General features: G+C 38.5%; 439 protein-coding genes, 4 pseudogenes, 3 riboswitches and 1 other annotated feature (1 of these 447 only partly in view). Of the genes and pseudogenes, 361 read left to right on the top strand and 82 right to left on the bottom strand.

All coding sequences use genetic code 11. The features are described 5' to 3' along the window. The 4 genes in view from C9J35_RS02210 to C9J35_RS02195 are tightly spaced (at most 11 nt apart) and all read left to right on the top strand, a layout consistent with a single transcriptional unit that may run on beyond the window. On the top strand, window positions 1-575 hold the 3' portion of the coding sequence (locus C9J35_RS02210) for an AAA family ATPase (RefSeq protein WP_107923242.1). It extends 421 nt beyond the left edge of the window; 575 of the gene's 996 nt are visible here — the last part of the coding sequence; its start codon lies off the left edge, out of view; the stop codon is at window positions 573-575. Further along, complete coding sequence (locus C9J35_RS02205; RefSeq protein ID WP_107923241.1) at window positions 572-1447, top strand: DUF58 domain-containing protein; 876 nt, start codon at window positions 572-574, stop codon at window positions 1445-1447. The genes C9J35_RS02210 and C9J35_RS02205 overlap by 4 nt, the downstream gene beginning before the upstream one ends. A gap of 11 nt (window positions 1448-1458) precedes the next feature. Then, window positions 1459-3204 (top strand): vWA domain-containing protein, encoded by a 1746-nt coding sequence (locus C9J35_RS02200; protein WP_107923240.1) that lies wholly within the window; start codon window positions 1459-1461, stop codon window positions 3202-3204. Then, a complete protein-coding gene (locus C9J35_RS02195) occupies window positions 3188-5785 on the top strand; it encodes a VWA domain-containing protein (protein ID WP_107923239.1) in 2598 nt (865 codons plus the stop codon). The genes C9J35_RS02200 and C9J35_RS02195 overlap by 17 nt, the downstream gene beginning before the upstream one ends. Window positions 5786-5881: 96 nt before the next feature. On the opposite strand, the gene thiW is transcribed toward C9J35_RS02195, so the two are convergent. Then, window positions 5882-6370 (bottom strand): energy coupling factor transporter S component ThiW, encoded by a 489-nt coding sequence (thiW, locus tag C9J35_RS02190; RefSeq protein ID WP_107923238.1) that lies wholly within the window; start codon window positions 6368-6370, stop codon window positions 5882-5884. Window positions 6371-6636: 266 nt separating this feature from the next. Then, window positions 6637-6740, bottom strand: a riboswitch (TPP riboswitch). A 145-nt stretch (window positions 6741-6885) separates the two neighbouring features. Then, window positions 6886-8082, bottom strand: coding sequence for an MFS transporter (locus C9J35_RS02185; protein ID WP_107923237.1), 1197 nt, complete (start codon window positions 8080-8082; stop codon window positions 6886-6888). A 373-nt stretch (window positions 8083-8455) separates the two neighbouring features. Here C9J35_RS02185 and C9J35_RS02180 point away from each other — a divergent pair, with 373 nt between their 5' ends. The 8 genes from C9J35_RS02180 to C9J35_RS02145 all read left to right on the top strand — a co-directional run bounded on the left by C9J35_RS02180 (window position 8456) and on the right by C9J35_RS02145 (window position 16892). Next, window positions 8456-9634, top strand: a complete 1179-nt coding sequence (locus C9J35_RS02180; RefSeq protein ID WP_235616171.1) for a LuxE/PaaK family acyltransferase — start codon at window positions 8456-8458, stop codon at window positions 9632-9634. Between the two features lie 13 nt (window positions 9635-9647). Beyond that, complete coding sequence (locus tag C9J35_RS02175; protein ID WP_107923236.1) at window positions 9648-10001, top strand: iron-sulfur cluster assembly scaffold protein; 354 nt, start codon at window positions 9648-9650, stop codon at window positions 9999-10001. 10 nt (window positions 10002-10011) lie between these two features. After that, on the top strand, window positions 10012-11181 hold the full coding sequence (locus C9J35_RS02170) for a cysteine desulfurase family protein (RefSeq protein ID WP_107923235.1): 1170 nt from the start codon (window positions 10012-10014) through the stop codon (window positions 11179-11181). Window positions 11182-11195: 14 nt separating this feature from the next. Beyond that, the gene (locus C9J35_RS02165; RefSeq protein ID WP_107923234.1) at window positions 11196-12152 is read left to right on the top strand and encodes a peptidase U32 family protein; all 957 of its coding nucleotides are present in this window, start codon (window positions 11196-11198) and stop codon (window positions 12150-12152) included. A gap of 11 nt (window positions 12153-12163) precedes the next feature. Then, window positions 12164-13039, top strand: a complete 876-nt coding sequence (locus C9J35_RS02160; RefSeq protein WP_107923233.1) for a hypothetical protein — start codon at window positions 12164-12166, stop codon at window positions 13037-13039. Beyond that, window positions 13036-14196: an acyl-CoA dehydrogenase family protein gene (locus tag C9J35_RS02155; RefSeq protein ID WP_107923232.1), complete on the top strand. Its 1161-nt coding sequence runs from the start codon at window positions 13036-13038 to the stop codon at window positions 14194-14196. Before C9J35_RS02160 ends, C9J35_RS02155 begins: the two co-directional genes overlap by 4 nt. Window positions 14197-14237: 41 nt before the next feature. After that, the gene (locus C9J35_RS02150) at window positions 14238-15959 is read left to right on the top strand and encodes an MFS transporter (RefSeq protein WP_167395906.1); all 1722 of its coding nucleotides are present in this window, start codon (window positions 14238-14240) and stop codon (window positions 15957-15959) included. A gap of 237 nt (window positions 15960-16196) precedes the next feature. After that, window positions 16197-16892: a transglutaminase-like domain-containing protein gene (locus C9J35_RS02145; protein WP_107923230.1), complete on the top strand. Its 696-nt coding sequence runs from the start codon at window positions 16197-16199 to the stop codon at window positions 16890-16892. A gap of 78 nt (window positions 16893-16970) precedes the next feature. Here the strand turns inward: C9J35_RS02145 and C9J35_RS02140 are convergent, their stop codons facing one another. The 3 genes from C9J35_RS02140 to C9J35_RS02130 are packed head-to-tail and all read right to left on the bottom strand — an operon-like array spanning window position 16971 to window position 20905. Further along, the gene (locus C9J35_RS02140; RefSeq protein ID WP_054767074.1) at window positions 16971-17912 is read right to left on the bottom strand and encodes a polyprenyl synthetase family protein; all 942 of its coding nucleotides are present in this window, start codon (window positions 17910-17912) and stop codon (window positions 16971-16973) included. A gap of 48 nt (window positions 17913-17960) precedes the next feature. After that, window positions 17961-18593, bottom strand: coding sequence for a response regulator transcription factor (locus C9J35_RS02135; protein ID WP_107923229.1), 633 nt, complete (start codon window positions 18591-18593; stop codon window positions 17961-17963). Window positions 18594-18598: 5 nt separating this feature from the next. After that, on the bottom strand, window positions 18599-20905 hold the full coding sequence (locus C9J35_RS02130) for an ATP-binding protein (RefSeq protein ID WP_107923228.1): 2307 nt from the start codon (window positions 20903-20905) through the stop codon (window positions 18599-18601). A 113-nt stretch (window positions 20906-21018) separates the two neighbouring features. Between C9J35_RS02130 and C9J35_RS23445 the strand changes: the two genes are divergently transcribed. Continuing rightward, on the top strand, window positions 21019-21195 hold the full coding sequence (locus tag C9J35_RS23445) for a hypothetical protein (RefSeq protein ID WP_167395905.1): 177 nt from the start codon (window positions 21019-21021) through the stop codon (window positions 21193-21195). 670 nt (window positions 21196-21865) lie between these two features. Here C9J35_RS23445 and C9J35_RS02125 read toward each other — a convergent pair. From C9J35_RS02125 to C9J35_RS02105, 5 genes are read right to left on the bottom strand one after another with little or no spacing between them, the layout of a single operon-like run. Then, window positions 21866-22939: an ABC transporter substrate-binding protein gene (locus C9J35_RS02125; RefSeq protein ID WP_107923227.1), complete on the bottom strand. Its 1074-nt coding sequence runs from the start codon at window positions 22937-22939 to the stop codon at window positions 21866-21868. Continuing rightward, on the bottom strand, window positions 22936-23733 hold the full coding sequence (locus tag C9J35_RS02120) for an ABC transporter permease (RefSeq protein WP_107923226.1): 798 nt from the start codon (window positions 23731-23733) through the stop codon (window positions 22936-22938). Before C9J35_RS02120 ends, C9J35_RS02125 begins: the two co-directional genes overlap by 4 nt. Beyond that, window positions 23730-24539: an ABC transporter permease gene (locus tag C9J35_RS02115; protein WP_107923225.1), complete on the bottom strand. Its 810-nt coding sequence runs from the start codon at window positions 24537-24539 to the stop codon at window positions 23730-23732. Before C9J35_RS02115 ends, C9J35_RS02120 begins: the two co-directional genes overlap by 4 nt. Continuing rightward, window positions 24529-25635: an ABC transporter ATP-binding protein gene (locus tag C9J35_RS02110; protein ID WP_107923224.1), complete on the bottom strand. Its 1107-nt coding sequence runs from the start codon at window positions 25633-25635 to the stop codon at window positions 24529-24531. The genes C9J35_RS02115 and C9J35_RS02110 overlap by 11 nt, the downstream gene beginning before the upstream one ends. Window positions 25636-25657: 22 nt before the next feature. After that, the gene (locus C9J35_RS02105; protein ID WP_107923223.1) at window positions 25658-26200 is read right to left on the bottom strand and encodes a helix-turn-helix domain-containing protein; all 543 of its coding nucleotides are present in this window, start codon (window positions 26198-26200) and stop codon (window positions 25658-25660) included. A 403-nt stretch (window positions 26201-26603) separates the two neighbouring features. Here C9J35_RS02105 and C9J35_RS02100 point away from each other — a divergent pair, with 403 nt between their 5' ends. The 6 genes from C9J35_RS02100 (at window position 26604) to C9J35_RS02075 (ending at window position 33330) form a co-directional block, all read left to right on the top strand. Then, complete coding sequence (locus C9J35_RS02100) at window positions 26604-27146, top strand: peroxiredoxin (RefSeq protein WP_054767079.1); 543 nt, start codon at window positions 26604-26606, stop codon at window positions 27144-27146. A 217-nt stretch (window positions 27147-27363) separates the two neighbouring features. Further along, window positions 27364-27816 (top strand): TlpA family protein disulfide reductase, encoded by a 453-nt coding sequence (locus C9J35_RS02095; protein ID WP_054767080.1) that lies wholly within the window; start codon window positions 27364-27366, stop codon window positions 27814-27816. A gap of 273 nt (window positions 27817-28089) precedes the next feature. Then, window positions 28090-28752: a potassium channel family protein gene (locus C9J35_RS02090; protein ID WP_054767209.1), complete on the top strand. Its 663-nt coding sequence runs from the start codon at window positions 28090-28092 to the stop codon at window positions 28750-28752. 137 nt (window positions 28753-28889) lie between these two features. Further along, the gene (gene mprF / locus C9J35_RS02085; protein ID WP_107923222.1) at window positions 28890-31418 is read left to right on the top strand and encodes a bifunctional lysylphosphatidylglycerol flippase/synthetase MprF; all 2529 of its coding nucleotides are present in this window, start codon (window positions 28890-28892) and stop codon (window positions 31416-31418) included. 400 nt (window positions 31419-31818) lie between these two features. Continuing rightward, entirely contained in the window at window positions 31819-32319 is a 501-nt protein-coding gene (locus tag C9J35_RS02080; RefSeq protein ID WP_054767081.1) for a GNAT family N-acetyltransferase, read from the top strand. A 21-nt stretch (window positions 32320-32340) separates the two neighbouring features. Further along, complete coding sequence (locus tag C9J35_RS02075; RefSeq protein WP_107923221.1) at window positions 32341-33330, top strand: S66 family peptidase; 990 nt, start codon at window positions 32341-32343, stop codon at window positions 33328-33330. Window positions 33331-33521: 191 nt separating this feature from the next. On the opposite strand, the gene C9J35_RS02070 is transcribed toward C9J35_RS02075, so the two are convergent. The 3 genes from C9J35_RS02070 to C9J35_RS02060 form a co-directional block, all read right to left on the bottom strand. Further along, window positions 33522-33722, bottom strand: coding sequence for a YczO family protein (locus C9J35_RS02070; protein ID WP_107923220.1), 201 nt, complete (start codon window positions 33720-33722; stop codon window positions 33522-33524). 88 nt (window positions 33723-33810) lie between these two features. Next, complete coding sequence (locus C9J35_RS02065; RefSeq protein WP_107923219.1) at window positions 33811-35061, bottom strand: MFS transporter; 1251 nt, start codon at window positions 35059-35061, stop codon at window positions 33811-33813. A gap of 725 nt (window positions 35062-35786) precedes the next feature. Continuing rightward, window positions 35787-38876 (bottom strand): efflux RND transporter permease subunit, encoded by a 3090-nt coding sequence (locus C9J35_RS02060; protein WP_107923218.1) that lies wholly within the window; start codon window positions 38874-38876, stop codon window positions 35787-35789. Between the two features lie 99 nt (window positions 38877-38975). On the opposite strand from C9J35_RS02060, the gene C9J35_RS02055 reads away from it, so the two are divergent. Continuing rightward, window positions 38976-39812, top strand: coding sequence for a TetR/AcrR family transcriptional regulator (locus tag C9J35_RS02055; RefSeq protein WP_107923217.1), 837 nt, complete (start codon window positions 38976-38978; stop codon window positions 39810-39812). Window positions 39813-40105: 293 nt separating this feature from the next. Here C9J35_RS02055 and rnjA read toward each other — a convergent pair whose 3' ends face one another. Both rnjA and C9J35_RS02045 read right to left on the bottom strand, forming a co-directional pair. Next, on the bottom strand, window positions 40106-41773 hold the full coding sequence (gene rnjA, locus C9J35_RS02050) for a ribonuclease J1 (RefSeq protein ID WP_107923216.1): 1668 nt from the start codon (window positions 41771-41773) through the stop codon (window positions 40106-40108). A 5-nt stretch (window positions 41774-41778) separates the two neighbouring features. Then, window positions 41779-41988 (bottom strand): DNA-dependent RNA polymerase subunit epsilon, encoded by a 210-nt coding sequence (locus tag C9J35_RS02045; protein ID WP_054767210.1) that lies wholly within the window; start codon window positions 41986-41988, stop codon window positions 41779-41781. A gap of 438 nt (window positions 41989-42426) precedes the next feature. Here C9J35_RS02045 and C9J35_RS02040 point away from each other — a divergent pair, with 438 nt between their 5' ends. The 3 genes and pseudogenes from C9J35_RS02040 (at window position 42427) to phnX (ending at window position 44691) form a co-directional block, all read left to right on the top strand. Beyond that, window positions 42427-43197, top strand: coding sequence for a Cof-type HAD-IIB family hydrolase (locus C9J35_RS02040; RefSeq protein ID WP_107923215.1), 771 nt, complete (start codon window positions 42427-42429; stop codon window positions 43195-43197). Window positions 43198-43488: 291 nt separating this feature from the next. Further along, window positions 43489-43701: pseudogene (locus C9J35_RS02035) on the top strand (ATP-binding cassette domain-containing protein); the annotation flags it as partial. Between the two features lie 189 nt (window positions 43702-43890). Next, the gene (phnX, locus tag C9J35_RS02030; RefSeq protein ID WP_054767085.1) at window positions 43891-44691 is read left to right on the top strand and encodes a phosphonoacetaldehyde hydrolase; all 801 of its coding nucleotides are present in this window, start codon (window positions 43891-43893) and stop codon (window positions 44689-44691) included. Between the two features lie 240 nt (window positions 44692-44931). Here the strand turns inward: phnX and def (C9J35_RS02025) are convergent, their stop codons facing one another. Further along, window positions 44932-45489 carry a peptide deformylase gene (gene def, locus C9J35_RS02025; RefSeq protein ID WP_107923214.1) on the bottom strand — a complete coding sequence of 186 codons (558 nt, stop codon included), beginning with the start codon at window positions 45487-45489 and terminating at the stop codon, window positions 44932-44934. 397 nt (window positions 45490-45886) lie between these two features. Here def (C9J35_RS02025) and pdhA point away from each other — a divergent pair, with 397 nt between their 5' ends. From pdhA to C9J35_RS02000, 5 genes are all read left to right on the top strand, one after another. After that, window positions 45887-47002, top strand: a complete 1116-nt coding sequence (gene pdhA / locus C9J35_RS02020) for a pyruvate dehydrogenase (acetyl-transferring) E1 component subunit alpha (protein WP_107923213.1) — start codon at window positions 45887-45889, stop codon at window positions 47000-47002. Window positions 47003-47005: 3 nt separating this feature from the next. Continuing rightward, entirely contained in the window at window positions 47006-47983 is a 978-nt protein-coding gene (locus tag C9J35_RS02015; RefSeq protein WP_010858261.1) for an alpha-ketoacid dehydrogenase subunit beta, read from the top strand. A 47-nt stretch (window positions 47984-48030) separates the two neighbouring features. Continuing rightward, a complete protein-coding gene (locus C9J35_RS02010) occupies window positions 48031-49377 on the top strand; it encodes a dihydrolipoamide acetyltransferase family protein (RefSeq protein WP_107923212.1) in 1347 nt (448 codons plus the stop codon). Window positions 49378-49382: 5 nt separating this feature from the next. Then, window positions 49383-50798, top strand: a complete 1416-nt coding sequence (gene lpdA / locus C9J35_RS02005) for a dihydrolipoyl dehydrogenase (RefSeq protein WP_107923211.1) — start codon at window positions 49383-49385, stop codon at window positions 50796-50798. 125 nt (window positions 50799-50923) lie between these two features. After that, entirely contained in the window at window positions 50924-51706 is a 783-nt protein-coding gene (locus C9J35_RS02000; protein WP_054767087.1) for an SDR family NAD(P)-dependent oxidoreductase, read from the top strand. Window positions 51707-51748: 42 nt separating this feature from the next. Here the strand turns inward: C9J35_RS02000 and C9J35_RS01995 are convergent, their stop codons facing one another. From C9J35_RS01995 to C9J35_RS01975, 5 genes are all read right to left on the bottom strand, one after another. Continuing rightward, the gene (locus C9J35_RS01995; RefSeq protein ID WP_107923210.1) at window positions 51749-53275 is read right to left on the bottom strand and encodes a tripartite tricarboxylate transporter permease; all 1527 of its coding nucleotides are present in this window, start codon (window positions 53273-53275) and stop codon (window positions 51749-51751) included. Window positions 53276-53292: 17 nt separating this feature from the next. After that, entirely contained in the window at window positions 53293-53769 is a 477-nt protein-coding gene (locus tag C9J35_RS01990; protein ID WP_107923209.1) for a tripartite tricarboxylate transporter TctB family protein, read from the bottom strand. Window positions 53770-53825: 56 nt separating this feature from the next. Next, on the bottom strand, window positions 53826-54854 hold the full coding sequence (locus C9J35_RS01985) for a tripartite tricarboxylate transporter substrate binding protein (RefSeq protein ID WP_107923208.1): 1029 nt from the start codon (window positions 54852-54854) through the stop codon (window positions 53826-53828). Window positions 54855-54954: 100 nt separating this feature from the next. Further along, entirely contained in the window at window positions 54955-55668 is a 714-nt protein-coding gene (locus tag C9J35_RS01980; RefSeq protein ID WP_107923207.1) for a response regulator, read from the bottom strand. Window positions 55669-55671: 3 nt separating this feature from the next. Further along, complete coding sequence (locus tag C9J35_RS01975) at window positions 55672-57207, bottom strand: ATP-binding protein (protein ID WP_107923206.1); 1536 nt, start codon at window positions 57205-57207, stop codon at window positions 55672-55674. Between the two features lie 380 nt (window positions 57208-57587). Here C9J35_RS01975 and C9J35_RS01970 point away from each other — a divergent pair, with 380 nt between their 5' ends. Continuing rightward, entirely contained in the window at window positions 57588-58025 is a 438-nt protein-coding gene (locus C9J35_RS01970; RefSeq protein ID WP_235616169.1) for a CidA/LrgA family protein, read from the top strand. Continuing rightward, a complete protein-coding gene (locus C9J35_RS01965) occupies window positions 58018-58695 on the top strand; it encodes an LrgB family protein (RefSeq protein ID WP_054767088.1) in 678 nt (225 codons plus the stop codon). Before C9J35_RS01970 ends, C9J35_RS01965 begins: the two co-directional genes overlap by 8 nt. A 40-nt stretch (window positions 58696-58735) precedes the next feature. Here C9J35_RS01965 and C9J35_RS01960 read toward each other — a convergent pair whose 3' ends face one another. Both C9J35_RS01960 and C9J35_RS01955 read right to left on the bottom strand, forming a co-directional pair. Further along, the gene (locus C9J35_RS01960) at window positions 58736-59332 is read right to left on the bottom strand and encodes a class I SAM-dependent methyltransferase (RefSeq protein ID WP_107923205.1); all 597 of its coding nucleotides are present in this window, start codon (window positions 59330-59332) and stop codon (window positions 58736-58738) included. 600 nt (window positions 59333-59932) lie between these two features. Beyond that, on the bottom strand, window positions 59933-61402 hold the full coding sequence (locus C9J35_RS01955) for an aminotransferase class I/II-fold pyridoxal phosphate-dependent enzyme (RefSeq protein WP_054767089.1): 1470 nt from the start codon (window positions 61400-61402) through the stop codon (window positions 59933-59935). A 145-nt stretch (window positions 61403-61547) separates the two neighbouring features. Between C9J35_RS01955 and C9J35_RS01950 the strand changes: the two genes are divergently transcribed. Beyond that, window positions 61548-62507: an NAD(P)H-dependent flavin oxidoreductase gene (locus C9J35_RS01950; protein ID WP_054767090.1), complete on the top strand. Its 960-nt coding sequence runs from the start codon at window positions 61548-61550 to the stop codon at window positions 62505-62507. Between the two features lie 21 nt (window positions 62508-62528). After that, on the top strand, window positions 62529-62816 hold the full coding sequence (locus C9J35_RS01945; RefSeq protein ID WP_107923204.1) for a UPF0223 family protein: 288 nt from the start codon (window positions 62529-62531) through the stop codon (window positions 62814-62816). Window positions 62817-63271: 455 nt separating this feature from the next. Here C9J35_RS01945 and C9J35_RS01940 read toward each other — a convergent pair whose 3' ends face one another. Beyond that, window positions 63272-63898, bottom strand: a complete 627-nt coding sequence (locus C9J35_RS01940) for a YktB family protein (RefSeq protein ID WP_107923203.1) — start codon at window positions 63896-63898, stop codon at window positions 63272-63274. 122 nt (window positions 63899-64020) lie between these two features. On the opposite strand from C9J35_RS01940, the gene C9J35_RS01935 reads away from it, so the two are divergent. Together C9J35_RS01935 and C9J35_RS01930 are read left to right on the top strand one after the other, a co-directional pair. Beyond that, window positions 64021-64218: a YkzI domain-containing protein gene (locus C9J35_RS01935; RefSeq protein ID WP_107923202.1), complete on the top strand. Its 198-nt coding sequence runs from the start codon at window positions 64021-64023 to the stop codon at window positions 64216-64218. Between the two features lie 389 nt (window positions 64219-64607). Further along, on the top strand, window positions 64608-65402 hold the full coding sequence (locus C9J35_RS01930) for an inositol monophosphatase family protein (protein WP_107923201.1): 795 nt from the start codon (window positions 64608-64610) through the stop codon (window positions 65400-65402). Window positions 65403-65514: 112 nt separating this feature from the next. Here the strand turns inward: C9J35_RS01930 and C9J35_RS01925 are convergent, their stop codons facing one another. Next, a complete protein-coding gene (locus tag C9J35_RS01925; RefSeq protein WP_054767091.1) occupies window positions 65515-65700 on the bottom strand; it encodes a DUF5325 family protein in 186 nt (61 codons plus the stop codon). Window positions 65701-65843: 143 nt separating this feature from the next. On the opposite strand from C9J35_RS01925, the gene typA reads away from it, so the two are divergent. The 5 genes from typA to C9J35_RS01900 all read left to right on the top strand — a co-directional run bounded on the left by typA (window position 65844) and on the right by C9J35_RS01900 (window position 70924). Beyond that, window positions 65844-67688, top strand: coding sequence for a translational GTPase TypA (typA, locus tag C9J35_RS01920; RefSeq protein WP_107923200.1), 1845 nt, complete (start codon window positions 65844-65846; stop codon window positions 67686-67688). Between the two features lie 30 nt (window positions 67689-67718). After that, window positions 67719-68117 (top strand): YlaH-like family protein, encoded by a 399-nt coding sequence (locus tag C9J35_RS01915; protein WP_107923199.1) that lies wholly within the window; start codon window positions 67719-67721, stop codon window positions 68115-68117. Between the two features lie 260 nt (window positions 68118-68377). Further along, window positions 68378-69370: an ABC transporter substrate-binding protein gene (locus C9J35_RS01910; RefSeq protein WP_107923198.1), complete on the top strand. Its 993-nt coding sequence runs from the start codon at window positions 68378-68380 to the stop codon at window positions 69368-69370. Beyond that, on the top strand, window positions 69370-70137 hold the full coding sequence (locus C9J35_RS01905) for an ABC transporter ATP-binding protein (protein WP_107923197.1): 768 nt from the start codon (window positions 69370-69372) through the stop codon (window positions 70135-70137). The genes C9J35_RS01910 and C9J35_RS01905 overlap by 1 nt, the downstream gene beginning before the upstream one ends. Next, complete coding sequence (locus C9J35_RS01900; protein ID WP_107923196.1) at window positions 70130-70924, top strand: ABC transporter permease; 795 nt, start codon at window positions 70130-70132, stop codon at window positions 70922-70924. Before C9J35_RS01905 ends, C9J35_RS01900 begins: the two co-directional genes overlap by 8 nt. A 759-nt stretch (window positions 70925-71683) precedes the next feature. On the opposite strand, the gene C9J35_RS01890 is transcribed toward C9J35_RS01900, so the two are convergent. Next, a complete protein-coding gene (locus C9J35_RS01890; RefSeq protein WP_010858286.1) occupies window positions 71684-71887 on the bottom strand; it encodes a YlaI family protein in 204 nt (67 codons plus the stop codon). 12 nt (window positions 71888-71899) lie between these two features. Continuing rightward, window positions 71900-72400, bottom strand: coding sequence for a molybdopterin-binding protein (locus tag C9J35_RS01885; RefSeq protein WP_107923194.1), 501 nt, complete (start codon window positions 72398-72400; stop codon window positions 71900-71902). A gap of 181 nt (window positions 72401-72581) precedes the next feature. Here C9J35_RS01885 and C9J35_RS01880 point away from each other — a divergent pair, with 181 nt between their 5' ends. The 5 genes from C9J35_RS01880 (at window position 72582) to C9J35_RS01860 (ending at window position 78455) form a co-directional block, all read left to right on the top strand. After that, on the top strand, window positions 72582-72863 hold the full coding sequence (locus C9J35_RS01880; protein WP_004224778.1) for an Fpa/YlaN family protein: 282 nt from the start codon (window positions 72582-72584) through the stop codon (window positions 72861-72863). Window positions 72864-72924: 61 nt separating this feature from the next. Next, window positions 72925-74106, top strand: coding sequence for an FtsW/RodA/SpoVE family cell cycle protein (locus C9J35_RS01875; protein WP_107923193.1), 1182 nt, complete (start codon window positions 72925-72927; stop codon window positions 74104-74106). A gap of 11 nt (window positions 74107-74117) precedes the next feature. Then, complete coding sequence (pyc, locus tag C9J35_RS01870; protein ID WP_107923192.1) at window positions 74118-77552, top strand: pyruvate carboxylase; 3435 nt, start codon at window positions 74118-74120, stop codon at window positions 77550-77552. A gap of 116 nt (window positions 77553-77668) precedes the next feature. Then, window positions 77669-77887, top strand: coding sequence for a TetR family transcriptional regulator C-terminal domain-containing protein (locus tag C9J35_RS23995; protein ID WP_235616168.1), 219 nt, complete (start codon window positions 77669-77671; stop codon window positions 77885-77887). Between the two features lie 373 nt (window positions 77888-78260). Then, window positions 78261-78455, top strand: a complete 195-nt coding sequence (locus C9J35_RS01860; protein ID WP_107923191.1) for a hypothetical protein — start codon at window positions 78261-78263, stop codon at window positions 78453-78455. Window positions 78456-78502: 47 nt separating this feature from the next. Here C9J35_RS01860 and C9J35_RS01855 read toward each other — a convergent pair whose 3' ends face one another. Beyond that, window positions 78503-79426: a COX15/CtaA family protein gene (locus C9J35_RS01855; protein WP_054767093.1), complete on the bottom strand. Its 924-nt coding sequence runs from the start codon at window positions 79424-79426 to the stop codon at window positions 78503-78505. Between the two features lie 336 nt (window positions 79427-79762). Between C9J35_RS01855 and cyoE the strand changes: the two genes are divergently transcribed. From cyoE to C9J35_RS01820, 7 genes are all read left to right on the top strand, one after another. Then, window positions 79763-80680, top strand: a complete 918-nt coding sequence (gene cyoE, locus C9J35_RS01850; RefSeq protein ID WP_054767094.1) for a heme o synthase — start codon at window positions 79763-79765, stop codon at window positions 80678-80680. 102 nt (window positions 80681-80782) lie between these two features. Beyond that, window positions 80783-81871 carry a cytochrome c oxidase subunit II gene (gene coxB / locus C9J35_RS01845; RefSeq protein WP_107923190.1) on the top strand — a complete coding sequence of 363 codons (1089 nt, stop codon included), beginning with the start codon at window positions 80783-80785 and terminating at the stop codon, window positions 81869-81871. 41 nt (window positions 81872-81912) lie between these two features. Beyond that, window positions 81913-83799 (top strand): cytochrome c oxidase subunit I, encoded by a 1887-nt coding sequence (gene ctaD, locus C9J35_RS01840; protein ID WP_054767095.1) that lies wholly within the window; start codon window positions 81913-81915, stop codon window positions 83797-83799. Further along, complete coding sequence (locus tag C9J35_RS01835; RefSeq protein ID WP_107923189.1) at window positions 83799-84425, top strand: cytochrome c oxidase subunit 3; 627 nt, start codon at window positions 83799-83801, stop codon at window positions 84423-84425. Before ctaD ends, C9J35_RS01835 begins: the two co-directional genes overlap by 1 nt. Before the next feature lies 1 nt (window position 84426). Then, window positions 84427-84771 (top strand): cytochrome C oxidase subunit IV family protein, encoded by a 345-nt coding sequence (locus tag C9J35_RS01830; protein ID WP_107923188.1) that lies wholly within the window; start codon window positions 84427-84429, stop codon window positions 84769-84771. A 160-nt stretch (window positions 84772-84931) separates the two neighbouring features. After that, entirely contained in the window at window positions 84932-85861 is a 930-nt protein-coding gene (ctaG, locus tag C9J35_RS01825; RefSeq protein WP_107923187.1) for a cytochrome c oxidase assembly factor CtaG, read from the top strand. A 35-nt stretch (window positions 85862-85896) separates the two neighbouring features. Then, window positions 85897-86358: a DUF420 domain-containing protein gene (locus C9J35_RS01820; RefSeq protein ID WP_107923186.1), complete on the top strand. Its 462-nt coding sequence runs from the start codon at window positions 85897-85899 to the stop codon at window positions 86356-86358. A gap of 17 nt (window positions 86359-86375) precedes the next feature. Here the strand turns inward: C9J35_RS01820 and ytvI are convergent, their stop codons facing one another. Then, window positions 86376-87440: a sporulation integral membrane protein YtvI gene (gene ytvI / locus C9J35_RS01815; protein WP_107923185.1), complete on the bottom strand. Its 1065-nt coding sequence runs from the start codon at window positions 87438-87440 to the stop codon at window positions 86376-86378. Window positions 87441-87668: 228 nt separating this feature from the next. Next, window positions 87669-88034 (bottom strand): YugN family protein, encoded by a 366-nt coding sequence (locus C9J35_RS01810; protein ID WP_107923184.1) that lies wholly within the window; start codon window positions 88032-88034, stop codon window positions 87669-87671. A gap of 148 nt (window positions 88035-88182) precedes the next feature. On the opposite strand from C9J35_RS01810, the gene C9J35_RS01805 reads away from it, so the two are divergent. Both C9J35_RS01805 and C9J35_RS01795 read left to right on the top strand, forming a co-directional pair. After that, window positions 88183-89328 carry a CAP domain-containing protein gene (locus tag C9J35_RS01805; protein WP_107923183.1) on the top strand — a complete coding sequence of 382 codons (1146 nt, stop codon included), beginning with the start codon at window positions 88183-88185 and terminating at the stop codon, window positions 89326-89328. Window positions 89329-89865: 537 nt separating this feature from the next. Next, entirely contained in the window at window positions 89866-91338 is a 1473-nt protein-coding gene (locus C9J35_RS01795) for a UDP-N-acetylmuramoyl-L-alanyl-D-glutamate--2,6-diaminopimelate ligase (protein ID WP_107923181.1), read from the top strand. On the opposite strand, the gene C9J35_RS01790 is transcribed toward C9J35_RS01795, so the two are convergent. Next, a complete protein-coding gene (locus C9J35_RS01790) occupies window positions 91316-91819 on the bottom strand; it encodes a PaaI family thioesterase (protein WP_054767097.1) in 504 nt (167 codons plus the stop codon). The two genes, C9J35_RS01795 and C9J35_RS01790, sit on opposite strands and share 23 nt — an antisense overlap. Window positions 91820-91908: 89 nt before the next feature. Between C9J35_RS01790 and C9J35_RS01785 the strand changes: the two genes are divergently transcribed. The 4 genes from C9J35_RS01785 (at window position 91909) to C9J35_RS01770 (ending at window position 95140) form a co-directional block, all read left to right on the top strand. Then, entirely contained in the window at window positions 91909-92355 is a 447-nt protein-coding gene (locus C9J35_RS01785) for a YlbF/YmcA family competence regulator (protein ID WP_107923180.1), read from the top strand. Between the two features lie 98 nt (window positions 92356-92453). Next, window positions 92454-93506 carry a tartrate dehydrogenase gene (locus C9J35_RS01780; protein WP_054767098.1) on the top strand — a complete coding sequence of 351 codons (1053 nt, stop codon included), beginning with the start codon at window positions 92454-92456 and terminating at the stop codon, window positions 93504-93506. 325 nt (window positions 93507-93831) lie between these two features. Continuing rightward, entirely contained in the window at window positions 93832-93990 is a 159-nt protein-coding gene (locus C9J35_RS23440) for a hypothetical protein (protein WP_167395904.1), read from the top strand. A 676-nt stretch (window positions 93991-94666) separates the two neighbouring features. Next, window positions 94667-95140 carry a DinB family protein gene (locus tag C9J35_RS01770; protein WP_107923179.1) on the top strand — a complete coding sequence of 158 codons (474 nt, stop codon included), beginning with the start codon at window positions 94667-94669 and terminating at the stop codon, window positions 95138-95140. Between the two features lie 76 nt (window positions 95141-95216). Here the strand turns inward: C9J35_RS01770 and C9J35_RS01765 are convergent, their stop codons facing one another. Then, window positions 95217-96122 (bottom strand): glycerophosphodiester phosphodiesterase family protein, encoded by a 906-nt coding sequence (locus C9J35_RS01765; RefSeq protein ID WP_107923178.1) that lies wholly within the window; start codon window positions 96120-96122, stop codon window positions 95217-95219. Between the two features lie 487 nt (window positions 96123-96609). On the opposite strand from C9J35_RS01765, the gene C9J35_RS01760 reads away from it, so the two are divergent. Next, window positions 96610-96882 (top strand): YlbG family protein, encoded by a 273-nt coding sequence (locus C9J35_RS01760; RefSeq protein WP_054767099.1) that lies wholly within the window; start codon window positions 96610-96612, stop codon window positions 96880-96882. 2 nt (window positions 96883-96884) lie between these two features. Here the strand turns inward: C9J35_RS01760 and C9J35_RS01755 are convergent, their stop codons facing one another. Next, entirely contained in the window at window positions 96885-97274 is a 390-nt protein-coding gene (locus C9J35_RS01755; RefSeq protein WP_107923177.1) for a DUF7147 family protein, read from the bottom strand. A gap of 57 nt (window positions 97275-97331) precedes the next feature. Here C9J35_RS01755 and C9J35_RS01750 point away from each other — a divergent pair, with 57 nt between their 5' ends. The 3 genes from C9J35_RS01750 (at window position 97332) to coaD (ending at window position 99889) form a co-directional block, all read left to right on the top strand. Then, window positions 97332-98753, top strand: a complete 1422-nt coding sequence (locus C9J35_RS01750) for an RNA polymerase II (protein ID WP_107923176.1) — start codon at window positions 97332-97334, stop codon at window positions 98751-98753. 76 nt (window positions 98754-98829) lie between these two features. Further along, window positions 98830-99396 (top strand): 16S rRNA (guanine(966)-N(2))-methyltransferase RsmD, encoded by a 567-nt coding sequence (gene rsmD, locus C9J35_RS01745; protein ID WP_107923175.1) that lies wholly within the window; start codon window positions 98830-98832, stop codon window positions 99394-99396. A gap of 1 nt (window position 99397) precedes the next feature. Next, entirely contained in the window at window positions 99398-99889 is a 492-nt protein-coding gene (coaD, locus tag C9J35_RS01740) for a pantetheine-phosphate adenylyltransferase (RefSeq protein WP_107923174.1), read from the top strand. Between the two features lie 111 nt (window positions 99890-100000). On the opposite strand, the gene C9J35_RS01735 is transcribed toward coaD, so the two are convergent. Continuing rightward, a complete protein-coding gene (locus tag C9J35_RS01735; protein ID WP_235616167.1) occupies window positions 100001-100900 on the bottom strand; it encodes a hypothetical protein in 900 nt (299 codons plus the stop codon). Between the two features lie 119 nt (window positions 100901-101019). Between C9J35_RS01735 and C9J35_RS01730 the strand changes: the two genes are divergently transcribed. Further along, on the top strand, window positions 101020-102066 hold the full coding sequence (locus C9J35_RS01730; protein WP_107923172.1) for a SepM family pheromone-processing serine protease: 1047 nt from the start codon (window positions 101020-101022) through the stop codon (window positions 102064-102066). Between the two features lie 321 nt (window positions 102067-102387). Here the strand turns inward: C9J35_RS01730 and C9J35_RS01725 are convergent, their stop codons facing one another. Continuing rightward, on the bottom strand, window positions 102388-103599 hold the full coding sequence (locus C9J35_RS01725; protein ID WP_107923171.1) for a nucleotidyltransferase: 1212 nt from the start codon (window positions 103597-103599) through the stop codon (window positions 102388-102390). Window positions 103600-103787: 188 nt separating this feature from the next. Between C9J35_RS01725 and C9J35_RS01720 the strand changes: the two genes are divergently transcribed. The 31 genes from C9J35_RS01720 to ileS all read left to right on the top strand — a co-directional run bounded on the left by C9J35_RS01720 (window position 103788) and on the right by ileS (window position 133933). Next, on the top strand, window positions 103788-104321 hold the full coding sequence (locus C9J35_RS01720) for a YceD family protein (protein WP_107923170.1): 534 nt from the start codon (window positions 103788-103790) through the stop codon (window positions 104319-104321). A 24-nt stretch (window positions 104322-104345) separates the two neighbouring features. Next, window positions 104346-104519, top strand: a complete 174-nt coding sequence (gene rpmF / locus C9J35_RS01715; RefSeq protein ID WP_010858320.1) for a 50S ribosomal protein L32 — start codon at window positions 104346-104348, stop codon at window positions 104517-104519. A 154-nt stretch (window positions 104520-104673) separates the two neighbouring features. Next, window positions 104674-105441 carry an enoyl-CoA hydratase/isomerase family protein gene (locus tag C9J35_RS01710; RefSeq protein WP_107923169.1) on the top strand — a complete coding sequence of 256 codons (768 nt, stop codon included), beginning with the start codon at window positions 104674-104676 and terminating at the stop codon, window positions 105439-105441. 109 nt (window positions 105442-105550) lie between these two features. Continuing rightward, window positions 105551-105928 (top strand): transcriptional regulator, encoded by a 378-nt coding sequence (locus C9J35_RS01705; protein WP_107923168.1) that lies wholly within the window; start codon window positions 105551-105553, stop codon window positions 105926-105928. 394 nt (window positions 105929-106322) lie between these two features. After that, window positions 106323-107222 (top strand): ketopantoate reductase family protein, encoded by a 900-nt coding sequence (locus C9J35_RS01700; RefSeq protein ID WP_107923167.1) that lies wholly within the window; start codon window positions 106323-106325, stop codon window positions 107220-107222. Next, complete coding sequence (locus C9J35_RS01695; protein ID WP_107923166.1) at window positions 107222-107617, top strand: DUF3397 domain-containing protein; 396 nt, start codon at window positions 107222-107224, stop codon at window positions 107615-107617. Before C9J35_RS01700 ends, C9J35_RS01695 begins: the two co-directional genes overlap by 1 nt. A gap of 100 nt (window positions 107618-107717) precedes the next feature. Beyond that, window positions 107718-109334, top strand: a complete 1617-nt coding sequence (gene bshC, locus C9J35_RS01690; protein ID WP_107923165.1) for a bacillithiol biosynthesis cysteine-adding enzyme BshC — start codon at window positions 107718-107720, stop codon at window positions 109332-109334. A 253-nt stretch (window positions 109335-109587) separates the two neighbouring features. Then, window positions 109588-110019: a division/cell wall cluster transcriptional repressor MraZ gene (mraZ, locus tag C9J35_RS01685; RefSeq protein ID WP_010858326.1), complete on the top strand. Its 432-nt coding sequence runs from the start codon at window positions 109588-109590 to the stop codon at window positions 110017-110019. A 62-nt stretch (window positions 110020-110081) separates the two neighbouring features. Continuing rightward, window positions 110082-111032, top strand: coding sequence for a 16S rRNA (cytosine(1402)-N(4))-methyltransferase RsmH (gene rsmH, locus C9J35_RS01680; RefSeq protein WP_054767102.1), 951 nt, complete (start codon window positions 110082-110084; stop codon window positions 111030-111032). Then, entirely contained in the window at window positions 111033-111401 is a 369-nt protein-coding gene (gene ftsL2 / locus C9J35_RS01675; RefSeq protein ID WP_107923164.1) for a cell division protein FtsL, read from the top strand. It abuts the gene before it with no gap. Then, window positions 111398-113614 (top strand): penicillin-binding protein, encoded by a 2217-nt coding sequence (locus tag C9J35_RS01670; RefSeq protein ID WP_107923163.1) that lies wholly within the window; start codon window positions 111398-111400, stop codon window positions 113612-113614. Before ftsL2 ends, C9J35_RS01670 begins: the two co-directional genes overlap by 4 nt. Window positions 113615-113672: 58 nt before the next feature. Continuing rightward, on the top strand, window positions 113673-115589 hold the full coding sequence (locus C9J35_RS01665; protein WP_107923162.1) for a stage V sporulation protein D: 1917 nt from the start codon (window positions 113673-113675) through the stop codon (window positions 115587-115589). A gap of 125 nt (window positions 115590-115714) precedes the next feature. Next, on the top strand, window positions 115715-116686 hold the full coding sequence (gene mraY / locus C9J35_RS01660; RefSeq protein ID WP_107923161.1) for a phospho-N-acetylmuramoyl-pentapeptide-transferase: 972 nt from the start codon (window positions 115715-115717) through the stop codon (window positions 116684-116686). Beyond that, the gene (gene murD / locus C9J35_RS01655) at window positions 116686-118035 is read left to right on the top strand and encodes a UDP-N-acetylmuramoyl-L-alanine--D-glutamate ligase (protein ID WP_107923160.1); all 1350 of its coding nucleotides are present in this window, start codon (window positions 116686-116688) and stop codon (window positions 118033-118035) included. The genes mraY and murD overlap by 1 nt, the downstream gene beginning before the upstream one ends. Window positions 118036-118075: 40 nt before the next feature. Then, window positions 118076-119155: a putative lipid II flippase FtsW gene (gene ftsW / locus C9J35_RS01650; RefSeq protein ID WP_107923159.1), complete on the top strand. Its 1080-nt coding sequence runs from the start codon at window positions 118076-118078 to the stop codon at window positions 119153-119155. A 21-nt stretch (window positions 119156-119176) separates the two neighbouring features. Further along, on the top strand, window positions 119177-120010 hold the full coding sequence (locus C9J35_RS01645) for a cell division protein FtsQ/DivIB (RefSeq protein WP_107923158.1): 834 nt from the start codon (window positions 119177-119179) through the stop codon (window positions 120008-120010). Continuing rightward, window positions 119988-120716, top strand: coding sequence for a DUF881 domain-containing protein (locus C9J35_RS01640; protein ID WP_054767104.1), 729 nt, complete (start codon window positions 119988-119990; stop codon window positions 120714-120716). The genes C9J35_RS01645 and C9J35_RS01640 overlap by 23 nt, the downstream gene beginning before the upstream one ends. 118 nt (window positions 120717-120834) lie before the next feature. Next, on the top strand, window positions 120835-121554 hold the full coding sequence (locus C9J35_RS01635) for a DUF881 domain-containing protein (RefSeq protein WP_107923157.1): 720 nt from the start codon (window positions 120835-120837) through the stop codon (window positions 121552-121554). A gap of 3 nt (window positions 121555-121557) precedes the next feature. Then, the gene (locus tag C9J35_RS01630) at window positions 121558-121929 is read left to right on the top strand and encodes a small basic family protein (RefSeq protein ID WP_107923156.1); all 372 of its coding nucleotides are present in this window, start codon (window positions 121558-121560) and stop codon (window positions 121927-121929) included. 96 nt (window positions 121930-122025) lie between these two features. Then, on the top strand, window positions 122026-123309 hold the full coding sequence (gene ftsA / locus C9J35_RS01625) for a cell division protein FtsA (protein WP_107923155.1): 1284 nt from the start codon (window positions 122026-122028) through the stop codon (window positions 123307-123309). A gap of 54 nt (window positions 123310-123363) precedes the next feature. Continuing rightward, on the top strand, window positions 123364-124521 hold the full coding sequence (ftsZ, locus tag C9J35_RS01620) for a cell division protein FtsZ (protein WP_107923154.1): 1158 nt from the start codon (window positions 123364-123366) through the stop codon (window positions 124519-124521). 282 nt (window positions 124522-124803) lie between these two features. Beyond that, entirely contained in the window at window positions 124804-125637 is an 834-nt protein-coding gene (locus C9J35_RS01615) for a sigma-E processing peptidase SpoIIGA (RefSeq protein ID WP_107923153.1), read from the top strand. A 13-nt stretch (window positions 125638-125650) separates the two neighbouring features. Continuing rightward, window positions 125651-126358, top strand: a complete 708-nt coding sequence (gene sigE / locus C9J35_RS01610; RefSeq protein WP_024362133.1) for an RNA polymerase sporulation sigma factor SigE — start codon at window positions 125651-125653, stop codon at window positions 126356-126358. 114 nt (window positions 126359-126472) lie between these two features. Next, on the top strand, window positions 126473-127246 hold the full coding sequence (sigG, locus tag C9J35_RS01605; protein WP_107923152.1) for an RNA polymerase sporulation sigma factor SigG: 774 nt from the start codon (window positions 126473-126475) through the stop codon (window positions 127244-127246). A 123-nt stretch (window positions 127247-127369) separates the two neighbouring features. Beyond that, window positions 127370-127606 (top strand): PRC-barrel domain-containing protein, encoded by a 237-nt coding sequence (locus tag C9J35_RS01600; RefSeq protein ID WP_010858343.1) that lies wholly within the window; start codon window positions 127370-127372, stop codon window positions 127604-127606. Window positions 127607-127770: 164 nt separating this feature from the next. Next, a complete protein-coding gene (locus C9J35_RS01595; protein WP_107923151.1) occupies window positions 127771-128475 on the top strand; it encodes a YggS family pyridoxal phosphate-dependent enzyme in 705 nt (234 codons plus the stop codon). Then, window positions 128459-128953 carry a cell division protein SepF gene (locus C9J35_RS01590; RefSeq protein ID WP_107923150.1) on the top strand — a complete coding sequence of 165 codons (495 nt, stop codon included), beginning with the start codon at window positions 128459-128461 and terminating at the stop codon, window positions 128951-128953. Before C9J35_RS01595 ends, C9J35_RS01590 begins: the two co-directional genes overlap by 17 nt. Window positions 128954-128974: 21 nt before the next feature. After that, a complete protein-coding gene (locus C9J35_RS01585) occupies window positions 128975-129253 on the top strand; it encodes a YggT family protein (RefSeq protein ID WP_107923149.1) in 279 nt (92 codons plus the stop codon). A gap of 92 nt (window positions 129254-129345) precedes the next feature. Beyond that, window positions 129346-130134, top strand: a complete 789-nt coding sequence (locus tag C9J35_RS01580) for a YlmH family RNA-binding protein (protein ID WP_107923148.1) — start codon at window positions 129346-129348, stop codon at window positions 130132-130134. A gap of 95 nt (window positions 130135-130229) precedes the next feature. Further along, window positions 130230-130754: a DivIVA domain-containing protein gene (locus tag C9J35_RS01575; RefSeq protein ID WP_107923147.1), complete on the top strand. Its 525-nt coding sequence runs from the start codon at window positions 130230-130232 to the stop codon at window positions 130752-130754. 132 nt (window positions 130755-130886) lie between these two features. After that, window positions 130887-131109, top strand: a binding site (T-box leader). A gap of 55 nt (window positions 131110-131164) precedes the next feature. Next, complete coding sequence (gene ileS / locus C9J35_RS01570; protein ID WP_107923146.1) at window positions 131165-133933, top strand: isoleucine--tRNA ligase; 2769 nt, start codon at window positions 131165-131167, stop codon at window positions 133931-133933. Between the two features lie 232 nt (window positions 133934-134165). Here ileS and C9J35_RS01565 read toward each other — a convergent pair whose 3' ends face one another. Next, a complete protein-coding gene (locus C9J35_RS01565) occupies window positions 134166-135398 on the bottom strand; it encodes a helix-turn-helix transcriptional regulator (RefSeq protein ID WP_235616166.1) in 1233 nt (410 codons plus the stop codon). Between the two features lie 189 nt (window positions 135399-135587). On the opposite strand from C9J35_RS01565, the gene C9J35_RS01560 reads away from it, so the two are divergent. The 16 genes from C9J35_RS01560 (at window position 135588) to pyrE (ending at window position 153309) form a co-directional block, all read left to right on the top strand. After that, complete coding sequence (locus C9J35_RS01560; protein WP_054767106.1) at window positions 135588-135917, top strand: hypothetical protein; 330 nt, start codon at window positions 135588-135590, stop codon at window positions 135915-135917. A 23-nt stretch (window positions 135918-135940) separates the two neighbouring features. Then, entirely contained in the window at window positions 135941-137509 is a 1569-nt protein-coding gene (locus C9J35_RS01555) for a sodium/solute symporter (RefSeq protein ID WP_107923145.1), read from the top strand. 114 nt (window positions 137510-137623) lie between these two features. Continuing rightward, the gene (locus C9J35_RS01550; RefSeq protein WP_107923144.1) at window positions 137624-138754 is read left to right on the top strand and encodes an FIST signal transduction protein; all 1131 of its coding nucleotides are present in this window, start codon (window positions 137624-137626) and stop codon (window positions 138752-138754) included. Between the two features lie 16 nt (window positions 138755-138770). After that, window positions 138771-139763 carry a methyl-accepting chemotaxis protein gene (locus tag C9J35_RS01545; protein WP_107923143.1) on the top strand — a complete coding sequence of 331 codons (993 nt, stop codon included), beginning with the start codon at window positions 138771-138773 and terminating at the stop codon, window positions 139761-139763. 168 nt (window positions 139764-139931) lie between these two features. Continuing rightward, window positions 139932-140411: a signal peptidase II gene (gene lspA, locus C9J35_RS01540; RefSeq protein WP_010858355.1), complete on the top strand. Its 480-nt coding sequence runs from the start codon at window positions 139932-139934 to the stop codon at window positions 140409-140411. Then, on the top strand, window positions 140408-141319 hold the full coding sequence (locus C9J35_RS01535; RefSeq protein WP_107923142.1) for an RluA family pseudouridine synthase: 912 nt from the start codon (window positions 140408-140410) through the stop codon (window positions 141317-141319). Before lspA ends, C9J35_RS01535 begins: the two co-directional genes overlap by 4 nt. Window positions 141320-141647: 328 nt before the next feature. After that, window positions 141648-142190 carry a bifunctional pyr operon transcriptional regulator/uracil phosphoribosyltransferase PyrR gene (gene pyrR, locus C9J35_RS01530; protein ID WP_420798406.1) on the top strand — a complete coding sequence of 181 codons (543 nt, stop codon included), beginning with the start codon at window positions 141648-141650 and terminating at the stop codon, window positions 142188-142190. A 20-nt stretch (window positions 142191-142210) separates the two neighbouring features. Further along, a complete protein-coding gene (locus C9J35_RS01525; protein ID WP_054767111.1) occupies window positions 142211-143500 on the top strand; it encodes a solute carrier family 23 protein in 1290 nt (429 codons plus the stop codon). Between the two features lie 339 nt (window positions 143501-143839). Then, window positions 143840-144718 (top strand): aspartate carbamoyltransferase catalytic subunit, encoded by an 879-nt coding sequence (locus tag C9J35_RS01520; RefSeq protein WP_107923140.1) that lies wholly within the window; start codon window positions 143840-143842, stop codon window positions 144716-144718. A 1-nt stretch (window position 144719) separates the two neighbouring features. Beyond that, on the top strand, window positions 144720-145997 hold the full coding sequence (gene pyrC, locus C9J35_RS01515; protein ID WP_107923139.1) for a dihydroorotase: 1278 nt from the start codon (window positions 144720-144722) through the stop codon (window positions 145995-145997). Beyond that, the gene (locus tag C9J35_RS01510) at window positions 145997-147097 is read left to right on the top strand and encodes a carbamoyl phosphate synthase small subunit (RefSeq protein ID WP_107923138.1); all 1101 of its coding nucleotides are present in this window, start codon (window positions 145997-145999) and stop codon (window positions 147095-147097) included. The genes pyrC and C9J35_RS01510 overlap by 1 nt, the downstream gene beginning before the upstream one ends. Beyond that, entirely contained in the window at window positions 147090-150287 is a 3198-nt protein-coding gene (carB, locus tag C9J35_RS01505) for a carbamoyl-phosphate synthase large subunit (protein WP_107923137.1), read from the top strand. Before C9J35_RS01510 ends, carB begins: the two co-directional genes overlap by 8 nt. A gap of 1 nt (window position 150288) precedes the next feature. After that, window positions 150289-151062 (top strand): dihydroorotate dehydrogenase electron transfer subunit, encoded by a 774-nt coding sequence (locus C9J35_RS01500; protein WP_054767112.1) that lies wholly within the window; start codon window positions 150289-150291, stop codon window positions 151060-151062. Then, window positions 151059-151970 carry a dihydroorotate dehydrogenase gene (locus C9J35_RS01495; protein ID WP_107923136.1) on the top strand — a complete coding sequence of 304 codons (912 nt, stop codon included), beginning with the start codon at window positions 151059-151061 and terminating at the stop codon, window positions 151968-151970. The genes C9J35_RS01500 and C9J35_RS01495 overlap by 4 nt, the downstream gene beginning before the upstream one ends. Further along, window positions 151970-152674 carry an orotidine-5'-phosphate decarboxylase gene (pyrF, locus tag C9J35_RS01490; RefSeq protein ID WP_107923135.1) on the top strand — a complete coding sequence of 235 codons (705 nt, stop codon included), beginning with the start codon at window positions 151970-151972 and terminating at the stop codon, window positions 152672-152674. The genes C9J35_RS01495 and pyrF overlap by 1 nt, the downstream gene beginning before the upstream one ends. 2 nt (window positions 152675-152676) lie before the next feature. After that, the gene (gene pyrE, locus C9J35_RS01485) at window positions 152677-153309 is read left to right on the top strand and encodes an orotate phosphoribosyltransferase (RefSeq protein ID WP_054767113.1); all 633 of its coding nucleotides are present in this window, start codon (window positions 152677-152679) and stop codon (window positions 153307-153309) included. Window positions 153310-153495: 186 nt separating this feature from the next. Here pyrE and C9J35_RS01480 read toward each other — a convergent pair whose 3' ends face one another. Further along, window positions 153496-154284: an MBL fold metallo-hydrolase gene (locus tag C9J35_RS01480; RefSeq protein WP_107923134.1), complete on the bottom strand. Its 789-nt coding sequence runs from the start codon at window positions 154282-154284 to the stop codon at window positions 153496-153498. A gap of 909 nt (window positions 154285-155193) precedes the next feature. Here C9J35_RS01480 and C9J35_RS01475 point away from each other — a divergent pair. The 8 genes from C9J35_RS01475 to C9J35_RS01440 all read left to right on the top strand — a co-directional run bounded on the left by C9J35_RS01475 (window position 155194) and on the right by C9J35_RS01440 (window position 165526). Next, on the top strand, window positions 155194-156207 hold the full coding sequence (locus tag C9J35_RS01475) for an ABC transporter ATP-binding protein (RefSeq protein WP_054767114.1): 1014 nt from the start codon (window positions 155194-155196) through the stop codon (window positions 156205-156207). Then, on the top strand, window positions 156204-157151 hold the full coding sequence (locus tag C9J35_RS01470) for an ATP-binding cassette domain-containing protein (protein WP_107923133.1): 948 nt from the start codon (window positions 156204-156206) through the stop codon (window positions 157149-157151). Before C9J35_RS01475 ends, C9J35_RS01470 begins: the two co-directional genes overlap by 4 nt. A gap of 1 nt (window position 157152) precedes the next feature. Then, on the top strand, window positions 157153-158115 hold the full coding sequence (gene opp4B, locus C9J35_RS01465; RefSeq protein WP_054767211.1) for an oligopeptide ABC transporter permease: 963 nt from the start codon (window positions 157153-157155) through the stop codon (window positions 158113-158115). A 35-nt stretch (window positions 158116-158150) separates the two neighbouring features. Further along, window positions 158151-159053: an ABC transporter permease gene (locus C9J35_RS01460; RefSeq protein ID WP_107923132.1), complete on the top strand. Its 903-nt coding sequence runs from the start codon at window positions 158151-158153 to the stop codon at window positions 159051-159053. Window positions 159054-159068: 15 nt separating this feature from the next. Beyond that, a complete protein-coding gene (locus C9J35_RS01455) occupies window positions 159069-160877 on the top strand; it encodes an oligopeptide ABC transporter substrate-binding protein (protein ID WP_107923131.1) in 1809 nt (602 codons plus the stop codon). 1185 nt (window positions 160878-162062) lie between these two features. Next, the gene (locus C9J35_RS01450; RefSeq protein WP_107923130.1) at window positions 162063-163289 is read left to right on the top strand and encodes a hypothetical protein; all 1227 of its coding nucleotides are present in this window, start codon (window positions 162063-162065) and stop codon (window positions 163287-163289) included. Between the two features lie 176 nt (window positions 163290-163465). After that, window positions 163466-164284 carry a DUF2785 domain-containing protein gene (locus C9J35_RS01445; protein WP_107923129.1) on the top strand — a complete coding sequence of 273 codons (819 nt, stop codon included), beginning with the start codon at window positions 163466-163468 and terminating at the stop codon, window positions 164282-164284. 144 nt (window positions 164285-164428) lie between these two features. Further along, the gene (locus C9J35_RS01440; RefSeq protein ID WP_107923128.1) at window positions 164429-165526 is read left to right on the top strand and encodes a ThiF family adenylyltransferase; all 1098 of its coding nucleotides are present in this window, start codon (window positions 164429-164431) and stop codon (window positions 165524-165526) included. 205 nt (window positions 165527-165731) lie between these two features. Here the strand turns inward: C9J35_RS01440 and C9J35_RS01435 are convergent, their stop codons facing one another. The 7 genes from C9J35_RS01435 to C9J35_RS01405 all read right to left on the bottom strand — a co-directional run bounded on the left by C9J35_RS01435 (window position 165732) and on the right by C9J35_RS01405 (window position 175667). After that, window positions 165732-166658, bottom strand: coding sequence for an ABC transporter ATP-binding protein (locus tag C9J35_RS01435; protein ID WP_107923127.1), 927 nt, complete (start codon window positions 166656-166658; stop codon window positions 165732-165734). Further along, a complete protein-coding gene (locus C9J35_RS01430) occupies window positions 166651-167706 on the bottom strand; it encodes an ABC transporter ATP-binding protein (RefSeq protein ID WP_107923126.1) in 1056 nt (351 codons plus the stop codon). Before C9J35_RS01430 ends, C9J35_RS01435 begins: the two co-directional genes overlap by 8 nt. Window positions 167707-167720: 14 nt before the next feature. Further along, window positions 167721-168644 (bottom strand): ABC transporter permease, encoded by a 924-nt coding sequence (locus C9J35_RS01425; protein WP_107923125.1) that lies wholly within the window; start codon window positions 168642-168644, stop codon window positions 167721-167723. Further along, window positions 168644-169573: an ABC transporter permease gene (locus tag C9J35_RS01420; protein WP_054767120.1), complete on the bottom strand. Its 930-nt coding sequence runs from the start codon at window positions 169571-169573 to the stop codon at window positions 168644-168646. Before C9J35_RS01420 ends, C9J35_RS01425 begins: the two co-directional genes overlap by 1 nt. A 148-nt stretch (window positions 169574-169721) precedes the next feature. Beyond that, a complete protein-coding gene (locus C9J35_RS01415; protein ID WP_107923124.1) occupies window positions 169722-171377 on the bottom strand; it encodes a peptide ABC transporter substrate-binding protein in 1656 nt (551 codons plus the stop codon). A gap of 663 nt (window positions 171378-172040) precedes the next feature. Further along, on the bottom strand, window positions 172041-173726 hold the full coding sequence (locus C9J35_RS01410; protein ID WP_107923123.1) for a methyl-accepting chemotaxis protein: 1686 nt from the start codon (window positions 173724-173726) through the stop codon (window positions 172041-172043). A gap of 246 nt (window positions 173727-173972) precedes the next feature. Then, on the bottom strand, window positions 173973-175667 hold the full coding sequence (locus C9J35_RS01405) for an Rqc2 family fibronectin-binding protein (protein ID WP_107923122.1): 1695 nt from the start codon (window positions 175665-175667) through the stop codon (window positions 173973-173975). 564 nt (window positions 175668-176231) lie between these two features. Between C9J35_RS01405 and C9J35_RS01400 the strand changes: the two genes are divergently transcribed. The 15 genes from C9J35_RS01400 (at window position 176232) to spoVM (ending at window position 190800) form a co-directional block, all read left to right on the top strand. Continuing rightward, window positions 176232-177107: a YicC/YloC family endoribonuclease gene (locus tag C9J35_RS01400; protein WP_107923121.1), complete on the top strand. Its 876-nt coding sequence runs from the start codon at window positions 176232-176234 to the stop codon at window positions 177105-177107. A 43-nt stretch (window positions 177108-177150) separates the two neighbouring features. Then, complete coding sequence (gene gmk, locus C9J35_RS01395) at window positions 177151-177768, top strand: guanylate kinase (protein ID WP_107923120.1); 618 nt, start codon at window positions 177151-177153, stop codon at window positions 177766-177768. A 4-nt stretch (window positions 177769-177772) separates the two neighbouring features. After that, complete coding sequence (rpoZ, locus tag C9J35_RS01390) at window positions 177773-178000, top strand: DNA-directed RNA polymerase subunit omega (RefSeq protein ID WP_107923119.1); 228 nt, start codon at window positions 177773-177775, stop codon at window positions 177998-178000. Window positions 178001-178326: 326 nt separating this feature from the next. Next, window positions 178327-179337 carry a bifunctional phosphopantothenoylcysteine decarboxylase/phosphopantothenate--cysteine ligase CoaBC gene (coaBC, locus tag C9J35_RS01385; RefSeq protein WP_107923118.1) on the top strand — a complete coding sequence of 337 codons (1011 nt, stop codon included), beginning with the start codon at window positions 178327-178329 and terminating at the stop codon, window positions 179335-179337. Further along, a complete protein-coding gene (priA, locus tag C9J35_RS01380) occupies window positions 179334-181748 on the top strand; it encodes a primosomal protein N' (protein ID WP_107923117.1) in 2415 nt (804 codons plus the stop codon). Before coaBC ends, priA begins: the two co-directional genes overlap by 4 nt. A 42-nt stretch (window positions 181749-181790) precedes the next feature. Then, the gene (gene def / locus C9J35_RS01375; RefSeq protein ID WP_107923116.1) at window positions 181791-182285 is read left to right on the top strand and encodes a peptide deformylase; all 495 of its coding nucleotides are present in this window, start codon (window positions 181791-181793) and stop codon (window positions 182283-182285) included. Window position 182286: 1 nt separating this feature from the next. Further along, on the top strand, window positions 182287-183228 hold the full coding sequence (gene fmt / locus C9J35_RS01370) for a methionyl-tRNA formyltransferase (protein WP_107923115.1): 942 nt from the start codon (window positions 182287-182289) through the stop codon (window positions 183226-183228). After that, window positions 183225-184586 carry a 16S rRNA (cytosine(967)-C(5))-methyltransferase RsmB gene (gene rsmB, locus C9J35_RS01365; RefSeq protein ID WP_107923114.1) on the top strand — a complete coding sequence of 454 codons (1362 nt, stop codon included), beginning with the start codon at window positions 183225-183227 and terminating at the stop codon, window positions 184584-184586. The genes fmt and rsmB overlap by 4 nt, the downstream gene beginning before the upstream one ends. Continuing rightward, the gene (gene rlmN, locus C9J35_RS01360; RefSeq protein WP_153062511.1) at window positions 184586-185728 is read left to right on the top strand and encodes a dual-specificity RNA methyltransferase RlmN; all 1143 of its coding nucleotides are present in this window, start codon (window positions 184586-184588) and stop codon (window positions 185726-185728) included. Before rsmB ends, rlmN begins: the two co-directional genes overlap by 1 nt. A gap of 6 nt (window positions 185729-185734) precedes the next feature. Beyond that, complete coding sequence (locus C9J35_RS01355; RefSeq protein WP_107923113.1) at window positions 185735-186484, top strand: Stp1/IreP family PP2C-type Ser/Thr phosphatase; 750 nt, start codon at window positions 185735-185737, stop codon at window positions 186482-186484. 2 nt (window positions 186485-186486) lie between these two features. Continuing rightward, a complete protein-coding gene (gene pknB, locus C9J35_RS01350) occupies window positions 186487-188463 on the top strand; it encodes a Stk1 family PASTA domain-containing Ser/Thr kinase (RefSeq protein ID WP_107923112.1) in 1977 nt (658 codons plus the stop codon). An 11-nt stretch (window positions 188464-188474) separates the two neighbouring features. After that, window positions 188475-189359 carry a ribosome small subunit-dependent GTPase A gene (gene rsgA / locus C9J35_RS01345; protein ID WP_107923111.1) on the top strand — a complete coding sequence of 295 codons (885 nt, stop codon included), beginning with the start codon at window positions 188475-188477 and terminating at the stop codon, window positions 189357-189359. A 2-nt stretch (window positions 189360-189361) separates the two neighbouring features. Further along, the gene (gene rpe / locus C9J35_RS01340) at window positions 189362-190030 is read left to right on the top strand and encodes a ribulose-phosphate 3-epimerase (RefSeq protein ID WP_054767121.1); all 669 of its coding nucleotides are present in this window, start codon (window positions 189362-189364) and stop codon (window positions 190028-190030) included. Continuing rightward, a complete protein-coding gene (locus tag C9J35_RS01335; RefSeq protein WP_107923110.1) occupies window positions 190027-190680 on the top strand; it encodes a thiamine diphosphokinase in 654 nt (217 codons plus the stop codon). The genes rpe and C9J35_RS01335 overlap by 4 nt, the downstream gene beginning before the upstream one ends. A 12-nt stretch (window positions 190681-190692) precedes the next feature. Further along, window positions 190693-190800: a stage V sporulation protein SpoVM gene (spoVM, locus tag C9J35_RS24810; RefSeq protein ID WP_230491827.1), complete on the top strand. Its 108-nt coding sequence runs from the start codon at window positions 190693-190695 to the stop codon at window positions 190798-190800. Window positions 190801-190920: 120 nt separating this feature from the next. Here the strand turns inward: spoVM and rpmB are convergent, their stop codons facing one another. Continuing rightward, window positions 190921-191109, bottom strand: coding sequence for a 50S ribosomal protein L28 (gene rpmB, locus C9J35_RS01325; RefSeq protein WP_004227417.1), 189 nt, complete (start codon window positions 191107-191109; stop codon window positions 190921-190923). A 445-nt stretch (window positions 191110-191554) separates the two neighbouring features. Here rpmB and C9J35_RS01320 point away from each other — a divergent pair. Further along, window positions 191555-192405, top strand: a pseudogene (locus C9J35_RS01320) (AraC family transcriptional regulator). Window positions 192406-192421: 16 nt separating this feature from the next. After that, complete coding sequence (locus tag C9J35_RS01315) at window positions 192422-192988, top strand: GNAT family N-acetyltransferase (protein ID WP_107923109.1); 567 nt, start codon at window positions 192422-192424, stop codon at window positions 192986-192988. A gap of 318 nt (window positions 192989-193306) precedes the next feature. Here C9J35_RS01315 and C9J35_RS01310 read toward each other — a convergent pair whose 3' ends face one another. Further along, on the bottom strand, window positions 193307-194050 hold the full coding sequence (locus tag C9J35_RS01310) for an IclR family transcriptional regulator (protein WP_054767122.1): 744 nt from the start codon (window positions 194048-194050) through the stop codon (window positions 193307-193309). A 216-nt stretch (window positions 194051-194266) separates the two neighbouring features. Between C9J35_RS01310 and C9J35_RS01305 the strand changes: the two genes are divergently transcribed. The 100 genes from C9J35_RS01305 (at window position 194267) to C9J35_RS00810 (ending at window position 295451) form a co-directional block, all read left to right on the top strand. Beyond that, window positions 194267-195139, top strand: coding sequence for a dimethylarginine dimethylaminohydrolase family protein (locus C9J35_RS01305; protein ID WP_054767123.1), 873 nt, complete (start codon window positions 194267-194269; stop codon window positions 195137-195139). Window positions 195140-195155: 16 nt separating this feature from the next. Continuing rightward, a complete protein-coding gene (locus C9J35_RS01300) occupies window positions 195156-195917 on the top strand; it encodes a dimethylarginine dimethylaminohydrolase family protein (protein WP_107923108.1) in 762 nt (253 codons plus the stop codon). A 180-nt stretch (window positions 195918-196097) separates the two neighbouring features. Continuing rightward, a complete protein-coding gene (locus C9J35_RS01295) occupies window positions 196098-197447 on the top strand; it encodes an amino acid permease (RefSeq protein ID WP_107923297.1) in 1350 nt (449 codons plus the stop codon). Between the two features lie 73 nt (window positions 197448-197520). Continuing rightward, window positions 197521-199125 (top strand): M20/M25/M40 family metallo-hydrolase, encoded by a 1605-nt coding sequence (locus C9J35_RS01290; protein WP_107923107.1) that lies wholly within the window; start codon window positions 197521-197523, stop codon window positions 199123-199125. Between the two features lie 461 nt (window positions 199126-199586). Next, the gene (locus C9J35_RS01285) at window positions 199587-199949 is read left to right on the top strand and encodes an Asp23/Gls24 family envelope stress response protein (protein WP_054767124.1); all 363 of its coding nucleotides are present in this window, start codon (window positions 199587-199589) and stop codon (window positions 199947-199949) included. Between the two features lie 18 nt (window positions 199950-199967). Then, entirely contained in the window at window positions 199968-201617 is a 1650-nt protein-coding gene (locus tag C9J35_RS01280; protein WP_107923106.1) for a DAK2 domain-containing protein, read from the top strand. Window positions 201618-201966: 349 nt separating this feature from the next. Then, complete coding sequence (gene sdaAB / locus C9J35_RS01275) at window positions 201967-202629, top strand: L-serine ammonia-lyase, iron-sulfur-dependent subunit beta (RefSeq protein WP_107923105.1); 663 nt, start codon at window positions 201967-201969, stop codon at window positions 202627-202629. 14 nt (window positions 202630-202643) lie between these two features. Beyond that, window positions 202644-203540, top strand: a complete 897-nt coding sequence (sdaAA, locus tag C9J35_RS01270; RefSeq protein ID WP_107923104.1) for an L-serine ammonia-lyase, iron-sulfur-dependent, subunit alpha — start codon at window positions 202644-202646, stop codon at window positions 203538-203540. Further along, window positions 203533-205578, top strand: coding sequence for an ATP-dependent DNA helicase RecG (gene recG / locus C9J35_RS01265; protein WP_107923103.1), 2046 nt, complete (start codon window positions 203533-203535; stop codon window positions 205576-205578). The genes sdaAA and recG overlap by 8 nt, the downstream gene beginning before the upstream one ends. A gap of 111 nt (window positions 205579-205689) precedes the next feature. Further along, window positions 205690-206268 carry a transcription factor FapR gene (gene fapR / locus C9J35_RS01260; RefSeq protein WP_054767125.1) on the top strand — a complete coding sequence of 193 codons (579 nt, stop codon included), beginning with the start codon at window positions 205690-205692 and terminating at the stop codon, window positions 206266-206268. After that, window positions 206265-207257 (top strand): phosphate acyltransferase PlsX, encoded by a 993-nt coding sequence (plsX, locus tag C9J35_RS01255; protein WP_107923102.1) that lies wholly within the window; start codon window positions 206265-206267, stop codon window positions 207255-207257. The genes fapR and plsX overlap by 4 nt, the downstream gene beginning before the upstream one ends. 19 nt (window positions 207258-207276) lie before the next feature. Continuing rightward, the gene (gene fabD / locus C9J35_RS01250) at window positions 207277-208230 is read left to right on the top strand and encodes an ACP S-malonyltransferase (protein WP_107923101.1); all 954 of its coding nucleotides are present in this window, start codon (window positions 207277-207279) and stop codon (window positions 208228-208230) included. Next, window positions 208223-208969, top strand: a complete 747-nt coding sequence (gene fabG / locus C9J35_RS01245; RefSeq protein WP_054767126.1) for a 3-oxoacyl-[acyl-carrier-protein] reductase — start codon at window positions 208223-208225, stop codon at window positions 208967-208969. The genes fabD and fabG overlap by 8 nt, the downstream gene beginning before the upstream one ends. Window positions 208970-209030: 61 nt before the next feature. Then, window positions 209031-209267: an acyl carrier protein gene (gene acpP, locus C9J35_RS01240; protein ID WP_107923100.1), complete on the top strand. Its 237-nt coding sequence runs from the start codon at window positions 209031-209033 to the stop codon at window positions 209265-209267. A 395-nt stretch (window positions 209268-209662) separates the two neighbouring features. Next, window positions 209663-210427, top strand: coding sequence for a ribonuclease III (gene rnc / locus C9J35_RS01235; RefSeq protein ID WP_107923099.1), 765 nt, complete (start codon window positions 209663-209665; stop codon window positions 210425-210427). A 3-nt stretch (window positions 210428-210430) separates the two neighbouring features. After that, window positions 210431-214012: a chromosome segregation protein SMC gene (smc, locus tag C9J35_RS01230; RefSeq protein WP_107923098.1), complete on the top strand. Its 3582-nt coding sequence runs from the start codon at window positions 210431-210433 to the stop codon at window positions 214010-214012. Continuing rightward, a complete protein-coding gene (gene ftsY / locus C9J35_RS01225) occupies window positions 214009-215271 on the top strand; it encodes a signal recognition particle-docking protein FtsY (protein WP_107923097.1) in 1263 nt (420 codons plus the stop codon). Before smc ends, ftsY begins: the two co-directional genes overlap by 4 nt. Before the next feature lie 282 nt (window positions 215272-215553). Continuing rightward, window positions 215554-215889: a putative DNA-binding protein gene (locus C9J35_RS01220; protein WP_107923096.1), complete on the top strand. Its 336-nt coding sequence runs from the start codon at window positions 215554-215556 to the stop codon at window positions 215887-215889. 12 nt (window positions 215890-215901) lie between these two features. Further along, window positions 215902-217260, top strand: coding sequence for a signal recognition particle protein (gene ffh / locus C9J35_RS01215; RefSeq protein ID WP_107923095.1), 1359 nt, complete (start codon window positions 215902-215904; stop codon window positions 217258-217260). A 94-nt stretch (window positions 217261-217354) separates the two neighbouring features. Then, window positions 217355-217627: a 30S ribosomal protein S16 gene (rpsP, locus tag C9J35_RS01210; RefSeq protein ID WP_010858419.1), complete on the top strand. Its 273-nt coding sequence runs from the start codon at window positions 217355-217357 to the stop codon at window positions 217625-217627. Between the two features lie 15 nt (window positions 217628-217642). Further along, entirely contained in the window at window positions 217643-217876 is a 234-nt protein-coding gene (locus tag C9J35_RS01205) for a KH domain-containing protein (RefSeq protein ID WP_004269410.1), read from the top strand. Window positions 217877-218130: 254 nt separating this feature from the next. Further along, window positions 218131-218646 (top strand): ribosome maturation factor RimM, encoded by a 516-nt coding sequence (gene rimM, locus C9J35_RS01200; protein ID WP_107923094.1) that lies wholly within the window; start codon window positions 218131-218133, stop codon window positions 218644-218646. Beyond that, window positions 218646-219374 carry a tRNA (guanosine(37)-N1)-methyltransferase TrmD gene (trmD, locus tag C9J35_RS01195; protein WP_107923296.1) on the top strand — a complete coding sequence of 243 codons (729 nt, stop codon included), beginning with the start codon at window positions 218646-218648 and terminating at the stop codon, window positions 219372-219374. The genes rimM and trmD overlap by 1 nt, the downstream gene beginning before the upstream one ends. A gap of 126 nt (window positions 219375-219500) precedes the next feature. Beyond that, window positions 219501-219845: a 50S ribosomal protein L19 gene (gene rplS / locus C9J35_RS01190; RefSeq protein ID WP_010858422.1), complete on the top strand. Its 345-nt coding sequence runs from the start codon at window positions 219501-219503 to the stop codon at window positions 219843-219845. A gap of 106 nt (window positions 219846-219951) precedes the next feature. Continuing rightward, entirely contained in the window at window positions 219952-220515 is a 564-nt protein-coding gene (lepB, locus tag C9J35_RS01185) for a signal peptidase I (protein ID WP_107923093.1), read from the top strand. Window positions 220516-220719: 204 nt separating this feature from the next. After that, window positions 220720-221595, top strand: a complete 876-nt coding sequence (gene ylqF / locus C9J35_RS01180) for a ribosome biogenesis GTPase YlqF (RefSeq protein WP_107923092.1) — start codon at window positions 220720-220722, stop codon at window positions 221593-221595. 113 nt (window positions 221596-221708) lie between these two features. Beyond that, entirely contained in the window at window positions 221709-222464 is a 756-nt protein-coding gene (gene rnhB, locus C9J35_RS01175; RefSeq protein ID WP_107923091.1) for a ribonuclease HII, read from the top strand. A 15-nt stretch (window positions 222465-222479) separates the two neighbouring features. After that, entirely contained in the window at window positions 222480-224381 is a 1902-nt protein-coding gene (locus C9J35_RS01170; protein ID WP_107923090.1) for a TP0910 N-terminal domain-containing protein, read from the top strand. After that, window positions 224378-224680 carry an EscU/YscU/HrcU family type III secretion system export apparatus switch protein gene (locus C9J35_RS01165; RefSeq protein ID WP_054767128.1) on the top strand — a complete coding sequence of 101 codons (303 nt, stop codon included), beginning with the start codon at window positions 224378-224380 and terminating at the stop codon, window positions 224678-224680. The genes C9J35_RS01170 and C9J35_RS01165 overlap by 4 nt, the downstream gene beginning before the upstream one ends. Before the next feature lie 159 nt (window positions 224681-224839). Beyond that, entirely contained in the window at window positions 224840-226000 is a 1161-nt protein-coding gene (sucC, locus tag C9J35_RS01160; protein WP_107923089.1) for an ADP-forming succinate--CoA ligase subunit beta, read from the top strand. A 17-nt stretch (window positions 226001-226017) separates the two neighbouring features. Further along, window positions 226018-226920, top strand: coding sequence for a succinate--CoA ligase subunit alpha (gene sucD / locus C9J35_RS01155; RefSeq protein WP_107923088.1), 903 nt, complete (start codon window positions 226018-226020; stop codon window positions 226918-226920). 278 nt (window positions 226921-227198) lie between these two features. After that, window positions 227199-228095, top strand: a complete 897-nt coding sequence (dprA, locus tag C9J35_RS01150; protein ID WP_054767129.1) for a DNA-processing protein DprA — start codon at window positions 227199-227201, stop codon at window positions 228093-228095. A 92-nt stretch (window positions 228096-228187) separates the two neighbouring features. Then, window positions 228188-230266 (top strand): type I DNA topoisomerase, encoded by a 2079-nt coding sequence (topA, locus tag C9J35_RS01145; RefSeq protein ID WP_107923087.1) that lies wholly within the window; start codon window positions 228188-228190, stop codon window positions 230264-230266. A 19-nt stretch (window positions 230267-230285) separates the two neighbouring features. Next, window positions 230286-231599: an FADH(2)-oxidizing methylenetetrahydrofolate--tRNA-(uracil(54)-C(5))-methyltransferase TrmFO gene (gene trmFO / locus C9J35_RS01140; RefSeq protein WP_107923086.1), complete on the top strand. Its 1314-nt coding sequence runs from the start codon at window positions 230286-230288 to the stop codon at window positions 231597-231599. A 283-nt stretch (window positions 231600-231882) separates the two neighbouring features. Continuing rightward, complete coding sequence (gene xerC, locus C9J35_RS01135; protein WP_107923295.1) at window positions 231883-232782, top strand: tyrosine recombinase XerC; 900 nt, start codon at window positions 231883-231885, stop codon at window positions 232780-232782. Window positions 232783-232804: 22 nt separating this feature from the next. After that, window positions 232805-233350 (top strand): ATP-dependent protease subunit HslV, encoded by a 546-nt coding sequence (gene hslV, locus C9J35_RS01130; RefSeq protein WP_010858434.1) that lies wholly within the window; start codon window positions 232805-232807, stop codon window positions 233348-233350. After that, complete coding sequence (gene hslU, locus C9J35_RS01125; protein WP_107923085.1) at window positions 233350-234750, top strand: ATP-dependent protease ATPase subunit HslU; 1401 nt, start codon at window positions 233350-233352, stop codon at window positions 234748-234750. The genes hslV and hslU overlap by 1 nt, the downstream gene beginning before the upstream one ends. Window positions 234751-234837: 87 nt before the next feature. Then, window positions 234838-235617 carry a GTP-sensing pleiotropic transcriptional regulator CodY gene (codY, locus tag C9J35_RS01120; RefSeq protein ID WP_107923084.1) on the top strand — a complete coding sequence of 260 codons (780 nt, stop codon included), beginning with the start codon at window positions 234838-234840 and terminating at the stop codon, window positions 235615-235617. A gap of 391 nt (window positions 235618-236008) precedes the next feature. Further along, window positions 236009-236401 (top strand): flagellar basal body rod protein FlgB, encoded by a 393-nt coding sequence (gene flgB, locus C9J35_RS01115; protein ID WP_054767131.1) that lies wholly within the window; start codon window positions 236009-236011, stop codon window positions 236399-236401. Window positions 236402-236404: 3 nt separating this feature from the next. Further along, the gene (gene flgC, locus C9J35_RS01110; RefSeq protein ID WP_054767132.1) at window positions 236405-236866 is read left to right on the top strand and encodes a flagellar basal body rod protein FlgC; all 462 of its coding nucleotides are present in this window, start codon (window positions 236405-236407) and stop codon (window positions 236864-236866) included. Window positions 236867-236888: 22 nt separating this feature from the next. After that, window positions 236889-237194 (top strand): flagellar hook-basal body complex protein FliE, encoded by a 306-nt coding sequence (gene fliE, locus C9J35_RS01105; protein ID WP_054767133.1) that lies wholly within the window; start codon window positions 236889-236891, stop codon window positions 237192-237194. A 164-nt stretch (window positions 237195-237358) separates the two neighbouring features. After that, a complete protein-coding gene (gene fliF, locus C9J35_RS01100; protein WP_107923083.1) occupies window positions 237359-238951 on the top strand; it encodes a flagellar basal-body MS-ring/collar protein FliF in 1593 nt (530 codons plus the stop codon). A 15-nt stretch (window positions 238952-238966) separates the two neighbouring features. Further along, window positions 238967-239980: a flagellar motor switch protein FliG gene (gene fliG / locus C9J35_RS01095; protein WP_107923082.1), complete on the top strand. Its 1014-nt coding sequence runs from the start codon at window positions 238967-238969 to the stop codon at window positions 239978-239980. Continuing rightward, window positions 239973-240758 (top strand): flagellar assembly protein FliH, encoded by a 786-nt coding sequence (gene fliH, locus C9J35_RS01090; RefSeq protein ID WP_054767134.1) that lies wholly within the window; start codon window positions 239973-239975, stop codon window positions 240756-240758. The genes fliG and fliH overlap by 8 nt, the downstream gene beginning before the upstream one ends. 5 nt (window positions 240759-240763) lie before the next feature. Next, the gene (fliI, locus tag C9J35_RS01085; RefSeq protein ID WP_054767135.1) at window positions 240764-242089 is read left to right on the top strand and encodes a flagellar protein export ATPase FliI; all 1326 of its coding nucleotides are present in this window, start codon (window positions 240764-240766) and stop codon (window positions 242087-242089) included. Further along, a complete protein-coding gene (gene fliJ, locus C9J35_RS01080) occupies window positions 242090-242539 on the top strand; it encodes a flagellar export protein FliJ (protein ID WP_107923081.1) in 450 nt (149 codons plus the stop codon). Beyond that, window positions 242496-243149 (top strand): MotE family protein, encoded by a 654-nt coding sequence (locus tag C9J35_RS01075; RefSeq protein ID WP_107923080.1) that lies wholly within the window; start codon window positions 242496-242498, stop codon window positions 243147-243149. Before fliJ ends, C9J35_RS01075 begins: the two co-directional genes overlap by 44 nt. A gap of 21 nt (window positions 243150-243170) precedes the next feature. After that, entirely contained in the window at window positions 243171-244448 is a 1278-nt protein-coding gene (locus tag C9J35_RS01070) for a flagellar hook-length control protein FliK (protein WP_107923079.1), read from the top strand. A 2-nt stretch (window positions 244449-244450) separates the two neighbouring features. Further along, window positions 244451-245113: a flagellar hook assembly protein FlgD gene (gene flgD, locus C9J35_RS01065; protein ID WP_107923078.1), complete on the top strand. Its 663-nt coding sequence runs from the start codon at window positions 244451-244453 to the stop codon at window positions 245111-245113. Window positions 245114-245127: 14 nt separating this feature from the next. After that, a complete protein-coding gene (locus C9J35_RS01060; protein WP_107923077.1) occupies window positions 245128-245499 on the top strand; it encodes a TIGR02530 family flagellar biosynthesis protein in 372 nt (123 codons plus the stop codon). Window positions 245500-245584: 85 nt separating this feature from the next. Continuing rightward, window positions 245585-246553, top strand: a complete 969-nt coding sequence (locus C9J35_RS01055; RefSeq protein ID WP_107923076.1) for a flagellar hook-basal body complex protein — start codon at window positions 245585-245587, stop codon at window positions 246551-246553. Between the two features lie 241 nt (window positions 246554-246794). After that, window positions 246795-247016: a flagellar FlbD family protein gene (locus C9J35_RS01050; protein ID WP_054767214.1), complete on the top strand. Its 222-nt coding sequence runs from the start codon at window positions 246795-246797 to the stop codon at window positions 247014-247016. Beyond that, window positions 247006-247434: a flagellar basal body-associated protein FliL gene (gene fliL, locus C9J35_RS01045; RefSeq protein WP_054767136.1), complete on the top strand. Its 429-nt coding sequence runs from the start codon at window positions 247006-247008 to the stop codon at window positions 247432-247434. The genes C9J35_RS01050 and fliL overlap by 11 nt, the downstream gene beginning before the upstream one ends. Window positions 247435-247468: 34 nt before the next feature. After that, window positions 247469-248464 (top strand): flagellar motor switch protein FliM, encoded by a 996-nt coding sequence (gene fliM / locus C9J35_RS01040; RefSeq protein WP_107923075.1) that lies wholly within the window; start codon window positions 247469-247471, stop codon window positions 248462-248464. Continuing rightward, complete coding sequence (gene fliY / locus C9J35_RS01035; RefSeq protein ID WP_054767137.1) at window positions 248457-249677, top strand: flagellar motor switch phosphatase FliY; 1221 nt, start codon at window positions 248457-248459, stop codon at window positions 249675-249677. The genes fliM and fliY overlap by 8 nt, the downstream gene beginning before the upstream one ends. 21 nt (window positions 249678-249698) lie before the next feature. Next, window positions 249699-250061 carry a response regulator gene (locus C9J35_RS01030; protein WP_004269288.1) on the top strand — a complete coding sequence of 121 codons (363 nt, stop codon included), beginning with the start codon at window positions 249699-249701 and terminating at the stop codon, window positions 250059-250061. Window positions 250062-250071: 10 nt separating this feature from the next. After that, entirely contained in the window at window positions 250072-250743 is a 672-nt protein-coding gene (locus C9J35_RS01025; protein WP_235616165.1) for a flagellar biosynthetic protein FliO, read from the top strand. Continuing rightward, on the top strand, window positions 250740-251405 hold the full coding sequence (gene fliP, locus C9J35_RS01020; RefSeq protein WP_054767138.1) for a flagellar type III secretion system pore protein FliP: 666 nt from the start codon (window positions 250740-250742) through the stop codon (window positions 251403-251405). The genes C9J35_RS01025 and fliP overlap by 4 nt, the downstream gene beginning before the upstream one ends. A 13-nt stretch (window positions 251406-251418) precedes the next feature. Then, window positions 251419-251688, top strand: coding sequence for a flagellar biosynthesis protein FliQ (gene fliQ, locus C9J35_RS01015; protein WP_024362021.1), 270 nt, complete (start codon window positions 251419-251421; stop codon window positions 251686-251688). A gap of 4 nt (window positions 251689-251692) precedes the next feature. Then, window positions 251693-252469: a flagellar biosynthetic protein FliR gene (gene fliR / locus C9J35_RS01010; RefSeq protein ID WP_107923073.1), complete on the top strand. Its 777-nt coding sequence runs from the start codon at window positions 251693-251695 to the stop codon at window positions 252467-252469. A 1-nt stretch (window position 252470) separates the two neighbouring features. Further along, a complete protein-coding gene (gene flhB, locus C9J35_RS01005; RefSeq protein WP_107923072.1) occupies window positions 252471-253559 on the top strand; it encodes a flagellar biosynthesis protein FlhB in 1089 nt (362 codons plus the stop codon). Between the two features lie 24 nt (window positions 253560-253583). Further along, window positions 253584-255617, top strand: a complete 2034-nt coding sequence (flhA, locus tag C9J35_RS01000) for a flagellar biosynthesis protein FlhA (RefSeq protein WP_107923071.1) — start codon at window positions 253584-253586, stop codon at window positions 255615-255617. Next, window positions 255614-256813 carry a flagellar biosynthesis GTPase FlhF gene (gene flhF, locus C9J35_RS00995; protein WP_107923070.1) on the top strand — a complete coding sequence of 400 codons (1200 nt, stop codon included), beginning with the start codon at window positions 255614-255616 and terminating at the stop codon, window positions 256811-256813. Before flhA ends, flhF begins: the two co-directional genes overlap by 4 nt. Beyond that, on the top strand, window positions 256810-257685 hold the full coding sequence (locus C9J35_RS00990) for a MinD/ParA family protein (RefSeq protein ID WP_107923069.1): 876 nt from the start codon (window positions 256810-256812) through the stop codon (window positions 257683-257685). The genes flhF and C9J35_RS00990 overlap by 4 nt, the downstream gene beginning before the upstream one ends. Beyond that, window positions 257686-258840: a protein-glutamate methylesterase/protein-glutamine glutaminase gene (locus C9J35_RS00985; RefSeq protein ID WP_107923068.1), complete on the top strand. Its 1155-nt coding sequence runs from the start codon at window positions 257686-257688 to the stop codon at window positions 258838-258840. A 15-nt stretch (window positions 258841-258855) separates the two neighbouring features. Further along, window positions 258856-260901: a chemotaxis protein CheA gene (locus C9J35_RS00980; protein WP_107923067.1), complete on the top strand. Its 2046-nt coding sequence runs from the start codon at window positions 258856-258858 to the stop codon at window positions 260899-260901. Window positions 260902-260928: 27 nt separating this feature from the next. Beyond that, window positions 260929-261375, top strand: a complete 447-nt coding sequence (locus C9J35_RS00975) for a chemotaxis protein CheW (protein ID WP_107923066.1) — start codon at window positions 260929-260931, stop codon at window positions 261373-261375. Window positions 261376-261384: 9 nt separating this feature from the next. Next, the gene (locus C9J35_RS00970; protein WP_010858465.1) at window positions 261385-262017 is read left to right on the top strand and encodes a chemotaxis protein CheC; all 633 of its coding nucleotides are present in this window, start codon (window positions 261385-261387) and stop codon (window positions 262015-262017) included. Continuing rightward, window positions 262018-262521: a chemotaxis protein CheD gene (locus tag C9J35_RS00965; protein WP_054767140.1), complete on the top strand. Its 504-nt coding sequence runs from the start codon at window positions 262018-262020 to the stop codon at window positions 262519-262521. Further along, window positions 262521-262892 carry a hypothetical protein gene (locus tag C9J35_RS00960; protein WP_107923065.1) on the top strand — a complete coding sequence of 124 codons (372 nt, stop codon included), beginning with the start codon at window positions 262521-262523 and terminating at the stop codon, window positions 262890-262892. Before C9J35_RS00965 ends, C9J35_RS00960 begins: the two co-directional genes overlap by 1 nt. 316 nt (window positions 262893-263208) lie before the next feature. Continuing rightward, entirely contained in the window at window positions 263209-263979 is a 771-nt protein-coding gene (locus tag C9J35_RS00955; protein WP_107923064.1) for a FliA/WhiG family RNA polymerase sigma factor, read from the top strand. A 38-nt stretch (window positions 263980-264017) separates the two neighbouring features. After that, window positions 264018-264326 (top strand): RNA polymerase subunit sigma, encoded by a 309-nt coding sequence (locus C9J35_RS00950; protein WP_107923063.1) that lies wholly within the window; start codon window positions 264018-264020, stop codon window positions 264324-264326. Between the two features lie 9 nt (window positions 264327-264335). After that, window positions 264336-264923, top strand: coding sequence for a hypothetical protein (locus tag C9J35_RS00945; RefSeq protein WP_107923062.1), 588 nt, complete (start codon window positions 264336-264338; stop codon window positions 264921-264923). Between the two features lie 157 nt (window positions 264924-265080). Then, on the top strand, window positions 265081-265800 hold the full coding sequence (gene rpsB, locus C9J35_RS00940; protein ID WP_107923061.1) for a 30S ribosomal protein S2: 720 nt from the start codon (window positions 265081-265083) through the stop codon (window positions 265798-265800). A 100-nt stretch (window positions 265801-265900) separates the two neighbouring features. Further along, complete coding sequence (gene tsf / locus C9J35_RS00935) at window positions 265901-266788, top strand: translation elongation factor Ts (RefSeq protein WP_107923060.1); 888 nt, start codon at window positions 265901-265903, stop codon at window positions 266786-266788. Window positions 266789-267030: 242 nt separating this feature from the next. Further along, window positions 267031-267756, top strand: coding sequence for a UMP kinase (gene pyrH / locus C9J35_RS00930; protein ID WP_107923059.1), 726 nt, complete (start codon window positions 267031-267033; stop codon window positions 267754-267756). Beyond that, window positions 267756-268313, top strand: coding sequence for a ribosome recycling factor (frr, locus tag C9J35_RS00925; protein WP_107923058.1), 558 nt, complete (start codon window positions 267756-267758; stop codon window positions 268311-268313). The genes pyrH and frr overlap by 1 nt, the downstream gene beginning before the upstream one ends. A gap of 481 nt (window positions 268314-268794) precedes the next feature. Then, on the top strand, window positions 268795-269589 hold the full coding sequence (gene uppS, locus C9J35_RS00920) for an undecaprenyl pyrophosphate synthase (RefSeq protein ID WP_107923057.1): 795 nt from the start codon (window positions 268795-268797) through the stop codon (window positions 269587-269589). Continuing rightward, a complete protein-coding gene (locus tag C9J35_RS00915) occupies window positions 269586-270386 on the top strand; it encodes a phosphatidate cytidylyltransferase (protein WP_107923056.1) in 801 nt (266 codons plus the stop codon). The genes uppS and C9J35_RS00915 overlap by 4 nt, the downstream gene beginning before the upstream one ends. Before the next feature lie 109 nt (window positions 270387-270495). Beyond that, entirely contained in the window at window positions 270496-271641 is a 1146-nt protein-coding gene (gene dxr / locus C9J35_RS00910; RefSeq protein ID WP_107923055.1) for a 1-deoxy-D-xylulose-5-phosphate reductoisomerase, read from the top strand. Window positions 271642-271688: 47 nt separating this feature from the next. Then, on the top strand, window positions 271689-272951 hold the full coding sequence (rseP, locus tag C9J35_RS00905; protein ID WP_107923054.1) for an RIP metalloprotease RseP: 1263 nt from the start codon (window positions 271689-271691) through the stop codon (window positions 272949-272951). A 378-nt stretch (window positions 272952-273329) separates the two neighbouring features. Further along, window positions 273330-275036, top strand: coding sequence for a proline--tRNA ligase (locus C9J35_RS00900; protein WP_107923053.1), 1707 nt, complete (start codon window positions 273330-273332; stop codon window positions 275034-275036). A 473-nt stretch (window positions 275037-275509) separates the two neighbouring features. Further along, a complete protein-coding gene (locus C9J35_RS00895; protein WP_107923052.1) occupies window positions 275510-279841 on the top strand; it encodes a PolC-type DNA polymerase III in 4332 nt (1443 codons plus the stop codon). Between the two features lie 434 nt (window positions 279842-280275). After that, on the top strand, window positions 280276-280752 hold the full coding sequence (gene rimP / locus C9J35_RS00890) for a ribosome maturation factor RimP (RefSeq protein ID WP_107923051.1): 477 nt from the start codon (window positions 280276-280278) through the stop codon (window positions 280750-280752). Between the two features lie 24 nt (window positions 280753-280776). Continuing rightward, window positions 280777-281916 (top strand): transcription termination factor NusA, encoded by a 1140-nt coding sequence (nusA, locus tag C9J35_RS00885; RefSeq protein ID WP_054767143.1) that lies wholly within the window; start codon window positions 280777-280779, stop codon window positions 281914-281916. Between the two features lie 200 nt (window positions 281917-282116). Further along, entirely contained in the window at window positions 282117-282395 is a 279-nt protein-coding gene (rnpM, locus tag C9J35_RS00880; protein WP_107923050.1) for an RNase P modulator RnpM, read from the top strand. Next, window positions 282392-282700: a YlxQ family RNA-binding protein gene (locus C9J35_RS00875; RefSeq protein ID WP_010858484.1), complete on the top strand. Its 309-nt coding sequence runs from the start codon at window positions 282392-282394 to the stop codon at window positions 282698-282700. The genes rnpM and C9J35_RS00875 overlap by 4 nt, the downstream gene beginning before the upstream one ends. 14 nt (window positions 282701-282714) lie before the next feature. Next, on the top strand, window positions 282715-285003 hold the full coding sequence (gene infB / locus C9J35_RS00870; RefSeq protein ID WP_107923049.1) for a translation initiation factor IF-2: 2289 nt from the start codon (window positions 282715-282717) through the stop codon (window positions 285001-285003). Beyond that, complete coding sequence (locus C9J35_RS00865; protein WP_010858486.1) at window positions 285003-285281, top strand: DUF503 domain-containing protein; 279 nt, start codon at window positions 285003-285005, stop codon at window positions 285279-285281. The genes infB and C9J35_RS00865 overlap by 1 nt, the downstream gene beginning before the upstream one ends. A gap of 201 nt (window positions 285282-285482) precedes the next feature. Then, window positions 285483-285824: a 30S ribosome-binding factor RbfA gene (gene rbfA, locus C9J35_RS00860; RefSeq protein ID WP_107923048.1), complete on the top strand. Its 342-nt coding sequence runs from the start codon at window positions 285483-285485 to the stop codon at window positions 285822-285824. Between the two features lie 218 nt (window positions 285825-286042). Beyond that, window positions 286043-286954 (top strand): tRNA pseudouridine(55) synthase TruB, encoded by a 912-nt coding sequence (truB, locus tag C9J35_RS00855; RefSeq protein ID WP_107923047.1) that lies wholly within the window; start codon window positions 286043-286045, stop codon window positions 286952-286954. 13 nt (window positions 286955-286967) lie between these two features. Next, complete coding sequence (gene ribF / locus C9J35_RS00850; protein ID WP_107923046.1) at window positions 286968-287918, top strand: riboflavin biosynthesis protein RibF; 951 nt, start codon at window positions 286968-286970, stop codon at window positions 287916-287918. Between the two features lie 132 nt (window positions 287919-288050). Then, window positions 288051-288320, top strand: a complete 270-nt coding sequence (gene rpsO / locus C9J35_RS00845) for a 30S ribosomal protein S15 (protein WP_010858490.1) — start codon at window positions 288051-288053, stop codon at window positions 288318-288320. Between the two features lie 238 nt (window positions 288321-288558). Next, the gene (pnp, locus tag C9J35_RS00840; RefSeq protein ID WP_107923045.1) at window positions 288559-290673 is read left to right on the top strand and encodes a polyribonucleotide nucleotidyltransferase; all 2115 of its coding nucleotides are present in this window, start codon (window positions 288559-288561) and stop codon (window positions 290671-290673) included. Window positions 290674-290760: 87 nt separating this feature from the next. Further along, window positions 290761-291984, top strand: a complete 1224-nt coding sequence (locus tag C9J35_RS00835; RefSeq protein ID WP_054767144.1) for a M16 family metallopeptidase — start codon at window positions 290761-290763, stop codon at window positions 291982-291984. A gap of 174 nt (window positions 291985-292158) precedes the next feature. Continuing rightward, window positions 292159-292449, top strand: coding sequence for a hypothetical protein (locus C9J35_RS00830; protein WP_054767145.1), 291 nt, complete (start codon window positions 292159-292161; stop codon window positions 292447-292449). Between the two features lie 2 nt (window positions 292450-292451). Beyond that, window positions 292452-293159, top strand: coding sequence for an ABC transporter substrate-binding protein (locus tag C9J35_RS00825; protein WP_167395903.1), 708 nt, complete (start codon window positions 292452-292454; stop codon window positions 293157-293159). A gap of 15 nt (window positions 293160-293174) precedes the next feature. Beyond that, a complete protein-coding gene (locus C9J35_RS00820) occupies window positions 293175-294164 on the top strand; it encodes a FecCD family ABC transporter permease (RefSeq protein ID WP_107923043.1) in 990 nt (329 codons plus the stop codon). Further along, window positions 294164-294946, top strand: coding sequence for an ABC transporter ATP-binding protein (locus tag C9J35_RS00815; RefSeq protein ID WP_107923042.1), 783 nt, complete (start codon window positions 294164-294166; stop codon window positions 294944-294946). Before C9J35_RS00820 ends, C9J35_RS00815 begins: the two co-directional genes overlap by 1 nt. Before the next feature lie 13 nt (window positions 294947-294959). Next, the gene (locus tag C9J35_RS00810; protein WP_107923041.1) at window positions 294960-295451 is read left to right on the top strand and encodes a pyridoxamine 5'-phosphate oxidase family protein; all 492 of its coding nucleotides are present in this window, start codon (window positions 294960-294962) and stop codon (window positions 295449-295451) included. 161 nt (window positions 295452-295612) lie between these two features. Here C9J35_RS00810 and C9J35_RS00805 read toward each other — a convergent pair whose 3' ends face one another. The 4 genes from C9J35_RS00805 to C9J35_RS00790 are packed head-to-tail and all read right to left on the bottom strand — an operon-like array spanning window position 295613 to window position 298091. Continuing rightward, window positions 295613-296227 (bottom strand): ABC-2 transporter permease, encoded by a 615-nt coding sequence (locus tag C9J35_RS00805; protein WP_107923040.1) that lies wholly within the window; start codon window positions 296225-296227, stop codon window positions 295613-295615. Between the two features lie 14 nt (window positions 296228-296241). Beyond that, complete coding sequence (locus tag C9J35_RS00800; RefSeq protein ID WP_235616164.1) at window positions 296242-296871, bottom strand: ABC-2 transporter permease; 630 nt, start codon at window positions 296869-296871, stop codon at window positions 296242-296244. Continuing rightward, window positions 296868-297713, bottom strand: coding sequence for an ABC transporter ATP-binding protein (locus C9J35_RS00795; RefSeq protein ID WP_107923039.1), 846 nt, complete (start codon window positions 297711-297713; stop codon window positions 296868-296870). The genes C9J35_RS00800 and C9J35_RS00795 overlap by 4 nt, the downstream gene beginning before the upstream one ends. Then, the gene (locus C9J35_RS00790; RefSeq protein ID WP_054767149.1) at window positions 297714-298091 is read right to left on the bottom strand and encodes a GntR family transcriptional regulator; all 378 of its coding nucleotides are present in this window, start codon (window positions 298089-298091) and stop codon (window positions 297714-297716) included. A 198-nt stretch (window positions 298092-298289) separates the two neighbouring features. Here C9J35_RS00790 and C9J35_RS00785 point away from each other — a divergent pair, with 198 nt between their 5' ends. From C9J35_RS00785 to cobT, 60 genes are all read left to right on the top strand, one after another. After that, the gene (locus C9J35_RS00785) at window positions 298290-298553 is read left to right on the top strand and encodes a YlmC/YmxH family sporulation protein (RefSeq protein ID WP_010858502.1); all 264 of its coding nucleotides are present in this window, start codon (window positions 298290-298292) and stop codon (window positions 298551-298553) included. 9 nt (window positions 298554-298562) lie between these two features. Next, window positions 298563-299342 (top strand): dipicolinate synthase, encoded by a 780-nt coding sequence (locus C9J35_RS00780; RefSeq protein WP_107923038.1) that lies wholly within the window; start codon window positions 298563-298565, stop codon window positions 299340-299342. Further along, window positions 299336-299926, top strand: a complete 591-nt coding sequence (locus C9J35_RS00775; RefSeq protein WP_107923037.1) for a dipicolinate synthase subunit B — start codon at window positions 299336-299338, stop codon at window positions 299924-299926. Before C9J35_RS00780 ends, C9J35_RS00775 begins: the two co-directional genes overlap by 7 nt. A gap of 82 nt (window positions 299927-300008) precedes the next feature. Then, window positions 300009-301046: an aspartate-semialdehyde dehydrogenase gene (locus C9J35_RS00770; RefSeq protein WP_107923036.1), complete on the top strand. Its 1038-nt coding sequence runs from the start codon at window positions 300009-300011 to the stop codon at window positions 301044-301046. A gap of 13 nt (window positions 301047-301059) precedes the next feature. After that, window positions 301060-301959 (top strand): 4-hydroxy-tetrahydrodipicolinate synthase, encoded by a 900-nt coding sequence (gene dapA, locus C9J35_RS00765; RefSeq protein WP_107923035.1) that lies wholly within the window; start codon window positions 301060-301062, stop codon window positions 301957-301959. 500 nt (window positions 301960-302459) lie between these two features. Further along, window positions 302460-304127 carry a ribonuclease J gene (locus tag C9J35_RS00760; RefSeq protein WP_107923034.1) on the top strand — a complete coding sequence of 556 codons (1668 nt, stop codon included), beginning with the start codon at window positions 302460-302462 and terminating at the stop codon, window positions 304125-304127. A gap of 274 nt (window positions 304128-304401) precedes the next feature. Next, the gene (locus tag C9J35_RS00755) at window positions 304402-306696 is read left to right on the top strand and encodes an FtsK/SpoIIIE family DNA translocase (RefSeq protein WP_107923033.1); all 2295 of its coding nucleotides are present in this window, start codon (window positions 304402-304404) and stop codon (window positions 306694-306696) included. Between the two features lie 199 nt (window positions 306697-306895). Continuing rightward, complete coding sequence (locus tag C9J35_RS00750) at window positions 306896-307624, top strand: GntR family transcriptional regulator (protein ID WP_107923032.1); 729 nt, start codon at window positions 306896-306898, stop codon at window positions 307622-307624. 53 nt (window positions 307625-307677) lie between these two features. Beyond that, window positions 307678-308760 (top strand): BMP family lipoprotein, encoded by a 1083-nt coding sequence (locus tag C9J35_RS00745; protein ID WP_107923031.1) that lies wholly within the window; start codon window positions 307678-307680, stop codon window positions 308758-308760. Window positions 308761-309308: 548 nt separating this feature from the next. Beyond that, window positions 309309-310850 carry an ABC transporter ATP-binding protein gene (locus tag C9J35_RS00740; protein ID WP_054767150.1) on the top strand — a complete coding sequence of 514 codons (1542 nt, stop codon included), beginning with the start codon at window positions 309309-309311 and terminating at the stop codon, window positions 310848-310850. Further along, on the top strand, window positions 310850-311896 hold the full coding sequence (locus tag C9J35_RS00735; protein ID WP_107923030.1) for an ABC transporter permease: 1047 nt from the start codon (window positions 310850-310852) through the stop codon (window positions 311894-311896). Before C9J35_RS00740 ends, C9J35_RS00735 begins: the two co-directional genes overlap by 1 nt. A gap of 1 nt (window position 311897) precedes the next feature. Next, window positions 311898-312857 (top strand): ABC transporter permease, encoded by a 960-nt coding sequence (locus tag C9J35_RS00730; protein WP_054767151.1) that lies wholly within the window; start codon window positions 311898-311900, stop codon window positions 312855-312857. Window positions 312858-313031: 174 nt separating this feature from the next. Further along, the gene (gene yfmF, locus C9J35_RS00725; protein ID WP_054767152.1) at window positions 313032-314303 is read left to right on the top strand and encodes an EF-P 5-aminopentanol modification-associated protein YfmF; all 1272 of its coding nucleotides are present in this window, start codon (window positions 313032-313034) and stop codon (window positions 314301-314303) included. Beyond that, window positions 314300-315601, top strand: a complete 1302-nt coding sequence (gene yfmH / locus C9J35_RS00720) for an EF-P 5-aminopentanol modification-associated protein YfmH (RefSeq protein ID WP_107923029.1) — start codon at window positions 314300-314302, stop codon at window positions 315599-315601. The genes yfmF and yfmH overlap by 4 nt, the downstream gene beginning before the upstream one ends. Further along, on the top strand, window positions 315598-316326 hold the full coding sequence (gene ymfI, locus C9J35_RS00715) for an elongation factor P 5-aminopentanone reductase (RefSeq protein ID WP_107923028.1): 729 nt from the start codon (window positions 315598-315600) through the stop codon (window positions 316324-316326). Before yfmH ends, ymfI begins: the two co-directional genes overlap by 4 nt. 45 nt (window positions 316327-316371) lie before the next feature. Next, complete coding sequence (locus tag C9J35_RS00710) at window positions 316372-316629, top strand: DUF3243 domain-containing protein (RefSeq protein ID WP_107923027.1); 258 nt, start codon at window positions 316372-316374, stop codon at window positions 316627-316629. Between the two features lie 226 nt (window positions 316630-316855). Then, window positions 316856-317644 carry a DUF3388 domain-containing protein gene (locus C9J35_RS00705; RefSeq protein ID WP_107923293.1) on the top strand — a complete coding sequence of 263 codons (789 nt, stop codon included), beginning with the start codon at window positions 316856-316858 and terminating at the stop codon, window positions 317642-317644. Between the two features lie 25 nt (window positions 317645-317669). Then, window positions 317670-318563 (top strand): helix-turn-helix domain-containing protein, encoded by an 894-nt coding sequence (locus C9J35_RS00700; RefSeq protein WP_107923026.1) that lies wholly within the window; start codon window positions 317670-317672, stop codon window positions 318561-318563. 47 nt (window positions 318564-318610) lie between these two features. Beyond that, window positions 318611-319189, top strand: coding sequence for a CDP-diacylglycerol--glycerol-3-phosphate 3-phosphatidyltransferase (gene pgsA, locus C9J35_RS00695; RefSeq protein WP_054767153.1), 579 nt, complete (start codon window positions 318611-318613; stop codon window positions 319187-319189). Window positions 319190-319206: 17 nt separating this feature from the next. Beyond that, entirely contained in the window at window positions 319207-320466 is a 1260-nt protein-coding gene (locus C9J35_RS00690) for a competence/damage-inducible protein A (RefSeq protein WP_107923025.1), read from the top strand. 161 nt (window positions 320467-320627) lie between these two features. Then, window positions 320628-321695, top strand: coding sequence for a recombinase RecA (gene recA / locus C9J35_RS00685; protein WP_107923024.1), 1068 nt, complete (start codon window positions 320628-320630; stop codon window positions 321693-321695). Window positions 321696-322474: 779 nt separating this feature from the next. Then, window positions 322475-324034: a ribonuclease Y gene (rny, locus tag C9J35_RS00680; protein WP_107923023.1), complete on the top strand. Its 1560-nt coding sequence runs from the start codon at window positions 322475-322477 to the stop codon at window positions 324032-324034. Between the two features lie 257 nt (window positions 324035-324291). Further along, a complete protein-coding gene (locus C9J35_RS00675; protein ID WP_107923022.1) occupies window positions 324292-324996 on the top strand; it encodes a YveK family protein in 705 nt (234 codons plus the stop codon). Between the two features lie 49 nt (window positions 324997-325045). Continuing rightward, window positions 325046-325708, top strand: coding sequence for a CpsD/CapB family tyrosine-protein kinase (locus C9J35_RS00670; RefSeq protein WP_107923292.1), 663 nt, complete (start codon window positions 325046-325048; stop codon window positions 325706-325708). Between the two features lie 39 nt (window positions 325709-325747). After that, the gene (locus C9J35_RS00665; protein WP_327322548.1) at window positions 325748-326506 is read left to right on the top strand and encodes a tyrosine-protein phosphatase; all 759 of its coding nucleotides are present in this window, start codon (window positions 325748-325750) and stop codon (window positions 326504-326506) included. Between the two features lie 94 nt (window positions 326507-326600). Further along, window positions 326601-327719, top strand: a complete 1119-nt coding sequence (locus C9J35_RS00660; RefSeq protein ID WP_107923020.1) for a glycosyltransferase family 4 protein — start codon at window positions 326601-326603, stop codon at window positions 327717-327719. 58 nt (window positions 327720-327777) lie between these two features. After that, window positions 327778-328959, top strand: coding sequence for a glycosyltransferase (locus tag C9J35_RS00655; RefSeq protein ID WP_107923019.1), 1182 nt, complete (start codon window positions 327778-327780; stop codon window positions 328957-328959). Then, window positions 328956-330302: a hypothetical protein gene (locus C9J35_RS00650; protein ID WP_107923018.1), complete on the top strand. Its 1347-nt coding sequence runs from the start codon at window positions 328956-328958 to the stop codon at window positions 330300-330302. Before C9J35_RS00655 ends, C9J35_RS00650 begins: the two co-directional genes overlap by 4 nt. Continuing rightward, the gene (locus C9J35_RS00645; protein WP_235616163.1) at window positions 330292-331374 is read left to right on the top strand and encodes a glycosyltransferase family 2 protein; all 1083 of its coding nucleotides are present in this window, start codon (window positions 330292-330294) and stop codon (window positions 331372-331374) included. The genes C9J35_RS00650 and C9J35_RS00645 overlap by 11 nt, the downstream gene beginning before the upstream one ends. A gap of 13 nt (window positions 331375-331387) precedes the next feature. Then, entirely contained in the window at window positions 331388-332896 is a 1509-nt protein-coding gene (locus C9J35_RS00640; RefSeq protein WP_107923017.1) for a lipopolysaccharide biosynthesis protein, read from the top strand. 72 nt (window positions 332897-332968) lie between these two features. Continuing rightward, entirely contained in the window at window positions 332969-334090 is a 1122-nt protein-coding gene (locus C9J35_RS00635) for an acyltransferase family protein (protein WP_107923016.1), read from the top strand. A 144-nt stretch (window positions 334091-334234) separates the two neighbouring features. After that, window positions 334235-335032 carry a TIGR00282 family metallophosphoesterase gene (locus tag C9J35_RS00630; RefSeq protein ID WP_107923015.1) on the top strand — a complete coding sequence of 266 codons (798 nt, stop codon included), beginning with the start codon at window positions 334235-334237 and terminating at the stop codon, window positions 335030-335032. 585 nt (window positions 335033-335617) lie between these two features. Beyond that, window positions 335618-335884 carry a stage V sporulation protein S gene (locus C9J35_RS00625; protein WP_010858535.1) on the top strand — a complete coding sequence of 89 codons (267 nt, stop codon included), beginning with the start codon at window positions 335618-335620 and terminating at the stop codon, window positions 335882-335884. Between the two features lie 660 nt (window positions 335885-336544). Then, the gene (locus C9J35_RS00620) at window positions 336545-338284 is read left to right on the top strand and encodes a 2-oxoacid:acceptor oxidoreductase subunit alpha (protein ID WP_107923014.1); all 1740 of its coding nucleotides are present in this window, start codon (window positions 336545-336547) and stop codon (window positions 338282-338284) included. Next, window positions 338284-339150 (top strand): 2-oxoacid:ferredoxin oxidoreductase subunit beta, encoded by an 867-nt coding sequence (locus C9J35_RS00615; RefSeq protein WP_054767154.1) that lies wholly within the window; start codon window positions 338284-338286, stop codon window positions 339148-339150. The genes C9J35_RS00620 and C9J35_RS00615 overlap by 1 nt, the downstream gene beginning before the upstream one ends. A gap of 295 nt (window positions 339151-339445) precedes the next feature. Then, window positions 339446-340153, top strand: a complete 708-nt coding sequence (locus tag C9J35_RS00610; RefSeq protein ID WP_107923013.1) for a lantibiotic protection ABC transporter ATP-binding protein — start codon at window positions 339446-339448, stop codon at window positions 340151-340153. A gap of 1 nt (window position 340154) precedes the next feature. Continuing rightward, window positions 340155-340889: a lantibiotic immunity ABC transporter MutE/EpiE family permease subunit gene (locus C9J35_RS00605; protein ID WP_107923012.1), complete on the top strand. Its 735-nt coding sequence runs from the start codon at window positions 340155-340157 to the stop codon at window positions 340887-340889. A 4-nt stretch (window positions 340890-340893) separates the two neighbouring features. Further along, complete coding sequence (locus C9J35_RS00600) at window positions 340894-341649, top strand: lantibiotic immunity ABC transporter MutG family permease subunit (RefSeq protein ID WP_107923011.1); 756 nt, start codon at window positions 340894-340896, stop codon at window positions 341647-341649. A gap of 29 nt (window positions 341650-341678) precedes the next feature. Further along, entirely contained in the window at window positions 341679-342341 is a 663-nt protein-coding gene (locus C9J35_RS00595) for a response regulator transcription factor (protein ID WP_107923010.1), read from the top strand. Continuing rightward, window positions 342329-343723 (top strand): HAMP domain-containing sensor histidine kinase, encoded by a 1395-nt coding sequence (locus C9J35_RS00590; protein WP_107923009.1) that lies wholly within the window; start codon window positions 342329-342331, stop codon window positions 343721-343723. Before C9J35_RS00595 ends, C9J35_RS00590 begins: the two co-directional genes overlap by 13 nt. A 129-nt stretch (window positions 343724-343852) precedes the next feature. Then, on the top strand, window positions 343853-344230 hold the full coding sequence (locus C9J35_RS00585) for a 2-oxoglutarate ferredoxin oxidoreductase subunit beta (protein ID WP_235616162.1): 378 nt from the start codon (window positions 343853-343855) through the stop codon (window positions 344228-344230). A gap of 720 nt (window positions 344231-344950) precedes the next feature. Next, window positions 344951-346039 (top strand): ABC transporter substrate-binding protein, encoded by a 1089-nt coding sequence (locus C9J35_RS00580; protein WP_107923008.1) that lies wholly within the window; start codon window positions 344951-344953, stop codon window positions 346037-346039. Then, complete coding sequence (locus tag C9J35_RS00575) at window positions 346029-346865, top strand: alkaline phosphatase family protein (RefSeq protein WP_107923007.1); 837 nt, start codon at window positions 346029-346031, stop codon at window positions 346863-346865. Before C9J35_RS00580 ends, C9J35_RS00575 begins: the two co-directional genes overlap by 11 nt. A 48-nt stretch (window positions 346866-346913) precedes the next feature. Then, on the top strand, window positions 346914-347744 hold the full coding sequence (locus C9J35_RS00570; protein ID WP_438941193.1) for an ABC transporter permease: 831 nt from the start codon (window positions 346914-346916) through the stop codon (window positions 347742-347744). Further along, the gene (locus C9J35_RS00565; RefSeq protein WP_054767159.1) at window positions 347744-348529 is read left to right on the top strand and encodes an ABC transporter permease; all 786 of its coding nucleotides are present in this window, start codon (window positions 347744-347746) and stop codon (window positions 348527-348529) included. Before C9J35_RS00570 ends, C9J35_RS00565 begins: the two co-directional genes overlap by 1 nt. Continuing rightward, a complete protein-coding gene (locus tag C9J35_RS00560) occupies window positions 348526-349527 on the top strand; it encodes an ABC transporter ATP-binding protein (RefSeq protein WP_107923006.1) in 1002 nt (333 codons plus the stop codon). Before C9J35_RS00565 ends, C9J35_RS00560 begins: the two co-directional genes overlap by 4 nt. After that, window positions 349524-350306, top strand: a complete 783-nt coding sequence (locus tag C9J35_RS00555) for a DeoR/GlpR family DNA-binding transcription regulator (protein WP_107923005.1) — start codon at window positions 349524-349526, stop codon at window positions 350304-350306. Before C9J35_RS00560 ends, C9J35_RS00555 begins: the two co-directional genes overlap by 4 nt. After that, the gene (locus tag C9J35_RS00550; protein ID WP_107923004.1) at window positions 350306-351319 is read left to right on the top strand and encodes a histidinol phosphate phosphatase domain-containing protein; all 1014 of its coding nucleotides are present in this window, start codon (window positions 350306-350308) and stop codon (window positions 351317-351319) included. The genes C9J35_RS00555 and C9J35_RS00550 overlap by 1 nt, the downstream gene beginning before the upstream one ends. A gap of 257 nt (window positions 351320-351576) precedes the next feature. Beyond that, window positions 351577-353121 carry a tRNA (N6-isopentenyl adenosine(37)-C2)-methylthiotransferase MiaB gene (gene miaB, locus C9J35_RS00545; protein ID WP_107923003.1) on the top strand — a complete coding sequence of 515 codons (1545 nt, stop codon included), beginning with the start codon at window positions 351577-351579 and terminating at the stop codon, window positions 353119-353121. Continuing rightward, complete coding sequence (locus C9J35_RS00540) at window positions 353122-353559, top strand: YlbF/YmcA family competence regulator (protein ID WP_054767160.1); 438 nt, start codon at window positions 353122-353124, stop codon at window positions 353557-353559. It begins immediately after the preceding gene. A gap of 210 nt (window positions 353560-353769) precedes the next feature. Next, window positions 353770-354429 (top strand): outer spore coat protein CotE, encoded by a 660-nt coding sequence (gene cotE, locus C9J35_RS00535; protein ID WP_201262028.1) that lies wholly within the window; start codon window positions 353770-353772, stop codon window positions 354427-354429. 127 nt (window positions 354430-354556) lie between these two features. Then, window positions 354557-357124 (top strand): DNA mismatch repair protein MutS, encoded by a 2568-nt coding sequence (gene mutS / locus C9J35_RS00530; protein WP_107923289.1) that lies wholly within the window; start codon window positions 354557-354559, stop codon window positions 357122-357124. Between the two features lie 13 nt (window positions 357125-357137). Further along, window positions 357138-358991: a DNA mismatch repair endonuclease MutL gene (gene mutL / locus C9J35_RS00525; RefSeq protein WP_107923002.1), complete on the top strand. Its 1854-nt coding sequence runs from the start codon at window positions 357138-357140 to the stop codon at window positions 358989-358991. Between the two features lie 143 nt (window positions 358992-359134). After that, window positions 359135-360628, top strand: a complete 1494-nt coding sequence (glpK, locus tag C9J35_RS00520; protein ID WP_107923001.1) for a glycerol kinase GlpK — start codon at window positions 359135-359137, stop codon at window positions 360626-360628. Window positions 360629-360646: 18 nt separating this feature from the next. Continuing rightward, complete coding sequence (locus C9J35_RS00515) at window positions 360647-362293, top strand: glycerol-3-phosphate dehydrogenase/oxidase (RefSeq protein WP_107923000.1); 1647 nt, start codon at window positions 360647-360649, stop codon at window positions 362291-362293. Window positions 362294-362295: 2 nt separating this feature from the next. Then, window positions 362296-363213 (top strand): alpha/beta fold hydrolase, encoded by a 918-nt coding sequence (locus tag C9J35_RS00510; protein ID WP_107922999.1) that lies wholly within the window; start codon window positions 362296-362298, stop codon window positions 363211-363213. Continuing rightward, a complete protein-coding gene (gene miaA / locus C9J35_RS00505) occupies window positions 363200-364105 on the top strand; it encodes a tRNA (adenosine(37)-N6)-dimethylallyltransferase MiaA (RefSeq protein WP_054767161.1) in 906 nt (301 codons plus the stop codon). Before C9J35_RS00510 ends, miaA begins: the two co-directional genes overlap by 14 nt. 86 nt (window positions 364106-364191) lie before the next feature. Then, entirely contained in the window at window positions 364192-364419 is a 228-nt protein-coding gene (hfq, locus tag C9J35_RS00500) for an RNA chaperone Hfq (RefSeq protein ID WP_054767162.1), read from the top strand. Between the two features lie 97 nt (window positions 364420-364516). After that, window positions 364517-364819: a rhodanese-like domain-containing protein gene (locus C9J35_RS00495; RefSeq protein ID WP_054767163.1), complete on the top strand. Its 303-nt coding sequence runs from the start codon at window positions 364517-364519 to the stop codon at window positions 364817-364819. A 274-nt stretch (window positions 364820-365093) separates the two neighbouring features. Further along, a riboswitch (cobalamin riboswitch) is annotated at window positions 365094-365269 on the top strand. 135 nt (window positions 365270-365404) lie between these two features. Next, window positions 365405-366460: a nicotinate-nucleotide--dimethylbenzimidazole phosphoribosyltransferase gene (cobT, locus tag C9J35_RS00490; RefSeq protein ID WP_107922998.1), complete on the top strand. Its 1056-nt coding sequence runs from the start codon at window positions 365405-365407 to the stop codon at window positions 366458-366460. Window positions 366461-366662: 202 nt separating this feature from the next. On the opposite strand, the gene C9J35_RS00485 is transcribed toward cobT, so the two are convergent. Then, window positions 366663-367268 carry a trimeric intracellular cation channel family protein gene (locus tag C9J35_RS00485; protein WP_107922997.1) on the bottom strand — a complete coding sequence of 202 codons (606 nt, stop codon included), beginning with the start codon at window positions 367266-367268 and terminating at the stop codon, window positions 366663-366665. Between the two features lie 386 nt (window positions 367269-367654). Here C9J35_RS00485 and C9J35_RS00480 point away from each other — a divergent pair, with 386 nt between their 5' ends. From C9J35_RS00480 to glnA (C9J35_RS00470), 3 genes are all read left to right on the top strand, one after another. Beyond that, window positions 367655-368920, top strand: a complete 1266-nt coding sequence (locus C9J35_RS00480; protein WP_054767164.1) for a methionine gamma-lyase family protein — start codon at window positions 367655-367657, stop codon at window positions 368918-368920. A gap of 141 nt (window positions 368921-369061) precedes the next feature. Continuing rightward, window positions 369062-369436, top strand: a complete 375-nt coding sequence (locus C9J35_RS00475) for a MerR family transcriptional regulator (protein WP_107922996.1) — start codon at window positions 369062-369064, stop codon at window positions 369434-369436. Window positions 369437-369536: 100 nt separating this feature from the next. Then, window positions 369537-370871 (top strand): type I glutamate--ammonia ligase, encoded by a 1335-nt coding sequence (gene glnA / locus C9J35_RS00470; RefSeq protein ID WP_107922995.1) that lies wholly within the window; start codon window positions 369537-369539, stop codon window positions 370869-370871. 314 nt (window positions 370872-371185) lie between these two features. Here glnA (C9J35_RS00470) and C9J35_RS00465 read toward each other — a convergent pair whose 3' ends face one another. Together C9J35_RS00465 and C9J35_RS00460 are read right to left on the bottom strand one after the other, a co-directional pair. Continuing rightward, window positions 371186-371368, bottom strand: coding sequence for a YjcZ family sporulation protein (locus C9J35_RS00465; protein ID WP_054767165.1), 183 nt, complete (start codon window positions 371366-371368; stop codon window positions 371186-371188). 371 nt (window positions 371369-371739) lie between these two features. Next, entirely contained in the window at window positions 371740-372066 is a 327-nt protein-coding gene (locus C9J35_RS00460) for a CotD family spore coat protein (RefSeq protein ID WP_054767166.1), read from the bottom strand. A gap of 1016 nt (window positions 372067-373082) precedes the next feature. Here C9J35_RS00460 and C9J35_RS00455 point away from each other — a divergent pair. After that, on the top strand, window positions 373083-374438 hold the full coding sequence (locus C9J35_RS00455; RefSeq protein WP_107922994.1) for a YjiH family protein: 1356 nt from the start codon (window positions 373083-373085) through the stop codon (window positions 374436-374438). 112 nt (window positions 374439-374550) lie between these two features. Here C9J35_RS00455 and C9J35_RS00450 read toward each other — a convergent pair whose 3' ends face one another. From C9J35_RS00450 to cydD, 7 genes and pseudogenes are all read right to left on the bottom strand, one after another. Continuing rightward, window positions 374551-375258: a CPBP family intramembrane glutamic endopeptidase gene (locus tag C9J35_RS00450; protein WP_107922993.1), complete on the bottom strand. Its 708-nt coding sequence runs from the start codon at window positions 375256-375258 to the stop codon at window positions 374551-374553. Between the two features lie 64 nt (window positions 375259-375322). Then, entirely contained in the window at window positions 375323-376018 is a 696-nt protein-coding gene (locus C9J35_RS00445) for a hypothetical protein (RefSeq protein WP_107922992.1), read from the bottom strand. Then, on the bottom strand, window positions 376015-376881 hold the full coding sequence (locus C9J35_RS00440; protein WP_107922991.1) for an ABC transporter ATP-binding protein: 867 nt from the start codon (window positions 376879-376881) through the stop codon (window positions 376015-376017). The genes C9J35_RS00445 and C9J35_RS00440 overlap by 4 nt, the downstream gene beginning before the upstream one ends. Before the next feature lie 3 nt (window positions 376882-376884). After that, entirely contained in the window at window positions 376885-377244 is a 360-nt protein-coding gene (locus C9J35_RS00435) for a GntR family transcriptional regulator (RefSeq protein WP_107922990.1), read from the bottom strand. Between the two features lie 248 nt (window positions 377245-377492). Next, window positions 377493-377690, bottom strand: a pseudogene (locus C9J35_RS23990) (SulP family inorganic anion transporter); the annotation flags it as partial. A 583-nt stretch (window positions 377691-378273) separates the two neighbouring features. Next, window positions 378274-379959 carry a thiol reductant ABC exporter subunit CydC gene (gene cydC, locus C9J35_RS00430; protein WP_107922989.1) on the bottom strand — a complete coding sequence of 562 codons (1686 nt, stop codon included), beginning with the start codon at window positions 379957-379959 and terminating at the stop codon, window positions 378274-378276. Then, window positions 379928-381658 carry a thiol reductant ABC exporter subunit CydD gene (gene cydD / locus C9J35_RS00425; protein WP_107922988.1) on the bottom strand — a complete coding sequence of 577 codons (1731 nt, stop codon included), beginning with the start codon at window positions 381656-381658 and terminating at the stop codon, window positions 379928-379930. The genes cydC and cydD overlap by 32 nt, the downstream gene beginning before the upstream one ends. A gap of 175 nt (window positions 381659-381833) precedes the next feature. Between cydD and C9J35_RS00420 the strand changes: the two genes are divergently transcribed. The 13 genes from C9J35_RS00420 (at window position 381834) to C9J35_RS00365 (ending at window position 394802) form a co-directional block, all read left to right on the top strand. Further along, window positions 381834-383027, top strand: coding sequence for an FAD/NAD(P)-binding oxidoreductase (locus C9J35_RS00420; RefSeq protein ID WP_107922987.1), 1194 nt, complete (start codon window positions 381834-381836; stop codon window positions 383025-383027). Window positions 383028-383043: 16 nt separating this feature from the next. Then, window positions 383044-383583, top strand: a complete 540-nt coding sequence (locus C9J35_RS00415) for a helical membrane plugin domain-containing protein (protein ID WP_107922986.1) — start codon at window positions 383044-383046, stop codon at window positions 383581-383583. 14 nt (window positions 383584-383597) lie between these two features. Next, on the top strand, window positions 383598-384992 hold the full coding sequence (locus tag C9J35_RS00410) for an MBL fold metallo-hydrolase (RefSeq protein ID WP_107922985.1): 1395 nt from the start codon (window positions 383598-383600) through the stop codon (window positions 384990-384992). Between the two features lie 53 nt (window positions 384993-385045). Then, window positions 385046-385381, top strand: a complete 336-nt coding sequence (locus C9J35_RS00405; RefSeq protein ID WP_107922984.1) for a sulfurtransferase — start codon at window positions 385046-385048, stop codon at window positions 385379-385381. A 34-nt stretch (window positions 385382-385415) separates the two neighbouring features. Beyond that, complete coding sequence (locus tag C9J35_RS00400) at window positions 385416-386444, top strand: ATP-binding protein (protein WP_107922983.1); 1029 nt, start codon at window positions 385416-385418, stop codon at window positions 386442-386444. After that, window positions 386437-387072 (top strand): response regulator, encoded by a 636-nt coding sequence (locus C9J35_RS00395; protein ID WP_107922982.1) that lies wholly within the window; start codon window positions 386437-386439, stop codon window positions 387070-387072. Before C9J35_RS00400 ends, C9J35_RS00395 begins: the two co-directional genes overlap by 8 nt. Before the next feature lie 600 nt (window positions 387073-387672). Further along, window positions 387673-388449, top strand: a complete 777-nt coding sequence (locus C9J35_RS00390; protein ID WP_107922981.1) for a sulfite exporter TauE/SafE family protein — start codon at window positions 387673-387675, stop codon at window positions 388447-388449. 115 nt (window positions 388450-388564) lie between these two features. After that, window positions 388565-389899: a cytochrome ubiquinol oxidase subunit I gene (locus C9J35_RS00385; protein ID WP_107922980.1), complete on the top strand. Its 1335-nt coding sequence runs from the start codon at window positions 388565-388567 to the stop codon at window positions 389897-389899. After that, a complete protein-coding gene (locus C9J35_RS00380; protein ID WP_107922979.1) occupies window positions 389896-390924 on the top strand; it encodes a cytochrome d ubiquinol oxidase subunit II in 1029 nt (342 codons plus the stop codon). The genes C9J35_RS00385 and C9J35_RS00380 overlap by 4 nt, the downstream gene beginning before the upstream one ends. A 13-nt stretch (window positions 390925-390937) precedes the next feature. After that, window positions 390938-391033, top strand: a complete 96-nt coding sequence (gene cydS / locus C9J35_RS25020; RefSeq protein ID WP_420798407.1) for a cytochrome bd oxidase small subunit CydS family protein — start codon at window positions 390938-390940, stop codon at window positions 391031-391033. A 497-nt stretch (window positions 391034-391530) separates the two neighbouring features. Next, complete coding sequence (locus tag C9J35_RS00375; protein WP_107922978.1) at window positions 391531-391971, top strand: cell wall hydrolase; 441 nt, start codon at window positions 391531-391533, stop codon at window positions 391969-391971. 411 nt (window positions 391972-392382) lie between these two features. Continuing rightward, the gene (locus C9J35_RS00370; protein ID WP_054767178.1) at window positions 392383-392634 is read left to right on the top strand and encodes a phage holin; all 252 of its coding nucleotides are present in this window, start codon (window positions 392383-392385) and stop codon (window positions 392632-392634) included. Window positions 392635-392726: 92 nt separating this feature from the next. Further along, complete coding sequence (locus tag C9J35_RS00365; RefSeq protein ID WP_107922977.1) at window positions 392727-394802, top strand: DUF2339 domain-containing protein; 2076 nt, start codon at window positions 392727-392729, stop codon at window positions 394800-394802. A gap of 166 nt (window positions 394803-394968) precedes the next feature. Here the strand turns inward: C9J35_RS00365 and C9J35_RS00360 are convergent, their stop codons facing one another. Genes C9J35_RS00360 through C9J35_RS00350 form a run of 3 tightly spaced genes read right to left on the bottom strand, consistent with a single transcriptional unit; the run spans window position 394969 to window position 397426 of the window. Next, window positions 394969-396510: a DUF7305 domain-containing protein gene (locus tag C9J35_RS00360; protein WP_107922976.1), complete on the bottom strand. Its 1542-nt coding sequence runs from the start codon at window positions 396508-396510 to the stop codon at window positions 394969-394971. Continuing rightward, window positions 396507-396950: a type II secretion system protein gene (locus C9J35_RS00355; protein WP_054767181.1), complete on the bottom strand. Its 444-nt coding sequence runs from the start codon at window positions 396948-396950 to the stop codon at window positions 396507-396509. Before C9J35_RS00355 ends, C9J35_RS00360 begins: the two co-directional genes overlap by 4 nt. Next, window positions 396950-397426 carry a type IV pilus modification PilV family protein gene (locus C9J35_RS00350; RefSeq protein WP_107922975.1) on the bottom strand — a complete coding sequence of 159 codons (477 nt, stop codon included), beginning with the start codon at window positions 397424-397426 and terminating at the stop codon, window positions 396950-396952. The genes C9J35_RS00355 and C9J35_RS00350 overlap by 1 nt, the downstream gene beginning before the upstream one ends. Window positions 397427-397814: 388 nt before the next feature. Here C9J35_RS00350 and C9J35_RS00345 point away from each other — a divergent pair, with 388 nt between their 5' ends. The 10 genes from C9J35_RS00345 to C9J35_RS00300 all read left to right on the top strand — a co-directional run bounded on the left by C9J35_RS00345 (window position 397815) and on the right by C9J35_RS00300 (window position 407649). Next, window positions 397815-399149: a VanW family protein gene (locus C9J35_RS00345; RefSeq protein ID WP_107922974.1), complete on the top strand. Its 1335-nt coding sequence runs from the start codon at window positions 397815-397817 to the stop codon at window positions 399147-399149. An 18-nt stretch (window positions 399150-399167) separates the two neighbouring features. Beyond that, complete coding sequence (locus C9J35_RS00340) at window positions 399168-400832, top strand: GspE/PulE family protein (RefSeq protein ID WP_054767183.1); 1665 nt, start codon at window positions 399168-399170, stop codon at window positions 400830-400832. A 12-nt stretch (window positions 400833-400844) separates the two neighbouring features. Continuing rightward, entirely contained in the window at window positions 400845-401891 is a 1047-nt protein-coding gene (locus C9J35_RS00335; RefSeq protein ID WP_054767184.1) for a type IV pilus twitching motility protein PilT, read from the top strand. Then, window positions 401888-403093 carry a type II secretion system F family protein gene (locus C9J35_RS00330; protein WP_107922973.1) on the top strand — a complete coding sequence of 402 codons (1206 nt, stop codon included), beginning with the start codon at window positions 401888-401890 and terminating at the stop codon, window positions 403091-403093. Before C9J35_RS00335 ends, C9J35_RS00330 begins: the two co-directional genes overlap by 4 nt. A gap of 143 nt (window positions 403094-403236) precedes the next feature. Continuing rightward, the gene (locus C9J35_RS00325) at window positions 403237-403701 is read left to right on the top strand and encodes a prepilin-type N-terminal cleavage/methylation domain-containing protein (RefSeq protein WP_107922972.1); all 465 of its coding nucleotides are present in this window, start codon (window positions 403237-403239) and stop codon (window positions 403699-403701) included. A gap of 129 nt (window positions 403702-403830) precedes the next feature. Further along, window positions 403831-404805: a type IV pilus biogenesis protein PilM gene (pilM, locus tag C9J35_RS00320; RefSeq protein WP_107922971.1), complete on the top strand. Its 975-nt coding sequence runs from the start codon at window positions 403831-403833 to the stop codon at window positions 404803-404805. Next, window positions 404805-405398 carry a PilN domain-containing protein gene (locus C9J35_RS00315; RefSeq protein WP_107922970.1) on the top strand — a complete coding sequence of 198 codons (594 nt, stop codon included), beginning with the start codon at window positions 404805-404807 and terminating at the stop codon, window positions 405396-405398. Before pilM ends, C9J35_RS00315 begins: the two co-directional genes overlap by 1 nt. After that, window positions 405395-406081 (top strand): hypothetical protein, encoded by a 687-nt coding sequence (locus C9J35_RS00310; RefSeq protein WP_107922969.1) that lies wholly within the window; start codon window positions 405395-405397, stop codon window positions 406079-406081. The genes C9J35_RS00315 and C9J35_RS00310 overlap by 4 nt, the downstream gene beginning before the upstream one ends. Window positions 406082-406140: 59 nt before the next feature. Beyond that, window positions 406141-406893 (top strand): prepilin peptidase, encoded by a 753-nt coding sequence (locus C9J35_RS00305; RefSeq protein WP_107922968.1) that lies wholly within the window; start codon window positions 406141-406143, stop codon window positions 406891-406893. A 33-nt stretch (window positions 406894-406926) separates the two neighbouring features. Further along, window positions 406927-407649 (top strand): gamma-glutamyl-gamma-aminobutyrate hydrolase family protein, encoded by a 723-nt coding sequence (locus tag C9J35_RS00300; RefSeq protein WP_107922967.1) that lies wholly within the window; start codon window positions 406927-406929, stop codon window positions 407647-407649. Window positions 407650-407691: 42 nt separating this feature from the next. Here C9J35_RS00300 and lexA read toward each other — a convergent pair whose 3' ends face one another. Further along, window positions 407692-408309 carry a transcriptional repressor LexA gene (gene lexA, locus C9J35_RS00295; RefSeq protein WP_010858610.1) on the bottom strand — a complete coding sequence of 206 codons (618 nt, stop codon included), beginning with the start codon at window positions 408307-408309 and terminating at the stop codon, window positions 407692-407694. A 164-nt stretch (window positions 408310-408473) separates the two neighbouring features. Here lexA and yneA point away from each other — a divergent pair, with 164 nt between their 5' ends. Together yneA and C9J35_RS00285 are read left to right on the top strand one after the other, a co-directional pair. Beyond that, a complete protein-coding gene (yneA, locus tag C9J35_RS00290) occupies window positions 408474-408788 on the top strand; it encodes a cell division suppressor protein YneA (protein ID WP_054767186.1) in 315 nt (104 codons plus the stop codon). Beyond that, on the top strand, window positions 408785-409450 hold the full coding sequence (locus C9J35_RS00285) for a YneB family resolvase-like protein (RefSeq protein ID WP_107922966.1): 666 nt from the start codon (window positions 408785-408787) through the stop codon (window positions 409448-409450). Before yneA ends, C9J35_RS00285 begins: the two co-directional genes overlap by 4 nt. Window positions 409451-409490: 40 nt before the next feature. Here C9J35_RS00285 and C9J35_RS00280 read toward each other — a convergent pair whose 3' ends face one another. Further along, window positions 409491-410000: a GNAT family N-acetyltransferase gene (locus C9J35_RS00280; protein WP_107922965.1), complete on the bottom strand. Its 510-nt coding sequence runs from the start codon at window positions 409998-410000 to the stop codon at window positions 409491-409493. 248 nt (window positions 410001-410248) lie between these two features. Between C9J35_RS00280 and C9J35_RS00275 the strand changes: the two genes are divergently transcribed. From C9J35_RS00275 to tkt, 3 genes are all read left to right on the top strand, one after another. Then, entirely contained in the window at window positions 410249-411118 is an 870-nt protein-coding gene (locus C9J35_RS00275; RefSeq protein ID WP_054767187.1) for a GNAT family N-acetyltransferase, read from the top strand. A gap of 217 nt (window positions 411119-411335) precedes the next feature. Then, on the top strand, window positions 411336-411569 hold the full coding sequence (locus C9J35_RS00270) for a DUF896 domain-containing protein (protein ID WP_107922964.1): 234 nt from the start codon (window positions 411336-411338) through the stop codon (window positions 411567-411569). A gap of 126 nt (window positions 411570-411695) precedes the next feature. Beyond that, on the top strand, window positions 411696-413690 hold the full coding sequence (gene tkt / locus C9J35_RS00265) for a transketolase (protein WP_107922963.1): 1995 nt from the start codon (window positions 411696-411698) through the stop codon (window positions 413688-413690). A 41-nt stretch (window positions 413691-413731) separates the two neighbouring features. On the opposite strand, the gene C9J35_RS00260 is transcribed toward tkt, so the two are convergent. Further along, window positions 413732-414079, bottom strand: coding sequence for a hypothetical protein (locus tag C9J35_RS00260; RefSeq protein ID WP_107922962.1), 348 nt, complete (start codon window positions 414077-414079; stop codon window positions 413732-413734). Between the two features lie 232 nt (window positions 414080-414311). Here C9J35_RS00260 and C9J35_RS00255 point away from each other — a divergent pair, with 232 nt between their 5' ends. Beyond that, window positions 414312-415298: a serine hydrolase domain-containing protein gene (locus C9J35_RS00255; RefSeq protein WP_107922961.1), complete on the top strand. Its 987-nt coding sequence runs from the start codon at window positions 414312-414314 to the stop codon at window positions 415296-415298. Window positions 415299-415538: 240 nt separating this feature from the next. Here the strand turns inward: C9J35_RS00255 and C9J35_RS00250 are convergent, their stop codons facing one another. From C9J35_RS00250 to C9J35_RS00230, 5 genes are all read right to left on the bottom strand, one after another. Further along, window positions 415539-416171 carry a response regulator transcription factor gene (locus C9J35_RS00250; protein ID WP_054767192.1) on the bottom strand — a complete coding sequence of 211 codons (633 nt, stop codon included), beginning with the start codon at window positions 416169-416171 and terminating at the stop codon, window positions 415539-415541. Next, window positions 416146-417183, bottom strand: a complete 1038-nt coding sequence (locus C9J35_RS00245) for a sensor histidine kinase (RefSeq protein WP_107922960.1) — start codon at window positions 417181-417183, stop codon at window positions 416146-416148. Before C9J35_RS00245 ends, C9J35_RS00250 begins: the two co-directional genes overlap by 26 nt. Next, the gene (gene liaF / locus C9J35_RS00240) at window positions 417180-417869 is read right to left on the bottom strand and encodes a cell wall-active antibiotics response protein LiaF (RefSeq protein ID WP_235616161.1); all 690 of its coding nucleotides are present in this window, start codon (window positions 417867-417869) and stop codon (window positions 417180-417182) included. Before liaF ends, C9J35_RS00245 begins: the two co-directional genes overlap by 4 nt. A 106-nt stretch (window positions 417870-417975) precedes the next feature. Continuing rightward, window positions 417976-418614: a PspA/IM30 family protein gene (locus tag C9J35_RS00235; RefSeq protein WP_107922958.1), complete on the bottom strand. Its 639-nt coding sequence runs from the start codon at window positions 418612-418614 to the stop codon at window positions 417976-417978. Between the two features lie 15 nt (window positions 418615-418629). After that, complete coding sequence (locus C9J35_RS00230; protein ID WP_107922957.1) at window positions 418630-418983, bottom strand: lmo0954 family membrane protein; 354 nt, start codon at window positions 418981-418983, stop codon at window positions 418630-418632. A 229-nt stretch (window positions 418984-419212) separates the two neighbouring features. On the opposite strand from C9J35_RS00230, the gene sirA reads away from it, so the two are divergent. The 3 genes from sirA (at window position 419213) to C9J35_RS00215 (ending at window position 420591) form a co-directional block, all read left to right on the top strand. Continuing rightward, the gene (gene sirA / locus C9J35_RS00225; RefSeq protein WP_054767194.1) at window positions 419213-419638 is read left to right on the top strand and encodes a sporulation inhibitor of replication protein SirA; all 426 of its coding nucleotides are present in this window, start codon (window positions 419213-419215) and stop codon (window positions 419636-419638) included. Window positions 419639-419738: 100 nt separating this feature from the next. Beyond that, window positions 419739-419957, top strand: a complete 219-nt coding sequence (locus C9J35_RS00220) for a YneF family protein (RefSeq protein ID WP_054767195.1) — start codon at window positions 419739-419741, stop codon at window positions 419955-419957. 163 nt (window positions 419958-420120) lie between these two features. Next, complete coding sequence (locus tag C9J35_RS00215; RefSeq protein ID WP_107922956.1) at window positions 420121-420591, top strand: S-ribosylhomocysteine lyase; 471 nt, start codon at window positions 420121-420123, stop codon at window positions 420589-420591. Between the two features lie 337 nt (window positions 420592-420928). On the opposite strand, the gene C9J35_RS00210 is transcribed toward C9J35_RS00215, so the two are convergent. Next, on the bottom strand, window positions 420929-421900 hold the full coding sequence (locus C9J35_RS00210) for an alpha/beta hydrolase (RefSeq protein WP_107922955.1): 972 nt from the start codon (window positions 421898-421900) through the stop codon (window positions 420929-420931). A 267-nt stretch (window positions 421901-422167) separates the two neighbouring features. Here C9J35_RS00210 and C9J35_RS00205 point away from each other — a divergent pair, with 267 nt between their 5' ends. Then, window positions 422168-423352 carry an acetyl-CoA C-acetyltransferase gene (locus tag C9J35_RS00205; RefSeq protein WP_201262027.1) on the top strand — a complete coding sequence of 395 codons (1185 nt, stop codon included), beginning with the start codon at window positions 422168-422170 and terminating at the stop codon, window positions 423350-423352. Window positions 423353-423480: 128 nt separating this feature from the next. Next, complete coding sequence (locus C9J35_RS00200; protein ID WP_054767196.1) at window positions 423481-423747, top strand: YqkE family protein; 267 nt, start codon at window positions 423481-423483, stop codon at window positions 423745-423747. On the opposite strand, the gene C9J35_RS24805 is transcribed toward C9J35_RS00200, so the two are convergent. Further along, on the bottom strand, window positions 423744-423971 hold the full coding sequence (locus C9J35_RS24805; protein ID WP_107922954.1) for a DUF3888 domain-containing protein: 228 nt from the start codon (window positions 423969-423971) through the stop codon (window positions 423744-423746). The genes C9J35_RS00200 and C9J35_RS24805 overlap by 4 nt on opposite strands. Before the next feature lie 235 nt (window positions 423972-424206). Next, entirely contained in the window at window positions 424207-424407 is a 201-nt protein-coding gene (locus C9J35_RS00190; RefSeq protein ID WP_107922953.1) for a hypothetical protein, read from the bottom strand. A 215-nt stretch (window positions 424408-424622) separates the two neighbouring features. Between C9J35_RS00190 and C9J35_RS00185 the strand changes: the two genes are divergently transcribed. Beyond that, window positions 424623-425150, top strand: coding sequence for a GNAT family N-acetyltransferase (locus C9J35_RS00185; RefSeq protein ID WP_054767198.1), 528 nt, complete (start codon window positions 424623-424625; stop codon window positions 425148-425150). A 222-nt stretch (window positions 425151-425372) separates the two neighbouring features. Then, complete coding sequence (locus tag C9J35_RS00180) at window positions 425373-425876, top strand: GNAT family N-acetyltransferase (RefSeq protein ID WP_107922952.1); 504 nt, start codon at window positions 425373-425375, stop codon at window positions 425874-425876. A 160-nt stretch (window positions 425877-426036) separates the two neighbouring features. Here C9J35_RS00180 and C9J35_RS00175 read toward each other — a convergent pair whose 3' ends face one another. After that, window positions 426037-426495 carry a VanZ family protein gene (locus C9J35_RS00175; RefSeq protein ID WP_054767199.1) on the bottom strand — a complete coding sequence of 153 codons (459 nt, stop codon included), beginning with the start codon at window positions 426493-426495 and terminating at the stop codon, window positions 426037-426039. Beyond that, entirely contained in the window at window positions 426492-427391 is a 900-nt protein-coding gene (locus C9J35_RS00170) for an aldo/keto reductase (protein ID WP_107922951.1), read from the bottom strand. The genes C9J35_RS00175 and C9J35_RS00170 overlap by 4 nt, the downstream gene beginning before the upstream one ends. Before the next feature lie 74 nt (window positions 427392-427465). On the opposite strand from C9J35_RS00170, the gene C9J35_RS00165 reads away from it, so the two are divergent. From C9J35_RS00165 to C9J35_RS00110, 12 genes are all read left to right on the top strand, one after another. Further along, a complete protein-coding gene (locus C9J35_RS00165; protein WP_107922950.1) occupies window positions 427466-428011 on the top strand; it encodes an NUDIX domain-containing protein in 546 nt (181 codons plus the stop codon). A 65-nt stretch (window positions 428012-428076) separates the two neighbouring features. Next, complete coding sequence (locus C9J35_RS00160) at window positions 428077-428589, top strand: hypothetical protein (protein ID WP_107922949.1); 513 nt, start codon at window positions 428077-428079, stop codon at window positions 428587-428589. Between the two features lie 124 nt (window positions 428590-428713). Continuing rightward, window positions 428714-429178, top strand: a complete 465-nt coding sequence (gene fur / locus C9J35_RS00155; protein ID WP_107922948.1) for a ferric iron uptake transcriptional regulator — start codon at window positions 428714-428716, stop codon at window positions 429176-429178. Between the two features lie 239 nt (window positions 429179-429417). After that, window positions 429418-430320, top strand: coding sequence for a site-specific tyrosine recombinase XerD (gene xerD / locus C9J35_RS00150; RefSeq protein ID WP_107922947.1), 903 nt, complete (start codon window positions 429418-429420; stop codon window positions 430318-430320). Between the two features lie 84 nt (window positions 430321-430404). Continuing rightward, window positions 430405-431586, top strand: a complete 1182-nt coding sequence (gene deoB, locus C9J35_RS00145) for a phosphopentomutase (RefSeq protein ID WP_107922946.1) — start codon at window positions 430405-430407, stop codon at window positions 431584-431586. Window positions 431587-431599: 13 nt separating this feature from the next. Beyond that, on the top strand, window positions 431600-432850 hold the full coding sequence (locus C9J35_RS00140) for a thymidine phosphorylase (RefSeq protein WP_107922945.1): 1251 nt from the start codon (window positions 431600-431602) through the stop codon (window positions 432848-432850). 381 nt (window positions 432851-433231) lie between these two features. Then, window positions 433232-433585 carry an anti-sigma F factor antagonist gene (gene spoIIAA / locus C9J35_RS00135; protein WP_054767201.1) on the top strand — a complete coding sequence of 118 codons (354 nt, stop codon included), beginning with the start codon at window positions 433232-433234 and terminating at the stop codon, window positions 433583-433585. Beyond that, the gene (gene spoIIAB / locus C9J35_RS00130) at window positions 433578-434018 is read left to right on the top strand and encodes an anti-sigma F factor (RefSeq protein ID WP_010858646.1); all 441 of its coding nucleotides are present in this window, start codon (window positions 433578-433580) and stop codon (window positions 434016-434018) included. Before spoIIAA ends, spoIIAB begins: the two co-directional genes overlap by 8 nt. A 10-nt stretch (window positions 434019-434028) precedes the next feature. Further along, a complete protein-coding gene (sigF, locus tag C9J35_RS00125; RefSeq protein ID WP_107922944.1) occupies window positions 434029-434820 on the top strand; it encodes an RNA polymerase sporulation sigma factor SigF in 792 nt (263 codons plus the stop codon). Window positions 434821-434835: 15 nt separating this feature from the next. Beyond that, entirely contained in the window at window positions 434836-436278 is a 1443-nt protein-coding gene (locus tag C9J35_RS00120; protein ID WP_107922943.1) for a spore germination protein, read from the top strand. 215 nt (window positions 436279-436493) lie between these two features. Beyond that, window positions 436494-437813 (top strand): diaminopimelate decarboxylase, encoded by a 1320-nt coding sequence (gene lysA / locus C9J35_RS00115; protein WP_107922942.1) that lies wholly within the window; start codon window positions 436494-436496, stop codon window positions 437811-437813. A gap of 200 nt (window positions 437814-438013) precedes the next feature. Further along, the gene (locus C9J35_RS00110) at window positions 438014-438385 is read left to right on the top strand and encodes a GNAT family N-acetyltransferase (protein WP_107922941.1); all 372 of its coding nucleotides are present in this window, start codon (window positions 438014-438016) and stop codon (window positions 438383-438385) included. A gap of 553 nt (window positions 438386-438938) precedes the next feature. Here C9J35_RS00110 and C9J35_RS00105 read toward each other — a convergent pair. Beyond that, window positions 438939-439442, bottom strand: a complete 504-nt coding sequence (locus tag C9J35_RS00105) for a DUF309 domain-containing protein (RefSeq protein ID WP_107922940.1) — start codon at window positions 439440-439442, stop codon at window positions 438939-438941. A 170-nt stretch (window positions 439443-439612) separates the two neighbouring features. Here C9J35_RS00105 and C9J35_RS00100 point away from each other — a divergent pair, with 170 nt between their 5' ends. The 13 genes from C9J35_RS00100 (at window position 439613) to C9J35_RS00040 (ending at window position 454745) form a co-directional block, all read left to right on the top strand. Continuing rightward, window positions 439613-440392, top strand: a complete 780-nt coding sequence (locus C9J35_RS00100) for a segregation/condensation protein A (protein WP_107922939.1) — start codon at window positions 439613-439615, stop codon at window positions 440390-440392. After that, window positions 440364-440957 carry an SMC-Scp complex subunit ScpB gene (scpB, locus tag C9J35_RS00095; protein WP_054767203.1) on the top strand — a complete coding sequence of 198 codons (594 nt, stop codon included), beginning with the start codon at window positions 440364-440366 and terminating at the stop codon, window positions 440955-440957. Before C9J35_RS00100 ends, scpB begins: the two co-directional genes overlap by 29 nt. A gap of 210 nt (window positions 440958-441167) precedes the next feature. Then, a complete protein-coding gene (locus tag C9J35_RS00090) occupies window positions 441168-442238 on the top strand; it encodes a D-alanyl-D-alanine carboxypeptidase family protein (protein ID WP_107922938.1) in 1071 nt (356 codons plus the stop codon). Between the two features lie 601 nt (window positions 442239-442839). Further along, entirely contained in the window at window positions 442840-443571 is a 732-nt protein-coding gene (locus tag C9J35_RS00085; RefSeq protein WP_107922937.1) for a pseudouridine synthase, read from the top strand. Window positions 443572-443938: 367 nt separating this feature from the next. Beyond that, window positions 443939-444472: a thiol-disulfide oxidoreductase ResA gene (gene resA, locus C9J35_RS00080; RefSeq protein WP_054767204.1), complete on the top strand. Its 534-nt coding sequence runs from the start codon at window positions 443939-443941 to the stop codon at window positions 444470-444472. A gap of 13 nt (window positions 444473-444485) precedes the next feature. After that, on the top strand, window positions 444486-446159 hold the full coding sequence (gene resB, locus C9J35_RS00075; RefSeq protein ID WP_107922936.1) for a cytochrome c biogenesis protein ResB: 1674 nt from the start codon (window positions 444486-444488) through the stop codon (window positions 446157-446159). After that, a complete protein-coding gene (gene ccsB / locus C9J35_RS00070; RefSeq protein ID WP_107922935.1) occupies window positions 446156-447337 on the top strand; it encodes a c-type cytochrome biogenesis protein CcsB in 1182 nt (393 codons plus the stop codon). The genes resB and ccsB overlap by 4 nt, the downstream gene beginning before the upstream one ends. A 114-nt stretch (window positions 447338-447451) precedes the next feature. Continuing rightward, on the top strand, window positions 447452-448168 hold the full coding sequence (locus C9J35_RS00065) for a response regulator transcription factor (RefSeq protein WP_107923287.1): 717 nt from the start codon (window positions 447452-447454) through the stop codon (window positions 448166-448168). Then, window positions 448161-449933, top strand: coding sequence for an ATP-binding protein (locus tag C9J35_RS00060; RefSeq protein ID WP_107922934.1), 1773 nt, complete (start codon window positions 448161-448163; stop codon window positions 449931-449933). The genes C9J35_RS00065 and C9J35_RS00060 overlap by 8 nt, the downstream gene beginning before the upstream one ends. Window positions 449934-450104: 171 nt before the next feature. Continuing rightward, the gene (gene sigX / locus C9J35_RS00055; protein WP_107922933.1) at window positions 450105-450638 is read left to right on the top strand and encodes an RNA polymerase sigma factor SigX; all 534 of its coding nucleotides are present in this window, start codon (window positions 450105-450107) and stop codon (window positions 450636-450638) included. Continuing rightward, window positions 450635-451945 (top strand): RNA polymerase subunit sigma, encoded by a 1311-nt coding sequence (locus C9J35_RS00050; RefSeq protein WP_107922932.1) that lies wholly within the window; start codon window positions 450635-450637, stop codon window positions 451943-451945. The genes sigX and C9J35_RS00050 overlap by 4 nt, the downstream gene beginning before the upstream one ends. 188 nt (window positions 451946-452133) lie before the next feature. Then, window positions 452134-452329, top strand: a riboswitch (FMN riboswitch). 225 nt (window positions 452330-452554) lie between these two features. After that, complete coding sequence (locus C9J35_RS00045; protein ID WP_054767205.1) at window positions 452555-453142, top strand: ECF transporter S component; 588 nt, start codon at window positions 452555-452557, stop codon at window positions 453140-453142. A 256-nt stretch (window positions 453143-453398) separates the two neighbouring features. Continuing rightward, window positions 453399-454745, top strand: coding sequence for a sodium-dependent transporter (locus C9J35_RS00040; RefSeq protein WP_107922931.1), 1347 nt, complete (start codon window positions 453399-453401; stop codon window positions 454743-454745). Window positions 454746-454791: 46 nt separating this feature from the next. Here the strand turns inward: C9J35_RS00040 and C9J35_RS00035 are convergent, their stop codons facing one another. Genes C9J35_RS00035 through C9J35_RS00020 form a run of 4 tightly spaced genes read right to left on the bottom strand, consistent with a single transcriptional unit; the run spans window position 454792 to window position 458503 of the window. Beyond that, the gene (locus C9J35_RS00035) at window positions 454792-455178 is read right to left on the bottom strand and encodes an STAS domain-containing protein (RefSeq protein WP_107922930.1); all 387 of its coding nucleotides are present in this window, start codon (window positions 455176-455178) and stop codon (window positions 454792-454794) included. Window positions 455179-455229: 51 nt separating this feature from the next. Beyond that, entirely contained in the window at window positions 455230-456924 is a 1695-nt protein-coding gene (locus C9J35_RS00030) for a methyl-accepting chemotaxis protein (protein WP_107922929.1), read from the bottom strand. A gap of 22 nt (window positions 456925-456946) precedes the next feature. Further along, window positions 456947-457366, bottom strand: coding sequence for an ATP-binding protein (locus C9J35_RS00025; RefSeq protein ID WP_107922928.1), 420 nt, complete (start codon window positions 457364-457366; stop codon window positions 456947-456949). 6 nt (window positions 457367-457372) lie between these two features. Continuing rightward, window positions 457373-458503, bottom strand: coding sequence for a SpoIIE family protein phosphatase (locus C9J35_RS00020; protein WP_107923286.1), 1131 nt, complete (start codon window positions 458501-458503; stop codon window positions 457373-457375). 504 nt (window positions 458504-459007) lie between these two features. Between C9J35_RS00020 and glnA (C9J35_RS00015) the strand changes: the two genes are divergently transcribed. After that, window positions 459008-460342, top strand: a complete 1335-nt coding sequence (glnA, locus tag C9J35_RS00015; RefSeq protein WP_107922927.1) for a type I glutamate--ammonia ligase — start codon at window positions 459008-459010, stop codon at window positions 460340-460342. A gap of 245 nt (window positions 460343-460587) precedes the next feature. Here the strand turns inward: glnA (C9J35_RS00015) and C9J35_RS00010 are convergent, their stop codons facing one another. Further along, window positions 460588-460857 carry a translation initiation factor 2 gene (locus tag C9J35_RS00010; protein ID WP_107922926.1) on the bottom strand — a complete coding sequence of 90 codons (270 nt, stop codon included), beginning with the start codon at window positions 460855-460857 and terminating at the stop codon, window positions 460588-460590. A 224-nt stretch (window positions 460858-461081) separates the two neighbouring features. On the opposite strand from C9J35_RS00010, the pseudogene C9J35_RS25160 reads away from it, so the two are divergent. Continuing rightward, a pseudogene (locus C9J35_RS25160) lies at window positions 461082-461373 on the top strand (hypothetical protein); the annotation flags it as partial.

Here is a 461373-nt window from a genome sequence, read left to right as displayed (position 1 = left end):
TAGGGGATACGAAGAAAATGGCAAAACCATTCTTTGTGCTAGCTACCCAAAATCCAATTGAAATGGAGGGGACATATCCATTACCAGAGGCACAAATGGACCGTTTTCTTTGCAAAATTCTCGTTCCGTATCCAGAGAAAAGTGAACTGATGGACATCATGAAACGAACAACTGGAGCACAGGAAATCACCCTACAAAAAATAATGGATACAGAAGGACTCCTGCTCGCACAACAAATGGTGAAAGAAGTACTTGTCGCAGATGAAATGCTTGAATTTGCAGCTGATCTTGTTGTGGCAACACATCCTGAAAGAGTGGATGCCATAGATGAAGTGAAGCAATATGCCATGTATGGTAGCGGTCCTCGTGGCTTACAAAGTTTAATAAAACTAGCAAAAGCAAGAGCACTGATGAATGGACGCTTCCATGTATCAGTTGCGGATATTAAATCCGTAGCGAAGCCTGTACTACGTCATCGTATGCTGCTGAACTATGAAGGGGAGGCTTCAGGGAAAACGGCAGATGATGTGATAGACATTATTTTAGAAAAAGTACAGCAAGGTGTTAGCGGGTGACTCAGAGAATATTATTGCCCGAAGATTGGCTAGCGAAAATTAGTCGCTTCCAAGTGGCGACGGCCTCCAAATTGCGTGGGCAACATAAGGGCTCGCACCGTTCGCAACGTTTCGGGGCATCGCTCGATTTTTCGGATTTTCGTGAATATCACCTAGGTGATGATGTAAGACAGGTGGATTGGAACGTCTTTGCGAGAACTGATAAATATTTCATTAAACGTTTTTTAGATGAACAAGAGATGCGTGTTCACATTTTATTAGACACCACCAAATCTATGGGTGAGCAAGCAAAATGGACTTTTGCTCGGCAAATTGTTGCGTCACTTGGCTTAATGGTGCTTGGTCGTGATGATCGATTATCATTTTCAGTTGTTCAAGAAGACATGAAGCCACCGTTTCGTCGAAAAGGTGCAATGTATCGGCGTGCCTTCTTACAAATAGTGACTGACATTGAAGATGCGACATATACTAGTAGCTTTGCACAGGGAGCATTAAAAGCAATGCCTAAAGACAGCACGGTGCTATTTATAGTGACAGATGGTCTAGAAGCAATCGAAGAATGGGAACAGCTATTGAAAAGGTTGCCACGTTTTGCAGGGGATGTGCGCATTCTACAAATCGTTACACAGGAAGAATTATCTCCAAATTATAGTGGGGATGTTCGTTTACTTGATCGTGAAACGGGTCGTGATGTGAATGTTACGATGTCATCCAAGGTACTTGATACGTATGAGGCAAGAAGACGTTTACATGAAGAAGAGTTTGAGGCAATTTGTCGACGCTTCGGTGTTCGAAAATTACAACTGAAGGTGGAAGATGGACTTCAGCATGCCGTCTTTCAACAATTATTAAAAGCACATTGGATTAGGTGAGGTGAGCCGTATTGGGCTTTAGTCAAATACTTTTTAGCTGGACGGCCATCATCCCGGTCATTGTCCTACTATATTATTTCTTTCGAAAAAAATATACCGATCAAAGTGTGTCTTCAACACTCTTCTGGTCGGAAATTATGCAGGAGACACGTGTATCCCCATACTTAAAGCATTTACAAAAAAATGCATTGCTCTATTTGCAACTGTTAGCACTTCTTCTACTAGTACTCGCGCTGATGAATCCATATGTAAAAAAGTCAACGATTGCAGGAGCACAAACCATTTTCATTGTTGATACATCTGCGACAATGCTAGCAGGGAAAGAGCAGTCAACATTTGATGCACATAAAAAGGAAATGTTGTCGTTAGTCAATCAGCTTGATGGAAGACCTGTGACACTTATTACGACAGGTAATACTCCGCATGCCGTTTTACAGCAAGAAACAAACGCTAAAGATATTGAGAAAGCTGTCCAGGATTTGCAAGTGACATATGAAACTGCGCAAATGAATAAAGCACTTGATGTGGCGCAAGCTTTTGTCGGTGAGACACCGACATCGATTTATGTCTTTACAGATACACTCGACAAGAAGCAATTACCGATGGAAAAGGATTCGGTGAAATGGATTGTCCAAGGATCAGCGAAGGATTTAACCAATATAGCCATTACAAAGTTTGCTGCTACAACAGACGGAAAAGCAACGATGGCACTTGTACAGTTGCAAAATGATACAGGCAAAGAGCATAATCTGACTCTTACGCTAGAAAATGCTAAGGGTGAAGAAGTTATAACAGAGAAGGTCACAATACCAGCAAACGAAGCAGTGACTAAAACGTTTAAAGACTTACCGTTGGTGGATTCGATGACTGCGATCATTGATGTGCAAGACGATTATGCCATCGATAATAGTCAATCGGTATTGTTACAAACAGCCACTTCCAAAGTAGTTGTTGATCAAGATATGCATCAACTTATTCAAAAGGGGTTCCAAACAATAAACAGTGGCGTAAAGATTGTTCCACCCTTACAAATGGTAGACAGTCAAGATGCTACCGTGGTGACAAATCAAACAGCCTTGCTGAAAGAAATGGTCAAGCCGATTGTATTATTTGGACGTGATGATAGCGAAAAGATTGAAATGAATGGTGTCGTGAAAACCACGAATGACGCTTTATTTGCATTCAGTGATTTAAAAGATATTTATGTAAGTGCACTTTATCCTGCATTTGATGGCTATAAAACAATTGCCACTGTTGGAGATAAACCATTTATTCAGCGTTCAACAGAAGGAGATATTATCATACTAGCGGATATAGCCGATACCGATTGGCCATTGCATCCCTCATTCCCACTATTCTTATGGAGTGCCCAACAACAATTAGCTGAATCAATTGGTTCACTGGGGATTTTTACGCCAAATGAACAGCGCTCAGTTGCTTTAGCGCAAGGAGAGTGGAGTGTTTATGCACAGGATGATGAATTTTTATCGACGGTTACAAATGGTTTATTAACAGCGCCGATGAAGCCGGGAGTTTCCACAGCACGCTCTAATGGTGAGGAAAAACGCCTCATCGTGCAACTTCAGGCACAGGAGCGTGTGATCGAAAAAGGCACGAGTTATACACTTGGAGAATTACAAGAAAGTGGCAAGGAAGAGGTATCCAAGACTTCATTTGTGCCTTGGCTCATACTCATTATTTTAGTATTACTGGTGTCAGAGTGGGAGGTGCAACGACGTCGTGGATTTACGAATTGATACGCCACTAGCTTTATTGTTATTATTACCGTTATTTGCGTATTTTGCATGGACTTATTGGCGTGAACGTCAACGTCTGAAAAAAAGCCATCTCGTTGTACTTGGTATTCGGGTTATGGCAATAAGCACTTTAGTCTTTGCTCTCGCAGCACCATATATTTTGTTACCAATTAAAGAAGAACAGGTACTGTATTTAGTCGATCGCTCCGCTTCCATGAAGGGTACAGAAGAGGAGATGGCTAGTTTTATAGAGGAAAGTTTGCAGTCAAAAAAGGATGAGCAACTTGCAGGGATTTATTCTTTTTCTTCGACATTACAAACAGAAACGATTTTATCGAATTCATTAAAGGAAGTACCGAAATTTACAACTATAAAAGAAACGGATCAAACAAATATTGAGCAAAGTCTTCAATTAGCTACTGGTATTGTCAATCCGAAAAAAGCTACAAGGTTGATCTTATTAACGGACGCGAATGAAACACAAGGTGATGCATTGGAGTTTGCTACCAAATTAAAAAGCTCCAATATTAGCGTAGACGTTGTGCCATTCAGTCAGTCCGTTGCCAATGATGTATCGCTTAAAAGCTTTGTGACACCACAGATTGCTTATGTCGGCGAACAACAGCAACTTGTCACTGAAGTGAATGCAACAGCAGCAGGTCAGGGCGAATTATTGCTATACGAAAATGATGTGCTTATTCATCGAGAAGTAGTGGCACTTGCCGAAGGATTGAATGTATTTACCTACAAGCATACGGCAACTGCCGAAGGACTGGTCAAATACGAGGCACTTGTTCAAGTAGACCAAGATGCAATATTTGAAAATAATAAATTAACGAGTGTCACGATGGTACAAAGTGAGCCTCACTTACTGATAGTGAACGGTTATGATACAGCATCACCAATTGCTGCGGCATTGGGCACGAAGTCAATTTCCTATGATGTCGTAGATGCAAGCAGTTTGCCAAATGAGCTATCAAGTTATTTACAATACAATGCAATAATTTTTGATAATGTTCCAGGGCATTTGGTTGGTGAGGCCAAAATGGGCGTTATTGAGCAGGCAGTGAAAAATTTTGGTGTCGGTTTTACAATGGTCGGTGGCGAAAATAGCTTTGGCTTGGGTGGCTATTTTAAAACACCAATCGAAACATTGTTACCTGTTGAAATGGAGATTAAAGGTAAGGAACAATTACCATCTTTAGGTCTGGTCATCGTGCTCGATCGTTCAGGAAGTATGCATGGTACAAAGTTAGAACTTGCTAAGGAAGCGGCAGCACGTTCAGTTGAGATGTTGCATGACGAGGATACACTTGGCTTTATTGCCTTTGATGATCGCCCTTGGGAAATTATCGAAACCGGACCGCTTGGCAATAAAGAAGAAGCAGTCGATACGATATTATCTGTGACTCCTGGTGGGGGTACGGAAATATATAGCTCCCTTGCAAAGGCATATGAAAATTTGGCCGATCAAAAATTACAACGTAAGCATATTATTTTATTAACTGACGGACAATCACAATCAGGGAATTATGAGGATTTAATTGCAACTGGTAAAGAGAATGGGGTTACACTATCGACAGTTGCGATTGGACAAGATGCGGATGGCCATTTACTTCAGTCTTTAAGTGAAATGGGGAGTGGACGTTTCTATGATGTTATTGATGAACAGACCATTCCTTCCATATTATCACGCGAGACAGCGATGATTTCACGCACATATATTGAAGATAATCCTTTCTATCCAACGATTTATAATGCCTCGGGTTGGCATTCATTATTTGCAAATGGCGTGCCACAAATGAATGCGTATATAGGTACAACTCCGAAGCAGGGCGCTTCTGTAATCGCAGAAAGCGAGAAGCAAGATCCAGTGATAGCACAGTGGCAATATGGACTAGGCAAAACATTCGCTTTCACATCAGATTCCACAGGGAAATGGACAGGAGACTGGGCAAGATGGCAGGAATGGGGCACATTTTGGCAAACGATGATTTCGCAAATGCTACCAAGTTATAATGATGTAGCCTATGACGTACGTTTAGATACGGATGGCACTTTTGTTATTACTGACCCGACAAATGAAGCGGCATTTTTAGATATCGTCGCTGTCAATGAGGCAGGAGAAGAGCTAGAAATGCAGCTCGAAACATTATCTGCCTCGCAAGTTCGGGCGACTGTACAAGCACAACCAGGTCTTATCTTTTTCCGTATTGCCGATGAAGAACAGGCAATTTATCAGGCTGGTCTAAGTGTTCCGTATAGTGCCGAGTATGAATTACGTCCAGTAAATGAAAAATTAGTGGAAGACCTTACAAAGCAAACAGGTGGTAGTGTGTTAGAAGAACCACAGGAAGTGTTCCGTGATTTCACGCAAAAAGGGGCAGAGCGCCAAAATATTGCAACCTGGCTGCTATTAGCAGGGATGTTACTATTCTTCATAGATATTACAATCCGACGTTTTGGCTGGAGTTTCTTAACAAAGGCGAAGCAAACACAGCAAATTGCAAATGATACACCAGTACAGGCTGAGGATACAAATGTAGCACAGCTATTAAAGGGCATGAAGAAACGTCAATAATAATTGAATACTTTAAATTTAAAACGCAGTGCAAAATTTTGCACTGCGTTTTTGTGTTATTCGAAATCAATAAAGTTCTATTCGCTAATAACGTGGTCATATAAAGCTTTTGATAAGTACGGTTTTCCGCAGATTGCTGGCAACGATAATTCCCAGAATTGCTCCAATAATGCTTGATGTTAAAAAAGCAGGCATAAAAAATAATGCAGCAACAGAGGTACCCATTAAAAGATGTGCATAAGGCACTGCTATAAGGGATGCGATGATACCTGTCCCAAACATTTCACCAACACCTGCGAGCCAAGCCTTAGAACTATATTTATAGGCGAGAGCTGCACACAAAGCCCCGATGACACTGCCTGGAATCGCTAATAGAGAGCCTGTTCCTGTAACAACTCGAATAATAGCTGTGACAAAGGCTACTATAACAGTAGGTACTGGGCCAAGAAAAATGGCTCCAATAACATTAACGGCATGTTGTATAGGATAGGCACGTGCAATCCCTGTTGGAATTGAGACAAAAGTAGAGCCAGCTACAGCAATGGCGACAAATAAAGCCATAATAGTTAATTTTCGAATTGACACCTTTTTCACCCCTTTTTGGTAGATAGCTCTCTAACCACAAATAGAACCTGGTATAGCTGATAGCATGTAGAAAATCGCTGATAACTCACACGAAAACGCTGATAGCATGAGAAAATCTCTGATAACTCACACGAAATCACGGATAGCATGCAAAATATCGCTGAAAGCTTACTTAACATCACTTCAAGCACAATCTGTCGAAAATGAACACAAAAAAACCGCTTCCTCACAACGAAAAGAAGCGGCCTTGCATTTACATATTAAAAAAGCAAGTGTCGCCACTTCCCTACGCTAGTGTGAACTAGATCAGGTTCGAAGGGTCCGTGGTTACATACACGTCTCAGTCAGAAAGACTCCCCTAGTGGTTTTGAAACGATTTAATTTTTATAGGTAAGAAAGTATATACTTTGCTATCCATGACTTCTCTCAGTGATATGCTTGATGTTGTTCTTGCGCGTATGCGCTTTTCACCTAATAATGTAACATACTACTAAAAATAGTCAATATTTTTCAGACTATTTCGAATCAGGGTGCATAAGATGTGGCGCTTTTTTCAATGTCCAGATGAGGGCAAGGAAGAAGCAGGCCATTAATATAATTGCCCCAAAAATATATGGGCTGTTCATATTCCAATCGAATAAGATACCTGCTAAAGCAGGGCCAATCATATTACCTAAACTCATATATGCATTATTAAGACCAGCGGCAAAACCTTGCTCATTTTCAGCGAGTTTAGAAATTAGCGTATTGACTGCTGGTCGAATCAATGTCGTCGCAGTGGAGAAAATTGTAGCTACTATTAAAATAAGTGCAAAGCCAGAGACAAATAATATTAAGTAAATAGAAACGGCTGCAATAAATAAATTGACTAACACAACTTTCATTTCACCATAACGATTAAAAAGAGGTGTAATTATAAACATTTGTACAACAACACCAAACGCACCACCAACAACCAATAAAATGGCAATATCAGTAGGTGTGTAGTTAAATTTGTTTGTAACAAATAATGATAAAGTCGTTTGGAAATTAGCAATTCCGAACGAGAACACAAGCATAATGATGAGCATTACAAAGTAAGGCATTTGGACAGAGCGTACCATCTGCTTCGCAAGATTGTCTTGTTTTTGCGCCTTTTGGGATGTGCTTGGTTTTGAAGAAGGTAAAAGAAAGAATGATAGAATAGCTGCTAAAATCGCTGCAGATCCAGCTGTATAGAACGGGAAGTGCAGACTAACCTTCGATAAAAAGCCACCTATACCCGGACCAATCATAAAGCCAAGAGACATTGCTGCCCCTAACATACCCATTCCCTTGCCTCGTTCCTCATATGTTGTCACATCAGCTACAAATGCCATAATAGGAGGTGCGATGAAGGCAGAACCTAAACCTCCAAAAAAACGTGCGAGGAAGAGCATCCAAACATCCGTTGAAAGCCCAAATGAAATTTGTGCAAGACCAGTTACGATGAGGCCAAAAATAATGAGATTTTTTCGACCATACTGGTCGGAGAGATTCCCAGCAATTGGAGAAAATACAAATTGTGCCAAGGCGAACGTTGCGATAAGCATGCCAAGAACTTGTCCTGCAGCCCCAAATATTTTCAAATACTCAGGCATAACAGGAATAATAATACCAATACTCCCCATTGCGATAAACATATTAAACATTAAAATATACAAAGCCGCCTTATTCGACTTCTGCTGGGTCATCCATAGCCCCCCTTTTTCTAATCAAATATACTACAGTCTATCATAAAGAAATGAGGCTTGGCTATTGGATTAAAGTATGAGAAGCACATCAATTAAAAGTTGACGTTTTATTTTGCAAATAATAGTTTCGACTGTGTTTTTTCTACTGTTGTTCGATGAGGAAATCCCGCATATTTTTGCGGGATTTACTTTTTTATTGGTATTGGATTAGGGGTTACAACGTTGATAGTTATGTTAATCTTCTTATATCGATAATTATTTCAATTTTTTGTAATAATAGTAAATTATCGTAGTTGACTTTTTGCTAATAGTCAACCATTAGCAGTCTTTATAGCTTCTATTAAAAGATAATAAAAAGGGGAGAAAATGTACGATGGTATCTATGCAAACGGCTATGGAAAATTTAAAAGAATTAGGATTTAACCCCGTAACTACAGCGATTGGGGCAACACAACAATTATTTCATTGGGATGAAGCAAAGGTCAATGAACTAAAAGGATATTTAATTGCTCAAAATTTTCAACATCATTACGAAAACAATAAGTTTTATCGAATGCTTTGTGAAGATAGTGGGGTTACACCAGCTGATATTCAAAGTTTGGATGATTTACACAAAATACCATTAATTCCGGTAACGAGCTTTAAAAGACCTGACTCACATTTACTTTTATCAACCTCTTTAGAAAATATTGAATTTGAAATGCGCAGTACTGGTACAAGTGGCATACCAAGTATATCTAGAAGAGATGCTGAAACATTAAACAATTGTGTCTTTAGTATATATGCGATGTATAGAGAAATGTTTGCCTTTTCTAGAGGAGCTGGACTGTTCTTATTCCCATCCCCTGAAGAAATGCCAGAGATGGGCATGGTTAAAGTGCTAAATATGCTTTCAGGTTTATTTGATGCAACAAGATGTCTTGTGAAAAGAGCTTCTTTTAAACCTAAAGAGGCAATTGAAACATTGGAAAAATGGCAAAATATTCATACGCGTCACATTATTGGGCCGCCATTTTTAATTTATAAATTAGTAAATTACCTAAAAACAAATAATATACATTTAAAACTAGATAATAAGACAATGATTATTAATTTAGGAGGTTGGAAAAGATTCTCCGGTATGGAAATACCACGCGAACAATACAATAAAGAATGTGCTGAATACTTAGGTATCCCAGAAGAAAATGTTAGAGATATGTATGGCTTAGTTGAATCAAATATTTTAGCCATAGAGTGCGAGAAACAATCGAAGCATGTGCCACCTTGGGTTCATTTTTCTTTAAGAAATCCCAAAAATTTAGCTGAAGAAGTACCGCAAGGAAAAAGAGGTGTCTTAGCAATATTTGACCCTACTTCACTTTCATATCCAGGATTTATTCAAACAGAGGATTTAGTGTATTTAAAGAAAGAAAATACATGTGAATGTGGAAGAAACGGTCAAAAAGTCGTTTATTTATCAAGGGTAGCAGGGGCAGAGATTGGCTGTTGTGCTATTAATTTAGAGAAGCATATGGATGCGGCTGAAGAAAAAAGTCAAATGACAGAAGTATAAGAGAGGTATCAACATGTACAATTCTATCATCGTTGATTATTTCAGCAAACCTAGGCATTCAGGAGATGTGATTGATGCCAATAGAGAATTGAAAATTGGTAATTCTGTTTGTGGAGATACCATTTTCATGAAAATTAAAGTCACGGATGGAAGGGTAGTAAATGCAAAATATAAGGCATACGGTTGTGCGACGTCGTTGGCAACGGCTGATATTTTTGCAGATTATATTATCGGTAAATCCTTAGCTGAAATAGCTCAACTGTTAGCGCATGAAATTGATAGTATGCTGGGAGAACTAGAACCTCCACAAATGCACTGTTTAAATATTTTACATGATTTATTTGAGCAAATACTTAGTGAAGCATAGGAGGTTTTTTATGTTAGGGAAGTATTTTGACTATAATGCCACTACCCCTCTTCGTGAGGAAGTGGCTTCTATTTTAATAGATAATTTATTGTTATTTGGTAATCCCTCAAGCAGTCATTCTTTTGGTCAATTTGCGAAAGAAAAAATAGAGGAGGGACGATCACAAGTAGCAGCATTAATTAACGCAGATAGCTCAGAAATCTTATTTACATCTGGCGGTACAGAGTCAATCAATACGGCTTTAAAAGGCTTTTTCTTTGCCTGTGATAAGCGACCGTTTCATATCATCACCTCTAAAATTGAACATTCGGCGACCTTAGAGCTGTGTCATTATTTAGCCTCACTAGGTGCAGAAATTACCTATTTACCTGTAGATGCTAATGGATTTATAGCTATAGAAGATTTAGTGAATGCTATCCATGAACATACCGCATTAATTTCAATCATGTACGCGAATAATGAAATTGGTACCATTCAACCAATTAAAGAGATGGCAAAAGCCATTAAGCAAATAAATAGAGATATTTTCTTTCATGTAGATGCTGTGCAGGCACTTGGGAAAATTCCTATAAATGTTCAAGATTTAGAAGTAGATGCGCTATCGTTAGCGGCGCACAAAATATATGGTCCTAAGGGAACGGGCGCATTGTACTTAAAAAAAGGAAACCAACAGTTAGTTCAGCTACTTCATGGTGGTGGGCAAGAAAACGGCCTACGAGGGGGTACTGAAAACCTATTGGGTATCATTGGATTTGGTCAAGCTTGTGCTTTAGCGACGGAAGAGTTATTGCAACATAAAAACAATACAGTTGCCTTAAGAAACTATTTCTTAGAAAAAATAAAACATGCCATTGAACAAATTGAGATGAATAGTCCTGAAATAGAAGGGGATGTCTTACAAAATACATTTAATATATCCTTTACGAATATTAGAGCAGAAGCGCTGTCGGTTCTTTTAAGTCAAGTATATGGCATTGCGGTGTCTATCGGTTCTGCCTGTAGTGCAGAAAAAGCTGAGCTTTCCCATGTATTGCTTGCTCTCGGACTGTCTGAAGAAAGAATTAAATCTTCTATACGTATTAGTTTTGGCCTTTATACAGACTACAAAGATGTTGATTACCTTGTCGACAGTCTGAAAGAAGCTGTCACCCGTCTAAGAAGTATTCTCCCTGTAGGATAGAAAGGAAGAATAAAATGGATAAATTAAACATTTTGGCACCAGTGCGCTCAAAATTTATGATGGAAGAAATGATAGAGGCGGGTGCAAATGAAATCTATTTTGGCGTCTCTAATCCACTTTTTCAGCAGATGTCATTTGATAATAAGTTTCAAACAGTAGCTGATTACCCTGCCCACTTCTCTGATTGGGAAGATTTAGACGACATAATGTCCATGGCTAAAACGCATCAGATGAAAGTAATATTCATGGCAAATACACCTTTCATTCCAACCAACTTAGAGACAAGTTTTCAACATCATGTTTATAGAGCCCTTGAGAAAGGTGTAGATGCTATCACAATTTCCTCTATGCAAGCTCTTAATCTTCTAACCAATGTAGAGAGGGATACTCAAATTATTTCGGGTTCGCAATTAGCGCCAGTCAATAAATATGGGGCAGAAATGTTAACAGAATTAGGCGTAAGCCGAATAACCGTTTCACAGTCCATGACATTAGAAGAAATTCAGTCACTTCGTGATTTAGATGTTGAACTGATGATTACAGGCAATTTTGGAACAGGAAGCATAGCTAATTGTTGTCGTTTATGGGAAAGCCCAAATAATGGTGAAATAGGAGAAGGTGTAAGAACACTCTATCGAATACTGTCTCCATTAAACAATCAACTAAAACAGCATCATATTTTAGATAGTGCAACGGATTGTAGTTTGTGTAATTTAGAAGATTTAGTCTCTGCTGGGGTGACAGCTATCAAATTTATCGGAAGGGAAGCACCTAATCCTGTTACATTAGCCATGGTGGTCAGTATGTTTAATGAATGGAAAGAGATGGGGGTTTCTGGATTCTCTATAGAACAAAAAATGAAAGTCATGGAGCAGGAGCAGTTAATGTGGATTATGAAATGGGTGCCACGCTTTTGTGAAAAATGCCGATGTACTTACAAATCAACTGCTATTACAAAAACATACATTTAGGTGGTGCTTATTTGAAAACGCCATTAAAAGAACTACGGATTCACCACGAACATTTATATGAATTAACCGAAGAAATTTTAGGGAATTATCAAACTGTTTCTTTAGGACATTCAGGATGCCACTATAAAATGAATGGCATTGAAGAGCAACATATCCATTATTTATTGGAACGAGACAAAAAGGTGAAAGTCGAAATGCCTATTTTATTTGAAGCAGCTATGAACGGATTTTTTACTAAAATGCAGCGTTTTTTTCATTATGAAATAAATTTCATCGTGAATGATTGGGGAACTATGCGTTTTTTAGCACAACAGCAACTACCCTCAACAGTGTCCTTATCGGTAGGCAGACAATTGGCTTTTAGTTATGGAAACTGCCCGTGGTATGAAGATATTTTACAGTACGAAGATCAGACAATTAAAGAGAATTACTTGCAATTGAATTTTGGTAATCCTGCAATGATAAAACTTTTAAAAGAATATGGTGTGACAGAAATAGATGCAGATATTCATGCTTACATGGAGCATTCAGTAAACATGCTCAGAGATGAAGGGATAAAAGTAAATGGCTTTTTACATTACCCAATGGTATCTACTTCGAGGTCCTGCCATACATTAAGACTTTATAATGAACCAGTAGGAAATTGCCAGCATTTATGTAATAACGGCATTATGATCGAGCCGAGAGAACGATGGAATCGATTTGAGGATGTAACAGTAAAGATTTCCAAAGAAAGTAGAGAGAAGATGGGGAACTTACTGATATATGGAAATATTGTTGTCCAGGATAGTAACCGGCACAACGAAAGTATAGCATTTGAAGTGGATTCATTGTGCGATGATGCAAGATTTTCACCAATACTTCTTAAAGAGGAGGCAATAAAATGAGTAATATTCAGGAGAAGAGCTTGACGCAAGATATTTTAACAAAATTGGATGATATTATAGTGGATTTCGTTGCACCTAACGCGGCTCATATTGATAGAGAAAGAGCATTCCCGAGAGAAAATATAAACGAAATCGGACGAAATGGCTTATTGGGCTTACTAATTCCACAGCAATTGGGCGGCTTAGAGGCTCCTCTATTTTTATATAAAGAAACAGTTATTAGGTTAGCTCAAGCTTGTGCTTCAACTGCACTTGTCTATGTGCAACATATGTCGGCCGTTTCTATCTTATTATATGGAAAAGATAGTGACTATATAAAAAATATTTTAAGTAAAATTGCACAAGGGAATTGTCTTACAACCATTGCACTTAGTGAAGCGGGTTCGGGCTGCTATTTCTTTTTACCTGTAAGCCAAGTACGTAACACTGACAATGGACTTCGCTTAAAAACTAATAAAATTATGGTGACAAGCGCAGGCGAGGCAGATTTATATGTCATAAACTCAAAAGCAACATTTGCTAAAAATTCTATGCAAAGTAACTTTTTCGCAGTTTCGAGTAATTATGATGGAATTGAAGTAGGTGGTACATGGGAAGGCATGGGCCTGAGAGGTAATCAAAGTGCCCCGTTAAATATAGATGCCTATTTAAATCCAGAGATGCTTATTGGAGAAGAAGGAGAAGGCTTTAAAATTACGCGTGAAGCATTGCTTCCGATGGGGCAAATTGGTATTTCAGCAGTAAATATTGGGATTGCAAAGGCAATTTATAAAGAGTCCGTAAACTACGTCAAGAAACGATTTTATACACATATTAATACGAATCTTTCGGACTTTCAAAGTATTCAACAAATGGTTGGAGAAATGAAGGTACTATGTGACCAAGCGGAAACAGCTTTAAATGCCTTTGTGCAACGGATGGAAAATAAAGAAATAGATATGGTTAGCACACTAGAGGTCAAAGTAATGGCTTGTCAAACAGTACTAAGAGTTGCAGAAATAGGCTTAAAAGTTTGCGGAGGTCATGCTTATTCAGCAAATACACCAATAGAGAGGTATATCCGAGACAGTATGGCGGGAACAGTCATGGGACCAACGCCAGATGTGTTAAAAGAATTAATCGGAAAGATTGTATTGGATGTGCCTACCCAGTTGTAGTTGAGTCAATATTTCATGTAATGGATGAAAGAGGGTTGAAAATGACAAATCAAACAGCGCCTAAATATGGAGGTATGAAGCAAGTACTAGCGGTTAGTTTAGGTTTGTTTTTAGTATTTTTAGATAGTACAGTGGTCAATATTTCACTCCCTAACATAATGAATGATTATCACATTAATTTGAATTTAGCTTCTTGGATAATCAATTCCTTTGTACTGACGCTTGCGATTTTGTTAATTACTTTAGGAAAAATAGCAGATTTCTTTGGGAGAATTAGAATTTTTTTAATTGGGGTTATTGTATTTGCGATTAGCTCCCTATTGTGTGGTATGGCGCCAACGGTAGAAGTGTTAATAGCTGCTCGTGTTTTACAGGGAATTGGTGGAGCTATGATTATACCTACTAGTATGATGCTCGTAAGAACTGCTGAGCCACCTGAAAAATTAGGGCTGGCAATGGGCATCTGGGGAGCCGTTGGTGCGCTTGCAGTAGCCATTGGCCCAAGTCTTGGGGGAGTTGTAACTGAATTTATTAATTGGCGTTGGATTTTTTATATAAATGTGCCAGTTATCATGATCGCTTTCCCATTCATTATAGTAGCATTTAAAGGAAGTAAAGACGTTAAATCACCCTTTAAATTGGATGTACTAGGCGTGATCGTCGTAAGTATGGCGCTTTATTTTTTAACATTTGCCATATTACAGGGTGAAAAACTAGGCTGGACTTCTACAACAATCTATATGTATTTCACTATTAGTTTAATTGCCACTCTATTATTTATTTTTATAGAAAAACGGACAAATATACCTTTAGTTGATTTTACAATATTTAAAAATCAACATTATTTAGGTGGTATTCTTTCAAACTTTTTAGGCGGCATTTTGTTAATGGGAACGTTAATTTTATTGCCAATTTATCTTACACAGGTGAAGGAGATTTCTACATTACACGCTTCGTTTTTAATAACACCTTTATCGGCTGTCATGTTAGTAGTTGCACCAATTGTTGGACGATTAATTGATAAAATTGGCTATCAAATTCCAATGTTCTTTGGTTATGTATTTACAGTGATAGGTTTTGTGTTCTTATTAAAATTAACACCAGATACAGAATTTTCAATGCTTATTACCATGATGTCCCTTCTCGGAACAGGGTTAGGCATCATCATGGTGACAAGTGTAACTGTTTGTACGGTTTCCGTTTCAGAAAAGCATGTATCCTTAGGGTCTGGTATTTTTGCCACTGCACGAAATCTTGGAGGCGCTCTTGGTGTATCTTTATTTGTATCAATTACATTAAGTTTTTTAAATCAATATGCGGATGATGTTGTTGCAGATGGGGTGGCACGTTTTGAAAATGGTAATATGCCTGAAGCTGTAAAAGCCATTGCAATTGAGAATCTACAAGGAAAAAAGGATACGCTATTCGAAGGTGAAGGAGAACAAGAGAGTTTTGAAATTCCACAGGAAATGCAAGATCAATTTGTTGCGAAGAAATTGGAGGAAACGTTAAAGGAAATGCCTCAAGTAGTAGAAGTTAATGCTACTCCAAACATCGAAAAGAAAGTAACTGCGATGGTAAATGTAGAAATAGAAAATATAGAGAAGGAAGTTAATAATATTCAAAATACTATCCGCAGTGATGCACAAAGTTTTATTGTTGAGGCGATGACGAAAGCATTTTGGTGTGGATTACTTTTAACCTGTCTTTTTAGTTTATCATTAATTTTTTTAAGGAAGAAACAAGTCGAAGAAATTCTTTAAGATATCGGTAGGGATAAGTAAATCCCTACCGATTAAAATTGCATTTTCGCAGTGTAGATAGTCATTATTCCATGCACAATGTTTCAATTAACTTCCATACATAATTCAAAGTGAGTAAGAGGAAATATGAGTAGTAAGATACCATATTTTATACAGATGATATTAGTTATAATAGTAAATATATAGAAAAAGTTAAAAGGAATCGTTGTGAAGGATAACTGAAAAGGGTGAGAAAAGATGGAAAAATATTTGGAGCCGACAGCAATGTTAAACTTTAACGATGAAATGTTTCAGCACCTAATAAGACAAAAAGGCTGGGATAACTTAAATTATGAAGATAGAATCAAGCAGATTTATGATTTTGTCAGAAATGAAATTAAGTTCGGGTATAACCGAGGGGATGATATACCTGCTTCGGAAGTATTGCAAGACGGCTATGGGCAATGTAATACAAAAAGTACACTTTTAATGGCTTTACTAAGAGCTGTTGGCGTTCCTTGCAGGATTCATGGTTTTTTTATTGATAAAAAAATGCAAAAGGGTGCTTTAACGGGTATCACATACCTATTAGCGCCCAATAAAATTGTACACGCTTGGACGGAAGTGAATGTAAATGATGAATGGATTGCCCTTGAAGGTGTAATTATTGATGACTCTTATTTAAAGCAAGTAAAAAATAGACTTTGCAGTTTTAATGATGGTTTTATCGGATATGGAATTTCTGTGAAAGATAAGGATAACATAAATCTATGTTGGACTGGTGAAAGTGTATATGTACAGAGCTTTTCAATAACAGATGATTTAGGGATTTTTAATAACCCGGATGAATTATTTGTAAAGTATAACAATACGGGGAGTAAACTAAAGCGGATAATGTTTAATAGAAAAAGGAAAAAAATTAACCGAAAATTGGATATATTGAGAAATCAGTAGTCTTAAATAAGGATAAAAAATGAGTCTACTTGCTTAGGATTAAATGCATGTAGACTCCAGTTTCTACACTATATGATATTAAAATTTTAGAGTTAATAGTTGCTCGCGTGCTATGTTCGAGATAGGTAAACCTTCAATGCAATTTATAAATTTACGGTAGTAAATTTTTTCTACTGCATGACAATATTGAATAGCCCCGCCCTGTCGTATGACTTTCATAAAATGATCCTTTTCTGAATCTGTTAAATGCATAAAGATTTGCTCACTATTATAGTAATGTTTTATAGGGAGAAAATCGTCATCATCTATGCAAAGATAGTAAAGGACTGGTAAAGTAATCTTTTTTATATGTAAATCACTTATTTGGTGCTCTGTTAACAAATCATGCACATCATTGCGGATTTGAGCAATGATGCCTATATAGTTTGAATAGGTTTTAATAATATTTAAAGTTTTTTCTGAGACATTGCCAGCCCCTAGTACACAGGCCAATTGCGTGAGGGAACCTGATTTCAAGCTAGCCATTTCTAAATATTCGGTTTCAGTCGTGATTCGATTGTTAATATCTCTTTGCTGTCCATTAATGGATTGCAGCAATAAGCAATGAATTTGCTGGCTCATGAAATTTCTGACCTCGAAACAACAGTCTAATAAAGTAATTTTATTGAATGCTGTGAGTAATAAACCAATAATGATATTTGAATTTTCTTCAAAGTTGACCTCTGACCAAGGATAAATAGATGCATCTTTGTCTTGAATATCATCTAAAATATCGGCCGCTAAAATAATTAACTCCATCACGACTTGCAGCTCTCTTTGTTCCTTGAGGGTCTGCTGCTCTCTAAAGATGGAATAATGAAGCTCAGTTAGTAAGGCAAAGTTTATACTTTGATGAAATTTAAACCGTACATAACTTTGGGCAAGGTTGTGCAAGTGTTGCTCTGTAAAAGCAGTCTCAATTAGTTGATTTGCTATGGATATTAATTCTTCATGTAATTGACTGTTGTTGCGTGTCTCCATTTATAAATTCCTCCATATACCAAAAACTCGTAATCTCAGTAGTGAAAATTATATTTGACTATTGTTTAATACTTTTGCGACTGCCTCGGAACGAGAAGTGACACACAACTTTTTATAGATTTTTGTTAGGTTATATTCAACTGCACGAATACTCATAAAAAGCTCATCTGCAATTTCTTTATTGCTGGAACCTTTTGCTAAACTCTCCAATATATCTAGCTCTTTTTGGGAAAACACTTGACGATGATCAGCACTGAATAAACCTTGTGAAAAGTTTGAAGGGGTTGACCTGATTAGCATTTCTCTTGGGACTAACACATAACCGTTCAGCACAGCTTGTATATTCAAAACTAAAACTTGATAGGAAGCTGATTTACTTATGATGCCATAAATACCTAATTCAATTAACGTATTAAATTGAAAAGAGTAATCAAAACCTGTATAGAAAATGATTTTAGCATCCGCATGAGTATTTAAGATTTTTTTGGATAATTCAATTCCCGAACAGTTGGGCATATTAATATCTAGTAAGTAAATATCAAAAGATTTTTTTTTAATGGCTTGTATAACCTGTTGACTATCTAATAGATAGGTAATATCAAAATTTGTTACTTCCTCCAGTATATTTTTGGTACCGAGACCAACCATTGGATGGTCATCCACAATTAATATTTGTATCATTACTTTCACCTCGGTATTGTTATTAGAATTTGTAATCCCTTATCGACTTCAGAAATAAATTCAATGTCACCGTTTAGAATATGAATTCTTTCTTTTATTCCAATGAGTCCAATATGGTGTTCACTATATTTTTCGATAGAATTGTTCATTCCTACACCATTGTCCTTATAATCTAAAAAAATATAATCATTTTCTTCCCACATCTCCACTGAAACGACAGAGGCTTTAGCATGCTTCTCCGCATTGTTTAAGAGTTCTTGTAGTACCCGATAAATGGAAATAGTTAAATTATAATTATTAGAGTAATCGGAAAAATTATGAAATTCATATTTCAAATTATAACTAACTTTCATTTGTTTTTTTTTACAGAATTCTTCTAACGAAGCAGTAAAATCTGTATTCAGCATAAAATTGGGACGAAGCTCACTGCAAGTTTCTCTAAGCTGTTTAATAACATCCAATAGCCCATTTTTTATTTTATTTAATGTGGCTAATTCTTCTTCTTGCAAGGTACTACTTGAATTTTGTATTACTTTATCTAATTTTTGATACCAAATTGTTTGATCTTGTAAGGCAGAATCATGCAAATCAGAAGCCAGTCTTATTCGTTCTTGTTCGCCTAATTGCAATAAAAATCTAGAAAGAGTATTCGATGATTGATGATTAGTAGTATCTCTTTTTTCTATTGACTTTATAATATTTTGTACGATATTTAAATTTTCATGAACTAATCTCACATACTTTACAATATTAATTAGCCACATTTTTTCGTGCATATTAAAAGTGGTATTATTTCTTTTTTGGCTTACCCATAGATAGGTGACATAGCTATCAGTTTGATAAAGTTCAATTCCAAGATAATTCGGGTTGCCAATTAAAGTATCAGTAGTAGTATTTTTTAACTTTTTCTTGATGAAATCAGTAAGCATACTTTGTGAATTGCTTTTATAATCTATGCTTTGAAATTCTAGTGTTTCTTTATTTAGCCGTATTAATAAAAGAATCTGAGGGTCTAATATTTCTGTAATTTGATTAAGCAGTAAATTTTCCAAATCATTTTCTTTCATAACTGAAGGTAATTTTTGTGAAAATTCATTTAGATTTTTGGACAAATAGGATTGTTTATAAAGAAAACTATCTTTTAATTGAAAATCTAATTTTTCTTTTAAAAATAATGTAACAATATTAATAATTAGTATCGCTAAAAATAAGATAATAAAATACACAACGCCATTTTCTGTATAAAATCTATCGCTTATTACTAGAATAGTTAACACTAACGTGGGGATAAATGTTAAGAATGTATAATATGGAATTTGTTTTAAAATAAAATTTATGTCTATTAAACGGTTAGTCAATACTATGTAAGAATAACCTATAGGAATAATAAATAACGTAAAAGCTGCTACATCATCTTGTAGATAGGGAAGATTAAAAATAAATGGTACAGCATGTAAAAAAATAAATGGGATAAAGGCACAGACATGAATTAATATTAACCATTTAAAAAAGACTTCATGATGAGAGCCTTTAGTGGCTACATAAAAATAAAGTAAGAGCATAATTGAAAAACAAATATTGAGGCAAAAGTAGCTTAACATTAGTCCAGTGCTGATAACATCAAGTAAATTGTTTTGCAAAAGTGTCGCTAATTTTAGAAAAATAACGAACAGGCAAATGACACTATTGATTTTAAAAAAAGTTAGCCATTTATTTTTAATAATTCCTTTTTCCAGTAACAACCTATGAATGAAAAGTGTAAGGAAAAGGGAACCAAGAGGGAAAAAAACACATATTAAAATACTAGATACAATATCCCCTCGTCCAGATTCTGTAGAGGCAAAAAAACTAAGAGATACTGATAAAAGAAATCCTATTAAATAGAAAGCAACTTTACTATTTTGTTGGTAAATAAATAAAGTAAGGACAAATACAGTTAAGGAAAAAATACTTGGAATTATAATTTCCTGAAAAGTATCTTTACGTGAATTAGTTGGAGCTTGAATGTATTTCATTTCATTATTTCGTTTAATTTTTATTGAGGAACCATGAACAAAACAATTATTATAGTTATAAGTTTTTATTGAGCTAATTTCCTTATCATCTACTTCTAAGATGACGTCTCCAGGTGAAAGATTCGTATAACGTGCCCAACCATCATTATCATATACATTAGTAACGACAACTTCCTCATTACTGTTAAAGTGTATTGCTATTCCTATATAGGGTGAGAGCATGGTGAAAATTAAAAAAAGATGAGCCGTTAAAAATATAAACTGTAAAACAAGGATTTTTCTTTTTTCATTCATCATTTTTAATCCTTCCCAGAATAAAAAATTTGCGGTTATCTCTAATATATTTGCGGTTATTACTTACTTCTTTTATAGTATTATAATTGTAAAGAAATTGAAAGGAAGGGAATACTATGATAATGAAAATAGTTCATTCAATGCTTTTATGCTCCAATAAAGAAGTAGATTTCGGTAAAATGGAAATGGTTGGGGATATTTCAGTTTCAGAGTTAAGTATTATTCAGGAAGTTATTAACGGTTCTGATAAATCGGATGTTTTACAAAAATCATCATCCTGGTTACCTAGATAAACTCTTTTAAGAATTCTTGAAAGTACAGCAATTTCTTCAGGATTGCAAGTTACAATTTTTGCGCAAAAAAGGTGATGAAAAATATTTTTTCATCACCTTTCTTACTGTAGACAAACTCAAAAAATTGAGTTTGTTTTTTTCTTTTAAATAGAAGTATCTATATGAACCTGTTGATTCCCGTTCCAGGCGCTTCCTTTCCGCACGTGCTGTTGTTGCAGGAATGTACCACCTTCCATGCCAATCAACTTGTATGCTTACTGATATTTTATTCTGCTTTTAGCCTGCTAAGAAAAGAATTCTTGAAGTGATAATAAATGAGATGAAGAAATATAAATCAATGAGCGTAAAAAGCTCGAAATACCAACAAATGAACGTGTATATGGGGATATGAAAGATGGTATGCGTTGGACAATTCTACTGAGGAGTTAATTACTATAGCTGTGATGAATTAAAAATAGCTTGCCACTTGGACATGGCAAGCTACCTAATAGGACATAAAAACTAGAGACAATTCATCCATAAAATTCAGGGGGATTTATATTCAACTGCCTTCAAAAAAGACAAAATACCCTGAGAAATGAAATTCTCGGGGTATTGGTCTATAGGCTGTGGCGATGAAAACTTTTTTAACTTTTTGTTTTTTATCACCTTTTCATTTATAAACGAAAACTTAACGTATACTCATTTTAAATTCTAAAAACAGTTCATTGTATTTCCCTAAGTAATCTGGGCCTAGGTTTTTATAAACTTCTAATGTGTCACGTTGTTGTTCAGAAGGGTAGTAGCGTTCATCAGTTACCACTTCTTCATCCATTAAATCCATCGCCGCAATATTAGGCGTCGAATAACCTACATAATCGGCATTTGTAGCAGCAGAGTCCGCATCCAACATAAAGTTGATAAATGCATGTGCTCCCTCCATGTTTTTTGAAGTTTTTGGGATAACCATATTATCAAACCATAAGTTAGATCCTTCTTCAGGTACAGCAAAGTCTAACTCTTCATTTTCGTACATCATATCTGCCGCTTGACCAGACCACGTAAGGGCAACAGCCGCCTCATTATTAATCATGAGTGGCGTAATTTCGTCGCCAATAATTGCTTTGACATTTGGAGCAAGGGTTATAAGCTTATCAGTAGCCTCCCGCAATTCGTCATCATTTAAAGAGTTTAGAGAGTAGCCGAGGCTATTTAAGCCCATACCGATTACTTCCCGTGCACCGTCTACTAAAAATACTTTACGTTTTAACGAAGAATCCCATAAATCTTCCCAAGAGGAGAAGTCTAAATCGCCAACAAGACTTGGATTATAGACAATGCCGACTGTTCCCCAAAAATATGGCACAGAATATTTATTGTTATCATCAAATGGCAAATCTAAAAAATACGGGTCTATATTTTTAATATTAGGGATTTTCGTTTTGTCTAAAGGAATGAGTAAATCTTCTTCTTTCATTTTTTCTATCATGTACTCAGAAGGTACTGCAATATCGTAAGCTGTACCACCTTGCTGAATTTTTGTCATCATGGCTTCATTTGAGTCAAACGTTTCGTAAACGACATGGATGCCAGTTTCTTTTTCAAATTGCTTCAATAAATCAGGGTCAATATATTCTCCCCAGTTAAAAATGGTCAATGTATTTTTACCACTTTTACCACCACCAGCACTCATCGCATTTGCAGCATACATTAACAGGGCGGAAACGACAAGGATCGCGATTGTAGCTTGAATTAATTGCTTCATTGTTGTCCCTCCGTTCTTTTACTAGCACGGCTTGTAATGAAATAATAGCCGATAACGACGAAAACAGTGACGAAAAAGACTAACCCTGAAATAGCATTTACCGTTAAGGAGATACCAGCACGTGCCATCGAATAAATTTCAACAGATAATGTACTGAAGCCATTACCTGTCACGAAAAATGTTACTGCAAAGTCGTCCAGTGAATACGTTAAAGCGAGGAAGAATCCTGCAAAAATACCAGGCTGAATATATGGTAAGATAACGCGCATCATGATATCTTTTTTCGTTGCGCCAAGATCTAATGCAGCATCGATTAACGATTTATTCATTTCTAGCAATTTTGGTAAGACCATCAGTACAACAATCGGTACGCTAAACGCGACATGTGCTAATAATACAGAAGCAAAGCCTAATTTAATGCCAACCATTGTGAACAGTATTAAAAAGCTTGCACCGATAATAACATCAGGGCTTACTATTAGTACATTATTTAACGAAAGTAATGTATTGCGCATTTTTGCATCTTTTACGGTAACAATGCCAATTGCACCTAATGTGCCGATAATTGTAGAGATTAACGCCGAAAGTAAGGCCACAATAACTGTATTAATTAATATTACAAGGAGTCTTGAATCCTCGAAAACCGCTTTATAGTGCTCTAATGTAAATGATTCGAAATTATTCATTGAGCCACCACTATTAAATGAGTAGAAGACCAAGTAAAGAATAGGCGCATATAAGACAATAAAAACCATTGCTAAATAGACCTTCGCTGATGTAGATAGTTTTGTCATCGTACACGACCTCCTTTATCCTTTTGACCTGTAATTAACATAATGATGACCATAAATAAAATTAAGAATACAGCAATTGTTGAGCCCATTCCCCAGTTTTGTGTCACCAGGAATTGCTGTTCAATCGCTGTACCAAGTGTAATTACTCGGTTCCCCGCGATTAAGCGTGTAATCATGAAAAGTGATAATGCTGGGATAAAGACAACTTGAATACCCGATTTAACGCCATCCAACGTAAGGGGTAACACGACACGACGGAAAGTTGTAATGGCAGAAGCCCCTAAATCACGTGCTGCATAAATCAATGTTGGATTTAAACGATCCAATGAATTGAAAATCGGTAATATCATAAATGGAATAAAAATATAAACGGATACGAACACAAAGCTAAGATCTGTGAAAAGCATCTGTTGTGGATCAAAACCAAATACTTCTATAAATGCATTAATGGGACCATATAAACCGAAAATCCCGATAAATGCATAAGTTTTTAATAAAAGATTGATCCAAGATGGAATGATAATGAGTAATAACCAAAGTTGCTTATGCTTTGTTTTCGTTAAAAAATAAGCAGTCGGATAGGAAATTAATAATGTGAAGAATGTAATTAAAAACGCATACCAAAACGAGCTAAGTGTCATTTTTAAATAAACAGACGTAAAGAATGCTTTATAGTTATCAAGCGTGAAGTTGCCATGTAAATCGAGTAGGGAATAGTAAACGACGAGGGCAATCGGTGCGATGACAAATAATGCAATCCATAAGACGTATGGAAATAACGCAGATTTTGATGTCTTAGTTTGCATCTTCGTCATCTCCATAGGCTTCTAGTCGTTTATCGAATTCTTCCTCTGTCTCATTTAAGCGCATGACATGGATTGCTTCCGGATCAAAGTCTAAACCGATTTCTGTCCCTACTTCAGCTTTTTTCAGTGAATGCACTAGCCACTCATTGCCGTCTTTATCGTATGTAGACAACTCATAATGTACCCCACGGAATAATTGAGTATCTACTTTAACGATTAATTTGCCTTTCTCGACTGTCGTCATTTCCAAATCCTCTGGACGGATGACGATATCGATTTTTTCATTTGGTTTCATACCTTGGTCAACACATTCAAAAACCTTCCCAGTAAACTCAACTTTAAAATCTTCAATCATTACACCCGGCACGATGTTTGATTCTCCAATAAAGTCAGCTACAAAACGGTTAATTGGCTCATCATAAATGTCTACAGGTGTACCAGATTGTTGAATTTGACCTTCACTTAGCACAAAAATTTCATCACTCATTGCTAAAGCTTCTTCTTGGTCATGCGTAACGAAGACAAAAGTTTTACCAAGACGTTGCTGTAACTCACGTAACTCATATTGCATTTCTGTACGTAGCTTTAAATCTAATGCAGACAGGGGCTCGTCGAGTAGAATGACCTCTGGATCATTGACAATGGCACGCGCAATTGCTACACGTTGGCGTTGACCACCTGACATCTCTGAAATTTCACGGTTACCATAGCCCGCTAAGTTGACGAACTTTAGGGCTTCTGCAACACGTTCTTTAATGTCATTTTCAGGTAGCTTTTTTATACGTAAACCAAAAGCTACATTTTCAAAAACATTCAAATGTGGGAATAGTGCATAATCTTGAAATACCGTATTTACTTGGCGTTCATTTGCTGGTACAGCATTAATTTTTTTATCGTGGAAGAACACATCGCCTGTTGTTGGTTCGGTAAAACCAGCAATAATTCGTAAAATAGTCGTTTTGCCACAACCAGATGGGCCGAGTAACGTATAGAACTTACCTTTTTCAAGCTCTAGGTTAATATTTTTTAAGACGACAGTGCCGTCGTTATATGATTTAGATACATTTTCAAAGCGGATAATTGAATTCGTAGTCATTGATGCGCCTCCTTAAGTTAAGCTATAAGTATGAATCCGTTGCGACGAGTAAAATTTTCGTTTCATCGTCATGTGCGTTAAAAATTTGATGATGATCTGCAGCGTCAAAATAGAGCGCATTGCCTTCACTAGCTATATATTGTTCTTTCCCCAAAACGAGACGAATACGCCCTTTGACAATATATATAAATGTTTCCGCTAACGACGGCTCGAATTGTTTGAATTCACCGCCAGCAGCAAGTGTCAGGAAAATAGGTTCCATTTCTTTTTCGTTTGATGTGGGAATAAGCCATTGAATTTCATATTTTTTTTCTTCGTCCGTGTAAATGGATTGATCTTCTTCGGTATATACAACCTTTTGTTCAGGTGCTTCATCATCGAAAAATTCTTTAGGCGTTGATCCTAAAACTTCTAATAATGAAAATAAGGTTTCAATAGAAGGTGAGTTCAAATCACGCTCTAATTGTGAGATATAGCCCTTACTCAAATCTGTACGTTCTCCAAGTTCTTCTTGGGTGAGACCTTTTTTCAAACGAAGTGCTTTAATTTTTCCTCCAATTTGCATCTTTTCCCTCCTAGAAGAAGTTTAGCAATCATAAACTTTCAGAAAATGAAGTTTACTTTAACGAAACTTTTAGTTTACTAAAAACATTACTATTATACATATTAATAAAAAATTTGCAATCATTTTTGCTGAAAAAAACATGCTATTTCTTAAAAAAATTAGCATATAAATTAAGCCTGAAATTTTTGTTTATTCCAGAATAAAATCGCTAAAAGTAGCGAATAAATAAGATGTAGGAATGATTATGTTTGGGTATTTGACAAATATTTGTCAACGTACTTGAAATGAATCGCATGGCGAAGTGCACTTCGTTGAAAAACTGCGACTTCTTTGCTATCGTAGAAGACGAGTTCGCATGTGCGAATGGAATATTTAACTACATATTTATTCGGAGGGATTAACAATGGCAGAACGTATGGTAGGCAAACAAGCACCTAACTTCACAATGGAAGCAGTACTTCCAGACAAATCTTTTGGTAAAGTATCTTTAGAAGAGATTAAAGCACAAGACAAATGGACTGTATTATTCTTCTATCCAATGGACTTCACATTTGTATGTCCAACAGAAATTACTGCAATGAGCGATCGTTATGATGAGTTCGAAGACTTAGATGCTGAAGTAATCGGTGTTTCAACTGATACAATTCACACACACTTAGCTTGGATTAACACTGACCGCACTCAAAATGGTCTTGGTGATTTAAAATATCCATTAGCTGCAGATACAAACCACACAATTTCAAAAGAATACGGTGTGTTAATTGAAGAAGAAGGTATCGCACTGCGTGGTTTATTTATCATTGATCCACAAGGCGAATTAAAATACCAAACAGTATTCGATAATAACATCGGCCGTGACGTAGATGAAACTTTACGTGTACTTCAAGCTTTACAAACTGGTGGTCTTTGCCCGGCAAACTGGCGTCCAGGTCAAGCTACTCTTTAATTTTAAAATGAATAGTAGGTCCCCACGACATGTTTGTGGGGATATTTATTCTTTATCAGTAGAAATTGTCGTTTCTTAGGAAGATTTGAGGATTTCTACTATCTAGAGGGAATCGTATGTATCCCTAGTGAAATTTTTTCGAATGCAAGTTGGGTCGAGAAAAATCCGGTCGCAATTACGCTGTGACCGTATTTGATACAAAAGGGGAGGATTTTTGATGAAACTTCGTGAACAAATGCCTGAACTTGCAGGTGCCACAACTTGGTTAAATGGTGAAGTGACAAAAGCAGATTTAGTGGGCGAAAAACCAACATTAATTCACTTCTGGTCAGTTAGTTGTCATTTATGTAAAGAAGCTATGCCAGACGTGAACAATTTCCGTGATCAGTACAAAGATGAGCTAAATGTTGTCGCTGTGCATATGCCGCGTTCTGAGGCTGATACTGATTTAGAAACAATTAAAGCAGTAGCTGCTGAACATGACATCATGCAACCAATCTTTGTAGATAGCGAATTGAAGCTAACAGATGCATTCGAAAACCAATACGTACCAGCGTATTTCGTATTTGATAAAGATGGTCAACTGCGACATATGCAAGCTGGTGGAAGCGGTATGAAAATGTTAGAAAAGCGCGTAAATCGTGTTCTAGATGAAATGCGTAACGCTTAAGCATATTATTTTTGAAGGCGGGGATATTAAAATCCTCGTCTTTTTTAAATCAAAGAAGTTAAATATAAAATTATTTATGGAACTTAGGTAAAGGGTACTGCGTCCTCGATAAACATCTAGCATATTTATTTTGAAGTGAAGTCTTCTCATTAAAATGTCGAAAATGACAGCTAGAATACATAGATTGACGAATCGTCTCCAGTTTTGACGATACATATGACAAAGAATACGTTACACTAAAAATAATTGTAGTTTTCGGAGGGATTTTTAATGATGAAAAAAGAGTTTGCTGTCATTGGACTGGGACGTTTCGGTGGTAGTATTGTTCGTGAATTAATGAGTCAAGGAGCACAAGTAATGGCGATTGATAACTCCTCAGAGCGCGTGGATGAGTTTGCTGCGATTGCCACTCAAGCTGTCATTGCAGATTCAACAGATGAATCTGTATTAAATTCATTAGGCATTCGTAATTTTGAGCATGTTATAGTGGCCATTGGTGAGGATATTCAAGCAAGTATTTTGACGACCATTATTTTAAAAGAGCTAGGTGTAGAACAAATAACTGTAAAAGCTCAAAACGACTATCATGAAAAAGTACTACGTAAAATTGGGGCAGATTTTGTCGTTCACCCTGAGCGAGATATGGGCATTCGTATTGCTAATAACATGTTATCAAATACTGTACTGGATTATTTAGAACTATCTGATGAGCATTCTATTATGGAGTTAAAAGCGAATGACGCGATTGCAGGCTATTCCATCATGGATCTTGATATTCGTGCGAAGTATGGCATCAACATTGTTGGTATTAAACGTGGAACAGACATTATAGTATCACCACAAGCGAGCGATAAAATTTTGTTAGGCGATATTATGCTTCTTATTGGGGCAGACGTTGATATTAACCGTTTTGTGAAAAAAGCGATGAGAGAGTAAAAAAAGGTGGAATCTTGTAGTTTTCTTACAATTCTCCACCTTTTCAACGCTACCAATTAGTTAAAATTGTCATCATAAAAGTCATTGGTGACACTATGATTTATTTTCAGAAAGCATATGGGGAGTAGGTTTAGCACATGTTCAGTTTTCGGAAAGAGCCATTGTTAAAGTTTGTGAAAATTCTATTTCCAATAGTACTGTTAACGATAGCTATGTATGAAATAAAAAAAACAATAAGTGGTGTAGATGTTAATTTACTTCGCTATGAAGTAAGTCAACTGCAAATATGGGAACTCTTGCTGATCTTTATCATGATGATTTGTGCAATCACCCCAATGATTTTCTATGATGTTATTTTAGTAAAGATTGTGGGTATCAAAATAAGAAAAAGAGTATTGGTAAAGAATTCTTTTATTGTAAATACCTTTTCAAATCTAATTGGCTTCGGTGGACTTGTTGGAATTTTTCTTCGTAATTACTTCTACTCTAAGTCTAATGAAGATAAAGAAGGTTTACTAAAAAGCATAGCTTCCGTTACGCTTTTTTATCTTACAGGCATCTCTTTATTAACATGGATGATGTATATGTTCTATTGGGACTTTCCGATTTTGCAAGAAATACGGTGGTTATCGATTGCCGTAATCATTGTCAGTTTATATTTTCCTGTTTTTGTTGCTGTGCATCTTGTTCGATTTAAAAACAGGAATTTACTATCGTTAAATGCCAAGCATTCTATGTTATTGATTGCTACCTCAGTAGCAGAATGGCTAGCGGTCTTTTTAGTTATTTGGTTATTAACATTTATATTGGGGATACCGATTGAACTTTCAGCATTGTTACCCATTTTTTTAGTAGCTTCCTGTGCGGGAATAGTTAGTATGATACCTGGAGGAGTGGGCTCATTTGACCTTGTTTTTCTGTGGGGCACTCAAAGTTTAGATATTGCTGATGGAAAAGTACTTTTTTTATTAATTTTGTATCGGCTTGGTTATTTTGTTGTTCCATTTTTGATTTCCTCCCTTTTATTTACAAAAGAGTATTGGGAGCGTTGGAATCGATCTTGGGACGATTTGCCAAATGTTATTGTTCAAAAGCTTAGTCATACACTATTAACAATTTTAGTATTTGTCTCTGGTATTGTGTTATTGCTTTCGGCATCGGTCCCAGGAGTTTTAAGTCGATTAAAAATAGCGCAGGAATTTTTATCATTACCCATAATGAATGTATCTCATCAGTTGACTGTTGCTGCAGGTTTTATTCTTTTGGGATTATGCAGGGGCATTAAATATAAAGTAAAAAGAGCCTATCAGCTTGCAATTATTGTCTTAATAAGTTCTGCTATGTTTTCTATTAGTAAAAGCTTTGATTATGAAGAAGCTATCTTTTTACTTATTGTTACAGGGTTACTTATTGCATCAAAAAAACAATTTTACCGTGAGAGTTATGTTTTAACGTGGGGCATTGTGTTGTTTGATATTGCTGCTGTGTCATTCATAACAGCTATGTATTTATTCATTGGTTATGTGAACTTACCTACAGCAAAAATTCATATTCCAACTGTTGTGCATGATTATTTGATTACGGATTACCGTGATTTATTTTTTAGTGCCATTATCGGTCTATTAATTGCCGTTGTGATCTTTTATCTTGGCTATTTTATCCGTACACCAAAGAAGATGATAAAACTATTATCAATAGAGCAAGAAGAAAAGATCCAAAAGCACCTAATGACCTATAAAGGGACAGAGTTTTCGCATTTAATCTTCCTACATGATAAATTCGTTCACTGGAATAAAAATGACACAGTTCTGTTTTCTTATCAAATTTTTGCAGATAAAATAGTTGTACTTGGCGATCCAGTGGGTAAAGAAACTGATTTTTCTGCAGCGATACAGGAATTTTTTGAATTAGCAGATAGTCATGGTTATACGCCTGTTTTTTATAAAATAAACAATAAAATTTTCCCCTCGTTACATGAGCATGGATATAGTTTTTTTAAGCTCGGTGAAGAAGCCTTTGTTGATTTAAGAGAATTTACATTTTCAGGAAAGGTGATGAAAGGATTTCGAGCCATCAAAAATAAATTTGAACGTGAGAACTATACAGTGGATGTCTTGCATCCCCCTCACTCATTAAAAGTAATGAACGAACTAAAAGAAGTGTCAACGAAATGGCTGCAAGGACGTGCAGAGAAAGGGTACTCCCTTGGTTTTTTTGATACAAACTATTTGAACATGTCAAAGATAGCTGTGTTAAAGGGAACACAAGGCGTTATTGGCTTTGCTAGTCTAATGCCAATGTATGATAATGGTGAAAGAATTTCGGTGGATCTTATGCGTTATAGACCGGGAGCGCCATCTGGAACAATGGATTTTCTTTTCTTATCGCTCTTCGAATGGGCAAAACAAGAAGGATATCGTGTCTTCAATCTCGGGATGTCACCATTATCAAATGTTGGTCAGTCTAGGTATTCTTTTTTAAGCGAAAAAATTGCTGCACAAATATTTTTACATGGTCAGCACTTCTATCATTTCAAAGGTTTAAAAAACTTCAAATTAAAATACGCAGATATTTGGCAACCCAAGTATGTAGCATATCGAAAAAAATCTTCGTTAACATTTACCATGGCACAAATCACGCTATTAATTGGCAGTAAACGAAAATAATAAGTCATAAAAAATGTTGGTAAATATCAATGTGGGCAAGTTATTTGGCTATTATGCTATGCTTGTCCACCAATAATTTCTTTAGAAGAAGCGTCATCATGACTATGACGACTTCTTCTTTTTTATAAGCTTGGAGGATAGTTTGTATACAAAAAATACCATTGATTTATTGATTTCCCATTAGTGTTTTGTGATAATAAATAAAAGTATTAGGAAGATGCGGTTATAAACAAGCGGTTTATGTATTAAGAAGAGCTAAGGTTCAGGTCTAAATAACAAACAATTTATTGCGCTATCAGGTTGTGAATTCTCAACCGATACATCTGCATATATGGGTGAATAATATTGAGCCCACGTTCAATCAGATGAATAAAGTATAAGATTGAGAGGAGACTTACACATGTTAATCAGAGAAGCGAGACTAGAAGACGCTGAAGGACTAATTACGGTGATGAAAAATGCGGAAGAGTCTAATTTCATGTTGTTCGGCCCTGGTGAACGACAGCTAGAATCGAAACAATTTGCTGTATTCATAGAAAAAATGAGGTATCAGTTCAATTCGACAATATTCATTGCTGAAGTGAAAGATAATATTGTAGGCTATTTAATTGTTCAAGGAGATACACCCTCTAGAATTGCCCATCGTGCCTATATTGTAATTGGTATCCACAGTGACTTTAGAGGTAGAGGGATAGGTACAGCATTATTTAGCAAGTTAAATGATTGGGCAAAAAACAAGAGCATACATCGTCTGGAACTTACGGTTATGGTAGATAATACAGTCGGCATTGCATTATATAAAAAAATGGGCTTCGAGATTGAAGGAACAAAGCGGCATTCCTTACGTGTCAATGGTAGCTATGTTGATGAATATTATATGGCAAAATTTTTGCCAATCTAAATCTAGAAAGGTTTTGCTAAGATGCCTAATAATAAAAAGGATCGTTGCATTGGAATTTTCTCACCTTCATCACCAGCTTCAGTCACAGCATTACCACGCTATGAGCGAGCAAAGGCATTTCTTGAACAAAAGAACTTGAAAATTATCGAAGGTAGCTTAACAGGTAAATCTGACACGTATCGTTCGGGAACTCCTAAGGAACGTGCTGAAGAATTAAATGAATTATTACGTAACCCAAACATTCATATAATTATCTCCACAATAGGGGGAACCAATTCAAATAGTTTGTTGCCCTATATCGATTATGAAGCGTTTAGGCGTAATCCTAAAATAATTGTTGGTTACTCAGATGTAACGGCTATTTTACTTGCTCTTTACGCAAAAACAGGTATCTCAACTTATTATGGCCCTGCTTTAGTCCCTTCCTTTGGGGAATTTGAACCATTAATAAATGACACATATACATTTTTTGAAGAATACTTCATAAAACCACAGAAACTACCTTATGAAATTCCTATGCCGGAATATTGGTCAGACGAACCAGTAAATTGGTTAGAAAAAATTGCTGAGAAAAAGCTATATAAAAATGAATGGCTGACAGTAAAAGAAGGAGTTGCTGAAGGAAGATTAATAGCTGGAAATATAAATGCAATGTATGGCTTTATTGGTACATGTTATTTTCCTCAAATAACAACAGGGGATATCTTACTTATTGAAGATTGTTCAAAAAGTATAGCAATTGTGGAAAAAAACTTTGCCATGTTAAAACTTCATGGCGTTTTTGAAAAGGTAAGTGGCATCCTATTAGGAAAACATGAATGTTATGATGATTTGGGAACAGCGCGTAAACCTTATGAAGTATTAGTAGAGCAATTAGACGGTATTGATATACCGATTCTAGCAGATTTTGATATATGCCATACACATCCTATGCATCCCATAGCAATAGGAAAAAAAGTAAAATTAGATGCCACAGCAAAAAAGGTATATTGCACGGAAAAATGGCTGTAGATGGGAGCAACCGAAATACGCATAACATACTGTTTCGCAAAGTATTTTTATAGATCGTGCATCTTTTTGGCAAACCACCTTTTTCTATTTTGTATTGATTGGAAGGTTACATTTAATATTTCCCTTGCATGAAAAATTGCCCCATAGAGTGCTGTAGGAACAGACTTTTTAGGGCAATTTTTTTATTATGATTAATAACGCTTATCTGTGGCAGATGTATCTTTTGTTTTTGTTTTGTTTTTCTCATCCTTGACCTTTTCATTTAATTCTTCACCAGGTATCGGATCCACAGTATTCATATCTTCATGTTTGTCAAAAATACTTTCTTTGTCCGTATCTAATACATCTGGATTATTCGTACGGCGTGTTTTGGCTTGTTTTTTCTCATCCATCTTCGATCACCTCTTACCCATATCTTTCACTCATTTAATAGAGTTTAAACATGCTAGATGAAGTAAATAGCAATAAAAGAACAAGCTTTTAGTCGTTTGTATTATTCGAAGTCGGTTTGCCAGCTGCGAGTAATGCCTTACTGCCAAGTAAGAAAAATCCTAGGATAAATAAGAAGATACCTGTGCCAATCAGTAACCATTCAATAGCAATTATATCTGCAATTGGGCCGAAAATTAGCATGCCTAAAGGCATCATAGATGTTGAAATCATCCCAAGCACACCAAAAACTCTGCCTAAATAATCACCCTCAACCTTCTCTTGCAGCAAAACAGTGGCAGGTGTATTGAAGATGGGCATGGATATACCTGTAATCGCCATGAAGACAAGGTACAATGAAAAAACAGGAATGATACCGAGTACAACCGTGCAGGCACCAAATATTAATGTCGCAAATGTCATGGTATGCACTTTGTTTTTAAAGCCACCCCATGATGCCATCAATATCCCACCAATCAGCATACCTAAGGCAAAAGTAATTTCGATAGCGGTTAAACGCCAAACATCATTTCCAAAACTTCGTGTCACTTGTAATGGAGTCAAAAATGCGGCAGGTGCTGCAAGTATCATGAAAAATGCAAAAAACAAGAAGAATCTTTTCAAAAAATTATGTTCTTTAATATACGTAAAGCCTTGTTTCATATCATTAAAATAGCCTGTAGTTTGCTTTTGTGCTGCTTTGGCATGAACAGGAATATGCAAAAAGAACAGCAACGTACTAATTGCTATTGCAGCTGTAATCACATCGATAAAGAAAATCGATTCGAGCGAAGCTTGTGTCAATAATGCGCCGCTAGCCATTGGAGAGATAATCATCACAAACGCTTGAATACTACCATTTGTGCCGTTTACTTTCATTAGTTTATCTTCAGGTACAATTTGTGGAAGAATTGCTCCAACAGCTGGTGTTTGAATACCAGCTCCTATTGCACGAATGGCTGAAATGCCAAATAGTAACCAAAGTGAATCATAGCCCAGTAAAAATAAAATAGCTAACAGTAGTGTGGACAGGGCAATCATGCCATCAGCCAAAATGATTAACCATTTGCGATTATATCGATCCGCCCAGACACCGGCAATAGGTGAAAGGAAGAAAGTGGGTAAGAAACCGCATATGATAGAGATTGTCATCATGACACCCGATTGTGTGCTTAACGTGATGTACCACGTAATCGCATATTGTACGAGTGAAGAACCAAAAAGTGAGATAGTTTGGCTCCCCAAAAAAAGTATAATATTCCTTTTCCAATGTTCAGTTGTTGATGCATTTGTTTGTGTCATGCAAAAATCATTCCTTTCAATTAAATAAAAAAACACAGGGGATTGGCCTGTGCTAAGAGTAAGTGGGGGAGATTGCGTGAAAGGTACCTTGAAAGGATTTAATCATGTCAACCATGAAAAAATGCTTTGTCACTCAAAAAAAATGGTCTCATCAGTAACAAATTATACCTAAAATAAAATTCGTTGAACTTTTCTACATCGAAGTCGTTCAATCAAAAATTATCTCGCATAAACGGTTAGTAAGGCGCTCACCTCAATTTTAAAGGTGAGAACGAGGCCCCTAGGAGGGCGAACAACTGACCGTAAAGCCCGTTTGGTTCAACTAACAATCTGTGGGAGTTGGAAAACTTCCACTAAATTGCAGGTTCACTTTTTATAAACATTCATTTTAAATTTAAAGACAACAAAAAGAGGGCGATTAGCCCTCTTTTTACATAAACGTAAAACGAAGATTCTCCTAAAAATAGGAAGACCAATCCCATTTACTCTGCACAGCAGGCAAAGCTTTTGAACGTATTCAATTAACGGTTCAAATTATGGAATCGAAATCTACCTGGCATCGTTAGGAAAACCTCCATTTCTTAAAAGTTATGTTAATAGTAGCATGGTCTGTAAGTATTGGCAAATAAAAATAAACGCTTCGTTGCCTATTTGATGATAAGTAAAAATGAGGTCATCCCATTTACGGAATGACCTCATTTTTATGTTGTAGAAGAGTCTACTGCTTAATTTTCTTCGATATCTTTACGATTTTTCTTTAACATTTTTGATAGCATTTCATATACGATTGGTACAACTACCAATGTTAATAATGTTGAAGATAATAAACCACCGATTACAGTGATAGCAAGGTCTTTAGAAATCAGTCCACTACCGCCACTACCGAATGCCATTGGTAGCATAGCACCAATTGTAGCAATAGCAGTCATTAAGATTGGACGTAAACGAGTTGCCCCCGCTTCTAAAATCGCTTCACGCATTTGTAGTCCGTCACGTTCCATGTGGATAATACGATCTACAAGTACAATAGCGTTGGTTACGACGATACCAATCAACATTAACAGACCCATCATTACGGATACGGAAATTGTTTGACCTGTCACATATAGACCAACAAATGCACCAATAACAGCGAATGGTAATGAGAATAGGATGGCGAACGGTGCTAAGCCTTCACCAAATGTTACAACAAGAATGAAGTAAACAATAGCGATTGCTGCTAGCATAGCGATTCCAAGTTGTGTAAATGTTTCTGCCATATCAGCAGCAACACCAGCAACGCCAGTTGTTACGCCTTTAGGTAAGTCTAACTCATCGATCTTTTTATCTGCTGCAGATGAAGCTTTTGAAATATCGTCGCCGATAATTGTACCGGAAACCGTCGCAAAGTATTCACCTTTAGAGCGAGATAATGAATTTAATGTAGTTCCTTCTTCGACTTCCACCAATTCACCGATTGTCATTGTTGTGCCTAAGGCTGTTTTAATTTCAGTTGCTAATACATCATCCAGTGACAATGCTGCTGCTTTTGCTTCACGTTGCACGATTACATTAATGTCCGCGCCATCGTGCTCAACCGTTGTTAACACTTCTTGTGATGATGTAGTATTTAAAGCCATCACTATTTGTGCGGTTGTTAAACCATATTGTAAGACATTTTTTTGATCTACTTTTAAAACGTTCTCTACATATGGATCTTCATTATCCGATTTAATATCTTCTAAACCGTCCACATCTTTTAGTGCACCTTCTACTTCTTTTACTGCTTTACGAAGGTTCTCTAGATTTTCACTATATAATGTGTAGCTGACTTCGTTAGAAGACATAGACATAGAGGCGAAGTCTTGAGTTTTCCATTCTCCTGATTGACCGATGTTAAATATATAGTCTTCAACGTCTTCTCGTGCTTCAGGGAAATCCTTCATATCTGGATCGAAGATAAGGTACATTAATGCACCACCAGCACCGCCACCCATCATCATTGCGGCAGGATCTGCGTTTTCAGCATCTGTAATGGATACTTGTAAAATATCAATGTCTTTGCGTTTCATTAATTCTTTTTCGACTGCTGCCACATTTGCTTCTGTTTCATCTTTTAGCTCACCAGTAGCAGGCGTGTATGTTAAATACATAACCTTCTCTTCCTGTGAACCCATGAAACTAAAACCGATTAATGGCGTTAATGCAAGAGATCCAACGAGCATTAAAATCGCGATAGCAGAAGTAATGAATTTATGATTTAAGGCTTTTTCTAGGATACCTCTATACCAAATAGCTAGTTTACCAACCTCTTTATGCTGGTTTTCTGTTTTTTCACCGTATAATTTCTTACGGAATAGGTAATGAGATAGCGCTGGTACAATTGTAATCGCTACTAATAATGATGCGCCTAGAGCGAATGACATTGTGAGTGCGAATGGCATGAATAATTCACCAACCATACCCCCTACAAAAATAAGCGGAGCAAATACTGCAATTGTTACTAATGTAGAAGAAAGAATTGGTTTGAACATTTCGATTGTCGCTTCACGAATAAGAGCGCGACCAGTCATTTTTTCTTGTTTTAAATGGATGCGTCGATAAATATTTTCTACAACAACGATGGAGTCATCGATTACACGGCCAATGGCAACTGTGATTGCTCCGAGTGTCATAATATTTAACGTAATATCCATCCAGTTCAGTAAAAGTAATGCCATGAAAATAGAAACAGGTATGGATATAATAGATATAATGGTAGATTTAAAATCACGTAAGAATAGTAAAATGATTAATACAGCAATGGCGCCACCGAACACGGCTTTTTCAATCATTGTGAACACTGAATCTTCGATTGGAGCACCTTGGTCCAGTGAGATGTCAATTTTTAAGCCATCAATTGCTTTTTCTTCATCTTTAATAAGGTCTTTTACGGCATTGACAACTGTTACTGTATTGGCATCTTGACCTTTTACGATTTGAATTGCTATTGCATCTTTACCGTTTGTACGTGAAACAGATTGTACTTTACCTTCGACTTCAATCGTTGCGATATCACCTAAACGAACGAATGGGGAAGGTTGTGTAGCTGAAGGTGTTACAGGGATTAATAACTCTTTCAATTGTTCTATTGATTGGACTTTGCCATCAACAGAAACTGCCTGTTCACCAACAGTAAATTCATATAAACCAAGTGATAATGCCATGTCACTTGCTTGTATCATTTGCTTTACAGCATCTTCTGTAAGGCCAAGTGCAGCCATTTTTTCTTCATCGTATTTAAACGAAACTTGCTCAATGTGCTGTCCTGTAATGGTTGCTGAAGCAACACCATCAATTTTTTCAATTTTAGGAAGTAATATATCTTCCACTGTTGATGTAAGCTCAACAATATCTTCATCAGAGCTACTTACTGATAAAGCGACAACTGGCATCATGTTCATGCTGATGGCCATGATTGTAGGTTCTTGTGCACCTTCAGGTAGTTTCACATTATCTAATGCTGACTCTAACTGACGTTTTTTCTCATCCATATCGATGCCATAGTCATACTCAACTTGTACTTGTGCAATGTTTGAAGAGGAAGTGGAGTAAACTGCCTTTACATCTTCTAAACTTTCAATGGATTTTTCATATGGTATGGACAGTTCGTTCATAACTTGTTCAGGAGTTGCGCCAGGATAAACGCCCATAACAATGAGATATGGTATCGAAATATCTGGAATAGATTCCATTTTCATGCGTGTGCCTGAATAAATACCTGAGACAGTGATGATTATTGTTAGTAACCATACTGCGAGTTTGTTTTTTAATACGAAATTAACTAAACCTTTCACCTTCACACCTACCCTTTATTGACTTACTAGACTCAATTATTTATAATAATGACTACTCGGTCATTTGTCAACGAAATACGCTAGGAGAGAATAAAAAATATGTTAAAAAAGCAACTTATTATGGAGAAGGCATTAGAGCTGTTTTCTGAACAAGGCTTTGAAGCTACATCTGTTCAACAAATTACGGAACGTTGCGGGATTTCAAAAGGGGCGTTTTATTTGTCCTTCAAAACTAAAGATGAACTTGTTTTGTCAATGGTGGACTACTTTTTGCAGCAGTTTATTGCTGATATTGACCATGTAGTCAGAAGCTCGTTTGCCAAAGAAGTTTTACTCGTTGAATTTTACAAAAGCATTTTTCAAGCGTTCAAAAAACATTCAGCCACTGCTCGCGTGTTTTTTAATGAAAAAGTATTTGCGAAAAAAAAAGAATTATTTAATAAAGTGAATGCCTATGAAATCGATATGTCGAAATCGATCATTTATATGCTTGAACAGCTATATGGTGAGGCACTACAAAAGAATAAATATGATGTGATGTATTGTATAAAAGGGTTTATGAAAAGCTATGCACAACTTTTTATTTTTTCAAATATTCCGCTAGACTTGGATCAATTAGCTAAATCCTTAGCGGAAAAGACGGATATTATTGCGCGTCATACAACCATTCCTTTTATTACAGAAGAGCTCATTCAATTGGTCAATAAACCTTGTGAGCAGGAAATAATCACTAAGGAATCATTAATACATTTAATTGAACAGACTATAGAAATGTTAGAAGAGTCTATTGAACGTGAGTCACTGGAGCTATTAAAAGCCCAAGTAGGGCATACAACATACAGCAGACCAATAATTAAAGGCTTGATTGAAAATATACGTTTAAGGCAAGATTGTCAATGGGTTGCTTATGTAATAAATAAATACTTTAAATTTTAAGTATTGCAATAGAATTGCTCACTGACGATAGTGAACAATTCTATTTTTTTGGATCAATGCCGATAGATTTTCACATTCGCAGCGTTTTGAGCCTAAAAATGACCATCTTTGAAGTAGTACTACTATATACGAAAAATTTTAAAAGAGGTTTCGGAATTTTAAAAGAAAATGAAATTTTATCTTTAACTGTGACAGAAGCGTCCACAAGTAAAAAGCCTGTAGACAAACTCGAATGCTCGAGTTTTCTACAGGCTGAAACTATATGATTTTGCATAGCTACTTAATACGTTAGATTATACTTCCATAATGATAGGTAAAATCATAGGACGACGTTTTGTCTTTTCGAATAGATAAGGTCCTAAAACGTCTGTAATATCATTTTTAAGCTCTGTCCATTGCGGTGTTTTCCCTTGGATTGTTTCATTGAGATGGCGATTTAGCATTTTTTGTGCTTCGTTAATCATCGTACCTGATTCACGCATGTAAACAAAGCCACGTGAAATAATATCAGGACCAGAAACAATTTTTTGATGCTCCATATCCACACTCACAACAACAATAACTAAGCCTTCTTCTGACAGAATTCTTCGATCGCGTAGCACAATATTACCAATGTCTCCAATACCATTGCCGTCAATATAGACATCGCCAGAAGGGATACGCCCTGCTACATGTGCTTCGTTAGCACTTAGCGCTAAGACATCACCGTTTTCCATCACGAATGTATTTTCAAGCGGTACATCACAGTTTTCAGCCAAATGTGTATGCATTTTTAACATACGGAATTCACCGTGAATTGGCATGAAGAACTTAGGTTTCATTAAACGTAACATTAGTTTTTGTTCTTCTTGGGAACCATGACCAGATGTATGGATATTATTTAGTGCGCCATGAATAACTTCAGCACCTGCACGGAAAAGTAAATTGATGATTTTATTTACACTCACTGTATTACCTGGTACTGGTGAAGAAGAGAATACAACTGTATCGCCTGGTTGAATCTGAATTTGACGATGCGTACCATTGGCAATACGAGAAAGGGCTGCCATTGGTTCACCTTGAGAGCCTGTACATAGAATCATGACTTCATTTGCCGGAAGGCGGTTAATGCTTTGGGCATCGATAAATGTGTCCTTTGGTGCATTAATATAACCTAATTCACGACCAATTGTAATGGCATTGTCCATAGAACGTCCAAAGACAGCGATTTTTCTGCCGTATTTTATCGCAGCATCAGTTGCTTGCTGTAAACGATGAATGTTAGACGCAAATGTTGCAAAAATTATGCGACTATCGACCTTACGGAAAATTTCATCGATACTTTTGCCCACTGTACGTTCAGACATTGTAAAATTAGGTTTTTCAGCATTTGTACTATCAGATAGTAAGCAAAGTACGCCATCACGCCCAATTTCTGCCATTTTAGTTAAGTTTGCAGGTTCACCAACAGGTGTAAAATCGAATTTAAAGTCACCTGTATGCACGATGTTGCCAGGTGGTGTTTTTACGACGATACCATATGCATCAGGAATACTATGCGTTGTTCTAAAGAAGCTAACAGATGTTTTTCGGAATTTAATAACATCTTCTTCTTTAATTTCAATCAGTTTTGTAGTACGTAGTAAGCCGTGTTCTTCTAGTTTGTTGCGCAATAAGCCAAGTGCAAGCTTACCACCGTAAACAGGAACATTTACCTGACGCAGTAAGTACGGAATACCACCAATGTGGTCTTCGTGTCCGTGCGTAATAAATAACCCTTTGATCTTATCGACGTTACGTACTAAATACGTATAATCTGGAATAACATAGTCAATGCCGAGTAGGTCATCTTCCGGGAATTTAATACCAGCATCAATTAAGATTATTTCATCCTGAAATTGAACGCCATAAGTGTTTTTGCCGATTTCGCCCAGTCCGCCGAGCGCGAAAACAGCTGCTTGGTCATTTTTAACAAACTTCATGTTTGTTAAATTTCCTCCAAGATGAAGTTCGGACTAGCTTGTTCGTAGGCTAAATAATTACCTTCAAGCAATTGAACGAACTCAATGTTGTAATGTCGGTCTTGTAACTTTTGACGTACTTCACGTTCTGAAGCAGCTTCAAGGTATAGACTTTTAGTGTTTTCGCGAACTGGAATCTCATTTGCTTTTTCTTGATAATAAACTTTGTAAATCATAGTTTGCTCTCCTTTGATTGCGTACATTATTATTGCACCTTTGTCTATTACCACACACGTACTACAAGAAAAAATCGCAAATTTCTAGTATACTAATGGAGAAATGGGCGTTTGACTTTCTTGTATCTCAGAACTTCAATCTTGCACTATTCATGAAAAGCAATGAGACAGTGGTTGCGCATAGCCAAATAAATGCATTTCCTATATATTATCACGCAGCTACTTTAAAATAAAGAAAAGCCCTTCAAATAATGAAGGGCAAATGTTAGGCAATTGATTTTTTTCCTTTTCCGAGTAGGCCGCGAAGTTGCTTCAACAATTTTTGCTTTAGTTTCTTCAGCATGGCACATCACTCCTTAGGATCATTATAATTAAAAACGATGCTTGTGTAAAGTACTTAACCTTTGCATGACCATACATAATGAAAGGAATTATATAATGAAAAAAATTTTATTTTTTGATGTAGATGGTACGCTTTACAACAGTGATAAGTTGTTGCCTGCTTCTGCGAAAGAAGCTTTATTAGAAGCTCGACGGAAAGGTTATGAAATCGCCATTGCGACTGGACGCGCTCCATTTATGATTCAACCATTGTTAGACGAGCTTGATATCAACACGTACGTGACGTTTAACGGACAATATGTTGTCTATCGTGGTGAGGTTGTCTATGCAAATGGTATTGAGAAAGAAGAGCTTGCACATATTATTGCCTTTGGGGAAGCCCGCAATGAACCAGTTGTTTTTTTAGATGATAAACAAATGATTGCTTCGGTCGGAAATAATGAGATGGTAGCGGCGAGCTTGAATACATTAAAATATCCATACCCAGCATTAGACTCATCTTATTATATGCAGCACAATGTTTATCAAACACTCATCTTTATGGAAGAAAAAGATGAACCTTTGTATTGTGAGACATTCCCTAATGTACAATTTGTACGCTGGCATCAATATTCTTGTGATATTTTGCCAAAAGGTGGATCGAAGGCGGCTGGAATTGAAAAGTTGCTGGTGAAAATGGGGCTAACACTAGAGGATGCCATTGCTTTTGGAGATGGCCTAAATGATATAGAAATGTTACAAGCTGTTGGTACGAGTGTAGCAATGGGGAATGGACATGAAAAAGCAAAGGCAGCTGCAACGCATATTGCCGATCATGTAGATGAAGATGGACTTGCGAAAATAATGCGACTGTTAAAAATAATTTAATGGTAGCGTAGATGAGGAATAAGTTTTCTGAAATGTAATAGTTTGGGAAAAATAGAAAAAGTGTTAGATTGACTGATGTCGATCTAACACTTTTTTTTGCTGTGAACGTTGATGTCCACTACGGCGGACGCTTTCCGGGGGCGTGGCCTGAGCCTGTAGTCTCAGTCGTAACGCTAATCCCCCAGGAGTCGCCGCCTTCGATACCAACAACTAGTGCCAGTGCTCTCTTCTAAATTTTTCTTCATTTTAGATAGCGAAAATTTAATAATACCTTTGCTCCTCTTTCTTAAAGAGCGAGGATTTAATATTGTCTTTCAAGATTTTGCATTGTTTCCACATTTGAATGCTTATGACAACATCGTATATGGATTGAAAAATAAAAAAGAAAAAATGTCAAAATCAGAAGTTCAGGAATATATAGAGTTTTTAGAACTAACGCCACACTTACATAAAAAGATTCATGAGTTGTCGGGTGGTCAAAAACAACGTGTCTCTATCAGCTAATACTTGTTGCCCTTCTTTTTCTCCATATTCGCTAATGATTACTTGAACTAATAACCATCCTGCAGATGAATTTTGTTATTGCCAAATTTGATGCATTAGAACAGTGTGCAGGGAAAGCTAGAAGTATTGCACTTTTCATTCGACCGTTTTTACTGGGAAATGAAAAAAGCCGGCTTTGTCATCTAGAAAATTGAAACTGTAATATTAGATTGGGCTGGTACAACTGTTGATTTTGGTTGCTTTGCCCCTGTAAATGTTTTTCTTACTATTTTTGAAGACGCTGGTGTATCCGTGTCACTTGAAGAGGCACGCAAGCCAATGGGCATGTTGAAAATTGATCATATTCGTACAATGCTTGAGATGCCAAGAGTAAGTGAGGAATGGAAAAAAGTATATGGTCGTGTGTTTTCGGACGGGGATGTGCAGGCGCTTTATGGGCAGTTTGAGTCGAAGTTAATGGCATCATTAGCGACCTACACAGATCCCATTCCACATGTGTTAGATATGGTTCAGCAACTAAAATTAGCAGGTATCCAAATAGGGTCTACTACTGGATATACGGATTCGATGATGGATGTAGTGACTAGCCAAGCAGCCATTAAAGGATATAAACCGGATTTTTTGGTAACGGCCAATCTAGTTGGGAATATAGGGCGTCCGTATCCGTATATGATTTTTAGAAATATGGAAAAGCTGGGTACAAAGTCAACAAAGCAAGTTATTAAAGTTGGTGATACAACATCAGATATACATGAAGCGTTAAATGCAGGCGTGTGGGCTGTTGGTGTTATCATCGGTAGCTCGGAAATGGGATTATCTGTGCAAGAATTTATGGCTTTATCTGATGAGGAACAACAGAGCGTGATGGCAAAAACAAAGCGAATTTTTGAAGAAACGGGTGCACATTATACTATTCAAACAATGAAGGCACTGCCAACACTAATAGAACAGATTAATGAACGATTAACAAAAGAAACCGTGTTAGCGTAAATTAAAAGCTATTAAAAAAGTCTTCCTAGGATGCTTGCCGCATACCAATGAAGGCTTTTTCATTTTCGGCAAATACTTCTTATGAATTAGGGTATATAAATATTAGCCGGATAGAACAGACAAAGTGACGGCTAGAACTGAAAATGCGACGGATAGAATTGACAAAGTGAAGGATAGGATGCAGAAAGTGATGGCTTGAAATTAAAAAAGCAGCCTACAACGGTAGACTGCATTGCGTTTTTAGTCACGCTCGTAAGGTACGGAATTGGGAATATCAGCAAATGGATCTTTTTCGTTAATGCGGTCGTAGAACATGACGCCATTTAGATGATCTAATTCATGTTGGAATGCTATAGCTGCCAGTCCTTTAAGGCGCAATTTTTTTTCTTCGCCGTCAATTGTTTTGAACTTCACCGTAATGCGGGCATGTCGTGGCACATAACCAGGTACATTGCGATCAACAGATAGGCAACCTTCACCAGCGGTCATATATGTGCTTTCCACTGAATGACTGACTATTTTAGGGTTAATCGCTGTGAAGCTCAATTGTTCGCCATTATCATCTTTCACGTGTAGGGCAAACATGCGATGTAAACTATTTACTTGATTGGCTGCAAGACCGATGCCACCACGTAAATTATATTTTTCCGCAATTTCAGGATCTTGGCTGTTTTTTAGGTATTGAAGCATGTCTTCCGCAAGCTTGCGTGTTTCTTCAGATAAAGGAAATTTAACTTCCTCAGCTTTTGTGCGTAAAGTGGGATGGCCTTCGCGAATAATATCATCCATTAAAATCATGTGTGAATCTTCCTTTCAATCACTTTGTATAACTTTATTTACAAGTATACATCACGTCTCAGTACATGCACATGAAAAAAGCCATCATTTGCATAAACTTAAAATTATTTTTTGTTGCTATTAGATTGTCACGAACTAGGGTATTCTACTATTGATAATTATGAAGGAAAACGTTATGTCAGTGCGCTTGAAATAAGTTGTTGTAATACAGTGATTGATTGTGAATGATACAGTATAGCACAGTTCGCTTAAGACATTATGTTAGGAAAATTCTTTGTTTATAGCCGTAATATATGATTGACCGACGATATTTTATTAAGTATACTGAGTCCTAAGGATAAGTTGTACTAGTTAAAAAGTGATTTATTTTAATACAGTTGAAAGGGAGATGTGACAAATGGGTAAGAAAAACAATAATATTTTTGATCCAAAACAAACGCTAACTGAAATCGAAGATAAGTTTGAAATGTTCCAAATTCTGAATGAAGAAGGCGAAATTGTTAATGAAGAGGCGGATCCAAAATTATCAGACGAGGAGTTAGTAGAGTTGATGACGCGTATGGTATATACACGTATTTTAGATCAACGCTCTATTTCACTTAACCGTCAAGGTCGATTAGGCTTCTACGCACCGACTGCTGGTCAAGAAGCGTCGCAACTTGCTTCTCACTTTGCGTTAGAACAAGAAGATTGGATTTTACCAGGCTACCGTGATGTACCTCAAATTGTATGGCATGGTTTACCTTTAGAGAAAGCATTTTTATTCTCTCGTGGACACTTTGCAGGGAATCAGGTTCCTGAAGGTGTAAACGTATTAGCACCACAAATCATTATTGGTGCACAATACATTCAAGCTGCTGGGGTGGCACTTGGTCTTAAAAAACGTGGTAAAAAAGCTGTGGCTGTAACATATACAGGTGATGGAGGTTCATCACAAGGTGATTTCTATGAAGGCATTAACTTCGCTGGCGCATTTAAATCTCCAGCAATTTTCATTGTGCAAAACAACCAATATGCAATTTCTACACCTCGTGAATTACAAACGGCAGCAAAAACAATTGCACAAAAAGGTGTAGCAGCTGGCGTGCCAAGTATTTTAGTAGACGGTATGGATGCACTTGCAGTATACGTAGCAACACGTGATGCACGTGAGCGCGCAGTAAATGGCGAAGGTCCAACATTTATTGAAACAATGTGTTATCGCTATGGTCCACATACAATGGCTGGGGATGATCCAACACGTTACCGTACATCTGATACAGATAGCGAATGGGCACAAAAGGACCCGCTTGTACGTTTCCGTAAATATCTAGAAGCTAAAGGGCTTTGGGATGAGAAAAAAGAGGAAGCGGTCATTGAACGTGCAAAAGAGGAAATAAAAGAGGCTATCAAAAAGGCTGATGCTGCTCCAAAACAAAAAGTAACAGAGTTAATGGAAAACATGTATAAAGGCGAAATGCCATCGAATTTAAAAGAACAGTATGAAATCTACAAAGAGAAGGAGTCGAAATAACCTATGGCACAAATGACGATGATTCAAGCAATTACAGATGCACTTCGCACAGAATTAAAGAACGATGAAAACGTTCTTGTATTCGGAGAAGATGTAGGTGTCAACGGTGGGGTATTCCGCGCAACTGAAGGCCTACAAAAAGAATTTGGTGTTGATCGAGTATTCGATACACCATTAGCAGAGTCTGGTATTGGTGGCTTAGCGATTGGTCTTTCTCTAGAAGGTTTCCGACCAGTTCCTGAAATTCAATTTTTCGGCTTCGTCTATGAAGTTATGGATTCAATCAGCGGTCAATTAGCGCGTATGAGCTACCGTAGTGGTGGTGTATACAATGCTCCTGTAACTATTCGTTCACCATTCGGTGGTGGCGTACATACGCCAGAAATGCACTCAGATAGTTTAGAGAGCTTAATGACAGCACAACCAGGATTAACTGTTGTTGTACCATCCACACCATACGATGCTAAAGGATTACTGATTTCTTCTATTCGCAATGATAATCCAGTTATTTTCTTAGAGCATTTAAAATTATATCGTTCGTTCCGTGAAGAGGTACCCGAGGAAGCATACACAATTCCACTAGGAAAAGCTGATGTAAAACGTGAAGGTAAAGATTTAACAATCGTTGCATATGGTCTAATGGTACATGAAAGCTTAAAGGCAGCAGAAGAACTTGAAAAAGAAGGTCACTCTGTAGAAGTTATTGATTTACGTACTATTCAACCAATCGACATTGAAACAATCATTGCTTCAGTCGAAAAAACAGGTCGTGCAATTGTTGTGCAAGAAGCACAAAAACAAGCAGGTATTGCTGCGAATGTTGTAGCTGAAATTACAGAGCGTGCAATTTTAAGTTTAGAAGCACCTGTACTTCGTGTAGCAGCACCAGATACAGTGTACCCATTCCCACAAGCTGAAGGTGTTTGGTTACCGAACTATAAAGATGTAATGGAAACAGCGAAAAAAGTTTTAACATTCTAATGTAGCTTGCAAATTTGATGAAGAGCAAAGAGAAAGGATGGGTACACATGGCATTTGAATTCAGATTACCAGATATTGGCGAGGGTATTCACGAAGGAGAAATCGTAAAATGGTTCGTTAAAGCTGGGGATACAGTGAAAGAAGACGATATTCTTTGTGAAGTTCAAAATGATAAAGCGGTCGTAGAGATCCCGTCACCAGTTGAAGGTAAAGTAGAGGAAGTATTAGTAAAAGAAGGTACAGTAGCTGTTGTTGGCGATGTATTAATTCGTTTCGATGCTCCTGGCTACGAAGATTTAAAATTAAAAGGTGACGACCATGCAGAAGCGAAGTCCGATGCTAAAACAGAAGCACAAGTACAGGCAACTGCTGAGGCTGGTCAAGATGTTGCAAAAGCACCTGCTAAGGAAGAAGCGCCAGTAAAAGAAGAAACGACTGTAAAAGAAGAAGCTGCTGATAGTACTAAGCGTATTATTGCAATGCCTTCAGTTCGTAAATTTGCACGAGACAATGATGTAAATATTCGTGAAGTTGCAGGTACAGGCAAAAATGGTCGTATTTTAAAAGAAGATATCGAGAATTTCTTAAATGGTGGTGGAGCAGTACAGGCTGAGGAAGCGCCAGTGGCACAAGATGAAGCAAATGCTCAACAACAATCAGTGCCAACAGCTCCAGTGGTTCTTGAAGGTGAATTCCCTGAGACACGTGAAAAAATGTCTGGTATTCGAAAAGCGATTGCAAAAGCGATGGTACACTCGAAACAAACGGCTCCTCATGTTACACTAATGGATGAAGTCGATGTGACAGCACTTGTAGCTCATCGCAAAAAATTCAAAGATATCGCTGCTGAAAAAGGTGTGAAATTAACGTACTTACCATATGTAGTAAAAGCGCTTATTTCAACTTTGCGCGAGTTCCCTGAATTTAACCGCTCATTAGATGATGCAACACAAGAAATTATTCAAAAGCATTACTACAATATTGGTATTGCAGCAGATACAGAAAAAGGCTTACTTGTACCAGTCATTAAACATGCGGATCGTAAATCAGTATTTGCGGTATCAAATGAAATTAATGAACTAGCGACAAAAGCTCGTGATGGCAAGCTTGCTCAACATGAAATGAAAGGTGCATCAATGTCTATCACGAACATTGGCTCAGCTGGAGGACAATGGTTCACACCTGTTATTAATCATCCTGAAGTCGCAATACTAGGTATTGGTCGAATTTCAGAGAAACCTGTAATAAAAAATGGTGAAATTGTAGCTGCACCTGTGTTAGCATTATCATTGAGCTTTGATCATCGTATGATCGATGGAGCCACTGCGCAAAATGCTTTAAATCACTTAAAGCGTTTGTTAAGTGAGCCAGAATTATTATTAATGGAGGCGTAACAAAAATGGTAGTAGGAGATTTCCCAATCGAAACAGATACTCTTGTCATTGGTTCAGGTCCTGGAGGATATGTAGCAGCAATTCGTGCAGCACAAACTGGCCAAAAAGTAACAATCGTTGAGAAAGATGTAATTGGTGGTGTGTGCTTAAACGTTGGTTGTATCCCATCAAAAGCATTAATTTCAGTAGGGCACCGTTTTGAACAAGCTAAGCATTCAGATGACATGGGTATCGTCGCTTCTGACGTGAAATTAGACTTCTCAAAAGCACAAGCATTTAAAGACAGCGTTGTTAAAAAATTAACTGGCGGTGTTGAAGGCTTACTTAAAGGCAATAAAGTTGAAATTGTAAAAGGTGAAGCTTATTTCGTAGACGCTCATTCAGTGCGTATCATCAATGGTGAATCTGCTCAAACTTACACATTTAACAATGTGATTTTAGCAACAGGTTCTCGTCCAGTTGAAATTCCAACATTTAAATTCACTGATCGTGTACTAAACTCCACTGGCGCTCTTTCTTTACAAGAAGTACCTGGTAAATTAGTCGTTATTGGTGGCGGTTATATTGGTACAGAGCTAGGCTCTGCTTTTGCTAACCTTGGCTCACAAGTTACAATTATTGAAGGCGGCAAAGATATTTTAGCTGGCTTCGAGAAACAAATGACACAAATCGTGAAAAAAGGCCTTAAAAAGAAAGGCGTTGAAATTGAAGTAAACGCATCTGCAAAAGGCGTTGAAGAAACAGAAAACGGCGTAGTAGTAACATACGAAGTAGGCGGAGAAGAGAAAAAAGTTGAAGCTGATTACGTTTTAGTTACTGTTGGTCGTCGTCCAAATACAGATGAGATGGGTCTTGCTGAAATCGGTATTGAATTCGGTGAACGTGGTCTTATTAATGTCGACAAACAATGTCGTACAAATATTCCGAACATCTATGCAATCGGTGATATCGTAGCAGGTCCTCAGCTTGCACATAAAGCTTCTTATGAAGGTAAAATTGCGGCTGAAGCAATCGCTGGTGAAAAATCAATCGTTGATTATTTAGCTGTTCCTGCTGTATGCTTCACAGATCCAGAAATGGCAACTGTTGGTTACAATGAAGAACAAGCTAAAGAGGAAGGTATCGAGTATACTGCAGCGAAATTCCCATTCGCAGCAAATGGTCGTGCTCTTGCATTAAATCAATCAGAAGGTTTCGTGAAGCTAGTTGCTCGTAAAGAAGACGGCTTATTAATTGGTGCTCAAATTGTTGGTGCTGGTGCATCTGATATGATCGCTGAAATGGGCTTAGCAATTGAAGGCGGCATGACTGCTGAAGATATCTCATTAACTATTCATGCTCACCCAACATTAGGTGAAATCACAATGGAAACTGCTGAAGTTTTACTAGGCAACCCAATCCATATTTTAGCTAAAAAATAATTAGAAACAGTTGAAACGACTATAAAGCATATTCGCTTTATAGTCGTTTTTTTGTATATTACATGTAATTTTGATACAGTAAATATGTAGAATGAATATTCTAATAATATAGAGGTGATGAAGAAATGGAATTAAACTTAGAGGGCAAAGTAGCAGTTATAACAGGTTCAAGTAAAGGCATCGGTTATTATACTGCGATGCAGCTAGTCAAAGAAGGTGCAAAAGTTGTACTATGTGCACGAGGGGAAAAACAGCTACAAGTAGCAGCGAGTTGTATTAAAAACGAAACGGGCGAAGATGTTTTATTCATACCTACTGATATTACGAAAGAAAAGGATTGTAAGAGGTTAATAGAGCGAACAGTGGAGCATTATGGACGCATTGATATTGTCATTAACAATGCTGGTACAGCATCAGCCAATCCTTTTGAAGCGGTTAGCGGTGAAGTATGGCAGTCTGATTTAGACTTAAAAGTGTTTGGTGCCATTAACTGTTCGAAATATGCTGTGCCACATATGCGTAAGGTCGGTGGTGGAGCAATCGTCAATGTAACAGCGGTTATGGCAAAAACGCCACCAGCAAGTTCGCTCCCGACTACTGTAAGTCGTGCCGCAGGGCTTGCTTTAACGAAGGCTATGAGCAAAGACTTAGGAAAAGATAATATTCGTGTAAACTCAGTTTGTATTGGATTAATTCGCAGTGATCAAATTGAGAATCGTTGGAAAAGTGAAGCGTCTGAACTATCATGGGAAGATTATTCTCGGAAAGTTGGTCAATCCATTCCATTAGGCCGTGTTGGAGACACCCAGGAAGCAGCGAATGTTATTACTTTTTTAGTATCAGATGCAGCAAGCTATGTGACAGGAACGTCCGTTAATATCGATGGTGGTTCAGGACACGCATTATAGATACATAAAGAGTGAAGAGAAATAAGTTCTCTCCACTCTTTTTTATTCTTCTTCATTTATTATGACATTTTTGCCACGCATCTTCATAAATAGTGGTATTAGTAACCAAGACACGGCAACTATTAAAAATAGTAATGATAATGGTTTTGTCATGAAAATTGAAAAATCCCCATTAGAGATAGTTAAAGCACGACGCATATTATTTTCAATCATAGGTCCCAAGACAAGAGCAAGTACTAGAGGTGCTACTGGGTAATCATTTTTAGCAAAGAGATAGCCAAGTAGACCGCAAGCGAGTAATAAATATAAATCGAATGTTGTATATTGAACTGCGTAAACACCGAAGAAAGATATAGCGATAATGATAGGCAAAAGATATTTTTTAGGCGTTTCAATTACTTTTGCAAAAATACGAACAAGTGGCATATTTAAAACTAATAACATTAAGTTACCAATAAACATACTGGCAATTAAACCCCATGCAACCTCAGGGTGCTCATCAAATAATAACGGACCTGGCTGAATATTGTACATAATGAGCGCTCCCATTAAAATGGCGGTAGTACCAGAACCCGGGATACCTAAAGTTAGAAGTGGAATCATGGCACCACCTGAAGCTGCATTGTTTGCTGATTCAGGTCCTGCTACGCCAGCAATATGACCTTTGCCGAATTTTTCTGGCGTTTTACTAAATTTTTTCTCGGTAATATAAGAAAAGAACGAGGCAAGAGTAGCACCAGCACCTGGTAAGACACCGATGAAGAACCCTAGAAATGAGCCACGTGCAATTGGCACTGCACTATCTTTTAAATCTTGTTTAGTTGGTAAAATGCGATTAATTTTGGCAATTTGCCCGTCATCATCACTTTTTTCAAGGATTGTTTTGAATACTTCTCCTAGGGCAAATAAACCAACCGCTATTGTCAAAAATTCAATGCCTGAGAATAACATTGGTTGACCAAATGTAAAACGTTCAATACCTGATACTGCATCAATGCCGACAGTACCTAGCATTAGACCAAGCACAGTCATGATTAACGCTTTTGTAATTGAACGCCCTGCAAGTCCACTAACTGCCGCTAGTCCTAGCAACATTAATGAAAAATATTCAGCAGGGCCAAATTTTAATGCAACACTTGATAATGGCTTTGCTAATAGGACAAGGCCAAGTAATGCAATGATGCCTGCACAAAACGAGCCAATCGCTGCGATAGAAAGAGCACTACCGGCACGACCTTGTTTAGCCATTTGATAACCATCGAGTGTTGTCACAACAGAAGAAGATTCACCAGGCGTATTTAACAGAATCGAAGTTGTGGAGCCACCGTACATAGCGCCGTAATATACCCCTGCAAGTAAAATGATAGAACTTGCGGCAGCGGCTTCCGTAGGGAGTCCAGAGGTAAGTGTAGCAGTAACTGGGATGAGCAGAGCAACCCCACTCATTGGTCCTATTCCGGGAAGCACCCCGACTGCAGTGCCAATTATAACGCCGACGAAAGCGAATAACAAATTTTGCCATTGAAAAGCTACTGCAAAGCCGTCAGCTAAAAATTGCAATGTTGACATATGTTCACTCCTTTACATTAAAAAGTAGGAAAGCTAGGTAACGAGCCTCCTAGAATAACTGAGAATAAATAATAAATGCCGATGGAGAAAGCAGCAGAAATAATGACAGAAAATAGTACTTTTCCTCGTTCCATCGTTTGGAAGCCAATTAATAAAAAGATAAAAGTTGTTATCACGTATCCTACTATTTCAAGGAAAAATACATAGGCTATCGCGCTAATAAATAATATTAAAAATTTTTTTATTTCAATGGAAAATGTTTTTGAAGGGGATTGTGGACCTTTTGCTAATCTTGCCTTCACAGCTTGTCTCCATGTTTCGTATAAGAGCCGTAAACTCAATAACACTAGAATTATTCCCAAGCCTAATGGAAATGTTTTCGGTCCTACTGTAGAACCGTATGCGCTATCTGAAATTTGTGTTGCTTGTACGACAAATAAAATTCCAATGATAAAAAATACAATACTCGAGATTTTATCGAAAGTTTGACTCAACTGTTGCGCACCTCCTATGAAGAAAAGCGACTGATAAAGTCGCTTTTCTTTATATTTTATTTTTGCATCTCTAAAGCTGTTAATAGTTCGACAACTGTGTTGTTTTGTTCATCTAAATATTTAGTGAATTCCTCTGCATTGCGGTACTCACTTTGCCAGCCATTGCGTTCTACTTCAGATTTCCATTCATCTGTTTCTACCATTGCTTGTAATTTTTCAGACCAGTATGCTACAGCATCGTCAGACATATTTTTGGGCCCAAAAATACCGCGCCAAATTGTAAATTCTTCATCAATACCCGCTTCTTTAAAAGTTGGCACATCAGCTAATTCACCTTCTAAGCGCTCTGAAGAACTGACCGCTAATACACGAACATCCCCTGATTTAACATAAGTTGCTATAGTTGAGGCATCTGTCGCAATGACATCGGCATTCCCGCCTAATAATGCGGCAACTGCTTCACCACCTCCATCATAAGACACGTATTTTACTGTTTTTAAATCAATTCCTGATTTAAATGCTGGAATAATACCTACCAGATGATCCATAGATCCTGGGGCAGAACCTCCAGCTAGTGTTACGTCCTGTGGATTCGTTTTCAAGTCATTTAACACATCATCTAGCGTTTTGTAAGTGGAATCATTTTTAACCACAATTGCACCATAATCACGCGTTAATTGTGCTAATGGAGTTGTATCCTTATAACCAAATTTACTGTTTCCTTCAGCTTTTTCATTATTAATCAAAATAGGTGGTGATTTGACCATTAGCATATAGTCATTATCAGCTTCTTTAGTTGCAAAAGTGGCCATAAATACTGCGCCACCGCCACCAGGTTTATTTTCAACTTGTATCGGCTTTTCAATAAGTTTTGTATCATTCATCGTTTTAGAAATTGCACGGGCTGTTAAATCCCAGCCTCCTCCAGCACCAGAAGGAGCAACAATTGTGATATTATTTTTTGGATAATTGCTTGCTGTCGTTTTTTCTGTGTCCCCAGCACTAGAAGAATCTGTTGATGTACAGCCTGCTAAACCAGCTAATAAAAATGTTGCTGCTGCAAATTTTGTCAATGTTTTCCACATAAGAAATCCCCCTTGTAAAGAAAAATGGTAGCACTGCAATTGCAAGCGCTACCATAAATTTACCGTAAATTCAGACAATCACAATGTTATGATAATAATGTTAATTTGTTTCATTTTGTTCATAAAGTTTATGGGTAATGAAGTATCTACGCTCAGGACGTCCCACAGAACCATAAATCAGCTCAGTATGTGCTTGCTTTTGTGTAACGAGATACTCTAAATAACGCCGAGCTGTAGAACGGCTGACGCCAATATTTTTTCCTAGTACCTCAGCAGTAGTACCGTCTTCGATTGTATTTAAATGATTGATTACATGATTCATTGTAGTTGGATCGATACCCTTTGGTAATAATGATAATTCTACTTTTTCATGTGCTGGCGTTTTTGGCCAGAGCTGTTGAATTTTTTCTTGTGTGAATTTTTCATCATTTTGTAGAATAAAGTGTTTCATGCGGTATTTTTCAATACTTTCTTTTAATTGCTCGAAAGTAAAGGGTTTTAAAATATAGTCCGTGACATTTTTTCGATAGGCGTCTTGCACAATATGTGCTTCAGTTGCCGCTGTAATTAAAATAATGTTGGTGTTTGGTCGAATTGCTTGGATTTTATCAATTAAATCAATGCCAAGAACATCAGGTAAGTACACGTCTAGTAAAATCAGCTGTGGTGAAAAAGACAGAAGCCAATCTAGCGCCTCTTCACCGGTATGGGCACAGGCAATTACCTGAAACCCTTCAATTTTTTGTAAAAAACGACGATGCACGTCTGCAACTCGTACATCATCCTCTATAATCAATACTTCAATTTTTTGCATCTCCTACATTCCCCCTTTGCTAATAGACGCAATGAATAATGCACCACTTAAATCTCCCTTTTCAAGCGCCAGTTTGCCGTTCAATTCTTGCATATTTGAAATAACTTTTCGTAAACCATAACCTCTGAATTTTGCATCTTTTGTCGAAATATTTTCTGAAAAAAGTAATTCTAGCTTTTCCTGTGCTAGACCATTACCAGAATCTTCAACCTCTATTATTATTTCTTCACCATTATCAAAAACAAAAAGTCTAACAATCGGCGGACGATCCTTGTTTTTCTCAACTTCTTCAAAAGCATTTGTTAACAAATTCCCCATTATAGAGATAATGAGACTTTTTTCGATGTTATCTGGCAAAGTTTCTAAATAACTGTCTTCATCGAAAATAAGTTTGACCTTCAATTCACGTGCCCGATTGAAGAAGCCAATAATAAGCCCATTTAAAAATGGATCTTTGACACGATTAGTGATGAACTGAGTTAATGAGGATTGACCTTGTACTTCCTTATGAATAATAGATAATGCTTCATCAGAGGCATTCAATTGAATTAGTCCAGAGATAGTATAGAGAATATTATTAAACTCATGCGTTTGTGCACGTAATGCTTCGGTATATTGTTTAACCTGAGATAATTCAATCGCCAGTTGGTCAATTTCTGATTGCAGTCGAAAACTAGCAACAGCCCCAACGATTTTCCCGTTCATTTTTATGGGTACACGATTCACAATTACTTCATTTCCATTAATAATCATTGGTTTATCGTGTTGTTTTTTCCCATAAGTAAGAACTTCCAGTAAGTGAGTATTTGGAACATGATGTTCAATATTTTCTCCAATTACGGAATCTTTGTCAGATAAATGTAAGATTTTAGCTGCAGCATTATTCAAAGTTGTAATTTCACCTTTGTGATTAACAGTTATAATTGCTTCTCGTACAGATTCAATTAATGCATTTTTTTCTGTGAAAAGATTGGCTATTTCATTTGGTTCAAGGTTGAAAATTTGTTTTTTGATGCTACGAGATAAGAAAATGGAGCCAAGGATACCAATGAATAAGGCAATCATCATAATATAAAAAATATTGTCGAGATATTGTAAATATAAATTGTCTAGCTCACTAGTTAAATAACCAATTGAAACAACTCCGAGAATCGTCGTCCCATCGGTGTCGAATACAGGTGCTTTCCCCCGAATAGACTGACCCATAGAGCCATTTGCAATGGATATATAGGATTCTCCATCTAATAATGCGCGCGCATTGTCGTCACCAACCATGGGTTTGCCAATTCGTTCAGTAATCGGATGCGTGTAACGAATGCCATTTTCGTTGCCAATAACTACGTAGGCAGCGTCTGTTGTCATCATAATATTGGTGCTGATTCTTTGCAGTGCTTCAGTTGGATTGTCTGTTTTAAAAGCAGCTAAAACATCACCACGATTGGCAGTTGTTTCTGCCAAATAGAGGGCCCGTTTGCCTAGTTGTGTTTGTAGTGCATCAGAAATTGTTAAATAAAATAGTAAGCCGGCAAAGACTACAATGATTAAAATGAAAAAGCTACTATAGTAGGCAAATCGTGTTTGTAATTTTAATGGCTTTATAATAAGAAATCATCCCACTTCCATCAATAATAAGAAAATTGAAAATAGTAAATCTATATTAACAGCTATTATGTTAGATAATCTATGGTTGTTTAAAAAAATTACAAAAAAGGAAGTGACAATGCATATTTTCACTGAATTGCACGATATTTAATTTTTTCGTATAGAAAAATAGTGAAAAAGTGAAATTTAGCTTGAAGATTATAGTTTGTTTAAATATTGTACTTGATGTAGGTTTTTTTCTATTGTTTTTCTAAAATTATAATAGACAGAAAATTCCCGCGCATGTAGAATGAACGTGAGGGGGTGAAAAGTGGTAAATGTTGAATGAAAAAATTGCTACTGTGTTAATGAGAGTTGTGCGAATTATTGTCCAGATTGGGATACTAAATATTTTTTATTATATGGGCGTTGGAATTGTGACTTTCTTGCATCTGCCTCTTCCAGGGAGTGTAATTGGGTTATTGCTATTAGCACTTTCGCTCAATTTAAAAATTATTAAAGTAGAATACATTCAAGATGGCGCTAGTTTTTTAATAGGTATATTAACATTGTTTTTCATCCCGGCAACAGTAGGGGTGATTGACTATCCGGAGCTGTTATCAAAGACTGGTTTGCTTATTATTTTAGCTATTATCGCTAGTACATTGGTTTCTATTTATATTACTGGGTTGCTTAGCCAACTTATTGAGAAAAAAGAGGCAGCTAAAAAAGAAGCGATTGTAGAAGAAGGAGAGGGGGAATTAACCGTTGACTGAAATAATTGTCGTAGTGGGCACAATTACTTTATTCTTTTTATTGACAAAACTTTATCAGCGTTTCCCATATCCTTTAATGATTCCATTAGTAACGACAACATTACTCAGTATAGTCATTTTACTGCTTTTCGATATTCCATATCCTACTTATATGGCAGGTGGGGAGTGGCTTCAGAAAATGTTAGGACCTGCTGTAGTAGCACTAGCTTACCCGCTTTACAACCAGCGTGACATTATCATGAAGTACAAGATTTCGATTTTGTCGGGGATTGTCATTGCAATGGTCACAGGTTTAGTAACAGTTTTTATGTTGTTAAAATGGATTGGGGTTAGTGAAAGTTGGATGTTAACGGCAATACCTAAGTCATTGACAACACCTGTTGGCATGCAAGTTAGTGAGACGATAGGCGGTATTCCACCACTAACTGCTGTGTTTGTAATGATAGCAGGGTTTGTAGGCGCCATTATCGGACCATTCGTTATTAAGTATGGCAAAATTGAATCTGCTGTTAGTCGAGGTGTTTCAGTAGGAAGTGCCTCACACGGGGTAGGACTAGTAAAATTAAAAGATTATGGGGAGCAGGAATTATCAGTCGGTTCCTTGTCGATGGGTTTAACGGCGATTATCGGCGCATTTCTGTGCCCGCTTTTTGTCTATTTACTTCTATGAAAAAGGCTATATACAGAAGAAAATCTGTATATAGTCTTTTTTAACTTTTTTCAATAATAAATTGGATGGTATGAGCAAGCCCTGTATGCAAAATACCTTCATTTCTTACTTGTTCTCCTGTAAAAAAGTGCAAAATTTTATGCGATTGACACCAAGCGAGTACATCAATTGGGTCGTATAAAAATTCAAGTTGTTTTGGACCGCCTGATGCGTAGGGAAGTTGGTAGATAGAGTATAATTCCATCATAATTAGTCCGCCTGGTTTCACAGAATCGATGATGCGTTTAAGTACTTCATACTGCTGTTCTACCCGAAAATGGCCAAAGACCATGATGGCTGCATCAAAGAATTCTACCGGTAATTCATCTTGTAGCAAGTCAGTGAGTTTAGTTTCCACAATAACGTCATATTTTTTCGCAAGTTGTTGTGTTTTCTGTAGCCCACTTTGTGCGTAATCAAAGGCAGTTACCGTATGCCCTTCGCTCGCTAAAAAGACGGCATTACGACCTTCGCCCTCTGCATAAGCAGCTATATTTGTGTAGTTCTTCAGGTAATCTGCATAATTTTTTATGAAGGTATTTGGTTGTTCACCATAAACATATTCTACTGTTTGAAATCGTTTGTCCCATGAATTCATTTAATCACTCCTTCATTCTTATTGTAAATAAAGTGTCCAGTGGAATCGAGTTTTTTGTTCAATGCTCATTCAATAAGGTGGAAAAATTTCTTTAAAGTTTAGAGGTAACAGATTTTTAAGGTATGCAACTATTAGTTACGAAATGACAAATAATAACTTCGAGTGAAATACGGTTGAAAATTTTATGATTTATACATAATCATAAAGTATGGAGGGTAAGTGGAATGTACATAGAAAATCGTTTAAAAGAATGAGAGAACAACATTAATATTCACAAATGATATTGCATAATTACTAAATATATCCAGAAAATCGGTTGCTAAGTGGGGATTAGGAAAAGGTTATCCGGACATGGAGAACCTTATTAGACTAAGAGATTTGTAGGAGATTTCAGTAGATAAACTTATTCAAGGAGAAGAAGAATACCAAAAAAAATGAGGTTATCGATCGACCGAAAAATGCTAATCAGAAATAAATCGGATATTTATAGAATAATTGTTGGATTATTTCCCCTATGTTGGGCATGCTTTTTTTACAATATTAGTAATAGTTGTTGTAGTATAAAAATAAGCTGTCTCAAATGAGACAGCTTATTTGCGTTTATATAATAGCTCTACGTTCTTTAATAACGCGAATTGTTTTTAAGGTTGAATCTTCTGGACCTTGAACAGGTAAGCCAGCTTCAACATTCATCTGAATGTAACGAATATTTTCCTCAGTAATTATTTCCCCGGGAATAAAAATTGGAATACCAGGTGGATATACCATTATGAATTCTGCACATATACAATTATCTGCTTCAGCAAGTGGTACAACTTCTGTATCTGCATAAAATGCATCACGAGGTGACATTGCAAGCGCAGGAATTTCTGGCACATTTACAACTGCTTCGGTAATAGCCGCTTCTGAATCAAAAGCTTTTGACATACGACTTAATGCATTTATTAGGAGGTTAATTTCCTTTTTCGTATCAGCCAGTGTCACAAGACATAAAATATTGTATAAGTCCGATAACTCTACTTCAATATTCGCATTGTAACGAAGCCATTCTTCGGCTTGGTGACCGGATATACCTAAATCTTTTACACTAATTAACAGTTTTAATGGATCCATATCAAATGTTGCAGATGAGTGTAACTTTTCTTTTCCTGCACATTTTAAATGCGGAATTTGATTAATACGTTTACGCGCATCTTTTGCTAAACGAAGTGCATCACCTATTAAATCATAGCCATGAATTGCAAGCTGACGACGTGCTGTGTCGAGAGATGCAAGTAATGGATAGGAAGTTGAAGTAGTTGTTAGCATCGAGAATACAGCTTGTACACGCTTTGCAGAGACAAGCCCTTCACGCACATTTAAAATCGATGTTTGAGTCATGGAGCCACCTAGCTTATGCACACTTGTTGCAGCCATATCGGCGCCAGCTTCCATAGCAGAATAAGGTAGCTCATCGTGAAATTTAATATGGACACCATGTGCCTCATCAACAACAACTGGAATATTACGACTATGGACAATTTCCACAATACGTTTTAAATCTGCTGAAAATCCGTAGTATGTTGGGTTAATAACAAGAACAGCCTTTGCATCCGGGTAAGCATTTAATGCTTTTTCTACAGCTTCTGCTGAAATACCATGAGAAATACCATATTCGCTATCCACCTCAGGATGAATAAAAATTGGAATAGCACCAGCGAAAACGATCGCTGACATAATGGATTTATGAACATTCCGTGGTACTAGAATTTTATCACCTGGACCGACGACGGTCAGAATCATCGTCATAATGGCGCCACTAGTACCTTGAACGGAAAAGAATGTATGATCAGCACCAAAGGCTTCTGCAGCAAGTGCCTGCGCTTCTTTGATCGCACCCTTTGGTGAATGTAAATCGTCTAGTGGAGCAATATTAATTAAATCAATTGATAAAACGTTGTCGCCGACGAATTCTCGGAACGCAGGATCCATACCGTGCCCTTTCTTATGGCCTGGAATATGGAACTGAATTGGATGTCTGTTCCGATGTTTCAGTAATACGTCGAACAATGGAGTCTCTAATTGTGACAACGCAGGTACCACCTCACTTTTATAATATCTAAGAAAACAAATGAATTATAGCACCTAACGACATGAAAAAATAGACTTTAATTAAAAATTAAAGGGATTTTTTGAGGATGACGAGAAGATAGTATCGTATGAAAGGGGAGATTTGATGAATTGGAATACACGTGTCACAGAACTTTTGCAAGTTCAATATCCGATTATTCAGGGGGGATTAGCTTATTTAGCATATGCTGACTTAGCTGCGGCAGTGTCGAATGCTGGAGGGCTTGGACAAATAACTGCCATGAGCTTGCGTGATGCTGATTTATTACGCGCAGAAATTCATAAGGTCCGAACTTTAACTGATAAGCCATTTGGTGTCAATTTTGCAATTGGAATGTATGGTACGGGCTATGAGGATATGGTGCGCGTCGCAGTCGAAGAAAAAGTACCTGTTGTGACAATGACAGGAGGTAATCCGGCACCAATATTTGATTTACTTGCAGGGACAGATATCAAGAAATTAGTGCTCGTTGCCGCACGTAGACAAGCTCAAAAAGCTGAAGAGCTTGGCGCAGATGCAGTCATGGTAGTAGGACAAGAGGGTGGTGGTCATCTTGGACGTGATGATATCGGTACAATGGTACTCGTACCCCAAGTGGTAGATAGCGTAAAAATTCCTGTCATTGCTTCTGGTGGTATTGGTGATGGACGTGGCTGGATGGCCGCACATGCACTTGGTGCCGAGGGAATAGAAATGGGTACACGTTTTATTGCTACACAAGAATGTATTGATGCTTCAGAAGCTTATAAAGAGGCACTGGTCGCAAGCTCTGAAGCCGATACAACTGTTATTAAACGCTCCATTGGTGCACCGGCCCGAGCGCTTCGTAGCGAATTTACAGAGAAAATTTTAGAAATTGAACGAACAACTCCTACGTATGAAGCATTAAAAGATTATATAAGTGGTAAAGCGAATAAACGTTTTATATACGATGGTGACAAGAACGATGGTATTGGTTGGGCAGGCCAAGTTACGGGAATGATTCACGATATTCCAACAGTGGAAGGGCTTATAACAAGAATGGTTGCAGAAGCGGGAAGTATACGGGTAAAATGGGGACAGTAATGTAAAGGTGGTAATGTCCAAATGGAATATTCTTATCCGTTTTCAATTGATTGGTCGACTGAAGAAATAGTTGATGTTATTAAGTTTTTTGAAGGCATCGAGCAGGCCTATGAAAAGGGCATTAAACGCGAAGTGATGATGGCGAAATATCGTCGCTTTAAAGAGATTGTACCGTCACAGGCCGAGGAAAAAACAATTTTTCGTGAGTTTGAAGATGCTAGTGGCTATGTGAGTTATCCAGTAGTGAAGCAAACAAAAGAAACTGCAGATGGCACAATCATAAAGGTTTTACCGAAGCAACGACGTTAAAAAAAGAAGTGTGGATGTGAGAAATACTCACGTCCACACTTTTTTGTCTTGCAGTTCATTTAGCTATTATTGTGGCATTTGGCTTTCAAGGACTTATTTGCTATGCCTTCACAAAAATCCCGTGTTAAATATCAAGTTTTTGCATAAAATACATCAATATCGACATTAGAAAGCTTGTCTCATGGACATCATCGCAAAATAATAATGTCACGTAAGTTCTCATGCTACACCCTCTGTAGATGTTATGTTCCATCCTCTTGCAAGTCATGTAACTTTCAACAAGTACCTTTAAAACTTTGAGCTTCGCCCTTTTAGCAATACCGAATGGAGTAAGTAATAATACAACCTTGCTAAGTTTGTGGCCGTGGCATAGCTGTTACCATCATTTAAGATGATGGTGTTTTTTTTGTTAGACTAATCGGATTATTATTTCTGTTTTCTAAAGCTTAAACTTTTTATTTTCCTAAAATGATGTTATAGACCGGCAGTAAACTGTTGAAAGTTTCTTCAGCTAATTTGTGGAATTCACTGGAAGATACTTTTATAGCTTCATCGCGTGAAATATGGCGCCCGACTAAAAACTCGCCTTTTTTTACATCGCGCAGTCGAATAAGTAACTCCTCTAGCTTCTCTTCTTTAGCTTCTTGCATCGGAAAAGCCAATGGCGACATATGATCACCAGAAACAATGAAATCATCTGGAAGCTGTTGTAACAATGATTTTTTTGCAAGTAGTCGTTCCGCCATCACGTTTTTTTGTGGTGCTTCATAAATAATGGCTAATACGATGAATAAATGTGAGCTCCAAAGACCAATCTGAAAGTGAGGCAATGCTTTATAACCTCTTTTGTATGGAGCAAAGGCAACCCAACTATCTTTTGGTGGATTGACTGTTCGTCGAGCATGTTTCGCAACATGAGAGAAAAACTCCTCTCCCAATTGGCTAGAAAAGAAAGCGGAAAAATCTTCTCCTAATTTATTAAATTTAGGCCGTACATTGGAATTTAAAGCATCCATTCTTTGTTCTAAACCATTTATTTGAAAAACATTGAAATCTTTGTTAGTCCATTTTAGTTTCGGCATTTTTGAAAACTCCTCTCGATTATAAGGTTTATTTTAATAAGAAAATGGGAAAATCTTATAACAAGTACTTTAACGAAATCTGATAAGGTTTTGTAACAAAATAAAAAAAGGACGTGATTTTTATGAAACAGATCGTAAAAATTATACGAAAAGTTGACATTGAAAAGCAATATGAACACATTTTGCAATTAGAATTAGATTATGAATTAGCTTCCTTATTCTCTGCTATGAATGAAAAAAATGAGCTTGAGATTGAAAAAAGTAAAAAACGTCTGGCAGAAATCCAGATGGAGCTTGAAAGTTTGCACGCCTATGCGTAAAAAAAAATTCATACCCATATAAAATCACTTGCTGAATATTCCGACAGCAGGTGATTTTTGTTGTTATAAAGGGTAAAATAGATAATATATCATAATAGAAAGTGTAGTGGCTAGGGCTCTGTTTAGAGAGGTGTGTTTAACACTGTCTAAAGGTGCTGTCGCATGTTTGAAGCGTATTTCTATTGTCTATTGTGTTTATTTACGTTGTGGGCTCTACTACACGGTAGGATGCGATGGTAGCGTAATCGTAGGAGGTAGTGCCTTTGTTTAGCCAGCAGCGATGGAGAAGGGGCTATATTGACAAGACAGTAGCATACTGAAGTAAAGGATATAGTGGTTTTACTGATGGGCGTTTATGCGCTTTTCTTATATACGAAGGGTGGGTAATTATGAGTTTACAACGAATCGATGAATTTGCGAAAAGTATTATTTTTGAAGCGGGTAAACGCATTAGAAATGCATTTTCCTACAATTTAGTTATTGAAACAAAATCTAATGCAAATGATCTTGTTACAAATATTGACCGTGAAACAGAATTATTTTTCATAGAAAAAATTAAAACGTTTGACCCGACCCATAAAATCTTAGGCGAAGAGGGAATGGGTGAGAAGGTTGAATCGTTAGATGGTATTGTTTGGATTATTGATCCAATTGACGGCACCATGAATTTTGTCAAACAACATCGACACTTTATGATTTCAATTGGAATATTTATTAACGGTATTGGTAAGCTCGGTTACATATTCGATGTTATGCGTGAAGACTTATTCTATGCAGTCGCTGGCGAAGGGGCTTGGTACAATGATTCACCGCTACGTAAATTGCAGCCAGTTTCAATTGAAGAGTCAGTGATTGGTATTAATGCAAGTTGGGTGGCGCCAAATCGACATATCCATCATGAAAAAGTTATTGAATTGATTCGGAAAGTTCGTGGTACACGTTCATATGGCTCGGCAGCTATGGAAATAGCTTTTGTTGTAAGTGGTAAGTTAGATGCGTATGTCTCCATGCGACTGTCTCCATGGGATATCGCCGGGGGGACAATTATCGCTAAGGAAGTTGGTGCAATTGCAACGAATTTACATGGAGAAGATTTTGATTTTCTAAATCAAGATACTTTTATCATCGCAAATCCTTCCATTCATAAAGAGTTATTAGACAAATATATTGTGCCTTATCGCTAAGAAAGGAGCTGTCCATTATTTGGACAGCTCCTTCGCCTTGTAGACTAAAGTATTTTACAACACAGGCGTCAATAGATGCTGTTAAGCTTTAATCGCCACCTTAGTTATTAAATTATAGTAAACCTTGTTCACGTAGTTTACGTTTCATTTTAAAGGCTGTCATGAAAATGACACAAGTAGCCACAATGCCTGCTAATATGCCAAATCCACTACGAGCTGCTACGGAATAACCGATAGCACACATTGCTAATATAGCCGCCAATGCATAAATGGCCATTACGAATTTTGCACGATTCATAGCCGAGCCTCCTATTTTATTATAAATTTTTGATTCAAAAATATTTTTTTTAGAATGATAGAAATTCTAATAAGGACATTTACATCCTTCTTGTGCTATAATATCACAGTTAAACATACGAAAAAAGAATATGGAGTGGAATAATGACAAACTTACGTCAAGATCTTCGCAATATCGCAATTATCGCCCACGTTGACCATGGTAAAACTACTTTAGTCGACCAATTATTAAAACAATCAGGTACATTCCGTTCAAACGAACGTGTTGAAGAACGTGCAATGGACTCTAATGATATTGAACGCGAACGTGGTATTACGATTTTAGCTAAAAATACAGCAGTAAACTATGAAGGAACTCGTATCAACATCCTTGATACGCCTGGACACGCTGACTTCGGTGGTGAGGTAGAACGTATTTTAAAAATGGTAGACGGCGTTTTACTAGTTGTCGATGCGTATGAAGGTTGTATGCCTCAAACACGTTTCGTACTGAAAAAAGCATTAGAACAACGCTTAACACCAATCGTTGTTGTGAACAAAGTGGACAAAGATTCAGCTCGCCCACTAGAAGTAGTAGATGAAGTGCTTGAATTATTCATCGAGCTAGGTGCAGATGACGATCAATTAGACTTCCCAGTTGTTTATGCTTCAGGAGTAAATGGTACGGCTTCGTTGGACGCTGATCCATCTAAACAAGAAGAAAATATGAAATGTCTATTTGAAAAAGTTATTGAGGCTATCCCAGCACCAGTTGATAACTCAGAAGAACCATTACAATTCCAAGTAGCTTTACTTGATTATAATGACTTCGTTGGACGTATCGGGATTGGTCGTGTATTCCGCGGAACAATTTCTGTAGGTCAACAAGTTGCACTGATGAAATTAGACGGTACAGTGAAAAACTTCCGTGTAACCAAAATCTTTGGTTTCTTCGGCTTAAAACGTGAAGAAGTAGAGACAGCAAAAGCTGGTGACTTAATCGCCGTTTCAGGTATGGAAGATATCAATGTTGGTGAAACAGTTTGTCCTGTTGAGCACCAAGAGGCGCTTACGCCTTTACGTATCGATGAGCCAACTTTACAAATGACTTTCTTAGTAAACAATTCTCCATTTGCAGGTCGTGAAGGGAAATGGGTTACTTCTCGTAAAGTAGAAGAGCGTTTACGTGCTCAATTACAAACTGACGTATCTTTACGTGTTGAAGATACGGATTCTCCAGATGCTTGGACAGTTTCAGGTCGTGGTGAGCTTCACTTATCAATCCTGATCGAAAATATGCGTCGTGAAGGTTTCGAATTACAAGTATCTAAACCGCAAGTAATCGTGCGTGAAATCGATGGCGTAAAATGTGAACCATTTGAACGCGTTCAAATCGATGTTCCTGAAGAAAATGTTGGTTCAATTATTGAATCCATTGGTACTCGTAAAGGCGAAATGCTTGATATGGTGAACAACGGCAGTGGTCAAGTTCGTTTAACGTTCTTAGTACCAGCTCGTGGATTAATCGGTTATACAACTGAATTTATGTCAATGACAAAAGGTTTCGGTATTATCAACCATACGTTTGATTGCTACCAACCATTATTACCAGGTAAAATTGGTGGACGTCACCAAGGCGTACTCGTTTCAATGGAAACTGGTAAATCAACAACTTATGGTATGATGCAAATTGAAGACCGTGGTACACTATTCTTGGAGCCAGGTACAGATATTTACGAAGGTATGATCGTTGGAGAAAATACTCGTGACGCTGATATCACTGTAAATATCACAAAAATGAAACAAAAAACAAACATCCGTTCAGCAAATAAAGACCAAACGAATGTTATTAAAAAACCACGTATTTTATCTTTAGAAGAAGCACTTGAATACCTAGGTGATGATGAGTACTTAGAAATCACACCAGAATCTATTCGTCTTCGTAAAAAAATTCTAGATAAAAACGAACGTGAGAAAGCAGCGAAAAAATTACGTAACGCAGAACAATAATTTTCCGCTGCAATGAAAGGAAGAGGAGTCTTGGATATAAAGTCCGCTTTATTGGGTGAACTAAATGTTATTCAAGTTGCTGCATCAACAAATGCAGAGCAGACAACAAGGGTTTATGAGAGAATGGCTGGTATAACAAGATTTTTATATGAAAATTTACCGAGCTATGAAATTGCAGGCTATGTTGTATTTCTTCTTGTATTTGTACTTTCTGCAATTGTCTATAAATTAGGCTTTGCAAAAAAGTTAAAGCTATCTCAAAATATTGTCATTTATGTGTTCCTATTTGTGGGATGTATTATGTTGACATTTTTCGCGTTATTCCTACCTATGATTGAAGGCCTCATCGTAGCGGCGTTAATTTTGATTATATACAAAACACGAATGTGGCGAGAAAAAAGAGAAGAGCAACAAGCTGCCAATCAATGAGAGTAGCTTGGCTCCTATCCTGTGAAACTTACATTAAGTTTTTATGGCATAAAACAGTCTTAGCATGTATTTGCTAAGACTGTTTTTCTGTGGTTAGAGAGATAAGTATTAACGTCTTTAGCAATCTACATAGGAAAGAACTCCTTCACACTTAATTTCAATCAATGGTGTTTCGCGAAGTAAAATGGTTGGCACCGAAATCTTCTAACGTGAATAAGTTAATGTCGATAGGCTATTTCATCAATCAGGGAGGAAATGGAATGCGTTGGCTTAAAAAAGGTTTTTTATTTAGTGGTATTGCTTTGTTGCTCCTTTCATTGGCGGCGTGTAATAAAGCTGAGCTCGAAAAAGTCAAAGTTGGAGAAGTGACGCGCTCGATTTTCTATGCACCGCAATACGTAGCCCTTGAAAAAGGTTTTTTCGAAGATGAAGGGCTGTCGGTTGAACTTCAAACAATAGCAGGTGGCGATAAGACAATGACAGCGTTACTGTCGGATGGCATTGATATCGCCTTAGTTGGCTCAGAAACATCTATATATGTAACGGCGCAAGGCTCAAATGATCCGATTCAAAACTTTGCACAATTAACGCAAACAGATGGTACATTTTTAGTTGCGCGTGAAAAGATTGAAAACTTTTCGTGGGAAGAGTTAAAAGGGTCTACATTCCTAGGGCAACGTAAAGGTGGAATGCCTCAAATGGCAGGCGAATTTGTGTTGAAAAAGCATGGTATTGATCCTACAAAAGATCTAACACTCATTCAAAATATTGATTTTGCTAATATTGCTACTGCCTTCGCCTCTGGAACTGGAGATTTTGTTCAGTTATTTGAACCAACCGCTAGTGTATTTGAAAAAGAAGGCAAGGGCTATATTGTTGCCTCATTTGGCACTGAATCGGGTCACTTACCTTATACTTCATTTATGGCAAAAAGCAGTTATTTAGAGGATGATGCCAAAACAGTTCAGAGCTTTACAAATGCATTGAAGCGAGCGCAAGATTTTGTGCAGGAAAAAAGTTCTGCTGAAATTGCGAAAATTATTCAGCCCTATTTTGAAAATGTCGATATAGTTGTAATTGAAACAGTTGTTGAGCGCTATAAATCTCAGGGCTCATTTGCAACTGATGCAATTTTAGATGAAGCAGAATGGGATAACCTACAAACGATAATGGAGGAAGCAGGTGAACTTCCTCAACGTGTAGATTATGAAAAGCTTGTAAATACAACGTTTGCTAAAAAGGCTGCAGAGTAATGGGGTTTTTAGAGCTCGAACATATTCACCACAGCTATTTTTCAAGTACGCAGGCAAAGGAAGTTTTACGTGATATTAGTTTAACTATTCAAGAAGGTGAGTTTGTATCTTTTATAGGGCCAAGTGGCTGTGGTAAAACAACTCTGTTGTCGATAATTGCTGGATTATTTCGTTCGACAGAAGGTAAGGTGTTTATTGACAATGAAGAAATTTCCCCACATAATCAGTCACTCATTGGCTATATGCTGCAACAAGATTATTTATTTCCGTGGAAAACAATAGAAGAAAATGTCACAATTGGCTTAAAATTAATTGAACGCAACAAAAAATCACATAAGGTAACAGCGAATGCACTTTTACAAGAAATTGGTTTGCCGCATGTTGGGAGCAGTTATCCAAGAGAATTATCTGGGGGAATGCGTCAGCGTGTAGCTTTGGCAAGAACCCTGGCAGTTAACCCCAAAATCTTATTGCTTGATGAACCATTTTCTGCACTTGATTATCAATCAAAATTAAAGCTGGAGGACTTAGTCGTTGAAACATTAAAGGCCTATCATAAAACGGCGATTCTCGTGACTCATGATATTGGTGAAGCCATTGCAATGAGTGAACGAGTATTTCTCTTTTCGGCAAACCCGGGTACTTTGCATAAAGTGTTTGAAATACCAACAGAATTACAAGAGTTATCACCTTTTGATGTAAGACAACATCCGGCATATTCAGAAGTATTCCAAACGATTTGGAAGGAGCTGGAGAGCCTTGGATAACAAACAATTTAAACAATACTTGCAATTGCTTAAAAAAGAAAAACGTTTCGTGCGGTTATATCAACTGATTATCTTAGTCGTATTTTTTGGTGGGTGGGAATTATTTTCAAGACTTGAATGGATTGATCGCTTAATTTTTAGTTCACCAACTCGTGTGTGGCACACGTTTATAGAAAAAGTGAGTGATGGTTCGTTAACTTTACATGTTAGTGTGACCCTTATGGAGACGATTATTGGCTTTATTGCGGGTACTCTACTAGGGACGTTAATCGCAACAGTGCTTTGGTGGTCACCTATGTTATCAAAGATACTAGACCCGTATTTAGTAATTTTAAATGCAATGCCAAAAGTTGCGCTCGGACCGATTCTAATCGTTGCACTCGGCCCAGGATACTTTTCAATTATCGCCATGGGTGCACTGATTTCGATTATCATTACAACTATTGTTGTTTATACCGCCTTTAAGGGAGTTGACCCGAATTATAGTAAAGTTTTGCAAACATTCGGAGCAACAAGGTGGCAAACATTTAAAGAGGTCATTTTACCAGCATCATTCCCAACAATTATTTCAACATTGAAGGTTAATGTTGGGTTGTCATGGGTCGGAGTTATCGTAGGCGAGTTTTTAGTGGCGTCGAAAGGACTTGGCTATTTAATCATTTATGGCTTCCAAGTATTTAACTTTAATCTTGTGCTAATGTCGCTGCTCATTATCGCTTTTTTTGCCACTATTATGTATCAAATTGTCGAATTGATTGAGAAGGCGATTATAAAAAATAATGGTTAATTAACAAGAGGCTGGGACAAAAGAGAAAAAGTGTTAGATCGACTGATGTCGATCTAACACTTTTTTGCTGTGAACGTTATGTCCACTACGGCGGACGCTTTCCGGGGGCGTGGCCTGAGCCTGTAGTCTCAGGCGCCACGCTAATCACCAGGAGTCGCCGCCTTCGCTACCATCAACTAGTGCACTCTTCTAAATTTTTCTTTATGCCAAAAGGAAGAACATCTAAATTTTTCTTTATTTTAGATAGCGAAAATTTAATAATACCTTTGCTTTCTTTCTTAAAATTTAAAGTTTTGTTCCAGCCTCTTTTAGGCGGTAGACAAACTCAAAAGATTGAGTTTGTTTACCATCTTTTTTTAAAAGATAGAAGTATCTATATGGACCCATTGATTTCCGCTAAGCTTTGTAGCGGGCATGGCTTCAGTCTCCTTGTCGCTAAGTTTCTGCGGGGTCTTCAGCTCATGCTATTCCCGCAGGAAGCTTTGTTCTGTAGTGAAAGGGCAATGCCGCCAGCTACACTAGCCTGCGCTCCAATCAATTCGAGACGTCTAAAAATGATGCGACGATGGATAGGATGACTTAAAAATATAAATAATGAACAAGATCATAGTGAACTTTGAAAAAGAACAAATAAAAGAAATCAAGATGACTACGGCTGACCCAGAGAGTGGGGCGCCACTTGAATGAAAATCACAAAAAAAATCAAAAGGTTTCGAGAATGACCAGCATACCCGAAACCTTTTGTATTGTTAATGAATCTTAAAACTCTTTATCCATATGTGGAGACGTACGATAGAAACGGAAGTTACCCGTTTCTATTCGTGTTACTGTATTTTGTTTAATACGATCATGACAGGTGTCGCACATATACGTATGAATCGGACGATTGCGTAATTTTTTTGCTAACGGTAAATCATCATCTAACTGGTTAATCGTATCGCAAATGACACATTTTACGCGCATAGCATACCCTCCCTATTCTGCACGAATGGCTAACACATTTTTAATAGGATTGTCTACATTTGAGCCGTCTCCGAACAATACATGAACGGGTCCATCTTCATTTAACGGCTTACCATCTTGGCTGTATTTAAAAATAAGCGTATATGCTTCTTCAATGGTAAATGTATGTTCTTGACCTTCTTGACATTCAATGACGATTTTTGTCGCTTCCGGTTTAATGTCAGCGTTTTTCAAAAAATGACTTAATTCGATACCAAAAGTTCCTGTTTCCATTCCTTTACGGTCGAATTTTCGTTCTGATTTTAATGTTGGTGGGAAAGTAGCACCTTCCATAATTTCACGTGACCAGTGAGCACCAACTTCACGCATATATTTTGTATCCGCATCTTCCTCGTCTACTTTTGTGTGGAAGTATGTGTTTAAGTCTAGTTTACGGTCATCGAAAATCCAAACAGTTGGATCTAATGTAAGTTGATATGAAACTGCACCCTTGATAGGAATAATTGTTTCCATAATAGAAATCCTCCTCAAATCTTGTATATCCATGAAATAGTATACCGCTAATGACAGGAGATAATAAAGAAATATAATTCGAATTGTCTTTTTACAACGAAGACACTTGCATTTTTAACGACTAGAAGATAAACTTTATTAAGATAGAATCGAAGAAATATCAGATAATGGGGGCGTCCTCATGGATACGAAATCACAAACTTCTTTTCAAGAGAAGGCTTTGGAGCTATTAGTAGCTGATGCAGATAAAATTGCTCGCCTCATTCGAGTACAAATGGATCATTTAACAATGCCACAATGCCCTTTATATGAGGAAGTATTAGATACACAAATGTTCGGCCTTTCACGTGAAATAGACTTTGCTGTGAAGCTTGGACTCATTGAACGCGAAAAAGGCAAAGAAATTCTCGACTCGCTCGAGAAAGAACTTTCTGTACTACATGACGCGTATACAGACAAATAAAAAGAAAAAACTCAAACGCTCCTTGCGATTTGAGTTTTTTTTCTAGAACGAGGTTTTCACAATGAAACAATATCTAAAACGCTATGCACAAAATTTTGATTATCCATTATTTTTTACGGTCCTATTGTTAAGTCTCTTTGGATTAGTGATGATTTATAGTTCAAGTATGATGGTGGCGATTGTAAGAGAGGGACAAGCGCCAGATTACTTTTATCTCAAACAGGTGAAAAATCTAACAGTGGCATTTTTAGCTTTTTTAGTAGCAGCAATTTTCCCGTATAAGCATTATGCTAATAAAAATATAATGTTGCTATTAACGGTTATATTAGTGGTGCTCTTTACCTGGTTAAAAGTAGCGGGTTTTGGTGCTGAAGAGGTAGGCTCGCAAAGTTGGATTATTGTTCCAGGATTAGGGAATTTCCAACCTTCCGAGTATGCGAAACTATTTATAATTTTATATTTTGCTGCTGCATTTTATCGCAAAGCACAAAAATATACGTTTGAAAAGCTGCAACCAACGGAGATTTTTTATCCGATATTTCTTTGGATACTTGTTGTAGCCAGTGTTGCCTTTGAAACCGATTTAGGAGCTGTAATTATTCTTTGTGGGATTGCTATTTCTGTCGTAGCAGCGAGTGGTATACCATTTAAAATATTTTGGAAATTTTTTGGCGTGTTAGGGGCGTTTGGTGGTATTATTTTAACTTTACTCTTTGCCTTTAAAGGGCAAGTGTTAACCGAAAAACGAATGGGTCGTATCCAATCTTACTTTAATCCATTTGATTATGAGGATACAATTGGTCATCAGGTTGTAAATGGTTATTACGCAATTGGTGGTGGTGGTTTAGAAGGTAGAGGTCTGGGGCAATCGATTCAAAAGTTAGGTTATCTACCAGAACCTCACACAGATTTTATTATGGCGATTATTATGGAGGAACTCGGTATTTGGGGAGTTCTGATTGTCATAAGTGGTTTAGGATTTATCGTATATAAAGGTATTTCAATCGCACTGCGTACGAAAGATCCGTTAGCACGCATGATTGCGGCTGGTATAGCATGCTGGATTGCATGGCAGACGTTTATTAATCTTGGGGGTGTAACTGGGATAATCCCGTTAACCGGTGTAACGCTACCTTTTATTAGTTATGGCGGGACATCTATAATTTTGCTATCTTTAGCTATGGGAATATTAGTGAATATTTCCATGTTTGAAAAGGTAGCAAGAAAAAGTTCACAATCATAAGGGGGATACTAATGGAATCAATCAACAAAATTCTTGTAGCAAATAGGGGAGAAATTGCAATTCGTATTTTCCGTGCGTGTACGGAGCTAAACATTCGCACTGTGGCTATTTATTCGCGTGAAGATAGTGGGGCATTCCATCGCTATAAAGCGGACGAGGCGTATTTAGTCGGTGCTGGCAAGAAACCAATCGATGCTTATTTAGATATCGAGGGCATCATTTCCATTGCCAAAGATGCAGGTGTTGATGCGATTCATCCAGGTTATGGTTTTTTATCTGAAAATGTGGACTTTGCCCGCCGTTGTGAAGAAGAAGGCATTCTTTTTATCGGGCCAACCTCGCAGCACCTCGATATGTTCGGTGATAAGGTGAAGGCACGCGAACAGGCTGTGCGTGCAGATATTCCGGTGATCCCTGGGACAGATGGCCCAGTGGCTTCGGTCGAAGAAGTGCTCACATTTGGTGCGCAATATGGCTATCCATTGATGATTAAAGCGTCCTTAGGTGGTGGAGGGCGTGGTATGCGCGTTGTTCACACGCAGGAAGAGGCAACATCAGCCTACGAGCGCGCCAAATCAGAAGCCAAAGCTGCCTTTGGTTCAGACGAAGTATACGTAGAAAAATGTATTTTACAGCCTAAACATATTGAAGTACAAATTATCGGAGACAAAGACGGCAATATCGTCCATTTATATGAACGAGATTGTTCGATCCAGCGTCGCCATCAAAAAGTCGTTGAAATCGCCCCATCTAATTCTTTGTCAGAAAATTTACGCAATCGAATTTGCGATGCAGCCGTGAAACTGATGAAAAATGTCTCGTACATAAATGCAGGGACAGTGGAGTTTTTAGTCGCGGGAGAAGATTTTTATTTCATTGAGGTTAATCCTCGTATTCAAGTGGAGCATACCATTACTGAAATGATTACAGGTATTGATATTGTGCATGCCCAAATCAAGGTAGCGGCGGGCTACGGTTTGCATAGCGAAGCGATTCATATACCTGAGCAGGCAGCTATTCCGTTGTTTGGTTATGCCATTCAAGCACGTGTTACGACTGAAGACCCCGCCAATGACTTTATGCCGGATACAGGCAAGCTGATGGTCTACCGTTCAAGTGGCGGCTTTGGCGTACGCTTAGATGCCGGCAATGGCTTCCAAGGAGCCGTGGTTACACCTTATTACGATTCCTTACTCGTGAAAATTTCAACATCAGGCATGACATTTAAAGAAGCCGCAGCGAAGATGGATCGCAATTTAAAAGAATTCCGTATCCGTGGCGTGAAAACGAATATTCCGTTTTTAAATAATGTCGTGACACATGAAAAATTTATCTCAGGTGCGTTTGATACAAGCTTTATTGATACAACGCCTGAATTATTTAACTTCCCGGTGCGTCAAGACCGAGGCACGAAATTACTGAGCTATATCGGCAATGTCACATTAAATGGCTTCCCAGGGGTGGAAAAGAAGGCCAAGCCTATTTTCACGCAGCCACTTAAACCATTAGTAGACTTGAATGGTCAGCCTTTAACGGGCACAAAGCAGATTTTAGAGACGCAAGGTGCAGAGGGGCTCGTCAAGTGGATTCTTGCACAGGACGATGTGTTGTTAACCGATACAACGTTTCGTGATGCCCATCAATCCTTATTAGCGACACGTGTGCGTTCCCAGGATATGTTCCAAATTGCCGATGAAACAGCGCGCATGATGCACAATTTCTTTTCCCTTGAAATGTGGGGTGGAGCTACATTTGACGTGGCGTATCGCTTCTTAAAAGAAGACCCGTGGGAGCGATTAGCCAAACTACGCGCACAAGTACCGAATGTGTTATTCCAAATGTTATTGCGAGGAGCCAATGCGGTGGGCTACACGAACTATCCAGACAATTTAATCCGTGCGTTTATTGCCGAATCGGCCGCATCAGGCATTGATGTGTTCCGTATTTTTGATAGTTTGAACTGGATAAAAGGCATGGAAGTGGCGATAGATGCAGCGCGTACGTCGGGTAAAGTCGCCGAAGCTGCCATCTGCTACACGGGGGATATTTTCGACGATACCCGTGCGAAATACTCGGTGCAATATTACAAAGATATGGCGCAGGAGCTAGAGGCGGCCGGTGCCCATATTTTAGCGATTAAAGATATGGCCGGTTTATTGAAGCCAGAAGCAGCCTACCGTTTAATTTCGGAGCTAAAAGAGGCGACAAGCCTACCGATTCATCTGCATACACATGATACAAGTGGTAATGGGATTTATGTATACGCAAAAGCAATCGAGGCTGGGGTGGATATCATTGATACAGCCCTCGGGTCAATGGCCGGCTTAACATCACAGCCAAGTGCCAACTCATTGTACTATGCCATGAAGGGCGGCAAACGAGCAATTCGTGCCGATATCGAGTCACTCGAAAAACTATCATACTACTGGGAAGATGTGCGGAAATACTATAAAGATTTCGAAAGTGGCATGATGAGTCCGCATTCGGAAATTTATGTGCATGAGATGCCAGGTGGTCAATACAGTAACCTCCAGCAGCAGGCAAAAGCAGTAGGGCTGGGCGACCGTTGGGATGAAGTAAAGCGCATGTATGCTCGAGTCAACCTGTTATTTGGCGATATTGTGAAAGTTACACCGTCGTCCAAAGTTGTCGGCGATATGGCGTTATTCATGGTGCAAAATGAGCTGGATGAAGACAATATCCTGACAAAGGGAAAACAAATTGACTTTCCAGATTCCGTCATCGAGTTCTTCCAAGGCTATTTAGGACAGCCCCATGGCGGTTTCCCACCAGCGCTCCAACAAGTAGTCTTAAAAGATCGTGAAGCCATTACTGTGCGTGCTGGTGAGCTATTAGCGCCTGTAGACTTTGCACAATTAGAAGCCGTGCTTGAAGATAAATTACAGCGACCGGTCACAAAACAAGATATTCTCGCTTATGCCCTGTATCCAAAAGTATTTGACGAGTATGCGAAAACAGTCGAGTCGTTCGGCAATATTTCGGTATTAGATACGCCGACGTTCTTATACGGCTTAAAATTAGGCGAAGAAATTGAAGTGGAAATTGAAAAAGGCAAGACCCTCATTGTGAAGCTCGTCTCGATTGGTGAGCCTCAGCATGATGGTACACGTGTCATGTATTTTGAATTAAATGGCCAATCACGTGAACTGGTCATTCAAGATATGACCGTCGAAGTAGACGGCAGTATCGTCTTAAAGGCGGACCCAAGCAACCCGAACCAAATAGGTGCAACGATGCCTGGGACAGTGCTGAAGGTAGTCGTTTCCAAAGGTAGCCCTGTTAAACGGGGGGACCATCTACTGATTACCGAGGCCATGAAAATGGAAACAACGGTACAGGCACCAAAGGACGGGGTGGTTAAAGAGGTATACGCCACTGCGGGCGATGCTATTTCAACAGGTGATCTATTAATAGAAATTGAATAATTTAAAAAAGAAGGTTATTAGACGGCTATTTTAGCGTACTAATAATCTTTTTTCTATTTTTATAATATTTGCACATAAATTTGATTAACTAATCAAAAAGGTGGAGTCTATGATAGTTGATAAGAGAGGCGAGGAAACAGCAAATTATTGAAGCAACAATTGTGACATTCGATGATATCGGATATGTCAAATCGAGCCTAGCTCAAATTGCAAAACAGGCTTCCATTAGTACGACACTTGTTTCCGATCACTTCACAGACCGACAAGATTGGATTAATCAAATTATACAAGCACTACTCGAGCAATGTGCAAAGCTTATGTTACGAAACATTTGAAACTGATGAGCCTAGTGTTCAACTAGCTAGCTTTGTCGAAGCGAGCACTACTTATTAAGCAACACACCCTAAGTATAATATGACATGCTAAAAATTGTTTTTTATGCACGTACTGAAAAGGCTATGCCATATTATTATAAGCTACGCGATGATGGGAATGATCCGCTACTGCTACTAATAGCGTAATGCGGGGTGTTGGAAAACGGAAAAGCTCAAGGATGTTTTAAGATTGTTTCGTTGATGTGCTGGCAAAAGTGAGACAAGGGTCGATATGTGAGTATATGGTGGGGGATCACTAGCAATTGGGGCACAGTCGTATAGTGAAGAAATAAATGAAATTATAAGAACGCAATGAAGGTAGAGGAAACAAAACATGCTTAAAAGTATATTTAACTGGATGCTTATGATTGGTTTAATATTATTAGCAGGGCGTATTATTACAGCAATTTGTTGGTTTTTCGCCATACCATTTACTACATTTTTTACAGATGTTGCACTTGTGTCATTTGGAATTTTAATTGTAGGAGCGATTGGTTCAGAAGTAACGAAAAGACAAATCAAAGCTTAAATAGAGAAAAGATTCGGCACGTTATTGTGTCGAATCTTTTTCTTTAATCATTTACTTTTCTCATTAAAATTACTACGTGCTACTAGCATAATCATATAGCACAGCAGACCGAATAAAAGTGAAATAAACAATGAATGCAATAAAGCGACTGTCAGATTTAATCTAGTAAGGACTACTAACATACCAGCTAAAACTTGTAGAATTACAATTATGAAGGCAATTACCCAACCATAATAAATAACGCGTTGATTTTTGTATTCTTTTATAGCGTGCCACGTTATGTATGTAATCCAAATGAAAATAATGAGAACTGCAAGCCGGTGTCCCATTTGCACCCATTCGTACATATTATTTGGTAGTGCAAAAGGTGTTTCATTGTAACAAAACGGCCAATCAGGACATATTAGGCTTGAATCAGTATGGCGTACTAGCGCCCCCGTATAGACGACTAAATAAGAATAAATTGTGACAGCAATCGTATGCCAACGTAACTTTTTGCCAATAAATACGTTATCAGCATCAAATTTCCGGTCTACTTCAAATACAATCATAGAAAGAAGGAGAACCGCTGCAAAGGAAATAAGGGAAATCCCAAAATGCAGAGCAAGAATGAAATCACCTTGTCCCCAAAGCACTTGAGCTGCCCCGATAAGGGCCTGTGCGATTAAGAAGAACATTGCTAAGATACCTAAAAATTTAACTTCTCGAATATGACCGAGTTTACGCCACGTCCATATTGTTAAGGCAAGAATTGAAATTGACACGACTCCTGTAACAAGACGATGCGAGAATTCAATTAATACTTCTGGTGTTATTTCTTTTGGAATTAGAGAACCATTGCAATCGGGCCAGTTTCGGCCACAGCCTAAGCCACTATCTGTTTTGGTAACGAGTGCCCCGCCCAGTAAAATAAGGAGCATCCCCACAGTAGCAGCAACAGCAAACCACTTCATATACCTGTTGTGTTGCATATAATGAGTCACCTACTTTATCTATCAACATTACATGAACGTAATGTTTCTGCTACTAGATAATATCTAAAATACGTTTAAAAAACAACTTGTAAAGAGAAGGGAGTAATAGATGTCGATTCCATTTCACAAATTGTTCATAATTTCGTGCTTTAACCTTCACAATTCATTTTAGAAAATGTTTTACTATAGATATGTTGTTTTTAATTATATTTCTAGACTAAGCTAATTTTTACAACTTCATCTAAATTTCACTAAACGTCTAGAAATCAATCGCAAATTTCGCTATAGTTAGTGTTAGCGGAATATGCTTACAAAAATGAAAGGAGAGGTATCATGTCAAACGGTCGTACACTGACGGCTACTAGAAATACTGAACCAGAAACAACATCTGTTGTAAAAGATTTCTTAGCACTAATAAAAATTGGAATCGTCAACTCGAATCTTGTCACAACGTTTACAGGGATGTGGCTGGCATTTCAGTTTACTGGTAGACATTTCTTGCAAGAGCTTGATGTCATATTTTGCACCATGCTGGGTGCGGCATTAATTATCGGCGGTTCGGGTGCGATGAATAATTTCATTGATCAAGATATTGACCCGATTATGAAAAGAACGAAGGCAAGACCGACAGTAACAGGTAGATTCAAGCCGAATTTTGTATTGACCATTGCCCTCTCATTTTTAATTGTAGGTGAAATTTTGTTATTTGCGGCATCATTTGCTGCCGGCATGTGGGGACTAGTAGGAATATTTGCTTATGTCGTTCTGTACTCAATGTGGTCAAAAAGGAAGCATGTTAGTAACACGGTTGTAGGAAGTATTTCTGGCGCGATTCCGCCAATCATCGGTTTCGCAGCAGTTGAACCTGCACTTGGTCCAGGAGCGCTTGCTTTATTTCTTATCATGTTTGCATGGCAACCACCGCATTTTTATGCACTTGCTATGAAACGAACAGAAGAATATCGTGCGGCTAATATTCCCATGCTACCTGTTGTAAAAGGATTTAAACGAACAAAGTACTCAATGGTTTTCTGGATTCTTTTATTATTTCCGTTACCGTTCCTTTTAACAGAGCTAGGAAATGGCTTCTTAATACTTGCGACTGCATTGAACTTGGGTTGGGTAATACTAGCTCTTAAGGGCTTTACCACAAAAGATGATATAAAATGGGCAAATAAAATGTTTATTTATTCGTTGAATCATATGACCATTCTATTTGTATCCATCATAATATTTGCGGTATTTAGCTAATTTTAGGAATTCTTTCTTTTCTCTTAAAGAATTCATATAGACAGAACGAATGTCCTAGGTACACATGAAAATACAACAAAGAAAGAGGGGTTTAATTAAGCTATGATGAAAGGGCTTAAAAAATGGCGTCTTTTTTCACTTCTAGCAGTGATGATGGTCTTCCTTTCTGGATGTGGTGAAGAATACATTTCTGCACTGAAACCATCTGGTGAAGTAGGTAAAGAACAATTGAATTTATTACTGTTAACTACGGGAATTATGACGCTAGTAGTAGTAATAGTATCAGTTATCTATTTACTTGCATTTGTTAAGTTCCGTCGTTCTAAAGTCGGCGAGAACGTTATTCCTAAGCAAGTAGAAGGAAGTCACACTCTTGAAGTGATTTGGACAGTTATTCCAATTATCTTATTATTAATTATTGCTGTACCAGTTGTTACGACTACTTATAAATTTGCGGATGTTGCTGCAATGGACGAAGTAGACGAAAACGGTAATAAAACTGCTCTTACAGTAAATGTAACTGCAAAATTATATTGGTGGGAGTTTGAATACCCTAACCAAGGTATCGTAACTGCACAAGAATTAGTTGTACCAACAGGCGAAAAAGTTTACTTTAACTTAAAAGCTGCTGATGTTAAGCACTCATTCTGGATTCCTGCTGTAGGCGGTAAAATGGATACAAACGTAGAAAACTTAAACAAATTCTACCTCGTATTCGATAAAGAATCGAAAGACCTTAAAGACGGCGTATTTTATGGAAAATGTGCTGAATTATGTGGTCCTTCGCATGCATTAATGGACTTTAAAGTTAAATCATTAAGCCCTGAAGCATTCGATGCTTGGGTAGATACAATGAAAGCTACAGAAGGACAAACTGCTGACAAAGCATCTACAGATCTTGGTGAAGCAACATTTGCTAACAGCTGTTTAGCTTGTCATGCTGTATCAGGTGTAGGCGGAACAGGTGGATTAGGTCCTAACTTAACGACATTTGGTGACCGTAACCGTGTTGCAGGTTTCTTAGAGCACAATGAAGAAAACTTACAAGCATGGATTAAGAATCCTGGAGAATACAAACCAGGTAACTTAATGATGAATCCAGATGGTACTGCACCAATCTATGGCGACTTATCTGACGAAGAAATTCAAGCTCTTGCAACTTACATCATGGGCTTATCAGTAGAGAAATAATTTTAAGTTTTATGTAACAAACTTTGAGGGAGGTAAAAGTTGTGAGCTCATACACACAGAAAAAGGGCTTTGGAGCAACTATCTGGGACTATATTACAACTGTTGACCATAAAAAGTTAGCAGTAATGTATTTATTAGCCGGTACATTGTTCTTCGCTATCGCTGGTTTTGAAGCGTTATTAATGCGTATTCAGTTAATGAAACCGAATAACGATTTCGTTTCAGCTGGTTTTTTCAATGAATTATTAACAATGCACGGAACAACGATGTTATTCCTAGCTGCGACTCCATTATTATTCGCATTTATGAATATGCTTGTACCATTACAAATTGGTGCGCGTGACGTTGCATTCCCATTCCTTAACTCTTTAGGGTTCTGGTTATTCTTTCTAGGTGCAGTATTCCTTCACCTGTCATTCTTCATGGGTGGCGCTCCTGATGCGGGCTGGACATCTTATGCATCATTATCTTTATACTCTCCAGGACATGGTATTGACTTCTATGTACTTGGTTTACAAATTTCAGGGGCAGGTACATTAATTTCTGGTCTTAACTTCATTGTTACGATCATTACAATGCGTGCTCCAGGTATGACGTTCATGCGTATGCCATTATTCACATGGACAGCACTTGTATCAAGTGCATTAATCTTATTCGCATTCCCTCCACTTACAATCGGTTTATTAATGATGTTATTTGACCGTATGTTCGGTGGTAACTTCTTTGACCACACAATGGGTGGTAACACAATTATTTGGGAACACTTATTCTGGATCTTCGGACACCCAGAGGTTTATATCTTAGTATTACCAGCATTTGGTTTATTCTCTGAGATTATTCCAGCGTTCTCTCGTAAACGTTTATTCGGATACTCTTCAATGGTATTCGCAACAATCTTAATTGGTTTCTTAGGCTTCATGGTATGGGCCCACCACATGTTCACAGTTGGTCTTGGGCCAACAGCTAACGCAATCTTCGCTGTTGCAACAATGGCGATTGCCGTTCCAACAGGTATGAAAGTATTCAACTGGATCTTAACGATTTGGGGCGGATCTATTAAAGTTACTACACCAATGCTTTATGCACTCGGTTTCATCCCGTCATTCGTTGCGGGTGGTGTTACAGGGGTAATGCAAGCATCTGCTCCTCTTGACTACCAATTACACGATTCTTACTTTATCGTTGCTCACTTCCACTACGTAATCGTAGGTGGTATCGTAACAGCTTTATTCGGTTCAGCGCACTTCTACTGGCCAATTTTCTTCAACCGTATGTTAAACGAAACATTAGGGAAATGGACTTTCTGGGTATTCTTCATCGGATTCCATTTAACATTCTTCGTACAACATTTCTTAGGTTTAATGGGTATGCCACGTCGCGTATTCACTTACATGGAAGGTCAAGGTTGGGATCAGTTCAACTATATTTCAACAATTGGTGCATTAATGATGGGTGTTGGGGTTATCATGATGGTAATCAACTGCTTAATGTCTATCAAAGGTAAACCAGCAGGTCGCGATCCATGGGGCGATGGCCGTACATTAGAATGGGCTATTCCACAGCCAATTCCGTTCTATAACTTCCGTCAAACGCCACTTGTTCGTGGATTAGATCCTTATTGGATTGAAAAACAAGAAGGTAACAAAGAAGGTATGACATATGCTGAGCCACTTGGCGATATTCATATGCCAAACAACTCTGCAATTCCATTCGTTATTTCTTTAGGTATGTTTATCGCAGCATTCGGTGCACTTTATAATCCAGATGCAGATAAGCCATGGTCAATCTATGTACTCATCATTGGTCTTGCAATTACATTTGGTGCTATGATCGTTCGTTCTGTTAAAGATGATCACGGTTTCCACTTACACAAAGAAGAAATTCTTGAAATTGAAGAACAACTTTATGGCAAAGGAGGAAATAAATAATGGATTTCAATACTAAATTTACTCCTCATACTTGGCCAGATCATCCTGAACAAGCAACGTTAGAAGGTAAAAACAAGGTCGTTGGTTTCTGGATTTTCCTTGCCTGTGAAGTTGTGCTTTTCGCAAGTTTATTTGCTACTTACCTAGCACTTAAGAACAAAGGGCCGGCTGGCATGGAGTTCACAACACAAGATTTATTTGAATTACCGTTAGCTTTTGCAATGACGATGTTACTTTTAACATCATCACTTACATCTGTTTATGCAATTTACCATATGCGTAACTTTAACTATAAAGGAATGCAAACTTGGTTAGCTATCACTTTACTTCTAGGCCTTGGCTTCTTGGCCCTTGAAATTTACGAGTTCTATCACTATGTGCACCTTGGTTTTACTTTTAACCAATCTGCATTTGCCACTGCGTTCTATTCGCTAGTTGGTACACATGGTTTCCACGTAACATTAGGGTTAGTATGGATTACTACATTACTTATCCGTAACTCTAAACGTGGTCTTAACCTGTACAATGCGCCTAAATTCTTCGTTGCTGCCCTATACTGGCACTTTATCGACGTAGTTTGGGTATTTATCTTTACAGTAGTATACTTGATGGGAGTGATCGGATAATATGTCATCACACGATACACCTGTAGTTGCTAAGTCTCAAGCGCAATACGAGTATGATCGTCATCATAATGCCGTTCATATGCGTAAACAAGTAATCAACTTTGCGATTATGATTTTCTTAACATTCATCGCATTCGCAGTAGTTGCAGCTGATTTTTCTAAATACTTAATATTCCCGTTCGTTTTATTGCTTGCTGGTGTTCAAGTTGTTCTTCAACTTTACGCTTTCATGCACTTAGAAGACAAAAAAACTCACTTCGGTGGAGTAATTGGTTTCTTTATGTGGATGGGTATATTAATCGCATTTACATTCTTCTTAGCATTCTTAACAATCATTTGGTGGTAAACCAAAAATGCACGTTCTCTACTTTTAGTAGAGACGTGCTTTTTTTCGTTGGGTACTAGAATAGACTAAGTCATAGTAAATTGTTCACCTTTCGTTCATTGCAGTTCAGCTGTAAGCGTTTTATAATAGGAGTACTGAAGTTTAAAGGAGTGCGTACTGTATGCCACTTAGTATATTTGGTTTCCAAGCTTTATGGAGCCCGTATTTAATAGGGGTTCTCGTTTTTATAACAACTATCTATTTTTTAGTAACAACGAAATGGCGCAAAGATTTTAAAGTCAGTGAGCCATTGAAAAGAGGAGAGGCCATATACTTCGTTTTGGCAATGGTAACGATTTATATTATTAAAGGGTCTCCAATAGATTTAATGGCCCATATTATGTTTACCATGCATATGGTGCAAATGGCTATATTACTATTGCTTGTACCGATTTTCATTATTAAAGGTATTCCATGGTGGGTATGGAAGGTTGCCATTGAAGCACCAGTTGTAAAACCTTTGTTTAGAGTTTTAACATTACCAGTCGTTGCGATATTTGTATTTATTGGTCTATTTTCTTTTTATCACTTGCCTTCTGTCTTAGACTACATTAAATTAAATGAGACTTTACATAGTACATATACCTTTGTATTATTTGTTTCTGCTGTTTTAATGTACTGGCCTTTAATTCAAAAGATGCCAGAGAGTTCTCAAATGAAGCCTCTGTATAAGTTAGCCTATATTATTGCAAACGCGGTATTAATTACCCCTGCATGTGCTTTAATTATTTTTGCTCCAAACGCGATGTATGAAACGTATACAAATGGTGACGCTTGGCTAAAAGCGATGGAGCTTTGTGTACCAGCTTCTACATTGTCTGGCTTGTCTTTGTCGGGACCAGAGTTATTTACAGATATGAAACCTGTTGCGGATCAACAACTTGGCGGCGTCCTTATGAAAATATTGCAAGAGCTAATCTTTGGTGTTTTAATTGCTTCTATTTTTACAAAATGGTATCGCTCAGAACAAAAAGATCCTGATAAAATTACGGCAGATGCACTAAAGGCACACCAAGAGAAATGGGAAAGCGAGCATCAACATCAGCTGTAAAAAGATAAATTTACATTGTATAAGGAGTTTTGTGCATGGAATTACAAATTTTGCCTACTATTAGTACGTCATTTATCGTTATTAGTGCAGTACTAGTAGCAATCGGTTGGGGCTTAATCATGAAGGGGAAAGTAGAAGCGCATAAAAAAGTAATGTTAGGTGCTGGTGCTGCTGCTCTTATATTCTTTATTATTTATGCTTCACGTACAATCTTTATTGGAAATACTGCTTTTGGTGGCGGCGAGGATTTAAAACCGTATTACACATTCTTTTTAATATTCCATATTACGCTAGCGACAGTGGGCGCAGTATTCGGTATTGTTAGTATTATTTCTGGTTTGAAAACAAAGATTAAACTTCATCGTCGTATCGGACCAATTACGAGTATTATTTGGTTCTTCGTAGCCATTACAGGTGTTATGGTGTACATGTTATTGTATATCCTGTTTGAACCAGGTGAAACAACGTCAGTTATCAAAGCAATTTTAGGATTTTAATAAAAAAATCTCCCTCCTTACTCTTGAGCAGGAGGGAGATTTTTTATGTCGGATTGATTAAATAGTGAAAGCACAACGACAACGAGTAAAGGGCCAATTAAAATGCCAAGAAATCCAAATATTTTGAAACCGATAAACATAGCAATGAATGTCGACAAGGAAGAAAGTCCAATTTTATCTCCGATAATTTTCGGTTCAACCATCCGGCGCACTAAAAAAAGTACAATAGTTAGTACTAGCAGGGAAATAGCATAAACATATTCTCCAGTAAATGCTTTATAAATGGCCCAAGGTATAAGTAATATAAATGAATCTAAAAAAGGAATTACATCCAAGATAACGAGTAATAGTGCTAATATAAAAGGAAATGGCGTTTTTAATAAAAAAAAGGCTGCTAGTGCTATTGCAAAAATACAAATACCGACAAAGAACTGTGCCTTCATAAAGCCAAATAAAGCAATCTTGACTCGCTGGCCGATAAATATTACTTTTTGTTGATGATGAAAAGGAATTGGAGCCAATAGTTTTTGATTAATAGTAGGTAATTCTAACAGTAGCATATAGAGAACAATCCAATACACGAATATATCAAACAAACGTGAAGATAGGTGTGTAATTAATGAAGACCAAACATTCAAATTTGTTAAAGAAAACGCAAATTTTTCAATGGATGCTAATGTACGTGTAATGATAAGCTGAATTTGTGTAACGAGTTCCAAAGGCAGATGATAGGTGTAATTGGCAAGTTTTGATTGAATTTGTATCCAAAGAGCTGATAATTGGTTGAGGTAGTCTGGTAAATGGAGTAAAAAAGATGAAAATTGTTTCCAGCCGATAAATGCTGCGAGAATACAAAGGAAAAGCGTTAGGGAAAAAAACAACAAAAAGAAAATAGAAACTATAATTTTTCGTTTTTTTCGAAATCGTTTGCTGATGCGAATGATGACAGGCTCTAATAGTAATGCCGTAACGTAGGCTAGTAGGACTGGTAAAGATAAGGACATGAACCACAGTATAATGATGCCAATCGCGATGACGATTATTGGATGTCGAAAAAAGGGCTTTTTGAAAAATTCTATCATGAAATTCACCTACATCATTTGAAAGATATAGTTAGTATGAGGAGAAAAAATTATTTTACTCAAAATAAAAAAGACTGGACCACCAGTCTTTTCAAGCTTCTAGGTCATACACGCACGGGCCAATCTAATGTTGGTATAGCATCTATTATACTTTTATTTAGAAAATAGTTTAATGATAGCTACTTTTTACCGACATAAGTGTAAATAATCTGTCTATCCTAATATAGATTAGACGCGAACTTCAAAAGCTTCTAAATCTAATTTTACTTTTTTTAAGATTTCTTCACATTTTTTAACAAGGTGTGCTGGGTAAACTTCATCTTCCCCATATTCAACACCATGTGGATAGTAGTATTTACCAAGTGCAGGTTTCATAATAGTTAACACTGCATCGTGTGCACCAACATCACCAGATTTAGCATATGCGAATACGCGTAGGTAGTAACGGCCTTCACGAGTATCGAAACGACGATCGAATGTCATACGTTCGTAATCCCAGCCACCATCACATTCAAGACCGTTCTTATTCATAACGCTTTCGATTAGTTCTTGGTCAGCTGTTAAATTTTCAAGGTTAGTATTTTCAAAATACATCTAATAATCCTCCTTTAGCTTTTCGTACAAAGTATACGCTCATTTTTATAATAGAGCATATTCGACATTGTTGCAATGACAACATTGTGTCAACACGATTACAATTGATATAATAAATTACAATAATGGTGATGAGAAGGAGTCATGTATGAAAGCTTTATTTCGCATTTTAATTGTATGTGCAGCAATTGCGTTTATCGGCTTTATGTTCTTTAATACTGCACGTGAAAATGAACCACTTGAGGGTCCAAATGCTAATTCTAATGTTATTCCAAAGACAGAACTGAAGCAGCCTGAGGAGGGAGCGATGACACGTCCACAAAGTGGTATGTCGACACTTATCGGACAAGGTGCACAAGTAGTGCTGGAACAATATGGTGAACCAGCAAGGAAAGAGCCATCGTCATTTGGCTATCAATGGTGGGTTTATAAGACCAGTGTTTCCTCATTTTTTATGGTTGGTGTGCAAAATAATGTTGTGACACAAGTATACATAGCAGGTGATCATTTGGATGCATCACCATTTAAAATTGGTCAGAAGCGTGATGAAATTTATCGAAAGACAATAATTGATTATGAAGTGGCTGCCAATGTGGGTGAGAATATTTTTGTTTTTTCAATGAGTGAGGAAGATATGCAAACGCGATTACTTGTGAAGTTTGATGGACTTTATGCTCAGCTCTATATAGATGGAGAAACAGGTAAATTACAAGGTGTACGCTTCACAGATAGCGAGACGCTGGTACTACATCGACCGTATGAAATGATTTATCAAGGAGAGCTAGTTATACCAGCACCACCATCCTCCTTTTTACAGCAAGACATTAATTTGGCCAGTGCAGCTCAGCTAGATGATTTAATAAATGTAACCAGAGTTCAGCATGATTTAGCACCATTAGAAATGGATGATGCATTAGATGAGGTAGCAAGATTGCATAGTGAAGATATGAAGGTGCAAAATTTTCTTTCGCATGAATCTCCCACAAATGGAGATTTGAAAAAGCGATTAGAGGCATATGAAACGGACTATTATGAGGCGAACGAAAATTTAGCAACGGCTTATTTCGACGCTGTTGAAGCGATGCATGGTTGGCTTAATTCTCCTGAGCATCGTAAAATAATTTTAAACGATAAATATTCGCTAGTTGGTTCGGGAGTCTTTTTAAATTACTATACGCAAATATTTATAGAACCGACTGAGAAAAACAATGTGGGTAGTGAGATAGAGGAAATAGAGGAGATTGAAGAGCCGCAAGACATTTCGGACGCAGATTCAGATCAAAACATTCAATAATAGAAAAAAACAGGTTGTGGCAAAAGACAATCTTTCGGATGGAAGACAAAAGGTATTCGCAATAATCACATTGCGAATACCTTTTGAAATTTTATCAGAAATATTCGTTACAAATACACTCCCATTTTATGTCTGATTGAGAGCTTCTTCAATGTCATGAAAATAAAAGTAAGCACCGCTGCATGGGCCATTGTAATCCCTCATCTGTATGCAAGACAAGTTGATGGGTGTGGCAGGCGCGACACTCCTGCAGAAACAGCATATGCGCAAAAATTAGTTGAGCGTGCCTACCCGAAAGGGAACGCCAGAAAAGGAAATCAATGGTTTATTACTATTTATTAAAAAAGAGGTTGTCTTACATATAAGACAACCTCTTTTTTAATGCCTTCTATTTCTTTTGTGGAAAATTTAAACATTTAGTGTTGCGACGTTGGATGTAAAAAGTGTGTAGAAAGAGAAGCTTAAGCCCTCTGCTTTTTTCGTCACAACGTTACAAACACCGTCATATGATAGAGAACTGAAAGGAGGAGTGAGACAATGCAATTAGCTGAGTTATTAAAAGATTGGCCGTGCAGTGTGACAGGTGGATCGATTCGAACAAGTATTACTGGTGTAGAGGATTACGCACAAGCGGTGAAACCTGGGGATATTTTTGTTGTGCGTAAAGGTAAGAAAACTTCAGGGAGCCGATTTGTAAAAGAAGCAATAGCCAGAGGTGCTGCTGCCATTGTATCTGAGGAAAGTATTTCACTACCCGCCAATGAACAAAATATTCCTTTCGTTTGGGTACCAAATACTGCATTGTTTTTATCATTTGCGAGTGCTAAACTCGCTGCCTTTCCAGCAGAGGCTTTAACAGTTGTTGCGATCACAGGAACAAATGGTAAAACAACAGTGAGTCATTTTGTTAGTCAATTACTAAGAGCTTTACATAATAATGTAGCAGTTATTGGTACAGTTGGTTTCTTTATTAATGGGCAAAGGCAACAAACATCGTATGAGCAGTTAACAACTTTACAAGCAAAGGAACTTCAGCCAATACTAAAACAATGTGTACGTCAGGGAGTGACGCATGTTGTGTTAGAGGCCTCTTCGATGGGTTTACAACAACATAGACTTGATCATTGTGATATTGATTGTGGCGTATTTTTGAACTTATCAGAGGATCACTTAGAAGATCATGGTGGATTAGAGGCATATAAACGAGCAAAAAAAAGGTTGGCAGATTTGTCGAAAAAACTTGTGTTAAATGGAGACGACAATTTTTGCCGTTCAGTCGGTATTTATGATAAGAAAAAAGCGTGTTCATTCGGTTTTGACAATCACAATGATTTACATATTCAAATTGTGAGTGAATCAAGAGGGAAAACCATACTTTGCGTGCAAACAACTAAAAGTGAGCATATAGTAGCTATTCCTTTTGTTGGTAAGTACCATGTGCAAAATTCAGTAGCTGCATTAATGGCTGTATGGCGTCTTGGTTATTCAATTGAAGAGATAACTGAGCATATGTGGGCATTAAAATTGCCTGAAGGGAGACTCGAAAAAATTGAGAATCCACTTGGGATAGATGTATATGTAGATTATGCCCATACAGCAGAGGCACTACAGGCAGTTTTACAAACTTTTGATAGCAAGAAGACGCTATTCCTTGTTTTTAGCTGCGGTGGCAATCGAGACAAGGCCAAACGCTTTGCGATGGGAGCAGTGGCTAGTAAGTATGCAGATATAATTTTTTTAACGACCGATAATCCGCGCGATGAGGATCCCATTTTAATTAATGAAAGTATTATTGCTGGTTTTTCTGAACAGCAATATTATGAAATTTTTTTGGATCGAAAGGTTGCGATTCATCAGGCATTGGCTAAGGCAAAAAAGGGAGATATAGTCCTTGTTGCCGGAAAAGGGCATGAACAGACGCAACAAATAAAAAATCATAAGTTCCCTTTTTCCGATCAACAATGTATTCAAGATTACTTTTCAAGTCTTAAGACTGGCGACGTTGAATGACGAAGAAAGAAGCGGTGGCAATAGCAAGTTTCCGACCTGTTTCATCCTCGATATCACATTCCATCACAAGCGTTTGTCGTCCTTTATGTACGAAACGTCCTCGTGCAATTAGTTCTTTATTTGTGGTTGTTGCTATATAAGAAATATTGATATTAGTCGTCACAACATTAAAGCCCTCTGGAACAGAGCGTGAAGCTAAACCTCCCATCGCTGCATCAGCAATAGTTGCAATAATCCCTCCATGTGGCACTTTAATGGTATTATGAATAACCGGTGTAATGGGCATACGCACTTCACTAACCTCTGGCTGAAATGTGCCCACCATATGTAAGGCAGCGTTAATGTAACGGCGATGAATACCTTGTTGCTTGTCGCGAAGTCCACTTAACAAATGTAGTAAAACTTCTTCATCTTCCATTGTGCTATTTTGTAAAACATCTGCTAGTAAATCTTCTATTAGTTCTTTAGATGATGGTACCAAGTAAAAAAACTCCTTTATTATAGAAATATCAATAATGTAAAATTACCATAAAATCTGTTATGATGGGTAAGAGATTGGGGGAATTAAAAATGATGATGACCTCTGAATGGGCAATCATTTTGGATGAGGCCGATGCGCTTTGTGAGATGATTCTGTCCTCTGAACCTGCAAATACGCTACAAGAGGCGTATAAAGCGGTATATAGCGATGCGCATTTAGTGGAAGCTATTCACGCATTTGGCCGTATGAAGGAGCAATACGAAGATGTACAACGTTTCGGAAAATATCATCCGGACTATCATACAATAATGAAATCGATTCGTCAGCAAAAGCGCGAACTCGATTTAAATGAAAAAGTTTCAGCATTAAAGTTAGCTGAAAATGATTTTCAAGATTTACTTGATGAAATAAGCTTACTTATCGGAAAAACAGTATCAGAAGCGGTAAAAGTTCCAGTAAGTAACCCCTTCTTTGCATCTGGTTCATCATGCGGAAGTGGCTGTGGCTCGGGGGGCTCTTGCTCCTGCTCAGCCTAAAATAGAAAAAGTGTCCAAACGACACTTCTTCTATTTTTTTTGTGTGAAAAATTGTATAGTAACTGTGTAAGTAAAGTAAGAAGTAGGGGGTACTACAGATGAAGATATATCGAATTGCGGTTATACCTGGAGATGGTATTGGAAAAGAGGTTGTCCCAGCGGCAATGGCAGTACTTGATAAAGCAGCACAGGTAGATGGGAGTTTTCAATTTGAATGGGCTACTTTCCCATGGGGTTGCAATTATTATTTAGAGACAGGGAAAATGATGCCTGATGATGGAATCGAAATATTAAAAGGCTATGACCAAATCTTTTTAGGTGCAGTTGGTATGCCTGCTTTGGTACCTGATCATATTTCATTATGGGGCCTACTTATTAAAATTCGTCGTGAAATGCAGCAATCGATTAATGTACGTCCAGCGAAATTACTACAAGGATTACCTTCACCGCTGCGCAATCCTAATGGTTTTGATTTTGTGGTCGTTCGTGAAAACTCAGAAGGAGAATACGCTGAGAGTGGCGGTCGTATTCATAGTGGACAGGAAGAGGTAGCAATTCAAAATGCAATTTTTACAAGAAAAGGTACAGAACGTGCAATGCGTTATGCTTTTGAAATGGCAAAATCTCGACGTCAGCACGTGACGAGTGCTACAAAATCAAATGGATTAACATATAGTATGCCTTTTTGGGATGAAGTTTTTGCTGAGGTTGGCAGAGACTATGTGGAGATTGGACAAGTATCCAATCATATCGATGCATTAGCCGCATTCCTAGTGATGAAGCCAGAAAACTTTGATGTTATTGTGGCTTCGAATTTATTCGGGGATATATTAACCGATTTAGGTGGCGCTATTATGGGGAGTATTGGTATTGCGCCGGCGGCAAACCTAAATATTGAACGCAAATATCCATCAATGTTTGAACCCGTACATGGTTCTGCACCTGATATCGCAGGAAAAGGTATTGCTAATCCACTTGGACAAATATGGACAGGGAAAATGATGCTAGATTTTTTAGGCTATCCAGAGCTTGGCCTAAAAGTATTGGATGCAATAGAAGCAACATTAGCGCAAGGAATTAAAACAGGAGATTTGGGAGGAACAGCGACATTACAAGATGTGACAGATGCAGTATTACATCATTTACAATAAAGTCGTTGCTTAAAAAATTGGGATATCTCTATAAATTTATATGTACATAATAATAATTTTTATCCCTTTCGTTGATACGAAGGGGTTTTTGTATATTTGTGCAATGGCACGTAATTATATATTGAACATATATCTAATTATAGGTTGGCTTAGCCCACCAGTAAAAAAGCCATCTTAAAAATAAGATAGCTTTTTGTTATAGATTATAAGTGACTTAACAGTATTGACACCTTATGGAGCATATTATTCGGATGTGTTATGATCAAAGTTGTGAAGAAATATACACTAACGATGCAGTATGGTTAAGTAAAATAGGGGGCAGAAGATGGATAACCAATATTTCGTAGGTTGGGGTACATTGGCGTTGATAAATGCTGCACTTGCACAAGGGAAGAATAGAACCGGGTTAAATTGGTTTTTACTTTCTCTTGTATTAGGGCCATTGGCAACACTAATTTTGTTATTTGTTGAAAAGAGACAGTAACACTACATATACACAATAATTGATATAAGTTAATTAAGCGAGAAGCTTGATAATGTAGACTCTCGCTTATTCAACTATTCTGGTGTCTCTGTAAGCTACAATTTAGACAAGTCATTGATAAAATGGCCCTATCAAGACTTTTTATTAATTTATTCAAAATAAATCAGGCTTATTTCTTTAAATACATATATACAAAGATACAACTATGAAATAAAAAACAATGTTGTGATATTTGTTTTTTTTACTAATAATGCAACATTGTTAATGTTTTATAATTTTAATATAGGGTAGCTTCATAATTATTATCTTTTCAGCCTGTTTAAAATCCAACTCACCAATTTCCTTTGCAACTTTTTTAAGTTCATTTAACGGTCTTGTTAGTTTTCGAGAAAGAAAGGCAGTAATTATAATAATCACTAAGATACTGACTATCAAAAAAATATGTTAAAACGATTAATATTAAAATCGCAACATTGTGTTATTAGCAATTTTATCATGTTTAAATGCATTAACGATAGTTTGTAATAAAGTGATAAATGATAATTACATAGTTAAATCACAGCAGCTTGATTCCGTCAAAATTGCACAAATTTAATGAACGCTATTTTGGCAGAGAAACCATCGGAATTATTATGTGCAATGTTCTAGAGATAGAAGTATAGGAAGGAGAGACTTTATGATAAATTTCTTTTTGTATAATTGGCAAGTTAGAGATGAATGGTTTCAGTGGTGTCAACAGCTGAATATCGAAGAATTATTGAAGCGTCGTACTGGTGGAGCTGGAAGTATTTTATACACGTTGTTTCATATTATAGATGTTGAGTATAGCTGGATTCGTGGTATTCAACGCAAAGAAGACAGAATATTTAGTTTTGAAGATTACAAAACGCTTGAAAAGATTGAAATGCTGTCAACAAAACTGCGGAATGAATTGCTTGAATTTTTAACGTCCCATAAAGAATTTAATGATGAGGCTGTGACAGTGGCTTGGGATGAAAATGAATATACAAAAAAAGACATATTACATCATGTCATAGTCCATGAAATTCATCATATTGGGCAACTTTCTGTCTGGGCAAGAGAAATAGCTTTACATCCTGTTCCTGCAAATTATATTGGGAGAGATTTTAAGTCTTATTTTAAAGGTTAAAACAAGAGGTAAGGGCATTTATAAGGAGCCTTTACCTCTTGTACAAAATTAAATGAATATGAAAATCTACATTCAATTATTCTTGCGTTTTTAAAAGTTCCACAGCAATATCAGGGCGATCAGTAATAATCCCTTTTGCACCGTTGTGAATTAATTTATTCATAGTCACTACATCATTAATCGTCCAATAATGAACGGGGATGTTCAGGTTGGTTAAAAACTGAATAAATTTTGGTGAATCTAGCGTGACAACACCTGATTTTGGAGGGATTTGAAAAACATCTACTTTTGGATGATATAAATGACCAAATTGGCTAGAAAACGCGGTGAATGCTTTGCGTACATCCGATTCACCTGCACCTAATGCCACTTGGTTTTGTGCATATAAATTAAAGCGGTCTATCTGCTCGGCGTAAAAGCTCGTAACAACCACACGATTTTCTGCGCCTAACTCTTCAATCAAACGCCAAAGTTTAGATGGCATTAAGCTACCTTCATACGTATCAGGAGCATCTTTAATATCAATATTTACTAACATATTTGGATAGCGTTCTAGTAATTCTCGTAGTGTAACAACATTTGTTTTTTCTTCACGGTATGGGGTCTTCCCCTCTAAATCTTGGAATTGATAGCCATGATTCAGAGCATTAATTTCAGCTAATGTCATGTCTGCGACTATTCCATAGCCATCAGTCGTCCGTTCCACCGTAGCATCATGAAAGACGATTATTTCCTCGTCTTTTGTTAAGCGAATGTCTATTTCAAAGCCGTCTACACCTAGCTGTGCTGATTTTTCAAAGGCAAGTATCGTATGCTCGGGTGCTAAATGAGCTCCACCACGGTGTGCGATAATAATCGGTCGATCAAATTGTAATGCTTGTTTTCCTTCACGTTGTTGAGGTTTAGAAATAGCTTTGCTACCTGCCCAAGCTGCTGCACTAGCTGCAGCAATTGCAAGTGCTATATTCGTTTTTTTACCCATATTCGTCCTCCTTAACAATTAAATTAATATAAAAGGTACTGGCGAATTCACTGTTTTTATCTTGATTCAATTGATGTTCAAGCACCGGATGAATCTGAGGAACTCTGACAAGGACCGCTTTACTCTAAGGTAAATTATTTGTGCGATGACGGACCCTGTGAACCAAAATTCAGTTAGTTATAAGCTCCTACTGATGTCTTAAATGTTGAAGGGATAGCCTAAACACATCCCATTCCTAAAGAATAAGGATAACTGATATGTGACACGCTTGTCTAAACCCATTTCAAATCGAGATTCACTGACGATGAGAAGCAAGTAAATTGCTAGACAAAAGCAATTTTATCCAGCCTTAGTAAATGGATTCTGTCGATAAACGTGCTATGCTTTTCCATTATAACGGAAAAACGAGCGTTCTGTCAGCTAAACTCTGTTGCTATCATTTTCCGGTCTATGGTATTCTTTTATGTAAGAAATGAGGGAAAACTATATGAACGAACGACAAGGGCTAATCGTTTACGTCCATCAATTAAAACATGCAAAGTCACTTCGAAAATATGGTCATGTTCATTATATTTCTCGTAAGCAAAAATACGTAGTGCTTTATTGCGATCGAGAGGACATTGAAATGATGACAACAAAGCTACAACGCCTTCCTTTTGTGAAAGACGTTGTGGAATCTTACCGTCCATTCGTTAAAACTGAGTTCGAAAATGCTAAGCCAGATAAAGCGAAGGAATATGACTATAAAACGGGGCTATAATATCAGTTTAATGCTGGAATATAGTGATGGAGTCTCATTATTCCCATTAAGTATTGATAAAATAGTTTTGGCTCCGAAAATATAGATGAGTGCTTTATTTCTACAACAACGGCTTTTCGACCTAGTTGTTCTATATTTTCTTCGAACATGATTTGACGCTTGGATGGCTTTTCCTCATTAAAAGGAATGCCTTCACGACAAATATAAATCGGCAAGAATTTACTTTCACCTACTGGTTTTAAAGCGACTGCTAAAGAGGCAACCTTTTTTTCTTCTTTTGTGGACGTTAGGATAAAGGCTTGATGAAAGCGCTCTTGATTGGTTTTAATAATTTCAAGTAGCTCATATACATCGCCGTAGCCTTCACCTAATTCAATAAATTGTTGTGGCATTTAAACTTGCACATCCTTTCCAATACACATAGTATCATGCTGCGGGAGGTCAAGCACATGAAATTTGCAATGAGTTTTTTTACTATTCTAGCACTAATTATTACTGGAACAATATTTTTCCAGTACCAAGGGTATTCATCTGATTTAGAAACGGGAAATGGAAAATTTCATTACTCGCAGGAAATTGAAATTGTCTATCGTGAAAACAGCTTAGATATCCGACAGCATTTTAAAAACTTGCCCAATCAAAAAGTGAAAATTAAGTGGCCAGAAAATGCGATAAATCCAAGCTGCTTTATCGAAAATGAGAAAAGTTGTAATCGTTTATCAGAAGAATTGTCTTATTATGAAAAAGGGGATACTAAATCCCAGTCTGTTTCGTACATAATCCCAATCGAGGGCGGCTTAAAAGATAAAATGCTTATTCAGAACGTTTTCGCAACATTAACAAACGGCGGAGCATCTTATACTGTTATGCATATTTCGACAGATAGTAAAACAGTCGGCCAATGGATAACTGGTTTACCATTAGTAGGACAGCAACAATTATCACTCGTCAACTATACAATGTTTAGTGGTAATGGCACAGTTCGTGATATTTATTGGCAGGCAGGAAATCTTAAGGTTCAGGAACAGACGCCAGTTTTATCCATTTATGCACAACAGGCTATTTCGAAAGATTTCCTAAAATCACTGGAAACACTGAAGTTTTTAAATAACGAACATATTTCCATTATTCAGGAAACAAGTCCAGTAGCTGAGCACGATGATCGACTTTTATTTTTACCGACCCTAACTGCCCAAGCAGTAGAGCAAGAAGTTGTACTTTCACAAATTAAATCGCAATTTACGTTTGAAGATTCACCAGCATGGTTGCAAGAAGTTGTGGCATCCTACCTAGTGAAAGAAACTATTGGCTCAGATAAAACTAAAGAAATAGTTAAAACCTTAAAAGAGTTTATGACAGCTAATCAAGAGTTAGCATGGCAAGAAGCTATCGAAACTCTGGGAGAGGAACCGATTTCCCCTACGGTAATGGATGATCTTTTAACAAACGTATTAGATGCAAAAACTTCTTATTTTAAGTTAAATGCTGCACAAGAAAGCGGTACGTATCCATTATTATTTGAGGATGACCGTAGTGTTTATGTAGATGGCTTAATCAAAAAAGATGTTAAGGTTATTTTCTATGAAGGGCAAACATTATATACGGCTGATACATTGCTACCGCACCTAGACTATACTGCGGGCGAAGGACAAAATGGCTATTACGTAAATAGTGATAAACGTACGTTCCGTTTCCCGAAAGAGCCAGGATTCTATGTGTTTAATCAACGTAGATATTCCACAATTTCAGAACCAATCATTAAAATTGCGGACCATTATTATGTAGAAGAAGCTTGGTTACAGCGTTTATTTTTAGTAGAATTACAAAAAAGTGATGGTCGTATCCAAGTGTTAACACAAGAACAACAATAATTTTTTGCAGCGGAGGAAACCCTTTCGCTGCAAAAATCTTTTTATATGTTAAAGAAAGTACGGTGACAAGCATCTTATGAGAGTAGTAGCAGGAGAACGCAAAGGAATGCCGTTAAAGGCAATTGCAGGAAATACGACGAGACCTACAACCGACAAAGTAAAGGAATCAATCTTTAATATCATTGGTCCATTTTTTGATGGAGGTATAGCACTTGATTTATTTGCTGGGAGTGGAGGGCTAGGTATTGAGGCCTTAAGCCGAGGAGCAGAGCAAGCTGTTTTTATTGAAAAGGATGTGAAGGCATTTCAAGTGTTGCAAGAAAACATAAAAAAATGTCGCTATGAGGATTATGCTGAGCTTTTTCGTATCGATGCTAAACGTGCTGTGAAAGCGCTCTTAAAACGTGATCTCTCGTTTAAACTTGTATTCCTAGACCCACCCTATCACCACAAGGAGTACTATGATTTAGTACAAGTGCTTGTCGACAATGAGAAAGTACAACGTGATGGCATTATTTTATGTGAACATGCGAAAGAGGTAGCATTACCACATAGTTTTGGAGCCTTTATATTACAGAGACAAGAAATATATGGCGGAACGATTATTTCAGTTTATCGTTGTGCAGGGGAAGAGGGAGAGTAAGGTGTCAGAAAAAATTGCTGTAGTGCCTGGAAGTTTTGATCCTGTGACGTTTGGTCATTTAGATATTATTAAACGTGCAGCAGATGTATTTGATGTTGTTTATGTTGCTGTGTTAAATAATTCATCGAAAAATCCATTATTTTCAGTAGAAGAGCGTATGGCATTAATGGCTGAGGTTACGAAAACATTGCCGAATGTTCGTATTGAAAGTTCTTCTGGTCTTCTTATTGATTATGCAAAAGAAAAAAATGCAAAAGCTATAGTCCGTGGCTTACGGGCAGTTTCGGATTTTGAATACGAAATGCAAATAACTTCAATGAACCGTTTTCTTGATGAAACGATTGAAACATTTTTCATCATGACAAAAAACCAATATTCATTCTTAAGTTCTAGCATTGTAAAAGAGGTAGCAAAGTATGGAAGCGATGTCCATGAACTTGTGCCTGTTTGCGTAGAACAGGCTTTAAAAGAAAAATACGGCTTTGCCAATTAATGTGAAGGGGATGTCTTATTTTGGAGACATCCTCTTCTTTGTGCAGCAGAGCTTGAACTTGGACCTTACAAAAAAGCGTAAGCTCCGAACGAAGTGAAGTCGCTGGTTTATTTATTTCAAGAAGAATATAGCATAAAAAGTTGGAACAATGATTATGCTAAGAAGGCGGAATTTTATATATGGACGTACGGAAAGCTTGGCAGATTTGGCAATAACGAAAACTTGTAAATGGATACTTATACTTTGCATCGTTAACAATATAACCACTAGTAATGGTAAATACGTAAAATCAGGTAAGGCTGTGACAGTCATTTTCAATCCATTTGTTACTTCGAGAATTGCTGCTATCGAAAGTTCTGCTGTTTGGGGGAGGCTAGGTAGCATTTTGTCTAAACCTTGTTGCACAATTGTTTGGATAGTAGTGAAAAAAATAATAGTTGTTCCGACTAGCAAAATAGTTGGCGCTGTTTCTTTAATGCTCTCTGAAAACGGGGCTGCATACAAGGTTGAATTGTGTAAAGAAATGGTAGGTGGGTCGGTTTTTCGAAATAAAAAATAACCAACTACTAAGCAGCAAATATTAAAACTATGTAGTAAACATAAAAACAGCCAGCCGAACGTATTACTGTGTAATAAATCAAGACTCACAAAACCAAGTACGAAAAGTGGGCTTGGTGCATGACAAACAGCCAATAAAAAATTTGCTTCTTTAGGGTGTAGTTGTCCGCTATTTTTTAAATAAACGACCGTTGTTGCACCGGTTGGATAACCACCCAGTGCACTAATAAGATAAGCTTGTACGTACAAGGAAGCCCTTTTCGTTTTCGTACGCATGGGAGCAGTTAAACGAAGTAGCCATTGCGTTAAAATTAGATAAGGTAGTAAATACGGGAATAGCGCCTCCATAAAAAGATTTAGGCCTAAATCAGTACCAGTATGAGCAGTTTGTGGGAATAACAAGAGTAATAGAATAAGAAGTATACAGAGCGCTATTTGAATTGTCGCAAACATGTTATCATCTCGTTTCAACTTTTTGTCATTCACATAGGCAAATGCTAAAATCAATATATGTAAGAAAGGCAAAAACATGAACCAGTGGTTTACGTGCGTCTAAGGAGGTGTCCATCCGAATGAAGAAAAAAATAAGTATTTATGCAGTGTTTTTAGTCGTGATTTGTTTTTTAATGTTATACCGACTAGACGCGTATATTATGAAGCCTGGTAGTGCGTACGATGTTAGTAAGTTTGTAACTGTCTCAGATAGTGATACAGATGAAGCAGGAACAATGAGTTTAATGACAGTTGCCATGCAGCAAGCAACACCGTTCACGTATCTGTGGGCAAAAACTCAAAAATATCAAAAGTTAATGGATATTAATCAGGTAAGAAACCCATTAGAAGATGATGAGGAATACAATATTCGGCAACTTAAATTAATGTCTGACTCACAATTTAATGCAAAATATGTAGCCTTTCAAAGGGCTGGGCTTGAGGTGACGATTCATTTCAAAGGTGTTTTTGTATTAAATGTGTTAGATGGTGGTGCTTCGGATGGTCTATTAAAAGCTGGTGATGAAATTATCCAGGTAGATGGTCAAAAAATTAGTAATCAACAAATGCTTGTTGAACTGTTGAAAGAGAAGCAACTAGGTGATGAAGTGACGATTCAGTTTGTTCGTGATAAAAAAGAACAACAAGAAACGGTTACCTTGAAGGAAATTCCTCAATCGGAAGAAAAGCGGGCTGGTTTAGGTATAACGTATGCGGAGAGTAAATCAATTGAAACAAATCCCAATGTAACGATGAAAACTGAGGATATCGGTGGTCCTTCAGCAGGCCTTATGTTCACTCTTGAAATTTTGAATCAGCTATTAGATGAAAATCTAACAAAAGGTTATGCGATTGCAGGAACTGGTGAAATGCTGATAGATGGATCAGTGGGAAGAATAGGTGGAATTGACTACAAAGTCATCGCAGCGGATCGAGATGGAATAGAGATATTCTTTGCGCCAGATGATGAAATCACAGCACAGATGAAAGCAAAGTATCCTGAATTAGAATCTAATTACACTACGGCAGTGAAGACTGCTAAAGATATAGGTACGAAAATGAAAATTGTACCTGTCAAAACCGTCGACGATGCTATTGCTTATTTAAAGCAATTACAACCAAAATAAATGCCACTTTGCGGGGCATTTGGGGCCGTAGACAAACTCGAAATTTTTGCGAGTTTGTCTACGGTCTTTTTTACAATAAATATAGCTGTCTCGAGCGAGCTCGGCCGTTGAAAGCAAGTAGCTTTTTGTGGACTTGAATGAAGGTCATTGGTCATATTAAAAAACTCACAAAATGAGCGTGACTTTATAAACGAATATGCCTTTAAAAGAAATACCTCAGAAAAAATCAAAGGTTTGGAAATGTAGTAGTGCCAATTAAGATTGCGTTATTCTTCTTTTCTTTGCTCGTTTGATGGATGGCGCGTGTACAAAATATCCAAATTAAAAACGAATAGGAGGGGTTTGAAAATCTTTTGGTAGCTTTTCTTGTTGTGTGCCCTGTTCTATACTTAAATTATAAATATCTGCAGCATGAATATCGACAGCTAACATGTTGTCTTTCGTAGCAGCAACACGACTTATGAGTGGTAATGTAAAATCCTTTTTACGCTGTCCTAAGTATGCCTGACCTTGTGAACTCATACCAAGCAATCGAATGGTAGAGGGACTTTCAAAGCTTTTTAGTTGCTCCTTTGTAAAGCCGGTATAAATATGTGTCAGCATACGTTGAAGTCGTGTCCAAGTATACCGTTTTGATTTGATTTTTTCCATGAAGCTTTGAAAAGAATCACTTGTTTTAGCAGCCTTAACCAGTGCGTGCTCGATGCCTTCTGTTACTTCAGCATAGCGTGTTAATTCGCTAGGAGTATGCCGAACGATAGTAAATTGCAATAAAGGCCAAAAAGTCTCCCAGCTAGCAAACTTTCTAAAATGATTGTGCCAGTCATGTAAATATTCATAGGTAGCGTTAGGGAGAGCATCTCGCACACTTTGCAGCGTGCCTGTCGTTGCAAGTGCTTTGCGAATACCTGTAGCACTAGCAATTGATGCCCCTTCTTGGAATGCATCGTGATAACCTGCTGCAATGCGCGGTATCGTCAGTGGTTTAATGCCACTACCGAGCATGTTTGCTGATTCTATATAATGAAAACCGAGAATATTGTTTGGTTGTCCCAAATTAATGTATGTTGAAGGGAATTTTTGAGTAAGCTGTTCATAGGCGTAATGTAGGCTTTTCGGGTAGCTAACACCTGTTTGTAGGCTTTCTCTGATGAGTGCGTTATATTCGCTACGATGGTCTTCTATCAAGCGATAGGTGTTCAAAAAGGGTTGGATAGAGCCATCCTCACTTCCAAAGGCAAAAGAATCGCAGCAAATTGCGGATAATAATGAAATCGCTCCCTTTGCGAAATCTGTTGCTGGTGCGGTACTATAGACATAAGGTAGCTCAATAACAATATCGACACCGCTAGCGAGGGCCATTTTTGTGCGCGTCCATTTATCGACCATGGCTGGTTCACCGCGCTGTAAAAATGATCCACTCATTACAGCGATGGCGATATCTGCTTGTGCTATTTTTTTCGCCTGTTCCAAATGGTAAGCATGCCCATTGTGAAATGGATTATATTCAACAACAATGCCGACTGCTTGCATTACGTAAAACCCCCTTCATTCATGTCACGCATTAGTGCAATTTTGATGATGCAAATGCGGACGGGTACGAATGTGCTTTTATTTAAGTATAATTATAGGTGGGTTTTACAGTGGTGACAAGAAATTATCTTGACATCTATTTTTACACATTATATAATCAACAGTGTTGTCTCGAGGTGATTAAACGAATGAAATGGTCAATTCATCAATTATCTAAATACCGCCAAGACGGAATGCCAATTGATGCCTATGTACAGTTGGACGAGGTGATGGAGCGAAACCAGGATATTCGAGCAATTTCGCCCGTTCATGTAAAAGGGCTATGTACTTTCGGTGCATCGCAAATGACATGTCAGTTGACTGTGGCGGCAACGTTGACACTTCCATGTGCACGCACGTGGGAAGATGTTGAGTTTCCTATCGAAATTGAGACAGTTGAAATTTTCAGCTGGGTTGATGATGAAAAACGAGGGGAAGATGGCGGAGACATTCACTATATTGATGGTGAAGTAATCGACATGAAGCCAGTTCTTGAGGAGCTAGTGCTTCTTGAGGTGCCAATGCAAGTATTCAAAGAGAATACCGAAGGACAAGTGCATGGTGGTAAAGACTGGTCTTACGCAACGGATGAAGACGTTGAACTACACAAAAAAGCTGACGTACCAAAAGTGGATCCAAGACTAGCTGCTTTAGCTAAGTATTTTGATCAAACAGACGAATAGACGATCTGTAAGGAGGTGCCATCAATGGCTGTACCATTTAGAAGAACTTCTAAAACTGCAAAAAGAAAGCGTCGTACGCATTTCAAACTATCTGTACCTGGTATGGTAGCTTGCCCAAACTGTGGTGAAGCAAAATTATCACACCGTGTTTGCAAAGCTTGCGGACAATACAAAGGTAAAGAAGTAGTAAGCAAATAATTCAGTGTTTGCTCACTTAAAAGGCTAGTAGAGAGACCATGGCTCTTTACTAGCCTTTTTATTTGTTAAAAGAGACGGAATTTTCCGTTAACATATATAGTGCTATAATAATATTGTGATACAATCTATCCATTGGGACAAAGGGGGAAATGGAATGGCCTATACAATTGACAATCAAGAGGGCATCATGACATTTACGATTAATCGGGAAGAGAAACGTAATGCCGTTAATGATGAGGTCATGGATGGTCTTCGGGAAGTAATTACATATATTCATAATCATGATGATGTTCGTTTTTTAGTTGTAACGGGTGCGGGTGAGAAATCTTTCTGCTCTGGCGGTGATTTGTCGGAGTTTCATTCACTTGAAACAGAGGATGAAGCATTTGGGATGTTAAGCAAGATGGGAAAAATATTATATGATCTTGCAACTTTACCAGTGCCGACAATTGCGTTAATTAATGGGACTGCCGTTGGGGGTGGTTGTGAGATTGCAACTGCATGTGATTTTCGCCTAGTAGCAAGTCATGCGAAGTGTGGTTTCATTCAAGGGACATTAGCTATTACGAGTGGCTGGGGCGGTGGTACATACTTATTTGAACGAGGTTTGCGCCACGACCGTGCAATGAAGATGCTAGTGGATGCGAAGCCCTATCCTGCGGAATTACTATATGAGATTGGTTGGGCGATGCGTGTCTTTGAAGGGGCAAAAGAGGATGCGCTGAATGATTTTATTGAGCATATGCGAAAAATTCACCCTTCGGTGCACAAGGCATATAAAGAAATTGAGCTTCGTAAGTGGCGAGAACGTAATATGTATGAGCGTGTTATGGAAGAAGTACGCACATGTGCGAAACTTTGGGAAAGCGAGGCTCATCACGAGGCTGTTAATAATTTTTTGACAAAAAAGAATAATAAATAGTGTATAACGGCGGTGATTATTGAAAAACATAATCACTGTCTTTTTTTATCCGTGATTCTATTTTGCTCGCTAAAGCATATAGTAGTAAAAAATGTGAGGGTGATAGATTATGGAACTGAAAAAAAGAAAAGACCAATGGACAAAGGAAGATGATGAAAGATTAGCGGAAATTGTGTTGCATAATGTGCAAAATGGCAAAACGCAGCTAGAGGCTTTTGAAATGGCGGCTCAGGAACTAGGTCGTACAAAACAAGCGTGTGGTTTCCGATGGAATAAAACGTTACGTGGTCAATATAGTCAGTCCCTATTAGCTGTAAGAAATCAACCGCAGCAATCTATGCGAAGCCATTTGAAATTGGCATTGACAAGTTTTGATGAATTAACAGAGGCCTATCAAACTTTGGAAATAAAGCACCGTGAATTGCAAAATGAGCATGAAAAGCTAGTGAAATGGTTACAGCAAGGCTACTCTCTGATGAAAGATTAAAGGTTTCGAAACGCAAAGTTGGTAAGTAGAATTTATTTATTTTTTATCTTAGATAACACTTTTAACCTTGAGTAGAGTAAGGGGTTTTTGGAAAATGGACAAAATAGTTATAGCTCATATTATTATAGACAACATCGGTTGAAGCAATTAGCTATTTCGTATCGTAAACAACCTGCCAATCCTGTATAATAGAAGCACCTGCAAAGGGGGTGTCTCAGAGATGTTTCTGAGGCACCTCCTTCTGAGCGTAAGGAAAGTCAGAATATAGAGCGTTTAATAAGGCGGAAGCATGAGGAACACGAAGTGCTTGTTACTTTGAAAGGGCTGTTTAAAAGGTTTGTTGTTTCCTTTTTAGATAGTCCCTTTTATATTATGTAGGAAGGTGGGGAACGTTATGAATATAGTGGTTATTGGTGCGGGGGCAGTCGGTCAGCTAACGGCAAGCTATTTAGCCGAGGCTGCTATGCACGTAACGTTAGTTGTAAGGCGAAGTGAGCAAGCTGACCAACTAAATGTCCGACATTTAACGAGAATAAATGTTGATGGTACAACAACTACTCATCGAGTCGTGTCAATAACAGAGTTAGGTGAATTGCCTCAGCAGGATTTGGTTATAGTTGCTGTTAAATATGGCCAACTTCAGGAGCTTTATGATCGAATATCTACGTTACCAAGTGAGGTACCGTTATTGTTTATGCAAAATGGCTTAGCACATTTCGATGAGGCGTTGCGCTTACCGCAGGGCAATATTGCTTTTAGCTCTGTTGCTTTTGGTGCTCAAGTAATTAATGATACAACCGTTCAACATAGAGGTGTTGGTACCTGTAAAATCGCGGTTGCGCGTGGTAATAATTTCGTTTTTAAAAAGCTCTCGCGAATGGAAAATCCTTTGTTTCCGGTTGAACTTGTACAAAATCCGGAGCGGATGTTATTTGAGAAAGCTGTATTTAACTGCCTCATTAATCCATTAACAGCTATTTTACTAGTGAAGAATGGAGAGCTATTGACGAATAAGCATGCTTTTATATTAATGCAAACAATCTATCAAGAGCTAGCGGAGGCTTTTGTGAATTTAGAATATACTATACCTTTTTCAGCGGTGACTGCCTTATGTGAAAAAACCGCAGCGAATACGTCGTCTATGTTAGCAGACCGTATGCTTGGAAAAAAAAGTGAAATTGACACGATTGTTGGCCCGATTTTGCAAAAAGCGTTAACAAACGGTCATATTTTACCTACTCTGCGTACGTTATATAACCAAATGCTAGCGATTGAAGAGAGCGGTGAACGGTAGTGAAAGATCTTTTACATATCATTATTAGTATCATTATTTTTTGTCCCTTAGTGTTATTTATCATTGTCTATTTAATTAGTCGAAAGGTTAATATTCGAGGGACACATGCTTTTGGTGCAGCCTCGGATGTTACAACATTTTGGTTATTTTTCTCAGTACCACTGGCAATAGGTGTGCTATGGGGAGTTAATATTGGTGCTCTGCTTGTGATGCTAGCAATAATGCTAGCGATGGTTTTTACATATATTGAATGGCGTACAAAAAAGGAACTGGAAGTGAAACCGCTATTACGCAAAATTTGGCGCTTTTTATTTTTAGTGCTAAGTTCAGCATATTTTCTTGTTTGTCTAGTAGGTTTGATTCAATCTGTTGTAGAATATTTACAATCTGTATAAGCATTTTCTTTTCATGTTGAAGCCATAAGCGTTAAAATAAAAAGCATTAAAAAGTTTATTAGGAAATTGATGATTTAGTGAGTAGAGGAGTTTATGTTAAATGAAACTGGAGTCAATCCAAGTACCTGTTAAAAATCGTGTGCTAGCAGATTATTGGTCACCAAATACTGCCATTCATACTTTTTTTGAATACGAATATAGTGATGAATCGTTTAAACAGCGAGTGAAATATTTAGAACAACAAGCGCGTGATCAAAAAGAATTAACAGCAATAATACGTCGATATATGGAGCCGCTGGGTTTGTCAGAAAAAGCGAAGGAACATTTACAGCAATTAGAGCAAGGAGCTGTCGCAGTTGTCGGTGGGCAACAAGCGGGTGTCTTAACAGGTCCTCTTTACTCAGTTCATAAGGCAATTTCAGTTATAACATTAGCGAAAGAGCAAAGTGAAAAACTTCAAAGAGCAGTCGTACCTGTGTTTTGGATAGCTGGTGAAGACCATGACTTAGAAGAAATTAACCACACCTATACAATGCACGGGGTAGAGCTCAAAAAGCGCGCTTATAGTGAGCGTTCAAGACGTAAAACAATGGCATCTACTACAAGTTTAAACAAAGAATCTATGACACAATTAATTAATACGATTGTGAAAGATTTTGGAGAAACAGTATACACTGAGGGTCTCATCAAACAGCTAGTAGATGCACTTAACAAAAGTGAAACATTTACCGACTTCTTTGCTCGATTAATGAATCAATTGTTTAAAGAAGAAGGTTTACTGATGATTGATGCAGCTGACGTTGGTTTCCGACAATACGAAAGCGAGTACTTTGCGCAAATCATAAATCATAGTGAGGAAATTGCGAGATTAGTAACAGAGAAAGAAAATGAGTTTGAGCGTGTTGGATATGATAAGCCGATATTCGCAACGAATGAAGCGGCTAATCTATTTTATGTGAAAGATGGCGAACGCCACTTATTAGAAAGACGACATCATCAATTTGTTAATTTAGCAGCCAATATTAAGTTGTCTCGTGAGGAGTTATTGGCAATTGCAGAAAAACATCCTGAGCAATTAAGTAATAATGTTGTCACGCGTCCGTTAATGCAAGAAATGGCGCTGCCGGTCTTAGCGTTTGTAGGAGGACCTGGGGAGCTTGCTTACTGGGCAACGTTGAAGGATGCCTTTGCGGCATTGAACTTGCAAATGCCAATTTTTGCACCACGTCTCAATATTACGATTATCACACGCCAAGTAGAACAATTATTGTGCGAATATAGTCTGACTGTTGAGGATGTCTGGGAAGGTAAGGCATTGCAACTGAAAAATCAATTTATCGCTGATGTACAAGATGAGGAAGCCAAAAAACAAATTCAAACAATGCAGCGTCTACTGTTAGAACAATATGAGGCTTTTGAGGCATACTTAACTGAGCAACAAATATCGCTTGAAAAAATTCTTGCGAAAAATAAGGAAAATCATTTAAAACAATTTGAGTACATGCAACAAAAAGTTGAGCAAACGGTGCTTAGTAAACATGAGACTACAATCCGAAAATTTACGAAACTTCAAAATGAGCTATATCCAAATGACGGATACCAAGAACGATCTTATAATCCTTATCAATATATCAATGAGTTTGGACCTAAACTCATTGATGAAATGCTAAAGAAAATATACAGTATTGGAAATCACCACTATATGCTGTATCTTTAAAAATAACAATTAAGTCTTTCTACCTACACAATCTTGTGCTACTTATAGATTATGAGGGAATTTGTCGACTTAAAGGTAAAATAAAGAGCTACCCTCCTACGGGTAGCTCTTTATTTATGTCATTTAGCACAAATCGAATTATCCACTAAAGGTCTAATTTCACATTAAAGGTTAAAATGTCAAGTTTTTTTTAAAAAAAGTGGAGGAAAGTGGGGGGATGTGGTACATTATTTAATAAAGTGGGGTGAATAGCATGTTCATGGGAGAATATCAACACTCTGTTGATGCGAAAGGACGATTAATCGTGCCCGCAAAATTTCGTGAAGCCTTAGGCGAAACGTTTGTTGTGACACGCGGTCTCGATAATTGTCTGTTTGGCTATCCTATGGATGAATGGCGAAAACTCGAAGAAAAATTAAAAGGTTTACCGATGACAAAGAAGGATACTCGTGCATTTGCCAGATTCTTCTTTTCCGGTGCGACAGAAGTTGAGATAGACAAGCAGGGACGTATTAACATCCCTTCAACCCTTGTCCAGCACGCACACCTAGTGAAAGAATGTGTTGTGTTGGGTGTTTCAAATCGAATTGAAATATGGGCTAAAGATGCTTGGGAAACTTACTTTAATGAGTCAGAACAATCTTTTAATGAAATTGCAGAAAATATGATTGGCTTTGATTTTTAACTTTTGTATTGGACGTTTATACGTCAATTAAATGGAGTTAAGGCCTGAAGGGAGCGAGTGGTATGTTTGATCATACAACCGTGTTATTAAAAGAAACTGTTGATGGGTTGAACATCGATCCTGATGGTGTATATGTGGACTGTACGCTTGGCGGAGCAGGGCATAGTGAATATTTAGTACAACAATTATCTGATAAAGGTCGTCTTATTTGCTTTGATCAAGATACGATCGCTATTGACAACGCGAAAGTTCGATTAGCGCCTTATATAGAGCGCGTGACATTTGTGCATTCGAATTTCCGTTACTTAAAAGAGGAATTATTAGCACTTGGTATTGAAGAGGTAGATGGCATTTTATATGATCTTGGCGTGTCGTCTCCACAATTAGATACACCAGAGCGAGGTTTTAGTTATCATCATGACGCACCGCTCGATATGCGTATGGATCAAACGGCAACGCTTTCAGCATTTCATGTTGTCAATGAATGGGCATATGAGGATCTAGTCCGTATTTTCTTCCGCTATGGGGAAGAAAAGTTTTCGAAGCAAGTTGCTCGTAAAATCGAAGAGGCGCGTAAAACGGCACCGATTGAAACAACTGGACAACTTGTAGAACTGATTAAAGAGGGTATTCCAGCAGCGGCTCGCCGTAAAGGTGGACATCCTGCAAAGCGTATTTTTCAAGCAATTCGAATTGCTGTCAATGATGAGCTAGGCGCAGCAGAGGACTCACTAGTCGATGCAATTGATATGATTAACGTAGGTGGGCGCATTAGTGTCATTACGTTCCATTCATTGGAGGACCGCCTATGCAAGACCATTTTTAAGGAAGCGTCATCATTACCGGATTTACCACCAAATTTACCGGTAATTCCAGATGACATGAAGCCAACTTTAAAGCTTGTAACGAGAAAGCCGATTGTTCCTTCCGATGAAGAATTAGAAGTAAACAACCGTGCGCGTTCAGCGAAACTTAGAGTGGTGGAGAAAATTAACGACAAAGGGCGTGAGTAAATGGCAGCAGTTCGTGTAAGGCAGCACCAACAGCAACATGTGCAACAACCGATAACACCACCTAGTCCACAACCCACTATCATACGTCGTAAAAAAACGAAACAAAAGTTTGAAAAGACAATGCTAATTGTTCTAGTTAGCATTGTAGCTGTACTAGCCGTACTAGTATTAAATAAACAAGCAGCTATACAAACGACAAGCATGGATATTCAAAAAATCGAAGTAGAGGCAGATGAGATTGCAAGGCAGAATGTTGACTTGACAGTCCGTGTAAGTGAACTGTCTACATACGAAAACATATGGAAAAAAGCAGAAGAACTCGGTTTAACTCAAAATGAGAAAAATGTAAAGGTAGTGCCGGGAAAATGAAAAAAAAGAAATTTCGATTCCAATGGGGAGCCTTTCTATTATTGATTTTTTATGGAGGGCTCTTTTTCCTATTATTTACTAGAATGGTTACATTACAGGCGACAGGTGAAGCAGAGGGACAAGCACTTGCGGCAAAGGCTGCAGCTAAGTATGGAAAAGAAAGTGCGATTACTGCGAACCGTGGGAAAATTTATGATAGAAACGGACACACTATTGCCGAAGATACGCTAAGCTATCGCTTAATAGCGGTTGTTAATGAAAGTGCGACGGTGAATGCAGAGAAACCTCGTCATGTCGTTGATGCGAAAAAGACGGCCAAGGTTTTAGCAGAGTACATTGCAATGGATGAAGAGGCAATATACAAACAACTTACAAAATTGAAGGCTGACGGCAAAAAGCCTTATCAAGTTGAGTTTGGCAGTGCTGGTCGCGGCATTAACCATGAAATCATGAGCAAAATTAAAGACGAAAATTTACCAGGAGTTTTATTTGTCAGTGATTTAAAACGCTACTATCCAAATGGTATTTTTGCCTCACACTTAATTGGTTTTGCTATCAAAGAAGATAATAAAGACGGCTCAGTAACAACAACAGGCAAGATGGGGCTTGAATACACGTATGATAAAGAGTTAACAGGTGAAAACGGCAAAGTGAAGTACCAAACAGATGCTTTTAGTTATTTATTGCCGAAAAGCGAGAAGATGGTAACGCCGGCAAAAAATGGTGACGACATCTTTTTAACAATTGATAAAACAATTCAAAGTTTCTTAGAGGAAGCGATGACGAAAGTTGAACAGGAATATAATCCTGAATCAATGACGACAGTTATTGCAGATCCAAAAACAGGTAAAATCTTGGCGATGTCTCAGCGACCTACCTTTAATCCTGATACACGTGAAGGTAAAAATATGAAATGGTTGAATGAGGTTATTGAGGAGACGATTGAACCAGGCTCGACGATGAAAACATTCACGCTAGCCTCAGCTATTGATACTGGCACATGGGATCCAAATGCGTACTATCAATCAGGAACATACTGGGTTCATGGTGAACCTATTAGAGACCACAATAAATATGGTTGGGGTACAATTACTTATTTACAAGGCTTTCAACATTCTTCAAATACAGCGATGGCCCATCTTTTAAAGAGGATTGGTAACGATGTGTTTTTCGATTATTTAGATCGATTTGGGTTTGGTAAGAAAACTGGCATCGATTTGCCGAATGAAGCAACAGGAACTATATTATCTCAGTATCCAATGGAAAGAGTTACAACAACTTATGGTCAAGGCTCTACGGTAACGCCAATTCAGTTAATTCAAGCAATGACAGCGATTGCAAATGACGGAAAAATGATGCAACCGTATGTTATTGATCGTATCGTTGATTCCTCAACAGGAAAAACGATCCAAAATCATGAACCACTTGAAAAAGGGCAACCGATTACCGCTGACACAGCGAAGCAGGTCCGTGAAATTCTCGCTTCAACGTTAACGTCTAAGTATGGGACGGCGAAAGATTTTGTACTTGAAGAATATGAAGTTGCAGGGAAAACAGGTACTGCTCAAATCCCAAAGGCTGATGGCACCTATGCATGGGGAGCGAACCAGTTCTTGTATTCATTTTTAGGTATGGCACCGGTAGATGATCCACAGCTTATTATGTATGTTTCGATAACAAAACCAAAGCTTAAAAATGAACTTGGCTCTGTACCAGTCTCAAAAATATTTAAGCCAGTTATGCAAAACAGTTTAAAACATTTAAACATTAATCCAGAGGATGTACAGCATGTTGATCATGGAACTGTCCAAAATTATACTGGCAAAAATGCCCAAGCGGTTCAAGTGGAGCTAGCGAATGATGGCTTGCAACCAGTAATAATAGGTGCTGGTGGTGAAATTATCGATCAATACCCTAAGGATAAGCAAAAACTTGTAAAAGGTAGTACGGTATTCTTAAAAACAGCAGGTGCTATTACATTGCCAGAATTTACAAATTGGTCGTTACGAAATGTACTTGTCTTCAAATCGATGTCAGGTCTACAAATCGAGGTTGTCGGAGAGGGCTTTGCTGCTAGTCAAAGTGTATCCGCAGGTACCGTTATATCAGATAATGCACCGATTGTTGTTAAGCTGAAAACACCTGCTGAAAGCTTTGTGAAAGATGTAGAGGCTTCATCCGAAGGCGAAATTGAACAAACAGAGGATGAATAGATACTGAATAGAAGTCCACTTTATTTCATACGTTGTAAAAAACAAGGTGTGATGTCGAATGAAGTGGATTTCTATCCATTCAAAAAAGCGTTTACGTATTTTATATGTATTGTTTATGTGTGTAGCTGTGGCAATTGTGATTCGTCTGTTCTTTTTACAGGTGTTTGATCAAAAGGAATTGACAAAAAAAGCAGAAGAAAACTGGGATCGTGAAATTCCGTTTGCGAATGAACGGGGACATATTACGGACCGCAAAGGTAATAGTATTGTGACAAATAAGCTAGCACCTACATTATACTTTATGCCTTCTCAAAGTAACGATATTGAAAGTGCGGCCGCAAAAATTGCCCAAGTACTTGATGTAGATGAACAAAAACTTTTAGAAAAAATGAAGAAAAAAGAATACCTAGTAAAGCTTGCACCTGAAGGCAAAAATATTTCCTATGAGAAAGCTGTTACATTACAAGGTATGCAAATTGAAGGACTATATAGTGGCGTAGATTATTCAAGGGATTATCCCTATGGCACGTTACTATCACGTTTCATTGGTTTTACAGGTTACGATGCGCAAGGGCTAGCAGGTATCGAATATGAATATAATAAGCTATTACAGGCAAATTCTTCTGCTATACGACTCTTTACAGATGCTAGAGGCAATAATTTGCCCAATGTCGCGAGTGCATGGAAGTCTGGGGAAGATGGTGCAACGGTAGAGCTAACGATTGATGTGGATGTACAACAGGTGGTTGAACGTGAATTGTCACAGGCAATGGAACGCTATGAGGCAGACCAAGCGATGGCTATTGCGATGAACCCCAACACAGGGGAAATATTAGCATTGTCTTCCTACCCAACCTTTCATCCAGCAGAATATCAATTAGTGGAGCCAACCATCTATAATCGAAATTTACCAGTGTGGATGACTTATGAACCGGGCTCAACATTTAAAATTATTACACTAAGTGCGGCACTTGAAGAAAATGTAGTGGATTTAGAAAATGATACTTTTTATGACCCAGGTTATACAATGGTGGCGGGAGCTAGACTACGCTGTTGGAAGCGTGAAGGTCATGGACATGAAACTTTTCTAGAAGTGGTAGAAAACTCTTGTAACCCAGGTTTTATTGAATTAGGACAGCGTATCGGTAATGAAAAATTACTTCAGTATGTTAAAGACTTTGGCTTTGGAGAAAAAACAGGTTCGAATATCGCTGGTGAAGCATCAGGTATATTATTTTCAAAAGAAGCATTTGGCCCCGTTGAACAGGCAACGACTTCATTCGGGCAAGGTGTAGCCGTAACGCCAATCCAGCAGGTACAGGCAGTTGCCGCTGCCGTGAATGGGGGCAAGCTTTATACGCCTTACGTTGTGAAAAAGGTTTTTAATCCAAATACCGGGGAAGTTATAAAAGAAACACAACCAGTCGTTAAAAGACAGGTTATTCGTGAAGAAACTTCTGCAAAAGTACGCGGTGCGTTAGAATCTGTTGTTGCCAAGGGCTCAGGACGTCAAGCTTATCGAGATGGCCTACGTATTGGCGGCAAAACTGGTACAGCGCAAAAAGTAGAAAATGGCCGTTATAAATCTGGCGAATATATAGTATCTTTCATAGGCTTTGCACCAGCGGATAATCCGCAAATCGTGGTGTATGTAGCGGTAGATAACCCGAAAAAAACGACACAATTTGGTGGCGTTGTGGCAGCGCCAATTGTTGGTCAAATTATAGAGGATGTTGCACCTTTTATTGGCATTGAAAAATCAAAAGAACAGCTTGAAAAAGATTATCGATGGGGTGACCCAATTACTGTGAAGGTACCAAATTTTATTGGTCAAACAAAGGATGATATTGCCAAGCTACATTATCCATTCCGTATTGAATGGCATGGGGAAGGTACCAAAATTGGTAGTCAGTTACCTGAAGTGGATAGTGTTATCGAACAAGATGGCACAATACATTTATATTTAGAAAACTAAAGTAACTTTACCTTTAAAAAAACGGAAAGAACCACTATTATTATGAAGGGTAGTAATAAATATATGAAAGTTTGTACTTTTTTCTTAATGAAGAAAGGGAAACAAGATTTAAAGGAGATTTTTCAATGAAACTCGCAACAACGCTTACCATTTTAGCTATTGCTTTTTTAGTAACAGTTATCCTGGCACCAATTAGTATTCCGCTTCTGCGTCGACTGAAGTTTGGGCAAAGTATTCGTGAAGAAGGGCCAAAATCCCATATGAAAAAAGCGGGTACGCCGACAATGGGTGGCCTAATCTTCCTAATAGCCATTATCCTTACGACTGTAGGAATTGGTAGCTATTTAGATTTATTCACGACACAAACAGTGGTCTTATTACTTGTTTTGGCAGGGTTTGGATTGATAGGCTTTCTAGACGATGGTTTAAAAGTGATTTTCAAACGTAATTTAGGATTAACATCGATTCAAAAACTGATTGGTCAAATTGTGATTGCCATACTTGCTTATTTCTTATTGCATGTTGGTTCATTTGACACAACTCTTGCCATTCCGTTTACAGAGTGGACGATTGATCTAGGTATCTTCTATGTAGCCTTTTTAATTTTCTGGTTAGTAGGCTTCTCAAATGCAGTGAACTTAACAGATGGTTTAGATGGCCTTGTAGCAGGAACAGCATCTATTGCATTTGCTGCATTTGGTGTTATCGCGTTATTCCAGGATCAAGCAGATATCGCCTTATTTTCATTTGCGGTAACGGGTGCCCTTCTTGGATTTTTACTGTTTAACGCAAATCCAGCGAAGGTGTTTATGGGGGATACGGGTTCACTTGCACTTGGCGGGGCACTTGCAATGGTATCTGTTTTAGTAAAAGAAGAGTTTTTACTCGTATTAGTTGGATTAGTGTTTGTAATCGAAACATTATCCGTTATTTTGCAGGTGGGGAGTTTTAAAATTCGTAAAAAACGTATTTTTAAAATGAGTCCTATTCACCATCATTTTGAATTATCTGGTTGGTCAGAATGGAAGGTAGTACTTGTCTTTTGGTCAACTGCTTTAGCAGTAGCATTGATAGCAGTCTTATCGGAGGCGTTCTAATGAGAAACTATACAGATTTACAACATAAAAAAATTCTTGTTCTAGGTCTAGCAAAAAGTGGTGTGGCAGCAGCTGAGATTTTACATGAGCTTGGAGCATTCGTGACGGTCAATGATTCAAAGCCCTTCGATGAAAGCCCAGACGCACAAGGCTTACTTCAGAAGGGTATTACGGTTATTTGTGGACGCCATCCAGAAGATTTATTAGATGAAGGTTTTGAACTGGTCGTAAAAAACCCAGGAATTCCTTATAGCAATAAAATTGTCGCAGATGCATTAAATCGTGAAATCCCTGTATGGACAGAAATTGAGTTGGCATATTTAATAAGTGATGCGCCATTTATTGGTATTACAGGATCGAACGGCAAAACTACAACTACTACACTAATCTTTGAAATGCTAGAAAACGGAGCAAAAAAACCGTTAATTGCAGGGAATATTGGTACAGTTGCATGTGGTGTAGCTCGAGAAGCGGAGAAAGATAATGTGATTGTCACTGAGCTTTCTTCTTTCCAACTAATGGGGACAAAAACATTTAAGCCGAAAATTGCTATTTTAACAAATCTTTACGATGCCCATCTTGATTATCACGGTACTTTTGATAATTATGCAGAGGCAAAATTTGGGGTAACACGTAATCAGGATGAAAGCGATTATTTCATTTATAATGCCGATCAACCAATTGTAGTTGGTTATGCAACAAAATCTAAGGCAAAAAAAGTGCCGTTTACCTCAAAAGGACGTACAGATGAAGGTATTAGCGCAGATGAAACAACCATCTACTGGCAAGGTGAGCCGTATATGGAACGAGCAAATATTGCTCTTCCAGGTAAGCATAACTTAGAAAATATTTTAGCAGCAGTAGCAGCTTGTATATTAGTCGGTTGTGACAAAGTAAAAATGGAAGAAGTCTTAGCGAAATTTGGGGGCGTTCGTCACCGAACTCAATTTGTCCGTGAATGGCAAGGTCGAAAGATTTACAATGACTCCAAAGCGACAAACTGCTTAGCAACGAAAAGTGCCTTGGATGCATTCCAGGCACCTATCATTTTACTAGCTGGTGGTTTAGATCGTGGACATTCATTTGAAGAGTTACGTCTATGCATGAACCATGTAAAAGGTGTTGTTGCATTTGGTGAAACAGGCTTACGTTTTGTAGAATTTGCGAAATCCTGTGGTGTACAACACACAGTAATTGCTCAAAACGTAGAAGATGCAGTCCATTATGCTGCACCTTTGTCTGCTGAGGGTGATGTTATTCTACTATCGCCAGCATGTGCAAGTTGGGATCAATATGACAGCTTTGAAATTCGAGGCGACGTTTTTATTGATGCTGTAATGAAGCTGTAATGAGCCTGTAACTATTTTAGAATATACTTGACTTGGAAGGATGGCATTACTGAGAGGGAAAGAAAGCTATTTATTGCTCGTCACAACTTTGATGCTATCAATAATCGGCATTATTTTCGTCTATTCTGCAGGTACCTATTGGAGTGCCGTTCATTATAGTGGAAAAATGCCGTTTTATATGAAGCAAAGTTTGTACTTTGTCGTAGCCATTGTAGTGTTTCTAATTACCATTCGATTGAATATTTTGAGGGAGCAGTCCTTTTGGAAAATGGCCTATATCTTTTCGTTAGTTTTACTAGTCCTTGTACTGATACCTGGTATTGGACTCGTCAGGAATGGTTCACAAAGTTGGATTGGAGTAGGACCATTAACAATACAACCTGCAGAGCTAACGAAAATTACAGTCATTGTGTACATGAGTCATATTTTAGCGCAACATAAAACCGGTAAGCCAATTGTCAATTGGCGGCATGGCTTAATCTTGTTATTACCTGTTGTCCTAATTATGTTGCAACCGGATTTTGGTTCCGTATTTATACTTGTTGTATCAGTGTTTTTATTGTTTTTTGTAGCAGGGTATCCGCTAAAGTTATATGCGATGTTTATGGTAGCGGGTATCGCAGGATTAGGGATACTAATTGTCACTGCGCCATATCGGCTAAAGCGCATTGAAGCATTTATTGACCCATGGGTAGATCCATTAGGGAGTGGCTTTCAGGCGGTGCAATCATTAATGGCGATTGGACCGGCAGGTATTTTTGGACATGGTTTTGGTCAGAGTAGACAAAAGTTTTTATATTTACCTGAGCCGCAAAATGACTTTATTTATGCAATTATTCTAGAAGAAGTGGGATTACTTGGTGGGCTCATTATCTTAGCCTTATTTGTCTTGACGATATATGCTGGCTATAAATTCGCTGTACAGGCTAAGAACAGAACATCTTATTACGCCATTATTGGACTTGTGACGATGTTAACTGTGCAAGCGTTTTTAAATATAGCGGTAGTTATTGGTTTGGTGCCTGTAACAGGTGTCACATTACCCTTTATTAGCTACGGCGGGACATCTTTAGTAACAATGTGGTTAATAATAGGTATTATTTATCAATTAGCGAAATAAATATAAAGGAGGAGTACTTTTTTGGAGAAAGTAATTGATATAGAAGATCGCATACCTACGCTTAAGAAGCGACGAAAAAAGCGTACGAATCGCAAATTTATAGTGCTAATATTACTTTTCTTTTTAGTACTAGCAGTACTCCTTTATTTTCAATCTCCTTACAGTGATATCAAAAAGATCACCGTAAATGGTGCACAATTAGCAGACGAGCAATATTACTTACAAGCTAGTAAATTAGCACTTGGAAAGTCGATGTGGAGCTTTAAAGAAGAAGATGTAGAAAAGGCCTTACTAAAGGACAAGTGGGTACAAAAGGCACAAGTTAAGCGTAATTGGCCACGAAGCGTAACGATTGATATAAAGGAATGGAAAAAAGTTGCGTACTTAGCTGGTGATGGTACCTATTATCCTTTACTTGAGAATGGTAAACGGTTTGAGCAGGCTGAAGACAACATTCCGATTGATGCACCTGTCTTTATAGGCATAACAGGGGAAAAAACAATTCAAAAGCTTGTAGAGCAGTTAGCACGCTTAAAACCAGAAGTTTTAGCCTTAATCTCACAAGTAAATACGAATGGTAATGAGACCAATCCAAATGCGGTCAAGCTTTATATGAATGATGGATATGAGGTGCGAGCTGTTATTCAGACTTTAGCAGAAAAGCTAAATTATTACCCTTCAATTGTGGCTCAAATTGCAAATTTAGAAAAAGGTGTTATCGATTTAGAGGTCGGCTCGTATTATCGTCCTTTTAATGATGAGTACAACCAAGTAAGTATTGACATGGTAGAAAATCCAGATGGAGAAACGGCCAACCAGGAAGTGACTGAAGATGAACAACAAGAAAACGAATAGCAAAGGAAATTTCTTTTCAAGAAAACAATTTGAGCTGCTCATCGTTTGTGTGACAACAGGCTTTATCATCGGCTACTCCTACAATCAGGCGAAGGATAATCGAGAATCCAGTGCTATTAATTCACAGCTTTTTGAGCAAGAAGATTCCTACCGTGAAGAGTTAATTGAACAGCAAGAGCGCAATAAAGAGCTTACAGAAGAGGCTAGTGCTTTACAAGAGAAAATTCGCAAATATGAAAAACAATTTGCATCTAGTGAAAAGGATTACAAACAGCTTGTTGAACAAGCAGAAGATTTACGTTTAATATTGGGTGATTTAAATTCAGAAGGAAAAGGAATACGTATTACCCTTCAAGATGGAGATTATGACCCTAAATCAGTCAATCCTAATGATTATATTGTGCATGAAAGTCATGTTTTTAAGCTGTTAAATGAGCTGAAAATTTCTGGTGCACAGGCAATTGCTATTAATGGACAACGGATTATGGCCAATTCCTATATTCGTTGTAATGGGCCTGTTATCACGATTGATGGCAAGCAACACCCAGCACCTTTTGTTATTGAGGCAGTAGGCGATTCGTCAACACTCAGTGCCTCATTAAACTTAAGTGGAGGTGTAGTAGACCAGCTATTAAATGACAATATTGTCGTGTCACTAGAAGAAAATCAAAAATTAATAATGCCAAATGTAAAAATAGAAAGTTAACTATATCTAGTTTTTGTAGATGGATATAGGACAAGCCTACGGTTACTGTAACAGCTCCTTGCACGAGTCTGAACGCAATGACGCAGAGGCGTTAACGATACGTCTAGGAGGGGCTATTTTGAAAAAAAATATGTACACCCGAATAACGATCGTGCTATTTATTATCGGTTTGATGATAGCGGTACAATACAATACCATTCAGAAACCAGCTGAGCGAGATACACGAGATATTTGGGCCATACGAGAAGAATTAGCAGAAGAGAAAAAAAGGCATTCCACATTATTAGCAGATATTCGCTCACTTAATGATGTAGTGGGTCGCTATGAGCAATCTGAAAAAACAAATTTACAATCTATTTTAAATGAAACATTGGATCGTTTAAAACAGCAGGCAGGACTAACAGCTGTCACAGGACCAGGCGTTATACTTCGCGTGGAACCAGCGCCTGAATTAGTTGCAATGGGCTATGACATTGAAGAAATTTCTCCTGATTTATTGACTCAATTATTGAATGCCTTGTTTAAATACGATGCTGCAAATGTTGCCATTGATGGGAACCGCATTGTACATACGACAGCCATTCGAGACATAAATGGAAAAACAACGGTGAATAGTGTACCACTGTCTTCGCCACCATTCGAAATTTATGTTGGGACAACTTCATTTAAGGAAGCGCAAAAAATGTATAGCTCGATTCAAGCTTCCACATTTATCGACTCGTTTTATTTAGATAATTTTAATTTAGTAATAGAAGAACCGACTGAGTATTTAACAATCCCAGCATTTGATCATCCATTGACAAACGATTATTTAACAGAGGGCAAAAAAGGAGATTAATATATGTGGCTACCATTTTTAGGCTTAGTATTTGGACTTGCCTTGGGCTTATTAACAAATATCCAGATACCCTCTATTTATGAAAATTATCTTTCAATAGCTGTTTTGGCAGCGTTAGATACATTATTTGGCGGCATACGAGCTCAATTACAGCAAGTTTATGATGATAAAGTTTTTGTATCAGGTTTCTTTTTTAATATAGTTCTGGCAGCAGGACTCGCCTTCTTAGGTGTGAATTTAGGGGTGGACTTGTATTTAGCAGCCATTTTTGCTTTCGGAGTACGTTTGTTCCAAAATATAGCAATCATTAGGCGTATATTACTAACTCGGTTGGATGAAAAACGTCACAAGAAGAACAAAAATTCCATAGAGTAAGAGAAAAATTGCCTAAAATACTCGATTTGCTTAGACATTACGCTAGATTTACAATAGAATGAAATTAAGAGCATTTTTTCAAGGAGGTGCAGCGAATTGAATCAGCAAGAGTTATATATATCACTTGATATTGGGTCATCCTCTATCAAAGTATTAATAGGTGAAATGAGCGACGGACAATTACATGTAATTGGGGTCGGAAATGTAAAATCGAATGGAGTTCGCAAAGGTGCGATTGTTGACATTGATGCAACAGTTCAATCTATTCGAAAGGCAGTGGAACAAGCAGAACGAATGACCGGCTATCAAATCGATGAAGTCGTGCTAGGAGTTCCAGCAAACCAGACGATGTTACAGCTAGTTAAGGGTGTTGTCGCTGTAAATAGTGAAAATAGAGAAATTACAGATGATGACTTAGACAGAGTGGTAGAATCTGCACAGGTCATGTCAATACCTCCTGAACGTGAATTAGTTAACATTATTCCAAAACAATTTATTGTGGATAATTTAGACGAAATCAAAGATCCTCGCGGTATGATTGGTATTCGTCTCGAAATGGATGCAACGATGATTACAACCTCTAAAACACTTTTACACAATGTACTTCGTTGTGTAGAGCGAGCAGGCTTAAGCATTAGAGAAATTTATTTGCAACCATTGGCAGCTGGTTATTTCGCTTTAACGGAAGATGAGAAAAATCAAGGTACTGCCTTCATCGAATTAGGAGGCGGTTCAACAACTATAGCAGTATTTGAAGAAGGTCTGTTAACTCATACGGGTGTGATACCAGTTGGTGGAGATCATATTACAAAAGACATTTCAATTGTCTTAAAAACACCAACAGAGCAAGCAGAACAAATCAAACACCAATTTGGACATGCCTTTTACGACGATGCATCAGACGAAGAACTCTTTGAAGTGCCGATTGTAGGTACAGATTCAAGAGATCAGTACAGCCAGCGTTTTATTTCAGAAATTATTGGTGCTCGCTTGGAAGAATTATTCGAGCTTGTAATTGATGAGTTAGCGCGACTAGGTGTGCGGGATTTACCAGGTGGAGTTGTTTTAACAGGTGGAGTTGCAAAGCTTGATGGTATTGCGCAACTGGCGCGCCAAATATTGCAAACGCGTGTTAGAATATATATACCTGATTATATTGGCGTTAGAGAGCCTTCATTTACGACGGCAGTCGGACTAATTCGTTACGCCTATTTAGAAGATGATTTTTACGGAAAAAGTACGAATACGCAACCTAGTGAATATGCGGTTGTAGGAGCTCAATCAGCGACACCTAAGAAGCAAGAATATGTTGCACCATCAGAGTCTAAGGGAAGCGTAATCGGGAGAGCAAAAAAATTATTTGATAAATTTTTTGATTAACTTGAATGCGTAATGAATGATACAGAGTCGAGTTACCGTGGGAGGAAAAAAAGTATGTTAGAATTTGATACAAGTGTTGATCAACTTGCAGTTATAAAAGTCATTGGTGTCGGTGGCGGCGGTAACAACGCTGTTAACCGAATGATAGAACATGGTGTACAAGGTGTTGACTTTATCGCAGTAAATACAGATGCACAAGCTTTAAATTTATCGAAGGCTGAAATAAAGTTACAAATTGGTACAAAGCTTACACGAGGCTTAGGTGCTGGTGCTAATCCCGAAGTAGGGAAAAAGGCTGCGGAAGAAAGTCGTGAACAATTAGAAGAAGTTCTTCGCGGTGCGGATATGGTATTCGTAACGGCTGGAATGGGTGGCGGTACAGGCACTGGTGCTGCCCCAGTTATTGCGCAAATCGCACGTGATTTAGGTGCACTTACAGTAGGTGTAGTAACTCGGCCATTCACATTTGAAGGTCGTAAGCGTCAAACACAAGCAATCGGTGGTATTGGCGGCATGAAGGAAGCGGTTGATACATTAATCGTCATTCCGAACGACAAGCTATTACAAATTGTCGATAAATCTACGCCAATGCTAGAAGCCTTCCGTGAAGCAGATAATGTTTTACGACAAGGTGTACAAGGTATTTCAGATTTAATCGCAACACCTGGACTTATTAACTTAGACTTTGCAGACGTTAAAACAATTATGTCTAATAAAGGTTCTGCATTAATGGGTATTGGTATTGCAACAGGAGAAAACCGTGCTGCAGAAGCAGCGAAAAAAGCTATTTCGAGTCCTTTACTTGAATCATCTATTGATGGTGCAAAAGGTGTTCTTATGAATATTACAGGCGGTTCAAACCTTAGCTTATTTGAAGTTCAAGAAGCAGCAGATATCGTAGCTTCAGCGTCTGATGAAGAAGTGAATATGATTTTCGGTTCTGTTATTAACGAGAATTTAAAAGATGAAATTATTGTAACAGTTATTGCGACTGGTTTTACTGAAGAAGCTTTACAACAACAACGTGGATCTGTACGACCAGCGTTAAATACTAATCGACAAGCTGCTCCTCAACAACAAGCACCAATTCGTGAGCAACGTCAAGAAGTTCATGTGCAGCAAGAACAGCCACGTCAAAATCATCAGAATTATGCACAGGATGATATGCTTGAGGTACCTGCATTTTTACGTAATCGTAAAAATCGGGGATAACCAAAAAACTTTGACTTCTTAAAAGCTCGTATTTTACTTATGTAAAATACGAGCTTTTTATATTGGTTGGGGAGCAACTATTCTTTTGCTTTGATGTTTTTAATCTTTTGAAGTGATTAGTGATTGCCTATAAATTGCCTATATTGAAATTAATTTTCTTTATTATGTTCAATTGTGTAAGGAAAGCATGTATTTTGTCAAAACATTTTAAGGAATTGATGCGATTGTTTGACAATATTTGTGACTGCGGCGTGATAACTTTGTAAGTAGGAGGCGGCTGTTATGTATGGAGAATGGCTGGTGCTCATTAATACGCTTTATAATCTAGCGATACTCACGTTTACGGCAAAGGTAACACGGGTTCATGTAAAGAATACGAGATTATTAATGAGTTCTATTTGTAGTAGTTTGATAGCTGTAATCGGTGGTCAAAAGCTAATCATCATATTGCTAAGTTTTATTGTGCTAATTGGTATTGCATTTCACTTCAAGATTCGAAGTTTTCAAAAACAAGGACCAATAGTACTGGTAGCAACAATTGTTATTGGCGGGCTATTAACAGCGTTACAACCGTATTTAAAGAATCTTTCTGTCATTCATTTTATGTTAATTTGCATAGTACTTACCATTGGTTATCTCGCTGTTTTTTATAAACAATGGGGGTTTGTGAAGTTGGAGCGTGTAAGTGGTCAGTTTGTTTTTGATACGACGTTAAAGATTTTTGATGTAGCGATACCTCTTTCGGCATTTGTTGATACGGGAAATCAATGCATCGAGCCTTTATCTGGAAAGCCTGTTCATTTTGTCTCTTATACAGCGTTACGACCACATTTACCAATAGCGATGCGAAAAGCATTATCTGAATGGCAAGAATCCGATCCGTACGATGTATCAATGTTTTCAGCAGATTATCAACGACTTATTCGATTTATTCATGTAAATACAGTGCAGGAACAAACAGTTGTATTAGGCTTTCGCTTTGATGAGTGGCTTATAAAAGGGGAGACGTCACAAGTGAAGGCAGATGAATATATCGTTTTAACGAAAAAAGCTAAAAATTTTCCACATAGCACAGCAGCAATTTTACATTTTTCAGCGCTTTCAAATAACTCATAGAGGGGGAGAACTATTGCTTCTTAGGCTACTTGCTAGCTTGAAAAAATTATGGGGTAAGTTTCGGAGTCGTGAAACGTACTATATAGGGGGAAATGATTCATTGCCAGTGCCACTAAGTCGAGAAGAAGAAGTCACAGTCATTGCATCCTTTATGAACGGAGATTTACGAGCAAGAGACACACTTATTGAACGGAATTTACGTCTTGTTGTTTATATTGCTAGACGTTTTGATAATACGGGTACGCCGATTGAGGATTTAATTAGTATTGGATCAATTGGCTTGATTAAGGCGATTGAAACGTTCAATACAGATAAAAATATTAAGCTTGCAACGTACGCATCACGTTGTATTGAAAATGAAATCTTGATGCATTTGCGTAAGACAAGTCGCATGAAGGGTGAGGTTTCGCTTGATGAACCATTAAATTCGGATGCAGACGGAAATGAATTACTATTATCTGATATTTTAGGTACAGAGGAACATATTATTTTAGATAATGTAGAAAAGAAAATTGAACGTCAGCATATGTTCCATGCCATTAATTTACTAGGTGCACGTGAAAGATATATTATGGAATGTCGTTTTGGCTTAAACGGAAAAATAGAAATGACACAAAAAGAAGTAGCTGATCATTTAGGTATCTCGCAATCATATATTTCCCGCCTAGAGAAGAAAATTATTCAGGATTTACGGGAAAATTTAAATCAGCCAATATCATAGTTAGGGAAATTTATCCTACCTAAAATTGGTCGTAATTTTTCTGCATATTCTCGATTCTCTCGGACAAACTGATGTAACGGTTTAGTCAGAGAATAACATCCGGAGGAATCGAATATGCGAACAAAAGTAGATCTTTGCGGCTTAGATACATCGACTTTGCCAATTTTAAAGCACGAGGAAATGAAGGAACTCTTCATCCGTTTACAAGCAGGAGAAACCGAGATTAGAGAAGAGCTTGTAATGTGCAATTTAAGGTTAGTGCTCAGTATTGTCGGGCGATTTGCCTATAGGGGTGAACAGGCAGATGATTTATTTCAGGTAGGCTGTATTGGCCTCATGAAAGCCATCGATCATTTTGATTTAAAGCATAATGTACGATTTTCAACATATGCTGTACCAATGATCATTGGTGAAATTCGTCGCCATCTGCGTGATCATCATGCACTACGTGTTTCTCGTTCACTTAGAGATATTGCGTATAAGGCGATGCAGGCTAAGGAGCAATGGATAACCGATAATTTGCGAGAACCAACGATTGAAGAAATTGCTGAAATGATTGACATGAAAAAGGAAGATGTTTTATTCGCTTTAGATGCCATTCAAGACCCAGTTTCATTACAAGAGCCCATTTATTCAGACGGCGGGGACGCTGTTTATATGATGGACCAATTACGTGATGATGATGTATCGGAAGATCAATGGGTTGCCTACGTGTCGGTAAAAGAAAGTTTGCAAAAGTTAGATGTACGTCAGCAAATGATTGTAGCAAAGCGTTTTTATTTTGGTGAGACACAAACTGAAATTGCAAAGGAACTGGGGATTTCTCAAGCGCAAATTTCACGACTAGAAAAAAATGCAATAGAAACGATGCAGAAAGATTATAAGTAAGTAGACAATGCGCACCCGAGATTTCGGTGCGCATTTTATCTTCATTCAGTTAGAAAAACGCTAACCGAAGGACCGTAAAATGTACAATTATGTATAATGTCATTGATTTAGGAGGGGTATAGAATGCGTTTCTCAAATTTACAGCAAAAAGAAGTAATCGAAGCTGGAAATGGGCGTTTTTTAGGGTTTGTTGTAGATGCAGAGGTTTCGAAGGAAACAGGCTATGTAACTGCATTTATGATAGCAGAACCTCGTAAGTATCTTGGTTTTTTTAGAGGAGAAGATTCAGTTAGAAAAGTTTATATGAAGGATGTCTTGGTTGTTGGTAAGGATGTTATACTTGTGAAGGCTCTATCGTAGCCCTAGCTTCTCGTGCGTTAAAATAGCCAATATGAGAATATCTTTGCTTCACTTGCGGAAGAACAACGCGAATGTACTTTCACTAATAGGTCAGGCTATTCATTGATAAATAAAGCGTTGCTTGTTACAATAAAAGAAACTAATGTTGCAAAGTTGGGAAAAAAGTGACGAAAATCTTAACAAATTTATCCAAAATTAAAGAACAAATACAAGCAGCACAAAAACGTGCAAATCGTGAACAAGATAATGTTGAATTGATCGCTGTGACAAAAGAGGTTTCTGTTGAAAGAACGCAAGAAGCAATTGAAGCAGGGCTCGTGCATGTAGGAGAAAATCGCCCTGAAGGTTTAAAACTTAAAATTGAAGCGATTCAAGCTGATGTACATTGGCATTATATTGGCTCACTTCAAACACGCAAAGTTAAACAGGTCATTAATGATATTGATTATTTACATTCGTTGGATCGATTGAGCTTAGCTGAAGAAATTGAAAAAAGAGCAAACAAGCCTGTAAAATGTTTTGTACAAGTTAATGTATCAGGTGAAGAATCAAAACATGGTTTAACAGCCGAAGAGGCTATATCTTTTATCGAAACTTTACAAAACTTTACGAAAATTCAAGTTGTTGGTTTGATGACAATGGCACCAAATACAGAGAATGAAACAATGATTCGCTCTGTTTTTAAGCAATTAAAACAATGTCAACAGCAAATAGCCGAACGGGGATTCGCACACGCACCTTGTACCGAGTTATCAATGGGCATGTCTAATGACTTTGAAATAGCGGTGGAGGAAGGAGCTACATTCGTTCGAGTCGGAACGGCTCTTGTTGGAAATGAAAGAGGGGAACAGGATGAGCATGAAAAATAAAATTAAAAACTTCTTTTATCTTGAAGAAGAAATAGAAGAAGAAATCACGCAAGCTCCTATTCAACAGCAACAACCCGTGCAACAACAACCGATTCATGCAGCTAAATCTAAAAAGATCATAAAAGAACGTAAGGCACCGATTCATGAAATTGTTCCACAAAGTGCCTCTGCCAATAATAATATTGTCAGTTTACAAGCAGCGATGAATTCGAAAGGTGCAAAAGTTGTATTAGTAGAACCAAGAGTTTATGCCGAGGCCCAGGATATTGCGGAAAACTTAAAAAACAAACGTGCTACAATAGTCAATTTACAACGTATAGATCGTGAGCAAGGTGTACGAATTATCGATTTTCTAAGCGGCACCGTTTATGCACTTGGCGGTGATATACAACGCATCGGAAAAGATATATTCCTTTGTACACCGGATAATGTAGAAGTATCTGGCGAAATTTCAAATTTTATTTTAGACGATAATTAAAGAGCGAGGATTGTAGTTTATATGACTTTATATGTAATAATGTATTATGTGTCAATAGCATTTAAGGTGTATTCTTTTATGCTAGTTGCATATATTTTAATGTCTTGGATACCAGCGGCACAAAACTCATCAATTGGTCGTATGCTTGAAAAAGTGTGTGAACCGTATTTAGGGATTTTCAGGAAGTTTATTCCGCCAATCGGTATGATTGATATTTCTCCAATTGTGGCAATTTTCCTGTTGAATTTTATTCAAAATGGTCTTTTCATTGTGATTCAAAAAATATATTTAATGTTTTAGACGAAAATCCTCACAGTTGGTGGGGATTTTTTGTTTAACTGGGAAATACTAAGTTTAGCATCAGTAGTAAAAGGATAAATGAGGTGAATACCATGGAGCATTTAATACAACATTTTAGAAAGGACGAGCAGCCTTTCATCGAACAGGTAGTAAGTTGGCAACGTGAGGTAGAGGATCGTTATGCTCCAAAACTGACTGATTTTCTAGACCCACGACAACGTTTTATAGTGATGTCGATTATTGGTCAAGGCGATGCGCTAAAAACCATGAGTGCCGGTCTTTTTCATGAGGCAGAACGTCAACGTATGCTTATCTTTCCAGCTTATTTTGAACCGCAATTAGAGGACTATCAACTAACGGTTTTTACCATTCATTATCCTGCTAAGTTCATACAATTACGTCATCCAGATGTACTCGGTGCACTATTGTCATTAGGGCTAGATCGCGCTAAATTTGGTGATATTCGCGTGAATGAACATCAAGTACAATTTGTAGTCGCCGATGAGGTTGCAGATTATGTCCGTCTTCATTTAACGGGCATTGGTAAGGTTAAAGTACATGTCGAGTCGATGAAAGAGATAGAACCCCTCATTCAAAATGAGGATGAATGGGTGGAAGAGTCATATACGGTTTCTTCCATGCGTATAGATGTCATTATTGCTAGTGTATTAAAGGTGTCTCGCCAAAAGGCACAGGCACTTATAACAGGAAAGAAAGTACGAGTAAATTGGACGGAACGAGAGTCAGTTGCTTTCGAATTACAAGAAGGCGATATATTGTCAGTACGAGGAAGTGGTCGTGTGAAAATACTTATGACAGAAGGCCGTACAAAAAAAGATAAAATTCGCTTGCAAATCGGTCGATTGGCCCAAAAAAGCTAAAAATCAAGTAAAATTCATTAATTTATACTGCTAAGTTGTTGGAACAATTGTATAATAGGAAGAACGAATGTACATGTAAAGGAGAGAAGGATTGTATGCCATTATCACCTATTGATATACATAATAAGGAGTTTACAAAATCTTTTAGAGGTTATGCAGAAGATGAAGTAAATGAATTTTTAGATCAGATCATCAAAGATTATGAAATTTTATTGCGAGAAAAAAAGGAAGTCGACAAGCAGCTAGAAATGTCTTTAGAACAAGCAAGATATTTCAGTTCGTTAGAAGAAACATTACAAAAATCAATTGTGGTGGCTCAAGAGGCCGCTGATGAAGTCCGAAGAAATTCACAAAAAGAAGCAAAACTAATTGTCAAAGAAGCAGAGAAAAATGCCGATCGCATTATCAATGAGGCTTTAACAAAAGCTCGTAAAGTGACAATTGAAATTGATGAGCTGAAAAAACAATCAAAGGTTTTCCGTAATCGATTTAAAATGCTTGTGGAAGCACAACTTGATCTATTAAATGCAGATGATTGGGATCATTTGTTACAATATGATATTGATTTAACAGAAATTCAATCGTCTGTTGAAGAAGCGCAGGAATCTGACGAAGTTTAGACAAATCCACACTGGCGATATTTATCCGCAATTTAGAGTTGGTAATCATTTACTAAATAAATCAGTTAGACTTGACGTCAATGATGGATTTTCATATACTATTGTAATAGTAATTATTTTGAACAGATATGCATACAGGCAAAGATGGAGACAGTATTTGTTAGGCGTAGTGAAGCGATTTGGGGATAGTGGGAGCCCAAACAATCAATTAACAAAGAACATCACTCCTGAGCTAAATAACTGAACGATTAGTAAGTTATTTCGGGGCGCATGACGTTAACGTGCATTCAAGAGGCAGTACTTTTATGTACTGCAACTAGGGTGGTACCGCGAGTCAAAGCTTCTCGTCCCTTTTTAGGGATTGAGGGGCTTTTTTGTTTGTTTGCAAAAAAATAGAGGAGGAATTACACATGGTTGAATATAAAGAAACCTTATTAATGCCGAAAACGGATTTCCCAATGCGCGGAAATTTACCGGCAAATGAACCGAAGATGCAAGATAAATGGAATGGATTGGACATCAATAAACTACAGATGGAGCGTACAGTAGGTCGTCCAGAGTATGTGTTGCATGACGGTCCTCCTTATGCAAATGGAGATATTCATATCGGTCATGCTTTAAATAAAGTGTTAAAAGATATGATTACACGCCATCGTTCTATGACAGGCTACCATGTTAACTATATTCCTGGCTGGGATACACATGGTTTACCAATTGAGCAAGCGTTAACAAACAAAGGTGTTAAACGTAAAGAAATGTCAGTTGCAGATTTCCGTGAATTATGTGAGCAATATGCTTATGAACAAATTGACAACCAACGTGCACAATTCCGTCGTTTAGGTGTTCGTGGTGATTGGGAAAACCCATATATTACATTAAAGCCAGCATTTGAAGCTCGCCAAATTGAAGTATTCGGTCAGATGGCGGAAAAAGGATACATTTATAAAGGGTTAAAACCAGTATATTGGTCACCTTCTTCTGAATCCGCACTTGCAGAAGCAGAAATCGAATATAAGGATGTAAAATCGGCCTCTATTTATGTAAGCTTTGCGATTAAAGATGCAAAAGGTATTGTACCAGCTGATGCAAAATTCATCATCTGGACAACAACTCCTTGGACAATTCCGGCAAATTTAGGGATTTCGTTAAACCCAGAATTTATCTATGTAGTTGTAGCAGTTGCAGATAAAAAATTCATTATTGCGAAAGAATTATTGGAAACAATTGCAAAAGAGCTTGAGTGGGAAACATATGAAGTTGTCCAGGAAGTAAAAGGGGAAGCGTTGGATCGCCTGGTAGCACAACATCCATTCTATGACCGAGAATCACTTGTCATGGTGGGCGAGCATGTAACTGCTGAAGCTGGGACTGGATGTGTTCATACAGCTACTGGACACGGGGAAGATGACTATAATATTGGTAAATTATATGATTTACCAATTCTTAGCCCAGTTGATAATCGTGGTTGTTATACAGATGAAGCGCCAGGTTTTGAAGGTGTCTTCTATAATGATGCAAACAAGATGGTGACTGAGCGATTAGCTGAAGTCGGAGCACTAGAAAAATTAGATTTCTTTACGCACTCTTATCCACATGATTGGCGTACGAAAAAACCAGTTATTTATCGTGCTACACCACAATGGTTTGCGTCAATCGATGCATTCCGCGATGAGTTACTAGCAGCTGTAAAATCAACAACATTTACACCAGCTTGGGGCGAAACACGTCTTTATAACATGATTCGCGACCGTGGGGACTGGGTTATTTCTCGTCAACGTGCATGGGGTGTGCCAATTCCAATTTTCTATGCTGAAAATGGTGAGCCAATTATAACGCCAGAAACAATCGCACGCATTTCTGCACTGTTCCGTGAGCATGGCTCAAATATTTGGTTCCAAAAGTCGGCAAAAGAGTTACTACCAGAAGGGTTCACACACCCAGGAAGCCCGAATGGTGAGTTCACAAAAGAAAACGATATTATGGACGTATGGTTTGACTCAGGTTCGTCTCACCAAGGTGTTCTAGTAGAACGTGGAATGAAATATCCTGCTGATCTTTATTTAGAAGGTTCTGACCAACATCGTGGCTGGTTTAACTCTTCATTAATTACTTCAGTAGCAATTAATGGCTATGCACCATATAAAGGGCTACTAACACATGGTTTTGTGCTTGATGGTGAAGGACGTAAAATGAGTAAATCACTCGGCAATGTTATTATTCCACAAAAAGTGATGGATCAATATGGTGCAGATATTTTACGTTTGTGGGTAGCATCTGTTGACTACACAGCCGATGTACGTATTTCAATGGATATGTTAAAGCAAGTTTCAGAAGTATACCGTAAAATCCGTAATACATTCCGTTTCTTACATGGGAATATTGCCGATTTCAATCCACAGACTGACCGCGTAGCATATGCAGATTTACGTGAAATGGACCAATATGTATACATGCGCTTGCAAGACATCTTAAAAACTGTGCGCGCGGCTTATGACCGTTATGATTTTGCAGCTGTATACCATGCAATCAATAACTTTGTCGCTGTTGAGTTATCTTCTTTCTACTTAGACATCGCGAAAGACGTAGTATACATTGAAGGTCATGACAATAAAGATCGTCGTGCAATGCAATCCGTTATTTATGATACATTAATGACATTAGTAAGAGTTATGACACCAATTATTCCGCATACAACAGATGAGATTTGGTCTTATTTATTCGAGCAAGGCTTGGTAGAAGAAGTATCTGTTCAATTAACTGATTTCCCAGAGGTTGAGGAGCAAGAAAACTTCGAAAGTCTGCGCACAAAATGGGAAGCAATAATCGACATACGCGATGACATTTTAAAAGCATTAGAGGAAGCACGTAATGCCAAAACAATTGGTAAATCTCTAGAAGCAAAAGTAACAGTATATGCAAAAGAAGATATTTCAGCATTATTGAACGATGCAAATATTGACTTTGCACAACTATCAATCGTGTCTGACTTTGAGGTAGCACCATTTGAAGCGGCTACTGCTGAAGCATTGGCTTTTGAGCATGCATCCATCGTTGTAGAGAAAGCTACAGGTGAGAAATGTGAGCGTTGTTGGTCAATTTCACCAACAGTCGGTTCGAACGAAGCACATCCAACAGTTTGTGCACGTTGTGCAGAAGTAGTGGAAAAGTATTACGTATAATAAGCTAAAGTAAATACAACAATCATCCTTAAGATAACAGTCCCTTAACGGGATGAAATTGTCCATTTAAAAGATGGAATGAGCAGCTCGATGTTAATCGGCTGCTCATTTTTTTATGTATGTTGTTTCATTACTTCGCGTCTTAAGCTCAAGGTCTAAACCCTCGAGCGAAAGAAGTAATTTATTTTTGTGGGGGGCAATGACGCGAATATTATCGGCTACAGAGAACTTTTTATTTAAATAAAATTTCCTTGGTATTACGGTATTCAGTTGGTGAAAGTCCAACGTATTTTTTAAAAGTAAGGCTGTAATAATTAGGTGTATTAAAGCCAGAACTTGCGGAAATCTTTTCAATAGTATAATCGTATTTTCGCAAAAAGGGGAGTGTTTTAATGATACGTGTAAAGGCCACATAATCTACAAAATTGCGTCCCGTTTCTTTTTTAAACAACCGGCTAAAATGGGTGGAACTAAAGTTAATGTAATTAGCAACATCGCTGATCGTTATTTGTTTATCATAATGCTCCTCTATATAGTGGAGGGCTTTTTGAAGCTGTTCATGCTTTGTTAAATCCTCGTAAAATCGGATATGAATATTATCAACTGGTGGTTTTCTTCGTGCTTTTCTTGCTTGACTATAGGATTCCTTCACTTGTAGGGATTGGTTAAATACCCCACCAATCCCTATAAATAGATGAATACTATGGTCTTTTTTCAAAACTTCTATAACCTCATGCAAACAAAGTACGCCCTCAGCCCAATGTTTAAATGAAGTATAGTCATTGGGAATACGCATCAATAGCAATAAGTAACGTTCAAAATTTAAAAAAGACAGCGGTGCTTTATCGGCAAAATACTGACGAAAGACATTTGTAATTACACTACTTGCATCTTCAGGTACTGGGCGATTATGATTCACATCAATATAACCTTGAATCAAAAAGACGAGATTTGGTATACAGTCCGTTGATACAAACGAGGAAGCTTGTATAATCTCTTGTTCGTTTTCGATTTCACCACGAATCAATCGCCTCAAAAAAGCTTCACGAAATGGAGACGTATGATCTTGCGCAATTTGCTGTGACAGTTCAAGCATGGTAAGTGTATGCGCCTGCTTTTCCTTAAAGGATGTAAAGAGCTTTTTTACAATTCGTAAAAATTTTTGCTTCTGCAAAGGCTTTATGAGAAGCGCCTGTAAATTTAATTCAATGGCAATGCCGGTTGAATAGGTTAAGTGTACTGCAACAATTGGGACAATGATACTGTTAGGATAATTTCTCTTTAAACGATTTACCTTCACCCAATCAAATAAGCGGTTAATTTCGCAGACGAAAATTGCCACTTCGTTAGCAGCTCGTTCTTCACAAACAACAAACGTATTAGGGAGAAATTCCTCTAGCCAACCCATCATGTGCTGTTTTTCAACTGAATTCTCAACGTACCATACAACGTTTAAAATGATCAACTGCCCCTTTCTAACTGCAAAAATGAAAAAGGAATATTAGAAATATTTTAACTTAATATAGTACTATTTTGTACTAATACAGCAATATTTTGTAACTATATTATTTTCTAAATAGAATAGAATAGTTGTAGTGAATAATAATTTGAAATTTCAGATAATTATTCACATATACAAAAGGGGGTTAGAAATATGGCTGGGAGTCATGATTACGATTATGTTGAAGCTGGAACGGTTGATGTAAAAGATTTACCACCATTGGATTCGACGACAAATAAAATTATGAAAGATGAGTTTACAACTGGTTTGGGTTTAACTGTACTTTATTTCATTTTTATTTTTAGCATTCCGGTTATGAACTGGTTTGCACCTGACTTCGCTTTTAAGAAAATTTGGGGCGGGATGACAGTCACTTGGTTTGTAACAACAGTTGTGATGATGGCAATGGCTTTCGTTATTGCCTACGTGCATACGACATTGTATGAAAAGCGTTTAAAGAAGTACGAAATGACAAATAAATAGTTTGACCAAAGGGGGTATGTTGAATGATTGAAGCTTTACTAGAACCGAAAATGCTGTTAACAATTGCGCTAATGGGGACAATTGTCTACATTACGTATTTAACAAAGAGAAATACAACTGCATCTGATTTCTTTGTTGGGGGACGAAGCTTCGGATGGTTTACAAATGGTTCAGCAATTGGAGGAGATTATTTAAGCGCCGCTACTTTCCTTGGAATTGCGGGTTTAACTTTTCAACTAGGATATGATGGTGCCTATTATGCATTCTGCTTCTCTATTGGTTTAACACTTTTAGCTATTTTTGTTGCAGGTCCATTAAGACGTTTTGGTGCATTTACAGTAGCAGATTTTTTAGCTTATCGTTTTCATAGCAAAAGAGCACGCCTAGCGGCTGTTCTAGTAGTATTAGCAATTTCGGGATTCTATGCAGCACCTCAGCTATTAGGTGCGGCACAAATATTAAGTATGTTCTTTGGGACTTCCTATGAATTCGGTATTATATTTACATGTATTGTTATGATTTTCTATGTAGGGATAGGTGGTATGAAAGGAACGACTATCAACCAAGCATTAGAGCTTTGGATTCGTCTTGGTGCGTTTATAGTAATGTTGATTGCCGCGATGTACGGAGGTTTACATTACGATAAAATTTTAACCGCCATTCATTCTTTCAGTGGCCCTATTACAGGGACGTCACCATATGCTTTAGATGGAAGTGATGTTAATTTTGACGGTGCCGCATGGACAGGGACAGGCTTTTATTTCCCTACTTTCTGGCAAACAATTAGTATGACTATAGGATTAGCGTTAGGAACTATTGGTCTTCCACATATTTTATTGCGCTTTTATACAAACCCTAGTGCCAAGGCAGCTCGTAAATCGGCATTAATGGCAATTGGTATTGCAAGTGCATTCTTCTTACTAGCGGTATACTTAGGTGTTGTAGGTCGTGCAATTTTCATTTCTGGTTCGGCAAGTGAAGAGATAATGCGAGATTTAGTACTCGGTGGGAATAATATGGTTATACCAACGACTGCGCTTGCACTTGGAGGAGATTGGTTACTTGGTCTTGTTATTGCAGGGGCGTTTGCAGCTATCTTCTCGAATTTATCGGGACTATTTATCACAAGCTCTGGTGCATTGGCTCATGATTTATATGCAACTTTCATGAAAAAAAATATTACTCAAAAGCAACGAGTGATTGCAGGGAAGGTTGCGATTGTGATTTTAGGTGTACTTTATGGTGCGCTTGGTTTACTCGTGAAAGATGCCTCGATTGGTCATTTAGTAGCTTTAGCGTTTACAGTTGCTGCGAGTACATTTACACCAATCTTTATTTTAGGTATTTGGTGGAGAGGTATGACAGAAAAAGGAGCAATAGCAGGCTTAATAATCGGTCTGGGTGTATCCATGTGGATGATCTTCCTTCCGGGAACGCTACCAAGCTTTTTACAATTTAAAATCCCTGGTATTGTGACTGTCCCAGTTGGTTTCCTATCTGTTATTTTAGTGTCTTTATTAGATAGAAAAGTACCAGCTGATGTAAATGATTTCATGAAGCGCGTACACTCAAAAGAATCTGAAACTATTTAAGAGATATGTAAGCTATTTCTATCACTTGTCAAAGGATAGAGATAGCTTTTTATTTATTATAGTAGTATTATTTTATGTAATATTTACAAATTATGCTAGAAGGAGACATGTCCTATGTCAGATATACTTTCAGCTTTATCTACAACACGAGATACTGCACAGGCATTTAGAGAAGTCAGTGCACAATTACATAAAGAGCCTTCACTCGTTTTGTTTTTTACGAGTACAATCCATTCCTTTGAACAATTAACTTCCTATTTCAACGAAAAGTATTCGAATTGTGATGTGGTGGGTGTCACTACGACTGGTGAAATTGGTCCACAAGGATTTTCACAACATAGTTTAAGTGCACAAAGTTACAGCAAGGATTTTGGACAAGTACAAGCTGTGCTGATGAACAATATTGAAAAGTACCCAATTTTTGATCGTACTAAGGTGTTACAAAGTGCAAAAAAATTAGGCATTCGTCTAGAGAGTCCACAAATTGACAAGGAGGGGCTGGCTTTTATTTTTCCAACGGGCTTAGTTGCAGGGGAAGAAAAAATGCTGTCAATTGTGAATTCCATTTTTCATCATGATGGTTTTCCGATTTTTGGTGGGACAGCAGGCGATGATGAAAAATTTGAAAAAACCATCGTAAGCTTAAACGGTCAACAAACTGGTAAAGGAGGAGTCGTTGTTTTTATCAAACCATACCTCGAATTCTATATCCAAAAAGAGAATATTTTTAAAAGTACAGGTATCGAATTGAAAATTACAAAGGCTGATCCAGAAAAACGTATCGTCTATGAAATTAATAATGAGTCTGCGGCAAGAGTTTATGCAAGAGCATTAGGCGTGAGTGAACAACAATTGCCTCGTTATTTTATGAAAAATCCACTTGGACGTTGCTTTAATGAAGAATTATTAATTGCTTCTCCATTCCGAGTTGAATCCAATGGAGCTATTGCGTTTTATTGTCAAGTGTACCAAGATGCTGTTGTGGAATTGTTAGAACCTAGGGATCCAGTTGAAACCTTACAAACGACATTAGCTACATTTACTAGCAAATTTAATCGACTTGAAGGTGTACTTGCATGTAATTGTATTTTGCGAAAATTACAGTTTCAAGAGGAGCGGTTATTTCCAGCGCTTAATAGTGAATTAAGCCAACTACCGAACCTCGCAGGATTTAGTAGCTACGGTGAACAGTTAAATAAATCATTAATCAACCAAACCTTATTATTGATTGGTTTTGGAAAATGATGACGGGAGAAAGAAGATGCTAAAACAATTTTTCATACGTCCTAAAGACGAACATCATGAAGAAGCGCTTAGACTAGAAATTAATGGCTTAAAAAAAGAAGAGCGCGATATGATTTTAAACGGTATGTTTGATTTAATTGGATTATTGAGTACAGCCAACGAAAAAAATGCAAAAGCTGATAGTTTATTTATCGAACAGATAACAGGTATTAAGAAATCACTTGCAATACAACAGCAAGCATTAAATGATTCCCGCAAAGGTGCTGAGAGAATAGTCAGCGAGACAGAGCATGTCCATGAAATCACAAAAGATGTAGAAGGTCAGGGCAAGGAGAACATCCGTCTAGTGGCAGAAGGCAATAACAATATGACGAAGCTTTTTGGACAAATGGAAAAAGTAATGGCTGTGTTCAATCGGTTAGAACAGTCATTGAAAGATGTTCAAATAGAAACAAATAATATTATGGCATTTACGAAAATGATTAGTGATATCGCTGATCAAACGAACCTTCTTGCATTAAATGCATCGATTGAAGCTGCACGTGCGGGTGAACATGGTAAAGGTTTTGCGGTTGTGGCACAAGAAGTGCGGAAATTGGCTGAGCAAAGTAAAGATGCTTTGGTACATATTCGGACAAAAGTGACTGATATCGTGGGACGAATGGAGCTACTATCTACGACAATGCAGCATGAGGCGCAAGTTGTTAGCGAAACACAAAATATGGCGAACTATACAATGACCTTTTTTGAGAAAATCGAGCAATCAGAAAAATTGTTATTTACCAATATGTCTGCCATTCAGCAGGCAACGAATCAAACGATGTCAGAAGTGACTGCTTTTCAAATACAGCTTCTGGCAATTATGGAAGCAACGCAGATTTCCATTGAAGAAATTAATGAATTATATGCCTTCTCGCAGGATAAATTTTACAATGCGAATGACATTACCTCCTATATAGCGCAGCTCTATTATTTAGCAGAGGCAGTGCGTCAACAAAGGCTATCGTGAAACAGAAGGGCGTAGCTGACCTAGACCCGAGCGATGCTTGAGACTCCCCGAGCGTTGCTGACCTTGCTCCTATTGTTTTTTCAACAATATTTTCATGATATATTAGTTATTCCTATATAGGCTCTTATGGTAGAATAGGTAAGATGTTGAGCGAACGGAGGAATGGCTGTGTATAAATATTATGGATTGGCCGCTTTTGTGATTCTTTTAGATCAATGGACAAAATGGCTAATTGTGAAAAATATGGAGTATGGTGAGCGTATTTCTGTGTGGGACCCTTGGTTTGGTATTCTATCTCATCGAAATAGAGGGGCAGCATGGGGCATGTTAGAAGGACAAATGTGGTTGTTTACGATTGTGACAGTGGGCGTTATTATTGCCATCATTTACTTTTATCACAAAGAAGCTAAGGGAAAACCGATTTTCCAAGTGGGCTTAATGCTATTGCTGGGGGGAGCTATAGGTAACTTTATCGACCGTTTATTTAGAGGTGAAGTAGTCGATTTTGTTGATGTATTAATCCCAGTGATGAATTATGATTTCCCTATCTTTAATATTGCAGATGCGGCATTAACAGTTGCTGTAGTTGTCCTAATGATTGGTTTAATCATCGAAGATAAAAAAGAAAAGAAACAGGTGAAACAATGACGCAAGTAACATATACAATTGAAGAACAGCAACAGGGAGAGCGCATTGATAAGGCGCTTTCAACTGTGCAAACAGAATGGTCACGTACACAAATTGGCAATTGGGTTTCAGAAGGTATTGTCAAAGTAAATGGTGAGATAGTAAAAGCGAAGTACAAAGTAAAAGCAGGCGATATTGTCGAAATTACTGTGCCAGAGGCAGAGCCTTTAGATGTAATAGCTGAAAACTTAGACCTTGATATCGTCTATGAGGATGCGGATGTACTTGTTGTCAACAAGCCGAAGGGGATGGTCGTTCATCCGGCACCAGGTCATTTGACAGGCACACTCGTAAATGGATTGATGTATCATTGCAAAGATTTATCGGGCATTAATGGTGTAATGCGTCCAGGCATTGTGCATCGAATCGATAAGGACACATCGGGTTTATTAATGGTTGCAAAAAATGATACGGCACACGAATCATTAGTTGATCAGCTGGTGAAAAAAACCGTAACTCGTAAATATACGGCCCTTGTACATGGGCATATCGCACACGATAAAGGGACGATCGATGCTCCAATCGGACGTGACCAAAAAGACAGACAGAAACAAGCGGTTGTGGATAATGGCAAACATGCAGTGACACATTTCCAAGTAACTGAACGATTTGGTGATTACACGCTTGTAGAATGTCGCCTAGAGACAGGGCGAACACATCAAATTCGTGTGCATATGAAATATATAGGGTACCCCCTTGTTGGAGATCCAAAATATGGACCGAAAAAGACCATTGATTTTGGTGGACAAGTATTGCATGCGGGTATACTAGGATTTGATCATCCTACGTCTGGTGAGTATATGGAGTATGAAGCACCACTTCCTGCTGATTATGTGCAATTATTAGCTGAATTAAGAAATAACCATTGACGGATATTTAAAGAAGGTCTATACTAACGAAAGTGAATGAAAACTTAACTAAATATTCACCTTTAAGAACAGTCCAGAGAGGCTGAGAAGGTACATGTGATAGTGTTGCAAAAATTTGTGCTGCAAATTTTTCAACATGCTATTTGAACACGTATATAACCCTCTCAGGCTATTCGCCTCGAGAGGTTTTTTAATTCCATGCAACAAACGCGAAACCCTGATTTGTTAACTAATGATAATCGGCAGGATGAAAAAGAATTCCTGACAATGTAAGTTTCGTTAATGGACACATGGCCAACAATACATAAGAAGAGGGGAGGAAACAATAGTGACAAAAAATGAGTTATTAGACGGCCCATCTATGACAAGAGCATTAACACGCATTGCACATGAAATAATTGAACGTAATAAAGGTATTGATGAATGTATTTTGGTGGGCATTAAAACGCGTGGAGCTTTTCTAGCAAGACGCTTAGCAGAACGTATTGAAAAAATTGAAGGTAAAGCTATCCGTACAGGGGAGCTAGATATAACTTTATACCGTGATGATTTATCGACAAAGCATGAGAACGAACAGGCACATGTTGAACAGGTAGATATTGAATACGTTGTAGCAAATCAAAAAATTATTTTAGTCGATGATGTCTTATATACAGGACGTACAGTACGCGCTGCACTCGATGCAGTAATGGATTTAGGACGACCTGCACAAATTCAACTAGCAGTACTGATCGATAGAGGACACCGAGAACTACCGATTCGAGCAGACTATGTTGGAAAAAATGTACCAACTTCAGGTACTGAACGTATCGTAGTGCATTTACAAGAGGTAGATGGAGAAGATTGCGTCACAATTTATAAAGAAGATTAACTATAAAGTGAGGAAACCATATGTCAAAGGCAGTATTAGATATTAATGATAAACCAACCCCCATACAATTGGTGACATTAAGTTTCCAGCATATGTTTGCCATGTTTGGGTCAACGATCTTAGTACCTCAACTTGTAGGACTTAGCCCAGCAATTGCGCTTTTAACAAGTGGGATTGCAACACTTATATTCTTATTAGTCACGCAGTTTAAAGTACCAGCTTACTTAGGTTCATCATTCGCCTTTATTTCACCGATTTTAATTGCTGCTAATGGTTTAACTGAAGATGGTGCAAGTGTAAGTCCAGGAAACGCGATGATAGGCGCAATGGCGGTCGGCTTAGTGTACGGTATAGTATCTTTATTAATATGGAGAACAGGGTATAAGTGGTTAATGCGCTTACTGCCTCCGATTGTAGTAGCACCAGTTATAATCGTAATTGGTTTAGGATTGTCGGGTACAGCAGTAAATATGGCGATGAACGTGGACGGGGAATATAATTTCCTTCACTTCACAGCAGCGCTTGTAACATTATTTGCAGCCATTATTTTCACAGTATATTTCAAGAATATTTTAAGTGCGATGCCAATCCTGATGGGACTTATTGTGGGATATATTTATTCAGTCATCATCGGAATTATTGATTTCACACCAGTAAAAGAAGCAACATTTTTCGCTTTACCGGACTTCTTAATTCCTGGCGTGGATTATGAATTCAATATTACAGCTAAAATTTTACTTGCAATGGTACCGATTGTTATCGTGACAATTTCTGAACATATTGGGCACCAGTTAGTTTTAGGGAAAGTCGTTAACCGCAATTATATAAAAGATCCTGGTCTTCATCGCTCAATTTTAGGGGATGGTTTAGGAACGTTAGTAAGTTCCTTTATCGGTGGGCCACCAAAAACAACATACGGCGAAAATATTGGTGTGTTAGCAATCACTCGTGTTTACTCCGTGTATGTTATCATGGGAGCAGCAGTCATTGCGATTGTCGTATCATTCTTCGGGAAAGCAATGGCATTAATTTCGACAATACCGACAGCAGTTCTTGGTGGGATTTCAATCTTATTGTTTGGTATTATCGCTTCAAGTGGTCTACGCATGCTTGTTGAAAACAACGTAGACTTTGGTAATAATCGTAACATGGTTATTGCATCTGTGATCTTAGTAGTCGGAATAGGCGGCGCGGCGCTTAAATTTACTGATTCCTTCGCCATTGAAGGTATGGCATTAGCCGCAATTATAGGTGTCATTTTAAACCTAGCATTACCGGGACGAGATAAAGAAGTTGCGAACTATGATTAATTAAATAAGCAGTACCTTTTAATGAATTGTCCAGAGAGGCAAAAAAGGGGAAGATGTGGACAAGGTAAAAGTTTGAATGCGTTCTAACTTTAACTTGTCACGCCTCCTTATGCCTCGTTGATGACATCAGCGGGGCTTTTATATTATTCATCTTGCTGAATAATTTTTACGCAAAAACGTAGGGACCCAAGTAAATTAAAAAAGTCATTAATTATGCAAAGAAGATTTATGATGTGGGTTCAAATACGCCGAGGCAAATTGGAAGGTTATTCAGCGAGTAGGATAATGAAGAACGTCCTACATAGGCGTTCATGACACACAACCTTACGGAGGTACATGATGAAGGACTTATTATCGATGGAATATTTAACAACTGAAGAAATTAACAACATCCTAAATCGTGCGCATGCTTTTGAAAATGGAGAAGCATCATCGTTATCTCGCACCTACAACGTAGCAAACTTATTTTTTGAACCAAGTACGCGTACGAAAACGAGCTTTGAAATGGCAGAGCGCAAAGTTGGCTGTACAGTTATTCCGTTTGATGCTAGCTTTTCCAGCGTAACAAAGGGAGAAACAATGTATGATACAGTAAAGACATTGGAAATGATTGGTATGGATGCAGTGGTCATTCGAGCAAAAGAGGATGAGTATTACAATGAACTGCTTGAAGGCATTAACGTTGCGATTATTAACGCAGGCGATGGCGCAGGCCAACATCCCTCGCAATCACTACTTGACCTTTACACAATAAAAAAAGAGTTTGGATCTTTTGAAGGGTTGAATATTACGATTGCTGGTGATATCTCACATAGCCGCGTTGCAAAATCAAATGCTACTGCATTACGGCGTTTAGGAGCAAATGTTCACTTCCTATGTCCAGAAGAATGGACAGGTAGCTTTGAAGCCCACCACTCTTGGGATGATTTAATCGAAATAAGTGATGTCATTATGTTACTTCGTGTACAACATGAGCGTCATAAGGTTAACAAAAGCTTTTCAAAAGAAGAATATCATGAAAAGTATGGTTTAACGATTGAACGTGAAAAACAAATGAAAGATAGAGCGATTATTATGCATCCAGCACCAGTTAACCGCGATGTAGAAATAGTGTCAGAGCTAGTAGAGTGCAAGCGTTCTCGAATTTTTGATCAAGTGCGCAACGGTGTATTCACTCGAATGGCAATTGTTGAAACCATTTTAAAGGAGAGAGAATAATATGGCAAAAGTACTTCGAAATGTACAAATGTTAAACGAACAGGGCGAACTTGAAACAGTAAATATCGCCATGGCTGATGGGCAAATTACTGCAATAGGACAAAATGTAAATGTAGACGGCGCAACAATCATCGAGGGACATGGATTGGTTGTAGCACCAGGATTTGTCGATGTTCACACACATTTGCGAGAGCCAGGTTTTGAACATAAGGAAACAATTGCAACAGGCTCGGCTTCAGCAGCAAAGGGCGGTTTCACAACAATCTGTGCCATGCCAAATACGAAGCCTGTACCTGATTCAGTTGAAAATATGCAACTAATTAACGGCTTAATTAAGGAAAGCGCAATAATTCGCGTATTACCATATGGTTCCTTAACAAAGGATATTTCAGGTGAAGTTCGTACTAGCATTGAGGAGTTAAAAGCTCAAGGCGCTGTAGCATTTTCCGATGATGGTGTAGGCATCCAACTAGCTTCGACAATGTATGAACAAATGAAAGAGGCTGCAAAGCACGATATGGTCGTAGTGGCACACTGTGAAGATAACTCACTGATTTACGACGGCGTTATGCATGAAGGCAAACGCAATGTTGAACTAGGTTTACCAGGAATTCCGTCGATTTGTGAATCTGTACAAATTGCACGTGACGTTCTCCTTGCAGAAGCAGCAGATGCACGTTATCACGTCTGTCATGTATCAACGAAGGAATCTGTGCGCGCAGTACGTGATGCAAAAGCAGCGGGTATACGCGTAACAGCAGAAGTTTGTCCGCATCACTTATTACTTGAAGAAATGGACATCCCATCAGATGATGCAAACTGGAAAATGAACCCACCATTACGTGGACTAGATGACAAAGACTCCCTACATGCAGCGTTACTAGATGGCACGATTGACTGCATCGCAACAGATCATGCACCACATACAGTAGAAGAAAAATGCTGCGGCATGGTGGGTGCACCATTTGGTATTGTAGGTTTTGAAACAGCTTTCCCACTGCTCTACACACAATTTGTAGAAACGGGTAAGTGGACATTAAAGCAATTGATCGATTGGATGACTGTCAAGGCAGCACAAATTTTTGACTTACCATATGGCACATTAGAAGTGGGTGCTTCTGCAGACATGATTTTAATTGATTTAACGAAAGAACAAACAATTGATGCAGAAGGTTTTGTATCAAAAGGCCGTAATACACCATTCAATGGCTGGGCGGCTAAGGGTTGGCCGGTTGTAACAATTTTTGAAGGTAATATCGTATACCAGGAGGCAGAGTAATGAAAAAACGTTTACTTATTTTAGAAGATGGCACAGTATTCACAGGTACAGCGTTCGGTAGTGAGCGCGCTTCACAAGGAGAGGTTGTGTTCACGACAGGCATGACAGGTTATCAGGAAACAATTTCAGATCCTTCGTTCTACGGACAAATTGTAACGTTAACATACCCATTAATCGGTAACTACGGTATTAACCGTGATGATTTCGAATCGATTACACCAGCAATTCGCGGCTTCGTTGTACGTGAGTTAGCAAAAATACCCTCAAACTTCCGATGTGATTTAACTGTAGACGAGTACTTAACATCAAAGGATATTCCTGGGATTGAAGGCATCGACACACGTAAATTAACACGTATTATTCGTAACAAAGGTTCAGTAAAAGCTATTTTGACTGCGGCGGACGAAGAAGTAAATGTTGAGGAAATTGTAGCAAAGCTTCAAACTACACCAGCGATTACACATCATGTTCGTGAAGTAACACCAAAAGCTGCTTATCCATCACCAGGTCGTGGCAAGCGAGTTGTGTTAATCGACTATGGAATGAAGCACGGTATTCTGCGTGAGTTAAATAAACGCGACTGTGACGTACTTGTTGTACCTTACAATACACCAGCAGAAGAAATTTTAGCATGGCATCCAGATGGCATTATGCTGTCAAACGGCCCTGGTAACCCAGAGGATGTTGAAGAAGGCATCGAAACAGTGCGCAATTTAATCGGAAAAGTGCCAATGTTCGGTATTTGCCTAGGTCACCAAATCTTCTCATTAGCAAGTGGTGCGAAGTCATTCAAATTACCATTCGGTCACCGCGGAGGTAACCATCCAGTAAAAGATTTACGTACAGGACGTACAGATTTAACATCGCAAAATCACGGCTATGCAGTCGACATCGATTCTTTAAAAGACACAGATTTAGAATTAACACATATCGCATTAAATGATGGTACTTGTGAAGGGGTTCGCCATAAGAAATACCCAATCTTCACAGTGCAATATCACCCAGAAGCATCACCAGGTCCAGAAGATTCAAATCACTTATTTGATGAATTTATCGAAATGATGGAAGTAGAAGCAGGGAAGGGGAAACAACATGCCTAAACGTACAGATATAGAAACTATTTTAGTAATCGGGTCAGGCCCAATCGTAATCGGACAAGCAGCAGAATTTGACTACGCAGGAACACAAGCTTGTCTGTCATTAAAAGAAGAAGGCTACCGTGTTATTTTAATTAACTCAAATCCTGCGACAATCATGACAGATACTGAAATTGCAGACAAAGTATACATCGAGCCAATTACACTTGAATTCGTATCACGTATTTTACGTAAAGAACGTCCAGATGCAATCCTGCCAACGCTAGGTGGTCAAACAGGTCTAAACATGGCCATCGAGTTAGACGAATCGGGTATTTTAAACGAATTGAACATCGAAATTTTAGGAACAAAATTAGATGCCATTCATAAAGCAGAAGACCGTGATTTATTCCGTAACTTAATGTATGAACTTGGTGCTCCAGTACCTGAGTCAGACATTATCCATAACATGACAGAAGCAAAAGCATTAGTAGCGCGCATTGGCTACCCAGTAATCGTACGTCCGGCATTTACACTTGGCGGTACAGGCGGCGGTATTTGCTACAATGACCAAGACCTAGAAGAAATCGTAACATCAGGATTGAAATATTCTCCAGTAACACAATGTTTACTGGAAAAATCAATCGCTGGCTATAAAGAGATTGAATATGAAGTAATGCGTGATGCTGCGGATAATGCCATCGTCGTATGTAACATGGAAAACGTTGACCCAGTGGGTATTCATACAGGTGACTCTATCGTAGTGGCACCGACACAAACATTATCAGACCGTGAAAACCAAATGCTACGTAATATTTCACTAGATATTATTCGTGCATTGAAAATCGAAGGTGGTTGTAACGTACAGTTAGCTCTTGATCCATATAGCTTTAATTACTATGTAATTGAAGTAAACCCACGTGTATCACGATCTTCGGCATTAGCGTCAAAAGCAACAGGTTACCCAATCGCCAAACTTGCGGCAAAAATTGCTGTTGGCCTAACATTAGATGAAATTAAAAACCCTGTAACAGGTTCGACTTATGCTTGTTTTGAACCAGCACTTGATTACATCGTAGCGAAAATTCCACGCTGGCCATTCGATAAATTTGAATCAGCAAAACGTAATCTAGGTACGCAAATGAAAGCAACTGGCGAAGTAATGGCACTAGGCCGTACATTTGAGGAAGCGATGCTGAAAGCAGTTCGTTCTCTTGAAACAGGTCAAGTACATTTAGAGCTGAAACACGCAGAAGACAATTCGGATTCTTGGATTGAAAAACGTATCCGTAAAGCAGGTGATGAGCGTTTATTCTTCATTGGAGAAGCACTTCGTCGTGGTGTGACAATCGAGCAAATTCATGAATGGTCTGCCATTGACTTATTCTTCTTAAATAAATTCAAGAACATCGTAGATATGGAGCAAATACTTGCTGACCATAAAAACGATAAAGAGGTATTACGCACAGCAAAACGTCTTGGCTTTGCGGACAAAAAAGTCGCGGAACTTTGGGATACAAATGAAGCAACTATTTACGCTTATCGTAAAGAAAATGGCATAATTCCTGTCTACAAAATGGTTGATACATGTGCAGCAGAATTCGAATCGGAAACACCATACTTCTACGGCACATACGAAGAAGAAAATGAATCTATCAAATCTGATAAGCCATCAGTAATCGTTCTTGGTTCAGGTCCAATCCGTATTGGGCAAGGGGTAGAGTTCGACTATGCAACAGTACACTCTGTATGGGCAATTCAGGAAGCTGGTTACGAAGCTATTATTATCAATTCAAACCCAGAAACCGTATCAACGGACTTCTCGATTTCAGATAAGTTATACTTCGAGCCATTAACAATCGAAGACGTAATGCACATCATTGATCTTGAGCAACCAATTGGGGTTGTAGTGCAGTTCGGTGGTCAAACAGCAATTAATCTTGCTGACAAGTTAGAAGAAAACGGTGTGAAAATTTTAGGTACAACTTTACAAGACATCGATCGTGCTGAAAACCGTGATAAGTTCGAGCAAGCATTACATGAAATTGGCATTCCACAGCCGCTTGGTAAAACAGCTACTTCAGCTGAGGAAGCGCTTGTGATTGGCAAGGAAATTGGCTTCCCAGTACTTGTTCGTCCTTCTTATGTACTTGGTGGACGTGCAATGGAAATTGTTTATAACGAAGAAGAACTTCAACACTATATGGAAAATGCAGTAGAAGCATCTCCAGATCATCCTGTACTTGTAGACCGTTATTTAACAGGGAATGAAATCGAAGTTGATGCAATTTGCGACGGTGAAAATGTGTTAATTCCGGGGATTATGGAGCATATCGAACGTGCAGGGGTTCACTCGGGTGACTCGATTTCTGTCTATCCACCACAAAAATTAACACAGGCACAAAAAGATACATTAGTGGATTATACAACACGTCTAGCTAAAGGTCTGGGCATTGTAGGTTTAATGAATATACAATATGTCATTTCACAAGGGGAAGTGTTCGTAATCGAGGTTAACCCACGTTCATCTCGTACAGTCCCATTCTTAAGTAAAATTACAAATATTCCAATGGCCAATATTGCCACTAAAGCGATTCTTGGTAAATCCATCGTGGAACAAGGCTACCCAACAGGCTTAGCGGCTGAGCAAAAAGGTGTATTTGTGAAAGTACCAGTATTCTCATTCGCAAAATTACGCCGCGTTGACATTACATTAGGCCCTGAAATGAAATCAACAGGGGAAGTAATGGGCAAAGATGCAACATTAGAAAAAGCTCTTTATAAAGGCTTAGTTGCTGCTGGTATGGAGATTCGTACAGAAGGCACCGTATTATTCACAGTGTCCGACAAAGATAAAGATGAAGCAATTGCACTGGCAAAACGTTTCTCAACAGTAGGTTACCGCATCGTGGCAACAGAAGGTACAGCACTAAGCTTTGAAGCAGCTGGTGTGCGTACGGATGTAGTTGGTAAAATCGGTGCAAAAGGACAAACTTTACTAGATTTAATTCAAAATGGTGAAGCACAGTTAGTCGTAAACACATTAACAAAAGGTAAGCAACCTGCCCGTGATGGCTTTCGTATCCGTCGTGAGTCTGTAGAAAACGGCGTACCTTGCTTAACTTCACTCGATACAGCAGAAGCAATGCTGCGTGTTATCGAATCGATGACATTCACAGCAGAACAAATGCCAAAAGCGGAGGTAGTACACTAATATGATTCGTCAAGAGAAAATGACGGTCGTCTCTCAAAAGCAAATTGCGACAAACATTTTCGAATTGACCCTTCATGGAGAACTGGTGCAGGATATGACTCCTGGCCAGTTTGTCCATGTAAAGGTGTCTGATTCATTGGAGCCGCTTTTACGTCGACCAATCAGTATTGCTAACATAGACAAAGACAGCAGTGAATTTACAATGATTTATCGTGCGGAAGGTCGCGGCACTAAAGTTTTAGCGACAAACCGTGAAGGACAGCTAGTAAATGTACTTGGACCGATTGGAAATGGCTTCCCTGTAGATGCAGTGAAAGAAGGTGGCACGGCACTGTTAGTTGGTGGTGGTATCGGTGTACCTCCATTACATGAGCTGTCAAAACAACTAAATGCGCGCGGTGTCAAAACAATTCATGTGTTAGGTTTCCAAACGGAGGATGTTTGTTTCTATGAGGAGGAATTCACAGCACTAGGTGAAACACACTATGTGACAGTGGATGGCTCGAAAGGTACAAAAGGCTTTGTCACAACTGTGTTAGAGTCACGCGCACCTGAATTTGATGTATTTTATTCTTGTGGTCCGCTACCTATGTTAAAAGCACTAGAAGGTTTCTACCCTGAAAAAGAAGGCTATTTATCATTTGAAGAGCGTATGGGCTGCGGTATTGGTGCTTGCTTCGCATGTGTATGTAAAACAACAAATCAAATTGAAAAAGACTATGTCAAAGTATGTTCTGACGGTCCAGTTTTCCCGAAAGGTACGGTGGCATTATGAGTCGTTTAAATATCCAGTTACCAGGCTTAGATTTAAAAAATCCAATTATGCCAGCGTCAGGGTGCTTCGGCTTCGGGCGTGAATATGCTCAACTTTATGATTTATCAAAGCTCGGCGCTATTATGATTAAAGCAACAACAGTAGAAACGCGCCCAGGTAATCCCACACCGCGTGTAGCGGAAACAGCAGCAGGTATGCTTAATGCAATTGGCTTACAAAACCCAGGTATTGATAAAGTAATGAATGAAGAATTAAAATTTTTAGAGGGCTATGATGTACCTATTATTGCGAATGTAGCTGGTACTGAAACCGCAGATTATGTGGAAGTGGCACGCCGTATTTCAGCTGCGCCAAATGTCAAAGCGCTTGAGCTTAATATTTCCTGCCCAAATGTGAAATGTGGAGGTATTCAATTCGGGACCGATCCGCAAACAGCACGTGAGCTTGTGGCTGCGGTGAAGGCCGTATCTGAAGTACCTGTCTACGTAAAATTATCGCCCAACGTTACGAATATTGTAGATATTGCGAAGGCAGTTGAAGCAGGCGGTGCAGATGGTATTACAATGATTAACACACTAATTGGTATGAGACTACATGAACGAACAGGAAAGCCTGTAATTGCAAATGGTACTGGCGGTTTATCAGGTCCAGCAGTGAAGCCAGTTGCTATTCGTATGGTTTATGAAGTATATAAAGCAGTCAATATTCCAATCATTGGCATGGGTGGCGTAAGCGAAGCACAGGATGTCATTGATTTTATGTCAGCAGGAGCAGCGGCAGTTGCAGTTGGGACAGCTAACTTTGTAGATCATTTCGTATGCCCGAACATTATTGAGGAATTACCAGCAAAACTTGACGCATTGGGTGTAGAGCATATTTCAGATATTATCGGAAGGAGCCACCGTTAATGAATAACAAACCAATACTTGCACTTGATTTTCCAGGGGAAGCAGAAGTTTTCAAGTTTTTAAAACATTTTAATGAGCCACTTTTCGTGAAAATTGGCATGGAATTATATATGCAGGAAGGTCCAGATATTGTGCGAAAAGTGAAGGCATTAGGACATGATATTTTCTTGGATTTAAAGCTCCATGATATTCCAAACACAGTTGGCTCTGCGATGAAGGGTTTAGCGAAACTAGGTGTAGATTTAGTAAATGTCCATGCTGCAGGTGGGCGTCCCATGATGGAAGCTGCCATTGAAGGTCTTGAAGCGGGTACACCAGTAGGACGTGAACGCGCGGCATTAATTGCAGTGACACAACTTACATCGACAACTGAAGAGCAAATGCAGACAGAGCAAAAAATTGCTTTATCACTACAGGAATCCGTATTACACTATGCAAGATTGACGCAACAAGCTGGTTTAAATGGCGTTGTCTGCTCGGTGCATGAAGCAAAAGCGATTGCAGAAACTTGTGGTGAAAATTTCTTACGTGTTACACCTGGTATTCGTTTAGCAGGTGGTGATGCCCATGATCAAAAACGCATCGCTACACCATATGGTGCAAAACATGATGGATCATCATTAATCGTAGTCGGTCGTGCCGTAACAGGGGCACAAGATCCAGTGGCAGCATATAAAATCGTAAGCGAATTATGGGAGGCATAAATATGACAACATTACAAAACGAAATCGCACACGCCATGTTGAAGGTAGGCGCGGTCGAATTAAATCCAACAGAGTTATTCACATGGGCATCAGGCATTAAATCACCGATTTACTGTGATACACGTCTTACAATCTCTGATCCTGTCATCCGTAAGCAGTTAGCAAATGGTCTTGCATCGCTAATTAAAGAAAATTTTGCAGGAACAGAAGTTGTAGCGGGCACAGCAACAGCTGGTATCCCACATGCAGCATGGGTAAGTGATATTTTAGACTTGCCAATGGTCTACGTGCGCTCTAAAGCAAAGGAGCATGGTCGTGGCAACCAAATCGAAGGTAAATACGCTACAGGTCAAAAAGTTATAGTTGTCGAAGATATTGTTTCGACAGGTGGTTCCTCGATTACAGCAGTTGAAGCTTTACGTGCAGCAGGTTGTGAAGTATTAGGCGTTGTTTGTGTCTACACTTACAATCTACCACGTGCTGAGCAAGCCTTTGATGAAGCAGGGATTCAATATGTATCATTAACAAACTTCGATTATTTAATTGAAGCAGCAAACGAATCAGGCGCTATTAAAGAAGAAGATATTCCATTCTTAAAAGACTGGCACGCGAAATTAAAAGCAGGGGAACTATAAACCTGAAACCTGATTCTCTATTTAAGAATAAAAATATCAGATAGTTTTGGATGGAGAAATAAATTACAGCAAATAAGTGAATAAAAATTGCTTAATAAAGCGTGGTACGAAAACAGTTGTTTTTGTACCACGCTTTTGTAGTTATGAACGAATCGTCCTCGCTTCAACACAGTTTAAAAATTTTCATTAAAACTGTACACTGAATCCTTTAAATTTATGAATTCCTGTCCCAAATTTAACAAGGTCGTTCTTTCTTAATGTTTCAACTGCATTTTTTACTTCTATTAAAATGGCAGAATCAAGTCCCAATGTATTATGTGAGCCAAATACGCGATTTATATTCGGAATATTCGATATTTTTTCTAAGGAATTAACTAAATCAACTGGATTAGTTGTTGGAAAAAAAGCATAAATAGGTGTTTTATCGTAAAGTAAATCACCAGTAAATAAATAGCCATTTTTTCTATCCCAAATAGAAATATGCCCTGGCGAGTGTCCGGGCGTATGAAAGATCGTTAATTTTCTGTCTCCAATATCAATCATATCCCCATCCTGTAAGATACCTGTGGGGTGTCCTTGAAATGGTAGATATGTTTCCGGGTTAAATGTTTCAGGAGTTGGTAGTGTAATATCGCGACTTATATCTTTTCTTATTTGCGCAATAGATAATTTTTTTATACCATTTCTCAGCCAATCTACTTCTTCTTGGTGCACATAAATATTTTCAAACTCCCCATGACTACCAATATGATCCCAATGAACATGTGTCGTTAGGACGATTATAGGCAATGATGTTAATTGATTGCTAATCCTTTTTATATTATCAATGCCTAATCCAGTATCAATTAAAACTGACTTCTCTTCTCCAATTAACAAAAATGAATGGACTTTTTCCCAATGCCCATATTCACTTATTGCAAATGTATTTTTGTCAATTTCTTTTACAGTAAACCAAGTATCTATAATATTGACCACATTTTTCACTCCCTTTTATTGGGTATATTTTGATTCTACCTCAGTGAGAACCTTTTAATCAAAATGATAGCCCCCTTATTTTGAATTATTATAGATTAATACAAATATAAGTAGGGAAGAGATTTTAATTTTCCATGCTCTAATTTCTTATTTCATAAATAAATTAAAGAAATTCAATTTCAATTATTAAAACCTTCATAAGTTATTGAAGAAATTATATATATGTAGCCATTACATATTTTTATAGAAATTTTTGGAATAAATATTGTGCAAACGCATAAAATAAATGAGAGGAGAAGTATGTATGATTAATTAATAAGTAAAAATTTTCATAGAGTAGAAAAATATGATTTGAATTAGTAACACATTAATTGAGTAAATTATATATTAATAACAATTGCTTGCAAATCGAACTATTAGTAAATATAGAAATATTAGTTTTTACACTTTTAAATACACAAAATAATGATGGGTATAGTAAGAAGGTAACTAATTGTACTGAAAATTTTAGTTATTTACTTTGTATTTTATTATTTTGAAATAACAAAATATTATCATTTTAGAAAAGTGATAAAAATGAAGATAAAAAATTAACAGCATTTTAATATAAAATTAGAAATTCTTTTTAAATAGATGTATGGTAGGATTTTATTTTTTATTGTAATAATTTGAAAAATATACTTGATTTAATGCATTATTTCTAGATAAAATAAAACTACAATTAATTGTCAGATAATTCTTTCAGTAATTAAATGGCTGTTTTTACATTAAGAGCAATGAAGAGATTATTAATTTGTTAACAAATACAATAAAGGAGGTTAATAATTTTTTTTGTTAATATAATTCTAAAATAAGATTAGGACTACACGTAATTATTTTTCAGAATATTGAAATAGGGGGAGAGGTTGTTTGAATACAGCGAAGGACTTATTAACAATTAGAAATTTAACTACGAGTTTTCGTATTAAAGACGAATATCACGCTGCTGTAGAAGAAGTCTCGCTGTCGCTTCGAAAAAATGAAGTTTTAGCAATTGTTGGTGAATCTGGATGTGGTAAAAGTACATTAGCAACGACGATTGTAGGTTTGCACAATGAAATCAATACAAAAGTTACGGGAGAAATTCTTTATAATAATCAAAATTTAACACAATTAAGTGAAGAACAGTTTAATCGTTTACGTGGTAATGATATCGGATTCATTTTCCAAGATCCTCTCTCGGCTTTAAACCCATTAATGCGTATTGGTGAACAAATTGCTGAAGGTCTTCTTTATCACACAAAGCTAACAAAACAACAACGTGAAGAGCGTGTATTAGAGCTTCTAAATCAAGTGGGCATTTCTAATCCGAATCGAGTAGCAAGACAATTTCCACATCAATTGTCCGGCGGGATGCGACAGCGAGTCATGATTGCTATTGCATTATCTGGTAAGCCGTCGATCATTATTGCAGATGAACCGACGACAGCTCTAGACGTGACGATACAAGCTCAAATATTAGACTTATTAAAATCGTTACAGTCCGAAACTGAAGCAGGTATTATCTTAATTACCCACGATTTGGGTGTGGTAGCAGAAGTGGCAGACCGAGTAGCTGTGATGTATGCAGGACAAGTAATTGAAGAAGCGCCTGTCCAAGAGTTGTTTAGAAATGCTAAACATCCTTATACACGTTCGCTTTTAAATTCTATTCCGCAAACGCATGATGAAAATGACAAGCTAGAGGTTATTCATGGTATGGTACCATCACTCATGAATTTGCCGCGTGAAGGGTGTCGATTTTCAGCTCGTATTCCATGGATTAATGAATCTTTACATGAAAAAAAACCACAATTACATGAAATTGCACCAGGACATTTTGTAAGATGTACCTGCTGGAAACACTTTCATTTCGAAGGTGAAGAAGGAGGCGGGACTGTATGAGTTTTATGCAAATTAAAGATTTGAACGTACATTATCCAATACGTGGGGGTTTTTTTAATACAATTACCGATAAAGTATATGCAGTTGATGGTGTTACGATGGAATTTGAAAAAGGAAAAACATATGGATTAGTGGGTGAATCGGGCTCTGGTAAGTCTACAACTGGTAAGGCAATTATCGGTTTAGAAAAAGTAACATCGGGTCAAATCATCTATGAAGGAGACAACGTAACGAATCAGCGCCGAAAACGTAATTCAGCGTATAACCGAGATATCCAAATGATTTTCCAAGATTCTCATTCAAGCATGAATCCTAGAAAGCGGGTACTTGATATATTAGCCGAGCCAATTCGAAACTTTATGAAGCTTAGCGACCAGGAGGAGCGCAAGCGGATTAAAGAACTATTAGCGATTGTTGGTATGTCAGAGGACGTACTTTTAAAATATCCTCATGAATTTTCTGGAGGTCAAAAGCAGCGACTTGGTATTGCGCGTGCTGTTGCATGTAATCCCAAAATGATTATTGCTGATGAGCCTGTATCAGCACTCGATTTGTCAGTACAAGCACAGGTACTTAATTTTATGAAAGATATTCAAAGTGAATTTGGACTTAGCTATTTATTCATTTCGCATGATTTAGGCGTTGTTAAACATATGTGTGATCACATATCTATTATGTATAAGGGACGCTTTGTCGAAACGGGTACTAGAAATGATATTTACGTGAACCCACAGCATATTTATACAAATCGCTTATTGTCAGCTATTCCGAATATTGAACCTGAGACTCGCATGGAGCGAAAAATACAACGCCAAGATGTCGAAGTGAAGTATCATGAAGAACAACATAAATATTATGATGAGCACGGGAAAGTATACCCCTTAAAATCTATCTCAGAAACACATAGAGTAGCAATGTCTGAGATTGAACAGGAGGGTTTATAGTATGTGGAAAACAATTTTAAGACGTGTGTTGATGATGATTCCACAAATGTTTGTGTTAAGTCTCTTTATTTTTATTTTGGCGAAGCAAATGCCAGGAGATCCGTTTACAGGTCTGATTACACCTGAGACAGATCCTTCAAGAATTGAGGAATTACGTATACAAGCTGGTTTCTATGACCCTTGGTATGTTCAATACTACCATTGGATCACGAATGCGCTACAAGGTGATTTTGGACAGAGCTATACATATAAAATTGCGGTGTCCACATTGATTGGTGAACGTGGCTTAAATACTTTTTGGCTATCTCTACTCAGTGCAATCCTTGTATATTTGATTGCAATTCCACTAGGGATGCTGGCTGGACGCTACCAAGAATCATTTTTAGATAAATCCATTATACTATACAGTTTTATCAGCTATGCCATTCCTACATTCGTTTTATCACTAATTTTCTTATTCATTTTTGGTTATCGACTCATGTGGTTCCCAACCAGTGGGACCGTCGATGTAGGACTTGAACCAGGCACAACAGCATATTATTGGAATAAGATATATCACTTGCTATTACCGGCTATAACGTATGCTATCTTAGGTACAACAAGCATTATTCAATATTTGCGTTCCGAAATTATTGATTCAAAAACTCAGGATTATGTGAAAACAGCGCGTAGCAAAGGAATTCCTATGCGTAAAGTATACACTCGACATATTTTCCGTAACTCGTTGCTACCCATTGCAGCATTTTTAGGGTTTACAATAACCGGATTGTTGGGCGGGGCTATCTTCATTGAAACCATTTTCGGTTTCCCGGGCATGGGTAATTTGTTTGTCAGCTCAGTAATGAGTCGAGATTATAGCGTTATTACTGCGCTAGTTATGCTTTTTGGCTTCTTAACATTATTAGGTAGTCTACTGTCTGATATTATTATGAGCATTGTTGATCCACGTATCCGCATAGACTAACTACTAAAATAATGTGTAAGGAGAGGTGAATTCAAATGGAACAACAAAACAAAGAAGCAGTCAAATTTGAAAGCTCTCCTCCAACGGGAATTCAAGTCGTTTTACGAGAGTTTAAAAAAGATAAACTAGCAATGTTTTCATTTATAGGAATAACACTTCTGATAATAGCCCTTCTAATTGCAGCAATGATTCTCAATCAAGAAGAGGTTTTGAAAATTAAGCTGTTAGAGCGTTACACTGAACCTGGTGTAAATGGATATATACTAGGGGCAGACGAAGCAGGCCGTGATATGTTTGGACAGTTAATTATTGGAGCAAAGAATTCCATTTTAATCGCTATTTCGATTACTGTAATTGCTGGTATTGCGGGCATAGCGCTAGGTATTATCATGGGATATTATGGAGGTTTTATTGATAATCTATTTATGCGTATTATTGATTTCTTCATGACATTGCCAACATTGATGATCATCATTGTAGTGGTCACAATTATTCCTAAATATGGCGTTATTGAGTTGATTTTGATTATTACGATATTTCAATGGATGGGTACTGCACGCTTAGTACGGAGTAAAGCACTTTCAGAAGGGCGGCGTGATTATGTCAGTGCATCAAAAACGATGGGAACAAGTGATTTTTCCATAATGTTTAAAGGGATTTTGCCTAATTTAAGCTCTATTTTAATTGTAGATCTGACCCTTAGCTTTGCAGGGAACGTTGGTATTGAAACAGGGCTTTCTTTTTTAGGGTTCGGATTACCCCCTTCAACGCCAAGTTTAGGAACATTGGTAAACTATGCAAGAAATCCGTTAGTACTATCAGAAAAATGGTGGGTATGGTTACCTGCATCTCTATTGATTTTAATATTGATGCTTGGTATAAATTACGTCGGTCAAGCACTTCGTCGTGCAGCTGACGCAAAACAAAGATTAGGATAAAAGGGAGGAATTACTATGAAAAAGAATTGGTTAATGCTGTCCGTTATTTTTGCAGTGATGCTTGTATTAACAGCTTGCAATAGTGCTGAAAAAAATACTGCACAAACGGATGATGGCAACAAAGATAAACCAGCTCAAACAGATGATAACAATGTGGATACGAACTCAATACCGATGGAGATAACAAATGAAGGGGATGTTATTAAGGGGGGAACGTTACAGGTAGCTCTTGTTACGGATTCACCTTTCCAAGGGATCTTTAACTGGGAATTATATGAGGATGCCTATGATTCCGAAATAATGAAATATGCTTCAAATGTTCTTTATGAGCTTGATGGCGACTTTTTAGTGAAAGATACAGGCATTGCAAAACTAGAAGTCGATGCAGAAAATAATAAAGCAAAAATAACAATTCAAGGAGATGTTAAGTGGTCCGATGGTACGCCATTAACTACTGATGACTTAATTTATCCATATGAAATTATTGGTCATCCAGATTATGAGGGTGTACGATATGATGATGATTTCAAAAATATTGTTGGTGCAGAAGAATATCATGATGGCAAAGCAGACACTATTTCAGGTATTAAAAAATTAGATGAAAAATCGATTGAAATTACGTTCAAGAAAGTATCACCAGCAATCTACTCACTTGGTGATGGTTTGTGGGGCTATGCAGAACCAAAGCATCAGCTAGAGTCTATTCCTATGAAAGAATTAATTTCTTCAGATGCAGTACGTAAAAACCCTGTTACACTAGGTGCATTCAAAATTGATAAAATTGTTAATGGTGAGTCGATACAACTTGTGGCAAATGAACATTATTTCAAAGGGAAGCCTAAGATTGATAAAGTAGTTATTGAAGTTGTGCCTTCAACATCAATCGGTGAAGCTTTAAAAACTGGAAAATATGATATCGCGACATCGTTCCCAACAAATCAATATGATGGTTTGAAAAATCTTTCTAATGTAGCGATTTTAGGTCGACCTGAATTAGCATACTCTTATGTTGGATTTAAATTGGGGAAATATGATAAAGCAAATCGTATAAATATTTTTGATGAGAAATCAAAAATGAATGATATTAATTTACGCCAAGCAATGGCTTATGCGATGGATATTGAATCGGTTACAGAGAAATTCTATCAAGGTCTACGAGTACGAGCAAATTCATTGATTCCACCAGTATTTGCATCATACTATGATGAAACTTTAAAAGGCTATAACTATGATGCTGAAAAAGCGAAACAATTACTAGATAAAGCAGGATACAAAGATGCAGATGGTGATGGTATTCGTGAAGATAAAAATGGCGAAAAATTTACAATTCGTCTTGCGAGTATGGCGGGTTCAGATACGGATGAAGCAATTGTAGAGTACTATCGTCAAAACTGGAAAGATGTTGGTTTAGATGTTCAATTAACGACAGGAAGATTAATTGAATTTAATAGTTTCTACGATAAAGTACAGGCTGATGATCCTGAAATCGATATGTATATGGCGGCTTGGGGAACTGGAACAAACCCATCTCCAGCAGGGTTATATAGTGAAGGTGCAGAATTTAACTTTAGCCGTTTTGTTTCGCCTGAATTATCAGAAATGTTAAAAGATATTGATTCTGACAAAGCAATGAAGCCAGAATATCGTGCAGAAGCATTTAGTAAATGGCAAAATTATATGGCTGAACAGGCAATGGTATTCCCAACATTCTTCCGTACGGAAATCATTCCAGTAAACAAACGTGTGAAAAACTACAATGTTGATTATGCAAATGAAACAGAGCTGCAAAATATCGAACTAACAGCAGATGCTCCATTAAAATAAGCTGACGCTAGTAAAGCAGTCTTTCTTCAGTGGAGAAAGACTGTTTTTTCTTAAAGCACTAGAGCCTCCAATGTTAAAACTTAGGAGGCTCTAATTATCGATTTTTATGTAAAAAATGTATATATATATAAAATTATACTAACAATATTGCAAGTTCGAATAATTAGATGACCAGTCATCGATTTACTTAACCAGAGTCACCTACAAGCCCTAAGTGTTTCTTCTTCTATACATAGAAACAGATTCCATTAACAGCTTTAATAGAATTCCTTCGTGATCTAAAATATTGCTTAAAATTTTTGATTTCAAGAGTTTTTTGTACCCGGTTTAATCATTGAATTGTTCACTTCGCTAAAAGCCTCCAACGTTTAGCAACCGCATTTAAAAGCGTCAACTAATATTTGAAACGTTTTTTCATTCACTTGGAACATAGTGAATTTTTCCTCACTCAGCAAATTCATTTCGAGGAACGAACAGCTTGTTTTGCGGTTGAATAAAATCTGGTAATTCTCTTGTTTTTTTTCTTTAAAACGTATCTTTATTGTCTAAGTCCGATAAATTTTATTATTCAGAATAATGTTTACATTTCACTATTTATCGATTATTATAGTAGTTAGTTAATGTTTGGTATTTATGGAAATAAATTCAATAAATATTTTAAAACATTTCCTTTTTTATAGAATCTAGTGAATAAATGAATTATTTGAAAAATAGCTAAAGTCGAAGTTGAAGTCTTGCTGAAAGTAAGTCTTCTATCTAACAAGCTATTACAGGATTCTAAGTTTACTAGAATTATAGGAGGTGAAAGAAATGGCTAAAATCAAAGTAAAAGTATTACCGAAAGTGGGTCTTCCAGCTAACCGAGCTACAACATGAGACAAAGATTATTAGAACTATATAGGAGGTGAGAGAAATGGCTAAAATCAAAGTAAAAGCATTACCGAAAGTTGGCCTTCCAGCTAACCGAGCTACAACATGATCTTAAGTAGACTAGTACATATAGGAGGTGAAAAAATGGCTAAAATTAAAGTGAAAGTATTGCCGAAAGTAGGTCTTCCAGCTAACCGAGCTACAACATGATATATAAATAGAAAAGGTCCGCTTCTAAAAGCGGGCCTTCGCTCTTAAAAGCGGGCATTTTAGTGAGGTAAGTAGGAATAATGAAGAAAAGGGTGAGTCAATTCAATGAGTGAAATGAAATTTAGTGGAGATACCATAGTTGAAGTACATAATATTGAGACTTATCATAGTAACGATAACGATTCAATTACTATTCGACGTATTGGAACCTCAGATTATTTATTATTTGATGTAAACACTTTAAATCTTTATAATAGCTTCTCCTCAAATAAATCAATAGCTGAACTAGCCTTAATAAATAGTGATCATGATTACCAAATAGAAGACATTATAGAATTTGTTGATGTGTTACTTGATGCAGGTTTTATAAAAACTATTGATGGCCAAAAGATATCTGAGAGCTTGACTGATAATCCAAATCTGAATGTTGAACCTTCTAAATTTTACAGTTTAATATTTGGAAAGGTGGCCTGGACAATTTATATTTTTTCAATGTTTGCAAATTTATATTTGTTTTTTACCTTTGAAACCTTACGACCTAAAGGGTCGGATTTTTTTGTTAGTAATTCGGGAATTATTTCAATCTTAATCATAATAATAAGTACATGGATAGTTATCTTTTTTCATGAGTATGGGCATATCTGTGCCGCTAAAAGTGTCGGCATTGGAGCAAAAGTTAAATGGGGTTATAGATTAGTTTTTCTTGTACTTGAAACTGAAGTGGCTGATATTTGGTCAGTATCAAGAAGAAAAAGGTACGGTATTTACTTAGCAGGTATAGCATGGACGAGTATATTAATATTATTTTGTGCATTAATGCAATTTTATTTTTTAAATGAGTTTGTAATCAAAATACTCAAGTTTGCGATTTTGATGCAACTACAGACTATTGTTTTTCAAACTTTACTATTTTTACGCACAGATTTATATTATGTACTTATCAATTTTTTAAAAATAGATGATCTGAATGAATCAATGAAATATATCTTTAAAAATGTTTTAACCTTACAATTCCATAATGTAAGTACAAAGCTTAACAATCTATCTGCTAAAGAAAGAAAAGTTGTGAAAATATATAGTGTTTGTAGTTTAATAGGAATCTTAGTTTCATTATATTTATTTTTTGTTATTGATATACCTATTGCTTTATATTCGGTCAAACAAACACTCGAAAAAACATTAAGAGATCCTTTATTTTCTATTTCTTATTGGGACGGCATTGCGATGGGAACTCTAACACTGTGTCCTATAGTTATTTTAACTGTCTATGTATTAATAGATTTAAGAAAAAGGACAGTTAAAGCAATATATAGGTGCACTAATACTGAATAGGATATTTTTTTAAGAAGAGAGATTACTACAACGTAATAGTTAGGGGATTTTAATTATGGAGTTAAAAAAAGGGTTTATTTTTGTGTTTTATATTTTGCTTTCTATTTCTTGTACTTTAGTACTTGTTAGCTTGTATTTAAGAACTATCCTATATTGAATAGAGGTGTTTTATTAATATGTTACTAAAAAAAGAACTTATGAATATAAAAGATAGTGAGTATAAAATAGTTGATGATTCAGTACTTCGAAATTATATAGAAGCAATGTTAGATAATATTGGATCTACAGATAGTGAACTAAGAGATGATCTAATTTACTCAACTTTTTCTCACTGGATACTAAAAGATTTTGTATCACCAAATTTACTTAAAATTATATTAGAAACAATTTTAGATAAACACCTTTTTTATAATATTGGGGAATCAAATTCAGATTCAGTATTTACTCGATCTTTTTCTATGTTGCTTATTCCTCTAATACTCATGGCAGATCAAAAAAACAAATTTCTAAACTCTGAAGATATTTTAATTATTAAAAAAAGAATTATATGTTATATCCATTCTGAAAAGGACCTAAGAGGCTATGTAGATGAGAAAGGGTGGGCACATGCATTGGCCCATGCAGCAGATGCATTAAATGAGTTAGCTAAATATAATCTACCTATGGAAGATCAATTAGAGCTTTTAAATGTTATAAAAAAAGCGATATGTACAAAAGAAACGATTTATACCAATTTAGAAGATGAAAGGCTAATAACAGCTGTGATGACTATCTTGAAAAATAATACATTTACTTCAGATGTGTTCAAGCAATGGATATGTAGTTTTATCCTTTGGGAAAAAACAGAGGTATGGCATGAAGAATATATAATTATATCAAATGTTAGGAATTTTCTGGGCCGTCTATACTTTCAGCTAGATCAAGAAGGTAATAAGATGAATGAGGCTCTAATTGTAAAAGAACAACTGAATACTATGATGAAAAATTATACATGATTATTTTATGCTTTTATCTTGAGAGAACTAAGGCTTAATCATCTAACTTAGGATTTTAACTGAGGAATCGCCTTCTAAGTGTTTATTTGTATATTTGTAGTTCAACTTATTTTTACAAAATGCTCACATAAAAGGAGAACTAATATGAAACCGAAATTTAAAGAATTTTATCCAATTATATTAATAGATGAACAAACGATTCAAATTGGTGATGAACCTAATAATGCCTTTGAAATTAACGATCCAGATGGTATAGTCACCAAACTCATACCTTTATTAAATGGTGAGCTGAATACAGAACAAATTTTTGACTTGATTAATGAACCTTCCTTAAATTTTTCAGATTTCAAAAATATTATTGAAACGTTGGACGAAATTGGTCTAATTACAGATTGTTCTTTCGAAAGTAGTGAAGAATTAAATGAATGGCAACATATCAGATATAATAACAACCTAAAATTCTTTAATATATTTAGTAATACAAGGCAAAATAGTGTATTTTACCAAAAAAAACTTATAGATACAAAGGTTCTAGTACTGGGAATGGGGGGATTAGGTAGTAATCTTTTAATGCAGTTATCGGGGCTAGGAGTAGGAAATATTAAATTTCTCGATTGCGATGAAGTTGAATTAAAGAATTTAAATCGCCAAGTACTCTATTCGGAAAAATATATCGGGCATCGAAAAACTAAAGTAGGCTTTGATAGATTGAGTGATTTTAATACATCAATTAATTATGAAGTGGTTGATAAAAGAATAAATTCGCCTGAGGATTTAGAAAATGTTATTACCGAAGATATTGATTTTGTATTCTGTGCAGCTGATAATCCTCCCATGGTTATAAATTCTTGGGTAAATGAAATTTGTATTAAAAATAATGTTCCTTTTCTTTCAGGGGGGGTAGGTTTAACTTGTGGGAGCTTCTACTCAATTATCCCATCAGTAACACCTTGCTTAGAATGTTATTATTCATTTATTAAAAATCAGTATAGCCAAGTCCTAGAAGCTTATGAAAATTCTAATATAGATTATAATGCAGCCATACTTCCTAATATTAGTATGCTTGCATCTATGATAACAACAGAATTCTTACGAATACATCTCCAGATAGCAGAGCCAATTTCTTTAGGAAAAAAGGCAATTATTAACTTTTTGACTTCGGAGATAACATTTGAAAATCCATGGGTAAAAAACGATTTATGCAGGATTTGTTCAAAGGAACAATCAATAGTCTCAAAATAATTAAATAAAGTATATAAAGGGAACCATATATCCGAAGGAATTGAAGCCACATAGAAAAATGGATATCTAAGAAGTGGTGGTCTTCTGGATACCCAAAATGTCGAGTAATCGTTATTGATTTATACTACCCATTTTTTACAAGACTTGCTGTGCCAAAAACAAAATAAAAAATCCATCCAACAAAAAATGAAGGATGGATAATGTATTATCTTTTAGCAATCCAAGTTTTTACAAGATCAGCGGTACCATAAATATAATGTTGTTCACCAACTTCATGATATGTTGCACTCTCGTCCACTTCTGTATGCTGATATGGAATACGTTGGCGACGTTTTTCAGACAGTGGGTCTGGAAGTGGAATCGCTGATAGTAACGATTTTGTATACGGATGCACAGGATGATTATAAATATCATCTGCTTTACCGATTTCCATGATTTGACCACGGTACATTACAGCGATACGATCACTAATGTATTTTACCATGGATAAGTCATGGGCAATGAAAAGATACGTTAAGCCGCGTTCTTTTTGTAGTTGTTTTAATAAGTTAACAACTTGTGCTTGAATGGATACGTCAAGCGCTGAGATTGGTTCATCAGCGATGATAAACTTAGGGTCTAAGCTTAGTGCACGCGCGATTCCAATACGTTGACGCTGACCACCTGAGAATTCGTGCGCATAACGGTTAGCGTGCTCTTTGTTTAATCCAACAGCTTCAAGCAACTGGGTGATTTTTTCACGACGTTCTACTTTGTTTTTGTAAAGACCGTGAATATCAAAAGCTTCACTAATGATTTCACCAGCTGTCATACGAGGATTTAATGACGCGTATGGATCTTGGAAAATCATTTGCATTTGACGATTGAAATTCTTTAAGTCATTTTTAGACTTTTTCCCATGAACGTTTTGACCGTCGAAGATAATTTCGCCATCTGTAATATCATATAGACGAATAATAGAGCGACCAGTCGTTGATTTACCGCAACCAGATTCACCAACAAGTCCAAGTGTTTCGCCTTCATATACATCAAAGCTAATGCCATCGACTGCTTTAATAGGGTTATTTGGCGTTCCAAAGTGTTGCTTTAAGTTTTTAATTTCTAGTATTTTCTTTGCTCCGGTTTTAGCCATTGAATTGTTCCTCCTTTGCTAAAAAGCCCTCGATACGTTTAGCAACAGCATCTGGAAGTGGAATTTTTGGCGCATCAGGATGCAATAACCAAGTCTTTGCAAAATGTGTTTCACTCACTTGGAACATAGGCGGTTCTTGTTCATAATCAATGGCCATTGCAAATTCATTACGAGCCGCAAACGCATCTCCCTTTGGCGGGTGAATTAAGTCTGGTGGTGAGCCAGGAATCGTACGTAATAGCTCATCTGCATTATTATCTAAGTCAGGCATTGAGCCAAGTAATCCCCATGTATAAGGATGTTTCGGGTTATAGAAAATATCGTTCACAGTACCATATTCTACGATTTGACCAGCGTACATAACCGCAACACGGTCAGCGACATTGGCCACTACACCTAAGTCATGTGTAATGAAGATGATAGATGTTTTAGAATTCTTTTGAATTTCTTTCATCAATTCTAAAATTTGCGCTTGAATTGTTACATCAAGTGCTGTTGTTGGTTCATCGGCAATAAGTAGCTTTGGATCTGCTGCCAATGCAATGGCAATTACAACACGTTGTCGCATACCGCCTGAAAATTCATGTGGGTATTGGTTAAAACGTTTTTCAGGGAAGGGGATACCAACCTGAGTTAAAAGTTCAATTGCGCGTTTTTTAGCTTCGTCTTTAGAAACTTTTTTGTGTTGTAAAATAACTTCAGTTATTTGACGTCCGACCTTCATTGTCGGATTCAAACTTGTCATTGGGTCTTGGAAAATCATAGCTATTTCATTTCCGCGTACTTTTGACATTTCTTTATCGCTTAACGGTATTAAATCACGGCCATTAAATAAAATTTGTCCTGAATCATAAATACCAGGTGGCTGTGGGATTAGTTTCATTAGCGCATTACTCGTAACACTTTTACCAGAACCTGACTCTCCAACGATCGCTAATGTTTCACCTTCACTTAAATCAAAGTTTACACCGCGTACGGCATGTACAATACCTGCATAGGTTTTAAAATTTACTTTTAAATCTTTTACTTCTAATATTTTTTTACTCATTTTTAGCCACCTCCTTATTTACGTAGTTTAGGATCTAGTGCATCACGTAAGCCATCACCGACTGCGTTAAATGCAAAAATTGTCAGTGAGATGAACACTGCTGGGAAAATCAAACGCCATGGAGCATTAGCAATCGCTTTATTCCCTTCCGATGCCATTGTTCCCCAAGATGCATTCGGAGCAGGAACCCCAAGACCAAGGTAACTTAGGAATGATTCTGTGAAAATAGCAGATGGAATTGTTAATGTCATCGTTACTAAAATAGCACCAAGTGCATTTGGAATTAAATGTTTTAAGATTAAGTGACCTGTGCCTGCACCTAAAGTACGGGCAGCCAGTACGTATTCTTGATTTTTAATGGATAATACTTCACCACGAACGATACGAGCCATGTTAATCCAACCTGTAATCGAAAGGGCAATAATCATAGGAACTAAACCTGGTTGTAAAACAACAAGTAAAACAATTACAACTAGTAGGTAAGGAACAGCGGTTAATACGTCAGCAATACGCATCATAATATTATCAACACGACCGCCAGCTAAACCTGAAATACTTCCCCAAAGCACGCCAATGATTAAGTCAATAACGGCAGCAGTAATCCCAATGAAAAGGGAAATGCGAGCACCTGCCCAAATACGAACGAAAATATCACGGCCTAAATCATCTGTTCCGAACCAAAATTGAGCAGATGGTGGGGCATTATAAACACCAAGTTGATCACTGTATTTATATTGAGATAACATTGGGGCAAAAATGGCCATCAAAATAATAATAATTAACGCGATTAAACCAAAAATCGCCATTTTATTATGTGAAAAACGGATAAAAACTTCTTTCCAGAAGGAAACGGATTTATCTGCTAATCTTTCAGTTGCCTCATGATTTCCACCGACAATTTTAAACATATCTTTGTCAATTGGTTGTTGTTGCGTCATTATTTTTTCGCTCCCTTCAACTTAATTCGCGGATCGATTACACTGTATAAAATATCTACGATGAGAACCGCAAATAAAAGGATGATTGAGTAGAATACTGTCGTTCCCATGATAACTGTATAATCACGGTTTGTAATACTTTGAACGAAGTGCTTACCAAGTCCAGGGATTGCGAAGATTTGTTCCACAATGAAACTACCTGTAACAACACCAGCTGTTAATGGACCTAAATAAGTAACGACAGGTAAAAGGGCGTTACGTAATGTATGACGGAAGACAACCGTCCATTTACCAAGACCTTTGGCACGTGCCATTTTTACATAATCACTATTGTTTTGTTCAAGCATACTTGAGCGAGTTAATTTAGCAATAAAGCCCATATGAGTAAATGCAATGGCTAAAGCAGGTAATATACTATATATAAAGCCATTCCATCCACTGGTCGGGAATAAATTAAGTTTGTATGCTAGGAAATACTGCATTAATCCAGCCAAAATAAATGATGGTACAGAAATGCCGAGCACCGCAAAGGACGTTGCCAAATAATCCGGGAACTTATTATGATAAAGCGCGGAAACTACGCCTATTAATACACCGAATCCAACTGCCAATAGCATAGCTTCAATCCCTAAAGTTAAAGAAACAGGGAAGCTCTCAGAAATCATATCATTTGTAGAACGCGCTTTATACTTCATAGACTCACCGAAATTGAAAGTGGCCGTATCGATTAAATAATCTTTATATTGAATATACCAAGGGTTATTTAATCCATACGTTTCGTTTAACTTTTCCTCAATTTGAGGTGGGAAATTACGTTCACTCGCAAATGGACTACCAGGTGCAAGGCGCATTAAGAAAAACGTTACCGTTACGATGACGAAAAGCGCGAGAAGTATATACATCAGCCTTTTCAAAATATATTTAATCACATGAAACTCCTCCTTCTATTTGTCAATTTTCAGACAAATATATGCCTTCGTATTTTAAAAAGAGCTGACCCGCTAGTCGAAGTCGACTACGAGGCAGCTCTTCGCTGTAGAGCTTTACAAAATAATACTTAATTTTAAAAAATCTGAATTATTTAATGTCAACTGATTTAAGTTGGATATTACCAATGCGGTCAGGAGCCATATTTTGTACCTTATCATTCTTCACATAAAGGTTAGTGTAGTAATAAATTGGTGCAATTGGTAATTCAGTCATAGCAATTGCTTCTGCTTGTTTTAAATGTTCAAGACGTTTAGCAGGATCAATTTCAGCGACAGATTGTTTCAATAAATCTTTGAATTGAGCATTTTCCCAACCAGTATCATTGTTACCGTTCTCAGCTGTGTCATACATTTCTAAGAATGTGTATGCATCGTTGTAGTCAGCGATCCAGCCCATACGGCCAACTTGGTAATCTAGAACATTAAGTTTCTCTAAGTAAACTTGCCATTCTGAGTTATCAAGACCAACAGTAATACCTAAGTTTTTGCTCCATCCTTCTTGGATGTATTGAGCGATAGCAGCGTGTGCTTCAGATGTATTAAATGAAACATTGATTTTAATTTGACTTGGATCAGTAATGCCAAGCTCTTTCATACCAGCTTCAAGTGCAGCTTTTGCACCTTCCATATCGTTATCTTTGTAATAACCACGGTCTTCTTCAAAGCCAGAGATCGCAGCTGGAACCATACCTAATGCAGGTTTTTGTTCACCTTTAGTAATGTTGTCAATTAAACCTTGACGATCGATTGCTAAAGTTAACGCCTTACGAATGTTAGCGTTTCCAGTAATTTTATCTTTTGTATTGAATTTGTACCAGTAAATCGCTGCATAGTCAGCAATTTGTAAAGATTTATCAGCTTTGAAACCGTCAATAGCATCAAGAGCTACAGTTTGGTAAGGAGAACCTAAATAATCGATTTCACCCTTTTTAAACATAGTAACAGCAGTTGATTCGTTTTCAACCATACCGATATTTACTGTTTCTAATGCTACATTCGCAGCATCCCAGTAATCAGCGTTTTTCTTAAGTACTAATGAATCATTGTGTTTCCAATCATCTAACGTGAAAGGACCGTTTGTTACATAGTTTTCACCAGCATCTGTGTACCACTCGTCATTACCTTCTACAACTTTTTGGTTAACAGGTAGGTAAGTTTTGAATGCTGTTAATTCTAAGAAGTAAGCAGTTGGGTTTGCTAGAGTAATAACTAAAGTTTTATCATCTTCAGCTTTAATTGCTACATCATCAGCAGAACCTTCGCCTAAATTATAAGCTTCAGCGCCTTTGATTGGGTAAAATACAGAAGCGTACTCAGATAAGTTTTCTGGATTTAAAGCCCATTTCCAAGCATATACGAAATCGCCAGCTACTACTGGATCTCCGTTTGTCCATTTTGCATCACGTAAATTGAAAGTGTAAGTTAAACCATCTTCACTTACGTCCCATTTTTCAGCAATCGCTGGAGTTGGTTTGCCATCAGCATCTAAACGAGTTAGACCTTCAAATACATTAATTAAGACTGCACTAGATGTAGAATCTGTTGCAAGTTGTGGATGTAAAGATGGTGGTTCAGAAGCTACAACTAAATTTAACTCTTTAGAAGAAGCAGTTTCTGATGAACCAGAATCTTTTTTACCGTCTTTTGAATTATCTGACGAATCTCCCCCGAAGCCGCATGCAGCAAGTACTAAAGAAAATACTGCAAGGACTGTTAGTAATAAAAACTTTTTGTTCTTATTCATGTGAATCCCCCTTATACAATTTTTAAGCCTTTTGTGAAGCTCCTATTTAATATACCAAAAAAGTCATTGTGTACAAAATAAAAAAGATTCAAATTTATATAGTATTATCTGACATTGCCAAGAATAATAATTTTCTTCGATTTACCACTTTAATGAACGAAAGTGATTAAATGATGAAAATTTGATAAATTCTAACTTCAAATATCAAAAATAAAATAAAAACGAAAAAATGACTTACTATACGGAAAATTCCTATTTTTTTGATAATATTATCACTGTTTGAAAAATGAATCAAAAGTCACGGTTGTAATACCTTAAGAAATTTATATAGTTTTGTAGAAAATCTTTGTAAAACTAAGTTTTTTGGTTTTTTTATTGCGGATTTTTTTGTAACACCTTATCGAAAAACCTGAATAATATTATCTATTAATGATATATAAGAATCTTGTTTTGTATTTATCTAGGATTATGCTTTTAAAATGATAAAAAAGGAGATTAAAGAAAATATAAGAAAAAAACGTACTATTTTTAAGAAAAAATACATTATTTAAAGACGGGAAATAGCAGATTATATTTTTTTGAAATAATTTGGAGGGGGTATTTTTAACATACATCATATAAAAAATGCGCATTTCATTGGATGAAATGCGCAGCTTTTTTTGCTTAAAGCTTAAATTGATTTATTTGGCTTTGTAAATCTAAAGATTTTTCACTTAAATCTGTTGCAACGAAGTTTACTTGTTGCATTGTATCGGCTTGTTCTTTCATAGCGTCCGCAACAATTTGTGTATGGCTTGCACTTGTAGAAGCTCCGTGTGCAATTTCAGCGACAGATGCAGCCACTTGTTCGGCACTGGCGGAAATTTCTTCGGATGTGGCGGAAATATCTTCAATTTGATCTGTCATAGAACTAATCGCTGTGACGATTGATTCAAAGGCTTGACCAGCATTGCTGATAATCTTCACACCATCTGTTACAGATTGGAGACCGTCACTTACTGCATTTTCCACATTTTGCGTATCCTGTTGAATATCTTGAGTTAACGCAACAATCTGATTAGCTGATTGCTTCGATTCTTCAGCTAACTTACGAACTTCGTCAGCTACGACAGCAAAGCCTTTCCCGTGTTCACCAGCACGTGCAGCTTCGATTGCTGCATTTAGTGCAAGTAAATTGGTTTGATCGGTAATTGAAGTAATCACTGCTGTAATATTGCTTATTTCTTCGGATTGCTTACTCAACTTTTGTACGAGGTTATTAATAATTTGCGTAGAATCATAAATTACGTTCATTTGTTGCTGTGCTTCTTCGATTGCTGTATTACCAATGTTCGCCACTTCAGATGTTTCAACTGCACTAGTGTGAAGTTGTTGGGTTGCTTCAGCAATACGTTGTACACCTGTTGCCGTTTCATCCATTGCATGTGCACATTCATTGGCTGCTGTTGTAGCAGTCGCCGCAGCTTCGGCTGTTTCACCAATGCGTACTGTCACCTCATCGTTGGTCGCAGCAATTTCTTCTGTAGAAGCAGTGAGTTCTTCAGCAGAAGCTGTTAAATGCTCTGAATTACCTTGGATATGTGCTAATAGGCTTCGTAAATTACCTTTCATAGAATTAAAAGCCACAGCGAGTTGGCCGATTTCATCTTTAGATTGGAAGGAAATATCTTTGTGGAATAATTCACCATTCGAGATATTGTTGGCAGCGGCTACAACTGTTTTTAAAGGACGAGAAATCGTGCGTTGTACAAAAAAGACAAGGAATAATCCAAGACTTACTCCGATTACAAGTGCAATAACCGAAATTATTTGAGCGCTTTTTACTGCTTGTTTAGACGCTTCAGTTACCTTACTTAATTGGGTTTTTTGGTAAGCTACAATTTCATCTGACACCTCTAATAGTCCTTTGTTTGCTAGTTGGGCACCACCATTTACAATTTGTAAAGCTTCATCTAATCGACCAGCATCATGTAGATTAATGGCCTGATCAGCCGCTTCATTAAAGGCATCATTGTATGTATTGAGATCTTTTGCAAATACGTCCATTTGAGCAGAATCGGATTTTTCCATCATCTCTGCAACGTGTTTATCCAACATAGTTGAGTAATTTTCAAAGTTCTCTTTATTGTTGACCGTATCCTCAATAAACATTGCACGAATGAATAGTCCTTGCATGGCTAGCTCAAATTGGATATTATCTGCTAGCTCGACGAGGGCAACACGGTTATCTAGTGCATTTTCTACTTTTTTCTCGATATTTGAAAATTGTAAAAACAGAATAACTAAAGAAATAAATAAAGTGAGTATAATCGAGAAAAAACCTAAGCTTAATTTTTTGCCTACAGACATATTGTATACGCCCTTTCTTATATTACTAATTTGAATTAAATTTAGCTTTGACAAGAGGTTAAGTCAATAAAGGTTTGCATAAACAGTGCAGATTGTTCACAATTTTTTTTGCGCGTAATATCAATTAGGAAACAACGACTGAGGAAACCATAAGGGAATCTATTTTTATATAGTTGTCTAGTGCTGATTACATAGGAGTTAATTAAAAAGAAAAATACGATGCAAAATGCATCGTATTTTCACACTTTAAGACTGTTTTTTTAACTGCAAAATGACAGCTTCATCTGGATCGATGAATAGTGTTTTCTGTTCAAAATAAATAACAAAACCAGGTTTAGCGCCATTTGGTTTTTTCACTTGTCGTATTTCTGTGTAATCTACCGGCACTGATGAGGAGTCTCGAGCTTTTGAAAAGTATGCAGCTAGTGTTGCTGCTTCTCGTAAGGTCGTATCATCTGGCTCGCTAGCATGTATAACGACATGAGAGCCAGGTATATCTTTAGTATGCAGCCAGATATCTGTACGTCTAGCAATTTTAAATGTCAGCATATCATTTTGCTTGTTGTTTTTTCCGACAGAGATTTGCACACCTGTTGATGATATATAACGTTCCGGCTCTGGCTTCGATTGTTTTTTCTTTTTCTTAGCGTGACGCATTTTTAAATAACCTTGTTCTGCTAATTCCTCTCGTATTTCCTCAATATCTCCAGGTGAAGCTTGTTGTACTTGCTGTGCAAGCATTTCAAAATACGCAATTTCCTCTTTTGTTTTTTCCAGTTGTTCCTTGACCATAATCAGTGCATTTTTTGCTTTTGTATACTTTGTGTAATAACTTTGTGCATTTTCAATCGGTGTTTTACGCTCACTGATAGGTATGGTAATTTGCTCGGCAGTTTCACTGTAATAGTTTGTGACAGTTACTTCCTTTATACCTTTTTCAAAGGCATATATATTGGCCATTAATAGTTCGCCATACAATTGAAATTGATCTAGTTTTGAGGCACGCTCATAATCTTTATTTAATTTTTTCGTTTTTAAAGTTAATTTATCAATTTCATTTTGTAGCCAACGTTCTAAATCACCCGCTTGTTGTTTAACACGGTCACGTTCTGCACGTGCAAAAAAAACACGGTCTAATAGTTCGTGTACATTCGGATATACTGTCGCTTCACCCTGCAAGTGTGTTAACGCAATCGGGGAGAAATAAGTTTTGTTATTGGCTAGTACATACATTGGTTCATTTCCACCATCATTAAATAATGCCATAAACTCTTTGAAGCACGTTACTACATTTGGTGATGCTGTGATACGAAATAATAATTCTTCAGCATGTAACGGAGAGAAGCCGACAAATTGAGAAACTACATCCTTTGCTGTTAGCTGTTCAGAGAAAAACGCTGTTACTTGTTCATCCGTAACTGTTAAAGGATGCCATTTATTTTGTGCAGGTGGTGCGATATAGGGCTGTCCTGGTAATACCGTTCGAAAACTATTCACGGAAGGAGATAAATGCTTTAGGCTATCAATAATTTTCTTCTGTTCCTTATCTATTAATAGCAGATTACTATGACGGCCCATAATTTCTGCATGCAGTTCACGTACAATTGGATCGCCAATTTCATTTTTACTTTCAATTTCTACTATAATAATGCGATCAAAATCATGCTGTTTAATAGAAGCAATAAAACCACCTTCAAGATGCTTACGTAAAAGCATGCAAAACATTGGGGGTTCTGCAGGGTTTTCTATCGTCTGCCCAGTAAGGTGGATACGTGCATACGATGGGTGAATGGAAAACAGTAATTTGTGATTTCCACCATTCGCACGGATTTGTAAGACAACCTCTTGAGCGTTCGGTTGATGTATTTTAGTTATGCGACCTGCCACTAATTGCTGAAGGTCTGCTGTCATCGAATACGTAAATAAGCCATCAAATGCCATATGAATTCCTCTTTCCAATGATGCAACACATCATTGTATTTCTTTTGTGATTTTTTTGGTGCCGGTGCTTGCTGTAACTGAGTGCTCTTGGACTAGCGAATAGGTCATCTGGTGACCTGAATTGCCAATCCTTTTGTGTTCACAAGTATCTATCGCATGCACTTTGTCCAGCGTAAAAGACAATGTAACCGCCATAAGCGGTAAGAATGCTCTTTTCGTATGTTTATCATAGCATTTTTTAGGTGAATATTAAATTATAGCTTCAAATGTGGTAGAATTACCTTTTGCTCTATCTTCATTCAGCAGAAGACTCTCACCTCTAAAGGTGGTGAGATGAATGCGGATGTGGTTCTTTTTCAGTGGGTGTCTAAACACCTGCTGAATGAAGATAGAGCCTCCGGCGGATGTCGCGGATTTTGAAAGGAATGAATTGTGCCCGCACAATTCAAAATCTGGACGCAATTACGCCAAGGCGAAATGATGTAATTTTTTATGGTGAGACGTCATAAATGGCAGAGCTTATGTTATAATAATCCCAGTATGCAAAGAAAGGTGTGACGAACCTTGGTGCGTAGTATGACTGGTTTTGGCAGAGGTGTCACAACAACAAGAGACTTTCAATTAACCGTAGAAATGCGCTCGGTCAACCATCGTTTTTTAGAAATCCATGCAAAATTTCCGAAAGAATGGCTTGAAGCAGAAATTTTTGCGAAAAAATTGATTACACAAGCTTTGTCACGCGGCAAAATTGACGTAATGGTGAATGTGAAAGACTTGGAAAACGTCGAGCAATCTATTGAAATTAATTGGTCATTAATTGAAGCGTATCGTAAGGCAAAAGAACAATTAGCAAGTAAAGTACCACTTGAAGAGAAATGGACGATGCAAGAGCTATTATCGCTTGAGCAAGCTCTAGTACAAGAAAAACCGCAGCTAACGCCAGAGGATTTACTGAGCGCTGTCGAAGAGGCCATTGCTGAAGCCATTAATCAGCTGTTACAAATGCGCGAGCGCGAAGGGCAAGAGTTGCAAGAAGTCGTTTTACAATATAAAGAACAGTTAATGGAACAGGTGAACCAAATACGTTCATACGCCCCACTTGCTGTTGAAAAATATCGTACGCGGTTACTGGAACGAATTGCAGAGGTAGCGAATGGAGCATTGCTAGAAGAGCGTTTGCTTGCAGAAGTAGCAATATTTGCAGAACGTGTGGATATTAGCGAAGAATTAGACCGATTAGACAGCCACTTTGGACAGTTGGAAGAAACGTTAATTGAAACGGTTTCGGTTGGTCGGAAGTTAGACTTTTTAATGCAGGAAATACACCGCGAAATTAATACGATTGGTTCAAAAAACCAATCAACAGAAGCCTCTGTAGCGGTTGTTCAAGCAAAAACAATCTTAGAAAAGATGCGTGAGCAAGTTCAAAATATCGAATAATACGCTTGCATCTGTTATAAATTAAGGGAGATATAGAGAATAAATGATAAAAGAACGTGGATTATTAATTGTTCTGTCTGGCCCATCTGGTGTAGGTAAAGGAACAGTGCGTAAAGAATTATTTTCTCAGCCGAATACGAATTATGAGTATTCCATCTCGATGACAACACGAAATCCTCGCGAAGGTGAAGTAGATGGTGTAGACTATTTTTTCAAGACGCGAGTTGAATTTGAAGCGTTAATTGAACAAGGCGGCTTATTAGAGCATGCTGAATTTGTAGGTAATTACTACGGTACACCGTTAACCTATGTAAATGAGACACTTGATGCAGGGCGCGATGTGTTTTTAGAAATCGAAGTGCAGGGTGCTGCGCAAATTCGTGAAAAGGCACCAGATGCCTTATTTATTTTCTTAGCACCACCAAGTTTAACGGAATTAAAGGATCGTTTAGTAGGTCGTGGGACAGAAACAGCAGATGTTATTGCGAAGCGTATTGCAACCGCAAGCGAAGAACTTGAAATGATGAGTTTATATGATTATGTTGTTGAGAATGATGAAGTAACAAATGCCTGTGACCGCATCAATGCTATAATTAAAGCAGAACATTGTCGTAGAGAACGTGTCGAAAAAAGATATTTGTCAATGTTGAGAGGAGAATAAACCTATGTTATACCCATCAGTAGATGCCTTAAAAAAAGAAATTGATTCAAAGTATTCTTTAGTGAGCTTAGCTTCTAAACGCGCTCGCCAAATGCAAGAGGAAGATGGTACAGAACGTTTACACAAATACGTATCCTATAAATATGTAGGAAAAGCGCTTGAAGAAGTGGCTGCGGGTGTACTTACAAAAGTATCGCAAGACGAGTCGGCTGTGTACGAAGACGAAATCTAATGTTGACTCAGGAGTTTTCAGGTATTCTATATCAACGAATGCCAAAATAGCCACAGCCATACAATGGGCGTGTCAGTGAGATACTCAGCACCCATTTGTGCCCGATTAACGAACACATACTTAAGTTTAATGTGGTAACAAAAGTGTGATTTGTATCCGGAGGGCCTCATCAAATAATCGGAGGAGATGGAGGGATTGCAAAATGGTGTTGCCAAATCGCAACATTCGCATCGTCCTCTGATTTAATTTTTTCTTTATACAGAACGCCGAGAGCTCCCGAGGAATCCTCCTTTGGGAGCTTATCGTTTGAAAGGACGACATCGTATATGAATAAAAACATTTTACTTTGTGTTTCAGGTGGGATTGCTGTCTATAAGGCGGTAGCACTTGTTAGTAAGCTATCTCAGGCAGGTGCAAATGTGAAGGTGATGATGACAGCGTCGGCACGCCAATTTGTCAATCCATTGAGCTTTCAGGTCATGTCAAAAAATGATGTCTTTTTCGATACATTTGATGAAAAAGATTCACATGTGATTGCCCACATTGATCTAGCGGATTGGGCAGACTTAATTTTAGTGGCACCTGCAACAGCAAATGTCATTGGTAAATTAGCGAATGGTATCGCAGATGATATGGTCACTACGACCTTACTTGCAACAACTGCCCCTGTGTGGATTGCACCAGCTATGAATGTGCATATGTACGATCATCCCGCCGTAAAACGGAATTTGGCACAACTTGCGGCAGATGGCTATCAATTTATTGAACCGTCGGAAGGATTTTTAGCATGTGGTTATGTCGGTAGAGGTCGTTTAGAAGAGCCAGAAAAAATTACAGCGCTTGTCAAAGGTTTTTTTTCTCCTAAATCACAGCCGCTTGCAGGTAAAACAGTGCTCGTGACTGCTGGTGCTGTCTCTGTTTCAATGGATAATCAACATGTTATTCGTACTAAAGCCAACGGTAAAATAGGTGTGGCTTTAGTTGAAGAGGCAAAAGCACTTGGCGCCAATGCATTCCTTGTAGGCGAGCATGGAGCGGATATATATGAACTTATTGATGAGCTAGAACATTATAAGAATCAACATCCAGATGCATTTTTTATTCATGCGGCAAATACACCTACTATTGAGGGGACGCCTAAATTGTCTATTGAAGGAACAAGAGCAGTTACTTTTGGACAAGAGGTTATTGGTAAAGCGATACTGACAGTCGTATCACAGGACTGGATTGATTTTAGTGACAAGGCTGAAGTAAGTGGACAGGTAATGGTAGTGACGAATGCAGAGCAATTTGCCAAATCTTTGTGGACATACGTATTACAAGGTGAGGCCAAATGAGTTTTTCTGTTGCAGAGGTCATCGTCGATGTTCCGACCTATCATGTTGATCGACCGTTTGACTATGCGGTACCTTCAGAATGGGCCAATGTTATTGAAGCGGGGAGTCGCGTGAAGGTCCCATTTGGCCCAAGAAATGTTCAAGGCTTTGTAGTGGGCTTAAAAAATGATACGGATGTGCCAGCAAATAAGATAAAGCCAATCTCTCATATTTTAGATATGGAACCTGTATTAACGGCAGAAATGCTGTCCTTAGCAAAGTGGCTGAAAACTGAAACAATATGCTACGAGATTGATGCTTTGCAAGTCATGCTCCCGTCTGCCCTTCGTGCAAAATATGAAAAAATCGTCAATTTGCAGGACGACAATGCTATATTGCCGGAAGAGGCACAAGCGATTTTTGGTAAGCGTCGACAGGTTAATTTCAAGGAGTTTGAAAAGCTTGGATTACTACCGTTATTAAAGGAACTTATTGAAAATCAACTCGTGAAAATTGACAATGTCGTTAAGCAACAAGGAAATGTGAAAGAAGTTCGTATGGTGAAAGTTACAGACGACATAAAAAATTTGGATGTAGCATTACGGGAGGCTACAAGAGCTGTTAAGCAACGTACACTTATAGATTGGATGCGTGGACATCTTGGTGAGGTATTAAAGCCACAGCAAATTTATGAGGAAACAGGTGTATCCTCCGCAGTATTGCAGTCTGTGGTTGAAAAGGGTGCTGCTCGCTTTATCCAAGAAGAAGTTTACCGCGACCCTTTTACGAAGGATGTTACACGGACTCATTCCTTAACACTTACTGAGGAACAAGCTATTGCCTTAGATGCGATTACAAAATCTATGGAAGCACCAACTGCAACGACTTTTTTACTACAAGGGGTAACCGGCAGTGGGAAAACAGAGGTATATTTGCAGGCGATTCAAAAAGTATTGGAAGAAGGCAAAGAAGCGATTATGCTAGTGCCTGAAATTTCTTTAACCCCCCAAATGACGGAGCGTTTCCGTAGTCGCTTTGGTGAAATGGTTGCTGTGATGCATAGTGGTTTATCTGTTGGTGAGAAGTATGATGAGTGGCGTAAAATTCAGCAAGGCAAAGTGAGTGTAGTCGTTGGAGCACGGTCAGCCGTTTTTGCACCCTTTACTAATTTGGGACTCATTATTTTAGATGAGGAACATGAATCAACTTACAAACAAGAGGATTCCCCACGTTATCATGCGAGAGACGTAGCCATTTGGAGAAGTGCATATTACAAGTGCCCTGTAATTTTAGGCAGTGCAACACCTGCACTTGAATCTTTTGCACGTGCCAAAAAAGAAGTTTATACACTATTAACATTAAAGCAAAGAGCTATGAATCAAGCATTACCAACTGTTTTTGTAGCTGATATGCGAGAGGAACTTCAAAAAGGTAATCGCTCAATGTTTTCTGAACAGCTTGTAGAAGGTATACGTATGAGACTTGAGCGGAAAGAGCAGATGGTGTTGTTTCTAAATCGTCGAGGTTACTCGTCATTTGTACTGTGTCGTGATTGTGGTACGGTAGTGCAATGTCCAAATTGTGATATTTCGTTGACCTATCATCGAACAACGGAAAAGCTGAAATGCCATTACTGTGGCTATGAAGAACAAGTGCCACAAATATGTCCACAATGTCAAAGTGAGCATATTCGTTATTTTGGCACAGGGACACAAAAAGTAGAGGAAGAAATATATAAGCTTTTTCCAGAGGCGAGAGTATTACGGATGGATGTTGATACGACCAAGCATAAAGGGGCACATGAAGAGATTTTGCAAGCATTTGGGGAAGGACAAGCAGATATCTTGCTTGGTACGCAAATGATTGCCAAAGGACTTGATTTTCCTAATATTACGCTTGTTGGTGTCCTAAGTGCAGATACATCACTGCATATACCAGATTATCGGGCAGCTGAGCGCACATTCCAACTGTTGACACAAGTAAGTGGAAGAGCTGGGCGTCATGAAAAGCCTGGGGAAGTCATTATTCAGACGTATACACCCGAGCACTATGCGATTGAATTAGCGAAAACACAAGATTACGACCCATTTTATGAACGAGAGATGTTCATACGACGTCGTTCTGGCTACCCTCCGTATTATTTTGTGGCACTTGTACAAGTATCACATGAGGACGTTTTGATGGCGGCTGAGTATGCAGGGCGAGCAGGGGATTGGCTTCGTGGGAATTTGTCGAATCAAGTAGCGATTATTGGCCCAACGACGGCAAGCATCAGTCGACTCCAAAATAGATATCGCTATCAATGTTTGATAAAATATAAAATTGAACCAAATCTGATTCCGGTATTACAACGTTTACTCGCGATGTATCGTGCGGAATGGATTAAACAAGGTATCTTAATGACGGTAGATTTAGACCCGTCTACTATATAGAAAAGGCGAAGAGAGCCTTAAATGCAGAAATGAGGAACGAAAATGGCGATTAAAAAAGTTGTAGAACATCCAGCGAAAGTATTATCAACACCATGTGCGGAAGTTTCCGAAATTAACGAAAACATCATTGCATTACTAGATGATTTATATGACACAATGGTGGAATATGATGGTGTTGGCATAGCTGCACCGCAAATTGATGTTGCGTTACGTGTGGCAATTGTGGAGCTTGGTGAGGAACGTGATATATTAGAAATGATTAACCCAACGGTTATTAAGACCGATGGTGCTGAAGTAGATATTGAAGGGTGTTTAAGCTTTCCTGGACTCTATGGAGAAGTTGAGCGTCCAGAATATGTGAAAATTGAGGCATGTGACCGTGAGGGTCGTGTTTATGAGCTAGAAGCTGGTGGCTTCGATGCACGAGCAATTTTACATGAAATTGATCATCTAGATGGAATACTTTTCGATACAAAAATCAAACGTATTCTAACAGAGGAAGAACTAGAAGCAATGTATGCTGAAGAGGAGGAATAAAATGACGTCAATTATTTTTATGGGCACGCCTGATTTCTCCGCTCCAATATTACGAATGCTTTATGATGAAGGCTATGACATCAAGGCTGTCGTAACACAACCAGACCGTCCAGTTGGGCGTAAACGTGTGTTAACGCCACCTGCAGTGAAAGCAACAGCAGTAGAGTTAGGATTACCTGTTATTCAACCTGAAAAACTTCGTGGTTCGGAAGAATTACAGCAAATACTTGCATTACAACCAGACTTAGTTGTAACGGCAGCATTTGGACAAATTTTGCCGAAAAGTTTGCTTGAGGCGCCATCCCTAGGATGCATAAACGTCCATGCCTCACTTTTGCCGAAATATCGTGGTGGTGCACCAATTCATCAAGCAGTTATTGATGGTGAAAAAGAAACAGGTGTCACAATTATGTATATGGTTGAGAAGTTGGATGCAGGTGATATAATTTCACAAAGGACCATTCCAATTGAAGAGGATGACCATACGGGGAGTTTATTCGACAAGTTAAGCGTAGTAGGAAGTAATTTATTAAAAGATACACTTCCTTCTATTATAAATGGTACAAATAATCGTACAGTACAAGACGAGGCACAGATAACATTTGCAAGTAATATCTCGCGTGAACAAGAGCGTATTGATTGGACAAAGGATGCAAGGTCTTTATTTAACCAAGTACGAGGACTTCACCCGTGGCCAGTTGCTTATACTACATTTGAAGAAGGTAATTTTAAAATTTGGTGGGCCCGGGTAGGTCAAACAATGCATGATGTCAAACCGGGTACTGTCGTAGCTATTGCAAAGGACCATTTTGATGTTGCGGCTGGGAACGGAACAGCACTTGCACTTTATGATGTACAACCAGCTGGTAAAAAACGCATGACTGCCGAGGAATATTTGCGTGGTACCGGTTCAAAATTACAGATCGGGGACCAGTTTGAATGAGTAAAAAAAGCGTAGTTATTTGGGATGGTAATGTGCGTGATGCAGCACTATCCATTTTATTAGCAGTTGATAAAAACCAAGCATATAGTAATTTACTTTTACATGAAACAATTAAGCGACATAAAATAGACACGAAGGACCGTGCTCTCTTAACAGAGCTTACGTATGGAACACTTCAATATAAAATGACGCTCGACTTTTATTTAGAACCATTTATACGCGGCACATTAGATCATTGGGTACGCTGGCTATTACGATTATCTTTATACCAAATGCATTATTTAACACGTATTCCACCACATGCTGCAGTCAATGAAGCGGTAGAAATTGCAAAACGTCGTGGACACCAAGGTATTGCATCTACAGTGAATGGTGTTTTACGTTCTATATTACGACAAGGCGTGCAGCCTACAAGCGAGATTAAAGACCCAATTGAGCGTCTTGCAATCGAAACAAGTCATCCACAGTGGCTAGTAGAGCGCTTTGTCGAAAATTACGGTATGGCAGTAGCTACAGAAATGCTCCATGAAAATAATGTGCCGCCAGTGCAAACGGTACGTGTTAATACAACAAAGGCGACAGTGAACCAAGCGATTGCAAGCCTAGAAGCAGAAGGTTTAACAGCAAAGCAAAGCGACATTATACCTGAGTGTTTACATGTAACAAATGGCCAGCCTGCTCGCACGCAAGCATTTAAAGACGGACTTATAACGATTCAAGATGAGAGTTCAATGATCCCAGCGAATGTTTTGAACCCAACTGCAGGTATGCGAGTTTTAGATATGTGTGCAGCACCCGGTGGAAAAACTACACATTTAGCCGAAAAAATGAATAATGAAGGTTCCATTTTAGCAACAGATTTACATCCACATAAATTAGATTTAATCGACCATAATACAGAACGTCTAGACCTTAATATAGTAGAGACTGCACCCATTGATGGACGTAAAGCACCAGAATTCTTACAATTGGCATCATTTGATGCAGTGTTAGTCGATGCACCTTGCAGTGGTTTAGGTGTTATGCGCCGTAAGCCAGATATTAAATATACAAAACGTGAGGAAGATTTAGAAAATCTGCAAAAAATCCAATTAGCGCTTTTGGATGCGGCGTCAAAAGTATTGAAGCAAGAAGGGAAACTTGTATACAGTACATGCACAGTCGACAAACAAGAAAATGAAGGCACAGTACAAGCCTTTTTAAGAGAGCATCCTGAAATGGAAGCAATACAACTAGAATCTTTACCTACAAAATTAGCGGAAAAGCAGGCAAATGGCATGCTTCAAGTCTTCCCGCAAGACTTTGGTAGTGATGGTTTCTTCGTCGCTGCTTTTCGTAAAAAAGGAGAATCCCAGTAATGCTGGATCAAGAGAAATTTAATGAACGTATTAACGACTTAGTTGAAGAAGTAGAAGACAAGCCTGTTAGACGTGCGAAAAAAGAAAAAGAAGATTTAAAAGAATCGGTCTATTCATTACAACCAATGCAATTGGAAGAATGGCTTAAAGACAATGGAGAAAAGCCCTTCCGTGCAGCACAAATTTTCGATTGGTTATACAATAAACGTGTAAAAACTTTTGAAGAAATGTCTAACCTATCAAAGGGTTTACGTGAAAAACTAGAGGCAAGTTTTGCCTTAACAACACTATCAACAATTATTCAACAAGAATCAAAAGATGGTACCATTAAGTTTTTATTTCAACTACAAGATGGCTATTCAATCGAAACAGTTTTAATGCGTCATGAATATGGTAATTCCGTTTGTGTCACAACGCAGGTAGGTTGCCGTATTGGGTGTACGTTCTGTGCGTCTACATTAGGTGGATTAAAGCGTCATTTATTAGCAGGTGAAATCGTTGAGCAAGTCGTGAAAGTACAACAAACGTTGGATGAAGTTGGCGAACGTGTAAGTCATATCGTTATTATGGGTATCGGTGAGCCATTTGATAATTATGATGCGATGATGAACTTCTTAAAAGTCATCAATCATGAAAAAGGCTTAAATATTGGCGCCCGACATATTACAGTATCGACATCAGGTATCGTACCGAAAATTTATCAATTTGCGGATGAGCAATTACAAATTAACTTTGCTGTATCGCTACATGCACCAAACCAAGAGGCACGTCAAAAGTTAATGCCGATAGCACGTGCGTATAAATTGGAAGAATTAATGGAAGCTGTTCGCTACTATACAAAAAAAACAGGTCGACGTGTTAGTTTTGAGTACGGTTTAATGTCTGGTGAAAATGATTCAGTTGAAATTGCAGAAGAATTATCTGCACTTATAAAAGGAATTAAATGCCATGTGAACTTAATTCCTGTAAACTACGTACCAGAACGTGATTATGTTCGTACGTCTCGTAGTCAAATTTTTGCTTTTGAAAAAACATTGAAGAAGAATGGTATTAACGTAACGATCCGCCGAGAGCAAGGTTCTGATATAGCAGCTGCGTGTGGCCAATTACGTGCACAAGAGAGATCTGAAGAGACGAGGTGACCAGTGATGAAATACACAGTCGAAAGTGATATTGGTTTGAAACGATCAATTAATGAAGACCGTGCTGCATTTTTTAAACGTCCAGATGGGCTAGCACTAGCACTTGTAGCGGATGGCATGGGTGGTCATAATGCTGGCGATGTAGCGAGTGATATGGCAATGAAACAGATGGAAACCGTTTTTTTACAGGCAGAGTCACATCATTTTGCATCAACAACAACAAAGAGAGAATGGCTATTACAGACAGTTAAGCTGTTAAATACAAATATCTATGACTATTCTTTATCACACGAAGACTGTAAAGGAATGGGTACAACGTTTATTGCCGTGTTAATCGAAGGTTATCATTGCTTCATTGCACATGTTGGTGATAGTCGCGTGTATTATTTCTTTGATGATGGCGCACAACAAATAACAAGAGATCACTCATATGTAAATGTTTTGGTAGAAAATGGTGAAATAAGTGAAGAGGAAGCGATGACGCATCCGAAGAAAAATTTCATCTTGAAAGCTGTTGGCACAGAGGAAACCATTGAACCAGACTTTTATGAAGTAGATTTAGCACCAGAATCGTATTTACTTGTATGCTCTGACGGTTTAAGTAATAAACTTTCAGTGTATGAAATGGCATCGATTATTACTTATCCAGATTTAATGGAAGAAAAAGGACGAAAACTTGTGGAATTAGCAAATGCTAGCGGGGGGGAAGACAATATCTCCCTCGTATTACTCACAAGGCAAGATGAGGAGGTGTAAGTATGCTTGTAGGAAAACGAATTAGTGATCGCTATAAAATTTTGGAACTCATTGGTGGCGGAGGCATGTCCAATGTGTATTTGGCTCATGATGTGATTTTAAATCGTGATGTAGCAATTAAGGTATTACGCTATGATTTTACCAATGAGGATGAATTACATCGCCGTTTTCAGCGTGAGGCGCTTTCAGTTACAAGTCTTACACATCCCAATATTGTGAGTATTTATGATGTAGGTGACGATGGAGATTTACATTATATTGTTATGGAGTATGTTCAGGGAAAGACTTTAAAGCAGTACATACAAGAATTTGCACCGATTTCACCAGCTAGATGTGTGCACATTATGAAGGAATTGACATCGGCCATAGCCAATGCCCATGAAAATCATATTATTCATCGTGATATTAAGCCACAAAACATCTTAATGGATGCTGAAGGTAATGTGAAAATAACGGATTTTGGAATAGCGATGACGCTAAGTGCAACTTCATTTACACAAACAAATTCTGTGCTAGGAACTGTACATTATTTATCTCCAGAACAGGCACGTGGTGGCACAGCAACAAATAAATCAGACATTTATGCGCTTGGCATTGTATTATATGAATTATTAACTGGGGAATTGCCATTTTCAGGTGAATCAGCTGTTTCCATCGCACTTAAGCATTTGCAAACAGAGACACCATCAGTGCGCGCTTTTGATGCTACGATTCCACAAAGTTTAGAAAATGTTGTATTGAAGGCTACTGCCAAAGATGCATCGCATCGTTATGCAACTGTAGAAGAAATGCAGGAAGATTTAGAGACGGTTCTGGCCCCAACAAGAATCAATGAACCAAAGTTTACGGTGCCTATCGATAATGATATTACAAAGGCTATTCCGATTATAAAAGAACAATTTATTCGGAAGGACGAGGATTTAACAAAAACAAGGGCAATGGAACCCATCACTCAAACGATTCCAGTAGCAAAAAAGCCCATGGAAAAAGTTAAGCCTGTTAAACCAAAGACAAAGAAAAAGTGGCCGTTTATTGTAGGTGGACTTCTTTTGGCAGCAGTTGTTATATTCCTATTCGTTTTATTCGCTACGGATTTATTTAGTCCGAAAAAAATAGCTGTACCTGATGTGGCCAATATGACTGTTGAAGAAGCTAAAAAGGAATTAGAAAAGCATGGTTTTGTTGTTGGTGAGCAACAGGAACGTAACTCAGAAGAAATCGAAAAAGACAAAGTAATTGAAACGGATCCTGCAGAGGGCACGTTGCGCGTGAAAGATACTGAAATTGATCTAATTGTTAGTTTAGGTGTGGCAAAATCACCAATGGAAAATTATAAAGGTCAAAAAATTGATCAAGTTCAAGCTGTGGTAAATGACAAATTTATGGATGTTGATATAAATTATGTGTATTCAGCTGAAGAAGCAGGCCGTATTATAGACCAGGATCCGGCAGCAAATTCAAAAATTGTGCCGAAAGAAACAAAAGTTATTTTTACTGTGAGTCAGGGTAAAAAACCGATTTCAGTGCGAAGTGTAGTGGGATACTCGAGAACAGATCTAGATAACTACGTAAATTCTGAAGGCTTAAAATGGCGAGTAGAGCGTGAAGAGTATTCATCAACAATAGCGAAAGGACTTGTGATTTCACAAAAACCAGCTGCAGGTACAAACCTTGTAGAAGGTGATACAATTGCTGTTGTGTTAAGTAAAGGGCCTGAAGAGAAGCCTGTAAAAACTTATGTGAAGACAGTGTTAATTCCATATGAGCCAAAAGAGGAAGGTATGGAGCAGTCAATAAGAATTTTAATTCAAGATAAAAATCACACAATGGCACAGCCTTATGCCGAATTTACTATTAGCAGTGAGAAGGAATACAAGTTACAGTTTGTGATTGTGGAAGGTGAAGAAGTAGCTTATAAAATTATTCGTGATTCTGAGATCATTGCTGAAGAAAAATTTGACTATGATGATGTGAACTAAGGGGGAATTGGATGGCGCAAGGCCAAATTCGTAAAGCATTAAGTGGTTATTATTATGTATTCGATGGAAAACAACTGATTCAATGCCGCGGGCGTGGAGTGTTTCGAAACCGTGGGGAATCTCCACTCGTTGGTGATATGGTAGAGTATTCGTTAGAGACAGCAGGCTCGGATGGTACAATTCAAAAAATTCTCGACCGACAAAATGAACTTGTTCGCCCACCAATTGCAAATATTGACCAAGGCATTTTGGTGTTTTCTGTAAAAGAACCGAATTTTAATACAATATTATTGGATCGATTTCTAGTAGTTCTAGAATCGTTCGATGTACATCCGATTATTTGTTTAACGAAGATGGATTTACTAACAACTAACGAACGTACTGAATTACAGGGTTATATAGAAGATTACGAACGTATGGGCTATACAGTGTTACAAACTTACAAAGATGAGGAAGAACTAGTGGCGCGTTTACAGCCTATTTTAAAGGGAAAAACATCTGTATTAGCTGGGCAATCAGGTGTGGGGAAATCTACTCTACTGAATACATTGATTCCGGAGTTGAATTTAAAAACAGGTATTATTTCGCAAAGCTTAGGGCGTGGGAAGCATACAACACGCCATGTCGAGCTAATAGAAGTTTGTGACGGTTTATTGGCGGATACACCCGGTTTTAGTTCCTTTGATTTTGATGACATTGATAAAGAGCAGTTAGGCGCCTGTTTCCCCGAGATGGCTCGAATTGCAGACGACTGTAAATTTAGAGGTTGTCTTCATTTGAAAGAACCGAAATGTGCGGTTAAGGCAGCTGTAGATGCAGGAGAAATCCGTGACTATCGCTACAAGCATTATGAACAATTTATGCAAGAAATAATGGATCGAAAGCCGAGGTATTAACAATGATACAAATAGCACCATCAATTTTAGCAGCAAATTTTGCTAAATTAGGAGAAGAAGTAAAGGAAGTAGAACAAGCAGGTGCAAAGCTCATTCATATTGATGTTATGGACGGTCATTTTGTGCCGAATATTTCATTTGGCGCCATCGTGTTAGATGCGATTCGTCCTTTAACAGATTTACCACTAGATGTGCATTTAATGATTGAGAATCCAGATCAATATATAGAGCAATTTGCGAAAGCCGGTGCGGACTATATTACGGTACACGTAGAAGCGTGTCGTCATTTACACCGTACAATTCAATTAATCCGTTCATATGGTGTAAAGCCTGGTGTAGTGCTAAATCCACATACACCGATAGAATCTATTCAACACGTTTTAGAAGATATTGATATGGTGTTATTTATGACAGTGAATCCAGGTTTTGGTGGCCAGAAATTCATTCACTCTGTTGTACCTAAAGTAGCGGCCTTAGCCCATATTATTAAAGAGCGAAACCTAAACATTGCTATTGAAATTGATGGTGGCATTAATGCGGAAACAATTATCCCTTGTGCAAAAGCTGGTGCAACAATTTTTGTAGCTGGTTCGGCGATTTATAGTAAAGAAGATCGTACAGCCGCATTACAGGAAATATTAGCTGCTGGTGAGGCTGCGATAAAAGAATGACAACTGTTGTCGTTTGTGCGGGTGGTCCAAGGGAGGAGCTTTGTTCCTTAACCCCATTTAAAGAGCGTAAAGATGTCATATTTATTGGTGCTGACCGTGGTGCACTGTATTTAATCGAGCAAGGGATTACCCCTCATGCAATTGTTGGGGATTTTGATTCATTATCTCAAGTAGAGTTTAAACAAGTCATTGAGCATACAAATGATGCACAGCGTTTCCATGAGGAGAAAAATGAAACAGATACTGATTTAGCCCTATTAAAGGCGCTTACTTACGGTCCGACAGATATTGTGCTAACAGGCGTTACAGGTGGGCGACTAGATCATTATGAAGCTGCTGTGCGTTCAATTTATCGTTTGCAGATAGAGCATCCTCATGTCATGTTGAGAATCATCAATCATGCAAATCTGTTGCAGTTTTTGGTGCCTGGCACGCACACAATTCAAGCTGATCAGCAGTATCGTTATTTGTCTTTTTTCGCACACGAGCAACCAATTGAAGAGGTAACATTGAGACATGTTAAATATGAAACGACAAATGAACGAATATCACTCGGCTCATCACGTTTTACAAGTAATGAAATTATAGGCACTTCAGGGTCTATATCATTCTCGCAAGGCATATGTTTAATGATAAGAAGCATAGATTAGTGCGAGGGGGAGATGGCTCTGAAAGTATATACGTTCCAACTACCGAAATTTGTGAGTAGCATTACGCGTACGTGCATCAACCTTTTTAAAAAAGACAAGAAAGTCAAAAAATCCGACTAACAATAGTCGGATTTTTTCTTTGTTGAAGATATATAATGGCGATTGGTAGTTTGCCAAGAAAAGCAGAAAGAAAAAAATCGATTTGCATCTAATGCGAAATCGATTTTTTATAAGCAGCGATTATACGCGCTCAATTTTACCTGATTTTAATGCACGAGCAGAAACCCATACACGTTTTGGTTTACCGTCTACTAGGATACGAACTTTTTGAAGGTTAGCGCCCCAAGTACGTTTGTTAGCGTTCATAGCGTGGGAACGGTTGTTACCAGTACGAGCTTTACGTCCAGTGATTACACATTGTTTTGGCATGTTGTATTCCCTCCTTACAGTTGATGCTGAAAGATTATTATTTCAGTTCTTATTTCACATACCATAATAATTTAACATACGAAGGCGCACAGTGCAACAGTTTTCACACAACCTTTCAAGAAAAAAACCTTTACAGGCAATTTATTAGCTAGAACGAGAGGATATTTATTTTGAAAAATACATTATTCCAAGGGACTATTTGAAATAGGTATCTTGCATTTTTTAATGTTAGGCTATAAAGGCGCGCCGTACATGAAAATGTTGGATGGACAAGCCTTTTGTCAAAGCATCTATATAACAATGCAAAGAGGTTACTTATTTTGTAGAAATAGGTCTTACCGATGAAGTACGCTACAGTATAGGATAATAAGTAAGAGCTAGCACAAATTATCAAAAAAATCTTTCGAGTACCCGATAAAATAGAGAATAGAAGAGGTGTTGAGGGATGGATTACTTTGCGAATACAAAAATCAATTGACTTTATCGAAAAGAACCTACAAAAACAATTAGAGATAACTGAAATTTCTGCGCAATCTTATTTTTCAGCTTTTCATTTTCAACGACTTTTTCAGGCTATTACAGGATTTACTGTACAACAATATATTCGCAACAGAAGACTTGCTGAGGCCGCGAGGTTACTAAGAGAAACAACTAAAAACATTTTGGAAATTGCCTTTACTGTTCAATATGGCTCCCAAGAGGCGTTTACAAGAGCGTTTGTAATATGTTTTGGCATAACGCCAGCAAAGTATCGGAAAGAACAGGTTTTTATAAATGACCAGTCGAAAATTAACTTTTTAGATTATAAGATTATGGGAGAAATAAGTATGAACAAACCTGAAATCGTGTACTTGAAAAAGACACTTATTATTGGGCATGAATATACTATAAATTTAAATAACGAACAGTACTTTGAAGAAATCCCTGAATTTTATATGAGCTTTGGTAGAAATAGGCTTTATCTGCAAATCCCTAAGAAAATCACCCCAAATATGTCATACGGTATCTCCACTTATTTTCAGGATAGTGGTAAATTTTCTTTTATAGTTGGAGAAGCAGTGCAAGAAGTTGCATTGGGCTTACAAAACGGACTTGTAAATTTTGAAATTCCAGAGGGGAAGTATGCTGAATTTAAAAGATTTAGTCCAAAATACGAGAAGATACATTTATGGAAAATGGTTGCCAAATTCAAACTATGAAAGAAAAGAAGGGCCAGATTTTGAGGTGACCGATGTTATAAATTCTTACTTTCCAAATGAAATAAATATGAAAATTTATATACCAATTACGGAATAATAAAGGAGAAGAAAAGATGAATTTAGAAAAAGTTTTTATAAATTTTCCGGTTTTACAATCAGATCAGCTAGTCTTAAAAAAAATTGAAGAAATACACTTACAGGAGCTTTTTGCCATCTACGATAATGAACATGTATTTCAATATTGTGGAATTCTTCCGAAACATAATATCCAAACAGTTAGCAAAATGATTGGTCATTTCGAGAGAGATTATCAGAAAAAAAGTAGAGTGAAATGGGGGATTTTTCACAAAAATCAAGATACACTATTAGGAATTATTGAGTCTATGGATTTTAATCAGAAGGTCAATATGGTAACTATTGGTTATTTTTTAGCTGAGGAATATTGGGGAAAGCGAATTGCTACTGAGGCCGTGCGACTATTAGTCAATTTTTTATTCGAAGAGGTTCAGATAAACAGAATTCAAGCAGAGGTCATGCCAGCAAATGAAGTTTCCAAGAAAGTGCTCTTGAAAAATGGTTTTTTGAAAGAGGGATTATTACGACAGGCTTCTTTATGGTCCGGTAAGGGGATAGTAGATTTAGAAATATACAGCATCTTAAAAGAAGACTACTCATCTTAAGTGCGGAATGTCACTTCAATATTTGCTACATAAATAATGGATTTCACTTTTAACGACTGTTGACGAAATACCCGAAAAAATGACCTTTTCGACCGATGGCTAAAGCAGATGACTATCGTGTATATGCCCATGCGTAACGATTGTACTTCATAAACCTTTTTCATGAAAAATTAGGAGGAGCCACTCCGCTGAAAGAGAGCCCTGAAACGGAAATCAACGGTTTCTTACTATTATGCTGAAAAATCGATTTCGTTGATAACGAAATCGATTTTTTATACAGTGAACTTCAAACGTACCTGATATTCATTGTTTTAAAACTTAGTTCCTTGCTCGGTAACCAAGTTTCATTGACACGCGCTTACCAGTTTCCAGTAGACGTTCAGTAAGGAGTTGTATCTGTTCCTCTGTCACGTTGAAGCTAACGAAGCCGATGCTTACAGCTCCTACTATTTCTCCAAATCCATTTAAAACTGCCACTGCGACAGAGGACGTTCCTGTTGTTCGCTCTCCATGGCTTATTGCAAATCCCTGCTTCTGTACTTGTGCTAGTTGAAAATTAAAGTCAGCGATATCTTCATTAGGCACTAGCTGACTGATGATTTCACTTGCCTGTGAAGCAGGCATAGCGGCCAATATCGCTTTATTTGCTGCGCCAATATGCATAGGTATTCGGATACCGAGTTGATCATAAATCCGAATTGGATTTGCTGCACTGTCAATTCTCTCAATAATAATGGTATCTGTCCCTGCGGGCTTACTTAAATAAACGCTCTCCTCAACCTCTCGTGCTAAACGTTCTAATTCTGGTCTGATTTTGCTAATATAATCCATCGTATCATATACTTGTAAACCGATTTCCATCCAAATTGTACCAAGACGATAGTGTTTCGTTTGTTCGTCTTGTTCAATCATCCCCTGTTGGATCATTGCTTTTAAAATTCTATGTAAAGTACTGAGAGGCAAATCGACTTTTGTTGCAAGCTCAGATATGGACAAACTGTTTTCAGTTGTTTCAGAAGCTAAAACCTTAGCGATGGTCATTGCCCGTTCTAATAATTGCATATGTTGTACCACCTCCTCTACTTCTATTTTATTTTTATTCTCTACCCACGTCTAGCTACATAATGGTTGCGCTGTACAATCATGCCATTCGAAAGTGATGGAATATAAAAATTTTTCTAAATATATTGACAGTATAACATAAAACACATATATTTTTCATATAAACTTTCCTCTAAACGGAAACGTTTTCCACTATACGGAAAAGGGGTGAAGGGAATGCATTATTGTTCTTCAATGTATGCACCTTTAAAACACGTAATTGTAAAACATCCAAAAGAGGCTTTCAAAAGCCAAGAATATCTTAGCGATGAATGGCAAACATTTAACTACCTATCAGAGCCTAATTTTAGTGAGGCTGTAAGAGAATATGCTGAATTTATGGCAATTCTCGAAAAATATGTAGATAAAATTGATTATTTACCAGTTTCAAATGGTGTGGGGTTAGATTCGCTATATGCACATGACCCTGTAAAATTTACACCACGTGGTGCCATCATTTTAAAATCTGGAAAGAAATTAAGACAACCTGAAGCGGCTGCATATAAAGCCTATTTAGCACAACAGGGTATCCCTGTTATCGGAGAATTAACGGGACAAGCAGTTTCAGATGGCGGGGATATTGTGTGGCTAGATGACCGAACACTTGTTGTTGGACGTGGCTACCGCACGAATGATGAAGCAATCCGTCAATTAAAAGAAATTACCGCTGACTTTGTTGACGAATTTATTGTCGTACAACTACCACACGATTTAGGGGAAGCAGAGTGTCTACATCTGATGTCCTTCATCAGTATGGTGGACAAGGATTTGGCTGTCGTCCATTCACGATTAATGCCAGTATTTTTCCGTCAGCTCATTATCGAAAAGGGTATACAGCTCATTGAAGTGCCTAAAGAAGAATATGACACTTTAGGCTGTAATGTGTTAGCACTTGCGCCGAGAGTTTGCGTGATTCCAACCGGAAATCCTTCTACAAAGAAACAATTATTGGACGCAGGCGCTACAGTTTATGAATATAAGGGTGAAGAAATTTCGGTAAAAGGAACAGGTGGACCAACGTGTCTAACTTGTCCAGTAATTAGAGGATAAAAAGGAGACGATTCATATGTTTAAAAATGTCATTGTAAAAACACCAGGTAATAGTTATATCAACGGTTTAACAACGAGTAATCTTGGAAAACCGAATTTAGAAGAATTATTTGAACAGCACAACCGTTATGTTGAAGCATTGAAAAAATGTGGGGTGGAAGTAACGCACCTTCCAGCAAATGAAGCATTTCCAGATTCTACTTTTGTAGAGGATACAGCAGTATTGACGTCTGAATTTGCTATTATTTCCAATCCTGGTGCGGATGCACGTAACCGTGAAATTGAAGATATAGAACCAGCAGTAAAAAATTTTTATAACAAAATACACTATATCAAAGCACCAGGAACACTCGATGGCGGAGATGTATTACAAGCTGAAAAGAAATTTTATGTTGGTATTTCTGACCGTACGAATGAAGAAGGAGCGCGTCAATTCAAGGAAATCGTTGAAAAAGAAGGTTATGAAGCTACGATTATTCCATTAAAAGAATTCTTCCATTTAAAAACAGGCATCGCCTATGTGGGTGAAAATCGTATGGTCCTTGCGGGGGAATTTATTGATCATCCAGCTTTCGCTTCCTATGAAAAAATTATCATACCAAAAGAAGATGAGTATTCTGCAAACTGTATTCAAGTGAACGATTATGTGATTATTCCGGCTGGCTATCTAGAAACGAATCGTAAGCTAAATGAATTAGGCTATAAAACAATTGAACTTGACATGTCTGAGTTCAGAAAACATGATGGTGGATTAAGCTGCTTATCATTACGTTTTTAATTCACTATAGTAACTAAACAAACTAAAGCCCAATCAATTTGTTTTTCAGAAAAAATTGATTGGGTGCTTATAATTTTAGATATCAGAATATTTGTTATTTAGATAGCGCGAAGAATGTGAAAGAGGGGATGGACGTTGGGTAAAGGGGAGCAACAACAAAATATTTTATTGAATCGTTCAATGAAGAGTCGTCATTTATTAATGCTATCACTAGGTGGAGTTATTGGAACAGGATTATTTTTAAATGTCGGTTATACAATTAATCAAGCGGGTCCAGGTGGAGCATTAATAGGTTATTTATGTGGTGGTTTCATATTATATATGGTAATGAATTGTCTTGGAGAATTGGCTGTGTATATGCCAGTAACCGGCTCTTTTCAAACATATGCAACCCGTTTTATAAATCCAGCAGCGGGCTTTTCTTTAGGATGGATGTACTTTGTAGGTTCTGCTGCCACAGCAGGGGTGGAATTTACCGCAGCAGGGATATTGATGCAACATTGGTTTCCTGATATTCCTATTTGGATTTGGTGTGCTGTTTTCATGGTGCTGTTGTTTGTATTAAATGCCCTGACGACTAAAGGGTTTGCAGAAGCAGAGTTTTGGTTTGCGAGTATTAAAGTCGTTGCAGTTATAGCTTTTATCATTATAGGTGCAGCAGCTATATTTGGCTTTATACCATTGGCAGATCGTCCAACACCTCATTTAACGAACTTAGCACCCACAGGGTTATTTCCAGCAGGGATTGCTATTATATTTGTAACGATGATGAACGTTATTTTCTCTTATCAAGGCTCGGAGCTAGTAGGAATTGCGGCTGGAGAAACTGAAAATCCAGAAAAGAATATCCCAAGGGCAATACGGACCATTCTTTTTAGAATTATTGTATTTTATATCGCCTCCATTATTGTATTATCTGCAATCTTCCCAGCATCTGAACTTGGACTACTTGAAAGTCCTTTCGTGACATTGATGAAAATAGCAGGTGTTCCTTATGCAGCTGGCATTATGAACTTTGTCATTTTGACAGCAATTCTATCAGTAGGTAACTCATGTCTCTATGCTTCTACTCGTTTACTCTGGTCGATGTCAAAAGAGGGAATGGCTCCAAAACTATTTGGACGTCTGACAAACAATAAAGTACCATTAAATGCGCTTATTTTCACGATGCTGTTCTCCCTTTTATCGTTATTAACGAGTGTGATGGAAGCAGATACAGTATTTGTTTTACTCATGTCAATTGCGGGAATTGCGGTTACAATTTCATGGATGGGTATTGCCACATCGCAATTAATGTTCCGTCATCGTTATGTGAAAGCAGGAGGAAAGGTGGAAGACTTGAAATTTAAAACACCCTTTTATCCACTAATTCCTTTGTTTTGTATTAGCTTTTGTGTACTAATTCTTATATTTTTAGCATTCGATCCAACCCAACGAATTGGTTTGCTTTATGGCATTGGCTTTTTTATAGCTTGTATGCTTTTCTATAAATTTAAATTGAGTAAAACGAATACAGTTTCTTCTAAATAAGAACATAAAAAATGAGGAACCACTTGATTTACATTAAAAAGGGTTGCCCACACAAGGATAAAGGAGAATTATGATGAATAACTACGTATGGAATACACCTGAAAAACTACGTGCCTTATTATGCGAAATTGTAAGTTGGGAAAGTAGAACATTAACAGCAGGTGAAAATGAATTTGCCTATAAATTAAAAACGATGTTGCAATCGCTTTCTTATTTTAGAGAAAATCCAAATCAAATTATGTTACATGATGCAGGTCTTGGAAGAAATGCTGTAACAGCATTGTACAAACATCCGACAGCAACAGAAACGGTTGTTTTGATTAGCCATTTCGACACTGTTCATACGGAAGAGTATGGTGAACTAGAGCCCTTTGCTTTTTATCCTGAAGAGTTGACAAAAAAGCTAATGGAACCAAAATATAAAAAAGACTTACCGGAAGAGGCGAGAATCGACTTAGAATCGGGAAATTATTTATTTGGTCGTGGGACGATGGATATGAAGATGGGACTGGCTCTACATATGCAACTACTTGAAAAAGCAAGCATTGAGCAGTGGCCAATTAACCTGATATTAACAGCGGTACCGGATGAGGAAGTGAACTCTGCTGGTATGCGTGCAGCAGTTGTTGAGCTTGTAAAGTTACGAAAGCAGCATGGTCTAACCTACAAATTATTTTTAAATAGTGAACCTTCTTTTTCACAAGGTCCATCGGATATAAATGAATATATTTATTCAGGAACAATTGGTAAAATTATGCCAGCTGCTTTATTCTATGGAAAAGAGACACATGTAGGCGAACCTTTAAAAGGAATGACGGCGAATTATATTGCCTCATATATGACACAGTATATGGAATGGAACCCTATTTTCCGTGAAACAGATCTTGGCGAAAGTACGCCACTCCCAGTCTCTTTACAGTTAAAGGATTTGAAAATGGAATATTCCACACAAACACCTTATCGAGCAGCCGCTCTGTACAATGTTTTTTTAATGAAGCGTACAGCGTCTGAGGTGATGGAAATCTTTGAACACGTAGCAAAAGAAGCGATGGCTACTTGTAATATGCATTACAAAGAAATTTGTGAACGTGAGCGGGTAAAGGGTGTTGGAAAAGTGAGAGTGCTTCGTTATGAGACATTATTAGAGCATGCAATAAATAAAATAGGTGTGGAAGAGGTTCAGTGTATAAAACAGAAAGTGCTTGAAAATAATGCTTGGGATGATCGTGAGAAATCCATCCGCATTGTAGATCAGCTTATGATTCGATGCCAAGAGCTAACACCTGCAACTGTTCTGTTATATGCACCACCTTACTATCCTGCTATCAATTCATCTGATAATGCGCTTATTATTAAATCTATCGAATTAATGAAAGAAACAGCAAAAACGTTTCATATTGAAATAGAACAGATTCATTATTTTAATGGAATTTGTGATTTGAGCTATGTCAACTATGCAGATGATGCCAATGGTTGGGTAGCATTTGAGCGAAATACGCCTGTTTGGGGTGATACGTACAGCATTCCATTTGAAGCGATGACAGCGTTAAAAGGGCCTGTTTTGAATGTTGGTCCTTTTGGAAAAGATGCACATCAGAAAACAGAACGGCTACATGTTGACAGTGCATTTAAGGAGATGCCTGTTATGATTGACACGCTTATAAAGAGTCTATTTTAAAAAGTCATATAATAGATGAAAAAAAGCTGGTGCTAAAAGTACCAGCTTTTTTGTACCCTTTTTCATATCTTTACATTTATTGAAATTAGCAAGATAATTTATTGGGAGTATTCTGTAATAGGGAGAGGGACATGAAAAACAAATATTTACCTATCGTTCATTTGCGGAATTAAATGTTAGAGCGTTCACCAATAGCTGATGTCGACACAGTCAGTATAGGGATGTGGTGCCAAAGTTTTAAATTTACAACATATTCAAACGACGATGAAGCAAAACAACCGCAACCATTTACCATGTAAAAACAGTAGTTTTCGAAGGAGCACAAATTCTACCTGTATATTTTTTCCTTTTGTAAGCTTGAAACGTTGATACAGTGCGCTTTCAGGGCTTCTTAGGTTGCTTAATGTATATCCAAAGTGGTACAATGTAATTTAGTCAAAAAGAGCCAAGGGGGCATTTCTATGTCAATTGAATTAAATAACGAATTCGGCCAAATTGATATTTCGACGGATGTACTTGCACAAATTGCTGGTGGCGCTGCTATAGAATGCTACGGTATTGTTGGCATGGCATCTAAACATCAAATTCGTGATGGTCTAACTGATATTTTACGCAAAGAGAACTTTGCTAAAGGTGTTGTTATTCGACAACAAGACGAAGATTTACATATTGATATGTACATTATTGTTAGTTACGGGACGAAAATTTCGGAAGTTGCTTATCAAGTACAATCGAAAGTGAAATATACAGTTGATAAAACATTGGGTATGAGCGTGAAATCTGTCAATATCTTTGTGCAGGGCGTTCGTGTAGCGAATGTGTAAGAGGAGGAACTAAATCGAATGCAGTCATTAGACGGATTAAAATTTGCAGAGATGGTGCAAATGGGAGCGCATCATCTATTCCAAAATGCAAATTATGTAGATTCATTAAATGTATTCCCAGTACCAGATGGTGATACAGGAACAAACATGAACTTATCGATGACATCTGGAGCGAAAGAAACAGAACTTCAAGCATCAGAACATATCGGGAAAACAGCACAAGCTTTATCAAAAGGCTTACTTATGGGTGCGCGTGGGAATTCTGGGGTTATCTTATCTCAACTTTTCCGTGGCTTTGGTAAATTTATTGAAAAAGAAGCTACAATTGATGCTAAGGGCTTTGCAGATGCCTTCCAAGCAGGTGTTGATACAGCCTATAAAGCGGTTATGAAGCCAGTTGAAGGAACGATTTTGACTGTTGCGCGTGAAGCTGCGAAAAAAGGTGTCGAGGTAGCAGAAACTGAAAACGATATCATTGCTGTAATGGAGGCTTTCACTGCGGAAGCAAAGGCTTCATTAGGACGCACGCCAGATTTACTTCCAGTACTGAAGGAAGTAGGCGTTGTGGATAGTGGTGGGCAAGGTTTACTATTTGTTTACGAAGGTTTCTTAGCTTCGTTGAAAGGTGAGCCACTACCTAAGAAAAACGATGCTACACTAGATGATTTAATCAATGCCGAACATCATAGAGCGCAAGATTTCATGAATACAGCGGATATTGAGTTCGGTTATTGTACAGAAATTATGGTGCGTTTTGAAGAAGGTAAAGAGCCGTTTAGTGAGGAACAATTCCGTACCGAATTGAATCCCCTAGGTGATTCATTACTTGTTATATCAGATGAGGAAATTGCGAAAGTGCATATTCATTCAGAACAACCAGGTGCTGTTTTAGCTATGGGCCAAAAATACGGTAGTTTAATGAAAATTAAGGTCGACAATATGCGTGAACAACATTCTGCCATTGTTGGAGAAGACCATAAAGCGCCTACCTCAACAAAAAAAGCTGAAAAACATCCATATGCAATTGTGACGATTGCAATGGGTGAAGGCGTTGCTGAATTACTTCGTTCGATTGGGGCTTCCTATGTCATTGAAGGTGGGCAAACAATGAACCCTTCAACTGAGGATATCGTAAAGGCTGTACAAGAAATTGGTGCAGAAAAAGTATTGATTTTACCAAACAATAAAAATATTGTGATGGCAGCGGAACAAGCTGTAGAGCTTCTTGATATTGAAGCGGCAGTAGTACCGACAAAAACTATCCCTCAAGGGATGGCTGCAATCTTATCATTTAATCCGGAAGCGACTGTAGACGTGAACCGAGCAACAATGACAGATGCAATAGCTAACGTGAAAACAGGACAGGTAACCTATGCGGTTCGTGATACGTCAATTGATGGTGTAGAAATCCATAAGGATGATTTCATGGCACTTGCAGAAGGGAAAATTGTGCTATCGACACCAGCATTAAAAGATGCTGCTGAGAAAGTTATTACTGATTTAGTTGATGAAGAAGCTGAAATTGTGACAATCATTTATGGTGAGGATACAACTGAAGAAAACGCAACTACTTTAGTGAAATTTATCGAAGAAAGCTACCCGGATGTAGAAGTCGAGCTATTTAATGGTAAACAAGGATTATATCCATATATTATTTCGGTAGAATAATTAACAATACCCTTGAAATGTATCAGGCGAAGCAGTGCACAAGTTGTGTACTGCTTTTGTTTATGCTAACGGGATATTATGTATAAGTATATAACTAGATTAGCGGGAAATAGTTCGTTGAATGTACGCGTCCAGAGGATGAGGTATTTACAAATACTGGTTTATTGGCTTTGAGAAATGAGTGTATTAGGGAGAAAGACAAAAATAATAACGGGTTTACAAAAGGAAGTTATAGTAGTGTTAATTTTCTGAAAGTTGATAAAGTATTGCTTTACTTTTATAGTAACTATCAAGCATGATATAAATAAAAATAAATATTATTATATGAATAGAATAGAGGGGTGCTTGTATGAAGTTTACATCAGTATTTGATATTATTGGACCAGTGATGATTGGGCCTTCTTCCTCTCATACGGCAGGTGCAGCGCGTATAGGAAGAGTTGCACGAGATTTATTTGGACGACAGCCAAAATGGGCGAAGATTCATTTGTATGGTTCTTTTGCTGAAACGTATAGAGGGCATGGAACAGATGTTGCGCTTATTGGTGGCTTATTAAATTATGATACATTTGATGAGCGTATTAAAACAGCGTTTGCAGATGCAGAAAAAGCGGGATTAGCTTTTGAATTCATTCCTGAAACAGCAAATACTGAACATCCGAATACTGCACGGCTTGTCATAGGAGATGACGAGGGGGAGATGTCGGTAGTTGGAATTTCTATCGGCGGTGGTAAAATTGAAGTAAGTGAGGTTAACGGCTTCAAATTACGATTGACTGGAGGAATGCCAGCCATCCTTGTGGTACATGACGATCGCGCCGGCTGTATTGCCAATGTTGCAAACTGTTTGGCTATGCATGATGTTAATATCGGTCATATGGAGGTTTCACGTATTGAACGTGGTTTAACTGCACTAATGGTGATTGAGGTCGATCAAAACATTGAAGATAAAATATTACAGCAGATTTCTTTAATACCATATATTACAAAAGTGTCGAAAATTAATAACTAAGGAGGCGTGACAATATGGACGTATTGTTTCACAATGTACGCGAGCTTGTTGCGCGTGCAGAACAAGAAGGTAAATTAATTTCAGAACTGATGATAGAGCAAGAAATGTTAATAAGTGGGCGGACACGTGAAGAAATCATGCAGCAAATGGACCGTAATTTAACGGTTATGGAAGAAGCTGTTGAACGTGGTTTAAATGGTGTACGGTCTGTGACAGGTTTGACAGGCGGAGATGCCGTACTGCTTCAAAATTATATTGCACAAGGGAATTCACTTTCTGGGGATTTATTATTAGATGCTGTTAGTAAAGCGGTTGCAACAAATGAAGTAAATGCGGCAATGGGTACAATTTGTGCAACACCGACAGCTGGCTCAGCGGGTGTTGTACCAGGTACATTATTTGCAGTGAAAAATAAGCTGAATCCAACACGTGAACAAATGATTCGTTATTTGTTTACATCGGGTGCTTTTGGTTTTGTTGTAGCCAATAATGCTTCTATTTCGGGTGCTGAGGGTGGTTGTCAGGCTGAGGTTGGTTCAGCGGCAGGTATGGCAGCAGCTGCTATTGTGGAGATGGCAGGTGGTACACCACAGCAATGTGCTGAAGGATTTGCGATTACCCTTAAAAATATGCTAGGGCTCGTTTGTGATCCGGTAGCAGGATTAGTAGAAGTGCCTTGTGTAAAGCGTAATGCGATGGGTGCTGCTAACTCACTTGTTGCTGCAGATATGGCACTTGCGGGTGTCACTAGTCGTATCCCTTGTGATGAAGTAATAGGAGCAATGTATCGTATCGGCTTGTCGATGAGTCCAAATTTAAAAGAAACGGCGCGTGGTGGCCTAGCGGCAACACCAACAGGGAAGGCACTTGCGGCGAAGATATTTGGAGGAGCTGTCGTGCAAGGTGACTGAATTAACTCATCCCGTCTCCGATTTAAAGGGGGTCGGGAAAGAAACAGCAGCACATCTAGAAGCACTAGGCATCGAGACAATATCAGATTTATTGTGGACATTCCCACATCGACATGAGGATTTTCGTTTAAAAGATTTAGCGCAGACGCCACATAATGAACGTGTCACTGTTGAATGTAAAGTGGAACGTGAGCCCACAGTGCTGTTCTTAGGACGAAATAAATCCCGTTTACAAGTGACAGTGCTTGCAGGGCGTCATTTAGTGAAAATTGTATTTTTTAATCAAAACTATTTAAAGCAAAAGCTTGTTCCTGGTTCTATTATTACGGTAACAGGTAAATGGGATCGGGGTAGACAGGTTATTAATGGTACGACTGTAACTTTTGGGCCGAAAACTGATCAAGTAGATTTTGAACCTGTGTATAGCCTCAAAGGTTTGATTCCACAAAAGCGTTTTCGTAAATATATGCGACAGGTGCTTGATGAATTTGGCGCAGAACTACCAGATGCAATTCCTGAACATTTACAAGCTTCGTATAAACTTGTATCCATGCGTGAGGGGCTTGAAGGTATTCATTTTCCACTGGACGCTCAACATGCAAAGCAAGCAAGAAGACGCTTCGCTTATGAGGAATTATTAAATTTTCAGTTACGTATCCAAACATTACGTAAAATACGTAAGGATAATGAGCATGGTACGATGGTCCAATTTGATTTGCAAAAGCTACGTGAATTTATTGAATCATTGCCGTATGAATTAACGGGAGCGCAAAAGCGAGTCGTAAATGAAATTTGCAAAGATTTAAAAGAGCCGCATCGAATGAACCGTTTGCTACAAGGTGATGTTGGCTCAGGAAAAACAGTTGTTGCAGCTATATGTTTATATGCAGCTGTCACGGCTGGTTTTCAAGGGGCGTTAATGGCACCGACGGAAATTTTAGCTGAGCAACATGCTGAAAATTTAATGGCGTGGTTTGAGCCATTTGGGGTGCGTGTAGCCTTGTTATCGGGCTCGACAAAAACGAAAGCGCGCCGCTTACTTTTAGAAGCGCTGGTAAATGGTGAAATCGATATCTTAATTGGTACACATGCGCTTATTCAGCCAGATGTAGTTTTTCACAGATTAGGCTTTGTGATAACAGATGAACAGCATCGTTTTGGAGTTGAGCAGCGTAGGATTTTACGTGATAAAGGAGAAAATCCTGATGTGCTTTTTATGACAGCTACTCCAATCCCACGAACACTAGCGATTACCGCGTTTGGTGAAATGGATGTGTCGATGATTGATGAAATGCCTGCGGGGCGAAAGCAAATCGAAACACATTGGATGAAAAAAGAACAACTTAGTTCAGTATTATCGAAATTGGAGTTAGAACTAACGGCTGGGAGACAAGCATACGCCATTTGTCCACTTATTGAGGAGTCCGACAAACTGGACGTACAAAATGCAGTGGACATTTATGAACAACTTGCATCGTATTTTAATGGACGTTATAAAGTTGGTCTGATGCACGGTCGTTTGCCCGCAGATGAAAAAGATGCGGTTATGCGCTCCTTTAGTGAAGGTGATATTCAAGTGCTTGTTTCTACTACGGTGGTTGAAGTCGGTGTTAATGTACCAAATGCAACCTTTATGGTTGTTTATGACGCTGAGCGTTTCGGTTTAGCTCAATTACATCAACTCCGTGGTCGCGTTGGTCGTGGGGAGCATCAGTCATATTGTGTATTGATTGCCGATCCAAAATCAGATGAAGGTAAAGAGCGAATGCAATCGATGACAGAAACAAATGATGGCTTTCGACTAGCTGAGAAAGATTTAGAGCTTCGAGGGCCAGGGGATTTCTTTGGTCGTAAGCAAAGTGGCTTACCTGATTTTAAAGTAGCAGATTTAGTGCACGACTATAGAACCCTTGAAACTGCTCGGAAAGATGCAACTGAAATGATTGAAGGCGATGCATTTTGGCAGGATGAGGCGTATAAATATTTACGTCTCATGTTAGAAGAATCAGGTGTATTACAAGGAGATCGTTTCGATTAAGAGGGATGCAAGTACTTGTTTTTGAAAACAGGTCTTGCATTCTTTTTTTATACTCTATATACTGATATTAGTACCAAGTGCTAATAACAACTAAAAAGGTGGCGAATGACGTTGAGACGAACGAAGAAAGAGCGGCAGCAACTACTATCTGAAACGATTGCGGAAAATCCATTCGTCACAGATGAACAGCTAGCATCAGAGTTTCAGGTAAGTGTTCAAACAATTCGTTTGGATCGTATGGAATTAGCGATTCCAGAATTGCGTGAACGAATTAAAGATGTGGCTTCGAAAACCTATGAAAATGAAGTGAAATCTTTGCCGATAGATGAAGTAATCGGTGAAATTATTGATATTGAATTAGATAATCGTGCATTATCTATTTTTGACGTAAAAGAAGAACATGTTTTTCAGCGCAATGGCATCGCGCGTGGACATCATTTATTTGCACAGGCAAACTCATTAGCAGTAGCGGTTATCGATGATGAACTAGCCTTAACAGTGCATTCTAATATAACATTTGTGAAACCTGTGAAAGCTGGAGATCGTGTTATTACGAAGGCTGTAGTTGTTGGACGAGATGACGAACATCATCGTACGAAAGTAGAGGTAATCTCTACTGTTAACGGTGAAACAGTCTTTGTTGGCGAATTTGATATGTACCGCACGAAAGGTAAAGGTGAACAACAATGAAATTAGCGCTTGATGGAATGGGTGGCGACAACGCACCAAAATCGGTTGTGGAAGGTGCTTTATTAGCATTAAATCAAATTCCAAATTTGGAAATTCAATTATATGGACAGCAAGACAAGCTTGAGCCGTTTTTAAAAATGCATGACCGACTAACAGTTGTCCATTGTGGAGAAGTGGTAGAAGGTACAGACGACCCTGCGCGTGCTGTTCGACGTAAAAAGGACTCCTCAATGGCACGAATGATGGATGCTGTGGAGGAAGGGAAGGCTGATGCTTGTCTATCGGCCGGTAATACAGGGGCTTTAATGGCAGGTGGCTTATTTAAAGTCGGGCGTATTGAAGGGATTGCACGACCTGCTTTAGCAACGACATTACCAACGCTTGATGGCAAAGGGTTTTTAATGCTTGATTTAGGAGCAAATGCAGATGCACGACCTGAACATTTATTGCAATATGCAATAATGGGCGATATTTATGCTAAGAAGGTTGGAGGGCTACAAAAGCCGCGTATTGGCCTTTTAAATATCGGTACAGAAGAAAAAAAAGGCAATGATTTAACAAAAGCTGCTTTTGAATTGCTGAAGGAAGCAGATTTGAATTTTGTCGGTAACGTAGAAGCTCGTGATTTACTTGAAGGGGTTGCAGATGTTGTTGTGACAGACGGTTTTACGGGTAATATGGTGTTGAAATCGATAGAAGGAACAGCGGGTGCGTTATTTACGATGTTAAAAGAGGCTTTTATGTCTTCTACAAAAACAAAAATTTCAGCAGCCCTTATGAAAAATAATTTACGTGACTTGAAAAATAAAATGGATTACACAGAGTATGGTGGAGCAGGGTTATTTGGCTTGCAAGCACCTGTTATTAAAGCGCATGGCTCATCGAATGGGAAAGCAATCTTTAGTGCGATTCGCCAAGCCAATACAATGGTAGAGCATACTGTCATACCAACGATTACGGACACAGTGCGTCGCTTAGAAATTGACTAACAAAGGGGATTAATGAGAAATGACGAAAATTGCATTTATTTTTCCAGGCCAAGGCTCTCAAACGGTTGGAATGGGTCAAGAATTTGTAGAAAACACGGCAGAGAGCAAGGCGTTTTATGAAAGTGCGGACAAGGCTCTAGGATTTGAACTTTCAAAATTAATGCTTGAAGGACCTGCAGAGGAATTGACGTTGACATATCATGCACAGCCAGCACTTTTAACGACAGGTGTGATGGTGGCAGAGAAAATACGTACAGCTGGAATTACACCACACTATGTAGCTGGTCACTCGCTTGGCGAATATGGTGCATTAGTTATTGCTGGAGTACTATCATTCGAAGATGCGGTATCAGTAGTGCATAAACGTGGTTTATATATGAACGAGGCAGTGCCGGCGGGGCAAGGTGCAATGGCAGCTATTCTTGGCATGGAGCTCAATGATTTACATGCTGTAACTGAAAAAGTAACTACGGCAGGAGATGCTGTACAGGTAGCAAATGTTAACTGTCCAGGCCAAATTGTCATTTCTGGTACAAAGGAAGGCGTTGAAAAGGCATCTGTAGCAGCGAAAGAAGCGGGTGCGAAACGTGCGATTCCTTTAGTCGTAAGTGGTCCATTCCATTCAGAATTAATGCGACCATCATCTGAAAAATTACGTGCAACATTAGATGGTATTACACTATCAGCGCCACAAATTCCGGTAATTGGCAATGTTATGGCCAATGAATTACAGGATGTATCTGCTATTCAGCAAGAATTAGTAGAACAAGTATACAGCGCTGTGCAGTGGGAAGCATCTGTGCGTGAAATGATCGCTAATGGTGTGGATGTATTTATCGAATGTGGACCCGGCAAAGTTTTAAGCGGTTTAGTTAAAAAGATAGATCGAACAGTAGCAACGTATTGTGTATATGATGAAGCATCATTAGAAGCATTAATAGAAGCGTCGAAGGAGTGGACAATCAATGCATAAATTACAAGGTAAGGTAGCGGTTGTAACGGGTGCTTCGCGGGGAATTGGACGTGCGATTGCATTGAAACTTGCTGAAGAGGGAGCTAAAATTGTCGTCAATTATAGCGGCTCACAGGCAAAAGCAGAGGAAGTTGTTGCGAGCATTCAAGCGAACGGTGGTGAGGCCATTGCAATACAAGCAAGCGTCTCGATAGCGGAAGAAGTAACTTCATTAATGGATGCGGCAGTAAAAACATTTGGTTCGCTCGATATTTTAGTTAATAATGCGGGCATTACACGTGATAATTTATTGATGCGTATGAAAGAAGACGAATGGGACGATGTTTTAGACACGAATCTAAAGGGTGTTTTCCTTTGTACAAAAGCAGTAACGCGTCAAATGATGAAACAACGTGCAGGACGAATTATTAATATTTCGTCTATCGTAGGTGTAGCAGGTAATGCTGGCCAGGCTAATTATGTAGCTGCCAAAGCAGGCGTTATAGGTTTGACAAAAACAACAGCTAAAGAGTTGGCATCTCGCAATATTTTAGTAAATGCTATTGCACCAGGCTTTATTGAAACAGAGATGACTGATCAACTACCAGAAGAGTTAAAACAAGGCATGCTTACACAAATTCCTTTAGCAAAGCTTGGTCAGCCGGAAGATATTGCAAAGGCAGTTGTTTTTCTAGCTTCAGACGATGCTAACTATATGACTGGGCAAACGTTACATATAGACGGCGGCATGGTGATGTAATAATATGTAATGGGCATAGATTTTGCTTTTTTGTATAATCATGTGAGGGGAGGTGAAAGATTTGACTACTGTATTAGAACGAGTAACAAAAGTAATCGTGGACCGTTTAGGTGTTGAAGAAAGCGAAGTAACACTTGAAGCTTCTTTCCGTGATGATTTAGGTGCTGACTCATTAGACGTAGTTGAGCTTGTTATGGAGCTTGAAGATGAATTCGATATGGAAATTTCTGATGAAGATGCTGAAAAAATCTCTACGGTTGGTTCTGCTATTTCATACATCGAAAGTAAAGTTAGCTAATTTTCGTTTTAACTTTATTCAGCGGTAGTCTCTCGCCTCAATAGGTGTTAAAATGAGTGTAGATTCATTTTTTAATCAATCAACAGTCAGGTTAGCTGAATAAAGTTAAAGCCTCTGGCGATGTCACAGAATTTGAATGTGTTGCACAGGTCAAATTCTAGACGCAATGTTTTTCTGCACTGACAGTTTAGTGATCGGTGCAAATACGCCAAGGCGAATGTGAAAGGGTACGTAATGGTTCGTTTATCGAGCTCAGGACGTGCCTTTTTTCAATTTTGCAAACGATTTGCAAAAAAATTCCCAAAACATTGCATTTTGGTGGAAATACTTTTGCATAAACGCCTTGAAAAAGGTACACTAAGACGGTAGAAACTATTAGGAAGGCAGATTGTTCAATGGCTATGAAAAGAAAAGGAACTATGCAGAAATCAGGCGTACTTCCTGAGAAAGTACGCAATCAATTCGAGCTATTACAGCATGAATTGAACATCACATTTTTAAATAAAAATTTATTGTATCAAGCATTCACGCATTCATCTTATGTGAATGAGCATCGCCGTAAGTTGTTTACGGATAATGAGCGTCTTGAATTTTTAGGTGACGCTGTACTTGAACTATCTGTTTCTAAATACCTTTTTGAGAAATACCCACATATGAGCGAAGGTGAATTAACGAAGCTTCGTGCGTCAATTGTTTGTGAGCCATCACTTGTAATCTTTGCAAATGAGTTAGGCTTTGGTCGCTTTGTGTTACTGGGAAAAGGTGAGGAATTAACAGGTGGTCGGGAACGTCCAGCGCTACTTGCAGATGTATTTGAATCATTTGTAGGTGCCCTTTATTTAGATCAGGACTTACAAACGGTCGTGACATTTTTAGAACGAATCGTGTTCCCAAAAGTAGAAATCGGTGCTTTTTCGCATGTGATGGATTTCAAGAGTCAGTTACAAGAAATGGTGCAACAAACGAATAACGGTCTTCTTCATTACGAAATTGTCGATGAGAAGGGGCCTGCGCATAATCGTACATTTGTATCGAGCGTGTTATTAAATGGACAAGAGCTTGGTATTGGTAGAGGGAAGTCAAAAAAAGAAGCCGAGCAGCAGGCGGCACAATGTGCTATGCATGCTATGCGTGCGCAGACTGCTAAAGAGGAGGCTTAATAGATGTTCCTAAAACGACTAGAAGTGATTGGCTTTAAATCTTTTGCGGAGCGCATTGGTATTGATTTTGTACCAGGTGTTACTGCTGTTGTTGGACCAAATGGCAGTGGAAAAAGTAATGTGACCGATGCTATTCGTTGGGTACTCGGGGAGCAATCGGCAAAGTCGTTACGTGGAGCAAAAATGGAAGATGTTATTTTTGCTGGGAGTGACTCTCGAAAGCCATTAAACTTTGCAGAGGTAACATTGATTTTAGATAATACTGATGAGCAAATTGCTTTTCCCTATACAGAAGTAAGCGTAACAAGACGCGTATACCGTTCAGGTGATAGTGAATATTTACTCAATAACCAGCAGTGTCGCCTGAAGGATATTACGGACTTGTTTATGGACTCGGGACTTGGTAAAGAAGCTTTTTCGATTATTTCACAAGGCCGTGTCGATGAAATTTTAAATAGTAGACCTGATGACCGCCGATCTATTTTTGAAGAGGCGGCAGGTGTATTAAAGTATAAATTACGAAAGAAAAAAGCGGAGCATAAACTTGTTGAAACAGATGAGAATTTATACCGTGTATTAGATATTTTGCATGAGTTAGATGGTCGTCTAGAACCTTTAGCGATTCAGGCTTCTAGCGCTAAAGATTATGTACAAATGTCAACAGAGTTAAAGGATTTTGATATTGCGATGCTTGTGCACGATTTAAAAAATTGTGCACAATCTTTGCATGCACTGAAAGAAGAATATACACAGCTATCTGAAACTGAACAAACTCAAGCGAGTAATATTTTAGCGTTGGAGACAAAGTCAACTGAGATTCGGAAGTATTTGAAAGAATTAGATCACTTATTAGACGGCTCTCAATCCGATCTTGTTGATGCAACAATGGAAGTGGAGCGTTGGGATGGCCGTAAAGCCTTGATGGCAGAAAAGCGACAAAACACTTCAAATCAGCTACAACAGTTAAATACATCTTTACAAGAAGCGAAGGATGAAGTAGAGACTCTAATTGTTCAAGAACTTGAGAAGAAAGAATTATTCACTGAAAAACAGCAAGAAGTATCAGCGCTGAAGCACATTATTAAACAATTAGAGCAATCGTTAAATCGTTCCGTTACAGAAATAGAGCAAGAAATTGAAGAACAAAAAAATCGTTATATTGATTCGTTAAACGAAGAGGCAACTGTCAAAAACGAATTGAAAAATATTGACCAACAATTAGCACAGCAAAAAGCAATGGCTGCACGTATGACAGACCAAACAGATGAATTCGGCCAGGAACTTGCACAAATTGTAACCGAAAAACAGGCACTTACTGTTGCACATCTAGCTACAACGAACGAGTTACAACATAAGCTAGAGAGATTTGAAACCCTACAGATACAACTAAAAAAAGTAAATACATCCTTTAATGACAAACAAGAAATGCTTTATAAAGCGTACCAACATCAACAACAATTGAAGGCTAGAAAAGATACGCTAGCCGAGCTAGAATCCGATTTCTCAGGATTCTTCCACGGAGTTAAGGAAGTATTGTTAGCGCGTGATAAGGGTGAGTTACAAGGTATTGAAGGGGCTGTTGCTGAATTAGTTCAGGTCAATAGTAAGTATTCACAGGCCATCGAAACGGCATTAGGTGCTGCTTCTCAGCATATTGTGACAACGAATGAACAACATGCTCAACAGGCTATTCATTGGTTAAAGCAAAAAAGAGCGGGACGTGCGACATTCTTACCGAAAACAGTTATGAAGTCACGGAAAATCAATCTGTCCGCTATACAGCTTGCTACTGAACATCCAGCTTTTGTACAAATGGCCGATGCGCTCGTTACATTCGATGAAGAAAATCGTTCAATTGTAGAAAACCTACTAGGTAACGTACTTGTCGCAGCAAATTTAGAAGGAGCTAGCCAAATTGCCCGTTTATGTGGTTTTCGATATCGTGTAGTAACTCTAGACGGAGATATTGTCAATGCGGGCGGTTCGTTAACAGGTGGGGCGGCGAAGCAACAATCTTCGCTCTTTACTAGAAAAGCGGAATTAGACGGCTTAATTGCAAAATTAGCAGCGTTAGAAACATCAATTCATAGTGCGGAACAGGCTGTAGCAGCTGAAAAAGAGAATCTTGCGACATTGCGTGACACAGTTGAGAAAATGAAACTAGACGGCGAGCAATTACGTAAAGATGAAATGCAACAGGCTAGTCGTATTCGTGAGTTAGAGGTTGTTGAAAAAAGCTTATCTGCACGCGTTTCCTTTGCATCTAATGAAACGCAGGATGTTAAAACACGAGAAGAAGCACTTCTAGCTCAAAAGGAAGTTGCAACAGCACGTTTAGCCACGCTTGCAACAGAACTAATAGCAATCAATGAAACTGTTGAACAGCTAGGCAAGGTGAAGTTGCAGGGTGAAACTGAAAAAGATGTTCTTCGTGAGCGATCGGCAGAAAAACGCTCGCAATTAGCGGTTATACAGGAGCAAATGTCTCAAGTACAAGTTGCGACTGCAGAGCTTGCTTTACAATTAAACAAAGCTCGTCAAAAAGTCGACAATATTTCTCAGGAAATAATCTGGCTGCAATCTGATGAATCGACAAAACTATTAAGTGATGAAGAAGTGGATGAGCAGGTTACTACTTGGAAAGCAAGACGTGAATCGCTACAGCTTACGATTGCACAGAAAAAAGAAGAAAAAGCAGCGCATCAGCAAGAACTGACAACATTGGAAGAGCAGCTGAAGGAAAAGCAACGTATACATAAAGGCTTCCTGGAAGCAATACGTGCGAATGAATTAAAACGTAATCGCGTAGAATTTGAAATGAATAATTTCAATGAACAGCTCGAAGAAAATTATCAGCTAACATTTGAGCAAGCGATGCATGAAGCTCTTAAGATTGAAGATGAGGAGCATATGCGTCGTCGCGTTAAGCTGTTGAAAAAATCAATTGAAGAACTTGGGCCTGTTAACCTAAGTTCTATTGAAGAATATGACCGTGTACTAGAACGACATTCATTTTTAACTGAGCAACGTGAGGATTTACTTGCAGCACAGGAAACGTTACATGAAGCCATTAAGGAAATGGATGAGGAAATGACACTGCGCTTTAGTGACACATTTTATGCAATTCGTGAGCAATTCAAACTGGTATTCCGTGAACTATTTGGTGGCGGGCAAGCAGATTTAGTGTTACTTGAGCCAGACAATATGTTGGAAACGGGCATTGAAATTGTTGCACAACCACCTGGGAAAAAATTGCAAAATTTAAGCCTTCTTTCTGGTGGTGAACGTGCACTAACAGCGATTGCCTTATTGTTCTCGATTTTAAATATTCGCCCAGTGCCATTCTGTATTCTAGATGAAGTAGAAGCTGCATTAGATGAGGCCAATGTTGTTCGATATAGCGAATACTTGAAGAAATTTAGCCTTGATACACAATTCATTGTTATTACCCATCGTAAAGGTACAATGGAGGGGGCTGATGTCCTGTATGGTATTACAATGCAGGAATCAGGGGTATCGAAACTCGTTTCAGTCAAATTAGAAGATGAACCCGTACTTGCGGAGCAAAGGAGCGAACAAGCATGAGTTTTTTTAAACGAATGAAAGATAAGTTGTTGGGAAATCCCGCTGAAGAAGAAAAGGTTGTAGATATCAATGAGGAAGAATCTACCGGACAGCAAATACAACTAGCAAACCCTGCACAATTAGAAACGACTGTAGAAGAAGTAGTTGAAGCACAGGTAGAGGACGCGCCAGTAAGTGAGAACTCTTCCGTTGTGGAGACACCGGTTGTAATTGAAGAGCTAAAAGAAGAAACACAGGACATTGCTCTTGTAGACGAGCAACCTGCCGAAGAAACCGATATAGAGAAAAAACCATCTGCTTGGTCCATTACACAAAAATTTAAGGCTGGACTTGAAAAAACGCGTAATTCATTTACTTCAAAAGTGAATGATTTAGTTGCACGTTACAGAAAAGTGGATGAGGATTTCTTTGAGGAATTAGAGGATTTGTTATTACAAGCGGATGTCGGCTTTGAAACGGTCATGGAGCTTATGGACAAACTGCGCTATGAAGTACAACGAAAAAATATTAAAGATACAAATGGCATTCAAACAATCATTTCTGAAAAGCTTGTAGAAATTTATGAGCAAGGGGAAGAAGATTTAATTGACCTTAATATGCAGCCTAAAGGTGAATTAACAGTTATTTTATTTGTTGGCGTGAACGGCGTAGGAAAAACAACAACGATTGGTAAACTTGCACATCGCCTAAAATCACAAGGTAAAAATGTAGTATTAGCTGCTGGAGATACTTTCCGTGCTGGCGCGATTGATCAATTACAAGTCTGGGGAGACCGTGTTGGTTGTGAAGTTATTAAGCAATCTGAAGGCTCGGATCCTGCAGCGGTTATGTACGATGCAATTCGTGCAGCAAAAAATCGCAATGCAGACGTGTTAATTTGTGATACAGCAGGTCGTTTGCAAAATAAAGTCAATTTAATGAATGAACTTGAAAAAGTACATCGCGTTATTGCGCGTGAAGTACCTAATGCGCCACATGAAGTATTACTAGCACTTGATGCGACAACTGGTCAAAATGCGCTTGTTCAGGCACAAACATTTAAAGAAGCCACAAATGTAACAGGTATTGTCTTAACGAAGTTGGATGGTACTGCTAAGGGTGGTATCGTACTAGCCATTCGTAACAAATTACACATTCCAGTAAAATTTGTTGGATTGGGTGAAAAGATGGATGATTTACAGCCATTTGATGCAGAACGCTATGTATATGGTTTATTTGCAGATGGATTGGATCAGGAATTACAAAATAACGAAGATTAATATTGAGGCGACAGTGCAAAAGTTTAGGCGTAAAATACAGCAAGTTTAACTGCTGCATGAGCTGTCTTTGGAAACCAGACGCATTACGCAGAGGTGTAATTGATTGATGATACGCGCTCAACTGTGAAAAGGCGAATCACATTGTTTAAAAGGGAAATACTAGCTAAAGGTGGAAAACGCCTAACAACGGCTATAAAAGGCTTTTAGACAAGGAGATTACCTTGACACAGATGGGCGCTTTTCGTTATGATACAAATGACTAATAACGGGGGGAGAAATATTATGCTACTTGAAAAAACAACACGCATGAACTTTCTCTTCGACTTTTATCAAGCATTATTAACAGATAAGCAAAGAAGTTATATGGAACTTTATTATTTAGACGATCACTCGCTTGGGGAAATCGCTGAATCATATGGAGTTTCACGCCAAGCTGTTTATGATAATATTCGTCGAACAGAAGCGATGCTTGAAGAATATGAAGAAAAACTATGTTTACTTGAAAAATTTCAGCAACGCACGCAAATGCTAGCGCAGTTAACAGCAGGAATTACGGAAAAAAGTATGACAGCTGAGGAACAGTTAACGCTTATTGAACAATTGAAAGAATGGGATTAGGAGGCGAAAGCAGTGGCTTTTGAAGGATTAGCGGAACGACTCCAAGGGACGATCCAAAAGATTAAAGGTAAAGGAAAAGTATCGGAGCAAGACGTTAAAGAAATGATGCGTGAAGTCCGATTTGCTTTAATCGAGGCGGATGTTAACTTAAAAGTAGTAAAAGAATTTGTTAAAAAAGTAAGTGAACGTGCTGTCGGCGTGGATGTAATGCAAAGCTTAACTCCAGGTCAACAGGTAATCAAAATTGTTCAAGACGAATTAACACAACTAATGGGTGGCGAACAAAGCCCAATTAAATTTAATACCAAACCACCAACTGTTATTATGATGGTCGGCTTACAGGGTGCAGGTAAAACGACGACTTCTGGGAAATTAGCGAATGTTTTACGTAAAAAATACAATCGTAAACCATTATTAGTTGCGGCTGACGTTTATCGTCCTGCTGCGGTGCAACAATTACAAACATTAGGCAAGCAGTTATCGCTCCCTGTTTTTGCGCTAGGCACTGATGTATCTCCTGTAGAAATCGCGCGTCAAGCATTAGAACTGGCAAAAGAAGAGCATCATGATGTTGTTATTATTGATACAGCTGGTCGTTTGCATATCGACGAAGATTTAATGCAAGAACTAAAGGATATTCGTGCATTAAAAGAACCTGACGAAGTGTTCCTTGTTGTAGATGCTATGACTGGTCAAGATGCAGTAAATGTTGCGGAAAGCTTTAATGAGGCTGTGGGCATTACAGGCGTTGTCTTAACAAAGCTTGATGGTGATACTCGTGGTGGTGCGGCATTATCGATTCGTTCTGTGACACAGAAACCGATTAAATTCGTCGGTATGGGTGAGAAGATGGACGCGCTTGAGCCGTTCCATCCAGAGCGTATGGCATCTCGTATTTTAGGTATGGGTGACGTTTTATCGCTTATTGAAAAAGCGCAAGCAAACGTTGATGAAGCAAAAGCGAAAGAATTAGAGGAAAAGTTCAAAACACAAAGCTTCACATTAGACGATTTTGTCGAGCAATTGCAACAAGTGAAGAAAATGGGACCGCTTGATGAAATTTTAAAAATGTTACCAGGCGCGAACAAAATCAAAGGCTTAGATAATGTCAAAGTTGACGATAAGCAAATGGGGCATGTTGAGGCAATTATTTACTCGATGACGCCTGCTGAAAAAACGAACCCAGAAATCATTAACGGTAGTCGAAAAAAACGAATTGCTCAAGGGTCTGGTACGTCGATTCAGGAAGTCAATCGACTGTTGAAACAGTTCGATGAAATGAAAAAAATGATGAAACAAATGACGGGTATGGCAACAGGTAAAGGTAAGAAAAAAATGAAATTACCAGGCTTTGACTCATTATTTAAATAATATTTTTTAGGTGTTAAGAAAAAACACTTTACAAACATCGCAAACATTGATAATATACTATCTTGTGTGAAACTTATTCGGAGGTGCTATTAAAATGGCAGTTAAAATTCGCTTAAAACGTATGGGAGCTAAAAAATCTCCTTTCTATCGTATCGTAGTTGCAGATGCTCGTTCACCACGTGACGGTCGTCAAATCGAAACAGTTGGTACTTACAACCCACTAACTCAACCAGCTACTGTAAACATCGATGAAGAGAAAGCTCTTAAATGGTTAACTGACGGTGCAAAACCATCAGATACAGTACGTAACCTGTTCTCAGAACAAGGTATCATGGAGAAATTCCATAACCAAAAATTCAGTAAATAATCGGGGGAGACGTCTTTGAAGCAGCTGATTGAAGCAATCGTTTTACCGTTAGTCGATTATCCAGAAGAAGTCCGTATTGAGACGGACGAAAATGCAAATCGAATTGTTTATAAACTTTTTGTTCATCCAGAGGATCGAGGGAAAGTCATAGGCAAACAGGGGCGGGTTGCCAAAGCGATTCGTACAATTGTTTATTCAGCGGCAGGTAGTCACCATCAAAAGAAGACTTACGTCGATATATTGGATTGAATAGAAAAGATTTTCACACTCGTATACACGCGGGGGATAACAGCTTCGCAACCATGCGATATTATTCCAATGTCCGACTTCGTGTCGACCTCAAGCTTAGAGAAACCTGACGAACATGCATTCATGTGTTGAAAGGAATCAAAGTGACTTTGAGCGTGGAGTATGAAAATCTGAACAAAGGAGGAGGGAGCTTGCTGGTTCCTTCCTTTTTTATATAGTACGGATAGCAAAAAGATTGTATAGAGGTGAATTGCATGGAATGGTTTAATGTAGGCCGTATCGTCAATACGCACGGTATTCGCGGTGAGGTACGTATATTATCGACAACAGATTTTGAAGAGGAACGCTTTGCAGTAGGTAATAAACTTGCTGCGTTCAAAAAAGACGATAAAAAGCCAACGTGGGTAACAATTCAATCAGTACGCCGCCATAAAAATTTTATCTTGCTAACATTTGAAGGCATGAACAACATTAACTTGGTGGAGCCATTTAAAGAAGGTATGTTGAAAATTACAAAAGATCAAATGGCAGATGATTTATTAACAGAAAATGAATATTACTTCCACGAAATAATTGGCTGTGCAGTTGTATCTGAAGATGGTGAGACAATTGGAGAAATAAAAGATATTCTCCAAACTGGCGCGAATGATGTATGGGTTGTAAAAGCTGCTAAAAAAGAGCATTACATTCCATATATCGAAGACATCGTAAAAGAAATTGATGTGAAAGAAAAGAAGATTGTTATCCACGTGATGGAAGGCTTGCTATGATGAATATACAAGTGTTAAGCCTATTTCCAGATATGTTTACGGGTGTGTTTGGGGCATCGATTTTAAAAAAGGCACAGGAAAAAGGTGCTGTTCAGTTGGAAGTAACAGATATCCGTATGTTTTCGGGCAATAAGCATAATCAGGTGGACGATTATCCTTATGGTGGTGGCGCGGGGATGGTGTTAAAGCCAGAGCCAATGTTCAGCGCTGTAGAGGCCATTACAGCGGGGAAAAAGCCACGTATTATTTTGATGTGTCCGCAGGGAGAACGCTTTACACAAAAAAAAGCAGAAGAGCTAGCTCAAGAAGAAGAATTAGTTTTTTTATGTGGACATTATGAAGGCTATGATGAACGTATACGTCAATATCTTGTCACGGATGAAATTTCAATTGGCGATTTTGTGTTAACGGGTGGAGAATTAGGCGCCATGACGGTTATTGATAGCGTTGTACGTCTTTTACCCGGGGTTTTAGGACAAGAAGATTCACATATACAAGATTCTTTCTCAACGGGTCTACTTGAACATCCGCACTATACACGCCCAGCAGAGTTTCGTGGCATGAAGGTACCTGATATTTTACTGTCAGGCAATCATGCAAAAATTGATCAATGGCGTGAAGAACAGTCCTTAAAAAGAACTTTCGAGCGTCGCCCAGATTTACTCGAACATTATCCATTAACGGACAAGCAGAAGCTATATCTCGAAAAACTAAAAAATGAACAATAATGATGCTTGCTTGCATGAAGTATTTGTGATAACATCTATTTTGTACTTCTATGTGAAGTGCTGAATTACGGTGTTCCGCTGTGGCATAGATTGCGTGCAAGAGCATCTGTCTAAGGAGAGAAAACAATGTCAAACATTATTACAGAAATTACTAAAGCTCAGCTTCGTACTGACCTACCAACTTTCCGTCCTGGCGATACTGTTAAGGTACACGTGAAAGTAGTAGAGGGTACTCGTGAACGTATCCAAGTATACGAAGGTGTAGTTATCAAACGTCGTGGTGGCGGTATTAGCGAAACTTTCACAGTTCGTAAAATTTCTTACGGTGTAGGTGTTGAACGTACATTCCCTGTACACACACCAAAAATCGCTAACTTAGAAGTTGTACGTCGTGGTAAAGTACGTCGTGCTAAACTTTACTACCTACGTAACCTACGTGGTAAAGCTGCTCGTATTAAAGAAATTCGATAATTATGACTTAAAAGTGAGGGGCTTGTGTAGCAAGCCCCTTTTCTTTTTGCTTGTCAACTTAAATAGCTATCATCTAAAATGAGGGTAGACAAGGGGGCAATTCTCAATGGAAAAACAAGTGAAAGAAAAGAATGAATTATGGGAATGGACAAAGGCGCTTCTAATTGCATTTGCGATTGCAGCAGTTATTCGTTATTTTTTATTTACACCAATTGCAGTAGATGGTGAGTCCATGATGCCAACCCTTGAAGATGGCGACCGTATGATTGTTAACAAAATTGGATATAAAATTGGTGAACCTAAACGCTTTGATATCGTTGTATTTCATGCACCAGAACAAAAAAATTACATAAAGCGTGTAATTGGGTTACCAGGCGACACATTGGAATATAGAGATGATCAATTATATATTAATGGTGAAGCGATAGACGAGCCTTATTTAGATGCCTATAAAGCAGAAATAACAGAGGGTACGTTAACAGAAGATTTTACGTTAAAGGATATCGATGTTTCGCTTGATGTAATTCCAGAAGGCTATGTTTTTGTTATGGGGGATAATCGCCGCTATAGTAAGGATAGCCGTCATATTGGCATCGTTGAACAAAAAGAAATTATAGGTAATACGAGCCTTATTTTCTGGCCGTTTAGTGAGATTAAAATTGTAAAGTAAGTATTAAAGGGAGAGGCTAACACTCCCTTTTTCTTAACGTATAAAGAGGTATTAATTTGTTACCTACTTGTATTCGCGCCCGCACGTTCGAGAAGCCTTTGACTCCTCGGGGGAAAAAGCGGTCATGCTCTTGCTATGGGCTTTTCCATGCTAATTGCGTGCAAATGGGCAGGGATACATTTTTCTTATTTAGGAGGTATTGCAATGACCATACAATGGTTTCCAGGGCATATGGCAAAGGCCCGCCGCGAAGTAACAGAAAAATTAAAGCTAGTAGATATAATATTTGAATTAATCGATGCGCGTTTACCACTTTCCTCACGTAACCCAATGATTGATGAAGTAATTCATCAAAAATCACGTCTGCTTATATTAAATAAGTCAGATATGGCGGACGAACAAGAAACGCGAAAATGGGTAGAGTACTTTGCGCAACGGGGACACAAAGCAGTTGCCATTAACTCTCTTGAAGGTAAAGGTTTACAGCTTGTCACAAAAGCGGCTCAAGAAATTTTAAAAGAAAAGTTTGACCGCATGAAGGCGCGTGGTATGAAACCAAGAGCCATTCGTGCAATGATTGTTGGAATTCCAAACGTTGGGAAATCAACACTTATTAATCGATTAGCGAAAAAAAACCTTGCGAAGACGGGTAATACACCTGGTGTCACAAAATCTCAGCAATGGATAAAAGTCGGTAAGGAGCTGGAATTACTCGATACGCCCGGAATTTTATGGCCAAAATTTGAAGATCAAGAAGTAGGCTATAAGCTGGCGTTAACAGGTGCTATCAAAGATACCATTACAAATATGGAGGATTTGGCAGTCTACGGTCTACGCTTCCTAGCAGTTCATTATCCAACACGTATGGAAGAGCGATATGGTTTCCGTTTTATTCATGAAGATTTAGTCGAAACTTTCGATCATATTGGTAAACTTCGCCGTGTATTTAGCACGGGTGGGGAAATCGATTATGATCAAGTAGCACAACTTGTCGTGCGTGATATTCGTGGACTACAATTAGGGAAACTAACATTTGACTTTGTGGACGAACAGCTTGAAAAGGAAGCACAGCAGCAATAATACTGGCATAAAACTGTCATACTCACACAATAAATTGTGAGCATGGCAGTTTTTCTTTTAGGAATGGCACTTGTTGCCGATAAATGATATAGAGTGATAAAAGGGAGTAACGTATGAAAACCATTAAAGAAATTACGACAGCATTGAAAATGGCCGAGGACTGGCGCGAATGGATGGAAGAGATAGCAACCGATGAGCGAGCAGGTGTGCAAAAAGCTTGGCTCAGTTGGCAAAAGCGTCAGGACAAAAAACATCAGCTACTACTGGAACATCAAGCAAAAGTGGACTTCGATCAGAGTTATGGCGAGGTAGGGACTTTGATTGCAGGTGTGGATGAAGCAGGGCGTGGGCCGCTTGCGGGGCCGGTTGTAACAGCAGCAGTTATTTTGCCAAATGACTGCGAAGCACTTGTTGGTCTAAACGATTCAAAACAGTTATCGAAGGAGAAGCGCAATACCTTTGCAACGCTTGTGAAAAAGCATGCTATAAGTTATTTCGTTCATTTTCAGCCAGCTGATGAGATTGATGCACTAAATATTTATGAAGCAACAAAACAATCTATGAAGACGAGTGTGGAATCATTGCCGATAAAGCCTAGTTATGTACTTGTTGATGCGATGACATTACCAATAACGATACCACAAGAGGCCATTATTAAAGGAGACGCAAAAAGTCTGGCGATTGCAGCGGCCTCTATTTTAGCGAAAACTGCACGAGATGAGTATATGGAACAATTGGATAAAGAATTTCCTATGTATGGTTTTGCACAGCATGCGGGTTATGGCACGAAGCAACATTTAGAGGCACTTGAAACATACGGACCAACGATACATCATCGCAAGTCTTTTGAACCTATAAAATCAATGTAAGAAAGGAGTATCTATATGACAGCTACATCATTTAATTCAATACAAATGCAACAGACTGCTTTGACGTCTGCAACCCAGCCACTTGCATTAAAGCAAGGACAGGTATTTCACGGGACCGTTAAACAACTATTTCCTGATCAAATGGCTGAAATACAGGTTGGCAATCAAAAACTAATTGCCAAACTTGAGGTACCTCTCAAAGCTGGTGACGCTCATTTTTTTCAAGTGACAGGTGCAAATCCTCAAACTGAGCTAAAGGTTGTCACAGGTCCTATGGCACAAACAACCTCACCAACACAACAGTTGAATCAACTGCTAGAGTCGATGAATCTACCTAAAACAACGGAAATGCAGCAAGTGTTAGCACATTTTATGAAAGCACAAATACCAATTTCTAAGGAACAACTCCTACAAGCAGAAATGTGGTTAAAAGCATTGCCCGAAGGTATCTCTAAAGCAGATGCATTGCTAGCCCTGCAAAAAATGGTAGAACTTAAAATGCCCATGACAAATGACGTATTCCAAGCACTTGTCAGCGGACAAAAAACTGCTGGAATGTCTGCTACCATGGATGCCTTTGCCCAATTGTTAGCGAAGGATACAGTCATAGCAGCAAGTTTAAAGCAAAATTTAATGCAACAAGTACAAACGATAGCAAAGCCTTTTGATGTGGAAACGGGTAGTTTAATGCTTGCAAAATCGATTCAACTATTAACTAATGATGCCAGCTCAATAAGTGAGCGTTTACAAGCATTGAATATATTGAAGGATGCTAGTGTGCTTCCACAGCAAGCAACATTACAAAATTGGTCAACGCTTATAGCAAATAATACAAAACCTCTACAATCTAATGCAGGACATCAGGCAGGACAGATAATTCAAGCGATTTTAACAGCAAAGCCGGAAAATACCACACAGCTCATTGAACAACTAAAATCATGGACAGCAGGTCAAAACTTATTGACGAATGAGCAAAAACAACAACTAAACCAAATAATAGATAGATTTAGTCAATTGCCACCAAGTAAGCAAGCACTTGAAGTTTTTGCGAAGCAGATGCAGGAGCAGCTTATCAAGGCATTTGCCCAAAATACACCAGAACGCTTATTTACGCAAGATTCAAATGGTTTGTCAACAAAAGACCAATTATTGTCGCTATTCAGGCATGAATTAGCCAGACCTGTACAAAATGAAGCGTTGATGCGTAATCTCGTGAAGGTTGGGATTGAATCGCCTCAACCAATGATTCAACAAATGCTTACACAGGCAGATGCACATGTACAAAGCTCGATGGATAGTAAGGCAATGGAACATGCGCTTAAAACGGTTTTAAAAAGTCTAGGGATTAGCTATGAGGCCACACTTGCTAATAAGTCTGCTGATTTACAGACGATTGCTCATCAATTAAAGCCACAGCTCCATACATTGTTGCAGGAAGCGCAGATTACACCACAGCTGAAGGAAGCAGCAGAAATGTTAATGACACGTATGAATGGTATGCAGCTTGCATCAGGTGAAAGTGGTCATCAGCATCAGCTTATTATGCAAGTACCACTCGAATTTTTCGGCAAAAAAATGGATGCAACCTTACAATGGAATGGGCGCATGAAGGATGATGGTAAAATTGATGCCAATTTTGCACGAATCTTATTTTATTTACAAATGGAATCAATGAAAGAGACAGTTATTGATATGCAAGTTCAAAATCGTGTTGTGACAGTGACGGTATTTAATGAGAATTTTGATATCATTCCACTAGCAGAACCATTAAAAGCAGCGTTAAAAATCGGCTTGGCAGAAAAAGAATATCAACTATCTGGTGTTTTTATTAAGCAATTTGAAAAGGCTAAACCTGAAAAAATAAGCACTGTAGTAGAACAGCAAGAGGGACATAGTGGGGTGGATTACCGTATATGAGTGAGGAAAAAGTTACTCGAAAAGAAGCAATTGCCCTTACGTATAAGCAAGGAAAATTTGATAGTCCAATGGTAATCGCAAAAGGAAAAGGGAAGGTCGCCGAAAATATTTTAGCCCGTGCAAATGAGCATGATGTCCCGATTTATGAAGATCCAAACCTCGTACAATTGCTTGGACAGTTAGATTTAAATGAGTCGATTCCTGAAGAATTATATCAAGCGGTGGCCGAAGTTTTTGCATTTATTTATCGTTTAGATCAACAAAATGGACAAAATAATAGAAAAGATAAAGTATTCTGATTTTTAGAATTCTCTGTTTTAGTACACGAAGTAGAAGAAAATGTCATAATAAACAATAAAATTCGAACAAAAGACAAAGTGTAGACTTTATCAGAATCTTTAGTTAGAATAGATATGTTAGTAAAACAATTTTGCAAATGTTTGATGGGAGGATGTATTATGAATATCCATGAATATCAAGGGAAAGAGATTCTTAGAAAATATGGTGTAGCTGTACCAAACGGAAAAGTTGCTTTTTCCCCTGATGAAGCAGTGAAGGTAGCGAAAGAACTTGGCGCAAATGTCACGGTTGTCAAGGCGCAAATTCATGCGGGTGGACGCGGTAAAGCAGGTGGAGTTAAAATCGCTAAAAACCTTGATGAGGTGCGAACTTACGCAAAAGAATTATTAGGGAAAATTTTAGTAACACATCAAACAGGTCCTGAAGGAAAAGAAGTAAAACGCTTATACATTGAAGAGGGTTCAGATATTCAAAAAGAGTATTACTTAAGTTTAGTATTAGACCGCGCTACATCTCGTGTAACGGTGATGGGTTCTGAAGAGGGCGGCATGGATATTGAAGAAGTAGCGGAAACACACCCAGAAAAAATCTTCAAAGAAGTTGTTGATCCAGTAATCGGCTTAACTAGCTTCCAAGCACGTCGCATGGCGTTTAATATGAATATTCCAGCAAACCTAGTAGGGAAAGCTGTTAAATTAATGTTAGGCTTATACCAAGCATTTATCGACAAGGATGCATCTATTGTAGAAATTAATCCACTTGTTGTCACTGGACAAGGAGAAGTCGTAGCGTTAGATGCTAAATTTAACTTTGATGCAAATGCATTGTATCGCCATAAAGATATTGTCGAGTTACGCGATTTTGATGAAGAAGATGCAAAAGAAATCGAGGCTTCTAAATATGACCTTAGCTATATTTCACTAGATGGCAATATTGGCTGTATGGTAAATGGTGCAGGTCTTGCTATGGCGACAATGGATACAATAAGCTATTACGGCGGAAGTCCCGCTAACTTCCTTGATGTAGGGGGCGGTGCTACAGCTGAAAAAGTAACAGAAGCATTCAAAATTATCCTTTCTGATTCACATGTAAAAGGCATTTTTGTCAATATATTTGGTGGAATTATGAAATGTAACATTATCGCTGAAGGTGTCGTAACAGCAGCGAAAGAAATTGGTTTAGCTGTACCGTTAGTAGTTCGTTTAGAAGGTACGAATGTAGAACTTGGGAAAGAGATCTTAAACGCATCTGGTTTAAACATCGTAGCAGCGGATTCAATGGCTGACGGCGCACAAAAAATTGTGGAACTAGTAGCCTAAGGAAGGCAGGGAGAACAATGGCTGTATTTATTAATAAAGATACAAAGGTAATTGTACAAGGAATTACAGGCGAAACAGCGCTATTCCATACAAAGCAGATGCTTGACTACGGTACAAAAATCGTAGCAGGCGTAACACCTGGTAAAGGTGGTCTTGAAATCGAAGGTGTACCTGTATTTAATACAGTAACAGAAGCTGTAGCAGCAACTGGTGCAACAGCATCGGTTATTTATGTACCTGCGCCATTTGCAGCAGATGCGATTTTAGAAGCTGTGGATGCTGAGCTAGAACTAACAATTTGTATTACAGAGCATATTCCTGTCCTTGATATGGTAAAAGTTAAACGCTATATGGAAGGCAAAAAAACACGCTTAGTAGGTCCAAACTGCCCAGGTGTTATTACAGCTGATGAATGTAAGATCGGAATTATGCCAGGATATATTCATACTAAAGGCCATGTAGGGGTTGTTTCTCGTTCTGGAACATTAACATACGAGGCGGTTCACCAATTAACACAAGCAGGTATTGGTCAAACAACAGCTGTTGGGATTGGCGGAGATCCTGTTAATGGGACAAACTTTATTGATGCCCTAGAAGCATTCAACAATGACCCTGAGACATACGCGGTTGTCATGATTGGGGAAATTGGTGGTACAGCTGAGGAGGAAGCAGCCGAATGGATTCAAGCTAATATGACGAAACCTGTCGTTGGCTTTATCGGTGGACAAACAGCTCCTCCAGGAAAACGAATGGGCCATGCGGGTGCCATTATTTCAGGTGGTAAAGGAACAGCAGCTGAAAAAATTAAAGCTATGAATGCAGCAGGCATTGAAGTAGCAGAAACACCATCAGTGATTGGTGAAACACTTATTAAAGTAATAAAAGAAAAAGGGCTATACGAAAAGTGTAAAACCCATTAAAATGGAAGATGTAGCACATAGTGGCTACATCTTTTTCTCTGTCTAAGTATTTGCCCAGTTTGTTTAAGTTCGCTTCGATTGCCAAATTATAGTGGTGGAGCTTATACTTTTGCTTCGGTATTTCCATCGTTTGAGGCTTCTGTGATATCGGTGAGGTCAAGGATCGTTAGCGATTTTTACAAACCTTTATGCGGCGAAGGCAAATACGCTTTTCTATTTTTGTGGTGAAATGAAAAATGCGGTCATTTAATTTCTTCTATTAAAAAGGAGGTTTTTAAATGATTTATTCAGTAGACCTACAGAGATTGCTAGCTTTGCATTATATATATCCATTACCACTCCAAAAACTTCAACAGTTATTGTCCCCGGTGGATGTATTAAGCTATTTTGAAAAAGCGCACCCTAATGACATAGCGAAAGCATTACAAATTCCATTGTCAAAAGCGAAGCAAATTTCTCAAAGCTTTCAGCGCGTAATTAGCTTGTCGTTTGAAGAAGCCTATGCACAGGCTAATATTTTCCCCATACCCTTTCATCACCCTTATTACCCGGCGCAATTATTTGAAATACCAAGTCCACCTACTGTATTGTATGTGAAAGGTCAATATTCTCTGTTAACAAGTGATAAACAAGTAGCTATTATAGGCTCTCGAAAGGCTACAGCTTATACAAAGACAGCATTGGACTTAATTGTCCCGCCACTTGTTGAACACGAATACACGGTCGTGAGTGGGCTTGCACGCGGCGCAGATACAATGGCTCACGAGGCAACAATTACCATGGGTGGCAAAACTATTGCTGTGCTTGGACATGGTTTTCATCATGTATACCCAAAAGAAAATCAGACCCTTGCTGAAAGAATGGCTGAGAATCAGTTACTTGTCACAGAATATCCACCTTATATAAAACCGGAAAAATGGCACTTTCCCATGCGTAATCGCATAATTAGTGGGCTTTCACAAGCATTAGTAGTGACAGAGGCGGCACTGAAAAGTGGCACTCTTATTACAACTGAATGCGCATTAGAGCAAGGAAAAGATGTATTTGTTGTACCAGGACCGATTGATGCTGAGCAGTCAAAAGGGACAAATAAGTTAATTTTAGAAGGAGCTATTCCTGTGTGTAACGGCTATCAAATCGTTGAAGCACTAGCGCTCTTTTCTAGCAAAAATTGAAAAAAAGTTGCATTATCTTAAAATCTGTTATACATTTTGCAACAGGTAACATAAAAAAATTAGCATTAGACCTCGCTAAGGGGGAGACATAGATGGCGGATTATTTAGTGATTGTAGAATCACCAGCAAAAGCAAAAACAATTGAGCGTTATTTAGGAAAAAAATACAAAGTAAAAGCGTCGGTCGGGCATGTTCGTGACCTACCACGTAGCCAAATGGGCATTGATACTGAAAATAACTACGAACCAAAATATATTACAATTCGCGGTAAAGGACCTGTTTTACAGGAACTAAAGTCTGCGGCTAAAAAAGTAAAGAAAGTATATCTAGCAGCCGATCCAGACCGCGAGGGAGAAGCAATTGCCTGGCACCTTGCGACTGCGCTAAATATAGATATCCATTCGGATTGCCGTGTCGTTTTCAATGAAATTACAAAAGACGCAATTCTAGACTCGTTTAAAAATCCTCGTTCTATTAATATGGATTTAGTGGATGCACAGCAAGCACGACGAATGTTAGACCGACTTGTTGGTTATAACATTAGTCCGATTCTTTGGAAAAAAGTAAAAAAAGGTTTATCTGCAGGGCGTGTACAATCTGTAGCACTACGCATGATCATTGATCGTGAAAATGAAATTAAAAACTTTCAACCAGAAGAGTACTGGACAATTGAAGGCTCCTTTGAAAAGGGCAAGAAAACTTTTGACGCCCTATACTATGGGAATGGCAAAGACAAAATTAAATTAACAAATGAAGCGCAAGTGAAATCCATTTTAAAAAACGTCAAGGGTACAGCGTTTGAAGTTGTCAATGTAACGAAAAAAGAACGTAAAAGAAATGCAGCACCTGCTTTTACGACATCTTCTTTACAACAAGAGGCAGCTCGAAAGCTAAACTTCCGTGCGAAGAAAACGATGATGCTTGCACAACAATTGTATGAAGGTATTGATATCGGTAAAAAAGAAGGAACGGTCGGCTTGATTACGTATATGCGTACGGATTCAACACGTATTTCCGAAACTGCAAAAACAGAAGCCATTTCATATATCGAATCAAAGTATGGTAAAGAATTTATTGCGACAGAGATCAAACAGACAAAAAAAGCGTCAAATGCACAGGACGCCCATGAAGCAATTCGTCCAACAAGCACAATGCGAACACCAGATGAATTAAAAACAGTACTTAGCCGTGACCAATTACGTTTATATCGTTTAATTTGGGAGCGCTTTATCGCCAGTCAAATGGCACCAGCTGTACTAGATACAGTTGCAGTTGACTTGCAAAATGGTGATGTATTATTCCGTGCGAACGGCTCACAAGTGAAATTTGCCGGCTTTATGAAACTTTATATAGAAGGTACTGATGACCAAACGGAAGAAACTACAAAGCTTCTACCTGAAATGGAAATCGGTAATCAAGTGAAATCTCTTGAAATCGAGCCAAAGCAACATTTTACACAGCCACCACCACGTTATTCAGAGGCGCGTCTTGTGAAAACAATGGAAGAGATAGGTATAGGGCGCCCGTCCACATATGCACCGACCCTCGATACATTACAGCGCCGTGGCTATGTCGTGTTAGATGCAAAACGATTCATGCCAACAGAGCTGGGTGAAATCGTACACCAACTTGTCCTAGAATTTTTCCCAGATATCATAAATATTGAATTCACTGCGAAAATGGAACAAGATCTTGATGATGTTGAAGAAGGTAGCCGTCAATGGGTAGAAGTAATCGATGAGTTTTATAAAGACTTCGAGGTGCATGTGAAGCATGCAGATGCCGAAATGGAAAAAGTTGTGATTAAAGATGAACCTGCTGGTGAGGATTGTGAAAAATGCGGCTCACCAATGGTCTATAAATTAGGTCGATATGGCAAATTTATGGCGTGCTCAAATTTCCCGGATTGTCGTAATACAAAAGCAATCATGAAGCCAATCGGTGTAAAATGTCCATCTTGTGAAACGGGTGAGATTGTAGAACGTAAAAGTAAAACAAAACGATTATTCTATGGTTGCAATCAGTACCCTGAGTGCGAGTTTGTATCATGGGACAAGCCGATTAGTAGACCATGTCCAAAATGCAGTGCATTATTAGTAGAGAAAAAACTGAAAAAAGGTGTGCAAATTCAATGTACAAAATGTGACTACGAAGAAACACCTACTCAATGATAGAAAGATGGTAAGAACAATGACTGAACAAGTAGTAAATGTAATAGGCGCGGGTCTTGCGGGTAGTGAGGCAGCTTGGCAAATTGCTAAACGCGGTGTAAAAGTTAGACTTTATGAAATGCGTCCAGTAAAGCAAACACCAGCTCACCATACTGATAAATTTGCAGAGCTTGTATGCTCAAACTCATTACGTGCAAACACATTGACAAATGCTGTTGGTGTTATTAAAGAAGAAATGCGTTTGTTAGATTCGGTAATTCTAAAAGCGGCTGATGCATGCTCGGTACCAGCAGGTGGGGCACTTGCGGTAGACCGTCATGAATTTGCTGGCTATGTCACGGATGCGGTAAAAAATCATCCGCTTGTAGAAGTTATTCACGAAGAAGTGACTACTATTCCTGAAGGTATTACTGTTATTGCAACAGGTCCATTAACATCTAAGGCTTTAGCAGAACAAATCCAAGGTTTAACAGGGCTTGATTATCTGTATTTCTATGATGCTGCGGCACCAATTATCGAAAAAGATAGCATTGATATGGATAAGGTCTATTTGAAATCTCGTTATGATAAGGGCGAAGCGGCTTATTTAAACTGTCCTATGACAAAAGAGGAATTTGACCGTTTCCGTCAAGCATTAATCGATGCAGAAGTGGTGCCATTAAAAGAATTTGAAAAAGAAATTTACTTTGAAGGATGCATGCCTATCGAAGTTATGGCAGCACGTGGCGAAAAAACAATGCTTTTTGGCCCGATGAAGCCAGTAGGACTTGAAGATCCGAAAACAGGTAAACGTCCATATGCTGTCGTACAATTACGTCAAGATGACGCGGCGGGCACACTGTATAATATCGTAGGCTTCCAAACGCATTTAAAATGGGGGCCACAAAAAGAAGTACTACAACTAATTCCAGGTTTAGAAAATGTAGAAATTGTTCGTTATGGTGTGATGCACCGAAATACGTTCATTAACTCGCCGAAAGTATTGGAGAAAACGTATCAGTTACGCGAGCATAAAAACATTTTCTTTGCTGGTCAAATGACCGGTGTTGAAGGATACGTAGAGTCTGCTGGGAGTGGACTAATTGCTGGCATTAATGCAGCACGTTTAGCTTTAGGACAAGAACCGCTGATTTTCCCATTTGAAACTGCGATGGGAAGCATGGCGCGTTATATAACAGAAGCTCAGTCTAAAAATTTCCAACCAATGAACGTCAACTTTGGCATATTCCCGGAATTGCCACCAGGTCGTCGCTCAAAGCCTGAGCGTGCTGAAATGCATGCAACACGCGCTTTAGAGACAATTCGAAATTTTGTGAATTCGCAAACAATTTAATTGCTAAAAGCCTCTGAAAGTTGATATACTTTTAGAGGCTTTTTCTTTTTAGTAAACAAATGCTTATTTACACGCATTTTATTTGTTTATATTGAGATTTTCTCAAAATGTAACCTTTTTCACTTGCTATATTGCGAAGATAGGTATAGTGTCAATATGTATGTTTTTTGAAGATTACTAATTCGATTAGCAACAATGGGCGATGACAATGTTTTTCGCTTGTGAATTTGTTGATATTAGTAATGAGAAGGTTACGAATAATTCGTTGGTGGTGAATCTTTTTATGATAGTTTCGTCCCAAGAAGCACTTGAACAGTTCATGCTTTATATCCAAGTAGAAAAAAACTTCTCTGTTCATACGGTGCGAGAATATGAATCAGACCTCCTAGATTTTTTAACGTTTTTACAGGCAGAGGACGTTCATGATTTAGCGAGTGTTGAGTATATACATGCACGTCTTTATGTTACGAAGTTGTACGATGAAAAAAAAGCAAGATCATCTGTATCAAGAAAAATTTCTTCCATTCGCTCCTTTTTTCGCTTCCTAAATAGACAGCACGGACTGGATGATGGTGCATTTCGTTCACTTTATCATCCGAAAAAAGAATCGCGTTTGCCAAGCTTTTTCTACGAAGAAGAATTGATGCAGCTTTTTGATGCAAATGTAGGAGAAGATTTGAAATCGTTGCGAAATATGGCTATTTTAGAGTTGTTATATGCAACAGGCATTCGTGTGAGCGAGCTTACATCCATTATGATAGAAGATATAGATTTTCATTATTCAATCGTTCGGGTAATGGGTAAAGGACGAAAAGAACGCATTATTCCATTTGGCCAATTTGCAAGTGTAGCTTTGAGAGACTACATAGAGTTGGCTCGTCCGCGCTTGATGAAAAAAACAGTTCATCAGCAAGTGTTTGTCAACATGCGCGGTGGGGAACTTACACCACGAGGGGTACGTCATATTTTAAATGAAATGATTGACAAGGCCTCACTTCATACAAAAATATACCCACATATGCTTCGCCATACATTTGCTACACATTTACTGAATAATGGCGCAGATTTACGTACGGTACAAGAGTTGCTAGGGCACTCACATTTATCTTCTACACAAGTTTACACGCATGTAACAAATGAGCATCTTCGTCAAACATATATGAATGCTCATCCGCGGGCATAATAGAGGCTAAGGAGGAAGGCAAATGGGACAAATTCATGCGACAACGATATTTGCAGTTCATCATAATGGAGGGTGCGCTATGGCTGGCGACGGTCAAGTGACGCTTGGCAATGCAGTTGTGATGAAAGGTACTGCAAGGAAGGTCAGACGTCTGTTTAATGGGCAGGTGCTTGCAGGTTTTGCAGGCTCGGTAGCCGATGCTTTTACACTTTTTGAAATGTTTGAAGCCAAATTAAATGAATACAATGGTAATTTACAACGTGCAGCGGTAGAAGTTGCAAAGCAATGGCGTGGTGATAAAATGTTGCGTCAATTAGAGGCGATGTTACTTGTAATGGATAAAACTACGTTATTGCTTGTTTCGGGTACAGGAGAAGTCATTGAACCAGATGATGGTATTTTGGCGATTGGTTCAGGTGGCAACTATGCATTATCAGCAGGTCGTGCCCTTAAAAAATATGCAGGTGAAACAATGTCTGCCCGAGAGATTGCAGAGGCAGCATTAGAAACAGCAGCTGAAATATGTGTATTTACAAACCATAATATTATCGTGGAGGCGCTTAACTAATGACACAACACAATTTAACGCCAAGACAGATTTCTGAGCATTTGGATCGTTATATCGTTGGACAAAATGAAGCGAAACGAGCAGTAGCCATCGCACTGCGTAATCGTTATCGTCGTTCTCTGTTATCTGATGACATGAAGGCTGAAGTCATTCCGAAAAATATTTTGATGATTGGACCTACAGGTGTTGGTAAAACAGAAATTGCCAGAAGAATTGCCAAGTTAACAAATGCTCCGTTTATTAAAGTAGAAGCAACTAAATTTACTGAAGTGGGCTACGTTGGACGTGACGTGGAATCGATGGTACGTGATGTTGTGGAGGCTTCCCATCGTCTTGTAAAGGAAGAAATGATGGAGTCCGTACAAGAACAAGCTGAAGAACTAGCAAATGAGGCAATTGTTAAACTACTTGTTCCTTCCTTACGTAAAAAGCAAGCTATGCAAAACCCGTTTGAAATGTTATTTGGTGGCAAGGAGCAACAGTCACAAGAAGATACATCTTCGGAAGAAACTGAAGTGCGTTCAAAACGTGCGCAAATCGCTATTGATTTACGTAACGGTAAATTAGAAAATGAGTGGGTGACTGTTGAAGTAACAGAGCAAAATCCTTCTATTTTTGACGCATTACAGGGGACAGGAATGGATATGTCTGCAAATAGCGGTATGCAAGATATGCTATCCAGCTTAATGCCTAAAAAACAGAAGAAGCGCCGTTTACAAGTTAAGGATGCTCGACGTGTTTTAACAATTGAAGAAGCAAATAAGCTGATAGACGCAGACGAAGTAGCGCAAGAAGCTGTGTCTAGAGCAGAACAATCGGGCATTATTTTTATCGATGAAATTGATAAAATTGCAAGTAAAGAAAATAACTCTTCTGCGAGTGTTTCACGTGAAGGTGTACAGCGTGATATTCTGCCAATCGTAGAAGGTTCTACAGTGACGACGAAATATGGTGCTGTCAAAACTGACTATATGCTGTTCATCGCAGCTGGCGCTTTCCATATGTCTAAGCCTTCGGATTTAATTCCAGAATTACAAGGGCGATTCCCTATTCGTGTTGAGCTTGAAAAGTTAACGAAGCAAGACTTTGTGCGAATTTTGCAAGAACCAGATCAATCACTTATCTTGCAATATAAAGCATTATTAGAAACGGAAGGCGTAGAAATTAGCTTTGCGGATGATGCCATTAATCGTATAGCAGAAATCGCAACCGAGGTTAATCAAGAAACAGATAATATCGGAGCGCGTCGATTACACACTATTTTAGAACGATTGCTAGAAGAATTATCATTTGAAGCATCTGAGATTGCACCAGCGAATATTGCGATTACAGCAGCTTATGTGGATCAAAAATTGGCGGGCATTGTAAAAAACAAAGATTTGTCACAGTTTATATTGTAAGATAAGGCTGAATAGTATCATTCAGTTGTAAAAACCTTTAGAATATTAAGTAAATACTCTTCGGATTATTTATAGGAGGAACATATAATGAATTTATTAGAAAAAACGCGTAAAATTAACTCAATGCTCCAGGCATCTGCTGGTAAGCCAGTAAACTTTAAGGAAATGGCAGATACATTAGGTGATATTATTGATAGCAATGTATATATTGTTAGTCGAAAAGGGAAACTTTTAGGCATATCAATCCACCAACAAATCGAAAATGAACGTATGAAAAAGATGTTCGAAGAGCGTCAATTCCCTGAAGAATACACACATAGCTTATTTACAATTTCTGAGACGTCATCGAATTTAGATATTAATAATGAACATACGGCATTCCCAGTCGAAAACAAAGAATTGTTCCAAAATGCATTAACAACAATTGTGCCAATTGTTGGTGGTGGTGAACGTTTAGGTACTTTAATTCTTGCTCGTTTATCTGCTCAATTCGAGGACGATGATTTAATTCTTGCTGAGTATGGTGCAACAGTAGTAGGAATGGAAATTTTACGTGAAAAATCTGAGGAAATCGAAGAAGAAGCTCGTAGCAAAGCTGTTGTGCAAATGGCCATTAACTCACTATCATACAGTGAATTAGAAGCAATTGAGCATATTTTTGAGGAACTTGATGGTAATGAAGGTTTATTAGTAGCTTCAAAAATTGCGGACCGAGTGGGAATTACACGTTCAGTTATTGTAAACGCATTACGTAAACTAGAATCTGCAGGTGTAATTGAATCTCGTTCTCTTGGTATGAAGGGTACGTACATTAAAGTATTGAACGATAAATTTTTAAACGCGTTAGCTGAAATTAAAATGAAATAAAATGAGTAAACGATAGGCTCTCTCAAATTTTTTTGGGAGAGCTTTTTTTTTACGTGTATTTGGACTTGATAAGTGGTAGAATTGGTTGTTATTTCATTAGTGATGTTTTATTAGGAAAATGTGTCGAAATTGGCAAAGGTAAAAAAAGGGAAATCCTTATTACTAATACAGTAAACACTGTCGAAATAGTGTTAAATAACTAGAAAAAGAAAGAAAATGCGTGAAAACTAGTCCTATAAAGGGTCGAGATAGTTTTGTCCTGGGTCCTGAAGTTAAAAAATAGGGCGTATATACTATTAAAAAGTGACAAAAGACAATAGACACTACGTAGCATCTTAATTACAATTGTATTATTGGATAAATAAAGAAGTAATAGAAGAGGTGAATGGTTTTGAATTTATTTGGAGGAACTATTAGTAGCCTGGAAAATGGACTTTCCTATGCAACTTTGAATCATAAAACAATCGCGAATAACATAGCGAATGTCGATACGCCAAATTATAAGGCGAAAAATGTAAGTTTTAAGGATATGTTGGAAACAGAGAAGGAAATATCTATTTCGGCCTATCGTACGGATAATAGACATTATGATTTCTCGATTAGACAATCCACGCCAGGTGTAAATAACATGGATGGCTTACGCTATCGAAATAACGGTAATGGTGTAGATATGGATGCTGAACAAGCGAAATTAGCAGAAAATCAAATCTACTACAATGCTTTAATTGATCGTGTAAACGGTAAGTTAAATACATTAAATACTGTTATTAAAGGAGGTAAGTAATTAATGTCTATCTTTCATGGGATGAACACCACTGCCTCTGCTTTAACGGCACAACGATTACGAATGGATGTCATTTCTTCTAATATGGCAAATACTGATACGACTCGTGCTAGACAGGTAAATGGTGAATGGGAGCCTTATCGACGCAAGTCTGTCACTCTTACTGCTCAAGAAAATCAGTTCTCAAAATTCTTTAATGTTGCACTTGGTAAAAATGCGAAGAGCGGTGTTGGGAATGGCGTAAAGGTTTCACAGATTAAAGAAGATAGAGAAACACCTTTCAAATTGGTGTATGATCCAACACATCCAGATGCCAATGCAGATGGTTATGTCAATATGCCGAATGTGGATCCGTTAAAAGAAATGGTGGATTTAATGTCAGCCACTCGTTCTTACGAGGCAAACATAACAGTTTTCAATGCGAATAAATCTATGCTAACAAAAGCATTAGAGATTGGTAAATAATATATAGAAAGGATGATACATAATGACAATTTCGTCCGTTTCACTAATGACACCTACTCAGGTTGTAAACGAAACAAATAAATTGAATACGACACCTTATGAAGCACAACAGAGCTTTGCGAATTCGTTAAAAGAAGCTATTTCAAAAGTAAATGATCAGCAAATAACATCTGATAATTTTACTAAAAAGCTAATAACTGGTGGAGACGTAGAGTTGCACGAAGTGATGATTGCATCACAAAAGGCAAGCGTTACATTAAATGCAACAATTGAAGTTCGCAATAAGGTGATTGAAGCTTACCAAGAAATAATGCGAATGAGTGTCTAACTTTATTAAATAGGTGTTAAAATGCACCATTAAATAAAGACAAGTTTCCCATAGTTGTCATAGGAACTTTGCTGTTACAGGTGAAAAATTTGCAAACTATGGGGTACCACTGTTATCGCGAATTATTAATTGCTAGGTTATTCACTATAACCGGAGGATTCATAATGAATGAACGATTGACGAAAATAAAAAACGACACCAGCCAATTTTGGACAAGTCGTAGTAAAAAACAAAAAGGTGTAATGATTGGTTCTGTAGTAGGTGTGATAGTACTTGCAGCTGTTATTACATTTTTCGCTACAAAAACTACATATGTACCACTCTATAAAGATTTGTCAACGAGAGAAATTGGTCAAGTGAAGGAGGCGTTGGATACCCAAGGTGTAAAATATGAAATTGCACCTGGTGGAACTTCCATACTCGTACCTGAACAACAAGCTGATGCTTTATTAGTGCAACTAGCATCAGAAGGATATCCTCAAACCGGCACGATTGATTACTCGTTTGCTAATAGTTCTGGCTTTGGTATGACAGATAATGAATTTAACTTATTGAAAAAAGCAGCAACAGAAACAGAAATCGGCAAACTGATTAAAAATCTAGAGGGTGTAAAAGATGCAAAAGTTATGATTACTTTACCTGAAGAGGGTGTTTTCGTAACGGATGTAAAAGAAGATGCAAGTGCTTCTATTGTTTTAAATACCGATCCTGGCTATAAGTTTACGGAACAACAAATTGCTACTATGTACAACTTAGTAGCAAAAAGCATTCCAAATTTAAGCACAGATAATATCGTTATTTCCAACCAATTTTCGGAGTACTTTGATTTAAATGCTGCAACTGCTGATGCTTCATCAACAACTACAGCTGAAGGTCAATTACAGATGAAAAAAATGGTGGAACGTGACTTGCAACGTCAAGTACAGAATATGCTTGGTACATTAATGGGGCAAGATAAAGTAATTGCATCAGTTACAACAGATATCGATTTTAAAAAAGAAAATCGTGAAGAAAATATAGTGACACCAGTTGATGAAGAGAATATGGAGGGCATTGCTATTAGCGCCCAACGTATTACTGAATCCTATTCGGGTTCAGGTGCGGCAGCGACGGGTACACCTGAGGCAGAAACAACTACAGATAACTTCACAACCTATAATGAAGGTGCAATGGGTGACGGAGATTACGAACGTACGGAAGAAACTATCAATAATGATGTCAACCGTATTCGTAAAGATATTCAAGAGGCACCTTATAAAGTCCAAGATATCGGTATACAAGTAATCGTTGAGCCACCGACAGCAACAGACGCAGCATCGCTACCAGATGGTGTGCTAGAAGATATTGAGAAAATTTTAAGTACTATTGTACGTACAACAATTTCAAAAGATGTAGCAGCTGAACTTACGCAAGAGCAAATTAATGAAAAAGTGGCTGTTTCAGTACAATCCTTAAATGGTAAAGCAACAGATGTAGGTAGTGAAAATCCAGTTATTCCATGGTGGGTTTGGGTCATTGGAGGCATTTTACTAGCTGTCATTCTATTACTAGCATTCTTCATCATTCGTTCTCGTAAACGTGCGAAGGAAGAAGAAGAACTTAGTATCCTAGAAGAACAAGAAGAACTAATGATTGATGATATTAATGAAGAAATTGAAACGGAAGCTACAATGCGTCGTAAGCAACTTGAGAAAATGGCTAAAGAGAAGCCAGACGATTTTGCGAAGTTACTGCGTAGTTGGATTGCGGAAGACTAACTAGGAGGTTCGGCTGTGTCCAAGAAAGATAAGGAATTAACCGGAAAACAAAAGGCCGCACTCTTGTTAATTTCACTAGGGCCTGAGGTTTCAGCTTCTGTCTATAAACATTTAACTGAAGAAGAAATTGAACGTTTAACGTTAGAAATTTCAAGTGTTAAAAAAGTAGAAGCGAACGTGAAAGAAGAAATAATAGAAGAATTCCATAATATTGCCCTTGCGCAAGATTATATTACACAAGGTGGTATTGGTTACGCGAAAACAGTACTTGAGAAAGCACTTGGCATGGAACAAGCCCAAACGATTATTAATCGTTTAACATCCTCTTTACAAGTGCGACCTTTCGACTTTGCACGTAGAGCTGACCCATCGCAAATTTTTAACTTTATTCAAAATGAACACCCGCAAACAATTGCCCTTATTCTGTCTTATTTAGAAGCAGGGCAAGCAGGTGTTATCTTATCTTCACTTCCGCAAGAGGTGCAGGCAGATATCGCCAAACGTATTGCCACGATGGAGTCGACTTCACCAGAAGTAATTAGTGAAATTGAGTCTGTATTGGAACGTAAATTATCATCTACGGTCACACAGGATTATACAGAAACAGGCGGCATCGATGCTGTCGTTGAAGTATTAAATGGAGTAGATAGACAAACCGAAAAAACCATTCTGGACGCACTCGAAATTCAAGATCCTGAACTTGCTGAAGAAATCAAAAAACGCATGTTTGTATTCGAAGATATCGTGACGCTCGACAACCGCTCTATTCAGCGTGTTATTCGTGATTGTGAAAATGAAGATTTACTGCTTTCAATGAAAGTGTCAAGTGAAGAAGTAAAAGACATTATTTTCCGTAATATGTCACAACGAATGGCTGAAACGTTTAAAGAAGAAATGGAGATTATGGGACCTGTACGTTTACGTGACGTAGAGGAAGCACAATCTCGCATTGTAGCTGTTATTCGTCGCTTAGAGGATGCTGGTGAGATTATTATTGCACGTGGTGGAGGAGATGACGTCATTGTCTAGAATCATCCGTTCCGTATATACACAATCCAATGGCGAAAATGTGAAAGAGATACAAATTCGTGACATGTTTGAAATACCCGAAATTGAAACAGATGAAACATCCCACAGCCAAATTACTATGGAAGACGTACTTATAGAACGTGATCAGTTGCTTGCTGAGGCAAGAACTGCACTACAAAATGAGCGTGAGGCTTTTGAGCAAGAAAAACAATTGTACTTCCAAGAAATTGAGCACATGAAACAAAGTTGGGAAGAAGAACGACCGAATCGCGTACAAGAAGCTTACGATGAAGGCTTTGGTCAAGGCTATGAGGATGGTACAAACAAAGCCAATGAAGCAATGGCACAATCCTTACACACTGCCAATGAAGTTATTGTACAAGCAGGAGAAAATGCGCAGAAATATATTCAAGACCAAGAGGCTATCATTTTGGAACTTGGATTGACAGCGGCAGAACGAATTATAGGTGCTTCACTAGAACGAGATGATGAAATGTTTGTGTCAATCGTCAGAAGAGGGCTAAAAGAAGCGAGAGAAATGAAAGAAATAAAAATCTACGTTTCGCCGACCTATTACGGGTTAATTACTGCAAATCGTGATGAACTCGCTGAAATGTTCCCAACAGATGTACCATTTATGATTTTTGTTAATGAAGATTTAGAAAACGAAACAGATTGTTTTATCGAAACAAATCATGGCCGTATCGTTGTAAGTATAGATGAGCAGTTAAATGAATTGAGATTAAAACTACATGAAATATTAGAAAGTAAGGAATGATCTAGATGAAAACGGCTCAATTAATCGAACAAATTCCTAATATACCAACCTTTAAAAAGTTTGGTAGAGTGACGAGAGTTGTCGGCTTGATGATTGAGTCGCAAGGTCCGGATAGTTCCATCGGTGATGTATGTAAAATACATGTTGAAACATCGAAAAACGGCCATCAAATCATTTTGGCAGAGGTCGTTGGTTTTAAAGACGAAATCGTAGTCCTTATGCCCTTTACCTCGCTGCGTGAAATTTCGATTGGTTGCTTAGTTGAAGGTACTGGAGCGCCACTCGAAGTAAGGGTTGGGCCAGAGTTAATTGGAAAAGTACTTGATTCTATGGGGAATCCTATTGATGGTACATTATTACCAAAGGGTCTAATGACTGTACCAACAGAGCAAGACCCGCCGAATCCGCTGACACGTCCACCTATCGATGAGAGACTTGAGGTTGGCGTAAAAGCGATTGACGGTATGTTAACAGTAGGGAATGGACAACGGGTCGGGATTTTCGCTGGTTCGGGGGTCGGAAAAAGTACATTGCTCGGTATGATTGCGCGTAATACGCAAGCTGATTTAAATGTAATTGCATTGGTTGGAGAGCGTGGTCGTGAGGTTCGTGAATTTATTGAGCGTGATTTAGGACAAGAGGGATTGAGTCGCTCGATTGTTGTAGCGGCAACATCTGATCAGCCAGCACTTATGCGTATTAAAGGTGCTTTTACAGCGACAGCTATTGCGGAGTATTTTAGAAATCGTGGTTTAAATGTCATGTTAATGATGGACTCTGTGACACGTGTTGCAATGGCACAACGTGAAATCGGGCTTGCTACTGGTGAACCACCTGCTCAAAAAGGTTATACGCCATCTGTATTTGCGATATTACCTAAATTATTAGAGCGTACTGGCACAAATGAAAAGGGTTCTATTACGGCCTTTTATACTGTCCTAGTAGATGGGGATGATATGAATGAGCCGATTGCTGATACTGTTCGAGGGATTTTAGATGGACATATTGTACTTGATCGAAATCTTGCTAACAAAGGACAATATCCGGCGATTAATGTGTTGAAAAGCGTTAGTCGCTTGATGAATCATGTGGCAGAGCCTGAACATAAAAAGGCAGCAGAACGTTTGCGAGAGCTCTATTATACATATGACAAGTCAGAGGATCTAATTAATATCGGCGCTTATAAACGGGGAACGTCACAAGAAATTGATGAAGCGATTCACTATGAACCGCTTATAACTGCTTATTTAAAGCAAGGATATTTAGATAAGGTGACACTTGAAGAAAGTATGAATGAGTTAATTACATTATCGAACGGTGGGGGCAAATAGATGGTCAGTTATATATATCGTTTTGAAAAAGTGTTAACCATTCGTGAGCAAGAAAAGAATGAAACCGAAATCGCCTATAAAGAATCTGTACGTTCTTTTGAAGAAATCGCAACAAAGCTATATGATTTGCTGAAAAAGAAAGAAAATTTACTAGAATTTCAGCAACAACGTTTAGCTATAGGTTCGTCGATAGAGGAAATTCATCATTATGCCCGCTTTATAGACAGCCTTGAAAAAACAATCGCAGATGTGCAGCAAAAGGTTGTCCAAGCGCGTGCAAAGATGAACTGGCATGAAGAAAAATTATTAGAAAAAAACTTGGAAGTACGTAAATTCGAAAAAATGCGCGAAAAAGATTTTAAAGTGTTCCAACAAGAACAAGATCGTATTGAAGGTATTTTTTTAGATGAAATTTCATCACTTACGTACAACAAGAAAGAAATCAGGTGATTTCATGGCAAAAAACAATCGAATTGTAAAAGAGTTAGAGGAACAGCAACCAACGCGGAAATCTGGTGGTTTTCAAAAGTTTTTCATGTGGATACTGCTACCGATAATGTTTGTTGTAGCTGTTCTACTTATAGTCGCTACATTGATGAATACCAATGTCTTTGATTTAGGTAAAAAAGCTCTAGGAAACTTACCTTTTGTTGAATCAGAGGAACAGCAAGCGAAAGATGCTGTTGTTAATAACGATTCAAAGGTAGTCAACTTACAGGCTGAAATCCAAGAAAAAGAAGCTGAAATTACACAATTGCAAAAGAAATTGGATTCAACATTGACTGAAAAAGAACAGCTAATGACAGAGAAAGAACAATTGCTTTTTGAAATTGAGAAATTAAAAAGAGAGCAAGACGACGTTAAACGAGATTTTAATGATATTTTGACAACCTTTGATAAAATGTCTGCTAAAGCAGCTGCACCTGTACTCATTAAAATGAGTGATGCAGAAGCTCTTCGCATTTTATCGAACTTAAAACCAGATAAATTAGCAGCAATCCTTGAGAAGATGGATCCACAAGATGCGGCCAAATATACAGAAATGATGTCGAAACAATAAGATCTGAAAGGGGGTGAAAAAATGAATATTGCAATGATGCAAATGATGACTTCTAAAGTGGCTACAGCTAAAAATGTAACAACAACTAAGGCAGACGTTCAAACAAATGCAGTAACGCCAAAAAATCATTTATCTACATTTGGATCTGTCTTTGGACAAGTAATGTCCTCAACAAACCAAGCTCAGCAGACAACACAATCTTCGGGTACTAAGGAGGAAGCAGGGCTGGCTGAATTAGCGGCTGTATTGGATGCAGAATCAATGGAGGAACTTTTAAATTTATTGGATATTCCACATGATGACGGCTTGTTAATGCTCCAAGTTGGAGAAGATGGCAAAGCAGTTGCAATCGATGAAATGCTAAATCTGGACGATCTAATGGCTGCATTAAATATTGATGCAGAGCAATTGCAAAAATTAGTGCAACAACTATTAGGCGAAGAACAGCAAGCAGGCGATGTATGGGAGCTACTAGCATTAGTTGATGCGCAAGCACCATTGCTTCAAACACAGATAGTATCCGCTTTACAAGGTGAAGGAGAAGTAACACCAAAAGAAGCAACACAGTTACTTCAGGTCTTAAAGCTGGCTGAATTAGTAGGACAGAAAACTGATTTAACAGCGACACAAGAAAACCTGCTAGCGAATAGTAAAAACTTTTTATCAACGATGCAAACACAGATTGAAACTATTCAAACTGCCTTACAAGTAATGACAAAAACAACTGCTACATTGCCATTACAGGGCTTCCAACAAGTTGTCCAGCAAGTACAAGTAACGAAACAGACTGATACAAGTGCTAACGAAATGGTCACATCAAATACAGTACAAACAAAGGCAGACACATATCAAGTCACACTGCCAGCAGCAAAACCAGCCCAATCTGAGGCATTACTGAAAGAGATGCAAGCCATTATCAACAAAGCTCAACTCTCTAATGCACAGGGCATTACCCGTTTAACATTAAAATTGTATCCAGAAAATCTGGGGACAATTCGTATCGAGCTAGTACAAAATGATGGCGTCTTGACGGCACGTCTTCTTGCTTCTACTGCGCATGGCCGTGAACTACTTGATAGCCAAGCACATCAATTAAAGCAAGCCTTTGTCCAGCAGAACATCCAAGTCGAAAGGCTTGATATTGCGCAGTCATTGCAGGATGCAGATCGCCAACAACGTGATCAAAGCTTCTTTAATAACTTCTTTAAGCAACAGCAAGAAGAAGAGCAAGAGCAAAAAAATGACGATGACGATGATAGCAAGTCCTTTAGTGACTATCTAATAAATGAGGAGGTGTAAGCATGGCAGAAGTTAAAACAACAAATACAACGATAACGGATAGTCTTTACTATTCAAACTATCAGAAGCCTGTTAAAGAAACAGGTAATAGCGAACTTGGTAAAGATGCTTTTTTACAATTATTAATAACGCAATTAGCAAACCAAGATCCAACAAATCCAATGGATGACCGTGAATTTATCGCCCAGATGGCCCAATTCTCTTCTCTTGAGCAAATGCAAAATATGACCAAAGGGTTGGAGGCCTTATTAGCCTCTCAGCAGCAAACACAACTTATGAACTACTCATCTTTTGTGGGTAAGGAAGTAAAATGGCATGAATTAACAGAGGAAAAAGATGATAAGGGTAAACCGATTATAAATGAAGGTACAGGCGTTATTGAATCGGTAAAATTCGTGGAAGGTACTGTAGTGTTTATATTAGCTGATGGTAAAGAAATATCCCCTGGTAATATCTCAGCTATTACAGGCGGTAATAACTCGTCAACTGAATCACCACTTGTACAAGCAAGCAAGCTGATAGGTAAAAATGTTACTTATCAGGATGGCGAGCAAGAGCTCCAAGGACGTATTGTCTCGGTGACAAGTAAAGATAATGTTATTTACTATGTATTAGATAATGACAAAAAACTAACGGGTAAAGAATTTACAGTAATAAGCGAATAAAGGTGGGGATTAGGATGGATAAGTTTTCAATTCATCGTGTACCATTGCATCCAACTATTCGCCAAACGCAACATACGCCCGTTAGGTCTCAGCAATCATTTAGTGCTCATTTACAGGAGGCCACTCAGCAACAGGAGCTGAAAGTAAGTAAGCATGCACATGAGCGCATTGTCGAGCGTAATATTGCGATTACTGAACAAGAATGGCAGGTTGTTTGTGACAAAGTATTTGAGGCACACTCAAAAGGTGTCAAACAACCATTAGTCTTGATGGAACAAGCAGCTCTAATTGTCAGCGCAAAAAATGCAACTGTCATTACAGCGATGGATCGCACGGAAGCAAAACAACAACTATTTACCAATATTGATGGCACTATTGTGCTTTAAGGCTGGACCTTCTGATGTAAGGAAGCCTTATGTGTAGCTGACTGACTGAAGCACACAATTCAAAAACGAAGGGAGAACGACAACAATGTTACGTTCTATGTATTCAGGTATTTCCGGTTTAAAAAACTTCCAGACGAAGCTTGATGTTATTGGTAATAACATCGCTAACGTTAACACGCATGGCTTTAAAAAAGGTCGTGTTCTCTTTAAAGATTTAATTTCTCAAACGCAAGCTGGTGCTTCTGGAGCAACTTCTACTCGCGGAGGGGTAAATCCTCAACAAATAGGTTTAGGTTCACAATTAGCTGCTATTGATACAATTCATGGAGGAGGTTCATTACAAGGTACCGGCCGTGCACTTGATTTAGGTATTGAAGGTGATGGTTTCTTTATGGTTGCAGATGCAAATAGTGCACCTGATGACACAGGTGCAGTTACAGAAGAAGGCTTCAATAATACGCTATTCACGCGAAATGGTGTATTTTATATGGACAAGAATGGTTACTTGGTGAATGCAGATGGTAAATATTTAGTTGGAGTAACAGCTGGTGATGAACTTGTTTTCGAAACTGATGATACAGGTGTACTTCCAGAGGACGCACCGAACGCATCAGGTGATGATGGCGCTAACTTGTTTGATGATGATGGTGTATTAACTCCTGAAGACAACGGTACATTAGGACCAATCCGTATTCCTACAACTGCGAAGGAATTGTCGATTGGACAGGATGGTACTGTCACATATGTTGATTTAAACGGTGATCTTCAGTGGGCAGGTCAGCTGATTATGGCTAAATTCCCGAATGCTGGTGGTCTTGCGAAAGTGGGAAGTAACTATTATCAACAAACAGCAAACTCTGGTGCAGCATATGGACAAGTTGGTACTGTAGCTGGTATGGGGAAAATCCAATCTGGCGCTTTAGAAATGTCAAACGTAGACCTTTCTGAGGAATTTACAGAGATGATTGTTGCACAACGTGGTTTCCAAGCAAATACGCGTATTATCACAACTTCAGATGAAATTCTTCAAGAGCTTGTTAATTTAAAACGCTAGTGTTAAGTAATTGAAGAAGTTCAATTAGCTTTGAATGCCAAACCATGAGGTCGCTTTAATCCCTCAGGTGAAATCGAGAAAAAACTTTGACATTAGTACTCTGGTGTGTATGATTGTGCTAGTGTTGCATCAGCCACAGGACGTGCTTGTTAGGTGTAAACGGCGTTCTGCACTATAGAAACATAAATTCAATATGAGGGAGGGTCGGGCCGGCTCTCGTGTTAGACCCGGCCCTATTTCAATGATTGAACTATCACGTCTAAATGGCAAAGCATTTACTTTAAATGCTTTATACATAGAAACAGTCGAATCTTTTCCAGATACGACCATTACTTTGACGACTGGAACAAAAGTCATTGTTTTACAGAGTGAAGATGAGGTGCGACAAAAGGTAACAACCTTTTATAAAAATATACAAATACTATCAAACCCGCATCTACGAGGTGAAGAAGATGAAGAATAATAAAATGTTAACGATGCTCATCATTGTATTAGTGGCCATCATACTAATTGGGGTTATCGCTTTTGTATTGCTTACTCAATTCAATAAGCCCGCAGCGTCACTTGAGCCAACGATTGATGAGGTAGTAGAAAGTCTTGTGGATGTGCCAGAGATTACAACAAATCTTGCAGATAAGCGCGTTGTACGAATGACGCTAAAAATTCAAACAACAAGTAAAGATGCTGCTGCTGAATTAACAAAACGCCAGTTCCAAACGAATAACATCATTATTGAGGAACTTTCCGAAATGACGTTAGATAGTTTGGAAGGTAAACAAGGTAAGCAAATGTTCCAAAAGGCACTAAAAACACAATTAAATGAACTGATGCAAGAGGGAGAAATTCAACAAGTGTATATTACCTCCTTCATCACTACTTAAAAAAACAGAAACTGCTTGAAATGGAGGTGGGCAAATGGCAGGAGATGTGTTATCCCAATCTGAGATAGATGCGCTTCTTTCGGCAATATCAACCGGAGAAATGTCAGCGGATGATATAAAAAAAGAAGACGAGGTGCGCAAGGTTAAAGTATATGACTTTAAACGAGCGCTACGCTTCTCAAAAGATCAAATCCGAAGTTTGACCCGAATACATGAAAACTTTGCACGACTATTGACTACTTTCTTTTCTGCACAGCTCAGAAGCTATGTACAAATTACCGTAGCATCAGTAGACCAAATACCATTTGAAGAGTTTGTTCGTTCGATTCCGAATATGACACTCATAAATGTGTTTGAAGTGCCACCACTTGATGGTAATATATTGATGGAAATAAATCCGAATATTGCCTACTCAATGCTAGATCGTCTAATGGGCGGTAGTGGGGCGAGTCATAGTAATGTTGATAATCTAACAGAAATTGAAACAAAAATTATGACAAACCTTTTTGAACGTTCATTCGATAATTTACGGGAGGCATGGGAAAATGTCGCTGAAATCGATCCGATTTTAGTAGAACTGGAAGTGAATCCTCAATTTTTACAAATGATTTCACCCAATGAAACGGTTGTCGTTATTTCATTAAATACGATTATCGGAGAGACAAGCGGTATGATTAATATATGTATTCCGCATGTTGTATTGGAACCAATTGTACCTAATTTATCGGTACGCTACTGGATGCAGACAAATACAAAAGAGATGTCTCCAGAGCAAACAAAAATGCTTGAAACGCGTGTAAAACAAGCACAGTTACCACTTTCTGTAGAGTTAGGGATTACAGACATTACTATTGAAGATTTCCTAATGATGCAAACGGGTGATGTTATTCAGTTAGAGCAAAAAATTGAAGAGCCTCTAATACTTAAAGTAGGAACATTACCTAAATTCACGGTACAGCCCGGAAAACAAGGTAAAAAATTAGCAATCCAGATTATCGACCCTTTGAAAGGAGGAGACGAAGATGAGTGATGAAATGCTCTCCCAAGAAGAAATTGAAGCGTTATTAAGGGGCGAGACGTTGGAAGATAAAAACAGCGACACCGAAGCTTCTGCAAATGATGAAATGAATGAAATACGAGTAGAGGACTACCTAGATTCGTTTGCTCAAGATGCATTAGGTGAAGTAGGAAATATATCTTTTGGTAGCTCTGCTACAGCACTTTCAGCGTTATTAGGTCAAAAAGTAGATATTACTACCCCAAGTATTTCAATGATTAATCGCAATAAATTAGAAGAGGAGTTTCCTCATCCTTATGTAGCAGTACAAGTTGAGTATACGATTGGTTTAACAGGTATGAATTTACTTGTAATTAAACAATCAGATGCTGCTATTATTGCAGATTTAATGTTAGGCGGGGATGGATTAAATCCAAAGCCTGACTTAGGCGAAATTCAGCTAAGTGCAGTACAAGAAGCAATGAACCAAATGATGGGTTCGGCTGCAACGTCTATGTCGACAGTATTTAACAAAAAGGTGGACATTTCACCACCAACTATAGATTTAATGAATATTTCTCAAAATGAAGGTCGAGATAATATTCCGGAAGACGATTTACTTGTGAAAGTATCATTCCGACTCCGAATTGGTAATTTAATTGATTCGAATTTAATGCAATTACTACCACTGAGATTTAGTCAAAACATTGTCAAGTCTCTATTAGGAGAAACAGAGCCCGTTGAAGAGCCTGTGGCTGCAACAATTGCACCAGAAGCGCCGCCAGTAGCTCCGCCACCTGTGCAACAAGCGCCGCCGCAACAACAACCTGCAGCGCCTGTCCAACAGCCAATGCACCAACAACCTGCACAGCAACCAATGTATCAAGAACAACAGCTTCATACATCAGCAAGACCTGTACAACCTGTCAATGTTCAACAAGCACAGTTTGCTAGCTTTGATCCAAATGTAATCTCGCAATCTGAAGCTAGAAATTTAAATATGCTACTTGATATTCCATTGCAAGTTACTGTAGAGTTAGGACGTACGAAACGTTCTGTTAAAGAGATTTTAGAGCTAGCTAGTGGATCGATTATTGAGCTAGATAAATTAGCTGGGGAACCAGTCGATATTCTAGTAAATAGCCGTTTAATCGCTAAAGGCGAAGTTGTTGTTATTGATGAAAACTTCGGTGTTCGCATTACAGATGTTTTAAGTCAAGCAGAGCGTTTAAATAATTTAAGATAGTTTCAATTGGAGGAGTTAACCATGTCTAAAAGAATTTTGATTGTAGACGATGCTGCATTCATGCGCATGATGATCAAGGATATTTTATCGAAAAATGGATTTGAAGTTGTAGGGGAAGCAGCTGATGGTTTACAAGCTGTAGAAAAATACAACGAATTAAAACCAGATTTAGTAACAATGGATATTACGATGCCTGAAATGGATGGCATTGCTGCTCTTAAAGCCATTAAGGGGACAGATCCAAGCGCTACTGTAATCATGTGTTCAGCAATGGGACAACAAGCAATGGTAATCGATGCAATTCAAGCGGGTGCAAAAGACTTTATCGTTAAGCCTTTCCAAGCAGATCGAGTAATTGAAGCGATTCAAAAAGCTCTAGGATGATTGCATGCAAATGTTAAAATCATTTCGTCTTACGATGATTTTTGCATTTCTTGTACCGTTCCTGTTTTTGTACCCAACATCAGCTTCTGTTTACGCTGACTCCGATACAAATAGTATTGAGTACTGTATGAAAAATCCAGAAGCTTGTAAAGATGACTCAGAACCAGCTGCTAAAGAAGATGCAGTTGTCTCCGCAGCTGGCGATGTGTCTACATGGGAATACATAAAAATGGTTTTGGCGCTTATTTTTGTTGTAGCTTTATTTTACGGGTTAATGAAATTCTTAAATAAAAGAAATTTAACCTTTCAACGGAATCAAATGGTACAAAATTTAGGCGGTTTATCGTTAGGTGCACAAAAATCTGTGCAACTTCTACAAGTTGGAAAATCACTATATTTGATTGGTGTCGGTGAGGGCGTACAACTGTTACGTGAAATTACAGACCCTCAGGAAGTAGAAGCACTACTAGCACTCTATAACGAACGACAAGAATATGCAGCAACATCACCTTATATAGCTGAATTGTTTTCGAAGTTTAAGAAAAAAAATACACATAGTTCAACAACACAACAAAATCAGGACTCGTTTGGAGAACTATTTGAAAAAAAGATATCTGAAATTAAACAGGAGCGTAGTGAGGAACTAGAGAAATGGAAACAAAAGGAGAATGATGAAAAATGAATGATGTAGTCGATATCCTTTCTGGTAGTGATCCGGCCAATGTTTCCACCTCTGTTAAACTACTATTATTATTAACGGTATTATCACTGGCACCAAGTATTTTAATTTTAATGACTTCATTTGCAAGAATCGTAATTGTGTTGTCGTTTGTGCGTACAGCACTGGCAACCCAACAAATGCCTCCTAATCAGGTCATTGTCGGTCTAGCTTTATTTTTAACATTTTTCATTATGGCTCCAACCTTCCAAGAGGTGAATAAAGAGGCCTTACAGCCATTATTTGCCGAGGAAATAGGCCTAGAAGAAGCATACGATCGCGCAAGTGAGCCTTTCAAGGAATTTATGAGTAAGCATACAAGGCAAAAGGATCTAGATTTATTTTTAAAGTATAATCAAGCAGAAAAACCGGCATCGGTGGAAGAAATTCCATTAACAATGCTCGTACCTGCTTTTGCCTTGAGCGAAATAAAAACAGCATTTCAAATTGGTTTTATGATTTTTATTCCATTCCTTGTTATCGATATGATTGTTGCTAGTACGTTAATGTCGATGGGGATGATGATGTTACCACCGGTTATGATTTCATTGCCGTTTAAGATTTTATTATTTGTACTTGTCGATGGCTGGTACCTCGTAATGAAATCCTTACTACAAAGTTTTTAGGGGATGATACAGTATGACAGGTGAAATGGTCATTTCAATTGCAGAGCGTGCCATTATGATTATCCTTCTAACAAGCGGACCGCTATTATTAGTTGCTTTAATCTCTGGTTTAGCGGTAAGTATTTTTCAAGCAACAACTTCAATTCAAGAGCAGACATTAGCATTCGTTCCAAAAATCGTCGCGGTATTAGTGGCCATTGTATTCTTTGGTCCATGGATGTTATCACAAGTAACGAGTTATGCGAGAGACATTTTTGAGAATTTAACGCGTTACATAGGGTGAGTGCATGAATGAATTAATCCCTCAAATAACCGTTTTCTTATTAGTACTTGTACGTGTAACAGCTTTTTTTGTCACTGTACCTTTTTTTTCGTACAGAACAATTCCGCAGCAAGTACGAATTACTCTCGCATTCGTTTTAGCTTGGATGATGTATTATACAATCGACGTAGAGCCGTTTCTTTTTAATGGTGATTACATACTTTTAGTGATGAAGGAAGCACTTATTGGGCTGTTACTTGGTCTAGTAGGCTACATCGTCATGTCGGCGATTCAAATCGCCGGTAGCTTTATTGATTTCCAAATGGGGTTTGCCATTGCTAATATTATTGATCCGCAGACGGGGGCACAAAGTCCATTAATTGGACAATTCTTCAATACGCTAGCACTACTATTACTAATAGCGATTGATGGACATCATATGATTCTAGATGGCATTTACTATAGTTATCAATTTTTACCGATGGATCAAGGGTTCCCTGATTTTGCGAATGAAGAGTATATCCAGTTTATCATGACAACATTTACCGCCGTCTTTGCTATTGCTTTCCAAATGGCTGCACCGGTTGTAGCAACATTGTTTTTAGTCGATTTGGCGCTAGGAATAACCGCAAAAACTGTCCCGCAATTGAACATTTTCGTTGTTGGTTTCCCAATTAAAATTGGTGTCAGTTTTTTAGTGCTTTTCACAATGATGGGCGTTATGATACAAGTCATTCAAAAGCTTATTACAATTATGATCTACGCTATGCGAGATTTAATGGCAATTTTAGGTGGTGGATAAAATGTTGCTACTACTGGATTTAGACTTACAATTTTTTGCAGGTGAAAAAACAGAGAAGGCGACACCTAAAAAACGGCAAGATGCACGTAAAAAAGGTCAAGTCGTCAAGAGTCAGGATATATCAAGCGCTATTGTTATGCTCATGGTATTTATCTTTCTCTTCTTCTTTGCGGGCTCACTAATAGACGAAATTTTAGCTTTTTTTAGACAAACCTTTATTCATAACATACGTGTAGAAACACTAACCATTGATAGTGTTATGCGCTTATTTACAGAAACATTAACGGAAATGGCGTATATTATCGTGCCAATTATGGCCATTGCCTTTGTAGGGGCATTAGCAGGGAACTTTCTACAGTTTGGTTTCTTATTTACATTAGAACCGATGAAATTTGATTTAAAAAAAATGGACCCCATTAAAGGGTTAAAAAAAATATTTTCTGTTAAAGCAATTGTTGAACTATTAAAATCAGTATTGAAAATTTCCTTTATTGGTGGGGTTACAACAATTATTATTTGGTCAAATTTACCTGAAGTATTAGCCTTATCCTTTAAAAGTCCGTGGATGACCCTTATTACAGTTGGGAAACTCGTCGGTATTATGGGTATTGCAGCTTCGCTTGTCTTACTTTGTGTATCCTTATTGGACTGGATGTACCAAAAACATGATTATGAAAAAAATCTTAAAATGTCCAAGCAAGACATTAAAGATGAATATAAAAATAGTGAGGGTGACCCACTTATCAAATCAAAAATCAAACAACGTCAGCGCGAAATGGCGATGCGTCGGATGATGTCAGAGATTCCAAGTGCAGATGTGGTTATAACAAACCCAACTCACTATGCGATTGCTCTAAAATATGATGAGGAAAGTATGGATGCCCCTCGGGTGGTCGCAAAGGGCACAGACTTTGTTGCCCAAAAGATTAAACTGATTGCGAAAGAACATGATGTCATTATGGTTGAAAATAGACCATTAGCACGTGCGATGTATGATCAGGTAGAAATTGGCGATCAGGTACCGGATGAATTTTTCAAAGCAGTAGCAGAAGTACTCGCTTATGTTTATCGTATTAAGCGTAAAATTTAAAGCTTTTATGTAGGAGGGACACAAATGAAGGTTCGCGATATAGGGGTTTTAGGTGCGGTTATTTTAATCGTAGCGATGCTCATCATCCCTCTTCCTCCTTGGATGTTAAGTTTCTTAATCGTCATTAATATTACTTTAGGATTAATAGTACTATTAACAGCAATGAGTATGAAGGAAGCGTTAGACTTTTCGATCTTTCCTTCAGTTATTTTACTGTTAACCTTGTTTCGACTTGGACTGAGTGTATCCACAACGCGTGCGATTTTAGCAACCGGGGATGCAGGTTCTGTAGTTGAAACATTCGGGGATTTCGTAGTCGGCGGGAATGTTCTCGTTGGTCTAGTCGTATTCTTAATTCTTGTGTTAATTCAGTTTATCGTTATTACAAAAGGGGCGGAACGTGTAGCAGAAGTAGCAGCACGTTTTACGTTAGATGCGATGCCTGGTAAACAAATGAGTATTGACGCTGACTTAAACGCAGGGGTTATTTCAGAGCGCGAAGCGCGAGAACGTCGTGATAAAGTAGCGGGTGAAGCGGATTTCTATGGGGCGATGGATGGTGCCACGAAATTCGTTAAAGGGGATGCCATTGCCTCTATGGTCATGGTTATTATCAACTTATTATTTGGTATCATCATCGGTGTTGTGCAAATGGGTTTACCATTTGCGGAAGCCGCAACCCATTTCTCCAAGCTGACAGTGGGCGATGGTATCGTTTCACAAATTCCAGCATTACTCATCTCTACAGCGACAGGGATTGTTGTAACACGTGCATCTTCTAAAGGCAGTCTTGGCGAAGATATTATGGGCCAGCTATTTGCTCAAGCAAAGTTACTTTATGTTGCCGGAGGTACAATTATCCTACTTGGCCTATTCACACCAATTCCTGACTGGATTACACTACCAATTGGTATTGCGTTAATTGCGGGTGCCTACATGATGGAACGTAAGAAGCCTGAGGATGAAGAAGAATTACTTGAAATTGAGGAAGAAGTGGCAACAGACGGCATGAAGAGCCCTGAAAATGTTGTGAATTTATTAAATGTGGACCCGATTGAGTTTGAATTTGGATATGGTTTAATACCTTTAGTAGATGCTGCACAAGGTGGAGACTTGTTAGACCGTGTCATCATGATACGCCGCCAGCTAGCGTTGGAACTAGGTATTGTCATTCCAGTTGTTCGTATTCGTGATAATATTCAGTTACAGCCAAATGAATACCGCATTAAAATAAAAGGAAATGAGATGGCAAGAGGCGAACTGTTACTTGATCACTATTTAGCCATGAGTCCAGGAGATGATGATTCAATTGAAGGTATTGAGACAGTTGAACCGTCATTTGGTCTACCGGCAAAATGGATTACAGAGCAAGTTAAAGAGGATGCTGAAATGTTTGGTTATACAGTCGTGGATCCACCGAGTGTTGTGTCCACACATTTAACTGAAATGATTCGCGCAAATGCGCATGAATTATTAGGTCGTCAAGAAACAAAGCAATTAATAGATCATTTACGCGAAACACATCCAATTTTAGTCGAAGAATTAACACCTGCTCCGCTATCGACTGGAGAGATTCAAAAAGTACTGGGCAAGCTTCTTCGAGAAAATGTATCGGTGCGTAACTTGCCAATTGTTTTCGAAACGCTTGCAGACTATGCAAAATTAACGAGTGATACCGATATATTAACTGAATACGTACGTCAGTCATTAGCGCGCCAAATTACATCGCAATATGTAGGGGACAGTGCGTCATTGAAAGTCATTACTGTATCAGGTAAAGTAGAGAAAATGATTGCTGATAGTATTCAGCAAACAGATCATGGGAATTATTTAGCAATGGATCCACAAGATTCTCAAATTGTGTTAGAGTCCATAGCAGCTGAGGTAGAACGTGTTTCCTTTATGGAACAATCGGCTATTATTTTATGTTCACCAGCAGTTCGTATGTATTTACGTCAGCTGACGGAACGTTATTTCCCGCAGATTCCAGTTCTATCTTATAATGAACTTGATGCTACGGTTGAAATTCAAAGTGTTGGGGTGGTGAATGTTGAGTGAAAATGAAAAAATATTACGCATCTTCCATACCAGAAGCAATGAAACTTGTACGTGCTGAGTTAGGCGAAGACGCTGTCATTTTGAATTCAAAAGTAGTGGTAACTAAAAAGTTTTTTGGACTCGTAAAAAAGAAGAGTTTTGAGGTAGTAGCAGGGATTGATAAAATGGACCCAAGCAATATGGCACCAGCACCTACTGCTACTCTTGCAACACCTCAATCAAGTAAAGAAAATGCAAGTTTACAAGAGATTACTAATGCTGTGCAAGCAAAGATTCATCCAGTACAACCAAAGCAGGACACGACCTTGCAAGAGGAGAAAGGTATTCCTGAAGAATTGAGGAAGGAAATTGCAGATTTAAAATCTTTAATGCAATCGATGCATAAGAAGACGACCCAAGCTCAATATCCCGATGAACTCTTACCCTTCATTGAATACTTAAGACAGCAAGAGCTAAATGAGGAGCTCATCACAATGATTGGTGATGAGCTTTTTATGCATTTTAAAGAAGCAGCCGAAATCAACTTTTCACAATGCAAATTGATTACGAAAAACTTATTGCGCAAAAAACTTGAAGGTCTACCAATAGGCGGTTTAACCTATGAAAGAAAGTATATTAATGTTCTAGGCCCAACAGGTGTAGGAAAGACAACAACCATTGCTAAGATGGCAGCCAGAGCGGTTTTAGAGAAAAAGAAAAAAATAGGCTTTATTACTACGGATACTTACAGAATTGCTGCTATAGAGCAGTTAAAAACGTATGCGGGTCTTTTACAAGCGCCTGTTGAAATTGCCTATAATGCAACAGATTTTGAACAAGCTATCCAACGATTGTCCCATTTGGATTTAGTCTTTATTGATACAGCAGGTCGAAACTATAAAGAAGTAAAGTATGTTGATGATTTACAGCGACTTATAAAGTTTGACGATCAAGCTGAATCCTTTTTAGTGCTTGCTATGACAGCAAAAGAAAAAGATATGACGGACATTATTGACCAGTTTAAGCAGTTGCCAATTGAAAAAATAATTTTTACCAAGATTGATGAAACAAATTCTATTGGCACAATGATTAATTTAATGATTAAATATAATAAAGGACTTGCTTACTATACGAATGGTCAAGAAGTACCAGAAGATATTGAAGAAGCTGAAATAGAAGAAGTTCTTAATTTGTTTTTCCAAGGTGAAGAAAAATGAGAGACCAAGCTGAAACATTGCGCTTGAAAATGCTAAGACAGCAAGGTGAATTAGGTAGAGCAATCGCTGTTGTAAGTGGAAAAGGTGGAGTTGGAAAAAGTAACTTTTCAATGAATTTTGCAGCTACATTAGCGAGTAAAGGGAGAAAAGTTGTAATCGTAGATATGGATATTGGCATGGGCAATATCAATATACTAATTGGAAAAAATGCTTCTTATAGTTTTAAAGACTACTTAGAAGGAAACAAGCTACTAGATGAGGTAATGTTTGAAGGTCCTTATGGTTTGCGATATATCTCTGGGGGATCGGGTATGGCGAGTGTGCTGGAATGGTCAGATGGAATGTTTGAACAATTGATTCATGCTTTTGAAAAATTGCAAAAAAACTTCGACTATATTGTGTTTGATATGGGAGCAGGTGCAACTAACTGGTCACTCGATTTGCTAACATCAATAGATGAAATCATTGTGATTTCGACAGCCGAACCAACCTCCATTACAGATGCTTATTCAATGATGAAATATATTCATGGACGAGATATGGATAAGCAAATTTATATTCTTTGCAATCGTGCTTTTTCTAAAGAAGAAGGAATTGAAACAAATGAACGTTTAAAACTTACTATGAAACGTTTTTTAGACAAAGAGGTCACGGTGTTAGGCTCGTTACCTGAGGACACCGTTGTGCGGAAAGCTGTGCGCGAGCAAGTGCCATTTTCGATTGCATACCCAGATGCCCTTATTTCAAAGACACTTCAACTTATAGTGGCTCGTTTTATGGAACACCGTGTAGAGGAAGTGCATGGACATGAACAGTCTGGGAGTAAATTTTTATCTAAACTTAGAAATATTTTTTCGAAAGGGCGTGATTAATTGGACTTTTTACATAAAAGCAAGTTATTAGTAGTAGATGATTCTGCTTTTATGCGAAAGCTAATTAGTGACTTTTTTGTTGGGAATTCGAAGGTTGAGGTAGTTGGAACAGCACGAAACGGCAAAGATGCGATTAAAAAAATCCAAACATTAAAGCCGACAGTTGTGACAATGGACATTGAAATGCCTGAAATGAATGGACTTGAGGCTTTAAATGAAATTATGGCTATTTGTCCTGTACCTGTGGTCATGCTTTCAAGTACAACTCAACGAGGGGCTGAAAATGCATTAACAGCAATTGAATATGGAGCGGTTGATTTTGTCGCAAAGCCTAGCGGAACAATATCTCTTGATTTACATAAAATCCAAAATGAACTTGTCCACAAGGTTGAACAAGCATCATTGGTACCTATCTCCAAATTGAAAAAGCCTGCCGGTAGCAAAAAACAACAAGTACCAACGTTAACAGCGAGTACCATAAAAAAAGAAATACTAAACGAACGAAAAGTGGCTCATTCAGTCCCTATTTCGACACTAGTACCTGAGGTAAAAAAGCCACATATGGAATGGAGTAGAGTAAGTAAGAAAATTGTGCTTATTGGGACATCTACAGGTGGACCGCGCGCTCTACAGGAAGTGATTACAAAAATTCCTAAAACGATACAAGCGCCAATTTTAATTGTCCAACATATGCCGGCTGGTTTTACAAAATCATTGGCTTCCCGCTTAAACCAATTAAGTGAGATTACTGTAAAGGAAGCAGAGCAAGGTGATATTTTACAAAATGGAGTGGCCTATATCGCTCCCGGTGGGTATCATTTGAAACTAAGAAAAGTAGGCACCTCTTTTGGTGTCGTCCTTGATAATAATGAACTACCACGTTCCGGACATCGCCCATCAGTAGATGTCATGTTCGAAGACGTTAGCCAAATTAAAGATTTTGATAAGGTAGCAGTCATTATGACGGGTATGGGCCATGATGGCTCAAAAGGATTAAAAGCATTAAAAAGTACTGGGAATGTGATTGCTATCTCAGAGTCAGCTGATACTTGCATAGTGTATGGTATGCCGAAAGCTGCGGTGGAAACGCAGCTTGTCGATGAAGTTGCTGATGTTGATGATATTGCACAAATAATTATGAAATATTTGCCTTAAAAGGGGTGTCCTCTTATGGAAGTCAATCAATATTTAGAGATGTTTATCGAAGAAAGTAAAGAGCATTTACAAGCTTGTAGTGAACATTTATTAGAATTAGAAAAAAACCCAGATGATTTGGCCATTGTTGGAGAAATTTTCCGTTCCGCTCATACATTAAAAGGTATGTCAGCGACAATGGGCTACGAAGATTTAGCAGATTTAACGCATAAAATGGAAAATGTATTAGATGCCATTCGAAATGAAAAAATCCATGTATCACCAGAAATTTTAGATGTAGTTTTTGAATCTGTAGACCATTTAGAGGAAATGGTTATGGATATTGCAAACGGTGGGGACGGCAAACGAGATGTTTCTTCAACCGTAGCACAATTAAAGCGTATTGAATCAGGAGAAGAAGCAGTTACTGAAGTTGTTGCAACAACAATTGACACGCCATCTGTAGCAAGCGTCTTAGAATATGATAGTTTTGAACAAACAGTCATTACGCAATCTGCTGAACAAGGATTTAATGCTTTTGAAATTTCAGTACGCCTTCGTGAAGATTGTCTATTAAAGGCAGCACGAGTATTTATGGTATTTGAGATTTTAGAAAAGGACGGAGATGTCATTAAATCTTCGCCAACAGTAGAGAAGCTAGAAGATGAACAATTCGATCAACAATTTTATGTGGCCTTTGTAACAAAGGAATCCGCAGAGGATATGCAGAAAAAATTAATGAAGGTTTCTGAGGTTGATGAAGTTATTGTTGCAAACATCAATCAAGATAAATTCAGCGAAAAAGAGTATGAGGCTCACAAAGAAGTAGCAGCGACAGCAACGCTAGAAGAGGTAGCTACACCAGCGCATACACCTGTACCTGCAAAGTCTGCTACACCTGTTAAAGCAGAAAAAAGTCATGCTCCTGTTGGAAATAAGACAATTCGTGTGAATATTGAACGTCTTGATATATTAATGAACTTATTTGAAGAACTTGTCATCGATCGTGGACGTTTACAGTCAATTGCTACTGAAGTAAATCATGGTGAGCTAAATGAAACGGTTGAGCGTATGAGCCGTGTAATGGGTGATTTACAAACAATTATTTTAACGATGCGAATGGTTCCAGTTGAAACAGTGTTCAATCGTTTCCCAAAAATGATTCGTCAGCTATCGCGTGACTTAAACAAAAAAATTAATCTTGACATTATTGGGGCAGAAACCGAACTGGACCGTACCGTAATTGATGAAATCGGAGATCCACTTGTTCACTTAATCCGTAACTCTGTCGATCATGGCATTGAAAATCCAACAGCACGCCGTGCGAAGGGTAAGCCAGAGGAAGGAACAGTTGTATTACGTGCTTACCATAGCGGTAACTATGTCTTCATCGAGATAGAGGATGATGGCGCAGGCATTAATCGCGATAAAGTACTAGCAAAAGCGATTTCAAAAGGTATTGTCACACAAGAACAATCCTTCTCGATGTCTGATAAACAAATCAATGAACTAATTCTCGCTTCAGGATTCTCTACAGCAGATGTTATTTCTGACGTATCAGGTCGTGGCGTTGGTTTAGACGTAGTAAAAACTACCATTGAATCATTAGGTGGTAATATTTCGATTGAATCTACTCAAGACGTAGGCTCTATTTTCTCTATTCAATTGCCTTTAACATTATCAATTATTTCAGTCATGTTAGTGGAAATCGAAAAAGAGATTTATGCAATTCCGTTATCATCGATTATTGAAACATCTATTATCCGTTCATCAGATATTATGAATGCGCATAACCAAAAAGTAATCGACTTCCGCGGCAAAGTTGTACCACTTGTATTCTTAGAGGAAATCTTTGAGGTGCCTCGTAAAGAGCTGCAAGATGACGAATTCCATTCAGTAGTTATTGTTCGTAAAGGTGAAAAACTTGCTGGTTTAGTTGTAGATTCATTCATTGGCCAACAAGAAATTGTACTGAAATCATTAGGAAATTACTTAACAAATATCTTTGCAATTTCTGGCGCGACAATTTTAGGTAATGGTAAAGTGGCCCTAATTGTAGATTGCAACGCACTTATTAAATAAGGTGAATGAATAAGAGAGGTGTTAACAATGACAAACGCAGTTGAACAAGAAAGTATTAAAGTAATCGTCTTCCAATTAGCAGATAAGGAATATGCGATTCCAGTATCACACGTTCAAGGAATCGAGAAGTTAATGCATATTACGCGAGTACCTAAAACAGCGAAATATGTGAAAGGTGTTATTAATCTACGTGGTGTTGTAACACCAATTGTGGATTTACGTGAACGTTTTGAGTTACCTATCTCTGAACATGAAGAAACAACTCGTATTATCATTATTTCATTGGAAGATATGGAAGTAGGTTTCGTAGTAGATTCAGCAAATGATGTTTTAGATATTCCCTCAAATTCAATTGAACCACAGCCAGAAGTAGTTGGCTCGCTTGAAGAAGAATTTATTTCAGGTGTGGCAAAAATAGACAAGCGATTATTAATCTTGTTGCATTTAGAGAAAGTATTAAATCCACTAAAGTAGGGATCGATGATGACATTTAATCAAAAGATTACATCACTACATTTAGATGTCTTAAAGGAAATTGGAAATATTGGTGCTGCGCATGCTGCGACAGCACTTTCCAATTTACTTGGTAAAAAAATCGACATGCGTGTACCAAAAGTTGAAATGGTATCGTTTAATGACATGATGGAACTCGCTGGAGGATCTGAAAACGTCGTTGTTGGGATCTTTTTACGCATCGAAGGTGATGCTGAAGGAAGTATGTTTTTTATCCTTCCTATCGAACAGGCTAATCGCTTTATCCGACGTCTAATATATGATGAATCGTTCGACTTTAAAAAACCACCTGTTTCAGAATTAGGGTTATCGGCCATGCAGGAAATGGGTAATATTTTATCAGGTTCATATTTATCGGCATTGTCAGATTTTACAAATTTAAAAATTTATCCAACTGTACCAGGACTTAGTGTCGACATGTTTGGTGCTATCATCAGTATTGGCTTAATTGAATTATCACATGTCAGTGATAATGTTATCGTAATAAATACATCCATTTATGAAGACGGGGTTGAGGATCATGAAACGGTAAGAGGACATTTCTTCTTACTACCAGATCCAGATTCATTTGATGCTATTTTTAAGGCATTGGGAGTATCATAGATTATGTTAAATAGTAGTGGACAAGTAATAAAAGTTGGAATTGCACAAATGGATGTAGCAAAACTACCAAATACCATAAGAACTTCAGGTCTTGGTTCTTGTGTAGGTGTTATTTTATACGATGAGTCAAAAAAAATTGCTGGTTTAATACATGTGATGCTACCAGATTCTAGCCTTGCTAGATCAGAGTCGATTAATGTGGCGAAATTTGCGGATACAGGAATTTTGGGCATGATTGACTTATTGAAACTAGAAGGTGTTCAAAAGTTCAAGCTAAAGGCGAAAATCGCGGGCGGTGCGCAGATGTTTCAATTCTCTTCGGACAAAGATTCAATGCGCATCGGTCCACGTAATGTAGAGGCTGTAAAGAGTGAATTGAAGCGTCAAGGAATTCCTTTAATTGCTGAAGATACAGGTGGAAATAGTGGTAGAACAATTGAATTTAATCCTGCGACGTCGACATTACATATCCGAACGGTTAACCAAGGAGTGAGCGAAATATAATGTTTGGTTCTATTTTTTACAACCTATGGGGAGCATTAATTGCCTTTTCTATTTATTTCTTTATGACATTTCAAAAACCTTTAACGCCATTACGTATTATCATCGGCTCATTTGTAGCTGCGCTTATTGTCTTTTTCGTTATGTATCTTGTACGATTGCTAATCACGTATATTTTATTTACACCGGAAACAGACAAAGTGCAAACAGAGAATGAACTTGACGAAAATGTGTCTGATGAACAAAATGACGAAAATCAGAAAAAACACAACACAAGCTCAACTGTTGAGTTTCAAGATGAAAGTACCGAAGATATTGCACAGGTTGTACGTACGATGATGAGTCGTGAAGATGACCAACAAGTAAATGCATAAAACCAGGCAACTTCGAACTGCATGCAATGTTAGTGTCCAAGCTAACAATTGTTTGCAGTTTTTGTTATGCCAAAAGAGGAAAAAGGAAGGAATCATATAATAGTGTTAGAGAAACATATGAAATTATGGCGAATCTTGTTATAATATAGAAAAGAACGGCATCGGTTTTACCATGTCTACACAATCGTGTCGCACGCTTGAAATCCTTCAATTTCACGTGCGAAAGTTGTAGAACATACTTTTGCTTTCGAGCTCGCAAGTAGCTTTTTTGTGTGAACGGGCTCGAATGCGCTTTTCTTAAAGAGAGGTGGATTTCATGACACAACCAAATCTGAACGAAGAAAAAAAGCTGTGGAGTCGTTGGATCAATGAACGTGATCCTGATGCGGGTGATTTACTGATAAAAAAATATATATCTCTTGTTTCTTACCATGTACAGCGAATTGGAGCAGGCTTACCGAAGAGCGTATCACGAGATGATTTAACAAGCTTAGGCATGTTAGGTCTTTTTGATGCATTAAATAAATTCGATATTAATCGAGACTTAAAATTTGATACATATGCTTCTTTTAGAGTAAGAGGAGCGATTATTGATGGCTTACGTAAGGAAGATTGGTTGCCGCGTTCTGCACGAGAAAAGGCGAAAAAATTGGATGCTCAAATTGAACAATTAGAACAAAGATATATGCGTCATGTAACACCTGAGGAGCTCGCAAATCATATGGAACTACCAGTAGAGGAAGTGTACCAAACTGTACAAGAGCATTTCTTTTCAAATGTATTATCTATTAATGAGCAACAAGACCAGGAAGAAACAGAAGGAAAGGCGTTTATCATCCGTGATGATACGTCGAAAACGCCAGAGCAGGTTGTTATAAAAACAGAATTACTTGGCGACTTAGCCTTAAATATACAAAAGCTAAATGACAAAGAACAGCTTGTGCTTAGTTTATTTTATACCGAGGAATTAACATTGACAGAGATTGGTGAAATGTTGGAATTGTCAACATCTCGTATTTCACAGATTCACTCGAAGGCACTTTTAAAGCTAAGAAAATTGCTGTCAAATGAGATGTTAAATGTGTAATAAGCGAATAGGCACATAACTTTGAAGGAGGGAGTCTTATGAGTTTAAAAGGTGTCGAATTACAAATAGCTATTCCGAAGACATTTGAAGCGGGTAAAATGGCAGATCAGGCACAACAACAAACTTTGGCTCAGCAAGCACATGCAAATGAAGCGCTAAAAAAGGAATTAGAGCGTAAGCAGAAAGTTGTCAATACTTCAGAGGGTATGGTTGAGATTAGTGAAGAGGAAGAAGCGGGAGGAGAGTACATAAAAGGTACTCGTAAAAAGAAAAAGAATAGTAACGAAAAACCAGAAAAACAGGCACAACACCCGTTTAAAGGAAATTTCGTGGACTTTAGTGGATAGGAGTTTACTATGACAACCATACTAATAGCTGTTCTATTTGTTTTACAGCTACTTTCATTTTACTTCATTATTATACTTAACACGAAACTAGCAAAATTCAAAGATTTAGAAAATAAGCAAGAACGCTTAATGCGAGAAATGGATGATACCATTAGTCTCTACTTAGCAGAAATGAAGGATGAAAATAATCGCTTAATTCAAGAGTTGCAAGCGGTACCTAAACCTGAACCTGAAGTTAAAACAACATATGCTGTCCAGCAGGTGAAGAAACAGCAAAAAGAGCAAGATTACCAGTTTTCTCAGACAGAACAAGAGAAAACTGTATTGGCGCCTACTAGTCATGATAGTGAACCACGTATATTAGTCTCTAAAAATATTGCTGCGAACGCTTACTCACGTCTACAGCAAGCTGGAGTGACAGTATCAAGTGCTTCCCAAACAAAGGATGTCATGCTGCAAAAGGAAGAGCCGAAGCCAGAAACTGTGGAACAGCAAATCGTGCAACTAGCAAAGAAAGGTAAAACTGCGGAGGAAATTGCCAAACAGCTTCAAAAAGGTAAGACAGAAATCGAGCTTTTATTGAAATTCCATAGCTAAAACAGTTGCTAATATGGATAAGCTGTGATATAGTAGCAAATGGTGTTATTATTACACACGCATTTTGATGTAGTAAGTGGTGCTCTAAGATTAGGGTAGCTTGTTGCAGGTGATAAATGCGGAGGAAAAAAACCAAACATTCTAGGAGGAAATTCACATGTCAGTAATTTCTATGAAACAATTACTTGAAGCTGGTGTACATTTCGGTCACCAAACTCGTCGTTGGAACCCAAAAATGAAGAAATATATCTTCGTTGAACGTAACGGGATCTACATCATCGACTTACAAAAAACTGTAAAAAAATTAGAGGAAGCTTATGACTTCATGCGTCAAGTTGGTCAAGACGGTGGTAAAGTTCTTTTCGTTGGTACGAAAAAACAAGCACAAGAAGCGATCAAAGACGAAGCTGAACGTTCAGGCAACTACTTCATCAACCAACGTTGGTTAGGTGGTACTCTTACTAACTTCGGTACAATTCAAAAACGTGTTGCACGTATGAAAGCTATCGAAAAAATGGAAGAAGAAGGAACTTTTGAAGTTCTTCCTAAAAAAGAAGTAATCCAACTTAAAAAAGAACACGAACGTCTAGTAAAATTCTTAGGCGGTATCCGTGATATGCACAATCTTCCAGATGTTATGTTCGTGGTTGACCCACGTAAAGAGCGTATCGCTGTTGCTGAAGCTCGTAAACTAAACATCCCTCTAGTAGGTATTGTCGATACAAACTGTGATCCAGATGAAATCGACTACGTAATCCCTGCTAATGATGATGCTATTCGCGCTGTTAAACTTTTAACTGCTAAAATGGCTGACGCTTTAATCGAGTCAAAACAAGGTGAAGAAGAAGCTCCAGCTGTAGAAGCTGCTGCTGAGTAATTCACGTTTACAAAAAGGTGATAAGTGGCTCAGACCCCCTTATCACCTTTTTTAGAACCTTATCACTATAATCTCTACCAATTCGAGGAGGAAACACTAAATGGCAAACATTACTGCACAATTAGTAAAAGAATTACGTGAAAAAACTGGCGCTGGTATGATGGACTGTAAAAAAGCGTTAGTACAAACTGAGGGTAACTTAGAAGCTGCAATCGACTTCTTACGTGAAAAAGGTCTTTCATCAGCTGCTAAAAAATCCGATCGTATCGCTGCTGAAGGTACAACTTACATTTTAGCTCAAGGTAACGAAGCGATCTTAATTGAAGTAAACGCTGAAACTGACTTCGTAGCTAAAAACGATAAATTTGTAGTATTAGTTGAACAACTTGCTGCACAATTATTAGCGGCTAAACCAGAATCTGTTGAAGCTGCTCTTGAGCTTGAAAACGCTGAAGGCGTAAAAATCGCTGACCAAATCTCAACAGCTGTTGCAACAATCGGTGAAAAAATTAACCTACGTCGTTTTGAAATTAAAACAAAAACTGATGCAGATGCATTCGGTTCTTACCTACACATGGGTGGACGTATTGGTGTATTAGTAACTTTAGAAGGCTCTACTGATGAAGCAGCTGCAAAAGATGTAGCTATGCATATCGCGGCTATTAACCCAACTTACGTTTCTCGTGAAGAAGTTTCTGCTGAAGAAGTTGAACGTGAACGTAAAGTGTTAACTGAACAAGCTCTTAACGAAGGTAAACCAGAAAACATCGTTGCGAAAATGGTTGAAGGTCGTCTTGGTAAATACTTCGAAGACGTTTGCTTACTTGACCAATCATTCGTTAAAAACTCTGATCAAAAAGTACGTGACTTCGTTGCATCAACTGGTGGTAATGTAACTGGCTTCGTACGTTACGCTGTAGGTGAAGGTATCGAGAAACGTGAAGATAACTTTGCAGAAGAAGTAATGAGCCAAGTTAAAGGTAACTAATTTTTTGTGAAACTAGTTCATGGATGGACTGGCTTACATTTGATCCTAACCAAATAATATCTAGATTTTTTCTAGACAAAAATGGGGAACACAACATAACGTGTTCCCTATTTTTCCGAAATGAGCGAAAAACTATAGAATTTTCTATTCTCTCCATTTACACAACTAGTATTTATTGTTAGATATACTATAATGGAAAAGGAATAGAAATGTTTTAAATAAATGTCTGACGGAGGTTTACAATGAGTGTGCCACAATATAAACGAGTAGTCATTAAATTAAGTGGTGAAGCGTTAGCGGGAGAAGCTGGCTTCGGTTTATCACCAAAAATTATCAAGTCTGTTGCAGAAGAAGTAAAAGAAGTAGTAGATCTTGATGTAGAAGTAGCTGTTGTTGTAGGTGGCGGTAATATATGGCGTGGAAAAATCGGTAGCGAAATGGGAATGGATCGTGCAGCAGCTGATTATATGGGCATGTTAGCAACGGTTATGAACTCATTAGCATTACAAGATGCTCTTGAAAAATTAGGCATTGAAACGCGTGTGCAATCTTCTATCGTGATGACACAAGTAGCAGAACCGTATATTCGTCGTAAAGCAGTTCGTCATTTAGAGAAAAAACGAGTAGTTATTTTCGCCGCAGGTACGGGTAACCCGTTCTTCTCTACAGATACAACTGCAGCTTTACGAGCAGCGGAAATTGACGCAGATGCAATTTTAATGGCAAAAAATAATGTCGATGGTGTTTATTCAGCAGATCCAAAAGTAGACACGACTGCCGTTAAATATGAAACACTCACATACTTAGACGTTATTCAACAAGGTTTACAAGTAATGGACTCAACAGCTTCTACTTTATGTATGGATAACGATATTCCGTTAATTGTCTTCTCAATTACGGAGCCAGGTAACATAAAACGTGCCGTGCTAGGCGAGAAAATTGGAACAGTTGTTAGGAGGAATGCATAATGGCTAAACAAGTTTTAGAACAAGCTAAAGACAAAATGAACAAAACTATCGCTGCTTTCTCACGTGAATTGGCATCAATTCGTGCAGGACGAGCAAACGCATCATTACTAGATCGTATTACTGTAGATTACTACGGAGCGCCAACACCGATTAATCAACTTGCGGGTGTAGCTGTGCCAGAAGCACGTCTATTAGTAATTACACCTTACGATAAAACAGTGTTAGGTGAGATTGAAAAAGCAATTATGAAATCTGATATTGGTATTACACCAACAAATGATGGGACAGTTATTCGTTTAATGATCCCTGCTTTAACGGAAGAACGCCGTAAAGACCTTGTAAAGCAAGTAAAAAAAGAAGCAGAAGATGCAAAAATTGCAGTTCGAAATGTACGTCGTGACGCTAATGACGATTTGAAAAAACTCGAAAAAGCTGGCGAAATCACAGAAGATGATCTACGCGGCTACGGTGAGGACATTCAAAAATTAACGGATGATTACATCGTAAAAGTAGATCAAGTAACGAAAGAAAAAGAAAAAGAAATTCTAGAAGTGTAAGCAGACAGACACTTTACACTCTTTGATGGAACTTTTTGATGAGATGAAGGCGTCCTATACATAACAGGACGTCTTTTCTTTTTTAACTTTATTCAGTAGAAGTATCCCATTTCGATAAGAACTAATTTTTAATTGCTTATCAGCGGGCACGTACTGCAGAATGTTTATGCCTCGAGCACAAGGTATAGCTTAAGAATGGAAAACAACAAAAAAAGTTAACCTCAAGTCTGCGTAACCATTTGATGTTGGCTCACTTACTGTATTGTTAAAACACCAATACTAGTGGCTATACCGAAATGACAGGCTTTGAGTTAGCTTAGTCATTTAAAAACTTAGCCTAAGTGTAATTAATGAGGTGTATTTGTTCTAAAATAAGCTAGTTCATACATAGTCAATTTAGAGGGAAAAAAAAGACAAAAAGTACTTTTGTTTGTTATGATAGGTGAGTATACGTCCGATTAGTTGTAGTGGGGGAGTTAGCATGTTTAAGAAGCTATTAGGTAAACAAGTAAATATAAATACACTATCATTGGAGGAACGAGTTGCCCTGTCTAAAAGCGAGCCAATTCCTGCCCATGTAGCGATTATTATGGACGGAAATGGACGTTGGGCAAAGAAACGTGCAATGCCACGTGTTGCTGGGCACCATGAAGGTATGAAGACGGTACGGAAAGTAACGAGATTTGCGTCAGATCTTGGTATTCAAGTATTAACGGTCTATGCGTTTTCTACAGAGAATTGGAAACGACCAAAACCAGAGGTCGATTTTCTCATGCGTCTACCTGTGGAATTTTTAGGTTCTTTTTTACCGGAAATGATGGAACGCAATGTACGAGTTGAAATGATTGGTGACCCTTCTCTATTGCCTGCTCATACACAAAAAGCACTGTATGAGGCGATGGAGGAGACAAAGCATAATACGGGACTAATTTTAAACTTTGCCTTGAATTATGGGAGTCGTTCAGAAATGGTCAGCGCTATGAAAACGATGCTTCAAAAGGTGCAGGACGGTCAATTAACGATGCAGGACATTAATGAGGAATGTATGACATCTCATTTAATGACAGCCCATTTACCAGAGCCAGACTTATTAATACGTACAAGTGGTGAAGTACGATTAAGTAACTTTATGTTATGGCAACTCGCCTACACGGAATTTTGGTTTACAGATACATTGTGGCCAGATTTTAGTGAGGAAAACTTACTCGAAGCGGTGGAAAACTATCAGAAACGTAATCGTCGTTACGGTGGGTTGAAGGGAGAAGAAACAACTTGAAACAACGAATCATCACAGCAATAATTGCAGCTGCACTATTTATTCCATTTGTTATTTATGGAAAGGTGCCATTTACACTACTTGTGCTTGCAATGGCTGTTGTCGGCTTTTATGAAATACTAAAGATGAAAGGTATTTCAATTTTTTCAGTACCTGGTTTTATGGGACTACTAACACTTATTATGCTGGTTATACCAAAGGACTGGGGAAGTGAGGTAGTACAAGCAATTAGTTATTCATCCGTTTTAATGGTTGTTTACGGACTGATGATGTTATTGCTTATTTATGTGGTGCTTGTAAAAAATAAAATTACATTTGATGAAATTGGCTTTATTTTATTGGGTGCATTTTATGTTGGACTAGGTTTCCATTATTTAATTGAGACACGTAATTCTGGACTACAGTATGTTGTTTATTGTTTACTGGTTGTTTGGACGACAGACTCAGGTGCCTATTTTGTTGGAAGAAAATTAGGCAAAAATAAGCTTTGGCCTGAAATATCACCAAAGAAAACAGTGGAAGGCTTTGTCGGTGGGATTGTTATTGCTGTCATCTTCGCTGTTGGCATGCAAGCGATTTATCCAATTGTAGATAGTTATGTGTCGTTGGTTTTTATCACAATTTTTGCTTCCATTATTGGTCAAATGGGCGATTTAGTGGAATCTGCAATAAAGCGTCATTTTGACGTGAAAGATTCAGGAACTATTTTACCTGGGCATGGCGGCATTTTAGACCGCTTTGATAGTCTGTTATTCGTCGTGCCTTTACTACATTTTTTATATCTTATCGGTAATTAGAAAACCGTGATTTTTATGCTAAAGATTTCACCTCCTCTAAAAAGTGGTAGGCGAAAATCGATTGTAGCTTTTCTTTATTTGCTTAGATAGAAAAAGGGGACGTTTTGTCGTGAAAAAAATTAGTTTATTGGGTGCTACTGGCTCTATCGGTTGGCAAACCTACGATATTTTAAAAGAACAACGTGATGCATTTCATCTTGTAGCTTTTTCTTCAGGGAAAAATATAGAGAAAACCCGTGAGATGATTGAAACGTTGCAGCCTGAGCTTGTATCTGTGCAGCTTGAAGAAGATGCACTGGCGCTCGCAAAAGCTTATCCACAGGTGCACTTTACATTTGGTGCCAAAGGGCTTGTAGAGGTTGCTACACATCCTGATTCAACAGTTCTAGTCAATGCAGTGCTTGGTAGTGTTGGTTTAGAATCGACGCTTGCTGCAATTCGTATGGGTAAAACGATCGCTATCGCAAACAAGGAAACGCTTGTAACAGCAGGACACTTAGTGATGGCAGAGGCGAAGAAATACAACGTAACAATCTTGCCAGTGGATAGTGAGCATTCAGCCATTTTCCAATCTATGAATGGCGAAAATCCAAAAAATATTGAGCGTTTAATTATTACAGCGTCTGGTGGTAGTTTCCGTGACAAAACACGTGATGAATTAAAACATGTAACGGTAGCTGATGCACTAAATCACCCGAATTGGTCCATGGGGGCGAAAATCACGATAGATTCAGCAACCATGATGAATAAAGGGCTGGAAGTCATAGAAGCACATGTCTTATTTGATATGCCGTATGATAAAATCGATGTACTTTTGCATAGAGAAAGTATTATTCACTCCCTAGTTGAGTATCATGATACTAGTGTCATTGCACAGTTGGGTACACCGGATATGCGTGTACCCATTCAATATGCACTAAGCTACCCTGATCGTATGCCACTGCATAATGGTCAACGACTTAATTTAGCGCAAATTGGTCAGTTACATTTTAAAAATATGGACTTTGACCGTTATCCAGCATTGCGACTTGCATATGAGGCGGGTCGTACAGGTGGTACAATTTTAACAGCGATGAATGCAGCGAATGAAGCAGCAGTTGCGGCATTTTTACAAGGAAAAATAACATTCCTTGAAATTGATGACACAATTGAACGGGTTATGCAGGCACATCACAATATTTTAGTGCCAGATTTACAAACGATTTTACATGTGGACAGTGAGACAAGAAAAATAGTATTAGACATGGTAAAATAACGAGGGTAAGACGTCGTTAAACTATTCACTTTTAAAGGTGGGGTATTATGCAAACAGCCATTGCATTTATTTTTATATTTGGATCCCTTGTGTTCTTCCATGAACTTGGTCACTTCCTATTTGCGAAACGCGCAGGAATTATGGTTCGTGAGTTCGCAATTGGTATGGGGCCAAAAATTTACGGTAAGACACATGGTGAAACGATCTATACAATTCGTTTATTGCCGATTGGTGGTTACGTTCGTATGGCAGGCGAGGATATGGACGACTCGGAGTTACAGCCAGGCTACCGTGTAGGGCTCATTGTCAATGAAGACAACATTGTTAAAAAAATAATTTTCAACCAAAATAATAAGCAACTACCAGATTTGTTATTTTTGGAAGTTGAGCGTGCGGACTTAGTGAGAGATTTATTTATCGAAGGCTATGATGAGGAAGAAAAGCTAATTCGGTATAGTGTCTCGCGAGATTGTCTACTTGTCGAAAATGGCAGAGAAACTTTAATTGCACCATATGATCGCCAGTTTAATGCAAAAACAGTTGGTCAACGTGCCATGACGATTTTTGCAGGACCATTGTTTAACTTTATTTTAGCATTTTTCATCTATTTGCTAATTGGTTTATTTAACGGCGTACCTACATATGAGCCGATAATTACAGAAGTAGTAACAAATGATCCAGCTGCACAGGCAGGTATGCTCGCAGGGGATAAGGTAACTTCAGTAGACGGACAAGTAGTAGAGAAATGGCAGGATTTAGCTGCGATTGTTCAAAAACGTCCAGGACAAACAATTGATGTGACAGTTGAGCGTGGTGGGCAGTTAGTTAATTTGAATATGATGGTAAAAGAAATCGAACAGGATGGCAAAAAATATGGTCAAATCGGTGTTCGATATGAGAGCCCACGTGAATTTAATCCACTCAAGGCAGTCGTGTTTGGTGCACAAGAAACGTACAACATGACAAAGAAGATTTTTGAGCTTCTTGGCATGCTTATTACCGGGAAATTCACAATAGATGCCCTATCAGGTCCAGTAGGTATATATAAAGCGACAGAGCAGGTAGCGCAGTACGGTTTCGTGAATTTAATGAATTGGGCGGCAATGTTAAGTATCAACCTAGGTATTATGAATTTACTACCGCTTCCAGCACTAGATGGTGGCCGGTTACTATTCTTCGGGTTTGAGGCACTACGAGGCAAACCAATCGATCGTCAAAAAGAAGGAATCGTTCATTTTGTGGGTATCGTATTATTGATGATATTAATGGTCGTAGTCACATGGAACGACATCCAAAGATTTTTCTTTTAAAGTAAATGGCGTGACCATTCAAATGTTGGCTTCATTTTACTTAAAATTTGGCGTCAGATATTAGAAGATGCAAGATGCCATCGTGAAATTGACTGTGAATTTTAGCTTTGAGCGCAATTGTTTTGGAAACATTGCGTTCAAAGCTAAATTTGATTATGCTAGAGAAGGAACTTATCTCTATAACTTCCTTCAACATTTTCCCCACACTACTTTTAGTGGGAAGAATGCGAAGTGAAGTTAACTTCAGTAGGATACGAACCCCTGCTGATTGAAGTTAAGGCCCGACGAATGTCATGGATTAATGAGTGTAGTGTGTTCATCATTTTAAATCTAGACACAATAACGTCGAGGCAAATTGATAAAAAGGTGGAACACTGAATGAAGCAAAGTAAAACATTTATCCCTACGCTACGTGAAGTACCTGCTGATGCAGATGTTAAATCACATAAGCAATTACTACGTGCAGGGTTTATTCGTCAAAATACAAGTGGGGTATACTCGTATTTACCGCTTGCAAAACGTGTGTTAACAAAAATTGAAAGTATTATTCGTGAAGAGATGGAAGCTGTTAATTCTATCGAATTATTAATGCCAGCTTTACAATCTGCAGAGCTTTGGCAGGAATCTGGTCGCTGGGAAAAATACGGCCCAGAATTAATGCGTTTAAAAGACCGTCATGATCGTGATTTTGCATTAGGACCAACGCATGAAGAAGTAATTACAACTTTAGTACGCGATGAAATTAAATCATATAAAAAGTTACCATTAACACTCTATCAAATTCAAACAAAATTCCGTGATGAAAAGCGACCTCGCTTCGGCTTATTACGTGGACGTGAATTTATTATGAAAGATGCTTATTCTTTCCATGCATCTCGTGAAAGCTTAGATGAAACATATGAAGATATGTATCGTGCATATTCAAATATCTTCACCCGTCTGGGCTTAAATTACCGTGCAGTTATTGCAGATGCCGGTTCAATAGGTGGGAAAGGAACGCATGAATTCATGTGCCTTTCTGATATTGGGGAAGATACAATTGCCTACTCGGATAGTTCTGATTATGCAGCGAATATTGAGATGGCAGAAGTAATTGTTGACTATAAACCTTCCGCAGAAGTATTAAAAGACCTTGAAAAAGTATCAACACCTGATCAAAAAACAATTGAAGAAGTATCGGCTTTCTTAAATGTTGAAGCTTCAAATGTTATTAAATCATTAGTATTTGATGTAGATGGTGAATTAGTTGTAGTGCTTGCTCGTGGCGATCATGAAATTAATGATATAAAACTGAAAAATGCATTAGATGCGGGTACTGTTGAACTTGCAAGTGAAACAGCTATTCGTGAGTTACTTGGCTGTGGCGTTGGCTCTATTGGTCCAGTTAAATTACCAGTCGATGTGAAAGTAGTAGCTGATCAAGCCATTAAATCCATTCGAAATGGTGTAGCTGGTGCAAATGAAGACGGCTTCCACCTAGTGAATGTTAACCCTGAACGCGATTTCGCAGTGAATGACTATTTAGATATTCGTTTTATCCAAGAGGGAGATCCATCGCCTGATGGACAAGGTACTATCCAATTTGCAGAAGGTATTGAAGTAGGTCATATTTTTAAATTAGGTACAACATACTCTGCGAAAATGAATGGCACATTCTTAGACGAGCAAGGGAAGGCACAACCATTTATTATGGGGTGCTATGGCATTGGCGTTTCACGTATTTTAGCAGCTGTAGCTGAGCATTTCCAAGATGACAATGGTTTTACATGGCCAACACAATTGGCACCTTATGATATTCATGTCGTGCCTGTTAACACGAAGGATGAAGCACAGGTTACGTTAGCGGATGAGTTATACGGCTTATTGAAATCATATCGTTATGATGTGCTTTTAGATGATCGTGCTGAACGCGCAGGCGTTAAGTTTACGGATGCTGATTTAATCGGTCTACCTGTTCGAGTAACAGTGGGGAAAAAGGCATCAGAAGGTGTTGTTGAAGTGAAATTCCGTCAAACAGGCGAAACATTTGAATGGAAAAAAGAAGAGGTCATTGATCGCTTAAACGAATTTTTCCGCAAGAACTAATATCCTTTTGAACGTGTTCTCAAAAGGATGTAGATACTCTTAATGAGAAGCATGTTTTTTAACTTCTTTCAGCAGAAGTCTCCCACCTCTATAGGTGGTGAGATGAATGCTTGATTTAAGTTGCTTTTCAGCGGGTGTACAAACATCCGCTGAAATAAGTTAAAGCCTCCGGCGGATGTTACGGAAATCGGAAAGGAGTTCTTTGTGCAAGCACAAAGCCGATTCCGGACGCAATAATGTCGAGGCATTATTGATATGATAGGATTAAGCCTAAAATTCGCGACAATCCTGCGGGAAAGCGAGTCAAGCAAGTCACCACAGATTTAAAATATTTGTGAGGCTTGCGGATCGCCCGTGGAAGGGAGCGAATTTTTTTGCATCAAATTTTAATAAAATCCGCTACAGGGAAATACAGCAAGAGGCTTTGCAGACTGCCTCTTTTTTCAATAAAGTAGAAAGTAGGTGTCAACCGATTGGAACAGCAACAAGAGGCAAGATTAAAACTCCAAATGCTCTTGCAGCAATTAGAGTTAACGGATGATGTGTATATGTCCTTTTTTGAAGAAGGGGAATTATCACGTCTAACCGTGCATAAAAAAAATAGGCTCTGGCATTTTACTATTAAATTACGCGGAATTTTGCCGTTTCCGTTATACCAGCTTTTTCACACACACTTAGCTGAAAAATTTGCAGCTATTGCTCAAATTAATACCACCTTCGAAACGCTAGAACAAAATGTAACAGAGGAACTAATTCAAGCCTATTGGTTAACGGTAGTAGAACAAATCGATGATATGGCACCAACATTGAAAAATTGTCTTGTATCGCAAATACCTATGTGGAACGGTCAAAAAATTACCTTATCCTGTATGCAGGAAATGGAATTCATGATGCTGAAAACGAAGTATGCAGAGAAATTATCTGCGAGCTATAGTCAATTTGGATTCCCACCGATAGCGATGGATTTCATGCTCCAAGATGAAACGGAAGAAATGCGAGCAGCACAGGAAGCCTTTATAGAGCAGAAGCGTTTAGAAGAAGCAGCAATGGCGCAACAAGCCGTGCAAGACTTCCAAAAGCGTGAGCAGGACAAGAAGGATAATCCAGCCTTGGCTGCTCTGGGGGATCGACCATTTCAGTTGGGTATGCACATTAAAGACGATGAAACCATGGAAATTAAACGCATTGTTGAGGAAGAACGCCGCGTAATCGTAGAAGGTTTTGTGTTCGATACAGAAATTAAAGAATTAAAAAGTGGCCGTTCGTTGTTGCAAGTTAAAATTACTGACTATACGGATTCCATCATTGTGAAAATGTTCTCACGTGATAATGATGATGCAGAACTCATGCAACATTTGAAAAAGGGAATGTGGGTAAAAGTACGTGGCTCGGTACAAACCGATACGTTTATTCGTGATTTAATCATCATGGCAAATGATATTAACGAAATTAAAAAAGAAACACGCCAGGACAAGGCACCACAAAACGAAAAACGTGTGGAGTTACATTTGCATACGCCGATGAGTCAAATGGATGCGGTCACACCAGTAGAGAGATTGGTAGCACAAGCCGCTAAGTGGGGGCATCCAGCGATTGCTATTACTGACCATGCTGTTGTGCAATCTTTCCCAGATGCCTATGGTGCAGGGAAAAAACATGGCATTAAGGTTATTTACGGTTTGGAAGCAAATTTAGTAGATGACGGTGTACCAATTGCTTACGCCCCTGAGCATCGAACGTTAGAAGATACAACCTATGTCGTCTTTGACGTCGAAACAACGGGTCTATCTACGGCATACGATACAATAATTGAGCTTGCAGCGGTAAAAATCAAAGGTGGACATGTAATTGACAAATACGAAAGCTTTGCGAATCCGCATCATGCACTTTCAGCAACCACTATTGAACTGACAGGTATCACCGATGATATGGTACGTAATGCGCCAGAAGTAGAGCAGGTCATCCGAGAGTTTCATGCATTTATAGGAGACGCAATCGTTGTGGCACATAATGCCTCTTTCGATATGGGCTTTTTATACACTGGATATAAGAAATATGGTCTAGCCGACACAGTTCATCCAGTAATTGATACGCTAGAGCTTGCACGTTTACTCCATCCAACGATGAAAAATCATCGCTTAAATACGCTATGTAAAAAATTTGGAATTGAATTAACCCAGCATCACCGTGCCATTTATGATACAGAGGCAACAGGTTATTTACTATTGCATCTGTTAAAAGAAGCGGATGAACTAGATATCAAATATCATGATGATTTCAATAAGCATATCGGTGGTGGTGATGCGTATAAAAAAGCACGACCAATGCACTGTACAATATTAGCAGTAGATAATGATGGATTGAAAAATCTGTTTAAGATTGTGACACATGCCCATACAAAAACCTTTTACCGTGTACCACGTGTAACACGCGCAACGCTCGAACAGTATAGAGAGGGGCTTCTAATCGGTTCAGGCTGCAGTAATGGCGAATTATTTGAAACGATGATGAATAAATCGCCAGAGGAAGCCGAACAAGTTGCGAGATTTTACGATTATATTGAAGTGCAACCAAAAGCTGTCTATGCACCATTAATCGAACGTAATGTCGTAAGAGATGAGTGGACAATCGAGGACATTATCCGTAAGCTTGTAAAGCTCGGGAAGAAACTTGATAAACCAGTTGTGGCAACGGGGAATGTTCATTACTTAGATCCGACAGATGCAATGTTTAGACAAATATTGATTGGTTCTCAAGGTGGCGCCAATATATTAAACAGATCGAAGTTACCAGAAGTACATTTTAGAACGACCGACGAAATGCTCCAAGAATTTGATTTTTTAGGTCCAGATATTGCAAAAGAAATCGTCGTCACAAATTCGCAAAAAATCGCAGCTATGATTGGTGATGTAAAACCGATTAAGGATGATCTATATACACCGAAAATTGAAGGCTCTGATGATGAAGTGACAAATTTAACGTACGAAATGGCTCATCGCATTTACGGTGAAGAGTTACCAGAAATCGTCAAGGCACGAATAGACAAGGAATTAAAGTCGATACTTGGACATGGGTTTGGGGTTATTTATTTAATCTCGGCCAAGCTCGTGAAAAAATCATTAGCAGATGGCTACTTAGTAGGGTCACGTGGTTCGGTTGGTTCTTCCCTTGTCGCTACCTTTATGGAAATTACCGAAGTAAATCCGCTTCCACCTCACTACATTTGTCCAAATTGTAAGCATGTGGAGTTCTTTGATGATGGTTCGGTTAGCTCAGGCTATGACTTACCAAATAAGGACTGTACGGAATGTGGCACACCGTATAAAAAAGATGGGCAAGATATTCCATTCGAAACATTCTTAGGTTTCAAAGGGGATAAAGTGCCAGATATAGATTTGAACTTCTCAGGTGAATATCAACCGCAGGCACATAACTACACAAAGGTGTTGTTTGGTGAAGATTATGTCTTCCGGGCCGGTACAATCGGTACAGTTGCGGAGAAAACAGCATATGGCTACGTAAAAGGCTATGCAAATGATCATAATTTACATTTCCGTGGTGCTGAGGTAGATCGTTTAGTTCAAGGATGTACAGGCGTGAAACGTACGACAGGGCAACACCCAGGTGGTATTATCGTAGTACCAGATTATATGGATATTTATGATTTCTCACCAGTTCAGTTCCCTGCCGATGCACAGGATTCAGAGTGGCGTACAACACATTTTGACTTCCATTCCATACACGATAATATTTTAAAACTCGATATTCTTGGACACGATGATCCAACCGTAATTCGGATGTTGCAAGATTTATCGGGTATTGATCCAAAAACTATTCCGACAGATGATCCGATTGTTATGAAGATTTTTAGTTCGCCGGAGTCATTAGGTGTAACGGAAAAGCAAATTGGCTGTAAAACAGGAACACTAGGCATACCTGAGTTTGGAACGCGATTTGTGCGTCAAATGTTAGAAGATACAAAACCCTCTACATTCTCAGAGCTTGTACAAATCTCCGGACTTTCTCATGGCACGGATGTATGGCTTGGTAACGCACAGGAGCTCATACAAAATGGTACATGTATCCTTAAAGAAGTAATCGGCTGTCGTGATGACATTATGGTCTATTTAATTTACCAAGGACTTGAACCCTCATTGGCTTTCAAAATTATGGAGTCCGTTCGTAAAGGGAAAGGTTTATCCGACGAATTTGAAGCTGAAATGCTCGCAAATAAGGTACCAGGCTGGTACATCGACTCTTGTAAAAAAATCAAATACATGTTCCCGAAGGCCCATGCGGCTGCATATGTTTTAATGGCGGTACGTATAGCTTGGTTTAAGGTGCATTTTCCGATTCTCTATTATGCAGCGTACTTCACGGTGCGTGCAGATGATTTTGATTTAATTGCGATGACACAAGGTTCACAAATGATTCGTGCGAAAATTGATGAAATCAATATGAAGGGCTTAGATGCTTCAACGAAAGAGAAAAACCTACTAACGGTCATGGAACTCGCACTTGAAATGTGTGAACGCGGCATGAGTTTCAAAAAAGTTGACTTATATCGCTCACAAGCTAGTGAGTTTATTATTGATGGAAATTCCTTGATTCCACCGTTTGATGCGATTCCCGGACTTGGCACGAACGTAGCTAAAACAATTGTAGCTGCTCGTGAAGACGGAGAGTTTTTATCGAAGGAAGATTTACAGCAACGTGGTCGAGTGTCTAAAACGCTCATTGAGTATATGGATCAATTAGGTTGCTTAGAAGGCATGCCAGACGCCAATCAGCTTTCATTATTTTAACTTCTTTCAGCAGAAGTCTCCCACCTCTATAGGTGGTGAGATGAATGCGGATTTAAGTTGCTTTTCAGCGGATGTACAAACATCCGCTGAAATAAGTTAAAGCCTCCGGCGGATGTCACGGAAATCGAAAAGGAGTTCTTTGTGCAAGCACAAAGCCGATTCCGGACGTAATAATGTCGAGGCATTATTGATCGATACGTTATTGTCCTAATTAAGGAAATTTGCAATGTGAAGTGAACTGTGCTATCCTTATGGTAATAATTTGTTGATAGTTTTCCAGCAAAAGAGTGGGTCCTTCCCGCTCTTTTCTGTTGTTATATTGTAGCAAAACAAATTTTTAGACTAACAGCAGGTAAGACCGTCAAATTTCACCAAAGCAAATGGTGGAATTTCTGTTTTATTACGCCAGAAATTGAAAGATGCAGGAGGAAACAATGAGCAAAGTACCATCTGTAATTGAAGAACTTGCCATTCCAATTGTTGAAGAGTTAAATCTTGAGTTAGTAGATATCGAGTTCGTAAAAGAAGGACGTAACTGGTTTTTACGTATTTATGTAGATACACCAGAGGGTGGAATCGACATTGACCAATGTGCTCAAGTTAGTGAACGACTTAGTTTACTGTTGGATGAAAAAGATCCGATTACACAAAACTATTATTTAGAAGTATCTTCACCAGGTGCAGAACGTCCATTGAAAAAAGATGCTGATTTTGAAAAAGCGATTGGTAAATTAATTTATGTAAAAACCTATGAGCCCATCAAGGACATGAAGGAATTCCAAGGCTACTTAACGTCATACGATAATCATACATTAGTGATGGAAGTACGTATTAAAACACGAAAAATTACAGTAACAATTGAACAGGAAAAAATCGCTTTGGCACGACTTGCCATCGATTTCTCAGCATAATGCATATTTAGGAGTGAAAACAAAATGAGTAGTGATTTGTTAGATGCGCTAACAGCGCTAGAAGAACAAAAAGGAATTTCAAGAGATGTGTTAATCGAAGCGATTGAAGCTGCATTAGTAACAGCATACAAGCGCAACTTTAACCAAGCTCAAAATGTCCGTGTAGATTTAAACTTAGATAAGGGCTCAATTCGTGTGTTTTCACGAAAAGATGTTGTCGAAGAAGTTGAGGACGATCGCTTAGAAATTTCATTAGAAGATGCCAAAGTCATCAATCCAGCCTATCAATTAGCGGATATCGTGGAGCAAGAAGTAACGCCTCGTAATTTTGGCCGTATCGCAGCACAAACTGCGAAACAAGTTGTTACACAACGTGTACGTGAGGCAGAGCGTGGCTTAATTTATGAGCAATATGTTGACCGCGAAGATGATATTGTAACTGGTGTTGTTGAACGTCTAGATGCACGTAATATTTATGTTGGTCTAGGTAAAGTCGAAGCAGCGTTACCACAAAACGAACAAATTCAAGGTGAAACGTATCATCCTCATGATCGTATCAAAGTATACATTACGAAAGTGGAACGTACGACGCGTGGCCCACAAGTCATTGTTTCGCGTACACATCCTGGCTTACTACGTCGCTTGTTTGAAATGGAAGTACCAGAAATTTATGAAGGTATTGTCGAAATCAAATCCATTGCACGTGAAGCCGGAGATCGTTCTAAAATCTCTGTCTATGCACATAATGAAGAAGTTGATCCGGTTGGTTCTTGTGTTGGTGCAAAAGGTGCGCGTGTACAAACAATTGTCAATGAATTAAACGGTGAGAAAATTGATATTGTTGAATGGTCAGAAGATCCTGTTGTATTTGTAGCGAATGCACTTAGCCCTTCAAAAGTATTAGATGTGCAAGTGAATGAGGAAGAAAAATCAACAACTGTTGTCGTACCAGACTACCAATTGTCATTAGCAATCGGTAAACGTGGTCAAAATGCTCGCTTAGCTGCAAAACTGACTGGTTGGAAAATTGATATTAAAAGTGAAACAGATGCACGTGAGTTAGGTATTTATCCATCTGCAACAAGTACTTTCGTACCGGCGGATGATGAAGAAAGCGACTACGAAGATGTAGCAGTTGACTTATATCAAGACGACGAAGAATAAGTAAGAAAGCCCGTGTGACTAGTCAACTGACTTAATTCAGTGGGCGGTTGGGCGCCGACTGAATTAAGTCAGAGTCTCCGGCTTGATGACATGGATTTGACATTGTCATGTACAATGCCAAATCCGAATGCTACGCCGAAGCAGTTTTGATTATGGTTAGTCCACCTCTTACGAAGCTTCAGAGAGGAAAGGTGATTCTTATGGCGGTTAATAAAAAAGTGCCTCTTCGAAAGTGTGTAGCCACTGGAGAAATGCTACCAAAAAAAGAAATGATTCGGGTTGTGCGTTCGAAGGAAGGCGAGGTAAGCGTTGATGTTTCGGGTAAAAAGCCTGGACGTGGCGCCTATGTTTCAAAGTCTGAACAGGCGATTGACATCGCACGCAAGAAAAATGTTTTAGGGCACCAACTTGATGTGAAAATTCCTGAAGAAGTCTACGAAGAACTACTAACGATCATTCGTAGGGAGTCAATACTATGACAAATCAAGCAGTGTTTAATTTGCTTGGCATCGCGGCAAGAGCCCGTAAAGTCATTTCAGGAGAAGAGTTAGTAGTAAAGGAAGTCCGCAATGGTAATGCTAAAATAGTACTGCTTGCAAACGATGCTTCTAAAAACTCTAGCAAAAAAATTCAAGATAAATGCACGTATTACAACGTTGAGTATCATGTAGTTGGCGATCGTTATGATCTAGGACATGCTACAGGTAAGGAAGCCCGAGTGGCTCTAGCTATTACCGATAAGGGTTTTGCAAGCAAATTGTCTAGTCTACTCAACGAAAAATAATCGGGGGTGAGCAGATGACCAAAATCAGAGTTCATGAATATGCGAAACAAGTGAATAAATCGAGTAAAGAGGTTATTGAAGCGCTAAATAAATTAAATGTGAGTGTAACCAATCATATGTCTATGTTGGAAAACGACACTGTGACGAAGTTAAACCAATCATTTAAACCAGCATCTGACAAAAAAGAGGCGAAACAACCTACTCAAAATGTATCACAACGATCACAAGCTAATGGGCAACAGAAACCACAACAATCGGTGAAAAAACAAGAGGAACAAAAGCAGCACTCTGCTACTTCTAAGCCGAGAACGAACAATCAGCAACAATCGTACCAAAACCAAAATTCGTCTAACGAAAAATCTAAGAATACTAAAGGTAATCAAAATCGAAATATGACACAAAATAATAATAATAACAATAATAATAATAATAACCGTAGAGGCGGAGGCTATAACCAACGTCCAAAACCAGGAATTCACGGTGGTAAACGCCGTCATCCAAAAACGCACCAACCTACATTACCAGTGAAACAAAAGGAATTACCAGAAAAAATTACATTTGTTGAATCTCTTTCTGTTGCAGAATTAGCAAAAAAACTACACCGTGAGCCATCTGAAATCATTAAAAAATTATTTATGCTTGGTGTAATGGCGACAATTAACCAAGAATTAGATAAGGATGCTATCGAGTTAATTTGTGCAGACTATGGTGTAGAAGTAGAAGAAGAAATCCGTGTAGATATTACGGATTTAGAAACACACTTCGAACAACCAGAAGAAGTAAATGAAGCAGTATTATCAGAACGTCCGCCTGTAGTAACGATTATGGGACACGTTGACCATGGTAAAACAACGTTACTGGATTCTATCCGTCACACTAAAGTTACAGCCGGAGAAGCGGGTGGTATTACGCAACATATCGGTGCGTATCAAGTAACAGAAGGCGACAAGAAAATTACATTCCTAGATACACCTGGACACGCTGCGTTCACAACAATGCGTGCACGTGGTGCGAAAGTAACGGACTTAACAATTTTAGTAGTAGCAGCGGATGATGGTGTAATGCCTCAAACTGTTGAAGCCATTAACCATGCAAAAGCGGCAGAAGTGCCAATTATTGTAGCGGTTAACAAAATGGATAAACCTTCTGCAAACCCTGATCGCGTTATGCAAGAATTAACGGAACATGGTTTAGTACCTGAAGCTTGGGGTGGCGAAACAATTTTCGTACCAATCTCGGCATTAAAAGGTGAAGGTATCGATACATTATTAGAAATGGTATTACTTGTAGCAGAAGTTGGCGAGTTAAAAGCAAATCCTGACCGTTTAGCACTTGGTACTGTTATTGAAGCACAGCTTGATAAAGGCCGTGGCTCAGTAGCAACACTTTTAGTACAAGATGGCACATTAAAAGTTGGAGATCCTATCGTAGTGGGCCATGCATATGGTCGTGTACGTGCAATGGTCAATGATAAAGGCCGTCGTGTGAAAGAAGCTGGTCCATCGACACCAGTAGAAATTACAGGTTTAAACGATGTGCCACAAGCCGGTGACCGCTTCGTTGTATTTGAAGACGAAAAAACGGCTCGCCAAGTTGGTGAAACACGCGCAATGACAGCGATTCAAGCACAACGTTCTGAAAAACAACGTGTCACACTGGATAACTTATTTGAACAAATGAGCCAAGGCGAAATGAAAGAACTTAACTTAATCGTGAAAGCTGACGTACAGGGTACTGTAGAAGCAATGGCTGCATCACTTATGAAAATTGATGTCGAAGGCGTTAACGTGAAAATTATCCACACTGGTGCTGGCGCTATTACTGAATCAGATATTTCTCTTGCAGCAGCATCAAATGCGATTGTTATCGGCTTCAATGTACGTCCGGATGTCAATGCAAAACGTGCAGCTGAAGAAGAAGGCGTAGATATTCGTCTACACCGTGTAATCTATAAAGTAATCGAAGAAATCGAGCAAGCGATGAAAGGTATGCTTGACCCAGAATTTGAAGAAAAAATTATTGGTCAAGCTGAAGTTCGTCAAACGATTAAAGTGTCAAAAGTTGGTACAATTGCTGGTTCTTACGTAACTGAAGGTAAAGTTACTCGTGATTCTGGCGTTCGTGTCATCCGTGACAATGTCGTGATTTTTGAAGGTGAATTAGATACATTAAAACGTTTCAAAGACGAAGTAAAAGAAGTTGCAAGAGGTTACGAATGTGGTATTACAATTACAAACTTCAATGATATTAAAGAAGGCGACATTATTGAAGCTTACATTATGGAAGAGATTAAACGTCCATAATGATTGTCTATGCAGAGGTTGAATTCATCATTCAAACTGCCCATTCGTTAAAGGAAAAACGCGCTGTCTTACAGCGAATGATTACTCGCACAAAGCAGAAATTTAATGTTTCCATTGCGGAAATTGACCATCAAAATGTGTGGCAACGGACAAAATTAGCGCTTGTTGCTGTTTCTTCCTCGAAAGATGCAGCTGAGCGTGAAATCAATCATGCACTCCACTATTTGCAGTCAAATCCGTCATGGGAGCAGTTAAATGTGTGGCGAGACTATTTATAAGTAGGGAAGGGTATTAGTGCTTGTTTATACATGACAAAGCATATTGCTGTTTTCAGCTATGTCATTTTCCATGTACAACAATTGCTTGAAGGATTCAAACGTGTGACGTTCCACTATGTTTTACAGTCGGTATGTGTCAGCAGGAATCGACCATAAGCAAGTAGTGCAAATATCTGGACATCGAAATTGAGGTGACGAACTATGTCTCTACGCTCAAATCGTGTTGCTGAGCAAATGAAAAAAGAACTTGGTGAAATTCTTGGCCGTAAAATCAAAGATCCACGTGTTGGATTCGTAACTGTTACCGGTGTTGAAGTAACAGGTGATTTACAACAAGCAACAATTTATATAACTTCGCTAGGCAATGATCGAGAACGAGAGGAAACACTAAAAGCCTTAGTAAAAGCTTCGGGCTTCATTCGTTCTGAAATCGGTTCACGTATCCGTTTACGACGTACACCTGAGTTAATCTTTGAATTTGATTCATCGATTGAATATGGGAATCGAATTGATTCATTACTACGTGATTTACACAAAGAATAACAAAAGTGTTTAAGTGCCGATTTATCCCAATAAGCATGGAAAGACCGAAGTGAAAGTGCGTATTTATACTTTCATTCAGGATTGAAACGACTTTAAGGGAATGACGCTTAGGCCTAAACAAGAATAGAAAAAAAGTCTGCCACATGCATGTCTATGCAGGCAGGCTTTTTTCTATATGGCAGTACAAATACGCCAAGGTTAATTTTAGGGGGATTTATATGAACGGTATTTTACCGCTTTGGAAGGAACGCGGCATGACGAGCCATGATTGCGTCTTTAAATTACGAAAAATATTGCGTACAAAAAAGGTCGGCCATACAGGTACTCTAGATCCTGGTGTGGAGGGTGTCCTGCCAATTTGCATTGGACAAGCAACTCGTATTGCAGAATATTTAACAGATACGGGCAAGACGTATGAAGCAGTTATTTCCATTGGTCGGACAACTACAACAGAGGATGCAGAAGGCGAAACAGTTGAGGAAGATAGCACAAATAAGTCTTTTACACGTGCTAAAGTGCTTGAAGTATTAGCATCCCTAACAGGCCTTATTACTCAAACACCACCAATGTTTTCGGCAGTTAAAGTGAATGGCAAACGCTTATATGAATATGCACGTAAAGGAGAAACTATCGAAAGACCAAGCCGCCAGGTGACAATTTATGAATTACAGTTACTAGATGATGTCGAGGTTTATGAAGGACAAGAAATTACTTTCCCTATCCGTATAGCATGTAGCAAGGGCACGTATATACGCACATTAGCGGTTCAAATTGGCGAGGCACTTGGATATCCAGCACATATGAAAGAACTGGTCCGTACGGCGTCAGGTACATTTACACAAGAGCATTGTTATACATTGGCGCAAGTTGCGGAACTAATGGAAGTAGAGCAAGTAAATACATGTATTCTACCAGTTGAGTATGCATTATCAGATTATCCGTACATTGAGATAACGCCTGCTATTGAAAAAGAAATTTTCAATGGACAAGTGCTTCCGGCAGATGCATTATTAAAGATACATGATAAAATTGTGTTTGGAATTAATGGGAAAGCATTTGCGGTATATCAAGCTCATCCGACGAAGGAAGGGTTTATGAAGCCACATAAAATGTTCCCGACGATAGAGTAGGAGGATTTTTTGTATGGAGGTCATTCATTTAAAATACCCACATCAATTGCAACAACGAGAAAGTATGCAACCGTATTCTTTGGCCATTGGATTCTTTGATGGCGTGCATATAGGACATCAGGCAGTTATTGAAGCAGCAAAGAAAGAAGGGAACAAGCGACAAATTCCAACCGCCGTTATGACATTTGATCCACACCCTTCGTTGGTGCTAGGTGGACGTAATGAAAAGGTATTTTACATTACATTACTGCAACAGAAATTACAGCTATTTAAAGAACAAGGCGTTGATAAAGTTTTCGTCGTGCATTTTACATCTGATTTTGCCAAGCTCTCACCAGCTGATTTTGTCGATACTTTTATCCGTTCATTGAATATTCAGCATGTGACAGCAGGTTTTGATTTTTCATTTGGTGCATTTGGCAAAGGCACTATGGAAGATATGCGCACATTAAGCAATGGCGATTATGGCGTGACAGTTGTTGAGAAGAAGGCAGATGAGCTTGAAAAAATTAGCTCCACTCGTATTCGGAAGCTATTGCAAGAGGGCGATATGGAGGCTGCACATATGCTATTAGGACGTCCTTTCGAGGTAACAGGTATGGTTGTACACGGAGATAAGCGTGGACGTACAATTGGCTTCCCTACAGCGAATGTCCAAGCATTAGAGGGTGCCTATATTCCAGCAAGTGGTGTGTATGCTGTACGCCTCCTTGTACAAAATAAATGGTATGATGGTGTATGCAATGTAGGCTATAAACCAACGTTCAAGGATCCGAATGACAAGCAATTATCTATCGAGGTACATATTTTAAACTTCGAAAAAAATATTTATGGTGAAGAAGTACATGTCACTTGGTATAAACGGATTCGGAGCGAGCGAAAATTCGATGGCATAGAAGCGTTGAAAACACAAATCGAAAAAGACAAACAAGAAACGATTCAATATTTTGAGGCTCTGCGTTAATGCTTGCTTGGTCCTTTGTTTTATGGTAACATTCATAAGTGCATAAAGTGCTTAACCTTAGCTCGGTACATCGATGACTCCAACGTTTACTGTGCTAATGGGGATTAACAATTATTTAGGAGGTCAATAAAAATGGCTATTACACAAGAACGTAAAAACGAAATCATTGCTGAGTACCGTACACACGAAAGTGATACTGGTTCTCCAGAAGTACAAGTTGCAGTTTTAACAGCGGAAATCAACGCTTTAAACACGCACTTACGTACACACAAAAAAGATTTCCACTCTGAGCGTGGTCTTCTTAAAATGGTAGGTCGTCGTCGTCACTTACTTAAATACCTTCGTGAAACTGACGTTCAACGTTACCGTGAACTAATCAATCGTTTAGGCTTACGTCGCTAATTGACAATCGAAAAGCGGGATTATTCCCGCTTTTTCTTTATGTTTTAAAACTTTATAGCAACCTAAAATAAAGCCACTTAAACCAAAAAGAAATAAATCCTAAATAAATTGGCAATAACTAAATTTAAATGTATGATTATTTAATGAAATATTTAGCATAGAACAAGCATTTTTGGTACACTTACTATTAGTACATACAGACGAGTAAGTGTTTTTATAATAGAGAGGGGTTCATTGAATGAACGAAAAGAAAGTCTATTCCTACGAATGGGCTGGCCGTCCACTTATTATTGAAGTAGGACAGTTAGCTAAACAAGCAAATGGAGCTGCATTAGTGCGCTATGGAGATACTTCTGTTTTAGCAACCGCAACAATGTCAAAATCACCAAAACCACTAGATTTCTTCCCATTAACAGTAAACTATGAAGAACGTTTATATGCAGCAGGTAAAATTCCTGGTGGCTTTATTAAACGTGAAGGCCGTCCTTCTGAGAATGCGATTTTAACGAGCCGTTTAATTGACCGTCCAATTCGTCCAATGTTCCCAGATGGTTTCCGTAATGAAGTACAAGTGATTTCAATGGTAATGTCTAATGATCCAGATTGTACGGCAGAAATGGCTGCAATGATTGGTTCATCTTTAGCATTATCGATTTCGGATATTCCGTTTGACGGACCAATCGCAGGCGTTCAAGTTGGTTATATCGACGGTGAATTCATCGTGAACCCAACTGTTGAACAATCGAAATATTCAACTGTACACTTAACAGTGGCAGGTAACAAGGACGCTATCAACATGGTTGAAGCAGGTGCTCTAGAAGTGCCTGAAGAAATTATGCTTGAGGCAATTATGTTTGGTCATGATGAAATTAAAAAAATTATCGCTTTCCAAGAGCAAATCGTAGCTGAGGTTGGTAAAGAGAAAAAAGAAATTACTTTATTCGAAATAGACGAAGCGATTCAAGCAGATATTAAAGCAGCTTGTGAAACTGAGATGCATGATGCCATTCAAACTGCTGAAAAGCATGCGCGAGATGAAGCGATTCAAGCAGTGAAAGAACGTATTGTTGCTTCATATGAAGAGCAAGAAGCAGATGACACAACAATGAAACAAGTGTATACAATTTTAGATAAAATGGTGAAAGACGAAGTACGTCGCCAAATTACTGAAGATAAAATCCGTCCTGATGGTCGTAAGCTAGATGAGATTCGTCCACTTTCTTCTGAAACAGGTTTACTACAGCGTACACACGGTTCAGCATTATTTACACGTGGACAAACACAAGCCCTTTCTATTTGTACATTAGGTGCACTGGGTGATGTGCAAATTATCGACGGTTTAGGCGTTGAAGAGTCAAAACGTTTTATGCATCATTATAACTTCCCACAATTCTCAGTTGGGGAAACTGGCCCAATTCGTGGACCAGGCCGTCGTGAAATTGGTCATGGTGCGTTAGGTGAACGTGCACTGGATGCAGTAATTCCTGATGAAGCTGCCTTCCCATACACAATCCGTTGTGTATCTGAGGTTCTTGAATCAAACGGTTCAACATCTCAAGCATCTATTTGTGCTTCAACATTAGCGATGATGGATGCTGGTGTACCATTAAAAGCACCAGTTGCTGGTATTGCAATGGGTCTAATTAAAAAAGACGAGCATTATTCAATCCTAACAGACATTCAAGGGATGGAAGATCATCTTGGAGACATGGACTTTAAAGTAGCAGGTACTGCAAAAGGTGTAACAGCTCTTCAAATGGATATTAAAATTGATGGCTTATCACGTAATATTTTGGAAGAAGCATTAACACAAGCTAAAATCGGTCGTATGCACATTCTAGAATCAATGCTTGCAACACTTGCAGAGCCACGTGAAAAATTATCTACTTACGCACCAAAAATCGTCATTGTGAAAATCAATCCTGATAAAATCCGTGATGTTATCGGGCCTGGTGGTAAACAAATCAATAAAATCATTGAAGAAACTGGCGTGAAAATTGATACAGAACAAGATGGTACAATTTACATCTCTTCTGCGGATGAAGACATGAATGCGCGTGCAAAACAAATTATCGAAGACATCGTACGTGAAGCAAAAGTAGGCGAGTACTATTTATCTACAGTAAAACGTATCGAAAAATTCGGGGCATTCTGTGAAATCTTCTCTGGTAAAGATGGCTTATTACACATCTCAGAGATTCAAGAAGAACGCACAAAACAAGTAGAGGACGTCCTCAAACTTGGCGATCAATTACTTGTAAAAGTAATTGAAATCGACAAGCAAGGTCGTGTGAACTTATCTCGTAAAGTGGTTGTACAAGAAGAAAAAGAACGCGCTGAACAAGATAAATAAAAAAGTTAAAGGCTGCGTGTGATGCGCAGCCTTTTTTGAGATAAAGAAACAGGGTAACATCAACATATTGCTAATGGAGGAGATTATTTGGTACAAGTACATACATGTCAAAATGGTGTTCGTATTGTATCGGAGCAAATTGACCATGTGCGCTCAGTCGCACTTGGAATATTTGTAGATGCTGGCTCACGCTATGAGTTGCCAGAGGAGAACGGTATTACACATTTTATCGAGCATATGCTATTTAAAGGAACAAAAACGCGTTCAGCACGTCAAATTGCGGAAGAGTTTGATCGTATCGGTGGAGAGTTAAATGCCTTCACATCCAAGGAAAATACATGCTACTATGCAAAAGTGTTGGATCACCATGCGGAACTTGCCATGACAATATTAGCGGATATGTTCTTTAATTCTACATTTACAAAGGAAGAATTAGAGAAGGAACGTCAGGTGGTTCTAGAAGAAATTTTAATGAGTGAAGATGCTCCTGATGACGATGTCCATGAAAAGCTATGGCAAGTCATGTATCCAAATGATGCCCTTGGTCGCCCTATTTTAGGAACTGCAGCAACATTACAAACATTTACAGCTGAGATGATTCGCAACTATATGGCTAAACATTATGGACCGGAATCTGTCGTTATTTCACTTGCAGGAAATATCTCAGCGGAACTTTTGGCAACTATTGAGAATTTATTTGGGCATTATCAGGCATCCTCTCTAGCTATAGCACCAACTCTGACAAAGCCTCAGTTTCAAGCTGGCGAAATTGTAAAAGCACGTGATACGGAGCAGGCACATTTAGCGCTGTCTTATCCAGCGATTGGTGTAAAAGATCCAGATATGTATAGCTTTATTGCACTCAATAACATTATTGGTGGTAATATGAGTTCACGCCTTTTTCAAGAGGTGCGTGAAGAACGTGGCTTGGCTTATACAATTTTCTCTTATCAATCATGTTATGCAGACGTTGGAGCATTTACGATTTACGGTAGTACAAGTCGCCAGCAATTGCCCCAGCTTCAACATACGATAGATGCCACAATGCTTGATATCCTAGCAGGTGGTGTAACAGAGGAAGAACTAGATAATGCAAAAGAACAGCTAAAAGGTAGTTTTGTATTAGGTCTAGAAGGGACTGGAGCACGTATGAACCGCAATGGTACAAGTGAACTAGTACATCGAAGACATCGTTCAGTAGATGAGGTTTTAGCTTCTATTGATGCAGTATCAATGGCATCAGTAGATCGCTTAATAGCAAAAATATTAAAAGCAGAGCCTGCGATTTCCATAATTGGCCCTGATTTATAACTAAGAAAGAATCATTCACGAAGCAAAAAGTGAATGATTCTTTTTTAGTACCTATGAAAAACACATTCTCAATTAACTATTGATATTCTCAATAAACTATTGATATTCTCAATAAACTTTGATAGCATAAATGATATTGAAAATCATTATCATTTAATGGGAGGATATTTATAAATGAAGAAGTTTGCTTGTGTAAGTTTGATAGCGCTATCATTAGCACTTTTTGGGTGTGCAGAACAACAACAAAAAGTAAAGAGGGAAGATTCAGTTGAAGTAGAGACACAGGAACAAAAAGCTGGTACATCAGCTGTAAAAGCGGATGTATTTGAAGATGGTGTCGATGAAGGGAAGTTCCAACAATTATTAGCGTCGTTCCCAGCAACGGTACCAGATAAAATGGCAACGACGTCTGTTCCTTTAACAGAGATGCTTCACTTATCCACTTATTGGATATTGTTCCTGTAGGAGTGCCTACTTCTACGAATCCAATTCCAGCGGATTTCGATGCAGTTACACGTATCGGTTCACCGATGGCCCCAGACTTAGAGGTCATTTCGAGTTTGCAAACAGAATTAATTATTGGTGCATCCTCGTTACAAGATTCACTGGATAAAGCACTACAAGGCATGAATTTACAAGCTGCATATTTACCGACAGATTCGTTTGAAGATTTAAAGCTGAGCTTCAAGGTGTTAGGTACATATTTTGGCAAAGAAGAAAAAATGAATGAAGTACTAAAAAATATTATAGAAAAGGAACAAGAATTAGCGAAGCTAGCACAAGGCAAAGAACTGCCATCGGTTATGTTAGTGATTGGAACATCAGATGACTTTATGGTGATGAACGATAAATCATATTTAGGGAGTTTAGTTCAACAGCTAGGTGCAAATAATATTGCGAAATCAGTTTTAAAAACGGAATCCACATACTCTGCCATTAACCTTGAAGAAATTGTTGTCGCTGATCCAGATATGATTTTCGTATTGGCCTCAGGAGATCATGGAGCAAATGAAGATAAGTTCAAACAGGAAGTTGCCAAAAATAGTGCATGGACACAATTATCAGCCTATAAAAACGATAAAATTTATATGCTAGATTACAGTATTTTCGGTGTAACATCAATTACAAATGTTGATACAGCATTAACAACAATTGCTGATTATTTCCTTGAATAGCGTGAGGTGCTTCACATGATTCGAACAACGAGAAGTCGCACAATTGTTATTTTAACATTTGCACTGACACTCATTGCTGCAATTGTGGCAATAGGGCTAGGCAGTGTGCATATTGCCGTTCCAGATATTTTAAAGACGATTTTTAATGGACGTGAAGAAGGAGTCTTTACGACTATTATTTGGGATATTCGTCTGCCACGAGTTTTATTGGCGCTAATTATTGGCGCTAATATTGCCATTTCAGGTGCTTTACTACAAGCAGTGATGGGCAATCCGCTTGCAGATCCTGGATTGACAGGTGTAACGAGTGGTGCAGCAGCATTTGTGTTGCTCATTATGTTGGCGAACCCTGAATACACGCATCTAATACCCATTGCTGCATTTGTCGGGGGATTACTTGCTGCAACAATTGTCTATGCACTTGCTTGGCGGCGGACTGGCATAACACCGATAACGATTATTTTATCGGGGGTTGCCGTCAATGCCTTATGCGGAGGGGTAATTGGTTTCCTTTCTATTTTATATAGTGATCGTTTACCATCAGCAGTGCAATGGCTGAATGGTAGTTTAGCTGCCAAAGGTCACGCATCATTGCAAATGATTTATGTGTACGCTATCATTGGCTGGATATTATCGATATTCGCAATCCGTAAGGCAAATATTATTCGTTTAGGCGATCAAGTCGCTGTAAATTTAGGTGAGAATGTCACACGTATTCGAATTCTGTTATCCATTTTAGCAGTTTTTTTAGCAGCCATTTCAGTGGCAGCAATTGGCATGATTGGTTTTGTCGGTTTAATTGTCCCGCATATGGCACGATTACTTGTCGGTTCGGACTATAAATATATGTTGCCGATGAGTATGGCAATGGGGGCTATTGTTTTACTGCTTGCTGATACGGGTGGTCGGACGCTATTTGCGCCACTGGATATTCCGGCGGGTATTTTAATGGCGGTTATCGGTGGTCCCTACTTTCTATACTTAATGCGAAAGAGGGCGTTTTAATGTTAAAAATTGAGCAGCTTGCAGTTTGCTATGAGCACAAAGAAGTTATCCATGATTTTTCATTTAATGTCAAAAAGGGAGAGGTGTTATCCATCATCGGGCCAAATGGCTCCGGAAAGTCTACGATTTTAAAAGCAGTGTCGCGAATGTTACCCTATAGTGCAGGGACGATTACGTTTGACGGAGAAAATATGCGCCAATTGTCATCAAAGGAAATTGCCAAGAAAATGTGTGTATTAAGTCAGCGTAACCAAGCCCCTGCGGATATAACAGTACGTAATTTAGTATGTTATGGACGTTATCCACATAAAAAATGGTTTGAACGCTTAGATGATGAAGACTATGCGATTGTAGATTGGGCACTGGAGAAAACACAGCTCACCCATTACAAAGATCAATCCATTGCCGCATTATCAGGCGGGGAATCACAACGTGCGTGGATTGCAATGGCACTGGCACAAAGACCACAAATATTATTACTAGATGAGCCGACAACCTATTTAGATATTGCCCATCAGCATGAGGTGCTCGAGCTAGTACGTGAGTTGAACCGAGATATGGGGATGACTGTCGTTATGGTACTTCATGATTTGAATCAGGCTTCGAGCTATAGTGACCGAATCGTTGTTGTAAAAGATGGCTATCGTGCCCAAATGGGTACACCTGACGATGTCATGACAGAACAAATGATTCAGACCATTTATAAAATGGAGGCAGAAATTCAACATGTTGAATGGGATTCAGCCCCACGTATTCAATTAAAAAATACAATTAAATGTTAGGGGAGGCTATATCATGAAAAAAACAATAGATATTGAAAAAATTAAACAAGACTATGAAGTGTTTATTCAAGGGAAAAAAAGTTGTGTATTAAGTCTGATAAACGCTGAAGGAAAGCCATTTAGTAGCACGACACCTTTTGTTCGTGTAAATCGTAAGTTTTATATTTATATTAGTCGAATTGCAGAGCATTTCCAGCTGCTAGAGCAAGCACAATTTGTTGATGTATTATGTGTAGCAGATGAAGCAATAACATCTAATAGCTTTGCTGCCGAGCGCGCACGCTGGCAATGTACGCCTAAGCATTTAGGCAGTGATGGGCATGAGGAAGTGTTTGCTATATTTGATAAGGTACATAGCGCACCCACGATGAAGCTGCTACGTACTCTTGATTTTTCTTTGTTTGAACTTACACCAATAGAAGGCCGTTATGTTATAGGTTTTGGTAAAGCATTTGATATCGATATAGTTAATGATACCTTAATACATGTAGTTGTTGATAAGTAAGCATTTGTCAGTTTCATCTTTTTGGTTAACTGATGACAACAGGTTTCGGGAATGCCACCATTCTCGAAACCTTTCTGTAGTTCTTCATGCAAAACAAACGTTAATTTATAGAAACCGTATTTTATCGCAAATAAATAAAAATAGTAAAGTAGTCGTTTTTATCAAAAAATCTCCTTTGCTACAAATAAAGTGAGACATTTACGAAAAACAAAAATGCTAATCATAGTGCTGATAATGGTTGGAACAAGGAGCACTAATAAATTTCCTGCCACTAATGATAAATAATAATGGATAGGATAGTTAATCAGAAAAATAAGAAAAATGGCCGTAAACATCCTTAAATTTTTCATGCTCTTTGTATCTTGCACGTGTTGTATGTAAAATTGTATACAGATAAGTAAAATCGCACAACTAATATTTGCGAAATACAAAGCGAAATGCTCTGAAAAACTACTGTATTCATCCGTACGCATAAAATAAAAAGGTGCAGAAACGATGAAAAGACATAAAGTTTGACAATAGCAAAATAGAAAATCAGTTGTTAACTGTGTTTTCCTTGCTAATGGTAGGCTATTGACGAATAGCTCCCAGTTTGCCCTCTTGTCTTGCTCATAAAAACTACTGACAATATTAACTGAAAAAATAACGATGAAAAACAACATTGAAAAACTATCAAAATACCGTATACTGATGAAGTTAAAAACAATACAAACAATCAATACGCTAACTATCGAGAATTTTTGCATCGAAATTCTATGCCAAAGTAAAGCTTTCATTCTTGTATAACCTCCTAAAAATCCTTACGTTTATAAATACCAGTTGATATTAGAGAAGACAGCCATAAGATAAAAAGCCCAACGAAAGGTGCAAAGTAGCTGAAATCTTGTAATTTTGATAATGTCACTAAAAAATTAGAAACATATTCATCTAATACACCTATTAAAAAACTCGGTATGAAGCATAGAGCAATAAGCACGATTCTTCCTTTGATAGAGCCGAATTTAATATATATAGGTAGCAACATTGCCAACATACAGAAGGCGGCAGTCACGATTAGGCAGAAAGTCAGAAAAAAATTAGTAGTTGCTATGTGATTTGTGAAGCGATTTATAAGTAAGACAAAAGGTAACGCAAACCCAAGACCAATGATTATTAACATGATACTTAGTATATATTTACTGAGCACTATATCGCCCTTTGAAATTGGAAGAGTATTTGCATATTTATCCCAGTTGCATAGTTCATCATACGTGAGAGCAGTTATTGCTTGAATGGTGACGATAAATACAATAAAGAAAAGAAGTATTGTGCTCTGTTGCATGAGAACCGACATTATCACAATGATGATGAGAAAAATAGCCTGTGATTTGAATTGCCGCTGAATGGTCATAAAGTCTTTCATGATAAGAGCAGTCATCATACAACATTACCTTTCACGTAAAATAGCATTATTTCCTCAATAGTTGGCTTTTCTAGAGGAAATACCTCATTTACATCGTTTCTACGGACAAGCACCTCAACACCAAAAATGCCATAGCGCTTCCCAATAATAGCGTGCTCAGGCAATTCGCTTACTTCCTCTTTACTCCCTTTGAAAATGCCATATTCATAAAGCATTACATCCTTACTTTCACTAAATAAAATTTCCCCATTATGAATACATGTAATATAATCCGCAATCTTTTCTAAATCACTCGTAATATGTGAAGAAAATAAAATACTATGTCTTTCATCCTGCATAAACGCTAAAAATAAGTCGAGAATTTCGTCACGAATAATAGGATCAAGCCCACTTGTTGGTTCATCCAAAATCAACAACTTTGGATGATGGGAAAGTGCTAGTGCAATTGACAGCTTCATCCTCATTCCTCGGGATAGCTCTTTTACTCTTTTTTGCACGGGTATTTTAAATTGTGCCAGCCGCTCAAAATAATAGTGTGAATCCCACGATATAAATACCTTCTTCATAAATTTGTCGAGTTGCGTCGCATTTAGCGTCTCAGGTACATGCAAATCGTCAAAAACGACACCGATGTCGTTTTTTATCGCAATTTCATGTTCGGCAGCATCCTTGCCAAATAGCAAAATTTCGCCATATTCTTTTTTCAGTAAATTTAATATGCATTTAATTGTTGTTGACTTGCCTGCACCATTTTCTCCAACAAAGCCCATGACTGTTCCTTGGGGTACTGAAAAACTCACATCCTTTAGTGAAAAGCCAACAAAACTTTTATGTAAATCATGAATTTCAATGGCATTCATTTAATTGTCCTCCTCTAAGATTAGCGATAATAGCTCTTGTAATTCCTCTTTTGTAAGTCCGGCTGTCTTTGCTGTCTTTACTGCCTTGTGTAAATGTTCTTCGATTTGACGAAGTAACTCCTCGCGAAGAAAATCCTGATTACGCTCCGTAACAAAACTACCTTTTCCGGCGACCGTTTCAATAAAACCATCTCGCTCTAAATCAGCATAAGCCCGCTTCGTAGTCATGACGCTAATTTTTAACTCCTTGGCAAGCATACGAATAGAAGGTAATGCATCACCGGCCTGCAATTTATTGGCCAAAATTGCTTCTTTTAATTGCATCGTAATTTGCTCGTAAATGGGTTTGTCGCTCGCATTACTTAAATGAATATGCACTTTTTTCACCTCACAGATTGAAATGGCCTAGGTGTAATAATGGTTTGCCATTGTGCTTTGGTAATAGAATTACAACTGTATATACACACTATATACAGTTAGGTCGAAAAATGCAACCCAGAAGTACTCTTAATGATGGGCACGAATTGCAAAAACTCGGCATATATTGGGATAACGGCTCAAGGAGGGAGATGAGGCATGCTACTATCAGAAATGGTGGATAAAGAGTTAATTCAGGTTGAAGGTGGGGTACATTTTGGCATACTAGCACATACAGAATGCCTATTAGATGTACAAACTGGAAAGATTCATGGCTTTGAGATTATTAAAGATAAGATGCCATTCCAAAAAAAGAAAGTAAAAGTTAGTGAAATGATTCCATGGCATGAAATTATACTAATAGGCGAAGATCGTATTTTATTTAACAAAACAACGACAGTACAGTCAGAATTTTTACAGTGAGGTGAGCTTTTGGAAAATGAAAAATGGCTCGTGATTGGGGAAGACTCAAGATTAAAGGAATTAGCAACAATGTTGAGGAGTCCATCGCGTACAGTATTTTATAAAAGAACAACCGTCTGGAATGAAGAGTTAAATAAATTGGTTTTAGAGTTCCAACCCAATAAGATTGTGCTACCCATTCTGCCATTAAAGATTGAAGTTGAACAATTATATGGCACATCTCAAGTTAAGTTTTATACGGGGCGCCTGACGATGCATTGGAAGCAATTGCTTGAAAAAAATGAAACGAATTGCTATTTGCAGCAAGAGTCTTTTATTTGGCAAAATGCTCGTTTAACAGCGGAGGGATTTATCGCCACGTTTTACGGTCTAGAGCAAAAATGTATTTACGGACAAAACTTTACTATCGCAGGTTTTGGTCGCATAGCCAAAATGCTCGCGTCTTTACTCGTTAAGATGGGGGCTAATGTGCACATAGTTGCAAGGTCGGTAGTGCAAGTCAGTGAAGCCAAGGCATATGGTTATAAAGCGACAAATTTAGATAATCGTAAATGGTCGATCCATGATGGCATTTTCATTAATACAATTCCAGCCAAGTGGATTACAGAGTCATTCCAAGATTATGTACCGGCAGTGTTATATGATTTAGCTTCTGAACCAGGATGCTTAGATATAGATGCTGACCAGTTACAAACGTATGTACTATTGCCATCATTACCTGGGAAATACTTTGCACATGATGCGGCAGAAATATTGTGCAAGGCAATAGAGGAGGAAGAAAATTGCTAACGGGGAAACGAATTGGTTTAGGTATTACGGCTTCACATTGTACGTATGAAGATGTTGTGCCTAAAATTCAAAACTTTATCGATGTAGGGGCAACGGTGATTCCTATTATTACCCACTCCGTTTTACATGCAGCTACACGCTTTGGCACTGGGGAGGAATGGATTGCAAAAATCGAGGATTTGACAGGAGAAAAAGTTATTTCTTCTATTAAAGAAGCGGAACCGTTTGGACCGTCAAATCCATTGGATGCAATGGTTATAGCTCCGATGACAGGTAATAGTATTAGTAAATTTGCAAATGCAGCCACAGACAGCCCAGTGTTGATGGCAGCAAAAGCAACTTTGCGCAATGGTTCACCTGTTGTACTAGGCATCTCGACTAATGATGCCCTTGGTTTAAATGGCATGAATATTATGAAACTACTCAATGCTAAAAATATATACTTTATTCCATTTGGTCAGGATTCTCCACATGGCAAACCGAACTCATTAATTGCTGATTTTGATCAAATGGTTGACACCGTACATGCAGCAATTACGCAGAAAATGCAATTACAACCATTGTTGATACAATATTTCAAATAAATCAATAATTACACACAAAATTCAGTATTTTTGTGATACAATAGCACACATTATGGAACTTGTATTCAAGGAGAGATGACAGATGACAAAGCAGTTAACAGTTGCGGTAGTAGGTGCAACAGGAGCAGTAGGTTCGAAAATGATGGAGCAGTTAATAAAACGAAATTTTCCTATTGGGGACATTAAGTTTTTAGCTTCTGCACGTTCAGCAGGAAAATCAATCGAATTCAATGGAAAGACATATACAATTGAAGAAGCGACACCTGAAGCTTTCGAAGGCGTCAATGTCGCTTTATTCTCAGCGGGTGGTTCGGTATCAGCGGCGCTTGCGCCAGAAGCGGCAAAACGTGGTGCAGTTGTCATTGATAATACGAGCCATTTCCGTATGGATCCAGAGGTACCGCTTGTTGTACCGGAAGTAAATCGCGGCGATCTTGCTAAGCATAAAGGAATTATCGCAAATCCAAACTGCTCTACAATTCAAATGGTAGCAGCACTTGAACCAATCCGTGCAGCATTTGGTTTAACGAAAGTATTAGTATCGACATACCAAGCAGTTTCAGGTGCAGGTATTTCAGCGCTTCAAGAATTAAAAACACAAAGCGCAAACTGGGATGCAGGTAAGGAAGTAGAAGCAAATATTTTACCTTCTGGTAGCGACAAACGTCATTTCCCAATTGCTCGTAATGTCATTCCACAAATCGATAAATTTACTGACAATGGCTTTACATACGAAGAAATGAAAATGATTAATGAAACGAAAAAAATCATGCATGCACCAGAACTAAAAGTAGCTGCAACTTGCGTACGTGTGCCAGTCGTTTCTGGACACTCTGAATCTGTTTATATTGAAGTAGAAAAAGAGACAACAGTTCAAGCAATTTTCGAAGTATTACGTAATGCACCTGGAATTGAATTACAAGATGATATTGCAACACAAACTTACCCAATGCCAATTTATGCAGAAGGGGAAGATGCTACTTTTGTAGGACGTATCCGTCAAGACTTAGACAATAAAAAAGGATTCCATCTATGGATCGTATCAGACAATCTATTAAAAGGCGCCGCATTAAACTCTATCCAAATTGCAGAAGCAATGCTTGAGGATAACTTACTATAAGAGGGGTGTAAGGATGAATATAGGTCGAATTGGAACGGCGATGATTACGCCGTTTAAGGAAGATGGCACGATTAATTATCCAGAACTAGAACGAATTATTAATCATTTAATAGAAAACGGTACTGATTGTATTGTTGCTTGTGGCACAACCTCTGAAAATCCAACGATGACCACTGAAGAAAAAATTGAAGTTGTACGATTTACAGTAGAGAAAGTGGCAGGTCGTGTACCAGTTATTGCAGGTACAGGGGATAACGAAACAGCCTACTCTATTGCAATGACGCATAAAGCTGAAGAAAACGGTGCAGACGGTATTATGTTAGTAGCACCGTACTACAATAAACCAAACCAACGTGGTATTTTTGCGCACTTTGAAACCATTGCTAAAGAAACGAAGCTCCCAGTGATGCTTTATAATGTACCAGGTCGCACCGGCATTAACGTTGCATATGAAACATCTGTTGCTTTAAGTAAAATTCCGAATATCGCATGGATTAAAGAAGCGAGCGGAAATTTAGATCAAATGGGCGATATTATTGAGAATGTTGACGCTGCAGATGATTTCTTTGTGTATAGTGGGGATGATGGTTTAACACTGCCTTTACTTGCAATTGGTGGGGCTGGTATTATTTCAGTTGCCTCACACGTTGTTGGTAATGATATGCAACAAATGATTAAAGCGTTTGAAGAAGGAAATCATCAGCTAGCTGCCAAAATTCACCGAGCATTATTACCACTAGTGCGTGCTTTGTTTGCACAGCCGAATCCATCACCTGTAAAATATGCAATGACAAAATTAGGCTTTGATACATTAAATGTTCGTCTACCTATGGTGGAGATGACAGCAGATGAAAAAGCAAGCTTTGACCTAGTTTGGGAAACCTATCAAGATAAAGCTAAGAATTTTAGATAAAGAGTGTGGCGTGGCTGAATGAACAGCCACGCTTTTTTTGAGCCGAAAGCTGTATATTTGAATTTAGGAGTTGTGATGGGTGTTTCCCCACGCGTATAGCACTTGATTATCCGAGCGGTCCATGGGACTACATGAGCGATTCTTCTCTGTACCGAGGGGTCCTTCCCTTTATCTGAGCGGTACATTGGGCTATCTAAGCGATGTACGTCACTACCTGAGCGAAGGTATGTAGACTACATGCACATGGTGCTGAGACAATTCGAACAGCCAGCTTCGCTTACTAAAAGAGAAGCTAACCATACACATCCTAATTTTGCAATCATCTTTGCCCCTTGGTTCCTATTATTAATAGGAAAGTCATAGCTAAAATTAAATATAGTAGAAATAAAATACATGTTTCCAACACGAAACATGTATTTTTAATTTGTGCAAAAGCTTTGCAAACCGTATAATGAAAATTAAGTGGTTGCTGTTCGGGATATCTTTTAGGAGGAAATAAATTGACAAAAAAGAAAAATGAATTAATTCGCATCATTCCACTTGGTGGCGTGGGCGAAATTGGAAAAGCAATGTACGTAGTAGAAATCGACGAAGAGCTATTTGTAGTTGATAGTGGTTTAATGTTCCCAGAAGACGAGATGCTGGGCATTGATATCGTCATTCCTGATATTACGTATTTAGAAGAAAACAAAGAGCGTGTGAAAGGGATTTTCTTAACGCACGGACATGAAGATGCAATTGGTTCAATTGCGTATATCTTACAAAAAGTAAAAGCACCTGTGTACGGGTCTAAACTGACAATTGCACTCGCGAAAGAGCATTTGAAGGAATTACCTGCACCACATCAGGTGAAATTCTTTGAAGTAACAAATCGTAGCCGTATGAATTTCAACTCAACGTATGTGACATTTTTCCATACAACACATAGTATTCCAGATTCGTTAGGGGTAGTGTTCCATACTTCTGAAGGAGCAATCGTTCATACAGGAGAGTTTAAATTCGATCAATCTGCGACTGGCAAATTCAAGCCGGATTTGGCGAAGATGGCACAGTTAGGGGAAGAAGGCGTATTTATTCTGCTTTCGGAATCTTGTGAAGCAGAACGCCCAGGTTATACGACATCAGAAATTGTGATTGAAGAACAATTATCAAAAACATTCCATTCAGCACCAGGACGTATTTTAGTCGCTGTTTATGCATCAAACTTTATCCGTATTCAACAAGTATTCGCACAAGCTCAAAAATCGTCCCGTAAAGTGGCGATTGTTGGTAAACCTTTAGAAAAAGCTGTGGATTTAGGTGTACAGTTAGGCTATTTGACACTCGAAGAAGACACAATTATTCCAATCTCTGATATGCAAAAATATCAAGATGATGAAATTATTATTATCGCAACTGGCAATAGAGGCGAACCGCTTGATGCACTAGAAAAGATTGTTCGTAAGCATCACAGAGACATTAAGATTAAAAAAGATGACACAGTGCTGATTACGTTCACACCATCTCCTGGCATGGAAGTGCAAATGGCGAATGCCATGAACTCGATTGCAAAAGCAGGGGCTGAAATTCTAACGTCTAGTAAAAATGTCCATGTTTCAGGTCATGGTAGCCAAGAGGATTTAAAATTAATGCTCAACTTAATGCAACCGAAATATTTTATCCCTGTACAAGGTGAATATCGTATGCTTATTGCACACTCTAAGCTTGCACAACAATTAGGTATGCAAAAATCACAAATTTTCATCGCCGATAAAGGGGATATTGTAGAATACAAAAACGGTAAAATGCGAATGAGCGGCCGTGTACAAGCAGGGAATGTCCTCATTGATGGTATTGGGGTTGGCGATGTGGGCAATATAGTCCTGCGTGACCGTAAATTACTATCTCAGGATGGTATATTCATTGTTGTTGTGACATTAAATCGTGCGCAAAAGAAAATTGCGTCGGGTCCAGAAATTTTATCGCGTGGTTTTGTCTATGTTCGTGAATCTGAAGCATTAATGGTGGAAGCATCGGAAATAGCGAAAAATGTAATCGAAAAATATGTTGGTAAAGAAACATTTGAATGGACAAACATTAAACAAGAAATTCGTGACACATTAAATACTTATTTATTCCAAAAAACAAAGCGCCGCCCAATGATTATCCCAATCATTATGGAGTATTAAAACAAAGTAAAATTTATAAACGGAAGAGGATTTTTCATTCTTCCATCTGATATATATGTACTTGTGCTTAACGCCGAAGTAACCAACAATATGTTGGCATGATCAATCCCGTATTATGGGTTTAACATTTATCGTGAATGCTTTTGGTAGGTAGCAAATGAAAAAGGATTTTCTAGCCGGCATAACGGTGGAAAATCCTTTTTTTTGAAATAATTGAGTTCTACATGATATCATTCGCTACATATATAGAATGGATTGCAAAGAAGGTGAAAAAATGGCTACTAGTAAAAGAAGAAAAGCAACTAAGGGGAAACCATCGGCAGAAAATAAAGAAATGCACCCGCTTATGTATGAAATTTTAGGGCTCATCCTAATTGCGCTTGCGGTCATTATGATTTTTGAATATGGCATGATTGGGCGTATACTTCAAACAATTGCAATGTTTTTAATAGGGAATTTACATTTTGCTGTACCGTTTATGCTGATATTTATTGCATTAATACTAATGATAGGACGCAAAAAAATAAGCATGAAGGATCGACTGATTTTCGGAATGTTCCTGATTATTATGAGCTTAACAATTTTTAGTCATGGTATTCTTTTTGAGCAATTATCCAAATCGAGTGGCTTATTATCAGACTCTGTATTGCGTGAGTCTTGGCGTATATTAATTAATACGGATGGTGTGGTGCATCGTAGTAATTCGCTTGGTGGTGGTATGGTAGGTGCCTTGCTTTTTAGTGGGCTACATGTGCTATTTGAGTCAACTGGTGCGAATGTCGTCGCATGGGTTATTTTCTTTATTGGATTGATTTTAGTGACTGGAAAAGCACTTGTGCCGTATTTAGCGGAAAAAATGCCTGCTCTTTTTGGGAAATGGCAAAAAAAACAGCAGGAAAAGAAGAAAAATGCACCGAAGAAAAAACAAACGAATCGTCGCACAAGATCAGAAAGTATGGATGAAATTGCTGCTGTAGATTATAGTCAACCAGTACAAGAAGAAGATGAAATTGCACATGAGCCAATTATCTCAGCCTTTACACAAAATGTTTCGCATGAACGACAGGAGACGTTTGTTCCCGCTCAGAACGCGGAAATAGAAGAAGGGGAGTTGGTAGATGATGTTCATATTGAAGACACAGCTGCTATTGAAAATGCAGATTACCAGCTTCCTTCGTTTAACCTGTTAAAAATGCCTCCACAACATGACCAAAGTGGCGAATATTCAGTGATACAGGCGAATGCAAAAAAACTTGAGCAAACATTACAAAGCTTTGGCGTAAAAGCAAAGGTGACACAGGTCCATCTAGGGCCGGCTGTGACAAAATATGAAATTTTACCAGATATTGGCGTTAAGGTCAGCAAAATTGTGAACTTACAAGATGACCTTGCCTTAGCACTTGCAGCTAAAGATATTCGTATGGAAGCACCGATTCCTGGGAAATCTGCCATTGGCATTGAAGTGCCTAATAGTGAGGTAGCGATTGTTACATTGAGAGAAGTACTGGAATCTAAAGATGGTGCCAAGCCGGATGCATTACTTCAAGTAGCGTTAGGTCGTGATATTACGGGACAGGCTGTGTTAGCTGAGCTAAATAAAATGCCACATTTACTAGTCGCTGGCTCAACTGGTAGTGGGAAAAGTGTGTGTATAAATGGCATTGTCGTATCCATACTAATGCGAACAAAACCACATGAAGTAAAACTGATGATGATTGATCCAAAAATGGTCGAGTTAAATGTCTATAATGGCATTCCGCATTTATTAGCGCCTGTTGTGACAGATGCACGTAAAGCATCTCAGGCACTAAAAAAAGTGGTATCCGAGATGGAACGACGCTATGATTTATTTTCACATACAGGCACCCGTAATATTGAAGGATATAATGGTCATGTACAAAAAGTAAATGAACAAACTGCTGAAAAACACCCTAAACTACCATATATTGTGGTAATTGTGGATGAGTTAGCAGATTTAATGATGGTGGCGTCCAATGATGTAGAGGATTCTATTACAAGGTTAGCTCAAATGGCTCGTGCAGCGGGTATTCATTTAATACTGGCAACACAAAGACCAAGTGTCGATGTATTGACTGGTGTTATAAAGGCGAATATTCCTTCTCGTATTGCTTTTGCCGTGTCTTCAGCGATTGATTCGAGAACCATTTTAGATATGGGTGGTGCAGAGAGATTGCTTGGTCGAGGGGACATGCTATTTTTACCAGCTGGTGCTTCTAAACCTAAGCGTGTGCAAGGTGCATTTTTATCAGATCAAGAGGTAGAAGAAGTCGTAGAATTTGTTATAGAACAGCAAAAAGCACAGTATCAAGAAGAGATGATTCCAACAGAAGAGGAAACTGTTTTAGAAGAAACGGATGAATTATTTGATGAGGCTGTGCAATTAGTAGTCGGTATGCAAACGGCTTCGGTCTCAATGCTACAACGTCGTTTCCGCATTGGCTATTCCCGTGCCGCTCGTATCGTCGATCAGATGGAACAACGCGGTATTGTCGGGCCTTCAGAGGGAAGTAAACCTCGTCAAGTGCTCATTCATCAGTACGATAATTAACGATGTAGGCGAGACCAAATTTTAGGTGATATCTATATTTTTGTCCATTTGTTAGCAATAAATGTCGTGATAGGGCGATTTCTATTACAGATTTTTCTCAAAACAGTTTATTTCATTCTGCAAAAATGTTATATTTATGAACGATTAGTAGGAATGTTGTACATCAGATGTCTGATCTCTGATTTTGGTGGTGATATATGTGACTATTAAAGCAGATCATCGTCATCTCTATCTTCAAGTAATTGATCGTTTAAAATCTGATATTGAGACTGGCGTTTTTAAAGAAAATGAAAAACTGCCTTCAGAGTTTGAATTATCGAAATCACTAGGAGTCAGTCGAGCAACACTTAGAGAAGCGCTTCGACTGTTGGAAGAGGAAAATGTGATTGTGCGTCGACATGGGGTTGGTACATTTGTTAATCCTAAGCCGTTGTTTACATCTGGCATCGAGCATTTATCCAGTATTTCTTCTATGATCGAAACGGCAGGGATGGAACCAGGATCGCGTTTTTTAAAAGCAACTGAAACCGTCCCTTCTGATGAAGATTTAAAACGCTTCCAATGTGATGGCGAAGATAAAATACTCACGATTGAACGTGTCAGAACAGCGGATGGTGAACCAGTAGTTTATTGTATAGATAAATTACCAGCTAGCTTCCTGCCTACTGACTTTGTAGACAAAAAAGAAGTTTCACTTTTTTCTGCACTTGAACAATCGGGTAAAATTCATGTTGCCTACGCTGTGACTTACATTGATCCAGTTGGCTATCATGAACAAGCATCGCCGATTTTAAATTGTGGTCGTGAAACGGCACTTTTAGTATTGAAGCAGCTGCATTACGATGACCATGATCAAGTAGTGCTGTATTCAAAAAATTATTTCCGAGCTGATAAATTCAGCTTCCATGTAGTAAGAAAAAGGGTGTAGAACATTTCTAAATATTTTCCTGCTAATTACAATACCTTTGGGGGGTTAACACAATGAAAAAACGTAAATTTGGTTTAGTATTATCTTCAGTATTAGCTGCAAGTGCAATTCTAGGTGCATGTGGTGCAAAAGACGACAAAGACAAAGAAAATGACAATGCTTCAACAGGAGATAAAAATACAGAAGAAGCGTTCTCAATTGCAATGGTTACTGACGTAGGTGGCGTTGATGATAAATCATTCAACCAATCTGCATGGGAAGGTGTTCAAGCTTATGGTAAAGAACACGGCCTATCAAAAGGTAATGGTGGTTTCGACTATTTACAATCAAAAACAGACGCAGACTATGATACAAATTTAAACCTATTATTACGTCGTGACTTTAACTTAGTATTCGGTATCGGCTTCATGATGGCTGATGCAATTGAAGCCATTGCTTCAGAAAACCCAGACAATCATTTCGCATTAATCGATGCTGAAGTAGAAGCAGACAATGTAGTAAATGTTCTTTTCAAAGAGCAAGAGGGTGCGTTTTTAGCTGGTGTTGCTGCAGCGAAAATGTCTAAGTCAGGTAAAATTGGCTTTGTTGGTGGCGTAGATATTCCAGTTATCAATCGTTTCCATGCTGGTTTCGTTGAAGGGGCTAAAGCTGTTAACCCAGATATTGAAATTCAGGTAAAATATACAGGCGCATTCGATAAAGCAGACTTAGGTAAAATTACTGCCAACAGCATGTATTCTTCAGGCGTAGATATTATTTTCCACGCTGCTGGTGCAACTGGTAATGGTGTATTCTCTGAGGCAAAAGAACGTAAAGCCAAAGAACCTAACGCAAACGTATGGGTAATCGGTGTAGATGCTGACCAATACGAAGAAGGTAAAATTGACGACAAAACAAACGTTACTTTAACTTCCATGTTAAAAGGTGTTAATGCAGCAGTAGTAGATATTTCAAATAAAGCGAAAAACGGTGACTTCCCAGGTGGCACAACGCTTACTTACGGTTTAGCTGAAGACGGTGTGAAACTTGCTGACTCTCGTGGTGCTATTCCAGAAGATGTACAAGCAGTTATTGACGAATATAAAGAAAAAATTGCTAGCGGTGAAATCGTAGTTCCAGAAAAAGTGGAAAAATAATTCATCTCTTAATCATCATAAGGGCTTTTTGAAGGCCCTTATGATGATTTTTCAATCTATCGTTATATTTCGACTATTTTTAATATTCTATATGGATAAATTTATATTTCTACATGATTTCCCAAATAGGGGTAGAATTTTTATATGAGATTATCGTAAGCTTAAGATAATGATGGTAGCAAGTTAATAGAAGAAAGGTTTCTAACGATGACCTTTCCTGTATTAATTTATCTTCATTCAGCAGATATTTTATGTACCGAAAGTGTAGCGTCAGTCTGTTATAGCAGGCGCCTACCTAGGTGAGAGATGCATGCGAGTGGATTTTTTGTTCTTTGGTATTGAAACCCCGCTGAACGAAGATAAGCCTCTGGCGGGTGGCACAGATTTTGAAAAAATGACAAAAGGGAAGTAGCCTAATAGCTTAGCGTTCATGCGCTACAGGTGAACTGACCTGCCTTGTGCAGGCCTAATCACAATTCAAAATTTGGACTCAAATATGCCAAGGCGAATTTTATATTACAAAAGTGCCTAATAAGGGAGTGACTATATTGGAATATGTGATTGAAATGCTTGGAATCCGTAAAGAATTTGGTGATTTCGTAGCAAATAATAATATCACCCTCCAACTAGAAAAAGGCGAAATCCATGCGTTACTAGGTGAAAATGGTGCCGGGAAATCGACTTTAATGAACGTCCTTTTTGGTTTGTATCAACCAGAAGGAGGCGAAATTCGTGTTCGTGGGAATGCTGTAAAAATTACAAACCCGAATGTTGCTAATGACTTAGGAATTGGCATGGTGCATCAGCACTTTATGTTGGTGGAAAATTTTACAGTGACAGAAAATATTATTTTAGGTAATGAACCTACTAAACTAGGGATTGTTAATATTAAGGATGCTGCGAAGAAAGTGCAAGCGCTTTCTGAGAAATATGGCCTTGATGTAGATCCATATGCAAAAATCGAAGACATTACTGTTGGGATGCAGCAACGTGTTGAGATTTTAAAAACCTTATATCGTGGTGCAGAAATTTTAATTTTTGATGAACCTACTGCATCATTAACGCCGCAAGAAATTACAGAACTTATTCAAATTATGCGTCGCTTAATCGCTGAGGGAAAATCGATTATTTTAATTACACATAAGCTAAAAGAAATTATGGAAGTTTCTGACCGCGTGACGATTATCCGTAAAGGCGAAGGGATTGGCACAGTTGTTACGGCTGAAACAAACCCAAATCAATTAGCAGAATTAATGGTTGGTCGCCAAGTAGAGTTTAAAACGGAAAAAACGGATGCACATCCAACTGAGGAAGTACTGTCGATTGAAAATTTAGTCGTTACAGACTATCGAAATATCGATAAAGTAAAAGGTTTAAACTTAACAGTTCGTAAAGGTGAAATCGTAGGTATCGCAGGTATCGACGGCAACGGTCAGTCAGAGTTAATAGAGGCAATTACCGGCTTACGTAAGGTGAAAAATGGTACCGTTAAACTGAATGGCAAAGATGTGACAAACATGAAACCTCGTAAAATTACAGAAGAGGGTGTGGGTCATATTCCACAAGACCGTCATAAACATGGTTTAGTACTAGATTTCCCTATTGGTCATAATATTGCACTCCAAACTTATTACCAGTCACCAATCGCTAAAGGGTTAGTAATTGATTACAAGAAAGTATCTGAGAAAGCACGTCACATCATTAAAGAATACGATGTACGTACAGGGAATGGTGAAATGACCCCAGCCCGCGCGCTCTCAGGTGGTAACCAGCAAAAGGCGATTATTGGTCGTGAGATTGACCGTAACCCAGATTTACTGATTGCTGCATTACCAACACGTGGACTTGACGTTGGGGCCATTGAATTTATTCACTCACGTCTAATCGAGCAACGCGATAAAGGAAAAGCAGTTCTTTTAATCTCTTTTGAATTAGATGAAGTGATGAACGTATCTGACCGTATTGCAGTTATCTATGATGGTCAAATTGTGGACGAGCTAAATCCAAAAGAAACAACAGAGCAAGAACTTGGTCTATTAATGGCAGGACAAAGCAGTAAAAAGAGCACGAGTAAGGAGGGGAACGACTAATGTCAAATCGTGTCATTAATATACTCGTTCCTATCATCTCTATTATTATCGGTTTAATTGTTGGGGCTATTGTGATGGTAGTCAGCGGCTATGACCCAGTACAAGGTTATATTGCACTTTGGACAGGTATATTTGGAGATTCATATTCAATCGGGAACACTATCCGTCAGATTACACCGTATTTATTGGCAGGTCTTGCAGTAGCTTTTGCCTTCCGTACAGGACTATTCAATATCGGGGTTGAAGGACAGCTTATTTTAGGTTGGCTAGCAGCTGCCTGGGTAGGCTATGCATTTGAGCTACCTAAAATTATTCACTTACCTTTAGCGTTACTTGCCGCAGCAGCAGCAGGAGCATTTTGGGCCTTTATTGCAGGTTTCTTAAAAGCGAAATTTAAAGTCCATGAAGTAATTGCGACAATTATGTTAAACTACACAGCCCTTTATATTGCCAACGCTGTTATTAAAAAATTGTCCGATGGTAGCTTTAAAACAGAACGTATTCATGAAACAGCTTCTTTACGTTCTCCGTTTTTAAGAGAGCTTACAGACAACTCAAGTCTTCACTATGGGATCATTGTTGCAATAATAATGGTAGTTGTTATGTGGTTCATCTTGGAAAAAACAACACGAGGTTATGAACTTAAAGCAGTGGGGCTTAATCAGCATGCTGCTGAATACTCAGGTATGAGTGTTAATAAAAACATTATTTTAGCGATGACAATTTCAGGTATGTTTGCAGGTCTTGGTGGTGCAATGGAAGCATTAGGGACATTCCAAAATGCTTCGATTAAAGCTGGCTTCACAGGTATTGGTTTCGATGGTATCGCCGTTGCCTTACTTGGTGCAAACACGCCGCTTGGGGTTGTGTTTGGTGCATCATTATTCGGTTCGCTTAAATACGGAGCACTCAACATGCCAAACGCTGCAGGTATTCCAGAGGAAATCGTCTCAATTATTATTGCATTGATCATCTTCTTTGTAGCATCCGGTTATATTATTCGCGTCGGTTTACAAAAGTTAAAAAAGAAAAAGGAGGGACAATAACATGAGCTTTTTAGAAATGTTATACTTCATCATCCCTTCTGCGATTCTTTATGCAACGCCGTTAATTTTCACAGCAATTGGTGGAGTATTCTCTGAACGTTCAGGTGTTGTTAACATCGGGCTAGAAGGTTTAATGATTATTGGTGCATTTGTTGGGATTTATGTGAACTTAGAGTTTGCAGCTACATTTGGGTCTGCGACAATTTGGGTAGCTATGCTTGCGGCTATAATCGTCGGGGGAATTTTCTCACTTTTACATGCTGTGGCATCAATCTCATTCCGTGCCGATCAAACAGTATCAGGGGTAGCCATTAACTTATTAGGGTTAGCCGTATCGGTATTTTTAGTAAAACTGATTTATGATAAAGGCCAAACAGACATGATTAGCCAACCAATAAGTCGTTTTAGTATTCCTTATTTACAGGATATTCCTTTCTTTGGGCCATTATTGTTCCGAGATGTCTATAGTTCATCGATTTTAGCTTTTGCTGTGGCAATCGGCGCATGGTTTATCATTTATAAAACACCGTTTGGTTTACGTCTTCGTGCGGTTGGAGAACATCCAATGGCTGCGGATACAATGGGCGTAAAAGTCAATAAAATGCGTTATATCGCAGTTGTTATTTCAGGTGCACTAGGTGGTCTTGGTGGTGCGGTTTATGCACAAACAATTACACATGATTTCTCACATGCAACGATTGCAGGTCAAGGTTTCATGGCACTTGCGGCAATGATTTTCGGGAAATGGCATCCAATTGGAGCTCTTGGTGCAGCGTTATTCTTTGGTTTAGCACAAACACTAAGTATTGCAGGTGGTCAAATTCCATACGTGCAAGAAGTTCCAGCTGTCTTCCTACAAATTCTCCCTTACGTCTTAACAATTCTGGCGTTAGCAGGATTTATTGGAAAAGCAAATGCACCAAAAGCGAGTGGACAGCCTTACATTAAAGGTAAACGCTAAAAAATATAAGACTGGGCGATCAAAAGCTCAGTCTTTTTCCTTATTCTATTTGTTACGCAATAATTTTTTGCACTTTTCATATACATACTTTGGATTCTTTTTGCAATTATAGACAATAGACATGTATAGTATTTGTAGTACATTGTTATATTAAGAAAGATAGGAGGGTTTCATATGTTTAAAACAATACCTTTTGCAAAAGGTGTCAATTTGCATATCCGACAAACGACCCAATTTAAAACCGTAAATTTTTCAATTAAATGGAGAAGACCTTTAACGGCCGAAAGTGCATCAGAACGTACGGTGTTAACAAATGTATTGCAGCACAGCAATGCAAAATATACAACAACAGCCGCATTTCGTAGCTTTTTAGATGACTTATATGGGACTGTGTTGTATTTTGACACGTCTAAGCGTGGTAACGAGCATACGGTATTAATGAATGTAGAAGCCGTGAATGATCAGTATTTGGCTAATACGAGTGTTTTAAATGAAGTGCTTGGATTACTGCACACGGCAATATTCGAGCCGAATTTAGAAAACGGCGTATTTAAAGAATCCATTGTAGCACGAGAGAAGAAAATGGTCATTCAACGAATTGAATCCATCTTTGATGACAAATCGCGTTTTGCACAACAGCGCCTTCAACAAATGTTACGTCCAAACGAGCCTGCTTCTATTTCTGCCAATGGTACAGTAGAAGCAATCGACAACATTACAGTGGCATCATTATTTGCTGCTTATGAATCAATGCTAGCCAACGATAAAATTGACATCTATGTGGCAGGCGATATTGATGAAGATGAAATCGTAGCGAAACTAAAGCAGGCTCTACCATTTAAAGATCGTACACCTGATGAAATTCCCGCTATACTGCCGCAAAAACATCCACAACAAGATTATGTACGTGAGCAACATGACATGAAACAAGGAAAGCTGCATATTGGTTTCAGTACACCTGTACGATTTGGTGATGCAGACTTTGCAAAAATGCAAATTTTTAATGGTGTGTTCGGTGGTTATCCACATGCTAAATTATTTATGAATGTGCGTGAAAAAGAAAGTTTAGCGTACTATGCATCTAGTTCGTACGCGTCGCATTATGGTTTGCTATTTGTTGTGTCAGGGATTGAACCTAAAAATGAAGAAAAGGCCTTATCACTTATAAAAGAGCAACTCGCTGTCATGCAAGCAGGCGATATTTCAGCTTTAGAGCTGGAACAAACAAAGGCAATGCTGACAAATCAGCTAAAAGAATCCCTTGATTCTGCGCGCGGACAAATTGAAATTTATGACCAATATAAAGATTTACCCGAGGAATTTTCTGTTGAAACCTGGGCAAATAAATGGAGGGCTGTTACGAAGGACGATGTTATTGAAATGGCAAAACAAGTGCAGCTAGAAGCGGTCTATTTCTTATGTGGAAAGGAGCAAGCCGCCCAATGAAAACAATTGAATTTAAACAATTAGATGAAACACTTTACTATGAAAAGCTAGAAAATGGTTTAGACGTTTATATTTTGCCTAAAAAGGGCTTCTCAAAAACATTCGTGACGTTCACGACAAAATACGGTTCTGTTGACCGTACATTTGTGCCAATTGGTGAAACAGAAAGTGTTACTGTGCCGGATGGCATTGCACACTTTTTAGAGCACAAAATGTTCGAGAAAGAAGACGGTGATGTCTTCCAAAAATTTAGTGAATATGGCGCTTCAGCAAATGCCTTTACATCCTTTACACGAACAGCGTATTTATTTTCTTCCACAGATAATATTTATAAAAGTACAGAAACGTTATTAAATTTTGTGCAAGAGCCATACTTTACAGAAGCAACGGTCAATAAGGAAAAAGGTATTATTGGTCAGGAAATCACGATGTATGATGATCAGCCAGATTGGCGATTATATTTCGGTACGATAGAAAACATGTATCACAGTCACCCTGTGAAAATTGACATTGCCGGTACAATTGGTTCGATTGATGGTATTACCGCAGACCATTTATATACGTGTTATCATACTTTTTACCATCCTTCAAACATGCTGTTATTTGCCATAGGTGCAGTTGATCCAGAAGAAATGATGGCATTCATTCGCGAAAACCAAGGCAAAAAAGAATTCCCTGAGCCGACGCCAATTCAGCGTTTCTTTGACGAAGAACCGACAGAGGTTGCCGTGAAAGAACGTACATTGCATATGGATGTTCAAAAACCAAAATTATATATTGGCTTAAAGGCAAAACAGACGGGGCTTTCTGGTCGCGACATGTTAAAACATGAGCTTTCAGTACAAATTGCTTTAGAACTTATTTTCGGACGTACATCTAATTTTTATGAGCGTATTTATGATGAAGGACTTATTGATGAGTCTTATGCATTTGACTTTACATTAGAAAATGGCTTTGGTTTTGCTATGATTGGGTCTGATACAACAGAACCAGTGGCATTAGAACAGGCAATTAAAGCGGAATTAGCGAAGTATGAGGGAAATGCACAATTTGCAAGCAACGATTTAGAACGCATTAAACGTAAAAAAATCGGATTCTTCTTACGAGCGCTAAATTCTATTGAATTTATTGCCAATCAATTCACACGTTACTCGTTCAACGACATGAATCTATTTGACGTGTTACCAGTGCTAGAAGAATTAACGATTGAAGACTTAACTACCGCATTTGCAACGGTACAAGGTGAGTCGCAACAAACAGTATTCAAAGTTCTACCAACAGAGAAGGGCGAACAGTGAAGAAATTTGCGCTTGTACTAGGTGCTTCAGGAGAGATTGGTCGTGCCATTTGTCAGAGTCTGGCAGAAGACGGCTGGTCACTCTATGTGCATTATTCGAATAATAAGGAAGCGGCACAAACTTTATTTTGTGCGCTTTCGGAAAATTTTCCTACGCAGGAATTTATGCTTGTGCAGGGGGATTTTTCAAAAATTACAGCAGCACAAACGATTGCCTCACATATTTTTAGTGTGCAGGCGATCGTTTTTGCGAGTGGACAAGCCCACTATGCACTGCTCGAAGATACTACAGTAGAGGACATGGACGCATTATGGCGTGTCCATGTGCAAAACCCTATGCGCTTGACAGCGTTACTATCATCAAAGTTACGGGCTCATGATATTAGCTATGTGCTCTTTATCGGCTCGATATGGGGCGAGGCAGGTTCAGCGGGGGAAACACTTTATGCGACGGTAAAAGGTGCTCAACATGCTTTTGTGAAGTCCTATGCGCAAGAAGTAGCATTGTCTCATATTCGTGTGAATGCTATTGCTCCAGGTTTTATCCAGACTTCTATGAACAGTCATTTAAATGATGAAGAGCTAGAGAGTATTTTAGAAGAAATTCCACTTGGTACTGTTGGTAAAACAACTGATGTAGCTGAAATGGTACGCTTTTATCTTTCAGGGAAGGCTGATTATGTAACAGGGCAAATAATCAGATTAAATGGTGGCTGGTACATATAAGATTTTTTTTTGCACATACTACCTGTGTAAAGGAGGAGGAATCTTATGACCATTTTAGAAAACTGGCAAAAATGGACATCTTTTTTAGGACAAAACGTAATGCAGGCTGAATCAAGTGGTATGCCGAAAAAAATGATTCAACAAGCAGCTATGCAAATCGGCGATTATTTGGCGACAAATGTCGATCCTAAAAACGAACAAGAGCGAGTGCTGTCGGATTTATGGGGCGTTGCTTCTGAAGATGAGAAACAGGCATTGGCGAATTGTGTCGTAAAACTTGTTCAAAATAAAACTTTACAATAAGAAAGAGGAGAGTTTATCTCCTCTTTTTTTTATATCAAAATGTAATATCCGTTAGGAAAAGGGAACGTATGTAAGCCTATTTGCAATACGCTAAAAAAAAATAGACAGTTTTTAAAAATAACGCTGTAATTCCATATATTCTAACTTTCCATTACATAAAAAATCAGCTATGATGGAACTTATAAAAGATTTTTTACGTTAACTAATAGGAAGGGAACGAGTGAGTTTGAGCGATTGGTACTTTGAATATGAGATTCAGGTGAATCGCCCTGGATTATTAGGAGATATTGCTTCACTTTTAGGGATGCTTCGTGTCAATATTATATCAATAAATGGTGTCGATGAGGGCCGTCGTGGTATGCTAGTACATACAGACAATGATGAGGCGATTGAGCGTTTTCGTACGATTGTTTCGACAATGGAACATATCCACGTGACCAAATTTCGACAACCTAAACTCCGTGATCGCTTAGCCATTAGGCACGGTCATTATATTCCTCGAGATGCAGATGAAAAAAATACCTTTCGCTTCGTGCGAGATGAACTTGGTATTTTAGTGGATTTTATGGCAGAGTTATTTAAGAAGGAAGGTCATAAACTCATTGGAATACGTGGCATGCCTCGTGTTGGTAAGACAGAGTCTATTGTCGCGGCAAGTGTATGCGCCAATAAAAAATGGATTTTTTTATCTTCTACAATGATTAAGCAAACCGTTCGTAATAAGCTAGCTGGCGATGAATTCAGTGACAATAATATTTTTATATTAGACGGCATTGTAACACGGCGTTCAACAGATGAGCGACATTTGCAACTAGTGCGTGAGATGATGAATATGCCATCCATCAAAGTTGTAGAGCATCCAGATATGTTTGTTCAGCATTCAGAATATAAGATAGAGGATTTTGATTATATCATTGAACTACGTCATCATCCAGATGAAGAAATTACTTATGAAATAATGGAAAAAAATCATATGATGTCCGAATCCGATTCATTTGGAGGATTTAATTTTTAATTTGATATTAAAGTAGGTGTTATGAGTGGCAGAATTAGGGACTCGACTGAAAGAGGCGAGACTGTCTAAAGGCTACAGCTTAGACGATTTACAAGAGATAACGAAAATTCAAAAGCGTTATTTAGTAGGTATTGAAGAGGGCAATTATTCGATTATGCCTGGTTCGTTTTATGTGCGTGCTTTTATTAAGCAGTATGCTGAGGCTGTTGGTTTGAATGCAGAAGAAATTTTAGAAACCTATAAGGGTGAATTACCAGGAACGAAAAACGATCAAGTCAGCCAATCGATGACACAAAGTCCAAGTAGAAGAAAAGTTCCATCTAATAAAATGATGGAGGCCATGCCGAAAATAATCGTCGGGTTATTTATTATTGTAATTATTGTTGCAATATGGGTGTTATGGCAATCAAAAAATAATGCAGGGACACCGGTTATTGATGATACACCGCCAGAGATGGAGTACGATAAAAAAGTAAAACCAATTGATAGTGAAAAAGATAAAGAGGAAAAAGACAAAAAAGAACAAGAGAATGCCAATAAAGACGATGAAAAAGAAGAAACACCAGATGAAAATAACGTTGAAGAGGTTAAGCAAACGATTTCAGCGGGAACAGTAGAAGCAGATGGTGCGACAACTTCTTATACATTGACAGGTTCTGATACATTTAAAATACGCATTGAGGTTTCCGGTCCTACATTTATTGGTATTCGTGACCAACAGCAGCAAGAATTACTGTCAGACACACGTGTGTATAATGCAGGTGAAGTCGTGGAATTTGACGCAACGGCACAAAACTACGCTCGTATCCGTCTTGGTAATTCATCACAAGCTAAGGTATATATTAATGACGAACTTTTAACGTACGCGCAGCAAATCGTAACGCAAAACATCGTCATCAATTTCAATAAAGAACAGTAGTCGTCTTGTGATGACTACTTTCTTTCTTCATGAAAGGTGTTAGAAAAATGAACATTCCAAATAAAATTACCATCTCTCGTATCTTACTTATTCCGTTCTTTGTTATTGTTATGATGTTTGATTTTGGTTGGGGAACAATGACGCTTTTTGGGGCAGAGATGCCAGTCCATCATTTTGTGGGAGCGCTTATTTTTATCTTTGCTTCGACGACTGATTGGGTAGATGGTTATTATGCACGTAAGTACAATCTTGTGACAACGTTTGGGAAATTTTTAGACCCGTTAGCAGACAAATTACTTGTATCAGCGGCGTTTATATTAATGGTAGAGCTTGATATGGCATCGGCTTGGTTGATCATAATAATTATCAGCCGTGAGTTTGCGGTAACTGGTCTGCGTTTAATTTTAGCAGGTGGCGGAGAGGTCGTAGCGGCGAATCAGCTTGGTAAAATTAAAACTTGGGCGCAAATTGTGGCCATTGCTGCAGCACTTCTACACAATACGATCTTTACACTTTTCGGTATCCCGTTCGATACAATCATGTTATATATTGCATTGTTCTTTACACTGTGGTCAGGATGGGATTATTTCTATCTAAATCGCCGTGTATTACTGGAGTCTAAATAAGAAAGGTCTTGTGAATCATGAACGCAGAAATTCTTGCAGTTGGCTCAGAGTTATTGCTTGGACAAATCACAAATACAAATGCGCAGTTTATCTCAAGCCAGTTATCGGAGCTAGGGATTAACGTGTTTTATCACACTGTTGTTGGAGACAATTCAACAAGATTAGAAGAGGCAATCGCGGTAGCAGAATCTCGTGCAGATTTAATTATTTTCTCAGGCGGCCTTGGTCCTACGAAGGATGATTTAACAAAGGAAACAATCGCGCGTCATTTAGGTATCGATTTAGCATTTGATGAAGTAGCTCTTACCTATATCGAACAGTTTTTTGCAAAACGAGGGCGGCCAATGACGGAAAATAACCGTAAACAGGCACTGGTATTAACCGGTAGTGAAGTGCTAGCAAACCATCATGGTATGGCCCCTGGCATGATACTGACGAAGGATGGACGTACGTACATTCTACTTCCTGGTCCTCCTAAAGAGCTGGAACCCATGTTCCAATTTGAAGCAAAGCCAAAGCTTGGTGCGATGCTCAATGATGGTGGCGTGATTGTGTCTCATGTGATGCGCTTTTATGGTATTGGAGAAGCAGAGCTAGAGGTATGTGTGCAAGATATTCTAGATACACAGACAAATCCAACAGTTGCCCCGCTTGCATCTGACGGTGAAGTCACATTGCGTGTAACGGCGAAGGCAGAGACTGAGGGGGAAGCCCGACAATTGATTGCAGCGAAAGTGGCTGAAATTCAGGCAATTGTTGGAGACTATCAATATGGTATTGATGATGATTCACTTGCCTCTAAAACGGTAGAAATGCTGTTAGATAATCAATTAACAATTTCAGCGGCTGAAAGCTTAACAGCCGGTTTATTTCAGTCAGAACTGGCTGAGATTCCAGGAGTAGGTACAGCGCTCATTGGTGGTGTTGTCACATATACAGAACAGGCGAAGGTAAAGCAACTTGGTATCTCACAAGAAATATTAGATTCACATGGCATTGTAAGTAGTGAATGCGCTGGGGCAATGGCTAGTGCTGTACGTGAAAAGTTCGGTACAGATATTGGCATCGGCCTGACTGGTGCTGCTGGCCCTACAGCACATGACCACCAACCAGTAGGAACGGTTTGGATTGGCATTGCTATTGGGGATGAAGAGCCGATAACATATTTACTTCATTTATCGGGTATGCGCAACACGAATCGTTTGCGTGCTGTAAAGTTTACATGTCATTACTTAATGCAACAATTGGAAGAACGAGGCTTTATGAAACGTTATTAAAATAGAACGTGAAAATAGAAATTTGGGTGGAGAAAACTTACCCAAATTTTTATTTTGGAGAAAAATCGAATAAATGTTCGCTTTTTTCTTGCGTGTTTTCTCAAAAACAAGTATAGTAGAGATAGACAAAAACAGTGAACAGTTTCGAAGGAGGAAAAACAATGAGTGATCGTAAAGCGGCCTTAGAACAGGCTTTAAAGCAAATTGAAAAGAATTTTGGGAAAGGTTCTATCATGAAGCTTGGTGAAAAAACAGATTTAGAAATTGCAACATCTTCAAGTGGTTCGCTAGCACTTGATGCGGCATTAGGTGTCGGTGGTTATCCTCGTGGCCGTATTGTTGAAGTATATGGTCCGGAATCATCAGGTAAAACAACAGTTGCCTTACATGCCATTGCAGAAGTACAAGCAACGGGTGGGCAAGCGGCATTTATCGATGCTGAGCATGCATTAGATCCAATCTATGCACAAAAATTAGGCGTTAACATTGATGAGTTATTATTATCGCAACCAGATACAGGAGAACAAGCGCTTGAAATTGCAGAAGCATTAGTGCGCAGTGGTGCTATCGATATCATTGTTATTGACTCAGTAGCAGCATTAGTTCCGAAAGCAGAAATCGAAGGAGATATGGGTGATTCGCACGTTGGTTTACAAGCGCGTTTAATGTCTCAAGCTTTACGTAAGCTTTCTGGTGCAATCAACAAATCAAAAACGATTGCCATTTTCATTAACCAAATTCGTGAAAAAATCGGTGTCATGTTCGGGAATCCAGAAACAACACCTGGTGGACGTGCGCTTAAATTCTATAGCTCTGTGCGTTTAGAAGTACGTCGTGCAGAAGCTATTAAACAAGGCAATGACATTATGGGTAACCGTACGAAAATTAAAATTGTGAAAAACAAAGTAGCTCCACCATTCCGTACAGCGGAAGTTGATATTATGTATGGTGAAGGGATTTCTAAAGAGGGCGAAACAGTCGATTTAGGTGTTGAGTTAGATATCGTGCAAAAAAGCGGCTCTTGGTATGCCTACGGTGATGAGCGTCTAGGACAAGGCCGAGAAAATGCAAAACAATACTTGAAGGAAAACCCTGCTGTCTTAGACGATATTGCCAATAAAATCCGTGCTTCCTACGGTATTGCTTCATCCGCATATACAATTGCGGCACATGATGAAGACGAGGAAATAGATGAAGAATTAATGCTTCTTCTTGAAGACGAAAAATAAAAAAAACATCGTTCTTGCTCGACAGAGTGAGAACGATGTTTTTTTTGCTTAACAGTTCATGTATATGTCATTATATGTAGAAATTTGCAATATTTTTTTGGTTATTCGCTCTTTACCTTGTCATAAAAGTAAGTTTAATGACTAGCATAAAGTGGTTACGTTTCATGACACGCCATTTGGACATAGAAAATTGAAACCTTTGAACTGTAAATCCATTTTATTAAATAATAACTAGATGCAGCACTAGCACAAAAGTATCAGGTAATAAATCCTCTTAATGGATATCGCTTACTTTTTTTCTTGTTCGGGGCGAACAGGTGACCGTCTATCCTTGACAGAGCTAAAAGCTAGATATACAATTAAATATGTATAATTTCTGAATTATGACTTTGAAATAGGCAGTACATTTTATCATCATTCAGCGTAAGACTCCCACCTCAGAAGGTGGTGAGATGAATGCGGTTGTGGTTCCTTTTAGTGGGTTCAAACACCTACTGAAATAGAGGAACTCAGTCTAAGAACGCCACGTCCTGTGGCAACGACTGAGTGACCAACATTATGTTGGCCCAAAGCCTCCGGCGGATGTCACGGATTTTGAAAAGAATGAATATAAGGATGTTAGTCTAAAATCTTCGCATCCTGCGAAAACGACTAACTGATCTGCATCGTGCAGACCACCTGAGCACAATTCAAAATCTGGACGCAATTAAGCCAAGGCGAAATGGATGTATGCGCCGACTTGAAACTGTATTACCCAAATAGCAAGAGGAGGTGTTCATATGGATGGAATTACTATCATCTCCGCTTTGCTTGGACTCATCGTTGGTGCCGCTGTTAGCTATATCTACATGAAAAAAGTGAATGACTCAAAAATCACTGGTGCTAAACATGTTGCTGAAACAATCGTTGAAGAAGGAAAACGAGAAGCGGAGGCATTAAAGAAAGAAGCACTACTTGAAGCCAAAGATGAAACTCACAAATTTCGCACTGAAGCCGAAAATGACATTCGTGATCGTCGTTTAGAACTTCAAAAACAAGAGAACCGTTTATTGCAAAGAGAAGAGAATCTTGATCGCAAGGATGATGCTCTGAATAAGAGAGAAGCTGGCTTAGAGCGTAAAGAACAAGCTCTTGCCGAAAGACAACAGCATATTGAACAGATGGAAAGCAAAGTGGACGAGCTCGTTGTCGCGCAAAAAACAGAGTTAGAGCGTATATCTGCATTAACAAGAGATGAGGCAAAAGCTGTCATCTTAGGTGAGGTAGAAAAAGAGCTCGCAACTGATATTGCTGTGATGACGAAAGAATCTGAAACGCGTGCAAAAGAAGAATCTGATAAAAAAGCACGTGAGATTTTATCACTGGCACTGCAGCGTTTTGCAGCTGACCACGTAGCAGAAACAACAGTCTCTGTTGTGACTTTGCCAAATGATGAAATGAAAGGGCGTATTATCGGTCGCGAAGGCCGTAATATCCGTACGCTAGAAACGTTGACAGGCATAGATTTAATCATCGATGATACACCAGAAGCGGTTATTTTATCTGGTTTTGATCCAATTCGTCGTGAAACGGCTCGACTTGCACTAGAAAAACTAGTACAAGATGGGCGTATACACCCTGCACGTATCGAAGAAATGGTTGAAAAATCTCGTCGTGAGGTGGATGAACAAATCCGCGAAACAGGGGAACAAACGACATTTGAAATTGGCATTCATAATCTACATCCAGACTTAATGAAGATTTTAGGGCGCATGAAGTACCGTACAAGCTATGGTCAAAACGTGCTAAAACATTCAGTAGAAGTTGCACATTTAGCTGGTTTACTTGCAGCTGAACTTGGTGAAGATGTAGCACTGGCTCGTCGCGCAGGCTTATTACATGATATTGGTAAGGCGATTGACCATGAAGTAGAGGGCAGCCACGTCGAAATAGGTGTAGAGCTTGCCAAAAAATACAAAGAACATCCGGTCGTTATTAACAGTATCGCTTCTCACCATGGTGATACAGAAGCAACTTCTGTTATTGCAGTATTAGTGGCTGCAGCTGACGCACTATCAGCGGCGCGCCCAGGTGCTCGTAGCGAGACACTTGAAAACTATATCCGCAGACTTGAAAAATTAGAAGAGATTTCGGAAAGTTATGATGGTGTCGAAAAATCATTTGCTATCCAAGCAGGTCGTGAAATTCGTATTATCGTACAACCTGAAAAAATAGACGATTTAGCGTCACACCGTCTAGCACGCGATATTCGTAAACGAATTGAGGACGAGCTTGATTATCCAGGACATATTAAAGTAACAGTGATTCGTGAAACACGAGCTGTGGAGTATGCGAAATAATAAATAATTAGAGGCTTCTCTTGACTTAGGTCAAGGGAAGCCTCTTTGTGTGTAAACAGTACATAGTAGATAACAGAAACCATCAACTAAATTGTCAAAAGTCTAGGTGTCCATTCTTCGAATAAATAAAAGCCGGCAACAATATACTGGCAAATAAAAGCTTAGCTGAACGACCCTAATAAAATTTTAGAATCATACAGTAGTTTTGTAGTGTGACATAGTCTATCTGGCATATGTTGTGACAAGGGGTGAAGGACGTGAAAGAGACCATTACATTACAAGAGGTAATGAAAATAGTACGAAAACAAGTGCTTTTTATCATGAGCTTTACGCTCTTTGTGGCATTAGTTACAGCCTTTATTAGTTATTTTATATTACAGCCCATATATGAAGCAGAGACACAACTTTTAGTGAATCAAAAAAATATAGACCAACCCTATATAGGGGTACAACAGGTTGAGACAGATTTACGATTAATTAATACGTATAATATCATCATTAAAAGTCCAGCTATTTTATCTAAAGTCATCAATCAGTTAGATTTGAATGTGTCGCCGGAAATATTAATGGAACAAATTACTGTAACCAGTGCCAATAACTCTCAAGTCGTGAATATTAACGTCGAAGATAAGCAGGCGGACCTAGCTGTCGACATTGCTAATACGGTAGCAGAGGTTTTTCAAGAGGAAATTCAAGTTTTAATGACAGTCGATAATGTTAATATTTTGTCCGTAGCAAAGTTAGATGAAGAGCCTGAGCCAGTTGCACCAAACAAAACCCTCTATATTGTGGCGGCTTCATTAATCGGCTTCATCTTGAGTGCTGGTTTTGCAATCGTAGTAGCGAGCCTGGATACGACGATAAAGACAGAGCAAGATATTGAAGAAATAATCGGGCTACCGATTATTGGACTGATTAGTCATATTAGTGATGGCAATAATCGAAGGACGAGGAGGGAGTAGCTTGTATCAACAAAAAAAAGCGAAAAAGAAAAAGAAAAAGCGTATAAAAATGGCTCGAAAGCTTGTAACAGTTGCAAATAGTAATTCGGTTGTCTCTGAACAATTTCGAACAATCCGCACAAATATTACTTTTTCAATGCCTGATAAAGAGATAAAAACCATTTTAGTGACCTCTGCGACACCCGGTGAAGGAAAGTCAACAAATGTTGCTAATATAGGCGTGGTGTTTGCGCAGGAAGGGAAAAAGATAGTCATTGTGGATGCAGATTTACGTAAACCAACTATGCATTATACGTTTTTATTGCAAAATGCTAGAGGTCTTTCTAATTTACTAACAAGGCAATTGACGATGTTAGAAGTCGTCAATCGTACAGATATTCCTAATCTTTTTGTTTTGACGAGTGGACCAATACCACCGAACCCGGCTGAGTTACTTGCTTCTAAAACATTGGATAGTGTAATGGAAGAGTTAAAAAAGGAGTTTGATATCATAATTTTCGATGCACCACCGATTTTATCAGTGACGGATGCCCAAATTTTATCTAATAAATGTGATGGCACACTGTTGATTGTGAATAGTGGTGCGGTGGAAAATTCTAGCGTTATCAAAGCAAAGGCGAGCCTTGAATCTTCAAAAGCGACTATTTTAGGAGTCGTTTTAAATAACTATAAATTGCCGCGTAGCCAATACTACGAAGAATATTATAGGTAGCTCTAGGGGGTAGATAGGAAGTGAAACACAGTGATTGATATGCACAGTCATATTCTATTTAATGTTGATGATGGGCCAAATAATTTGGAAGAAACACTTAGTATATGTGAACAAGCTGTTGCACAGGGGATTACAGGGATGATTTCAACCTCACATGTTTTACATCCATTATATAATGTCAGTTTTGAGGTGGTGAAGGAACAGATAAAACAATTACAGCACGAAGTCGATAAGTATAATTTGCCATTAACACTTTACCCAGGCCATGAGGTACGTTTGTCAGGAAATATTTTAGAGCTTTGTGAAAAAAAGCAACTGCATACATTAGCGCATTCAAGTTATTTACTTTTAGAGCTTCCGTCTAATTACATACCGAAGTATACAAAAGATATCATCTACGGTTTATTAACAGCAGGTATCACGCCCATCATTGCTCATCCAGAGCGAAATAGTGTTATTGCGCAAAATCCAGGTCATTTAGAGCAACTTATACGCGAGGGTGCACTCGCCCAAATAACCGCTGGAAGCTTAGCGGGTTTGTTTGGGAAGACCATTCAAAAACTTTCTTTGAAATTGGTACGTTCGAACCTTGTTCATAGTTATGGTTCGGATGTGCATAACTTAAAAACACGTCCCTTATTATTTGACAAGGGGCTTAGATTTCTAGAAAAACACAAAGAATTCGATGCAGTAGATTGTTTCCTTGAAAATAATGCAAGAATCATCAACAACGAGCCATTGCTATGTTATGAGCCAGAAGATACTACTTTCACAAAAAAATGGTGGAAGTTTTTTTGAAGGAAGAAAGTTCGTACGGATATTAGGATAGACAAACTTATCAAAAAAACGAACTTGTTAGAGAGGTAACTAAACATGTAAGGGGATTGTATAGGTGCGAGTGGTCTTAATGAGAAGTAATCCTGTTTCTCCAGATCCAAGGGTTGAAAAGGAAGCGCTTAGCCTTGTGAGCAATAACTGGCGTGTACAAATTTTAGCGTGGGATCGAGATGCCAAGTATAGAGCGAACGAGCAGTTACTAGAACATACACACACCATTAATATAACAAGATTTGGGGTGCCGGCTACATATGGGGGAGGTTTTAAAAAAAATTTCTTTCCATTGTTGAAATTTCAACTAAAACTATTGCAATGGCTGCTTCGACATAAAAATACGTATGATACTATCCATGCATGTGATTTTGATACGGCACTAATAGGTACAATATGCGGAAAATTACTTCATAAAAAGGTAATTTACGATGTGTTCGATTCGGTTACAGCACCTTTTAACGGACCAGAGACTCTAGGGAAAATCGTAGAAAAAATAGATATTATGCTAATGAACAGCGTGGATGCAGTAATAATTTGTACAGAAAAACGAAAGGAACAGATTGCTAAATCATCACCAAAAAAATTAGAAGTTATTTATAATACCCCGCTTTATGTTAAGCTAGAACATGACTTAAAGTTGAATGCAGACAAAGTGAAAATAGTTTATGTAGGCATACTGGCTAGGGAAAGGCTTATTAGGGAATTAGTGGAAGTAGTGATGGATACCCCAAACTACGAATTGCATATTGGTGGGTTTGGAGAATTTGCGGATGAACTAGCGCAGATGGCCAAAGAGCATGATAACATCGTATTTTACGGTAAGTTACCTTATGAAAAGACGTTAGCGTTAGAAAATAATTGCGACATTATGACAGCTATTTACGATCCTAAACTTACTAATCATTTTTATGCTGCGCCAAATAAATTTTATGAGGCATTAATGCTTGGTAAGCCCTTGATAATGGCAAAAAATACAGGTATGTCTGAAGTCGTAGCTGAAAACAACCTAGGTGAACTAATTGATTTTAATAGAGAGAGTCTACAACAAGCCATTGACAGCTTGGTAAAGCGAAAACAAGAATGGCCAGAAATTGCGCGTAAAATGAAAGAACTGTATGAAGAACGTTATAGTTGGAGTCAAATGGAGAAGAGGTTAACGGACCTTTACAGTAGTTTATGAAAGGTCTATGGGGAACAGCGATAGGAAAATTGACAATAATATTGGATTAGGGGGGCTTATGAAGATATTATTTGTGGCACAAAATTTTCAGATGGGCGGTATTCAAAAGGCTTTAATTAATACGCTTAAAGAAGTAAGTCTCTATAAGCACTATGAAATAGAAGTTTTTACATTTGCTGAAGGAGTATTAATGAAGGACATTCCCCCTAATGTAAATGTATATACTGGAAACTTGCTGTTACAACTAATCGCTACTCCTTTTGCCGAAGTAAAAAAAAGAAAGAATGTGTGGCATATCATGCTGCGTATTTTTTGTATGATTGTCGTTCGCTTGATTGGGTCCAACAATTTATATGCAATGTTATTAAAAACACATAGCAATAATAGACTTTATGATATTGCGATTTCTTATTTTAATGATGTGCCACATAGTTATTTCAATCAAGGCACTAATTTATTTGTAGATAAATTTGTTAAGGCAAATAGGAAGTTCGCGTGGATACATACGGATCCCCTTAAAGCTAACTTTAATTATGATGTATGTGTCATAACCTATAAAAATTATGATCGATTGTTTTGTGTGTCTGAAGCATGTAAGCAAAATTTAATGCACTTTCTCCCACAATATAAAAATAAAATTCAAGTCATCTATAATTTTTTCCCAATTGAAGAAATAAAGGAGTTAGCCTGGCAATATACAGCATTTGAAAAAGGCACGATGGATTTATTATCTATTGGGAGGATTGAAAATGCCACCAAGAGGTTCGAGTTAATTTTGCATCTATGTAAGTTACTAAAGGAAGCTTCCATTAGTAATTTTCGTTGGAGAATTTTAGGTAACGGGCCAGATTTACTAAAAAATAAAAGATTAGCCTTTGAATTAGGCGTAGATGATGTGGTTGAATTTATCGGTGAATGTCACAATCCGTATCCTTTTATAAGACAAAGTGATGTACTCATTTTAACATCTGCCTATGAGGGCTATCCAATGGTGGTAGGAGAGGCGTTGATATTAGAAACGCCGGTCATTACCACGAGTTTTGCAGCTGCTAGGGAACAAATCAGTGATGGCCAAAATGGCTTGATTACAAGCGGCAATGTAGAGGATCTCTATCCAGTCATTGCCAGTGTAATCGAAAACGCTGGCAGGCTCCAAACAATGAAAAAGTTTATTGAAGAAAATCAATATACAAATCAAAAAGCGCAAGAGCAACTAGTATTGGAGTTTGATGCTAAATGATATTGAAAAATAACTATTTCAGTATTTTTATGTGTATTATTTCCAGTATATTTGTTGTGTTAAAAATGTACACAGGTAGCAATTTATTTCTTTGGATTTTTTTTCTTCTAACGTCTATGGCTATGCTTTGTGATAAGCAACAGCATAGAATTGACTATTTGTTATTTTTTATCTCGTGGGTGTATGTCATTAAGTTCGATTTAACGAGCTATTCACTTTTTGTAGTCCTAAGCGTTTTCTATATTGTGTTAAGTATTTTAACGATTATTTTACAAAACGAGGGTATTTCAACAAGACTAGTGTTAACCTATTTTCTCTTTGTATTTTATGCTGTTGCTGTAACGCTACTTAGCGGCGGTAATCTTATTGAAGTGTTGGGCTTTGTATTGAACTATAGTGTCATCTTTTTTGCTGTCGAAGCCATTCATGATAAAGAATACTTTAGAAGGTACACGTATATCTATGTGCTCGGCTTACTTGCAGCTGCAGTAGTTCGTTTAGTCAGCTTTTCCGTCCCAGCAATTGATAGTTTTATTCAATCTATGACAGTTGTGAATACGGTAAGGACATTAAGTATGATCAGTACTAGGTTTACTGGTTTAGATTTAGACCCTAATTATTTTAGTCTGCAAATTTTAATAGCTATGTCTTGTTTATTAGTACTGTTCAATGTCAATGGGAAAAAGGAGAAAAAGTCGATTGTTTTGATTATTATCCTAGCAGGCTTTGGCATACTGACTTATTCTAAAATGTTTATCATCACATTAATGGCCTTAATTTTGATGACGTTTATTGTGTTCTTTAAAAATAATGTAAAAACAGCTATAAAGTTTTCTTCTTTCATAGTGGTAATATGTGGAACAGCACTGTTTTTTTTTTACGAGAAGTTATTCGAGATTTATTGGATTCGCTTTTTTGGAGCAGGAATTTCCACCGATGCTATTACGACTGGGCGTGTGAGTAGTTGGGGGATGTTTGCCAGTGAAATCTTACAAAGTACGAAAATATTCATATTAGGAGCAGGCTTTGGCACAACTTTCTCGAAAGTGAAGATGGCCCATACGATGTACTTATCGACGCCCTATTATTTAGGTTTATGTGGAGTAGTACTCGCTTTACTATACCTTTTAAGTTTGTATAAAGTGCTGAACAATAATGTTGGCATTATAGAAAAGACGGGCTTTCCATTACTATCGGTCAACGCCATTCCCCTTTATATCATGTTAATAGCGAATATTGGACTTGATTCATTTGTAATGGATTATTTTCCGTATCATATTTTATTACTCATGTTTGCATTAACGATGCATAAAAGTCAGGAAATCCGTATGAATGGGAGATGAGGCGGTGCCGTTTTTAAGTATTATTGTGCCTATTTATAATGTGGAGCCTTACTTAAGAAAGTGCATTGAGAGCATTTTAAAACAGCAATTCGTAGATTTTGAATTAATTCTAGTAAATGATGGCTCGACCGATAACTGTCCAACAATTTGCGAGGAATATGCGGAGCGTGATGCGAGAATTATTGTAATTCATCAAGAAAATGGTGGACTTGTCAGCGCACGGAAAGCGGGATTGACAATTGCCTGTGGGCAATATATTGGCTATGTGGATAGCGATGATTGGATTGAAGCTGATATGTACAGTGCATTATGTGATGCCGCACGTAAATTTGACGTAGATATTGTAATTTGTGATATTGTTGAAAATTATTCAGAGCAAGAGGTGAAACGAACGCAATTTGTTGCGCCGGGCCTTTACAGGAAAGATAGGATGAAGCAAGAGGTTTATCCAGTAATGCTCTATTCAGGCCAATATTTTCGTTTCGGATTATTTCCTTCGGTCTCCAATAAATTATTTAAAAGAAAGCTGTTAGAAAAATTTCAATTTGAAGTAGATGAGAGAATTCGTCTGGGGGAAGATGTTGCTTGTACGTATCCCTGTTTACTTGAGGCAAACAGGATATTTATATTACAAGATAAGTATCTTTATCATTATCGCCAAACCCCTTCTTCCATGACAGCGCGATATGATGACAAGTTCTTTGAAAAAATACTTGTGTTGTGTGAACAATTGAATGACTGTAAACGAAAAACAGAAGATGTGGTTCCTAATTTTACCGAACAATTACAGTATTATTTTACGTATTTAGCGATTGCAGCGGTTCAAAATGAATTTAGTCGGCACAATCATAAGAGATTTCATAAGAAAAAATCCCTTATCAAAAAAATATTAGCTCATGAGGATATCCATAAGGCACTACATGCTGTTCAGCTAAAGGAAATGCCGCTTAAATCAAAGGTTTACATTAGGTTATTAAAGAAACAACAGATTCAATTACTCTATGTATTGGTTTTGGTGAATCGGTTCAGCAGTGACATGAGGGATTTTAATCCTGTTGTTACGAAAGGATAAGGGGTTTGCCAACATGAGAACAAAAAAAGTGATAATGAATTTAATGTCGAATATCATGCTTCAAATTGTTACGGCAGCCATTAATTTTATTTTACCTCGATTATTTATGACGACGTATGGTTCCGCTTCAAATGGGCTTATTTCATCCATTAAGCAATTTTTAAGCTATTTAAAAATTATCGAAGCGGGGGTAGGAAATGCGTCAATCGCGGCGCTTTATAAGCCCTTGTCCTTGAGGGATAAAGAGCAGATAAATGGTATCCTATCAGCTACAAATCATTTTTATAGACGGTCAGGCATTATTTTCACTATGTTAGTCGCATTGTTAGCTATCTTCTATCCGTTAGTGGTGGGCGACGAGGTGAATCCACGTACGGCCTTATATCTAGTCCTTATTCTTGGGATAAGCGGTATGTGGGAGTATTTTTTTATAGGGAAATATTTAGTCCTTTTGACAGCGGATCAAAAAAGTTATGTTATTTTTCGGATTCAAGCAATCTTACTTATTGCAAGTACAATCCTGGCAATAACTTTTATAACTCTGGGTTTCTCCATCGTTGTTGTTATTGCTTGGTCAAGTGTTTTGTTATTACTGGATATTGTGTTTTTAAGACGTTATGTCAAAATAAAATATTGCTATTTTAATATAAGTGTAAAGCCAGATACACAAGCAATTAAAGCGAAATGGGATGCTTTAATTCATCAAATCGCTTCGTTAGTTGTCTTTAACACTCCGTTTATTTTAATTACTATTTTTCTGGGGCTTGCTGAGGTAAGTGTATTTACGGTGTACAATCTGGTGTTTAATGCTGTCACTTTATTTGTTTCAGCTTTTTCAGGGGCGATGTTAGCAGCATTTGGGGACATTCTTGTAAAAGAGGATAGGGACGAACTTCATAAATATTTTCAACAATTTGAGACCGTTTTTTATGCAGCTGTTGCTTTCTGTTATACATGTACTGCCATTTTAATTTTACCGTTTATGACTATTTATACAGCGGGTGTTGAGGATGTCAATTATATACGACCGTGGTTAGCGATGCTATTTGTTATTGTAGGTGTTGCGAATACGATTCGCATTCCTTCTAATACCTTAATAAACGCTGCTGGCCATTTTAGAGAGACGAAAAACCGTGCCATTATTGAAGCGGTCATTAACCTTGTGTCATCTATTATTTTTGTACAGTTTTTGGGCGTAGAGGGGGTATTAATAGGTGGGCTGTGTTCATATGCCTATCGAACTTGTGATTTAATTCTGTATACGTCAAAAGAAATTTTAAAAAATTCAGCGTTGCATACTGTTAAAAAAATAACGCGCAATATAATTTTAGCATTCATCGCAGCCTCGCCATTTGCATTTTTCATTGAACTCCATATTACAGGTGCCGGTACTTGGTTGATAGCAGCTATATGTGTTTCCTTATGGACCATTACGATCGTTCTTTTAGGGAACTTTTTTCTTGAACCTAAAATGATGCGAGCTATTTGGGACCATGTGAAACGTACAATTACCAACACCTAAAAAGTTTTTCCTATATGTGTAAGTATGATCTTTAAGCTAAAAGCGATTGCTTAGAAATGGCAGGTGGGAAAAATGAAGCCAGTTGTGAAAGAAATATTTTTACTAAGATTTATTGCCTGCTTGGGAATTGTGTTAATGCACGGAGTTACTTTAGCGTTAGATATGTATGACATAGTGGAAAATCCATTATTAGTAGTGCTGACGTCTATTCAATTAGCGTTAATGTTTGGAACACCACTCTTTATTTTTATCTCAGAGTTCGTGATTGCCTATTCCTATCCAAATCAATTGCCCAAAAAATTTTATGTGAAACGTTTTAAGTATATTTTTATCCCATTTCTATTTATAGGTGTGCTAGATGCAGCTCTTCATTCGATTGGCACGAATAGCGGTGAATTTGAAAAAAAGGTTATATTAAATTTATTCGAAGGTAATTTTCATGGCTATTTTATCATCATCATTTTTCAGTTTTATTTTTTACATCCCCTGTTCGTAAAATATATTGCACCGAAATATCCCGCCTATCAAGTCATCATTACCGCATTTATTATTAATTTCGGTTATTTAGCCTTTTTTAATTTTTTAGATCCATACGAGTATTTTTATTACCTGCCATATGTAGAACTGGAGTGGAGCGTTTTAAATAAGATGCCTTTTCCTGCATGGATAGCTTATTTTGTAACCGCCTACTATTGCGGAAGGAATTATGAGATTTTTCTATCTTTGTTACACCGTTTTCGTTATCAACTATTTGTTGTATTTCTTTTCACATTAAGTGGTTTACTAGCGATCCAAGTTTTGGGCTTAATTACTGAAATTCACTCAAAGAGAATAGATGTCGTCCTGTATACATTGAGCGTTGCATTCTTATTATTTTTTATTGCGAGCAAAATACAGAGAATGCCAAGTTTTATCATTTTCATTAGTCGCTATTCCTTTGGAATCTATTTGTTACACCCACTATTCAATATTATGGTGAAAAATTTTTTAGTGAACTACGAAGAAAAATTGAGTATTTTTTTTGTCGTATTCTTATCATTTTTTGTTAGTACAATCTGCGCTATTTATGTGACATCTATATTGAACAAATGGAAATTCGGTGCTTACTTGGTAGGGCAGGTACATCTTCATGAAAAACAAAGTGCAAACAACGTAACACATTCGGTCATCGGTCATGATACAACTGTTGAATGATTGTTAAAGGTGGATTGCTCGAACGAATAGCTATCGTCAGACTAGTAAAGCGTAAACGGACATGGTTTACGTTTTATTTTGCGATTGGCAAAGAAAAAATGGTAAACTAAAGATTGTTATTTATAGAAAGAGTGGTTTTGCAAAATGAAAGTACTATTTATTGGAGACATTGTCGGCTCAATCGGTCGTGATGCAGTAGAAAAATATTTGCCACGTTTAAAGAAAAAATTTAACCTAGACGTTATCATTGCGAATGGCGAAAATGCAGCAGCAGGTCGCGGGATTACACGTAGTATTTATAATGACCTTTTACAGATGGGTGTAGATGTCATTACAATGGGCAACCATACTTGGGACAACAAGGATATTTTTGATTTTATTGATGACGCGGATTATTTAATTCGTCCAGCGAATTTTTCAAGTGAGGCACCAGGTAAGGGAATGGTGCAAATTTCAAAAAATGGTGTCACATTATCGGTTATTAATTTACATGGTCGAGTATTTTTACCGCCACATGAGGATCCATTTGCCATGGCGGATGACTTGATTGAAGAAGCGCGTAAGACGTCACCGCTTGTATTTGTGGATTTCCATGCGGAAGCGACAAGTGAAAAAATTGCACTTGGTTGGCATTTAGATGGTAAGGCGTCAGCGGTCGTTGGCACACATACACATGTACAGACTGCAGATGCACGCATTTATCCAAATGGGACAGCCTATATTACTGACGTCGGGATGACTGGACCCTATGATGAAATTCTAGGGATGACGAAGGACAGTGTTATTTACAAATTCCAGACAAATATGCCATCTCGCTTTGAAGTGCCGAAAAAAGGGCGTGATGTATTAAGTGGCTTTTATGTTGAAATTGATGACAAAACAGGAAAAGCTGTGCACTGCGAAAGAATTTATATAAATGAAGATTATCCGTTCCAAGGATAATGTGCACAACTACTGGTGAAGAACAAGATAGATTGTAGACAAACTCAAAAAAATGAGTTTGTTTACAATCTTTTTTCTTTGAAATTTGCAGTATCCATATGAAACCATTAATGTCCGCTACGGCAGGCGGGGCATGGCTTCAGTCTTCTCGTCGCTCCGCTTCTGCGGGGCCTTGTGCTCAAACTATTTTTCGCAGAACTCGCCGCCTGTGCTCCAATCAACTAATGTATCCTATTCAACGCAACGGAAGAAGGTAGAAGACAGTATAAATCCACTACACTCCATGCGCAAATTGTCCATTAATGGCTCAATATACGACAACTAAGAATCATCGGAAAAGGCAATAATGCCTTAAATAAACGCTTGGTAGAAGTCAGGGGAAATGCACTTTTACATCATAGGAATTATAGGATGAGCATGATAAAATTTCATGTATTTGAGTGGTTTGCAATATATCGGAATTGAAAATAGTCTATTTTCGTTATTGCGAGCATAAAATGACCTACGGACAATAACTTGAGGACCGAAAAGGGGGACATGAGTTGTTGAGCGTAAACACTATTCGCGAAACGGGGAGGAATAATTGTGGATTCATTAAAAGTATCGTCACGCTCTAATCCAAATTCAGTTGCAGGTGCATTAGTCGCGGTAATAAGAGAAAAAGGGCAAGCAGAAATGCAGGCAGTTGGGGCGGGGGCACTTAACCAAGCCGTGAAAGCAGTGGCCATTGCACGCGGATTTGTAGCGCCAAGTGGCACAGATTTAATTTGCGCGCCGGCGTTTGCCGATATTTTAATTGCTGGTGAGGAACGTACAGCTTTAAAATTGCTAGTAGAAAAACGTGTTCGATAATAAAGTGAACCTTTAATCGGTGGGGGATTTTTATTCCCCACCGATTATTTAGGAATTTATGACAAGAACGCCACTTCCTATGGCAATTTATTTGTGCGTCAACGCAGCAACAGCAATAATTACAGAGCATAAGTAATGAACTTCCTGTTGACTTGAACCGATCAGGCACTAACGCTGTTTGTTCTCTCAAAGAAAGTGGGAGATGAAGCCTTCGCTAGTTCCCGATAAAAAACAACAGAAATGCCTTGCACTTAGTTATAGTGTGAGGCATTTTTTGTTGTGGCGTGCATTCAATTATATGCTGTGTCTCATATCGTTTTGAATCGTCGTGCTCAGGTCAGCAGTAGAAGCGCTCGGGTAAGTGAGAGCAACGCTCAGGTCAACCAAAAAAACCCGCAAGCCAAACTTGATAGTACAAAGAAAGCGTAACTTTTATACATAACATTGCTAACAAATGAGGATTCTATACTTGATTGCATTTTAGTAAGTTATTTTTTTATATTCAATGGGTCTGAAAATTACAACTTTTTGAACGGCATTTTCGGTCAAAGGTCTGAATTTCGGTTAAATCGTGGAATAACAATAGTGCAGACCGTGTCTTCGTGTTAAACTTATGAAGGAAAAAATAATAGTACACATTGGATTTAAGGAGTTGTTGACATGTTACATCAGCTTTCATGGAAAGTCGGTGGGCAACAAGGTGAAGGGATTGAGAGTACAGGCGAAATTTTCTCAATGGCAATGAATCGTTTAGGGTATTTCCTATACGGTTATCGTCACTTCTCTTCTCGAATAAAAGGTGGCCATACGAATAATAAAATTACAGTTCGTCCAACAGAAGTACGTTCAATTGCGGATGATTTAGATATACTAGTGGCATTTGACCAAGAAACAATCGACGTCAATTATAAAGAGTTAACAGAAAAAGGTGTAATTTTAGCTGATGCTAAATTTGAACCAGTAAAGCCGGAAGACTCAAAGGCGCCATTATTTGCCGTACCTTTCACAGAAGTGGCGGCAGAACTAGGTACAACGTTAATGAAAAACATGGTAGCCATCGGAGCTACAGCTTCACTTCTTAACTTAGAGGATGCTGTTTTCCAAAATGTTGTGGATGATATTTTTGGCAAAAAAGGTGAAGAAGTTGTGCAAAAAAACATGGAAGCTATTGCACGCGGCCATGAAATGATGAATGAGCTAATAGGGGATCGCGTTGGTGAGTGGGCATTAGCCCCTGCTGATGGCAAACGCCGTATGTTCATGATTGGGAATGATGCAGTAGCTCTAGGTGCACTTGCAGCTGGGACACGCTTTATGGCGGCATACCCAATTACACCAGCTTCAGAAATTATGGAATACCTCATAAAAAAATTACCGAAATTCGGTGGTGCGGTTATCCAAACGGAGGATGAAATCGCAGCAGCTACGATGGCCATTGGTTCAAACTTTGGTGGTGTTCGAGCATTCACTGCATCGGCAGGTCCTGGTCTTTCACTTATGATGGAAGCCATTGGTCTTTCTGGTATGACGGAACAACCACTTGTTATTATCGATACTCAACGTGGTGGTCCATCGACAGGTCTACCTACAAAACAAGAGCAATCAGATTTAATGGCCATGCTTTATGGTACACATGGTGAGATTCCGAAAGTAGTTATTGCCCCTTCTACAATGCAGGAGGCTTTCTTTGACACAATCCAAGCATTCAATATTGCGGAAGAATTACAATTACCAGTTATTTTAATGACAGACTTACAGTTATCACTTGGTAAACAAACTGCGGAACCATTTGATTACAATAAAATTGAAATTCGTCGCGGTAAAATCATTACGGAAGACCTTGAAGAAGCAGTAGATAAAGCCTACTTTAAACGTTACGAAAATACAGAAGATGGTATATCACCGCGTGTTTTACCTGGTCAGTTAAATGGTATTCACCATGTAACAGGTGTTGAGCATGATGAAACAGGTAAGCCTTCTGAGGCAACGGGTAACCGTCGTACACAAATGGATAAACGTTTCCGTAAGCTTGCGGCACTGAACTTTGATACACCTGTTTATAAAAATGCTCCACACGAAGAAGCAGACATACTACTGGTTGGCTTTAACTCAACGCGTGGTGCTATTGAAGAAGTACAAGAGCGTCTCAATGCACAGGGCATAAAAGTGAACCATGCACATATTCGCTTAGTTCATCCATTCCCATCTACTGATATGGGACCTCTTGTGGCACAAGCGAAAAAAGTGATTGTTGTAGAAAATAACTACACGGGTCAATTAGCGAATATCATGAAAATGAATATTGGCGGCCACGATAAAATTGAGACAATCACAAAATATGACGGTACACCATTCTTGCCAGGTGAATTAGAAAATAAAGTGAAGGAGCTGACTCGCTAATGGCAACATTTAAGGATTTTCGTAATACAGTAAAACCAAACTGGTGCCCTGGCTGTGGTGACTTCTCGGTACAAGCCGCAATCCAGCGTGCAGCTGCAAACGTGGGTATTGAGCCAAACGAACTGGCTGTAATTTCTGGGATTGGCTGTTCAGGTCGTATTTCAGGTTATATAAATTCATATGGTTTCCACGGCATCCATGGTCGTGCACTACCGATTGCCCAAGGCTTAAAAATGGCTAATCGTGACTTAAACGTTATCGCATCTGGTGGTGATGGAGACGGCTTTGCCATCGGGATGGGTCATACAATTCATGCCATCCGTCGTAACATTGACATCACATACGTTGTTATGGATAACCAAATTTACGGTTTAACAAAAGGGCAAACATCGCCACGTTCTGCTGCTGGATTTATCACAAAATCTACACCAGGTGGTGCGATTGAGCCTTCATTAAAACCATTAGAGGTAGCTTTAACAAGTGGTGCAACATTTGTGGCACAAGGATTCTCTACAGATATTAAAGAATTGACAGCTCTAATTGAAGCAGGAATTAACCATAAAGGTTTTTCATTCATCAACGTATTCTCACCCTGTGTAACATACAACAAAGTGAACACTTACGACTGGTTCAAAGAGAACTTAACAAAGCTTGCAGATATTGAAGGCTATGACAATTCAGATCGCGGTATGGCAATGCGTACAGTAATGGAAAATGAAGGGCTTGTGACAGGTATTATCTATCAAGATACAACGACGGCTTCTTACCAAGAGAAAGTCCCTGGCTACTCTGAATTACCGCTTACAGATATTGATATTAAAATGAGCGAAGATCAATTTAATGTATTAGTCAATGAATTTATGTAACTAAAAGATGAATTAAAAGCTTATTGAATCGCACTGTAGGTAAACTTGTGAAAATCGAGTTTACTTACAGTTTTTTTTATGCGTTCCCCCAAAAATTACTTCCCTTTCCGCGTTTCTACCTCAAAGGAAAGAAACGCTTCTAGCGATGGATGCAGGCTACTTTTTCCAGTGAAGTGGAGGCTGGGCGACTCATTTTGCTCATTTCAAGTTGCACGTGCATATTAAAAGTTAAATCCTTATAAAATCCTTATAATCATTTTTTACAATGAAGTCATCGAAAGGATGATGACTTACTATGGAAGCTATTATTTTACAAACAGAAAATCTTTGTAAAAGCTTTAAAGGACAGAAGATTGTAGAAAATTTATCGTTGACCATTCCGCGAAACTCCGTTTATGGATTGCTAGGGCCGAATGGAGCGGGGAAATCTACAACGTTAAAAATGATTTCAGGCATGCTACGTCCAAACGCAGGGAACATACTATTTAATGGACATAACTGGCATCGAACAGATTTAACAGATATTGGTGTATTGATTGAAACACCACCGTTATATGACAATTTAACTGCAAGAGAGAATCTCAAGGTCCGAACAATTGCCCTTGGATTGCCCCAAAGCCGTATAGATGAAGTTCTTAAGATAGTTGACTTAACCAATACAGGTAAAAAACGTGCCGGTCAGTTTTCGTTAGGGATGAAACAGCGTTTAGGCATAGCCATCGCACTGCTGAATTATCCAAAGCTCCTAATTCTTGATGAGCCAACAAATGGCCTTGACCCCATCGGAATTCAAGAGCTACGGAAATTGATCCGTTCTTTTCCTGAGCAGGGTATTACCGTCATCTTGTCGAGCCATATCTTGTCCGAAGTAGAACAGGTTGTCGATGAAATCGGCATTATTGCTGGAGGAGTATTAGGATATCAGGGGATTGCACCACAAGGTCAAGAATTAGAAGCACTATTTATGCAGGTTGTCGCCGCGAACAGAAAGGCGGGACAATAAAATGTTACCTCACGTTATGAAAGCGGAAAGATTAAAATGGAAACGGACTTTTATTCCAACATTAGTTTGGCTTACTCCAATTGTTACGTTGCTTCTAAGTGCAGTCTTAATGGGAGGTAGTTTTTTTCAAACAGGGGCTTATAATTGGTGGTATACAATGCTCCTACCAGGCGCACTGACGATATGTTGTGCATTGATAGTGGAAAAAGATTCAAAATTGAAATATCATAGTATTCTCGCTATGCCGATTGATATAAAAACGATTTGGTTAGGCAAAATTTTTGCATGTAGCGCATGGCTGTTACTAATCACAGTTGTTTTCTTCATTGGTATAACGGCTGGAGGAATGATACTTTTTGGTAATCGTATATCCATTGAAAGCAGTCTAACAGGAAGTTTTTTAATTTTTGTGACGTTATTATGGCAAATTCCCTTATGTTTGTTCCTAGCAGCGAAATTTGGCACGTATATGACAATTTTAGTAAATTTAGTTGGCAATATTGTTGGGGTTGCCGCATTTGCAGATGGAGGGCTTTGGTTTACCTTTCCTTATGCAATTACAGCGCGATTATTGTGTCCAACACTTCATATTATGCCTAATGGACTCCCCGTACAGGATGGCAGTGAACTATTGAGCACGGGCGTTATCGTACCAGGTGTAATAATTGCTTTAATATGGTTTGTATGTTTGACCTTCCTTACTGCAAGTTGGTTTCAGCGAAGGGAGGCGAAATAGCAGCATGGTCATTTTTCGATTACTGAGCGCGGAGTTTGTTAAATCAAAAAGGACGCCATTTTTGCTCACACATCTACTTGTCCCGATCATTATTTCGGCGCTGTTTTTAGCATACTATTCCTATTCTCCTTGGGATTTTAATGGGAAGGTAAATGCTTATTATCAAGGGTTGGCGTGTGGTTTCCCTATTATTATTGGATTAGTTTGTGCGATGTCTGCAGAACAGGAAGCAGCAGCCGGTCATTTTCAGCTAATGTTAACGGCGACAAGCATAAAAATATTGGCATTTGTCAGCAAATTACTGCACTTACTATTATTCGGCTTTGCTGCAATACTGTTCTCTATTTTAGTTTTTAGTTTTGGCTTTATTGAAATCTTACATGAAGACCAATTTGATGTTCAGTTTTATGTGATAGGTGCATGTATTATATTCGGAAGTACTATATTTTTATATATTTTACATCTTGTTGTGAGCCTTCGTTTTGGCAAAGGTGCCTCGATTGGTCTAGGTATCGTGGAAGCACTTTTGGTCGCTTTACTGCTGACAGGTCTAGGGGATGGCATTTGGTCCTTTATTCCTTATGGTTGGGGAGGACATTTCATTTCTCTTTGGGCACTATACGAGAGTGGTGTGGAGCTTTCTGTCGTGCATACGGGACTACAAGTTGGTATGATTACGTGTATTAGTGCAACATTGCTGGCATTTATAGGGGCTTGTTTATGGTTTTGGCGTTGGGAAGGAAGAAAGTCTGAGGGGTAGAATAAAGAAAGAATGTTGAGGTAAGGTCTATGGCAAAAGTGTTAGCAGTGGATGATGAACAAGCTATATTAGTGTTGATAAAAAATGCCTTAATAAAAGATAATCACCTTGTGACTGTTGTATCGGATGCAACAGAAGTATGCAAAATGGATCTTGGCAATTTTGATTTAATATTACTAGATGTGATGATGCCGGCCATAGACGGATTCACCTTGTGTAGGCAAATTCGTCCTGCTGTAGATTGCCCTATCCTATTTCTAACAGCTAAAACGTTAGAGGAAGATCTTATGTATGGTCTAGGACTAGGAGCAGATGATTATATTGTAAAACCTTTTGGTATCGGAGAGCTACGTGCAAGAGTGCATGCCCATTTGAGACGCGAAAAACGAGGTAGACGTAGCATTCTATATACGGATGAGGTTCACTTCAATTTATCAGGCAAAGAGTTATATGTAAGTGAGGACAAAGTAGCTCTAACAAAGAGCGAATATGAGATTTGCGAGTTTCTCGCGCGTAATCGTGGGCAGGTTTTTACAAAGGAAAAAATCTATGAAACTATTTTTGGTTTTGACGGGAAAAGTGACAGCATGGCTATTACCGAGCATATAAAAAATATTCGCGCAAAGCTGCATGCTTTTGACATTGATGTCATTGACACGGTTTGGGGGATTGGCTATAAATGGAGACAATAAGGCCAAATAAAGGAACACGCCTACATACATTTTTTCTTCGATATCTCCTTTTTCTCAGTATCGGTACAATATTATTAGTGGCTATACTGCTTGGTCTATTTCTATTTGCCTTTTCTACAAACATTATTTTGCCTGCAAATTATGCCGAAACACAGATTTCTTTAACTAAAAATCACATTGCTTCAAGTAATACTGTAACTGCTGATAGTATACCTGATCTTGTAGACTACGCGGTCTATTCAAAGCAAGGTACATTTATTTCAGGTAATCTTTCAGCAAAGGAAGCTAACGATGCTTGGGATTTAATGCAAAAGGGGGAAAACAACAGTGGCTCTCACTTTTATACGTTTATACAACGTGAAAATGAGGAGGTGTGCATATTGCGCTATTATTTAGTACCGCAGTATCGCTCCGCCATATTAAGAGAGTACTTGCCAAATCCCCAACTATTGATGTTCCTAATATTTATAGTAGGCATATTTGCTCAAGCGACAGTGCTTGCTATCCACTTTGGCAGACGTTTAAAGAAGAAAATGATGGGGTTACAAGATGCCATTAAAGAAATTCAACAGCAGAATCTAGATTTCTCGATTGCTCCGTCCGGAATACGTGAAATCGATGAAATCGCTTCGTCATTTGAGCACATGAAGGATGCACTGAATATTTCTTTAAAGCAGCAATGGGAGTTAGAGCAATCCCGTAGAGAACAGATTACGGCTCTTGCTCATGACATCAAAACACCATTAACGATTATTCGCGGGAATGCTGAGCTATTACAAGACACACAGCTTGATGCTACACAACAAGCATATAATGACTATATTTTGAAAAATACCATTGTGATTGAACAATTCACAAAAGAACTCATGGATTTATCTAAAATGGAGAAAATTACCGAACATGAAAAAACATCCATTACAACAGAGGCTTTTCTTGCGGAAGTGGAAAATCAAATGAAGGCTCTTTCTTGTGAGAAAAGTCTTCAGGTGTGTATGCACAAAGAAAAGCTTCCAGCGTATATCGCTTTAAATAAAGAATCCTTTTATCGGGCTATGTTAAACGTCATTGACAATGCGGTGGAGTATACCCCTTTTAATGGGAAAGTTACTCTATCTGTTCAAGGCACCTCTGATGATGTTCGATTTATCGTTACAGATAATGGCCATGGCTTCTCCCCAAAAGATGTGAAAGAGGCGACAAAGCAATTTTATCGGGGCGATTCTAGCAGGAATACCGGTAATCATCATGGTATGGGACTTTACATTGCTCAATCAATTGTAGAAAACCATGGGGGTACTTTGCGAATTGATAATGATAGGGCAACTGGTGGAGGAAAGGTAACAATCACTATTCCCGTTCGTAATAATGAAAAAAGACAATAGAAAGTAAGTAAACAGAAGATGATTTTGCTACATAGTTAGCAATCATCTTTTTTATTGTCTAAGTAAGAGAGGGGATAGCAGGGCAATAATAGTAAAAAATGCTACAATAAAAAGAAAAAAGAAGAGGCGATGTACGTGGATAACGTCATTGATTTTATTGCAAAGAAAAAGGAACGAGAAGAGAGGCAGCGTGCACAAGATTTAGAGCACTACGTTGCCTACCATTGTAAGCTTCATCAGCCTGAAAATATCGATGCTTTGGTGGAAAGAAAAGTCCTAGAAGTGAAGGATCATACATTATTTTTAGGTTTTCTATCCATTTTAAAGGATGAAGACATCGAACCACTTGAGATTTTTCAGGATGTTTTTACATTTGAGCCTGCCCGTTTTGAAATGAACTACCATATGAAATGGTGGTCGGTTGTGCAGTTAGCCTTTACATTTTTATCTATTTTAAAGGAAAATGAACCGCATACATATGCAGATTTCCTTGGTTTGTCTGAATAATCTAGGGTATGTGCACGTTTGAAGCACTGTACAAACGTGCGCATACAAAACTAGATTCCACTTATTACCCCTATCAGAAGAAAATAGGCTCATCACCATAACGTGGAGTTGATTTCCGTTCCGACTGGGCGCTTTCCTGGGGGCGTCCGCTGAGCCGCTTCACTCGCGTGGCTCGCTCCAGGGTCTCATCTGTGACGCTGATCCCCAAGGAGTCGCCCAGCCTCCACTCCAATCAACAAATATAAAGTGAAACTTCAATCAGTGGAGGTTTTCTTCATCCCCCACAATAAATAGAGGAACACAAGCTAAAACCTTCACATCCTGTGAAAAAGCTTGTGTGACCAACATCCTGCTGCCCCGAACCAATCGGACTTTTACGGACAGTTGATCGCCCAGCTAGTTGACTCTCACTCATCTTTCCACTTGAGGTGGGCGTCTTGTACCTGACGCTTCGCTTTCGGAACAGATAAATTACTGACCGTTAATGCGGGATAAATGGTATACATTTTAACAAATGTCATCCCCAACTTTTGGTGATGAGCCAGAAAATAATAATCTTTACAATTCCCCTAATTATTAAACATGCTTCATAGAGTTTATAATTCCTCAATAATTTTTACCGAATATTTTTAAGCGCTCCACACTTGCTTAATGTTTGTTTTATAAGATTACTGTTGTAAGCAAATAAAAATAAACATAAACAAATGGAGGGTCCATCTCATGGCAATTCAAAAGTTGTGGAAGAAAAGTCTAGTTGGAGTGTTAGCTATTTCAATGTTGGCTGCTTGTACTGACAGTTCATCTAGTTCTAGTGAAGTAAACAGTGATTTGACGTTGGCCGAAATTACTAAAAAGGCGCAAGAAGAAGGTGTTGTAAACTCAGTCGGCATGCCTGATACTTGGGCGAACTGGGTGGAGACATGGCAAGAACTAGGGACCGAATATAATTTGAAGCACAAGGATACGGATATGTCGAGTGCAGAAGAGCTAGCTAAGTTTGAAGCTGAAAAAGAAGATGCAACAGCTGATATTGGCGACGTAGGGATTGCTTTTGGACCAATTGCCAAGGACAAGGGCTTAACATTACCATATAAAACATCTTATTGGGATGATATTCCACAATGGGCTAAAGATGATGAAGGACATTGGATCGTTGGCTATACGGGAACAATTTCATTTTTAACAGATACTAATAATGTGAAAGATGCACCAACATCTTGGGAAGACATTAAAAATGGAGATTATACGGTCAGTATTGGTGATGCCTTAACAGCAAACCAAGCCCAATTTGCGATTTTGGCAGCTGCAATGGCTTTCGGTGGTGATGAATCGAACATTCAGCCTGGTATCGATTTCTTTGCAGATTTAGCTAAACAAGGACGTTTACAAGGAGATCCATCTGTAGCCAATTTAGAAAAAGGTGAAATTGATGTAGCCATCTTATGGGATTTTAATGCGCTAGGCTACCGCCATCAAATTGATGAACACCGATTTAATGTAGTTGTCCCATCCGAAGGTTCAGTGACATCTGGCTATGCAACCGTTATTAATAAGTATGCCAAAAATCCACATGCGGCCATGTTAACACGTGAATACATTTTATCGGATGCAGGACAGGAAAACTTAGCGAAGGGGTATGCACGACCAATTCGTGACAATGTGGAACTATCTCAAGATGCGAAGGCCTTATTACTGCCGGCAGAAATGTATAAAAAGGCGCAGCCAGTGAAAGATCAAAAGCAATGGGAAGAAACAACGAAGCAAATTCCACAAATCTATCAAGAGCAGGTTTTAATTCATGCAAAATAATAAAGTTGTCCTTATTGTCATAGATGCACTGCGATTTGATACGGCCTGTTCACATATGGGGTTCATGCAACATTTAATAGAACGCAAAATTGCCGCAAGGTATGAGGTTTGTTCGGAGGTACCATCCTTATCTCGACCATTATACGAAACCATTTTAACGGGTACACCGCCGATCGTACACGGTGTAACAAGCAATATGACGGTGCGTTTATCCACACAAAATAGCTTATTTCATTTGGCTAAGTCAAACGGTTTAACTACAGCAGCTGCTGCTTATTATTGGGTAAGTGAATTATATAATCGTGCACCATTTTTGCATATGGAGGATAGATTGCAGTTTGATACGCAGCTTCCAATTGACAATGGCTTGTTCTACTTTGAGGATCATTACCCAGATAGCCATCTTTTTGCGGATGCAGCATGGTTAATGGATCACAAGCAACCAGATTTCTTATATATTCATCCGATGAATGTAGATGATGATGGGCATAAATTTACAGCAAATTCACCACAGTATCGAAATCGTGTGTTGGCCGTAGATGCACTGTTATCTTTGTTTATTCCGAAATGTTTGGCACAAGGCTATGAGATTATTGTAACAGCCGATCATGGGATGACAAGTGATGGTAATCATGGTGGTATAACTACTGAGGATCGTCATGTACCAATGTTTGTCATTTCTAATCATGTCAAAGTTGGTATAAAAAATGGAATTGTTTCGCAGTTGCAAATCGCGCCACTGTGCTGTTATTTATTGAATATTGAACCGTCGGAGGAGATGGTTCCACTCTTATTAGAGGGCGTACAGTCATTAAAAGAGGTCTAATGAATGCCTCTATTTCTACTTTATTAACAGAAAGAAGTGGTCGTTGTGATCTCTAAAAGGCAATCATTTGCCTGGCTTGTCCCTTTCCTATTGCTTGTGCTGTTATTCTTTTTAGTGCCACTACTGTATATGGTAATCTCGAGCTTTAGTACTAGTAAAGGCTTTACGCTTGAACACTACCAATCTGTTCTAACAAATGACTATATACTACAAGGTTTTAAGAATAGTATTACTTTGTCAGCAATCTCCGCCGTGATTGCACTGATTGTAACATTGTTTGCGGTCTATGCCATCATGCGCTTTTCGGAGTCAGCTCGAGAGAAAATTCTAATTTTGACTAACTTAACATCAAATTTTTCAGGCATCCCGTTAGCCTTTGCTTTCATTGTCTTGCTAGGGAATAGTGGGTTATTTACTTTGCTTTTTGAAAAATGGGACATTGGTGCATTATCGTCATTTTCTCTCTATAGCTGGAGTGGCTTATTACTCATTTATATTTATTTTCAGATGCCATTAGCATTGATGCTGTTGTATCCAATTTATGATGGGATACAACAACAATGGAAGGAAGCGGCTGCCCTGCTTGGTGCATCTACATGGCAATTTTGGTTGAAAATTGGCATCCCTGTCATGCTACCAGGTATTGTTGGAACATTTAGTGTGTTGTTTGCCAATGCGATGGGCGCCTATGCATCGGCCTATGCACTAACTAGCAGTAATTACAATTTAGTCGCAATACGTATCGGTGCGCTCATTAAGGGAGATATATTTGCCCAGCCAGAATTAGCAAGTGCGATTGCGGTATTACTGGCAGTAACGATGGTAATGGCGATGCTATTAAGTGAGTGGAGCATCAAAAAGACAAGGGGGAAATTATAATGAAGAAGAGAGGCTTTGCTGATTTCTTTTTCCTCTTTTTCGTTTTGTATTTAGTATTGCCGATTGTTGCGACGACACTATATGCCTTTTCTTCTAAATGGAATAAAACGATTTTACCAGAGGGGCTGACGTTTAAGTGGCTGGCCACATTATTTCAGGATGCAGAGTTTATCCAAGCGTTTGGACGCTCTGTTTTATTATCAGGTGGAGCGGTCGGAGTAGCAATGTTCGTGATTGTCCCTGCGATATTTGTCATTGTTTTGTATTTTCCACAGTATGAAAAATTTATTCAAGTGGCAGTTGTCATGGTGTATTCCTTCCCAGGGGTTATTTTAGCAGTAGGATTAATTCGTGTGTATACGACAGTAGGTGTGCCGATGATTTTAGTGGTGCTAGGCGCTTATGTTATTGGTATTTTGCCATACATTTATCAAGGCACACGCAATAGTCTACGAAGTGTTGATGCAAGGCAACTTTTAGATGCAGCACAATTACTGGGCGCCTCTAAAAGGCAGGCATTTATGACAATACTTTTACCGACTGTCTATCCAGGCCTATTTGCGGGTGCATTGTTATCATTTTCAGTGTTGTTTGGTGAGTTTGTACTTATTAATTTAGTCGTAGGCTCTCGCTTTGAAACCGTGCAAATTTATTTAATGAAAAAACTAAGTTCAAGTGGACATATTGCAAGTGCAGTTGTCTTTATTTATCTCGTTCTTATGGGTCTATTAACGTTCGTTATCGCACTGCTAACAAAAAGATCGAAAGGTGTTACAAATATATGAGCTATATTGTCATAGAAGGGCTTCATAAAAAGTATGGGCATTCAACTGTGTTGTCCAATATCGATATGAGGATTGAGCAAGGGGAGTTTATTACTCTTTTAGGACCAAGTGGCTGTGGAAAAAGTACAATTTTACGCATTGTCGCAGGTTTAACAGATGCCACTGCAGGTTGTATACAAATTGAAGGAAAAGATATGCATGATATTCAACCAAAAGATCGTCAAGTCGGAATGGTATTTCAATCTTATGCGCTATTTCCGAATATGACCGTCAAAGAAAATGTAGCGTTCGGCTTGCATATGCAAAAAGTGAATAATGCTGAAATTGAACAACGTGTGCAAGAGATACTTGGCATTGTGCATTTAACAGAAAAAGCGAACGCTTATCCAAAGGAACTGTCTGGTGGTCAGCAGCAACGTGTTGCTTTAGCACGTGCATTAATTGTACGTCCAAAGGTATTGCTTTTAGATGAACCACTTAGTGCACTGGATGCACAAATTCGAAAAAAATTGCAGGAGGATTTACGAGCGATTCAACGACAGCTCAATATGACAATGATATTAGTAACACATGATCAGGAAGAGGCAATGGCTGTTTCTGACAAAATATTTGTCATGAGTAATGGGGAAATTGCGCAAAGTGGAACACCTACTGCCATTTATACAAAACCGGAAAGTGAATTTATTGCTAATTTTATCGGGCATTATAATGTCTTGCCAAGGCAAGTACTGGAGAAAATGATCGGTGGAGTATTGCCAGGAGATGGCTTGAAATTTGCTATTCGACCAGAGGCCATTCATGCACAGGCAATGGAAGGGGATATTTGTTTTTCGGGTGTAGCGAAGCAGTCATTGATGAGTGGTAATGTCATTCGTACTACATTTGAGGGTGAGTGTATGTTTACAATGGAACAATTACATCAACGAGGACAATTGTTTGAAATAGGCAAAAAATATGAGTGCTATGTGGCTAAGGAAGATGTGATTGCTTTATCATGACTTATGCAAAAATTGAACGTTTTGATTATATTTTAAAGCAACTAGAAGTACATGGGAAAATAATTGTCGCAAACATTGCAGATGCACTTCAAGTAGCACCAGAAACTATCCGGCGGGATTTAGATGAACTAGAGGAACAGCATTTATTAACGCGCGTCCATGGTGGAGCAGTACAGTATACGAATGTCAGAACAGAACCAGCGTTTTTGCGTAAGCTTCAAATGAAAAAAGAGGCAAAGTGTAACATAGCTCGGCTAGCTGCGGAGCGTATATGTGATGGGGATACGATTGCTGTTGATACAGGAACAACAACGGTACATATTGCTGATTACTTAATGGCGGTCGAAGATATTACCGTCGTCACAAATTCCATAGCAGCAGCGGCACAGTTTAACTTAGCCATTGAAGAGAGACGTATGACAGGCAAGGTGATTTTGCTCGGTGGGACGACCAATCCAAGACAGTCCTCTGTCGCAGGTGCCATGACATTGGAATGGTTGGGCAATATGAATTTTGACAAAGCATTTTTATCGTGTGGGGGCATAATGGACGGTATTGTCTATGATTATGATTTAGATGAATCGCTGATTTCTCAAAAAATGCTTGAAAACAGCAAAATGACAATTTTACTAACCGATTCTTCCAAAATCAATAGCAAATCATTTTATCGAATTTGCCACTTGGTAGATTGCTCGGAAATAATTTGTGATGCGACATGCCCCGAAGAATGGCAGGCATACGAAGAAATGTGGACGATAGGTAGTGGAGGGAAAAGCTGATGACAATTGATTATCATGTGCATTTAGAGGAGGGACCCTACTCATTCCGTTGGTTAGAACGCACTTCGCAGGCCATGGCATTTTTTGATGAAGTTGAAGTTATGTCGAAGGGCTCAAAAGAGCTTATCGAGAGGCAAATACAGGTTTTAGCACAACGATTGCTTAAGGGTTGTTACAGTGAAGAGTGGCTTGATTTATATTTGCAACAAGCAAAGCGACTAGGGTTACGAGAGGTTGGCATTGTTGATCATTTGTATCGATTTAAGGAGACACGTGCTTATTTTGAACGCTATATGCAGTTGGATGAAAGGTCGGAGGTCGGTCAATTGCAATGTTACTGGCTAGATAGTGTTATGACGGAACAGATGGCTACGTTTGTATCAGCCATTACAAACGCAAAGGAAAAATGGCATCGCCACGGTGTTGCATTAAAGCTTGGTATAGAAGCGGATTATTTTGTGGGTGGTGAAGAAGAGCTAGCGTCACTGTTACAAGACTATCCATGGGATTATGTCATTGGTTCTGTGCATTTTGTGGATGGCTGGGGCTTTGACAATCCACAAACGCAGAATATATTTGAGCACATGGACGCAGCGACATTGCGGGAGCAGTATGGACAATTTTTTGCGACTGTGGAGAGCATGATACACGCAAAGATGTTTGATTTTGTGGCGCATTTGGATAATTTTAAAGTCTTTAACTATCAGCTTAAAGATGAAACTTTTCTACATGCTTGGTATGTGCGAATTGCTGAGGCACTTGTTACAACACAAACAGCTACGGAAATCAATGCAGGGTTATATTATCGCTATCCCGTAAAGGAAATGTGCCCGGGTTCTCATTTCTTGCAAGTGTTAGTTGAACAGGGCGTAGAGTTTACTGTTTCCTCAGATGCGCATTTCCCTGATGATGTTGGGAAGTATACCTTTGCCAATACGGATGTGCTAAAAGGACTTGGTGTTCAATCGATACTAGGATTTGATGAGCGTAAAAAGAAATATATCGAGTTATAATTTGAAGGTAAGGTCACCGGTGATACAGGTCATCGGTGGCTTTTTAGCGTTAACGGAGTAAGGTGGATAGAACCGGCAAGTGACAGATAGAACCGGCAAAGTGACGGATAGAATCATCAAGCAGAAAGAAAGTGTATTTAAGTCGAAACCACGACATTTAGTACGCAAACCTTGTAGGAAGTAGTAATCATTCAGTATAATAGTAAAATGGGAATTCGAATGCACGGATTTCGTTTGAAAGGAGTTACCTGATTGCGATGAATGAGGAACAACGATTAGCCAGTCAACAAGTCAATCAACCTAAAAAAGAAGACAAGCCTGAAAAGGATTATAGTAAATATTTTGAGAAGGTCTTTACAGCACCTTCATTAAAAGATGCTAAAAAACGTGGGAAAGAAGAAATTAAGTACCATAAGGATTTTAATATTGCAGAAGAGTTTGCAGGCATGGGCGAGGGACGTACGTTTTATATTCGTACATATGGCTGCCAAATGAATGAGCACGATACTGAAGTGATGGCTGGGATATTTATGCAACTAGGCTATACCGCTACAGAGATAATTGAGGAAGCGGATGTTGTGTTACTGAATACATGTGCAATTCGTGAAAATGCAGAGAACAAAGTATTCGGCGAACTTGGCTTCCTGTTAAAATATAAACGTAAAAATCCAGAAATGCTCATCGGTGTATGTGGCTGTATGTCACAAGAAGAATCCGTTGTAAACAAAATATTAAAAACTTACCCTCACGTCGATATGGTATTCGGCACGCATAATATTCACCGACTGCCAAATATTTTAAAAGAAGCTTATATGTCGAAAGAATTGGTCATCGAAGTTTGGTCAAAAGAGGGCGACGTTATCGAAAATCTACCCAAAAAACGACTTGGTTCTATTAAAGCTTGGGTGAATATTATGTACGGCTGTGATAAGTTCTGTACTTACTGTATCGTACCGTATACGCGTGGTAAGGAACGTAGTCGCCGTCCGGAGGAAATTATTGCCGAAGTTCGAGAGCTCGCGGCTGCAGGCTATAAAGAAATCATGTTGCTTGGACAAAATGTCAATGCTTACGGAAAAGATTTTGAGGACATGGAGTACCGACTTGGAGATTTGATGGATGAGTTAAGAAAAATCGATATCCCACGTATTCGTTTTACAACGAGCCATCCACGCGACTTTGATGATCACTTAATCGAGGTACTTGCAAAGGGTGGTAACCTAGTGGAGCATATTCATTTGCCAGTGCAATCAGGTTCAAATGAAGTGTTAAAAATCATGGCGCGCAAATATACACGGGAGCATTTCCTTGGCTTAGTCGATAGAATTAAAGCGGCTATCCCGGGGGTCACATTAACAACTGATATTATTGTTGGTTATCCAAACGAAACGGAGGAGCAATTCGAAGAGACGCTGTCTTTGTATCGTGAAGTTGGCTTCGATATGGCATTTACGTATATTTATTCTCCACGTGAGGGTACGCCAGCAGCGAAGATGATTGACAATGTGCCAGAAGATGTGAAAAAACAACGACTTCATCGTTTAAATGCCGTTGTACAAGAGTATTCCCGAAAAGCATTGGCAGGTTTGGAAGGCGAGATTGTAGAGGTGTTAGTTGAGGGGACAAGTAAACGTCGTGAGAATGTCCTTGCAGGTTACACACGTAAAAATCGCCTCGTGAATGTTAAAGCGCCAGCAGAGCTTATTGGTCAGTTAGTGAAAGTTAAAATAATCGAAGCTACTTCCTATTCATTACGTGGTGAATTTGTGGAAGTAGTAAAAAATGAAAAGGTGGAAGCGTAAATGACAGAAGTAATGTATACAAAAGAAGATTTAATTAAGAAATCACATGAAATTGCACATATGATTGCCAATACACCAGAGGTTGAGTTTTTCAAAAAGGCAGAAGCACAAATTAACGAAAATCAACTTGTACGTGAACGTATTGCTAGTCTGAAGAGCTTGCAAAAACAAGCTGTAAACTTCCAACACTTAGGCAAAGAAAAAGCGCTGAAAATGATTGAAGATAAAATTGCGAAAATCGAAGAAGAAATTAACGCAATCCCAGTCGTTCAACAATTTAAGGAATCACAAGTTGATGTGAATGATTTATTACAATTAGTGTCCAACACAATCGCTAACAATGTCACAAATGAAATTATCCGTTCAACAGGTGGCGATTTACTACGTGGTGAAACGGGGTCATACGTAGCGAATACACAACCAGGTAGCTGCTCATAAATAATAGAAGTAATGGCTCGAATGATTGCATTCGGGCTATTTTTTTATCATGGTATTAAGGATAGTAATGCTTAGGAAAAGCTGCCTGGACTAAGCGAATATGTACTGCTACAGTAGCTTTAGTATGCTCAAAAAGTTTTTTGCGAGATGTACCAACGGTGCCCGTAATCTGAAAAAGATATAAAGTGATTCGACTGGATTCTATGAAATATGTTCACCCAATGGGCGCTACCTGCATATGATGGAGTGAAAAGAGTCGAAGGAGGAATTGCGCTGAAACGTTTACGACAAATCGTGACGAAAGCAGTAGTTGCCAAGGGGAAGAAAAGAACGGAAGATCGTGTAACATTATGCCCAACAAATAAACCGACGAGTATTCTTGGTTGCTGGGTAATCAATCATACTTGCTCAGCAAAAAAAGTCGGTAAATTTGTAGAAGTATCAGGGAAATTTGATGTCAATGTTTGGTATGCCTATAGTAACCATTCGAAAACAGCAGTGTTTTCAGAAACGGTTCACTATAAAGACAAAGTGAAGCTTCATTTCAGAGATGGTGAAGTGAGCGTTGGCGATGATGTACGTGTTCGTGTAATCCAAGAACCAAATTGCATGGAAGCGGTAATTTCTCCATGTGGAACGAAATTTGAAATAGTAGTAGAACGAGAAATTGTCGTAGAAGTGATGGGTGAAATGACAATTTGTATTAGTGTACATCCACTAGATTTCGAAGAGGAATGGAGTTTTAATGATGAAAGCTCATCCTCATCATCTTCTTCATCTTCATCTAGCTCCAGTTCAAGTTCAAGTTCGAGTAGTGAAGGAAGGTATGTTTTAGAGTCCTCATCGTTTCCTGATGAGCGCCCAAGATAAACTACAAGCTGAAACATTTTTAATACATGCGAAATGCTAGCATCTTTACAAAGGTGAAATGGGCGTTTCGCATGTATCTTTTGTTATAATGAAATTATCTATATGGCAAGAGCGAGGGAAAGATGATATGACAACATATACACCAATGATGCAACAATATTTGCAAGTAAAAGAAGATTACAAGGATGCCTTTTTATTTTTTAGATTAGGTGACTTTTACGAGATGTTTTTTGAGGACGCAGTTAATGCCTCACAAATTTTAGAAATCACATTAACAAGCCGAGATGCAGGCGCGAAGGACCGTATTCCAATGTGCGGTGTGCCGCATCATTCGGCTAAAAATTATATTGAAACATTAGTACAAAAGGGTTATAAGGTCGCAATTTGTGAGCAAACGGAAGATCCGAAACAAGCAAAAGGCGTAGTTAGACGTGAAGTGGTACAACTTATAACACCAGGCACAATTATGGAAGGAAAGGCGCTTGATGGTAAATCGAATCATTTTATTGGTGCAGCTGAGCAGTTAGATGCTACAACCTTTGGCTATGCCTATTTAGACTTATCTACAGGCGAGGCGACTGCTTCATCGATTGAAGGTGATGCCAAAGCACTGCTAATGCAAATGCAGGCATATGGTATTCGTGAGCTTGTCGTAACAGAGAGTCTACAGCTTTTATTGGCAGAGCATGCCGTGAATTTGGGGATTGTGCTGTCTATTGAAGTAGATGAAATGGCATTGGACAAGGTTGTGAATTATGTAGCAGCAGTACCAGCACAATTACAAGTGGCTTGCCTACGTCTACTGGCCTATATTGATAAAACGCAAATGCGCTCGTTATCGCATATTCAAACGTTCACATTTAATGAAATGAAAAATTATTTACGTATCGATTCTAGCTCGAAACGTAATTTAGAGCTGATCCAATCGATTCGAGGTGGCGATCAAAAGGGTACATTGCTTTGGCTGTTAGATGACACGGTTACAGCTATGGGTGGTCGTAAGTTAAAACAATGGATACATCAACCTCTTGCTACGCGTTCTGCCATTGAGTCAAGACTTGAGATTGTCACTGATTTATTAGAAGAATATTTTGTAAGAACAGAGTTACAAACTTCTCTTAAACAAGTATATGATTTAGAGCGTTTGGCGGGACGTGTGGCATTTGGCAATGTGGGAGGCCGTGATTTAGCACAACTGCGAGATTCTTTGCGTCAAGTGCCTGTGATTGTACAACAGCTTTTGGAATCAAGCAAAGAAACACTGCAGAATTTGGGTAGCACCCTTGATATATGTGCAGACGTCGAGACATTATTGGCACGTGCGATTACAGATAATCCTCCAATTACCATTAAAGAAGGCGATGTCATCCGGGATGGATACAATGATCGCTTAGATGAGCTGCGTTACGCATCTCGCAATGGCAAGGACTGGATTGCCCAGCTGGAACAAGAAGAACGTGTTAAAACGGGTATAAAAAATTTGAAAATCGGTTATAATCGTATTTTCGGTTACTATATTGAAATAACAAAATCGAATATTCATTTAGCAGATTTAACGCGCTATGAACGGAAACAAACGCTAGCCAACGCTGAGCGCTATATTACGCAAGAGCTGAAGGAAAAAGAGGCACTCATATTAAATGCCGAGGAAGAAAGTTTATTGCTTGAATATAATTTATTCGTGGAAATCCGTGAAGAATTAAAGGCTTTTATTCCACGTGTACAGGCTCTAGCGGCAAGTATTAGTGAGTTAGATGTCCTCCTTAGCTTTGCAAGCGTGTCAGAGAAATATCGTTTTACGAAACCAGCATTTCATACAGGGCGTTCACTAGAGATTCTTGAAGGACGTCACCCCGTTGTTGAAAAAATGCTGAATAAGCAAATGTATGTACCAAATGACTGTGTACTTGAAGAACATCACAATATGATGCTAATTACAGGGCCGAATATGTCTGGTAAAAGTACGTATATGCGTCAGGTGGCACTCATTGTCGTTATGGCACAAATGGGTTGTTATGTGCCAGCCGAAAAAGCTAGATTGCCAATCACCGATCAAATCTTCACACGTATTGGTGCAGCGGATGATTTAGCAGCAGGGCAATCTACATTTATGGTGGAAATGTTAGAATCACAACACGCTATCTTGCATGCGACTAAAAATAGCCTAATGTTGTTTGATGAAATCGGTCGTGGGACTTCAACATATGATGGCATGAGCCTTGCGCAATCGATGATGGAGTATATTCACGATAAAATCGGGGCGAATACACTATTTTCAACACACTATCATGAGTTAACAGCACTTGAGAAAGAGCTTCCTCGTCTGCAAAATGTTCATGTATCTGCTACTGAAAAAAATGGTACGGTGGTCTTTTTACATAAGGTAAAAAAAGGAGCTGCCGATAAGTCATACGGGATACACGTGGCACAGCTTGCGCAATTGCCAGAGGAGATTTTATCTAGAGCACGTGTACTGCTCGAAAATTTCGAGGCAGGTAAAGAGGTGACGGCACCACAAGTAGTTGCAGATCAGCCCGTACAAATGTCGCTATTTGCAGAGGGAGAACCCGTTTCACCAGCTGAAACAGAGGTTTTAAAAAGTCTGGAGAAGGTTAATATTTTAGGAACTTCACCGATGCAGGCGATGAATATTTTATATGAATTACAACAGCAATTGGTCAACGCGAAAAAATAAGGAGTGATGTGCTATGGGTAAAATACAAATAATGGATGAATGGCTGTCCAATAAAATCGCGGCAGGGGAAGTGGTCGAAAGGCCAGCATCTGTTGTGAAAGAGCTTGTGGAAAATGCCATCGATGCAGGAAGTACGTCCATTGATGTTTTTTTACTAGAAGCAGGGCTCACTTCCATTCAAGTGATTGATAATGGCATAGGCATGGACGAGGATGATGCACTCATCTCTTTTTCACGCCATGCTACAAGTAAAATCCACCAGGAACATGATTTATTTCGTATCCGTACATTAGGTTTTCGTGGTGAAGCATTGGCGTCCATTGCATCTGTATCAAAAATGACGCTTATTACATCAAATGGTGAATCTGGTACATATGTCGAGTTAGAAGGCGGACATGTTACTACGCATAAGCCCGGTCCGTTACGGAAAGGCACGGATATTACGGTAGCGCAGTTGTTTTTTAATACACCTGCCCGTTTAAAATATATGAAGACCATTCAAACCGAGCTTGGCCATACCATCGACTTGATGAATCGTTTAGCGCTTGGAAATCCTCAAATTGCCTTCCGATTGCTCCATAATGGTCAGCAACTGTTACAGACGAATGGTCGTGGTGACGTACAGCAAGTATTAGCTGCTATCTATGGTGTGCATAATGCAAAAAAAATGGTGTCATTTCAAGGTGAGTCACATGATTATAAGGTATCGGGCTTTGTATCATTACCTGAGGTGACGCGTGCTTCGAAAAATTATATGTCACTGTTTGTGAACGGCCGCTGGGTAAAGCATTATTTGGTACAAAAAGCCATTGTGGATGCGTATCATACGTATTTGCCCATCGAACGTTTCCCGATTGTTGCGCTCTATATAGAAGGAGATCCCTATTTAACGGATGTGAATGTTCATCCAGCAAAGCATCAAATCCGCTTGAGTAAAGAGCCTGAATTATTGAAGCTTATCGAGGAAACGATTCGTGAGACGATTCGTGGTGTTATCCGCGTGCCGCAGATGGAGAAGAAAGAAAAAGCAGCTATCCCAGCAACCGAGCAACTTAATATATGGAAACCTACACCGAAGCTGGATGTGGAGAAAATGAACGCCATTGTGGAAAAGCTTTATGATGTGCAAACGGTCCAGGAATCGAGCTTACCTCCTATTGAAAAACCACAGGTGACTGTCACTGAGGAAAGCTGGCAGCCCTCATTGCTGACTGCATCGAATCCTGTAGAAAATGTTCAGAAAGAGCTAGAGCAAGTCCCTGAGCAAGAGACAATAAAAGAGCCATTTCCTGCACTTGAAGTAGTTGGACAAATACATGGTACTTATATTGTTGCACAAATGGAGGATGGATTTTATTTAATTGACCAGCATGCAGCACAGGAACGTATTAAATATGAATTTTTCCGTGAAAAAGTTGGACAAGTGAATCCGAATGAACGTCAGGCCTTATTGCTGCCGCTAACCTTCCATTATGCAGCGGACGAGGCACTAATCTTACGTGAAAATAGACCGGAACTTGAAGCTATCGGTGTATTTTTAGAGGAGTTTGGACAGTCATCTTTTGTTGTGCGAGAGCATCCAAGCTGGTTTCCAAAGGGTGAGGAGCAGGAGATTATTGAAGACTTAATCGAGCAAGTACTGACGACAAAAAAGGCAGATGTAAAAAAATTGCGTGAAGCCGCGGCCATCATGATGAGCTGTAAAAAATCGATTAAGGCGAATCATTATTTGACGAAGGAACAAATGGATGTCTTACTGCAGGATTTACGTCAGGCTGATAATCCCTTTACTTGCCCACATGGACGTCCAGTCCTCATACATTTTACAACGTATGAAGTAGAGAAAATGTTTAAACGAGTGATGTGATTTTTAAGTGTATTTTACGCACAATGCCACAGAGGGGTTATCGCTGTCGCTTTGAATTCACAATGTGGAAGTTGGCAACCCGAGGACTTTAAGAGCTAATGCCAATTGCGTACATGGCTAAACGGGAAAAAGGGGGAGAATGGATGGGTGAATTTATTTTAGCAATCGACCAGGGAACGACGAGCTCGCGGGCCATTTTATTCAATAATAAGGGTGAGGTTGCCCATGTGGCGCAAAAGGAATTTCAGCAGTATTTTCCAAAAGCCGGCTGGGTGGAGCATAATGCTAATGAAATTTGGGGCTCAATCCTAGCAGTTATTGCGGCTGTTTTAACGGAAAGTGGACATGAAGCAAGTGAAGTTCACGCTATAGGGATTACCAATCAGCGGGAAACAACCGTTGTTTGGGACAAACATACGGGGCAGCCAGTCTACAATGCAATCGTCTGGCAATCACGTCAAACGCAGGACATTGTCCATGATTTGAAGGAACAAGGCCTAGAGGATGTTTTCCAGCAAAAAACAGGGCTGCGTCTTGATGCCTATTTCTCAGCAACGAAGATTAAATGGATTTTAGATAATGTTGAAGGCGCGCGTGACAAAGCAGAAAATGGCGATTTATTATTCGGTACGATTGATTCATGGATTGTTTGGCGATTATCAAAGGGAAAGGCACATATTACGGATTATTCAAATGCCGCACGTACATTACTTTACAATATTCAAGAGCTAAAATGGGACGATGAGCTATGTGACCTTTTAGATATTCCGATGACGATGTTGCCAGACGTGAAAAATTCATCAGAGGTCTATACGATGACTGCACCGAGTATCTTTTTTGGCGAAAAAATTCCGATTGCTGGAATTGCAGGTGATCAGCAAGCTGCACTTTTTGGGCAAACTTGCTTTGACAAAGGAATGGCTAAAAATACGTATGGTACAGGTTGTTTTATGCTATTAAATACGGGAGAGCAAGCAGTACGTTCTGAAAATGGTTTACTCACAACGATTGCTTGGGGTATAGATGGTAAGGTGACATATGCCTTAGAAGGTAGTGTTTTTGTAGCTGGCTCAGCAATCCAATGGTTACGAGACGGCCTTCGGATGATTCGTACTGCGGCAGATTCTGAGAAGTATGCCAAAAAGGTAGAAGATACAGATGGTGTATATATTGTACCGGCATTTGTTGGCTTGGGTACACCGTACTGGGATACGGATGCGCGCGGGGCAATTTTTGGTTTAACACGTGGTACATCGAAAGAACATTTTATCCGTGCAACACTTGAATCTTTGGCGTATCAAACAAAGGATGTGCTGGATGCAATGGAGGAGGCGGCTGGTACACCGATTGAGGTCCTTCGTGTGGATGGTGGAGCAGTTAGTAACGGTCTGTTGATGCAGTTCCAAAGTGATATTTTGCAGTTAGAAGTGGAGCTGGCCAAACTCAATGAGTCAACAGCATTGGGTGCGGCCTATTTAGCGGGACTTGCAACTAATTTTTGGCCGGATAAAGAGACCTTATCCGCACTGTGGGTTACTGGCAAAAACTATCAACCAAAGATGGAAGCGGAGCAGGCACAGGCTTTATATGCAGGTTGGCAAAAAGCAGTAGCAGCTACACGTATATTTAAATCATAGCTAATGGGGGAGAAGAGTATGTTTTCATTTGAGCATCGACCTAAAATCATGCATTATTTAGAGCAGTATAGCTTTGACGTATTGGTAATTGGAGGAGGCATTACGGGTGCAGGGATTGCGCTTGATGCTGCCTCAAGAGGATTGTCTGTCGCACTGATTGAGATGCAGGACTTTGCCGCGGGTACGTCAAGTCGTTCGACAAAACTTATTCATGGTGGCCTTCGTTATTTAAAACAGTTTGACGTAGGTGTTGTGGCAGAGGTCGGACGTGAACGTGAAATAGTCTATGACAATGCTGTTCATGTCACGATGCCTGAAAAAATGTTGTTGCCTTTATATAAGAAGGGCTCGCTTGGTCCATTGACAACATCATTAGCATTGAAAGTCTATGATCGACTGGCAGGTGTGAAAAAGCATGAACGTCGTACGATGCTGAGCGCACAAGAAACGGCCGCGCTTGAGCCTCTTTTAAATAATGAAGAGCTTGTCGGTGGAGGCTATTATGTGGAATATCGTACAGATGATGCACGCCTTACAATTGAAGTGCTGAAAAAAGCAGTGGAATACGGGGCGCTTTGTTTAAATTATGCCGAAATGACTGGATTTTTATATAACAAGAAAAAGCTAGTTGGAGCAAAAGTTAAGAATCATGTTACGGGAGAAACGGTGGAAGTACATGCAGCACAAATTGTCAACGCGGCAGGTCCATGGGTGGATGAGGTTCGTCAAAAGGATAAAACGACAGACAAGAAACAATTACGCCTAACAAAAGGTGTACATATTGTCCTTGACCAAAAGCATTTTCCATTACAACAAGCTGTGTATTTTGATATTCCAGATGGTCGTATGGCCTTTGCGATACCACGTGATGGTAAGGCTTATATTGGTACAACCGATACAGTATATGAAGGTGATCCTGTCCATCCGGTGGCAACGCAAGCAGACGTTGATTATTTAATAGCTGCTGCAAAAAATATATTTCCAACAGCCAATATTGCTCGTGAGACAGTTGAGTCATCGTGGGCTGGTGTACGTCCCCTTATTTTCGAAAAAGGCAAGGACCCTTCAGAAATTTCACGTAAAGATGAAATTTGGACAGCATCAAGTGGGTTGATGACAATTGCGGGTGGCAAGTTAACAGGTTATCGTCAAATGGCTGAAACCGTTGTCGATAAAATTGTTAAAATGCATAAATTTAAGCATGCTAGTCCATGTATTACGCGTGAACTTTCGCTTTCTGGGGCAAAGGGCATTAATGCTATTAATTTCCCAGATTACACAGCTTATAAAGCAAGAGAAGGCGTTCAGTATGGTTTGAATTATGATGAAGCAAAACATCTTGTGCAAAAATACGGCACGAATGTCGATGCTTTATTTGAACAGGTGAAATATTTGCATGAACATGGGAGTACAATGCCGCTAGCTTTACACGCAATGCTACTATATGGCATCAAGGCGGAGATGGTATACACACCAAGTGATTTCTTTATCCGTCGTACGGGCTTATTATACTTTGATATCCATGCTGTTAAACGCTATAAACAGCAAGTCATTCAAGTGATGCAACAGCGCTTTCACTATACAGAGGCACAAAAAAACACATATGTTGCTCAGCTAGAACAGTCAATCTTAGATGCGACAAATTTTGCTGAGGAAGGGGTATAAAAATGGAACGCTATATTCAAATGTCAGATGGACATTTTGTCTTTACGCGAACATTAACACCAACTATTTCATGTATTGGTCATATTCATATTTTGCATGGTATGGCGGAGCATAGCGGACGTTATGTGAAGTTTGCAGATCAGCTATGTGCTGTGGGCTACGCGGTCACGATGCATGATCACCGAGGACATGGAGAAACAGCGGCATATAACGGCAAGCTTGGTTTTTTTGCCGAGCACAGTGGCTTTGATCGGGTCGTGGAAGATGTACATGAAATTGTCATGACTATGCACAATCAATTTGCAGATGTGCCGTTTATATTATTTGGTCATAGTATGGGGTCATTTATTACGAGAAGATATATTCAATTATATAGTGATAGTGTGGATAATGTGATTTTATGTGGGACCGGAAGTGTATCAACATTGCATATGGCAGGGCATGTCTTTGCCCGTACATTGGCCATGCAACGCGGGAAAGATACGGAGAGTCCACTGTTAAATAAGCTGAGCTTTGGAAGCTTTAATAAACAGTTTCAAAATCCGAAAACGGCTTATGATTGGTTATGTTCCGCTGAACATGAAGTACAGAAATATATAGATGATCCATATTGTGGTTTTATGCCAACAAATCAATTTTTTGTTGATTTAACGGCTGGTTTTATGATGCTAAATCGAAAAAAAGAGATTGAAAAAATAAAGAAAAACTTACCGATCTTATTGATAAGTGGTAGCAAGGATCCAGTTGGTGATCAAGGACAAGGTGTATACACAGTCGCTGAGCAGTTTGCAGCTGCGGGAGTAGAAGATGTAACGGTCTACTTATTTGAAGATAAGCGACATGAGATCTTGAACGAGGACAATAAAGAAGCGGTTTATCAAGTTTTATTACGGTGGTTGGGAAAATATGATACAAGATAAATTACAGCAGGCTGAAGTCGTAGCAATTGTGGGACCAACGGCTTCCGGCAAAACGGCACTAAGTATAGAAATAGCCAAAAAGTATAATGGGGAAATCATTAACGGCGATGCCATGCAAGTCTATAAAGGTTTAGATATTGGCACAGCGAAAATTACGGAGCAAGAGATGGAGGGTGTGCCACACCATTTACTGAGCTTCAAAGAGCCAACCGACTCATTTTCGGTTGCGGACTATCAGAAATTAGTGCGAGCTAAAATTGCGGATATTCAAGAACGTGGAAAGCTTCCCATTTTAGTAGGGGGCTCGGGATTATATGTGCAAGCAGTACTCTATGATTTTCAATTTACAGAGGAGCAGGTAGACGTGGCAGCAAGAGAAGCCTATTATGCTGAGCTTGCAAAATTAGGTCCAGAGGCTATGCATGCAAAGCTAGCTGCGCTTGACCCAAAAACAGCCCAGACAATCCATCCAAATAATACGCGTCGTGTTATTCGAGCATTAGAGATGATAGAGCTTAGTGGAATCTCCAAGGCCTCAGAAGCACAAAATCGAGGGCAAACGCCCCTTTATCATCATTTAATCTTAGGACTTGGCCAAAATATGTCTCGTGAAGAACTCTACAACCGCATTAATCTTCGGGTAGATTTAATGATGGAAAAAGGTCTATTAGCAGAAGTGAAAGGCTTATGGCAACAAAATATACGAGATGTACAGTCGATTCAGGCAATCGGTTACAAGGAATTATATGATTATTTAGATGGTAAATGCTCACTTGAAATGGCGCTTGAAAATTTAAAGCAAAATTCACGACGCTATGCAAAAAGGCAGCTAACCTATTTCCGAAATAAAATGGATGTGCAATTCGTGGACAAAGACTGGAATATCCAATAATTTGTAAAAATTACTAATTGCTTAATTGGGATAACATGCTACTATAGGAATGAAGAGGTAGAAAGAGATTAGGGGAGGCGCATTCGATGAAATCAATTAATTTGCAAGATACGTTCTTAAATCATCTACGTAAAAACAGTGTTTTTGTAACTGTGTTTCTTTTAAATGGATTCCAGTTAAAAGGGACTGTGAAATCCTATGATAATTTTACGGTGTTATTAGTAGATGCTGACAATAAACAGCATCTTATTTACAAACACGCAATTTCTACATTCGTTCCAGCTAAGCAAGTTGAGTTTTCAGAGACAGAATAATAAAGGGATATATGAACAGTTAGTGTGTGACACTAGCTGTTTTTTTTTGTTCAAGCTATAATAGTACAAGAGTTTGACATATTGGAGGATTAGACACATGAAAACAATCGAAACAACTGAAATATTAGAATTACTGGATGCAAACGAAGATTTATACATTATTGACGTTCGTGAAGATGATGAAGTCGCACAAGGTATGATTCCAGGCGCACAGCACATCGCACTTGGCACTATTCCAGATCGACTAGATGAATTGGATGCGTCAAAACCTTATATCGTGGTTTGTAAAGCTGGCGGACGCTCTGCAAATGCTTGTGCATTCTTAGAAGATCGAGGCTTTGACGTAACAAACCTTGAAGGCGGAATGCTTGCTTACGATGGTGAGTTAGAATTTAAATAATAATTCATTAAAACCTTCGCTTAAGCGAGGGTTTTGTTTTTTTTGTGGTGTTATATAAATCAGTCTGTGTAAATTTTGCGCATCCAGTTTTCTTTGCTCTCCTAGAGAGGCTACGCTTAGTTTAAACTTCTTGTTGAGATTCATCCCGAACGCTTGCGCACTTTTTATCGTATCGATTTGCTTATAGTTAGCTCTCTTAAAAGGACTTCATTATATTTTCATCCATTCATTAAATATATTGACACTAAAAATACTTTGACGTAGATTTAAAGTAGTTGCATAAAAAGTATTAGGTGCCCATTGCGGGAGAATAGGGAATAAAGTGAAATGCTTGAGCGGTCCCACCACTGTAAAATGGAGTTTCATAGAGAATGCCACTAGCATAGTCTGGGAAGGTTCTATGAAATGTTGAAATTGAGCCAGGAGACCTGCCTAATTGACTTCGTATGATATAGACGATGGAAAAGTCTGTAGTTTATTTGTTATGAATAAACTACAGGCTTTTTGTTTTTTCTTTATTCAAAAACCAAGGGGATAGTTACTGATACTTCATAGTAACAGGCAAACAAAAAAGGAGAAATTGTCATGCAATTATTACAACAAACGATACAAAACATTCAGCCAGTTGACAACAATATGATGGAGAAAGCGAGGGAACGAATAGATATCCTTAGTAAGCCACCTGGAAGCTTAGGTAAACTTGAGTCTCTTGCCGTGCAGCTATCTGGTATCACGGGACAATTATTTCCAAAGATTGATCGTAAAGCCATCATTGTCTGTGCGGCAGACCACGGTGTTTGTGACGAAGGGGTGACGTCAAACCCGCAAAATGTGACGCTCTTTCAAACATTAAATTTTCCAAAAGGCTTAACGGGTGTTTGTGCTGTCGCAAAAATAACCAATGCAAAAATTGTCACAGTAGACGTTGGCGTAAAAGAGGATATTCCACTCGATGCAGGTGTCATGATTAAAAAAATTAAATACGGCACGGATAATATGGCAAAGGGTCCTGCTATGTCGAGGGAACAAGCGATTCAATCTATTGAAGTAGGAATTGAAGTAGCGATGGGGGAAATTAGAAGTGGAGCGGATTTACTCGGGACAGGTGAAATGGGCATTGGCAATACAACACCAAGTGCTGCGATTTTATCGGTTCTTCATGGATGTAATCCGTGTGAAGTGACTGGATTCGGTGCAGGTGTTGGAACAGGAGGGCTTGCGCATAAAGTAGAGGTCATTCAAAAAGCCATTGCCTTAAACAATCCAAAACGCGATGACGTTATTGATATTCTTGCAAAAGTCGGTGGTTTAGAAATAGGCGCTATGGCTGGAGTCGTACTGGCAGCTGCTGCCAATCGCAAACCGGTTGTCATCGATGGCTTTATTTCTACGATTGCGGCACTAATTGCCTATGAGCTTGAACCACAAGTGAAAGACTATATCATTCCTTCTCATGCCTCTGAAGAACCAGGTGCTAAAATTGCTGCTGAAATGCTGGGAGTTGAACCGATGCTACATATGAATATGCGATTAGGAGAGGGATCGGGTGCAGCTTTAGCATTCCCTATTTTGGATGCAGCTTGCTCCATGATGAACAACATGGCTACATTAGAGGAATCTATGATGATGTTAGAAAAGTAACCTATATTTTAAAGTTTTTAATGAAGGAAATAAAATGAGTTCATAAAACGTAGTGCCCCTATATTGTCTAGAATCACTATAAAAGGATAACAGGGAAACAGTATTCGGTAAGCGTAGCGTTGATCTTTTATAAGAAATACAGGAAAACAAGTCCAAATAACCGTACTAGCTATTTGGGCTTGTTATTAATACAGAGGCTTAGTTATGCTCGATTTAACTTCCTTAAAGGCAAACGCCATTTTTTTATATAAGAAAGAATGCGTAATGCCGTTATGACACCAAATAATACATATAAAAAGATATCTCCTGATAATAATTCAAGGCCTACGAAAAGCCCTGCTAATGCTGCCCAGACGCCATAGATTTCATCGCGTAGTACGAGTGGTTTGCGTCTAGCTAATACATCACGAACAATCCCACCGCCTGAACCTGTTAAAACAGCGGCAACTATCACCGCACTAATTGGCATGTCGAGTTTGACAGCATATAATGCGCCTTGAATCGCAAATGCCGACAATCCAATAGCATCTGTGAAATTACCCCAGCGATGCCAATGCTGAATAAGATGGTGTGGAAATATAAAAAATATGGTAATCGCCGCTAAGGCGATTTGAAACATCATATCCTGTCCCCACAGTGTTGTCACAGGCAAACCAATAAGTAAATTTCGGATGGCACCGCCACCAAATGCCGTAACAATACCAAGTATATAGACACCGAATAAATCGTATTCTTCCTCCATCGCAATTATTGCCCCGGAAATAGCGAAGGCAATTGTCCCAATAATGCTAAAAAACTCCCAAGCCATCCCTTTCACCCCTTCTAACAAATAATTAACTTTAGCAATGAAGTTAAAAACTTCTGCCGAATGTAACAGAATCTATGAATTTTGTAGCCAAATTCGGTAGTTGAATACTTTTTTTTGGAATAAGTCCGCACATTAGCTTAGCGCATCTTACCTCTAGAAACAATAGGCAAGTTTTGCAGGTAGGCTTACAAATTGTTAAGATAGGACTGGGATTAAGCAAAACTCCAATGAGTGGGGGATTCTCTCTACTGAATACTAGTAAACAGTTCGAGTATTTAATGGTCAGTTAGTAATCGTTCATCAAACTTATTTTTTCACTTTTCTATGGGTGTTGAACGAATGACGGACCTTTTACGGAGGACAAATGTGAAACGGAGACGAAAACAATGACTTTTACAAGCAATTTAACAGAAAACACGCTAGCTTTCGCGGCTATAATAGAGGAAAAGGTCCGTCCTTATCATGCAAAGGTAGAGGAAATGGCGTTTTTCAATCAGCAAAAGGTGCTTGCGGCATTTAGAAAGCATCAGGTAAGTGATTATCATCTGCATCCTTCTAATGGCTATGGCTACGATGATGAAGGTCGTGACAATCTTGAGCGCGTATATGCAGAGGTGTTTGGAGCACAAGCGGCCATAGTGCGTCCACAAATTATCTCGGGTACGCATGCCATTACGCTTAGTTTATTCGGTGTGTTACGTCCAGGTGATGAGTTGCTGTATATTTCTGGTCAACCATATGATACTTTACAATCCATTGTTGATGGTGGGGAGAAGGATACTGGATCACTGAAGGATTATAACATCGGCTATCGCCATGTGGACCTAGTCGATAACCAAACAATTGATTGGCAAGGTGTGGCAGCAGCCATTACACCAAACACCAAAATGATTGCTATTCAACGATCAAAGGGCTATGCAACAAGACCGTCATTTACGATTGCACAAATAGCAGAAATGTGTGCTAAGGTCCGCCAACTTGCCCCAGAAGCAGTTATATTTGTGGATAATTGCTACGGTGAATTTGTCGAGGCACTTGAGCCGACAGAGGTAGGTGCGGATTTAATGGCAGGCTCGCTTATTAAAAACCCGGGTGGTGGCTTAGCCAAAATAGGTGGTTATATTGCTGGCCGTGCTGATTTAGTAGAGAAATGTGCCTACCGTATGACGTCACCAGGCATTGGTGCGGAGGCCGGTGCAACATTAAATACGTTAGGTGATTTCTATCAAGGCTTTTTCCTTGCCCCTCATGTAGTAGCCCAAGCATTAAAAGGAGCCATTTTCACAGCAGGAATGTTGGAAGAAGCAGGCATGGTGACATCACCTAGTTATGATGCTGTACGTACGGATTTAATTCAATCGGTTTCTTTCCAAACAGCGGAGCAGATGATTGCTTTTTGTCGAGAAATTCAAGCGAATTCCCCGATAAATGCGCATTATGCCCCAGAACCAGCGTATATGCCAGGATATGAAGATGATGTCATTATGGCGGCAGGCACATTTATTCAAGGTTCGAGTATTGAACTCACAGCGGATGGTCCAATTCGTCCGCCTTATACGGCATTTATACAGGGGGGCCTAACGTACGAACATGTGAAATTTGCCATTTGCAGCGCCGTGCAATCTATTCCAAAAGAGGCAGACAATAGATAATCCATGCACGAATTTTCATCGGTTTTTACAAATTTTCATCCGTTTAAAAAAAATCTAAAAAACGATGTTAGGAAACCTTACATCTTTATTGACAGTGAAAAATTTTCGTTATATGATTAGCGGGTATTGGAGGGGACTTAAATGAGTCGTGAAATTAGACGAACTATGCCGTTATTATCTATGAGTATCGTGATGCAATTGACCGAGCTTTCGGCACGCCAAATTCGTTATTATGAAGAACACCATTTAATCGAGCCACACCGAACAGAAGGCAATCGTCGTATGTTTTCATTAAATGATGTCGACACACTGCTAGAAGTAAAAGATTACTTGGAGCAGGGCATGAATATGGCGAAGATTAAAAAATTATTCGCTAAAAAACTTGATCCTGTTGCAACAGAAGAACCAGATTTAAGCGACACAGAATTGCGTCGAATAATGCGTGAAGAAATGCGTCAAGCACAGCGCATGCAAAAATCATCCATCAGACGTGGGGATTTATCTCGATTCTATTAAAATTGAGCAACAGGTTGCTTTTTAAGCGGACGGTTTATTGTTCTATTAATAGGGTAGAGTAATGATATAAGCTAGACAATTTATAGGAGTGTGGAAAACTGTGGGTAAATACACAAAAGAGGACATTAAGCGTCTAATCGAAGAAAAAAATGTAAGCTTTATTCGTTTGCAATTTACGGATATTCTTGGCACAATCAAAAACGTTGAAATTCCTGTTAGCCAACTAGACAAAGCACTAGAAAACAAAATGATGTTCGATGGCTCATCCATTGAAGGCTTCGTACGTATCGAAGAATCAGATATGTACTTATATCCTGATTTAGATTCTTTCGTAGTGTTCCCTTGGACTTCTGAAAAAGGGAAAGTAGCACGTTTCATCTGTGACGTGTACACTGCAAAAGGCGACCCATTTGCTGGTGACCCACGTAACAACTTAAAACGAATCCTGAAAAAAATGGAAGACTTAGGCTTCACAAGCTTCAACTTAGGGCCTGAGCCAGAATTCTTCTTATTCAAATTAGATGCAAAAGGCGAACCAACATTAGAAGTTAATGACCACGGTGGTTACTTCGACTTAGCACCAACAGATTTAGGTGAAAATTGCCGTCGTGACATCGTATTAGAGCTTGAAGAAATGGGCTTTGAAATCGAAGCTTCTCACCATGAGGTAGCGCCTGGACAACATGAAATCGACTTCAAATATGCTGATGCCATCACTGCTTGTGACAACATCCAAACATTTAAATTAGTTGTTAAAACAATTGCACGCAAACATGGCCTACATGCTACATTCATGCCAAAACCATTATTCGGTGAAGCGGGTTCTGGTATGCACTTCAACGTATCTTTATTTAAAGGTAAAGAAAATGCATTCTTCGATGAATCAACAGAACTTGGTCTTTCTGAAACAGCAATGCAATTCATGGCAGGGGTGCTTAAGCATGTTCAAGGCTTTACGGCAGTAACAAACCCAACAGTTAACTCTTATAAACGACTTGTACCTGGTTATGAAGCGCCATGTTACGTAGCATGGTCAGCACAAAACCGTTCACCACTGATTCGTATTCCATCTGCACGTGGACTTTCAACTCGTGTAGAAGTTCGTTCAGTAGACCCTGCAGCAAACCCTTATTTAGCAATGGCTGTTATTTTAGAAGCGGGCCTTGAAGGAATTCGCCAACAATTAACACCACCAGCTGCGATTAACCGTAACATCTATGTAATGAGTGAAGAAGAGCGTAAGGCCAATGGTATTGAAAATCTACCACCAGCACTTGATGACGCTTTAGCATTACTTGCGAAAGACAAAATTGCGCAAGAAGCACTAGGTGAGCACATTTATGCAAACTTCAAAGAAGCAAAAGAAATCGAGTTCGACATGTACCGTACAACCGTACACCAATGGGAACGCGATCAATATTTAAAAATGTACTAATTAAAAGCGTTGGGGCTGTAAGGCTCCAACGCTTCTTTATTTTATGCCCACACTGACACAGGAACAGTTAAATGAGGTTCTAAAACTAGAATCTTTTTGTTGCTTTTAACGATAATAATGAATATTAGGAGTAAAATATAAAGGGTCACCAGGCTGGGAGTGACCCTTTGATCATATCAGAAGTGTATACGGCTGATAGATTAGCCATACACCACTATTATGATAGTTTGTAGAAGGGGTTATGGGGATTATTGATAGTTGCAAATAATGAAGGTACTAGCCTTCTTTTCATTTTTTACACTTAAAAATAAATATTAATAATCTTTTTGCATGAAAGTAGCGCCAACAATAATTAGAAGTATAAATAGAACAACGATTAACACGAATGTTGAACTATTATCCTGACCATAGTCCATGCAATAACCCTTGCCATAGTCATTACCATAGTAGCCGCCGCAACAACTATTATAATTACCTACATTTCCAAAGTATCCCATTAAGACCACTCCTTTCTAAAGTTTATTTTATGTATTGTCGTTGAAAGGAGAAGGGTATTCGTCTAATCAATCGCTCTATTACAAGAAAATTTAAGAAATAAACAAAAAAGATTACTCTAACAAAAGTGATATCTGAAATTCAATTAAGAAAATTAAGGTAGGTACTGCTTATGCGTACGTTATCCCATAGTGATATACAGACAATTGAAAAATTGTGCTATAAAGAGAAAGAAAAAAGGTAATGAAACCTCATTTTTCCTTAATCTTTCTTACGTTTAAATATTAATTCAAAAAAGAAGGAGTGCCGTGACCATTTATTCCCGGTGCAAAAGAAAAAGCGATGAGCAAAAAAAGCCCATCGCTTTGTTTTATTAATAGCCCATACGTTTATGATGATGTGGCATATGGCAGTGCTGTGGCATATGGCAAGGGTTAGGTGGCATTTCACAAAGTGTGTGATTTTCACAGCACTCATTTACTACGGATTCTGTGCAAGGGAAATAGTATTGATGATCGAAGATATGTTTGTTGACAGTTGTGATATGTGCTGGTTGAACGTGTGGTACGACAGTATGGATATAGTTAGTGCGAACATATTGTTCAGCTGGTAAAAACTGTGGTGGATCAAATTGTGTAGGCATTGTTTGTGGTGGACAGCAGTGTGGACCTTTACCATGACGGCGATTGCGATTAAACATGTTAAAACCTCCTGTTTTGATAAGTTGTCGTTCATAATTAACATATGAGATGTAAGACTAAATGGTCTATTTGTATGCCTATTAAGCGCTGGTTAAATCTCTTAGGCAATAACAATAGAAATGATATGTGTTACGACCTACTAATGAAAGAAAGAAAGCCGTATACAAGTTAAGTGAAAATGTAAAAACCTCAGGAGCTTCCTTTTGTTAGAAGGAATGCCTTGCTAAGGGATATAATATTTTCCATTCCTTAAAAAGGGCGCGGCTAATAGTAGAGGAAGGCCATAATACGAGGCAAGATTGCTATTGACAAATGCCATAATAGTGAAATAATTGCCATTATTTCAATTGTATAAAAATTCACTTTTATGTTAGGTTGAACCGAATGCGTTATAGGATTTACAATAGTTTGATAATACAAAAATGTTATAAAAATATGAATAATATGAGTATTATTTTAAATTTCATCGAATGCTTCAATGTCTTTATAACTTGTGATATTATGAGCGAAAACAGTATCTACATTTATTTTTGTAGCGGACAAGGGACAAATGATATGGCACTGAGCGTTCACCATATCGGAGGATGATACGAGGGGAAGTTGAAATAGAAGAATATATGGGGGGAGATGTTTGAAAGATTTCTTGTGTGATAAATGGTTAATTTTACTTTTAACACAGAAATTTATTTTACAAATCTAAATGTGCACTTTACACGATATAAATCGACTTAATGTATGACAAGATTTTAGGAATTTTGAAGGGCATAGTTTGATGATTGCCTAGAGCATCAAGTTGAAGTCCGGTTTAATATTTAAGAAATTGTAAATGCCTATGTTAATGATAAAAAAGTAGAGCTGGTCATTCCTTGATACTTTTTAGAGGAATGTTTTTTTATGTGTTCAAGTTTCATTCAGATGAAACGGTACTTACATATATTGATATTTTAACAGTGCATAATGAGCAAGCTTATATGGAATTTCAATCAAAATAGAGAAATGAGGTTTATTGAAAAATATGAAAAAATATCCTACTTCCACTTATTTTTACTTTATTATTCCATCTCTTATTGGTGTCCTATTATTCATGACACCAGTTTTAACAGATGCAGGTTGGAAAGTACCGATTGCCATTTTAGCAAATTTGCTAGCGGGAATTTTGGCACCCGTCATTAGCTATTTTACTGTATCGATGTTTGCGATATCGGCTATCGGCGCACTTATTGCTAAATGTATTCCTCGAAAAAATACTAAAGAACCTAGTATTTTAGATTCATTATTTTATGTAAATTGGTTTTGGACAATCATTCGTCTTATCGGTTTAGTGTTTGCATCGATGGTTGTCTTTAATTTCGGACCAGCTGCCATTAGCAATGAAAATACTGGCGGATTATTAATGGATCCAAATGATGGTTTAGTAACATTTTTATTTACAATTTTCTTATTTGCTGGATTGTTATTACCGTTTTTAACAAACTTCGGCTTACTTGAGTTTTTCGGTACAATGATGGTGAAAATCATGCGTCCACTTTTTAAAAGCCCTGGACGCTCCTCTGTTGACGCACTTACTTCGTGGGTTGGTGATGGGACGATTGGTGTTTTAATGACGAGTAAACAATATGAGATGGGGAATTACACGAAAAAAGAGTCAGCTATTATTGCAACCAGCTTCTCTGTTGTGTCTATTACTTTCTGTATCGTCGTGTTAGAAACAGTTCACTTGGAGCGCTATTTTATTCCATATTATTTAACGGTTGTACTTTGTGGGATTGTGCTAGCTATCGTGATGCCTCGCATTTATCCACTTGCGAAAAAGGAAGATACTTATATTGACGGTACACCAGTAGATTTATCACGTGAGCAATTACCAGAAGGTTATAACTCTGTGACACATGGCTTGGAAAATGCGTTAACAGTCGCACATGCAAATCGTAGTCCTCGCCAATTTTTAAAAGATGGGTTTAGAAATGTCTTGGATTTATGGATTGGCGTCGCACCCATTGTTATGGCATTTGGTACAACTGCTTTAATGCTTGCTGAATTCACGAATATCTTTACAGTGTTAGGGATGCCATTCGAACCTATTTTAGAAGTGCTCGGCTTACCAGAAGCGTCTGAGGCAGCACAAACAATGGTTGTTGGCTTTGCCGATATGTTCCTGCCTTCCATTTTGGGCGCAGGTATTGAAGCAGAAACGACACGCTTTGTAATTGCTGTTGTTTCTGTTTCACAGTTGATCTATATGTCTGAAGTAGGTGGGCTGATCTTAGGTACAAAAATTCCACTGAAATTTTTTGATTTAATTGTCCTATTTTTATTACGAACAATCATTTCACTACCAATTGCAGCATTAGTTGCACATATACTCTTCTAGTCTTAACGGCAATTGTTTACATCTTATGAATGTAAGCAGTTGCTTTTTTAGTGGTTACACCAATAAAAACAGCCAAGTGCTAAATTGAGCTGACTTGGCTGTTTTCATTTCATTAGTGTTTAGGTACTTTTTTCTTTACGCGCTTCCATAGGAATATCATATAGACAACTAGTACAGAAATAATGATATATGCCATCAGCATTGAACCTTCTTCATTACCCATAAAGTTGAAGAAATTATTGAGGCCATGAAATAGAATCGTCAGTATAATAGATTGACCATCTAGTATGAGTAAAGAGAGAACAAGACCTACCAGTAATGCGTATATAATCTGTATGATAGTATCTTCAACTGATTGTCCGGCTATTAGCTGTAAGGCATGTGTTACAGCAAAAAGTATGCTAGAGATCCATACAGCGGTAAAAGTACCCTTAGCTAATAATATTCGAAGCATGATTCCTCTGAAAACTGTTTCTTCAATAAATGCAACGACGAACATTTGCATGATAAACATTAACAGTAAATCGCTAAAGGATTCGAAATTTAAGCCCTTCGTACTGATGAAAATAATACATAAAACGAGCAAAAGTGGACTACATATGAAAATATAATCTTTGTTGATAGGGGCAAAGAAATAATTACGCCACATTTTTTTCGAAGCAATATATAGTAGGAGTCCAAGTGCTAATGGTATCAACAGGGCAAATTGTAAAAACGGGCTAGAAGGTTGCTGAATGGATACATAAGCACCGTTGAAAACATAGAAAAATATTAACAGTAATTCCAAACCTATAAGTTTAAAGGTAATCTTTTTGTTCATTTCATGGATTCCTTTCGATGCTGAATTTCTTATATCCGTACATCTTATGATAATATAATTAGATTTAGGCTGGATTCGCTGATGCCTTATACATAGCACTTGTAATTACTGTATAGAGCAGAATACTAATACCTAGTAAACTACTTAATAGGACATAAACAGAAGCCTCTGATAGCAGATTATACAGTGGGAGGTACCATTCGAAAATCACCATGACAATCGGAATCAATGCCAGCAATCCTATAAAACTATAGCCACCTAGTGTGCCTAAACGATAAAAGACAACATTTAATAAAAGTCCAGAAAGAAGGAAAAATAATAGTAACACTGTGTCTAAAGTAATCGTTAGTAAAAATGACTGGGCATTTTCAAAGAATTGAATAGGATGAATAATGATCGTATCTTTAATATGCAATAGGTCAGAAAAGTAGGTAATCATTGTATGGGTGCAAGTAATAATGAGCGCTCCTGCAATGCTCCACACGATGAAAAAAAGTCCAACATTGCATAGATATTGCCAACGACTTAAACCAAGCTTTAAAAAATATGGCATGGTTCTATTTAATATTTTAGCGCCCATCGTACTATAAAAAATATAGACAGGTATAGAAATCGTGATGACAAAGGAAATATACTTACCAAAAAAGGTGTCTAAGAAAAATGACAGTAAAACAATGGAAAATAAAATACTCCAGAATATAATATTTTTCTTTTTATAGCTTTGAAATAATACATAAAAGCTCCCCTTTACTGTATTCATACAATTACCCTCGCTTTCTGCTGTTTACTTAAATACACCAACATGTCTTGTAGAGAAACACTTTCACGTGTAATATTGTTGCCTTCGATCGTGCGGCCATTGGCGTAGACTACGGCGGTCATTTCCTGCATGAACGAATGCTGGTAAATAACCTCTAAACCAGCAGTTGCCTGCTCGACATCAAGAGCGCCACCTTTCACAGCGACAATATGCTGATGCCATTCATCCGCCGTTTTTTGAAGTAGTAATTGTCCTTCGTGAAGGATAAGGATTTCCTCAAACAACGCACTTGCTTCATCAATTAAATGCGTTGACAAGATAAATAATCTTGGATTATCAGACTGCTGTTCAATTAATAAATCATAAAATGTATTACGTCCGGCTACATCTAGCCCGATATAAGGTTCATCAAAAATCGTGATGGCGGCATTGCTTGCAAACCCTGTAATAATACCCAGTGCCGAGACCATTCCCTTCGACAGACTGCGCACTTTGTCTTTTGGATTAAGCGCAAATACCTGTAGTAGCTCTAAAGCAAGATTTTCATCCCATTTTGGATAAAAGAAGCTATTGGCTTTTAAGCTTTGAGCAATCGTCATTTCCTCTTGAAAATTACCACTCTCTGCAACAAAGCAAATGTCACGTAAAATAGATGGGGCATTAAAGACATTTTCTCCATTCACACAAACACTTCCGTTAGATGGAACAATGAGTCCTGCTAACAGATTTAAGAAGGTCGTTTTTCCAGCACCGTTATGACCTAAGAAACCAATGATTTTCGGACCTTCAATCGTAAACGAGACATTTTTTAACGCCTGCTTGTGCTTATACGATTTACTTACATTACTTACTTTAATCATCATAAGTTATCCCCTTTGTAACATATTTTGTAATTCTTCATGTGAGATGCCTAATCTTGTGGCTTCTTTTTTCAGTGGTTCAATATGCTGGGCAAAAAAACTTTCTTTCCGCTCAGCAATTAATATCTTTCGCGCATCAGTACTGACAAACATACCGACGCCACGTTTTTTATAAATCACACCCTTATCCACTAATTCGTTCACGCCCTTTCCTGCTGTAGCAGGGTTGATTTGATATTCTTTGGCAAATTCATTTGTTGATGGAATGCGATCTTCAGGCTGTAACAGTTCATCGAGAATAGCATCCTCAATGCGTTCACGAATTTGTTGGAAAATAGGCTTTTCATTGCTTAACGAATAGCTCACAATACACCTCCTAGTTCATTGGTTAGTTGGTTGTGTAACTAACCATACAACGTGATATAAAAATTGTCAATCCATTTGATGGAAAAATTTTCACTTGATGTAACGCACACATAAAGTTTGAATCTGTAAATGATTTACCAGCTTATTTTCAATTAACATAAAAAGTTGTTGTCGATTAAAATAAAAATTTATAACAACAATGTCGGCAACCAAACATTATTGATTATAAATAAAGGCTGTTTTTTAAAGATTGCTATAAGTGGTGCTGGAATTGCCTTAATAAATCGTGGGAATGTATACACAAATAGGAGGGGAATTACTACGAAAATATAGGTCATTGTAGAAATTCCGATAAAATGGGGTACTTATGCTAAAAAATTTAAAGTAGCTAATGAGTTAACAAATCTAATCATCACAGCATTTTGAATAAATTTCATTACCTTAGCTAACTTGAACAACATGAAATTAATGGAGCGAACGGCCTTTGTCATCGAAGTGGAGCAGGACGAAAAATATCAGCTAGAGGCAAAGGTGATTGTTGAAGTGGTGGAATGATAAACTGTCTAGATTGAGCGAAATTGGTCATCATCAACGGTCAAAAGTGCTTGGACGAACGAGCAAAACGTGGGGCTATCCAGTCAAAACCAGCAGACCCAAGTAACCCCATCGTGTAAACCACAACAAAATTAAAAGGATGAGCAGATGCCTCATCCTTTCAATTCATCCTCGATTATATGAAGTGCTACGACTTACAAAAGCTGTTTTACTTTTTCACTATTACTTGCACAACATAGCATGTTGCTTCACCTATAAAGAAATGCACCATGGGAATAGCTGTTGCCCATGCTAATACATCGTGTCCATGTAAAGCCATTCTACATCTTTGAGACCACCTGTATCGTAAGCGAGCTATTGGTCTTCATATAATAGTAGAGCCCGTTGGAAAACGGTCAGACTGTTCTCATATAATTTTATTTGCTTCTAATCCGTATACATATTCCTATTGTTTAAAGCGTTGATCCCACATAGTCATTTTTTATCACAACGTATTTGTTGCATATACATCGTATAAAAAAGGCCGCGCTGTGTAAGCAATTGATCAAATGTCCCACTTTCTGCTAGTGTGCCATTATTCAGCACGAAGATGCGGTCCATTTTTGCTAAATCTATTAGCTTATGTGTAATTAGGACAATTGTTTTATCTTTTCCTTTCGTGAGTAAAGTATTAAATAAATGCACCTCGGTTTGAGCATCTACACTCGTGAATGGTTCATCTAACAGCCAAAGGTCACTATTTTTTAGTAGGACACGTGCAAAGGCCAGGCGTTGTTTTTCGCCTCCTGATAAATTGCCGCCTTTTTCATATACAATAGCAGTTAATGATTTCGTAATAAATACTTGGTCGAGCACTTGCTGTAATTCTTCATCTGTCGCGTTTGGTTTTGCCAGTAGTAAATTTTCTCGAAGGGTGCCAGAGAAAAAGTGATTATGCTGTAATTGAATACTCATTTGTGCCCAAAGTTCCTGCTCATCGATAGAGCGCATCGGCTGCTCATTTATAAAAATCTCGCCACTAATCGGCTTGAGCTCATGAATAAGCAGTTGAAATAATGTGGATTTGCCAGAGCCACTTGGACCGACAATCGCTACTTTTTCACCTGCGGCGATTGTACAATTGACATGTAAAACAGCAGAATGCAATGTGTTTTGATACGTATAAGATACATTTTCACATGTAATGTGCAATGGCTTATTGCTTACTAATGGCATACGCTCAGTAGGAGAAGCGGGTGGTGCAATCGCATCTAATCGCGCGGTCGCTTCTTGAGCATTTTTATAATGACTAGGTAGCATCGCAAGTGGGATAGCCGATTCAAACACTGTTAATGCCACTAATACTAGCATCGCAAGGTATAAACCATCTAAAGTACCGATGGAAACGAAATAGGCTCCTACACTGACGATGAAAAACGCCGTTAATAAAGAAATGAACTGATTCCAAAAATATATGCTTTGTTCACGATTTAGCTCTTGTTTTTTTAGTCGTGAATAATCTGTACTTATGATTTGTAACGACTGTTCCTTCGTTGCTAATTGGTAATGTAGCTGTAAATCACGGTAACCGTATAAATATTCCGCTGCTTCATTTGTAAATGCATTTTTGACTGGCACAGTTGTATTCGATTTTTGATAAATCAAAATTGCAGGGACGACTGTACTTGTGAATATAAAGCCCATCATCAAAATCAGTGCTAGCCACGGTGAAAACCACAGTGTAAAAAGAATCGTTGCGAAAAAAACAAATAGCGCAATAAACGGTGGATAGATGACCCTTAAGAAAAAATGTTGCAATAGATCCACGTCACTCGTAATCCGATTTAATAAATCGCCACTTTTGTATGCATATAATAAGTTTGTTTGCGGTACTAGCTTTTTAAAAAAGCGCATGCGTACAGCACTTATAAAGCGAAAGGTAACACGGTGTGAAATATAGCGTTCGGCATATTTACTAGCGGATTTGGCGACACCAAAAAGCTTTAAAAATGCCGTTAAAATCAAAATGATATAGAAAGGAGGCATGAGAGCAGCTTTTGAAATGAGAAAGCCACTCTGTGCAAATAATGCGACTGCTGTAAGACCGCTAATTGTACCAGCAGTCATCGCAAGTAGCACATCTTTTTTATCATGTAAAATCATCTGAATAAGTGCTTTCATGATACGTACCTCTTTTCTTCATATATTCGTAAAACGGGTGAGATGCTAATTGTGCATGTGTGCCGCTCACGCTAACTTGACCATTTTCAATAATATATAATATATCAGCATGCTGAATGCTCTCGAATCGATGTGCGACCGTAATGACGGTTGCATGTTGACGGAATGTATACATCGCTTGTGTGAGCAGTTGCTCTGTTAACACATCCAGTCCGGCAGTTGGTTCATCGAAAAATAAAATTGCTGGGTTCTTTAAAAAAGCACGAGCAATAGCGACGCGTTGTTTTTCGCCACCAGATAATCCACGTCCACCTTCACCGATGTTTGTGTCTAATTGTTCAGACAATGTGTCCAGCCAAGATGTGAGTTGTGCTTTATGCAATGCTTCATAAATCTCCTCATCAGTAGCAAAAAGCCCCATTCGAATATTATCTCGAAGCGTACCAGCAAATACATATGGATGTTGCGAAATATAGCTCATTTGACGATACCAATCTTGCTCTGACAGTTGTGTGCGCGGTTTACCATCAATTATAACCGCACCGTTAGATAATTCCACCATACTTGACAGCATATTTAAAATCGTTGTTTTACCGTGACCAGTTGGACCGATTAAAGCAACCATTTCCCCAGGTTTTACATCAAGAGAAATTGGGCCAATGAGCGGTCCATTTTCATATTGGTATGTTGCATTTTGTAAGGAAAGCTGTGGTTTATCGTCAATCGACTCTTTGCCCCAATGCACGGGTGTTGCGGTTGTTTGCATAGCCTCTTCAATAATGGAAACCGCGCCTAAACTTCCCCGACCTGTATGAAAGGCTGCGCCGAGTTCTTTTAAGGAATTGTAGTACTCAGGTGCTAATGTTAAAACAAAAAATGCAGGTGCAAAAGTGAGCGACTGAAAGACAATCATTTGAAAGCCAATCTCGAGCGCGACCAATCCGACCCCTAATGTTGTTATTAATTCAATAAATAATGTGGAAGCAAAGGCAATTTTTAAAACGGACAATGTACGTTCCATAAATCCTTTATTGTTTTGTGCTAGCACTGCCTCTTGCTTATCACTTTGTCCAAAGAGGCGAATTGATTGAAGGCCTTGCAGTAAATCAAGGAATTTCCCAGAAAATCGATTCATCGCCACTAATTGTTCTTCGGTTTTTGCTTTTGTTTGCATGCCGACGATGATATACGTTAACGGAATAAACGGGGCTGTAATCAGCATAATCCAGCCACTTGCCGCATGTGTCATAAAGACAGCGATTAACACCATGAGTGGAACGACGGTTGTTTTGATGACCTGTGGTATATATTCCCGGTAGTAACTTTCTAATTGGTCTACTGTATCAATTAACAATGTCACCTTTTCACCTGTTTGTGTGGTCATTTGCGCTTCCATTGCATTTTGTGTCCAATGCTGAAGCAATGCTTGGCGAATCGAATTTTTGACACGCTCAGCCAATGTCCCACCTATTCTATTTAGCCAAAACTGTGTAAATAAGCGTAACAAAATAGCAAGAAATAATAAAAGTAAAAAACGAAGTGTAGATGAAAAAGGACTTTGTTCTATAAATACAAGGTTGACAATTTGCACAATGCTATAGCCTTGTAGAACGATACTGCCACCTAAAAATACAGATAAAACAAAGAGGACAAGCAGCTTCCCTTTATGTGCCGCTGCCCATGTTTGTAAAGAATGCATCGTATCAGCTCCTTTCTTCTTATATTAATATAGATAAATATAAATAAAATTAGGGGTTTTCCACTAAAAAACAAGTCATTGTTTAGGGGGAAACCCCTATGTTTTTGAAATATAGATTTCACTATGATGAGAGTGTAAGTTTCACAACACAAAAATGCAGAAAGAAGGAAGAAGCATGAAAAATTCTTTCAAAGTCGTCATTGTTGGTGGGGGAACAGCTGGTATTTCTGTTGCCGCTCGCTTATTAAGAAAATCGCAAAGCCTCTTCCATGAAGTGGCGATTATAGATCCAGCATCTAAGCATTATTATCAGCCGCTATGGACGCTAGTTGGTGGAGGCGCTGCTAAAAAAGAAGATTCTGAACGTTCAATGGAATCTATTATCCCCGAAGGTGCAGTATGGATTCAACAACCTGTGCTTAAATTTAAACCTGAACAAAACGAAGTCATCCTAGGAGATCAAACATCTGTTACGTACGATTACTTAGTTGTAGCAGGCGGTATTGAAATTAACTGGGGTGCCATTAAAGGGTTAAAAGAAGCGCTTGGTACAAAATCTGTTTGCAGTAACTATTCATTTGAACATGTAGATTATACATGGGAAACTATTCGCAATTTAAAATCGGGTACAGCATTATTTACACACCCGAATTCACCAGTAAAATGCGGTGGTGCACCACAAAAAATTATGCATATAGCTGAAGATTACTTCCGTAAAGTGGGGGTTCGTCAAAATATGAACGTTGTATTCGGTTCAGCAAATTCAGCCATTTTCGATGTACTTAAATACCGTGAGGCGCTAGAAAAAGTAGTGGAACGAAAACAAATCGATGCACGATTCCGCCGTAACTTAATCGAAATTAAAACGGATGAAAAAATCGCTATCTTCGAAAATCTAGATACCGGTGCAATAGTGCAAGTAAAGTATGACATGATTCACGTCACACCTTATATGAATGCACCAAAATTTATCGCGAATAGCCCATTAGCTGATCAAAATGGTTGGGTAGATGTGGATATGTATACATTGCAGCATAAAAAATATGCAAACGTATTCGGTATTGGAGACTGTGCAAACTTGCCAACATCTAAAACAGGAGCAGCCATTCGCAAGCAAGCGCCTGTCGTAGCCGAAAATGTACTAGCCTGTATGCGCAATCAAATAATGGATAAAACGTATAACGGTTATTCATCTTGCCCAATTGTAACAGGTTACAACAAGTTAATTTTAGCAGAGTTTGACTATACAAAAGAGCCTGCTGAATCTATGCCATTTAACCAAGCAGTTGAACGTACGAGCATGTATATTATGAAAAAACATTTATTACCGATCATGTACTGGGACGGCATGCTAAAAGGAACGATGTAGGAAGGAGGCATGTGTGATGGATACGAATCCGTTACTAGAGCAACTAACACAGCCGGAAGTTCAAACTGCTCTCGTATCATTACTACAGCAATTGCCGACATATGAAAAAAACTTACAAGCAATCGGCAATATAGTAAGTTTTGGACAAGCGGTATTACAAGATCAGCAAGCCATTCAAAAATACGACGAACTTGTACGAAGCTATAACTTAAATCTTGAAACAGTGGAAGCATTAGTTGGTTTATTAGCAAAATTGCCGAAGCTTTTACAAACGATTAATCAGTTAGAGGACATGCTCGATTTTGCAACAGCTGTGTTAGGGAATAAACAAACAATCGATTATGCAACAGCAAGTATCCACTCCTACACAGAACCTGTTGTAGAAAAAGGAAAACAAGGCTTATCGCTAGTAAAAGAAATTCAACAACAAGCAGAAGCAACAGCAGAACCAGTAAAACTCTTTACCATTATGAAATGGTTAAAAGACCCGAGTGTTCAAAAGTCACTGAAATATGTACAAGCAACACTACAGGTTTTAAATAAACAATCAAATTAAAAGGAGAGGATTTTATGTTATTACGTTATTTCTATGATGAAAAATTAGCACATGCTTCTTACCTGGTAGGTTGTCAACGAAAAGGCGAGGCAGTGATTGTTGACCCAATGCGCAACATTGAGCCATACATCCAAGTGGCTGAAAAAGAAAATATGAAAATTGTTGGGGCGTTAGAAACGCACATCCATGCCGATTTTGTAGCAGGTTCTCGTGAGTTAGCCGATCGTTTGGGTGCAACAATGTATATTTCAGATGAAGGCGATGAAAACTGGAAATATCAAAATTTAGAAGGCATTAACCATGTGTTATTAAAAGATGGTGACAAATTTGAACTTGGTAAGCTGACTTTTGAAGTAATGCATACACCAGGTCATACGCCAGAATCAATTTCATTCTTGTTAACAGATGGAGTAGCGGCAGACAAACCAATTGGCATCTTTACAGGTGACTTTGTATTTGCTGGGGATATTGGTCGACCAGACTTACTTGAAAAAGCAGCAGGTATTCAAGGCACAGCTGAAGCAGGAGCAAAAGTGATGTATACATCTGTAGAGCGCTTTAAGCAATTACCAGACTATTTACAAGTATGGCCAGCTCATGGAGCAGGTAGTGCGTGTGGGAAAGCGCTTGGTGCAGTACCTTCTACAACAGTTGGCTATGAAAAACAATTCAACTGGGCAATGCAATTTAACAACGAGCCAGACTTTGTGAAAGCATTATTAGACGGTCAACCAGAACCACCTTATTATTTTGCAGTGATGAAATCAGTCAATAAAATTGGTCTTGCGTTAATTAAAAATTTACCAGAGCCACAAGTTATTACTTCTGTTGAAGAAATTGAAGGATTGATTGCAGCAGGGCAGCAAGTAGTAGATACACGTGATGCACAAAGCTTCTCACAAGGACATATTAAGGGAACGAAGAACGTGCCATTTAATAACGCATTCACAAACTGGATGGGCTGGATTGTTAACTACAAGGAACCTTTATATTTACTAGTTGATCCTGCTCAGATGAATGACATGCTGATCGCACTTCGATCAATCGGTATTGACCAAGTACTAGGTTATGCACATGTAGAGGCGATGATTGAGCAAGCGAATGTACTAGATTCATATGAAAATGTTACACCTTCAGAGGCAAAAGTTATGATGGACGCAGAAGATGTAGCTGTATTAGATGTACGTAATCTAACAGAATATAATGAAGGGCATATTGAAGGTGCACAGCACATTATGGTGGGTACATTAAAAAATCATTTAGATGAAGTACAACATAAAAAACTCATTGTTCAATGTCAAGCAGGTGGTCGTTCTGCTATTGCAGCCAGCATATTAAAAGCAAATGGCTTCCACAATTTAGTCAATATGACTGGCGGTTACGGTCAATGGGTGAAAGAAGTAAAATAATTAATCAATATCAAGAGTGCCTTCTAATGTGAGGCACTCTTTGGAGGTTTCATATGAAAGTTTTACTAATCGGTGTAGTAGGCATTGTCTTAGCGCGTATTTTTTATATTCGTCTTGTCCCCGTCAAACAGGTGAAAGTCATTCCGTATCGGCAAGTAGATGAGGCACATCAAATATTTGATGTGCGTGATTACAATACAGCAGGCTGTTTAGTTTATGATAGTAAGCATATTCCATATGGCTATCTGCCACGTTTTTATACAGAAATCGAAAATCGCCCCATCCATCTGCTTGTAGAAAGTCAAATGGATTTAAATATGGCTAGCCGTTTTTTACGAAAAAAAGGGTATAGTGTAAATAGTTATACGATGATGAAAAAAACCGTGTAAAGTAAAAGCGATGATTTATAAGGAGGCGTAAAATATGCAATCCCGCCTACAAAATGAGTATTTACAGCAAATTTATGAGCATATTCAAGATGGTATTATCATTATGAAGGAAAGCAGGGAAATCATTATGATGAACCCAGCTGCACAACGCTTGACGGGTTGGCAGATTGGTGATTTTGTGCCGTATTGCTCCTATTGTATGACCCGAAAAAAGGAGCACAGCGAATCAACGTGCTATCTAATTGCGAACAATGAGGTGCCTTCATTTTTATCGGAAATGCCCACATATCACGGGAGAAAGATTGATGTCGAAATGAGCACAGCCGCAATTTATGCTAATGAAAATACAGGGGAAACAGAATATCTGCTTGTATTACGTGATCAGGAAACATTTAAAAAAGCACAAGAGGCGGCCATCAATAAAAAGATGATTCGAGCATTAATTGAAGCAAAAGAATCAGAACATAAACGGTTAGCGCAAGAACTACATGATGGTGTCGGACAATCATTATTTTCGGTATCTGTTGCGCTGCAAGCGATTGAATCATTTGTTCAGGATAATGCCCAGTTGAATGAGTATATTTCCGAGGTACGTGCGGAACTGCAAAGGGTAATGAATGACATTAACGCGTACTCTCATCAATTACGACCGCACAGTTTAGACCAATTAGGGTTAGAGCCAACCATTCAGGCGACAATTGATGCGATTAAAATACCGGATTTGGCTATTCAATTAACGACACGTGGTCTTGACCGATGTGACCCAGCAGTCGAGATTAATTTGTATCGCATCACACAAGAAGCGCTGCATAATATTATTAAATATGCAAAAGCAACCCAAGTGCATATCCATATTAAAAAGGACAACACGCATATTTATATGACGATTCAAGATAATGGGATTGGCTTTGAACGAGAGAAGATTCAAAATGCGGGGCTTGGTCTAAAGCATATGGAAGAACGAGTCGATCAGCTGGGCGGCACTTGTACAATCATGTCAAAATTAGGACAAGGTACATGTATTGATATTGTCATTCCGAGATGGAGGCCGCAACATGATTAAAATATTGCTCGTCGATGACCATGTTTTAATACGAAAGGGCATTGCGCTTCTTTTAGGGAATTATCCCGATATTACAGTTGTAGGAGAGGCAAGTGATGGGGAAGAGGCGATTCAGCTTGCCTACCAAACAGAGCCGAATGTGATTTTAATGGATATTTCGATCCCAAATGGTTTGGACGGTTTTACTGCTACGAAGGAAATTAAAAAGAATTTACCTGAAATGAAAGTCATTATGCTGACAATGCATAACGAAATAGCCTATATTCAACAGGCGATGGAAGTTGGGGCAGATGGCTATATTTTAAAAAATAGTCAAGGTGGCGAAATGTATGAAGCGATTCAAAGTGTCTATACAGGACGCCGCTACTATGAAGTCGGATTGCCACGAGAACAAATCGAAAAATTATTTAAGAAAAAAAGAAAAAACAACCCAGATATTTTATCAACGCGTGAACAAGAAATTGTTCGATTAACTATTTTAGGATTTACGAATATGCAAATTGCAGAAAAGCTATTTATTAGTGCCAAAACGGTAGAAAACCATAAAGCAAACATTATGCAAAAGCTACATTTAAATAACAAGGCAGAGCTCATTCAATATGGCATTACGAATAAGTACATTACGTAGTATGCGAGGGCTGTCCAATAAAATCTGCTCATCCTTAAAATAGGTGGGCAGATTTTTTGATATTTTTATATTGGTGAGTGGTTGAAGTTGAAAAGAATTTCTCAGACCGTCTTTTTGTATAGATTAACCTCTTCACCGTACTTGGAGTAAATTTTCGGGCAATATCTGCACGAGATTTTCCATTTTCATAAAACTTCACTAATTTGCAATTTAAATTCAGATGTAAAAGTGCGACGTTGCCGTGACATAGTAGCACGCTCTTTAGTTGGTAGACTGAATGTACTAGCCCTTATTTTTATGTCCAACTTCGTGTAGACAATACAGGCCAACATTCTGTAACGAAGAACAGTTTATCATCCGTTTTTACCCTTGTCTTGAGCGATAAAGCAATCGGCTTTATCGCTTTTTACATGCTAGATGCTGAGGGGAAGAATAGAAACTTGTTCATCCTCCTCCTCCCAATAGTTTTCCTCATGTCATTGATTTTCCGAACACACAAATCCGCCTTTTTCTCCGGAAGTATAGGGGCTTCCCCCTATACTTTAGAAACAGCGCACTCTCTATACTTAAAGTAAATAAGGTAGAAGGAAGGTGTGTACGATGGATTTTACATTCATCGTCGTCATATTTTTAATTGGTTTTATTGGATCATTCGTATCGGGGATGGTAGGTGTTGGGGGGTCCATCATTAAATACCCAATGCTCTTGTATATTCCTCCGTTATTTGGGTTAGCCGCCTTCACCGCACATGAAGTATCCGGTATTAGTGCCATTCAAGTATTATTTGCATCGATTGCAGGTGTATGGGCATATCGAAAAAGCGGCTATTTAAACAAAACGCTTATTCTTTATATGGGTATGGCTATTTTAGCAGGTAGCTTCATCGGTAGCTTTGGTTCCAGCATGTTATCAGAAGCGGCAGTGAATATTGTATACGGTGTTTTAGCCTTGATTGCAGCTATGATGATGTTTATTCCGAAAAAGCAAATTGACGATAAGCCGTTAGATCAAATTACATTTAGTAAACCACTCGCAGCGAGCCTGGCGTTTATCGTTGGGATTGGTTCGGGGATTGTTGGAGCAGCAGGTGGCTTTTTATTAGTACCAATTTTACTGGTTGTATTGAAAATTCCAACGCGTATGACGATTGCAACGAGCTTAGCAATTACGTTTATTTCATCGATTGGTGGAACGGTCGGCAAAATTATGACTGGGCAAATCGACTATGGACCAGCAGCGGTAATGATTGTGGCAAGTATACTTGCGGCTCCACTTGGCGCAAAGATTGGCGGCAAGCTCAATACAAAAGCACTACAAGCTATTTTAGCACTATTAATTTTAGGTACGGCCATTAAAACATGGTTAGATATTTTATAAGAGGTGATTGGTTATGGAAAAATCGAAAGGATTTATGATTACGAGCTTCACCATTCCAGCTGTTTTTTTAGTAGCGGTGATTACAACAATATTTGGAGTTTAGGAGTGAATCTAGATGGAACAGGCAACTGTCTTTTGGAGTAGGGCATTAACCGAATTAACGTTATCTTTCCATATTATTTTTGCAACACTAGGTGTGGGTGTACCGTTAATGATTTTAATTGCTCAATATGTAGGCTATAAGAAAAATGATATGCACTACACGATGATGGCAAGACGTTGGGCGCGTGGCTTTACAATTACAGTCGCAGTCGGGGTCGTAACAGGTACAGTCATCGGCTTACAGCTATCGTTACTGTGGCCAGACTTTATGGAATTAGCAGGGCAGGTTATTGCACTACCGCTATTCATGGAAACATTCGCTTTCTTCTTTGAGGCGATTTTCTTAGGAATCTATTTATACACATGGGATCGATTTAAGAATCCAAAAAATCATATATTATTGCTTATTCCTGTAGCAATAGGGGCATCAATGTCAGCCGTTTTTATTACGATTGTCAATGCCTTTATGAATGCACCGCAAGGGTTTGATATCGTCGATGGTGAGCTCATTAATATTCAACCAATTTTAGCGATGTTTACACCGGCCATGCCGACAAAAATCGGGCATGTACTCGTAACAAGTTATATGACGGTAGCATTTATTTTAGCGGCGATTGCAGCGTATAAGCTATTGCGCGGCGAAGACCATATGTATCACAAAAAATCATTATTTATGATGATGAAATTAGGTGTTATTTTCTCTATTGCTTCTGCATTAGTTGGTGACTTTTCAGCAAAATACTTAGCCGAATATCAGCCTGAAAAGCTAGCCGCAGCGGAGTGGCATTTCGAAACAGAAGAAGGGGCAGATTTAATCCTCTTTGGTGTACTAGATGAAGGAGAAATCAAGTATGAAATCCGCATTCCTAAAATGTTAAGCTTTTTAGCTAGTAATGATTTCAATGCAGAAGTGATTGGGTTAGATCAATATCCAGAAGACGAACATCCACCACTCATGACCCACTATTTCTTTGATATCATGGTAGCGATCGGTATGATGATGATTGTCCTTTCAGTTGCTTATTTAGTAGGAAAATGGAGAAAGTGGCAGTGGGTTGAATCAATATGGTTCCGAGTGCTGATTGTTTTAAGTGGTCCATTATCACTTGTAGCGATTGAAGCAGGTTGGTGGTTAGCGGAATTAGGACGACAACCATGGATATTATATGGCATTATGCGAACAGAAGACGGCGCGACAAGTGCTGCCGGCGTAGAATATTTATTTATCGCCTTTGCGATTGTTTACTTTGTGTTGGCAATCGGTAGTTTAGTCGTATTACATCGCATGTTTAAAAACAACCCGGTTGAAAAAGAATTAGCAGCACGACAAGGCGGTGAATCTGTATGACATTAGAAATACTAGGGATTTCTGTACTTTGGCTCTTCTTATTAGGCTATGTGATTGTCGCATCGATTGATTTTGGCGCAGGATTTTTTAATGCCTATAGTTTAATGCGCGGCAATGACCATATTGTGTCAAACATTATTAAGCGGTATTTATCTCCGGTATGGGAAATTACCAACGTCTTTTTAGTCTTTTTCTTTGTTGGGATTGTTGGATTCTTTCCGCAAAGCGCATATTACTACGGTACCATCTTATTAGTACCGGCTTCCGTTGCGCTTATTTTGCTAGCAATTCGCGGTAGTTACTATGCCTTTGAATCTTATAGCGGTATGAGCGGACATAAAGGCTATGCACTCGCTTATGGGGTGTCAGGTCTTTTTATCCCAGCTGCATTTTCGGTCATTCTAACGATTTCTGAAGGTGGTTTTGTGACGATGCAAGGCGACCAGCCAGTTTTAGACTACAAAGCATTGCTGACAAGCCCATTATCATGGTCCATCGTTGTATTAAGTATCATTGCAGTACTGTATATCTCAGCTGTCTTTTTAACATGGTACGCACAAAAAGCAGGGGATCATAAAGCATGTGAATTGATGCGTAAATACGCTCTTATTTGGGCGGTGCCACTTATTGTTAGTGCACTGGGCATCATTATCGAGATAAAGTCGCTTGGGAATTGGCATTATGTCCAAATGGTTGATTTATCTTGGTTGTTTGCGCTATCTGGCATTGTCTTTTTAGCGACAGTTTGGCTATTATGGGCGAAAGTAAAATATGGGTTAGCCGTCATTTTATTAATCTTCCAGTTTGCGATCGCATTCTTCACCTATGGGATTTCACACTATCCATATCTACTTTATCCATATTTAACGATTCACGATAGTTTTACGAATGAAGCGATGGCCATTGCACTCGTTGTGGCATTTGTCGCAGGCTTAGTATTGCTTGTACCTTCTTTATATTTAGTATTTAAGCTATTTGTCTTTAACAAAGACTATGTATCTGGTAAAGAAGAAACACATGTATAAGGAGTGTAAGAAAATGCATGATTTTTTAATTTTTTATGCACCGATTCTAGTAGTCATTGTATCGATTGGAGTAGCAATTATGGCTGCACTGAATACGAAGTTTTTGTAATAAAGCTGTGATTTCAAAATATTTTTGACGTATTCCTTTGTTTTAGGTATGATGTCAAACGAATAATACCGACATTTAAACGGGAGAGGTTCATAGCTGAAACACTCTATAAAAAACTATGGAAGCATGCTTATTACGCCTGTCTATGGGACTAACCCCAAACGTATAGACAAATAAAAAAAGCATCTTCGATTGAATTTGGGTGTAAATACTTAAACTTCAATTAGGAGGTGTTTTTTCTATGGGAACAAGAGTGAGTTATCCATACGAAGTAAACATGAAGGCTATTGAGAAGCGATAGGGTGGTATATCAACGAGAAAATTGGCGTAAACATCGCTCTGGATGTTTTTTGCATATGTCACAACAATGAATGGAAAATTAAATCCAAATAAATCGAATCTAAGGTATTCAACTAACGTCACAGGATAGTTGGATAAGGTATTAAAAACGACATCAATGGAGGCTTTTTTTCATACTATATATTTGGGGTGGAAAAATGCCAAGAGTAAAATACCGTGAAGCAGACATTGATTTAATGGCAAGGATGATGAGAGCGGAAGCCGAGGGTGAAGGAAAACAAGGGATGTTATATGTTGGCAATGTAATTGTTAATCGTGCTGTAGCAAATTGTTTAGACTTTCAAGATGTAAGAACAATTGAAGATGTCATTTATCAGGTACAAGGAGGAAATTATTCTTTTGAAGCTGTTCAAAAAGGGAATTTATTTTATCAAAGAGCGAGGTCGACTGAAAAAAGATTAGCAAAACAGAATCTGGATTATTGGAGACAACATCCAGCGAAATTTGCCCTTTGGTATTTTAATCCATATGCTCCGTGTCCTCCTACATGGTACGGTCAACCTTTTACTGGTCAATTTAAAAATCATTGTTTTTATGAACCAGCAGCTGAAACATGTGAAAGTGTTTATTACGGTTAAGTTGTCTGGAGGATTTTTAATAATTTTGGCGTACTTTTATCTTAAGAAATAAAAGGGAACTTCCTGGTTAGCGGGTGTTCCCTTTTTTAGATATCAAACATTTAGTTTTACAGTTACAATACAGTCGTTAAAAAACAAATAAAGATGTTTGAATAGGTAGACTGAAATTGGTTATCATTCCAACTTTAATTGTTTCATCGTAATCGCTGAAAGAAGTGAGGAAATCGCTGATAGAACCGCGGAAATCGCCGGTAGCCTCGCGAAAAAAACAGCTGCCAGACGATGAAAAAAAGCTGATAGCCAGAACTGTAATCAAAGCTTTTGAAAACACTGTTGAAAGCTCCATTTTTGCATATGTACCACGGAACTCTAAGCATATACTGTGGTGAGGGAGGGGGGAGGTGAGCATTTATGAGAGTTAACTGGAGAATACGGTTAATGCATACACCATTTCTATTGGCGTTGTTTTCCTTACTGCTATTACTCGCACAGCAAGTGGCAGCTATTTTTGGCTATGAATTAACAAGTGCGATGAGCGATCAGCTAACGTCCATCATTAATACAGTGTTATCGATTCTCGTTTTAATGGGGGTTATTGTTGACCCTACTACACGAGGCACCCGAGATAGTGAACGTGCACTCATGTATCGAAAACCGAGATAAAAAATTTATTAAATACACCAAAAGTGTAATTTTACAATAAAGGTGACTATGGTATAATGTAATAAAATTGGAATAGTAAGGAGGATGATTGAATGTCGCTAGAATTGGAGCAGCGAATCGCCAAACTAGAAAAAGAGGTTGTGGGTTTGCGGCAAGAAGTGGATGCGTTGAAGCAGTCACCTGCTGTTGACAAGACAAGTACGCTGAATGCCAGAAAATCCATGCTCGAACAAACTTCTCCAACGCCAACACCCAATCCTAGACCAATGCCTGTTCAAGAAAAAACGGTGCAACCACAGCGTTCATTAGAGGAGCGCATTATGTGGGCATTACCGAAAGTATTTATGGTTATTTTAGTGCTAGGAGTGCTGTGGGGCTTAAAACTCGTGAGTGATTACGGCTACTTGTCGAACGAGGTAAAAATCATCCTCGCCTATATTTTATCTATTAGCTTAGCTGTCATAGCTTATGTGATAGAGGTTAAAAAGTTTGGGTCATCAGCCATCATGATTTCCTTATACGGAGGCGCATTTATTATTGGGATTTTAACCACAGCGGCTGGTGCTATTTTATACGAAGTACTAGGTTTAACAATGGCACTTATCATTGCTGTTATATTCATTGGTTATGGCATTGCCATTAGTTATTTCAAGAAAAATGAGGTCCTTACACTATTTGTGGCCTTTACCTCATTATTACTACCATATTTATTAGAATATATGGATTTTAGCTCTGTCATTATCTTAATCTTTGTCATCGTTCTATTTTCCATGTTGCAATTTGTCATTCTTCAACATAAACAGAAAATTGCTCTATATGTTGCGACCTTTTTCACTGTACTAGCTGTTAGCGTTGTAGCGTTTATGAACAGTGACAACCAAGTTGTGTTTGCGATAGGTATGCTCATTGTACTTGCTCTCTATTTCATGAGTTGGTGTCGTTTATACAATCCTGAATCCACATGGAAACATCTACATGTTGGAATGCAATTTAGCCTTGGGACTTTTAGTTTATTACTCATGAATTTAATCATAAGAAATGTCGACTATAATGAGTTATTGCTGATCGTGTTACTTAGCTTATTTGTAGCTGTAGCGAGTTATGGCTATAAGCAAAAATGGCAGGAGGCATTTGATAGTGCCGTAACACTCGCTTTTATCACTTTATGCAATACGCTACTTATCATGAATATGCCGGACAAAGTGGATGATCTACTTCTTCCGTTAATGACATTTGCAGGTGTCATGATAAGCTTACGACTTCGTGCAAGTATGATGAAGGTCGTTAGTTCGCTATTATTTACACTCGCGTTATTTGTAAGCTATACCGTCCATGAGCCGACTCCATTTTTCAGCATAGCGCATGTAAGCCTGTTGATGCCAGGCGTTTATCTCATTGTCATTTATCTATATGCGTTGCGACCAAAGGAAACATTGCATACATTTGAAAAGCTTATGAAAGATATGTATGTACTCGACTTGTTAGCTGTTATCACGACTGGCTACATCCTAGCGTATGTTGGCAAGCTCGATACTGCCTATTTTGCAGGTGTTAGCGAAATACCGCATAGCATGTCTATCTTGTTGGCGCTAATTTTTGCACTATCGCTTTTACTACCTGTAAAGTGGAAGGGACGCGCATTAACACCAGCACTAGGTGTGTTTTTCCTATTCTTTACACTGCTGCTGACGGTTCTTCCATACAATATGCAAGGTATTGAATGGATAAATCTAGCAACAAGGCTTGTTTACATGGCTGTCATTGTGGCAATTGTTATTGATTTGCTGATGAAGGGACGCATCTATCAACTATATGAAGAACGCATGACCAAATTTTTGGATACTACTGTAAGTGCAGGGGTTGTGCTTGTCATGCTAGCTATTTGGGGCTTTGTGTACCAGCTTGCCTATAACAGTCTACTCGATTGGAAGCTAAGTATTGCCTTATCGACAATGACACTGTTCCTTACAGCAAGTATTTCACTTTGGCTGAGTTCGGTACGTCATTTGCGAAAACTACGACTTACTGGCTTTGCGGTTTTAGCCATTGCTTTTATAAAACTCATATTCTTCGATTTATCAGCACTAGATTTACTGATAAGAGCCATACTATTTATCACGATTGGTGGCATTGGCATGCTGTTGTCAGGGCGATTGTTGAGGAAATAATACCGCGAGAAATAGAGACTGTTGTTCATAAAAGAAGCATTGTGCTCTGTTGCACATTATCGGTAACATAAGTGGCTTGAAGCGCAACAGCAAAAAACAAAGGCAGATGGAAAAAACGAGTCGTTTTCTCCATGTGCCTTATTTGTGAGGGCAACCCTTGTTGTCATTATATTTCCATTAAATCTTCTTCGGTAATTAAATGTTCTGGATCGCTATAATCTGGTGTTGAACTAGGAGGGAAAGGGGGTGGGACAATTCCTGGTGCGTAAGTAACTGTTCCATAGCCATTTCCCAGATAGGATTGAGCTATAATTACACCTTTGAAATCTCCACCAAGAGAAACTTTAGCGTTTGGCGCCAGAATATATTGTCCAGTTGGTTTTTTTCCGCCTCCAATTGTTACATTTGATCCGCCGCTAATGATATTACCGCTAATTCCACCGCCACCACTTAAAGCTAAGTCCGATTTTTCTGCATATAAGGATGCAGCGATTAAGCTTCCGCCATCATCTATCTTAGGTATCGTAGTTCCTGCATAGTATACATTTATATTATTTGGGTCTCTATTCGTTGTACCTAGTGTGCCAGTGATGGTAAGTGAATTTTTCACAAAAATATTTAATTTGCCATTGCCCTTTATGTTAACAGTAGCATTACTTCCGATGCTGAAGGTATTTTCTACTAATAAATTCACTGTTTTATCACCAATATCAATGGTAATTTTTTTACCGTCTGGCACAGAGAAATTATTTAGTTTTGCATCCTCAGTCAATGTTAAAAATTCTTTAGAGTGTGGTGGATTCCACCCAGCGGCGTAGTTCCCGTTTGTTAGCGGGAAATCTTTCGGATAGCTTGATGATGCCAAAGCATTAAAGATACTGTTCGGGAATTCTGGTAATGATATTTCAGGGACCTTTGTATCAACAAGTCGGTCATTAAGTTTTTCTCTATTGATTAACCAATCTGGTGCATCTAATGGTTGACTAGTCCCCACAGCCCCAGTAATATTGGCAGACCCTTCTAAATAAATTGAGCCGGAATTTGAAACTGCACTGCCGTCGATTTTAGCAGACCCTTCTAATCGAATGTTTCCAGTCGTTTGTACTGCAAGATTTGGCAGGTTAGGACCATTTCCACCTCCATTTTCACCATCAATATCCGTTAAAAATTTCAAATTTAAATCTACATCAATGACTTGTTCAACCGTACGATTATGTTTAACGATGTTATCAGGGCAACTTGCTGTAGGTGAAGAGTATAAAAGATAGCCGGTTGATTCAATATTTATTGTCAACGGTGATTCACTTTCTATAGTCACTTTTATGCAAGCTTCGGGTTGCTGATTAAACTGGGGTTCGAAGTTGCTGTAAGAAACAGGTTGACTTGGTATGTCATCCTTGATTTTGTCGATAAACATTTTGACAAAATCAACTTTCTCTCGATCTTCTGTTTTTGTGTTTTTGTGTTTTTCTCTTGTCCAGTCATATGCGTTGTAGACGATAGTATACACTTCTTGTTTTTTTACATTTAGTGCAGCTTCAGCAATATAAAAAATAGATTGGTCGTTTCGTTCATGCTTCGTAGTATTTAACGTGTTTGAAGTGACGGACATTAATCCAAGCCCTAATACTGCTATCAAAACAATAACAAAGAGGGCAATAACAAAAGTGTAACCTTGTTCATTTTTACATAAATGTTTCTGACTCACTTTGCTCCCGCCTTTCTTAAATATAATTCAGCAGTACTTGTTTTACCTTGTACATTTGTAATTTTTATTGTAATGGCTTGCCCGTTCATACTAGCTTGAAAATCTTGAATACCTGTAGAAAGAATTACGCCATTTCTATTCAACATTTGTTTTTTGTCATCAAAAACAAAACGAATTTCTTTATCGGAAATATCTTTGTTAATCGTTAATTGTGTTGAAGAATCTATTGATACAGACTTAGGATTTTTACGTATTTCTTTTGTCATGACCTTTAATGCATATGCAGCATCATTAATATCTTTATTTGTGTTGCTTTGTTTTACATAGGTATTTGAACTTTGACTGATAATGGAGTATATAGCTAGCAAAATAATGCTTGCAATGACAGTAACGGCTAGTGTTTCTACAAGTGTTAAACCACTTTCTTTCTGGTGTTTCATTACCTAGCCCTCCATTCATAAATGTTTTCCATTTGAGCTTTTGCCGTATTGCTCCCACATGATTTCTCTTTGTCACACACGTAGATCGTAAAGCGCGTTAACGTTTTATCTATGTCGATAATTTTCAATTTATAATTAAAAACATTATTTTTTTCTATTGTCACATCTCCTTCCTTCTGAAAATAACCACTGTTATGTTCATCTGGTTCATAACCTTTGGTAACAATCGCTTGTTTGATTTGTTGTTCTTTATTCTCATCTTTATGAATAACAGTCGTTTGGGTTAGATTGTAAAATCCCTCCATCTCTTTCTGAGCATAGTAAGTGGCATCAAAAATATGATTGGCTGTTTTGGTCGTTTTGGCGGTGTTCATAAAGAACGAGAAAAAGCTCACTAGAATAATAGTGATAATGACGAGCGAGGCAACAACTTCAACAAGTGTAATGCCCGATTCGTTGTTTTTTACAAACATCATGTTCACTTCCTTTAAACGCTGAGGATTTAGATATGTCCTTTAATATACTGTTTGAGTTTACATCGAAAAAATAATAACTGATTTTTCTTAGGCTTTAACTGCCTGAAAGCACCTTGAAATTAGTATTTCATTTAAACGTAGTGAAAATGGTGCAATCCCTATTTCCTAGTATAAAAGATGTGTGTATGGATAATATATCATTTATTTAACTATAAAGTAGGCTATTTTTCGAAGTTTTTATGGACAAAAGAAAAAAATTTAGAAAAAAATGGGTTGATAGTAGTGTCATTAATGTTATTTTGTAGTATCCTTGAAAATGTAATGAGTATATAGTATTAAAACTAGTTGAAACATATATAATTTAGTAGCAAATTAGGGGGGGCAGGCTATGAAAAGATACTTACAAATAGCAATGATGTTGATAGGTGCAGTGCTAATAGTAGCAGTCTGTCTGCCGAATATTGTGTTAAATGGCACAGTTTTTGCCAAGGAGGATACCAAGGAATCAACGATTGGTGGTATTGAAATCGAAGGAATAAAAGACGCCGCGTTAGAATCAACCCTACAGACAGCAATAACTCAATGGCAAGCGACAGCAATCGTAATTAGTGGTGGAAATACTTCCATAACGCTAGACGCTAAGCAACTCTCTTTTGATACTTCAGCAGCAATCACACAATATGAATCGCTGGCAAAAAAACCATGGTATGCATTTTGGCAAGAGGATAAAGTGGTGCATGTCCCAATTCCCGTCACAATAAATGAAGAGAGTATTCAGCAAATTGAGGCAGTAGACATTTGGCAATCAGAAAAAACACTTCTTAATATTTCTTCGCAGGCAAGTCTTTTGCGCAATCATGAAATTGAAGCAGTTGTAAATGATGCCTTTATGCAAACAGAGGAAAGAATCGGCTTCCAAGTAGTGGATATACCTGCCGAGGCCATTGGGATTCCTAAAATCATTCCCTCTTTACAAGAATTAAATTTAGTGCCGAATAAACCAGTGTCCTTGCTGTCTTTGTTAGGTGAACAAACAAGCGCTGTAAGTGAAGCAGGACTAAACTTTCTTGCTTCAACGATATACAGTGTTGTGCTTCAAACAGACTATGAAATAATTGAACGTCACGCACAACAGGTATTGCCTAGTTATATGCAAAAGGGCATCGAGGCTAATGTAAATGTAGCGTTACATAAGGACTTACAATTTATCAACCGCTCTACACTTACTGGAAAGTTGAAAACAACTCTTGAGGGCAATCAATTAAAAATAGAAATTTTTGCACCGACAAAGGACAAAGAAATTACTGTTCGTGTTACTAAAGATAAAATTGTAAAACCTCGTATTATTTATCGGTATTCTGATGATTTAAAAGTTGGGCAAGAGCGAGTGGAACAAGAAGGTCAAGAGGGGTTTCGTGTGGAGGTTTATCGTTCCATTGTTGAGCATGGTACAACGGATGAACAGCTTATAAGTAAAGACTATTATGCGCCTGAAAATCGGATAGTTACACGCTCCACGAAAGAGCCTGCCCCTGTGACTGCGCCAACACAAAATGCAAGTGCAGCTACAGCAGACCCAGATTTACAAATCGATCTAGATGGTAATGGTTTGTCTGATACAGACAGTTTGGCAAAGACAAATAACGATACGCAAGTAGACGGTCCAGAAATTGTCTATGGTTATTACGATAAAGGTGGCAATTTTGTGCAAACGAGTCCGTGATAAGAGGGAGGTAAGCAAATGGCTGTAGGACGTAAACGTTTAGGCGATTTACTTGTAGAATCAGCTGTTATTACAGCGCAACAGCTAGATTATGCGTTAACGACGAAAATGAAAGAGGAAAAGCTAGGGGATTTTCTTATTAAAGAAAATTACTTAACGGAACAGCAACTCATCGAAGTACTGGAGTTTCAGCTGGGCATTCCGCATATTAGCTTAAACCAATTTTCAATAAGCCCAGAGTTACTACAGTTAATTCCAGCTGAACTAGCGAAGCGGACGAATATTATGCCTATTCGTAAGGAGAAAAACAAATTATTTATCGCAATGGCAGACCCGATGGATTATTTTGCAATTGAAGAAGTTCGCATGACGACAGGCTGTCAAATAGAGACAAGTATTGCTGCTAAGGATGATTTGTACCGTACGATAACGAAATACTATGATTTACAAGAATCGATGGATGCAGCACTACAAGATTTAGGTGCTTTGGGAACAGACACGCAAGAAGAAATCGAAAACGAAGATTCGCCGATTATGCGTTTAGTGAATCAAATAATAGCGAACGGTGTGGCGCAGCGAGCGAGTGATATCCATTTTGATCCTCAGGAAACTGAACTACGTGTGCGCTATCGAGTGGATGGGGTGTTACGTACCGAGCGTTCATTACCCAAACATATGCAAAATGTTGTTCTAGCACGTATTAAGATTATGGGCAATTTAAATATTACTGAAAATCGTATTCCGCAGGATGGGCGCATTAAAACGAATGTTAATTTCAGACCAGTTGATATCCGACTATCAACGTTACCCACTATTTACGGGGAAAAAGTTGTCATGCGTATTTTAGATTTAACGAATGCGGCAAATGACATAGACAAATTAGGTTTTAGTGAAAGCAATGAAGCACTTTTCCGCAAAATGATTGCCCATCCAAATGGCATTATGCTAATTACAGGACCAACAGGCTCAGGAAAATCTTCCACTTTATATGCTGCACTTAGTTATTTAAATCAAGAGGGCGTCAATATTATTACGGTGGAAGACCCAGTTGAATACCAGCTAGATGGCATCAATCAAATTCAGGTTAAAGAAGAGGTCGGTTTAACGTTTGCGACTGGTTTACGCTCCATTTTACGTCAAGATCCAGATATCGTTATGGTTGGTGAAATTCGTGACCTTGAAACAGCACAGATTTCTATCCGTGCGTCACTGACAGGCCATTTAGTGTTAAGCACATTGCATACAAATAGCGCAGTGGAATCTATTTCACGCTTACATGATATGGGGATTGAACCATTTCTTCTATCCTCTTCACTTGTCGGAATTATGGCTCAACGCTTAGTACGAAAAGTGTGTCGAGATTGTTCAGAAACATATGCATTTACTTCACGTGAACTCGAAATTCTAGAAGAAAACGGGATCGAAGGTGTAACACATGGCAAGAAAGGTCGTGGCTGTCCAGCTTGCAATCAGACTGGTTACCGTGGACGTATGGCAATTCATGAAATTTTGCCAGTTGACCGCACAGTAAAAGACATGATTTTAAGTCGTATGGGTGATAGCGTCATAAGGGATTACATGAAGCAAAAAGGCTATCATACGCTTTTAGTAGACGGGCTATTAAAGGTCGTTGCTGGCCAAACGACCACATCAGAAATATTACGCGTAGCAAGCGCAGACTAGGATGTGACATAAATGACAGCATATTCAATTGTTGAACTATTAACCCGTTCATTTGAGGAAAAAGCATCTGATCTACATTTAACGAAAGGCATTCCCCCTGTGTATCGTATCCATGGCAAGCTAGAGCCATATGGAGAAACACCATTAGAAACAGAAGATTTACAGGAAATGGTGAAGGTTATTTTACCAGCACATAAACTACAGGAGTTTGAGGAGAAAGGCGAGACGGACTTTAATTTTTCCTTGCCTGGAAAATGCCGATTCCGTGTCAATGCCTACCATCAACGCAATGAAGTAACAATTGCGGCACGTTTAATAGAGGCGCAAATACCGTCCATTGAATCACTCAATATGCCAGAAGTACTGTATCGATTGGCAGAAAAACCCCAGGGGCTTATTTTAGTAACGGGGCCAACTGGTTCAGGAAAATCCACGACCTTAGCGGCAATGATTGATTACATAAATGAAACGCGTGCCAAGCACATTATCACACTAGAAGATCCGATTGAGTATTTACATGCTCATAAAAAATCAGTCATTAACCAACGGGAAGTAGGCGTCGATACGAAGAGCTTTGCCAATGGTTTACGGGCTTCATTACGGCAGGACCCCGATATTATTTTAGTTGGTGAGATGCGCGATTATGAAACAATTTCGACGGCAATTACTGCTGCTGAAACAGGGCACTTAGTCATGGCAACCTTGCATACTAGCAGTGCACCAACCACAATCGACCGCATTATTGATGTGTTTCCACCACATCAGCAAAGTCAAATCCGTGTGCAACTTGCCAATGTACTGCAAGGAATTATTTCACAGCGTTTATTTGTACGCAAAGATGTAAAGGGCCGTATTGCAGCAACTGAAATTTTGGTACAAGCACCTTCCATTGCCAACTTAATTCGTAATGAGAAAATTCACCAAATTCCAAGTGTGATGCAGACAAGTAAGGCTCTGGGGATGCACACACTGGAATCATCCATGCAGCACTTAATCGCTACAGGAAAAATTTCACTAGAGGATGCACGACCATTTATGAACGCTGGTGATTATAGTTGACAGTATTTCGCTATAGTGGTCGCACGAAAACAGGGGCACAAAAAAAGGGCACTATTGATGCGCCAAATAAAAAAGTGGCAATTGACAAGCTACGTGCACAGGGCATCAATGCACGAGATATTCAAGAGTCCAATAGTATTTTACACAAGGACATCGCCTTGGGTACCAAGGTCAAACATCAGGATTTCGTCATTTACTGTAGGCAATACGCCACGCTCATTCGTGCGGGCGTATCCGTAGTGGAAGCCACTCATATTTTAGGGGAACAAACAAGGAGTAAGCCATTAAAGCGTGCCTTGATGCAAGTTGAGGAAGACATTCGAAGCGGTTCGTCGTTTTCAGATGCCTCTGCCAAACATCCTAAAGTATTTCCTGTGCTCTTCATTAACATGATGCGGGCCGGTGAAGCAACTGGAAACATCGATGATACGCTTGAGCGATTAGCAGGCACACTAGAAAAACAGTATAACATTAAAAAGAAAATTCAATCCGCTATGACTTATCCAGCAGTATTATCAGTTCTAACATTAGTCGTTGGGATGTTTTTAATGGTCTTTATCGTGCCGACCTTTATGGATGCCTTTAAAGATATGGATTTAGAGATGCCCTTAATTACCATTATTGTCGTGGGCATCAGTGATTGGCTAATTGAATTTTGGTATATCGTTATTTTGGCACTACTTATTGTAGTAGTCGGATTTAACTTTTTTTATAAAAATAACAAGGATTTTCACTATACAGTCAATGTTGTGCTTTTGCGAATGCCTGTCTTCGGGCAGCTCTTGCAAAAAGATGTGATTGCGCGTATGACGAGAACATTAGCTACTCTTTTTAGTAGCTCTGTGCCCATTTTACAGGCGCTGACGATTGTCGAAAAAGTGGCGGGGAATCCCGTTATTGGCAAGGTGGTACTAGAAGCCCGCGATAATTTAGAAAAGGGTGGCACTTTATCGGAGCCATTAGAAAAAAGCTGGTTATTTCCACCGCTCGTCACACAGATGACGTCAATTGGCGAACGTACAGGCTCGTTGGATTACATGCTTGAAAAAGTTGCTGAATTTTATGAGGACGAGGTTGATCGCGCTGTGGATACATTGAAGTCATTAATCGAGCCTCTGATGATTGTTGTGCTTGCATTAGTGGTTGGTGTGATTGTCGCCGCGATATTTTTACCGATGTTCCAGCTATATGAGAATATGTAAAATTGGTTGTTCATTAAATTTGTTTTGTTTGGCTAATCAGAGTACTTTAACTAGCTATTCATATAAAAGTTATTCACATAAAAAATTCAAGGAAGTCCGTGTACACACACTTCATATAATAAAATTTCAAGGAGGAACCAACTATGTTCAAAAAATTACTAAACAAGAAACACGTGAAAAATGAAAAAGGTTTAACTTTAATAGAGTTACTAGCAGTTATCGTTATCCTAGCGATTATCTCAGCTATTGCAATTCCAGCCATTGGTAACATCATCGAAAACTCACGCTATAATGCAGCAAAAGCTGATGCAATTAACGTATTAAATGCTGCTAATTTATACTTTACTGATGAACCGGACGAGCCTTCCGTTACTGTTGCTAAATTAAAAACAGACAAATATTTAGATAACGCTGGTACATTTGAAAAAGTCGCTGATTCGGCTACAGTAACTAAAGATAGTCCTAATAAACTTTCTGCAACAGATGTTGTATATAGTGGTACTGATAAGAAAGTTTCATTTAGTGGTGCAACGGTTCAGTCTATCAACAAAGACAACCAAAAAGGTAGCGATACTGTTGAAAAGATTGAGGGTGAAAAAACACCATAATCATTAGCTACAAGATAATCAGTCCTCCCAACCCATTCAGAAATGCAATATTTTTGCGTTTCTGGCTGGGAAATGGATGACTAATTGAGGGAATCGTTTATACTGAAATGGAAAAGGGGGTCTTTTCACATGTTTAAGAGAAAGCGCAAGTCGCATGTTTCAATAGAATTAAAGGATTATGTGTTACGTGCGATTGTGGCGAAAGGACCGGAGCCTAGTCAGTGGCAGGGCTATGAGTATCCTTTAACACCGGGCATTGTTGAAAATGCGACCATTGTTGAAGAAGTAGAATTATTTGAAATTATAAAAGAGCAGGTAGTGAAATGGACTGGGAAAAAACAAGCTGTGCGTATGTTTGTGCCGGATACTACGGTGCTTTTAAAGAGTTTTGATTATCCGAAAGATGTTAAGCTTCACGAACTAAGGGGTTATGCAGAAATGGAGCTTGGGCATTCCATTCATTTACCATTCCAAGACCCGTTGATTGATGTGTATGATCCTGATCCTGACGATGGGAAGGCCATGTTATTTGCGGCTCCATCGGAAGAGATAAATAAAATGGTCGGTATGTTTCTTGATGTTTCATTAGAGCCAGAAGCTGCCGATATCCGTGCGTTGTGCAATATTCGATTGCTAGAAAATCTGCATGTTTTAGTTAGTGATAAAACCTATTTAATTGCTGATTGGTCTATCAATGAACTGTCCATTAGTATTTTTTCGCAAGGTCAGATAGAGTTTTTACGTTATCAATCGATTGAAACGGATTTAACACAATGGCAGAATAAAGAAGAGGATGATTTTAGCTATCGATTTAGCTATAGCAGCGAAATCGATGATTACCGCATGATCGTGATGGATCAGGTGCTTGAAATTGACCGTATGATGAATTTCTTTAAATTTTCTTTACATAAAGGTGAAAAATCAGTCGATGAAATTATTGTACTCGGTGATAACCCACTACTAAAAACAATTGGCCATTTATTGGAGTCTAATTTAGGCGTACCATTAACAGTTGTAAATGAAGAAATGGTGAAGCAGTATTTCCCAGCCTTTAAAAGAGAGTTTTCGACGTTACTTGGCTTGGCTTTAAAGGAGGTAAATTAATGGTTCCAAACATTAACCTCTTACCACAGCTCGAAAAAAAGACAACATCGCCAAAGCTTTTATATGGCATACTTATTGTAGCGGTGGGCATTCTCATCGCCTATGTATTCATGATGTTTTTCACTGCTAAAAGTGAGATAAAGGCTTTAACAAACGAAGAACAAGCGTTAATGGAACAAAGCGAGCAATTACAGCAGGAGCTAGATATGCGACAAAGTGTCAATGAGGGGTCATTGGAGCAGTCCGTACAATTTGTGCAAAGTGTTTCTTATCCGGTGACACCACTGATAGATGAAACACGTAATTTGTTGCCAGTCCATTCCTATTTACGTAGTTACGAATTTGGTGCGGATACTATCAATATCATAGTAGATTTTGAATCAATGACAGCTATATCTACATATGTTGAACGGCTTCTTGCAAGTAATTATTTCAAAGATACACAAATCAGTTCGATATCAAACTTTAATGTTGAGCTTGGGGAGCACATAGAGCAAACACCGGAGCAAAAGTTTAAGGAAGTTCCTCGTTATGCAGTGACAATTACAGCGACTATAGATTATATGTATTTAGCTGGAGGTCGACGCTCATGAGTAAGTTAACAAGTAGTAAAAATTCATCCATCCTGTTACTAGTAGCTTTAACTGTAGCACTGTTATTTGCACTCTATTACTATTTACTTTTGCCAAAGCTCAATGAAGTCGAAGCAAAAGCCAGCAATATTAACCAACTTCAACAACAAATTACAGAGATCGAAGGACAACTTACGAAGCTAGATGAAGTGCAAGGTGAACTGGTAAATATATTAACGTTGCGTCAAAAAGTGCCTGAAACAAGGGCCATTGAAAAAATCATTTTAGATATGGCTGAAATAGAAGAAGTGTCTGGTACGCGATTAGAGTCATTGAATTTTAATAATTATGATACGGCTGTGGCACAATCAGAGGTCACAGAGCCTAACATGGTTGAAAAAGCACAGGCAGAGGTAAACGGGGAGCAGACCGAAGTGGATGAAAATTTGCCAGTTTCCTCAATTGCAAAGGAAACGTTGCCTGCTGAGCTGAAGCTAGTGACATTTAGTGTAAAAGTCGCCGCTTTAGATTTTACTGCACTTGACAGCTTTTTGAAGGAAATAGAAAAACTAGAGCGTGTCATGAAAACAGATACGATTAGCTTTAGCTTACCAGGGGAACAAGATCAGCTTTATGAAGATGCAGATTTAACCCTACAGGCAACCGTTCAAGTGACAACGTTCTATTATGAAGGACAACAATGATACATAGGCGCACATACTTCAAAATGTATGGGCGCCTATTCGTTTAGGAGGTAATAAAAATGGAAATGGCTTATACAGTGACAGTTTTCCTCTTTGGGCTCGTACTTGGCTCGTTTTTTAATGTAGTGGGGCTACGTGTTCCACTGAAAGAGTCGATTGTCAGCCCACCTTCACACTGTACGAATTGCAAGAGACAACTAACTGCACTGGATTTAGTGCCAGTGTTGTCATATGTCTGTTTAGGTGGCAAATGTCGTAGCTGTGGGCAAAAAATCTCATGGATTTATCCGTTAATGGAGCTTATCACCGCACTTTTATTTGCATTTGCGTATTGGCGATTAGGTTTTAGCGTAGAATTTGTAGTGGCGATGTTATTGATATCATTATTAGTGATACTCGTTGTTTCTGACTTGGCGTATATGCTTATACCTGATAAAGTACTGATTTTCTTTTTACCATTGTTGTTAGTTGGGCGTGTCATGTCACCACTGACACCATGGTGGGATAGTCTAGTGGGCGCAGTAGTTGGTTATGGCATATTATATCTGATTGCAGTGCTGTCACGTGGCGGCATGGGTGGTGGTGATATTAAATTATTCTTTTTACTTGGCCTTGTACTTGGCACGTTGAATACACTACTTACATTATTTGTAGCCGCAAGCATTGGGATGGTAGTGGGCATCGTGGTGCTACGACTGCGTCAGCAAGGCAGAAAAACACCTATACCGTTTGGTCCGTCGATAGCACTTGCAGCGATTCTTGTATATTTCTTTGGGGACGCCATGATTGATTGGTATGTAGGATTATGGTAGAATTTAAACCTTTTAGATAGGGGAGGCGATTGTGTGAAACCTATTATTGGGATAACAGCATTTGCAGAGGATGATTTATCGTCAAGATTAAATGTAGCATATTGTAAAAGTATTATCGAAGCGGGTGGCATTCCATTTATTATCCCGCTTGGAGTAGAGAACGATGTGGCGCAAATTTTATCATTGACTGATGGTTTATTACTTTCTGGTGGTTATGACGTGCATCCATTTCACTTTGGCGCAGAACCGACGCCAGGATTAGGGCAGATTCAACCAGAAAGGGATACGCTAGAACTCGCTTTGATTCAGGCAGCTTTAATAAGACAAATGCCGATTTTTGGGATTTGTCGTGGTATCCAACTATTAAATATTGCTCTTGGTGGCACGCTTTATCAGGATATTGATAGTGAATATCACAGTAGTAAGCTGTTAAAGCATAGACAGCAAGCAGCTCGGGGTGTTGCCACACACTATGTCAACGTTGTTCCTGATAATTTATTAAACACGATTGTGGAAGAAGATAAGATTGCTGTGAATTCAATGCATCATCAAGCTATTAATGTGCTAGCGGAAAAATTAAATGTCGTAGCAAAGTCGAGCGATGGTATCGTCGAAGCGGTGGTCCATGACTCATTGGCATTTTGTCTCGCAGTCCAGTGGCATCCTGAAGAACAAGCAATTGTAGGTGATGAAGTGGCGAAGAAGCTGTTTACAGCTTTTATCAAAGCGAGTTTAAAATACAAAAGAGAAGCATAGTTGCATGCTTCTCTTTTTTGATGGAGCAATATTGTGAGTCCATTAATGCACGCGGCGGTATAAGCCAACAACTTGTCCTAAAATCGTCACTTGGTCAACAATGATTGGCTCCATTGTCGCATTTTCTGGTTGAAGTCGGAAATGTGTTTTTTCCTTGAAGAAACGTTTAACTGTCGCTTCATCCTCTTCTGTCATGGCAACGACAATATCACCATTATCGGCAGTAGCCTTTTGTTTAACGATGACTAAATCTCCGTCAAAAATGCCTGCTTCAATCATCGATTCACCCATGATTTCTAACATAAATAGCTGATCTTCGCTTGTGCCATAAGTATCTGGTAAAGGGAAATATTCATCGATATTTTCGATTGCTGTAATTGGTGATCCAGCTGTTACTTTTCCTACAAGTGGTACATGAATGACGCTTTGCTTTTGAATGGAATCCTCGGGCTCTAAAATTTCAATGGCACGTGGTTTTGTTGGATCTCGACGGATGAAGCCTTTTTGCTCTAAACGAGCTAAATGGCCATGAACTGTTGAGCTAGAAGCTAGCCCAACCGCTTCACCGATTTCTCGTACTGATGGTGGATAACCTTTTGCGCGCACTTCTTCCTTGATAAATGCTAATATGTCTTCTTGTCTTTTAGAAACTTTTTTCATGATTGCTCACCTCTTTTTATCTTTTGTTCTTCTTACTAGATAGTATAGCAGAATGCGAACACTTATGCAAACATAGGTTCGAAAAGTGTTTGACAAAAACGTTTGTTCGTTTTAAAATCAGAACATACATTCCGAACAAACATTCTAAAAAGGGGTTATAATTCATGAACTGGATAAAGAAAAATACACATATTTCAATTTTAATCGGCGCTTGTTTACTATTTGCGGGGTACCTTTTTGTAACTGACCCTGGGGATATTACATATACAGAAATTCATATAGAACATGGCGATAGCTTATGGTCGTTAGCAGAACAATACCGTGGTAAAATGGAAACAGATGACTGGATAAAGATTGTGAAAGTGGAAAATGAATTGAAAAACGTCAATATTGTTGCAGGAAAATCATTGGTCATACCATTAGTGGGGGAAAACGCCAGGCCCACAAATTCAATTGAAATTGCGAGAAGTGGAAAATGATGAATAATCACCAATCGGCAGTCGTCTATTGCCGTGTAAGTACAGAAAAAGAGACGCAAAGTTCGTCACTTGAGCGACAAGAAGAAGAATTAGTGCGCTATGCCCAACAGCAAGGCTATGAAGTAAAGTGTGTTTTTATGGATAAACATAGCGGCTATGATGTCGAGCGTGAGGGACTGCTAGAAATGCTAGATTTCATAAAAGAACAAGAGATTCAAGCATTATTTGTGCAGGATGAAACACGTTTAGGACGTGGTAATGCTCGAATGGCAGTGCTACATTTATTGCAAAAAACTGAAACAGATGTTTTTTCTATGCGTGATGCCGGACCAGTACAGCTGAATGAAATGGACACGATGCTGCTCGAAATTTTAGCGATTGTCGAGGAGTACCAACGTAAAATTCATAATGCGAAAATTCGTAGGGGGATGCGTCGTGCGGTAGAAAACGGCTATCGTCCTGAAAAAAATCTGTCCAATCGTGGGAATCCAGCTGGTCAGGAACGCAAAGAAGTGCCTATAGAAGAAATCGTGCGACTTCGTCATCGCGGTCTCACTTTTGAGGAAATTGCGATGTCACTTAGAGGGCTCGGTTTTGAAGTGAGTAAGGCAACAGTACATCGACGATATCAAGAACATCAAAAAAGATTAGCGGGCAAATAATTTGCGCCCCTAATCTTTTTTTGTCGTTTTACGAATGGTTTTACGTCCACTCTTGCGCTAAAACAGCGTAATAATATTCATCCCACCAGTCATCTCCGTGCGGTATACACTTTTTGAAATAACCTTCTTTTCTCATGCCGATTTTTTCCATCACTTTGTATGAGGCTATATTTTGTGGTTGGCAAGTGGCTATAATTCTATGTAACTGCATGTCCTTAAAGCCATAGTTCAATAGAGCTTGTGCTGCTTCTGAGGCATAGCCTTTATTATAATAGTCAGGGTTAAACACCCAACCAATTTCATACGTATGTTCTCCAAAATATTGATGAAAAACCATATGCCCTATCAGGATATTTTCTTCTACTAAAATTACTGGGAAATTTTTAGCTTCCTCCATGTTCTCACTGACAAAGTTTTTTGCATCTTTCTCACTGAAAACACCTTCAGGAATATATTTCATCACATTCATATCGGAAGTGTACGCATAGACAGCTTGCCAATCATCAGGCTCAAATTCCCGTATTACTAATCTTGGTGATTTTATAAACATTTTTTTACCTCCCATTTATTCATTTCATCACAACCATGAGTTTTAGTCATGATTGCATTAATTACATTTTATTGGTAAACAATGAAGAAGTACAGAATATTGTTATCATTACTTGTAAATTTCAAACTGTATAGATAAAATTAGAACGAATGTTCCTTGGGAGACATCGTTCAGGTGCAATTTCCTACATGATGCCATCAATATAAGTATGATGTTAGGTTTCACGGAACTAGGGAGGGAGAAAACAAATGACTACATATAACAAAAATACGTTAGCGCTAGTAGAATTTGATGAAAATGATATCTCGGGGTTAATTACATTGTCAGCGTCAGTTGAGTGGGATTATGATGAATTTGAAATTGCCACGGTTTTGTCATCTGGTAAAATATTTGGTCACAAAGATGCAGCAGGTACAATTGTTTCAAGTGCGGCCATCATTAAGTATGATACGCATATAGCTTCCATTGGCATGGTGATTGTCCATCAAGATTTCCGAGGATTGGGCTTAGGAAAAGATGCTACCCAAAAATGTTTAGACAGTGCTGCTGGAGATACCGCTATAATGCTTATTGCGACAAAAGAAGGCGAACCCTTATATGAAAAAATGGGTTTTAAAACTGTCGATTATGTACAAAAATATCTAGCGGATAATTATAGAGTGAACCATGGGTTATCGACCAATAATATGACCATTGAAAATTATCATGAAAATGATTTAAATCAAATATTAACATTAGACGAAGCAGCATTTGGCGATAAAAGAAGTACATTTCTTCACAATAGAATAAAACAAGCCAAACAATGTTTAGTCGTTAAAGATCAACATGCAAAAATTATTGGATTCGGTATCTCGATTTTAGGGCCAATTAATTTATTGCTAGGACCAATTGTAGCACCTGATTGTCAAACGGCCTCCTTAATACTAAATAATTTGGCTTTAAACCATCAAGGCAAATTGCGAATAGATGTGCCAGTGGGGAACGAAGAGTTTGTCGCATTGTTGACACAAAGTGGCTTTAAGGAGGTTAGTAACCCGCCAGTTATGATCATTAATTCTGTAGAAATGCCACCTCGAAACAATACACTATTTGCTCTTGCTGCTCAAATTTTTGGGTAAAAAAAGACAGTTAGGTTTAGGGTCAGCCATACCAAAAAACAGAAATTGTAGGATACTTAAAGGATCAAGCTACACACTTTTTTTCTGCTATACTTCTTGCATTATTTTACAACACAACTAAATCGCTTAAAAGGCTGATATAACTGCATTTTGAAGCAATTCATGCTATACTTTGCGTACCATATTCATTAAGATAGGTACTGAAAGGTGTGGAATTATGTTATCAAAAGAAAAAATCAATCGAATTAATGAATTATCAGCTAAAGCTAAAACAGGTAATCTTACTGAAGAAGAAGCAAAAGAACGTACTGCACTGCGTAAAGAGTATTTGGATACGTTTAGAGCATCTATGCGCGATACAATTGAAAACGTCAAAGTTGTAGATGCAGAGGGCAATGATGTTACGCCGGAGAAGGTAAAGCAAGCGAAAAAAAATAAATTTTTAAATTAATGTGACACAATTCTATTAAGTATGTCATAAATCTCAAATAGTATAACAAAACCATTGTTTTCTAAGACAATGTTGACTAAACTGTAAAAGAACAATATATAGGACGAGAAAGGATGTCACAACATAATGACTCAACATGCGGATCAACTAGCGATTAATGCTATCCGAACATTGTCAATCGATGCGATTGAAAAAGCAAATTCAGGTCACCCAGGATTACCAATGGGGGCAGCGCCAATGGCTTATACGCTATGGACAAAACAACTTCGCCACAATCCGGCAAATCCACAATGGTATAACCGCGATCGTTTCGTACTTTCTGCAGGTCATGGCTCAATGCTTTTATACAGCCTACTGCACCTTGGTGGCTACGGCTTACCAATGGAAGAAATTCAAAACTTCCGTCAATGGGATTCATTAACACCAGGACATCCAGAATATGGTCATACAGTTGGAGTAGAGGCAACAACAGGTCCTCTAGGTCAAGGTATTGCCATGACAGTTGGTATGGCAATGGCTGAGCGCCATTTAGCAGCTACTTACAACAAGCCAGGTCATAATATCGTCGATCACTACACATTCGCACTTTGCGGCGACGGCGACTTAATGGAAGGTGTTGCAGCTGAAGCTATTTCTTTAGCTGGCCACTTACAGCTTGAAAAATTAATCGTGCTTTACGATTCAAATGATATTTCATTAGACGGTGATTTAGAAAAATCATTCTCAGAAAACGTGCAAAAACGCTTCGAATCATATGGCTGGAACTACTTGAAAGTTGCAGATGGTACAGATGTAACTGAGATTAACACAGCTATTGAAGAAGCGAAAAAATCAACTGGCAAACCAACACTTATTGAAGTAAAAACAGTTATCGGTTTCGGCTCACCAAATAAATCTGGTAAATCAGATTCACACGGTGCACCACTTGGAACGGATGAAGTTGTGTTAACGAAGGCAGCATATGAGTGGGCACATGAACCATTCCAAATCCCTGCTGAAGTATACGACACATTTAATGCAGCGGCAGTAGAGCAAGGTGCTCAACCTGAAGCAGCATGGAACGAAAAATTTGCAGCATATAAAGCTGAATTCCCAGAATTAGCGACACAATTTGAAAATGCCATGAATGGTAAATTACCTGAAGATTTCGCAGCAGAATTACCTGTATATGAAGTAGGTAAATCTGTCGCAACTCGTTCTTCTTCAGGTGAGGCTATCAATGCGATCGCTAAGAAAACACCTTCTTTCTTCGGTGGTTCAGCAGACCTTGCTGGCTCAAACAAAACGACTATGAAAGGCGCGGGCGATTTCTCAGCAGATAACTACGCTGGCCGTAATATTTGGTTTGGTGTACGTGAGTTCGCTATGGGTGCAGCGATGAACGGTATGGCACTCCATGGTGGTGTTAATGTCTTCGGTGGTACGTTCTTCGTATTCTCTGATTATGTTCGTCCAGCTATGCGACTTTCTGCATTAATGGGACTTCCTGTGACATATGTATTTACACATGATTCCATCGCTGTAGGGGAAGATGGTCCGACACATGAACCTATTGAACACTTAGCATCATTACGCGCAATGCCAAATCTATCTGTTGTTCGTCCAGCTGATGCGAACGAATCTGCTGTTGCTTGGGAGCTTGCAGTAGCATCTGAAAAAACACCAACTGTTTTAGTGTTATCTCGTCAAAACTTACCAGTGCTTGACGCGTCTATCGATACAGTTCGTGAAGGTGTGACGAAAGGTGCTTACACAGTATCTCCTGCTTCTAAAGAAGTAGCAGATGCCATTCTAATTGCAACAGGTTCAGAAGTTTCTCTTGCAGTTGAAGCACAAAAAGCGTTAAAAGCTGAAGGTTTGGATGTAGCAGTTGTTTCCATGCCGTCAATGGATCGCTTCGAAAAACAAGACGCAGCTTACAAAGAGGCCGTTCTGCCAAAAGCAGTAACAAAACGTCTTGCTATCGAAATGGGTGCATCATTCGGCTGGCACAAATATACTGGCTTCGAGGGTGATGTACTTGCAATCGACAAGTTTGGCGCTTCTGCTCCAGGTGAATTAGTGATGGAGAAATACGGATTTACAGTCGAAAATGTTGTAGCTAAAGTCAAAGCGCTATAATCTCTCGTATAGATGTAAAATACCGCAATGCTCAGTGAGGGTTAACTCTCTGCCGAGCGCTGCGGTATTTTTACGTTTTTTGAAGTTTTATGCAAGCTAATCAAGACCACTGCACATTGTAGTACGGCCGTGGCAATAAAGCAAAAGAAGTCTTTCGAATTTCCACCAAGCCCCAGTTCATCAATAATTATGCCACTAAAGAATAATAATTGACCAGAAATAACGACAGTAAGGCTCGCGAAGAGCACAGAAAACCAAATCGGCACTTTTTTTATGATGATAATCATAAGCATGATGACAGAGAAAAGTACAATGGCTTCAAAAATTGGCTCAAGCAAAGTAAATGAATTGTCGCTAACGAAGTTATCGTAGGTAAAACGAGTGTCCAAATAATCTCCTCCTATTAACAAATAACAACGATGTTGGAAACTAAAGGTTTCTGAATGTATACTAGATGTAATTTTCTATTACGAATAAATAGCTAGTAATATTTTCCAAATTATGTATAATGAAGTTATATTAAGGATTCGAACAACTAAAGCCTACATATTGTTGCTAGCTCAGCCTCTACAACTATTACGATTTTCTAGTTAAGGTTTGGGATGGATAAAGGAGTATTGCATGCATACACAAAATATAATCATACAAGTACAGAAAACTTTCTCAGCGTTAGATTGTACGGGTGGCGGAGTTATTATTAAAAAACGTGGTCAAACTATACTAGAAGAGTACTTTGGTGTACATGGACAACAAAAAAAGGCGAAAAAGGTAGGTCCACATACACTCTTCCATCTAGCCTCAGTTCGTAAAACATATGTTGGTTTCGCTGTAGCCTATGCAATTTATCACAACTATATTGCTTCAATAGATGATAGATTAAGTGATTATTTAGGACATACTAGCATTTTTGGGAGCGTAACGATAAGACATTTAGTTACACATACTCACGGTTTACGTTGGCAAAATGAAAAAATTATGAAGGAATTCATAGCAGGGTCTAATTGGGCATATCGAGATGTCAATGTAGATATACTTGCTCAAGTTATTTTTAACACTACAGGAAAAACCATTGCTGAAATCGTCAATGAAGAAGTTTTTCAGGCTTTGTCTTTTACTGAGACAAATTGGTTCGGTGAAAAAATTGAAAACCTTATAGAAGTGGACCATAAAAATCATCCATTTTGGTATGAAAGTGAAGTATGCGATGGTAGTAAGATGAATATGTATAGCTCATTAAGTGAGTTAGCTAGCTGGGGGCAAGTGCTTCTTGATAAGGGTCAAGTAAACGGAAAGCAAGTCATACCTATAGAGATCATCCAATTATTAACGACCATTCAATCCCAAAACAGTAAACCGAAGCACTTACCCACTAACGGTGTTTTCTGGTTTGTTCAGCCACAAGTGATAGAGGGGGTGACAGAGCTAAGTCCCTTATTACCAGAAGGAAGTTTTCAACTTCTTGGCTACACAAGTGTAGCGTTATTGGTGATTCCAACAGAGAATATTGTAGCAGTTAGAGGTTTTAATAGCTTTGGTTCACCCCAAGGGTTTGACTACATTCAAGATATTCACGAGTTTGGTTCAATGGTTTATCAATCTATAAGATAGGACATATATGGATTTTCTTAGCACTAGTAAATTTGAATAAAAGGAGCGAGCCATATGAAATTTGATTTAGTTATGTTAATTGCTTGTAGTAGTACTAAAACAACAAAAGGGGTCAACATTGTGTAGGCATTTTGTGAAAAGATCCATGCTTGCCATGGACCTTTTTTAGTGTAGCTTTAAATAGTAAAACAGCTGATAACATCACATACAACGCTGAAAACTAGCAGGAATCACTAAAATTTACGTTGCTAAACCATTTTGAAAGGCATAGACAACGGCTTGTGTGCGGTCCTGAACATCTAGTTTAGCTAAAATATTGCTCACATGTGTTTTTACGGTTTTTAAAGCAATGTATAAATCATCAGCAATTTCCTGGTTTGCCTTACCTTTTGCCATCAGCAGTAATACTTCCATTTCACGGTCGGTTAGCTGCTCATAGAGTGGGGTACTCGTACCGTGACGCATACGATGCATCATTTTAGAGGTTACTTCTGGCTCCAAAACCGTTTCGCCACCGATTGTTTTACGGATGGCGTCAGCAATTTGCTTGGCGTTAGATGTTTTTAAAATATAGCTAACAGCGCCAGCCTCTAGTGCCGGGTAGACTTTGTCATCATCTAAAAAGCTCGTAACCATCATAATTTTTGCCTCGGGCCAAGCCTCTAAAATTTTTACAGTCGCCTCGGCACCCGTCATAACAGGCATGACATTGTCCATTAGAATAATGTCAGGGCGTAGGGCAAGTGCTCGTTCAACAGCCTCGGCACCATTCTCAGCTTCACCAACAACGGTAATGTCAGGCTGTGCTGATAGATAGGCAGACACGCCTATGCGAACCATCTCGTGGTCATCCACTATTAATACTTGAATCAACTTCAACAACCTCCTTGTGCTGTGGCACTTTTACTTCCACAATCGTACCTTCTCCAGGCACAGAAACAATTTTGTACGTACAACCAATTTCAACAGCACGTTCTGCAATATTTTGTAAGCCATATGAAGTAGACTTATCAGTTTCAACATCAAAGCCCAGACCATTATCTTGAATACGTAAAATGGCTAGTTCATCTCGGGCTATAAGTAGTAATTCAACCTCTGTGGCCTTTGAATGGCGCAATGTATTTGATAAAGCTTCTTGCGCAATGCGGAACAAATGATCTTCCTCTGCTTTAGTTAATGCCATTTCCTCTAGTTCATATTCGATATGGAAATAGACCTTTTGCTGTAGCTCTATAATGAGTTCCTCTAAGCCTTGCGCGAGGGTTTTATTATGCAGAGCAACAGGCCGTAAATGTAATAATAATGCGCGCATTTCAAGCTGTGCCTGCTGAACAATTTTCTCGACCTGTTTTAAGCTTTTGGCATTTTCATCACTTTCCGTTAGGGCCGAGAGTAACATGGAAGCAGCGAATAATTGCTGAGATACGGAATCATGGAGCTCACGAGCAAGACGTTGGCGTTCGGCAATAATACGTTCTTGAATAATTTTGTCATTGGCTTCAGCGCGTTCATTTGATAGGCGCTGTAAGCTTTTCCGCTGTGTATCGATTAGCTCGCTTGTTTGCGCGAGCGCCTTTTTCAGTGGCTTCGGGAGTGCCTGTTTTTTCGGTAGCATAAAATCAGGTTCCACTAATTCTTTCACAAAGCGGGTTGCTTGCGCCTCTCTTGCCCTAGCCGTCATACTAATCCAGCTAGCAAATAGTAGACTAAGTGCAAATAGACTCAGTAAAATAACGCCACCTAACGGAATATTATCGTAATTTTGTTGCCAGAGTGGTTGCCAAACCTTCTCGTTTGGTTCTCCCCACACAGCAAAAAGGAGGCCGAATGTAGCACCAATCAAAATAAAAAACAAGGTAAATACTCTTGAAAGAAAGGCAATCATTTTCGCAACACCTCCAGATCCCCTAGCCATGTAGCAACATGAATAACGAGTGTACGCTTCGCATCCTCAGGATTTCCATCGGAGAACACTACACTCTCATTAAGGAGCCGCTGCGGACCACTATGCAAGCAAGTTAACTCACCAAATAACGTCGTAAAATGTAAACGGAATGGAATTTCATAAGGGATATAAACTTGTACTTTGCCGATCCCTTGGCGAATTGTAATCAGGCTGCTGCCAGCTGGTAAAATTGTCTGCGTCGTATCAATTGTAATGTCACCTGCAAGTCGTTGTATTTGTACATCCTGCCATTTATAGGCTTCTACAGGTGCAGGCATTGTGCCAAATAGTTCATTTTTGTCTGCTGGAAGCTTTTCAAATTCTAATGTTACGACTTTAGGTTCGTTTTCTTTTTGCAAATAATGATACAGCATGTATAAGAGCAGTAAGACGATAAAAAGGCGCAAACTCCACATCGTAAAGAGTGCAACCGCAATAAAGAAAATTCCTGTCCATTTAAAAAATCGTATATTTTTTGAAAAGCTTAAATACAGAAGTATAGCCCCAATCAATAAACAAAAAGCACCGCCATTATTAAAGATTGTAAGCTCCACAAAAACGAGTAAAAAGAAGCACAGTACCCAAAATGTGAGTTTATTTGTTGTGAAATTTTGCAAGAGGGACACCCTTCTTTCTACTTAATAGTATGAGAGAGGGAGATAATATCCCTCTAATACAAAACGTGAAAGAATGCGCCGCTAAATGTGGCGCATTTCTTTCCATTATAACATGTTATTTGTTTTCAATTAGTAGTGGTGAGCTAGCATCAGTTGCATTTTTTTCTAGTGCTGCAAGGCGTGCTTCAAAAGTAGTGACTTCATGATCTTTATCAATTTGGAATGCCAGCTTATCGATGTATGATTCTAAATCCTCGAAGTTCGTCTTATTGTTTTTGGCAAGGATACCGTCCATTTGATGATGCGCTCTTGTCACATTTTCTTTGCCCATCAGTTGTAACTGACGAACTTTCATATCTTTAATTTTGTGCTTCATTGTTTCAAATTTACGTTCAAGCTCAAAGTACTCGCGTGTACTTGCCTCAATGCTTGTTTGTAATGTATTTTTGCGTGCTGTGTATGCTGCTACTTCATCTGTAGCGAATTCAATTAAATCTTGCTCGCCACTTGTGTTTGCTAATTGCAGCTGAGATTTACGTTTTGCTAGTAACGCTGAGTTGTCCTTGAATTCCACTTCTAGCTTTTCTTTAAGCTGCCCCTGACGTTCTAACAATTTGCCAGTTTGTTCTGTTTGTTTCTCAGCTTCACGAATATATTGATTTAACATCGCGATTGGATTTTTTTGTTCCTTCTTATCAAATACTTGATGTAAATCTGCCTCAATTGTATATCTAAAACGTTGGAATAAGTTCATATTAATTGGCTCCTTTTATTTTGTTAAATTTGACCATTCTTTTTCGAAGTTCGTAAATGGATCTTCTTCTCTCGCTTCAATTGTTGGGATTTTTACATTTTCGCCATTCCATTTTTTATAGATGACATAGATAGTGGCAATAGCTGCTAGACCTATCATTGCTGGGATGTTAGATACTGCTGATAGGACACCAATTAGACCAACTGTTGCCCAAATAATTTTGGCGAATGTCGATTTGCTTCCGATGTAGAAGTGCATGCCAAGTGCTACCAATAAACCTGAGAATAGTAAACCTGCTAATGGGCCGATTAAGGCAAGTGCGACACATGCTGCGATTATGCCACCTGTTAGTAAAAGAAATTTTTTCATATGGGTGAGCTCCTTTCGTTTGTACCTTTATAGTACCTGTTTGAAAGCTCTTCTAAAACGGACTGGAAATGGATTTTCTTCTAGGTCTCGAGGCTGAGAGAATTTTAAGAAGCCGAAACTAGAAGCTTTTCGACAAAAATAGAAGATGTATGCCACCTTCTTTTGACAAATTAACGAGTTTGTTTAGGCTATACTTACGGTAAAGAAACTGAGCGAAGGGGGATTTCTGGTGAGAACCTATTCCATATATAAAATAAAAGAAGAGCATTTAACGTTTATTTTCGGCAGAGAGCGTAAGTTGTTAGAAATGATGCAGGGCTGTGAAGATGCCAATGAGAAATCCTTAAAGGAACTCGCATATATATGTGAAACAATTCGCTTCGATGAAATTGCTGCTATGTTAGAAGCGCAGCTAGATTCAAAGTATGCGCATTTAGAAAAAGCTCGCAATGCCCTATTTTTAGAACACCCGATAAAAGGGAAAATGGCTATTTATTTGGTGGAACGCAAAATTTGTGTCTATTGTGAGGGATCACGCATGTTAGATTTAGATCTATTTCAGATGTTGGCAAAAATGAGTGAACGCTTTATTGCTTTTAATAAACAAGAGAATGAGTGCGGTTGGCTAAAGCCGATGAAGTATACAATGCACTAGTAATTTTCACGACAATATATAGTAACACGCTACTATTTCGTGTATAATGGAGCGTGGAGAGTTTTTTCTCGGTATATTGTTAGTGGAGGAGGTTGGCAAGATGGCAACTTGGATTTGGATTATTATCGTAATTATTGCTTTAGCAGCAGGGGCAGCACTTGGTTTCTATTTCGCTCGTCAAGCTATGATGAAATATTTAAAAGAAAACCCACCAATTAACGAACAAATGATTCGTATGATGATGGCGCAAATGGGTCGTACTCCGTCTGAAAAGCAAGTACGTCAAATGATGGCACAAATGAATAAATTCCAAAAATAATTAGGGATTTTTAAGGAGCAACTAGTCTAAGCCAGACTAATTGCTTTTTTTGTTTGCCCGAAATGGTAGAGAAGTTATACTTTTATAAAATTCATAAAAATCATACAATTCTATCGGAAAACTCGTTATAATAGAAATAATAGTCAAAAAGGAGTTGTTAGCAGTGGAACGCGAAAAAACAAATGTAGAGAGTTTCGATCTTGATCATACGAAAGTAACCGCACCATATGTTCGCTTGGCGGGAGTAAAAGCAGGTAGAAATGGCGATGAAGTATACAAATACGATATTCGTTTGAAACAGCCCAACAAGGAACATATGGACATGCCAGCTTTACATTCCTTAGAGCATTTATCGGCAGATATTATCCGAAACTATTCAGATAATATCGTTGATTTCAGTCCGATGGGATGTCAAACAGGTTTCTATGTGTCATTAATAAATCATAATGATTATGACGACTTATTAACTATTTTGGAAAAAACATTTACAGATGTTGCAAAAGCAACGGCAGTACCTGCTTGCAATGAAGTGCAGTGTGGCTGGGCAGCAAGTCATTGCCTTGAAGGTGCTCAAGCATTAGCACAAGAATTTTTAGCCAAACGCGATGAATGGTCTATCGTTTTCGCCGAATAAAACAATAAAAGCGGTTGGGACAAAAGAGAAAAAGTGTTAGATTGACTGATGTCGATCCAACACTTTTTTGCTGTGAACGTTGATGTCACTAGGGCGGACGGACGCTTTCCGGGGGCGTGGCCTGATCCTGTAGTCTCAGGCGTCACGCTAATCCTCAGGAGTCGCCACCTTCGCTACCATCAACTAGTGCTCTCTTGTAAATTTTATTTATGCCAAAAGGAAGAATGTCTAAATTTTTCTTCATTTTGGATAGCAAAAATTTAATAATACCTTTGCTGCTCTTTCTTAAAATTTAAAGTTTTGTCCCAGCCTCTTACTTATCGTCCAATTTCAGCCATTAAAAGTGAAAGGGAATGACATTGGACGAAGAAGATTCATGCAAAATTTTTTGATAGATAAAACTTTCTAAAAAATCATGTATCAGTTCCTCATATTCAGCCATATTTTCATTAAAGGATTGCGCATGAGCCCCTGTATCAAAAAGTTTTAATTTTCTAGGTCCTACTTTCTTATTGTATAAATCCAGTGACATCGAAGCCGGAATAAACGTGTCCGGAATACTATGGATAAAGAGTACGGGCTTCTCAATGTGTGTAACAGCTTCGGCCGGAGTGACGCTTTTAAACGAATAGCCATCACGTAGGCGGACAAAAAAATCTGCAAAACCGATTGGAATAATTGAGCCATACTTAAATTCTGTTTTGGCAATTTGTTTAAGCAACATCGAGAAATCTGAAAATGCACAGTCAGAAATGTAAAAATCGGCACCGTCCTCAACAGTTCCTGCATACAGCAACATTGTTGCAGCACCCATTGATTCCCCATGAATACCTAGAATGGCATTTTCCCCAACCATGGCTTTAACGGTTTTAACAACTGCATCAAGGTCGTTTTTTTCATAATAGCCATAGCTCGTAGTTTTACCACCTGACTCCCCATGTCTACGATGGTCAAAAATAACGGAATTATAGCCAAGACGTTCAAATAGGCGTGCATATTTGACGGAATTAATTTTATTTTCGGTTACACCATGGCAGATGATGATAGTATTATTCGTTTGCAGTGGCTGAAACATAATCCCTCGAATGGAATAGCCATTGGGTGAGTCGATATTTAATTCGCATTTAAAGTTTTGATTGTACCAGACCTCATCGAAACGTTTGGCAGTTGTTTCACGTTCACGAATAAATTCTGGATCTTTTTGCTGAATATACATTAATTTATTGGAAAGCGCAAAGCCGAACAGACCTGTTGCTGCAGCGGCAAGCGTCGTTGTAATACCTGAAAATAACAGCATTTTCTTCTTCATCTTCAACACCTCCACATCCTGTTTCTTTTGTTGTTCAGACATTGGCACTACACGGAAAAGGTTCCCTCAGCCGCGAAAGCACTTTCTTACTTGTAATGTTCCCAACTAAGATTGTTTAAAACACGACAACATTTTACAATAACTTTTGAAAAAGTGCGATTATTTCTGTTATCGAAAATCGTCAAAACATTTGTTAAAATATACATATCTGCTAGTAGCATATGCATGCAGTGTTGATTTTTGAACGGGGAAAAGGGGAGAATGATTATGACAAACGAGGTAGTAATTGTAAGTGCTGTGCGCACTGCGATTGGTTCATTCCAGGGAACATTAAAGGATGTACCAGCAACAACTCTGGGTAGTATCGTTATTAAAGAAGCATTAGCACGTGCAGGCGTAGCAGGTGAACAGGTCGATGAAGTCATTATGGGGAATGTTTTATCGGCAGGGCTTGGTCAAAATCCAGCACGTCAAGCAGCGATGGCAGCGGGCTTACCACAAGAAGTGCCAGCGTTAACAATCAATAAAGTATGTGGCTCCGGATTAAAAGCAGTCCATTTAGCAGCACAGGCAATTTTAGCGGGTGATGCTGATATCATTGTCGCAGGTGGCTTTGAAAATATGAGTCAAGCTCCTTATGTCCTAAAAAATGCACGTGAGGGCTTCCGCATGGGTGATCAGAAAGTAGTGGATACGATGATTCATGATGGTTTATGGTGTGCCTTCAATGACTATCATATGGGAATCACAGCCGAAAATTTATGTGACGCTTATGAAATTTCTCGTGAGGAGCAGGATACTTTTGCTGCACGCTCACAACAACGCGCAGAAGCAGCGATGGCAGCAGGGAAATTTGACGACGAAATCGTAGCCGTAGAAATTCCCCAACGCAAGGGAGAACCTATTATTTTTGACAAAGACGAATTCCCGCGTGCAGGTGTTACAGCTGAAGCATTATCGAAACTACGTCCAGCCTTTAAGAAGGACGGCTCTGTGACAGCAGCAAATGCTTCGGGCATAAATGATGGTGCTGCAGCAGTTGTCGTGATGTCGAAAGAAAAGGCATTAACACTTGGTATTCAACCAATAGCACAAATTTCGGCAAATGCAAGTGCAGGTGTTGACCCTTCGATTATGGGAACAGGACCTGTAACTGCGGTGAAGAAAGCATTGGCAAAAGCGAATGTATCATTAACAGATGTAGATTTAATTGAAGCAAATGAAGCGTTTGCGGCACAATCGATTGCTGTGGATCGCGAACTAGGCTTCAATCATGATAAACTAAATGTGAACGGGGGAGCAATTGCTCTTGGTCACCCGATTGGTGCAAGTGGTGCACGTATTTTAGTGACGCTTTTACATGAGATGGAAAAGCGTGATGCCAAAACCGGTCTTGCAACACTATGTATCGGTGGTGGACAAGGCGTAGCAACAGTTGTACAACGCCCTTAATCGAAATTTTACTTAGTTGTCGTTTATACGCCACTAAGAAATACTAGCCTCTAGCGAATGTCACAGATGTTTGTTAAAACTGAATGAAACAATGCTGAGGTGTAACTGATATCTAGAAGGTGAAAGAAATGGGAAAAAAAAGAAAACAGCAACAACGAGTAGACGATAGTGTAACTGCAGGTTTACCAAAGCAGCAGGCAGTAACATTAGCTGATCAGCTTGGAGGCGACGTGCTTGCTAAGTTAAAAGCCGCCAAGCAAGATTTAACTGCGAAAGAGCAGGCAGCAGAAGAAGAGCGTCAAGCAAAGCTAGCTTTCGAGCGCAAGCAACGTGAGAAAAATAAATCGTTTGAGGAACTACTCAACGAATACGGTGACAAAGGCTCGAAGTTCTAAGAAACAACAGTGAATCCAAATGTGGGTTCACTGTTTTTTATCTTGCTAGAAGAGTGAAAGGTGTCTTTAGTATGTTTCAAATCAATTATTTTTGTAATGTCAGTATTCATTTCAATTGTGACTTGATCTACTCCGAAAGAATTGTGTGGTCCAAAATAAGTATTTATTTCTAATGTAATTTCATACGCTCCTCTGATCCTGTATAATTGTTTAATTTTTACTATTTTTGTATCCTAGGCAGCCCATTGTGATAAACTTGAGAGATTTTTATAAAGCTCATCAATGCTTTATCGTACTTGGCAGGAGCATAAAAAATGATAAGAGCACACATAAGATAATATATCTTATCAAAGTTATTCACCGCTATAAAGGTAGTATTCCATTCGATCGGTCGTTAACTCTATATAAAAATAAAAAAGGCGAGTTCTTAAAGCTCTCACCTTTAGTTTTTCTCGTAAATTATTGTTTTTTGTTGGTTTGTTGATTTGTGTCGTAATTGGTTAGATTAATTTTATTTTTTACTTTTGCGTCCCATTCAGCAGAAAATTCTTCATTTAGAGTTTCGTCGGGCTTACTGTCATTAGTAGTATTATTGTATTTAAAAACGTCAGAGGGGTTGTGCTTGTTTTCGCTCATCTTCTTATTGTTATTTTTACGCATGGTTTTTCACCTCCTCGCATTTAATGTGCGCACTATAGGTGGTTTTATGCTCAAATAGCAGGCATTTGAAATATACGTGGATAGTAAACTTTAAAGCGCTGTAAGGATAGATGGTTGTGCAGTAATAAAGGTTATTAGGCGTATTTGTAGAATCAATAACTAAACGAAAACTTCGTGGATACTGAAATGTTAAAAATTACATAAGGAGAGATGAAATGTTTCCTACATTAGAAACACAAAGACTAGTATTAAGGGAAATTAAACAAGAGGATGCACAGGGGATTTTTAATTGTTTCTCCAATCGTGATGTCACACGATATTATGGGCAAGATACATTGGAAAGTGTTGAACAAGCTGCAAAGTTCGTTGAATTTTTCTCGAATCTCTATACGGAAAAACGAGGTATTCGGTGGGGAATTGAAATAAAGGGTAGCAGTGGAATAATTGGAACAATTGGATTTAATGCATGGCTTCCCAAACATAAACGCGCAGAAATTGGCTATGAAATACATCCTGACTATTGGCGCAATGGTTACACTACGGAAGCTGTAACAAGCGTGTTATCGTATGGTTTTGAAGAACTAGATTTAACGCGCATTGGTGCTGTTGTTTTTATAGAAAATGAAGCTTCCAACAAGTTACTAACGAAAATAGGCTTTCAACAAGAGGGCATATTGAGGGACTATATGTATCAAGATGGGCAAGCCCATGACACGTTTATTTATTCACTGTTAAGATGTTGATAAGTCTGATCATAATGATTTTTGGGAATATTTACAATTTAACGTATGAATGATAAAATAAATAAACTTCAAATAGGGGATTACAGATGTGTACCCATTCTTTATCCCTTCATTTATTATGGAAGAAAACAATAAAGGGAGACGCTGCCAATAACGTATAACTCTTTATAGATTAGTTTTGAGTCTTTTGAGAAGACCTATAAATTATGATTGGAGAGCAAAATGATTGCATTAAACACTGAAAGATTAACGTTAATCCCATTAAACGCTGACAATCTGAAATTACTAATTGATCATCAAAATGGATTGGCAGCAGCGTTATCATTAAGTAATTCAGAGGTATTTCTTGATGAAGAGCTTAGACATGCTTTGAAATTCAGACTTTCAAAATTATTAGCAGATGAGTACAATTATTTATGGCACACGAATTGGTTAATCGTATCGAAAGAAAAAAACTGTACAGTTGGTGGCATTATGATGAAGGGACTTCCCAATGACAAAGGAGAAGTGGTAATCGGTTACTACACCTTTGTACCTTATCAAGGAAACGGTTATATGACGGAGACGAATAATACAATGAAAAATTGGTTATTAAGCCAGCCTGATGTTATGTTTGTGATTGCAGATACCGAAAAAGACAATCTTGCCTCACACAAGGTATTAGGAAAAGCAGGCGCACAACTATTTACAGAAACGGAAGAATTATATTTTTGGAGATTTTTTTGAAATATGTTGTCGCAAAGATAGATAACGATCTCATTGTGGTTGCTTTTAGCACCTAAAATAGATTTGTGAATAAAACAAAATGGGACAGTCCTGCATCGCGCGGACTGTCCTTCTACTGTTAAAATAAGCCGTTATTTAACGGTGTGTTCACATTATACCTTTATACCTTGCGTACTTTCCTCACTAGCACGACAATACCAACAAAAACAATCGCACCAGCTGTGTCAACAACTACATCTTGAGCGCTCATCATACGTCCAGGTGTAAAGCTTTGGCGCAATTCATCGAGCAACGCAATAAGCATTGTGCCAAAGATAGCAACAAACGCAGCATAACGGCGTTTACCCCATGCAAAATAGAGTCCAAGTGCTATACAGCCAAACCCCACAAAATGAGTGAGTTTACGAATTAAAAATTCGACAAACTTAAAGTAGCCACGTTCTTCAATAGAAACAACGGTGTCCCAATAAGGAATATGTAAGCGAGACAATTGTTGTTCAAAAGGCTTATTTGCCAAAACTTCCTCCAACTCAGGAATAATAGATTGCTGTTCATAGGTCATGCTTGAAGATATTACAAGTATGACTAAAAAGGCGAGTAAGATAAGCCATTTTTTCATCGGTGATCTTGATATTGCTCGGTTTTTGTTAATTGCTTGGCCGTTGCGAAATCCAATAGCCCTAAAGAATTTTCGTAGGCGGTTAAGGTTTGGGCAAGTTGCTCCTGTGAACTAGCACCAACGACGGTTGAAGCGATTGCCGTTTCTTTCAGATTAAAGGCTAATGCGAGCGCGTGTAAATCGTCATAATGTTTTGCTAAACTTGCTAATGTCGGCGCTAACTCCGCTGCCGTATAAGCGTTATAGCTATGTTCGCGTTGTAAGCGTTCTTTCCAAGTATTAGTCAATAAACCTTTTGCAACAGTACCTCGTGTAACGACTGAAGCGCCTTCATTCCCGATGAAATCAAACCACTCTTCTGGGCGGCGATCGAGCATACTATACTGCATCATGACAATTTTCGCCGAACTTGCTGGCAAAAATCGTTGGAGTACGTTTGGTCGAATAGAAGAAATACCGTATGCACGAATCAGTCCATCTTTTTTCAAATCTTCAAAGGTATGAACAATACCATCCCAATCGTCCTCTATTGTTCCTCCATGAAGCTGATAGACATCAATATAATCTGTGCCTAGCCGTTGTAAGCTCGCATGTACCGCCTCTTTTATATAAGAAGGGGAAGCATCCCAGTGCCAACCGTCCACACCCTCTGTCCAACGATTGCCAACCTTTGTTGCTAAAATTATATCCTGTCGGCGTTTTCCTAACGTTTCCCCAATAATTGCCTCATTAACACCAAAATCATATAAATCGGCTGTATCGAAATAATTAATTCCTGCATCTAGTGCCATATCGACAATGCTAGCTGCCTGCTCCTTATCTGTCGAAAGAGACATACCTCCTAAACTAATTTCTGATATGAATAAATCACTTGAACCTAGTTGTCTTTTTTTCAAGTCAATTACCTCCTTCGAATCTTCTACTTAATGGTACAATGAAAAGTATCTGAAGAACAAGCGAGGGTGGAGCTATGAAAAAGTTTGAAGAAAAAACGACACAGACAACAGCTATATTTGAAGGAAAAATTGTGAAACTACAGGTCGATGAAGTGATATTACCGAATGGCAATATGGCCAAACGTGAAATTATTAAGCATCCAGGCGCAGTAGCAGTCATTGCCATTACGCATGAAGGCAAGCTTGTGATGGTTGAGCAGTATCGGAAAGCGCTAGAACGTTCAATTATCGAAATTCCTGCAGGTAAGCTTGAGCCAGGTGAAGAGCCAATTGTCACAGCACGTCGAGAATTAGAAGAAGAAACGGGCTATGGTGCAAAGGAATTTATATTTTTACAAACATTTGCAACGTCACCAGGCTTTGCGGATGAGGTCATTCATCTGTTTGTAGCAAAAGATTTATACCACATTGAAAACAAAGCAGCTTTAGATGAAGATGAGTTTGTCGAATTACTAGAAGTTTCGTTGGAAGAGGCACAAGCAATGGTGTCAGATGAGCGTATCTATGACGCCAAGACTGCGTTTGCAGTACTTTGGCTAGCATTACAGGAAGTCAAATAATCTTTAGCATAATAGAAGCGGACGAGCATAAGCTGTACAAACCTTGATAGAAAAGGAGCATGCTTATGTCTCGTACGGTTTCTATATTTTATCACGCATCGATTGTTGCAGTGAGCTTCGTTTGTGGCGTCATCTGCTTTCATATTATTGGTGGGGCGAATGCAGAGCCTTTTATTTTATTTATAGAACCACGTTTAGCAGATGGGGACAGGCAGTCCATTTTTCGTTTAATATTGCCTGTTGCTGTTTCCGTTGCTATTGTGTTATTGCTTGCAACACATAGCGTGTTGAAAGTTTTAGTGCGTGTCACGGTCGCAATGCGCGCAACTTTCTTTGGCTTTAGTTCGGTATTTTTACTCCAAAAACTAGAAGCATTTTGGCTTTATACGATTTGGTGGTTCCCATTTCAACTCATCTATTGTATATTGTTGCTAGTCCTTTGCAATTTACTTGTTCCCGCGTGGTCAAAGCGAAAGATCGGGAAAAAGATGAATGGGCGGACAATTTTGTTGAATTTTATCGCTTTTTTCATCATAATAGTTGCTGAGTTTATCGTAATATCTTATGTATTAAAATGATTCATAAATTTGTAAAAATGTAGCCACAGGTAAAAATATGTAATGTCATATTTGAAATCTAATCACTATCTTGTAATAGGATTTACTCCTTTGGTATAATGGAATGAGTTTAGGGGGGCGTCACATGGAGAGCCGAATTGATCGTATAAAAAAACAGTTGCACAGTGCTAGTTACAAGCTGACGCCGCAGCGAGAAGCAACAGTTGCTGTATTGCTTGAGCACGAAGAGGACCATTTAAGTGCGGAAGATGTTTATCTTTTAGTAAAAGATAAAGCGCCTGAAATTGGTCTAGCTACTGTCTATAGAACGTTAGAGTTACTAACAGAGCTCAAAATTGTCGACAAAATCAACTTTGGCGATGGCGTATCGCGCTATGATTTACGCCAAGAGGGAGCTGCGCATTTCCATCATCATCTTGTTTGTATCGAATGTGGTGCTGTTGATGAAATCCAAGAAGACTTACTTGAAGATGTGGAAGCCGTTGTTGAAAAGCGTTGGAACTTTATTATAAAAGACCACCGTCTAACTTTCCACGGTATTTGCTGGCGCTGTCATGATAAAAACGACGAAAAAGATGAAGAACAATAACGAGAAGCTGTCTGATGAAGATCTAGAAATGGATTGAATCAGACAGTTTTTTGTTGTGTCAAAAGCTTGCCATGCGTTAGAGTCGACAGGCAGACATCATGTTGAGATAGAACTTGTCGTCGACGGCAATAAAGCAGGGCTGTAGCACTATTATCGAGCGCAGTAAAAGGCGTTTTTAGCACTTTTTTTAGTTTGCGTGCTAAAATAGAGAATAATTGACAGTAAGGGGGGCGTTGTGGATGAATGACTTTCATTATGCAATAGAGGATTATATCCATTTTATCCAAGTTGAGCGGCAATTATCGATTAATACATTAGCATCCTATCGCCGAGATTTAGAAAATTATGTGCAGTTCTTACAGGAAGCTGAGGGCATGTCTAGTTTCCATAAAGTGGAACGGACGACGGTTTTACGCCATTTAGAGCAGCTACGTATGCAAGGCAAGACGAGTCGTACAGTTGCGCGCCATATTTCTTCTATTCGGAGTTTCCATCAATTTCTGCTTCGCGAAAAACGTACGGAAACAGATCCAACTGTGCATTTAGAGATGCCAACAATTGAACAAAAGCTGCCGAATATCCTTTCTATTGAAGAAATCGAATCCTTACTAATAGCTCCGAATCGCAGTAAGCCTCAGGGAGTTCGTGATGTCGCTATGCTTGAGCTATTATATGGCTCAGGAATGCGTATTAGCGAACTGATTGCACTTGATTTAGCTGATATCCACCTGACAATGGGTTTTGTCCGTGTTTTTGGCAAGGGCGGCAAAGAGCGTATTATACCGCTCGGGAAAAGTGCCCTGTCAGCATTAAGTGCTTATTTAGATGGCGCACGAGGTCAATTGCAAGGGAAATACCCAAAAACAGATGCGTTTTTTATTAATCAAAGAGGGAAACGTTTAACAAGGCAAGGTTGTTGGAAATTAATGAAGGAGCATGCTTTAAAGGCAGGCATCCAACATGAGCTAACACCGCATACATTGCGACATTCCTTTGCGACACATTTAGTGGAAAATGGGGCGGATTTACGGGCGGTACAGGAAATGTTGGGACATGCTGATATATCCACAACACAAATCTATACACATATTAGTAAAACACGACTATCCGAGGTATATAAGCAATTCCATCCACGCGCGTAATTTTTTTACCTTAGTCGGATGTCTGACCTTTATTTTTCACTGTTTTTTGGTAAAATAGAGTCGTGAGATTAGGAGGCAATAATTATGAATAAAACATTTAAAAAAATCCACGTAGTGGTTATGGACTCAGTTGGTATTGGTGAAGCACCAGACGCTGCAAACTTTGGAGATGTGGGCTCTCATACATTGGGACACATCGCTGAACAAATGAATGGGCTTACAATGCCGAATATGGAGGCGTTTGGCTTAGCGAACATTGAGCCGCTACAAGGTATGCAAGCAGCAAACGCACCGCAAGCGTACTACGGTAAAATGCAGGAAGCCTCAGTAGGTAAAGATACGATGACTGGGCACTGGGAAATTATGGGGTTGCATATTGATAAACCATTCAAAGTGTACCCAGAAGGTTTCCCAGCAGAGCTTATTGCGGAGCTTGAAAAACGTACTGGCCGTAAAGTGCTGTGCAATAAACCTGCAAGTGGCACACAAGTTATTGAGGATTTTGGCCAAGAGCACATGGAGACTGGGGCATTGATTGTTTATACATCTGCTGATCCTGTACTACAAATCGCGGCACACGAAGAGATAATTCCACTAGAGGAATTATATAAAATTTGTGAAATTGCCCGCGAATTAACATTGCAACCTGAGTATTTAGTTGGGCGTGTTATTGCTCGTCCGTTCATTGGTACACCTGGAAACTTTACACGTACGTCAAATCGTCATGACTATGCATTAAAACCATTCGGTCGCACAACGATGAATGCATTGCAAGATGCAAATCTAGACGTTATTGCAATTGGGAAGATATCTGATATTTTCAATGGCGAAGGTGTAACAGATGCCATTCGTACAAAAAATAATATGGATGGTATGGATAAATTTGCAGAGGTCTCACGTCGTGATTTTCGCGGTATAAGCTTTTTAAATTTAGTAGACTTTGATGCAAATTTCGGGCATCGTCGTGATCCACTTGGCTATGGCAATGCGTTACAAGAATTTGACGCGCGTCTTCCGGAAATTTTACAGGCAATGACTGAGGACGATTTATTGATTATTACGGCAGACCACGGAAATGATCCAACATTCCCGGGGACAGACCATACACGTGAATATGTGCCACTAATTGTCTATTCACCTCGTTTTAAAGGTGGTAGTGAGCTTACGTTACGTGAAACTTTTGCAGATATTGCAGCAACTGTCGCAGAAAACTTTGACGTTGAAGCACCAGCATTTGGTAAAAGTTTCTTGCATGATTTAAAATAAGGGGGATTTTCTTATGAATATGGCACAGCTGTTTGAAAAGAAAAAACAAGGCCAAGAGCTAACACAGGCTGAAATAAATTACTTTGTAGAAGGCTACACAACAGGATCTATTCCTGATTATCAAGCGAGCTCCCTTCTAATGGCTATCCGTTTACTAGGCATGACTGATGAAGAAACATTCTTTTTAACGAAGGCAATGATTGAATCAGGTGATGTAATTGATCTAACATCTATTGATGGCTTTAAAATTGACAAGCACTCTACTGGCGGTGTAGGTGATAAAGTAACGCTTATCGTGACACCTATTATTGCTGCACTGGGTATTCCTGTTGCAAAGTTTAGCGGCAAGGGCTTAGGTATAACTGGTGGTACAATCGATAAATTAGAATCTATTCGAGGCTTTAAAACAGAGCTTTCGTCACAGGAGTTTATCGATAATGTCAATAAACATAAAATTGCAGTAGCAGGTCAAACAGGTAATCTCGTACCTGCCGACAAAAAACTTTATGCATTACGAGATGTGACGGGTACTGTCGATTCCATTCCTTTAATTGCTGCATCAATTATGAGCAAAAAAATTGCAAGTGGGGCAGATGGTATTGTGCTAGATGTGAAATGTGGCTCAGGTGCATTTATGAAGACGCAAGAAGAAGCGAAGAAATTAGCGGATGCGATGACAGCGATTGGTGAAAAGTTAGGGCGAAAAGTCATCGCACATATTAGCGATATGGATAATCCGTTAGGGAAAATGATCGGTAATAAGCTCGAGGTTGTGGAGGCACATTCTTTACTTAGCGGTCGCCAGGACGAAACGCATGAAGATTTACTTGAGGAATGTATTATTATTTCTTCTCTTATGTATCAAGTTGCTGCTGGTGAGGATGAAGCGACGGCAACGGCTGCTGTCAAACGCGTGTTAGAAGATGGCTCTGCAGTTGCAAAATTCGAGGAATTTATCGTGGCGCAAGGCGGCGATTTAGCAGATATCGTGCAAAATGATACAGCAAATAAGGTGGCTGTGAAAGCTGCCTCAAACGGTGTTGTGGGAACGATTAATGCTTTGTTAATCGGTGAAGCAAGCGTGGAACTTGGTGCAGGTCGTTTAACGAAGGAATCCGCACTCGATTACGATGCAGGTATTCAACTTGTAGCCAAAAAAGGCGATGCTGTGAAGACAGGCGAAACAATTGCTTATTTATATTCAAATCGTGAAATTGCTGATGAAACAATCAATAAAGTACAAAAAGCCTACACTATGGCATAAATAATATTGAGCGAGAACTCTCCTTACCTTAGGAGGGTTCTTTTTTTGGTTTGGCGGGTCCAAGCTTGTGTTTCACATGTTTATGTTCAAACAGCACGGTTTAAATACAGCACTCTGCAAGTTGTTTTCCATGTTAGAAATGTATCCTTATATGCCATAGTGATTAACCTCTAATACAACGAAATCTAACCGTAAAACCAGTATTCCTGCAAAAAGTGTGGCCTACGTTTAAAATATCTTCATTTATCCCATACTGCATTTAACCTAAAAAGCCATAAGTATGTCGATTTGACACTATTTCGGAAGACTTTGCACTAGTTCTGTCAGGTGCAAGGATTCACCGCATAGAACGTAGAATTGCACGAGGAGGAGGCGATGTTCATGCATTTTCAAATTGAAATGGTAACAAGAGAGACAGTAGTTATACGTTTATATGGGGAGCTCGATCATCATGCAGTAGAACAAATTCGAGCAAAAATTTCATCAGCAATTTTTCAAGGTGCTGTATCGACTATCATTTGGAACTTACAAGGACTGTCCTTTATGGATAGTTCGGGAGTCGGCTTAGTGCTGGGTCGAATGCGTGAGTTAGAGGCTGTCGCAGGACGAACGATATTATTGAATCCATCGCCGACAATGCGAAAAGTATTCCAGTTTTCTGGCTTAGGTCCGTGGATGATGGATGCAACCGAAGAAGAGGCAATTGAGCGAGTTAGGGGGATTGTAAATGGATAACGAAATGACATTAACTTTTTTAGCAATTAGTGAAAACGAAGGCTTGGCACGTGTGGCAGTGACAGGCTTTATCGCACAATTAGATCCGACGATTGATGAGCTATCGGAATTTAAAACGGTTGTCTCGGAGGCTGTTTCTAATGCCATAATTCACGGTTATGAAGAGGATGGTAAAGGCGTTGTTACAGTTCATGCAAAACGTGAGGATGATATTGTAACCGTGTCTGTTATGGATAATGGAATGGGCATCGAGGATGTAAGTCGTGCGATGGAGCCGTTGTTTACAACGAAAAGCGCGATGGAGCGTTCAGGTATGGGCTTTACAATTATGGATAGTTTTTCGGATCAATTGACAGTAATGTCTAAGTGGCAAGAGGGCACAACTGTAACGTTTACGAAGAAATTTTACTCGGTTCGCACAGCGGTCATGTGAGGATGCTAACATGAAGCCACTAGAACAGTCGTCCGATAAGCTATTGTCACAGGAAGAAATGCGTGAGTTAATTGCGCTTTCACAGCAGGGCGATCATGAGGCTCGTAAACGTATGATTGAAGGGAATACGAGGCTTGTGTGGTCCATTGTTCAACGCTTTACTACAAGGGGCGTAGAGCTCGAGGATTTATTTCAAATTGGCTGCATAGGGCTCATGAAGTCGGTGGATAAATTCGATTTATCGTATGATGTGAAGTTTTCAACATATGCGGTACCGATGATTATCGGGGAAATTCAGCGTTTTCTAAGGGATGATGGCATGGTAAAGGTTAGCCGTTCTATACGGGAGCTCAACTTTAAAATTCGCCATGCAACCGATGAATTTATCAAAAACAATGAACATCCACCGACCATTCAGGAATTGGCACAGGTGCTTGATGTCACAGCGGAAGAAATTGTGACAGCGTCTGATGCCCTAAGGGATCCCGCTTCCTTACATGAGCAATTGTATGAGAGTGAAGGGGATTCCATCACCCTAATGGACCAAATGAAGGATGAAAAATCCGAGCAGCCGTTTGACTATATACCACTAAAAGAGGTGCTCACACGACTTGATCCAAGAGAGCAATCCATCATTTATTTGCGATATTTTTCCGATTGTACACAAACGGAAATAGCAAACAGGCTAGGCATTTCGCAAGTGCAAGTATCACGTTTAGAGAAAAAGATACTAGCCCAATTAAAGAGCTGGATGGCCACAAGTGCGACAGTCGAGGAGCAGGTGGTAAAAAAAGACATCTAAGAAAATGGTGACAGCATGACAAATAAACTATTTAACAGCTTAGAAGAAGCCGAAAATTTTCTTAAAGATCAGTTTGGGGACGGTGAATCTTTTGACGTAGGCATCAAGCATTTATTTGTCAAGGATTTACCGGTCCTTTGTGCCTATATAAGTGGTCTTGTGGACGGAGAGGCCTTAACGCAATTACTCTCGAGTATGTTGCCCGATGAAGAGGTAGATATTGAAGATGAGCAGGAATATTTTGAAGCTTACTTCAATTTTCATGGCCGTTCGGAGGAAACAGAGCGCAAAGCTTACTTACTGGCCATTTTAAGTGGGCAAGTAACATTTATAACGAAAAGTGGTTATTGTTATGTTGCTGAACTGCGTAATTATCCGGGGCGTTCACCAGAGGAACCTGATAATGAAAAGGTTATACGTGGTTCAAGGGATGGCTTTACTGAAGGGATTTCACAAAATACTGCTTTGATTCGTCGACGAATCCGCAATAGTAATTTACGTTTCGAGCTACATAAAATATCCAAGATTGGTCAAACCGATGTTGCACTGGCGTTTATGAAGGATATTGCGAATGATGAGATGCTCGATAAATTACGACAGCGCCTCGGACAAATTAATCATGATGGACTCACAATGGCTGATAAATCATTAGAGGAGTGGCTATTTAAGCAAAAGTTCCACCCTGTGCCATTTGTCCGTTATACGGAACGTCCTGACATTGCAGCAGCCCACTTACTTGAAGGACATGTGGCTATTTTAGTGGATACCTCACCTTCTGTTATTTTAGTGCCTGCAACAGTTTTTCATTTATTACAGCATGCTGAGGAATATAGGCAGGCGCCTGCCGTTGGGACATTTGTTCGGTTTATGCGTTATTTCGGGACGATAATGGGATTATTATTATTGCCCTTATGGTATTTATTTGCAACTAATGAATCTTTATTGCCTGAAACGCTATCATTTTTAGGTGCTCAGGAAAAGTCTCATGTTCCAATTTTACTGCAAGTACTTATTGCCGATATTGGGATTGAATTCTTGAGGATGGCCGCCATTCACACCCCGTCTCCGTTATCCACTGCGATGGGTTTGGTTGCGGGTGTAATTATTGGACAAATTGCGATTGATGTAGGACTTTTTTCTGCGGAAGTTGTGTTGTATACAGCAGTAGCCGCAATTCTTACGTTTATAATACCGTCATACGAGCTAAGTATTTCCATCAAGCTCTTTAGGCTAGTGTTATTAATAATGACAGGTATATGGGGTGCAGATGGTCTCTTTATTGGATTATTTATTTTATTTACGTATTTATGTTCGCTGCGTCCATTACAAGCGCCGTATTTATGGCCACTAATCCCGTTCTTCCCAAATGCAATGCTTCGGGTTCTTGTCCGTTTCCCGATGACAGCCGATGCACTAAGGCCTTATGTAGTTGCTTCCAAACAGCGAAAAAGGTCATAGGAGCCGTTGCGCTTGTTTTTTCCATGTGATAAAGTTCACATATAGTATTTTGTGATTTTTGCAAAAATTATCTTTTTTCAATAGATGTTTTTTGCGTGCGCAGGCGAATTTTCAGCATATATTATGTATTGTGCAAGCACAGTTCGTAATGTGGAGGCAATGACGCTAAGGCCGTAGATCACAGGATGGAACGATGTGAAAAGGGAGAGATGCACATGCATTTATATGGAACACAAGCGATTTCTGAAGACGGTCATTTAACAATCGGACAGGTAGACACACTAGAGCTTGCGAAACAATACGGTACACCACTATTTGTGTACGATACAGCGCTTATTCGTAAGCGTGCTCGCGGCTTTATAGATACGTTTAAAAAACTAGGCGTAAAAGCAGAAGTAGCTTATGCTTCAAAAGCATTTGCATGTGTGGCTGTGTATCAGTTAGCGGCACAGGAAAATCTGTCATTGGATGTTGTCTCAGGAGGGGAATTATTTACTGCTTTAAAAGCTGGATTCCCAGCTGAGCGCATACATTTCCACGGTAATAATAAAAGCATTGCCGAATTAGAACTTGCCTTTGACGCAAACATTGGTTGTATCGTAGTAGATAACTTCTACGAAATCGAGCTTTTAAAAGAAATTTCAGAGCGCCGTCAGCAAAAAATACGTATTTTATTGCGTGTTACTCCAGGTGTTGAGGCGCATACTCATGATTTCATTACAACAGGACAGGCGGATTCTAAATTTGGGTTTGACTTAAATAATGGTCAAGCAGATGAAGCATTCCAGCAAACATTTAACCATGAATACTTAGAGCTGCTGGGCTTACACTGCCATATAGGCTCTCAAATTTTCGATACAGCTGGCTTTGGCTTAGCAGGTGAAAAATTAATCGATAAAATTTCTGATTGGCACAAGGCTCACGATTTTACTTGTACTGTGTTAAACTTAGGTGGGGGCTTTGGTATTCGTTACACAGAAGAAGATGCACCGCTTGAGCCACAAGTATATGTAGAGGATATGATTACAGTTGTTAAAAACAAAGCAACTGTACTTGGTCTTACTATGCCAGAAATTTGGATTGAGCCAGGCCGTTCCCTTGTTGGCGATGCAGGGACATCACTTTATACAATCGGTTCACAAAAAACAGTACCAGATGTGCGCAAATATATTGCGGTCGATGGTGGGATGAGTGACAATATTCGTCCAGCACTATATGATGCGAAATATGAAGCGGTCATTGCCGGTAAGGCAAATGCACCGAAGAGTGAGACGTACACAGTTGCTGGGAAGCTATGTGAGTCAGGTGATAAATTGATTATCGATGCTAAACTGCAAGAGGCAGCTTCAGGTGATGTACTAGCAATCTTCTGTACAGGCGCGTATGGGTACTCAATGGCGAGTAACTACAATCGTGTTCCACGTCCAGCGGTGGTGTTTGCTGAAGATGGCGAGCATCAATTAGCCATCAAACGTGAAAGTTATGAAGATATTGTACAAAACGACCTCCCGCTAACGTTAAAAAAGGGTGAGTAGAATTTGAGAAAAAATAAATGGGTATTACTTGCATCCATTTCAACTTTTATTTTGTTATGGGGCGTTGTTTATTGGGTGTTAGCTTCAAAAGGTATTCTCGGACCTGGTTCGTAAGACAGAAATTGACTTGCGGTAAAAGTACAAATCGTGTAGGATAGTCAAAGATTATGTACAGCTAGAAAAAGAGGGAATAGACAAATATGTTAATTCGATATAAAAAAGCTTTCGAGAAAATAGCGATGGGGCTACTCTCGTTTATGCCTAACGAAAAAGACATAAAAAAGCTCACAGAGACAATCCAATCATATGAAAATGATGATCATTGGGTGTTATATTTGTGGAAAAAGAATGATGAGTATGTTGGTATCGTTGGTCTTGTAATAGACGAAGATACTGCAACAATTCAGCATGTTTCCGTAATCCCTTCTTACAGAGGAGAGGGTGTGGCGAAGGAAATGCTACAAGAAGTGGCAGACCTTGGCCAATACGAAAATGTGCGCGCAACTGATGAAACACGTGAATTTGTTCAAAAATGTATACAATGTATCGATGAAAAAGCAGACGAGTGTTAACGTCTGCTCAGATTGACGACAAAAGGTATTCGGGAATGATCACATTCCGAATACCTTTTGATATTTTATCAGAAATATTCGTACCAAATAGCCCCTATTAACAAGAGTAGTATGCTACAACTATTTTTCGCCATTTTTGGAACTTTGCCATGTCCAATTAGCTAGCTTCTTCAAATTCATGGTAGCGGAAGTAAGCATCAGCTGCATGGACAATTTTTAAAATCCCTCAAAAGGTTGTCCAACGTAATATACATAGTAGCCACTCTCAGGGCCAGTCGTACTCACCTTGATTTCTTTCATTTCTTCTTTTTCAAACGGCTCTGGTGAAAAAGGTTTCTTTCCATGGTACACCCGGTCTTGATTCAGCTCTTCTTAACATTGTGCCTCTGGAGCGCAGACGGCGACTTCTGCGGGAAAAGCATGAGCTGAAGGCCCCGCAGGAGCGTAGCAACGAGGAGACTGAAGCCGTGCCCGCGAAAAGCGTCCGCCGTAGCGGAAAGCAACGGTTTCCTATAGATACTTCTATTTTAAAAGAAAAAAATGCAGACGAGTGTTAACGTCTGCTTTTTCTTTGTTTACTTTCTTGTCGCTCCGCAAGAATATGTGAGCGATCACGAAGCATATGTTTATGAAGAAGATAGTCGTAACTACTTGTTGGTAAAAATTGTATACGAACGGCCGTTAGTTCTTGCAATGCTGGTGTCATCGGTAGTTGAAAAGCTTGAAAGGACTTGCCTATTTGAATAGCACATATCGTATCCTTTAGAAGTGTGAGTAGTTTTTCGTAGTCCATTTCTGTAAAAAAGGCATGGCCCACATTGTATTGAAAATTAGCGAGTGCTTTTTGCAAGATACGAACTGCGCCTGTAAAATTACCACGTCTCCAATGATAGAGGCCTGTTGCGAGCTGTACATAACCAACAAGTGGATGGTTTTTATCACCCGGAGCAATGTCTTTCCAGTACTCCTCTAACACTTCATGGCACTCGAAATAATCCGCATTGCCATTGAAATAGGCACAGTAGTCGATAAATAAAGTATGATGCTGTGGATGCATTTTGAACTCCTTTCCACTATACTAAAACGTGAACTTAACTTTATGCAGTTGGTTTTTAGCCACATATTGCATAAAATTGAAGCTTCCAACTAATGTCGAAGTAATTTTTGCACAGAAAGCGACGACAACTACTTGGAAGCGTAATTGATAGAATGTCAGGGTGGTAAACAATGTCTTATGAAGTAAAATTAGAAGCCTTTTCGGGGCCTCTTGATTTATTATTGCATTTAATTCACAGATTGGAAATTGATATCTATGATATTCCAATGGCTGAAATTACACAACAATATATCGACCATATACATGCTATGCAGGTACTGGAATTAAATGAGGCGAGTGAATACTTAGTGATGGCTGCGACACTTTTGGCCATTAAAAGCCGTATGTTGTTACCAATTCATGAAGGAGAGCTAGAGGATGCCGAACTAGAAGTTGACGGACCTGACCCTCGTGAAGAACTAGTACAGCGATTAATAGAATATAAGAAATATAAAGAGGCAGCAAGCAACTTGCAAGAACTTGAGTCAGATCGGGCACAAGTGTTTACGCGACCACCAGCAGACTTATCTGGCTTAGCTTCAGATGAGCAAATGGCATTATTTGATTTGAACGTCAATATTTATGATATGCTTGGGGCTTTTCAAAAGCTGATGCGAAGAAAAAAATTAAAAAAGCCACTGAAGACAACAGTTGCTAGACAAGAGCGTTCAGTCAGGGATCAAATGCGTTCTGTTGTTCATTCATTACGTTCGACGGGTGGACGTGCATCATTTTTCGAACTTTTCCCCTATGAGGATAAGCCAACGCTTATTTTGACGTTTTTATCACTTCTTGAGCTGATGAAACGCCAAGTGGTCATCGTACAGCAAGACGGTAATTTTGAAGAACTAACGGTCACATTACAGAAGGAGGAATGGGATGATGACGAAAACAATAATGCTACAAAATAGAATAGAAGCTTTATTATTTGTCGTGGGAGATGATGGTTTAACCATAAAGCAATTAGCGCACTTATTGAGTGAAGCGGAAGAACTTGTCGCACAAACAATGGAATCATTGCGTACAACATATGACGAAGATTTGACGAGAGGCATTACGATAAAAGAAATTGCCGGGGTATATCAGTTAACGACAAAACATGAGCTCGCAGATACCATTCAAAGATTAGTAGAGAATCCAACAGCGCAATCATTGTCCCAAGCTTCACTTGAGGTATTGGCGATTGTGGCATATAAGCAGCCGATTACACGTGTGGCCATTGAGGATTTACGCGGTGTAAAATGTGAAAGACCACTACAAACACTTGCTTCAAGAGGGCTTGTCAAAGAAGTTGGCCGCTCAGAAGGAACAGGGCGTGCAATTTTATATGGCACAACAAAAGAGTTCTTAAATTACTTTGGATTAAATAGTATTGAAGAAATGCCTCCACTACCAGAGGAGGAACAAGGTGAAACAGAGCAAGAAACCGATTTATTTATGACAAAATTCCAAGAAACATTTAGTGGCGTAAAGTAACGTAAGAAAAATGTGAAAATGACCAGTAACAATCCCCAATCAATGTTGACCGCAAAAAATGTTCAAAGATGAGAAGATTTTTCTGAGCGCATGAAGTGAGAGCAAATTTTCGGCTTTCAAGCGTAAATTTTTTACGACCCCGGGTGGTGTTTTGGTCTAAACAATATATAAGAAACAATACTTTTAAATCATTTAATAAGGAGTGGCTTGTTGCTTCGGTTAGTACGTTTAATGGTGTTGATGTTGTTAGTGGGATTCTTGATTTTTCCGGAAAACGGCTTGGCAAGAGGTGGTAGCGGACATGTCGTCTTGGATGGTGATACTGGTCGTGTTTTAAATGGTGTAAATAGTGATGCACGACTTCCGATTGCGAGCTTAACGAAAATTTGGACAGCACTTGTCGCTATAGAAAATAGTGACCTTCAAGAAGAGGTAGTAATATCACCGAATGCTGCAATGGCTGAGGGTTCCTCCATCTACTTGCAAGCAGGTGAAACAGTTACGGTAGAAACACTGTTATATGGCTTAATGCTACGTTCAGGCAATGATGCGGCAACCGCATTAGCTGAGCATGTAGGTGGATCTGTTGAAGGTTTTGTGCGTTTAATGAACGAGCGAGCTATGATTGCAGGTCTCACGAATACAGTTTTTATGAATCCGTCGGGCTTACATCATGATCAACACTTATCATCTGCGAGGGATACAGCTGAAATGCTACGAGTGGCACTTCAAAATAAATCGTTTGAAAAAATTACATCAACTGTCTTATATCGAGCAAATACAGTCAATGGCATGCTGTGGGAAAATAAGCATCGTTTATTACGAGAAGGCTCAGGGGTCGCTTCAGAAATAAATGACGAGGCAGAGCAGCCTGTAAGTTCATTGAAATCTGCAACAGGTACAGCGTTTGCTGGCAAGACCGGTTTTACAAAGGTAGCTGGTCGCACACTTGCAACCGCCTTTCAAAAGGACGGGCAAACCTGTATTGTTGTGACATTGAATGAGTCAGATGATTGGAATGTACACCGTGGTTTAGCCAATTCGGTGTGGCAAAATTACAACATCGAGACCGTAGTAAAAAAGGGCAAATATAATGTGAACGATAAACTGGCCATTCGTTTAGAGCAACCGATTCGTTTGCAGTTAAAGAAAGAGGAAAAAGAGGCGGTAAGGCAAGTACTACAAGTTTCTAGAAAAAGAAAGGAAGCTGTACTTTCCATTTTTATCGGTGAAGAACGCATCTACGCAACACCCGTAATTGTAGAATCAGCGGATCGTTAAAAGCGATCTGCTTTTTTGTTTATTTGAGGGTTGAAAAAAGGGTGTAACCGTACTAGATAAACTGATCTTCCCATTAGCGCTCCAATTGAGCATGTGTTGACAGTGAATTTAACGAGAGCAAGACAATCTAATAATAGTGCATTGAGTAAAGATGGACTAACCATTGAAAATAAGTTTAATGAAAATGAATAATGTTAAAAAGCTGCAGAAGTGGTGGGTTTTTTATGTGGGTGGATAACCTAGAATAAAGGAATGTCCTGTTTTTCTAATGCTATTTATTTGTTAACCACTTTTTTACCAACAAAAAAACTAGCATATTGTGAATGCGATTTACTAGCTTCAAAATAGTGTATATTAGAAATAAATGAAGAATAATGAAGTGAATATGGATAAAGAACAAGTCTAAATCATAGGACAACGGCAAATAAAAAACTATTTCGAATACTCGTATTACTTGTGTATAATTAGTTTTCCTTTAATAATGAACAAAAGTATGACATAATTTTCACAGATTAACGGGAAAAATAACCTTGTTCTTTAGATGTATTAAAGTTAAGGTTTTTGGCGGATGCCAAGGTGAATTCAAACTAGAGGTGAAACAATGGAAAGATTACAAAAAGTCATTGCTTATGCAGGTGTTGCATCAAGGCGTAAAGCAGAGCAATTGATAGTAGAAGGTAAAGTAAAGGTCAACGGTGTTGTGGTACGTGAGCTCGGCACAAAGGTGTCTAACTCAGATACAATTGAGGTTGAAGGCGTAAAACTTGAAAAAGAGGATAAAGTATATTATTTACTATATAAACCACGTGGTACGATTTCTGCTGTGACAGATGATAAAGGACGCAAAACTGTCACAGATTTATTTAAGCATATGCCGCAACGTATCTTCCCAGTAGGACGTCTTGATTATGATACATCAGGGTTATTGCTATTAACAAATGATGGCGAATTTTCCTATATGCTGACGCATCCTAAGTTTAAAATTGACAAAACGTATATTGCACGTGTCAAAGGTGTGCCAACAGTTGAAGGTTTAAAAAAGCTACAGCGTGGTATTAAGTTAGAGGATGGCAAAACAGCACCGGCTAAAGTGAGTATGACCTCTTTTGACGAGCAAGCAGGTAAAGCAATTTGTGAAATTACCATTCATGAAGGGCGTAATCGACAAGTACGTCGCATGTTCGAGGCAATCGGCACACCTGTTGTCAAGCTGAAACGTGAGCGCTTTGCCTTTTTAGATCTTTATGGCCTAACACCAGGAGAATACCGTGAATTGTCCAAGCATGAAGTGAAGCAACTGCGCGTGTTAGCTGAAACTGGGCAAATCGGCTAAATGAACATTTGATGCAGAAAGTGAACATACCGCTATACGTATAGTGTGTTTTTCACTTTCTTTGTGGTGAAAACGTCATAAATCATTCATAATTAATAGCTAAGCAAATTTGTATCATTTTGCTATAATAGGTGAGAATAGTACACCTTATTTAATTTCGTCCAGTGGTAGCGCTGAATAAATTAAAGCCTCGCAAATGTCACAGATGTTTGTTTCGGCATAAAATTGTGACAGCAGTAATTGCTTTCAGTACCGAAAGCAATGCGGCAGGTAAGGATTAATCATCTGGACGCAGGCTTTTCAGTGCAAAAGCAAAAGCGTCATCAAGAATTACTCCGAGGGGTAATGAAGAGGGAGGTTTATTAACTTGGAGAAAAAGAAGAAACGTCTCGTAACACGGACAATTATTTTAGTAATTTTAGCGCTAGCGATTGGTTACACAGTATATGGAACGGCAACAAAGGAGAAAGTAGAGTTAGTAGCAGTGGGCTCTGAAGCACCTGACTTCACGTTAGTAGATTTGAACGGTGAGAAACATAAACTGTCTGATTATAGAGGACAGGGGGTATTTCTGAACTTCTGGGGAACTTGGTGTAAGCCTTGTGAAAAGGAAATGCCTGCAATGGATCGACAGTATAAAGCCTTTAAAGATCAAGGTGTACAAACATTAGCCGTGAATATTGCACAAACAGATTTTGAAGTGCAAAGCTTTGTCGATAATTATGATCTGTCATTCCCAGTAGTAATCGACAAAACAAAGGACGTTATGACTGCTTATAACGTTGGGAACTTACCTGCTACGGTGATGATTGACCCATATGGCAAGGTAGCAAAAATTATTACAGGTGAAATGACGGAGGCGAATATCGCTTCTTACATGGAATTAGTAAAGCCAGAATAAGGAGTAAATGACGATGGAAAATATCACTTGTGCTTGTGGTCATAGTAACCCGTACGGCACGAAGTTATGTGAGAAATGTGGTCGTCCTTTAACTGAAGAGGAAAAGCAAAATAAAGTTGTCGACATGCGATACGATGGTACCGCTATTCGCTCTAAAACTTACAACAAATCGATTGTTGATAAGATTTGGAATTTCTTCTCAAGTGTAAAAGTGGGGATATCACTAATCATTATTACGTTAGTTGCTGCGTCAATCGGAACAATCCTACCACAAGAGCTTTATGTAAATGCTCCTGATGTTAGCAAACCAGCCTATTACGAGAAAGTGTATGGGTGGTTTGGTAAAGTTTATAACCAATTGGGACTATCGGATTTATACAGTACTTGGTGGTTCCAAATTTTAGTGGGAATGCTCGCGATATCAATTATTGTTGCCAGTTTAGACCGTGGTATACCGCTGTATAAATCACTAAAGAATCAACGTGTCAAACGCCATGAAAGTTTCATGAAGCGCCAGCGTATTGTGGCAGAGGGACACGTAACAGCTAGTCCTGAAGAGACGCTTGATAAAGTTGAAAAGAAAATGACGGAGATGAAATATAATGTTCGGCGAGATGGCAGTGCGCTACTTGCAGAAAAAGGTCGTTTCTCTCGTTACGGTCCGTACATAAACCATGTCGGCCTAATTGTCTTTTTAGGTGGGGTTATGCTACGTTTAGTCCCTGGTTTCTATGTCGATGAGTCGATATGGGTTCGTGAAGGTGAAATGCGCGCTGTTTCAGGCATGGATGGCTATTTTATTGAAAACCGTAAATTTATTTTAGAAACGCATGATAATAAACCGCAGGGTGAACAGGTGAGACAAGGTGTCAATGTTGTTGCGAAAAACTTCCAATCAGACATCACTTTATACAAACAACCAAAGGATGCTATTCCTGGGGATATAGATAATCTTGAAAAGGTAAGAGATTACTCGATTCGTGTCAACCATCCATTGAAAGAAGCGGGCTTTGCTCTCTATCAAATGAATTATCGACTAAATGAATTGAAACAAATGAATTTTAATTTAGTGAATAAAGCTACTGAAGAATCACTCGGTACAATTGAAATTGATTTAACAAACCCTAAAAAAGCATATAATTTAGGAAATGGTGCATCAGTCCAGCTATTAGTTTATACGCCAGATTTCAATGGTTTTGAAAATGGTGCGCCACAAACGAAATCGTCTTTACCAGTAAATCCAGCGTTCATCTTTAAAATGACGACACCAGAAACACCAGATGGTGAAACAAGCTTTGTTGCGATAAAACAAACAATGGAGCCATTTGGCGAAACCAAGTACAAAATGAAATTTGCAGGTTCAGAGACACTGAATGTGTCTAATTTTACCATTCGTAAGGACCGCACAATTCCTATTCTATTCGTGGGTGGAGTTATTTTCATGATTGGTGTAGCGATTGGTTCCTATTGGAATCACCGTCGTCTATGGTTACAAGTGGAACCAGATGGTGGAGTCGTAATGGCTGCCCATGTAAACAAAAATATGTTTAGTATGAAAAAAGATTTAGATGCCGTGACTGCCTTTGCTGGTCTACCGCACTATATAGATCAGTTAGAGAAGTTAGAGGAAGGCGAAGAGTCCACGGATGGTGGCATTAAAGAAAAGGAAGGTGACAACACCTTATGAGTTTGATTGACTTAAGTGGAAATCTATTATTTGTTGCATTTATAGCCTATCTTGTGGCAACATTACTGTTCGGTGGTGCGATTAAACAATCGAATGCTACAGGCAATAACACGCATATATGGGGCAAGCTCGCGATTGTCGTAACAATAATTGGATTCCTTTCACAGCTTAGCTATTTTATAACGCGTTGGATTCATACAGGACATGCTCCTGTAAGTAATATGTTTGAATTTACGACTGCTTTCGGGATGTTTATCGTAGCAGCATTCATTTTAATTTACTTTATTTATCGTATGACTGCTCTTGGTTTGGTGGCATTACCTGTGGCATTGTTAATCATTGCCTATGCCGCGATGTTCCCGAATGAAGTAAGTCCATTAGTACCATCATTGCAAAGTCACTGGCTCACAATTCACGTGATTACAGCTGCGTTAGGACAATCGATTTTAGCAATCAGTGCGGTTGCAGGGCTTATTTATTTATTAAAAGTGGTTGATGTGAAAAAAGCTTCAAAGCAACGCTTCTGGCTAGAAGCAGTTATGTATTGCATTATCATTGTTGTTGGCTTTGTCCTTGTGACATCAACATTCAGTGCAATGGATTACGAGTCAACATATACGTATGTCGATAAAGAAGGAAAAGACCGTCAAATTATTTACAATATGCCGCCTATTTTCGGCATGAATGATTATAAGGCAGTAGAAGAACATGGTATGTCACCATTAGTAGAAATGCCTGGCATTATCAATGCTAAAAAATTAACAACAGTTGTATGGTCATTGTTAGTAGGTTCTATACTATACTTACTAATTCGTTTAATTGCACGTCGACGAATTAGTGCGATATTCCAACCGCTCGTAAAACGAGTAAACTTACAATTACTAGATGAAATCGGTTACCGCTCGGTGTTAATTGGTTTCCCAGTATTCACGTTAGGGGCACTAATCTTTGCGATGATTTGGGCGCAAATTGCATGGAGTCGCTTCTGGGGCTGGGACCCGAAAGAAGTATGGGCGCTTATTACATGGTTATTCTATGCAGCATTCCTACACCTACGTCTATCAAAAGGCTGGGAAGGTGAAAGATCTGCCTGGTTGGCATTAATTGGTTTCGGTATTATTTTATTTAACCTAATTGCCGTTAACTTAATTCTTGCCGGTTTACACTCCTACGCGTAAATGTGAAACGAAAAGCCTTTTCGCCGCAGCGAAAGGGCTTTCTTTTCTTTTCAAGACGTAAAGTACCATGTACAATAGAGGGTAGAGAAAGATTGGAAGAGAGGGATCGTGACAGTGTCAGAAAATATTTCAGTATTAGTAGTAGACGACGAGGATCGTATTCGCCGCTTATTAAAAATGTATTTAGAGCGTGAAGGATACCTAGTTGACGAAGCAGAGAATGGTGAAGAAGCGATCGAGAAATCTTTAGAAAAAGAGTATCACTGTATTTTACTTGATATTATGATGCCTGAAAAAGACGGGCTTGAAGTGTGTGCTGAAATCCGCGAGCGTGCTGCAACACCAATTATTTTATTAACTGCGAAGGGCGAGGAAGCGAATCGCGTACAAGGTTTCGAGCTTGGTGCAGATGATTATATTGTAAAACCATTTAGTCCTCGTGAGGTTGTTCTGCGTGTGAAGGCTATTTTACGCCGATCACAAGCATTCTCACCTACAACGAGTACATCTACTTCAAAAGATTTGGTTGTATTCCAACACTTAATGATCGATCATGATGCACACCGTGTAACGGCAGAGGGCATTGAAGTGAATTTAACACCGAAAGAGTATGAATTACTGTATTTCCTAGCAAAATCTCCAGACAAAGTATTTGACCGTGAACAATTGCTAAAAGAGGTTTGGCACTATGATTTCTTTGGGGACCTACGTACAGTCGATACACACGTAAAACGTTTACGTGAAAAGCTCAATCGTGTATCAGAAAACGCTGCAAAAATGATTGTCACGGTTTGGGGCGTGGGCTACAAATTTGAGGTTGTCAATGAATAGAATATGGAATAGTGTTGTCGGGAAGCTATGGGTAACCATATTGCTTCTCGTTTCATTTGTATTATTTGTTTTCACGGTTTTAATGCTCGAATTTCTTCAAAATTATCATATGCAGCAGGCAGAAATCTCGCTGCGTCAAACAGCTGCAACAGTTGCAAGTATTGTAGATGATAATGAAACGGCAGAAACCACTTCGGAATTATTAACAGATATTTTACCAGATAGTACGAACGCACTTATTGCAACTAGCCATGTAGAAGTGTCATTTGCGATGCAAGAAGGCGTCAATAAAAAAGAAATCCAAGATACGATTTTGGCCAATAAAACGTTCCATGAAATTTTTCAATCAGATGAACCTGTCATTAAGGAAATGATGATGCCGTCCTCAACAGACAAAGATAAAATGGAATCGTATGTCGTACTCGGCTTCCCTTTAAACGTGGAAAATGAAGTACATGGTGCGGTCTTTATTTATCAAAGTCCAGATGCACTACATAAAACATCGAAAGAGACGACGAAAATTGTCTTTTTAGCGGCATTTATAGCCTTTGTGTTAACGACATTCTTTGCATTTTTCCTATCTTCACGTATTACTTCGCCATTGCGTAAAATGCGTGAATTAGCCTTTGAAATTTCCAAAGGAAACTTCGAAGCGAAAATGCCTACTACACAAAATGATGAAATCGGTCAGCTTGCAGTTGCCTTTAACCAAATGGGGCGGCAGCTGAAACACAATTTAGAGGTTATCAATCAAGAAAACGAGCAGTTGTCGAATATACTGACTTCGATGACTGATGCTGTTATTACATTTAATCGTGATCGTACAATATTACTGAGCAATCCACCAGCTGAGCGTTTAATGCAAAAATGGTTTGTCAATAAGGGTTCACAAAGTACAAAGCCTATTCCACCAGAACTGTATCATATGCTTGATCATGTACTGATGTTTGAAGATAAGCTTGAAGAGGAAATTGAAATGGATGGAAATTATTACACGTTCACGATTAGCCCGCTCTATAGTGGGGAATTGATACGTGGAGCGGTGGCTGTTATTCGGGATATGACAGAGCAGCATCGTCTAGAAAAGCTCCGATCTGATTTTATTGCCAATGTGTCGCATGAGTTACGCACGCCAATTGCGATGCTCCAAGGCTACTCTGAAGCCTTGATGGATGATTTCATTCAAGATCAAGAAGAACGCAATGAAATTACTAAAATCATTTACGATGAATCCAAGCGGATGGGACGCCTAGTTACGGACTTATTGGATCTTGCCCGTATGGAATCTGGACATATGACGCTCTACAAAGATGAGTTACCGATTAACTCTACATTCGAGCGTATTACACAAAAATTCGCGCAAGTCGCAAAGGAAAAGCATGTGCAACTAATTTTCGATAGTGAATTTAATGATGATGCGATAATAAGCATAGATGAAGACCGTATTGAACAAGTGTTAACCAACTTAGTTGATAATGCACTGCGTCATACGGATGAAGGATCAGTGATCGTGACAGTGGAGAAGGAACCAACCTTTGCCAAGATTTCTGTACAGGATACAGGACATGGCATTCCTCAGGATGATTTGCCATATGTCTTTGAACGCTTCTATAAAGCAGATAAAGCACGTACGCGATCGAAAGGTGGCACAGGTCTTGGGCTTGCTATTGCCCGAAATATCGTCAAGGCACATTCCGGAAATATTATGGTCGATAGTGTCTTAAAAAAAGGTACGACGTTCACGTTTTATTTACCATTCGATTAACTTTTTTACGCTACATGACAACGTAGGCGATCACACATAGTCGTGTATGTGTAACGACGACTACCAATGATTTATTATAGTGAAACAGTAAAATTGCGATGTAGAGATAGATAAAGTGTAACTTCTTTGAAGGTTAGACGACAAATACTATAAGAACGGGGGTGGAGTGCTTTGAATGACTCCGTGTTCCATCGGCTATACGATGCATACCATCAAGACGTGTTCCAGTTCCTAATTTATTTAGTGAAAAACCGTACACTTGCTGAGGATTTAGCGCATGAAGTGTACGTTCGTGTGCTGCGCTCATATGATAACTTTGCAGGGAATAGCAGTGAGAAGACATGGTTATTTGCTATTGCAAAAAACGTAGCCATCGACCATTTTAGAAAGCAGGCAGTACGCCAAAAACATTCACTTGATTTTTTTGACTGGGAAACGGAACAATTACATTCAACCACGCCATCACCGGAAGAATTACTACAGGCCAGTGATGAATTTTTACAGGTAGAATCAGCGCTTGAAAACTGTACAGGCGACCAAAAAATGGTCATTATTATGCGTTACTTCCAAGACTTATCAATTGCTGAAACAGCGCAAATATTAGATTGGACAGAAGCAAAAGTAAAAACGACGCAGCATCGAGCCATTAAATTTTTAAGACAACAGTTACAACCGGTTAGTGAACAGGAGGCGAAACGGCAATGACTCATAAACAGTTTGACGAAGACCAACTTGAACAGGTATTGAACAACGCCCCTAAGCTATCTGACCACCGTTCGAAAGACGAAGTGTTGCAACGTTTGCTGGCAGATGCGCGTTTGCAGGACAATAGCCATCTTCAAGCGGCTGTGCAAGAACTAAATGAAAGCCAACTAACAACGCATGAGGTTAACGAGAAACAAGATTTTATACAAGCAGAGAATAAAGATTTACCGATAACGAAACGTAAATATAAAAAAATGCCCCTATTTATGAGTGTTGCTGCTGTTTTTGTGCTGACTTTAATAGCAGGTTCCATGTTTGTTAACAATAATGATTCGCCTAAAGATCAAGCAACTCCTGATAGTGCAACGTTTTCTAGCATGCCGGAAAATAGGGCTACAAAGGAAATTGAAAGTAGTGACAATGTGATGGATTCCAGTATCGTTGCCGAACATACTCGGATGATGTCGCTCCGAACATCTGTATACGAAGAAGACTTAACAGATGCCGTCGTGTTCCGCATTGGTTTAGCCGGAGGGAAAGCAGCGGAGAGTGTACCCATGACGTATATTATTCCGAATGAGCGCGTTGTAGCTGATTTTGGCAAGGAAAAGCCTACATCTTTGCAAATGTATGAAAAATACGCTCCTCAAATAGATGAAGAAGCAATGGGCTTTACAAACTACCATCCATATAAGGGTGAGTTGGAAGAAAAAGGCGAAACACTTGTGCATGTATTACCTAAAAAAAATGCCTATGATATAGCTTCTGCCTCGGTAAGTAAGTATCTAGGGTCGTTAAAGGACACTTTCTCAGACTCTGATTATAAGGAAATTGCCTTTGAAAATGCAGATGGCACGGCTTATGAGTTTTCGCAAGTGGGTGAACCAAGTGAGCCAATGGCATTGATACCAAGAGAACATTATAATTTTTATGTATATACTGAAACAAATGGCACAGAGTATTTATCGCCAGATTTCCGTAAAACGTTTTCAACCGTAACAGAGGCACTTACAGACATGCGCCATAAAAACGATGATGTATATGTTTCAGCAATACCAGAAAATGTGACTTATACGGTGAAGGAAGAAGCGGATGGTGTCGTTGTAACTTTTGATGTGGAACTTGATCTAATGACAATGGATGCAGTTCGTGCAACACAGCTAATCGAGGCAATGATGCTAACGGCTGCGAGCTTCGATAAGAAATTGCGCTTAGATAATGTTGTACAGGACAGTTGGGAGGGCTTTGATTTAACAAAGTACTTACCAATGCCAGTAGGGGCAAATAAGCAATATATGCCGGAATGACGGAACAGCTATCCTTTAAAGGGTAGCTGTTTTTTTATGTAAGAATAAAACATTGGAAGTAATGGGATATAGGCATATTAACAACGTGTTGCATTAATACTGACAAACTTAATCGGATTTTTTAAGCAGAAGTATTTACTTTTTGTTAATAATTCATTATAGTAAAGCTGTAAGATAAAATAATATTGATTCATCTTCGGGGCAGGGTGAAAATCCCGACCGGCGGTAATAGAATCGTAAATCGCTATTGTAGCATACATACAATAGCTCGAAAGATTTACTACAAGATTCTTCAGCCCGCGACCTGTGCAAATCTTTTTTTGCATGGCTGACTTGGTGCAATTCCAAGGCCGACAGTTATAGTCTGGATGGGAGAAGATGGAGGTACGATCGTCATTCGATGTTGCGAATTTTAGCTATAATCGAGCGTTTTTTCAGTGTGGATTTTGCACAGTAAACGCAAAAAAATAGCTAATAATGGCGTTTTTTAACCTTGCCTATTCTCCCTTATGCTAGTTGTGCATAGGGGTTTTTTCGTGAACGGGAATTGATAGTATCGTTGCCTTTCTTCTTGCGAGATTGAATCAGCAAAGAGGAGAGAGCTTTACAATGAAAAAAAATGTCAAACTTCAGTCGTTTATTACGATTGGTATGCTAAGTAGTATTTCGTTTTTACTAATGCTTTTTAATTTCCCAATTCCGCCATTTCCAGCGTTTCTAGAGGTGGATTTCAGTGACATGCCTGCACTTATCGCGGCGATCACGATGGGGCCAGTAGCAGGTATTTTAGTAGAATTATTTAAAAATGTCCTAGACTGGATTTTCTCAGGCACACCAACAGGCGTACCAGTTGGTCACCTTGCAAACTTTGCAACAGGCATTCTATTTATATTACCAGTAACGTTTATCTTTAATCGTTTTAAAACAGTTGCAGGTCTTGTCGGAGGGTTAGTTGCTGGAACGATTGTGATGGCAGTAGGTATGAGCCTTTTAAACTATGCGATATTTTTACCAATGTACACTTACTTCTTAGGCATGGAGCCAGTCGTTGGAGATTCTTTATATACAATGATTGTAGCGGGTATTTTACCGTTCAACATTGTAAAAGGTATTTTATTAACGGCCATCATGGCATTACTATTCACTACAATGCGTAAATGGATTGAACGTCAACGTCAAATGTATAGCACAAAATAATAGATCGAACCTCGAGTGTGTAGATGCTCGAGGTTTTTTTATGAGATTTTGGGAGCGCTGGATGCAAGCTTAGAATGACGGATAGAAAGCCGAGAGTGAAGGATAGAAGGCTCGAAGTGACGGATAGAAAGCTCGAAAATACGGATAACAGCACGAGACAGTAGATATTCTGCTGGTCAACTAGAGATTGTCTAGTCGAAAATCTTAATTTCATGTACAATAAGTGTGAGTTTAGAATGTTGAGGAGTATGAAGAGATGAGTCAAAAGAACGGACAGTGGTCCAGTAAATTGGGATTTATTTTAGCATCGGCAGGAGCGGCAATTGGGCTAGGCGCAATATGGAAGCTGCCATATGTCACGGGTCAAAGTGGTGGTGGTGCATTTTTCCTTATTTTTGTGTTATTTACATTGTTGATTGGTTTGCCGATGCTATTATCAGAATATATTTTAGGACGTGGTACACAGTCAGAGGCTGTAACAGCGTATAAAAAAGTTGTACCTACGAAACAGGGCTGGGCATGGATTGGCCGTATGGGTGTGCTTGGTTGTTTTCTGCTATTAACTTTTTACAGTGTAGTAGGAGGCTGGATTTTTGTTTATAGCGGCCTTGGTGTGACGGGAGCGGTGATTGATCCCGCAGTGAACCCTAGTGATCTATTTGCTAACATTATAGGGACGCCTTGGATTACACTGCTTGGCTTGGGATTGTTTACGCTGGCAAATGTACTTGTTATCTCACTTGGTGTGCAAAATGGAATTGAAAAAGCAAATAAGTGGATGATGCCATTATTATTTTTAATGTTCGTTGTACTTGTAGTGCGTGCGTTAACGTTAGATGGAGCCATGGAGGGGGTTAAGTTCTTCTTGTGGCCCGACTTTACACATATTACAGGAAAGGCGTTGTTAGAGGCTTTAGGGCAATCATTCTTTGGCTTGGCCGTCGGATTTTCATGCCTTGTGACGTATAGCTCGTATTTGAAAAAAGATGTTAGCTTACCGAATTCGGCAGGATCAGTGGTGATACTAACTGTACTTGTGTCATTTTTTGCTGGTCTAGCAATTTTTCCTGTTGTCTTTGCCTTTGATTTAGAGCCTGCATCTGGACCAGGGTTATTATTTATGGTGCTGCCAACAGCTTTTAGTCAAATGCCATTTGGTGAAATATTTTTAGCGATGTTTTTATTGCTGTTTTTATTTGCTACACTGACATCGTCCTTTAGTTTATATGAAATAATAGTAGCAGCATTTATTGAAAAATGGCAGATGTCACGTTCTGCATTGACATTGTTACTCGGTGTGGTTGTATTTATCGCTGCCATTCCATCAGCTTTATCATCAAGTCTATTAGCAGATGTATCGATTTTTGGAAAAACAGTTTTTGATGCAACAGATTTTTTAGTGTCAAATTTAATGTTGCCATTAGGTAATTTATTGATTGCCATTTTTATTGCCTATGTGGTTGATAAGGAATTTGTCAAAAAAGAATTACTGATAGGCAGTCAAATGGGGCAAGGGTATTTTAGGACATACCGCTTGTTAATGTTAATTGTAGTGCCGATTGTCATTAGTGTTGTCATGTTAAATATGCTGCTAAAATTTTAAATTAAAAAGGGCGTACTCATTCATTTGAATACGCCCTTTGTGTATATTAATATTCACTTAGCGATAACTCGCCAGACCAGCCTTCTTTGATGATTTGCTGCGCTTCATCCTCGCTTTTCGCAATTGGGAATATTTTATCACATTGGGAAATAGCAAATAAGTTAAGGATGAAGTCATCAACGACAATAATGGCAATTCTTTTTTCATTAACAGAAACTTTCTTGGCAAAATTGACAATCATACCAAAGCCTGTACTATCAATATTCGTTACTTTTTGCATATCGATAATGTAGCCGTGCTTAGTTTCTAATTTCAAAGCTTGAAGATCCTTTTTAATATCCTCGATTACCCCATATTCCAAATCACCAGTAAAGGTAATGACAATATAATTAGCCTTTGTGCTAATATCCATTGCAATTTTTTTCTGAGCCATACTATAACGCCTCCATGTTTCTTTTCGTGTTTGGTGTTCTTTTATTACAGATTAAAACTTAAATTTATTTACTTCATGCTGTAATTTATGGGCGATTGCTGCTAAATCGTCTGAACTATGTGTGATTTCTGCCACTGTTGCATATTGTTCTTCTGAGGTTGCTGCAATTTCTTCGGTAGCAGCAGCTGAATCCTCAATAATTCTTGAAATATCTTGAATGGCTTGTTGGACACCGAGAGAATTGTCGTTGACATGAGCGAAGGCAGCTTTCATCTGTTTAACGCCTACTTCGGTTTCTACCACCTTTTCAACAATTTCTTTTAAGGCACTCCCTCCTTTATTAATGATTGTCACTTGTTCTTCTACAGCTAATAAGTTACTTTCCATTGTACGAACTGTCACGGATGTTTCTGCTTGAATATCATTGATTAAATTCGTTATTTGTCCTGAAGCTAAACTAGATTGCTCTGCTAACTGACGAACCTCTGAAGCTACCACTGCAAAGCCTTTTCCTTGGTCGCCTGCACGAGCTGCTTCAATAGCCGCATTGAGCGCAAGTAAATTTGTTTGCTCAGCAATACCTGTAATGACTGTAATAATTCCACCAATTTCTTCAGAGCGCTTACCAAGCTTTTGAATAGAATCAGTAGCATAAGAGACTGTTTTTGTTACCGCGCTTAAATGTTTAATGGCTTCATTGATTGCCTCGTCACCTTTACGTGCAATATGTGTTGAAGCTATTGCGTTATTTAAAGTTTCTTCGGCCTTTTGTAAACTATGAGTTACTTCATCAATCGTTTTTTGCATCATATTCACAATTCTTTCAGATTGATCTGATTGTGTCGTAGTCCCGACAGCTATTTCGTTCATTGTTAACGCAATTTGGCTGGCTGCTTCACTTGTGAGATGTGATGATTCTGCTAAAGAATGAGAAGAGCTTGCAATTTGGTTGGCACTGCCGGCCACAATGGTCATTGTTTCGCCTAAGCGATTTTTCATATCACTAAAGGCTTGGGCTAAATCTGCAATCTCATCTTTTCCTTTTGGTTGTAATAATTTGACGTTTAAATTTAAGTTGGCAAGTTCTCGGGCATTTGTACTAAGTATATTGATAGGTGTAATAATTTGACGTTGTAAAAACCAGCTAATACAACCAATAATCAAAATGGCTATACCTAAGGAAATCAAAATATTTTCTAGTGCAGATTTTGTTGCAATTTTTATATAGGGTGCCGTTGGGACAGCTGTTGCCCACACACCAATGACCTCTCCATTGGTGTCTAAAATAGGGTCATAGGCAGCTTGATGCATGCTCCCTAAAACATTGGCAGAGCCAAGAAAACGCTTTTTTTGCTCGAGTACAACGCTAGCTACTTCATCGGAGACTTTTGTATTAAGAGCGCGTTCACCAGATTCCACGATATTTGTACTAATTCGTGTATCATTTTGAAAGATGGAGACTGCGTTCCCGTTTGTGAGCTCACCAACTATATCAGCGACTTCAAAATTTTCTACCATGCTGACATCGCCTTTATATAATTGGTTGTTTACGATTTTCCATTCTCCGGGGATTTTAGCATCTAAAAATTGATAGCTTAACTGAATGTCTGATAAAAGCTTTGTATTGGCACTTTCTAATAAATTCTTTTTCGCTCCATAATAGTTAATACCAGCTAGCAGTGAAGTGAGTAGTAAAATACAAGTAAATGTGAGCAAGGTCATTTTTTTCCGAATTGTCAATTTCATTAGAATTCCTCCTATGTATATATTACGCTTGAAATTTTTTTGAAATACCAACTAAAAATTTTGTTTCTGATATATTTTCAAACCAAATACTATCAACCATATTTTTTATGAATAATAACCCTCGTCCCCGATCGGAAGAAGTGAGATTATGTAAATCAAATTCAAAGACCTTTTGCCAATCACTCACAGCAATTCCTTTTGCGTCATCAATGACCGTTACCCGTATCTCATCATCCTTTTGGATAACATGTACTTGAATTTTTTCCTGTGAATCTGTGTTTTTTTTTTCCATGGCCTCGACAGCATTAATTACTAATTCATGCACCACAAATCGTAATTCTTTTTGATAAGGAAGATTATAGACAGTCATATAATTTTCCATTACTTGATCGACAAAGTTAATAGCCTGCATGTTAGGTTTTACATTGAGTGTGAACTCCATCAGCAATCACCTACCTTGTAATGTTATCGTTACTGAAACTACTGTAATATCATCGCTATATTCGTTTTCGAATAAATCGTATTTTTGCGAAAATTTTTGCAGGGCATAGGTGTTATCTTGAGATGCATAGGAATGAAAGAAATCTAAATCGATTACTTGTTCTTCATTTAGTGTAAGTAAACCATCGGTATAAAGTATGATGCGATGCCAACCGGATAAAGGTATCGTTTTTTTGTTGATTTGAATAGTCGGAAAAAGACCTAAGATAGGTGTATTCGCTGGCAGGAACACCGTTTCTCCATATTTGCCGTATAAAAATCCAGATGGGTGAGCTGCATTGACATAATGTAAGGTGCCATTTTTCGTATCAATTAGAATATAAATAGCAGTCATTAAAAAACGATCCATATCCTCATCTGAAAACAACTCATATATTTGATGGTTGAGTTCGTGAATAACGGCCACGGGGTCTATTAATCTAGTAATAATTCCTCTTAGTAACGATTTTATGGACATAGTGACAAGTGAGGCAGCTATGCCATGGCCCATCGCATCATAGAGTAGAACTGCGGTTAAATCATCGTTGATTTTAAACCAGCTGTACATGTCACCACCTAATGTGTTGGAAGTAACATATAGTCCATCAATTTGAATATGTTTGAGATTTAACGCTGGTGATAATGCGTTCTTTTGGAATTTTTTGGCGATAATTAAATCCTTCTGAATACTACTTTCTTGCTGCTTGCGAAGTTTAGCTTCTCCTCGATATTTTAAGGCAACTTGAATGCGTGTTTTGAAATGGGTGAAATCAAATGGCTTTAATATAAAATCGAATATGCCTGCCTCGAAAACTCTGTCGATGGTAATCGATTTTTCATAAGTAGTGGAGAGTAGAATGGGGGCATCTATCCAGCTCTGTAATTCAGCAATTTGTTGACAAATTTCCTCACAATTTTTTAGTGTTAATTTCGCATCTAAAATGACTAAATCGAGATCCTCTTTTAAATCGTCTAATAAATAATTCATCGCCGCTTCTGTTGTGGTAAAGCAATGAACACTTTTGATGTCAATGCGATGAAAATATTTTTGCAGTCGCAATACATCATTGCTGACACTACCAATAATTAAAACTGACATGCTTTTTACCATTCACCGCCTTAGGTATCGTTAGAACTATTTGCTCATCTAAATATATGTTTTAATTCGCAATTCTTTAAATGCTTGAGCAATTTTGGAAATTCTAATTTGCTATAAATTTACCAATAAAAAAGACATTATACAAGACTATTGTGATATAAAATCAGAAATTTTCAATGGCGTTTATGTTATATGAACGCTTGCATGTTTTACGACTTATTTCTTATGTTAATAGGCTTGCAAAACTCATATAAGTCATGACTAATTCGTTAATGAAAATACAACCAAGTGACCAAATTACAATTGACAGATTAAAAGTCGAGTTAGCATATTTTTTTCTTAAAAATACCAGCACTCTATACATCTACAAAAAAGATGAAATTATTCTAAAAAATCTATGTAAGAAAACATAACATATATATTGCTTTTTCATCTTCGGTTAGTGTATTTTAATATCAGTTATAAATATCGCGTAAGGAAAAATGACAATTGGAGTGGTGAAGAATGAAACATTATACAAAAGAAGATATTGTCCGCCTGGTGAAAGAAGAAAATGTGAAATTTATTCGCCTACAATTTACTGATATATTGGGAACAGTTAAGAACGTTGAAATACCTCTTAGCCAATTAGAGAAGGCGTTAAACAATAAGGTTATGTTCGATGGCTCCTCTATTGAAGGTTTTGTGCGCATAGAGGAATCGGATATGTATTTACGTCCGGATTTAGATACTTTCGTGATTTTTCCATGGACTGCTGAAAAGGGCAAGGTAGCACGTTTCGTCTGTGACATTGCACGACCAGATGGTACACCATTTGAGGGGGATCCACGCTCCAATCTTAAGCGTGTATTAAAGGAAATGGAGGAATTAGGTTTTACTTCATTTAATCTAGGGCCAGAGCCAGAGTTTTTCTTATTTAAGCTTGATGAAAAAGGGCATCCCACTCTTGAGTTAAATGATAGTGGGGGATATTTTGATTTAGCACCGACCGATTTAGGTGAGAATTGCCGCCGTGATATTGTGCTGGAATTAGAGGGGATGGGTTTCGAAATTGAAGCATCTCACCATGAGGTTGCACCTGGTCAGCACGAAATTGACTTTAAGTATGCAAATGCCATCGAAGCTTGTGACAATATTCAAACCTTTAAGCTGGTCGTGAAAACGGTGGCAGCACAGCATGGACTACATGCAACTTTTATGCCAAAACCATTATTCGGCGTCAACGGTTCAGGTATGCACTTTAACCTCTCACTTTTTGAGGGCGACAAAAATGCTTTCTTCGATGAAAATGCAGAGTTGCAATTAAGTCAAACAGCACGCAGCTTTATGGCGGGAATTATGAAGCATGTGCATGGCTTCACAGCAGTGACAAACCCATTAGTAAATTCCTATAAGCGTTTAGTGCCTGGCTATGAAGCACCATGCTATGTGGCATGGTCAGCTCAAAACCGCTCACCACTTATTCGAATACCAGCAGCGCGAGGCCTCTCAACACGTATTGAGTTACGTTCTGTGGATCCAGCAGCAAACCCTTACTTAGCGATGGCTGTAATTTTAGCCGCTGGACTCGATGGTATTCGGAAGGACTTAACACCTCCGGACGCAGTGGACCGTAATATTTACAAGATGACTCGTGTAGATCGCGAAATGAATGGCATAGATAGCTTGCCGTCCTCACTGGAATATGCACTTATTGAACTAGAGATGGATCATATCGTACGTGAAGCATTAGGAGATCATATTTTTGAGAAGTTCACAGCAGCAAAAGAAATTGAATGGAACAAATACCGCACACGCGTCCACGACTGGGAACGCGATGAATATATGACGATGTACTAGAAAAGAAGTGTTGGAGCTGTAGCGCTCCGACACTTCTTTGTTTTTTTGCCCACATGGGTTTGTTTTGCTGTCCACAAATTGCCCACAAGAATTATTTTTATTTTTGCTCTGTATATTTGTCAAAACTATAAATAGGCAAGGTAGTTTGCGAGTTTAACGAGCCACGCTAGTTAATCATTTGGTACAGATGATAAAAGTGCGTTTTGACTAGCACTAGTCAATTCATCTTGTCCAAGAAGTGTAACTTATCTCATGACCTTTTTTATTTTTTTTAATTCATTTATTAAATAGTCTATCTGCTTTTGCAGATCATCTACTTCTTTAGATTGATCTTTATTTTGATTTTGGGTATTCTGGTTATTCGATTTTTCTAACGCATTTAACGCGAGACCTGCTGCAACAGCAGACAGTCCGTCGCCCAATGTTGCGATGGAAGCACCGATATATGCAAGTCTGGCTATTTGAATTTCTGTTGTATCCAAAGATTGTTGTGGATTTTTATTATAATCATTCATTAAATAACCCCTTTGCTTTCATATTGATCTCATATCTCAACTGTATCCTATGATGTAAAGGAAAGAAAAGTGACAAATAATTATGTTGCAGCTTGAATGGTTGTTGTACTGAACAATAGGAAGTTAGTGACAGCCGTATTATTCAGCCTTATATTCTAGGTATTTTAACTATGGCGTTTGCTTAATTTAAGAATATTATGCAAGTGGGATAGGAGGTGAAATAATTGAGGTTTAATTACAATCGAAATAATGATAATTTCAAATGTGACGCAAAATGTAATTATCCAATGAAATTCAAATGCAATGAATTTGGTTGTAACGGATATCCTTATGGTGCATATGAAATTCAAGACCCTGTAGGTGCTACAGGGGCAACTGGAGCTACCGGTTCGACAGGAGCGACAGGTCCCCAAGGATTAGCGGGAGTAGCCGGAGCAACAGGCCCCCAAGGATTAGCGGGATTAGCGGGAGTAGCCGGAGCAACAGGTCCCCAAGGACTGTCTCTTATACACATCT

The sequence above is a fragment of the Lysinibacillus parviboronicapiens genome, from assembly GCF_003049575.1.
Classification (GTDB): Bacteria; Bacillota; Bacilli; order Bacillales_A; family Planococcaceae; genus Lysinibacillus; species Lysinibacillus parviboronicapiens.
Note: the sequence above shows the minus strand (reverse complement) of the source record. Positions and strands in the feature narration are given on the sequence as shown.

Coding starts and splice junctions, on each gene's coding strand:
- C9J35_RS02185 (WP_107923237.1), bottom strand. CDS start 8,082: ATGACCCAGCAGAAGTCGAATAAGGCGGCTTTGTATATTTTAATGTTT.
- C9J35_RS02180 (WP_235616171.1), top strand. CDS start 8,456: ATGGTATCTATGCAAACGGCTATGGAAAATTTAAAAGAATTAGGATTT.
- C9J35_RS02175 (WP_107923236.1), top strand. CDS start 9,648: ATGTACAATTCTATCATCGTTGATTATTTCAGCAAACCTAGGCATTCA.
- C9J35_RS02170 (WP_107923235.1), top strand. CDS start 10,012: ATGTTAGGGAAGTATTTTGACTATAATGCCACTACCCCTCTTCGTGAG.
- C9J35_RS02165 (WP_107923234.1), top strand. CDS start 11,196: ATGGATAAATTAAACATTTTGGCACCAGTGCGCTCAAAATTTATGATG.
- C9J35_RS02155 (WP_107923232.1), top strand. CDS start 13,036: ATGAGTAATATTCAGGAGAAGAGCTTGACGCAAGATATTTTAACAAAA.
- C9J35_RS02150 (WP_167395906.1), top strand. CDS start 14,238: ATGACAAATCAAACAGCGCCTAAATATGGAGGTATGAAGCAAGTACTA.
- C9J35_RS02145 (WP_107923230.1), top strand. CDS start 16,197: ATGGAAAAATATTTGGAGCCGACAGCAATGTTAAACTTTAACGATGAA.
- C9J35_RS02140 (WP_054767074.1), bottom strand. CDS start 17,912: ATGGAGACACGCAACAACAGTCAATTACATGAAGAATTAATATCCATA.
- C9J35_RS02135 (WP_107923229.1), bottom strand. CDS start 18,593: ATGATACAAATATTAATTGTGGATGACCATCCAATGGTTGGTCTCGGT.
- C9J35_RS02130 (WP_107923228.1), bottom strand. CDS start 20,905: ATGATGAATGAAAAAAGAAAAATCCTTGTTTTACAGTTTATATTTTTA.
- C9J35_RS23445 (WP_167395905.1), top strand. CDS start 21,019: ATGATAATGAAAATAGTTCATTCAATGCTTTTATGCTCCAATAAAGAA.
- C9J35_RS02125 (WP_107923227.1), bottom strand. CDS start 22,939: ATGAAGCAATTAATTCAAGCTACAATCGCGATCCTTGTCGTTTCCGCC.
- C9J35_RS02120 (WP_107923226.1), bottom strand. CDS start 23,733: ATGACAAAACTATCTACATCAGCGAAGGTCTATTTAGCAATGGTTTTT.
- C9J35_RS02115 (WP_107923225.1), bottom strand. CDS start 24,539: ATGCAAACTAAGACATCAAAATCTGCGTTATTTCCATACGTCTTATGG.
- C9J35_RS02110 (WP_107923224.1), bottom strand. CDS start 25,635: ATGACTACGAATTCAATTATCCGCTTTGAAAATGTATCTAAATCATAT.
- C9J35_RS02105 (WP_107923223.1), bottom strand. CDS start 26,200: ATGCAAATTGGAGGAAAAATTAAAGCACTTCGTTTGAAAAAAGGTCTC.
- C9J35_RS02100 (WP_054767079.1), top strand. CDS start 26,604: ATGGCAGAACGTATGGTAGGCAAACAAGCACCTAACTTCACAATGGAA.
- C9J35_RS02095 (WP_054767080.1), top strand. CDS start 27,364: ATGAAACTTCGTGAACAAATGCCTGAACTTGCAGGTGCCACAACTTGG.
- C9J35_RS02090 (WP_054767209.1), top strand. CDS start 28,090: ATGAAAAAAGAGTTTGCTGTCATTGGACTGGGACGTTTCGGTGGTAGT.
- mprF (WP_107923222.1), top strand. CDS start 28,890: ATGTTCAGTTTTCGGAAAGAGCCATTGTTAAAGTTTGTGAAAATTCTA.
- C9J35_RS02080 (WP_054767081.1), top strand. CDS start 31,819: ATGTTAATCAGAGAAGCGAGACTAGAAGACGCTGAAGGACTAATTACG.
- C9J35_RS02075 (WP_107923221.1), top strand. CDS start 32,341: ATGCCTAATAATAAAAAGGATCGTTGCATTGGAATTTTCTCACCTTCA.
- C9J35_RS02070 (WP_107923220.1), bottom strand. CDS start 33,722: ATGGATGAGAAAAAACAAGCCAAAACACGCCGTACGAATAATCCAGAT.
- C9J35_RS02065 (WP_107923219.1), bottom strand. CDS start 35,061: ATGACACAAACAAATGCATCAACAACTGAACATTGGAAAAGGAATATT.
- C9J35_RS02055 (WP_107923217.1), top strand. CDS start 38,976: ATGTTAAAAAAGCAACTTATTATGGAGAAGGCATTAGAGCTGTTTTCT.
- rnjA (WP_107923216.1), bottom strand. CDS start 41,773: ATGAAGTTTGTTAAAAATGACCAAGCAGCTGTTTTCGCGCTCGGCGGA.
- C9J35_RS02045 (WP_054767210.1), bottom strand. CDS start 41,988: ATGATTTACAAAGTTTATTATCAAGAAAAAGCAAATGAGATTCCAGTT.
- C9J35_RS02040 (WP_107923215.1), top strand. CDS start 42,427: ATGAAAAAAATTTTATTTTTTGATGTAGATGGTACGCTTTACAACAGT.
- def (WP_107923214.1), bottom strand. CDS start 45,489: ATGATTTTAATGGATGATATTATTCGCGAAGGCCATCCCACTTTACGC.
- pdhA (WP_107923213.1), top strand. CDS start 45,887: ATGGGTAAGAAAAACAATAATATTTTTGATCCAAAACAAACGCTAACT.
- C9J35_RS02015 (WP_010858261.1), top strand. CDS start 47,006: ATGGCACAAATGACGATGATTCAAGCAATTACAGATGCACTTCGCACA.
- C9J35_RS02010 (WP_107923212.1), top strand. CDS start 48,031: ATGGCATTTGAATTCAGATTACCAGATATTGGCGAGGGTATTCACGAA.
- lpdA (WP_107923211.1), top strand. CDS start 49,383: ATGGTAGTAGGAGATTTCCCAATCGAAACAGATACTCTTGTCATTGGT.
- C9J35_RS02000 (WP_054767087.1), top strand. CDS start 50,924: ATGGAATTAAACTTAGAGGGCAAAGTAGCAGTTATAACAGGTTCAAGT.
- C9J35_RS01995 (WP_107923210.1), bottom strand. CDS start 53,275: ATGTCAACATTGCAATTTTTAGCTGACGGCTTTGCAGTAGCTTTTCAA.
- C9J35_RS01985 (WP_107923208.1), bottom strand. CDS start 54,854: ATGTGGAAAACATTGACAAAATTTGCAGCAGCAACATTTTTATTAGCT.
- C9J35_RS01980 (WP_107923207.1), bottom strand. CDS start 55,668: ATGCAAAAAATTGAAGTATTGATTATAGAGGATGATGTACGAGTTGCA.
- C9J35_RS01970 (WP_235616169.1), top strand. CDS start 57,588: ATGTTGAATGAAAAAATTGCTACTGTGTTAATGAGAGTTGTGCGAATT.
- C9J35_RS01960 (WP_107923205.1), bottom strand. CDS start 59,332: ATGAATTCATGGGACAAACGATTTCAAACAGTAGAATATGTTTATGGT.
- C9J35_RS01950 (WP_054767090.1), top strand. CDS start 61,548: ATGAATTGGAATACACGTGTCACAGAACTTTTGCAAGTTCAATATCCG.
- C9J35_RS01945 (WP_107923204.1), top strand. CDS start 62,529: ATGGAATATTCTTATCCGTTTTCAATTGATTGGTCGACTGAAGAAATA.
- C9J35_RS01940 (WP_107923203.1), bottom strand. CDS start 63,898: ATGCCGAAACTAAAATGGACTAACAAAGATTTCAATGTTTTTCAAATA.
- C9J35_RS01935 (WP_107923202.1), top strand. CDS start 64,021: ATGAAACAGATCGTAAAAATTATACGAAAAGTTGACATTGAAAAGCAA.
- C9J35_RS01930 (WP_107923201.1), top strand. CDS start 64,608: ATGAGTTTACAACGAATCGATGAATTTGCGAAAAGTATTATTTTTGAA.
- C9J35_RS01925 (WP_054767091.1), bottom strand. CDS start 65,700: ATGAATCGTGCAAAATTCGTAATGGCCATTTATGCATTGGCGGCTATA.
- typA (WP_107923200.1), top strand. CDS start 65,844: ATGACAAACTTACGTCAAGATCTTCGCAATATCGCAATTATCGCCCAC.
- C9J35_RS01910 (WP_107923198.1), top strand. CDS start 68,378: ATGCGTTGGCTTAAAAAAGGTTTTTTATTTAGTGGTATTGCTTTGTTG.
- C9J35_RS01905 (WP_107923197.1), top strand. CDS start 69,370: ATGGGGTTTTTAGAGCTCGAACATATTCACCACAGCTATTTTTCAAGT.
- C9J35_RS01890 (WP_010858286.1), bottom strand. CDS start 71,887: ATGCGCGTAAAATGTGTCATTTGCGATACGATTAACCAGTTAGATGAT.
- C9J35_RS01885 (WP_107923194.1), bottom strand. CDS start 72,400: ATGGAAACAATTATTCCTATCAAGGGTGCAGTTTCATATCAACTTACA.
- C9J35_RS01880 (WP_004224778.1), top strand. CDS start 72,582: ATGGATACGAAATCACAAACTTCTTTTCAAGAGAAGGCTTTGGAGCTA.
- C9J35_RS01875 (WP_107923193.1), top strand. CDS start 72,925: ATGAAACAATATCTAAAACGCTATGCACAAAATTTTGATTATCCATTA.
- pyc (WP_107923192.1), top strand. CDS start 74,118: ATGGAATCAATCAACAAAATTCTTGTAGCAAATAGGGGAGAAATTGCA.
- C9J35_RS01860 (WP_107923191.1), top strand. CDS start 78,261: ATGCTTAAAAGTATATTTAACTGGATGCTTATGATTGGTTTAATATTA.
- C9J35_RS01855 (WP_054767093.1), bottom strand. CDS start 79,426: ATGCAACACAACAGGTATATGAAGTGGTTTGCTGTTGCTGCTACTGTG.
- cyoE (WP_054767094.1), top strand. CDS start 79,763: ATGTCAAACGGTCGTACACTGACGGCTACTAGAAATACTGAACCAGAA.
- coxB (WP_107923190.1), top strand. CDS start 80,783: ATGATGAAAGGGCTTAAAAAATGGCGTCTTTTTTCACTTCTAGCAGTG.
- C9J35_RS01835 (WP_107923189.1), top strand. CDS start 83,799: ATGGATTTCAATACTAAATTTACTCCTCATACTTGGCCAGATCATCCT.
- C9J35_RS01830 (WP_107923188.1), top strand. CDS start 84,427: ATGTCATCACACGATACACCTGTAGTTGCTAAGTCTCAAGCGCAATAC.
- ctaG (WP_107923187.1), top strand. CDS start 84,932: ATGCCACTTAGTATATTTGGTTTCCAAGCTTTATGGAGCCCGTATTTA.
- C9J35_RS01820 (WP_107923186.1), top strand. CDS start 85,897: ATGGAATTACAAATTTTGCCTACTATTAGTACGTCATTTATCGTTATT.
- ytvI (WP_107923185.1), bottom strand. CDS start 87,440: ATGATAGAATTTTTCAAAAAGCCCTTTTTTCGACATCCAATAATCGTC.
- C9J35_RS01810 (WP_107923184.1), bottom strand. CDS start 88,034: ATGTATTTTGAAAATACTAACCTTGAAAATTTAACAGCTGACCAAGAA.
- C9J35_RS01805 (WP_107923183.1), top strand. CDS start 88,183: ATGAAAGCTTTATTTCGCATTTTAATTGTATGTGCAGCAATTGCGTTT.
- C9J35_RS01795 (WP_107923181.1), top strand. CDS start 89,866: ATGCAATTAGCTGAGTTATTAAAAGATTGGCCGTGCAGTGTGACAGGT.
- C9J35_RS01785 (WP_107923180.1), top strand. CDS start 91,909: ATGATGATGACCTCTGAATGGGCAATCATTTTGGATGAGGCCGATGCG.
- C9J35_RS01780 (WP_054767098.1), top strand. CDS start 92,454: ATGAAGATATATCGAATTGCGGTTATACCTGGAGATGGTATTGGAAAA.
- C9J35_RS23440 (WP_167395904.1), top strand. CDS start 93,832: ATGGATAACCAATATTTCGTAGGTTGGGGTACATTGGCGTTGATAAAT.
- C9J35_RS01770 (WP_107923179.1), top strand. CDS start 94,667: ATGATAAATTTCTTTTTGTATAATTGGCAAGTTAGAGATGAATGGTTT.
- C9J35_RS01765 (WP_107923178.1), bottom strand. CDS start 96,122: ATGGGTAAAAAAACGAATATAGCACTTGCAATTGCTGCAGCTAGTGCA.
- C9J35_RS01760 (WP_054767099.1), top strand. CDS start 96,610: ATGAACGAACGACAAGGGCTAATCGTTTACGTCCATCAATTAAAACAT.
- C9J35_RS01755 (WP_107923177.1), bottom strand. CDS start 97,274: ATGCCACAACAATTTATTGAATTAGGTGAAGGCTACGGCGATGTATAT.
- C9J35_RS01750 (WP_107923176.1), top strand. CDS start 97,332: ATGAAATTTGCAATGAGTTTTTTTACTATTCTAGCACTAATTATTACT.
- rsmD (WP_107923175.1), top strand. CDS start 98,830: ATGAGAGTAGTAGCAGGAGAACGCAAAGGAATGCCGTTAAAGGCAATT.
- C9J35_RS01735 (WP_235616167.1), bottom strand. CDS start 100,900: ATGTTTGCGACAATTCAAATAGCGCTCTGTATACTTCTTATTCTATTA.
- C9J35_RS01730 (WP_107923172.1), top strand. CDS start 101,020: ATGAAGAAAAAAATAAGTATTTATGCAGTGTTTTTAGTCGTGATTTGT.
- C9J35_RS01725 (WP_107923171.1), bottom strand. CDS start 103,599: ATGCAAGCAGTCGGCATTGTTGTTGAATATAATCCATTTCACAATGGG.
- C9J35_RS01720 (WP_107923170.1), top strand. CDS start 103,788: ATGAAATGGTCAATTCATCAATTATCTAAATACCGCCAAGACGGAATG.
- rpmF (WP_010858320.1), top strand. CDS start 104,346: ATGGCTGTACCATTTAGAAGAACTTCTAAAACTGCAAAAAGAAAGCGT.
- C9J35_RS01710 (WP_107923169.1), top strand. CDS start 104,674: ATGGCCTATACAATTGACAATCAAGAGGGCATCATGACATTTACGATT.
- C9J35_RS01705 (WP_107923168.1), top strand. CDS start 105,551: ATGGAACTGAAAAAAAGAAAAGACCAATGGACAAAGGAAGATGATGAA.
- C9J35_RS01700 (WP_107923167.1), top strand. CDS start 106,323: ATGAATATAGTGGTTATTGGTGCGGGGGCAGTCGGTCAGCTAACGGCA.
- bshC (WP_107923165.1), top strand. CDS start 107,718: ATGAAACTGGAGTCAATCCAAGTACCTGTTAAAAATCGTGTGCTAGCA.
- mraZ (WP_010858326.1), top strand. CDS start 109,588: ATGTTCATGGGAGAATATCAACACTCTGTTGATGCGAAAGGACGATTA.
- rsmH (WP_054767102.1), top strand. CDS start 110,082: ATGTTTGATCATACAACCGTGTTATTAAAAGAAACTGTTGATGGGTTG.
- ftsL2 (WP_107923164.1), top strand. CDS start 111,033: ATGGCAGCAGTTCGTGTAAGGCAGCACCAACAGCAACATGTGCAACAA.
- C9J35_RS01670 (WP_107923163.1), top strand. CDS start 111,398: ATGAAAAAAAAGAAATTTCGATTCCAATGGGGAGCCTTTCTATTATTG.
- C9J35_RS01665 (WP_107923162.1), top strand. CDS start 113,673: ATGAAGTGGATTTCTATCCATTCAAAAAAGCGTTTACGTATTTTATAT.
- mraY (WP_107923161.1), top strand. CDS start 115,715: ATGAAACTCGCAACAACGCTTACCATTTTAGCTATTGCTTTTTTAGTA.
- murD (WP_107923160.1), top strand. CDS start 116,686: ATGAGAAACTATACAGATTTACAACATAAAAAAATTCTTGTTCTAGGT.
- ftsW (WP_107923159.1), top strand. CDS start 118,076: ATGGCATTACTGAGAGGGAAAGAAAGCTATTTATTGCTCGTCACAACT.
- C9J35_RS01640 (WP_054767104.1), top strand. CDS start 119,988: ATGAACAACAAGAAAACGAATAGCAAAGGAAATTTCTTTTCAAGAAAA.
- C9J35_RS01630 (WP_107923156.1), top strand. CDS start 121,558: ATGTGGCTACCATTTTTAGGCTTAGTATTTGGACTTGCCTTGGGCTTA.
- ftsZ (WP_107923154.1), top strand. CDS start 123,364: ATGTTAGAATTTGATACAAGTGTTGATCAACTTGCAGTTATAAAAGTC.
- C9J35_RS01615 (WP_107923153.1), top strand. CDS start 124,804: ATGTATGGAGAATGGCTGGTGCTCATTAATACGCTTTATAATCTAGCG.
- sigG (WP_107923152.1), top strand. CDS start 126,473: ATGCGAACAAAAGTAGATCTTTGCGGCTTAGATACATCGACTTTGCCA.
- C9J35_RS01600 (WP_010858343.1), top strand. CDS start 127,370: ATGCGTTTCTCAAATTTACAGCAAAAAGAAGTAATCGAAGCTGGAAAT.
- C9J35_RS01590 (WP_107923150.1), top strand. CDS start 128,459: ATGAGCATGAAAAATAAAATTAAAAACTTCTTTTATCTTGAAGAAGAA.
- C9J35_RS01585 (WP_107923149.1), top strand. CDS start 128,975: ATGACTTTATATGTAATAATGTATTATGTGTCAATAGCATTTAAGGTG.
- C9J35_RS01580 (WP_107923148.1), top strand. CDS start 129,346: ATGGAGCATTTAATACAACATTTTAGAAAGGACGAGCAGCCTTTCATC.
- C9J35_RS01575 (WP_107923147.1), top strand. CDS start 130,230: ATGCCATTATCACCTATTGATATACATAATAAGGAGTTTACAAAATCT.
- ileS (WP_107923146.1), top strand. CDS start 131,165: ATGGTTGAATATAAAGAAACCTTATTAATGCCGAAAACGGATTTCCCA.
- C9J35_RS01560 (WP_054767106.1), top strand. CDS start 135,588: ATGGCTGGGAGTCATGATTACGATTATGTTGAAGCTGGAACGGTTGAT.
- C9J35_RS01555 (WP_107923145.1), top strand. CDS start 135,941: ATGATTGAAGCTTTACTAGAACCGAAAATGCTGTTAACAATTGCGCTA.
- C9J35_RS01550 (WP_107923144.1), top strand. CDS start 137,624: ATGTCAGATATACTTTCAGCTTTATCTACAACACGAGATACTGCACAG.
- C9J35_RS01545 (WP_107923143.1), top strand. CDS start 138,771: ATGCTAAAACAATTTTTCATACGTCCTAAAGACGAACATCATGAAGAA.
- C9J35_RS01535 (WP_107923142.1), top strand. CDS start 140,408: ATGACGCAAGTAACATATACAATTGAAGAACAGCAACAGGGAGAGCGC.
- C9J35_RS01525 (WP_054767111.1), top strand. CDS start 142,211: ATGTCAAAGGCAGTATTAGATATTAATGATAAACCAACCCCCATACAA.
- C9J35_RS01520 (WP_107923140.1), top strand. CDS start 143,840: ATGAAGGACTTATTATCGATGGAATATTTAACAACTGAAGAAATTAAC.
- pyrC (WP_107923139.1), top strand. CDS start 144,720: ATGGCAAAAGTACTTCGAAATGTACAAATGTTAAACGAACAGGGCGAA.
- C9J35_RS01510 (WP_107923138.1), top strand. CDS start 145,997: ATGAAAAAACGTTTACTTATTTTAGAAGATGGCACAGTATTCACAGGT.
- carB (WP_107923137.1), top strand. CDS start 147,090: ATGCCTAAACGTACAGATATAGAAACTATTTTAGTAATCGGGTCAGGC.
- C9J35_RS01500 (WP_054767112.1), top strand. CDS start 150,289: ATGATTCGTCAAGAGAAAATGACGGTCGTCTCTCAAAAGCAAATTGCG.
- C9J35_RS01495 (WP_107923136.1), top strand. CDS start 151,059: ATGAGTCGTTTAAATATCCAGTTACCAGGCTTAGATTTAAAAAATCCA.
- pyrF (WP_107923135.1), top strand. CDS start 151,970: ATGAATAACAAACCAATACTTGCACTTGATTTTCCAGGGGAAGCAGAA.
- pyrE (WP_054767113.1), top strand. CDS start 152,677: ATGACAACATTACAAAACGAAATCGCACACGCCATGTTGAAGGTAGGC.
- C9J35_RS01470 (WP_107923133.1), top strand. CDS start 156,204: ATGAGTTTTATGCAAATTAAAGATTTGAACGTACATTATCCAATACGT.
- opp4B (WP_054767211.1), top strand. CDS start 157,153: ATGTGGAAAACAATTTTAAGACGTGTGTTGATGATGATTCCACAAATG.
- C9J35_RS01460 (WP_107923132.1), top strand. CDS start 158,151: ATGGAACAACAAAACAAAGAAGCAGTCAAATTTGAAAGCTCTCCTCCA.
- C9J35_RS01455 (WP_107923131.1), top strand. CDS start 159,069: ATGAAAAAGAATTGGTTAATGCTGTCCGTTATTTTTGCAGTGATGCTT.
- C9J35_RS01450 (WP_107923130.1), top strand. CDS start 162,063: ATGAGTGAAATGAAATTTAGTGGAGATACCATAGTTGAAGTACATAAT.
- C9J35_RS01445 (WP_107923129.1), top strand. CDS start 163,466: ATGTTACTAAAAAAAGAACTTATGAATATAAAAGATAGTGAGTATAAA.
- C9J35_RS01440 (WP_107923128.1), top strand. CDS start 164,429: ATGAAACCGAAATTTAAAGAATTTTATCCAATTATATTAATAGATGAA.
- C9J35_RS01435 (WP_107923127.1), bottom strand. CDS start 166,658: ATGGCTAAAACCGGAGCAAAGAAAATACTAGAAATTAAAAACTTAAAG.
- C9J35_RS01430 (WP_107923126.1), bottom strand. CDS start 167,706: ATGAGTAAAAAAATATTAGAAGTAAAAGATTTAAAAGTAAATTTTAAA.
- C9J35_RS01425 (WP_107923125.1), bottom strand. CDS start 168,644: ATGACGCAACAACAACCAATTGACAAAGATATGTTTAAAATTGTCGGT.
- C9J35_RS01415 (WP_107923124.1), bottom strand. CDS start 171,377: ATGAATAAGAACAAAAAGTTTTTATTACTAACAGTCCTTGCAGTATTT.
- C9J35_RS01410 (WP_107923123.1), bottom strand. CDS start 173,726: ATGTCTGTAGGCAAAAAATTAAGCTTAGGTTTTTTCTCGATTATACTC.
- C9J35_RS01405 (WP_107923122.1), bottom strand. CDS start 175,667: ATGGCATTTGATGGCTTATTTACGTATTCGATGACAGCAGACCTTCAG.
- gmk (WP_107923120.1), top strand. CDS start 177,151: ATGATAAAAGAACGTGGATTATTAATTGTTCTGTCTGGCCCATCTGGT.
- rpoZ (WP_107923119.1), top strand. CDS start 177,773: ATGTTATACCCATCAGTAGATGCCTTAAAAAAAGAAATTGATTCAAAG.
- coaBC (WP_107923118.1), top strand. CDS start 178,327: ATGAATAAAAACATTTTACTTTGTGTTTCAGGTGGGATTGCTGTCTAT.
- priA (WP_107923117.1), top strand. CDS start 179,334: ATGAGTTTTTCTGTTGCAGAGGTCATCGTCGATGTTCCGACCTATCAT.
- def (WP_107923116.1), top strand. CDS start 181,791: ATGGCGATTAAAAAAGTTGTAGAACATCCAGCGAAAGTATTATCAACA.
- fmt (WP_107923115.1), top strand. CDS start 182,287: ATGACGTCAATTATTTTTATGGGCACGCCTGATTTCTCCGCTCCAATA.
- rsmB (WP_107923114.1), top strand. CDS start 183,225: ATGAGTAAAAAAAGCGTAGTTATTTGGGATGGTAATGTGCGTGATGCA.
- rlmN (WP_153062511.1), top strand. CDS start 184,586: ATGCTGGATCAAGAGAAATTTAATGAACGTATTAACGACTTAGTTGAA.
- C9J35_RS01355 (WP_107923113.1), top strand. CDS start 185,735: ATGAAATACACAGTCGAAAGTGATATTGGTTTGAAACGATCAATTAAT.
- pknB (WP_107923112.1), top strand. CDS start 186,487: ATGCTTGTAGGAAAACGAATTAGTGATCGCTATAAAATTTTGGAACTC.
- rsgA (WP_107923111.1), top strand. CDS start 188,475: ATGGCGCAAGGCCAAATTCGTAAAGCATTAAGTGGTTATTATTATGTA.
- rpe (WP_054767121.1), top strand. CDS start 189,362: ATGATACAAATAGCACCATCAATTTTAGCAGCAAATTTTGCTAAATTA.
- C9J35_RS01335 (WP_107923110.1), top strand. CDS start 190,027: ATGACAACTGTTGTCGTTTGTGCGGGTGGTCCAAGGGAGGAGCTTTGT.
- spoVM (WP_230491827.1), top strand. CDS start 190,693: ATGGCTCTGAAAGTATATACGTTCCAACTACCGAAATTTGTGAGTAGC.
- rpmB (WP_004227417.1), bottom strand. CDS start 191,109: ATGCCAAAACAATGTGTAATCACTGGACGTAAAGCTCGTACTGGTAAC.
- C9J35_RS01315 (WP_107923109.1), top strand. CDS start 192,422: ATGAATTTAGAAAAAGTTTTTATAAATTTTCCGGTTTTACAATCAGAT.
- C9J35_RS01310 (WP_054767122.1), bottom strand. CDS start 194,050: ATGCAATTATTAGAACGGGCAATGACCATCGCTAAGGTTTTAGCTTCT.
- C9J35_RS01305 (WP_054767123.1), top strand. CDS start 194,267: ATGCATTATTGTTCTTCAATGTATGCACCTTTAAAACACGTAATTGTA.
- C9J35_RS01300 (WP_107923108.1), top strand. CDS start 195,156: ATGTTTAAAAATGTCATTGTAAAAACACCAGGTAATAGTTATATCAAC.
- C9J35_RS01295 (WP_107923297.1), top strand. CDS start 196,098: ATGAAGAGTCGTCATTTATTAATGCTATCACTAGGTGGAGTTATTGGA.
- C9J35_RS01290 (WP_107923107.1), top strand. CDS start 197,521: ATGAATAACTACGTATGGAATACACCTGAAAAACTACGTGCCTTATTA.
- C9J35_RS01285 (WP_054767124.1), top strand. CDS start 199,587: ATGTCAATTGAATTAAATAACGAATTCGGCCAAATTGATATTTCGACG.
- C9J35_RS01280 (WP_107923106.1), top strand. CDS start 199,968: ATGCAGTCATTAGACGGATTAAAATTTGCAGAGATGGTGCAAATGGGA.
- sdaAB (WP_107923105.1), top strand. CDS start 201,967: ATGAAGTTTACATCAGTATTTGATATTATTGGACCAGTGATGATTGGG.
- sdaAA (WP_107923104.1), top strand. CDS start 202,644: ATGGACGTATTGTTTCACAATGTACGCGAGCTTGTTGCGCGTGCAGAA.
- plsX (WP_107923102.1), top strand. CDS start 206,265: ATGAAATTAGCGCTTGATGGAATGGGTGGCGACAACGCACCAAAATCG.
- fabD (WP_107923101.1), top strand. CDS start 207,277: ATGACGAAAATTGCATTTATTTTTCCAGGCCAAGGCTCTCAAACGGTT.
- fabG (WP_054767126.1), top strand. CDS start 208,223: ATGCATAAATTACAAGGTAAGGTAGCGGTTGTAACGGGTGCTTCGCGG.
- rnc (WP_107923099.1), top strand. CDS start 209,663: ATGGCTATGAAAAGAAAAGGAACTATGCAGAAATCAGGCGTACTTCCT.
- smc (WP_107923098.1), top strand. CDS start 210,431: ATGTTCCTAAAACGACTAGAAGTGATTGGCTTTAAATCTTTTGCGGAG.
- ftsY (WP_107923097.1), top strand. CDS start 214,009: ATGAGTTTTTTTAAACGAATGAAAGATAAGTTGTTGGGAAATCCCGCT.
- C9J35_RS01220 (WP_107923096.1), top strand. CDS start 215,554: ATGCTACTTGAAAAAACAACACGCATGAACTTTCTCTTCGACTTTTAT.
- rpsP (WP_010858419.1), top strand. CDS start 217,355: ATGGCAGTTAAAATTCGCTTAAAACGTATGGGAGCTAAAAAATCTCCT.
- rimM (WP_107923094.1), top strand. CDS start 218,131: ATGGAATGGTTTAATGTAGGCCGTATCGTCAATACGCACGGTATTCGC.
- trmD (WP_107923296.1), top strand. CDS start 218,646: ATGAATATACAAGTGTTAAGCCTATTTCCAGATATGTTTACGGGTGTG.
- rplS (WP_010858422.1), top strand. CDS start 219,501: ATGTCAAACATTATTACAGAAATTACTAAAGCTCAGCTTCGTACTGAC.
- lepB (WP_107923093.1), top strand. CDS start 219,952: ATGGAAAAACAAGTGAAAGAAAAGAATGAATTATGGGAATGGACAAAG.
- ylqF (WP_107923092.1), top strand. CDS start 220,720: ATGACCATACAATGGTTTCCAGGGCATATGGCAAAGGCCCGCCGCGAA.
- rnhB (WP_107923091.1), top strand. CDS start 221,709: ATGAAAACCATTAAAGAAATTACGACAGCATTGAAAATGGCCGAGGAC.
- C9J35_RS01170 (WP_107923090.1), top strand. CDS start 222,480: ATGACAGCTACATCATTTAATTCAATACAAATGCAACAGACTGCTTTG.
- C9J35_RS01165 (WP_054767128.1), top strand. CDS start 224,378: ATGAGTGAGGAAAAAGTTACTCGAAAAGAAGCAATTGCCCTTACGTAT.
- sucC (WP_107923089.1), top strand. CDS start 224,840: ATGAATATCCATGAATATCAAGGGAAAGAGATTCTTAGAAAATATGGT.
- sucD (WP_107923088.1), top strand. CDS start 226,018: ATGGCTGTATTTATTAATAAAGATACAAAGGTAATTGTACAAGGAATT.
- dprA (WP_054767129.1), top strand. CDS start 227,199: ATGATTTATTCAGTAGACCTACAGAGATTGCTAGCTTTGCATTATATA.
- topA (WP_107923087.1), top strand. CDS start 228,188: ATGGCGGATTATTTAGTGATTGTAGAATCACCAGCAAAAGCAAAAACA.
- trmFO (WP_107923086.1), top strand. CDS start 230,286: ATGACTGAACAAGTAGTAAATGTAATAGGCGCGGGTCTTGCGGGTAGT.
- xerC (WP_107923295.1), top strand. CDS start 231,883: ATGATAGTTTCGTCCCAAGAAGCACTTGAACAGTTCATGCTTTATATC.
- hslV (WP_010858434.1), top strand. CDS start 232,805: ATGGGACAAATTCATGCGACAACGATATTTGCAGTTCATCATAATGGA.
- hslU (WP_107923085.1), top strand. CDS start 233,350: ATGACACAACACAATTTAACGCCAAGACAGATTTCTGAGCATTTGGAT.
- codY (WP_107923084.1), top strand. CDS start 234,838: ATGAATTTATTAGAAAAAACGCGTAAAATTAACTCAATGCTCCAGGCA.
- flgC (WP_054767132.1), top strand. CDS start 236,405: ATGTCTATCTTTCATGGGATGAACACCACTGCCTCTGCTTTAACGGCA.
- fliE (WP_054767133.1), top strand. CDS start 236,889: ATGACAATTTCGTCCGTTTCACTAATGACACCTACTCAGGTTGTAAAC.
- fliF (WP_107923083.1), top strand. CDS start 237,359: ATGAATGAACGATTGACGAAAATAAAAAACGACACCAGCCAATTTTGG.
- fliI (WP_054767135.1), top strand. CDS start 240,764: ATGAAAACGGCTCAATTAATCGAACAAATTCCTAATATACCAACCTTT.
- fliJ (WP_107923081.1), top strand. CDS start 242,090: ATGGTCAGTTATATATATCGTTTTGAAAAAGTGTTAACCATTCGTGAG.
- C9J35_RS01075 (WP_107923080.1), top strand. CDS start 242,496: ATGAAATTTCATCACTTACGTACAACAAGAAAGAAATCAGGTGATTTC.
- C9J35_RS01070 (WP_107923079.1), top strand. CDS start 243,171: ATGAATATTGCAATGATGCAAATGATGACTTCTAAAGTGGCTACAGCT.
- flgD (WP_107923078.1), top strand. CDS start 244,451: ATGGCAGAAGTTAAAACAACAAATACAACGATAACGGATAGTCTTTAC.
- C9J35_RS01060 (WP_107923077.1), top strand. CDS start 245,128: ATGGATAAGTTTTCAATTCATCGTGTACCATTGCATCCAACTATTCGC.
- C9J35_RS01055 (WP_107923076.1), top strand. CDS start 245,585: ATGTTACGTTCTATGTATTCAGGTATTTCCGGTTTAAAAAACTTCCAG.
- C9J35_RS01050 (WP_054767214.1), top strand. CDS start 246,795: ATGATTGAACTATCACGTCTAAATGGCAAAGCATTTACTTTAAATGCT.
- fliL (WP_054767136.1), top strand. CDS start 247,006: ATGAAGAATAATAAAATGTTAACGATGCTCATCATTGTATTAGTGGCC.
- fliM (WP_107923075.1), top strand. CDS start 247,469: ATGGCAGGAGATGTGTTATCCCAATCTGAGATAGATGCGCTTCTTTCG.
- fliY (WP_054767137.1), top strand. CDS start 248,457: ATGAGTGATGAAATGCTCTCCCAAGAAGAAATTGAAGCGTTATTAAGG.
- C9J35_RS01030 (WP_004269288.1), top strand. CDS start 249,699: ATGTCTAAAAGAATTTTGATTGTAGACGATGCTGCATTCATGCGCATG.
- C9J35_RS01025 (WP_235616165.1), top strand. CDS start 250,072: ATGTTAAAATCATTTCGTCTTACGATGATTTTTGCATTTCTTGTACCG.
- fliP (WP_054767138.1), top strand. CDS start 250,740: ATGAATGATGTAGTCGATATCCTTTCTGGTAGTGATCCGGCCAATGTT.
- fliQ (WP_024362021.1), top strand. CDS start 251,419: ATGACAGGTGAAATGGTCATTTCAATTGCAGAGCGTGCCATTATGATT.
- fliR (WP_107923073.1), top strand. CDS start 251,693: ATGAATGAATTAATCCCTCAAATAACCGTTTTCTTATTAGTACTTGTA.
- flhB (WP_107923072.1), top strand. CDS start 252,471: ATGTTGCTACTACTGGATTTAGACTTACAATTTTTTGCAGGTGAAAAA.
- flhA (WP_107923071.1), top strand. CDS start 253,584: ATGAAGGTTCGCGATATAGGGGTTTTAGGTGCGGTTATTTTAATCGTA.
- C9J35_RS00990 (WP_107923069.1), top strand. CDS start 256,810: ATGAGAGACCAAGCTGAAACATTGCGCTTGAAAATGCTAAGACAGCAA.
- C9J35_RS00980 (WP_107923067.1), top strand. CDS start 258,856: ATGGAAGTCAATCAATATTTAGAGATGTTTATCGAAGAAAGTAAAGAG.
- C9J35_RS00975 (WP_107923066.1), top strand. CDS start 260,929: ATGACAAACGCAGTTGAACAAGAAAGTATTAAAGTAATCGTCTTCCAA.
- C9J35_RS00970 (WP_010858465.1), top strand. CDS start 261,385: ATGACATTTAATCAAAAGATTACATCACTACATTTAGATGTCTTAAAG.
- C9J35_RS00960 (WP_107923065.1), top strand. CDS start 262,521: ATGTTTGGTTCTATTTTTTACAACCTATGGGGAGCATTAATTGCCTTT.
- C9J35_RS00955 (WP_107923064.1), top strand. CDS start 263,209: ATGACACAACCAAATCTGAACGAAGAAAAAAAGCTGTGGAGTCGTTGG.
- C9J35_RS00950 (WP_107923063.1), top strand. CDS start 264,018: ATGAGTTTAAAAGGTGTCGAATTACAAATAGCTATTCCGAAGACATTT.
- C9J35_RS00945 (WP_107923062.1), top strand. CDS start 264,336: ATGACAACCATACTAATAGCTGTTCTATTTGTTTTACAGCTACTTTCA.
- rpsB (WP_107923061.1), top strand. CDS start 265,081: ATGTCAGTAATTTCTATGAAACAATTACTTGAAGCTGGTGTACATTTC.
- tsf (WP_107923060.1), top strand. CDS start 265,901: ATGGCAAACATTACTGCACAATTAGTAAAAGAATTACGTGAAAAAACT.
- pyrH (WP_107923059.1), top strand. CDS start 267,031: ATGAGTGTGCCACAATATAAACGAGTAGTCATTAAATTAAGTGGTGAA.
- frr (WP_107923058.1), top strand. CDS start 267,756: ATGGCTAAACAAGTTTTAGAACAAGCTAAAGACAAAATGAACAAAACT.
- uppS (WP_107923057.1), top strand. CDS start 268,795: ATGTTTAAGAAGCTATTAGGTAAACAAGTAAATATAAATACACTATCA.
- rseP (WP_107923054.1), top strand. CDS start 271,689: ATGCAAACAGCCATTGCATTTATTTTTATATTTGGATCCCTTGTGTTC.
- C9J35_RS00900 (WP_107923053.1), top strand. CDS start 273,330: ATGAAGCAAAGTAAAACATTTATCCCTACGCTACGTGAAGTACCTGCT.
- rimP (WP_107923051.1), top strand. CDS start 280,276: ATGAGCAAAGTACCATCTGTAATTGAAGAACTTGCCATTCCAATTGTT.
- nusA (WP_054767143.1), top strand. CDS start 280,777: ATGAGTAGTGATTTGTTAGATGCGCTAACAGCGCTAGAAGAACAAAAA.
- rnpM (WP_107923050.1), top strand. CDS start 282,117: ATGGCGGTTAATAAAAAAGTGCCTCTTCGAAAGTGTGTAGCCACTGGA.
- C9J35_RS00875 (WP_010858484.1), top strand. CDS start 282,392: ATGACAAATCAAGCAGTGTTTAATTTGCTTGGCATCGCGGCAAGAGCC.
- infB (WP_107923049.1), top strand. CDS start 282,715: ATGACCAAAATCAGAGTTCATGAATATGCGAAACAAGTGAATAAATCG.
- C9J35_RS00865 (WP_010858486.1), top strand. CDS start 285,003: ATGATTGTCTATGCAGAGGTTGAATTCATCATTCAAACTGCCCATTCG.
- rbfA (WP_107923048.1), top strand. CDS start 285,483: ATGTCTCTACGCTCAAATCGTGTTGCTGAGCAAATGAAAAAAGAACTT.
- truB (WP_107923047.1), top strand. CDS start 286,043: ATGAACGGTATTTTACCGCTTTGGAAGGAACGCGGCATGACGAGCCAT.
- ribF (WP_107923046.1), top strand. CDS start 286,968: ATGGAGGTCATTCATTTAAAATACCCACATCAATTGCAACAACGAGAA.
- rpsO (WP_010858490.1), top strand. CDS start 288,051: ATGGCTATTACACAAGAACGTAAAAACGAAATCATTGCTGAGTACCGT.
- pnp (WP_107923045.1), top strand. CDS start 288,559: ATGAACGAAAAGAAAGTCTATTCCTACGAATGGGCTGGCCGTCCACTT.
- C9J35_RS00830 (WP_054767145.1), top strand. CDS start 292,159: ATGAAGAAGTTTGCTTGTGTAAGTTTGATAGCGCTATCATTAGCACTT.
- C9J35_RS00820 (WP_107923043.1), top strand. CDS start 293,175: ATGATTCGAACAACGAGAAGTCGCACAATTGTTATTTTAACATTTGCA.
- C9J35_RS00815 (WP_107923042.1), top strand. CDS start 294,164: ATGTTAAAAATTGAGCAGCTTGCAGTTTGCTATGAGCACAAAGAAGTT.
- C9J35_RS00810 (WP_107923041.1), top strand. CDS start 294,960: ATGAAAAAAACAATAGATATTGAAAAAATTAAACAAGACTATGAAGTG.
- C9J35_RS00805 (WP_107923040.1), bottom strand. CDS start 296,227: ATGAAAGCTTTACTTTGGCATAGAATTTCGATGCAAAAATTCTCGATA.
- C9J35_RS00800 (WP_235616164.1), bottom strand. CDS start 296,871: ATGATGACTGCTCTTATCATGAAAGACTTTATGACCATTCAGCGGCAA.
- C9J35_RS00795 (WP_107923039.1), bottom strand. CDS start 297,713: ATGAATGCCATTGAAATTCATGATTTACATAAAAGTTTTGTTGGCTTT.
- C9J35_RS00785 (WP_010858502.1), top strand. CDS start 298,290: ATGCTACTATCAGAAATGGTGGATAAAGAGTTAATTCAGGTTGAAGGT.
- C9J35_RS00770 (WP_107923036.1), top strand. CDS start 300,009: ATGACAAAGCAGTTAACAGTTGCGGTAGTAGGTGCAACAGGAGCAGTA.
- dapA (WP_107923035.1), top strand. CDS start 301,060: ATGAATATAGGTCGAATTGGAACGGCGATGATTACGCCGTTTAAGGAA.
- C9J35_RS00755 (WP_107923033.1), top strand. CDS start 304,402: ATGGCTACTAGTAAAAGAAGAAAAGCAACTAAGGGGAAACCATCGGCA.
- C9J35_RS00745 (WP_107923031.1), top strand. CDS start 307,678: ATGAAAAAACGTAAATTTGGTTTAGTATTATCTTCAGTATTAGCTGCA.
- C9J35_RS00735 (WP_107923030.1), top strand. CDS start 310,850: ATGTCAAATCGTGTCATTAATATACTCGTTCCTATCATCTCTATTATT.
- C9J35_RS00730 (WP_054767151.1), top strand. CDS start 311,898: ATGAGCTTTTTAGAAATGTTATACTTCATCATCCCTTCTGCGATTCTT.
- yfmF (WP_054767152.1), top strand. CDS start 313,032: ATGTTTAAAACAATACCTTTTGCAAAAGGTGTCAATTTGCATATCCGA.
- yfmH (WP_107923029.1), top strand. CDS start 314,300: ATGAAAACAATTGAATTTAAACAATTAGATGAAACACTTTACTATGAA.
- C9J35_RS00710 (WP_107923027.1), top strand. CDS start 316,372: ATGACCATTTTAGAAAACTGGCAAAAATGGACATCTTTTTTAGGACAA.
- pgsA (WP_054767153.1), top strand. CDS start 318,611: ATGAACATTCCAAATAAAATTACCATCTCTCGTATCTTACTTATTCCG.
- C9J35_RS00690 (WP_107923025.1), top strand. CDS start 319,207: ATGAACGCAGAAATTCTTGCAGTTGGCTCAGAGTTATTGCTTGGACAA.
- recA (WP_107923024.1), top strand. CDS start 320,628: ATGAGTGATCGTAAAGCGGCCTTAGAACAGGCTTTAAAGCAAATTGAA.
- rny (WP_107923023.1), top strand. CDS start 322,475: ATGGATGGAATTACTATCATCTCCGCTTTGCTTGGACTCATCGTTGGT.
- C9J35_RS00670 (WP_107923292.1), top strand. CDS start 325,046: ATGGCTCGAAAGCTTGTAACAGTTGCAAATAGTAATTCGGTTGTCTCT.
- C9J35_RS00665 (WP_327322548.1), top strand. CDS start 325,748: ATGCACAGTCATATTCTATTTAATGTTGATGATGGGCCAAATAATTTG.
- C9J35_RS00655 (WP_107923019.1), top strand. CDS start 327,778: ATGAAGATATTATTTGTGGCACAAAATTTTCAGATGGGCGGTATTCAA.
- C9J35_RS00650 (WP_107923018.1), top strand. CDS start 328,956: ATGATATTGAAAAATAACTATTTCAGTATTTTTATGTGTATTATTTCC.
- C9J35_RS00645 (WP_235616163.1), top strand. CDS start 330,292: ATGGGAGATGAGGCGGTGCCGTTTTTAAGTATTATTGTGCCTATTTAT.
- C9J35_RS00640 (WP_107923017.1), top strand. CDS start 331,388: ATGAGAACAAAAAAAGTGATAATGAATTTAATGTCGAATATCATGCTT.
- C9J35_RS00635 (WP_107923016.1), top strand. CDS start 332,969: ATGAAGCCAGTTGTGAAAGAAATATTTTTACTAAGATTTATTGCCTGC.
- C9J35_RS00630 (WP_107923015.1), top strand. CDS start 334,235: ATGAAAGTACTATTTATTGGAGACATTGTCGGCTCAATCGGTCGTGAT.
- C9J35_RS00620 (WP_107923014.1), top strand. CDS start 336,545: ATGTTACATCAGCTTTCATGGAAAGTCGGTGGGCAACAAGGTGAAGGG.
- C9J35_RS00615 (WP_054767154.1), top strand. CDS start 338,284: ATGGCAACATTTAAGGATTTTCGTAATACAGTAAAACCAAACTGGTGC.
- C9J35_RS00610 (WP_107923013.1), top strand. CDS start 339,446: ATGGAAGCTATTATTTTACAAACAGAAAATCTTTGTAAAAGCTTTAAA.
- C9J35_RS00605 (WP_107923012.1), top strand. CDS start 340,155: ATGTTACCTCACGTTATGAAAGCGGAAAGATTAAAATGGAAACGGACT.
- C9J35_RS00600 (WP_107923011.1), top strand. CDS start 340,894: ATGGTCATTTTTCGATTACTGAGCGCGGAGTTTGTTAAATCAAAAAGG.
- C9J35_RS00595 (WP_107923010.1), top strand. CDS start 341,679: ATGGCAAAAGTGTTAGCAGTGGATGATGAACAAGCTATATTAGTGTTG.
- C9J35_RS00590 (WP_107923009.1), top strand. CDS start 342,329: ATGGAGACAATAAGGCCAAATAAAGGAACACGCCTACATACATTTTTT.
- C9J35_RS00585 (WP_235616162.1), top strand. CDS start 343,853: ATGTACGTGGATAACGTCATTGATTTTATTGCAAAGAAAAAGGAACGA.
- C9J35_RS00580 (WP_107923008.1), top strand. CDS start 344,951: ATGGCAATTCAAAAGTTGTGGAAGAAAAGTCTAGTTGGAGTGTTAGCT.
- C9J35_RS00575 (WP_107923007.1), top strand. CDS start 346,029: ATGCAAAATAATAAAGTTGTCCTTATTGTCATAGATGCACTGCGATTT.
- C9J35_RS00565 (WP_054767159.1), top strand. CDS start 347,744: ATGAAGAAGAGAGGCTTTGCTGATTTCTTTTTCCTCTTTTTCGTTTTG.
- C9J35_RS00560 (WP_107923006.1), top strand. CDS start 348,526: ATGAGCTATATTGTCATAGAAGGGCTTCATAAAAAGTATGGGCATTCA.
- C9J35_RS00555 (WP_107923005.1), top strand. CDS start 349,524: ATGACTTATGCAAAAATTGAACGTTTTGATTATATTTTAAAGCAACTA.
- C9J35_RS00550 (WP_107923004.1), top strand. CDS start 350,306: ATGACAATTGATTATCATGTGCATTTAGAGGAGGGACCCTACTCATTC.
- miaB (WP_107923003.1), top strand. CDS start 351,577: ATGAATGAGGAACAACGATTAGCCAGTCAACAAGTCAATCAACCTAAA.
- C9J35_RS00540 (WP_054767160.1), top strand. CDS start 353,122: ATGACAGAAGTAATGTATACAAAAGAAGATTTAATTAAGAAATCACAT.
- cotE (WP_201262028.1), top strand. CDS start 353,770: ATGTTCACCCAATGGGCGCTACCTGCATATGATGGAGTGAAAAGAGTC.
- mutS (WP_107923289.1), top strand. CDS start 354,557: ATGACAACATATACACCAATGATGCAACAATATTTGCAAGTAAAAGAA.
- mutL (WP_107923002.1), top strand. CDS start 357,138: ATGGGTAAAATACAAATAATGGATGAATGGCTGTCCAATAAAATCGCG.
- glpK (WP_107923001.1), top strand. CDS start 359,135: ATGGGTGAATTTATTTTAGCAATCGACCAGGGAACGACGAGCTCGCGG.
- C9J35_RS00515 (WP_107923000.1), top strand. CDS start 360,647: ATGTTTTCATTTGAGCATCGACCTAAAATCATGCATTATTTAGAGCAG.
- C9J35_RS00510 (WP_107922999.1), top strand. CDS start 362,296: ATGGAACGCTATATTCAAATGTCAGATGGACATTTTGTCTTTACGCGA.
- miaA (WP_054767161.1), top strand. CDS start 363,200: ATGATACAAGATAAATTACAGCAGGCTGAAGTCGTAGCAATTGTGGGA.
- hfq (WP_054767162.1), top strand. CDS start 364,192: ATGAAATCAATTAATTTGCAAGATACGTTCTTAAATCATCTACGTAAA.
- C9J35_RS00495 (WP_054767163.1), top strand. CDS start 364,517: ATGAAAACAATCGAAACAACTGAAATATTAGAATTACTGGATGCAAAC.
- cobT (WP_107922998.1), top strand. CDS start 365,405: ATGCAATTATTACAACAAACGATACAAAACATTCAGCCAGTTGACAAC.
- C9J35_RS00485 (WP_107922997.1), bottom strand. CDS start 367,268: ATGGCTTGGGAGTTTTTTAGCATTATTGGGACAATTGCCTTCGCTATT.
- C9J35_RS00480 (WP_054767164.1), top strand. CDS start 367,655: ATGACTTTTACAAGCAATTTAACAGAAAACACGCTAGCTTTCGCGGCT.
- C9J35_RS00475 (WP_107922996.1), top strand. CDS start 369,062: ATGAGTCGTGAAATTAGACGAACTATGCCGTTATTATCTATGAGTATC.
- C9J35_RS00465 (WP_054767165.1), bottom strand. CDS start 371,368: ATGGGATACTTTGGAAATGTAGGTAATTATAATAGTTGTTGCGGCGGC.
- C9J35_RS00460 (WP_054767166.1), bottom strand. CDS start 372,066: ATGTTTAATCGCAATCGCCGTCATGGTAAAGGTCCACACTGCTGTCCA.
- C9J35_RS00455 (WP_107922994.1), top strand. CDS start 373,083: ATGAAAAAATATCCTACTTCCACTTATTTTTACTTTATTATTCCATCT.
- C9J35_RS00450 (WP_107922993.1), bottom strand. CDS start 375,258: ATGAACAAAAAGATTACCTTTAAACTTATAGGTTTGGAATTACTGTTA.
- C9J35_RS00445 (WP_107922992.1), bottom strand. CDS start 376,018: ATGAATACAGTAAAGGGGAGCTTTTATGTATTATTTCAAAGCTATAAA.
- C9J35_RS00440 (WP_107922991.1), bottom strand. CDS start 376,881: ATGATGATTAAAGTAAGTAATGTAAGTAAATCGTATAAGCACAAGCAG.
- cydC (WP_107922989.1), bottom strand. CDS start 379,959: ATGAAAGCACTTATTCAGATGATTTTACATGATAAAAAAGATGTGCTA.
- cydD (WP_107922988.1), bottom strand. CDS start 381,658: ATGCATTCTTTACAAACATGGGCAGCGGCACATAAAGGGAAGCTGCTT.
- C9J35_RS00420 (WP_107922987.1), top strand. CDS start 381,834: ATGAAAAATTCTTTCAAAGTCGTCATTGTTGGTGGGGGAACAGCTGGT.
- C9J35_RS00415 (WP_107922986.1), top strand. CDS start 383,044: ATGGATACGAATCCGTTACTAGAGCAACTAACACAGCCGGAAGTTCAA.
- C9J35_RS00410 (WP_107922985.1), top strand. CDS start 383,598: ATGTTATTACGTTATTTCTATGATGAAAAATTAGCACATGCTTCTTAC.
- C9J35_RS00405 (WP_107922984.1), top strand. CDS start 385,046: ATGAAAGTTTTACTAATCGGTGTAGTAGGCATTGTCTTAGCGCGTATT.
- C9J35_RS00400 (WP_107922983.1), top strand. CDS start 385,416: ATGCAATCCCGCCTACAAAATGAGTATTTACAGCAAATTTATGAGCAT.
- C9J35_RS00395 (WP_107922982.1), top strand. CDS start 386,437: ATGATTAAAATATTGCTCGTCGATGACCATGTTTTAATACGAAAGGGC.
- C9J35_RS00390 (WP_107922981.1), top strand. CDS start 387,673: ATGGATTTTACATTCATCGTCGTCATATTTTTAATTGGTTTTATTGGA.
- C9J35_RS00385 (WP_107922980.1), top strand. CDS start 388,565: ATGGAACAGGCAACTGTCTTTTGGAGTAGGGCATTAACCGAATTAACG.
- C9J35_RS00380 (WP_107922979.1), top strand. CDS start 389,896: ATGACATTAGAAATACTAGGGATTTCTGTACTTTGGCTCTTCTTATTA.
- cydS (WP_420798407.1), top strand. CDS start 390,938: ATGCATGATTTTTTAATTTTTTATGCACCGATTCTAGTAGTCATTGTA.
- C9J35_RS00375 (WP_107922978.1), top strand. CDS start 391,531: ATGCCAAGAGTAAAATACCGTGAAGCAGACATTGATTTAATGGCAAGG.
- C9J35_RS00370 (WP_054767178.1), top strand. CDS start 392,383: ATGAGAGTTAACTGGAGAATACGGTTAATGCATACACCATTTCTATTG.
- C9J35_RS00365 (WP_107922977.1), top strand. CDS start 392,727: ATGTCGCTAGAATTGGAGCAGCGAATCGCCAAACTAGAAAAAGAGGTT.
- C9J35_RS00355 (WP_054767181.1), bottom strand. CDS start 396,950: ATGAAACACCAGAAAGAAAGTGGTTTAACACTTGTAGAAACACTAGCC.
- C9J35_RS00350 (WP_107922975.1), bottom strand. CDS start 397,426: ATGATGTTTGTAAAAAACAACGAATCGGGCATTACACTTGTTGAAGTT.
- C9J35_RS00345 (WP_107922974.1), top strand. CDS start 397,815: ATGAAAAGATACTTACAAATAGCAATGATGTTGATAGGTGCAGTGCTA.
- C9J35_RS00340 (WP_054767183.1), top strand. CDS start 399,168: ATGGCTGTAGGACGTAAACGTTTAGGCGATTTACTTGTAGAATCAGCT.
- C9J35_RS00335 (WP_054767184.1), top strand. CDS start 400,845: ATGACAGCATATTCAATTGTTGAACTATTAACCCGTTCATTTGAGGAA.
- C9J35_RS00325 (WP_107922972.1), top strand. CDS start 403,237: ATGTTCAAAAAATTACTAAACAAGAAACACGTGAAAAATGAAAAAGGT.
- pilM (WP_107922971.1), top strand. CDS start 403,831: ATGTTTAAGAGAAAGCGCAAGTCGCATGTTTCAATAGAATTAAAGGAT.
- C9J35_RS00315 (WP_107922970.1), top strand. CDS start 404,805: ATGGTTCCAAACATTAACCTCTTACCACAGCTCGAAAAAAAGACAACA.
- C9J35_RS00310 (WP_107922969.1), top strand. CDS start 405,395: ATGAGTAAGTTAACAAGTAGTAAAAATTCATCCATCCTGTTACTAGTA.
- C9J35_RS00305 (WP_107922968.1), top strand. CDS start 406,141: ATGGAAATGGCTTATACAGTGACAGTTTTCCTCTTTGGGCTCGTACTT.
- lexA (WP_010858610.1), bottom strand. CDS start 408,309: ATGAAAAAAGTTTCTAAAAGACAAGAAGACATATTAGCATTTATCAAG.
- yneA (WP_054767186.1), top strand. CDS start 408,474: ATGAACTGGATAAAGAAAAATACACATATTTCAATTTTAATCGGCGCT.
- C9J35_RS00285 (WP_107922966.1), top strand. CDS start 408,785: ATGATGAATAATCACCAATCGGCAGTCGTCTATTGCCGTGTAAGTACA.
- C9J35_RS00280 (WP_107922965.1), bottom strand. CDS start 410,000: ATGTTTATAAAATCACCAAGATTAGTAATACGGGAATTTGAGCCTGAT.
- C9J35_RS00275 (WP_054767187.1), top strand. CDS start 410,249: ATGACTACATATAACAAAAATACGTTAGCGCTAGTAGAATTTGATGAA.
- C9J35_RS00270 (WP_107922964.1), top strand. CDS start 411,336: ATGTTATCAAAAGAAAAAATCAATCGAATTAATGAATTATCAGCTAAA.
- tkt (WP_107922963.1), top strand. CDS start 411,696: ATGACTCAACATGCGGATCAACTAGCGATTAATGCTATCCGAACATTG.
- C9J35_RS00255 (WP_107922961.1), top strand. CDS start 414,312: ATGCATACACAAAATATAATCATACAAGTACAGAAAACTTTCTCAGCG.
- C9J35_RS00245 (WP_107922960.1), bottom strand. CDS start 417,183: ATGATTGCCTTTCTTTCAAGAGTATTTACCTTGTTTTTTATTTTGATT.
- C9J35_RS00235 (WP_107922958.1), bottom strand. CDS start 418,614: ATGAACTTATTCCAACGTTTTAGATATACAATTGAGGCAGATTTACAT.
- C9J35_RS00230 (WP_107922957.1), bottom strand. CDS start 418,983: ATGAAAAAATTTCTTTTACTAACAGGTGGCATAATCGCAGCATGTGTC.
- C9J35_RS00220 (WP_054767195.1), top strand. CDS start 419,739: ATGGCAACTTGGATTTGGATTATTATCGTAATTATTGCTTTAGCAGCA.
- C9J35_RS00210 (WP_107922955.1), bottom strand. CDS start 421,900: ATGAAGAAGAAAATGCTGTTATTTTCAGGTATTACAACGACGCTTGCC.
- C9J35_RS00205 (WP_201262027.1), top strand. CDS start 422,168: ATGACAAACGAGGTAGTAATTGTAAGTGCTGTGCGCACTGCGATTGGT.
- C9J35_RS00200 (WP_054767196.1), top strand. CDS start 423,481: ATGGGAAAAAAAAGAAAACAGCAACAACGAGTAGACGATAGTGTAACT.
- C9J35_RS00190 (WP_107922953.1), bottom strand. CDS start 424,407: ATGCGTAAAAATAACAATAAGAAGATGAGCGAAAACAAGCACAACCCC.
- C9J35_RS00185 (WP_054767198.1), top strand. CDS start 424,623: ATGTTTCCTACATTAGAAACACAAAGACTAGTATTAAGGGAAATTAAA.
- C9J35_RS00180 (WP_107922952.1), top strand. CDS start 425,373: ATGATTGCATTAAACACTGAAAGATTAACGTTAATCCCATTAAACGCT.
- C9J35_RS00175 (WP_054767199.1), bottom strand. CDS start 426,495: ATGAAAAAATGGCTTATCTTACTCGCCTTTTTAGTCATACTTGTAATA.
- C9J35_RS00165 (WP_107922950.1), top strand. CDS start 427,466: ATGAAAAAGTTTGAAGAAAAAACGACACAGACAACAGCTATATTTGAA.
- C9J35_RS00160 (WP_107922949.1), top strand. CDS start 428,077: ATGTCTCGTACGGTTTCTATATTTTATCACGCATCGATTGTTGCAGTG.
- fur (WP_107922948.1), top strand. CDS start 428,714: ATGGAGAGCCGAATTGATCGTATAAAAAAACAGTTGCACAGTGCTAGT.
- xerD (WP_107922947.1), top strand. CDS start 429,418: ATGAATGACTTTCATTATGCAATAGAGGATTATATCCATTTTATCCAA.
- deoB (WP_107922946.1), top strand. CDS start 430,405: ATGAATAAAACATTTAAAAAAATCCACGTAGTGGTTATGGACTCAGTT.
- C9J35_RS00140 (WP_107922945.1), top strand. CDS start 431,600: ATGAATATGGCACAGCTGTTTGAAAAGAAAAAACAAGGCCAAGAGCTA.
- spoIIAA (WP_054767201.1), top strand. CDS start 433,232: ATGCATTTTCAAATTGAAATGGTAACAAGAGAGACAGTAGTTATACGT.
- spoIIAB (WP_010858646.1), top strand. CDS start 433,578: ATGGATAACGAAATGACATTAACTTTTTTAGCAATTAGTGAAAACGAA.
- sigF (WP_107922944.1), top strand. CDS start 434,029: ATGAAGCCACTAGAACAGTCGTCCGATAAGCTATTGTCACAGGAAGAA.
- C9J35_RS00120 (WP_107922943.1), top strand. CDS start 434,836: ATGACAAATAAACTATTTAACAGCTTAGAAGAAGCCGAAAATTTTCTT.
- lysA (WP_107922942.1), top strand. CDS start 436,494: ATGCATTTATATGGAACACAAGCGATTTCTGAAGACGGTCATTTAACA.
- C9J35_RS00110 (WP_107922941.1), top strand. CDS start 438,014: ATGTTAATTCGATATAAAAAAGCTTTCGAGAAAATAGCGATGGGGCTA.
- C9J35_RS00105 (WP_107922940.1), bottom strand. CDS start 439,442: ATGCATCCACAGCATCATACTTTATTTATCGACTACTGTGCCTATTTC.
- C9J35_RS00100 (WP_107922939.1), top strand. CDS start 439,613: ATGTCTTATGAAGTAAAATTAGAAGCCTTTTCGGGGCCTCTTGATTTA.
- scpB (WP_054767203.1), top strand. CDS start 440,364: ATGACGAAAACAATAATGCTACAAAATAGAATAGAAGCTTTATTATTT.
- C9J35_RS00085 (WP_107922937.1), top strand. CDS start 442,840: ATGGAAAGATTACAAAAAGTCATTGCTTATGCAGGTGTTGCATCAAGG.
- resB (WP_107922936.1), top strand. CDS start 444,486: ATGGAAAATATCACTTGTGCTTGTGGTCATAGTAACCCGTACGGCACG.
- ccsB (WP_107922935.1), top strand. CDS start 446,156: ATGAGTTTGATTGACTTAAGTGGAAATCTATTATTTGTTGCATTTATA.
- C9J35_RS00060 (WP_107922934.1), top strand. CDS start 448,161: ATGAATAGAATATGGAATAGTGTTGTCGGGAAGCTATGGGTAACCATA.
- C9J35_RS00050 (WP_107922932.1), top strand. CDS start 450,635: ATGACTCATAAACAGTTTGACGAAGACCAACTTGAACAGGTATTGAAC.
- C9J35_RS00045 (WP_054767205.1), top strand. CDS start 452,555: ATGAAAAAAAATGTCAAACTTCAGTCGTTTATTACGATTGGTATGCTA.
- C9J35_RS00040 (WP_107922931.1), top strand. CDS start 453,399: ATGAGTCAAAAGAACGGACAGTGGTCCAGTAAATTGGGATTTATTTTA.
- C9J35_RS00035 (WP_107922930.1), bottom strand. CDS start 455,178: ATGGCTCAGAAAAAAATTGCAATGGATATTAGCACAAAGGCTAATTAT.
- C9J35_RS00030 (WP_107922929.1), bottom strand. CDS start 456,924: ATGAAATTGACAATTCGGAAAAAAATGACCTTGCTCACATTTACTTGT.
- C9J35_RS00025 (WP_107922928.1), bottom strand. CDS start 457,366: ATGGAGTTCACACTCAATGTAAAACCTAACATGCAGGCTATTAACTTT.
- C9J35_RS00020 (WP_107923286.1), bottom strand. CDS start 458,503: ATGTCAGTTTTAATTATTGGTAGTGTCAGCAATGATGTATTGCGACTG.
- glnA (WP_107922927.1), top strand. CDS start 459,008: ATGAAACATTATACAAAAGAAGATATTGTCCGCCTGGTGAAAGAAGAA.
- C9J35_RS00010 (WP_107922926.1), bottom strand. CDS start 460,857: ATGAATGATTATAATAAAAATCCACAACAATCTTTGGATACAACAGAA.